A 332,978-nucleotide genomic window follows, 5' to 3' on the forward strand; every position below is an offset into this window, starting at 1 on the left:
CGCCACAAGCACGAGAGCTGTCACGGCGCCTCCGCGCATGGAAGACTTGCGGCTGCTCGTGACTGCATTCATCGCTGGCGTCCCTCGCTTGCGCCCCGGCAGTTGGCGCTGCGTCCGGCAGGAATCCGGACAAAACAAAAAGGTGGCGGCGATGTCTAGTCGCCCCACCTCGTCGTTATCCTTCGAAAAGGACCAAAAATTGGCGGATCAACGCGCCGGACGGGCACCGGCGGCAGGAGCCGGACGCGGGGTGCTCGGCAGCAGGCCTTCACGCTGGGCGCGCTTGCGGGCCAGCTTGCGGGCGCGGCGGACGGCTTCGGCCTTCTCGCGGGCGCGCTTCTCGGACGGCTTCTCGTAGTGACCGCGCATCTTCATTTCACGGAAGATGCCTTCGCGCTGCATTTTCTTCTTCAGCGCGCGAAGCGCCTGGTCAACATTGTTGTCGCGGACGAGTACCTGCACGTGTGATCCTGTCTTTCGTGTTCGAAATCTGAAGGCTCCGGCAATAGCCAAAACGCCTCCGCGATGGGCTTCACCGCGAATTTGTGGGCGGCTGATAGCAGAATCGGGGCCGCTTGTCCACTGCAAAGCAGCATTTGCGCGGCCTGTGCGAAACGTGGAGCGGAGGCGTGGCCTCGCGCGCGCCGCCTGCCGTTCGGCTCGGCCGTGAAAGACGTTTCGCCGAGCGTCATACAAGAAGCCAGCGCCATGTGCTACGGCATCGCGCCCGGGCGGCTGTGCCCCGGCGCGTCGCGGCCGCGGCCGGCAACTGGCCCCCACAGTACCGCATCGTGCACCATGAAAGCAGCGTCGGGCAGGTCTATTGCAACCTGTCCGCCGAGAATGCCGCCCGGAGTTGCGCCGTGACCGACACCGTCTTGCCCGCCCGCTCGTCCACTGCCCAGGGAACGGTGTTCGCCATCCTGCTCGCGGTCAGCTTCAGCCACTTCCTCAACGACGTCATGCAGTCGCTGATCTCGTCGCTCTATCCGATGCTGAAGACGGACTACCGGCTCGACTTCTGGCAGATCGGCCTCTTGACCACGACCTTCCAGGTGACGGCGTCGCTGCTGCAGCCGGTCATCGGCATGTACACCGACAAGAAGCCGCTGCCGTTCTCATTGCCGATCGGCATGTGCCTGACGCTCATCGGCCTGCTCACCCTGGCCTTTGGCCGCAGCTATGAAATGCTTCTGGTCGGCGCGGCCTTCGTCGGGCTCGGCTCCGCCATCTTCCACCCGGAGTCGTCGCGCGTGGCGCGGCTTGCCTCCGGCGGGCGCTTCGGCCTCGCCCAGTCGCTGTTCCAGGTCGGCGGCAATTTCGGCTCGGCGCTCGGGCCGCTGCTGGCCGCCTTCATCGTCGTGCCTCTGGGGCAGGGCGGCATCGCCTGGTTCTCCATCGCCGCCATGGTCGGCATCGTCGTGCTCGTCCGCGTCAGCGTCTGGTACAGTCGCCACATCGCCCATGCTGCCAGGCGCGCGGTACCCACGCTGTTTCCGCCGCTGCCGCGCCGCAAGGTGCAGTCGGCGCTCGTCGTCCTCGCCATCCTCGTCCTTTCCAAGCAGGCCTACACGGCGAGCCTGTCGAGCTTCTACACCTTCTACGTCATCGAGAAGTTCGGCGTGTCGGTGCAGGAATCGCAATATCTGCTCTTCCTGTTCCTCGGCTCGGCCGCACTCGGCACCTTCCTCGGCGGTCCCATCGGCGACCGCTTCGGCGCCAAGACCGTGATCTGGTTCTCGATCCTCGGCGTGCTGCCCTTCACGCTGATGCTGCCCTATGCCGATCTGTTCTGGACCAAGGTGTTGACTGTGGTGATCGGCCTGGTCCTCGCCTCGGCGTTCTCGGCCATCGTCGTCTTCGCACAGGAACTGGTGCCGGGCCGCGTCGGCATGATCGCCGGCATCTTCTTCGGCTTCGCCTTCGGCATCGGCGGCATCGCCGCGGCCGTGCTCGGCGTGGTGGCCGACGTGCGCGGCATCGAATACGTCTTCGTCATCTGCTCGTATCTGCCGATGCTCGGCCTGCTCACGATCTTCCTGCCGAACATGAAGGCCGCGCGCGTCGCCTGACGGCCCCTTGCCGGCGCATGGCCCCGGCGGTCGCAATGCGGCGGCTGGCTGGCCGCCGGATACCTGCGGCATGAAGTGGCGGCGCAAAGCGGCAAGGGTCGTCGCAAACAGGGCAAGGGTGACATCAGCTTTTCGCTAGTGCTACACCTCGCGCTCTGACGCTTCCGGCATCTGCGAGGCCCTGAAAAAATGCGGAAATATTCGGTTTTTGCCATAGCCCGGGAGGCGATGCGCGGCCACAAGGGCTGGGAGGAGCAATGGTCCTCGCCCGAGCCGAAGAGCGAATACGACGTCATCATCGTCGGTGCCGGCGGCCACGGCCTCGCCACGGCCTATTATCTGGCCAAGGAGCACGGCATCACCAACGTGGCGGTGCTGGAGAAGGGCTGGCTCGGCGGCGGCAACACCGGCCGCAACACCACCATCATCCGCTCCAACTACCTCTATGACGAATCGGCCGGCATCTACGACCACGCCGTGAAGCTGTGGGACGGCCTCAGCCAGGACCTCAACTACAACGTCATGTATTCGGCGCGCGGCGTCATGATGCTGGCGCACAACGTGCATGACGTGCAGGTGCTGAAGCGCCACGTGCATGCCAACCGCCTCAACGGCATCGACAACGAGTGGTTGACGCCCGAGGAAGCCAAGGCCTACTGCCCGCCGCTCAACATCTCGGCCAGTGCCCGCTACCCGGTGGTGGGAGCGACGCTGCAGCGCCGCGGCGGCACCGCCCGCCACGACGCGGTCGCCTGGGGCTATGCCCGCGGCGCCTCCGACCGCGGCGTCCACATCATCCAGAACTGCGAAGTCACCGGCGTGCGTCGCACGGCCGACGGTCGCGTCTCCGGCGTCGAGACCTCGAAGGGCTTCATCGGCGCCAAGAAGGTCGGCGTCGTCGCCGCCGGCCACACCTCGGTCATCATGGACATGGCCGGCGTGCGCATGCCGCTCGAAAGCTATCCGCTGCAGGCGCTGGTGTCCGAGCCGGTCAAGCCGGTGTTCCCGTGCGTGGTCATGTCCAACACGGTGCACGCCTATATCTCGCAGTCCGACAAGGGCGAACTGGTCATCGGCGCCGGCACCGACCAGTACACTTCCTATTCGCAGACCGGCGGCCTGCACATCATCAACCACACGCTCGACGCCATCTGCGAGATGTTCCCCATGTTCACGCGCATGAAGATGCTGCGCTCCTGGGGCGGCATCGTCGACGTCACGCCGGACCGCTCGCCGATCCTGGCCAAGACGCCGGTGAAGGGGCTCTACGTCAACTGCGGCTGGGGCACGGGCGGCTTCAAGGCGACGCCCGGCTCGGGCAACGTCTTTGCCCACACCATCGCCCGCGACGAGCCGCACCCGATCAACGCGCCGTTCACGCTGGAGCGCTTCCGCACCGGCCGCCTGATCGACGAGGCGGCAGCCGCCGCCGTGGCGCACTGAATTCAGCGAGGGAAAAATGCTCCTGATCCATTGCCCTTATTGCGAGGAAGAGCGCCCCGAGCTCGAGTTCCGCAACGCCGGCGAGGCCCATATCGCCCGGCCGACCGACATCGCCGCGATCAGCGACGAGGACTTCGAGAAGTTCTTCTTCATCCGCTCGAACCCCAAGGGCGTCACCTTCGAGCGCTGGCGCCACGTCCATGGCTGCGCCCGCTTCTTCAACGCGGTGCGCGACTCGGTCTCCGACAAGTTCATGCTGACCTACAAGGCCGGCGAGCCGAGGCCTGACGTCTCGAAGCTCTCCGCCGAGGGCGGGCCCGCCGCCTGGGCCAACCGCCCGCCGGACCAGCTCAACGAAAAACCCACCAGCAAGCGCTCGACCAAGGGAGAGGCATGATGGCCGGTTCCTACCGCATTTCCGGCCAGGGCCGCCTGACGCCGGCCAAGACCGCGCGCTTCACCTTCGACGGCAAGGCGATGACCGGGCTCGCCGGCGACACCGTCGCCTCGGCGCTGCTCGCCAACGGCGTCCATCTCGTCGGCCGCTCGTTCAAGTATCACCGTCCGCGCGGCATCCTGTCGGCCGGCGCCGAAGAGCCCAACGCGCTGGTCACCGTCAGCCGCGACGCCGCGCGCAAGACGCCCAACGTGCGCGCCACCGTGCAGGAGCTCTATGACGGGCTCGACGTCGCCTCGCAGAACCGCTGGCCGTCGCTTTCCTTCGACGTCGGCGCGGTCAACGACCTCGCCTCGCCGTTCTTCTCGGCCGGCTTCTACTACAAGACCTTCATGTGGCCGAAGGCCGCCTGGAAGGACTTCTACGAGCCCAACATCCGCTCCGCGGCCGGCCTGGGCGTGGCGCCCGACCAGCCCGACCCCGACCACTATTCGTCGCGCTACGCCCATTGCGAGGTGCTGGTGCTCGGCGGCGGCGCCGCCGGCATCGCGGCCGCCCTTGCCGCGGCCGAAACCGGCGTTCGCGTCATCATCTGCGACGAGCAGGCCGAGTTCGGCGGCGCGCTGCGCTTCGAGAAGGGCGCGGTCATCGACGGCCAGGACGGCTGGGCCTGGGCCCAGGCTGCGGTGGCGAAGCTCGCCGCGATGGACAACGTCACGGTGCTGTCGCGCACCACGGCCTTCGGCTACTACGCCCAGAACTTCGTCGGCCTCACCGAGCGTGTCACCGACCATCTCGCCGATCCGGGCCGCGAGGCGCCGCGCGAACGGCTGTGGCAGGTCCGCGCCAGGCGCGTGGTCATCGCCACCGGCGCCATCGAGCGCCACATGGTGTTCGCCAACAACGACCGCCCCGGCGTCATGCTGGCGTCCGCGGCGCGCACCTTCCTCAACCACTACGGCGTCGCCGTCGGCCGCAATGTCGGCGTCTACACCGCCAACGATTCCGCCTATGCGGCCGCCGTCGACCTCAAGAAGGCCGGCGTCGGCATCGCGGCCATCGTCGACCTGCGCGACAACCCCGCCGGCCCGCTGGTCGACGAGGCGCGCGCTCTCGGCATCGAGGTCAACCACGGCCGCGCCGTCACCTCCGTCAACGGCCGCCAGCGCGTCACCTCCATGGTGGTGCAGGCCAAGGCCGGCGGCGCCGAGCGCACCATCGCCTGCGACGCGGTACTGATGTCGGCCGGCTGGACGCCGTCGGTGCACATGTTCTCGCAGTCGCGCGGCAAGGTCGCCTTCGACGACGCCACCAAGCGCTTCCTGCCCGGCACCTACGCCCAGGACTGCGTCTCGGTCGGCGCCTGCAACGGCTCGGGTTCGCTCGAGGACAGCGTCGCCCAGGCGCTCGAAGCCGGTGCCAGTGCCGCCCGCGAGGCTGGCGCCAAGTCCGCCATGGGCGTCGCGATCAAGGTCGAAGCCTCGGAAGGCTGGACCGGCGGCATGCTGGGCTCCGGCCCGGGCGCCGGCGCCGATACCACGGTCAAGGCCTTCGTCGACTTCCAGAACGACGTTACCGCCAAGGACATCCGTCAGGCGGTGCGCGAGGGCATGCGCTCGATCGAGCACGTCAAGCGCTTCACCACCAACGGCATGGCCACCGACCAGGGCAAGACCTCCAACATGCACGGTCTCGCCATCGCCGCCGAGGCGCTCAACAAGGACATCCCGCAGGTCGGCCTCACCACCTTCCGCGCGCCCTACACGCCGGTCACCTTCGGCGCCATCGTCAACCACTCGCGCCACGCGCTGTTCGACCCGACCCGCAAGACCCCGACCCACGCCTGGGCGGAAGGCCACGGCGCGGTTTTCGAGGACGTCGGCCAGTGGAAGCGCGCCTGGTACTTCCCGCGCTCGGGCGAGGACATGCATGCCGCCGTCAACCGCGAATGCGTGACGGTGCGCAAGACCGCCGGCCTGTTCGACGCCTCCACCCTCGGCAAGATCGAGGTGGTCGGCCCGGATGCCGCCAAATTCATGGAACTGCTCTACACCAACCCGTGGGAGAAGCTCGAGGTCGGCCGCTGCCGCTACGGCATCATGCTGCGCGAGGACGGCTTCATCTACGATGACGGCGTCGTCGGCCGCCTGGCGCAGGACCGCTTCCACGTCACCACGACCACGGGCGGTGCCGCCCGCGTCATGCACCACATGGAGGACTACCTCCAGACCGAGTTCCCGCATCTCGACGTCTGGCTGACCTCGGTCTCCGAGCAGTGGGCGGTGATCGCGGTGCAGGGGCCGAATTCGCGGAAGATCATCGAGCCGCTGCTCGAGGGCATCGACCTCTCCGACGAGGCCATGCCGCACATGTCGGTGCGCGCGGGCAAGATCTGCGGCGTGCCGACTAGGCTGTTCCGCATGTCGTTCACCGGCGACCGCGGCTTCGAGGTCAACGTGCCTGCCGACTACGGCCGCGCCGTCTGGGAGGCGCTGTGGGCGGAAGGCGAGAAGCACGGCGCCTGTGCCTACGGCACCGAGACGATGCACGTGCTGCGCGCCGAGAAGGGCTACATCATCGTCGGCCAGGACACCGACGGCACGGTCACGCCCAACGACGCCGGTCTCGACTGGGCCGTCGGCAAGAAGAAGGCCGACTTCGTCGGCATCCGCGGCATGGCGCGTCCCGATCTCGTCGCCAAGGGCCGCAGGCAGCTCGTCGGCCTCCGGACAAGGGAACCGGCGACGGTGCTGGAAGAGGGCGCGCAGATCGTCGAGAACCCCAAGCAGGCGATCCCGATGAAGATGATCGGTCACGTCACGTCGAGCTACTGGTCGGAGAACTGCGGCCGCTCCATCGCCATGGCGCTGGTGGCCGGCGGCCGCGACCGCATCGGCGAGACGCTCTACGTGCCGATGCCCGACCGGGTGATCGAGGTGGAAGTCACCGGCACCGTGTTCTTCGACGAGAAGGGAGATCGCCTCAATGGCTAAGGTCGCAACAGCCGTCAGGAACCCGGCCCACGCCGGCAAGAGCGTCGGCGGGCAGGGCGTGTCGCTCAACGTGCTGGAGCTGGCGAGCCGCATGTCGCTGCGCGCCCGCCCGGACGCGGTCGCAGCCCTTTCCAAGGCGCTCGGCGTGACCCTGCCGCAGAAGCCGAAGTCGTCGGCCGCCAAGGCCGGCCGCACCGTGCTCTGGCTCGGGCCGGACGAATGGCTGGTCATCGACGAGGCCGGCGGCAACCCGCTCGCCGACTGCGCCTCGGTCAAGGGCCTGCATTCGGCGGTCGACGTCTCCCACCGCAACGTGGCGATCGCCGTGACCGGTCCGAACGCGGCCGTCACGCTCAGCTCCGGCTGCCCGCAGGACCTGTCGCTCGCTGCCTTCCCGGTGGGTGCGGCCTCGCGCACCATCCTCGGCAAGGTCGAGATCGTGGTCCTGCGCACAGCCGAAGACGCCTTCCGCGTCGAATGCTGGCGCTCGTTCTCCGACTATGTCTGGGGCTTCCTGTCGGAGGCCGCGCGCGACGCCGGCTGAGCGTTCCGCCCACCGTTCCCGATATCTGCTGCTCACTTCGGCCCGGAACCTCCGGGCCGAGGCGCGCGTTTCATCGTCCCGTTCAGAGCAATGAGGACGAGCAATATGCCCAATCTTTCCCAGCCGAATGCCGGCCGCGTCCAGGGCCGGCGCCAGCGCCGCGCCCGGCGCAGCGACGAGCGGCCCAAGGACCAGCAGGTGCTTCAGCAGGAGCTGGACGAAGGCCTGGAAGACAGCTTCCCGGCAAGCGACCCGGTCTCGGTCACCGTGACCTCCATCCCGGGCGCGCCGGCCAAGCCGGCCGGCGAGAAAGACGCTGCACCGGGCAAGGGTTAGCGGTGCCTTGAAGCATCTCGTGTGGCTTCACCGGTGTCATGGCGGAGACCGGAGCGCGGTAGCCAAGGCGGGTCGACGCATCTCCGCCCTTCGTGCTGCCCAGCTCCGAGCAGAGAAAAAGCCGCCCAATATGGGCGGCTTCTAATTTAGCAAGCCAACTGTTTCAAGGGCGCCAACCTGTAGGTTGCTCCCTCAGTTGAACGTCGGCACGATCCAGGGGTTGATGTCTATGCCCATCCGCGGCTTTTGCGGCGCGTCGATGCTGTTCGTCGTCTGCGGTCCCCGGTCCTTGATCGATCCGGTCGGCGTGCAGTCGAGCTTCTGGCCCTTGTCGCTGCAGGCTGCGGGCGCCTGCGGCTTGGGCGTCCGAGCATCCTTTGCCGTCACCATGCCGGTCGCGGCGAGCATCGCCGCGAGCGCCAGAACTGTCCGTCTCATCATGCATCTCCGTAAGATTGATTTCGTACATGTACGGAATAGCTTACAGATACGGCCGCATCCTGCGTATTGCAAGAGGTATCGGCGTACGCGTACGGATTTATCGTCGTTCAGGCACTGAATGCTGCCCGGCGCGCCCCGGCCCCAAAAGGTGAGCCTCCTAGCAGCGGTCGGGTTCGTCGGTGAGTGGCTCTTGTTCGCCTGCCGCAAGTCCGGCAAGGGCGAGATCGCCAATTCGCATCACATAGGCTTTGGGATCGCCGAACGGATAGAAGGGAAACGTGATCAGCAGCGAGATCGCCCCATGCGCCACGGTCCACAGCGCCGTGGCCATGGCGCAGGCGTCGCCCTTCAGTCTGCCCGCCGAGATGCAGGCCTCGACACGTTCCATGATCACCTGGAACGCCGGGTTGCCGCTTTCCATCTCGGCGAAAGTCTTGCCGACCGGCGGCTTCTGCTTTTCCGTCATGAACACGGTGCGGTATTCGTTCGGGTTGTCGAGCCCGAACGCGGCATATTCGGCGAGCGCTGCGCGCACCGCCTCGAGCGGGTCGTCCGGCCGGTTGCGGCGCATCCGCCGAGCCAGGTCGGCGAAGGCATCCTCGGCAAGCGCCATCAGGATCTCTTGCTTGTCGGCGAAGTATGAATAGACCGACATCGGCGCGTAGCCGACCTTGGTGGCGAGCTTGCGTATGGTGAGACCTTCGTAGCCTTCTTCGCGCACCAGCGCGTGAGCTGCCGCCACCAGTTCGGCCCTCAGTTCGGCCCGCTGGAGCTCACGTCGGTTTGCGGCACTGCTCGGCACGTCTACGCCTACCATTCACCCACTCGAGGGGAAAAGTCTATATCCGGGTCCAACGGGCGGCAAGGCAGCGGCCATAGCTCGTCCGTACTAGACAATGCGCGCCGGCCGGAACTGCGCCGGGCAGGCGGGGGGCTCAGGCGGTCTCGCGCTTGGGTTCGACGAAGGTCATCGTCAGCCAGCGGGCGGTCAGCGCCGGCTTCTTCGCATTCTCGATCTCGATGGTCACGTCATGCGTCGCCTGGATCCAGCCCGAGGGACGGATCTTGAGGCCGGACAGCACGAAGCGGGTGCGGATGCGCGAGCCGGTCTTGACGGGTGCGACGAACTTCAGCTCCTCGAAGCCCTGGTTGATGCCCATGCTGCCGCCCTCGACCGAAGGAAGGGTCTCGTAGGTCATGGCCGAGAGCAGCGACAGCGTCAGGAAGCCGTGCGCGATGGTGCCGCCGAAGGGCGTTTCGGCAGCCGCCCGGTCGGGATCGCAATGGATGAACTGGTGGTCGTCGGTGGCGTCGGCGAACTGGTCGATCATCCGCTGGGTGACGGTGCGCCAGGGCGAAACGCCGACTTCCCTTCCCAGGCTCGCCTCAAGTTCGTTCATCGTGATCGGTTTCAGGCCCATGGCATCCCGTCCTGACAAATAAATCTGAAGCCCCGCGCTGATTGCGAGGACTGATACAAAATCGAAAGCCCCGTGTCATCGCTTGCGACGGCAAATATGTCGCTGATCGACCGGTAAAATCTATGAACTATTCCGCGGGTTCCACGCCCGTATAGGCCGCTTCCTCGAGTTCGCGCTTGAGACGTGTTTCCTCCGCCACCTTGGGCGTGATGAAACGGCCGAGCAGCAGATAGGCAACCGGGGTGAGGAACAGGGTCGAGAGCGTGGCGAGGCCGAGGCCGCCGACGATGACCCAGCCGAGCGCGATGCGGGCCTCGGCGCCGGCGCCCTTGGCCAGCACCAGCGGCAGGCCGCCGAGCACGGTGCAGATCATCGTCATCATCACCGGGCGCAGGCGGATGGTCGCCGCCTGCTCGATCGCCTGCCGCACGCCCATGCCGCGGTCGCGCAGCTGGTTGGCGAATTCCACCACCAGGATGCCGTTCTTGGCCATGACGCCCACCAGCAGCACCAGGCCGATCTGGCTGTAGGCGTTGAGCGAGGTGCCGGTCAGGATCAGCGCGAAGACGGCGCAGGCGAGCCCCAGCGGCACCGTCGCCATGATGATGATGGCTGAAACGAAGCTCTCGAACTGGGCGGCCAGCACCAGCAGGATGATGACGAGCGCAAAACCGAAGATGGTCAGCATGCTGCCGCTCGTCTCGTCCAGCGTCGCGGCCTCGGCGAGCGGCAGCAGCCGGCTTCCCGCCGGAAGCAGCGGCGCCGCAATCTCCTCGACCCGCTTCAGCGCGTCGCCGAGGGCGAAATTGTCGGCAAGGCTGGAGGTGATCGCCACCGAACGCTGCTGCTGTTCGCGCGACAGCGATGGCGGCACAGCCCGCTCGGTCAGCGAGGCGATGGTCGAAACCGGCACGAAGCGGCCGTCGCGGGTCCTGACGAAGATGTTCTCGAGGTCGGTCGAGTCGTTGACCGGATTGGTGGTCGACACGAGCTTCACGTCGTAGGAGCGGTCCTCGATGAAGACGCTGGCGATCTTGCGGCCGTCGAGCATCGCTTGCAGCGCCGGCGACAGGCCCGAGATGTCGATGCCGAGATCGGAGGCGCGCTCGCGGTCGATGGTGACGAAGAGCTGCGGCTGGGTCGCATCGGTCGAGAGGCGGGGCTGGCGGAAGCGCGGGTCCTTCTCCATCTCGGCCAGCACCTTGGCGGCCGCGTCGCCGAGATCCGCATAGCTGTTGCCGATCAGCGCGAACTGCAGGCCACTGCCGGCGCCGCGGATGCCGAGGCTGTTGGGCTGCATCAGGGTGGTGCGCACGCCGGGTACCTGACTGGTGCGCTGGGTGATGTCGGCGGCGATCTGCTGCTGGGTGCGGGTGCGCTTGTCCCAAGGCGCCAGCGACAGCACCATGAAGCCGCTGTTGTTGCTGTTGCCCATGCCGGCGCTGACGAAGGTGCTCCCGATCTCGCCGGACTGGCGCATCGGCTCGACCAGCGCCTCGATCCGGCGCAATTGCGAGCTGGTGTAGTCGAGGCTGACGCCCTGCGGGGCCGAGACCCTGAGCATGATCAGCGAGCGGTCCTCGTTGGGCGTCAGTTCCTGGCGCACGGCGCCGAAGGCGAAGTATGCGGCAGCCGCGAACAGCACCGAGACGAGAATGACGATTGCCGGCGCGTCGAGGCAGGCGTGCAGGCAGCGCTTGTAGGTCGCCGCCAGCCGGCCGCCGATGCGGCTCAGGATGCCGGACTGGGTGTGGTCGATGCTCTTCTGCGTCAGCATGCGCGAGGCGAGCATCGGGCAGAGCGACAGCGCTACCACCGACGACAGCAGCACCGAGATCGCCAGCACGAATCCGAACTCGCGGAACAGGCCGCCGGTCTGGCCGGGCAGGAAGGAGATCGGGATGAACACCGCCGCGAGCGTCGCGGTGGTCGCCATGACGGCGAAGAACACTTCCTGGGTGCCGAGCACGGCCGCGGCGCGCGGGCCCATGCCCTCGTTGCGGCGGCGCACCACGTTCTCGAGCACGACGATGGCGTCGTCGACGACGAGGCCCGTCGCCAGCACCAGCGCCAGAAGCGTCAGGATGTTGACCGAGAAGCCAGCGAGATAGATGCCGGCGATGGTGCCGATCATCGCCACCGGCATCGCCAGGCCGGGGATCAGGGTGGCGCGCCAGTCGTGCAGGAACAGGTAGATGACCACGAGCACGATGGTCACCGCCAGCACCAGCGCGATCTCGACCTCGTCGATGGCGCCCCTGACGAAGGTCGCGTCGTCGCTGGTCACCCGGATCGTCATGCCCTGCGGCAGGGTCTGCTGGATGCGTTCCGCCGCGGCGCGGACGCCCTTGGAGATGTCGAGCGTGCTCGACTGCGCCTGGCGGATGATGCCGAGGCCAATGCCGGTCTTGCCGTCGGAGCGCAGCGAGGTCGTGCCGGGATCGCCGCCGAGCGTCACCTTGGCGACGTCGCCGAGGCGCGTCTTGCCGTTGATGATGATGCTCTCGAAGGCCTCGGGCGTGTTCACCGCGGCGCTGGCGCGCACGATGATGTCCTGGTTGCCGACGTTCAGCGAGCCGGCCGGCGCGTCGAAGGAGACGGTCGCCAGCGCGTTCGAGATGTCGCCGAGGGTCAGCCCGAGGCTCGCCACCTTCGACTGGTCGATGTCGACGCGGAACACCTTGGCGCGGTCGCCGGAGACCTGGACGTCGGCGACGCCGTCGACGGCGGCAAGCGCATCGACGATCTGGTCCTCGACCAGGATGGTCATGTCCTCGACCGGCATGGTGTCGGAGGTGACCGCCAGCCGCATCACCGCTTCCGCATTGGCGTCGGCCTTGACGATGCGCGGCGCGTCGGCGTCGTCGGGCAGGCTGTTGGTCACCCGCCCCACCGCGTCACGCATGTCCGAGGCCGCGACGTTGAGGTCGACGCCGTCGTTGAACTCCACCGTCACCCGGCTGTTGCCGTAGGACGAACTCGAGGAGATCGCCTTCACGCCGGTGACGCGGGCGGCAGCGCCCTCGACCACCGCGGTCACCTCGCGGTCGACGATCTCGGCGGCCGCGTCGGAGTAGGAGGTCGACACGCTGATGACCGGCCTGTCGACGTCCGGCAGCTCGCGCACCTCGACGCCGTAGAAGGCGGCGAGGCCGGCCACCGTGATCAGCGCGTTGACGACGAAGGCCAGCACCGGCCGGCGCACCATCAGCGCGGAAATGCCCTGTTCGGCCTGTTCGTTCTGGCTCACCGACATGCCCGCCGCCCCCCGGATCAGGAGCCGCTGCGGGCAGCGCCGTCGCTGCCAGCGATGAGCAATGCAGCGCCTTCGCGCACGGTGTGGATGCCCTCGGTCACCACCTGATCGCCGGCGACCAGCGCCGCCTGCACGAGCACGCTGTCGGTGTTGCGCTGTATGATGCGCACCGGCACGCGCTTGGCCTTGCCGTCGGCGAGCGCCCAGACGAAGGCACCGTCGCTGCCCCACTGGATGGCCAGCGGATCGACGGATGGGTAGGTGTCGCCGGGGAAGCGCATCGCCACCTGGAACGACATGCCGGCGCGCAGCGCATCGCCCTCGTTGTCGAGGCGGGCCTGCACGCGCAGCGTCCGGCTCTGATCGTCGAGCCTGTTGTCCACCGCACTGACCACGCCGTCGAAGACCTGGCCGGGGCGGACCACCGAGGTGGCCGACAGCGGCTGGCCGACCGCGATCAGGCCGGTGAAGCGTTCCGGCACCCAGAAGTCGACGATGATGCGCGAGCGGTCGTCGATGGTGGCGATCGTCGTCTGGCTGGTCACGTAGTTGCCGGCCTCGACCGGCAGGATGCCGACGATGCCCTGGATCGGGGCGGTGATGGTGCGGCGGTCGAGCGCAAGGGCCGCGTCGCGCACGGCGAGCTTGGCGTTCTCGACGGCGAGATCGGCCTCGCGCAGCTGCACGGCCGTCGCCGTGTTGGTGGCGCGCAGCGCCCTGATGCGCTCCAGCGAGGCTTCCGCGTCGCCCTGGGCGATGCGGGCGCGCTCGAGCGCGATCTCCTCGGAATCCGCGTCCAGCCTGGCGATCACCGCGCCGGCCTCGACCTTCTCGCCGGCCTGGACGGCGATTTCGGTCAGGCGGCCGGCGGCATAGGGGTTGATGACCACGGAATTGAGGGCGCGACCGGTGCCGATCGCCGACAGCCGGTCGTTGATCGTGCCGGTCGATACCGGCCGGGTCACCACCGGCGTCTGCGCCGCGCCGCGGCCGCGCTCGCCGCCGGCCTTGCCTGCCTGTGCCTGCTCGGTCTTGGTGGAGGCCTGGGCCCATTCGATGCCCCAGCGTGCCAGTACCTCGCGCGACCCGGGGACGAACAGTACCCAGCCTGCGGCTGCCGCGAGCACAATGACGATTGCCAAGACGATCTGTTTCCAGGCGGCCATCCGCACTCCAGTCCTGCTGCTAGTTCCTGGTCCCGCGTTCCAGCCGGGACGCCGGCGCTGCCATGCGGCCTCATCGCGCTGCCTGCTTGCGCAGAACAGCAACGAGCCTGTTCAGGCGGCCGCATTATAGCTCAGTTCGATATGCGAGCCTTATGGCAATTCTCTGCGTGCCGCACATTAAATCTGCGTAATCTTTGCAGGAATGGCGCTTGCGGCGAGTTCAGCGCAGGTCCTCGATGGCGCGGATGCGGCTTGCGCCGTCGTCGTCGAGCTTACGCGTCAGGGCGCCGATCAGCGTCTCGGCGGCGACGAAGAGGGCGGCGGAGGAATCCCACGCCGACGGCACGGCCGTCCGGCCGGCGATGACATGGCGGGCAAAGCGCGCGATCGGCGACAGCCACTGGTCGGTGAACAGCACGATGGTGGCGCCGCGCTGGTTGGCCTTCTCGGCGAAGCGCACCAGGCTCTCCTGGTAGCGGCGTATGTCGAAGATCAGCAGCGTGTCGCGCTTGCCGATGTCGATCAGCCTGTCGCGCCAGAGGCTCTCCTGGCCGTAGAGATGGGTGACGTTCGGCCGAATCAGGTTGAGGTGGGCTGCCATGTAGCGCGCCAGCGGATCGGTGAAGCGGCCGCCGACCAGGAAGACATGGGCGCGCGGATTGGCGAGATGGGCGACGATGTCGGTCAGCTGGCGGTCCGACAGGTGGCGGAACGTCTCGCGGATGTTCCCGAGCACGGCCTCCAGTATGGGCGCGGTCGAGGCGGGCAGGGGGGATGGCGCGGCGAAGGTGCGCGAGGCCGGCGACTGTAGTTGCTCGGCCAGCTCGTCCTGCAGCGCCGACTGGAACTCTGGGTAGTTCTGGAAGCCGAGCCGGGCGACGAAGCGCAGGATCGTCGGCGACGAGACGCCCGCCTGCTGCGAGAATTCGGCGACCGTCTTCAGCCCGATCACCGGATAGGCGGCGATCAGCGTCTGGGCGGCGCGGCGCTCGCCGGCAGGCATCGTATCGATCTTCTCGCTGATCAGTTCGGCAACGCTCGAAACCATCCGATCCCCCGCCCGGCGCGTGCGCCGCATCACCGTTGCTGGCTGGTCGCGCGGTCCGGTGGACGCGGCCCAAATGCCATTTGACAAACTCCGGTAATGTGTATGAAATCATCCGCAGGGGCGCAATGAACAAAAATACGTAACATACGATACGGCCCCGGGGATGAGTGAATGGGAACGGGCCAGGCAAGCTTTGCCATGTCGAACGCTGTCCGCGTGACGAACCGCGCCGGGCGCAGCCCCTATGTCATTCTCTGTGATCACGCCTCCAACCATCTGCCCGCCGCCTATGGCACGCTCGGGCTCGACGCCTCCGAGATGCTGCGCCACATCGCCTGGGATCCGGGCGCGCTGCCGGTTGCCCGGCGCATGGCCGAGGGGCTCGATGCGACGCTGGTCGAATCCTGCGTCTCGCGCCTCGCCATCGACTGCAACCGGCCGCTCGCCGCCCACGACCTGATCCCCGAGATCAGCGAGACCACCGCCATCCCCGGCAACGCGGGCCTGTCGGCGGCTGAGCGCGAGGAGAGAATCGCGCTATCATGGCGGCCGTTCCACGAGGCGATCGGCGAAGTCGTTTCCGACCGCCTGCGCGAGGGGCGGGAGACGCGGCTGGTGTCTGTCCATTCCTTCACCCCGGTCTACAAGGGCGTCCGGCGCCCCTGGCAGATCGGCATCATCCACGACGAGGACGAGCGGCTCGCTGCGCCGCTGATCGCTGCGTTGCAGGTCCTCGGCGGACCCGTGGTCGGCGTCAACGAGCCCTATTCGCCCGCCGACCGGGTCTACTTCACCCTGGAACACCATGGCAGGTCGCGCGGCCTGCCATGCGCGATGATCGAAATCCGCAACGACGAAATCGCGGCGCCGGCCGGGCAGCGGAAATGGGCGGATCTGCTCGCGGGCATCTTGTCCGATCTCGAGCCGGAGGCGGGGGAAGCCGTCCCCTACCGGCCGGGCTCGGGCATGGCGGCTCAATCAAAGGCATAACGACAAGGGGACACTGAAATGGCATCACCTGGTTATACCGAGCATGACAAGCACGAGGACGTCAAAGTCCTCCACAGCATGGGCTACGCCCAGGAACTCGAACGGCGAATGAGCCAGTTCTCGAACTTCGCCGTTTCCTTCTCGATCATCTGCATCCTGTCCGGCGGCATCAACTCGCTGGCGCAGGCAACCTCGGGCGCCGGCGGCGCGGCCATCGGCATCGGCTGGCTGATCGGTTGCTTCATATCGCTGGTCTTCGCCGTCGCCATGGCCCAGATCAGCTCGGCCTATCCGACGGCGGGCGGCCTCTACCACTGGGGCTCGATCCTCGGCAACCGCTTCACCGGCTGGCTGACCGCCTGGTTCAACCTGCTAGGCCTCGTCACCGTGCTGGGCGCCATCAATGTCGGCACCTACTACTTCTTCATGGGCGCCTTCGGCACCAGCTATCTCGGCCTCGAGGACACCACCACCACCCGCATCGTCTTCCTGGCCATCATCACCGGCCTGCAGGCGCTGGTGAACCACATGGGCATCGGCCTCACCGCCAAGCTCACCGACTTCTCGGGCTACCTGATCTTCGCCACCGCGATCGCGCTCGCCGTCGTCTGGCTGATCGCGGCCGACAGCTACGAGATCGGCCGGCTCTTCACCTTCGCCAACTATTCGGGCGCCGCCGGCGGCAACGTCTGGCCGGAAACCTCGTCGGGCTGGGTGTTCCTGCTCGGCCTGCTGCTCCCTATCTACACCATCACCGGCTACGACGCCTCCGCCCACACCTCGGAGGAAACGCTGAAGGCCGCGCATTCGGTGCCGCGCGCCATGGTCGGCTCGGTGCTGTGGTCGGCGCTGTTCGGCTACATCATGCTCGCCTCGTTCGTGCTGATGCTGCCGAACATGGACGATGCCGCGGCGCAGGGCTGGAACGTGTTCTTCTGGGCCAACGACCAGCAGGTCAACCCGGTGGTCAAGGACGTGCTCTACCTCGCCATCTTCCTCAGCCAGTGGCTGTGCGGCCTGGCGACGGTCACCTCGGCCTCGCGCATGATCTTCGCCTTTTCGCGTGACGGCGGCCTGCCGGCATCGGGGTCGCTCGCCAAGGTCAGCCCGACCTACCGCACGCCGGTGGCGGCGATCTGGACCAGCTCGATCCTGGCCGTCCTGTTCGTCTGGTTCTCGTCGCTGGTCTCCATCGGCGACACGCCGGTCTACACCATCGTCGTGGCCTGCACCGTGATCTTCCTGTTCTTCTCCTTCGTCATCCCGATCACGCTTGGCCTGTTCGCCTGGGGTACGTCGAAGTGGGACAAGATGGGTCCGTGGGACCTCGGCGAGGGCACCTTCAAGCTGTTCGCGGTGCTGTCGATCCTCGCCATGGTGCTGATCTTCGTGATCGGCATCCAGCCGCCCAACGACTGGGCGCTCTACATCACCGTCGGCTTCCTGGTGCTGACGGCGATCATCTGGTTCGGCTTCGAACGCAGCCGCTTCCAGGGCCCGCCCATCGGTGACGAAGTCGCCAAGCGCGCATCGGTCATCGCGGCGGCGGAACGCGCCGTCGGCGAAACCGGGCACTGATCGCCCCCAAAAATGGCCGTGGCCGGCCATGCGCCGGCCACGTCTCGTTTCAACCCTCGATCAATCTCTAATCTGAAGTGGCATCGCCCGGATCGGAACCCAAAATGGCTGGAAATCTCTCCTTCGATCAGTTGAAAAGCGCGGTTGCCGCCGGCGAGATCGACACGGTCCTCGCCTGCGCGGTCGACATGCAGGGCAGGCTGGTCGGCAAGCGGTTCCTGGCCAAGTACTTCGTCGAATCCGCCTATGACGAGACGCATGGCTGCAACTACCTGCTCGCCAACGACATCGACATGGAGCCGGTGCCCGGCTACAAGGCGGCCAGCTGGTCCAAGGGCTACGGCGACTTCGTTATGAAGCCCGACCTCGGCACGCTGCGCCGCATTCCCTGGCTCGAGAAGACCGCGCTCTGCCTGGTCGACGTGCTCGACCATCACGACCATTCCGATCTGCCCCATTCGCCGCGCGCCATCCTCAAGAAGCAGGTCAAGCGGCTGCAGGAGCGCGGCTATCTCGCCTATTTCGCCTCGGAACTGGAATTCTACCTGTTCAGCGAAACCTACGACTCGGCTCGTGCAAAACACTGGCAGAACCTCGACACCGCCTCGCCCTATATCGGCGACTACCTGATCGGCATCACCACCAAGGAAGAAGGCGTGATGCGCCGGCTGCGCAACGAGATGGAAGCGGCGGGCGTGCCGATCGAGAACTCCAAGGGCGAGTGGGGCCCGGGCCAGGAGGAAATCAACGTCCGCTACGCCGAAGTGCTGGAGATGGCGGACCGCCACGTCATCCTGAAGAACGGCGCCAAGGAGATCGCCGCTTCCGAGGGCAAGGCGATCAGCTTCATGGCCAAGTACAATTACGGCCTCGCCGGCAACTCCAGCCACATCCACAATTCGCTGTGGAGCGCCGACGGCAAGACGCCGCTGTTCTACGACAAGGGAGCCGAATGGACCCTTTCGAAGCTCGGCCAGCACTGGGCGGCCGGACAGCTCAAATACGCCAAGGAGTTCACCTGGTTCCTGGCGCCCTACATCAACTCCTACAAGCGCTTCCAGGCCGGTACCTTCGCGCCGACCAAGATCATGTGGAGCGAGGACAACCGCACGGCCGGCTTCCGCCTGTGCGGCGAGGGCACCAAGGGCATCCGCATGGAGTGCCGCATTGGCGGCGCCGACCTCAACCCGTATCTCGCCTTCGCGGCGCTGATCGCGGCCGGCCTCGCCGGCATCGACGAGAAGCTGGAGCTGCAGAAGCCGTTCGTCGGCGATGCCTACCAGGCGGCCAACCTGCCGGAGATCCCCAAGACGCTGCGCGACGCCGCCGACACGCTGGAGAACTCCGTCATGCTCAAGGCCGCCTTCGGCGAGGACGTGGTCGAGCACTACGTCCACACGGCGCGCTGGGAGCAGTTCGAATACGACCGCCGCATCACCGACTGGGAATTGCACCGGGGATTTGAAAGGTATTGAGAAAATCGCAACATTGCGATATGTTGCGATCTCTGGAATCGGAGATCGCGAAATGAGTGACAGCCGGGGCAAGCAGTGGTTTGTGGACCGAATGAATGCACTGGATCTCAGTCTTAGTGAGGTGGCGCGACGGATGGGCATCGATAAAGGCGCGTTGTCCCGAGCGCTTGATGGAGGGCGTGGGATCAAGCTTCCGGAAATTGACAAAATCGCAACAATCTTGGGGGCGACACGCGAGGAAGTGATCGATCACGGGGAGGAGATTGCCAAAAATGCCGCCTCCCGCAAAAAGGGCCGCCTGAGGGAACGCGCCCGAGCGGATGCCGTTCCTGTGTCGGGACAATCGGGAGAGGTTCTGCAGGGCGGGGCGGGTTTCATGGAGGAGCAGACGGGATTTCATGGAGCGGGTCACACGAATGACGAGGCGGAAAACGTATTTGGCGAACCGTCGATACATGCAGGTCGTTTGCCGCCGCCGCGCAGTCATCCGCTATTCGGTTGTCTAAAGGGGATGGTCACCGTGCTGCCTGGTGTCGATCTGACGGAGCCGGCCGATCCGGATTTGGCAGATTATCTGGACCGGAAATACGGTCCGGTGGGAAAAGACTGACCAGATGCCGGGAAGCATACTGATCGACACTTGTGCCGCTATCTGGATCACCGAGGGGGCAAAGCTCGACGCGAAAGCCCGAGCAGAGCTCGATCATAGTGCTCAGGCGCGGATGCCTGTCATGGTCTCACCGACCAGTGCATGGGAGATGGGGATGCTGGTGGCGAGACAAAAGGTATTGACCGCGGTCTCAGCGCAATCCTGGTTCGCTAGTCTGGTAATCCCTCCCTTTTCCGCGCTGGCGCCGCTCACGGCCGAAATTCTGATAAACTCGTCGTTTCTTCCCGGTGTGCCGCCAAGGGATCCCTTTGACCGACTTTTCATCGCAACCGCGCGCGAGCACGGCTACCGCATCATGACGCGCGATAGCAAAATCCTGGCCTACGCCGAACAAGGCCACGTGCAGGCAATTCCCTGCTGAAACGAATGGAACCATCATGACCGAAACCGTAAAACTCAAATCCCCAGTCGATGGCTCGATCTATGTCGAGCGCCCCGTGGCCAGCGACCAGTCGGTCAACGCAGCGGTCGAGCGCGCCCGCGCGGCACAGGCCGACTGGGCTCGCGTGCCGGTCGCCGAGCGCGCCAACTACATGCTCAAGATGCTCGAGGCGCTGGTCGGCATGAGCGACGAGATCGTGCCGGAACTCGCCTGGCAGATGGGCCGGCCGACCCGCTACGGCGGCGAGTTCGGCGGCGTCAAGGAACGCACCCAGTACATGGTCGAGATCGCCGAGCGCGCGCTGGCGCCGGTGCCGGCGTCCAACCCCAAGGACGGCTTCCGCCGCTATGTGAGGAAGGACCCGCTCGGCGTGGTCATGGTGATTGCGCCGTGGAATTATCCCTACCTCACCGCAGTCAACACCATCGTGCCCGCGCTGATCGCCGGCTCGACCGTCATCCTCAAGCATGCTGCGCAGACGCTGCTCGTCGGCGAGCGCTTCGCCAAGGCGTTCGAGGCCGCCGGCCTGCCGAAATACGTCTTCCAGAACCTGGTGCTCAACCACGCCCAGACCGAGAAGCTGCTCGGATCGGGCAAGATCGACCACGTCAACTTCACCGGCTCGGTCGCCGGCGGCCGCGCCATCGAGAAGGCGGCCGCGGGCACCTTCATGACGCTCGGCCTCGAGCTCGGCGGCAAGGACCCGGCCTATGTGCTGCCCGACGCCAAGCTCGACCATGCGGTCGCCAACCTTGTCGAGGGCGCGTTCTTCAATTCGGGCCAGTGCTGCTGCGGCATCGAGCGCGTCTACGTCCACGAGAAGATCTACGACCAGTTCGTCGAGGGCTTCATCGCCGAGACCAGGAGCTACGCGCTCGGCAACCCGCTGGAGCAGGCGACGACCATGGGGCCGATGGCCCAGGCGCGCTTTGCCGACTTCATCCGCGAGCAGAAGGCCGAGGCCCTGCGCAAGGGTGCCGTCGCGCACATGAACACCAGGGATGCGCAGGACAAGGAAGGCTCGCCCTACCTGCCGGCCGAGGTGCTCACCAATGTCGACCACCAGATGTCGGTCATGCGCGAGGAGAGCTTCGGCCCCATCGTCGGCATCATGAAGGTGCGCAACGACGAGGAGGCGATCGCGCTGATGAACGACAGCCCCTACGGCCTCACCGCCTCGATCTGGACCTCCGATACCGAGCACGCCGTGTCGATCGGCGACCGCGTCGAGACCGGCACGGTGTTCATGAACCGCTGCGACTACCTCGATCCGGCGCTCGTCTGGACCGGCGTCAAGGACACCGGCAAGGGTGCTGCGCTGTCGCAGATCGGCTACGACAACCTGACCCGGCCGAAGTCGTATCACCTGCGCGAGAAGATCTGACCGTTCCCGCATCCGTCCCCGCCACCCTGCGCGGGGACGCTCCCAACCTCCGGAAAGTAAAAATGTCCAAACTCGTTTCCAAGTGGAACTACCCGACCACCGTGCGCTTCGGCGCCGGCCGCATCTCCGAGCTGCCCGACGCGCTGGCCGCCACCGGCATCAAGAAGCCGCTGTTCGTCACCGATCCGGGCCTAGCCAAGCTGCCGGTCGTCGCCTCGACGCTGAAGATCCTCGACGACGCCAAGGTGCCCTACGGCGTCTTCTCCGACGTCAAGCCGAACCCGGTCGAATCGAACCTCACCGCCGGCATCGCCGTGTTCAGGAAGGGCAAGCATGACGGCGTCATCGCCTTCGGCGGCGGCTCGGCGCTCGACCTCGGCAAGCTGATCGCCTTCCAGGCCGGGCAGACCCGCCCGGTGTGGGACTTCGAGGACATCGGCGACTGGTGGACCCGCGCCAATTCCGACGCGATTGCCCCCATCGTCGCCGTGCCCACCACCGCCGGCACCGGCTCCGAGGTCGGCCGCGCCGGGGTGATCACCAACGAGGAGACCCACACCAAGAAGGTCATCTTCCATCCCAAGCTGCTGCCGGCGATCGTCATCGCCGATCCGGAACTTTCGGTCGGCATGCCGTCCTTCATCACCGCCGGCACCGGCATGGACGCCTTCGCCCACTGCCTCGAGGCCTATTGCGCGCCCGGCTACCACCCGATGGCCGACGGCATCGCGGTCGAAGGCATCCGCCTGGTGTTCGAGAACCTGCCCAAGGCGTTTGCCAACGGCAAGGACCTCGTCGCCCGCGCCCACATGATGAGCGCCGCCGCCATGGGCGCCGCCGCCTTCCAGAAGGGGCTGGGCGCCATCCACTCGCTGTCGCACCCCATCGGCGCGCTCTACGACACCCACCACGGCATGACCAACGCCGTGTTCATGCCCTATGTGCTCGCCTTCAACCGCGACGCCATCGAGGACAAGATCGTCCGCCTGTCGGCCTATTGCGGCATCAAGGGCGGCTTCGACGGCTTCGCCAAGGCGGTCATCAAGCTGCGCAAGGAGCTCAAGGTGCCGCACGCGCTGCCGGGCCTGATCAAGGGGCTTGACATGGACAAGAAGCGTAAAGCCCTGATCGCAGACATGGCCGTGGTCGATCCGACCGCCGGCGGCAATCCGGTCAAGCTCACCAAGAAAGCAGCGCTCGGCTTGCTTGAAAACGCCATCGAAGGGACGGTTTGAGACAAGTGGAGTCGGGCAAACTCGACTTCTAATCAACATCAAAAGACGGAGGGGAAAGGGCAGGGGGAGCCCGAATTATTTAGCCGGAAAACAACGGCACCGATTGCGACAACCGATTAAAAGTAGTTAACTTTTTGGCGCTGCAGAAGCGGGCTTCACCTAACCTTCATGTGACTGTCACACGAAGCCGGTACCGCATCGCAGGCGTCTCATGGCGTCAGTTCAACGGAGAGAACAACATGTTCATGTTTGCAGGGAAGGTACTTTCCCTAAGCGCGGCGTCGCTCATGGTGACGACGGCCATCGCGTCGGCCCAGGATATGGCCGCGCTCGAGGCTGCCGCGAAGGCTGAGGGGCAGCTGACCACAATCGCGCTGCCGCACGACTGGTGCGGCTACGGCGCGGTCATCGAAGGTTTCAAGAAGAAGTATCCCGAGATCACCGTCAACGAGCTCAACCCCGACGCGGGTTCGAGCGACGAGATCGAGGCGATCAAGGCCAACAAGGACAACAAGGGACCGCAGGCACCTGACGTCATCGACGTCGGTCTCTCCTATGGCCCGCAGGCTAAGGCCGACGGCCTGATCCAGCCCTACAAGGTCTCGACCTGGGATTCGATCCCCGACACCGCCAAGGACGCCGACGGCTACTGGTACGGCGACTATTACGGCGTGCTGTCGTTCGAAGTGAACAAGGACCTCGTCAAGGAAGCTCCGACCGACTGGGCCGACCTGCTCAAGCCGGAATACGCCAACAGCGTCGCGCTTGCCGGTGATCCGCGCGCCTCGAACCAGGCGATCCAGGGCGTCTACGCCGCCGGCCTCGCCGCTGGCGCCACCGACGCCGCCGGCGCTGCCGAGAAGGGCCTCGCCTTCTTCAAGGAGCTGAACGCCAAGGGCAACTTCGTTCCGGTCATCGGCAAGTCGGCGACGCTGGCCCAGGGCCAGACCCCGATCCTGATCACCTGGGACTACAATGCGCTTGCGGGCCGCGACACGCTGAACGGCAACCCGCCGGTCGACGTCATCGTCCCGAAGACGGGCGTCATCGCCGGCGTCTACGTCCAGGCGATCAGCGCCTATGCGCCGCATCCGAATGCAGCCAAGCTGTGGATGGAGTATCTCTACTCCGACGAGGGCCAGCTCGGCTGGCTGAAGGGCTACTGCCACCCGATCCGCTTCAACGATCTCGCCAAGAACGGCAAGATCCCGCAGGAGATGCTCGACAAGCTGCCGCCGGCGGCCGCCTACGAGCAGGCCGTGTTCCCGACCCTCGACGATCAGGCGAAGGCCAAGGAAGGCATCACCAAGAACTGGGATTCGGTGGTCGGCGCCAACGTCCAGTAATCGGGTCTCGATTTGGCGGGTGGCGGCCAGGCCGTCGCCCGCCTTTTCATAGGGCGCGATCGCCGGCATCGACTGCGGCTTTGCGTTCGATCTCGCTCTGAACTATTGAATCTGCGTTCGCCTGCCGGAAATTCCGGCCGTGGCGGCGCACGAACCATGGCGCCCGCATGAACGAAGCCAGTGTATCGACCGCGGCAGTTGCCGCCCAAGCCGCTCCGCCCGAGGCGCAGCGCGGCTTCCGCCTGCCCACCCATTGGTTCGGCGTGGCTCCGTTCTTCATCTTCGCCCTGATGTTTCTTATCCTGCCGACGCTCTATCTCGTGGTCGGCGCGTTCCAGAACGCCGAGGGGCAGTACACGCTCGACAACATCCGCCAGCTGTTCCTCGACGCTTCGATCCGCGACGCCTACTGGGTGTCGATCAAGATCAGCTTCTGGTCGGCCACCGTCGGCGCCTTCGTCGGTCTCGCCATGGCGATTGCCATCGTCCGCGGCGGCCTGCCCGCCTGGGTGCGCTCGTCGACCATGACCTTCTCCGGCGTTGCCTCCAATTTCGCCGGTGTGCCGCTGGCCTTCGCCTTCCTCGCGACGCTCGGCCGCCTCGGTCTCGTCACCGTCATCCTGCGCGACGTCTTCGGCATCAACATCTACGCGCTGGGCTTCAACGTACTGACGTCGTGGGGCCTGATCATCGTCTACCTGTTCTTCCAGATCCCGCTGATGATCGTCATCATCACGCCGGCCATCGACGGCCTGAAGAAGGAGTGGGGCGAGGCGGCAGCCACCCTCGGCGCCACCACCTGGCAATATTGGCGCATGGTCGTCATCCCGGTCTTGTGGCCGAGCTTCCTCGGCACGGTCATCCTCTTGTTCGCCAATGCCTTTGGCGCCATTGCCACGGCCTACGCCTTCACCGGCTCGTCGCTCAACATCGTCCCCATCAAGCTCTATGCCCAGATCCGCGGCGACGTGCTGCACAATCCGCATCTCGGCTACGCCCTGGCCTTCGGCATGATCGTTGTCACCGGCCTCGCCAACATCTTCTACATCTGGTTCCGCACCCGCAGCGAGAGGTGGCTCAAATGAAGACCGGTCGCTTCTGGGCCTGGCTCGTGTTTGCCATCGGCACCGCCTATTTCTTCATTCCCCTGATTGCCACCTTCGAGTTCTCGCTACGCATGCGCCGCGGCGAATACTCCTTCGATGCCTATCGCATCGTGCTCGGCGACAGCCGCTTCCAGGAGACCTTCGCCTATTCGGTGACGGTCGCCGTGTTCACCATCCTGCTCGGCGTCCTGCTCGTGGTGCCCACGGCCTACTGGATCAGGCTGCGTATGCCGCAGCTCCGGCCGGTCGTCGAGTTCATCACGCTTTTGCCGCTGGTCATCCCGGCCATCGTCATCGTCTTCGGCTACATCAGGATGTACGGCTCGTCATCGCCGCTGCCGTTCCTCGGCTCGGCGCGCGGCACCGATGCACTGCTGGTCATCGGCTATGCGACGCTGGCGCTGCCCTACATGTACCGCGCCGTCGACACCGGCCTGCGCACCATCGACGTGCGCACGCTGACCGAGGCGGCGCAGATTCTCGGCGCCGGCTGGACGACCATCATCGCCCGCGTCATCCTGCCCAACGTGCTGATCGCCGTGCTGTCGGGCGCCTTCCTGACCTTCGCCATCGTCATCGGCGAGTTCACGCTGGCAAGCCTGCTCAACCGTCCGGCCTTCGGCCCCTACCTGCAGAACATCGGCGCCAACCGCGCCTATGAGCCGGCGGCGCTTGCGGTCATCGCCTTTGCCATCACCTGGGGCTGCATGTCGGTGATCCAGATCCTCGCCCGTTTCGCGCCGAAGTCGGCAAACCGCCCGAACTGAACAAAAAGAGCAAAAGCCAATGGCCGATCCCTTCCTTTCCATCCAGAGCGTCAAGAAGTCCTTCGGCAATGTCGCCGTGGTCAAGGATTTCAACCTCGACGTCGGTGCCGGCGAATTCGTGTCCTTCCTCGGGCCGTCGGGCTGCGGCAAGACCACCATGCTGCGCATCGTCGCCGGCTTCGAGGAGCCCAGCGCCGGCAAGGTGCTGATCGGTGGCAAGGACGTCACCGGCCTCAAGCCCAACCAGCGCAACATCGGCATGGTTTTCCAGGCCTATGCGCTGTTCCCCAACCTGACGGTCGCGCAGAACATCGGCTTCGGCCTCAAGGTCGCCGGCATGCCCAAGGCAGAGGCCCAGGCGCGCATCGCCGAGATGCTCAACATCATCAAGCTGCCCGATTTCGGCGACCGCTATCCCTACCAGCTGTCGGGTGGCCAGCAGCAGCGCATCGCGCTCGCCCGCGCGCTGGCGCCCAAGCCCAAGCTGCTTCTGCTCGACGAGCCGTTGTCGGCGCTCGACGCCAAGGTGCGCATCTCGCTGCGCGAGGAAATCCGCTCGATCCAGAAGAAGCTCGGCATCACCACCATCTTCGTCACCCACGACCAGGAAGAGGCGCTGTCGATGTCCGACCGCATCGTGGTGATGAACGAGGGCCGCGCCGACCAGACCGGCACGCCGTTCGAGATCTACAACCGGCCCTCGACCAAGTTCGTCGCCAATTTCGTCGGCACGCTCAACGTGCTCGAGGCCACGGTCTCCGACGCTGCCTCCGGCAAGGTCCGCATCAACACCGAGGAGATCGGCCTCCAGGGCAAGCTCAACGGCTCGCGCTCGGGCGACACGCTGTCCTTGGCGCTGCGCCCCGAGGCGATCTCGCTCGGCCGCCGTCCCGGCACCGACACCAGCCTCAGCGGCCAGATCGCCGACGTGCATTTCCTGGGTTCGGTCATCCGCGTCCGCGTCGGCGTCGGCCAAAACATGGTCTCGCTCGATACCTTCAACAACTCCTCGACCCCGCCGCCCGTCGTCGGCGAAAAGACCGAGATCAGCTTCTCCTCCGGCGACGTGCTGGTGCTGCATTAGCCGTTTCGCGCCGGTCACCGGATTGCGTCGGGGCGGGATTTCCCGCCCCGATCGCTTTTGTGGATGTGGAAACAGTCTCCACGGCCGGCGACTTTCTTCGTCACCGCCGCATTCCTTCGCGCCCCCCTCTGGCCTGCCGGCGTTCGTCGTTCGAAAAGCCAAGCAATTGGCTTTTCGTCGCCTTCGGCGACCACTCCTCACCCCCCACAGGTGGGGAGATTAGCAGCGTCACCCCGTCTGGCTCGTCTTGCAAGGTAGAAGGTTGGCGAAGGTAGTGATGACGGCTGATCTCCCCACCTGTGGGGGAGATGGCCGGCAGGCCAGAGGGGGGCAACGTAGGGTGAGGGTGCGTGACTTTCCCTCCCCCTTGGGGGGAGGGTCGATCCGCACAGCGGATCGGGGCGGGGTCCCAGGGGTAGCGCGCGGCATCTTCCTCGACGTGGGAAGTGCCCTGAGAGCGGAAATGCTTGGGCATGAAGCGCATTCCCGCCCTCGTGTCTAGCCGTGCGCGATCATCACATGGCGAACGGCGGTATAGTCCTCCAGCGCATAGACCGACATGTCCTTGCCGTAGCCGGACTGCTTGAGCCCGCCATGCGGCATCTCGTTGGTCAGCATGAAGTGGGTGTTGATCCAGGTGCAGCCATATTGCAGCCGGGCGGCGGTCGCCATGGCGCGCGAGATGTCCTTGGTCCACACCGACGACGCCAGCCCGTAGTCGCTGTCGTTGGCCCAGCCGACCGCCTCGTCGACATCCGAGAAGCGGGTCACCGAGACGACCGGGCCGAACACCTCGCGGCGGACGATCTCGTCCTCCTGCAGGGCGCCTGCGACCACCGTCGGCTGGTAGTAGAAGCCGCCGCCGTCGCCCGGCTGTCCGCCGGTGGTGATGTCGATGTGCTTGAGCTCGGAGGCGCGCTCGACGAAGGAGGCGACGCGATCGCGCTGGCGGCGCGAGATCAGCGGCCCGATCTCGTTCTCGGTGTCGTCGGCGTGACCGTAGCGGATGGTCGATACGGCCGAGGACAGGTCGGCGACGAGCTTGTCGTAGATCTTCTTGCCGGCATAGATGCGGCAGGCGGCGGTGCAGTCCTGGCCGGCATTGTAGTAGCCGAAGGCGCGCAGGCCGGTGACCACGGCGTCGATGTCGGCATCGTCGAAGACGATGACCGGGGCCTTGCCGCCGAGTTCGAGATGGGTGCGCTTGACCGACTTGGCTGCCGCCTGCAACACTTTCTTGCCGGTGGCGACGTCGCCGGTGATCGAGATCATGCCGACCTTGGCGTGGTTGATCAGCGTGTTGCCGACGCTTTCGCCGCGGCCGAGCACGACGTTGACCACGCCCTCGGGCAGCACGTCGGCGAGGATCCTGGCGAGCTTCAGCGCCGTCAGCGGCGTCTGCTCCGACGGCTTGAAGACGACCGTGTTGCCGCCGCCGATGGCCGGCGCCAGCTTCCAGGCCATCATCATCAGCGGATAGTTCCACGGCGCGATCGAGGCGACGACGCCGACCGGGTCGCGCCGGATCATCGAGGTGTGGCCGGGCAGGTATTCGCCGGCGACGAGGCCCGGCATCGAGCGCACCGCGCCTGCGAAGAAGCGGTAGCAGTCGACGATCGCCGGGATCTCGTCGTTGAGCACCGCGTTGATCGGCTTGCCGCAGTTGAGTGCCTCGAGGCGGGCGAATTCGGTGGCCTCGGCCTCGATACGGTCGGCGATCTTGAGCAGGTAGCCCGAGCGCTGGGCGGGCGTGGTCTTCGACCAGGTCACGAAGGCCTTTTCGGCGGCAGCGACCGCCGCCTCGATCTGCGCCGGCGAAGCCTCGGGCAGGTTCAGGATCGTCTCGCCGGTGCGCGGGTTGAGGATCGCCTCGTCGGTTTCGGTTCCGCGCTCGAATTTCGAGCCGATCAGCATCTGGGTGTCCATGATTTCTCCCTTTCGATTCTTATTTTCCTGCCCCGGCGATCTGGTCGCCTTCGCGGGTCAGGTAGTAGGCGGCGAGGATCGGCAGCAGCGTGACAAGCACGACGACCATGGCGACGACGTTGGTGACCGGGCGCTGGCGCGGCCTGACCAGCTCCTCGAGCATCCAGATCGGCACGGTCTCCTGCTGGCCGGCGGTGAAGGTGGTGACGATGACTTCGTCGAAGGACAGCGCGAATGCGAGCATGCCGCCGGCGAGAAGCGCCGTGCCGATGTTGGGCAGGATCACGTGCCGGAAAGTCTGGAAGCCGTCGGCGCCGAGGTCCATCGAGGCCTCGATCAGGGAGCCCGAGGTGCGGCGGAAGCGGGCGACCGCGTTGTTGTAGACGACCACGACGCAGAAGGTCGCGTGGCCGAGCACGATCGTCCAGAACGAGAACGGGATCTCCGCCAGGCTGAAGGCCGAGCGCAGGGCGATGCCGGTGATGATGCCGGGCAGCGCGATCGGCAGGATGACGAGCAGCGAGATCGCCTCGCGGCCGAAGAAGCGCGTCTGGCTGACGGCGGCGGCGCAGAGCGTGCCGAGCACGAGTGCTATCGTGGTCGAGATTGCTGCGACCTGGACCGACAGGCCGAGCGCCTGCCACACGTCGGGCCGTCCCCAGGTCACGCCGAACCACTGGGTGGTGAAGCCGGGCGGCGGCCACTGGTAGCTCTTCTCCTCGGTGGTGAAGGCGTAGACGAAGATCAGCAGGATCGGCAGGTGCAGGAAGGCGAGGCCCGCGGCTGCCGCGATCTTGAGCCCGCGCGGGGCCGATTGCGAACGGTCAGAGCGCATGATGCCGGCTCCCCTTGCGTTCCTGAATACCCCCACCCCACAAGGGGGAGGGGGACGTCTTCTGCAGTCCCGCCGGATTGTCCCGAACATGGGCGACAGCAAGTTGGAGGGCAGGGCGGCTCCAGAATCCGCCTCCCCCCTGTGGGGAGGGGTCTGGGGTGGGGGTAAGGCCGGAGGTGACGAACGAACTAGAGCGCATCGAAGGCTCCCATGCGTTTGGCGCCCCAGAGGTAGAAGCCCATGATGACGATGGGAACCACGGTGAAGGCGGCGGCGAGCGGGATGTTGCCGGCGGTGCCCTGCTGGGCATAGACGGCCTGGCCGATGAACAGCCTGGACGTGCCGATGATCTGCGGGATGATGTAGTCGCCGAGCGTCAGCGAGAAGGTGAAGATCGAGCCGGCGACGATGCCCGGCAATGCCAGCGGGAAGATGACGTTCCTGAAGGTCTGGCCGGGCGAGGCGCCGAGGTCGGACGAGGCCTCGACCAGGTTGCCGGGCACGCGCTCGAGCGCAGCCTGGATCGGCAGGATCATGAAGGGCAGCCAGACATAGACGAAGACGATGAAGGTGCCGGTGAAGGAGACCGACAGCGAGTTGCCGCCGACGACGGGCAGCGACAGCCAGCCGTCGAGCAGCCACGACAGCTGCAGCTTGGCGAACAGCCAGGTCAGGATGCCTTCCTTGGCGAGGATTAGCTTCCAGGCATAGACCTTGACCAGGTAGCTCGACCACAGGGGCAGCATGACGCCGAGATAGAACAGCGCCTTCCAGGTGCCGCGGGCGTAGCGCGCCGCGTAGTAGGCGATGGGGAAGGCGATGGCCGCCGAGGCGAGCGTGACCAGCACCGCCATCGTCACGGTGCGGATGATGATGTCGATATTGGCCGCCTGCAGCAGGTCGCCATAGGTCTTGAGCGTGAACTCGCGGTTGATCAGGCCGGAATATTCGTCGATCGAGAAGAAGCTCTGCGCGAGCAGCGCCAGAAGCGAGCCGATATAGACGATGCCGAGCCAGAGCAGCGGCGGCGCCAGCATGAGCAGGAGGAGCAGCCCCGGCCTGCGCCAGAGCAGGTCCGACAGCGCCCCGGCGATGCCGCCCCGCTTGGGCAGGATCGCGGCGGTTCCCGTCGCCCCGGTCACGGCCTGGACGGTCATGCCTGCTCCTCCATGAGATGGAGCTGGTCGCGGCTGAAGGCGAGCACCACATGCTCGCCGTCGTCGGGGACGGAAGCTCCGGCGGGGAGGGAGGCATGCAGCCTGAGGCCGTCGGCATCGAGCGCGAGCTTCGTGGCTGCGCCCAGATAGTGGCGAGAGAGCACGCGGGCGGCGACGCCATCGCCGCTGGCCTGGCGCAGCACGCGGATCTGCTCCGGACGCAGGCTGCCCCAGCGGCGCTGGCCCGAGTGGCGCTGCACGAAATCCGGCGGCAACACGTTGGACGAGCCGACGAAGTCGGCGACGAAACGCGAGGCGGGGCGCTGGTAGATCTCCTCCGGCGTGCCGACCTGCATGATGCGGCCGTCGTTGAAGACGGCGACGCGGTCGGCCATCGACAGCGCCTCGCCCTGGTCGTGGGTGACGAAGACGAAGGTGATGCCGAGCGCCTTCTGCAGCGCCTTGAGCTCTTCCTGCATGTTCTCGCGCAGCTTGAGGTCCAGCGCCCCGAGCGGCTCGTCGAGGAGCAGCACCTTGGGCTTGTTGACGAGCGCGCGGGCGAGCGCCACGCGCTGCCGCTGGCCGCCCGAAAGCTGCCCCGGCTTGCGGCCGCCGTAGCCGGGCAGCTGCACCAGCCTGAGCGCCTCTTCGGCCTCGCGCAGGCGCTGTTCCTTGCCGACGCCCTTGACCATCAGCCCGTAGGCGACGTTGTCGAGTACGTTGAGATGCGGGAACAGCGCGTAGTCCTGGAACACGGTGTTGACGTTGCGCCGGTAGGGTGGCACGCCCTCGGCGCGTTCGCCGAAGATTGAGATGCTGCCCGACGTCGGCTGCTCGAAGCCGGCGATCAGCCTGAGGCAGGTGGTCTTGCCGGACCCCGACGGCCCCAGCATGGCGAAGAACTCGCCCGGCTTGATTTCGAGGTCGACCGCATCCACGGCGCGCACGGCGCCGAAGTGACGCGAGACTTTCTGGAATGAGACAGCTGGGGTCATGTCGTTGTCCGACTCTTCAGATGCAGAGGGGCGCCGCCCCTCATCCGCCTGCCGGCACCTTCTCCCAGTCGAAACCGGGAGAAGGGCAAGGCGATGACATGGCCAACCTCCCCCTTGTGGGAAGGTCGCGCCGAAGGCGCGGATGGGGGGTAGATGCACCATGTGGCACACCCACACCCCGACGCCACGCGTCGTCCCGTCCCGCAAGGGGAGGGTAGGGCTCAGCGGCCGCCGATCACGCCGATATAGTCCGACACCCAGCGGTAGTAGGGCACGCACTGGTCGTTCTGGCTGGCGCATTTCGACACCGGCGTCTTCCAGAACCTGATCTTGGCGAAGTCTTCGAAGCCGTTGGTCTTGCAGCCTTCCTCGCCGAGCAGCTCGTTGCCCTTGCAGGCTGCCGGCACGGCCGGGTTCGAGCCGAACCAGGAGGCGAGGTCGCCCTGCAGCTTCGGATTGAGCGAATGCTCGAGCCACATGTAGGCGCAGTTCGGATTGGCGGCCTCGGCATGCATCATGGTGGTGTCCGCCCACCCGGTGGCGCCCTCTTCCGGGATGGTCGAGCCGATGGGCTGCTTTTCGGAGCCGAGCAGATTGACCTGGAAGGGCCAGGAGCTCGACGCCACCACGCCTTCGTTCTTGAAGTCGTCGATCTGGATCATGGCGTCGTGCCAGTAGCGGCCGACCAGCGTGCGCTGCTGACGCAGGAGGTCGAGCGCCGCCTTGTACTGGTCCTCGTTGAGCTCGTAGGGATCCTTGATGCCGAGCTCCGGCTTGTGCGCCATCAGGTAGTTGGCGGCGTCGGCGATGTAGATCGGACCGTCATAGGCCTGGACGCGGCCCTTGTTGGACTTGCCGTCCGGCAGCGTCGATTCCTCGAAGACGACGCTCCAGCTCTTGGGCGCTTCCTTGAAGACGTCCTTGTTGTACATCAGCACGTTCGGCCCCCACTGATAGGGCACGCCGTAGTGCTTGCCGTCGACGGTGAACCAGGGCGCATCCTTGAGGCGCTCGTCGACCGTCGACCAGCTCTTGATGAGGTCGAGGTTGATGGGCTGGACGCGCTTGCCGGCAACGAGCCTGAGCGATGCGTCGCCCGAGGCGGTGACGAGGTCGAAGCCGCCCTCGTTCATCAGCGCCACCATTTCGTCGGAGGTGGCCGCGGTCTTGACGTTGACCTTGCAGCCCGACTGCTTCTCGAACTCCGAGACCCAGTCGTAGTTCTTGTCGGTCTCGCCGCGCTCGATATAGCCCGGCCATGCGATGATGTTGAGCTGGCCTTCGCCCTTGCCAACTTCCTTCACCATCTCCTGCGCCAAGGCCTGGCCGGAAAAGCTGCACGCCAACGCAATGGCCGTGCAGGATTTCAGAAATGACTTCATGTCGATCCTCCCATCAGGGACCGCTTCCATCGGCGGTGTTGCCCTGGATGAAGGGTGCGGCGAAAAGCCCGGTTTCGCAAATTCATTCGAAAGAAAGCCGATATCGGTTTTTCCGATAGCTTCACCATGTCGTCTGCGTCTAGCCAGCACCACTTTAGATGGCGCCTGATGTCACGGCCCTGCTGCGTCCAGCCGAAAGCATTAGACCCCGGCTGCCGCAGTATCCCTTTGCGTCAATTCTCAACTTCCGGCGCAACAGCTATCGTGTTGCTGCGATACCCCTGTCGGAGCGCGAAAATCGGCGTCTCCGGACGCCGCTATTTGCGACTGCAACGGGCCGAACTGCAGGCGCATGCAATGAGGGCAGTTTCAACGCTTGGCGTCCTTGGGCTGGTGGCATTGGCCGCGAGCCTGCTTTGCCTGTGCGTCTGGCGCGGCGTTTCACGCATCGGCGCCAAGGGGTCATGGGGCGCGGCAAATGCCTCTCCCGCGCGTTGGGTGCATGTCGCAACGGCTTTCGTGCGTCCGACATCCGGCCGCATCGGCCAGGAATACGAGCTGACGGCGAAGCAGCTTGCCGCGTCCGGCGATCGGCTGTTCTGGAACAACATCCAGATCCTGCGGCTGATCGGCGCCTACGGCATCGTCTACGTCCACCTCGACCTGATCTTCGCCGACATCGGCGCCGGAACGCGCATCGTAGAGGTCCTCCGCTTCGGAACCGATCTCTTCCTCGTCGTCTCGGGCTTCCTCTCGGCGCATGTGCTGGGACGGTCCGGCAAGCCTGCCGGGGTCTATCTTCGCGACAGGGCCATCCGCATCCTGCCGCTCTACTGGCTTTTCACCGTGCTCGCCTATTTTGCCAAGAGCACGGCAACCAGCTACGGCGCCCCCACCCTGAGGGAGCTGGCCATGTCGCTCGCCTTCATCCCCTACGGCCCGTATCCGATCCTGCACCCCACCTGGACGCTCGTCGTCATCGTCGAATTCAGCCTCGTCATCGCCGCCTTCCAGCTAGTGAGCGTCAGGCATGGCGTCTATCTGGCGTCGGTCTTCGTGGTCGCGCTGGTGCTCGTCGGAGAGGCGTGGCCACCCGAAAGTCCCGCCCTCATCGCCTACACCAATCCGATCCTCATCGACTTCGCCTTCGGCGTGCTCATCTATCGGCTCACCTCCGTTGGTGCCGCCGCCTTGCTGCCGGGGCGAAGGGGCCTCGCCGTTGGTGCCGCGATCATCCTGGCGAGCGTTGCCGCCGTCCTGGCGCGGCCGTTCCTGTGGCCGGACATGGCGCGGCTGCTCGCACTGGGCGTGCCGGCATCTGGCATTCTCCTGGGCACCGTCATGCTGGAGAAGGCAGGTTATCTGGTGCGATCGGTGCCGGTGAACTTCATCGCCAAGGCGACCTATGCGATCTACCTCTGCCACCAGTTCGTCAACGGCGCATCGGCGAAGATCGTTGCCATGCAGCAGTCGTCACGGGCGTTTCCGATTTTCGTGCTGGTTGCGGCCCCGTTCATCGTCACGGTCATCGCCATATTCGTCTTTGCCTATGTCGAAGCGCCGATGACGCGGCTACTCAAGGCGCGGTTCGCCTGACTGCTCCGTGGCCGTCGGCGGCACGGCGTCAAAGCCGCTGGCGGACCGTGCGCTGGGCCTGGGCGATGCCGATGAAGTCGCGCGCGGCGGCCGGCAGCGACGAGCCGCGCCGCCACACCATGCCCACCTGCACGACGGGAAGCGAGCCCGACACGTCGCGGGATTCGATGCGGTCGCCTTCGAGCGACCACGGCCGGTAGACGAGGTCGGGCAGGAGTGCGACGCCGGCGCCGGTCGCCACCAGCGAGCGCACCGCCTCGACCGAGCGAGTGCGGAAGGCGACATGCGGCTTGGCGCCGATGGCCGAAAGCAGCTTGCCGGTGTTCTCCTCGATCTCGTCGACCGACAGCATGATCAACGGCTCGGTAGCGATGTCGCCGATGCTGATGATCTCAGCGGAGGCCAGCGGATGGCCGAGCGGCAGCCAGAGGCGGTAGGCAGAGACCTCGAGGATCTCCGACTGCAGGGCCATGCGGTCGCGCAGGTTGGAGGTCACCATGACGGCGACGTCCAGCTTGCCGCCGACCAGCAGGTGTTCGAGATAGTCGCCATTGTCCTCGATGGCGGTGATGTCCACCGCCGGGTGGGCGCGGCGGTAGCGGGCGAGCAGGTCGGAAAGCACGTAACCCGCGACCAGCGAGGTGACGCCCAGCTTGAGCTGGCCGGTGGTCGCCGCCTGCCCGCCGAAGAAGGTGCGCCGCGCGTCCGACACGTCGGCCAGGATCTTGGTGGCGTGGCGCAGGAACTGATGGCCCTTGTGGGTGATGTTGAGGCCGCGCGGATGGCGCTCGAACAGCTCGACGCCGAGATCGGCCTCCAGTTCCTTGATCGCCTCGGTGACCGACGATTGCGAGATCGACAGGTTCTGCGCCGCGCGCGAGATGGTGCCCTGCTCGGCGACGGCGACGAAGAACTGGAGCTGGCGAAGCGTGAAGGCCATGGCGCGGACTAAACAGGGCGGGAAGGGTTTTGGGAAGAGGGCAGGCCATTCCCTCGCAGTTCCGGCGGCAGTAAGAATAAGTGCAGGAAACGAATGGAGGATCGCCATGCATCGCCGCCAGTTTCTCGCATCCGCGGCCGTGGCCGCCCTGCTTGTTGCCGCGGCACCCGCCTGGGCGCAGGATGCGCCGCAGGCTGTCGTCGAGGCCTATCTCGCGGCCTGGAACGCGCATGACTCGGCCAAGGCGGCCGAGCTTTTCGCCGACAATGTCGTCTATTACGACGCCTCGGTCGGCAAGCCCGTCGAGGGCAAGGAGGCGGCCAAGACCGGCGTGATCGACAACTTCCTCAAGGCCGTGCCGGACGCTGCCTGGACGATGAAGGGCGCGCCCGTCGTCCAGGACGACCGCGTGTCGTTCGAGTGGGAGTTCTCGGGCACCAACTCGGGCGACTGGGCCGACGGCACCAAGGCGACCGGCAAGAAGTTCTCCTTCACCGGCGCTTCGATGTTCTCGGTCAAGGACGGCAAGATCGCCAGCCAGAGCGACTATTACGACGCGCTCGGCTTCTACAAGCAGCTCGGGCTGATGTAGCCGCTCAGGCTATGCCGTACTGCATCATGAGCGCCGTCATGCGTTCGGCGGCGAGGTCGGGCTTGTCGAGCACGTTGGCCCGGTCAGCAAGACGGAAGATATCGGCGTAGTGGTTCATGCCGCGCGCGGCCTGCATGCCGGCAGGCATGGTGAAATGGCTCTGGTGGCCGTTGAGCCAGGCGAGGAAGACGACGCCGGCCTTGTAGTACTGGGTCGGCGCCTCGAAGATCTTGCGCGACAGCGGCACCGTCGGCTCGATGGTGCCGCGGAAGGTGGCGAGGTCGTTCCTGGCGAGCGCGGCCAACGCCTTCGACGCCTGTGGCGCCACCGCGTCGAAGATGCCGAGCAGGGCGTGGCTGTGGTGCGTGCCGTCGCCCTCAATCAGCGCGGCATAGTTGAAATCGTCGCCGGTGAAACAGATCACGCCTTCGGGCAGGCGGCGGCGCAGCTCGACCTCATAGGCCTGGTCGAGCAGCGAGATCTTGATGCCTTCGACCTTGTCCCGGTGGTCGGTGATGATGGAGAGCACGGTCTCCAGCGTGTCCTCGAAGCGGTCGCCGCCCCAATAGCCCCGGAGCTCGGGATCGAACATGTCGCCCAGCCAGTGCAGCACGACCTTGTCCCTGGCCTGGCCGAGGATGCGGCCATAGACCTCGCGGTAGTCGTCGGGGGATTTCGCCACATGCGCCAGCGCGCGGCTGGCCATCATGATGGCGCGGCCGCCGTGTTTTTCGATGAAGCCGAGCTGTTCCTCATAGGCGGCGACCACGTCGTCGAGCGAACGCGCGTCGCGTTTGTCGAGCTGGTCGGTGCCGGCGCCGCAGGCGAGGTCTGCGCCCGGCACGCTGCGCGCCTCGGCAAGCGAGCGGCGGATCAGCTCCTGCGCGCCGGCCCAGTCGAGCCCCATGCCGCGCTGCGAGGTGTCCATCGCCTCGGCGATCTTGAAGCCGAGCGACCAGAGATGATGGCGGAAGGCCATGGTCGCATCCCAGTCGATGGCCGGGCTGTTCCACTGCGTGGCATCAGTCCACGGGTCGGAGACGACATGGGCCGCGGCATAGGCGATGCGGTTGAAAACGGGGGCGGTCGCCGGCCGCTCGGTCGGCGTGCCGACAAGGGCGTAGGTCTCGATCGAGCGGTCGGCTCGCGGAAGCTTCACTGGCCTGGCCATGGGTTCCTCCCCTGATCGGCTGCATCTCGTAATTTAGAACGTTCCAAATTTCAAGTTGATTTTTGCGCTCGACTTCGCTGGGACGGCGCGATCGGCTCGAGTTCACGCAGTCGCCGGCGGTCGCGTTCCGGTTTGGTATGGTAAATCGTTTGAAATGCGGAATTGTGCACAATTTGAGCATTTCGACAGCCGTGCATCGGCATGTGCAGCTGGTGCGAGAATGGCGGCGCTGCCGATCTTCCCTGCTTGACAGTTTGGAACGTTCCAATTATTGGACTCGCAAAACGGGCCGGAGATGCCCGTCTGCAAGCCCTTCTGGGAGGATGGCGTTGAAGCAGTCCAAGGTGACAGTCGTCGATGTTGCGCGCGCCGCCGGCGTGTCGAAGTCGACCGTGTCGCTGGTGCTGCAGGGCAGCTCGCTGGTCAACGAGGCGACCCGCGCCAGGGTCGGCGCCGTCATCCGCGAGCTCGGTTATGTCTACAACCGCAGCGCCGCCAACCTGCGCCAGTCGAAATCCAAGATCGTCGGCATCGTCGTCAACGACCTGACCAACAGCTTCTTCGCCGAGCTGGCCGTCGGCATGGACATGGTGGTGCAGTCGGCCGGCTACATCCAGTTCATGGCCAATTCGGCCGAAAATGCCGACCGACAGGCCGAGGTGATCGCCTCGATGCGCGAGCACGGCATGGCCGGGCTGATCCTGTCGCCGGCGCGCGGCACGACGGCCGCCGATCTCAGGCCGCTGGTCGACAGCGGTATCCCGGTGGTGCTGGTGGCGCGTAACGTGCCCGGGCTCAAGGTTTCCTCGGTCGTATCCGACGGGCATGCGGGGGCGGCGGCAGCGGTCAGGCACCTGATCGAGCTCGGCCATCGCCGCATCGCCTTCCTCGGCGGCTTCAACGACACGGCCGTATTCGACGAGCGCATGCGCGGTTTTCGCGACGCGCTGGTGGAAGCGGGGCTCGATGCTTCGGAAGAGCTGGTGATCAGCTCGGCACCGTCGCGGGCGGGCGGCGTCGCGGCGGTCGAGCGCCTGCTTGCCATGGCCGACCGGCCGACGGCGGCCTTGTGCTTCAACGATGCGGTGGCGTTCGGCGCCTGCGACGGGTTGCGCAGCGCCCGCATCGAGCCGGGCGTCGACTTCGGCGTCATCGGTTTCGACGACGTGATCGAGGCGAAGACGGCGGTGCCGGCGCTGACCACGGTTTCGGTCGATCCGCAGGGCATGGGCCGGCGGGCGGCGCAGCTTCTGCTCAAGCAGATCAATTCCGGGAGTTTCGAGCCGGAGGCGCTGGTCGCCTCGGTGCGGCTGGTGGTGCGCGAGAGCTGCGGGGCGTCGCAGCGGATGAAACGAGAGGCGATGACGGCATGACGCGCTGGGGTCTGATCGGGGCGAGCACCATCGCCAGGGAGTGGGTGATCGGCGCGATCCGCGCGACCGGCGGCGAGGTGGTGTCGGTCATGAGCACCAATGCCGAGCGCGGCCGGGACTATGCCCAGGCGAACGGCATCGCCAATTCGGTGACCTCGCTCGAGGAGATCGTCGGCGATGCCGGCATCGACGCCGTCTACATCTCGACCACCAACGAACTGCACCGCGAGCAGGCGATTGCCGCGGCCCGCGCGGGCAAGCATGTGCTGTGTGAGAAGCCGCTGGCGCTGACGCTCGCCGATGCCCAGGCGATGGTGAAGGCCGCGCGCGAAGCGGGCGTGATCCTCGGCACCAACCACCATCTGCGCAACGCGGCGAGCCACTGGGCGATGCGCGATGCGATTGCGGCCGGCAAGATCGGCAAGCCGCTGGCGGCGCGGGTGTTCCACGCCGTCTACCTGCCGCCGCATTTGCAGGGCTGGCGGCTGGACAAGCCGCAGGCCGGCGGCGGCGTGATCCTCGACATCACCGTGCATGACGCCGACACGCTGCGCTTCGTGCTGAACGACGATCCGGTGGAGGCGATCGCCTTCAGCCAGAGCGGCGGTATGGGGCAGGCGGGGCTGGAGGACGCCGTGATGGGCGTGCTGCGCTTCAAGTCGGGCGTCATCGCCCAGTTCCACGATGCGTTCACCACCAAGTTCGCCGAGACGGGTTTCGAGGTGCATGGCACCGAGGGTTCGCTGGTCGCGCGCAACGTGATGACGCAGCGACCCATCGGCTCGGTGGTGCTGCGCAACGCGGAGGGCGAGCACGAACTCAAGCTCGACCAGCGCAATCTCTACGAGGCGGGGCTTCAGACTTTTCATGACGCCATCGCCGGCGAGGGCAAGCCTGCGGCGACGGGCGAGGACGGCCTGTGGTCGCTGGCGACGGGGCTCGCGGTCGTCAAGGCCGCCGCGACCGGCAAGGCAGTCGCCATCGAGGCGGGGCTCTGACAATGGGCAAGCACATCACCCCTGCTCAGGCTGCGGCGCTCATTCCCGATGGCGCGGTCGTTTCGGTGTCGTCGTCGAGCGGGCTCGGTTGCCCCGACCTGATGCTGAAGGCGATCGGCGAGCGCTTCGAAGCGACCGGCCATCCGCGCGACCTCACGACGCTGCATCCGATCGCCGCCGGCGACATGAGCGGCATTAGGGGTGTCGACTACATCGCCAAGAAGGGCCTGCTGCAGAAGATCATCGGCGGCTCCTATCCGTCGGGGCCGTCGAGCGCCGAGCCGCCGCTGATCTGGCAGATGATCGGCAACGAGGAGGTGGCGGCCTACAACGTGCCGTCGGGCATCCTGTTCGACATGCACCGCGAGGCGGCCGCCAAGCGGCCGGGCGTCATGACCAAGGTCGGGCTCGATACCTTCGTCGACCCCGAGCGGCAGGGCTGCGCCATGAATGCGCGGGCCGCGGCCGAGCCGCTGGTCAGGAAGGTCAGCTTCGAGGGCGAGGATTGGCTCTTCTTCCCCGCGATCAAGCCTGAGGTGGCGATCATCCGGGCGACCACCGCCGACGAGCGCGGCAACCTGACCTACGAGCATGAGGGCGCCTATCTCGGCGGGCTCGACCAGGCGCTGGCCGCCCGCAACAATGGCGGCATCGTCATCGCCCAGGTCAAGCGCCTCACCAAGGACGGTTCGCTGCGTCCGCACGACGTGCGCGTGCCCGGCATACTGGTCGACTACGTCGTCGTCGACCCCGAGCAGAAGCAGACGACGCAGACGCTCTATGATCCTGCGATCTCGGGCGAGATCATGCGACCGCTCGACAGCTTCCGGGTGCCGGAATTCAACATCCAGAAGGTGATCGCGCGCCGTGTGGCACAGGAGCTGGAGGCGGGCAGCGCCGTCAATCTCGGCTTCGGCATCTCGGCCAACGTGCCGCGCATCCTGCTCGAAGAAGGCCTCCATGGCGAGGTCACCTGGGTGATCGAGCAGGGGGCCGTCGGCGGCGTGCCGCTGCTCGACTTCGCCTTCGGCTGCGCCTCCAATGCCGATGCCTTCATGCCGTCGCCCTACCAGTTCACCTATTTCCAGGGCGCGGGCTTCGACGCCTCGCTGCTGTCGTTCCTCGAGATCGACCGCAGCGGCTCGGTCAACGTCTCCAAGCTCAGCTTCAGGCCGCATGTGACGGCGGGGGCGGGCGGCTTCGTCGACATCACGGCGCGGGCCAGGAAGATCGTCTTCTCCGGCATGTTCAATGCCGGCGCCAAGCTCGGCATCGAGGCGGGCAAGCTTGTGGTGGAGAAGGAAGGCAAGCTGAAGAAGCTGGTCAACGAGGTCGAGCACGTCACCTTCTCGGGCCGCCGCGGCGTCGAGCAGGGGCAGGACATCACCTATGTCACCGAGCGCTGCGTGCTGAAGCTGACGGGTCAAGGCATCGTGCTGACCGAGATCGCGCCGGGCGTCGAACTGCGGGCGCATATCCTGGATCAGGCGGAGTTCCCGCTGATCGTTTCCGACAAGCTCAAAGAGATGGATTCAGCCCTGTTTGCCGAGGCGCCCATCGGCCTCAAGCTGCCGCGCAAGCCGATGCGCAAGCTGGAGGCTGCCCATGGCTGACCAGCGCATCAAGGTCGAGTTCCAGGGTCCCGTCGCCGTCATCACCGCAGCCCGGCCGGACAAGCTGAATGCCTTCGACATCGACATGCTGAAGGCGCTGTCGGCGGCCTGCGACGAGGTCGAGGCGAATGCGGATGTGCGGGTCGCCATCCTGACCGGCGAGGGCAAGGCGTTCTCGGCGGGTGGCGACATCAGGGCCTGGGGCGGCATGACGGCCAACGAGTTCGGCCACGCCTGGGTGCGTTTCGGCCATCGCGTGTTCGAACGGCTGGCGACTTTGCGCATGCCGCTGATCGCCGCCATCAACGGCCATGCGCTGGGCGGCGGTCTGGAACTCGCCATTGCCGCCGACATCCGCATCGCCGAGCGCCACGTGAAGATCGGCCTGCCGGAAACCGGGCTCGGCATGGTGCCTGGCTGGTCCGGCACCCAGCGGCTAGTGCGCCGCGCCGGCGCGCAGGTGGTGCGGCGCATGGCGCTGGGCGGCGAGATCTTTTCGGCCGAGGAGGCGGCAGCGCTCGGGCTGGTCGACCATGTGGTCGAGACCGGCGGGGCCGTGGCTGCCGCGCATGATTACGCGGCGCGGATCGCGGCGCGCGGCCCGGCGGCGGTCGAGGTCGCAAAACTGATGATCGCGACCGCGAACGGCGAGGACAATGGCACCGCCGTCGAGGCGCTGGGCTCGATCCTCGTCGCCAAGACCGGGGACCTCAAGGAGGGGCTCGCGGCCTTCAGCGAGAAGCGCGCCGCCAAATTTTCGGGAGAATGGTGATGACGGTCCTGATGCGCCCCAAGCCGCTCGACGGCTTCAAGGTCCGCGAGTTCAAGATGCTGATCGACGGCAAGTGGACCGGCGGCGCCGAAGGCAAGACCATCGAGCGCGCCAGCCCCGGCCACGGCAGCGTCGTCAGCCGCTACGAGGCTGCGACCGCGGTCGACGCGAACCGCGCCATCGCGGCGGCGCGCAAGGCCTTCGACGACGGCCACTGGCCGCGCATGACCGGCGCAGAGCGCTCGCGCATCCTGCTCAGGGCCGCCGACATCATCGACGAGCGCGCCGACGAGCTGGCCTTCCTCGACTGCATCGAATCCGGCAAGCCGATCTCGCAGGCCAAGGGTGAACTCGGCGGCGCCGCCGACATCTGGCGCTATGCGGCAGCGCTAGCGCGCGACCTGCATGGCGAGAGCTACAACACGCTGGGCGACGGCACGCTGGGCGTGGTGCTGCGCGAGGCCATCGGCGTCGTGTCGATCATCACGCCGTGGAATTTCCCGTTCCTGATCGTCAGCCAGAAGCTGCCCTTCGCGCTGGCCGCGGGCTGCACGGCGGTGGTCAAGCCGTCGGAACTGACGTCGGGCTCGACGCTGGTGCTGAGCGAGATCCTGGAAGCCGCCGGCGTGCCGGCCGGCGTGGTCAACATCATCGTCGGGACCGGCCCCGAGGCGGGCGCGCCGCTGACCAGCCATCCCGACATCGACATGGTGTCGTTCACCGGCTCGACCGGCATCGGCCGGCTGACCATGGCCAATGCCGCGCAGACCTTGAAGAAGGTGTCGCTGGAACTCGGCGGCAAGAACCCGCAGATCGTCTTCCCCGACGCCAATCTCGACGACTTCATCGATGCGGCGGTGTTCGGCGCCTATTTCAACGCCGGCGAATGCTGCAACGCCGGCTCGCGCCTGATCGTGCATCGCGACATCGCCGACGAGGTGACCAGCCGTGTCGCGGCGCTTTCGGCCAAGGTCAAGGTCGGCGATCCGCTGGACCCTTCGACCCAGGTTGGTGCTATCATCACCCCGCAGCATCTTGCGAAGATCGTTACTTACGTGAAAGGTGCGAGCGAACATGGCGCGAATGTCGCCGTCGGCGGCGCCGCCGCCGATCTCGGCCTCGGCCAGTTCATGGAACCGACGATCCTTTCGTCGGTCGCGCCCGACATGGCGGTGGCGCGCGAGGAGGTGTTCGGACCGGTGCTTTCGGTGCTTGCCTTCGAGACTACGGACGAGGCGATCCGCATCGCCAATTCGATCGACTATGGCCTTTCGGCCGGGGTGTGGAGCCGCGACTTCGACACCTGCCTGACGGTCGGCCGCCGCGTGCGGGCCGGCACCGTCTGGATGAACACCTTCATGGACGGAGCGTCCGAACTGCCCTTCGGCGGCTACCGGCAGTCGGGCATCGGCCGCGAACTCGGCCGCCATGCGGTGGAGGACTATACCGAGACCAAGACGCTGAACATGCATATCGGCCCGCGGACGGGGCACTGGATGCCCAAGGAGGCACGAGCCTGACGCGGCCAAGGAGGAATTCCCTGCGGCGGGGCCAATGGGAACTTGTGTCACGCAATCACGCGTGAGTTAGCTTGCAACCCGGGAGGAACTGGAATGCGTAAGTTTCTGATGAGTACCGCAGCCATTGCGACGCTGCTTGCGGCGCCGGTGCCGCTGGCCTTCGCCGACGAGAGCGTCGAAGTGCTGCACTGGTGGACCTCGGGCGGCGAGGCGGCGGCGCTCGACGTGCTCAAGAAGAACCTCGAAAGCCAGGGCGTCACCTGGAAGGACATGCCGGTGGCCGGCGGCGGCGGCGAGGCCGCGATGACGGCGCTGCGCGCCCGCGTCACGGCCGGCGATCCGCCGACCGCCGTGCAGGCGCTGGGCTTCGACATCACCGACTGGGCCAAGCAGGGCGTGGTTGGCGATCTCGGCGAAGTGGCCGACAAGGAAGGCTGGGACAAGGTCGTTCCGGCGGCGCTGCAGAACTTCGCCAAATATGACGGCAAGTGGATAGCAGCACCGGTGAACGTGCACTCGACCAACTGGGTGTGGATCAACAAGAAGGCGCTCGACGCGGCCGGCGGCAAGGTGCCCGAGACCTGGGACGAGCTCGTCGCCGTGCTCGACAAGATGCAGGCCAACGGCATCACCCCGCTCGGCCATGGCGGCCAGGCCTGGCAGGACGCCACCATCTTCGACGCGGTCGTGCTGTCGCTCGGCACCGACTTCTACAAGCAGGCCTTCATCGACCTCGATCCGGCCGCGCTCGGCGGCGACAAGATGGTCGAGGCCTTCGACCGCATGGCCAAGCTCAAGAGCTATGTCGACAAGGACTTCTCCGGCCGCGACTGGAACCTGGCTTCGGCCATGGTCATCGAAGGCAAGGCCGGCATGCAGATGATGGGCGACTGGGCCAAGGGCGAGTTCCTCAAGGCCGGCCAGAAGCCCGGCACCGACTTCGTCTGCATCCGCTTCCCAGGCACCCAGGGCGCGGTGACCTTCAACTCCGACATGTTCATGATGTTCAAGGTCGGCGACGACAAGAAGGCGGCGCAGATGAAGATGGCCTCGGACATCGAGGACCCCGCCTTCCAGTCGTCCTTCAACGTGGTCAAGGGTTCGGTGCCGGCGCGCACCGACGTGCCGGACACCGCCTTCGACGATTGCGGCAAGAAGGGCATCAAGGACCTGGCCGAAGCCAACACGAGCGGCAAGCTGTTCGGCTCGATGGCGCATGGCTATGCGGCACCGGCAGCGGTGAAGAACGCGCTCTATGACGTCGTGACCCGCCACTTCAACGGCGAGCTCGACTCCAAGGCTGCCGCCGCCGCGCTGGTCGAGGCGATCGCCGCCGCCAAGGGCTGAGGCCTAGCATGACGTGCCCCGGCTTCGGCCGGGGCACCATTTTTCGAGATCAGCAGAGGCTGGAACCATGGCAGACCTCACGACGACCGCTGTGCCGCGCACGGCGACGGACACGCGCGCAACGTTGCAGGAGTGGTTGCCGAAGATCGTGCTTGCGCCGAGCTTCGCGATCATCCTCCTCTTCGTCTACGGCTTCATCATCTTCACGGCCTTCCTGTCCTTCTCGGGCTCGAAGCTGTTGCCCGACTTTTCCACCTGGGTCGGCTTCGGCAACTATGTGAGGCTGTTCAACCACCCGAACTGGACCACCGCGCTCAAGAACCTGGCGATCTTCTCGATCCTCTACATCGTCGTCTGCAGCGTGATCGGGCTGGGGCTCGCGATCTTCCTCGACCAGAAGATCCGCGGCGAGGGCGTATTGCGCCCGATCTACCTCTACCCGATGGCGCTGTCCTTCATCGTCACCGGCGTGGCCTGGAAGTGGTTCCTCGACCCCGGCATCGGCCTCGAGCACGTCATGCAGACGTGGGGCTGGGAGAGCTTCTCGTTCCGCTGGATCAAGGAAGGCCAGATGGCGATCTACACCATCGTCATCGCCGCGGTCTGGCAGTCGTCGGGCTTCGTCATGGCGATGTTCCTCGCCGGCCTGCGCGGCGTCGACAACGAGATCATCAAGGCCGCCCAGATCGACGGTGCCTCGACAATGACCATCTACCGGCGGATCATCATCCCCTTGATGCGGCCGGTGTTCCTGTCGGCCTTCGTGGTGCTCGCCCACCTCGCCATCAAGTCATACGACCTGGTGGTGGCGATGACCGACGGCGGCCCCGGCACGGCGACATGGACGCCGGCGCTGTTCATGCAGAAGTTCACCTTCGGCCGCAACGAGATGGGCATGGGTGCCGCATCCGCCATGGTGATGATGATGATGATCTTCGCGATCATCGTGCCCTATCTCTACTCCGAGCTCGGGGGGAAGAAGAAATGAGCGCACCCTCGCAAGACGTGGCGACCCGCAACGGCGTCTTCGCCCGGGCCTTCATCTACGCGATCCTGATCCTGTTCGCGGTCTACTACCTGCTGCCGCTCTACGTCATGGTGGTCAACTCGCTGAAGCCGCTCGACGAGATTCGCCAGGGCAACATGCTGGCGCTGCCGCAGCAATGGACCATCGCGCCCTGGCTGTCGGCCTGGTCGACGGCGCAGATCGGCGTGCAGCCCACGGGGCTCAAGCCCTACTTCCTCAACTCGGTGCTGATGGTGGTGCCGGCGGTGGCGATCTCGACGATCCTCGGCGCGCTCAACGGCTACGTGCTGACCAAGTGGCGCTTCAGGGGAGACAACGTCGTGTTCGGCATGATGCTGCTCGCCTGCTTCATCCCGTTCCAGATCGTGCTGATCCCGTCGGCTCGCATCCTCGGCCTGCTCGGGCTCGCGGGCTCGGTGCCCGGCCTGATCCTGATCCACGCGGTCTACGGCCTCGGCTTCACGACGCTGTTCTTCCGCAACTACTACGAGGCGTTCCCGACCGAGCTGGTGCGGGCCGCGCAGATCGACGGCGCCAGCTTCTTCCAGATCTTCCGGCGCATCCTTCTGCCGTCGTCGGGGCCGATCATCGTCGTCACCGTCATCTGGCAGTTCACCAACATCTGGAACGACTTCCTGTTCGGCTCGTCGTTCTCCAGCGTCGATTCGATCCCCGTCACGGTGGCGCTGAACAACCTGGTGAACTCGTCGACCGGCGTGAAGGAATACAACGTCCACTTCGCCGGGGCGATCCTCGCAGCCCTGCCCACCCTCATCGTCTACATCGTCTCCGGACGCTACTTCGTGCGCGGCCTGATGGCCGGCGCGGTCAAGGGGTAAGCCCATGTCGTTTCTCAAGATCACCAATCTCTACAAGAACTACGGCCAGGTGGAGATCCTCAAGGACATCAACATCGAGATCGACAAGGGCGGCTTCCTGGTGCTCGTCGGCCCGTCGGGCTGCGGCAAGTCCACGCTGCTCAACACCATCGCCGGGCTGGAGCCGATCACCTCGGGCGACATCGCCATCAACGGCAAGTCGGTCAACGGGCTGCACCCGTCCAAGCGCGACATCGCCATGGTGTTCCAGTCCTATGCGCTCTACCCGAACATGACGGTGGCCGGGAACATCGCCTTCGGCATGGAAATCCGCGGCGTGCCGAAGGACGAGCGCGACAAGGCGATCAAGCAGGTGGCCGACATCCTGCAGATCGGGCACCTGCTCGACCGCAAGCCGAGCCAGCTCTCCGGCGGCCAGCGCCAGCGCGTCGCCATGGGCCGGGCGCTGGTGCGCAATCCGCAGGTGTTCCTGTTCGACGAGCCGCTGTCCAACCTCGACGCCAAGCTGCGCGTCGACATGCGCACCGAGATCAAGCGGTTGCACCAGCGCATGAAGACGACCATCGTCTACGTCACCCACGACCAGATCGAGGCGATGACGCTGGCCTCCAAGATCGCGGTGCTCAAGGACGGCGTGCTGCAGCAGTTCGGCACGCCGGCCGAGATCTACAACCGACCGGCCAACATGTTCGTGGCCGATTTCATGGGCTCGCCGGCGATGAACCTTCTGTCGGCGCGGCTGGAAAGCGGCGAGGGCGGGCTCAACGTCGTGCTCGACCGGCCGAGCGAAAAGCCGCTGGCGCTGCCGATCAGGCTGCCCAACGGCGCGCTCGGCGCCTATTCGGGCAAGGAGGTGATCTTCGGGGTGCGGCCGGAAGCGCTGACCGACCCCGACGGTGCGGACCGCAACGCCAAGTCGCTGGCCGAAGGCGAATGCCTGATCGAGGTGGTCGAGCCGGCGGGCTCCGACACCTTCGCGGTGACCAAGCTGGGCGGCAAGGAAGTGGTGGCGCGGCTGCGCGCCGACGCAGCGATCCATGCGGGCCAGAAGACGAAGCTCGCCTTCAACCTCGACAAGGCGGTGTTCTTCGACCCCGAGAGCCAGTTGCGCATCGCCTGACATGTCCGGACAGCCTGACATCGTCATCATCGGCTCGGGGGTCGGCGGCGCTACCATCGCTGCGGGCCTCGCCGCGACCGGTGCGGAAATCCTCGTGCTCGAGGCCGGCGGCCATATCGCCGACCGGCCGGAGAACCGCGACCAACGCGCCATCTTCCAGCGCGGGCATTTTCGGCCTGACGAGACCTGGTACGAGGCCGACGGCACAGGCTTCAATCCCGGCAACTACTACAATGTCGGCGGCAATTCGAAGTTCTACGGCGCGGTGCTGACGCGCTATCGCCGCGAGGACTTCGCCGAGATGCAGCATCTCGACGGCACCTCGCCGGCGTGGCCGTTCCCCTACGAGGAACTGGAGCCGTGGTACGGCAAGGCCGAGCAGCTGTACCAGGTGCGCGGGGCGCTGGGCGAGGACCCGACCGAGCCCCTCCATTCCGGCATCTATGCCCATGCGCCGGTCGCCGACGAACCGGCGATCGCCGGCGTGCGCGCCAGGCTCAAGGCCAAGGGCGTGCATCCCTATTCGCTGCCGCTCGGCGTCGACATCGAGCGCTGGCTGGCCAAGGGCAAGACGCCGTGGGACGCGCATCCCAACAGCTTCGACGGCAAGATGGACGCCGAGACGACGGCGCTGGCGGCGGCGCTGAAGCATGGCAATGTGAAGCTGCAGACCGGTTCGCGCGTGACGCGGCTGGAGGCGGCGCCGGACGGGCGGATCGCCGCCGTGCATTACGAGCGCGACGGCGAGGCCGCAGCGCTCAAGCCGCAGCTGGTGATCCTGTCGGCTGGCGCGGTGCAGTCGGCGGTGCTCCTGCTGCGCTCGGGCAACGATGCCCATCCGACCGGGCTTGCCAACCGCTCAGACCAGGTCGGCCGCAACTTCATGAACCACAACTCGTCGGCGGTGATCGCGGTCAGCCCGTGGTTCCGCAACGACTCGGTCTACCAGAAGACCTTTGGGTTCAACGATTTCTATCTCAGCGATGGCGAGAGCGGGCCGCCGCTCGGCAACGTCCAGCTGCTCGGGCGCATCTCGGGAACGATCCTGAAGGGCGCGATGCCGGCCGTGCCGGAATGGCTGCTCAACCGCGTGACGGCGCATTCGATCGACTTCTACGCCATGAGCGAGGACCTGCCGTCGCCGGAAAGCCGGGTCATGGTCGACGGCGACCGTATCGTGCTGAAATGGGTGCGCAGCAACTGGGAGGCGCATGAGCGGCTGGTGGCCAAGCTGAAGCAGGTGCTGCGCAGCGCAGGCTTTCCCGTTGTGGTCTCCCGCGCGTTCGACAAGCGCACGCCGTCGCACCAGTGCGGTACGGTGCGCATCGGCACCGATCCGAAGGACGCGCCGCTCGACGTGTTCTGCCGCGCCTTCGACCATCCCAACCTGTTCGTGGTCGACGCCAGCTTCCTGCCGACCTCGGCGGCGGTCAATCCGGCGCTGACGATCGCAGCACAGGCGCTGCGCGTCGCCGACCATATCGCCAGCAAGGACCTCGCCGCATGAGCGCCAACGCCAAGCCCGTGGCCATCGTGACCGGCGCTCGCCGCGGCATCGGGCTGACCGTGGCCAAGGCTTTGGCCGTGGTGGGTTTCGACCTCGCCATCACCGACCGCGAGGAAGATCGGGCTGCGGCAGACGCCGTATCGGGGTTGGAAAAGCACGGCGCCAAGGTGCTGTTCGTCGCCTCAAACCTTGCCGAGATCGACACGCACGCGGAGACGGTCGAGAAGGTCGTGAAGCATTTCGGCCGACTCGACTGCCTCGTCAACAATGCCGGCATCGCTTCCAAGGTGCGTGGCGACTTCCTCGAACTCACGCCCGAGAATTTCGATGCCATCATGGCGGTCAATTTGCGCGGCACGGTGTTCTTCACCCAGGCCGTGCTGCGCGCCATGCTCGGCCTGCCGCAGCCGAGCCAGCGGCGCACGGTCATCAACATCACCTCGATCTCGGCCGAGATGACCTCGCCCGAACGGCTGGATTACTGCATGTCGAAGGCCGGGCTCGCCGCCTTCACGCAAGGGTTGACGCTCAGGCTGGCAGGTGCCGGCATCGACGTGTTCGAGATCCGCCCCGGCATCATCCGCTCGGACATGACGGCCAAGGTTTCCGAGAAATACGACCGGCTGATCGGCGAGGGGCTGGTGCCGGCGGGGCGCTGGGGCGAGCCCGACGACATCGGCCGCATCGCGGCAGCGTTGGCCGGTGGCGGCTTCGGCTTTGCCACCGGCAGCATCATCAAGGCCGACGGCGCGTTGTCCGTCGCGCGTCTCTGAGAGTTTCGAGATGACCTACGACTACATCATCACCGGTGCGGGTCCAGCCGGCTGCGTGCTTGCCAACCGGCTGAGCGAGGACGCCGACGTGCGCGTGCTCTTGCTCGAGGCCGGCGGCGACGACTGGAACCCGCTGTTCCACATGCCGGCGGGTTTCGCCAAGATGACCAAGGGCGTGGCGAGCTGGGGCTGGGAGACCGTGCCGCAGAAGCACATGAAAGGGCGGGTGCTGCGATATACCCAGGCCAAGGTGATCGGTGGCGGCTCCAGCATCAACGCCCAGCTCTACACGCGCGGCAATGCGGTGGACTACGATCTCTGGGCGAGCGAGGATGGCTGCACCGGCTGGGACTATCGCTCGGTGCTGCCCTACTTCAAGCGCTGCGAGGACAACCAGCGCTTCGCCGACGACTATCATTCCTATGGCGGGCCGCTGGGCGTGTCGATGCCGTCGGCTGCGCTGCCGATCTGCGATGCCTATATCCGCGCCGGCCAGGAGCTCGGCATTCCCTACAACCACGACTTCAACGGCCGCCAGCAGGCCGGCGTCGGCTTCTACCAGCTGACCCAGCGCAACAAGCGCCGCTCGTCGGCGGCGATGGCCTATCTCGACCCGATCAAGGACCGGCGCAACCTGACCGTACGGCTGGGCGCGCGGGTGGCGCGCATCGTGGTGGAGAAGGGCAGGGCGGTCGGCGTCGAGGTGGCGCGCGGCAACGGCACAGAGATCATCCGTGCCGACCGCGAGGTTCTGGTGTCGTCGGGCGCCATTGGGTCGCCCAAGCTTCTGCTGCAATCTGGCATCGGCCCGGCCGATCACCTGAAGAGCGTCGGCGTTCCCGTCGTTCACGACCTCAGGGGCGTCGGTGACAACATGCAGGACCATCTCGACCTGTTCGTCATCTCGGAATGCACCGGCGACCACACCTACGACAATGTCGCCAAGCTGCACCGGACGCTGTGGGCCGGGCTGCAATATGTGCTGTTCCGCACCGGGCCGGTGACGTCGAGCCTCTTCGAGACCGGCGGCTTCTGGTATGCCGACCCCGAGGCGCGCTCGCCCGACATCCAGTTCCATCTCGGCCTCGGCTCGGGCATCGAGGCGGGCGTCGCCAGGCTCAAGAATGCGGGCGTGACGCTGAACTCGGCCTATCTGCATCCGCGCTCGCGCGGCACGGTGCGCCTTGCTTCCAATGATCCTGCTGCTGCGCCGCTGATCGACCCCAACTACTGGGCCGATCCGCACGACCGCAAGATGTCGATCGAAGGCCTCAGGGTCGCGCGCGAGATCATGAGCCAAGCCGCGCTCAAGCCGTTCGTGATGGCCGAGCGGCTGCCGGGGCCAGGAGCGGTGACCGAGGAGCAACTGTTCGACTATGGTTGCGCCAATGCCAAGACCGACCACCACCCGGTCGGCACCTGCAAGATGGGCACCGACGAGATGGCCGTGGTCGACCTCGAGCTCAAGGTGCGCGGCATCGAGGGTCTGCGCGTCTGCGACAGCTCGGTGATGCCGCGCGTGCCGTCCTGCAACACCAACGGCCCGACAATCATGGTCGGCGAAAAGGGCGCCGACATCATCCGCAACCGCGAGCCGCTGCCGGCGGCGATCTTCGCCCACGAGCGCAACGAAACTCGGCCACGGGCGCGCGCCGAGGTGCGGTAGCCCGCCTCAGGCGACGCGGCGGCCTTCGCGCCAGACGGTGCGGACAACCGGCACGTGCTCGTCGACGCGGACGCGCACGAGGTCGGCGCGGCGGCCGATCTCGATCACGCCACGGTCGGTGAGGCCGACGGCCTCGGCCGGGTTCTTCGACACCATGGCAACCGCCTGCGGCAGCGAGATGCCCTCGACGACTTCGCCGAGGAAGAAGGCCGACTGGATCAGGCTGAAGGGGATGTAGTCCGACGACAGGATGTCGAGCAGGCCCTGCTCGGCCAGCGTGCGGGCCGAGACGTTGCCCGAATGGGAGGCGCCGCGCATGACGTTGGGCGCGCCCATCAGAACGCCGAGGCCGGCGGCCTTCGAGGCGCCGGCGGCCTCGACCGTGGTCGGGAATTCGGCGACGCGGATGCCTTGCGCGATTGCCTCGTCGACATGGGCGACGGTCGCGTCGTCATGGCTCGCGAGCACGATGCCACGTGCGTGGCAGGCGGTCGAAATCGCGTCGCGGTTGGGGCGCGAATTGCGGGCCGAGTCGCCCATGCGCTTGTCGCAAAAGGCCTTGAACTCGACGTCGTTGAGCTTGAGCTTGCGCTGGTAATAGTAGGCGTAAGTGTCGAAATCGACGAACTGGCGCTGGCCTGGCGCATGGTCCATCAGCGAGGCGAGCTTCACCCGGTCGTCGCCGTCGAAATAGGCGAAGCCGTCCTGGCAGTCGGGCGCCGAGACCTCGCAGCGCAGGTGGATGAAGTGGTCGGCGCGGACGCGGTCGGCGCGCACGCTGTCCTCGATGGCATCGGCCAGCTTGCGCATGTCGGTGGCGGTCATGTCGGCATCCTCGTCCATGCCGACGCGCAGCGCGTCGAAGACGGTGGTGATGCCGGCGGATGCCACCTGGGCGTCATGGGCGAGCACGGCGGCGATGGGGTTCCAGCGCACGCGCGGGCGCGGCGCATAGTGGCCTTCGAGATGGTCGGTGTGCAGCTCGACGAGACCGGGGATGACGAAGTCGCCGCCCATGTCCTCGCCGATGGTGGTCGGACCGGTCGAGATTTCGGCGATCTTGCCGTCGCGGACGACCATCGTGCCGTCGATCACGTCGTCGGCAAGGACGATGCGGGCATTGTTGAGGACAAGGTCGGTCATCTCAGGCGGTCCTTCTTTCGGCTTGCCTGCCCAGGGCGTGGTAGCTCAACACCTCGAAGGGGGCACCGGCGGCCGGTTCGACGAAGACGGCAAGCCCGGCGACGGGCACCGGCCTGTCGAGCACGTTGCCCAGGCATTGTTCGATTGCGGTGCGGACGCGCAGCATCTCCTCGGAGGCGACGCGACCGGTCAGGGTCATGTGGAAGCGGAAGGCGTCGAAGACGTAAGGGTAGCCCCACTGGCTGAGATAGCGGCACTCCTGCGGGCTCAGCGCGTCGGGATTGCGGCGGGCAAGCTCGGCGTCGGTCAAAGGCGCGCGATGCGGCTCGAAGGCTCTGACCACGTCGCCGGCGAAGCGGTCGAGTTCGGGCAGGGTCTCGGCCGGGATGAGGGCGAAGAAGCCGTCGATCTGGGCGAGCTTGAGGCGCGGAATGTCGAAGGGTGCGGCCGTGGCCGCAAAGGCGTCGACGGCGTCGACCAACATCTGTTCGCTGATGCCGTCGGCAAGCCGGAATGGCGCCTTCAGCGTGGCATGGAAGCCGTAGCGGCGGGCGGCGGCGGTGTGGAAGGCGACCTCGGCCGCCGACAGTTCGCCATGGGCCTTCGCCGGAATGGACGCACCGCCAAAGGCATCGCGCCCGAGCCAGCCGGCCGCGATGCGGCACAGCGGATCGTCATGCTCGGGCGTGAAATAGATGGCGTAGCGCATGGCGCGATTCTTCCTTGGAGACGAAGGCCCGATAGATGATTTGCGTGACAGTTTGACGAAGTAGTGGCCGACATTCTTGGCTTTGCAAGGGCAGGCCGGAAAAGTTCAATGGCTGGACTTGCCTCCGATCAGGCGGTGGCGCAACGCCGTGGAAATATTGTCGAAAATGAACACCACGACCAGGATCAGCAGCACCATGTAGGCGACGTTCTCCCAGTCGGAATTGGTGCGCATGGCTTCCCACAGCTTGAGGCCGATGCCGCCGGCGCCGACCGCGCCGATGATGGTGGCCGAGCGGGTGTTCGATTCCCAGAAGTAGAGCGACTGGCTGATGAGCACCGGCAGCACCTGCGGGACGACGCCATAACGCTGCACCGAGGCGGGCGAGGCGCCGACCGACCGCATGCCCTCGCGCTGCTTGTCGTCGATGTTCTCCAGCGCCTCGGAGTAGAGCTTGCCGAAGGTGCCGGTGTCGGTGAAGAAGATCGCCGACATGCCGGCGATGGGGCCGGGGCCGAAGGCGCGGGTGAAGAACAGCGCCCAGATCAGCATGTCGACCGAGCGCAGGAAATCGAAGAAGCGCTTGGCCACCTGGTTGATCACGCGGTTGCGGGTGATGTTGCGCGCCGCGGCGAAGGCCAGCGGGAAGGCGAGCAGGCTGGCGAACAGCGTGCCGACGAAGGCCATCACGATGGTCTGGGCAAGCTTCAGCCAGACGTCGCCATGCTGCCATTCGGCGTTGTTGACGATGTTGTCCCAGGCAAGCGCCGCATTCGACATCTTCGGGTCAAGGCGCTCGCCCGAGAAGACCAGCGACAGCACCTCGCTCATCGACTTGCCCCAGAAGGGTGAGTTGGCGTCGAAGAAGAAATTCTCCCAGCCGAGGAAGCGGTGGCGGATCTTGACGTCGTCCTCGTCGATCTGGACGCCGCCGGCAAAGCCGAAATCGGCAAGGATCTTCGCGCCGGGCGCCTTTTGCGTCGCCCAGGCGGGCAGGGCGCCGACGACCGCGATGCCCTGGCGCGGCACGATGGTCACGTCGAGCTTCTCGCCGCCATGGGTGACGACGACCCGCTCGGGCGCGATGTCGATCGTGGTGCTCGAGCCGATATGGGCGACGACGCGGTCGGCCGGCGCCTTGTTGGCGGCGACGGTAGCGCCGGCCGGCTGGGTGATGTCGAGCCAGTCGGGATGGCGGTCGGCGCGGTAGGACGAGAAGCGCGGATAACCGACGTCGAGGCGGCCGTCCTTGAAGGCGACCTGCGGCCGGATCTCGTAGCTGACCCAGTCGGCCAGGTAGGTTCCGGCGATGCCCCAGTTGCCGCCGGCAAGCACTGCGCCGACCGAGAAGAACCACCAGGCGAAGACGAGATAGGCGACGATGCCGCAGCCTACGGCCCAGCCGATCAGGCTCTTGCGCCAGGAGCCGGAGAAGACGCCGGGGTGACGATCGGCGATTGCCTGCATGTCGGCCATGGAAAGGGTGGTCATGATTATTCTCCGCGGCCGAAGGCGAAGGCCTGTTCGCCGACCAGCTTCTTGCGCAGCCAGGCCGAGAACTGGTCGACCGCGACGATGGTGCAGAACAGGAGGAGGATGATGGCGAGCGTCTTGGCTTCGTGGTTGCGGCTGATCGACAGGCGCAGCGCCTCGCCGATGCCGCCGCCGCCGACGGCGCCGATGATGGTCGAGGCACGCACGTTGATCTCGAGGCGCAGCAGGGCGTAGCTCAGGAAGTTGGGCATGACCTGCGGCACGATGCCGAACCAGACGCGCTCGGGCCAGTTGCCGCCAACCGCGCGCAGGCCTTCGTCGGCCTTCATGTCGGCATTCTCGACCACTTCGAAGAACAGTTTTCCCAGCGCGCCGACCGTATGCAGCGACACCGCGATGATCGCCGGGATCGCGCCCATGGAGAGCACGGCGAGGAAGAAGCCGGCGATGACGATCTCGGGGAAAGCGCGCAGGATTTCGAGGAAGCGGCGGACGAAGAAGCGCAGCCAGCGCTGAGTGACCAGGTTGGACGCAGCCAGGAAGCAGAGCAGGAAGCCGAAGGCGAACCCGATCAGCGTCGAGACGAGCGCGACGTTGATCGTCTCCAGCATCTTGTAGACATATTCGGGCAGGTAGAACGAGCCGGTCAGGTAGACCCGGCCCTCGGGATAGTCGAACTTCAGGCTGCCGTCGGCATAGCGCGAGGGCAGGTCGAACAGCGCGCGCCAGATCTCGAGGCCGTCGCGCGGAATTAGCTGGTCGACGAAATCGAAGAAATGCGGCAGGCGGTCGAAGAATTTGCCGGCATTGGTGTCGTTGGCGAACCAGAGCGAGCCGGAAAGGGCGAGGAACAGCAGGATGAGGCCGCCGATGGTGTGCAGGCGGCGACGGCCGGCGAGTTCGCGCCAGTGGCGTTCGACCGCGAGGCCGGCTTCCGTGAGGGGCATTGTCATGGAGGTTCCGTCCGATCCCGGATGAAAAAGGACGCGCCGCGGTGCTCGCGCGGCGCGTCCGTGTTGCCTTGCGGCTTAGCTGCCGATCTGCGCCTTGCGGGCGTCGATCACAGGCTGGTAGAACTCAGGCGTGACTTCGGTGAAGCCCTTGAAGTCGCCGCCCTGGATGGCCGAGAAGCAGGCCGGGTCGGACTGCGGCAGCTTCATCATGTAATCCTTGAACTTCGCCTTGATGTCGGCGTCGAGCGAGGTACGGACGACGATCGGGCCGTTCGGGATCAGCGGCGACTTCCAGACTTCGACCAGGTCGTCCATGTCGAGGATGCCCTTGTCGACCATCTTCTTCAGGTTGCCCGAGCTGTAGCCGTCCTTGAACTCGCCGACGCCCGAGCCGAAGGTCGTACCGGCGTCGAAGGTGCCCTTCAGCACTTCGAGGACAAGGTTCTCATGGCCGCCGCCGAAGCCGGTCTCGCCGAAGTAGTCCTTCACGGCCGTGCCGCCGAGGTCCTTGGGCAGCGAGGTGACCGGGATCAGGTAGCCCGAGGTCGAGTCCGCATCGGCGAAGCCGAGCTTCTTGCCCTTGAGGTCTTCGAGCTTGGTGATGCCCGAGTCCTTGCGGGCGACCATGATGGTGTAATAGCCGGTGGAGCCGTCGGTCTGGACGGTGGTCAGGATCGGCTCGACCGCGTCCTTGTTCTGCAGGTAGATCTTGGCGTAGCCGGAAGCGCCGAGTTCGGCGTAGTCGAGCGTGCCGCCGAGCAGGCCCTGGATGGTGCCGTCATAGTCGGCAGCCGGGAACAGTGACACCTTCTCGACGCCGATGGCCTTGGGCAGCTGGTCGACCAGGCACTGGAAGTTGCGCAGGCGGTCGGCTTCGTTTTCGCCGCCGATCAGGCCGATGCGGAACTCCTTGAGGTCGGCGGCATGGGCCGAACCGATCGCCAGCACGGCGAGCGAAACGGCACCCAGAAGTGCTTTCTTGAACATGACATGTCTCCAGGTTGGCCCGGCGGCATGCCGGGTCATTTTCGGTTGCTGAATGCCGGCCCTTGACGCGGGCGAGACGACCGCGAACGGCCTCAGACCGGGGCGTATGCCGGTTCGAGAGGAGCGGCGGATGCGGGAACCTTGACCTTGACGGGACGGATGCTGGTCGAGGTGATGGCTTCGGAAATCTCGGCGCCGTCGGCGTCGGCACCGTAGACGAGGCGGACGGCCTCGGCGGTGAGGTCTTCCGGCGCGCCGTCGAACACCACAGCACCGCCCTGCATGCCGATGATGCGGTTGCAGTAGGTGCGGGCGGTGTCGAGCGTGTGCAGGTTGGTGATGACGGTGATGCCCTCACGCAGGTTGATGTCCTGGAGCGCGTCCATCACCACTTTGGCGTTGAGCGGGTCGAGCGAGGCGATCGGCTCGTCGGCGAGGATCAGCTTCGGCTCCTGCATCAGCGCGCGCGCGATGGCGACGCGCTGCTGCTGGCCGCCCGACAGCGTGCCGGCTGGCTGGAGCGCGGTGCGGGCGATGTCGAGGCGCTCGAGGGCCGCGATCGCCCGGATGCGCTCCTCGCGGGAGAAGATGCCGAGCAGGTTGAGCCCGGTTGAACGATGATTGAGGCGGCCGAGCAGCACGTTGGTCAGCACGTCGAGGCGCGGCACCAGGTTGAACTGCTGGAAGATCATGGCGCAGTCGCGCTGCCAGCGGCGCAACTGGGCACCGCGCAGCGACGACACCTCGGTGCCGTCGAAGGAGATCGAGCCATCGCTCGGGTCGATCAGGCGGTTGATGGTCTTGAGCAGGGTCGACTTGCCGGCGCCGGAACGGCCGATGATGCCGACCATCTGGCCCTGCTTGATCTGGAGGTTGACACCGTTCACGGCGACATTCTTGCCGAAGCGGCGCGTGACGTTGCGGATTTCGAGCATCGTGGCTTCCCTGTCCCAGCGGGCTTTTTTCGCCCTTGTCCAGGATCGGCCTAGACCCGTCAGATGAAGCTGAAATGTCGGGATCATGTCAGTTCTGTTACGAAACACAGGGTCGGGCGGAAAATGCGGGCAGACAAGCTGCCGCGCGGCGACGGCTTGAAACGCCGGTCCTCCCGCTGCTGGCAGCGAGGTGCGGCCTGCAAAGGCAGAGTCGTTTCAACGCCTTGGACGAATTCGTCGAGACTTCGCAAAAACTTGAAGTGGCAACCCTGTCACTACGTTTGTTAGTCATTATATGAGAGCGGACGTCACTTTGAGGATCCGCCGATGAAACTGTCCCGAACGACCCGCCTTGCCACCCTTTTCGCGGGCCTGTTCCTCGCCTTTTCCATGGTCGCGGTCGACCAGGCCGACGCCCGTCGCAACGGCAGCTTCGGCAGCCGCGGCACGCGCACATTCCAGTCTGCGCCGCCCACCCGCACCGCGCCGCAGCCGACCGCCCCCATCGAGCGGTCGATGACGCCGAACACCGGCCAGGCGACGCCAAACAGCGCCGCGCGGCCGGGCACGGCCATGCAGCCGCAGCGTCCCGGTTTCATGGGAGGCTTCGGCCGCTCGATGCTGGGCGGCCTGCTGATGGGCGGCCTGATCGGCATGCTGCTCGGCCAGGGCTTCGGCGGTTTGGCCGGCATGTTCGGCATGCTCTTGCAGGTGCTGCTGATCGGCGGCGCCATCTGGCTCGCCTTGCGGCTGTTCCGCTCGCAGCCGGCACGTTCGCCCCAGCCGGCGATGGCTGGCGGCTCGGTTGGCGGCGGCAACTTCAACTATCGCGACGCTGCACCGCGCGAGGAGGGCAAGCGCGCCTTCAGCATCCCCAATATCGGCGGCGGGCTGGGCTCGGCCGCGCAGCAGCCGGCGACGAGGGAGATCGAGCTCGGCCAGGGCGACCTGGACACCTTCCAGCGCATGCTGACCGAGGTGCAGGAAGCCTTCGGCCGCGAGGACCACAAGGCGCTGCGCCGGCTGGTGACGCCGGAGATGGTTTCGTACCTCTCCGAGGAACTGGCCGAGAACGCCCAGGACGGCGTGCGCAACGACGTGACCGACGTGCAGCTGCTGCAGGCCGATATCGCCGAGGCGTGGAACGAGGGCGACCGCGACTATGCGACGGCCGCGCTCAACTATCAGTCGATCGACGTGACCCGCAACCGGACGACCGGCGCGCTGGTGGACGGCGATGAAAACGAACCCACCGAGACGACCGAACTCTGGACCTTCGTCCGCCAGAACGGCGGCAACTGGCAGTTGTCGGCGATCCAGCAGGCGTAGGGCTTGGGGGCTTGCACCCCCACCCCTAACCCCTCCCCACAAGGGGGAGGGGGACGATTTCCCCGCCGTCGTCGGCCAAAGATCATCCGGCGTCGCGCGCATGCGGCCAAGAGAAGCGGCTGGAGCGGCGGCATCGCATTCGTCAGGATACCCGCTCCAAGTCTTGGCACCGGACGGTGGCGCAAAAGTTCCCCTCCCCCTTGTGGGGAGGGGAAAGGGGTGGGGGTATCGGCGATTGCCCGTTAGCCGCTGTGCTTCTCAAGAAATTCTTCCGCCGAAAGGTTGCGAAAATCGTCGAGCGCGGTGCGCAGCCTGGCATGGTCCCAGTCCCACCAGGCGAGCGCCTGGAAGCGCTCGGCCGTCCTGCGGTCGAAGCGTTCGCGCAGCGGCTTGGCCGGCACGCCGGCGACGATGGTGTAGGGCGCGACGTCCCTGGTGACGACCGCGCCCGAGCCGACAGCGGCGCCATCGCCGATGGTGACGCCCGGCAGAACCGTCGAGCCGTGGCCGAGCCATGTGTCGTGGCCGATGGTCACGGCGTTGGAGCGGCGCCATTCGAAGAACTCGGTCTCATGCTCGGCGTCCTCCCAATAGTCGGTGGCGCGGTAGGTGAAGTGGTGCAGCGTCGGACGCCAGGTCGGGTGGTTGGTGGCGTTGCAGCGGACGCTTGCTGCGATGTTCGAGAACTTGCCCACCGTGGTGCACCACAGGCTGCAGTCCTGCATGACATAGGAATAGTCGCCGAGCGAACTCTCGCTGATGCGGGTGCGCTCGGAGACCTCGGTCCAGCGTCCGAGCGTCGATTGCGTCACCTCGGCGGTCGGATGGATCCAGGGCTGTTCGGACAGCTTGCGGCTCACGCTGCAACCTTTCCGGCGGCGAAGGCGGTGACGTCGACGATGCGGTCGGCGACCGCCTCGCGCACGTCGGCGTCGTGGAAGATGCCGAGCAGGGCGGTGCCGTTCAGCTTCTTTTCCTCGATCAGGCCGATCACCACCTCGCGGTTGGTGGCGTCGAGCGAGGCCGTCGGCTCGTCGAGCAGCAGGATCGGATGATCGGTGATGAAGCCGCGGGCGATGTTGACGCGTTGCTGCTCGCCGCCGGAGAAGGTGGCGGGCGGCAGGTTCCACAGGCGCTCCGGCAGGTTCAGCCGGCCGAGCAGGTTGGAGGCGCGGGCATGGGCCTCGTCGCGGGCGGTGCCGCGGGCGACGAGAGGTTCCGCGACGACGTCGAGCGCCGAAACGCGCGGCACCGTGCGCAGGAACTGGCTGACATAGCCGATGGTGTCGCGGCGTACCGAAAGCACCGTGCGCGGGTTGGCGGTGGCGAGATCGACGAGCTGGCCGTGGTGCTCGACGATGATCTGCCCCTGGTCGACGCCATAATTGCCGTAGACCATCTTCAGGATCGAGCTCTTGCCGGCGCCCGAGGGGCCGCCGAGCACCGCGCATTCGCCAGCCCGGACCGAGAAGGAGACGTTGGCGACCACCGGCAGGCGGATGCCGCCGCGCAGGTGCATGGTGAAGGCCTTGGCAACCTCGGAGACGATGAGTGGGGTGGCCATGGTCACAGCCTTTCCTTTGCGAGCATGATCTTGTCCGAAAACCGGGAACCACTTTTCGGGATCATGCTCAGACCTGCAGGATGGAGGAGACGAGAAGCTGGGTGTAGGGCGCGCGCGGGTCGTCGAGCACGCGGTCGGTGAGACCGCTTTCCACGACATGGCCGTCCTTCATCACCATCATGCGCTGCGACAGGAGCCGGGCGACGGCGAGGTCGTGGGTGACGACGATGGCAGCCAGCCCGAGGTCGGTGACCAGCCCGCGCAACAGGTCGAGCAGGCGTGCCTGTACCGACACGTCGAGACCGCCCGTCGGCTCGTCCATGAACACCAGCCGCGGACCGGTGACGAGGTTACGGGCGATTTGCAGGCGCTGGCGCATGCCGCCGGAGAAGGCGCGCGGCTCGTCGTCGATACGCTCCTCGCCGATCTCGACACGGGACAGCCAGTTGATGGCGGTTCCGCGGATGTTGCCGTAGTGGCGGTCGCCGATGGCCATCAGCCGCTCGCCGACATTGGCGCCGGCGGACACCGTCATGCGCAGGCCGTCGGCCGGGTTCTGGTGGACGAAGCCCCAGTCGGTGCGCATCAGGAAGCGGCGCTCGGCCTCGCTCATGCGGTAGACGTCGCGCCACTGGCCGTCGCGCATCCGGTAGCTGGCGGTGCCCGACGTCGGCAGGAGCCGCGTCGACAGACAGTTGAGCAGGGTGGTCTTGCCCGAGCCGGATTCGCCGACGATGGCCAGGACTTCGCCCGGCCAGAGGTCGAAGGAGATGTCCTCGCAGCCGATGCGCGAGCCGTAATATCTGGACAGCGCCGTGACGCGCAGAAGCGGTTCGTCGGTCACTTTGAAATCTCCTTTCTGGTCTCTTCGGCGCCGCGCCGCCCCTCACCCTTACCCTCTCCCCGTGCGGAACGGGGAGAGGGGGGCATGGACGTTGGAGCCTCCTCCTTCTCCCCGTTCCTACGGGGAGAAGGTCCGGCAGGGGATGAGGGGCGGCTCCATGTTTCGGGATTCAGATGCCCGACATGCCCGGCCGCGCGGCGCGTCTCGCAATGGTCGGTGTCGGAACAGACGAACATGTGCCCGCCGCGATCGTCGAGGATGACCTCGTCGAGATAGACCTGCTCGGCCCCGCACAGGGCGCAGGGCTGGTCGAAGGCCTGGATCTCGAAGGGATGGTCCTCGAAGTCGAGGCTGACGACCTCGGTGAAGGGCGGCAACGCATAGATGCGCTTCTCGCGGCCGGCGCCGAACAGCTGCAGCGCCGGCGACATGTGCATCTTCGGATTGTCGAACTTCGGCGTCGGCGAGGGATCCATCACGTAGCGGCCCTCGACCTTGACCGGATAGGCGTAGGTGGTGGCGATGCGGCCGTGCCTGGCGATGTCCTCGTAGAGCTTGACGTGCATGAGGCCGTATTCCTCGAGCGCGTGCATCTTGCGCGTCTCGGTCTCGCGCGGCTCGAGGAAGCGCAGCGGCTCGGGGATCGGCACCTGGTAGACCAGCGTCTGGCCCTCGGTCAGTGGGAACTCTGGAATGCGGTGACGGGTCTGGATGATCGTCGCCTTCGCCGTCTCGGTGGTGACGGCCACGTCGGCGACCTTCTGGAAGAAGGCGCGGATCGACACCGCGTTGGTGGTGTCGTCGGCGCCCTGGTCGATGACCTTGAGCACGTCGTCGGGGCCGATGATCGCGGCGGTCACCTGCACGCCGCCGGTGCCCCAGCCGTAGGGCATGGGCATTTCGCGGGATGCGAACGGCACCTGGTAGCCGGGAATGGCAATGCCCTTGAGGATCGCCCGGCGGATCATCCTTTTGGTCTGCTCGTCGAGATAGGCGAAGTTGTAGGTTGCGATGTCAGTCATGATCCGGACTTCCTGGCCGTTGCACAAAGCCTCTCGGCGTTGCGACGCTCCTCGCACTTGCGATTCGTACAAAAATGTGCGAAATTTCTTGCGGCGAGGGGATGCGATGGATGAGACGGGAGGCTCTGATCCGGGAGCTTCGGGCTTTGGCACGCAAGACCGGAAAGCACTTCGAAGTGCTTCAGGACCATGGCAAGGGACCCCACTACCGGGTTGTCTTTGGAGACCGTTTCACCATGATCAAATCGGGCAAGTCGGGAGAGCTCAAACCCGGTTACGTGGCGCTCGTGAAGAGGCAACTCGGCATCGAATGACGGCTCGATTTGTCTCTTGTTCTGCCCACGGTTGCTGCAGCTAAGGGAGCGGACATGGAATACGTCTTTGCAGCCGATTTTCAGGCGGATCCCGATGGGGGGTACATTGTAACCTTCCCGGATGTCCCGGAGGCGATCACCTTCGGAGACGATTTGGCCGAGGCACGCTCCAGCGCGGCAGAAGCGCTTGGTTTCGCCCTGCGCGGCTATCTGGCTCTCGACCGGCCGCTTCCTGTGCCGATCACCAAGCGCAAGGGACTGGTGGCAATTCCGGTCAGCGCTACCACGGCGTTGAAGCTGGCCGTGGTCGAAGCGTTTCGTGCCAGTGGCATGTCGAAGTCGGACTTTGGACGCCTGCTGGGCAAGGCCGAGGGAGAGGCTCGCCGCATCCTTGATCCTGATCATCCGACCAAGGTCCAGGCGCTCGAAGCGGCGCTGGCCGTGCTCGGCAAGGACATCGTTATCTCGGTGCGCGACGCCGCGTAGTCCATTCCGGGCAGCGCTCATTCCGCCGCCTCCCGCTGTTCTGTTTCCGATGGGCGCTTCTCGTGCTCGCCGCGCATGCGGCGGACGAGGTCGAGTTCGGCCTGGAAGTCGACATAGTGCGGCAGTTTCAGGTGCTCGACGAAGCCGGTGGCCTGGACGTTGTCGGAGTGCGAGATGACGAACTCCTCGTCCTGGGCAGGGGCAGTGACGTCTTCGCCCAGCTCGCCGGCACGCAGGGCGCGGTCGCACAGCGACATCGCCATCGCCTTGCGCTCGGACTGGCCGAAGACCAGCCCGTAGCCGCGGGTGAACTGCGGCGGCGCCTTGGCCGAACCCTTGAACTGGTTGACCATCTGGCACTCGGTGACGCGGATGCGGCCGAGCGTGACGGGGAAGGGCAGTTCCGGCACGTCGAGTTCGAGCTCGACCTCGCCGATGCGGACCTCGCCGACGAAGGGATGGCTGCGGCCATAACCGCGCTGGGTCGAATAGCCGAGGGCAAGGAGAAAACCTTCGTCGCCGCGCGACAGCGCCTGCAGGCGGCTGTCGCGCGCAAGCGGGAACTCCAGCGGCTCGCGGGTGATGTCGCCGGTGACGTGATCCTCGGGCAGCTCGCCGTCGGCCTCGATCAGGCCCTCATGGGCGAGGATTTCCGACACGCGCGTCATGCGCTGGCCGTCGCCCTCGCGCTGTACGGGCTCGGCGATTTCAGGGTCATTGGCGAGCTCGGGGTCGAGCAGGCGGTGGGTGTAGTCGAAGGTCGGGCCGAGCAGCTGGCCGCCGGGCAGGTCCTTGTAAGTGGCGGAGACACGGCGCTCGACCTGCATGGCGGCGGTGTCGATCGGCCTGGTGTAGCCGAAGCGCGGCAGCGTGGTGCGGTAGGCGCGGACGAGGAAGATCGCCTCGATCAGGTCGCCGCGCGACTGCATGATGGCAAGCGCCGCCAGCTCGCGGTCGTAGAGCGAGCCTTCCGCCATGACGCGGTCGACGCCGAGCGCCAGCTGCTCGACGATCTGGTCGAGGCGCAGAGCCGGCACCGAGCGGTCGCCGCGGCGGCGGTCGGCAAGCAGGCGGTGCGCATTGGCGATGGCTGCCTCGCCGCCTTTGACTGCAACATACATGTCAGGCCTCCATCGTCTTGATGCGGGTGGTGCGGGGCAGGCAGGCGACCGCGTCGGGCGCGGCCAGGATGAGGTCTGTGCCGCGCGGGAAACGCGCGCCGTTCTGCTTCCACTGCTCGACGAAATGGCGCGGCAGCGGCGTCGGCGCGATGGTCGCGGTCTTCTCGATGCCGGGGCCTTTGAGCTCCAGCGGCTCGCCCGCCGTCAGGCTCTCGACCTGCAGGATCAGCGTCGTCGAGCGGTCGGGATATTCCTGGGTGCCCTGGGCGAAATTCTCGAGCGCGATCAGCGTCGCCGGATTGGCGACGAGGGCGAAATGCGCGTCGGCGGGCGTCGCAGCCAGCGGCGCGCCGCCGTGGAAGGCGAGCCATGACCTTGCCGCTGCCGAAACCTGGAGCGGGGTGTCGAGCCAGAGCGGCGTGTCGTGGTCGCAGAGCGCCAGTGCAACAGCGCCGGCCATGGCCGACAGCGGCGCCGGCGGCTGGGTGAGGGCCGCGACAGGTTGGATCGTGCCCGGGCGCGCCATGGCGTTCATGACGGCGCGGAACACCGTCTGCGCGTCGAAAACGGGAGCGACGAAGCCGCCGTCGATGACGTCGAGCTGCTCCATCAGTCTTCTCCGCGTACCATGGTGAAGAAGTCGACCTTGGTGGCGGCCGTCTCGGCGCGCCTGGTGGCATCGGCCTCAGTCTGGGCTGCCCGCAGCGGGCCGAGGATCCTGGCCTCGACCTCGGCGCGGCGCGCCGGGTTCTGCCAGAGCGCGTCGGCGATCGCCGACAGCCTGGCCTTTTCCTTGTCGCGGCCGAGCGCGTAGGCATGGCCGATCTCGCCCGAGGGCAGGCGCACCGTCGCGCGGGTGACCGTCGCCTCGCCGAAGTTGAAGGGCGCGCCGCCGCCGCCGATGCGGCCGCGCACCGACACCAGGCCGGTCTCGGGCCCGCGCAGCATCTCGGCCTCACTGGTTATGCCGGCAGCCGCGCACAGCCGCTTTAGTGCATCCGCGGGAGCCAGGGCGAGGGCCGCCATGGCCGCCTTTCGCTGCGTCTCCAGTTCGCTTTCCTGCCGCCGGTCCATCTCGTTCGCTGCTCCATTCCGTATTTGTCTATTGTTCTATACAAACGAACAACATACAACGGGCTTCTAGAGAGGCTCCGTGACGGGCGCATGACAATTGGCAAAACTGGGGCTGTGGATTTGAGCGGACAGGGGCAGGAACAGGCAGTGAAGCGCAAGAGCGGTGTGGCATTGTGGCGCCAGATCGCCGACCAGATCCGGCAGGCGATCTCGGCGGGAACGCTGGGCGCCGACGGCAAGCTGCCGCCGGAGATGGTCCTTTCCGAGCGTTTCGGCGTCAACCGCCACACGCTGCGCAGCGCCATCGCGGCCCTGGTGCAGGAAGGCGTGCTGAGGGCCGAGCAGGGCAGGGGCACCTTCGTCGAGAGCCGGCAGAAGCTGTCCTATCCGATCTCGGCCAGGACGCGCTTTTCCACCGGCCTGCGCAGCCAGACGCGCGACCGGCGCAGCAACCTTCTCGCCCACGCGGTCGAGCCGGCGGGCAAGCGCGTGGCTGAAGGATTGGGGCTGCCCGAGGACGCTCCCGTCGTCAGGCTGGAGACGCTGAGCGAGGCCGACGATCGGCCGGTGTCGCGCGCGACCAGCTGGTTCGACGCCGAACGCTTTCCCGGCTATGCCGAGGCCTATGCCGAAACCGGCTCGATCACGCTCGCCTTCCAGCGCTACGGCATCGAGGACTATTTCCGCAAGTCGACCCTGGTCTCCGCCCGCCACGCCGACGCCGCCGACCTCGCCGACCTCAAACTGTCGGCCGGCGCCATCGTGCTGGTCGCCGTCGCCGTCAACGTCGACGCCGAGGGCGTGCCGATCCAGTATGCCGAGACGCGCTTCGTCGCCGACCGGGTCGAGCTCAGCGTCTCGACCGAGGCCTAGCGCAACATCCGGGGCAAGTTGCAGCTGACGGCAAGATCCATGCTTTTCCTTGCCTGGGCAGCAAGTGGATGATCAGATTCTAGGAACTGCGCAGTCAGGGCGTGCCCCTCTGGTTGTCTGAGGACAGAGATTGATTTCTGCGTCGCCAGCTTTTCGGCCTGGGAAGGTTCATATCTAGCCCAGACAGATTCGGCTCGCGTTAATAATAGTTGTCGTCACGCCTGGAGGCGCGCTCATTGGACAGCTATCCTACTGCGCAACCTTTTCCGTCAAATATTACATTGGAATTGCCGCTCATCACGCTATTCCCTGATTTCCATGGAGATGTTGTTTCGTGATAAAATTGTATTTGCGAAACGCAAAGCTTCTTCGTAGTCTGAAGTAGGCGAAATAAGAAGAATATAAGCTAGAATGTAGTCGATAGATTCTTCCGTGTCCTTGGTTGGTTTAAATTCGACGCCTATCTCTGAAAAGAATCCTATTGTAAGGCACCGCATGATGTTCTTGGATTTCGGTCCTATATGTATATATTTGGCAATTCGCGACTGATTTCGCAGCGTCACCAGCGCGCAATCATTCGCGATTTCAACAGAGTCGGTATACTGTCCATCAGGGAGCAATTTGAAATCGCTCGGAGCGAACAATACCGATAAACTGTTACTTTGAGGTGATTCAATCAAATTCACTGAAACCACCCCTTCTCCAAATTGATTTATGAATTTGGAGAATATTTCGACATTTCTACATCCACCGTTATATTCATCAAATCTGCCCATGCGTTCCGTGCCGCAGGCCATATCGAGGCTGATGTTGCGCGGCTTAGTACGCAGATTCTGCAATAGTAATTTCTCAGCATCCGCACGCGTCAGTTCTACTGACGTTTGCCGCGGCAGAAATGGCAGAATAATGGAGAATGAAATTATAGAAGCTACAATCAACTGAAGAAACATGAATACTCGTTCTTTTCAGATTACGTAATTTCCACCAATGCATACCGTTGGTCTGAGAGAGCGGCAAGTCGGAGAATACTGTCTTGGCGTGATGCAACTCGGCTATGCGTCGGATGGCTGGCCAATCGTCATCGGAAGGAACCCAAATATCAATCGAACGGTTTAGCGCTGCGCCGGCGCTGGGTGCTCTAGGCCCGGGGTTGTCACCAAACCGTCGCGCAATCGTCATCGCGCTGAAATCTCGCTCGCCCAAACGGAAGCGGCAATTCCGTTCAGGCAAAGAGGTTTCCCATGTCAGGCGACATTTCGGGCAAGATGCCCCGCAAGCTCCTGCTTCTGGCCGCCGCGCTCGCGGCGTCGGCGGCGATCCCGGCCCATGCGGCCGAGGCGTTCAACCGCATTGCCACCTTCCCGGTCGCGCAGAACCTGCCGGCCGACATCGACCCGGCGACGCCGACCTCGTCCGAGATCATCACGGCAAGCCAGGACGGCATGACGCTGGTCTATTCCGACAGCCCTCTGGGCGCGGTCGGCTTTGTCGACATCACCGATGCCAAGGCGCCGAAGGCGGCCGGCATCGTCAAGATCGAGGGCGAGCCGACGTCGGTCGTCATCGCCGGCGCCAAGGTGCTCGCCGGCGTCAACACCTCCAAGAGCAAGCAGGAGCCGTCGGGCAACCTGACGGTCATCGACCTTGCCTCCAAGAAGGTCGACGCCAGCTGCGATCTCGGTGGCCAGCCCGATTCGGTGGCGCTCAGCAAGGACGGCAGGTTCCTCGCCATCGCCGTCGAGAACGAGCGCGACGAGGAGCTCAATGACGGCGAGCTGCCGCAGCTGCCCGCCGGCAACCTGAAGATCGTCGCGCTCGCGGACGGTGCGCCCGACTGCGCCACGATCAAGACCGTCGACCTGACCGGCATTGCCAAGGTGGCGCCGGAGGATCCGGAGCCGGAATTCGTTTCCTTCAACGACAAGGGCGAGATCGCCGTCACCTTGCAGGAGAACAACCACATCGCCATCGTCGACGCCGCGACCGCCAAGATCGTGTCGCAATTCTCGGCCGGTGAGGTGACGCTCGAGAAGGTCGACACCAAGAAGGACGGAGCGATCAGCTTTTCCGGCAAGATCGAGAATTCTCCCCGCGAGCCCGATGCCGTGAAGTGGCTGGACGACGATCGCCTCGTCGTCGCCAACGAGGGCGACTACAAGGGCGGCGCCCGCGGCTTCACCATCTTCTCCAAGGCGGGCGAGGTGCTCTACGAATCCGGTCCGGCCCTCGAGTATCAGGCGGCCGCGGCCGGCCACTATCCGGACCATCGCAACAAGAAGGGCATCGAGCCGGAAGGCGTCGAGGTCGCGAGCTTCGGTGACCAGAAGCTGATCTTCGTCGCGTCCGAGCGCGCCTCGCTCGTCGGCGTCTACAAGGACACCGGCAAGGAGCCGGAATTTCTGCAACTGCTGCCTTCGGGCATCGGTCCGGAAGGGCTGCTCGCCATCCCGTCGCGCAACCTGCTCGTCACCGCCAACGAGACCGACCTAGTCAAGGACGGTCTCGCCCGCTCGCATGTGATGGTCTACGAGCGCGCCGAAGGCGCCGCCGCCTATCCGCAGATCGTGTCGAGCTACGGCGAGGACGGCACGCCGCTCGGCTGGGGCGCGCTTTCGGGCCTCGCCGCCGATCCAAAGGAGGCCGGCAAGCTCTATGCCGTATCGGACTCGGTCTACCGCTCGCACCCGTCGATCTACACCATCGACGCGACCAGGACTCCTGCCGTGATCACGGCCAGGACGGTGGTTACCCGCGACGGCGCCCCGGCGCAGAAGCTCGACCTCGAAGGCATCGTTTCGGACGGCAAGGACGGCTTCTGGCTCGCCTCCGAAGGCCGCAGCGACAAGCTCGTGCCGCATGCCGTCTACAAGGTGGACGCCAAGGGCGCGATCAAGGAAGAGATCGCCTTCCCCGCCGAACTGCTCGGCGGCGAGACGCGCTATGGCCTCGAAGGCATCACTACGATAGGCGAAGGCGACGACCTGACGCTGGTCATGGCCGTGCAGCGCGAATGGGGCGACGACCCCAAGGGGCAGGTCAAGCTCGTCGCCTACAAGCCCAAGGACAAGGAGTGGTCGGCGGTGCGCTATCCGCTCGACGCCGGCGAGAAGGGGTGGGTCGGCCTGTCGGAAGTCTCCGCTCATGACGGCAAGCTCTATGTCGTCGAGCGCGACAACCTGATCGGCCAGGAAGCCAGGATCAAGCGCCTCTACGCGGTGGCGCTCGACGGCTTCAAGCCGGCCAAGCTCGGCGGCGAGCTGCCGGTGGTCGCAAAGACGCTGGTGCGTGACCTCGTTCCCGACCTCAAGGCGGCGACCAACGGCTATGTCGTCGACAAGGTCGAGGGTTTTGCCATCGACAAGGACGGCCAGGCCTTCGTGGCGACCGACAATGACGGCGTCGATGACTCCTCGGGCGAGACGCTGTTCCTACGTCTCGGCAATATCGCCGCGATCAACTGAACGGGTCAGAATGCAAGGCCGCGGCAAGGATGCCGCGGCCTTTTCGTGCCAGGGCTTCAGCGCACCGGCGGGGCGTACATCAGGCCGCCGGCGTTCCACTGGGCGTTGATGCCGCGGTCGATCTTGAGCTCGCTCGACTGGCCGAGGTTACGCTCGAAGATCTCGCCGTAGTTGCCGACCTTGGAGACGACATTGTAGGCCCAGCGCGGGTCGAGGCCGAGCTGCTGGCCGCTGTCGCCCTCGGCGCCGAGGAAGCGCTTGATGGCCGGGTTGGCCGAGGCGAGGCCGGCTTCGGCGTTGTCCTTGGTGATGCCGAGTTCTTCCGCCTCGATCAGGGCAAACAGCGTCCAGCGGACGATGCCGAACCACTTGTCGTCGCCCTGGCGCACGGCCGGGCCGAGCGGCTCCTTGGAGATGATCTCGGGCAGCACGGTGTAGGCGGCCGGATCGGTGAGCTTCAGGCGCTGCGCATAGAGCGCCGAGGCGTCGGTGGTGTAGACGTCGCAGCGGCCGGTATCGAAGGCCTTGATGATGCCGTCGGCGGAATCGATGACCACGGGCTCGTATTTCAGCTTGTTGGCGCTGAAATAGTCGGCGACGTTCTGCTCGGTGGTGGTGCCCTGCTCGGTGCAGACGGTGGCGCCCGAAAGCTTGAGGGCGCTGTCGACCCCGAGGTCCTTGCGGATCATGAAGCCCTGACCGTCATAATAGGCGGCGCCGACGAAGCGCAGGCCGAGGCTCGAGTCGCGCGACAGGGTCCAGGTGGTCTGGCGCGACAGAAGGTCGACTGCGCCCGACTGGACCGCGGTGAAGCGCTCCTTGGTGGACAGCGGCACGTAGCTGACCTTCTCGGGGTCGCCTAGCACGGCGGCCGCCACGGCGCGGCAGATGTCGATGTCGAAGCCCGACCACTTGCCGGCGTCGTCTGGCGCCGAGAAGCCGGCGACGCCCTGGCTGACGCCGCAGGTGACGGTGCCGCGCTGCTTGACGATGTCGAGCGTGTCGGCCTTGGCAGGCACGGCAAGTGCTGTCGTGCCGAGCAGAAGTGCTGAGATCAGATATTTCATTGGGTTCCTCCTCCCTTGGTTTGAGGCAAAGCCTCTTCATGCCGCCGGCGCGGGGTGCCGGAAGTTGCTGTTGGTCGCTGTATCGAATGCCGCCGCGCTCGCCGCGCGGGTGTCGTCTACTGGCCGCCAGCCTCCACGGCGGCAAAGGTCTCCTCGAGGACGCCGACGAGATGGTCGGCGTCGCGCCGGGTGAAGATCATCGGCGGGCGCATCTTGAGCACGTTGTCGTGCGGGCCCTCGGTGCCGATGAGCACGCCGCGGGCGCGCGCGCCGTCATTGACCTTGCGGGCGAACGCGGTGGCCGGCTCCTTGGTCTTGCGGTCGGCGACCAGCTCGATGCCGAGGAACAGGCCCATGCCCCTGACGTCGCCGATGACCTCGTAGCGCTTCTGCATGTCGCGGAAGCGCTCGACGAGATAGGCGCCGACGTCGGCCGCGTTGTCGCGCAGGCGGTCGCGCTCGATGATGTCGAGCACCGCGAGGCCCGCCGCGCAGGACACCGGGTTGCCGCCGAAGGTGTTGAAATACTCCATGCCGTTGTTGAAGCGGTCGGCGATGTCGCGCGTGGTGACCAGCGCCGACATCGGGTGGCCGTTGCCGATGGGCTTGCCCATGGTGACGATGTCGGGGACCACGCCTTGCGTCTCGAAGGCCCACCAGTGGCTGCCGACGCGGCCGAAGCCGACCTGCACCTCGTCGGCGATGCAGAAGCCGCCGGCGGCGCGGACCATGGCGTAGACTTCCCGGAGATAGCCCTCGGGGAGAAAAACCTGGCCGGCGACGCTGGGGATGGATTCGGCGATGAAGAAGGCCGGCGCGCGGCCCGCTCTACGCATCGCCTCGATCTGCTCGGCGATGCTTTCGGCGAAGCGCTTTGCATGTTGCTCGACCGGCCAGTCCGACGGCGCGCGATAGCTGTCGGGAATGGTCGCCTCGAAGACATGCGCCGGCCGGCCCTTGCCGCCCTTGCGCTTGTATTTGTAGGGGCTGAGGTCGATCAGCTCCTGCGTGGTGCCGTGATAGGCCCAGTCGAGCACCAGCGCGTCGTTGCGACCGGCCAGCGTGCGCGACATGCGCAGCGCCAGCGAATTGGCTTCGCTGCCCGAGCAGGCGAAGGAGGCGACCGACAGGCCCTCGGGCAAGGTCGCGGTCAGCCGTTCGGCATAGGTGACGATGGAGTCGTGCAGGTAACGCGTGTTGGTGTTGAGCCTGGCCGCCTGGGTGGCGATGGCCTCGACGACGTCGGGGTGGGCGTGGCCGAGGTGGCAGACATTGTTGAAGCAGTCGAGATAGGCCCGGCCGCGGTCGTCGATCAGCCAGGCGCCCTCGCCGCGCACGAACTTGATCGGCTCGGAATAGGAGATCGACAGGTTGGGCAGCAGCGAGGCTTTCCGAGCCGCGACGATCTCCGGGCGGGTGCGGCCTGACTGGTGGAAGGTCTCGGGCGGGATGCCGGCAAGCGTCGCCGCATCCGGGAACAGCTCGGCCCAGACGTCGAGATAGCGCGCCTCGCCGACGCCGAGGATGTCGCGGGCGGCGAGGTCGGGATCGGTCGAGATCTGGAAATGCAGATGCGGCGCCCAGCCGCCGTTTTCGGCCGGCGCGCCCATTTCGCCGACCAGCGCGCCGGCGGCGAGCTGCTGGCCGGGCTTGAGGCGCGACATCGCCTCATGCGCCATGTGGCCCCAGAGCGTGACGAAGGGCGGGCAGCCCTCGGGCGCATGCTCGAGCGCGATCAGGCAGCCATAACCGAGCGGGTCTTCCTCGATCTCGACGCTTTTCACGGTGGCCGCGAGCGGCGTGTAGACCCGGGTAGCCGCGGGCATGAACAGGTCGAGGCCGAGATGGTGGACGCGGCGGGCACCCTCGACGAAGCGCGACCAGAAGATGTCGGAGGTGTAGACGGTGCGGGCCTCGCCCCAGGGGCCGATGCCGAGGGCGATGCCATTGTCGGCGCACCAGGCATCCCACCAGGCCGTGGCCTTGTCGGGCTCACGGCCGGCCGAGGTGACGGTCATCGGATGGGCCGGGTCGCCATAGGGCACCAGCGCCTTGGCGAGCGTCGCCGGGTGGCGCTCGAGCACCGGCGCGAAGCTCTTGCGGTTGGCCGCGATCCAGGCGGTGACGGCCTTGGAACCCGGCGCCGCGTCGAAGCCGCAGGCATGGCGCAGGATCGCGGTGGCGAAACGCCGGTTCATCGCGTCGAGGCGGCGAAGCAGGCGCCAGGCGGGCGCCTCGGAGATGGCGAGATAGGGATTGTCGCCGACCTGGGCCTTGCGCACCGCCGACAGCGACACGGAAATCACCAGGCGCATGGCGATGAGGTCGAACAGCAGGTCGACCTCGTCCTCGCGGAGCGGATATTCGGCATGGAAGCCGGCGGCGAGGGCCGCGGCGGCGCCGATCGGGTCCTCGACGTCGAGGATGGCATATGCGCAGGCGACCGCGACCTCGGCGATCAGGGGCGAGTGCAGCGCGTCGCCGAAATCGATGATGCCGGCGATGCGGCCGTGATCGTTCTCGTCGACCAGCACGTTCCAGTCGTTGGCGTCGTTGTGGATGGCCTGGGCGCGCAAGGCCGGAAGCTTAGGCGCGACCTCGGCGTCGAAGCGGTCGAGGAAGCGTTCGAGCAAGGCGCGGTCGGCATCATCAGTGACATGGGCGAGGCGGCCGCGTGCGGCACCGGCCAGGCGGATGTCCCAGTCGAAGCTTCTCAGCGCGCCGGGATGGATGAAGCCCTGCAGGGCGCGATCGAGCTTGCCGAGTGCACGGCCAAGGTTTTCGAGCAGCGCCGGGGTCCGCGCGGCCTCGGCCAGCGGCAGGCCCGGCAGCCAGGAGACCAGGCGCAGCGCATGCTCGCCACCGCCTGTGGCGGGTGCGTGGGCGAGCGCCTCGCCCTTGGGCGTCTTCTTGAGGTCCGGCACGGCGACATCGGCCCCCGCGCGGGCAAGATGGTCGAGCAGGGCCGCCTGGAACTCGCTTTCCTGGCGCGGCTCCGAGGCATTGACGATCTTGAAGATCCAGTCGCCCTCGGCCGACATCAGGCGGAAATTCTGGTCGCGCTCGCTGTCGAGCGGGGTGGCGACGCCGCCTATGCCGAAGTGGCCGGCGGCGAGTGCTGCGGCCTCTTCGCGGGAGAATTGCGGCGCGGGGTGGTTTACGTCGGTCATCGGCATTCCGGATTTTCTGATGCCGGAGCTTGGCACGGGCGGAAAAATCGGGCATCCGGCAATGTGACGGTTATACCGGCACTTCGCGTGCATTGACCGGCACATTCACGGCGACCGACGGAAGCGGACGATGAAGGAACTCGACGCCAGGGACAGGGACATTCTCGGCATCCTGTCGAAGGAGGCGCGCATCCCGATGAAGGCGCTGGCGGCGCGCATCGGGTTATCTAGAAGTGCCACCACCGAGCGCGTGGCGATGCTGGAAAAGAGCGGCGTCATCAGGGGCTATCGCGCCGATATCGGCCAGATGGACCAGGGGCTGGTCTCGGCCTTCCTGATGGTGACGCTCGCCCGCACGCCGGCTATCGGCGTGCTCGACCAGCTGGCGCGGCATTCGGAGGTGCGGCGCGTCTCCTCCGTGTCGGGCCAGCTCGACCTCATCGTCGAGGTCGAGGTGCCCTCCATCGACAGGCTGAACACGCTGCGCGACGTGATTGCCACCCATCCGAGCGTCGAGGACCTGACGACGCTGATCGTCCTGCGGCGGGACATCGACCGGGCCGAGTGAGCAGTCAGGCCATTTCCGACCGGGCGTGGCCGAAGTCGTGGCGCGTGCGCCGCGTCTCGCGGGGAAGCTCGCCGAATTCATGCCGGTATTCGGCGGCGAAGCGGCCGAAATGGGTGAAGCCCCATTTGAGCGCGACGTCGGTGACGGTGGCATCGCTCGCCACCAGGTCGAAACGGGCGCGGCGCATGCGTTCCCGGGTCAGCGCGCGCATCGGCGAGAAGCCGAAGGCATTCCTGTAGGCCAGTTGCAGCGTCCTGGGTGCCACGCCGGCGGCCTCGGCGATCTCGAGCAGCCCGATGGGCGAGGCGACGTTGGCGCGGATGAATTCCTCGGCGCGCTTGAGATGGCGGGGTGCCGCACCCTGCCTCCGCTCGTCGAAGAACAGGCTCATGTTGTTGGGCTGGCTGCGCAGGAACAGTTCCATGAGATGCTGCTCGTGCATCGTCTGCTGGATGCCCGTACCGGCCGGGGGCACCTTCGCGTCGGCGGCGTGGAAAAGCGAGTTCGCCAGGCGCCGCCATGCCTGCATCTCGGGCCTGGAAAATTCGATGAGCGGGTCGAAGATCAGCGGTCCGGGGATGTCGCGGTCGAGCAGGCGCATGGCAAGGGCATGCAGCGGCGCCTTGCGCACCTGGATGTGCAACTGGGCGCAGCCCTGCCACCATTTCATCCTGGTCGCCAGGTCGGCGTTGAGGACGGAAGCGACGTTGCGGTTGGTGAGGAATTCGCGCGTGCCGTTGCGGATGGTCGCCGTGCCGGCGATCGGCATCTGGATCAGGTAGAAGTCGCCGAGCTCGCCCGGGTCGATCAGCACGTCGGCGCCATAGCTGATGTAGTTGAGCGAGATCATCTCGCCAGGCACGTAGTTGTGGGTGACGCGAAACGCCCTTCGATCACCGATGATGTCCAGCCGGTGGTCGCAGAATTTCTGGGCGACGCGCTCCCTCGCGTAATCGAGATCGCTCGACTGAAACAAGACATGGTTTGAAAGCGGTACCATCTGACCGGACGCCTCCTCCATCGGCATCGGGCGAGACTAGCACCGTTCGTCCGACTGCCAATGAAAATGCGCCGCCGTGCCTGTGCCCCGCAGCATTTTTGCGTTTTCTGGATAGTCGTCGCGCATTCCGGCTAGTGCCTCGGCGAGGTCTGCAGCAGTCTTCGGCGTGGAACAAATGAAAGGGCCGCGTCTGGCAGGCCCTTCGAACAGAGGGAGTATTCGATGAGCAAGGAACTCGCCAAGGGCATCACCCGCAAGGGCGACGGCCATGCCGGCAAGACCTGGAACATCCTCGGGCAGGTCTATTTCCCGAAGGCGGTGTGCGATTCCACCTTCGCCTTCGAGACCAACAGCGAACCGGGCCAGTTCGTGCCCGTGCACATCCATCCGACCCAGGAAGAGTTCATCCTCGTGCAGGAAGGCGAACTCGATCTCAAACTCGACGGCGAATGGGTGAAGGCCCGGGCCGGCGACCTGGTGCGCATGCCGCGCGGCATCCCGCACGGCTACTTCAACAAGTCGGACAAGCCGGCCAAGGCGCTGTTCTGGGTGTCGCCGGCGCGCATGCTGGAGGAGCTGTTCGACAAGCTCGACAACCTCGCCGACCCGGCCGAAGTGGTGAAGATCTCGGCCCAGCACGAGGTCGAGTTCCTGCCGCCCGAGGCGAACGCCTAAGCCACCGGATCGGAGACCGCTGCCGCCACCGCGCACGCGACCTCGTCGCGTGCGAGGGCGAGCTTGCGTCCTGGAGGAAAGTAAAATGGTCGAGAAGAAGAAGGTCTGCGTCATTGGCGCGGGCGTGAGCGGGCTCGCGGCTGCGAACGCCTTCAAGGAACGTGGCCACGAGGTGCACGTCGTCGAGCGCGGCAACGATCTGGGCGGCGTGTGGGAGCCATCGCGCTCCTATCCCGACGTGCAGACGCAAAGCCCGAAGGGTCTCTATCGCTACACCTCCATGCCGATGCCGGACGACTATCCGGAATGGCCGAAGGGCACGCAGGTCCACGCCTATCTGAAGACCTATGCCGGGCGGAACGGGCTCGTGCCGCTGATCCGCTACGGCACCAAGGTCGTGTCCATGCAGCGACGCGAAGGCGCGAAAGGCTGGAGCGTCGGGCTCGCCGCCGGCGACGGACAGGCGGTGAGCGAGGACTTCGATTTCGTTGCGGTGTGCACCGGCAATTTCAGCGAAAAGCGCGAGCTGGTGCATCCGGGCCAGGACGATTTCACCGCGGCCGGCGGCCAGGTGCTGCATTCTTCGGAATACAACGATCCCGCGACCGTGAAGGGCAAGCGCGTGGTCGTGCTCGGCTTCTCGAAGTCCGCCACCGACATCGCCGTCAACGCGGTCAACTCGGGTGCCGCCGGGGTCACCATCGTCTATCTTGAGCCGGTCTGGCGCATTCCGTACTTCATCGGCGGCCTGATCAACTTCAAGCGCATCCTCTATGTCCGCGCCCAGGAGGTGATGTTCCCGAGCTGGAACCAGCCGCTTCTGGCGCGGCTCGCACACGCTCTCGCCAAGCCGCTGGTCTGGGCCAACTGGCGGGCGCTGGAAAGCCTGCTTTCGATCCAGCTCAAGCTGAAGAAGACCGGGCTCAGGCCGACGAAGCCGATCGAAACGACCATCAACTGCTCGGTTCCGATCGTCACGCCGGGGTTCTTCGACATGGTGGCGGACGGGCGCATCAAGGCGATCAAGGGAACGATCTCGGGCTACGAACGGGGCACCGTGCTGCTGTCGGGTGGGGAGCGCGTGGCGGCCGACATGGCCATCCTCGCCGTCGGCTGGAAATCCGGCGTGCCGTTCCTGCCGGAGGAGTACCAGCGCAAGCTGGTCGAGCCGGACGGGCAATACCGGCTCTACCGGGTCATCGCCAATCCCGATCTGCCAGACATGGGTTTCGTCGGCTTCAATTCGTCATTCTGCACGGTGCTGAGCGCCGAGCTCGCCGCCAACTGGCTGGTGCGCTATGCCGACGGCATGCTGGGGCGCCAGCCGTCGCGCCAGGAGATGGCCAAGAACATCGAGATGATGCTGCACTGGAAGCGCAACGAGAGGCCGGCGGCGGGCGTCTATGGCGGCCTGTGCGTGGCGCCCTATCACTTCAAGCATTTCGACGAGCTGCTGGCCGACATCGGCACGGCCAAGCGACGGCGCAATCCGTTGGCCGAAAACTTCTTGCCGCCGAATGCCGACGCCTACGCAGCCTATCTGGCGAGCGCGCCGGGCTATCGCGCGGCATAGGCGGCGGCCTGAGGTGCTGTCTGACTATTCCAGCGGGGCTATTCCTGGGCGGGCCCCGCCCTGGCCATCAGATCGACCGCCCGCACGTGTTCGGCTTCGCTGAGGCTGGCAAAACCAAGGCGGAAGGCTTCCGGTGGCCGCGTGGCATCGAGGGCGAAGCGAATGCCGGGAAGAATGGCGAGGCCGAGGCCCTCGGCCCGCGCCGCCCAGGTTTCGGCGCTGACCCCGCCATCGAGCTGCAGCCAGATCGCCAGTCCTCCGGCCGGCAGGGCAAAGGAAGCGACATCGCCGAAACGCTCGTTCAACAGCCCGGCGAGATGGTCGCGGCGCGCCTGGTAGACGCGGCGCGCCTTGCGGCCATGTCGGCGCAGCGTACCGTCCAGGATCAGGCCGGCGATCGCGTTTTCCAGAGGCAGGTCGCCCTGCCTGTCGATGGCCTCGCGCCGGTCGGCCATGCGCTGGAGCAGGCCGCGTTCGGCGACCGCATAGCCGACGCGGATGCCGGGCGCGAGCAGCTTGGAGAGCGAGCCGACATAGACGATGCGATGGTCCGCCGCCGCCCGCGCCGCCATCGGCAGCACCGGCCTGCCGTCGAAGCGGTACTCGTGGTCGTAGTCGTCCTCGATGATTGCCAGACCGAAGCGGCGGGCGAGATCGAGAAGCCTCAGGCGGCGCGCCGCCCCCAGCGTCACCGTCGTCGGGTATTGGTGATGCGGGGTGAGGTAGACGGCCTTCAGCCCCTTCTCGCGCTCCGCCAGGCGTTGGAGCGCATCGATGTCGAGCCCGCCGCCATCGACCGGCACGCCGACGACTCGCGCGCCGGCCGCGCGGAAAGCCGCCCAGGCCAGCGGATAGCCGGGGGTTTCGACGGCAATAGCTTGTCCCGATGACAGCACCGCCGAGGCGGCGAGGAACAGCGCCATCTGGCTGCCGCGGGCGACGAGAATGTCGTCGGGCGCAGCGGTCAGCCCACGCTCTTCCTTGAGATGAGCGGCCAGCGCCTCGCGCAGCATCGGGCTGCCGCGCGGGTCGCCATGGGCACAGGCCGTCAGGAAGGAGGGACCTGCCAGCGCATTGCGAAAGGCCCTCGCGAATTCCGCCGCCGGCAGGAGGCGCGCATCGGGCGCGCCGTCGGATAGTCTGAGCATCGGCCGTCGCGCCGTGGCAGCGGCGGGCGAAGCTTTCGAGGCGATGCCTCGGCGCGTTTGCGCCGGGCCGAAATCCGGCAGGTCATGTGCGACAAAGGTGCCGCGCGAGGGCTCTGCGGCGAGCCAGCCCTGCATGGTCAGCTCGTGATAGGCGGCGTCGACCGTGTTGCGGTTGAGCTTGAGGCTCCTCGCCAATGCCCGCGTTCCGGGCAAGGGATCGCCCGGCTTGAGCCGGCCACGCTCGATCTCCGACGTGATCGACGCGGCCAAAGCGAGGAAGACCGGCCGGCCGTCTTCGGCGCCAAGCTCGATGGCGATGTCTTTTCGCCTTCCCATCCGGCCTATCCAACTTCTTCAAACCGGACCTTCTGGCTAGGCCGGATGAGCGATATCGCATGGCAACGCGGTTGCGGCAATCCCGCCGCTCCGAAGCCGAGAGGACCAAGCCATGGCCGAGAAGGCCGTCTTCTATCACGCCGGATGCTCCGTCTGCGTCGACGCTGAGCGCCAGTTCGTCGCAGCGCTCGACGGAGCGCGCTACAAGGTCGAGATCGTTCATCTCGGCGAGGACAAGTCGCGTCTCGGCGAGGCCGAGGCAGCCGGCGTCAAGTCGGTCCCGGCCTTCGTCATCGGTGGCGCCGTATATCACATCAACCATGGCGCCGACCTCTCGGCCCTGCGCTGAGCGGACGCGGAAACGGCAATGCTGAAGACCGCGATCGCCATACGGCACATCCACTTCGAGAATTTGGGCACGTTCGAGGCCGTGTTGGCGGGCGCCGGCTACAAGCTGCACTACCACGACATCGGGGTCGACTATCTGTCGATGCTCGACCCCCTGCAGCCGGACCTTCTGGTCGTGCTCGGCGGCCCGGTGGGTGTTTACGAAACCGACGCCTATCCGTTCCTGGCCTGGGAACGGGCGGTGCTCGCCCCTCGTCTCGCCGCCGGCCGGCCGACGCTGGGCATCTGCCTGGGCGCGCAGCAGATCGCGGCCACGCTCGGCGCCAGGGTGGCGCCGACCGGCATCAAGGAAATCGGCTTTGCGCCGCTGACGCTGACCGAGGCGGGCCAGGCGAGCCCGCTGCGCCATCTCGACGGCGTCGAGGTGCTGCACTGGCACGGCGATTCCTTCGAGACGCCTTCGGGCGCGCAGAACCTGGCCACCACCCAGCTATGCGGCCGGCAGGCCTTCGCGCTTGGCCGCAATGTCCTCGGCGTGCAGTTCCATCCCGAGGCGGAGGCCTGCAACGGCCTCGAGCCATGGCTGGTCGGCCACGCCGCCGAACTGGCGGCTGCCGGCATCGATCCCCGCACCATCAGGGGCGACGCCACGCGCCTTGGTCCGCGCCTGCGCGAGGCCGGGCGGGCGATGTTCGCTGAATGGCTGGAGGAGTTGGAAGCATGAGCGCCGACGTCGTCGCCAATCTCGCAACGGTACGCGAAAATATCCGCAGTGCCGCCGTGCGTTCCGGGCGCAGGGCCGATGCCGTCCGTCTGGTGCTGGTGACCAAGACGGTCGACGCCGAACGCGTTCGCACGGCCGTGCGCGCCGGCCAGATCGACCTCGGCGAAAACAAGGTGCAGGAGGGCCGGCGCAAGGCCGGCGAACTCGCCGGAGAGACGATCCGCTGGAGCATGATCGGCCATCTCCAGAGCAACAAGGTCAAGGACGTGCTGCGCTTTGCCTGCGAGGTGCAGTCGCTCGACCGGCTGTCGCTGGCATCGGCGCTGGAGAAGCGCCTGCAGCATCTGGGCCAGGGTCTCGACGTGCTGGTGCAGGTCAACACATCCAGTGAAGCGAGCAAGTACGGCCTCGCGCCGGACGAGGTGCCCGCCTTCCTGAGGGAACTGCAGGCCTTCGATGCGTTGCGCCCGCGCGGGTTCATGACGCTGGCGCGGTTCACGCCCGATGTCGCGGAGGTGCGCCGCTGCTTCCGCGTGCTGCGGACGATCCGCGACCGGGCAATGCTCGACGCGCCGCAGGGCGCAGGGCTCGCGGAGCTTTCCATGGGCATGTCCGGCGACTACGGGGTCGCCATCGAAGAAGGTGCGACCATCGTGCGCGTGGGACAGGCGGTGTTCGGGCCACGGCCGCTGCCGGATTCTTACTACTGGCCGGATCTGGCCTTGGCGTCCGGAGGACGCTGACGCCGGTTCCGGCGCGCTTCGATTCAAAGCTTTCGGGGGGTTCGGATGGTGGGCGTGACAGGGATTGAACCTGTGACCCCTACGATGTCAACGTAGTGCTCTCCCGCTGAGCTACACGCCCATCCGACGCGGCGGATACACCACTTTTGATCCGGCGCGTCAATAGCGCCCGTGGTGGATTTTTGCGGCTTTTGTCAAAACTCCCGAAGACGCTGGGGAAACCGCAGCCGCCCTGCGCATCCAGCGGGGCGCGAAAGGTCCGGTACGGCGCCGGCAAACCGAAAAAGCCCCCTATGGGGGCGAATCCTCGCCTTCGCCACACGCCTCAGGCGGCGTGCAGCATCTTCTCGACCTCGTTGACGAGATCGCGCAGGTGGAACGGCTTGGACAGCACCTTGGCGTCGCGCGGCGCCTTCGAATCGGGGTTGAGCGCCACCGCCGCGAAGCCGGTGATGAACATCACCTTGAGGTCCGGATCGATCTCGGTGGCGCGGCGCGCGAGCTCGATGCCGTCCATCTCCGGCATGACGATGTCCGTCAGAAGCAGCGAAAAAGGTTCCTCGCGCAGCCGCTCGTAAGCGCTCGCGCCATTGTCGAAGTCGCTCACCTGGTAGCCGGCGCGCTCCAGCGCCTTGACCAGGAAGCGGCGCATGTCGTCGTCGTCTTCTGCCAGAAGAATGCGTGCCATCAGTATCCCGTCCGAATCAGCGGTCGAAGCCGCCCCCCAAAGGGGCTTCGTTAACCATCTTCTATATGAGTTCCGGACGGTAAACATCAAGTGAATGCCGTGCCCTAAACGTGACGCCGCGAGGCCCGATTCCACGGCTTTTCCAAGCGGCGAGATGCTGGACACCGGCGCGCGCAGATGGCACCTTCCAGCGATGAGTGAGCGTATCCCGCAGGTCCATCAGATCCGATGACCCCAGCCGAAGATTTCTCGGTGCTGCCGCCGTTCGAAGTGAGGTCGAGTGCCGAGCAGCGCGTGCCCTTCGTGTTCAATTCGCCGCACAGCGGGCGCTGCTATCCCAAACGCTTCCTGGCCATGACGAGGCTCGATGCCAGTGCCATCCGGCGCTCGGAGGACTGCTACGTCGACGAGCTCTTCGGCACCGCCGTGATGCTGGGCGCGCCGATGCTGACGGCGCATTTTCCGCGCGCTTATCTCGACGTCAACCGCGAGCCGTGGGAACTCGACCCGCGCATGTTCGCCGAGCCGGTGCCGCCCTTCGCCAACATCCGCTCGGCCCGCGTCGCCGGCGGGCTCGGCACCGTGCCGAAGCTGGTGGGCGAGGGTTTGGAAATCTATCCCGGCCGGCTGCCGCTGTCGGAGGCGGTCGGCCGCATCGAATGTGTCTACAAGCCCTATCACGAGACGCTGAAACGGCTGGTCACCCGCACGCATGCCCGCTTCGGCTATGCCGTGCTCATCGACTGCCATTCGATGCCCGCTTCCGTCCGTGTCGGCGACAATGGCGTGCGGCCCGATTTCATCGTCGGCGACCGCTTCGGCACCTCGGCCGCGCCGGCGCTTACCGAGCGGGCCATCGGCCTGCTGGCTGCGATGGGTTATACCGTGGCGCACAATAAACCCTATGCCGGCGGCTTCATCACCGAGCATTACGGCCGGCCGGCGCGCAACCTCCACGCCTTGCAGATCGAGATCAATCGCGGGCTCTACATGGACGAGCGGACGCTGGAGAAGTCGGCCGGCTTCGACGCGCTGCTCGAAGATCTGGCGCGGTTTTCGGCGGATCTGATGGCCGTTCCGGACCATCATTTCCTCGACCTGCCGCTCGCTGCGGAGTAGGGATGGCCGCCGCCGGCTAAAAAAAGACCGCTCCGGAGAGCGGTCGAAGTCTAGGGAGGAAACGCCCAAGGAGGGCATGGACAGGTCGCCCTGTCCGAGGATCAGATTATTGTGCGCTGCACAAAAGTCAAGGCGCTTTGGGCTTTTTTAATTCAAGTTGATGTGGCTATTGCCGCTGACCGGGCGGCGTGGCATCCACGCAACGGTCAGACATGGGGTGAGTGATGGTCGACGCCGAGTTCATGCGACGGATCGCAAGTGCCGCAGCCGCGCAGACCCTGCCGCGCTTCCGCCAGCAGGGCGCGGTGGCCAACAAGCTCGCCGGCGGCTTCGACCCGGTGACCGAGGCCGACCAGGAGGCCGAGCGGGCCATCCGCGCGCTGATCAATGCCGAGTTCCCCGACCATGGCATCCTGGGCGAGGAGCACGGCAGCGAGAACACGTCCAACAGCCATGTCTGGGTCATCGACCCGATCGACGGCACGCGCGCCTTCATCTCCGGGCTGCCGGTGTGGGGCACGCTGGTCGGGCTGACGGTCGACGGCGACGCGGTCGCCGGCATGATGTCGCAGCCCTTCACCGGCGAGCTGTTCTATGCCGACGGCAAGGGTGCGCACTATGAGGGGCCGGGCGGGCCGCGCCGGCTTGCGGTACGCAAGACGACGTCGCTGTCGGAGGCGACCATCTTCACCACCACGCCGGCGTTGTTCCGCGGCGAGATGCGCAAGCGCTACGACGAATTCGAGACCAAGGTGAGGCTCGCGCGCTACGGCACAGACTGCTACGCCTTCGCCATGGTCGCCGCGGGCCAGGTCGACATCGTCGTCGATCCGGGACTCAAGCCCTACGACATCGTCGCCCTGATCCCGATCATCGAGCAGGCCGGCGGCATCGTCACCACCTTCGAGGGCGGGCCGGCGGAGAATGGCGGCGACATCATCGCGGCTGCGACGCCCGAGCTGCACAGGGCGGCGCTGGCGGTGCTGGCCGGCTGAACCGGCCTTCGCGCAGCGTGAAGGGCAGGGCGTTTCGCCGCTATCAGTCGACCACCGTCGGAGTGCCTGGAACAAAGGCGTCGATGGCGGCCAGCAGCTGCTCGCGGTAGATGTCGGCTTCCTGCAGGATCTCGTGGCGGGCACCGTCGATGGTGAGCAGCGAGGCGAGCCGGGCGCGGGCGGCGAAATCCTCGGCCGCGCTCCTCGACACGACCTCGTCGGCGCCGGCGGTGACCACCAGCATCGGCACCTTGAGCGCCGCCATGAAGGCCGGGTCGCGCACCGCCTGCGACGCCTTGGCCGCCTCGGTCAGCCAGGAGATTGTCGGCCCGCCGACCGCGAGCTCGGGATAGGTCTCGTAGAGCAGCTGGTTGCGGCGGTAGCGCCGCGCGTCGCTGGTCAGCTTGTTGGCCTCGAACGGCGTGCCCTGGCGCGACCGCGGCCCCCAGGCGGCGTAGAGGCGGCCGAGGCCGAGGCAGCGCAGCACCGTGCCGATGCGGGCGATCGCCTTCATCGACAGGGGCACGCCGACCACCTCCAGGAACGGCGCTATCAGCACCATGCGCTGGATGCGGTTGACCATCGAGGGCGCCGACAGCAGGGCGATGAGCGAGCCGCTGGAATGGGCGATCAGGAAATAGGGGCCGCGGCAATCGGGCAGCACGATCTGCTCGAAGAAGGCCTCGAGATCGCGCACATAGTGGTCGAAGCTCCTGACGTAGCCGCGATGGGCGTCCTTGAGCAGCCGCTCCGAGGCGCCCTGGCCACGCCAGTCGAAGGTGGCGGTGGCGAGGCCGCGAACCGAGAGGTCGCGGGCGGTCTCGAAATATTTCTCGATGCACTCGTTGCGGCCCGGCAGCAGCACCACCGTGCCCTTGAACGGATGCGAGGTCGCCGGAAACAGCGCATAGCGCAGGCGCTTGCCGTCATGGGCGGCGAAACTGCCGCTCCTGGCCCGCTCCGGAACAGGATTGCCGGGGATCTCGTGGAACTGGTCCGTCATCAGGCGATTCGGCTCGGGATTGGCTGCCGGGGATCCGGCCACAACTGAGGGTGATAGAAAGGGCGGGGCCGAAAATCAAAGGAATTCCGCGAAAATCCGCCGTCAGCGACGTACGAGGCCGGAGGCAGCTTGCGGGATGCCTCCGGCCTCTGTCGATCCGGGAGGAAGGGACGTTACACCCGGTTCGGCCTCGTTGGCGGCTGGCGCCGCCTGTCTCTGAACTTGTGAACAGATTACGAGGCCGGGCCTGAACGGAGGCCGAAGGCGCGGTTCATCTGCGGTTCATCAAGCGGGCGTCGAGGACCTTCCAGAGGCGTCTTGAAATGCCGTCGGGCCACCCCCAAATGTCTTTTGCGGCGCCCAGAAGGGGCCGCTGAACCACCGCCGGAACGCCAGAAGGGTTCCGCCCCGGATCAAACGCAAACCTTGTTGCTCAATGGAGAACACCCATGCGTCACGTTGATTTTTCCTCGCTCCACCGCTCGACCGTCGGCTTCGACCGGCTGTTCAGCATGCTCGACGGCCTCGGCCAGCCGGAAGGCGGCACGAGCTACCCGCCCTACAACATCGAGCGCACCGGTGAGGACGCCTACCGCATCAGCATGGCCGTTGCCGGCTTCTCGGAGACCGAGATTTCGATCGAGGCCCACCGCAACGTGCTGACGGTCAAGGGCGAGCGCGGCAACGAAGGCACCGGCGAAGGCTCGGAGCTGCTCTATCGAGGCATCGCCTCGCGCGCCTTCGAGCGCCGCTTCCAGCTCGCCGACCATGTCGAGGTCGTAGGCGCCAACCTCAAGAACGGCCTGCTCCACATCGATCTCAAGCGGACCATCCCGGAAGAGCTGAAGCCTCGCAAGATCGCGATCTCGGCTGCTCCGGCCCAGGCCAAGCAGATCGAGGCCAACACGGTCAACTAAGGACCGATCCTCCCAAGGAGAAAAGGCGGCGCCTTCGGGCGCCGCCTTTTTCGTTTGCGTGGGCTGCGCCGGCTATCGGCCCAGCAGGTCGCCGAGGCGGCCGATTTCGTCCGTGGTGGTGGCGAAGCTGGTGACGAAGCGGTAGAGCGTCTCGCCTTCGCCCACCTGGCCGGCGAGGGCCGCCAGCACATTCCAGTCGTAGAAGGCGGCACCGGCCTCGAGCGCCCTTGCCGCGGCCGCCCTGTCGATGATCGCGAACACCTCGTTGGCCTCGGGTCGCCAGGCGAGGCGCGCCACCTTCGAGCCGTCGAGCACGCCGGCCAGCCTGGAAGCCATGGCATTGGCGTGGCGCGCCGTCTCCAGCCACAGCCCACCGTCGAAATAGGCGTCGAACTGCGCCGAGATGAAACGCGCCTTTGAGAACAGCTGGGCCGAGCGCTTGCGCAGGAAGTGCATTTCCTTGGCGCGGTCGAGGTCGAACATGACGATCGCCTCGGCGCACCAGCAGCCGTTCTTGGTGCCGCCGAACGAGACGATGTCGACGCCGCGCTTCCACGTCATCTCTGCGGGCGAGACGTCGAGCGACACAAGCGCGTTGGCGAAGCGGGCACCGTCCATGTGCAGCGGCACGCCGTGGCGCCTGGCGATCGCCGAGATCGCCGAGATGTCGTCGAGGCCATAGACGGTTCCGACCTCGGTCGACTGGGTCATCGAGATTGCCGTGGGGCGCCCGCCATGGACGTTTTCCGAGGCGAAGCGGCCGACCGCGCGTTCCAGGTTGCGGATGTCCATGCGGCCGAGCGGGCCGTCGACCGGGCAGAGCCGCGACCCGGCGGACAGGAATTCGGGGGCGCCGCACTCGTCCTCGATGATGTGCGCCTCGCGGTGGCCGAAGGAAATGCCGCCCGGCTTGCCGTACGCGGCGAGCGCAAGCGAATTGGCGGCCGTGCCCGTGGCCACGAAGAACACGGCGACCTCGCGCTCGAAGATCTCGCCGAAGCGCTCGTACACCTTGCGGTCGAGGTCGCCGTCGCCATAGGCGCGGCTGAAGCCGCCAGCGCTCGCCGAGAGCCTTTCCGCGATCCTGGGGTGGGCGCCGGCCCAGTTGTCAGATGCGAAAAACATGTCGTCCGTCCGTAACCTGGCTGTGGGAGAGTGTCCTGAGCTAGAGCGGATTTGACCGTCAGCATCAAGTCCGATGCCGTGAAATCGATTGTGGCAGCGAAAAACGGCCTTTGACCGAGCGTTCAAAAATTACGCGGCATGCGTGTCCGTTGTAATTTTCTGTCTTCGGCGGCGCGGAAAATTCGTGAATCGGTCTTGTGCGTATTCAAGAATTCTGTCATACGAAATTTAGGACAGTAGTACTGTCTTATTTATCTGCCCAAAGCGGAACGGATTTGGCGTATGATGACGCCACGTCCGTCTGCCGCCGCGAGCAGGGGTCAGTGGCCGAAGCGGAGCCTTTCCGCTCTGTCGCCCCGACTGGCGGTTCGGTGCCGGCCAACGGCACTGCGCCGCAAGCATATCGAAGCATATCAAAAGGTGAGCGGATCGGCACGTAGCCGTCCCAAAGCGAAATGCCCGGACCGGGCCGGAATGGAGAGAGAGACGATGACGGAGTTGACGCCATCTGTGACGACGGGTTTTGTGCCGGCCGCGCAGACGAAAGCGGCCAACAATAAAACCGATCATCTCCGAACCACCACCGGCTATGCAGCGCATGGCCTCTACGATCCGCGCAACGAGCACGACGCCTGCGGCGTCGGCTTCATCGCCCAGATGAAGGGCGTGAAGTCCCACCAGATCGTCAAGGACGGGCTGTTCATGCTCGAGAACCTGACGCATCGCGGCGCAGTGGGTGCCGACCCGCTGGTTGGCGACGGTGCCGGCGTGCTGGTGCAGATCCCCGACACCTTCTTCCGCGAGGAGATGGCCAAGCAGGGCATCGAGCTGCCGGCGCCCGGCCAGTACGGCGTCGGCCACTGGTTCATGCCGCAGGATGCGGCGATGCGCGACCATATCGACGAGATCATCCGCGAGTCGGCGCAGTCGGAAGGCTTGCCGCTGATCGGCTTCCGCGACGTGCCGGTCGACAACGCCTCGCTGTCCAAGGCGCCCGAGATCGTGGCCGCCGAGCCCTACCACCGCCAGGTGTTCATCGGCCGCACGCCCGACATCGAGGACGACGAGGAATACGAGGCGCGCCTCTACCTGCTGCGCAAGGTGATCTCCGGCCGCATCTATGCCGAGAACAACAACAAGGACGTCGGCGCCTATTGCGTGTCGCTGTCGGCGCGCACCATCGTCTACAAGGGCATGTTCCTGGCCAACCAGGTCGGCGCCTATTACAAGGACCTCGGCGATCCGCGCTTCGAGACCGCGCTGATCCTGGTCCACCAGCGCTTCTCGACCAACACCTTCCCGTCGTGGAAGCTGGCGCATCCGTACCGCATGGTCGCCCACAACGGCGAAATCAACACGGTGCGCGGCAACAACAACTGGATGGCCGCCCGCCAGGCGTCGGTCGACAGCGAGCTGTTCGGCAACGACATCTCCAAGCTCTGGCCGATCTCCTACGAGGGCCAGTCGGACACGGCCTGCTTCGACAACGCGCTCGAGTTCCTTTTCCAGGGCGGCTACAAGCTGGCGCATGCCATGATGATGCTGATCCCGGAAGCCTGGGCCGGCAACAAGTCGATGGATGCCGACCGCAAGGCCTTCTACGAGTACCATGCGGCGCTGATGGAGCCGTGGGACGGCCCGGCGGCGGTCTGCTTCACCGACGGCCGCCAGATCGGCGCCACGCTCGACCGCAACGGCCTGCGTCCGGCGCGCTACATCGTCACCGACGACGACCGCGTCATCCTGGCCTCGGAAGCCGGCGTGCTGCCGGTCGACGAAAAGAGCATCGTCAGGAAGTGGCGCCTGCAGCCGGGCAAGATGCTTCTGATCGACCTGGTCGAGGGCCGCATCATCTCGGACGAGGAGATCAAGTCCGAGATCGCCACCAGGCATCCCTACAAGAAGTGGCTGGCCAACACCCAGCTGATCCTGGAGGAACTGAAGCCGGTGGAGCCGCGCGCGCTGCGCAAGGATGTGTCGCTGCTCGATCGCCAGCAGGCCTTCGGCTACACCCAGGAAGACACCAAGCTCCTGATGTCGCCGATGGCGACGACCGGCCAGGAAGCGGTGGGCTCGATGGGCACCGACACGCCGATCTCGGCGATGTCGGACAGGTCGAAGCTGCTCTACACCTACTTCAAGCAGAACTTCGCCCAGGTCACCAACCCGCCGATCGATCCGATCCGCGAGGAGTTGGTGATGAGCCTGGTGTCGTTCATCGGCCCGCGCCCGAACATCCTCGACCTCGTCGGCACCTCCAGGCGCAAGCGCCTCGAGGCGCGCCAGCCGATCCTCACCAATGCCGACCTGGAGAAGATCCGCTCCATCGGTCACACCGAGGAGAGCTTCGACACCAAGACGATCGACGTCACCTATGCCGCCAGCGAGGGTGCTGCCGGCATGCAGGGTGCCATCGAGCGCCTGTGCGAGCGCGCCGAGGCTGCCGTTGCCGGCCGCTACAACATCATCATCCTGTCCGACCGCCAGCTTGGCCCGGATCGCATCGCCATCCCGTCGCTGCTGGCGACGGCGGCCGTGCACCATCATCTGGTCCGCAAGGGCCTGCGCACCTCGGTCGGCCTGGTGGTGGAATCGGGCGAGCCGCGCGAGGTGCACCACTTCTGCTGCCTGGCCGGCTACGGCGCCGAGGCGATCAACCCGTATCTGGCCTTCGACACGCTGACCGACATGCACAAGCGCGGCGAGTTCCCGCCGGAAGTCGACGGCTCGGAGGTCGTCGGCCGCTACATCAAGTCGATCGGCAAGGGCATCCTCAAGGTCATGTCCAAGATGGGCATCTCGACCTACCAGTCCTACTGCGGCGCCCAGATCTTCGACGCCATCGGCCTGAAGACCGATTTCGTCGAGAAGTACTTCACGGGTACCGCCACCAACATCGAGGGCGTCGGCCTCGACGAGGTCTCGGGCGAGACCGTGGCGCGCCATACCTCGGCCTTCGGCGAGGACCCGGTGCTGCGCAACGCGCTCGACGTCGGCGGCGAGTACATGTACCGCATGCGCGGCGAAGCCCATATGTGGACGCCGGATGCGGTCGCCTCGCTGCAGCACGCCGTGCGCCAGGGCTCGTGGTCGACCTTCAAGGAGTTCTCCGCCCAGATCGACAGCGAGACGGCACGTGCCCAGCAGATCCGCGGCATGTTCCACATCAAGTCGGCGGAAGAGAGCGGCCGCAAGCCGGTCCCGATCGACGACGTGATGCCGGCGGCCGAGATCGTCAAGCGCTTCTCGACCGGTGCCATGTCCTTCGGTTCGATCAGCCGCGAGGCGCATTCGACGCTGGCCGTCGCCATGAACCGGATCGGCGGCAAGTCGAACACGGGCGAGGGCGGCGAGGAGCCGGACCGCTACCTGCCGCTGCCCGACGGTTCGGTGAACCCGGAGCGTTCGGCGATCAAGCAGGTGGCCTCGGGCCGCTTCGGGGTCACGACCGAATACCTGGTCAACTCCGACATGATGCAGATCAAGGTGGCGCAGGGCGCCAAGCCCGGCGAGGGCGGCCAGCTGCCCGGCCACAAGGTCGACGCGACGATCGCCAAGACCCGCCACTCGACGCAAGGGGTGGGCCTGATCTCGCCGCCGCCGCACCACGACATCTATTCGATCGAGGATCTGGCGCAGCTGATCTACGACCTGAAGAACGTCAACCCGGCGGCCGACGTGTCGGTCAAGCTGGTGTCGGAAGTGGGCGTCGGCACGGTCGCGGCGGGCGTCGCCAAGGCGCGCGCCGACCACATCACGATCTCCGGCTATGACGGCGGCACGGGCGCTTCGCCGCTCACCTCGCTCAAGCATGCCGGCAGCCCGTGGGAGATGGGCCTCGCCGAGACGCACCAGACGCTGGTGCTGAACGGCCTGCGTTCGCGTGTCGCGCTCCAGGTCGACGGCGGCCTGCGCACCGGCCGCGACGTCGTCATCGGCGCGCTCTTGGGCGCCGATGAGTTCGGCTTCTCGACCGCGCCGCTGATCGCGGCGGGCTGCATCATGATGCGCAAGTGCCACCTCAACACCTGCCCGGTTGGCGTCGCCACCCAGGACCCGGTGCTGCGCAAGCGCTTCAAGGGCACGCCCGAGCACGTCATCAACTACTTCTTCTACGTCGCCGAAGAGGTGCGCGAGCTCTTGGCCGCGATGGGCTTCACCCATCTCGACCAGATCATCGGCAACAGCGACCTCCTGGAAAAGCGCGAGCTGATCAACCACTGGAAGTCGCGCGGCCTGGACTTCTCCAGGGTGTTCTACAAGCCGGACGCGCCTGCCTCGGCGACGCACTGGACCGAGCGCCAGAAGCACCCGATCGACGACGTGCTCGACCGCAAGCTGATCGCGGAAGCCAAGCCCGCGCTCGAAGCGCGCCAGCCGGTCAAGATCGAGGCGACCATCCGCAACGTCGACCGCTCCGCCGGTGCGATGCTGTCGGGCGAAGTCGCCAAGCGCTTCAAGCACAAGGGCCTGCGCGAGGACACCATCTCGGTGAAGCTGACCGGCACCGCCGGCCAGTCCTTCGGCGCCTTCCTGACGCGCGGCGTGTCGTTCGAGCTCGTCGGCGACGGCAACGACTATGTCGGCAAGGGCCTGTCGGGCGGCCGCATCGTCATCCGCCCGCCGGAAGACAGCAAGATTGTCGCCGAGGATTCGATCATCGTCGGCAACACCGTGCTCTACGGCGCGATCGAAGGCGAATGCTACTTCCGCGGCGTGGCCGGCGAACGCTTCGCCGTGCGCAACTCGGGCGCGGTCACCGTCGTCGAGGGCGTGGGCGACCACGGCTGCGAGTACATGACGGGCGGCGTGGTGGTGGTCATCGGCAAGACCGGCCGCAACTTCGCGGCGGGCATGTCGGGCGGTGTCGCCTATGTGCTCGACGAGGAGGGCGATTTCGCCGAGCGCTGCAACATGGCGATGGTCGAGCTCGAGCCGGTCCCCGAAGAGGACGATATGCTGGAGAAGCTCCACCATCACGGCGGCGACATCGCCCACAAGGGCCGCGTCGACGTGTCGGGCGACATGACCCGCCATGACGAGGAGCGCCTGGTGCAGCTGATCTCGAACCACATGCACTACACCGGTTCGACCCGCGCCAAGCAGATCCTGGACGACTGGGCGAGCTACCGACCCAAATTCCGCAAGGTCATGCCGGTGGAATACCGCCGCGCGCTGATCGAGATGGAGCGCATGAGGATGAACGTCGCGGCGGAATAGCCGCGGCCATCCGGCCGGCGCGGCGCCTGCGGGCGCCCGCCATCGCATGCTTCATTTGAAGTGGTGGAATTCTACGCCCGCGCCGAGACGCGAGGCACGACTGACGAGAGTTACGATGGGCAAGGTTACAGGTTTTCTCGAGATCGACCGGCAGGTGCACAAGTACCAGCCGGCCTCCGATCGCATCCGGCATTTCCGCGAGTTCACGCTGCCGATGTCGGACAAGGAAGTGGAAAAGCAGGCGGCGCGCTGCATGGATTGCGGCATCCCGTTCTGCCATGGGCCGACGGGCTGCCCCGTCCACAACCAGATCCCGGACTGGAACGATCTGGTCTACAACGGCGACTGGGACAACGCGATCCGCAACCTGCATTCGACCAACAACTTCCCGGAGTTCACCGGCCGCATCTGCCCCGCGCCCTGCGAGGAAGCCTGCACGCTGAACCTCGAGGACATCCCGGTCGCGATCAAGACCGTCGAGCAGGCGATCGCCGACAAGGCCTATGAGGGCGGCTACATCCGTCCCTATCCGCCGGAAAGGAAGACCGGCAAGCGCGTGGCGATCATCGGCTCCGGCCCTGCCGGCATGGCGGCTGCCCAGCAGCTCGGCCGCGCCGGCCACGAGGTCCATGTCTACGAGCGCGAGAGCCGCCCCGGCGGCCTGCTGCGCTTCGGCATCCCGGACTTCAAGATGGAGAAGCATTACATCGACCGTCGCGTCGAGCAGATGGCGGGCGAGGGCGTGACCTTCCACTGCGGCGTCAATGTCGGCGTCGACAAGAAGGTCGAGGAATTGCTCGCCGAGTTCGACGCCGTGCTCTATTGCGGCGGCTCCGAGACGCCGCGTCCGGCCGGCATTCCCGGCGACGACCTCATGGGCGTGTTCGACGCGATGCCGTACCTGGTGCAGCAGAACAAGCGCCTCGGCGGCGAGGACATCCAGTCCGTGGCCTGGCCGTCCGAGCCGATCCTCGCGGGTGGCCAGCACGTCGTCGTCGTCGGCGGCGGCGATACCGCGTCCGACTGCGTCGGCACGGCGTTCCGCCAGGGTGCCGTGCGCGTCACCCAGCTCGACATCCGCCCGCAGCCGCCGGAGAAGGAAAACAAGCTCTCCGTCTGGCCCTACTGGGCGACCAAGATGCGCACCTCGTCGTCGCAGGCCGAGGGCGCGCAGCGCGAGTTCCAGGTGGCGACGCTCGAGTTCATCGGCGAAGAAGGCCAGCTGACCGGCGTGAAGTGCTGCGAGGTCGACGACAAGCGCAAGCCGATCCCGGGGACCGAGTTCGTCATCCGTGCCGACCTCGCCTTCATCGCCATCGGCTTTGCTGGACCGATTTCCGGCGGCGTCACCAAGGAGCTCCAGGGCAAGCTCGAGATCACCACCGATGCGCGCCGCTCGTCCAACGTCGCGGCCAACGAGCAGGACTACAGGACCAACATCGACAAGCTCTACGTCGCCGGCGACGTGCGCCGCGGCCAGTCGCTGGTGGTCTGGGCGATCCGCGAAGGCCGCCAGGCCGCGCATGCCATCGACGCAGCACTGATGGGCTCGACGGTGCTGCCGCGCTGACGACAATGCGGGCGCGTCCTTCGAGGCTCGCCCGCGGACGTCGATGATGCGAAGCCCGGCGAGGTGCGGGCTCGCACCTCGGGATGAGGACATGTGGCATGGAACTATGTGGGCTTGGAGTCCAACGCCTCACCTGCTGGATGACGGACTCCCCCAAAACCCTCATGGTGAGCCTGTCGAACCACGGGTTCTGGGGCAAGTAGAGTATGGCGCCTGGCGCCCTCGTGGTTCGACAGGCTCACCATGAGGGCTACTGGAGCGCCCTTCGCTATCAGCCCACATCCTGAGGTTCGAGCCTTCGTCTTGTTTGGACACCTTCGCGGCGAGCCTCGAAGGACGGCTACCGCTTGATCGCAGTCGTGGTCTCGCTACCCGGCGATACCGGCAGCTTCTTCGGCGGCCAGGAGAAATCGTCGGCACGGCCGGGCGGCGCCGCCGGAGCGACGCCCTGCACCACCAGCTTCCCGCCCGGCGAATTCGGATCGCCCGGGGCCGCCGCCTGTCCGCCCATCAGCTCCGTCCCGCCATCGAGTTCGGGGTCGGAGAGCGACACCGGCACGGTCCGGTCGATGTTGACCGGCACGTTGAGTTCGCCGGGCGTCGCCTGCGGCAGGCTCGCCGGCACCGCCACCTCGGTGCCCTGGGGGGTGATGCCCAAAAGCTTGTTCAGCGGCTTCTCGGCATAGAAGGCGAGCTTGCGCTTGCCGGCGCGGGTGACGTTGATGCCGTCGTCCGAGCGCAGGCGCACCGGCTGGCCGTTGATGTCGGGACCGGAGGTGACGAAGGCGCCGTTCTCGTCGACGAAGCCGTCCCAGACATCGACGAACTCCTTGCCGGAGGCTTCCGTGACGGTCCTGTAGATGTCGTTGAAGGCGAGCATGTCGGTGCTCATCTTCGACGACTTGAACGCCGGCATGCCGATCCAGAGGAACGGCACATTGGTGTCGCTCAGGGTCTTTGCCAACTGCTCGGTGCGCGCCGTGTATTCCTTCATCCAGGCCGGGCTCATCGCCGGTTCGCGGGTGTCGCCGACCCGCATCTGCTGGCGGTCGTTGGAGCCGAGCATGACCACGACGACGGCCGGCTTCTCCTGGGCGATCAGTTCCTGGGCCTTCTCCGGCCAGTTGTAGTAGTCGTCGCGGACGAAGCCGGACGAGCCGCTGGTCCTGTCGACGATGCGGATCTTGGCGTTCTCGGCGAAGACGGTCGCCAGCCCTTCGGCGATGCCGGCGCCGAGGAAGTCGCCGATCACCAGCACCACGCGCGCGTCGGGCAGCTTCTCCACCACCGGCACGGCCGGTTCGGCCGGCTTGCTCACTGCAGCCGCCTTGGGCTTGCGCGGCGCCTTGCGAATGGTCTTGCGCGGCCGGACCTGCGGTTCCTCGTAGATGTAGGGGTCGACGCGCGGCTCGCGGCGCGGCAGGAACAGGTCACGCAGCGACCAGCGCCGCAATATGCCCTCCTGGGCGAGGGCCGGGGAGGGCACGGAAATGGCGGTCAGTGCGACCGCCATCGCGACTGCTGGCATCGTCAGGCGCAGAACGATGGTGTTCGGGCGACGCATCGATGCCAAGCACGACCTCCGCAGGCTAATTCTGCCTCAGCTTCTTGAGCACTTCCATGCTCGGATGGCCGTCCTGCGTCAAGCCCAGCTGCGCCTGGAACGCCTTGATGGCCGAGCGCGAGCCTTCGCCGATCTTGCCGTCGGCCTTGCCGTCGTAATAGCCGCTCTCCGACAGCCGCTGCTGCAGTTCCTGCTTCTCGGCGAAGGAGAGCTTGGTGAACGGGCGGCTCCAGTCCTGCACCAGCCCGCCATATCCGGCGATCTCGTCGGCAAGCAGGCCGACCGCGAGGGCGTATTTGTCGGCGTTGTTGTAGCGCTTGATCACCTGGAAGTTCTTGGTCATCAGGAAGGCCGGCCCCTGGCGGCCGTCCGGCACCTTCAGCGTCGCGACGTCCGAGCCGCGCCTGAAGGCCTTGCCGTTGGCGCGCTCGACGCCGAGCGAGGCCCACTTGTCCAGCGTCGCCGAACCGCTGGGGAACTTGCGGCCCTCGGGCAGCACCACCTCGTAGCCCCAGGTCCTGCCGGCCTGCCAGCCGTTCTTCTTGAGCAGGTTGGCGGCGGTAGCGAGCGCGTCGGGCACCGAATTCCAGATGTCGCGGCGGCCGTTGCCGTCGGCGTCGACCGCATAGGCCTGGTAGCTGGTCGGGATGAACTGGGTATGGCCCATGGCGCCGGCCCAGGAGCCCATCAGGTTGCTTTCCTTGATGTCGCCGCGCTGCAGGATCTTGAGGGCGGCGATGAGCTGGGTGCGGGCGTATTTGGCGCGGCGCTGGTCGCCATAGGCAAGCGTCGCCAGCGAGCGCACCACGTTGCGCATCACCTTGTCGTTCTTGAGGATCTCGCCATAGTTGGATTCCATCGACCAGATGGCCAACAGCACATAGCGGTCGACGCCGTAGGCCGCCTCGATGCGGTCGAGCCAGGGCTTCCACTTGCGCGCCATCTCGCGGCCGGTGGCGATCGACTGGTCATGCACGCGGTTGTCGAAATAGTCCCACACCGGGGCGGTGAATTCGGGCTGGAAGCGCGCCTTTTCCAGCACTTCGGCATCGGCGGAGGTGATGCCGCGGAAGGCGCGGTCGTAGGTCGAACCGGAAATGCCGTTGTCGGCCGCGACCGAACGGAAGCTCGCCACCCAGCGCTGGAACCCCGGCTCGGCGGCGGCGGGACCGGCAGGCAGCAAAAGCGCGAACGAAATACCGGCGATTGCGGCGGCGCTGGCGAGGGCTCGGGCGGTCTTGTGAAGAGGCATTCTTTCCTCCTTGGAGAGATCAGAAAGTCGATTCATCGCCGAAGCCGGTTATCAATCAGTTTACCATAGTCCTCCGGGGGAACGAAAAGCCGCCTGCCGAATTGTCCAGGGCCAGTCAACTCGATCAAGTTCGCGTGATCGCTGGTCTTGCCCGCCGTCCCCGAATATGTGAACGCATTCAGTATTCATCAATTGGGGCGTGACAGTGTCCACGCCCGGTACATGCAACCATCGGACGAACAGCCATGAAACGAGTTCGCAAGGCAGTATTTCCTGTCGCAGGTCTGGGCACGCGCTTCCTGCCCGCCACCAAGTCGATACCGAAGGAAATGCTGACCGTCGTCGACAAGCCGGTGATCCAGTACGTCGTCGACGAGGCGCGCGAAGCGGGCATCGAGCACTTCATCTTCGTCACCGGCCGCAACAAGGCGGTCATCGAGGACCATTTCGACGTCCAGTTCGAGCTCTACGACACGCTCGCCCAGCGCGGCAAGGGCGAACAGCTGGAAAGGCTGCAGCGCTTGCAGCCGGCGCCGGGCCAGACCTCGTTCACCCGCCAGCAGGTGCCGCTCGGTCTCGGCCACGCGGTCTGGTGCGCGCGCGAGCTCGTCGGCAACGAGCCGTTCGCGCTGCTTCTGCCCGACATGATCATGCAGTCCGAGAAAAGCTGCATGCGCGAGATGGTCGAGCTCTACAACGAGACCGGCAACAACATCATCGCCGTGCAGGAATGCGATCCCGCCGAGGCGCACAAATACGGCATCGTCGGCAAGGGCGAAACCGTCCATACCGGTTTCCGCATCGACGGCATGGTCGAGAAGCCGAAGCCCGGCACGGCGCCGTCGAACCTCTTCATCAACGGCCGCTACATCCTGCAGCCGGAGATCTTCGGCATCCTCGCCAACCAGGAGCGCGGGGCGGGCGACGAGATCCAGCTCACCGATGCGATGCTCAAACTCGAGAAGCAGCAGTCCTTCTACGGCTACCACTATCGCGGCCGCACCTTCGACTGCGGTTCGCCGGAGGGCTTCGTCGAGGCAAACGTCGCCTTCGCGCTGTCGCGCGCCGATATCAACGAGCGCATGGCGGACGTCATCGAAAGCCTGCTCGGCGAGATGAAGCCGGGTCGCTGAGCTTCCCCATGAATGTCGCCCGCGCGTCAGATTCGGACGCGCGGAGCGGTGGTTTTCGGCCTCAGCGCCGTGTAGACATGTCCTGCCAGGTGCCCGCAGCGATGCGGGAGAATCGGGAACACGGTGCAAATCCGTGGCGTGCCCAACGCTGTAAGAGGGACCGCATCGGCAAAGGCCACTGTCCGCAGGACGGGAAGGCGCCGGAAGCGGGTTGAACTCGAGCCAGAAGACCGGCCCGGCAGAAATCGTCCACCGCATGGTCAGGCGGCGGAAACCGATATGCTCGCCAGGGGACACGCGATGCCGACCGACCATACCCATGCCGATACGGGCTGTTTCGATGCGGCAGCGCAGGATGCCGTCTACCGCGCCATCTTCACGCGCCGCGACGTGCGCAGCCATTTCCTGTCCGATCCGATCGAGGACGCCCAGCTGGGGCGCCTGCTGATGGCGGCCCATCACGCGCCCTCGGTCGGCTTCATGCAGCCGTGGAACTTCATCGTCATCCGCGACCCCGGCCGCAGGGAGCAGGTGCGCGACCTCTTCCTCGCCGCGCGCGGGCAGGAATTGCCGCACATCGCCGAAGAGCGGCAGGCGCTCTACCGCAAGCTCAAGCTCGAAGGCATCTCGGAAACGCCGCTCAATCTGGTCGTGACCTGCGACCGCAGCCGGTCGCGGCATTCGCCGCTCGGTCGCTGGCACAATCCCGAGATGGACCTCTACAGCACGGTCTGCGCGGTGCAGAACTTCTGGCTGGCGGCCCGCGCCGAGGGCATCGGCGTCGGATGGGTCAGCATCCTCGACCGTGAGGCGCTGAAGCGGCTGCTCGGCATCCCCGAGCACGTCACGCCGGTGGCCTACCTGTGCGTCGGCCGCGTGTCGGAGTTCGCCGCGCGGCCGGACCTGGAGCGGCATGGCTGGGCAAGCCGCCTGCCGCTCGCCGATCTCATCATGAGCGAGGTCTATTCCGGTGCGGGCGAGGACGTGCTGAAGGCCGCCGTTTCGACGCTGTCGGGCGCCGGGAGTTCCTAGATCATTTCCGCTTTTCTTCGAATTGCGGAAACGCTCTATCTCTTTGTTTTTGCGCAATTCCGGACGGAAAACCGCTGCGCACTTTTCCTGGAATTGCTCTAGCGCTGGACCCTCAGCCCGACGAACACGCTGTTGGTCCTGCTGTCGCGGCCGGCGAGCGTGCTGTCTAGGGACTCGTGCCTGAGGCGGCCGGTCAGGCCGGCGTAGCGGTTGAGCCACCAGGTCAGCCCGGCTTCCGCGGTGAGCGTCAGCTCGCGGTCGTCCGATCCGGCATAGTCGCGCCAGCCGGTGCCGACCGCGGCAAAGCCGGTCAGGTTGGCCCGCATCTGGCGTTCGACCGCGAGGCGCCCGGAATAGAGCACCGAACCGCTCTGGCCGGGCGTCGTCGAGCCTTCCACGACCGTCGTGCCGGTGAGGCTGACGATGGTGCCGCGGATCGGCGACCAGCGAAGGTCGGCCGCCAGCGTGGCTGCGGAAATCGTGTCCAGGCGGTCGTCGTCGAAATCCTCGGCGATCCAGCCCGCCGAAACCTCGCCGCCGAATTTCTCGCCCATGTCGATCTCGACGCCGGCGCGCGCGCCGACACGATTCGACGAACGCTCGAAACCGGCCGTGTCGAATCTGAGGTCGTAGACGCGGCGGCCGAATTCGACCTCGCCGAAGGGGATCAGGGCGGGCGAAACTTCATAGCCGGCGCGAAGGCGGCCGGCATAGAGCGTGGAATTCCTGTCCTCCTGCGACAGCGTGCCCCCACCGGACAGTTCGGCGTCGTCGAACCGCTCGTTGGTCGCTTCGCCTGTCACCGCAAGGCGCAGCTTACCCACGTCCTTCTCCAGGCCAAGGCTGCCGTCGAGCGTGCGCCGCAACGGCTGCGAGACCGTGTCCTCGATCACCACCGGCGACGTCGCCGATTCCGGCCTGACATTGTAGCCGAGCGTGCCGATGGCGCGGAAACCGTCCATCAGTTCGAGTTCGAGCCGCCCGTCGATGCCGCCCGTGGCCTCCTCGAGTTCCTGTCCGGAGACGGACTTGCGGAAGGTGCCATAGGCGTCGATCGTCGCCGAGTGGCGCGCCCAGTCGGAGACGGCGTTGAGGCGAAGCGCGGTTTCCGAAAGCACGGCCGACCTGCCGTTGGCGCTCGAATCGGCGTTCGACGTCGCCGTCACGCCCTGTTCCAGGCTGGGCCGCAGCACGAACGTGCCGACGCGGATGCCGGGTGCCGCGAACGGATAGTCGTCGCGCGGCACGTAGCGTCCCTCAATCGCGGCCTGGCGCCGTGCCTCCGAGCCGCTCGTCGGGGCAAGGTCGGAATCGACCGTGCCCTGGCGCACCGAACCGGTGGTCACCTCGCCGTCCGGCTCGGCCGGCGCATCCAGCCCGCCCTGCTGCGACGGGCGCGCTGCCGCGCCCGCGGCGAGGCGCCTGCGGGCCGCCTCGGCGCGCTGCCGGGCGGTGGTCGGGGGCAGGGCATAGGTCGAGGCGGAGGCCGGATTGGCGTTCGGCGGCTCGCTGAAGATGTCGGCCGTCTCACCGGCGGGCTGGTCGGGAATGGCCCCGGGGCTCGCGGGCTGATAGGTGTCTTGGTTCTGGTCCTGGGCAGCTGCTGCCGGCTGCACGGCCGGGCGCTTGCGCCACATCAGCGCGTCCCTGACCTGGGTTTCGCTGACCGCGCCGCGCAGGCCGGCTTCCTGTGCCTGGGCGGGAAGGAGACACGCCACGGCCGCCACGCTCGCTGTCGCCAGCAAGGCGCAGATGCGCGCACCCTTCGGCCGTCCCATTCGCTCCGGCAAGACCCGTTCCATCGCCACCAATGCCCCGCAGGCGCATGGGCGCCGTGCTTAGCAACTGGTAAATCGCCATGGTTAATGGAGCGTTTCGCTGGCGCGCCGACCGCGCAAACGGGGGGCGATAGTGATGGACAGCCGGCTTGGGACGCGCTAACGCATGCGCCATGCACGCTGGATCGCTAAAAAAAGAGCCGGACCCGCAGGCCTCGATCGCCTCGGCGCTCCGTACCATCGCCACCGAGCAGGCCGGAATCGTGGCTCTCCTCGCATCGCTGGAAGGCCCCCTGGCCGAGCCGTTCGCGCGCGCGGTATCGGTTCTTGGCCAGCTGAACGGCCGCGCGATCATCACCGGCGTCGGCAAGAGCGGCCATATCGGCAGGAAGATCGCCGCCACCTTCGCCTCGACCGGCACGCCGTCCTATTTCGTCCATCCGGCGGAAGCCATCCACGGCGACCTCGGCATGATCACCAGGGACGATGCGATCGTCGCCATCTCGTGGTCGGGCGAGACCGCCGAGCTCAAGGGCATCGTCGGCTATTCGCGCCGCTTCTCCATCCCGCTGGTGGCGATCACCGCCGGCGAGACCTCGGCGCTGACGCGCCAGGCCGACGTGGTGCTGCTCCTGCCGCGCACGCCGGAAGCCTGCCCGCACGGGCTGGCGCCGACGACCTCGACGCTGCTCCAGCTGGCGATAGGCGACGCGTTGGCCGTGGCGCTGCTCGAGGCCCGCGGCTTCACGCCCGATCATTTCCGCACCTTCCATCCCGGCGGCCAGCTCGGCGCCAGCCTGATGCCGGTCGGCGAACTCATGCACACCGGCGACCGCATGCCGGTCGTCACGATCGGCACCAAGATGCCTGAAGCGGTCCGCACGCTGTCTCAGAAACGCTTCGGCTGCGTCTGCGTCGTCGACGCAGACGGCAAGCTGGCGGGCATCATCACCGACGGTGACCTCTCGCGCAATCTCGACCGCAACCTCGTCGAGACGAGCGTCGAGGAGATCATGACGACGCGGCCCAAGACCGTCCCGCGCCAGATGCTGGCAGGGGCGGCGATCGCGCTTCTGAACGAGAACAACATCGGCGCGCTGATCGTGGTCGAGGGCGACCGCCCGGTCGGCCTCGTGCACTTCCACGATCTGCTCAGGATCGGCGCGGCGTAGGTTCTTTTCCCGGATATCGTGCCTTTGTCTTCAGGCGATTGGCTGAGACGTGCCCGTAGCCCTCGTGGTTCGACAGGCTCACCATGAGGGCTACTGGCAGGTTCCGAGGGCTCGGATCAGCCGAACACTCGGCTCTTTGAGATGGCCCTCAGACGGCTTCCACCACCAGTTCCAGGTCGGTGTCGCCGGCGGCGACGACGCGCACCTTGGTGCCTGCTGGCAGGTCGGGACCCGAGACGCGCCAGGTCGTGTCGCCCAGCTTGATGCGGCCGCGGCCCTCCCTGATCGGCTCGGCAAGGGTTGCGGTGCGCCCGATCATCTGCGCGCCGCGCTGGTTGAGCAGCGGCTGGTCGCTGGCCTCGCCGTTGCTGCTCATGATCTTCTTGCCGGCGTAGGCCGCGATCAGGGACAGAGCGAGGAATACCAGCACCTGGACATGCCAGGTCCAGGGGCCCCAGTCCCAGAGCTGCAGCGACAGCGCCCCGGTCAGCAGCGCGGCAATGCCGATCCAGAGCAGGAAGAAGCCGGGCAGCACGATCTCCAGGACCAGGAGGACCAGGCCCAGCACCATCCAGTTCCACGGCCCGAGTTCCGCAATGACACCTGCCAGCATGATCGCCTCCCGCTGCCCGCGCCGGTCAGTTCTGCTCCGGCGGAATCCTCGGCGTGCGCGACGCCGGCCGCTGGCCGCTCGGGGCGTCGCCGCCGAACACTTCCTTGGCGATGGCGCCGATGCCGCCGAGCGAGCCGATCAGCGACGACGCCTCGATCGGCAGCAGCACGACCTTGTTGTTGTTGGCCGAACCGATCTTGGCCAGCGCCTCGGTGTATTTCTGGGCGACGAAGTAGTTGATCGCCTGCACGTCGCCCTTGGCGATCGCCTCCGACACCACCTGGGTGGCGCGCGCTTCGGCCTCGGCGGCGCGCTCGCGCGCCTCGGCGTCGCGGAAGGCGGCTTCGCGGCGGCCTTCGGCTTCCAGCACCTGGGCCGCCTTCAGGCCCTCGGCCTCGAGGATCTGGGCGCGCTTGTTGCGCTCGGCCATCATCTGGCGGGCCATCGACTCGACCAGGTTGGCCGGCGGGTTGATGTCCTTGATCTCGACGCGGGTGACCTTGATGCCCCAGGGGTGCGCCGCCTCGTCGACGACGCGCAGCAGGCGTTCGTTGATGGCGTCGCGGTTCGACAGCAGCTCGTCGAGGTCCATCGAGCCCATCACCGTGCGGATGTTGGTCATGGTCAGGTTGAGGATGGCGTTCTGCAGGCCCGCGACCTGGTAGGCCGCCTGCGGCGCGTTGAGCACCTGGTAGAAGGCGACGCCGTCCACCGCCACGATGGCGTTGTCGCGGGTGATCACCTCCTGCGTCGGCACGTCGAGCACCTGCTCCATCATGTTCATCTTGGCGCCGATGCGGTCGACGAAGGGAATGATCAGGTTGAGGCCGGGCGTCAGCGTGCGGGTGTAGCGGCCGAAGCGCTCGACCGTGTAGTTGTAGCCCTGCGGAATGGTCTTGATGCCGGTGAACAGCAGCAACAGCACCAGGATGACCAGGACTGGAATGATGATGTCGAGACCAGTGAACACCGTTCGGCACTCCCCCGCGAGTTGAGCGCTGCGATTCGGATGAACGCAGAGCGCGATGCCGAAAGACTTAAGGGCCTTTCAGCATCGTTACAATGACATGGGGGGCTAATGTTGTGGGCGGGCGCGTGCCCCGAGAGCCGGGCCTCAGACCCAGCCCATCAGCTCGCGGCGGGTGATCGCCTCGATCACCGCCATGCCCTCCGGACTGTCGTTCAGGCAGGGGATGTGGGAGAAATTCTTGCCGCCGGCATGGTGGAAGATCTCGGCGTTCTCGCCGGCGATCTCCTCCAGCGTCTCGATGCAATCGGCCGAAAAGCCCGGGTTGACGACGGCGATCGACTTCACGCCTTCCCTGGCCAGCCGTTCGACCGTCTTGTCGGTGTAGGGCTGCAGCCATTCCTGGGCGCCGAAGCGCGACTGGAAGGTGGTCGTCAGCTTCCTGTCGTCCATGCCGAGCCGCTCGCGCAACAGCCGCGTCGTCTTCACGCAATGGCAATGGTAGGGGTCGCCGCGCTCGAAATAGGGCTTCGGGATGCCGTGGTAGGAGGCGAGGATCACCTCCGGCTCGAAGTCGAGCTTGGCCAGGTGCTGCTCGATCGAGCGGGCCAGCGCCTCGATGTAGACCGGCTCGTCGTAATAGGCGGGCACGGTGCGGATCGACGGCATGGCGCGGATCTGCATCAGTGCGCGGAACAGCTGGTCGCTGGCGGTCGCCGTCGTCGTCGCCGAGAACTGCGGATAGAGCGGGAACATGACGATGCGGTCGCAGCCCTCGGCCATCAGCTTCTCGACGGCGCCCGCGGTCGAGGGGCTGCCGTAGCGCATGCCCCAGTCGACCACGACGTCCGGCAGGTCGCGCAGCGCCGCGGCGAGCTTCTCGGCCTGGCCGCGGGTGTAGGTGCGCAGCGGGGATTCGTCGCGCTCGGTGTTCCAGATCTTCTTGTAGTTCTCGCCCGACTTCTTCGGCCGCGTGTTGAGCACGATGCCGTAGAGGATCGGGTACCACAAAAGCTTGGGCATCTCGATGACGCGCGGATCGGACAGGAATTCGCGCAGATAGCGCCACATCGACTTCCTGTCGGTGCCGTCGGGCGTGCCGAGATTGACGAGGAGCACGCCGACCTTGCCCTTGCGCACGGAGGGGTGGCCGCCGGGAAGCGGGCCGAGCGCCTTGGCCGATTTGTCGTCGATCGTCGTCGTCATGTCCATTCGGTGTCTCCGTTGGCGGGATACCTAGTTGAATGGGGCGGCCGTTCAATGTCGCGTCTGGCCGCACCTGAAAAGCAAAACCCGCCCGGCAGGCCGGGCGGGCTTGTCAGGTCAGGCTTGACCTATCAGTTGGCCGCCGGGATTGCCAGCGTGCCGCCGATCTGCAGGTCCTTGGCCTTCGCGTCCGGATTGGCCGCTGCGATCGCCTGCCACTTGGTGGGGTCGCCGAGATAGGTCTTGGCGAGGTCCCAGAAGGTGTCGCCGGCGGCAATCGTGTGCGTCTTGCCGCCGCCGGATGCGGCCTGCGCGGTCGCGGCGGGCGCAGCTTCGGCAGGCTTTGCCGCCGTCGCGGGTGCCGCCTCAGCCGGCTTGGCGGGTTCGGCCGCGGCGGGCGCGGCAGCCACGGTCGCGGCGATCTCGGTGATGCGGCCGTCGAGCTTGGGGGTGAACGGACGGTTCTTGGCCAGATAGTCGGCGACCACCTGCTCGAGGCTCGGGCCGTAGTCGTAGGCCTTGGTGGCGTTGGCGGCAAAGATCTTGTAGCCGTCGCCGCCCTGGCGCACGTAGTTGTTGGTGGCGACGGTGTAGACCTTCGCGTCGTCGAGCGGCACCCAGGCCCCGCCCTCCATCGTCTCGATCGACTTCAGCCGTCCGCCGTTGGGCGCCACCGACTTGTCGAAGGAATATTTCAGGCCTGCCACCTGCGGGAACTTGCCCTTGCCTTCCTCGATCTCGGAGAGGCCCGCCTCGAGCGAGGCGCGCAGGTCGGCGCCGGAAAGCTGGAAGGTCGCCAGCGTGTTCTGGAAGGGCAGCACCGTCAGCACCTCGCCCATGGTGACCACGCCCTTGTCGATCGAGGCGCGGATGCCGCCGCCGTTCTGGACGGCGATGGTGACGCCCTGATCCTTGACCCGGTCGAGGATGGCGTCGGCGATCAGGTTGCCCATGGCGCATTCGCGGGCGCGGCAGTTCTCGCGGCTGCCGTCGATCTGGTCGGTGGACTCTGCGACTTCCTTGTTCTTCAGTTCCTCGATCGGAGCGCCGAGTTCCTTGATGCGGGCGAGCACCGCTTCGTCGGGCTTGATCGAATTGTCGAGATAGATCGGGTCGCCCTTGGCCTCCTTGACCACGCCGTTGTCGTCGAAGGTGACGGTGAACGCGCCGAGATACTTGGAATAGGACGCGGCCTGCGTCACCGGCACCTTGTAGCCCTCGGGGTTGTCGATCATCGTCGGATAGGGCCCTTCGGCCTTGGCGTCGGTATTCGACAGAAGCGAGTGCGAGTGGCCGCCGACCACCACGTCGACGCCGGGGATCTTGGCGATCATCTCCTTCTCGCGCGGATAGCCGATGTGCGTGAGCGCGATGATCTTGTTGACGCCCTCGGCCTTCAGCTTCTCGACCTCGGCGGTGATGTTCTTGATGTCGTCCTCGATGGCGATGTTCGGGCCGGGCGAGGCGACTTCGGGCGTGTCGTTGGTGACGGCGCCGACGATGCCGATCTTCTGGCCGCCGACCTCGATCACGAGCGACGGCTTGATGCGGTCGCCGACCTTGGACTGGGCGTTCGGCTTCACGTTGGCCGACAGCACCGGGAACTGGATCTTCTCCAGGAACGGCACCAGCGCGTCCTCGCCGTCGTCGAACTCGTGGTTGCCCACGGTCATGGCGTCGAACTTCATCTGGTTCAGGAACTCGGCCTCGGCCGCGCCCTTGTAGGTTGTGTAGAACAGCGAGCCCTGGAAGTTGTCGCCGCCGTTGAGCAAGAGCACGTTCTGGCCTTCGAGCTTCTTGCGCTCCTGGGCGATCGCCGTCACCAGGCGCGCCGCGCCGCCGATGCACTCGCCCTTGCCCTCTTCCTCGGCCGAGCAGGTGGATTCGAACTTGTTGTTGCTTTCGATGCGGCTGTGCCAGTCGTTGATGTGAAGAATGGTCAATGTGTAGTCGGCGAAGGACGGCGCGACGGAATATCCGAACGCCGAGGCCGACAAGGCCGCGATGGCAGCAAACTTCTTCATGCTGAAATCTCCCGAATGACCCCCGCGAGACGTTTGGCGTCTTCGCCTGACCGGAATGTTACACATTCCTTGCGGTCATGTTCACACCCGGAATTTGCGGATGCAAGGGGAATCGCAGGCCGCGCACCGGCCTATTTCGAGTAGTCGCGCTCGTCGGCGATGACCTTGCCGTCATTGGGCAAGGCGCCCCTGGGCACCACCTCGACCTTGCCGCCCAGCTTGGTGATTTCCCGCAGCGTCGCCTCGATGCGTCCACCCGCCGGTGCGTCGTCGCCGGCGGGTTCCACCTGTAGCACCATGGCGTCGCGGTCGCCGTCCCGGCTCACCACCAGCCGCGCCTTGCTGATCTCTAAATGCCGGCCAACGAGCTCGGCGACCTGCCTGGGGTCGACGAACATGCCCTTGACCTTGGTGCGCTGGTCGGCCCGGCCCATCCAGCCCTTGATGCGCAGGTTGGTGCGGCCGCAGGGCGAGCTGCCCGGCAGCACCGCCGACAGGTCGCCGGTGCCGAAGCGGACGAGCGGGTAGGCGGGATTGAGGCAGGTGACGACCAGTTCCCCGACTTCGCCGTCGGCGACCGGGTCGCCGGTGCCGGGGCGGACGATCTCGACGATCAGCTCCTCGTTGACGATCATGCCGGGATGGGGCGCGCCGTCCCCGGCGGCACTTTCGTAGGCGATGACGCCGAACTCGGCGGTGGCATAGCATTGCAGGACCGAGACGCCGCGCTCGCGGTATTCCGCCCTGAGCGAGGGGAACAGCGCGCCGCCGGACACCAGCCCGATGCGGATCGAGGACAGGTCCTTTCCGGTCTCGGCGGCGCGGTCGAGCATCAGCTTGAGGAAGTCCGGCGTGCCGCAGAAGACGCCTGGCCTGAGGCTCGCCGCCGCCTCGACCTGCGTGTCGGTGTTGCCGGTTCCGGCGGGGAAGACCGTGCAGCCTAGGGCGCGGGCGCCCTCGTCGAGCACGAAGCCGCCGGGCGTCATGTGATAGGCGAAGGCGTTGTGGACGACGTCGCCGGGACGCACGCCGGCGGCGAAGAAGGCACGCGCCGCGCCCCAGGGATCGGCGCCGAGGCCCTGCGGTTCCCACAGGGGCCCGGGCGAGTGGAAGACGCGGCTGCCCCGCAGCGCGGCAAGGTCGGCGAAGCCGCCGAAGGGCGGGCTCGCCGCCTGGAATTCCATGAGCTGGGTCTTGCGAAGTACCGGCAGCCGCGCCAGGGCGCGCCTGTCGGTCAAGGCCGCGACATCGAAGCCGTCGAGCCAATGCGCAAGGCCCGGCGCGGCGACGGCGGCCTTGGCCAGGAACCGGGGAAGGGCGGCAAAAAGCGCCGCTTCGCGCGCTTCCGGGGCTCGGGTTTCGCTGTCGTCGAAATGCTCGGCCATGGAACCTCCCGTCGTGACAGGAGGGTTATCGCAACAGCCCGGTGCCCGCGCAAGCGGGCACAAAGTCGAGGTCGGGATGCCCGCGCAAGCGGGCACAAGGTCGAGGTCGGGATGCCCGCGCGAGCGGGCACAAGGTCGGTATCAGGCGGCGCGGCGGGTGAGCGTGAACTGCTGGCCCGCGGAGCTCGTGCAATTCAGCTGGTTCGCCGAGATCAGCAGGCAGTTGAAGCTGATCGGCGACTGGCGAATGAGCGAGGTGCCGTTGATCTGCACGGCGTTGGCGCCGGTCATGATGTAGGTGCCGTCGGACAGCCTCTGGCCGGTGTCGGTCGCAACCGTCTGGAACACGCCGTTCTGGAAGGTCGAGAGACCGGTTCCCTTGGCGTCGATCCAGGCGCCTTCCACGCCGGTCGGGGCGGGCCGGCCGGGGCCGCTGCCGCCGGGGCCGCTGGTCGAGCAGGCAGCAAGTGCGGCCGCAAGCAGGGCAAGCACTCCGGCCGAATACAGTTTGCGCGAAGTCGTCATCAAGTAATCCTCTCCTCAGTCCGCATTTCTTCAATCGCCCGAATTGACGATGAAGGCAAGGCTCGGACGGGTCCGTTCGGCGATCCCCGGCGCTCGCCGCGCCATCTCTCAAAAGACTGTTGACGCGCTGCAACAGGGGGCGATGCACCGCCTGTACCGGACATGGCGGCCGCATGCGATTGACATGAACGTGAATCCGGATAACTTTCGTATATTGTGAAACACAAATGTTCTCGGTTGGTGTCGGGAACGGTTTCGGGGGGAGACAGCATGGATGCGTTCTTGGCCGGCCTCAAGTCGGCGGTGGACACGCTTGGGGCAACGGTTCTGTTGCCGATCGTCATTTTCATCATCGCCGTGGTTCTCGGCGCCAGGGTGGGCCGGGCATTCAGGGCCGCCATCACCATCGGCGTCGCCTTCATCGGCATCAATCTTGTGCTCGGCCTGATGCTGGGCTCGATCGGCGATGTGGCCAAGGCCATCGTCACCAACACCGGCATCCAGCGCGACATCGTCGACGTGGGCTGGCCGTCGGCCGCGGCCATCGCCTTCGGCTCGTCGGTCGGCCTGTGGGTCATTCCCATCGGCATCGCCGTCAACGTCGTGCTGCTTCTGTTGCGCTGGACGCGCACGCTCAACGTCGACGTCTGGAACTTCTGGCACTTCGCCTTCGTCGGCTCGCTCGCCACCGCCGCCACCGACAGCCTGGCCTACGGCCTTGCCGTAGCAGCTCTGGTCGCCGCACTCGCGCTGCTCTTCGCCGACTGGTCGGCGCGCGCCGTGCAGCAGTTCTACGGCATTCCCGGCGTTTCGGTGCCGCATCTGGCTTCGGCGCAGATCCTGCCCATCGCCATCGTGCTGAACTGGATCATGGATCGCATCCCCGGCATCAACCGCATCAACATCTCGACCGAGACCATCGAGAAGCGCTTCGGCGTGTTCGGCGAGCCGGTGGTGCTGGGCCTGATCATCGGCCTCGTGCTCGGCGTCATCGCCTATTACAACGCCGGCGACTTCGGCACGGTTCTGTCCAAGGTGCTCAGCACCGGCATGACGCTGGCTGCCGTGATGCTGCTTCTGCCACGCATGGTGAAGGTGCTGATGGAAGGCCTGCTGCCGGTGTCGGATGCCGCCCAGGAATTCGTGCGCAAGCGCACCGGCGACCGGGAACTGCTGGTCGGCCTCGACTCGGCGATCCTGATCGGCCATCCGGCGGCGATCTCGTCGTCGCTGATCCTGGTGCCCATCGCCATCGTGCTTTCGGTGATCCTGCCGGGCAACCGGGTGATCCTGTTCGCGGACCTCGCCGTCATCCCCTTCATCGTCGCCATGACCGCGCCGCTGCTCAAGGGCAATGTCTTCCGCATGGTCGTCGTCGGCACGATCACGCTTGCGGTCGGCTTCTACGTTGCCAACGCACTCGCGCCACTGTTCACAAGTGCGGCCGTTTCGTCCGGCTTCGCCATGCCTGCGAACGCGGTGCAGATCACCTCGGTGGTCGACGGCTTCCTGTGGATTCCCTACGTCATCATCGAAGCCATCAAGTGGCTCGGCGTCGCCGGCCTGGTGCTGCTCGCGCTGGTGATCGCCGTGCTCTTCGGTCTCTACCGCCGCAACATGGCCGGCTGGGAGCGGGCGGCGGGTGCTGAAGCCGATGAACACGAGACGGCGGCCGGCGAGCCGCGGCTCGCCAACGGGTGATCAAAACTCTGGAGCCGGCCCCAAATGGCCGGCTCCCCGCAATGGAGACTTGCATGACGCGAACCCTCATGAGCCACATCGATCCCGCGGCTGTCGCCCTTGGCGTCGAGGCAAGCAGCAGCGAGGAGGTGATCCGCCTGCTCGCCGGCAGGCTGGAGGCGCTCGGGTGCGTCAAGCCGAGCTACGCCGATGCCGTGGTCAGACGCGAAGCCACCATGCCGACCGGCCTGCCGCTCGGCCGCGAAGAGAACGTCGCGATCCCGCACACCGATCCCGAGCACGTGCTGAAGCCGGGGATCGCGCTCGGCGTGTTGTCCCGGCCGGTGGACTTCGCCAACATGGAGGACCCGGACGAGGCGGTTCCGGTGGGCATCGTGTTCCTGCTTGCCATCAACGACAAGGACAAGCAGATAGACATGCTGCAGGAAATCATGGACACGATCCAGAGCGAGGAGGCGCTGACCGGCCTCAAGAACGCCAGTACGCTCGAAGACGTCGGCTCCATTCTGAACTGATCAGTGCATGACCCCGAAAATCGGAATCGATTTTCGGGGTCATGCACAAACTCAAAGTGTTACAGCGTCCTTTGCGCGTCCAATAGGACGCGCGGCGCTGTAGGAAACGGGATATTCTCGATGGCCAAACAGAAGACCATACTTTTTGCCTGCGGAACCGGCGTCGCCACTTCGACGGCCGTCAATTCGACGGTGACGGATGCCATGAAGGCGAGGGGGCTCAGCTTCAATGCCATGCAGTGCAAGGCGACCGAGGTGGCGAGCCTGGCCGAGAGCGCCGACCTGATCGTCTCGACCACGCCGATCTCGGCTTCGGTGAAGGTTCCGGTGATCAAGGGTCTCGCCTTCCTCACCGGCATCGGCAAGGACAAGGCGCTCGACGACATCGAGGCCGAGCTGCGCAAATAAAGGCAGTTTTGACGCTTCAAGCAAGAAAGGGCGCCAGAGGCGCCCTTTCTCATTTCCGGGTTGCGCCGTTCAGCGCACCAGGATGTTGCGGAACTGCCAGGGGTCCTCGAGGTCGAGATCTTCCTCGAACAGGCCGGGGCGGCCGTCGAGCGGGGTCCAGTCGGTGTAGTGGCCGTTGACCGGGCCGAGATATTGCTGCTGCACTTCGAGGCAGCGCCTGTAGTTCATCTCGTCGGCCTCGACGATGCCGGCCTCGGGGTTTTCCAGCGCCCAGACCATGCCGGCGAGCACGGCCGACGACACCTGCAGGCCGGTGGCGTTCTGGTAGGGGGCGAGCTTGCGCGCCTGCTCGAGCGTCAGCTGCGAGCCGTACCAGTAGGCGTTCTTGTCGTGGCCGTAGAGCAGTACGCCGAGCTCGTCCTTGCCGTCGACCAGTTCGTCCTCGTCGAGAACGTGGTGGACCGGCTGCGGCTTGCCGGCGGCGCCGAACATCTCGTGCATCGACAGCACCGCGTCGTTGCAGGGGTGATAGGCGTAGTGGCAGGTCGGCCGGTAGCTCACCTTGCCCTTCTTCGAGCGCACGGTGAAGAAGTCGGCGATCGAGATCGCCTCGTTGTGGGTGACGAGGAAACCATATTGCGCGCCGGGCGTCGGGCACCAGGTGCGGACGCGGGTGTTGGCGCCCGGCTGCTCGAGATAAATCGCTGCCTTGCTACCCTTCTTGAACTTCTTGGCGTTCTTGGGCTTCCAGGTCTCATGCGTGCCCCAGCCAAGCTCGGCCGGCTGCAGGCCTTCGGAGATGAAGCCTTCGACCGACCAGGTGTTCCAGAACACGTTCATCGGCTTGGGGTTCTTGGTGCGCTGGGTGTCGCGCTCGGCGATGTGGATGCCCTTGACGCCGGCCTTCTTCATCAGCGCGGCCCAACCCTCGCGGTCGTGCTGCTCGGGTTCGTCGAATTCGTGGCCGAGGTCTTTTGCCAGGTTCACCAGCGCCTGCTTGACGAACCACGAGACCATGCCCGGATTGGCTCCGCAGGTCGAAACCGCGGTCGGACCGCCGGGATGCTTGCGCTTTTCGGCGAGCAGCGTCTCGCGCAGCGCGTAGTTGGTGCGGTCGGCGTTGCTCGCCTCGTTGTCGAAATAGAAGCCGAGCCAAGGCTCGACGACGGTGTCGACGTAGAGCGCGCCGAGCTTGCGGCTCAGGTGCATGATGTCGACCGAGCCGGTGTCGACCGAGAGGTTGATGCAGAAGCCCTGGCCGCCGCCATTGGTCAGCAGGGGCGCCAGCAGCTCCTTGAAATTGTCCTTGGTTACCGCTTCCTGGATGAATTTGATGTTGCGCTCATCCGCGAGTTTCCGGTTTTCGTCGTTGGGATCGATGATCACCATACGGGACTTGTCGAACTTGAAATGGCGTTCAATGAGGGGGAGCGTTCCGCGACCGATCGAACCGAAGCCGATCATCACAACAGGACCAGTAATCTCACCGTAAACGGACCATTTTTCATTCGCCATTTTTTATGGCACTCCTTCTCACACCAAAAGAGCCGGGCCATGATTGACCCGGCTTCAACGGCTAAACCATACATGCTTGTCACAATAAAGCGAATCCGGGTCCCAGATGCTGTAGGAACCGGACGTTGTGCCGCTATGGTTAGCCGGCGCGCGCCATGCCGTTGAGGAAGGCAACCAGCCTGTCGCGGTCGGCGGCCAGCCCCTTGTAATCGAGCTGGTCGCGGTCGAGACCGGTCAGCTGCTCGACGAAGGAAGCGGCGAGTGTTGCCCGGTCCGGGTGCCTTGCCAGCACCGCCAGCGGGTCGAGATGAATGCGGATGGTGAACAGGATGTCGCCCGACGCCGGCAGCTTGCGCAGGGTCTGGCGCTCGACGCGGATGAAGGCGTGGCCGGCCACGTCGGCGCCGGGAAAGGTCGAGTCCGTCTCGGCCGAGCGGGCGAGGCGCTGGCGGTCGGAGAGCGGGTGGTAGAGCTCGCCATTGGCCTGGACAGACCAGTTGAAGCGCTCGACCAGCACGGCGAGCTTGTCGAACATGCGGGCGATCAGCTCGGCCATGCGGGTGCCGGGGCCGAAGCCGGGCACCGGGCCGTGGATGTCATGGATCGCCTTTCCGAACTTCTCGGTGAGCCTCCAGGATGACGGAAAGCACAACGACCCGGCGGCCAGCCGCCAGCCGTCCGCGCCCTGGCGCATGAGGATCAGGTCTTCCTGCACCAGCTTCGAGGCGGCGATCAGCGGGTTGTCGCCGGGAGCGGCGACGTCGATGCTTCGGTCCGTGCCGGCGATCGCGCAGCGCCCGCCTTCGAGGTGGTAGGTCCCGGGAAAGCGTTCTGTCAGATGCGCGACCAGCAGGTCGAGCACCTCCTGCTGGGCCGCCCGCGTTTCCGGCTCGGCGACGAACACCTTGTCGGGCAGCTCGGAATAAAGCCGGTCCTTTTCGGCCAGATAGGCCTCGAGATGGCGGTCGAGCTCGATCCAGTCGCGCGGCTCGGCCTGCTTCAGGCCGATGGCAAAGGGCTTCGAGGTGCCGTCGAAGGGCGTGTGGGTTATGGCGGCAGTCATCTCAACCGGTCGCATTCAAGGGCGAGACTGGCTTAGCCGGTGCCCGGCATGCCGGCAATCTCGGCTCATTGGACCAGGCGCGCTCCGATCAGCCCGCGCAGCGAGTTGCCGACGAAGATTTTTCGTGCGCTTGCGAGATCGTGGACGGTCAATCTCGCTTCTACCGCCTCGCCCTTGTCGATCATCTCGCCGCGCAGCACGCCGGCGAGCAGGCCGCAGGCGATAGCGGGCGTCTTGAGCGGGCCGCCGTCGCCCATATCGAGGAAGATGCTGGTTATGGTGCCCTCGCAGACCTCGCCCGCCTCGTTGAGCAGGATCACCTCGTCGGCATCCTCGCGGGCGAACTCGGCGCGGGCGGCGTCGTAGGCCTGCCGGCGCGTGGTCTTGTGGCGCAGCAGCGCGTCGGTGGAGGAAAGTCGTGTCGCGGCGATGCGCAGCGTCCACACGGTGTCGGGCGGAAGCGGTACGAAGGTCTGCGTCGTCGCCTCGGCCCTGCCGCTCGCGGCAAGGGCGAGCCGGACGCGGAGCGGGGCGTCGCCGGCGACAGCTTGGGCCAACGCCTTATCGATCGCCGCCCGGTCGAGGGCGAAGCCGAGTGCTGCGGCCGAGGCCGCGAGCCGGGCGAGATGCCGTTCGCCGCGCAGGAAGCCGCTCTGCGGCTCCCAGCGCATCGTCTCGATCAGCTCGAAGCCGGCACCGAGCCCGTCGCGAAGCGCGCTTTCAGAAGACATTCCGCATACTCCGCCTCCACCGTCGAATCGAACACCACGCCGCCGCCGACATTGTAGACGGCCTCGCCGTCGGGGAAGAGCGTGATGGTGCGGATGGCCACGTTGAAGCGCATCGTGCCGCCGGGTGCTACCCAGCCGATGGCGCCGCAATAGACGTCGCGCGGGGTGCCTTCGAGATCGTGCAGGATCTCCATGGCCCTGATCTTGGGCGCGCCGGTGATCGAGCCGCAGGGGAAGAGCGCGGCGAAGATGCGCTCGATCGAGAGGTTCGGCAGGAGCTTCGCCCTGACCGTGCTCACCATCTGGTGCACGGTCGGATAGCTCTCGATGCGGAACAGCTCCGGCACGTCGAGCGTGCCGACCTCGCTGATCAGCGAGATGTCGTTGCGCAAAAGGTCGACGATCATGCGGTTTTCCGCCTGGTTCTTCTCGTCGTTGCGCAGGAACTCCCTCAGCGCCGCGTCCTCCTCCGGCGTCTTGCCGCGGGGCGCGGTGCCCTTCATCGGATGCGTCTCGATCCAGCCGTCGCTGTCGATCTCGAAGAACAGCTCGGGCGAGCGCGACAACACCACCGGCCCGCCGAGCGAGACGAGCGCGCCGTATTTCACCGGTTGGCGCGCAATCAGTGCGTCGAAGGCGTCGAGCGGGGTGCCCGACCATTGCGCCTTCACCGGGAAGGTCAGGTTGGCCTGGTAGCAGTCGCCCTGGCGCAGGTGCTGGTGCAGGCGCCTGAAGCGGCTTTCGTAGTCGGCCTCCGACCAGGTGGCGCGGGCGTCGAAGATCGGGCCGTTGGTGGCCGGCCTACGCGCCTGCCGTCGCATGCGGTCCGACGGCTGGTCGAACACGCCGAGGCAGACCAGCGGCGTGCGCCGTCCCTCGGGCAGCAGCGGCCGGAGCTTCGGCTCGAGCAGGTAGCCCGCTTCGTAGGAAAAATAGCCGGCGAGCCACTTGCCGCTGTCATGCGCGGCCTGGGCTTTCTCGAGCGCGGGCAGGAAATCGCCGGCGTCATGCGCGACGATGATCTCGCGCGGCGCCTCGAACAGCACTTCCTGGCCGGCGGGATCGTCCCGGAACAGGACGAAGGGTGAAGCAAGGTCTGTCATGATTTCAGGAGGCGAAGCGCCGGCTCAGTCCAGCGCTTCCAGTTCGTCGATGAGGCCGCTTATGACGGCGAGGCCCTTCTGCCAGAAGGCCGGGTCGGCGGCGTCGAGCCCGAACGGCTTCAGGAGTTCGGAATGGTGCTTGGTGCCGCCGGCGCGCAGCATCTCGAAATACTTGTCCTGGAAGCCGCGTTCGGCGTTCTGGTAGACTGCGAACAGCGAGTTCACCAGGCAGTCGCCGAAGGCATAGGCATAGACGTAGAAGGGCGAATGGATGAAGTGCGGGATATAGGCCCAGAACACCTCGTAGCCGTCGCGCAGCTTGATCGCGGGCCCCAGGCTCTCGGCCTGCACCTCCAGCCAGAACTGGCCGAGCCGGTCGGCGGTCAGCTCGCCGTTCTTGCGCTCGGCGTGCACCTTGCGCTCGAACTCGTAGAAGGCGATCTGGCGCACGACCGTGTTGATCATGTCCTCGACCTTCTGAGCCAGCATCGCCTTGCGCTCGCGCCTGTCGGTGGTGCGCTCGAGCAGCGAGCGGAAGGTCAGCATCTCGCCGAACACGCTCGCGGTCTCGGCCAGCGTCAGCGGCGTCGAGGCCATCAGCGCGCCCTGGCCGGCGGCCAGCACCTGGTGCACGCCGTGGCCGAGTTCGTGGGCGAGCGTCATGACGTCGCGCGGCTTGCCCATGTAGTTGAGCAGCACATAGGGATGCGCCGACGGCACCGTCGGATGGGCGAAGGCGCCCGGCGCCTTGCCCGGGCGCACCGGCGCGTCGATCCAGCGGCGGTCGAAGAATGTGCGGGCGATGTCGGCCATCTCAGGCGAGAACTTGCCGTAGGCGGTCAGCACCGTGTCCTTGGCATCGCCCCAGCCGATGCTCGCCTGCGGCGTCTCGGGCAGGGGGGCGTTGCGGTCCCAGTGGTTCATCGTCTCCATGCCGAGCCACTTGGCCTTCATCGCATAGTAGCGGTGCGAAAGGCGCGGATAGGCCTCGCGAACGGCCGCGGCCAGCGCGTCGACGACCTCGCGCTCGACGCGGTTGGCGAGATGGCGTGAATCGGCGATGTCCTGGAAGCCGCGCCAGCGGTCGGAGATTTCCTTGTCCTTGGCCAGCGTGTTGGTGATCAGCGTGAAGACGCGCAGGTTCTTGCGGAAGGTCGCGGCCAGCGCCTCGGAGGCAGCCTTGCGCACCTCGCCGTCGGGGTCCTGCAGCTTGTTCAGCGCCGGCTCCAGCGTCAGCTCCTCGCCGCCGACGTCGAAGCGCAGCTCCGTCATCGTCTCGTCGAACAGCCGGTTCCAGGCGCCGCGGCCGGTGATCGACTTCTCGTGGAACAGCTGCTCGACGCGGTCCTCGAGCTGGTAGGGCTTGTCCTTCCTGAGGTCGAGCACCCAGGGCCGGTAGTGGCCGAAGCCGGCGTCGGCGTCGAGGGCCTTGAGGATCAGCTCGTCGTCGACGAGGTTGAGCTCGAGGGCGAAGAACAGCAGATGCGCGCTGGCATCCGTCATCTTCTCCTGGATGTCGCCGTAAAGCTTGGCGCGCTTGGGATCGGAGGTGTCGCCGGCATAGATCAGCCCCGCATAGGAGACGACGCGGCCGATCAGTTCCTCCAGTGCCTCATAGGCGCGCATCGCTTCGCCGAGGCCGCCGGACGCACCGCGCCCGGCCTCGACGGCGAGCGTGCCCTTCCACCTGGTTTCGAAGGCGACGGCGTCGGCGCCGGCCTTTTCGATGTCGCGTCGAAGGTCGGCTGATTCCATCCCGGCGTAGAGGTCGGAGAGATCCCATTCGGGCAAATCGCCGAGTGCGGACGCACCCCTGGCGGCCGCGGCGGCCTGCATCTCCTGCCCGCAAATCCAACGCATTGCGACTTACCTTTCACTTCCCTCGGCCGTCCGTTCAAATCCTAAGGGATTCGTTCACTGGCTTTTTTGAAACCTTATTTAGAACCCTGTGCCAGGATGATCCACATCCAATCGGCATCGACAGGTATATTCCGGACATACATGGCAGGTTCGATTCTCATAGTCGATGATGATCCGGTGCAACGTCGCCTCGTCGACGCCGCGGTGACGAAATTCGGCCATTCGGCGATCGTCGCGGAGGGTGGAGAAGTGGCGCTGCAGGTGCTCGACGGAGCGCGCGGCGGCGACGTCGGGGTGATGATCCTTGACCTGTCCATGCCGGGCCTCGACGGCATCGGCGTGCTCAAGGCGATGCGCGAACGCGGCATCGCCATCCCGGTCATCGTGCAGACCGCGCAGGGCGGCATCGACACCGTCGTTTCGGCGATGCGCAACGGCGCTTTCGATTTCGTGGTCAAGCCGGCTTCGCCGGAGAAGCTGCAGGCGGCGATCACCAGCGCCCTGAAGGTCGAGGCGGCCGAGGACACCGTCCGGCGTTCGGCACGGCGCGGCAGCGGGCTCCTGACCTTCCGCGACCTGGTCACCAGGAGCTCGGCCATGGACCGGGTGATCCGGCTCGGCCAGAAGGCCGCGGCGTCGAACATCCCGATCCTGATCGAGGGCGAGTCCGGCGTCGGCAAGGAACTCGTGGCGCGCGCCATCCAGGGTTCCGGCGACCGGCGCTCGAAGCCCTTCGTCACCGTCAATTGCGGCGCCATCCCGGAAAACCTGGTGGAGAGCATCCTGTTCGGCCACGAGAAGGGCTCGTTCACCGGCGCCACCGAAAGGCACACCGGCAAGTTCGTCGAGGCCAACAGCGGTACGCTTTTCCTCGACGAGATCGGCGACCTGCCGCTCGACGTGCAGGTCAAGCTGCTCAGGGCGGTGCAGGAGGGCGAGGTCGATCCGGTCGGCGGCCGGGCCACGGTCAAGGTCGACATCAGGCTGATCTCGGCCACGCACCGCAACCTCCTGGAGCAGGTCAAGGACGGGAAGTTCCGCGAAGACCTGTTCTACCGGCTCAACGTCTATCCCATCTTCGTGCCGCCGCTGCGCGAGCGTCGCGAGGACATAGCATTGCTCGTCGGCCACTTTATTTCGCGCGTCGCGCCCGCCAGTTCATATGGCCGGATTCCGGCGATCTCCGAAGGCGCACTGGCCCTGCTCCAGGCCTATGACTGGCCCGGCAACATCCGGCAGCTGGAGAACGCGGTGTTCCGCGCCTGCGTGCTTTCCGAGGGCGACGTGCTCACCGAAGAGGAGTTTCCGCAGATCCGCGCCCAGGTCGAGGGTACCGTCGACCTCGGCGGCGAGATGTCGCCGGCTGGCCGGGCGCCGCTCGCCAACGGCTATGGCCAAGCCTCGCAGCCGACGCCTCCCGCGCCCGCGGCACCTGTGCGGCCGGGAACGCTGCGCGCCATAGACGAGCGCGGCAACGTCCGGCCGCTGGCCGAGGTCGAGTTCGAGATGATCCGGCTCGCCATAGACCATTACAACGGCCAGATGAGCGAAGTGGCGCGCCGGCTGGGCATCGGCCGGTCGACGCTCTACCGCAAGCTCAAGGAATACGGAATCGATCCCGAATCGGGGCGCTCGGCCGGGCTGGCGTCGTGACATTTTTCCCGCAGTTGCGGCGAATTGTGGCAACGCCTGCGGATTGGGCCTTGCCTGTCGTCTACATGACGCATTCGACCAGGCGTCGCCATGTCGCCGTTAATCGCCATTTGTCGCTATAAACCAGCGGTTTACCACAATAGCCGGCGATTCCCATTTGAGGCGGCGGCGCCATGGTGTTACCGCATTTGGCCTTCAATAAGCAGGCATTAACCATTAGGATCGATATTCGGACGCGATTCAACAGCGTGTCCGGGCTTCAAATCCGGGGACAGATGGCAGCCTAACAGGGCCTTTTGATTTGAACAGGATCGAGAACACCGAAGGGCGTCACTCGAAATCGAATGTCTGGCGTAAGTGGCTCTCGGCCGCGATGCTCGCCGTCGGTTTCATGGCAGCTTCTCAGGCACCAGCAGCCGCCGAAGTGCGGACGCTCAAGCTCTATTACATCCACACCGGCGAAAAAGCCGAGATCACCTACAAGCGCAACGGCAAGTTCGATCCTGCCGGGCTCAAGCAGCTGAACCAGTTCCTGCGTGACTGGCGCCGCAACGAGCCCACCAGGATGGACCCGCGGCTGTTCGACGTGGTGTGGGAAGCCTACCGCGCCACCGGCGCCACGGGCTATGTCAACGTCGTCTCGGCCTATCGCTCGCCGGCGACCAATTCGATGCTGCGCAGCCGCTCCAAGGGCGTCGCCGAGAAGAGCCAGCACATGCTGGGCAAGGCGATGGACTTCTTCATCCCCGGCGTGCCGCTCAAGAAGCTGCGCGAGGCAGGCCTGCGCATCCAGGCCGGCGGCGTCGGCTACTATCCGCGTTCCGGCTCGCCCTTCGTCCACATGGACGTCGGCAATGTGCGCCACTGGCCGCGCATGAGCCGCAAGGAACTGGTCGCCGTCTTCCCGAACGGCAAGACGCTGCACGTGCCTTCCGACGGCAAGCCGCTGCCTGGCTTCGAGCAGGCGCTGGCCTCCTACCAGTCGCGCAAGCAGAGCGGCAATCTGGCGCTCGCCGCCGTGTCGTCCTCGTCGTCCTCATCGTCGCGGAGCGGCGGTCTGTTGGCCGCGCTGTTCGGCGGCGGCGGTGCCGACGAGGAAGAGGATACCGGAGAAACCGAAGTCGCTGCAGTCGCCAAGCCTGCGGCGCCTGCCCGGCAGGTCGCTTCGGCGTCGGCAAAGGCCAGGTCCGATATCCAGATCGTCGCGCCGGAGAATGCCCGCCGTGCCGACCTGCCGCAGATGGCCGAGGAGACGCCGGCGGCCGACGAGGCTCCGGAGACCATCCTGGCCTCGCTGCCGGCGCGCAGCGTGCCGCTGCCGGGTGCCGCTCCGCGGCCGCAGGGCGAAGTCGGCATGGCGACGGCGCAGAACGTGCCGTTCGGCAACGCATCCGCGCCCTTGAATGCAGGCGAACTCGCCGGCTCGGCCGAAGAGCAGATCGCCGCCGACGTGCCGCTGCCGACCTGGCGGCCCAAATACACGCCGCCGGCCGAACTGAAGCCGGAAGGCGAAATGCTCATGGCCCTCGCCAGCGACGATCAGCCGGCAGTCGTCAGCGACGTGCCGCTGCCTTCGGCCCGTCCGGGCGCGATGACCGTCGAGGCAGCGCTTGCCGCTGCCGACGACATCCCCGCCGAGGACGAGGCCGAGTTCGCGGTTGCATCGTTGAGCGAGCCGCGCTCGGTGTTCGACGAGCCGCAAGGTGCGGTCGTTGCCGCGCCGAAGCCTGCGGCGCAAGCCCTGGCGGCGGTGTCCGAGACGGCTGCGGCGGGGGTGAAGACCACCCGCAAGTCCTCGCGGCCGATGGCTGCGGAAGCCAAGCGCGATCCCAAGACGGTGGTCGTGGCCGCCGCTCCCGACGCCGCCCGCTGGGCGCTCCGCAGCAGCGAGCAGGTGGTCACGGTGACCACCAACACCAAGGCCCCGGGCTTCGCCTACAACATGGTCCGCACCGCGCCGAAGGAGGTCTATACGGCCGGCTTCCAGCAGGAGAACCAGATGGCGGAGGCCAACCGCTTCTCCGGCAGCGCCGTGAAGTTCCTGTCGGTGGCGCGCTTCCAGAACAACTGATCGGGACGCGCCGCCTCAGGCGGTGATGGTCCCTGACGAAAAAGCCCCGGGAAACGCTCGTTTCCCGGGGCTTCTTGCATTCAATGCCGAAGCTTCGGCCGACTGGGCCTCACCGGCGCAGCTTGTTGGCCTCGGCCGCCAGCGCCTCGATGCCGGCCCAGTCGCCGGCCTTGACCATCTCGTCGGGGGCCACCCACGAGCCGCCGATGCAGACGACGTTGGGCAGGGCGAGGTAGTCGCCGGCGTTCTTGGCCGAGATGCCGCCGGTCGGGCAGAACTTGACGCCGGCGATCGGCGAGGCGAGCGCCTTGAGGAAGGCCGCGCCGCCGGCCTGCTCGGCCGGGAAGAACTTGAGGAAGTCGAGGCCTGCCTCCAGCGCGCCCATGATCTCGCCGGGCGTGATGGTGCCGGGCAGCAGCGGCACCTGGCTTGCCGCGCCTGCGTCCACCAGCTCGCGCGTCAGGCCGGGGCTGACGATGAACCTCGAGCCGGCCGCCTCGGCCTGTTCGAACTGGCGCGCGTTGAGGATGGTCCCGGCGCCGACGATGGAGTCCTCGACTTCGCCCGCGACGCGGCGGATGGCCTCGAGCGCCTCTTCCGTGCGGAGCGTGATCTCGATGGCCCTGAGGCCGCCACGGGCGAGGGCGCGGGCGAGCGGCACGGCATCGGCGGCGCGCTCGATCTTCAGCACCGGAATGACCGGCTGGCCATCCAGCAGCGAAAGCAGTTTCTGGGTCTTGCTGGTCATGGCGGGCACCTTTCCTGGATTTTTCAACCGATTTAACAGACCGCGACCGGCAAGTCCACGAAGCGCGGCAGCGACATGGTGATGCGGTCCGCCGGCCGGCCGCTATGGTCGCCGGAAGGTCCCGCCGAACCAAGACCTGACTGTATCCCAGAACCCGCGCATCGGTGCCGGCGGCTGCTTCAAAATCGCAGCCAGGGTCTGCGGGCCAGCTATGCCGTCGACTGCCAGGCCGCGGGCCTCCTGGAACCGCTTCACCGCCGCGGCCGTGCCGGGTCCGTAGATGCCGTCGGTGTCGACCGGGTAGCCAAGCGCGAGCAGCGCTTCCTGCAACTCGGCCACCGGTTCGCCGCGCGAGCCTGTCTTCATAGTCTCTTCGCCATGCGCCGGGCCGTCGACCTGCCGCTGGTAGGCCTCGGCCAGCTTGATGTGGTAGCCGTTCTTGCGGAAGCCCGGGCCGTTGTAGCCGTGCCCCACGGCCTCCCAGTCGTGCCGGTTGAGCGCCTCGGTCAGGCCGGCCTTGTCGATGTAGCGCGCCATCAGCCGCGCCTGGCCGGCGGCCCCGGAACGGGCCTCCGTGACGAGGCCGTCGACGTCGCCGAAGCCGAGCCATTGCCAATGTGCGCCCATCACCTGGCCAAGCCCCCAGGAGGTCGATTCATAGGCGGCACGGCGATCGATGGCCGCCGCCCGTTCGACCATCTGCCAGCGCGCCGCCTGGCCGCGCGGATTGGCGACTTCGCCGGCCGTGGGCGAGGCAAGGCCGGCGGCCCGCGCCCGCGCCTGCCGTTCCCCCGAAAGCCGGCGGTCGAAATAGTGCCCTTCGAAGCGGATCAGGGGTTCCTTGCGTCCGTCGATCCTGGCGAAGACCTGCCCGCCGCTCTCGATCTCGGCGATGGCCAGCAGTGCCGCGCCCTCGATCCCGAACTCCCTTGCCGCCTTGTCGATTTCCGCCGCCGTTTCCCTGCTGAACATTCCGTCTCGGACTCCGTTTGTCGGCGCAATTGTCACCCGGCCCGACAGGGGCGTTGAAAGGTATTTTTGCATTCCGTCAGCCGCGACACATGGCGCGACTCGGCAACCCTCTGCAATCGCAGCATTCCGGCCCGCATTGAAAAAGCGAGGTCGAGGCGCTAGGGGCACAGGCATGAAAGATTTATCCACACCCGCGTCCGGCTTCCGCGTCGCAGCCCTCTACCGCTTCTGCCGGCTGGAGCGCTTCGAGGAGCTGCGCCAGCCGCTCGCCGCCTTCTGCTGCGCGCAGGGCATCAAGGGCACGCTGCTGCTCGCCTCCGAAGGCATCAACGGCACGGTCGCCGGCACCGATGAGGCGATCGCCGCGCTGCTGTCGCATCTCGAGGCGACCCCGGAATTCGCCGGCCTCGAAGTCAAATACGGCAGCGCCGCCGAAATGCCGTTCCACCGCATGAAGGTGCGGCTCAAGCGCGAGATCGTCACCATGGGCGTCGAGGATATCGACCCGCTCAGGAGCGTCGGCGCCTATGTCGAGCCGTCCGCGTGGAACGCGCTGATCTCCGACCCCGACACCTTGGTCGTCGACACGCGCAACGACTACGAGGTGGCGATCGGCACCTTCGCCGGTGCCGTCGACCCGCAGACCAGGAGCTTCCGCGACTTCCCTGCCTGGGTCGAGGCACATCGAGGCGAACTCGAGGGCAAGAAGGTAGCGATGTTCTGCACCGGCGGCATCCGCTGCGAGAAGGCGACGGCCTATGTGAAGTCGATCGGCATCGACGAGGTGTTCCACCTCAAGGGCGGCATCCTCAGATATCTGGAGGAGGTGCCGGCCGAGGAGAGCCTGTGGGCCGGCGAGTGCTTCGTCTTCGACGAGCGCGTTTCGGTCGTCCACGGCCTGGCCGAGGGCGAGGCCGAGCTTTGCCGCGCCTGCCGCCATCCGCTCATGCCCGAGGAGCGGCTGTCGCCCAAATACCAGGCGGGCGTCTCCTGCCCGCATTGCCACGAGCTGCGCAGCGACGAGGACCGCGCCCGCTACGCCGAGCGTCATCGCCAAGTAGAACTGGCCGAGGAGCGCGGGTCCGGACGCCACATCGGCAGTTGATTGTCGCGTCCCGCATGATCTTGCCAAATTTGGCGAGCGTCATTGTATTGTCGCGATCGTCCGCCTACCTCAACGCGACAGTTACAACCGGAGGCATCCATGCTCGACCCCAAGAAGCTGCTTGACGATCTCCTCGGCTCCAAGATCCCGGGGACGCAATCTACCGTGCGCGAAAAGGCCGGGCAGGCGACACAGCTCGCCAAGGACAATCCGCTCGCGGCGGGCGCGCTGGTGGCGGTGCTCCTGGGAACCGGCGCCGGCCGCAAGGTCACGGGCTCTGCCCTGAAGATCGGCGGCCTGGCGGCGATCGGCGGCCTCGCCTACAAGGCCTACCAGAACTACAAGGCGGGCAACGCGCCCGAGCAGACGGCGGCCGCGCCCGATGCCGAGCCGCAGCTGTTGCCGCCGCCGGCCGACAATTCCTTCCATCCCTCGCAGGCGCCGCAGGGCGAGACCGAGTTCGCGCTGACGCTGATCCGCGCGATGATCGCCGCGGCCAAGGCCGACGGCCATATCGACGACGGCGAGCGCAAGAAGATCGGCGACAAGCTCAGCCTGTCCGGCATCGGTTCGGAGGCGGAGCAGTTCCTGATGGCCGAACTCGATGCGCCGCTCGATCTCGACGCCATCGTGGACGCCGCGCAGACCGATGCCCAGAAGCTCGAGCTCTACACCGCCTCGCGCCTGGCCATCGATCCCGACACCCGCGCCGAGCGCGGTTATCTCGACCTGCTCGCCGGCCGGCTCAAGCTGCCGGACGCGCTGGTCGACCATGTCGAGGCGACCGTTGCCAGCGTGAAGGTACCCGTGTCCGAGCTGGCCGCGCCCAGCGCCAATCCGCAGGTCAACCCGCGCTGGTGATGCAGCGCCGGGGAGCGACGAGACCCTTCGGATGCGGTTTTTCGCGTTAAGGATTTGTTAACCGAGCAGGCGCATCCTTTTCCTACTCGGATCGGCTCTCCTCCTCCCAAGCACGGTTCGACGGAAAACTGGGCGGTCGCCAATGACCGCCCTTTTTGTGTATCTGGAGCAGCCGAACGTCATCGCGCCAACTGGTTTGCTTCAACCGTTGCGCTAGAATATTGGGCACCATGAATGATCCGCCGCTGGCGATCGGTCATTGCAGGGGAGGAGCTTCATCATGGCGAGCAAGAAGGTTGCAGTCGTCACCGGCGCGGGCAAGGGCATCGGCAAGGCGGTGGCCACGGCCCTGCTGAAGGACGGATGGAACACGGTGTTCTGCGGCCGCAGCAAGAGCGCGCTCGACGATGCGATCGCCGAGGCCGGCAAGACCGACGCCAGGGCGCTCGCCGTGGTCTGCGACGTCACCAGGGCCGACCAGGTCGACGACATGTTCGAGACCATCACCGAGGCCTTCGGCCGCGTCGACCTGCTCTTCAACAATGCCGGCATGGGCTACAAGGCGAGCACCATCGACGAGATCCCGGTCGAGGCCTGGAATGACGTCGTGGCGGTCAACCTGACCGGCTCGTTCCTGTGCGCCCGCGCCGCCTTCGCCGCCATGCGCCGGCAGGAGCCGATGGGTGGCCGCATCATCAACAACGGCTCGGTGTCGGCGCATGCGCCGCGCCCCGGCTCGGTGCCCTACACCACCACCAAGCATGCGATCACCGGGCTCACCAAGACGATCGCGCTCGACGGCCGCCCCTTCGACATCGCCTGCGGCCAGATCGACATCGGCAATGCGCTGACCGAAATGGCCATGCCGATGACCGTCGGCGTCCAGCAGGCCGACGGCTCGATCGCGGCCGAGGCGGTGATGGACGTCGACCGCGTCGCCGAGGCGGTGGTCTACATGGCCGGCCTGCCGCTCGACACCAACGTGCTGTTCATGACCGTGATGGCCACCAAGATGCCCTATGTCGGGCGCGGGTAATCCTCATTTCGCCAGGAACGCTTCGATCCGCTCCAGCGCGCGCAGGATGTTCTCCTCCGAATTGGCGTAGGACAGCCTGATGTAGCCTTCGCCGAGGATGCCGAAGTCGGGACCGCCGATCAGCGCCACGCCCGCTTCCTCGAGCAGCGCCGAGGCCAGCTTCTTGGCCTTCCAGCCGGTCTTCGAGACGTTGGGGAAGGCGTAGAAGGCACCCTTGGGCGTCACGCAGGAAATGCCGGGAATGGCGTTCAGCCCCTCGACCACGATCTTCCGGCGATTGTCGAAGGCGCGCATCATCCTGTCGACGTCGTCCTGCGGGCCGTCGATGGCCGCAATGCCGGCATACTGGCTCGGCGCGTTGACGCAGGACCAGCAGTTGACGGCGAGCTTGCGCACCTTGTCGTAGAGGTGGCCGCCCTCGCGCCCGTTCGGCCAGATCGACCAGCCCATGCGCCAGCCGGTCATCGCCCAGGTCTTGGACCAGCCGTTGAGGATGATCAGCCGGTCGCGGATTTCCGGGAAGCCGAGCAGCGACGCATGGCTTTCGCCGTCATAGGTCATGACGTCGTAGATCTCGTCCGACAGGATCGCGACATGCGGGTGGGCTTCCAGGCCCTTGACCAGCTTGGCGATCTCGATGCGCGGCGTCACCCCGCCGGTCGGATTGGCCGGCGAGTTGAGGATGAGAAGCCGCGTCTTCGGCGTGATCAGCGACAGGGTCTCCTCGGCCGAGAAGGCGAAGCCGTTGGCCTCGCGGATCGGCACCGGCACCGGCGTCGCGCCCGTGAACTCGATCATCGAGCGATAGATCGGGAAGCCGGGGTCGGGGTAGAGGATCTCGGCGCCGGGTTCGCCGAACATCAGGATCGCGGCGAACATGGTCGGCTTGCCGCCGGGCATGATCATCACGCTCTCGGGCGAAACCTCGACGCCCGTGGTGGTGAGCGTGCGCCGCGCCACCGCCTCGCGCGTCGCCAAAAGGCCGTTGGCCGGCGTGTAGCCATGGTGGCCGTCGCGCAGCGCCCTGACCGCGGCCTCGACGATGTGCTCGGGCGTGCGGAAATCCGGCTGGCCGATGCCGAGATTGACGATGTCGCGCCCTTCGTGCAGCAGCGCCGTGGCGCGGGCCAGCACGGCAAAGGCGTTCTCCTCGCCGAGGCGGTCGAAGGCGGCAATGGTTTGGAGCATTCCGGCTATCCGTCTGGTTCTTTCGTCCTGGTTCGATTTTTGGGAGAGTGAGGCCGGCCCTGTCAAACAGTTTGGAGATTATCTTGCCCGATAACCTTGAGGAGTGGAAACCGCGGCCGCGCCCGGAACGCGTCGTTCTCGACGGGCGCTACGTCCGGCTCGAGCCGCTCGACCCGGCGAAGCACGCCGACGGCCTCTTTGCGATGGCGACCGCCGAGGACGCCGAGGGCCGCTTCCGCTGGCTGTTCGACACCAAGCCCGGCGACCGCGCGGCCTTCCAGCCGTGGCTGGACAAGTCGGCGGCGAGCGAGGACCCGCTGTTCTTCGTGGTCGTCGACAAGGCGAGCGGCAGGATCGCTGGACGGCAGACCCTGATGCGCATCGACCCGGCCTACGGCGTCATCGAGATCGGCAACATCTACTGGAGCGACCTCGTCGCCCGGCGGCCGGCGGCGACGGAGGCGCAATATCTGTTCGCGCGCTACATCTTCGACGAGCTCGGCTACCGCCGCTACGAGTGGAAATGCAACGACCGCAACGAGCCGTCCAAGCGCGCCGCCGAACGCTTCGGCTTCAACTTCGAGGGCATCTTCCGCCAGCACATGATCGTCAAGGGCGAGAACCGCGACACCGCCTGGTATTCCATCATCGACAAGGAATGGCCGGCGCTGAAGCGCGCCTACGACGCCTGGCTCGATCCGGCGAACTTCGATGCGGCGGGCCGGCAGAAGCGCCGGCTCGAGGATTTCCGCGCCGAACTCGGCGCCTGAGGAGGCGCGGCATGCTGCCTCAAGTGCCGTTTCTCCTGGTTGCAAGGCGATGCCGAGGCTTGCCAAGTGGCGTGGCATCCCGCATGCAACGCAGGCTCGGGTCCAGCGCCGGGGCTGAGAAGGAATGTCGGAGCCGGCACGGCTTCGCGAGGCAACGCACAGGACCGTCGTCCATGGACAGGAATAACCGCAACGCGGCCATCGCCGCCCTCTGGATCATGATCGCCTTCGGCGTGGTGGCATTCCTGATGCCCAAGATCATGCTCGCCGTCGGCGACTATTCGACCGTCGCGGCCGGGGCGATCGCGGTGTTTTTCGTGCTGGCCTTCTTCGGCGTCTTCTGGCTGCGGGGCCGCGCCCAGCGCAATAGGGGCAACTGAGATGCGCGTGCTGATCACCGGCGCGGCCGGCATGATCGGCTGCAAGCTCACCGCTCGCCTCGCCGCCGACGGCATGCTCGCCGGCCGGCGGATCACTGCGCTCGACCTGCACGACATCGTGCCGGCGCCTGCTCCCTCCATCGACGGCGCCGCCGTGCGGACGCTCACCGGCGACCTCGCGGCAGCCGGCGCGGCCGAAGCGCTGGCCGCCGAGCGGCCTGACATCGTCTTTCACCTGGCCGGCGTCGTGTCCGGCGAGGCGGAAGCCAATTTCGACCTCGGCTATCGCGTCAACCTCGACGGCACCCGCGCCCTGTTCGATGCGCTGCGGCTCGCCGCGCATGCGCCGCGCGTCGTCTTCACCTCGTCCATCGCCGTCTTCGGAGCGCCTTTCCCGGAAACCATCCCGGACGACTTCCACCCGACGCCGCTGACCTCCTACGGCACGCAGAAGCTGATCGGCGAGGCCTTGCTTGCCGACTACACCCGTCGTGGCTTCTTCGACGGCATCGGCATCCGCCTGCCGACCATCTGCGTCCGCCCGGGCAAGCCCAACAAGGCGGCGTCGAGCTTCTTCTCCGGCATCATCCGCGAGCCGCTCGCCGGGCAGGAGGCGCTGCTGCCGGTGCCGCGCTCGGTGCTGCACACCCATGCCAGCCCGCGTTCGGCGGTCGGCTTCCTCGTTCATGCCGCCGGCATCGACGGCGGCCTCGTCGGCCCGCGCCGCAACCTCACCATGCCCGGCGTCGCCGTGACCGTCGGCGAGCAGATCGAGGCGCTGCGCCGCGTCGCGGGCGAGGGGGCGCAGCGACTGATCCGCGAGGTTCCCGACGAGGCGGTCTGGGCGATCGTGAAGAACTGGCCGACGCGCTTTGCGGCCGAGCGCGCGCATGCGCTCGGTTTCCGGGCGGAGCAGAGCTTCGACGACATCATCCGGGCCCACATCGAGGATGAACTCGCCGGGGTGTAGGTCATTCCGCCGCCTTCTGTTGCGGAGCCGCCACCACCGGCACGGTCAGCCTGGCAGTCAGGCCGCCGCCGGCCCTGTTCTCTAGGATTACGTCGCCGCCGAAACGCCGCGCGATGTTGCGGGCGATGGTCAGGCCCAATCCGAAACCGCCGGTCTGGCGGTTGCGAGAGGCTTCGATGCGGGTGAAGGGGCGGAAGATCGTTTGCAGTTGCGCTTCGGGAATGCCTGGGCCGTCGTCGTCGATGGCAAGCAGGATGCGGCTGTCGTCATGAGCAAGCGTGAGCTTCGCCTTGCCACCATATTTGACGGCGTTGTCGACCAGATTGGTGATGCAGCGGCGCAGGGCGACCGTATCGCCCATGCAGATGAGCCCGCGCGCGTGCTTGCGAGCGCCTTCGAAGCTGACGTGCGGATTGGCGTCTGCGATGGAATCTACCAGCGACCAGAAATCGATGCGCTCCGAAGCTTCGCGCTTTGCCTCGTAGGTGGCGAAGTCGAGCACCGAAGACGAGATCGCCTCGATATCCGCGAGGTTCTGCATCAGCGAGGTGCGCAGCGGAGAGTTGCGCAGCAGTTCGAGGCGCAGCCGGATGCGGGTCAGCGGCGTCCTGAGGTCGTGGGCAAGCGCGGCCGCGAGTAGTTCTCGATCCTCGACATATTCGCGCAGTCGCCCCTGCATGGTGTTCACCGCCCGAGCGGCGGATTTGTACTCGCTGCTGCCTCGCTCCGGCAAAGGCGGGCTTTTGACGTCTTCGCCGATCCGGTGGACGGCGCTTTCGAGCGCCCGATAGGGGGCGGTCAGCCGGCGTAGCGCCCAGATCGACAAGAGCACCACGAGGGCCGCGGCCGAGCCGAACAGGGGCAGGCTGCCAACGTCGAGAACGGGGCTGACCGGCGTCGCCTTCATGGTGAAGTTGAGCCACTGGCCGTCCTTGAACTCGATCGAGGCGACGAAGGTGTCGGCGGTGGTGAAGTCGGTCGACCAGTCCACGAGTTCGCGTTCGACGCTGCCCATGTCCGAACTCGGCTCGGCCGACTGTTTGACGGGGTTGCCGTGTGCGGTTTCACGCCGCAGGCGAGCTTCCTCCACGCCATATTTGGCAAGCCGGCCGACCATGATGTCCTCCAGCTCGGCCATTTCATCGTCCACGGGAATGGACGAGGTGATGGCGGGGGTGTCGGTCGTCGTCAGTACATGCGGCGGAACCGAAAGGCCGGCTGCGATGCGGGCGCGGCCTGCCGGGTTTTCCGCATACATCAGCTTGGTGAGCGACAGGGCCCTGTCGTTGAGGCGCAGCAGGTCGAGCACGTTGTTGGAGGCGATGCGCTCGCGCGCCGCGATGGAGAGTGTCGAAACCTGGATGGCGAGCAGCCCGGCAATGACGATCAGGAGCACCCAGGCCGGCAGGGAGCTCGGCAGCATCCTTCTCATTCGGCGACCACCTCGGGGACGAACTGATAGCCGCCCCCGCGCACGGTCAGCACCAGCTTGGGCGAACGCGGATTGTCCTCCATCTTGCGGCGCAGCCTGCTCACCAGGATGTCGACGCTGCGGTCGTAGCTGTAGTCCCCGTTCTGGTTGGACAGTTCGACCAGCTGTTCGCGGCTGAGCACGCGTTGCGAGCTGCGGACCAGCGTGTGCAGCAGGTTGAACTCCGCGGTGGTCAACTCGACGCGGACGTCGTCTGGCCGCATCAGCCTGCGGCGCGGGGCGTCGAGGACCCAGCCGGCGAATTTGAACAGCTGCGGAACCGCGCGGTGCGCTGCGCCGCCGGCGCTGGGGCGGCGCAGCACTGCGCGGGCGCGGGCCAGGAGTTCCCGCGGGTCGAAGGGCTTGGGCACATAGTCGTCCGCCCCCATCTCGAGCCCGACGACCCGGTCGATCGTCTCGGTCACCGCCGTCAGCATGATGATCGGTATCTTGGAATGGGTACGCAGGTCGCGGCAGATGTCGAGGCCGCTTTTTCCCGGCAGCATGATGTCGAGGATGATGAGGTCGACCGGCGCGCGGCGCAGCTCGGCCTGCATCTCGTCCTCGTCGCGTGCGGTCGACACCCGCATGCCGTGCCTCTGGAAGAATTCCTGCAGCAGGTCGCGGATTTCCTTGTCGTCGTCGACGATCAGAATGTGAATTTCGGCTTTCAAGGCAGATTATCCAAAGGCTCGTCGAATCGAGATCGCGCCCAGACCTTGTCAAAATAAGGCCGCGGACCAGCCGCTGGCAGCAATTTTCAGGTGGCGGCGAGGCTGGGGAGGCCGCTGTTACAAGCCAGAAACAAAACTCTGCAAACCGGAAAAGCAGGCGACAAGCGTCTCCGCGACAATAGCCCCACTGCTTCAGTGATCGAGGGCATCGGAACCGACATGCGGAAACTTGTGACCAGTTCGATGATCGTACTGCTCGCGGCGCTTTCGCTTGGCGCGGCCGATGCTTCGACGCAGACGACAGGCACGATCACCCGTGCCGATCGCTGCAACAGGCTGCAGCAGCAATACGCTGACGAAATTACCCAACATGCCAAGGCGAAACGGGCCGCCGAGGCAAAGGCTCTTCAGAAAAAGGCGGTGAAATTCTGTGCCGGCAAGCAGCAGGCCCAGGGCATCCGCGCCTATGCGACAGCGCTGAAGATGCTTGGAGTGCAGCCGATCGAACCTTGACCGGCGAGCTCACATAGCCCCTCATGCAAAGGAAACCGGACATGACCACCAACAAGCCTCTCCTGACCGCCCTCGGCCTCGCCGTTGCCCTGGCCTTTTCGGCACCCGTGCTGACCGCCAGCTCGGCAAGCGCCGCGGGTGCTACGGCTGCTGCCCCGGCCGCCAGCCAGTCCACGACCGCGACCGCGGCCACGACCGCTCCGGTGGTCAAGAAGGTTGCCCATCACAAGAAGGTCAAGCACCACAAGAAGCACAAGAAGGCTGCTGCTCCGGTCGCCAAGAAGACCACCACGATGTGACAGTCCGAGCCACGCGGTACGTGGCAAAACTCCGCCCTGGCAGCCGCAACTCCAGGGCGGATTTTCTTTTTCGTCGGTTCGAATGGCTTGCCGGCGGGCGTCGCGCCGGCGGTTTCGTCGGTCGAGGTGTCAGGCCTTGAGGCTGGCGGCCAGGAGCACGAGCCCGAGCAGCATCACCAGTGCCGCCCCGCCGATCTCGATGGCGTTGTGGATGCGGTTGCCGGCGCGGCCGTCGCCGGCGAAAGCCACGGCCCAGTTCTTGGCCGTCACCGCCATCACGGCAAGTGCCGAGACGGTGATGGCAGTGCCCAGCGCCATGGCGAAGACCGACAGGACACCGCCGGCCCAGAGGCCGTTGAGGAAGGCGAAGCTGAGCACGATCAGAGCGCCCGAGCACGGCCGGATGCCCACGGCCCCGACCGCCGACCACGCCGCCTTCCAGTCGAATTCCCTGCCCTCGAGCAGTTTCGGGTCGGGCGCATGCGAATGGCCGCAGGTGGCGCAGACCTCGCCTTCGCCGTGGTGGTCATGGTCGTGGTGGTGATGGCCGCAGTTCGCATGGTCATGGTGATCGCGCGCGTGGGCAGCCGACAGGCTGTGCATCGGCTGTGCGCCGCGCAGCAGAGGGCGCAGCTTGCGCCACAGCAGCCAGGCGCCGAACGCGGCGATCAGCGCATAGCTCGCCGTTTCCAGGAACCAGGTCGCATTGGTCATCGAGATCGAGGTGCCGCGCAGGACCAGGAACACCAGCGTCATCATCACGACCGCGGTGACGCCCTGCAGGAAGGCCGAGACGAAGGACAGCATGACGCCGCGCCGGAGCGCCACCTCGTTTGCGAGCATGTAGGACGAGATCACCGCCTTGCCGTGCCCCGGGCCGGCGGCGTGGAACACGCCATAGCCGAAGGACAGGCCGACCAGCACCCACACCCCGCCGCCGCCGTCGCGCATTGCCTTCAGCGCGCCGGTCAGGGAGCGGTAGAACTGCTGCTGCTGGAGATTGATCCAGTTGAGCATGCCGGAGAACATGCCGGTCGAGGGCACCACGGCCTCGTTGTTGCCGATGCCGAGCGAGCTCTGGGCGTGCGCATATCCGGCAAAGAGGGTGAGCACATAGGTGAACGCCAGCAGCGCGAACACCAGCCGGATCGTCGTCTTCCTCACCGCATCACCCCTTGGCCTGGCAGGTCAGTTCCAGCTTGGTGGCGAAGATCTTGCTCATGTCGGTGCCGGCGGGATCGTTGAAGAAGGCATCGGTCAGGCTCGCCTGGTTCTGGGCGATCGCCTCGTCGGGATCGGGCCGGATCACCTGGCGGGTGCAGGTCGCCGGCAGGTTCGCGACCGACATGTTGGCGTCGTCGGTGAAGTCCATCGCGGTGTAGAAGGTCGGGTCGTAGACGCCGAAGTCGAGCTTGCCCACGAGCTGCAGCGGCTCCTTCGGTTCCGCCTCGAACAGGATGATGAGCTGCTGTTCCTCGAAATTGGCCATCAGGTTGGCCGGCGGCTTCATCGGCACGTCCTTGCCGTCCTGGGTCACGACCTGGAAGTAGTTGTACTCGCCGATGGACTCGAAAATGGTCTTCGACACCTCGGCCAGCTCGCTGTCGTCCAGCTTGAGGTCGGCGTTCTTGTCGAACTCCATCAGCACCGTGCTCGAGAACAGGTCGTCGAAGCGCCAGAGATGGCGCAGCGACCTGACCGTGTTGTCCGGGTTGAGCACGACGTCGAGCCGCGCCTCGGCGAAGACGTGCGGATGTACGCTCGCGGGCAATGTGGTGACGAGTAGCGCTGCCGCTGCCAGCAGCGTCCTTCGGATGTTCAGAATCATTGCACCGGTCTGGAAGTTGATCGAAGACGAGACTTACCAGAAACGAGGCGGAAGTGGGATCTTCACACCGAATGCTTTGCCTTGTCGCAGGGGTGGACCTTGAACCACTGCACCAGGAAGTCGACGAAGACGCGGACCTTGGCCGGCAGGTAGCGGCGATGGGGATAGACGGCGAAGATGCCGCCGCCCGACAGCCGGCGGTCGTCCAGCACCGGAATCAGCCTCCCCGCCTCGATGTCGGGGGCGGCGATGAAATCGGGCAATATGGTGAAGCCGAGCCCCGCCACCGCGGCGGCGCGCGCCGCCATCGGGCTGTTGACCTCCATGGGGCCGCTCACCGAAACGGTCGTGGTGTCGCCGGTGTCGCCGCTGAAGGGCCAGTTGGACAGCCAGCGGCCGTTGGTGTCGACGATGCACGGCACGTTGGCGAGATCGGCCGGGCGCTGGGGTATGCCGTATTTCTCGATCAGCTCCGGAGAGGCGCAAAGCCTGACGCTGAAAGGCGCGAGCCGGCGGGCGATCAGCGAGGAGTTCTCCAGCCGCGAGATGCGGATGGCCATGTCGAAGCCTTCCTCCACCAGGTCGACGAACCGGTCGTCGAGGTGGATCTCGAGCACGATGTCGGGATGTTCCTTGGCGAAGTCGATCAGCGCGTGGCCGATGGGCGCGTCGGCGAAGGTGCGCGGCGCCGACAGCTTGATGCGGCCGCGCACGTCGCCCGAGGATTCGCGCACGTCGTCGGCAAGGCTGTCGACCTCGCGGATGATCTCGGAGGCGCGCCGGTAGTAGGTATGCCCCGCCTCGGTCAGCGAGAACTGGCGCGTCGTGCGGTTGAGCAGCAGCGCACCGAGCTCGTCCTCGAGCTCGCGCACATATTTGGACAGCAGCGCCTTGGAGCGACCGATCTTGCGGGCGGCGGCGGAAAAGCCCTCGGCCTCGACCACGTCGATGAAGGCGCGCATGCGGGTCAGCGTGTCCATGCTGTCAGTCCTTTGGGGATGTGCCGGAGGCGGCCGCGAGCACGCGGCGTCCGAGCGAAATGAGCGCCAGGTCGCTGCCGGCGGGGCCGAGCAGCGACAGGCCGAAGGGGGCTGCGTCGACCATGCCGGTGGGCAGCGTGATCTGCGGAAAGCCCGAGAGGCCCGACAGGCACAAGAGCTTCAGCGCACGTTCGCGATAGGCGAGCAGTTCGTCATGCGAGCCGGCCGCCAGCGGTGCGGCACCCGGAACCGTGGGCAGGACGAGGAAACCGTCGTCGCCCAGGAGCGCGGCCAGTTCCTCGCGGAAGGCATCGCGCCTTGCGGTTTCGGCGTCGTAGCTCGCCGCGTCGAGGGCGGCACCGTATTCGAAGCGCTCCTTGACGCCGGGCCCGAGCTTGCGGTCGGCCGACGAAATCCATTCGCCGTGCTCCCGCCAGGCCTCGTAGGCCTGGACCTTGCGGAAGCACCAGTAGAGCTCGTCGAGGGAGGCGCCGAACGCGGCTGCCGGCGTGGCGTTGCCGATTGCGCTCTCGGCCATCGCACGCATGCGGTCGTATTCGACGGCTTCGGCGGGGCCGGCCAGCAGCGTGTCGAGCATGTCGAGCCGCAGCGGGCGGACGAGCTCGCCCGCATGCGCGTCGCCGCCGATGAGCAGCTTCGCCACCGCTTCGTAAGCGTCGATGTCCTTGGCGAACCAGCCGAAGCAGTCGAGGCTCGGCGCGAGCTTCATCGCGCCGTCGAGCGAGATCAGGCCGTGGGTGGTGCGCAGGCCGATCAGGCCGCAGAAACTTGCCGGCGCCCGGATGGAGCCGCCGGTGTCGGAGCCGACGGCGATGTCGGCGAGTCCTGCCGCAACCGCAGCCGCCGAACCCGAGGAGGAGCCGCCGGTGACGCGGTTCGGCGCGGCGGGGTTGACCGGGTGCGGAAAGTGGGCGTTCTGCCCCATCAGCGAGAAGGCCAGTTCGTCGGTCTGGGTCTTGCCGACGAATCGCGCCCCGGCATCGAGAATCACCTGCACGGACGGGGCGGTCCGCTGCGCCGGACGGCCGCTTTTCGCCATCCCGGGATTGCCGCAGCCGGTCACCAGCCCGGCGACGTCGTAGATGTCCTTCACCGCCAGCCGCTGACCCGTCAGAACTCCATTTTCCCTATTTGGAACAGTGACTTGCGGAATATCCAGGAAGGCGTTGAAGGGGTCGGACGTCACCAGCATTGTTTGAGACCTGTGTACGATCTGCTCAACATTGTTCGATGAACCGATTTTTTCAAGGCGGGGTTTGATTTTCGATTGATTGTGACAGGCGAGGTGCATATATCCCGCTTGCCCAAAGTCGCACGTGCCTGTGGGTGTCCGCCGATCCCTCGAATGGCGAGGAAATCGGTAAGGTAACTGGAGCTAACCCCTCCAGTCGGTTTGGCGGCCAACCGCGGAATCGAGGACACCTTGAAGCAACGACGGTGCGGGCCTTTCTGGTTCTCTTCCGGCTGTCCAAAAGCCGGGGTTACTGAAGAGGCACACCTTCATTGCCGGCAGTGCGGAACGGGTCTTCCCATTTCCAAGCCAAGGCAGACAAAGCGAACCGAAGCCGGGCTGGCTTAGGTTCATCGCCGCGTGAAGCGCATTTATGGTTCCAGGGTCTCCACAGGCTGGTTCCATCAAATAGCGGTCATGTCTTTGTCCACCGCGGGATGCTGCGGCCGGGAACGGCCGTCCCGCAGCTTGATGATTCTGCGCGGACAGCCCGCGCGAATGGAGAGACCTATGGCCACTCAGCGTATCCTCGATTTCCTCGCCACCCGACGTCCGTCCGGCCCCTGCCTCGTCGTCGACCTCGATGTCGTGCGCGACAACTATCGCGCCTTCGAGAAGGCTCTCCCCGATTCCAAGATCTACTACGCGGTGAAGGCAAACCCGGCGCCGGAAATCCTGCGCCTGCTCGCCGCGATGGGCTCGTCCTTCGACACCGCCTCGGTTGCCGAGATCGAGATGGCCATGGATGCCGGCGCGCCGGCCGAGCGCATCTCTTTCGGTAACACGATCAAGAAGGAGCGCGACATCGCGCGCGCCTTCGAACTCGGCATCCGCCTGTTTGCCGTCGACAGCGTCGAAGAGGTGGAGAAGATCGCGCGCGCCGCTCCCGGCGCCCGCGTGTTCTGCCGCGTGCTGACCGACGGCGAGGGCGCCGAATGGCCGCTGTCGCGCAAGTTCGGCTGCGCCCCGGCGATGGCCGTGGACGTCCTGCGCCACGCCAATTCGCTCGGCCTTGGCGCCTATGGCGTTTCGTTCCACGTCGGTTCCCAGCAGACCGATCTTTCGGCCTGGGATCGTGCGCTGGCCGACGCCAAGATGGTGTTTGCGAAGCTTGCCGAGGAAGGCATCGTGCTCGGGCTGGTCAACATGGGCGGCGGCTTCCCGACGCGCTACCTCAAGGATGTGCCGGCGGCGCAGGCCTACGGCCAGGCGATCTTCGACTACCTGAGCAAGCACTTCGGCAACAACATTCCGGAGACCATCATCGAGCCGGGCCGCGGCATGGTCGGCAACGCCGGCGTCATCAAATCGGAAGTCGTGCTGATCTCCAAGAAGGCAGACAACGACAACGTGCGCTGGGTGTTCCTCGACATCGGCAAGTTCGGCGGCCTCGCCGAGACGATGGACGAGGCGATCCGCTACCCGATCGTGACCGCGCGAGATGGCGATGAAAAGTCGCCGTGCGTACTCGCCGGCCCGACGTGCGATTCGGCCGACGTCATGTACGAGAAGGCGCCCTATCCGCTGCCGCTGTCGCTGACCATCGGCGACGAGGTGCTGATTGAAGGCACCGGCGCCTACACGACCACCTACTCGGCGGTCGCCTTCAACGGCTTCGAGCCTCTCCGATCCTACGTGATCTGACGGCTCGAAACGGCGCATGGCGCCGGAGCCGTTCAGATCACCCCGGCGGGCGCGCTTTTCAGTGCGCATGATCCTACCTCGACCTGAGGCCTCGGATACATGCGCGGGCAGCGCCCGATCGGGTTCGCTTGTGGAACAGATCTCCGCTCGTGAAGGATCGCGGAAATGAACATCGAAGAAGCAGCCAAAACCTCGCCCGACATCGCGATCGTGGCTGAAACCCATGCCGACATCGCCGCGCGCGAGGCTTTGCTCGACCGCGCCATGGGCCCGAGGCGGCGCAAGAAGTCGTCGGAGAAACTGCGGCGCGGCCGCCGCCCGTCCGAGGGGCTGGCCTTCGTCGCTCGCGACGAAGCGGGTGCCGTGGTCGGTACCGTGCGGCTGTGGGACGTGCGCCTGGGCGAGGGTGGTGCGGCGGCGCTGCTGCTCGGCCCGCTCGCCGTCGACCCGGCGGTGAAGAGCGCCGGCATCGGCTCGGCGCTGATGCGCCATGCCGTGGCCGAGGCCGGGCGGCTCGGCCACGGCGCCGTCCTTCTGGTCGGCGATGCGCCGTACTACGCGCGTTTCGGCTTCACTGCCGACAAGACCGGGAAGCTTTCGATGCCCGGCCCCTACGAGCGCGAGCGGTTCCTGGCGCTCGATCTCGTTGCGGGGGCGCTGGACGATGCCCGCGGCGTGCTGAAGGCCGCCGGGCGCAAGCTCAGGAGCGAGCGCGCGAAGCTGGCCGCCTGATTTCCGTTGCCCTGGGGCAAACTGTCGGATCCGCACATCTTGCGATGAAACAGAGCCGGCGCTGCGGCCGGCTTACCCTCCCCCTTGTGGAGAGGGTCGATCCGCATAGCGGATCGGGGTAGAGTGCCGGCCGCCGACACTCACTCCTGAACTAGGTGCGTGAACCCGATAGCTTGTGGCGACGGGCCCATGGCGCGGCCCGGGCCGCGCTGTTCGCGATCAGCCGAGCAGCTTGCTCAGGCCCATGGCGACGCTCATGTCGCCCTCGACCTTGATCTTGCCGGTCATGAAAGCCATCGTCGGGTTAAGGTCGCCGGCGATCAGCGACTCCAGATCGTCGAGCGACAGCTTGATCGTGCAATCGGCCGGGCCGTCGGTGGTCGACAGGGTGCCGCCGTCGATGACGATGACGCCGTCGCCGCTGGTGTCGAACTTCACCGAACGGTCGAAGCCGGAGCTTTCCACCCTGGATTTGATCTTATCCGCGACTGCCTGAATGCCCATGGCTCTCTCCTGAACCTCTGAAAATGGGGCGCCTCGCGCCCGGCCTCCCCGGACCGATCCGGACAGCGCCGGCAACGTCACAGGACTGGTTAGGCTATAGCTGGCAGTTTACGTTTACGTCAACGTAGTTTTGCCGTGCCTGTGGCGGCAGCGGGGATCGGAAGGATCAGTGCGAGGTCGGCGGGGGGGCGGCCTTCTTGGCGGCCTCGGCCTCGGCGGCCGACGTTTCGCGGCGGCGGACGGCGTTGTCGCGAATGTCGTCCGGCGTCAGGAACTCGACCTGCTCGACCAGCACTTCCTGCACGAGCTTCTCGCCGATCCGGGCGTTGATGCTGTCGCGGATGCCGTTGCGGAATGCGTCGAGGTCGAGCTTGTCGTACTGGGTGAAGTCGATCAGCGGATTGCCGTAGAGATAGGAATAGACCTGGTCGGAGATCAGCGCGGCCGCCGGCACCGACATCTTGGCGGCTTCCTTGGGCTCGACGGTGTAGACCAGGCGGGTGAGGAAGTAGCCCTGGACGCGCTGGTCCTTGAGCAGCGGTACCGAGATGACGTCGGTCTTGACGTAGTCCAGGCCGCCGAGCATCGGCTTAGCCGGGTCGACGGGCGGCTTGTTGGCCGCGGCCTGGAACGAATAGAACACCGCGCCGAGCGTGACGGCGACAATCCAGAGGGCCGCCGCGATGAACTTGATCACCGCGCCCATCCGAATTCGCTGGCCGAGTAGGTGCCGTCTGCCTCGGAACGCTGGATGGCGTCCTTGAGCAGGCTGGCGACCTCGCCGACGGCGCTGAGGTGGGCGAGGATGGCGCGCTCGTTGGCGGCGAGCTTGTCGCGCAGGCGCTCGACGCCGATCTTGAGGTCGGCCGGGAAGTCTCCTTCGAGGCCCTTGGTGGCGCGGGTCAACTCGTAGAGATAGCGGCTCTTGCGCGCGTTCGACGCCTTGATGTCGAAACGGACGTCGGTGCGGATGGAGGCGGTTTCCTCCTCCACCGCATCCTCTATGCGGCCGATGATGATCCCGAGATTGCCTGGCATCGCGGCGCTGGCGGCTTCGGTGGCGGCCATGAGGCCGGGCCGGTATTCGGACATTTCCGACATGTCTTACCCTCTGCTATTCGGTGTCACTGGCAGAGACGGCGCCGTCTCCCGCGAGAGATTGCAGCATCTGCCGCTGCATTTGCTGGAGCAGGGCCGTCGCCTGGCCGGCCTGCTGGTCGAGTGCAGCCTGTTCGGGACCGCCGGTCACGACGCCGACCGGAACGGCCTTCTCTTCCTTGACGTAGTAGTCGCGCATGACCTGCTTGGCGATGCCGATGCCGCCGCGCTCGGCGACAGTGTCGGCGAGCCGCTCGGCCATCATGGACTTCCACATGTCGCCGGCCATGCCCTGGCCGTAGACGCTTTCGGTGTTCTTCGGCAGCATGTTCTCGATGAAGGTCTGCAGCACCATCGCCTCGAAGCGCTTCATGCTCTCGGCGGGAGCCGCCTTGTCCGGCTGCCGTTCGAGCCCGGCCGTGACCGTCTCGCGCGTCAGGCTGCCGCCCGAGATCGCCGGCGTCTCGCCGAGCGAGAAGGTGCCGGCCGCGGCACCCGTGCGGCTCGCAAGGGCCGCGCGCGCGGCCCGGACGCCGGCCGGCTCGGCGGCCTTGGCTACGTCCAGTACGATGTCGCTGGGTGGGGAGATCGCCAAGCCGGCTCGCCTCTCTCGGGTTTCGTTGCCGCTGATTGTGTAAGGTCAAGCTTGCGGCAACCTTACTTGTCCTCGCTCGACCTTCTTTCGATGATTTCAAGGCGTTCGCGGTCGGCGCTGTGGCGTTCGTCCTGGCGGCGGACGTCGCGATAGGCGCGCTCGACCATGTTGGTGCGGGCGGTCGCCGTCGCCACCTTGGCGGCCTCGACGCCGGCGAGGCCCATGCTGAGCTGCTGTCTGGCAAGTGCTGCCGAGATGCGCTGGTGGTAGAGCTCCGGAAACAGCTGCGGCATCGGGCTGTCGCCGCCGAAGGCTTCCGTCAGCGCCTGCGCCTCGGTCCCGGCCGCGACCGCCTGCGCGACAAAGCCGGCGTGACGGGTCTCGTGCAGCGCCTTGAGCTGTTCCTGGACCCTCACCAGCTTCTTCAGCCTGTCCCTGCGCTGGGTCATTCTCATCTCCCGATGGTGATGTCGACGAAACCGTCGGCGAACAGGCTGAGCATGGTGCCCAGGCCGAAATAGATGAGCACCAGGCCGCCGGCGACGACGAAGGGCAGCGAGATGAAGTAGACCGGGATCTGCGGCGTCAGCTTGTTGACGAAGCCGATCGTCAGGTTGACCAGGATCGCATAGGCGATGAACGGGCTGCCCAGCCTGAGCACCACCATGAAGCTCTCGGCGAGCGTGTCGGTGACGTCGACGAGGGCGGCCTGCGGATTGAACAGCATGTTGACCGGCGCGACCTTGTAGGAGGCGACCAGCGCGCGGATGACCTCGTGGTGGAAGTTGAAGACGAAGAGCAGCATCAGCGCCGAGAACGAGATGATCGATGCGAGCGCCGTCTGCGGCTCGTTCTCCTCGATGGCGCTGCCGCCGATGCCGTTGAAGCCGATCAGCATGGCGATGGCCGAGCCGATGAACATCAGCGCCAGGATGTAGAGCCGCGCCATCAGGCCGATGAGGCCGCCGATCAGCAGCTCGGAGGCGATCATCGGCATCAGCACGCCGGGGCGGGCGTCGACGAAGGGCGCGATCTGGTCCCAGAGGTGGACCAGCAGCCCGCCGGTGGCGGCAAGCGCCACGAACAGCCGGATGTGCAGGGAGACGCGCGCGCTCGACAGGCCGGGCATCAGCATGAAGCAGGCGCCGATGCGGCAGAAGGCGAGGAATGCCGCAAGGACGAGACCTTGCGCGGCGGCGTTCACGAGATGGTCCCGAGCACGCGCAGTTCGACGCCCTTGGCGATCTCGACGTGGCTGAGTACCGGCAGGGTCGGGAACAGCCGTTCGATGATCATGCGGACATAGGGGCGCGCGTCCGGGGCGGTGACGATGACGAAGCGCTCGCCGGCCTCGAGATGGGTGCGGATCGCCTTGGAGGCATCCTGGCCGAACTCCTCGAGCTGGCGCGGGTCGATGTCGAACTCGCGCACCTCGCCCTTGGCGTCGCGCTTGAGGCTCTGGTGGAAGGCGAGGTCCCAGCGGTTGCCGAGGCGCAGCACCTTGAGGGCGCCGCCTTCGCTGAGGTCGCCGCAGATCTGCTGGGCCATGCGGATGCGCACGTGCTCGACGATCTGCTCGGTGCGGCGCACATGCGGCGAGATCTCGGCGATCGCCTCGATGATGAGATGCAGGTTGCGGATCGACACGCGCTCGGCGAGCAGCAGCTTCAGCACCGCCTGCAGTCCGGGATAGGTGATGTGCGATGAGCAGATCTCGTCGGCGAGCTTGCGGTATTCGGGGTCCTGGCGGTCGAGCAGGGCCTTCATGTCCTTGTAGGACAACAGCTGCGGCAGGTTGTTGCGGATCACCTCGGAGAGGTGGGTGAGCAGCACCGACATGTTGTCGGCGAAGGTGAACTGCTCGCGCTTCAGATCCTCGGCGAAGGAATCGAGCACCGAGAAGGCGCGCATGCCGAAGGCCGGCTCGCGCACCTCCTCGCCGGGGATGTCGGGCATGGCACGCGAGCCGAGCAGCACCATGAGTTCGCCGACGCGCATCTGGTATTCGGCGACGACGGTGCCATGGATCTTGATCTGGTAGCTCTTCGGCGGGATCGAGAAATCGTCGGTGAGCCGCACCTCTGGCACGACGAAGCCGTACTGGGTGGCGAACTTCTTGCGCATCTTGGCCATGCGGAAGGCGAGTTCCTGGTGCGACGACAGCAGCCGCGTCGACAGCTGCTTGCCGATCAGGAGCTCGATCTCGGCGGTGGCGAGCGAGGCCTTCACCGAATTCTTCTCCTCCTCGACCTTGGCGTCCTCGGCCTGCTTCTTCTCGGCTTCGACCGCGGCGACGCGGCGGTTGTGGCGCAGCGGGATGATGTAGCCGAGCGCGGCCATCGCGGCTGCCAAGGTGACGAAGGGGAACATCGGCAGACCCGGCATCAGCGCGAGCAGGAGCAGCAGGCCGGCGGCGACGTAGAGCGCGCGCGGATAGGCGCCGAGCTGGCCGAAGACGGCCTGGTCGGCCGAGCCGCGGGTGCCGCCCTTCGACACCAGAAGGCCGGCGGCGAGGGAGACGATGAGCGCCGGGATCTGGGTGACCAGGCCGTCGCCGACCGACAGCTTGATGAACACGTCGGCGGCTTCGGCCATGCCCATGTCGTGGCGGAAATAGCCGATGGCGATGCCGCCGACGATGTTGATGGCGGTGATGATGAGGCCGGCGACGGCGTCGCCGCGGACGAATTTCGAGGCGCCGTCCATCGAGCCGAAGAAGGAGCTTTCCTCCTCCAGTTCGCGGCGACGGAGCTGGGCCGTCTTGTCGTCGATCATGCCGGCGGAGAGGTCGGCGTCGATCGACATCTGCTTGCCGGGGATGGCGTCGAGGGTGAAGCGGGCGCCGACCTCGGCGATACGCGTGGCACCCTTGGTGATGACGATGAAGTTCACCACGATGAGGATCAGGAAGACGATCAGGCCGATGACGAAATCGCCGGACATCACGAGGTTGGAGAAGCCCGAGATGACGTAGCCGGCGGCCGCCGTGCCCTCGTTGCCGTGCGACAGGATCATGCGCGTGGTGGCGATGTTGAGCGACAGGCGCAGCATCGTCGCGATCAGAAGCACGGTCGGGAAGGACGAGAAGTCGAGCGGCCGCTGGATCCACAGCGCCACCATCAGGATCAGCACCGAGATCGCGATGGAAAAGGCGAGGCCGATGTCGATCAGGAAGGCCGGGATCGGCAGGAACAGCACGGCCAGGATGACGACGATGCCGAGCGCGAAGAAGACGTCGCGGCCGTTCTTGTTGGGGGTGCCTATCGCCGATATGGATTCGCTGATCGCCATGACTTACCCGATCGAATGCCGCCGCGACCCATGCCACGGCCGCCTGACCCTAGAGCTTCAAGCTTGCGCGAGGGTGGGAGAGGGGGGCGGCGCGACGCGGCCTCGGGCGACCCCACCCCGATCCTCAAGGGGCTGCCACGCCTCATTCCCTCCCACCCCCCTCTGGGCTGCCGCCCATCTCCCCCACAAGGGGGGAGATTGGCAGCTTCGGCGTCTCGCCCGCTTCTGCCGGCTTCTCCAGAAATCTCCTTGAACGCTGGTGATTGGCCGGGGCGTCGATGGCGGCCTGATCTCCCCCCTGCGGGGGAGATGGCCGGCCCTTCGATTGACTCAGGACCAGAGGGGGGCGCGAAGGAATGCAGAATTCCAACATTTCACACTCCTCCCTCGCCACGCCCCGTTTCCGGTCTGGCCATTGTGGTGAAAGGTTCGGGAAGCGGGGCGCGCGGCCGAGCCGTCCGATAGTTTTGTACGTGGCGCGAACCGCGCGCCCCGCCCGGTGTCTGTCCCTCGGCCGGCCGGTCACAGGTCCGTCCCACGGTCTTTTCGTGGCCTGAACCCGCGGCTTCTCCGCACCGCTCGGCACCCGCCATTTGCGGCGCGTGCCGGACGACGCCGGCCTGTCGTCGGGCCCTCGGAGCCACGGCTACCGCAGCCGTGGCGGGAGGTCACCGCCGCCCTTCCTGACACCCGGTGCGCACCAGGTCCCGACAAGGGCAGTGACAGAAGAATACGGGAGGTCTTGGAGGGGGTGGAAAAACGGGGGAATTTCTCCACGCGGTCTGCTGACAGAGTTACTGACAAATCAGTCTGGGGCGGGGCCGTTCCCGAGATCCAGTTCCCAGGTCTGGCCGACCAGGTCCTTGCCGAAGGAATGGTGAGGCGCCTCGTCGACGAGCCTGAATCCGGCGCGCTCGTAGAGGCGCCGGGCTGCGGCGAGCACGCTGTTGGTCCAGAGCACGAGCCGGTCGTCCCCGACCGCGCCGGCGCGCTCGATGCAGGCATCGACGAGCCTGGCGCCGACGCCGGCACCCCGCGCTTCCGGCTCGACATAGAGCAATCGCAGCTTTCCCAGCTTCGGCCGGTCGCCGCGCACCAGGAACACCGATCCCACCACGCGGCCGTCGATCTCGGCCACCCATGCCGCATCGTGGGCGGGGTCGAAGGATTGCACGAAATCGGCCAGGATGCGCGCGGCGAGCGCCTCATAGTCGCCGTTCCAGCCATATTCCTCGGCGTAGAGGACGGCCTGCCGGTGGGTGATCCAGCCGAGGTCGCCGGGTTTCAGATCGCGCAGCAGCATTTCGCGGGAACTCCCAGGTTCGAATATCCGAGTGATGGCCTTGGCGGCCGCCACCAGGCCTTTGCGCTGATCCGGCGGCAGGCCGTCGAGCAGGGAGCCCATCGCCTCGCGCGTGCCGCGCTCGAGCCCGGCGAACGCCTTGCGCCCGGCGGCCGTCAACGAGATCGGCCGCCGCCGGCCGCCCTCGGGATGCCCGGCCGTCTCGACCAGTCCGCGGTCGGTAAAGCGCTTCAGCGTGCGGCTGAGCTGGCCCCGGTCGAGGTCGAGGGCGCGCATGATCTCGGCCGCCGTGGGGTCGGCACGGTGGGCAAGCTCATAGAGGATGCGCGCCTCGGTCAGGGTGAACGGGCTCTTGTCGAGGTGGGCGTTGAGCAGGCCGAGGCGGCGGGTATAGAGCCGGTTGAAGGCGCGAAGTGCGGTTATGTCGGGGTGTTCGTCGGTCATCTGCGGTGTCCGGCATGTGTTGACTCAATCAACAACGATTTGTTGATTGAGTCAACATGTGGTTGGGGAGGCCGGATATCCGGCGGGTGAGGAGGGATGTCGAGGGGCAATGAGGGCAAGCCCCCTCGTTCCTTCCTGCCGGATATTTCGCCGCGATGGGTACCCCCACCCCTAACCCCTCCCCACAAGGGGGAGGGGAATTCTTGCGGTATGGCCGTCACGCGCCAACCCGTCGATCTGGCGGCAAGGGCGGCGAGATGGTCCCCCTCCCCCTTGTGGGGAGGGGGTAGGGGTGGGGGTGTTTCACATGCGATGCGGCTGGACGATTGTCGACGTCTCATTCCTTCCCACCCCCCTCTGGGCTGCCGCCCATCTCCCCCGCAAGGGGGGAGATTGGCAGCTCCACCGGTGCGCCCCTTCTGCCGCTCTTGAGGAACCTCGATACAAGGCCGGCGATTGGCCGGGGGTGTCGATGACGGCCCCTGAGATCTCCGGCTCTGGCTCATGACAGAGGGGAGTGGGAAGGATCGCGGGCTGGAAGGAAAATCCTGCATCCCGTGGAAAAGGTCTCCACGTGCGAAGGGGGGCACGGCATGGATCCTGGGGTCTCCGCAACGGCGCTTCGCGCCTGCTACGCCCCAGGATGACGAACGCGGGTCGGCGTGCCTCCGCGCCCCGATACAGGTCGATCAGGCCCTACGGTGATGCAACGGCGGCGGCGAGGGAGGTAGACGCATCGACGATGCGGCGGATGCGACGGCGCTTGGCGCCTCGCCGCTCCGGGATGACGACCGCGTGCCGGCGCCCCTTCAATGCAGGTCGATCGGGCCCTTGGGGGTGACGACGGCGGCGGCGAGGGAGGTGGGGCGCTCGATGACGCGGCGGACGCGCGGCGGCTGCGGGCCGCTGTGCAGCGCCCGCAGCCGGTCGCCGATCTCGGCGTCGGCATGGGTGGCGCGCTGGTTGTGGCGGACATATTCGAGCCAGGTCGGGGTGTGGTAGCTCTCGACCCAGACCTCCGGATTCTCGATGTCGCGGGCGAGCGTCCAGTGGCGGGCGCCGTCGCGGCGGCGGACACGGCGGCGCTCTGCCATGGCCTCGAGGAAGGCCGGCACGTCCTCCTCGCGGATGATGAATTCGATGCTGATCTCGATCGGGCCGCTGCGCGGCTGCACGTCGAGCGCCAGATGCGGCTCGCGGAAGCGGTTGAGCGGATCGAGGTTGAGCACGGTGTGCTCGGGCAGCGGCAGGAAGAGCCCGATGGCCGCGCCGACCAGCATGACGAGGCCGGCGGCGACGAGTGCGGTGGCTGGACCCTGGCCTTCCGCGACGAGGCCCCAGATCCAACTGCCCAGCGCCATGCCGCCGAAGGTGGCCATCTGGTAGATCGACAGCGCCCGGCCGACCACCCAGCGCGGCGTCGACATCTGCACCGAGATATTGAAATGCGACAGCGCCAGCACCCAGCAGGCGCCGCCGATGAGCAGGCCGGCGCTGGTCAGCCAGGCGTTCGAGCTCCAGGCCGCGATCCAGCTCGACAGGGCGAAGCCGATGAAGGCCGAGCGCACGATGGCCTCGCTGGTCATGCTGCGGCGGATGCGGCCGCTGATCAGCGCGCCGCCGACCGCGCCGATGCCGAAGGCGCCGAGCATGATGCCGTAGGTGAGCGGGCCGCCGGCGACGAGGTCGCGCGCCACCAAGGGCAGCAGCGCCTGGATGACGACCGCGGTGAAGCCGAAGGTGAAGCTGCGCAGCAGCACCTTGCCGATGTTGGGCGACATGGCGACGTAGCGCAGGCCGGCACCCATGGCCTGGCCGAGCGTCTCGCGCGGCAGCGTGCTCCTGGGATAGTCGGGGCGCCAGCGGAAGAGGACGAAGATCAGCGCGAAATAGCTCAGCGTGTTGACGGCGAAGGCGGCAGCGGCACCCGCCGCGGCGACGATGATGCCGCCGATGGCCGGGCCGACGCTGCGCGTCATGTTGAAGCCCATGGAGTTGAGCGCGACCGCCGCCGGCATGACCGGGCGGGGCACCATGTCGCCCACCGAGGCCTGCCACGACGGGTTGTTGAGGGCGGTGCCGCAGCCGATCAGGAAGGTGAAGGAGAGCAGCAGCCAGGGCGTGATCAGGCCGAAATAGGCGACCAGGGTGAGCAGCGCCGAGACCGCGAGCATGAAGCACTGGGCGGTGAGCATGACGCGGCGGCGGTCGTAGCTGTCGGCGAGCGCGCCCGAGGCGAGCGAGAACAGCATGATCGGCAGCGTGATGGAGGCCTGGACCAGGGCCACCATGTCGGAGGAGGTGGCGATCGAGGTCATCAGCCAGGCAGCGCCGACGGACTGGATCAGGCCGCCGAAATTGGAGGCGAGGCTTGCGAACCAGACCGAGCGGAAGATGCCGTGCTTGAGTGGCTCGAGCGCCGAGCCCTGCTCGATCTTGTGGTCGTCCATGCGCCACAGCCGGCCCAGCCGGCTGTCCTCGTTCTGAATCGCGTCGCCACGACTAGACCACGATCGGCGGGCGGGGTGAACCCATTTGTCGGCCGCGGCATGGGCCAGCAGGCGCGCCGGTGCGGGCCAGACGGTTCAGAAGCCGGTTTCGATGCGCTCGAAGATGACGTTGGTGAAGGACGAGATCTGGGCGCCGATGAACGGGCCGGTGAGTGCGGTGACCAGCAGGATCGCCACGATCTTGGGCACGAAGGTCAGCGTGATTTCCTGGATCTGGGTCAGCGCCTGGACGAGCGCGATGCCGACGCCGACCAGCATGGCGACCGCCACGGCGGGTCCCGATGCGGTCAGCACGGTCCAGATGGCGTACTGGACCAGGTCGAGGGCATCGGCCTCGTTCACGCCGGCGTGGCCTTGATCGAGACCCCGGGATTGATGACGACCTGCTTGCCGTCGGTGAGCACGGCGACGACGCCGTCCTTGAACAGGCGCACCTCGGCGACGACGCCGGAGGTCTTGCCGTCCGGCGAGGTGACCGTCCGGCCGATCAGCGCGTCGGCCTGGGCGAGCGCCGAACCCTGCAGGATCTGGTCCAGTCGCGAGTTCATCTGCACCGACTGCTCGACCTGCGAGAAGGTGGCGAGCTGCGCCACGTATTCGGTCGAGTCCATCGGCTTGGTCGGGTCCTGGTTCTTCATCTGCGCGACGAGCAGCTTCAGGAACGAGTTGTAGTCGACCTGCGCCTTGGACGCCGCCGACTGGGTGCCCGTGGCCGTCTTGGTGCTGGTGCCGACGGGCGGGGTGGTGGTGTAGTCGATGGCCATCAGAATGTGCCTCCGGCGGCGACGCGTGCGACCGGCTGCTCGGCTTCGGTGCCGGCCATGACGCGCTGTTCGAGGGGATAGAGCGAACGGATGGTCCTGAGCGCCTCGTAGACGTGATCCTCGGCGACGAGGCGATCGACGTGCTTGAGGCTCGCCAGGATCTCGGGGTCGTCGAAGGTGGCGAGCAGCAGCGGCAGCGAGCGCCGGAACATTTCGCGCGCGTCGCCGGCGCCGTCGGGATCGATCAGCATCACCTGCAGGATGAAATAGAGCTGGCGCAGCGGCGTCGACGCCTGCTCGGGCTGCAGCACGTGGCCCTCGAGCAGGAACTGCACGTCGTTGAGCAGCTCGAGCGAGACCTTGCGGTCGACGCGGATGACCGCGCCGTTGACGTAGATCTTCTCGTTGGCCTTCAGCGAGATCTTCAGCGTGTTCTTCATTGGATGCCGTCGCGGATGATCTGCGAGACTTCGATCAGGCCGTCGAAGCTGTCGCGGCGGCCCTGGCGAATGTCCTCGGCCTCGCGCAGGAGCCACAGGCCGATGGAGATGAGGTTGGCGCGCAGCTCCTTGGGCAGGGCGTTCTCGGGGTTGCCGAGGTCGTCCATCAGCGAGGTCCAGATGCGGTTGGTGAAGTTGAGCGCCTCGACGGCCTCGCGCGACTTGGGGCCGGCCTCGTTCGCCTTGATCAGCAACTCGACCGAACGGCTGAGCAACTGGCGTTCGCGATCCCGCGCGTCGGCGACGGAATCGGTCTGAATGTCGGCATAGGAGAATTGATACATATGCGTCTCTTTGGCTTGCCGTTCAGGACAGGTAGTTGAGGATGCTCAGCTGCTGGATGCGGGCGGTGATGGCGTAGGATTTCTCGATCTGCGACAGGAGTTCGGAGACCCGGTTGGAGGCCCGGTAGGGATCGACGCCCTCGGTGTCGAGGATGTGGCGCTCGAACAGGTCCATCTGCATCTTGATGCGGTCGGTGGCGCCGCTGACGCGCTGCTCGATGATGCCGGTCTGCGCCTCGAGCTGGCTGATCTCGCCGATGGCGACGCCGATGGTCGAGACGGCGCGGTTGACCAGCACCTTGCGGGCGGCATTGCCGACATTGCTGTCGAGCAGGTCGCCGACGACCGCCGACATCATGGCGATCTTGCGGATGCCCTCGTCGTTGGCGCTGACCGAGGTCTCGGTGGTCTCGTTGAGCGTGATGCGGCTGGTGATGCCCTGGTCGGTGGCGTTGGACCATGTGCCCTGCCAGCCGGCGCCGAGGAAAATCGGCTCGACGACGGTGGTGAGGAAGTCGTCCATCTGGGCGGCGGTGATGCCCTGGGCCGCCGGATCGTCCTTGGCGAAGGTGAAGTAGCCGGCGAAGGCCGCGTCGAAGGCCGCCTTGGCGGGCGAGCCCGGCTGGAAATCGTTGAGCGGCCTGACGTCGGTGTTGGTGCCGGCGAACAGGTATTCGCCGTTGAGGCTGGTGTTGAGCACCGAGGTCAGCGTGTCGAGCGTGCTGCGCGCGCTCTTCTGGGTGAGCGCGTAGGCCGCGTCGCCGGAGGCCGAGCTGGTGAGGCTCGACAGGAACGACTGGGCGGCGTCGCCGATCTGGATGAGGCCCTTCTGCGTGGCCGCCAGCCGCGACGAGACCAGGCCGTTGGAATCGACGATGCCGGAAAGCCGCTCCAGGTCGCGGTTGAGGGTGACCGACTGGGCCGTGCGGGCGCCGAGCGCCAGGCCCCTGTCGGCGACGAAGCCGGTGGTGGCCTCCTTCTGAACCCTGGTCAGTTCGGCCTGCTGGCGCAAGATCGAATAGCGCAGTGCGCTGGAGACCGCCGAGGACGAGACGAAGGTGGTTTTCATCGACTACCTCACCGCCGCAAGCAGGGCCTGCAGCATGTCGTCGACCGCCTTGATGAGGCGAGCCGAGGCCTGGTAGGCCTGTTCGAGGTCGAGCAGCAGCGACATCTCGACGTCGACATTGACGGCGGTCTCGTTGGACAGCGCCTCGGCGGTGCGCACGGCGAGCGCCTCCTTCGTCTCGGAAGCGGCCGAGGCCTGCTTGCGCATGCCCTCGAACCAGCCGATGGCATTGGTGGTGAAGTCGCTGAGGCTCGAATTGGTGCTGATGCCGGCCGCCGGATCGAAGGCCATGGGCTCGCCGATGCGGTCGCCATAGGCGATCAGCAGTCCGGCGTAGGAGGCGTTGTTGGCCGGGTTGCGGTTGTAGGCCGCGCCATTGATGCCGCCGTCGCGCAACAGCTTCGGATTGCCGCCGGCGAGCGGATCGACGGCGAGGCTGAGGCTGATCGAGCCGGCGAGGCCGTTGACCAGCGTGCCGGCGGGCGGCACGGCGGGCGATCCCGACCAGGTGAACAGGCCGGTGGCGTCGGGTGATCCGGCCGCGGTTTCACGGAAGGCGGTGATGAGGCCGCGGGCCGTCTCGTCGAGCTGCGCCTGCATGGTGACGGCGATGCTGTCGCGCAGCTGCAGCATGGCGGCGAGCTTGCCGGCCGCGTCGGTGTTGGCGCCGGTTCCGGGCTGGAGCGGCACGCCGTCGATATAGACCTTGTTGCCGGGCGCGCCCGGGGCGTAGCCGGCCGAGGGCGAGAAGGTGACGGCGCGCGGCACGGTCTCGAACAGCGTGATCCCGTCGGTGGTCGTGATGACCATGTCGTTGTCGCCGCGGGTGAAGGTCGAGACCGGCACGATCTCGGAGATCTGCTTCAGGATCGCATCGCGCTGGTCGAGAGAATCGTTGACGTCGCGGCCGGTGCGCGTGCCGGCCATGATCGCCTTGTTGGCCTGCTCGAAATCGGAAAGCAGCTTGTTGAGATCGTAGACGGCCGTGGCGATGTCGCTGTCGGTGCTGGTGCGGAAACTCTGGATCGCGTCGCTGCCGTCGTTGAGCGTGCGCACCACCTGGCGGGCGGCGTCGATGGCCGCCACGCCGAGGTTCTGGTTGGAGGGCGCGGCGGAATAGAGCTGCATCGCCTCCTGGAACTTGCCGAGCACGGTGGCCGGCGAGGTGGCGTTGTCGCTGCCGTTGACGTCGAGCGTGAGCCGCTGCAGGCCAGCGAGCAGGGTGCTCTGTCCGGAGAAGGAGGCGAGCGCCGAGAGGTTCTGCCGGAACAGCAGGTCGTTGGTCACGCGCTGGATCGCGACCACCCGCGCGCCGGGCCCCGTGCTCGAAAGCAAGGCCGTTCGGCGCGCATAGTCGGGGTTCTGCGCTTCCGAGACGTTGCGGGAAACGGTGCTGGTCTGGCGCGAGGTGTTCTGGAGCGCCGATTGGGCAATGCTGAGAGCAGACGTCAGGGACATGCGCAGTCTTTCGCGGGCCTAGGGCCCGTCAATCCTATCTCTTCAGGTTGACGAGGATATCCATGAGGTCCGCGCCGGTTTGGAAGACCTTGGAATTGGCGGTGTAGTTGCGTTGGGACTCGATCATGTTGGTGAGTTCCTCGGCGATGTCGACGTTCGAGTTCTCGAGCGCGCCCGACACGATCTTGCCGTTCTTGCCCTCGGTCGGCCAGCCGATGCTGATGGCGCCCGAATCCGCGCTCTGGCCGAAGACGTTGCCGGAGATGACGGTCAGCTTGTCGGGGCTCGGCACGTTGGCCATGGCGATCGAGAAGATCGCCTTCATCGAGCCGTTGGCGTACTGGGCGTAGACGGTGCCGTCCTTGTCGATCTCGATGCGCTCGATCTTGCTGAGCGGGCTGCCGTCGAGCACGGCCTTGGAGACGCTGTAGGGCGCGTCGGCCTGGGTCATGCCGGACAGGTCGATGGTCAGCGGGGCGCCGCCCGGCACCGTCAGGGTGATGTCGGTCGCGCTGCCCGCGGCAAGCTTGCCCGCCGCGTCGAAATCGAGCGTCTCGGTGCTGAGGGGGCCGCTGGCATAGGGGAAGCCGCCGCCGGCTGCCGCCTGCGCCTGGTCGAACACCGCGACCTCCCACTCACCGGCGGCCGTCTTGGTGAGGTAGACGTCGAGGATGACCTGGCCGCCGCCGCTGTTGTAGGCGACGAGCGAGGATTTTGCGGTGTAGGCCGGCGTGGCGCCGCCTGCACCGTTGGCGGACGGCAGGTTGGCCGCTGCGACGGGGTTGGCACTGCTCGGCAGGTTGGCCGCGAACTTGCCGTTTTCGCTGGCAGCCCATTGCGGCGTCGTGTCGTCGATCCTGATCGGCGCGATGTCACCGGGGTTGACCGGCGCATCCGGACGCGGGCCGTTGGCGAGGTCCCAGCCCAAGAGCCTGTAGCCGGCGGTGTTGACGAGGTAGCCGTCCTTGTCGGGCACGAAGGCGCCGGCGCGGGTCAGGAACGAGGTGCCGCTCGGGTCCTGGACCACGAAGAAGCCGTCGCCGTCGATGGCAAGGTCGGTCACCGAGGTGGTGTACTGCAGCGCGCCCTGCTTGCTGATCGAGTTGATCACCGTGGTGGTGACGCCGCCGGAATTGTAGCTGCCGGCGGTGCTGGGCAGCACCAGCGACGAGAATTCCGTCGAGGCGCGCTTGTAGCCGGTGGTGCTTGAATTGGCGATGTTGTCGGCGACCGTCGAGAGCCGGTTCGCCTGGGAGTTCATCCCCGACACGCCGGTCCGCATCATTCCGTAGAGGCTCATCGATGGTCTCCCCAAATCTCATGCCACGAGAGTAAGCTACGTGGCATGTCTTGCGCGAGGCTGGCGGCTCAGGTCAGACGATCAGGCGGTAGCCGAGGAAGCGCTTGGAATCGATCGGGTCGTGGCCGAGACGCTCGCGCAGCTTCTTGCGCAGCTTGCTGATGTGGCTCTCGACGACGTTTTCTTCGACTTCTTCGTCGAAGACGCCATAGATGGCGTTGAACACCTGGGTTTTGGTGACGCGGCGGCCGCTATTGCTTGCCAAGTATTCGAGAATGCGGCGTTCGCGGCGCGGCAAGGGCAGCGGCTCGCCGTCGATCTCGGGATCGCGGCCATCCATGAAGATGCGCATCGCACCGATCTGGGTGAAGCCGGTGTCCTCCTGGGCGCGGCGGCGGATCGCCGAGATGCGTGCCAGGATCTCGCGGATGTGGACCGGCTTGCGAATGACGTCGTCGACGCCTGATTCGAAGAGCTTGAGGGTGTTTTCGAGGTTGTTCTGCTCGCTGAGCGCGATCACCGGTGCCTTGGTGCGGTCACGCAGCTGGCGCGGCGAGATGGCGCCTTCCCGGCAGTCGCCGATGAGGAAGGCGCGAACCGAGCGGAGATCCTCGTCGGGAGCGCTCGAAACCCATTCGCCGAATTCGGTCGAGCGGAACCCCGCGCAAGCCACGCCTTCCCTGTCGAAAAGCGAATTATATCCCTTGGTGACGAGCTCGCGCTCGTCGACAACCACTATCATCGGCCCCGCCTCCGAATCGAAAAGTTAATGCCCCGTTAACCAATCGGTAGCGGTCGTCGGCGGGTGTCTCCAATCGCGAGATTTTGCCTGTATTTTTTGGGGAGTCGTGAATCGCGCAGGTTGCAGCACTGCACGACATGCGTGCAGCGGCAATGCGGTTCCAAAAATGTGGTCGACGGCCCCTCCGGCGGGCGGGGCGCTGGGGTTCAAGACGCCTAGGAGTTGCAGAAGCTCCTGGCGTTCGATGTCCATTGGCCGAAGCCGGTGGCGACCATGTTGGCGATGACGCGGCAGACGTAGCGCTTCTGCGCCGGGTCGTTGTCGGGGCCGGCATGATAGCGGGCGACGGCCATCGACCAGCTCTCGTGGCGCTTGCGCAGGCTGACGAGGAAACGCGCGGCGTAGTCGACGTTGAGGCGCGGATCGAGCATGTCGCGGACGCTGCGGAACTCGGCCGCGTGGTAGCGGAAATTGATCTGCATGCAGCCGAGGTCGATGAGCGTCTTGCCTTCGCTTCGCGCGGCCTCGAACGCCGCGAGGGCTTCGGCCGGGTTGCGTGGAAATACCGCTTTTCCTTCAATATTCAATGCGTTGGGCTGAAGGCTGCCCTTCTTGCCCGTCTCGGTGAGGCCGACCGCATAGAGGATGCCGACCGGCACACCGTAGCGATCCGCGGCGCGCAGGATCTCCGGCTCGCAAGGATTGACGGCGGCGGACGCCGAGGTCAGCGAAACGCTAGATATAGAGGCTGCTGCCAGGGCGGCCAGGGTCAAGCGTCGAGATATTGCGCAGATTGCCATCTTCATCCGGTGCTCTCCGTCCCGCCTGGCCGCTGCCCGATCCGCCGCCCTCGCTGCCCGTGCCACCCGACTGGAAAGCCGGCTGGTCGCGTCCGCCCGCCCCACCCGCGAAGGCCGAACCGTCGTTGCGGGCCGGGGTGCCGGCGCTGGCCTGAGGCTGCTGGATGGTGAGGCGATCGACCTCGAAGCCGAGACCGCGCAGGGCACTGGTGAGCGCCTCGCGGTCGGCCGAAAGGCGCTGGTAGGCCTCGGCGTTCTCCACCTCGATCTCAACGCTGAGTTGCTCTCCAGAGAGGCGCAGGCTGGCGGTGACCATGCCCAGTTCGACGGGCCGCAACTGGATCTTGAGCACATGGGTCGCGCCCGGCGCGGAGGTGCCATTGTGGACCTGCGCAGCGGCGGCGGCAGCCGACCTGCCGGGCGCTCCGGAAGCGATGGCGAGCGCAAGCGCGCCGGTCGTCCCGCTCGGGCCGGGGGTTGCGGGTGCGGGAATGAACTGCTCGGCCACCACGGAGACGCGGCCAGCGGCGGCCGGCTGGTCGGCCTGGCCGGACTGCTGGGCGGGCCGCGGCCTGTCGGCATCGACCACGATGTCCTTGACGAGTTGGCCCGGTGCGTCCGCGGGAGTTGTGCCCGGCTTGTCCGAACCGCGCGCTTCGGCCGACACGGCCGTGCCGGGCGGCGGGGAAATGCCGTCGGAGGGATTGCGCGGCGGCAGGCCGGCGAGCACGAGCGACGGGCGGCTGGCGGCGGGCGTTTCGCCCGAAGCATCGGGATGGCTCGCGGCGGCGGCCTCGCCATCTTCCGAAGCGGCATTCGCCGGCTGGCTCGCGGCCTTGCGCAGTTCGCTAAGCGCTATGAGCAACGGCATGGCGGCGCCCGGCGCCTCATCCGGCGCCTCAGGCTCCACGTCGGTTTCGGCGACGGCAGGCGAGGCCTCGTCGGACGGACTTGCCTCGATGGTGTCCTCGGCCGCGGCGGTGGTCGCCAGCGGCTCAGGCCGCTCGGTGGCGGACGATGCCTCGGCCAGCCGTTCGAGCAGCTGCTGCAGACGCTTGCCGTGCGGCACTTCGGCGCCGGCCTGGCCTTTCGGCGGCTGCTTCGGCTCGAGCAGGGCGCTGCCGAAATCCGCGGCCTCTTCTTCGCCGGCGAGGGCGGAACGGCCGGTTGCGGGCGCCTGCCTGGCAAGCGGGCCGGCCAGCGCCGGGCGGATGGCGTCGGTCATTTGGGAGAGCCTCCGAGAAGTTCGTCGATGGCCTCGAGCTTGCGGCGGGCGTCGATGATCCTGGGATCGCCCGGCTCGGCGGCGGCCGGCTGCGCGGCAATGGGGGCGGGGGCCGCGACGGCGGGCACGGCCGGTTCGCGGATCGTCGTGGGCGCGGCCGCCGTGGCCTCGGGCGCGGGCTCCATGGCGTCCGGCACCATCGGATCGGCGGGGGCGGCGGTGTCGATGTCGATCGAGGCCGGCGGCAGGTCGCCGATGTCGGCGGGCGGGGCTCCGGTCGGCGAGCCGGTGGGCACGCCCGACACCACCTCGGAGGCCACCGCCTCGGCGGCGTCGAGCAAAGCCCGGTCGCCCTTGGACAGTTTCTCGCGGTCGATGCCCTCAAGCTTGCCCAGCATCTCCTCGACGGAGCCGGAGGTGACGGCGGACAGCCCGGAATAGAGCTGGGTGCGCGGGTCGGCGTCGTTGCGCTGGCCGTCGCGGCCTTGCTCGGCCTTGCGCGAGGCGTAGGCGGAAAGCTCGGTGAGGCCGTCGATGGCGGCGCGGCGGGCGATGCGCAGGTAGACGACCTTCTCCTGCTCGGCGTCCATCATGGCGGTGATGTCGGCCAGCGCGTCGAGATTGATCTGGCCGTTCAGCGTGACGACGCCCGCAACGAAGGCATCGGCGAACTGGCTGGCGTAGGGCGAGCGCAGATAGGCGCGGACATATTGGGTGGAGTTGCGCAGGAAGCGGCCGCCGTCGGCGAGGCGGGGGGCGAGGCCGACCGAGCGGCGCAGCGCCGCCTCCTCGACGAGGGTCCCGGGGGCGAGCAGGCGCGCCTGGTCGAACAGCTCGACCGCCGTCTCCGGCGTCTCGGTGATCGCCACCGAGCCCTTGACCAGGGCGAGGAAGGCGCCGAGCTCGGAGGTCTGCGCCAGCGGCTCGACGGCGGCGAGCGCGGCGATGGTGCCCTTGGGCTTGCCGCGCAGATAGTCGATGACGCCCTGGGCCATGGTCCGGTCGGCCTCTTCGAGGGTGAGGCGCGACACGACCTGCTCGATGGTGACGGGATTGCCGCCGCTCATGGCGTAGATGAGCAGGGCGCGGAAGTTCTTCTTGTCGCTGAACTCGCCGGGTTTGGCGGAGCGCATGCGCTGGTCGGTCAGCTCCAGCAGCTTGCGTTGCATCGGCAGCGAGGCGAGGTCGCCGGCGGCGATGCGGTCCTGCACCAGCTGCAGGCAGCGCACCATCTGGTAGGGTTCCAGCGCCGGGGCCTCGGCGGCGCGCGCAGCGCCGGGCGCGCCGGCGGCGAACAGCGCGACAAGGGCGGCGGCGCCGGAGAGGGTCGCCACCAGCCTCATTCGCCCTCCTCCAGCAGGATTTCGATGCGGCGGTTGACGGCCGCGTAAGGATCGGCCGGGTCCTTCAGCTTGCGGTCGGCGAAGCCGGCGACCTCGACGATGCGCTTCTCGTCGAGGCCGGCGCGCACCAGCATGTAGTAGGCCGAGTGGGCGCGGGCGGTGGAAAGCCGCCAGTTGTCATAGGTGCCGCCCTTGAACGGACGCGCGTCGGTATGGCCGTTGATCGAGACCTTGCCGTCATGGGCGGCGATGGTCTTGGCGATCTTCTCCATGGCGTGGACCAGCTCGCGGCGCGGCACGGCGGAGCCGATCTCGAACATGCCGAAATCGAGCTGCTCGGTGACTGAGATGACGACGCCCTTGTCGGTGGCGACGACGGACATGCCGTCGGGAAGCTGTTCGCCGGGCTTGAGCGCCTCGGCCAGCTCGCGGCGGATGGCGTCGGCCTGGTCGATCGTGTCCTGGGTCGGCCGGTCGTCGGGCTTGGCCTCGGGCTTGGCGGGTGCCGCGGCAAGGGCCTCGGGCTTGGCGGCGTCCGGCTTGGGCGCGTCGGCGGCCGTCACCGCCTTCTCGCGTGCTGCCGCGGTCGGCGCCGGGGGTGCGGGCGGGACCTGCTCGGCAGTGGCGCCGGGCTGAGCCTCCACCGCCTTCACGGCCGGCGGGATCTCCGAGCGGGCGGTCTTGTCGCCGGGCTTGGCCGGCTCGCCTTCGAGGGCGGCGCGCTCGGAGCTCGCCTCGGCCGCGGGCGTCGCCACCTGCTCGGTCCAGAAATCCGGCGCGAAGGGATCGCGATAGGCGTCGCCGCCCGAGGCGCCGGTCGCCGGGCCGGCCGTCTGCGCGCCGCCGTCGCCCTTGTCGGAGACGTTGGCCTTTTGCCCGGTGTCCTGCGCGATCTCGGCGAGCACGGCGTAGGGGTCGCTGAACAGCTGCTCGTCGGAGCGCTTCACCGTGTCGGCGGCATCGACGGAGTTCTGCTCGGTGGAGGGGCCGGCATTGCCGCGTCCGTCGGTGCCGGCCTTGTCACTCGCCTGCTGGGGGTCCTCGGCAGTGAGGCCGACGGAATTGGGCCCGTCGCCGAGCTCCTCGATGCCCTTGCGGCTGGCGTTGCGGTCGACCAGCTTGACCGGGTTGAAGTAGCTCGCGACCGCGGCCTTGGTCTGCTCGTTGGCGGCGCTGATCAGCCACATGACGAGGAAGAAGCACATCATCGCCGTCATGAAGTCGGCGAAGGCGATCTTCCAGACGCCGCCATGGTGGGCCTCGTCATGGTCGCCATGGTGGCGCCTGACGATGACGATCTCGTGCCGCGGTTCGCTGTCGCTGGCGATGCTCATGGCAAGGTCTCGGAAAGGGCGGCGGACCATTCGCCGAGGCGGGTCTCGAACAGGCTGTCGTCGATGGCGACGCTGAGGTCGAAGCCGGCGGCCTCGGTGAAGTCGACGCCTTCGGCACGCTCGCCGAGGGCGGCGGCGAGCGCGTCGAACATGAATTGCGGCCCGCTGACCTTGATGCGCACGGCGTCACGGTCGGCCAGGGCCGCGAGGATTGCGGCGGCCAGCGCGGCGATGGAACGGCTGCGGATGTCGTCGCTGACCAGCCCGGCGATGACGCGCGCCGCCGCATCGGTGGTGAGATGGACGAGGCGCGCCTCCATTTCGCCGATGCCTGCCGTGATGACGGCGCCTGCGTCAGAGCCGAGACGGGCGCCCAGCGACGACAGCTCGGCCGCGTGGCGCTGGCGCTCGGCCTCGAGCGCGGCCTGGTGCTCCTGGGTCAAGCGCGCCGCGAGCGCGGCCTCGGCCTCGGCGACGGCCGTCGCGACCAGCGCGGGCACGTCGAGGTCCGGCACCGGCTTGGGATAGGCGGCGCCAGCCGGCCTGGCGCGCTCGGCCTCGCGCGGGGCGTGCGGCGCGAAGTCGGTCAGCCGTTCGAACAGTGCGGCGATGGACATCAGGCGGCCTCCGCGGCGGCCCATTTGCGCAGGATGAGCGCGGTGCGTTCCTCATTGAGGTCGACCATGCGGGCGAGCCTGTCCTGCGGCGCGGGACGCAGCTTGTTGCGCAGGTCGTCGATGGCGTTGGGGCGGGCGCCGGGCAAGGCCGGCGGCGCCTCGGCGGCGGCCTCCGGCGTCGGCAGCGAACGCTGCACCTCCTCGAAGCTCGGGCCGGCCAGGGCGGGCGTCGCCGGCTTGGAAAGCGCGGTCGCCATCGGCCTCAGGCCAAAGAAGGCGACGAGGAAGACGACGACGATGAAGGCGGCGGCGTTGATCATGGTGCCGGCATACTGGCCGATGGAGGCGAGCACGCCCGGTCCGGAAACCGCCTCGCCCTCGAGGCCGTCGATGAACTCCACCGCCGAGACGTTGATGCTGTCGCCGCGCTTCTCGTCGAAGCCGGTGGCGGAGGCGACCAGCTTCTGGATGTCGGCGACGCGGGCGGCGATCGCCTCGGGCGTCGCGTTCTGGCCCAGCACAGCGGCGAGGCGCTGCTGGTTGACGACGACGGCGATCGACATCTTGGTGACGGTGTAGCCGTTGGAGACGGTGGCGATGCGCTTGGAGTTCATCTCGTAGTTGGTGATCTCTTCCTTGCGGTCGCTGGCCGAGCTCGACTGCGGCCCCTCGGTCGCCGTCGCCTCGGCATCGGGCAGGTTCTGCTCGACGGTGGTCGGGGTGGCCGACTGCTTCTGGTTGCTGTTCTCGTTGGCGCGCACGACCTGGACCGAGCGTTCGACGCGCGAATCCGGATCGAAGATGGTCTCCTCGGTCTGGCGCGAATCGGTGTTGACCTCGGCCTTGACGCTGGCGCGGAAATTGTCCGAGCCGAGATAGGCGGCGAGCGCGCGGCGGATGTTCTCCTCGATCTGGGTCTCGACGGTGCGCTCGACGCCGATGGCGCGGGCGGCGCTCGAATTGCTGGGATCGTCGCCCGAGGCGAGCAGGTTGCCGCCGGCATCGAGCACGGTCACGCGCTCGGCGTCGAGCCCGGGGACCGCGGCGGCAACGAGATGGCGGATCGACAGGGCGGACTTCTCGGCGTCGGCGTTTGCGGCGCGGATGACTACCGACGCCGAAGGCTTCTGCTCGTCGCGGCGGAAGTTCGCCCGTTCGGACATGACGATATGGACGCGGGCGGCCTTGATGCCCTCGATCGACTGGATGGTGCGGGCGATCTCGCCTTCGAGGGCACGCACGCGGGTGACCTGCTGCATGAACGAGGTGAGGCCGAGCGAGCCGACATTGTCGAACAGCTCGTAGCCGGCGTTGGCGCTGGTCGGCAGTCCCTTCTCGGCGAGCAGCATGCGCGCCTTGGCGGTGGAGCCGGCGGGAACGAGCACGGTGGTGCCGTCGGAGGCGACGTCGAAGCCGATGCCGGCTTCGCTCAGCACCATGCCGATCTGGTTCACGTCGGAGCGCTCGAGGCCGACATAGAGGGTCTCGTAGGCGGGACGGTTGAGATAGACCGACGCCACGCCGATGATGGCGAGCACGAGGGCGGCGATGCCGCCGAGAATCGCGAGCCGGCGCGGGCCGAAGCTCTGCAGATTGGCGACGATGCTCTGGATCTGTTCGGGCACGTGCGAAGGCTCCCCGCAATATCTTCCGCGGAGACCCTAGAACGCGAAGCTTGTGCGAAAATGAAATGGGCCGCGCGGGAGGCGCGGCCCATCGAGATGGGATGCGGGCTCGGGCGTCCGGTCAGCCCTTGAACAGGGAGAGGATCGCCTGCGAATTGGAGTTGGCGATCGACAGCGCCTGGATGCCGAGCTGCTGCTGCACCTGCAGGGCCTGCAGGCGGGTCGATTCCTTGTTCATGTCGGCGTCGACGAGCTGGCCGACGCCGCGGTCGATGGAATCCATCAGCTTGGAGACGAAGTCCTTCTGCAGGTCGATGTGCGACTTGGCGGCGCCGAGCTCGGAGGCGGCCAGGGTCATCGACGTCAGCGCCGTCTCAATGTCGGCGAGATAGCCGTCGATGTCGGCGTCGGTGCCGTTGGTCTCGACGTCGATGGCCATGATGTCGGCGGTGATCGGCTTGGGCGTGCCGTTGGCCGCGAAAAGCGTGATGTTGGTGATGTCGATCGAGATCTTGCCGAGGGTGACGGTGCCGTCGGCGGCACGGTTGTAGGAGGAGACGATCTCGACCGGGCCCGGATCGTCGGTGGCGAGCATGTTGGAGCCGGCATAGCTGGCGCCGACCGCCGCACTCTTGAGGTGGACCTGCAGGGTGGCGACCTCGCCCTGGATCTGCTGGCGGATGTCGAGGCCCTGGCCGCGCGCGGTGATCAGCTTCTGCTTGATGTCGTCGATGACGCCGATGACGTCCTTGAGGGCGGTGTAGGCGGTGTCGACCTTGCCCGCGCCGAGGCCGAGCGCGTCCTGCACGGACGAGTTGGCCTTGTTGTCGGAGCGCATGGTGGTGGCGATGGACCAGTAGGCGGCGTTGTCGGACGCCTCGGCGACGCGATAGCCGGTGGAGATGCGCCCCTGGGCGACCTGAAGTGCCTTGTTGGTGGAGCTCAGGCTCTGAAGCGCGGTCATCGCCGACGCGTTGGTCATAATGCTGGACATCGAATGGGCCCCCTCTGTCGATCTGCGCGCCGCCTCGCGGGCGCGTGCCGATTGCGGTTTCAGTCCGCTCCGCCGATGACGCGGGCCAAACCGGCAATGCAATTGGTTAACCACGACTAAACAACTATGGTTAACGGCGAATTAACGACGACGCGGCACGCGCCAGCGTACGCGCGCCGTCGGCGGGAATTTACCGGAACTGAGCTTGTGCGTGGCTATCCCGGAGGGCGGCGCGGAGGCGTTCACGGGCGGCGACCTGTTGGGCGCACGGGATGCGACCGGGGCCAGCAGACAGAGCAGGGCCAAAAGAAAAACCGGGCCGCACCTTGCGGTGCGACCCGGCCTTCGATCCACATGCCTGAGACGGCTCGGATCGATATCGATGCGGGCGCGGCGAACCGCGCCCGTCCGATATTGTTAGCCGCGGAACAGCGACAGGAGCGACTGCGAGCTCGAGTTGGCGATCGAGAGCGCCTGGATGCCGAGCTGCTGCTGGGTCTGCAGGGCGGCCAGACGTGCCGATTCCTTGTTCATGTCGGCGTCGACCAGCTGGCCGATACCGCGGTCCATCGAGTCGATCAGCTTGCTGGTGAACGACTTCTGCGAGTCGACGCGGGTCTTGGCCGCGCCGATGCCAGCGGCAGCCGTCTTCATCGCGTCCAGGGCGGTCTCTACGGTCATCGTGTCGGTCGCAGCCGTCAGGGCGGCTTCGAGATCGTAGGCGGCAACCGTCATGGTCGTCGGGGCGGCGCCCGGCTGGTAGCCGGTCACGATGTCGGCAGCCGTGCCGCCGGTCTTGAGCATGTTGACGCCCTGGAAGTCGGCGTTCTGGGCGATCGAAGTGACCTGCGCCTTCAGCTGGGTGATTTCAGCGTCGATGGCGGCGGTGTCGGTGCCCGGCGTTGCGCGAGCAACGTACTTGGCCAGGATTTCCTTGGTCTTGTCGATGGCCTCTTCGAGAGCGCTCGAAGCGGTGTCGAGGATGGCGGCGCCGAGGCCGAGGGCGTCCTGCACGGCGCTGAGGGCGCCGGTCTGCGAACGCATGCTCGTGGCGATCGACCAGTAGGCCGCATTGTCCGAAGCGGTCGAAACGCGCTGACCGGTGGCGATGCGGTTCTGGGTGGTCTCGAGGTTCTTGTTGGTGCTCGAGAGGGTCTGCAGCGCCGTCATTGCGGACGCGTTGGTGAGAAGGCTAGCCATGAGCCCTGTTCCTTGTACACAAATTTTATGAGGAACATGCCGGAAAACCACCGGCTCGGGCGAAGCGGCATCATGCCTATGGCCATCTGTCGTGGCCAACTCGCCCTGTACCGCGATCTAACGGGCGACTTCCTACCAAAGGTCTAAATAGTATGGTTAACCTGCGTTAACCTGCTGATTTTTTTACAGGAATGCACGTTTTGCGCGCGGCGGTGCAACCGTCGCGCGACGTGTCGTTCGGATGTGCGGGGGGAAAGCTCGGCTGAGCTACGTGAAGGATCTCACCAAGCTGCCGACGAGCAGGTTCCAGCCGTCTATGAGCACGAAGAACAGGATCTTGAAGGGCAGGGACACCACCGTGGGCGGCAGCATCATCATGCCCATGGCCATGGTGATGGTGGCGACGATGAGGTCGATGACGAGGAAGGGCAGCACGATCAGGAAGCCGATCTCGAAGCCGCGGCGGATCTCGGAGATCATGAAGGCGGGGACGAGGATGCGCAGGTCGACCTTCTCTTCCGACACGACCTGGCCGCGCTCGCGGGCGAGGTCGGCGAAGAGGGCGAAGTCCTTGTCGCGGACGTTGCGCATCATGAAGGTGCGGAACGGGTCGGAAATGCGGTCGACAGCCTCGGCCTGGGTGATCTGGTCGTCCATCAGCGGCTTGACGCCGTTCTGCCAGGCCTGATCGAAGGTCGGCGCCATGACGTAGAAGGTCATGAACAGCGACAGCGAGATCAGGATGAGGTTGGCCGGGGTGGACTGCAGGCCGATGCCGGTGCGCAGGATCGAAAACGCGATGACGAAGCGGGTGAAGCTCGTCACCATGATGAGCAGGCCCGGCGCGACCGAAAGCACGCTGAGCAGGCCGAACATCTGGATGATGTAGCCGACGGTGGCGCCGTCGGCCTTGCCGATCGCGCTCAGGTCGAGCTGCTGGGCGCCGGCGGGAAGGACCGTGGCGGCCAGGATGGCGGCGGTAGCCAGAAATTTCTTCATTCGAACAGCAACGTCCTGATCAGGACTTCCTTGACCTTGCCGCCGCTGCGCAGCGCGGCGCGCTCGTCGAGGTCGGTCTTGAGCTGGCGGAGCGCGCTGGCGCCCTGGATCTGGTGGATGCGCAAGGTGCGGGCATAGGCGAGCAGGTCCTGGTGGACGCGCTCGGCCATTTCCGGCGGCTGCGGCTCGGTGAGCACCAGCGACACTTCGAGGCGCACCCACATGGTGTCCGGGGCGGCCAGGTTGGTGGTGATCGGGGCGAGTTGCACCAGCGTGCCGTTGGCGAGGCGCTGGTCGCCGCCTTCGCCGGTCTTGTGCGACGGCTTTTCCGCGGCCGGCTTTTCGGCCGGCTTGCCTTCGCCCTGGAGATAGGCGCCCGACAGCCAGCCCATGCCGACCGCCGCGGCGGTCATGAGCACGAGGATGCCGATCTGGACGACGACCGAGGGGCCGGTCTTGCGCGGGAGGGGCTGTTCGACGGTCGACATGGGCGCGCCTAGAACGGAAGGACCTGGTCGAGGAACTGCTGGCCGTAGGGCGGCTGCTGGACCTCGGTCAGGCGGCCGCGGCCGCCATAGGAAATGCGCGCCTCGGCGATGCGCTCGTAGGGGATGGTGTTCTCCGGCCCGATGTCGGACGGGCGCACGATGCCGGCGATGGTGAGCACGCGCAGCTCGGCGTTGACGCGGACCTCCTGGGAGCCGCGGATGATCATGTTGCCGTTGGGCAGGACCTCGGTCACGACGGCCGCTACGAGGAGGTCGAGCTTCTCGGAGCGGGAGGTGGCGCCGTCGCCGGCGAACTTGGATTCGGAATCGACATCGGCGTCGGCCGAACCGCCGGTGCCGGCGCCGTCCCATTCCATGTCCATGCCGAGCCCGATCTTGCGATTGGAGGTGCGCGAGCGCTCCGACTCGTTCTTGAAGCGGGCGCGGTCGTCGATCTGGATCCTGACGGTCAGGATGTCGCCCGGCTGCAGGGCGCGCGGATCGGTGAACATGCGGCTCTGCTTGTCCTGCCACAGCGAGAAACGCTTGACCGGTGCGGTGGGCGCCTCGGGATAGCGGTACATCGCCGAGTTGCTGTCGTCGATGCCGGAGCCGACCGCCGACATGGCGGGCTCCTTGTTGATCTCCTTGAGATTGGCGGCGCAGCCGGCGAGGACGCCGGCGAGCGAGGCCGCGAGAAGCGCGTTTCTGGTCATGAGGGGTCTTCCCGGCGCGTGGCGCTCGCCATGACGCGGGTGAGCTCCGCGGCCGACTTGCTTTCCATTTCGTTGAGGATGACGCTCGACTTGCGGGCGTCGAGCTTCATCAGGATGGCCGAGGCGAGCTCGACATTGAGCGCGGAAAGGCGCTCGGCGGCGGCGTCGGGCTTCATGCGCGAATAGATCTGCACGAGGTTCTCTTCGGCGCGGGCGAGGAACACCTCGCGGCGCTTGAGCCAGGTCTCGTATTCGCTGCGCTTCTCTTCGAGAGCGGCGAGGCGCTGGTCGACGTCGGCCTGCAGCTTCCTGAGCTCCTCCGCCTGGATGGCATAGCGGCGGTCGCGGGCGGCGTCGGCGATGTTGGAGCAGAAACGCTCGACCTCGCTGGGCGCGGCCGGAACGACGCGTTCGCCCGAGGCCTCGGGACCGTCGAGCACCTGGCGGACCTCCTGGGCGCGCGACGGGGCGATGCCCATAAGCACCGCCGCGATGGCGGCCGCGGCGAGCGCCCGGCTGCGGAGTGGAAGGGGAAGAACGTTCGCCATGACGAGCCCTATTGCACAACCAGGTCGGCCTGCAGGGCGCCCGCGGACTTGATACCCTGGAGGATAGCGATGATGCCGTCGGGCTTGACCCCGAGGCGGTTGAGGCCGGCGACCAGGGTCTGCAGGTCGGGGCCGTTAAGCAGGCCGACCTTGGAGCCGGGACGCTCGGCCTCGATGACGGTGAAGTCCTCGACCGCCGTCTGGCCGCGCGAGAAGGGCTCGGGCTGGACCACCCGCGGCTGCTCGGTGATGCGCACGGTGAGCGTGCCGTGGCTGATGGCGACGCGCGAGACCTTGACCTCGTTGCCGATGACGATGGTGCCGGTGCGCTCGTCGACGACCACCCGGGCGGGCGCATCCGACTTGACGAGCAGGTTCTCGAGCTCGGCGTAGAAGCGCGCGGTGGAGATGCCTTCGGGCTTGCGCACGACGACGGCGCGCGAATCCTGCTCACCGGCGACGCGCTTGCCGAAACGGTGGCGGGCGTAGCCGTTGATGGCGTCGGCGATGCGCACGGCGGTGGAGAAGTCCGGATTGAGCAGCTGCAGGGTCAAGACGTTCTCGTCGACGAAGCGCGCCTTGACCTCGCGTTCGACGATGGCGCCGTTGGGCACGCGGCCGGCGGTCGGGGTTCCCTGTGTCACGGATTCGGCCGCGCCCTGGGCGTTGAAGCCGCCAACCAGCATGGAGCCTTGCGCGACGGCGTAGATCTCGCCGTCGGCCGCCTTGAGCGGGGTCATGACGAGTGTGCCGCCGGCCAGCGACGAGGCATCGCCGAGCGAGGACACGTTGACGTCGATGCGCGCGCCGGCCTGCACGAAGGCGGGCAGGTTGGCGGTGACGATGACGGCGGCGACGTTGCGGACGCGGGCGCGGCCGTCCTCGGAGGCGACGCCGAGATTTTCGAGCATCGCCCTTATCGACTGTTCGGTGAAGGGCGAGTTGCGCAGGCTGTCGCCGGAGCCGTTGAGGCCGATCACCAGGCCGTAGCCGACGAGCTGGTTGTCGCGCGCTTCCTGCAGGACGGCGATGTCCTTGATGCGGACGTTGGCGAGGTTGCCGCCGCTGTTGAGCGTGGTCAGCCGGCTGGGGTCGTCATAGGCGCCGGCCAGGCCGTCGCGCTCGCCGAGTCCGGCGTAGTCGTTGCCGCTGCCACCGTTTCCGACCGGCTTGCCGCCGGGCTCCTGCAGCTCCGAAATCGGTGTGCCCTCGGGGCCGTCGGCATAGGCTGCCTGCAGGCCGAGGACGGCGACCGCCGCGAGTACCAGCCTGCGGATCATGTCGCACCTACGCGGATGGAGCCGTCGGCCATGACGGTGCCGGTGAGGATCTTGCCGCTGTCGACGTTGCGCACCTTGACCTGGTCGCCGGCGGCACCCGGGTCGAGGGCGACGGCGGCGGCCGAGATCGTCAACGGGCCGGCCTCGAAGACCACCTGCACGGCGGCGCCGCGGTCGACCAGCCAGGGCTGGCGCAGCGCGCCCGCCGCGACGTAGCGGCCAGGAAGCAGCGTGCGCTTGGCGACCTTGCCGTCGAGTTCGTCGGCGCGCGTCGCAACCCCGTCCGGCCGGACCTTGCCCGGCTTGAGCGTGATTTCCCGGAGCGACGACATGACGACCGTCTCCCCGGGATAGATGACGCGGTCGGGGACGAGAACGACCTCCTGCGCGCGGGCCGCGCCGGCGCCGCCGAGCATGGCGAGCGCGAACGCTGCCGCGCGGATGCGAGGGAGGGCGTGGCGCTGCCGCATCATGCTCACCGGATGTTCTTGGAGACGACGGCGGCCATCTCGTCGGCCGCCTGGATGACCTTGGAGTTCATCTCGTAGGCGCGCTGGGCCGAGATCAGCTCGGTGATTTCCTTGACCGGGTCGACGTTGGAGTTTTCCAGATAGCCCTGCTTGACGGTGGCGAAGCCTGGGTCGCCGGGGATGCCGTCGATGGCCGGGCCGGAGGCCTCGGTCGCCTGGAACAGGTTGTCGCCGAGCGGCGCGAGCCCCGCCTCGTTGGCGAAGTTCGACAGCATCAGCTGTCCCTGCTGCACGAGATCCGTCTGGCCGGCGACGCGGGCGAAGACCTGGCCGGAATTGTTGACGATAACCTCGGTGGCATTGGGGTCGATGGTGATGCCGCCGGTCACGACATAGCCGTCGACGGTGACGAGCTGGCCGGTGGCGTTGGTGTTGAAGGAGCCGGCGCGGGTGTAGAGCGTCTCGCCCTCGGGCCCGTCGATCTGGAACCAGCCCTTGCCGGTGAGCGCCATGTCGAACTGGTTGCCGGTGCTGGTCAGGCCGCCCTGGACGTGGACGTTGCGGACCGCCGCGGTCTTGACGCCGAGGCCGATCGAGACGCCTTCCGGCACGATCGCCGAGTTGGCGCGGCTGGGAACGCCCTGCATGCGGTCGACCTGGTAGAGCAGGTCGGAGAATTCGGCGCGGGCGCGCTTGTAGCCGGTGGTGTTGATGTTCGCGATGTTGTTCGCGATCACCTCGAGATTGGTCTGCTGGGCGTTCATGCCGGTGGCGGCGATGGAGAGGGCTTTCATCGTAGTGGTCCTCAGATGCCCATGCGGCTGACTTCGAGATAGGCGGTGACGATCTTGTCGCGGATGGCGATGGCGGCCTGCAGCGACTGCTCGGCGGTCATCACCGCGTCGACCACCTCGCGGGTGTCGGCGTGGCCCTGCATGCCGGCGATGGACATCTGCTCGGCCTGGCGCAGCGTCGCCGCGGTCTGGGTGGCCGCGTCCGCAAGGGCTGCGGCGAAGGAGGACGCGACGCCGCCGGTGGCGGCCTGCGCCGCTTCCGGAACGATGCTCGTCGGCTTGCTAAGTGCCTGCGGGCCGAGCGGGCTGATGGTACCGATCACGACTGGCTCCTCATAAGGTCGATGGTCATGGAAATGAGATCGCGCGCCTGCTTGATGACCTGCAGGTTGGCTTCATAGGATCGGTTGGCCTCGTTCATGTCGGCCATCTCGATCAGCACGTTGACGTTGGGCATCTTGACGTAGCCGTTGGCGTCGGCGGCCTGGTTGCCCGGCTGGAATTCGAGCGGGAACGCCGACTGGTCGTTGCCAATGGCGGCGATCTCGACGGTCGAGCCGCCGGTCGCGCGATCGAGCTCGGCGGCGAAGCTGATGGTCTTGCGCCGGTACGGTTCGGCGCCGGGCGTGTCGCCGGTCGACTGCGCGTTGGCGAGGTTTTCCGAAACGATGCGGAGCCGTTCGGACTGGGCGCCGAGGCCGGAGCCGGCGATCTTGAGTGCTGCGCTCAGCGGATCCATGGCATTCAGGCCTTGCTGCTCAACATGACCATGCGGTGAAAGGCCTTTACGATGGCCGTGTTCAGCTCGAACGAGCGGCGCACCTCGCCGGCCTTGATGAGTTCGCTCTCGAGCGCCACCGTGTTTTCTGAGGGAAGGACCGCAGTGTCTGGTTCCTGCTGGCGGACGGCGTAGTTGGCATCGGTGGCGCCGCCGCCGAGATGCCCGGCCTGCGTCGCGGTCATTGCCACCCGCGTGCGGTCGAGAACCTGCTCGAAAGGCTCGACGTCGTTCGCCCGGTAGCCGGGCGTGTTGGCGTTGGCGACGTTGCCGGCGATGGTCGTCTGGCGCACCGAGAGCCAGCGAGCCTGCTGGGCGGCCAGATCGAAGAGGTTGACGGGGTCCATGGAAATCTCCGAGCAGATTTCCAAACACTATTGCCCCAGTCTTGCGCGGGCCTTGCGCGCGGCCGCAGGCCCGGCGGACGGTCAGCGCTGGAGCTCGACCACGTCCTCGCGGGAGGTGACGAGCACCCATTTTCCGTCGCGCTGCTCGATGGAGGCGACGCGGCTCGAGTCGGGCAGGACGGAGCCGCGCTGCACGACCCAGAGCCCGCTCTGGTCCTGGACCATGGCGCGGCCGTTGGCGACATGCACGAGGGTGAAGTTGACCGCCGGGCCGGGGAAGGGCTGCTGCCCGACCCCAGGCACGCCGGGGCCCTGGTCCTCGACAGGACGCAGCGAGCCGGTGGCGAACAGGTCCAGCTGCATCGGCGGGATGTCCTCGACCGACATCGGCGCGCCGACGCGTTCGGGCTGCTGGCCAAGCGCCAGCGGAACCGACTGTTCGCTCTGCCCGTCGCCGGCGAACTTCAGCGCGCGCACGCCGAACTTTTCCGGATTGAAGAAGATGTACCAGGGGAAGAGGGCGCTCGCGAGGCCGATGGCTATGCCCAGGCCGGCGATCATCAGGTCGCTGCGATGGTCCTTCCGGCGGGCCGGCGGGGCGAGAATGACGGTGCGTCGCTTCAGCCCGAGGCGTTCGAGCAGGGTGGCCGGCTTCTGGTTCGAGCCGATCATGTCCAGCAGTTCGCTGGCCGGATCATTCCGCCTGAACATTGGCTCTATCCTTGGCTTTCAGATGGCGGGCGAGGTCGGAGAACGGGTCCGGCGAGGAGCCGTCGGACGGTGACTGCGCCAGCGCCTCGTAGATGACGGGGACCTGGCGCACGGCGAGATCGAGCTCGGGGTCCGCGCCGGGCTGGTAGGCGCCGAGCAGGCGGATATCGCGCGTGTCCTCGAAGCGCGAGATCATCGCCTTGAGCTTGCCGACGAGCACACGCTCGTCCGGGGTCCAGGCCTTGCCGGCGAGGCGCGAGATGGATGACAGCGGATTGACCGGAGGATAGCGGCCCTGCTCGGCGATCGAGCGGTCGAGCACGATGTGGCCGTCGAGGATGCCGCGCACGGAATCGGCGACGGGGTCGTTGTGGTCGTCGCCGTCGACCAGCACCGAAATGATCGCGGTGATCGAGCCCTTGCCCTCGACGCCGGGTCCGGCGCGTTCGAGCAGCTTGGGAAGCTCGGTGAAGACGGATGCCGGATAGCCGCGCGCCACCGGCGGCTCGCCCGCGCCGATCGCCACCTCGCGTAGCGCGTGGGCGAAACGGGTGATGGAATCGAGCACAAGCAGGACGCGGTCGCCGCGGTCGCGGAAGTGCTCGGCAACGCGCATGGCGGTGTCGGGGGCGCGGCGGCGCATCATGGCGCTCTCGTCGCTGGTGGCGACGACGGCGATGGTCTTGGCCATGGAGGCGGCGCCGATCGTGTCCTCGAGGAATTCGCGCACCTCGCGGCCGCGCTCGCCGATCAGGGCGACGACGACCGTGTCGAAGGCATCGGCGCCGGCCAGCATGGCAAGCAGCGTCGACTTGCCGACGCCCGAGCCGGCGAAGATGCCCATGCGCTGGCCGAAGCAGAGCGGGGCGAAGATGTCGATGACGCGGACGCCGGTGCGGAAGCCGGTGTCGACGCGCTGGCGGGCAAGTGCTGCCGGCGGCGCCACGGCCGCACCACCCGGCGAGGCGCTGCGGATCAGCGGCGGGCCATGGTCGATGGGACGGGCGAGCGCATCGATGGCGCGGCCGCGCCAGCTCGGATGCGGGGTGACGGCGATCGGGCCGCGGGTGAAGACGGCATCGCCGACGCCGACGTCGCCGCTGCTCTCATAGGGCGCGACGAGCACCTCGTCGCGGCCGATCTGGACGATCTCGCCGCGGCGGCCGAGACCGTGGCCGCTGTGCTCGACGATGTCGCCGAGCCGGGCACTGGCGGACAGGCCGCGGACCTTGTAGTGCGTCGGCGCGATCTCGGTGACGCGGCCGCCGCGCCGGACGAGCATGCGGTCGTCGGCGAAGCGGCGCCGGACGTGTTCCAGCGCCTCGATCCGGTTGTCGTGTGCCGGGGGCAGGTCGGTGCGGATCGCGGGCAGGGGGGTGCTCAACTGGCGGCCTATTTGGACCCGAGGGTCTTGATGGCGTCGGAGAAGGAGGCGTCGGTCTGGCGGATGAGCGCGGCCGTGTTCTCGAAGGCGCGCTGCACCATGATGAGCTTGGTCATCTCCTTGACCGGATTGACGTTGGATTCCTCGACGAAGCCCTGGGCGACGCCTGCCGCCATGCGGTCGACGACCGGCTCGGGCGTTCCCGGGGGCACCACGCCGGAATTGCCGTAGCGGACGAAGTTCGGGCCGGGGTTGAATTCGTAGAGGCCGATGGCGCCGACCAGCCGCCCGTCCTGGCGCAGCGAGCCGTCGGCGCCGGCCTCCGGCGGGCCGGCCCGGGGATCGAGCTGCATCGGCGCGCCGCCGGCGTCGAGCACCGGATAGCCCTCCAGCGTGACCAGCTGTCCGTCCTGGGTGAGCGTGAAGCGCCCGTCGCGGGTCATGACGGTGCCGGCCGGCGTCTCGATGCCGAACCAGGCGTCGCCGCGGATGGCGAAGTCGAACGGATTGGCGGTCTGGGTCAGGCCGCCGCTCTGAGTCGAGAGGTAGGTGTCGCCCGGCGAGGTGAAGGACACCGACTTGTCGCCGATGCCCGAGACGACGTCCTCGAACTTCACGCCGGTGGCGCGGAAGCCGACGGTGGACGAATTGGCGACGTTGTCGGCGATGGTGTTCAGGCGCTTTTCGAGCGCCACCTGGGCCGACAGCGCGACGTAGAGACCGTTCTGCATGATGTCCTCAGAACCTCAGCTTCTGCATGGCGAATATCAGGTCGGTGGAGACCCCGTAGCTTGCCGGCCTGCCGAACAGGATCCCGGCCGACTGCTGCACCGGCGAGGTCGGGTTGGCGATCTCCCACATGCTGGTGAAGCGCTTGAGGAAATCGCCGAGCTTCTTCGGATCGGAGAAGTCGGTGACCTTCAGCCGCTGCTCGAAATGCTTGACCTGCAGGTCGACGTCGGCGGAGGCGAGCGAGTCTGGGAGGCCGAGCGCGGTGCGCACGACCTTGGCCATCGCCTTGTCGGCAAGCACCTCGTAGAAGTTGGTGAGCGAAGGCGCCTTGCGCTGGAAATAGAGGGCAAGCCGCACGCCTTCGTTGGTCTGGCCGGCGTCTTCCTCGAGCGTCTGGCGGACGAACTTCTCGGTCGCCGGCTTCTGCGCCGGATTGGTGGTGGTGGCGTCGGCGCCGTAGGCCTCGAAGTTGAAGGCCGCGGCGAAGGCCGCGTAGCGCTTGTCGGCCATCTGGTTGGCGAAGCTCTTGGGGTCGCGCACGCCGCCGGCCAGCACCTTCTCCATCATCTCCTTGTTGGCGATGGAGGATTCGAGGCCATAGGCCTTCATGGCGAAGGTGTAGAGCCGGGTGTCGGCCATGAACTCCTTGGCCGATTTCACCTTGACGATGTTGTCGAGGTAATACTTGACCTCCTGCTGCACGGCGGCGGCATTGGGGTCGCCCCCGCCGAGCTTGACCGCGGCCAGGTATTTGTCGACCGCGCCCTGCTGGGCCTTGTTGTAGACGGTGGCGCGGGCGCCGAGGTCGGCGAAGTTGAAGCTCTTGGCGAATTCGACGTAGCGCTTGTCGGACAGCTTGTTGGCGAAGCTGTCGGGATCGGTGACGCCCTCGCGCAGCACCTTGGCCATGAAGGCCTTGGCGTAGGCCATGTCCTGCAGGCCGAAAGCCTTCATGGCGTAGCGGAACAGCCGGTCGTTCTTGACGAACTCGTCGACGCTTTTCACCTTGGTGATGTTCTTGAGGTAGTACTCCGTCTCGCGCTCGACCATCGGCCGGGCCTCGACGCGGTCGAGCGCCTTGTTCAAGTCCCTCGCGATCAACTGGTAGCTTGAATAGGTATTGAGCACGCCCTGGCCCCTTCCGCCGCAGGATAGTCGGGGAAGCCTATGCGCGAATGCTTGCGCGAGGCTGAATCGGGTCGCAGCGCCATTTCAAGCCTCACACAAGGCACGACCGCTATCGCTGTCTGCGTATTGCTTTCAATGCGGAAGGACCTGCGGTGGGCATTCTAATCGGACTCGTCGTGACGCTGGGTTGCGTGCTGGGCGGCTTCATGGCCATGGGCGGCAAGGTCAGCGTGCTCATGCAGCCGTGGGAAGCCGTCATCATCGGCGGTGCCGCGCTCGGCACCTTCCTGGTCGCCAACCCGATGTCGACGGTCAAGGACACGGGCAGGGGCATCGTCGAAGCCTTCAAGCAGTCGGTGCCGAAGGAGCAGGACTATCTCGAAACGCTCGGCGTGCTGCACAGCCTGATGCGCGAGCTCAGGACCAAGACGCGGTCGGAGGTCGAGGCGCATATCGACAACCCCGAGGAATCGACGATCTTCCAGGCCTTCCCGACGGTGCTGAAGAACCACGACCTGACGCATTTCATCTGCGACTACTGCCGCATCATCATCATCGGCAACGCCCGCCCGCACGAGATCGAGGCGCTGATGGACGAGGAGATCCAGACCATCCGCTCGGACAAGCTGAAGTCGTACCACGCGCTGATCGCGGTCGGCGACGGCCTGCCGGCGCTGGGCATCGTGGCCGCGGTGCTGGGCGTGGTCAAGGCGATGGGCGCGCTCGACCAGTCGCCGGAAATCCTCGGCGCGCTGATCGGCGCGGCGCTGGTGGGCACCTTCCTCGGCATCTTCCTGTCCTATGCCCTCGTCGGCCCGATCGCCGCCAAGATCAAGATGGTGCGCGAGAAGAAGAACCGCCTCTACATCATCGTCAAGCAGACGCTGCTGGCCTACATGAACGGTTCGCTGCCGCAGGTGGCGATCGAGTTCGGCCGCAAGACGATCTCGTCCTACGACCGGCCGTCGATCGACGCGGTGGAACAGAGCACGCTCAACACCGGCAATCTCGAGAAGAAGGCGGCCTGAGCTTATGCCGGCCGCTGACGAAGGGCATGTGACGTCATGAACACTACCGCTAGCCCGGCGGATTCGCGGGACCTGATCATCGAGCGCCTGCTTGGCGACACCGGCGAGCCGGCCAAGGTGCATTCGGCCGCCCGCCGCCTGGCGGAGCGCTCGGCCCCGGCGATCGCCCGGTTCCTGACCGAGATGCTGCCCGAGCAGGTTTTCGTCGAGGTGGCGGAGGTCAAGCTCGGCCGCATGGCCGACGCCAAGGCGGGCAAGGCCAACCAGGCGATGACGGTGGCTATGACCCCGACCTCGCCCGACGGGCTGGTGATGACGCTCGACCCGCAGGCGATCGCCATCCTCGTGCACGTGCTGTTCGGCGGCGACCCGAGCCGCGAGGTGGCGCCGATCGACCGCGACCTGTCGTCGATCGAGCTTGGCGTCGTGACCATGGTGTTCCAGGACATCGGCCGCGCGGTCAACGCCCAGGGACCCGACGGCGGGCTCGGGGTGAAGCTGCCGGTCGCCGACGCGATGACCGGCACGGAGATGAAGAAGCACGTGTTCCGCGACGGTCCGTCGGCGCGCGTCGTGCTGTCGATCTCGACGGCGGCGTCGCGCGGGCTGCTGACGCTGACCCTACCGCAGCGCATCCTGATCGAGGACAAGCGCGGCAAGGCCGAGAAGGACGCGGCGTCGCCGCCGACCACGGAATGGCGCTCGCGCTTCTCCGACGAGGTGATGCGCTCGACTGTGCGGCTCGAGGCGTCGATGCCGCTCGGGCGCATGACGCTCGGCGAACTGACGCGGCTCGTGGCCGGCCAGGTGATCGAGCTGCCGCAGGACGTGCAGTCGAACGCTGTCATCGGCACGCGCGGCAAGACGCTGTTTGCCTGCGAGTTCGGCAAGCTCGGGCAGAACTACACCGTACGCATCCGGCGTCCCGCCGACGCGGACGACACGATTGAAGGGATCGTCGCGGGCTGAGGCGGATCGCCCTCTACCGTGACCGAGAGAACTGGAGAACAGCATGAGCAAGGCGCAGCCGAAGCCCGAGGTCCAAAAGCCTGAAGCCGCCGTCGAGGACGAGCAGCTCAACCGCGCCATCGAAGAGCTGCGCGGCGTGCTGAGCGAGGAGGAGAAGCGCCCCGAGGCGCTGCGCAACGCGCCCTCCGGCAGCGTCATATTCGACATCCCGGTCGAGGTGCAGATCGTGCTCGGCAGCACCGAGATGGCGGTGTCCGACCTGATGACGCTGCAGAAGGGCTCGACGGTGGCGCTCGACCGCCGCATCGGCGAGCCGGTCGACGTCGTCGTCAACGGCCGCCGCATCGCGCGCGGCGAGATCACCGTGCTCGAAAGCGATCCGTCGCGTTTCGGCATCCGCCTGACCGAGATCGTGGCCGCCACCAAGAGCGTCTGAGGGAAATACGGCGTGCTCTTCCAGCTTTCGAGAAAGGCCTGCGCATGAATCCGCTGTCGACGCTGACGCGGCCGCAAAAGGCAGCAGCCATATTGGTGGCGATGGGCAAGCCATCGGCGAGCCGGCTGCTCAAGTTCTTCAAGCAGGACGAGCTGAAGGCATTGATCGAAGGCGCGCGGCTGTTGCGCACCATCCCGCAGGCCGACCTGGAGCGGATCGTCGCCGAGTTCGAGGCCGAGTTCACCGAGGGCGCGGGCCTGCTCGATTCCGCCGACAAGATGGACACGATCCTCAACGAGTCGCTGTCGCCCGAGGAGGTCAACGCGCTGATGGGCAAGGGCAAGCCGGCGGTGGAGAAGGACACCACGCCGCCGGTGTGGCCGCAGCTCGAGAAGCTGGAGCCGGCCCAGATCGGCACGTTCCTCGCCAACGAGCACCCGCAGACCTCGGCGATGATCCTGTCCAACCTCGCGCCCGGCTATGCCGCGAGCGTCGTGCTGACGCTGGAAAAGCCGCTGCGCATCGAGATCATCAAGCGGATGATGGAACTGGCCATCGTGCCGGAGGCGGCGACCAGGCTGGTCGAGAACCAGATCCGCAGCCGCGTGCTGACCGAAAGCGCCCAGAAGGACACCTCGGCCGGGCAGACCCGCGTCGCCAGCGTGCTCAACGAACTCGACAAGTCGCAGCTCGAGGAAGTGATGAGCGACCTCGAGGAAGGCGGCCTCAGCGACCTCGACGCCATCCGCGCCCGGCTGTTCTCGTTCGACGACATCCCGCTGATGACGCAGAAGGCCCGCGTCGCCCTGTTCGACGGGCTGTCGACGGAACTCGTGACGCTGGCGCTGCGTGGCACCCCGCTGCAGATCGCCGAGGCCGTGCTCTCGTCGATCGGCGCGCGCTCGCGGCGCATGATCGAATCCGAACTCAGCCAGGGTTCGGAAGGCATCCAGCCGGCGACCATCCTGCAGGCCCGCAAGACCATCGCCTCGACGGCGCTGCGCATGGCGAACGACGGGCTGCTCGAGCTGCCGTCGGCGCTGGACGCCGCCTGAGCCTCCGGTCTCCCTGAGCCATGTCCGACAGCGTCGACAAGGATTCAAAAACAGAAGAGGCCACAGAGAAGAAGATCCGCGACACCATCGAGAAGGGCCAGCTGCCGCACTCGAAGGAGATCGCGATCTTCACCTCGTTCGTGGCGATCCTGGTCTACACCGTCTTCTTCGCCGGCGAGGCCGTGGCCGAACTGGGCGCTTTCCTGTCGAACTTCCTGGAAAAGCCCGAAGCCTGGCCGCTCGGCACCGAACGCGACGTGATCGAGCTCTACCGGGCGGTGATGATGGAGATCGGCCGCGCGGTCGCGAGCCTGCTCATGCTTCTGGTCGTCGCCGGCGTCGGCGCCTCGATCTTCCAGAACGTGCCGCAGTTCGTCGGCGAGCGCATCCGGCCGCAGGCTTCGCGCATCTCGCTGTTCCAGGGCTGGAAGCGCATGTTCGGCGTGCAGGGCTTCGCCGAGTTCCTGAAATCGCTCGGCAAGCTCGTCCTGGTCATCGTGGTGCTGACCTTCGTGCTGTCGGACGACCACCGCCGCCTGCTCGCGGGCATGATCACCAGCCCCGTCGCCTTCGCCACGGTGATCCGCGGCATCGCCATCGACATACTGGTGGCGATCGTCTTCGTGATGGCGGCGATCGCGGTTGCCGACATCGTCTGGTCGCGCTTCCACTGGCGCGCCGACCTGCGCATGACCAAGCAGGAGGTGAAGGACGAGCTGAAGCAGTCGGAAGGCGACCCGATCGTCAAGTCACGGCTGCGTTCGCTGGCGCGCGACCGCGCCCGCCAGCGCATGATGGCGGCGGTGCCGCGCGCGACGCTGGTGATCGCCAACCCGACCCACTTCTCGATCGCGCTGCGCTACGTGCGCGAGGAGGATTCCGCGCCGGTCGTGCTGGCCAAGGGGCAGGACCTGGTGGCGCTGAAGATCCGCGAGATCGCCCGCGAGAACGGCATTCCGGTGTTCGAGGACGTGGCGCTCGCACGTTCCATGTACAAGCAAGTTTCGGTGGATAATGTCATCCCACCTCAATTCTACCAGGCGGTCGCCGAGCTCGTTCGCGTCGTCTACGGAAACAAGGGCCAACGCAGGACACCATGAATCGTCAGCCACATGCAACGTCCCGGGAAATGATCGTCGCAACCGCCATCCAGCCCGTGGTGCGCGAATTGCGCCTTGTCGACATCGCCGACTACATCGCCTTCATCCGCCTGGAGCATTTCGCCTGCCTGGCCGACCTGGTCGATTCGGCGGCCGAGATGTACTTCATGCCCGGCGCGCTGCGGCTCGGCCTCGGCGGCGAGGCGCAGGTGTGCTGGACCGGCAGCCCGCGCATCGTGCTCGACCTCGAGCTTCGGCCGGAAGGGGCGGCGGTCTATTTCCAGCTGTCGATGACGGCGAACAACGCTTCCGTCGAGGTCCACTACGTGTCGTTCGAGAAGCCCGACCCGTCGCCGGAGAAGAACACCGAATATCTCGCCGCCGCGATCGAGCAGGCGATGATCCGGCGGACGCCGCCGCGGGCGGAGGCTGCCTGAGGAGAGGCAGGGGCTTCGCGCTTACAGGGCGGAACCGCCCGAGGCGGGAAGAGGCTCTACGTCAAAGATCAAGAGCGTCGCTGGCGCGTTCGTTCGAACGCGCGGCGCTCAGTCGATCAGGCCCAGGCGCAGCGCCTTGGCGACCGCGTGCATGCGGTTGACGGCGTTCAGCTTCTGCGTCGTCTGGGTGAGATACTGGTTGGCGGTGTGGACCGACAGCTTGAGCAGCTTGGCGATCTCCTCGCTGGTGTAGCCGCGCGAGGTGAGCTTGAGGCATTCGAGCTCGCGCCGCGACACCGCCGGCAGCTTGCCGTCGCGGGCTGGGCTCATGCGTGCGACCGCCTCGAACAGCGAGAAGCAGTGGGCATGAAGGGCATGCAACGAACGGGCGTCCGGAGCGAGGTCGGGCCCGCCGAAGATGAACAGGCCGGCCTGGCCGCGCTCGGCATAGACCGGGAAGGCGATGCCCCGGCCGATCTGGGCCAACGGCTCGATGCGGCTTGCCCATGCAAGCGCCGAAAGGGATGTCTCGGCGGCCGCGTCGTCGGCCCACCAGCACGGCGCGGTGGACTGCCGGGCATGGCGCAGCAGATGCTCGCCGATGCCGCCGCCGAGCAGCCGCGCGGCGGACATGGTGCTGGGGTAGTCGGAATCGAAGCAGGGCACCAGCCGGCTGCTGTCGGACGACGTCCCGGCAAAGCAGAGCGCGAAGTCGCGGGCGCCGAGATCGGCGGCGATCCAGCGGCAATACCTTGCAGCGTCGGCAAGCGTGACGATGCGGTCGGCCATAGGGTTCGCCGGGCGGCCCGCGCGCTGATCGTGGATGGGCCGTGCTACGGAGGCGAAGTGTCTGGCGTGGGCGTAGGTCAAATGATGCCACTCCTGATCGCGGTCGCAATCGCCATGGCGCGGTTGCTGGCCGACAGCTTCTGGATCGCGTGGGTGATGTAGCTGTTGACGGTGTTGGACGAGACGCCGAGGATCAGCGCCACTTCCTCCGTCGTCTTGCCTTCCGACACCCAGAACAGGCACTCGCGCTCGCGGTCGGACAGCGGGTCGCGCAGCGTCGCCGCGGCGAGGATGCCCTGCGCCTGGGACAGGGCGTAGCAGCATTCGATCTGGGCGCGCGGCATCAGTGCGGGGTCGATCCGCCCGGCCTCGCCGGCGGAGAGCAGCATGAACAGGCGCTGGCGCCCGACATGCAGGCGCAGGGCGAAGATCTCGGCATGGCCGAGGATGTCGAGCAGCTTCGCCTCCTCGCCGCCGAGCAGGGCGGGAGCCTGCGAGGCGACCAGCCCCTGCGGCTGGACGCCCGGCGCGCTGGCGAAGGGTCCCTGGGCAAGGCTGGCGATGAGCGCGTGGCCGGCGATCTGGATGGCGTCGTAGATCCAGTTGGAGGCGACGATCTGCAGGTTGTCGCGGTCCTGGTCCTGGGAGATGGCGACGAGCATGTAGCCGTCGGCGCCCACCTCGTCGGCCAGTCCCATGAGGAAGGCGGTGAGATCGCTGCGCGATGCGAGCCTTGCTGCGACGGTCGTCTGTTCGTGGCGGGCTGCGGGGGCGATCATTTCAGAACTGGCCGGAATCCATGGGAGGCCGGAAAAGGCCGCTGCCCCTTCCGGTCGAAAAACGCTTCACTTGAGACGAAAGAACGCCACACAGGCGCCTGGGGCGCCGATCGGCCGAATCCGTGCTGGTCGCGCGAAACCTGACGCGCTCTCACCCGAGGAAAACCTCGGTTTTTCAGAGAGTTGGTGGTTCGCCGCGCCCCCGTGGACCGGCTGATTCGGGTTCAATTTACCTGCTCGCGAATCGCTCCGCAAACGGAATTGACAAAAAGTTAATTCAGAGTCCGTCGCGAGACTCAGGGGAGGGATTTTCGCCTGCCGGTCGGCTCTCTCGCCGCCCCTTCACCGTCTCGGGCTTCGCCCGAGCCACCTCTCCCCCACGTCGTGGGGGAGAGGAACCCAAGTCCTGAAAAGTTGCTCGCAAGCCCCGTCTTGCCGGGATGCTGACCTGCCCTCCCCGCGAGGGGAGGGCGATGCCAGCCGCGTCAGCGGCCCTCGAAGCCGGTGAGCACGCCGACGGCGTTGACGCCGATCTCGTCGACGGCGTAGCCGCCCTCCATGACGAACAGCGTCGGCAAGCCGAGCTGGGCGATGCGGGCGCCGATCCTGGGGTAGTCGGCGCTGGTCAGCTTGAAGTGGCTGATCGGGTCCTTCTCGAAGGTATCGACGCCGAGGGAGACCACGACGACGTCGGGCGCGTAGGCGGCGAGCTTGCGGCAGCCGTCGTCGAGCGCTTCGCTCCACGTGTCGAAGGAGGTGCCGAAGGGCATCGGGTAGTTGAGGTTGAAGCCTTCGCCTTCGCCTTGGCCGCGTTCGTCGGCATGGCCGAGGAAGAACGGGTACTCGGTCATCGGGTCGCCGTGCAGGTTGATGACCTGGACGTCGGCGCGGGAATAGAAGATCTCCTGCGTGCCGTTGCCGTGGTGGTAGTCGACGTCGAGCACCGCGACGCGCCTGGCGCCCTGGTCGCGGAACCACTGGGCGGCGACGGCGGCGTTGTTGATGAAGCAATAGCCGCCCATGAAGGCGGCACCCGCGTGGTGCCCCGGCGGGCGGCAGAGCGCGAAGGCCGCGCACTCGCCGGACTTGACCAGGGCGGCCGCGGTGAGTGCGACGTCGTAGGACGACTTGATCGCCTCCCAGGTGCCCTTCACGAAGCTGGCGCCGCCGTCGAAGGAATAGAAGCCGAGCTGGGCCTCGATGGTCCTGGGGCGGACGTCGCCGCGCAGGCCGCGCGTCGGCCAGGCGAAGGGGATGGCCGAACCGGACTTGCCGGCGGCTTCCCATTGCGGCCAGACGGTCGGCAGGAAGTCGATGTAGTCGGCCGCGTGCACGCGCTTGGCGGCCGCGAGGTCGTGGACCTCGGGCGCAAGGATATCCCCCAGCTTCTGATGTTCGATCCGCGCCCTGATGATCTCGGCCCGCGAGGGTTTTTCGAAGCCGGGCACGATGGCGCCGGCGACAAGCTCCATCTGGCCGCTGTGGCCGGCGTGGAGCGGTGAAAAGACTGTCTTCATGAAAATCCTTCCTGGCTTTGGTTGAAATCGAGATAGGGGGCGACCAGGGCGAGCCACATGGTCTTGACGTCGTCCTGGATGAGGTCGAACGCCTTGCGGTCCCGCTTGAGGCCGATGAGGCGGCAGACGTGGCCGACCTCCATCATCACCACGCCCAGCCGGCTGGCGACATCGTCCTGGAGCGCCGGGTTCACATGCCGCAGCCAGGCGGCATAGAGGGCGATGATCTGCTCGTCATATTCGTTCTGGATGGGCCTGAGGTCGGGGTTGCCGGTGATCGCCTCGATGACCGGCATCAGGTTGGCGTTGTCGAGATAGAGCCGGGAGGTGTCGACGAAGAGCTTGTCCACCTCCAACTGGAATTCGTCGCGGCTGGTCGGGCGTGGTGCCTCGATGCGCTTGGCGATGACCTCGGGGAAGGCGCCCAGCCAGCGCCGGGCGAGGTCCAGAAGGATGGCTTCCTTGTTGGGGTAGTACTGGTAGACAGAGCCGACCGACAGGCCGGCGCGCTGGGCGATGGCGAGCGTCGTCGGCGTCTTGGTCCCTTGCTCCCTGGTCAAGGTCAGGGCGGCATCGAGAATCCTGTCGACGACCTTGCTCGACCGCTCCTGTCGCGGCTTCTTGCGCGGTTTGAGCGCCGTCGTGGTCTTCCAGTTGAGACTGCGATTCACGGAATGACTTCTCGCTCCCTGCTCGCCTGCACCATGCACGGGTTGCGTCCTCCACAACGCATCCAACAAATCCCGCATATTGACAAACGCGAATAATTAGTCGCATTTTTTCTCGACGCTGTCTTTAGGGAAACAAGGGGAATTCCTGGGGAAGGCGGACCGGTTTCAGACCTCCTGTCTCGGTGGGCCATTTCGTCGGAAGGGCATGCTGCGGTTGCGGGTTTGGACGGTCTCTGTCAGTCAAGTGCGCGGAGTCGCGATGTCTGTCCAAACGGTTCGCAATGCCGACCTGATCGTTGTCAACGGCCGCGTGCTGACCATGGACTCGACCCGGCCCACGGCCGAAGCGGTGGCCGTCAACGACGGCCTGATCGCCGCCGTCGGCGACAACTCCACGATCGAAGCAATGCGCGGCCCTGACACCAGGGTGATCGACGCGCGCGGCGGCTCGGTGGTTCCCGGCTTCATCGAAGCGCACATGCACCTGTTCTCGGGCGCCGCCGAACTCGCGCATCTGCAGCTTCTGGGCGTGCATGGCTTCGAGGCGCTGCGCGAGGCGGTTCAGGCCTATGCGGCGGCGCGGCCCGACCAGCCGATGCTGGTGGGGCAGGGCGCGGACTATACCATCCTGGGCAGCGAGCGGGTGACCAGGCATCACCTCGACGCCATCCTGCCGGACCGCCCGTTCGTCATGGCAGCGCCCGACCATCACACGATGTGGGCCAACACCAAGGCGCTGGAAATGGCGGGCGTGCTGCACGGGCGGGAACTTACGCCTGGCAACGAGATCGTCATGGGTGCCGACGGCCTGGCCGAGGGCGAATTGCGCGAGAACGAGGCGTTCAACCCGGTGCTGAAGCTCGCGGGTGAGGAGCGGGTGCGGCTCGGGCTGTCGACCGGCGGCGAGCCCGATCCGATGCCCTCGGCGGAGGAACGCGCCGGCGACCGCGCCATCATGCGGCGCGGCCTCGACTGGTGCGCGCGCCACGGCATCACCTCGATCCAGAACATGGACGGCAACTACTACCAGCTCGAGCTCCTGTCGGAGATCGAGGCCGAGGGCGACCTGACCTGCCGGGTCAAGGTGCCGTTCCACTACAAGAATTTCATGACCCTCGACATGCTCGAAAAGGCGTCGGACATGGCCGAGCGCTATGCCGGCGAGTGGCTGTCGTCGGGCATGGTCAAGCTGTTCTACGACGGCGTGCTGGATTCCTGGACGGCGGTGATGATCGAGCCCTATGCCGACCGGCCGGACTGGGTGGGCGAGCCGCTGTTTTCGCCGGAGGAATTCAAGCGCATCGCGGTCGAGATCGACCGGCGCGGCCTGCAGATCGCCGTGCATTCGATCGGCGACGGGGCGGTGCGCGCCGTGCTCGACGGCTACGAGGCGGCCGCCAAGGCCAACGGCAAGCGTGACAGCCGCCACCGCGTCGAGCATGTGGAACTCACCACCGCGACCGACATCGGGCGCTTCGCCGATCTCGGCGTGATCGCCTCGATGCAGCCTCCGCACCCGCCCGGCGCGATGACCTTTCCGCTCGAGCCGACCGTCTCGCGCATCGGCCGCGAGCGCTGGCCCTACGCCTATCCGACCCGCACGCTGATCGAGGCCGGCGCGCATGTGGTGTTCGCCTCCGACTGGCCGGTGGCGCCGATCGACCCGATAGAGGGCATGCAGGCGGCGATGCTGCGCAAGCCCTGGGCGGACGATATGCCAGACCAGAGCGTTTCGCTGCACCAGGCGCTCGCCGGCTACACGGTCGAGGGCGCCTATGCCGAGTTCATGGAAGACAGGAAGGGCAGGCTGAAGCCGGGCTTCCTCGGCGACCTGGTGGTGCTTTCCGCCGACATCGAGGCGACTGATCCGGCCGTTTTGCACGAGGTGCGGCCGGTGACGACCATCTGCGGGGGAAGAGTGACCTACCAGGCCTGACGGCGTGCCGGCGGCCTGGCGAAATGAACGAGAGCCGTTGTTGCCAAGCCCTGCGGGTCATGGTGACAATCTAACGGGGAACAAGTTCCGCCAACAAGGCGGACAAGACAATGGGGCGTATTGCGTGCCGGACACACCGGGTAGGAATGCGATCGAGGTTCGCGGAGTTCGCAAGGTCTACGGAACGGGGGAGGCGCAGGTCGCTGCGCTGGATACCGTCTCGGTTTCGATCAGGGAAAACGAGTTCTTCACGCTGCTGGGGCCATCGGGCTGCGGCAAGACCACATTGCTCAGGCTGATCGCCGGCTTCGACTTTCCGTCCGAGGGCGAGATCATGCTCTACGGCCAGGACATCGCGCCGCTGCCGCCGTTCAAGCGGCCGGTCAACACGGTGTTCCAGTCCTACGCGCTGTTCCCGCACATGACCGTGGCGCAGAACATCGCCTTCGGGCTGGAGATGCTGGGCAAGCCGCGCGCCGAGATCGACGCGCGCGTCGCCGAGATGCTGAAGCTGGTGCGCATGGAAAAGCTCGCCAAGCGCCGCACCAGCCAGATCTCCGGCGGCCAGCAGCAGCGCGTGGCGCTTGCACGCGCACTCGCCCCGCAGCCCAAGGTGCTGCTGCTCGACGAACCGCTGTCGGCGCTCGACTACAAGCTGCGCAAGGAGATGCAGATCGAGCTCAAGCGCCTGCAGCACGAGACCGGCATCACCTTCATCTTCGTCACCCACGACCAGGAGGAGGCGCTGACCATGTCCGACCGCATCGCGGTGATGTCGTCGGGCAAGATCCTGCAGGTGGGAACGGCGCGCGAGATCTACGACCGGCCGGCCGAGCGCTTCGTCGCCGACTTCATCGGCGAGACCAACTTCCTCGAGGCCCGCATCGTTTCGGTCGACGGCGGCAAGGCCAAGGTGACGCTGAATTCGGGCGCAACCATCGCGGCGACGCTGCCCGAGGGCTTCAAGCCGGACGGCAGCGCGACGGTGGTGATCCGCCCCGAGCACGCCAGGGCGGTGAAGGACAAGGGCGACATCTCGGGCGTGGTCGAGAACGTCGTCTATTTCGGCACCGACACGCATGTGCACATCAAGCTGGACGACGGCGCGATCTTCACCGTGCGCCAGCAGAACACGCGCGGATCGGCGGCCGATTTCGAGCGCGGCGAGCGCGTCGGCATCGTCATCGGCGACGATGCGGCCCAGATACTCAAGGACTGAGCCATGGCGACCGCAGCCGAAATCGAAAAGCAGGCGGAGGCGCGGGAGACGAGAAACCGCTGGCTTCTGTCGGCACCGGCGCTGATCATCATCCTTTTGGCCGCTTCAGGCCCGCTGCTGATCGTGCTCATCTACTCGTTCCTGACGCCCGGACCCTATGGCGATGTCGAGTGGAAATTCTCCACCGAAGGATGGGTCTCGGTCTTCCTCGAGCGCGACATCTTCGACGACACGCTGGCGCTGGCGACTTCCCACCTCACCATCTTCTGGCGGTCGCTCAGGCTCGCGCTGATGGCCACCGTGGCGACGCTGGTCTTCGGGTTCCCCACCGCCTACTTCATCGCCACGCGGTCGGAGCGGACGCGCGACGTCTGGCTGTTCCTGATCACCATCCCGTTCTGGACGAACCTTCTCATCCGCACCTTCGCGGTGCTGCAGGTGATCCGCAACGAGGGCATTATCAACACGGCGCTGATCAATCTCGGCATCGTCGACCAGCCGATCCAGATGCTCTACACCGACTTCGCCATCATGGTGGGCATGGTCTATGTCTACCTGCCGCTGATGGTGCTGCCGCTCTACGCCAGCATGGAGAAGCTCGACTTCCGCCTGGTCGAGGCCGGCTATGACCTCTACGCCTCGCGCTGGCAGGTGCTGAGGCGGATCATCTTCCCGCTGGTCAGGCCCGGCGTGGTCGCCGGCTCGATCCTGGTCTTCATCCCCGCCATCGGCGCCTATGTGACGCCGAGCGTGCTGGGCGGCGGCAAGAACATGATGTTCGCCAACCTGATCGAGCTGCAGTTCGGGCAGGGGCGCAACTGGCCGCTGGGCGCGGCGCTGTCGATCACCGTCATGGCGATCGTCATGGTGGCGCTCCTGGTCTATGTCCGCAACACCTCGGGCTCGGAGGTGCGCCATGGCTAAGCGCTTCTCGATCCGGCAGCAAACCGGCTTCACGGCGATCGCCACGGCCTGCTTCGTGCTGCTCTACGCGCCGATCCTGGTGCTGGTGGTCTATGCCTTCAACGAGTCGACCTCGGTGACCGACTGGGGCGGCTTCTCGCTGCGCTGGTTCGTGTCGGCCTGGGCCAACCAGCAGGTGGTCGACGCCTCGTGGCGGTCGCTCAAGATCGCCTCGTCGGCTGCCATCATCGCCACCATCGCGGCGACCATGGCAGCACTGGCGACGACGCGGACGCGGCCCTATCGCGGGCTCACCTTCAAATACGCCTTCATCAACCAGCCGCTGATGGTGCCCGAGATCGTCACCGGCGTGGCGCTCCTGATCTTCTTCTCGCAGATCAAGATCGCCAGCGGCTACACGGGCCTCGGCTACCTGATCGCCGCGCATACGGCGTTCTGCATCCCCTTCGCCTACCTGCCGATCCGGGCGCGGCTCGAGAACATGGACCTGACGCTCGAAAGGGCCGCGGCCGATCTCTACGCCACGCCCTGGCAGGCGTTCCGGCGGGTGACGCTGCCGCTGCTGTGGCCCGGCATCATCGCCGGCCTGATGCTCGCCTTCGTCATCTCGCTCGACGACGTGGTCATCACCGAGTTCGTCAAGTCGGGCGGGCAGGACACCCTGCCGACCTACATGCTGGGGCAGATCCGCCGCGGCATCACGCCGGAGGTCAACGCGATCTCGACCGTCTTCCTGCTCTTGTCGGTCGTCATCGTCACGCTGTTCTTCTTCTTGAGCAGGAAACGGGACTAATCAACGGGAGTGCAATGATGAACCTGAAATCCATGTCGATGGCCGCCGGCCTGGCGCTGCTGGCTTCGACCAGCCTCGCCTCGGCGGCTGGCGAACTCAACATCTACAACTGGGGCAACTACATCAGCCCCGACATGATCAAGAAGTTCGAGAAGCAGTACGACGTCAAGGTGACGGTGACCGACTACGATTCGAACGACACCGCGCTCGCCAAGGTGCGCCAGGGCGGAACCGGCTTCGACATCGCCATGCCGTCCCAGACCTTCATCCCGATCTGGATCAAGGAAGGCCTCATCCAGGAGACCAACCCGGGCCAGATGGAGAATTTCAAGAACGTCGCGCCGGAATGGGCGAATCCCGACTTCGATCCCGGCCGCAAATACTCGGTGCCGTGGGCCTGGGGCACGATCGGCGTCGTCGTCAACACCGATACCTACAAGGGACCGGCCGACAGCTGGGGCATCATCTTCAACACGCCCGAAGAGCTGAAGGGCAAGGTCAACGTCGTCCCCGAAATGAACGACGTGATCTTCGCCGCGATCAAGTATGTCGGCGGCGAGCAGTGCACCGAGGACAAGGCGGTCCTGAAGAAGGTGCGCGACACGCTGGTGGCGGCCAAGCCGAACTGGATCGCCATGGAATACAACACCATCGAGAAGATGGGTGCCGGCGACTTCAAGGCGACCAGCGACTGGAACGGCTCGGCGCTGCGCCAGCGCCTCGCCAATCCGGCCATCCACTACAGCTATCCCAAGGAAGGCTACGGCCTCTGGAGCGACAACATCGTCGTGCTGAAGGAAGCCAAGAACGTCGAGAACGCCAAGCTGTTCCAGAACTTCATGATGGATCCGGAAAACGCGGCGATGAACTCGGCCTTCCACCGCTATGCCAACGGCATCGCCGGGTCGGACAAGTTCATGCCGGCCGACATGAAGGACGCGCCGGAAGTGATCATTCCGGAGGCCGAAAAGGCACGCGGCGAACTGCAGCGCCTGTGCTCGCCGGAGGTCCAGGCGCTCTACACCAAGATCTGGACCGAACTGCAGAAGTAAGGGCTTTCCCTTCTCCCCCGTTCACGGGGGAGAAGTTGCCCGCGAGGGACGGCGCCAGGCTCGAAGCGTTCGCGCCGCCCCTCATCTGCCTGCCGGCATCTTCTCCCCGCGAGCGGGGAGAAGAGATGGGTTGAGATGCCATGAGCTCCTACCGCAACAGTGAAAGCCACCCGCCGATCATGCAGGGCTCGCCGCCGGCGATGCCGGTGCCGAAGACGGCGTGGGACATGCCGCCGTGGAACCGCTGGGCTTTCCAGCATGTGCGCGAGATCGTGCCGACGGCCGAGGTGTGGCGCGGCGAGGGGCCGGTGCGCGCGCTGCCGCGCCTCGAGACGGACCTCGACGGGCTTGCTGTGGTCGACAGCGCGGGCAAGCCGACGACGCTTTCGGGCCTGCTCGACGAGACCTATACCGACGGCCTCATCGTGCTCAAGGACGGCAAGATCGCTTATGAGCGCTATTTCAACGCCATGACGGCGCGCACGCCGCACCTGTCGCAGTCGGTGGCGAAGTCGGTGACGGGCACGGTCTTCGGCATCCTTGCCGGGCGCGGCGTCGTCGACCCCAAGAAGCTGGTGACCGACTACTTGCCGGAACTGGCCGCGACCGGGTGGAACGGCGCCACCGTCCAGCACGTGCTCGACATGACCACCGGCGTGCGCTTCAGCGAGGCCTATACCGATCCCTATTCCGACATCGGCCAGGTCGACGTCGCCTGCGGCTGGAAGCCGGTGCCGGCGGGCACCGACCCGGCGTTCAAATGGCCGCGGCATGTGTTCGAGCTGATCCTCGGCCTGACCGAGACGACGCGGCCGCATGGTGCTGCCTTCGAATACCGCTCGATCGAGACAGACGTGCTCGCCTTCGTCATGGAACGCGCGACCGGCAAGCGCCTGGCGCAGCTGGTTTCCGAGGAGCTGTGGCAGAAGATCGGTGCGGAGGAGAGCGCCTGCTTCACGGTCGACAGTGCCGGCTATGCGGTGGCCGACGGCGGCTTCAACGCGACGCTGCGCGACTATGCCCGCTTTGGCCAGACGATCCTCGAGGACGGCGCCGGCATCGTGCCGGCCGGCTGGATCGCCGAGACGCGGAACGGCGTGCACGGGCCCAACTACAGCGCCTCGATGCCCGAGGGCAGCTACCGCAACCAGTTCTGGATCGAGGACCCGCGCTCGCGGGCGCTGATGTGCCGCGGCGTGTTCGGGCAGCTGATCCATATCGACTGGGACACGGGCATGGTGACGGTGAAGCTGTCGACCTGGCCCGAATTCACCTCCGTCGCCTATTCGGTGGCGACGCTCAAGGCCGTGCACGCGATCGCCGACGCGCTCGCCTGACCGGCGGAATACCAGCAGCAAGGAAAGATCATGACGTCACCCACTGCGTTCGAGCGCATGTTCGGCTTCGCCCGCAAGGACGTGATGCTCGGCAACTGGCGCGAGCAGCCGTTCAACCGCTGGGCCTTCCAGAATGTCGGCGAGATGGTGACGAGCGCTCGCATTTCCGCCCGCGAGGGCAACCTCGAGGCGGCGCCCGTCGACCTCGGCGGCCTGCTCGGCGAAACGCTGGACATCGGCGGCAGGAGCGAGACGGCTCTGGCGTTTCTCGAGCGCTCCTCGACCGACGCGCTGACTGTGATGAAGAAGGGGCGCTTCGTCGGCGACTGGTTCGCGCCGACGATGAAGGCGGAAGCCCGACACATCATCTTCTCGATCTCGAAGTCGCTGACGGCGATCCTAGCGGGCGCCCTCGAAGGCGAGGGCAAGCTCGACCCGGACGCGCCGGTGACGGCCTACGTGCCCGAGGCGGCGGGCTCGGTCTATGCCAATGCGACGGTGCGGCACGTGCTCGACATGACCGTCAGCCTCGATTTCGAGGAGGCCTATCTCGATCCCGAGAGCCTGTTTGCCCGCTATCGCCGCGCCACGATGTGGAACCCCGGCGGCGGAGCGGAATCGCTGTGCGAGTTCCTCGTCACGCTCAAGCAGCTGGACGAGCCGCATGGCCGGACCTTCCGCTACCGTTCGCCCAACTCCGACCTGCTCGGCATCATCGTCGAGCGTGCCTCGGGCCAGCGCTACGCCGAGCTGATGGCCGAGAAGCTATGGCGTCCCGTGGGGGCCAAGCGCGACGGTTTCGTGACCGTCGACAAGGAAGGCACGGCGCGCGCGGCGGGCGGGGTCTCGGTGGCGGTGCGCGACCTGGCGCGCGTCGGCGAGATGATGCGGCAGGGCGGCACGACCGAGGGCGGACGCATCCTGCCGCAGGCCTGGGTCGAGGACACGATCCACGCCGGCGACGCCGACGCCTGGCAGCGCGGCACCATGACCAACCTGTTCGCCGGCGGCCGCTACCGCAACAAGTGGTACCAGACCGGCAATGCGAGCCAGGCCTATTGCGGCATCGGCATCCACGGCCAGTGGCTCTATGTCGATCCGAAGGCGGAAGTGGTGATCGCCAAGATGTCGTCGCAGGCGCTGCCGGTGGACGATCCGCTCGACCTCGACAACGGCGCCTTCTTCGAGGCGCTGTGCGCGCGGGTTTGAGGGGGTTCCTCACCGCTGATTACAATCACCCCCTCACCGGTTCGCCCCTTCGACAAGCTCGGGGCGAATCACCATTCCGGGGCGAGCCACGGGTCTCGCCCGTCCTTCGGACCCCCCACTTCGTGAGGGAGAGGAATCGCCGATCGCGTGGGGCTGCGAACTTTCAGGATCTGGGTTCCTCGCCCCCACGGAATGGGGGAGAGGTGCCGAGCAAAGCGAGGCGGTGAGGGGGAGTTGAAGCTGCGTGAAATTGCGGCGGGGAGTGGGCATAAGGGAGTATACCGGGGCACCCCCACCCCGATCCGCTGCGCGGATCGACCCTCCCCACAAGGGGGAGGGTAGGCTGCCGCGTCGGCTACTCCACCATCGAGAACCGGTATTCGGTCACCTGCGAGTAGATCTCGCCTGGCCTGAGCACGGCGCTCGGGAAATGCGGGTGGTTGGCGGCGTCGGGGAAACGCTGCGGTTCGAGGCAGAGCCCGCCATGGCGCACGCCTTCGATGCCGCCGCGCAGCGGCGGGGCGACGGGCAGGAAGCCGCCATCGTAGAACTGCAGCCCCGGCTCGGTGGTCCAGAGGTCGAGGCGGATGCCGGAGCGCTGTCCCTCCAGCCGGGCGGCATGCCAGGGCTCGGGCGCCGGCTGCATGGCGAGCACGAAATTGTGGTCGTAGGCCGCATGCGCACCGTCGGGTCCGTTGCGAACCGGGCGAAGCTCGCGGAAATCGAACGGGGTTTCGTCGACCGCGAGCACGTCTCCGGTCGGCGTATTCTGCGAGTCGACCGGGGTGTAGGCTTCCGCCGCGATCTTGAGGCGGTGGTCGAGGATGGCGCCGCCGCCGTCGAGGTTGAAATAGGCGTGCGTGGCGAGGTTCACCAGGGTCGGCGCGTCGCTGCGCGCGCCGAGCGCGATGCGCAGCCGGCTCTCGTCGACCGAATAGCGGCAGGTGGCGATCACCTTGCCCGGATAGCCCTGGTCGCCGTCGGGCGAGGCGAGGCCGAGCAGGACGGAATTGTCGCTGGCGTCGACCACCGTCCAGTTGCGGCGGAAGAAACCGTCCGCGCCGCCATGCAGATGGCTGCGGCCGGCCTCGTTGAGGTCGAGCTGGTGCTCGACGCCGTCGAGGGTGAAGCGGCCGCCGGCGATGCGGTTGGCGCAGCGGCCGGCGATCGCGCCGAAGAAGGCGCCATGGGCCAGGTAGCCGTCGAGGCTGTCGAAGCCGAGCACCACCGAACGAGGGCCGTCGGGCGTGGCGACGACCAGGTCGGCGAGCGTGGCGCCGAAGGTGAGGATGTTTGCCGCGATGCCGTCGGCGGCGATCGAAATCGCCTCGACCACCGAGCCGTCCGGCATCCACCCGAATTCGCTGACCGGCATTTCCAGCCCCTCCCAAACGAGGCAGCCACCCGCCTCGCCCCAGAGTCCCGGAATCCGCAACGATTCTCAAGCCGCCTTGCGGGCAATTTCAGGCGGCGAGCAGGCTCTTGAGCTTGACCGAAGGCGAGGTCAGCGCCTCGGGATCGGGACGCGCCATCTTGCCGATCAGCATCTCGGCGAGGCGGATGTCGCGGGCGACCGCGTTGTCCGGGCCGATGCCGCTGGCGGCGACGAGGCGGCCATCCTCCTTGAGATGGAACAGGATGAAGGCGCCGTCGTCGAGGTCGCGGCGGATGGTGCGCTCGCCCTCGTCGGGCAGGCCGGCTATCTGCAGGGTGAGGCCGTACTGGTCGGACCAGAACCAGGGCACGCAGGCGTGGGCTTCCTCGGCGCCCAGCATGTTGCGGGCGGCGAGCCCGCCAAGCTCCTGGGCGCTGCGCCAGGCTTCGAGACGGACGCGGCGGCCGCCATAGATTGCGAGCGGGAACGAGCAGCAGTCGCCGGCGGCGAAGATGTCGGGGTCGGACGTGCGCAGCCGGGCGTCGACCGATATGCCGTTGTTGAGGGCGAGGCCTGCCGTCTCGGCGAGCATTGTGACGGGCACCGCGCCGATGCCGATGACGGCGAGGTCGGCGTCGATGGAGCGGCCGCTCGCGAGCGCGATGCGCACGGTCTCGCCGTCGTCGTCGATTGAAGCGATGCCGTCGCCGCAGACGATGTCGACGCCCTCGGCGACATGGGTGTCGTGGACGACTTCTGCGATTTCCCCGGGCACGCCGCGCGTGAGGATGCGCGGCTGCGCCTCGATGACGGTGACTGCGGCGCCGAGCTTGCGGGCCGAGGCTGCGAGTTCGAGACCGATGAAGCCGCCGCCGATAATGGCGATGCGCACGCCTTCCCGTAGGTGTCGGCGGATGCGGAGCGCGTCGTCGAAGGTGCGGAGATAGGCGGAGCGGGAGCCAAGTCCGGGAAGAGGCAGCTGACGCGGCACCGAGCCGGTGGCGATCAAAAGCTTGTCGTAGGCGAGGTCGGAGCCGTCGGCGAGGCGCACCGAGCGGTTGGCGCGGTCGATCGAGGTGGCTGTCGTTGCGCCCTTGAGATCGATGCGGTGCCCGGCAAGCCGTTCCGCGTCGGCGATGGCCTTGATCGACGGCGCGTCGCTGGTCATCGCCTCCTTGGACAGCGGCGGACGTTCGTAGGGCAGGTGGGGTTCGGCGCCGACGAGCGCGATTGTGCCGTCATAACCCGCCTCGCGCAGGGCGAATGCGGCGCGCGTGCCGCATTCGCCGGCCCCGATGATGACCATTCCCGCCGTCATGTCAGTTGCCCAGATGGATGAAGACCTTGCCGCCGTCGACCTTGACCGCATAGGTCCGGAGGTTGACGCAGACGGGCGCGCCGCGGGCGGCGCCGGTCTTGTAGTTGAAGCGGCCGTTGTGCTTGGGGCATTCGATGATGTCGCCCATGACCAGGCCCTGCGACAGGTGGATCTGCTCGTGGGTGCACAGCCCGTCGGTGGCGAAGAACTCGTCCTCGGGGCTGCGGTAGATGGCGAAGCTGCGGCCCGCATGGTCGAAGCGGATCACGTCTTCCTCGTCGATATCGTCGGCCGCGCAGGCCTCGATCCAGTCGCTCATGTCTCTCTCCCTGGGATTTCGGAATGCGGGGCGGCTGGGGGCCGCCGCCCCGGGGGGCGCCTTGGGAGGCTATTCGGCGGCGAGGACGGCCTCGCCGTGGAGTTCCCCGCGGTAGGGCCGCGCCGTCGGCGGCAGCTCGCGCCTGACGAAATAGTCCTCGTTGCGGAGCTGGCGGACGAAGGCCGGCAGCATCTCGCGGTAGCCGGCCCAGATCGACGGGCTCGGCGCCGGCAGGTCGTGCCCGATCATCTCGTGCAGCCTGGGCAGCGCGTGGTAGGGCACCATCGGGAACATGTGGTGTTCGACGTGGTAGTTCATGTTCCAGTAGACGAAGCGGCTGATGGGGTTCATCAGCACGGTGCGGCTGTTGAGGCGATGGTCGATGACGTTGTCGGCGAGACCGCCATGCTGCAACAGGCCGGTGAGCACATGATGCCAGGCGCCGTAGAGACGGGGCAGGCCGACCAGCATCAGCGGCAGCCATGAGCCGAGATGGAGCGCAAGCGCGATGGTGGCCGCATAGATCGCCACCCAGATGTGGGCGATGCGGATGACCCTCGGCTGCTCCTGTTCCGGCACGAAGGACTTCTCGGCCGGGCTCAGCACGCCCGCGGCGTTGCGGATCATGTCGATCAGCGCGTGCCAGACGTCGACGATGCCGAAGAAATTGAGCACCACGCGCAGAAGGTCCGGCGGGCGCATGACGGCGATCTCGGGGTCGCGGCCGACGATGATGGTGTCGGTGTGGTGGCGGGTGTGGCTCCAGCGCCAGGTCACCGGGTTGCGCATGATCATGAAGCTGGCGATCTGGTAGACCGCGTCGTTCATCCAGGGCGTCTTGAAGGCTGTGCCGTGGCCGCATTCGTGCCAGCGGGAGTCGGTGGCCGAGCCGTAGAGCACGCCGTAGCAGAGGAAGAAGGGCACGCTCCACCAGCTGCCCCAGAGGGCCGCGCCGGCGGCACCGAAGGCAGCGAGAAGGCCGAGCCAGATCGCGGTGTCGCGGATGGCAGGCGCGTCTGAGCGCTGCATCAGCTCCTTCATCTGCTTGCGGGGTATGTCGGTGTGGTACCACTCGGCGGCGGTGAGGCCGCTTTCGACGGCGCGGCGGGCGCTTTCCCCCACAAGGCTGTAGTCGCGCGCCGAAGGCGTCACGGTCATGGCTCTCTCCCTGGAAGTCGGGAACGGTTCCGCGATAGGCGCCGGAGATCGTTCACTGCAAGGATGGTAGCTCATGATGCTATTTTTGCAACCGTACCATGATAGAATCTATCATTTCATATCATGGCGGGTTATGATGGGCGTGAAATCCGGGAAGCAGACATGAGCAAAAGGCCCACCATCACTGATCTCGCCCGCGTCTCGGGCGTCAGCGTCGCAACCGTCGACCGGGTGCTGAATGGGCGGCTGCCGGTGCGCGAGGAGACCCAGCGCCGCGTCTACGAGGCCGCGACCGCGATCGGCTACCACGCCGCCGGGCTGATCGCGCAGCGGATGCGCAAGGAACTGCCCGAATGCCGGCTGGGCTTTCTGCTACTGCGGCCGAAGGATGTGTTCTACCGCGCCTTCGCCGGCGAGCTGGAGAAGGCGGTCGCGCGGGCGCCGGGCTTCCGCGGCCATGCGGCGATCGATTTTGCGGAAACGCTCGTGCCGGAGGAGATCGTCGAGCGCCTGCGCCGGCTGGCGTCCAATTGCGATGCGGTGGCGCTGGTCAGTCCCGACCATCCGACGGTGACGGCGGCCGTGGCGGAGCTGAAGGCGCGCGGCATCCCGGCCTTTTCGCTGCTCTCGGATTTCGCCACCGGCGTGCGCGAGGGCTATGTCGGTATCGACAATCTCAAGGTCGGCCGTACCGCAGCCTGGATGATCTCCAGATGCGCGCGCCGGCCGGGTAAGGTGGCGCTGTTCGTCGGCAGCCACCGCTTCCATGGCCACGAGCTGCGCGAGATCGGCTTCCGCGCCTTCTTCCGCGAGCACGCGCCGGAGTTCACGGTGCTGGAAACCATCGTCAACAACGAATCCTTCGAGACGACACACGAGGCGGTGGCCGACCTGATCGGACGGCACGGCGATCTCGTCGGCTGCTACGTGGCCGGCGGCGGCATCGAGGGCGCGATCTCGGCGCTGCAACAGGTCAGGCCCGATCCTCTGCCGGTGCTGATCTGCAACGAGATCACCGCAGACACGCGCGCGGCATTGGCCGACAACCTGGCGACGATGGCGATCGCGACGCCGCTCGAGCCGCTCTGCCGCGAACTCGTCGGCCTGATGGCGCATGCGGCCGAGGACGGTGCGACGAGCGCCCCGGGCCAGACTTTCCTGCCCTTCGACATCTACCTGCCTGAGAACATCTGATCGCTGTTCTGCCCGCTCAGGGCGCCAGGCGGCGGCGGAGATTCCTCGGGATCCTGCCGATCTCGGCGATCACGCGCTGCGCCGTCGTCTTGCGCTGGCGGGAGGGCGCGGCGGCCTGCGCGGTGGCAAGCGCATCGAGGGTTGCGTGGGCGCCCTGGATGATTCCCCACGCCAGGCGCGAAACCAGGTCGCCGGAAGCGCGCCGCACGCGGCTTGGCCAGTCCGGATCGCCGCGCATCAGCTGGGCGTAGGCTTCCTGCTCCGTTCGATCCGGTGCGACGGACACCCGCAACTCGGCGGGCCACCAGGGCACGTTGTCGGCGATGTGGAGCCAGGCCGCCAGCTGTGGCATGCCGGAATGGCGCGACTCCTTCCGGCGGGCGCTGAAGTGCATGACGGTCGGCGTCCTGCAGTGGGTGAGCGGGGCGCGTGGATTGGCCGCGATGATGCGCTGCCAAAGGTGCCAGTCGGCCCCTGCCGCCACGTTCTCCGGCCAGGCGTCACGTCGGGGCAGGGCATCCGCCCTGTAGAGGAAGCAACTCGCCGGAATGCTGTTGGCCCGGCGAAAGGCCTCCAGCTCGTCGGGAAACTCGAGATTGGTCAGGAACGGCGCGGCGATGCCGTCGGTGGAGACCCAGAGCGACTGGCTGTAGGCGATGGCCGCGCCGCGCGCGAGACCGCGGACCAGGGTTTCGAGATGGTCCGGGAACAGAAGGTCGTCGTCGGCGGCGAAGCCGATCAGCTCGCCGCGGGATTCGCGCAGGGCGACGTTGCGATTGGCGTAGCCGAAATGCGGCGCCTTGGGCAGGTCGAAGTAGCGTATCCGCGGATCGTCGAAGCGGCGGACGGCCTCCGCCGTGCCGGGGACGGCCCCGTCGCCGACGACCAGGAGTTCGAAGTCGCCGAATGTCTGGTTGAGGACGGCGTCGATCGCCAGCCCGACAACGTCGGGCCGGCAGTGCGTCGGCATCAGGATGGAGACGAGGGGACGGCTCACCATCCCCTGGCGTCACCGAAGCTGTAGGGGATGAGATCGGTGTCGAGGGGCAGGCGGTATTTGTCCGGCTTCGAATGGTCGTACTGGATGGTCGGGAAGTTGACCACGACGACGTCGGTCGTGCCGATGTTGCGATCCGCGTGCCAGACGAATTTCGGGACGTTGACCAGCCGCGGCCTGGTGCCCGACAGATAGACCTTGCAGATCTTGCCGAAGGTGCTCGAGTCCGGGCGCGGGTCGTAAAGGACGAGCTCGAGTTCGCCGCTGATGACGAAGTAGCGGTCCTCGTGGAGCTTGTGCAGGCCCCAGCCCTTCACCAGGCCCGGGCGAATGGTGAACACATAGGAGAACACCAGCGGATCGGGATGCCAGTTCCAGCGCGGGTCGTAGATTTCGGTGACGCTGCCACGGTCGTCGTCATGCCTGATGCCTTCCCGAACGGACATGCCGTCCAGCAGCGGAGCGATGCTTCGACGGGTCTCGTCGACCGTTCGCTGATCCTGCACCGAGGCCTCAAGCGTCGCCGCCAGAATCCGTTCCCGCTCGGCCCTTTCGGTTCCCGCCGTCATCGTCATTCCCCCACCAAAATACCCCTTGATCGCATTTGCCACGTTCTCGGCGAGTCTCCAAGAGTGTCCCGTCACAGGAACTTCCTGGCCGGCCGCCTGAACGAGAATCTATCAGGAATGATGGGCTTCTCGCCACGATATGGATTGACTATTCCGTTCTATGCGAAGAATGGAATGAAACGGCCGCCGACGAAGCTGCCGCGGCAGGATGGCCAAGGAGGAACCCGGCATGTCCACGACCAGCAAGCTGACATTCGCGCTGAATCACATGGTGGCGCCGGGGTTGAAGCCTGCAGCGTTCTTCGCGCTCTGCCGCGAACTCGGCATCAGCGACGTCGAAATCCGCAACGACCTTGCCGGCAATGCCATCGTCGACGGTACACCAGTCGGTGCGATCAGGGCGCTGGCTGCGGACAATGGAATATCGATAACAAGCATCAATGCGCTGCAGCGCTTCAACGAGTGGAATGCCACGCGCGAAGCCGAAGCCATCGAACTGGCCGACTATGCCCGCGACGTGGGTGCCAAGGCGCTGGTGCTGGTGCCGGTAAACGACGGCACCGGGCAGGGCGACGGCGAGCGCCAACGCAACGTGAGGACGGCGCTGTCGGCGCTCAAGGCCATCCTCGGCGACCGCGGCGTGCGCGGCCTAGTCGAGCCGCTGGGCTTCGAGATCTGCTCGCTGCGCTCCAAGCGCGAGGCGGCGGAGGCCATCGAGGATGTCGGGGGTACCGGGACCTTCCGCATGGTGCACGACACGTTCCATCACCATCTCGCCGGCGAACCGGACCTTTTCCCTGGGATGACCGGGCTGGTGCATATCTCCGGCGTCGACGATCCGGCCGTGGCCGTGCCCGACATGCGCGATCCGCACCGCGTGCTGGTCGATGCCGGCGACAGGCTGGACAATGTCGGCCAGATCCGGGCGCTGATCGCTGGCGGCTACCAGGGCCTGCTCTCCTTCGAGCCGTTCTCGCCCGCCGTCCACAAGCTGGCGGAGCCTCGCGCCGCGCTCGCCGAAAGCATCGAATTCATTCGCGCGCGCATCTGAACCATTCCACGGGCCAAGCATCGCCACGCGCGGCCGGGCGGCTGTGCCGTCGCCTGACATTGCGCGCAAGTTTGATCGGCGGACGATGGAATGTCTCTTGACGTTCGCCTGGAATATGGAATAAACATTTCATATAGAAAAAGCACGGCCCGAACATTCTGAACTGGGCCGGCCATCGGGAGGCGGGTGCCGCACCGACATCGCAGAGGAGCGATGGTGGCGCCCGTGGAAATGGGCCTTCGGCGGAGCCGCGGGCTTCCGGCGTATGGGGTGCAGCCGGGCACCGTTCGTGGAGGAGAGTCATCATGAAGAAATATTTGCTCGGCGCCGCACTGTCGGTGCTGATGGCGGGAACCGCGTTTGCCGGCGACATCGGCGTCAGCATGGCCAATTCCGACACCTTCCTGACCGTGCTCCGCAAGGGCATCGAGAAGGCGGCGGCGGACGCCAGCCAGCCGGTCGTCATCGAGATCGCCGACGACGACGTCAACAAGCAGCTTTCGCAGGTGCAGAACTTCATCGCCGCCAAGGTCGACGCCATCATCGTCAACCCGGTCGACACCTCGGCCACGGCGCCGATGACCAAGCTCGCCAACGAAGCGGGCATTCCGATCGTCTACGTCAACCGCGAGCCGATCGACGTCGGAGCGCTGGGTGCCAAGGGCGCCTTCGTCGGCTCGAACGAGGTCGATTCCGGCACGCTCGAAACCAAGGAGGTCTGCCGCATCCTCAAGGAAGCCGGCAAGACCGAGGCTGGCATCCTGATCATGGTCGGCGACCTCGCCAACCAGGCCGCGGTGATGCGCACCAAGGACATTCACGATGTGAATGCCGGCAGCGAATGCGGCGTCAAGCTGAAGGTCATCGACGAGCAGACCGCAGGCTGGGATCCGGTCAAGGCACAGGACCTGATGACCAACTGGATCGCCGCCGGCCACAAGCCCGACGCCGTGATCTCGAACAACGACAACATGGCGATCGGCGCCATCAACGCCATGAAGGCGGCCGGCTGGGACATGAAGGACGTGATCGTGGCCGGCGTCGACGCCACCCAGGAAGCGCTCGCCTACATGAAGGCCGGCGACCTCGACGTCACCGTGTTCCAGAACGCGGCGGCCCAGGGCGGCGGAGCGGTCGACACGGCCATGAAGCTCGCCAAGGGCGAAGCCGTGACGTCGCCGGTGTGGGTGCCGTTCGAGCTGGTCACCCCGGCGAACATGGACCAGTACACGACCAAAAACTGATATGATCCGTGGAATGCGCCGTCGCCGGACGGCGGCGCATTTTCCCTGAAGGACTATGCCCCGCGCAGGCGCCGGGCCGGGTCTGGGAGGACCAGCAGCCATGCACAGCACAGGCACGATGGAAGCGGCGTCCGCAGGCGGCGCCGCGATGGACGCCGGCTACCTTCTCGAAGTCGAGAACGTCCGCAAGGAATTCCCGGGCGTCGTGGCGCTCGACAATGTCCAGCTCAGGCTGAAGCGCGGCAGCGTGCATGCGCTGATGGGCGAGAACGGCGCCGGCAAGTCGACGCTGATGAAGATCGTGGCCGGCATCTACACGCCCGATTCCGGCAGCTTCAAGCTGCGCGGCCAGGACATCCGCCTCAAGGGGCCGCTGGACGCGCTCGAGAACGGCATCGCCATGATCCACCAGGAGCTCAACCTGATGGCGCCGATGACGGTGGCCGAGAACATCTGGATCCGCCGCGAGCCGACGACCAGGCTGGGCTTCGTCGACCATGGCGAGATGCGGCGCAAGACGGCCGAACTGTTCAGGCGGCTCAACATCGACATCGATCCCGACGTCCAGGTGGGCACGCTGACGGTGGCCAACCGGCAGATGGTCGAGATCGCCAAGGCGGTGTCCTACGAATCCGACGTGCTGATCATGGACGAGCCGACCTCGGCCCTGACCGAGCGCGAGGTCGACCACCTGTTCACCATCATCCGGGCGCTGCGCGAGCAGGGCAAAGGCATCATCTACATCACCCACAAGATGAACGAACTGTTCGAGATCGCCGACGAGTTCTCGGTGTTCCGCGACGGCAAGTACATCGCCACCAAGGCCTCCACGGAGGTGACGCGCGACGACATCATCAGGATGATGGTCGGCCGCGAGATCACCCAGATGTTCCCGAAGGAGGAAGTGCCGATCGGCGACGTGGTGCTGTCGGTGAAGGGGCTGACGCTCAAGGGCGTGTTCCAGGACGTCTCCTTCGACGTGCGTTCGGGCGAGATCCTCGGCATCGCGGGCCTGGTCGGTTCGGGCCGCTCGAACATCGCCGAGACGGTGTTCGGGGTGACGCCGGCCGACGCCGGAACCATCGGGCTGTTCGGCAAGACGGTGCGCATCGACAGCCCGTCGACGGCGATGAAGCACGGCATGGCGTTCCTGACCGAGGACCGCAAGGAAACCGGCTGCTTCCTCCTGCTCGACATCCAGGAAAACACCCAGATGGCGGTGCTGCAGTCGGGCTATGTGAAGAGCGGCTTCGTCAAGCAGAAACAGCTGAGCAAGGACGCCGTCGAGATCAGTTCGGCGCTCCGGGTCAAGACGCCCGACATGGCCGAGCCGATCATCAACCTGTCGGGCGGCAACCAGCAGAAGGTGCTGATCGGACGCTGGCTGCTGACCAAGCCGAAGATCCTGATCCTCGACGAGCCGACGCGCGGCATCGACGTCGGCGCCAAGGCGGAAATACACAGGCTGATCTCGAAGCTCGCGGGGCAGGGCGTGGCGGTCATCATGATCTCGTCGGAAATGCCCGAGGTACTGGGCATGAGCGACCGCATCATGGTGGTGCACGAGGGCCGCGTCACCGGATTCCTCGACCGCGCCGAAGCCAGTCAGGTCAAGATCATGGAACTCGCGTCGCACTGAGCGGTGCCAAGAACCACAAGGGTGGAAGAACCATGTCGACGAACGAGATTGCGGGACCCGCAAACGTCATTGGAAGCAAGAAGCGCCTGCCGCCGGAGGTTTCGATCCTGGGCGTGCTGATCGGCATCGCCATCGTCTTCGAGATCCTCGGCTGGATCCTGGTCGGAGACAGCTTCCTCGCCAACAAGCAGCGCCTGTCGATCATCATCCTGCAGGTGTCGGTCATCGGCATCATTTCGGTCGGCGTGACCCAGGTCATCATCACCGGCGGCGTCGACCTGTCGTCGGGCTCGGTGGTCGGCCTCGTCGCCATGGTGGCGGCGAGCCTCGCGCAGACCTCGGCCAACCCGCGGGCGGTCTATCCCTCGCTCACCGACATGTCGCCGATCTGGGCGATCCTCGCCGGGCTCGGCGTCGGGCTGCTTGCCGGCTTCGTCAACGGATCGCTGGTGGCCAAGACCAAGATACCGCCCTTCATCGCAACGCTCGGCATGATGGTGTCGGCGCGCGGCCTGGCGAAGTGGTACACGCTCGGCCAGCCGGTAGCCCTGCTCGACGACAGCTTCACCTGGTTCGGCAAGAGCTTCAACGTGTTCGGCTTCCCGCTGCCGCTGCCGGTGATCATCTTCCTTCTGGTCGCGGTGGTCTTCCATGTGGCGCTCGGCTACACCCGCTACGGCAAGTTCACCTATGCCATCGGCGCCAACCCGCAGGCGGCCCGCGTCTCGGGCATCAACATCGGCGGCCACCTGATCAAGGTCTATGCCATCGCCGGCCTGCTTTCCGGTCTCGCCGGGGTGGTGACGGCGGCGCGCGCCGCGTCGGGCCAGCCGGGCATGGGCGTCGCCTACGAACTCGACGCGATCGCTGCCGCGGTCATCGGCGGCACCTCCTTGTCGGGCGGCGTCGGGCGCATCACCGGCACGGTGATCGGCACGATCATCCTCGGCGTGCTGACTTCGGGCTTCACCTTCCTCAAGGTCGGCGCCTACTATCAGGAAATCATCAAGGGCATCATCATCGTGTCGGCCGTGATCATCGACCAGCACCGCCAGAACAAGCGCAAGAAGACGTAAGCAACAACAGGCCGTCCGGCACCCGTCGGCGGGCGGCCCCATCCTCCCAGACCAAGATTGCGGCCCGGACGGCGCGGGCCAAGGAAATGAGGTTGTCATGACAGTTCGGTTCGGTGTCCTGGGCGCAGGCCGCATCGGCAAGGTCCACGCCAAGGCCGTGGCCTCCAACCCGCAGGCCAAGCTGGTCGCGGTCGCGGATGCCTTCGAGAAGGCCGCCAACGATCTCGCCGATGCCTATGGCTGCGAGGTCCGTTCCATCGACCAGATCGAGAAGGCGTCGGATATCGACGCGGTAGTGATCTGCACGCCGACCGACACCCACGCCGACCTGATCGAGCGCTTCGTGCTCGCCGGCAAGGCGGTGTTCTGCGAGAAGCCGATCGACCTGGACGTCGCCCGCGTCGAGAAGTGCCTCGGCGTGGTCGAGAAGGCCGGCGGGACGCTGATGGTCGGCTTCAACCGGCGCTTCGACCCGCATTTCGCCGCCGTGCGCAAGGCCATCGACGACGGCGCCATCGGCAAGGTCGAGCAGGTGGTCATCACCTCGCGCGATCCCGGACCGCCGCCGGCCGAATACATCACGCGTTCGGGCGGCATCTTCCGCGACATGACCATCCACGACTTCGACATGGCGCGCTTCCTGCTCGGCGAAGAGCCGGTGGCAGTGACGGCGACGGCCTCGGTGCTGGTCGACAAGAAGATCGGCGAGCTCGGCGATTTCGACAGCGTCTCGGTGATCCTGGTGACGGCAAGCGGCCGGCAGTGCGTGATCAGCAACTCGCGCCGCGCCACCTATGGCTACGACCAGCGCATCGAGGTGCACGGTTCGGACGGCATGGTCTCGGCGGAGAACCAGCGCGCGGTGTCGATCGAGGTCGCGGGCGCACTGGGCTACACCCGCCCGCCGCTGCACGACTTCTTCATGACCCGCTACACCGAGGCCTATGCCAACGAGATCGCGGCCTTCATCGCCTCGGTGACCAAGGGCGCCAAGATCTCGCCCGACGGCAAGGACGGCCTGATGGCGCTGAAGCTGGCGGATGCGGCGCTGAAGTCGGCCAAGGAAGGCAAGACCGTACGGCTGTAGGCCAGACGGGCGGACAGCGCCTCGGGGCAACGGGCCTCGGGGCGCACTGTCACAATCTGTCGATGGAATGAAAATTCCGGTTGACTGATTATTGGAATTTGAATTGCATTGTGTGGCCTGCTGGCGAACAAGCGGGCAGGCCGGCGCGGCGGAGCGACCGGGAGGACAGAATGACCGACCCCAAGAACCAGCCTACACTCGACGTCATCACCATCGGGCGCGCTTCGGTCGACCTCTACGGCCAGCAGACCGGGTCGCGGCTGGAGGACGTGGCGTCCTTCGCCAAATCTGTCGGCGGCTGCCCGGCCAACATCGCCATCGGCACGGCCCGGCTCGGGCTGCGTTCGGCGCTTTTGACGCGCGTCGGCGACGAGCACATGGGCCGCTACATTCGCGAGCAGATGCTGCGCGAGGGCGTCTCCGACAAGGGGCTGGTCACCGACAAGGAGCGGCTGACCGCACTTGTGCTGCTCTCGGTCGAAGACGACAAGACGTTCCCGCTGATCTTCTATCGCGAGAACTGCGCCGACATGGCGCTGGCGGAAGACGACATCGATCCTGCCTTCATCGCATCCTCCCGGGCAATCGTCGTCACCGGCACGCATTTCTCGCGGCCCAACACGGATGCAGCCCAGCGCAAGGCGATGAAGCTGATCAAGGAGAGCGGCGGCAAGGTGGTGTTCGACATCGACTACCGCCCGAACCTCTGGGGTCTCGCGGGGCATGCCGCCGGCGAAAGCCGCTACATCGCCTCCGACAAGGTGTCGAACCACATCAAGGGCGTCTTGGCCGACTGCGACCTGATCGTCGGCACCGAGGAAGAAGTGCTGATCGCCTCGGGCGCGAGCGAGCTTCTGGCCGCACTGAAGACCATCCGGGCGCTGTCCAAGGCGACCATCGTCTTGAAGCGCGGGCCGATGGGCTGCATCGTCTATGACGGGCCGATCACCGACGACCTCGAGGCGGGCATCGTCGGCAAGGGCTTTCCGATCGAGGTCTACAACGTGCTCGGCGCGGGCGACGCCTTCATGTCGGGCTTCCTGCGCGGCTGGCTGGGCGGCGAGAGCCTGGCGACGGCCGCCACCTGGGCCAATGCCTGCGGGGCGTTCGCCGTTTCGCGGCTGCTCTGCTCGCCCGAGATCCCTACCTTCGACGAGCTGCAGTTCTTCCTCGAGAACGGCAGCAAGGAGCGCGCGCTGCGCAAGGACGAGGCGATCAACCACGTGCATTGGGCGACGACGCGCCGGCACGAGATCCCCTCGATGATGGCGCTGGCCTGCGACCACCGCATCCAGCTGGAGGACATCGCCGCGCGCACCGGCGCGGATGCTGCGCGCATCCGCGACTTCAAGGTGCTGGCGGTGAAGGCGGCGGCCAAGGTGGCCGACGGCCGCGACGGCTACGGCATGCTGATCGACGAGAAGTTCGGCCGCGAGGCGATGTTCGAATTCGCCCGCCATCCGTTCTCGTGGCTGGGACGGCCGGTGGAACTGCCGGGGTCGCGGCCGCTGCGCTTCGAGTTCTCGCAGGACATCGGCTCGCAACTGGTCGAATGGCCGGTCGAGCACTGCATCAAGTGCCTGTGTTTCTATCACCCCGACGACCCGGCGGAGCTCAAGGCCGAGCAGCAGCAGAAGCTGCGCACGCTGTTCGAGGCCGCGCGCAAGGTTGGCCGCGAACTTTTGATCGAGATCATCGCCGGCAAGCACGGCAAGCTCGACGAAAACACCATTCCGCGCGCGCTGGAGGAACTCTACGCGCTCGGCATCAAGCCGGACTGGTGGAAGCTCGAGCCGCAGGCGTCCGCTGCTGCCTGGAAGAAGATCGAGGCGGTCATCAACAAGAACGATCCCTATTGCCGCGGCGTGGTGCTGCTCGGGCTCGAGGCGCCGCTGGCCGAACTCGAAGTGGCCTTCGCCGCCACAGCCGACGCGCCCGTGGTCAAGGGCTTTGCCGTCGGCCGCAGCATCTTTGCCCATGCGGCGGAAGAGTGGATGGCCGGCCGCATGAACGACCAGGCGGCGGTGGACGACATGGCCCAGCGTTTCGAGCAGCTGACCAAGGCATGGCTTGCGGCGCGGGACCGTCGGGCGGCATAAATCGAAAGACAGCTGGTGCAGGGCAGCGTCCTCTTGGATGCGCCGCGGCAGCGGGAGGAGAAGACGATGACCAAGACCGTTCGCCTGACCATGGCGCAGGCGCTGACGCGCTACCTGACGCGGCAGATGACCGTGATCGACGGCAACATGGTGCCGCTGTTCGGTGGCGTGTGGGCGATCTTCGGGCATGGCAACGTCGCCGGCCTCGGCGAGGCGCTCTACCAGGTGCGCGAGGAGCTGCCGACCTATCGCGCCCACAACGAGCAGGCGATGGCCCATGCGGCGATCGCTTTCGCCAAGGCCAATTTTCGCCAGCGCATGATGGCGGCGACCAGCTCCATCGGTCCCGGCGCGGTCAACATGGTGACGGCTGCGGCGCTTGCCCATGTCAACCGCCTGCCGGTGCTGCTCTTGCCGGGCGACGTGTTCGCCAACCGCGTGCCGGATCCTGTGCTGCAGCAGGTCGAGGATTTCGGTGACGGCACGGTGTCAGCCAACGACTGCTTCCGCCCGGTGTCGCGCTATTTCGACCGCATCACCCGGCCCGAGCAGATCATCCCGGCGCTGGCGCGCGCCATGCAGGTGCTGACCGATCCGGCCGAATGCGGGCCGGTGACGCTGTCCCTGTGCCAGGACGTGCAGGCCGAGGCCTACGACTATCCCGAGAGCTTCTTTGCCGAGCGTGTGTGGACGCCGCGCCGGTCGCGGCCCGACCGCGACGAACTCGCGACCGCAGCCGAGGTGCTGAAGACGGCGAAGAAGCCGCTGATCGTCGCCGGCGGCGGCGTGCTCTATTCCGGCGCTTCGGAAGTACTCGACCGCTTCGTCCAGGCGACCGGCATCCCGGTCTGCGAGACGCAGGGCGGCAAGTCGTCCTTGACCGACGAACACGGGCTGAACATGGCGGCGGTCGGCGTGACCGGAACCGCGGCAGCCAACCGGCTGGCCGAGGAGGCCGACGTGGTGCTGGCAGTCGGCACGCGGCTGCAGGATTTCACGACCGGCTCGTGGGCGCTGTTCAAGAACGCCGGCAAGACCATCATCGGCCTCAACGTACAGGCGTTCGACGCCGGCAAGCACCGGGCGCTGCCGCTGGTCGCCGATGCCCGCGAAGGGCTCGCCGAACTGGCCGCTGCTGTCGCCGGCTACAAGGCGCCCGCGTCCTGGACCGAGAATGCCAAGGCCGGCAAGGCCGAGTGGCGCAAGGCAGCGGCCAAGGTGACGGCGGCGACCAATGCGGCGCTGCCGTCGGACGCGCAGGTGATCGGCGCGGTGCAGCGGACGCTTGGCTCCGACGTCATCGTGCTGCATGCGGCCGGCGGCCTGCCGGGCGAGATGCACAAGCTGTGGCAGGCGGGCGGGCCGGGCTCCTACCACTCCGAATACGGCTTCTCCTGCATGGGCTACGAGATCGCAGGCGGCCTGGGCGCCAAGATGGCGCGGCCGGACAAGGAGGTCGTCGTCATGATCGGCGACGGCTCCTACCTGATGCTGAACTCGGAGATCGCGACCTCGGTGATGTTGGGTCTCAAGCTCACCATCGTGCTGCTCGACAACAGGGGCTATGGCTGCATCAACCGGCTGCAGATGGCGACAGGCGGCGCCAACTTCAATAACCTCTTGCGCGACACGAAGCACGAGATGCTGCCCGACATCGATTTCGTCGGACATGCGAAAAGCCTGGGCGCCAATGCCGAAAAGGCAGCCTCGATCGCCGATCTCGAGGCGGCGCTCGACCGGGCCCGCAAGAGCGACCGGACGACGGTCGTGCTGATCGATACCGACCCGCTGGTCTCGACCGGCGAGGGCGGCCACTGGTGGGACGTTGCCGTGCCCGAGGTGAGCGCGCGCGCCGAGGTCAATGCCGCACGCAAGGGCTATGAGGAGAAGCTCAAGCTGCAGCGGGTGGGGGACTAGTAGCCTGGACCTGTGAGTTTGGCGCTGCCCCTCACTGTCCTGCCGGACATCTCTCCCCGCAAGCGGGGAGAGACACGCTTATCGCGACGCTCCTGCCAAACGCCAACATTTGGTGATTGGCGACACGGTGATGCCAGCCACTCTCTCCCCGCCTGCGGGGAGAGATGTCCGGCAGGACAGTGAGGGGCAGTGCAACGATGACGAATACACGCTGTCCTGGACAGCCGGAACTGACACTGGAGAACAGAAGTGAAAGCCAAACTGGGCATGTCCCCCATCGCATGGTGGAACGATGACCTTCCGGAACTGAGCGATGACGTGTCGCTGGAGGAATGCCTCAGGCAGTCGCGCTCGGCCGGCTTCACCGGCATGGAGCAGGGGCGCCGATTCCCGAGCACGCCGGAGGCGATGCTGCCGATCCTGAAGAAGGCCGACGTGACTTTGTGCGGCGGCTGGTTCTCCGGCACGCTGGTCAACGAGGAGCTGGCCGCCAACAAGGACCGCATCCAGCCGATGATCGAGCTGTTCAAGGCGGTCGCAGCACCCTGCATCGTCTATGGCGAGGTCGGCCGCTCGATCCAGGGCGACCGCTCCAAGCCGCTGGCGACCAAGGCGGTGCTCTCCGACGACGAGATGAAGGCCTATGCCCGCAAGCTGACCGAGTTCGGCGAGTGGTGCGCGGAGCAGGGCATGCCGCTGTCCTATCACCACCACATGGCGGCGGTGGTGCAGTTCGAGCACGAGCTCGACGCCTTCATGAAGCATTCGGGCGAGGGCATCCCGCTGCTGCTCGACGCCGGCCATCTCGCCTTTGCCGGCGGCGACGTGCTGCGCGCCATCGACAACCACCACGAGCGCATCAGCCACGTGCATGTGAAGGACGTGCGCATGGACGTCATCAAGGGGCTCGACTGGGCCAGGCAGTCCTTCCTCGACGCGGTGGCGCTGGGCGCGTTTACCGTGCCGGGCGACGGCTCGCTCGACTTCGGCAGGATCGTGCAGAAGTTCGCCGACTACGGTTACGAGGGCTGGTTCGTGGTCGAGGCCGAGCAGGACCCGAGGAAGAACCCGCCGCTCAGGATGGCCGAGGTCGGCCATGCCGAGCTGATGCGGGTGATGACGGCCGCCGGCTACACGGTGGAGACGCAGGGCTTTCCCGCCGCATGACCCCGAAAATCGAAGCCGATTTTCGGACGAGGTCATGCGGCACTTCAAAGTGTTACGGCGTCGCTTGCGCGTCTCCGACGCGCGGCGCCGTAATGCTTGAGGGCTGTCGCCGAGCCGGTTACGATCCCGGAGTGTCGACCGGCGAGGCAATACGCAATTGATGAACGACCAGAACCATCCGTTCCTCAGGCCGCTGTGGCGGCGCATCGTGCTCGTCGGCATCTGCGCGGCGTGGTCGATCCTGGAGTTCGCCACCGGCTCGCCCTTCTGGGGCACGCTGGCGGGCGGCATGGCCGCGCTCGGCGCCTACCAGTTCCTGATCGCCTACAAACCCGGCGACGCCGCCGCCCCCGACAAGGAGTGAGAGACCATGTCGAAACTCTTGATCAAGCCGAAGCATGGGCCGGGCAGGGCGATCCACGTCACCCCGGAGACCGCCGGCTGGACCTATGTCGGCTTCGACCTGCACAGGCTGGAGCCCGGCGATACCTTTGGCGACTGGACCGCGGACCGCGAGACCTGCCTGGTGCTGGTTTCCGGCAAGGCGCATGTGCGGGTCGGCGAGGACGATCTCGGCACGCTGGGCGAACGCATGTCGCCCTTCGAAGGCAAGCCGTGGTCGGTCTACGTGCCGGCCGGCGGTGACTGGTCGGTGCGGGCGGAGACCGATGTGGAACTGGCGGTGTGCACGGCACCCGGCCTGAACGGCGGCCATCCGCTGCGCATCATCGGGCCCGACGACGTCAAGCAGGAGGTGCGTGGCAAGGGCACCAACACGCGCTACGTGACCAACATCCTGCCCGAAAGCGAGCCGGCGGATTCGCTGCTGGTGGTCGAGGTGATCACGCCCGGCGGGCACACGTCGAGCTATCCGCCGCACAAGCACGACGAGGACAACCTGCCGGCGGAATCGCTGCTGGAGGAGACCTATTACCACCGGCTCAACCCGCCGCAGGGCTTTGCCTTCCAGCGCGTCTATACCGAGTTCGACGATACCGGCCACCGCGAGATCGACGAGGCGATGGCGGTGGAGGACGGCGACGTGACGCTGGTGCCCAAGGGCTACCACCCCTGCGCCGCCTGCCACGGCTACGACCTGTACTATCTCAACGTCATGGCCGGGCCGGTGCGGACGTGGAAGTTCCACAACGCCAAGGAACATGAGTGGCTGCTGAAGGCCTGAGGGCCGACGGTCGACATACTTCCGTAACCGAGGACCAAACGATGGCACGCAACAGGCCAACGGTCGCAGATTTGCGCGCGCTGAAAGGCAAGCGTCAACTGTCGAAACTCAGGGTGACGACGCTGGAGGAGGCGGAAGCCGCCGAGCGCGCCGGCATCGACCTCCTGTCGGTGACCTACGGCTTGATGTTCGACAAGCGTTTCCGCGATGCCGCGCCGACCTGCTTTGCCGTGCCCGGCGACGAGTACGGGATGATGGGGGCGACGACCGACGAGATCCTGCGCACGGCGGTCAAGCTGAAGGCGGCGAGCGCGGACGCGGTCTATTGCTCGGCGAGCGCGCAGACCATCCGCCGGCTGGCCGACGAGCGCATTCCGGTGTGCGGCCATGTCGGGCTGATCCCGACGCATTCGACCTGGACCGGCGGGTTCCGTGCCGTGGGCAAGACCGCCGAGACGGCCGAGCTGGTGTGGCGGCAGGTCAAGGAACTCGAAGCGGCCGGGGCTTTCGCCGCGGAGATCGAGGTCGTGCCGGCGGAGGTGGCGACGGCGATCTCGAAGCGCACGCCGCTGGTGCTGATCTCGATGGGCGCGGGCGACGGCTGCGATGCGCAGTACCTGTTCGCCGAGGACGTGCTCGGCCTCAATCGCGGCCACTATCCGCGCCATGCCAAGGTCTACCGCAACCTCGCCGCCGAATATGACCGCATCCAGCAGGAGCGGATCGCCGCGTTCAAGGAATATGCCGCCGACGTCGCCAGCGGCGCCTATCCGGCGGCAGGCCACACGGTCGGCATCGATGCCGAGGAAATGCGCCGGTTCGAGACCTTCCTGGCGCAGCAGCCCTGAAACAAGCCTCCGCGGCTATGGCCCCGGCGCCATGGGGCGCGGCGCCGCCGGGCGAGGATCGAGCATGATGTAGCTCGGCTGGCCGCCCTGGTGGAGGCGCCGGAGCAGCACCCTGGTCTTGACCAGCAGGCTTTCGTCGCGCCGCGTGCCCTCCAGCCTGCGAACCAGGTCCTGCAGCACCTCGACCGCCTCTTCGGTGCGATCCAATGCACCGAGGCTCTTGCCGAGGGAAAACTGCGCGGCCGCGAATTCGTCGTTGCGGGCGAGCGACTTGCGAAACGCCGCCACCGCGCCGTCGTGGTCATCGAGCGTCTGCAGCGCCGCTCCCAGCCTGAACCAGACCTTGGAGGCGTTGGGCGAAACCGCCGACAGCCGGGCATAGAGGTCGCGCGCCTCGCGGTGGTCGCCCTTGGCCGAGACCAGCTGCCCGAGGCCGTAGAGCGCGCGGGCGTAGCCGGGATCGGTGCCGAGGATCTGTCGGTAGCCGCTCTCGGCGCGCGCGAGTTCGCCCCGTTCGTGGAACCGCTGCACCTCCGCGTAGATGCCGTCGAGCGAGCGCGGATCGAGGCGATCGCCGAAGTTGCGGCCACTCTTGGTATGGATCATGGCGCAGTGGATCCGGCTTTCGGTCACGCCGAAGGCGAATTTGTAAGGCTCGTCGCCGCGCAGGAAATCGTAGGTGGCGAAGCCGTGCCCGATGGCGGTGCGGATGCTGTGGCCATGGAGGATGAGTCCGACGGGGATCGAGGTCACCGTCTCGTCGCGGCCGGCAATGAAGAACAGCATCGTCTTCTTGACCGGGTCGACGAAGCTGGCGACCGCGCCCAGCGGCCGGTCGCCCTGCCAGAGCACGGGCATGTAGAGCGCGCCTGCATCGAAGCCGTCGCGCAGCACGACGCGGTTGTGGCGCAGGATGGAGGTGAGCCGGCCTCCCTTCCGCTCGCCCCACTTCAGCCGCCAGAACTCGAGCAGCGTCTCGATGTCGCGATGGCAGGTTAGGGCATCGGCCTCGGTGATGCGCAATTCGCCGGCGTCGACCTTGCGCAGGAAGCGCCGCAGCTTCTGGCGGGTATTGGTGCTCAGCACCTTGTCCAGATAGGTCTCGAAGCTGTCGGGCAGGGTGGCGGCGAAGCAGCGGCAGTTGTCGACATTGTCGGCCTTGTTGACGCGGCTGAATTCGCGCAGCGCCAGCGTCTCGTCGGGGAAGGCGGCCAGGAATGCCTTCAGCCTGCCCGTCGACATGCGGACGTTCTCGAGATTCAGCCGGGTCCAGCCCATGCCGCAGAGATGGCGTGCGAAGGCCTGCATTGTCCGGCCGGCGTGGCTCGGCGCGCACAATGCGCCGGTGTAGTCGGCGGCGTAGTTGCCGGCCATGTTGATCTCGTTGAAGAAGTGTCCGGACCTGTTGTTCATCCGGGTGCGCAGCCGCAGCGGCATCAGTCCGACATAGGGCGAGCCGGGCCCGCCGTGGCGTGCCGCCAGGATGAACCAGGTGCCGTCGTAGAGGCGCAGGTAGCGCGACAGCCAGGTCCAGGAGAGGAAGAACTGCGCCTCCGGGTCGCTCTCGTAGAGCCGGTCCCAGTTCTCCCTGAGCTCGGCGAGCCGCTTCGGTTCGGTGATGACGTCGACCTGCATCGTCTGCCCCTGTCCTGAGGTGTTGCCGATTACCGCTCCATGAACGCCCGCGACATGCTGTCGGAGATGGGCTTGGTGAGATAGCTGAAGAAGGTGCGTTCCTCGGTCTGGACCAGGACCTCGGCGGGCATGCCGGGGGTGGGCGTGAAGCCGTGGACGCGGGTGATTTCGCTGGCCGGCAGGCTGATGCGGGCGAGATAGATTTCCCGGGCGACCGGCGTCGAATTGTCCGGAAGCGCATCCGCCGAAACGTAGATCACCTTGCCGTCCAGCACCGGGGTGGTGCGCCGGTTGAGCGCCGTCAGCCGCACGGTGGCGTTCTGGCCGACCTGCACGTTGTCGATGTCGGTGCGCGAAACCTGCGCCTCGATCACCAGCGGCACGTCCGACGGCAGGATCTCCAGGATCGGCTTGCCGCTTTCGATGACGCCGCCCGGCGTGTGGTAGTACATCCGCACGATGGTGCCCGAGACCGGCGCATTGATGGTGACCCGGTTGAGCACGCTCTTGGCCTCGCGCAACTGCTCGCGGACAGTGTCGAGGTCGCCTTCGAGGCCCTGAAGCTGCTCCAGGGCCACCTGCTTGTAGGCGTCCTCGGTCTGGGTGATCTGCTGCTCCAGCTTGATGATCTGGGCGCCGGTTTCCGAGACTTCGGCGACCAGCCTGCCGATCTGGCCCTCTGCCTCGGCCATGGCACGCTGGATCGCCTTGATCTCGGTGGCGCGCAGCAGGCCCTTGTCGAGGAGCGTCTTCTTGCCCGCATATTCCTCTTGCATCAGGGCCAGTTGCCGCCTCACCGCGTCCAGTTGCTGCTGGTAGCCGTCGGCGCGGTAGCGGAACGCGGCGATGTTCTGCTGGAGCAGCCCGATTTCGCTCTGCAACTTGCTGCGCGCGGCATCGAAGTTGAGCTGCTGGCCCTCGACGATCGGCTTGATGTCGGGATCGGCCATATTGTCGACGACGCTCGCGGGGAAGGTGATCGCCGGTGCCCCGGCAACTTCGGCGTTCAGCCTGGCCGCGATGGCGTCGAGGCGCACCTGGCGCAGGAACAGCTGGCGCTCGTTGGCCTGCGCTGCGGTCTCGTCCAGGCGGACGAGCGGCTGGTCGTAGGTGACGCGGTCGCCCTCGCTGACCAGAAGTTCCTTGATGATGCCGCCTTCGAGATGCTGCACGATCTTGTTCTGGCCGGCGGCGACAAAGGATCCCTGCGCGATGATGGCCGCGGCAAGCGGTGCTGTGAAGGCCCAGGTGCCGAAGCCGCCGAACGTCACCGCGATGAGCACCAGTCCGATCCTGGTCTGCGTGGAGATCGACCGCGGCACGTCGGCGTACCATTCCATGTCGTGAATTTTGACGACGTCGCTCATCGCAGTGCCCGCCTATGGAATCTGATGGCCGAAGGAACCGCCCTCGATGCTCAGGCCGCGCTGGGCCAGCGCCTGCAGAACGTCCTGGCGCATGCCGAATAGGGCGACCGTTCCGTTGACCAGCAGCAGGATCTTGTCGACGCTCTGCAACAGCGCCGGCCGCTGGGTGATGGTGATGACGGTGATCTTCTGCTCTTTCGCGTGCTGCAGGGCGCGGGCAAGGGCCGCGTCGCCGGCAGCGTCGAGGTTGGAGTTCGGCTCGTCGAGCACCACCATCCGGGGGTTGCCGAAGAAGGCGCGCGCGAGCGCTATGCGCTGCTTCTGGCCGCCGGAGAGCGGCGCGCCGTCGGCGGCGACGAAGGTCTCGTAGCCGTGCGGCAGCGTGGCGATCATCTCGTGCACGTCGGCGAGCTTGGCGGCCTGGAAGATCTCGGCGTCGCCGACGTCGTCGCGCATGCGGGCTATGTTCGCCTTGATCGAGGCGGGGAACAGCTGGACGTCCTGCGGCAGGTAGCCGATGTTCTCGCCGAACTGGCGCTGGTCCCAGTTGCGCAGGTCCATCAGGTCGAGGCGGACATTGCCCGAGGTCGGCAGGATGGAACCGACCAGCATCTTGCCCAGCGTCGTCTTGCCGGCGCCTGAATTGCCGATGACTGCAAGCGAATCCCCGGGCGCCAGCGCGAAGGTGATGCCGTTGAGCACGACCCGCTTGGTGCCCTGCGGCACGAACAGCAGGCGCTCGACGTCGAGACGGCCTTCCGGGCGCGGCAGGCGCAGGCGCTCGAGGTTGAGCGGGGAGGACTGCAGCAGGCTGGCGATGCGGCCATAGGCGGCGCGCGACTGCACCACCTGGTTCCAGCCTTCGATGGCGCCCTCGATCGGCCCGAGCGCCCGGCCGGCGATGATCGAGGCGGCGATGACCATGCCGCCGCTGAGTTGGCCGTTGAGGGCAAGATGGGCGCCCCAGCCGAGCATGGCGACCTGGGTCAGCAGCCGCACGGCCTTGGACGTCGAGGCAAAGGCGATGTTGCGGTCCTGGGCGATGACCTGCGACCGCAGCGAACTCGCGGTGTCCTTGCCCCAGATGCGCACGGCCTCGGGGATCATCGCCAGGGCGTTGATGATCTGCGAATTGCGCGACATGGAATCGAGATGCAGGTTCGCCTTGCTCTGATGCGAGTTGGCCTCGCCGAAGGGCGCCTCGGTCGAGCGCTGGTTGATGATCGCGATGATCAGCAGGATCAGCGACGTCGTGACGACGATGAAGCCGAGATGCGGGTGGACGAGGAAGACCGCCAGCACGAACAGCGGCGCCAGCGGGGCGTCGAGCAGCGACAACAGCGTTCCTGAAACCAGGAACGAGCGCAGCTGGCCGAGATCGCCGAGCGTCTGGTACTCGCGCCCCGTCCCATGCAGGGCGGCACGGGCGGCGGCGCTGAGGATGGGGGTGCCGAGCTGGGCTGCCACCTCCACCGCCGTGCGCATCAGGATGAGGCGGCGGATGGCGTCGAAAATCGCCTGCAGCACCACGGCGCCAACGATGACGATGGTCAGCATGATCAGCGTGTCGACCGAGCGGCTGGTCAGCACGCGGTCGGATATCTGGAACAGATAGAGCGGGATCGCCAGCACCAGGATGTTGCTGGCGAGCGTGAACAGCATGACGATCAGCAGGTTTCGCTGGACGGTCTGCTTGCCGGTCTTGAGCGAGGCGGAGAAGTCCACCGGGCCGAGCCGCTTGTGGAAGGCGCCGTCGCCGCCCCCGCCACCGCCGCCTCCACCGCGGCCGCGATCGATGTCGCCGCCGGTCGGGCCGTTGGTGTCCGGCAGCTTCTCCACACTGACCGGACCGGTGTCGGCATCGATGTTCACCGTGCCTGTCGGCACGGGCTTGTCCTTCATGTCCGGCCGCGGCTCGGACGGCTCGGTGTCCCGCATCTCGGGTATGGGCGAGGCCGTCGCGGCTTCGACGGCAGGCTCTGCCAGCGGCTCGACCGGTTGCGGGGCTTGCTGCGGCGGGATGATCGATGCTGCGGGGGGCATTGCCGGCTGGGGCCGGTCATCGAGCTGCCCGGGAGGGATCGGCAGCTTGGGCAGGGCCTGCGCGGAAGGGGTGGCCTTCTGCCCGGCCGCGTCGCCTTCGGGCCGCTTGACCGGAGGCCTCGGCATGGGCTGGGGCGGATGCGTCGCCTCCCAGGCCGACCTGGCCGACGGCAGTTCGGCCTTCGGCAGCTGATGGGCGTTGCGCGCCGGCTCGGCCGAAACCGGTGTCGTTGCCTCGCCTGGTGCCGGGGCAGGCTGCGGCGGTGGCCCGCCCGGTTCGGCGTCCGCGACCTGCTTCAGTTCGCCGACGACGTTGTCGATGTATTTCTCGAGCCTGTCGATCGCGGCTTCCTGCGGGGCGACGGCGCTGGAAAGCCGCTGGTCCGAAGGAGGATTGGTCGCGGCGCGCGACGGGCGGGGGGCGGGACCGTCTTCGCCTTCGCCGCCCTCCGGCACATCGTGGAATTCGCTCCAGCCGTGGTCGCGATCGTCGGTCATCTTGCGATCCTTTCGGCCGGGTCAGGCGAGCATGTTCTGCATGACGTCGACGGTGCCGGAATCCGCCGGCAGCGGAACGGCGTGATCTGCGTGCGGGTCGGGGCCGGTGTCTTCGGTGCCGTCGTCGAGGAAAGCCACCGCTTCGTTGACGAGAACGTCCGGATCCTGGGCGCCCAGGTTCGGATCGCTGGACACCAGTTCCGCCTGGATCAGGACCTCGTCGGAATAGCTCTCGCCGCCGACATAGGTCTTGGTCGCGCCGTCGACGTCGACGATGCCGGCGAAGTTGACCAGCTCGTTGCTGCCGGTGGTGACCGTCCACTCAGCGTTCGGCTGCGCGGCAAGCTCGTTCATGGCGAGCGCCACCTGGTCGCTGTCGCCGAGCACGGTGGTCTGCTTGACGTATTGCAGATTGTAGATGTCGCCGGAAATGTAGAGCACGCGCAGCACGCCGATGCCGGCGAAGGCGCTGTCGTGCAGGACCTGGTTGGGCAGGTCCTCCTTGCCGGCGGCCAGGTTGTCGGCCGCCTTCTTGTAATAGCCGGGCAGGTTCTCGTCGTCGTTGCCCTGGCCGACATTGACGATGGCCGCCTCGTTCCACAGCAGGTTTCCCGCCGTCGAGAGCGCGCCACCGCCGGTCGTCTCGAAACCGGACACCGCGCCCAGCTGGTCGTTGTCGATCAGGAGGTTGAGCTGCTGGATGATGTTGGCGTCGTAGATGTTGCCGCCGACGATGATGAGGTCGTAGTAGTAGCCCAGCTCACTGAGCGACACGTCGTTGACGGCCGTGTTGTCGCCGGTCGAGACCACGGTCTTCACGCCGGACGACGACAGGATGCAGACGTCGCCATCCATCATGAAGGCGTACTGGTCGATCCAGTTGAGCAGGATGAGGTCGCCGGAAATCTCGGTCACGACATAGTAGGACGGGAAGCCCGAGGGGGCATTTCCGGAGTTTACCGCGTCGGCATCCGGATCGATGCGCTGGAAGGCGGCGATGTTGAAGGTCTCGTCGATGTTGTCGGGACCGACCCGCCAGCCGTTCAGGCTCGCGCCGACGCTGTCGGTGTCGGCAACGATGTTGATCTGGATCACGGCGTTGAGTTCGACATGGTCGCCGACCGCGGCAATGACGCCGGACGAGGCCCAGTTGTTGGTGATGACGGCCGAGTTCACGACCGTGTTGCCGCCGCTCTCGAGCTCGACCGAGGGGGCCGCGGAGCCGTCGCCCCAGCCGGCCATGAAATCGGAAGAATCGGGAGAGGCGCTGAAGTCGGGCTTGTCCGGTCCGCCGTCTTCCTCATCCTTGAGGAAATCGGCGTAGTCCTCGAGCTTGGGGGCGTCCCCGTCCTGGACCTCGACGCCGTTGACGAAGGTGCCGTCAATGACGCTGTCCTTGACGACGACGACTACGGCGTCGCCGTGGCCGTCGGCGGTGAAGCCGTCCAGCCGCGCGACCGCGGTCGTCACGAACGTGCCGATCTCTTCGGGCGTTGCGGGCAGCGCCAGGTCGTCTATCGGCGAAAGGTCGGCGGCCGCGGTCTGCAGCATGTTCATCTGGAGGTCGTCGGCCGGCGCCGGCGTGAACTTCAGGCCGCTGCCGCCGGCGCCGACATAGTCGGCATCGGACAGGCGGATATCCTGGTTGACGATGATCGGCAGCGATCCCGGCGGTACGATGCTCGGCAGCACGATGCTGGACGAGGCAAAGGGGGCATGGGGAACGTTGAAGCCCGGATAGAAGATATCCGGCCCGTGCGGGGCGGGGATCTCGGGCGGCGTGAACCACACGTTCGACCACACCGTCGTCGCCACCAGCTCCGGCGGCAACCCGAGATAGGGAACGTGCGGGTCGAAGTCCTCGAGGGTGTGCCGGGCGTCCACCTGGACGGCGGCACCGTCCTGAACCGGCTGGGCATCTTCCTTCGCCTGGCTGGCCCTGAACTCGTCGTATGCCTGTTTCTGGCGAGCCTCTTCGATCGTGGTGTCGAACAGTCCGATGAAATGAGCGATCGCCTCGGTGACCTTGTCCAAATAAACGGAATTCACGTGCGTTGCCTCCGGTATCGGAACCTAGGGGCCGGCCGGGCCCGGGCATGCTCCGCCGACCATGGAGGACTGCGCGGGGAACCCGCGCAGTCCGTTTGGATCACTCCGCCGCAGCGGAGTCGACCGATCGCGGCTAGGTGTTGGAGCCGGAGCCGTCTTCGCCACTGAGCGTATGGTCGTAGTCACCGCCGACCACGGTCATGTCGACCGTGTTGCCCTGCAGGTTGGCACCCATCACGATCTGCTGGTTGAACGCGCTGGTGTCGATGATGGCATCGGCGCTGGCCTCGCTGGAGCCGGTGACGTAACCGTCGTCGCCGTTGTAGGAGCCCCACATTCCGCCGTCGCCGCCGGCGCCGCCGAAGCCGCCATTGGCCGTACCGCCGGCACCGCCTGCGCCGCCATCGCCGCCCCAGACGTCGCCGACCTTGGCGTCACCGCCATAGCCGTCGGCCCAGGCGCCACTCAGCGCATGACCGCCTTCGCCCCCCCAAGCCGTCGCCGCACCGCCGGTGCTTGCGCCACCGGTCGCGTCGCCGTTCGTGGCGTAGCCGCCAAGGCCGTCGCCGCCACCGCCGCCGCCGCCGCCGGTACCGCTGCCCGAGCCGGAGCCCGTGCCGGTACCCGTGCCGGTGCCGGTGCCGTCACCGCCGGTCGAGAAGGAGTCGCCGGCCGTCGATGTCGCGTCGCCGCTGGTCGCAGTGGCATCGCCCGTGCCGCCGCCACCGCCACCGCCGCCGCCGCCACCGCCGCCGCCGGTATTGCCGGCATCGCCGCCGTCGCCCTTGGCGTCACCGCCGAAGCCGAAATTCAGGATGGGCACGATCGGCACGATGGCATCGATGCCATCGCCGCCGTCGCCCTCGGCGTCGCCGCCTTCGGAATCGCCGCCGTCGCCGCCGCTGCCGCCGCCGCCACCGTCGCCGCCGTCACCGCTCTCGGCCTTCGCCTCGTCGGATTCGGCCTTGGCGTCGCCGCCGTCGGAGTTGGCTTCGCCACCGAGCCCGGCACCGAGGCCGAGACCGAGACCGAGGCCGAGGCCGACGCCCGTGCCGTCGCCACCGCGACCGCCATCGCCGCCGTCGCCCTTGCCACCCTCGGCGTCATTCTTGCCGTCGCCGCCGTCGCTCTCGCCGCCTTCGGCCTTGGTGTCACCCTTGGCGTCGCCGCCGAGCGCGGCACTGAGTGCCAGACCGCCCGTGCCGTCGCCGCCGTCGGCCTTGCCGCCCTTGGTGTCGCCGCTGTCGCCGCCGTCGCCGCCATTGGCCTTGGCGTCGCCGCCCGAGCCGCCACCACCGCCGGTGTCGATGCCGTCACCGGCCGAGGCGAAGCCGCCCTTGGCGTCCAGATCCTGGGTGAAGGTGCCGTCGTTCTTGACGGTCGCTTCCTCGAGCTTGTCGTCGTCGGACATCTCGGCGATCTGGTTGATGACAAAGGCGTTGTTGCCATTGCCATTCAGCGAGCCGTTGAGGATGTCCTTGAAATCGACGTCGTCGCCGGGATCGTAGGTGACGTTGCCTTCCTTGGAGATGAGCAGGGTGTCGATGTCGCCACCCGCGGTGTCGATGTCGGCGAAGTCATCGTCGGAGTGGTCGTCGCTGAGAACGCCTTCGGCCTTCAGGTCGACCTTGACGTCGACATCCACGTCAACGCTGGTCTCGTTCTTGTTCTCGTTGACGTTCTTGTTTTCGGACTCGTTCTGGTTCTCGTTCTCGGACTTATTCTCGTTTTCGTTCTTGTTTTCGCTGTCGTTGTAGTTGTCCGAGTCGTTCTTGTTCTCGGACTCGTTCTTGTTTTCGTTCTCGTTGGAATTGTCGGTGTCGTTCTTGTTCTCGTTCTCGTTCTTATTCTCGTTTTCGTTCTTGTTTTCGCTTTCGTCGCCGTAGTCGTGAGAATCGCCAGGGAACTGCAAACCGAACGCACCAATATTGCCGTTGTTCCTGTCAGACATCGTCGTGTCCTCGGTTGGGACCGCGCCTGCCGGACCGTTGTCATCTTGCAGACGGCCTTGGGCTTCGCGCGGACGTCGCCTCTATTTTCCATCTGGGAATGCCTGGATCGTCGGCCGTGGGGACTTGCAGCCGCAGATCCCATGCCTGTCTGGATGGCCTCTACCTCCTCTTGCTGGGCGAAGGGCCTGCGTCCGGAATGCTTCACAATTCCGTGAATGGCGAAGCCCTCACGAATGGCCGTGTCACTCGGAATCGCGGTTCTGGTTGCGCCGCGCCCTCGCTGGCGAAACCCGGAAAGTCTGTGGCTGCGGCCCCGAAATTGTAAGCTGACACTTCGCGCTAGGCATTTCGGGCGATGCGGCAAAGGATTCGCCGAGTGCGGACAAGGCAGAACGGCGGGGCGCGCGGTTGTACTTCTTGCGGCCCGTCCGGTTCGAACAATTGCTTGTGCCGCAAAGAACAGCGCGGCTTGGCCGCTATGCTTTGCAACCTTGCGGCAGCGGCATGCGTCAACCAGCGGGCGCGAGCCGGCGCGGGTTCAGGAAAGCAACAGGGGACTAATCCGTAAGGGGGGCAGGGCAGCCGGAAGCATTAGGCCGAAGGAGCCTGCTAGCTCGTCTTGCTTATACCGAACCGGCAATGACCGGTATATGATCCACACTCGTTTCCCGCCGCGCGGCACGCCGGGAATAGCAGTCTATTGCGGGACAGAGGACGGGAGGCCTCATGTATCGGGTAGCAGTTGCAAGCGCGCGCCGCGCTGCCGGGGGCACTGTCTCTGGCCAAAAGTCTTTCAAGACGCTGCTGATCGTGGCTCCGGCAGACTTCGTGTCGGAATCGCTCGTCTATGCGATCGAGCGCGAATTCCCCTGGATCGCCGTGGAACAGGTGCCGTCGCTGGCGGAGGCCTGCGCGGGCTTCGACTGTCCGGTCGCGCTGATCCTGCTCGAGGCCGAGCAATTGCCCGAGGTGGCGGCCCATTCCGAGCGGCTGGCGCAATTGCATCCCTTTGCCCAGATCATGCTGATTCAGGACGACTGCCGCCACGAGGTGTCGATCAAGGACGTGGTGGTTGCCCGCAACATCCGCGGCGTACTGCCCATGAACCTCAAGCTCGACGTGTGGCTGTCGGTGGTGCGGCTGGTGCTGCGCGGCGGCGAATATTTCCCGCTGTCGCTGTTCGAGCCGATCATGGAGCGGCGGCCGCCGAACGCCGACGAGCTCGACGAGCATCCGGTGCGGCGCGTCCCCGACGGCGACCAGGAAGACTTCTACGAACTGACCGACCGCGAGCTGCAGATCCTCGGCATGGTCGCGCGTGGGCTGCAGAACAAGCTCATCGCCGCCGCACTCGGACTGTCCGAGCACACGGTCAAGATCCATCTCCACAACATCATCACCAAGCTGGGCGCCCACAACCGCACCGAGGCGGCGGCGATCTATCACGAACGGAGGGAGGCGCTCGGCGACCGCGGCCCGGACGACGCAGCGGCGATACGGGCGCCGCAACCCACGGCATGAACCTGCAATGCCCCGCTTCCAGGACGTCCTGCTCGTCGTCGGCCAGCTGAACTACACCTGGACGAACACCGAAAGCCTTCTGATCTACCTCATTGCCGGACTTGCCCAGGTGGACAAGGAAACGGCGATCATCATCTTCCTGACGCTGAACACGACGCGGGCGCGGCTCGACCTGGTCGAGCGGCTGGCGAAGCTGCCCAAGACAGCGGCCCCATGCCGCCAGTCGATCCTGGCAGTGACGGAGCAACTGACGCACCAGTCCAAGCTCCGCAACAAGTACAGCCACTGCATCTATTCGTTCGACGAGACGGGCACGCGCGCCAGCACCCAGCTGATGCGGGTCTTCGACAGCAAGGACGAGGTCCACTACGGCAAGCACGAGGAACTCGACGACACCGAGATGCGCCGCATCACTGCCTCGATCGAGGCGATCAGGGACATCAACCGGCAGATCTGGAAGATCGTCGAGGACAACCAGTTTCCGCACTAGGACCCGTTCCGTCCCGGCGGAACGGAACGGGGCTCCATGTGGTGGCCGGCGTCAGGCGCCGATGCGCATCCACCTGCCGGCTTCCGACTGCGACTGCCGCGCGAAATAGCGGTAGGGCGTTCGCGACCAGTTCTTCACCGAGTTGTTGAGGTTGTCGAGGATGAAGTCGCCCTTGTCGGTGCGCACGGTGAGCACCGTGTGGCCGCTGCCGCGATAGGTGGCCACGGTGAGCAGCAGCGTCGAGGCCGGCCAGCCGCGCTTGCGCAGCTCGTTCTTCTTCAGGATGGCCAGATCCTCGCAATCGCCCACCGTCGTCGGCAGCCGCCAATCGTCCGCGCGGCCGACGGTCTCGGCGTCGTCGCGCTGGCGAATGCGGCCGTTGACCGAGGCGGTGACCTGCCTGAGCTCCTCCATCCGGGCTTCGGTCAGCGTCGCGGTCCTGGCGGACCCGGCAGTGCTGCACAGGCGCGGCTGGCTGGCGCAGAAGGCGTTGGCGGCCGGCGGGGCGAAGGCGTAGCCGACGGTGCTCATGCTCGATCCAGACGAATTCGTCTGGCTGCAGGCGGCCGCAATGAAAGCGGTCGCCAGCAGTGCCACTGGCGTTTTCATGTGTTGTCCCCTCTCTCCTTGGACGACACGTAGACAGCATATTAGAAGATGATAACGCAACCCCGGCGGGTGGTTGTTGCACGGTTTTCAAAAGGATGTATGCTTAACAAGATGTTTCCGCATGTCGGAACATTTGATCGATAGCGCCAGTTTGGGGACGGGCGTGTTTTTTCCCTCAGGAGGAAGAAATGAGGACGTTCCCAACCTGCGCACGCAGGATTCATGCGATTCTGCTGGTCTCGTCGGCCTTGGCCGCAACCTTCCCAACCGGATTTGCCTCGGCCCAGAACAGCATCCGGCCCCGCATGGCGGCGGCCCAGTGCCAGCCGCTGACCCAGGACAACTTCGAGATGTGCTGCATCGCGCTCAACCGCCGCAGCATCCTGTCGCCGGAGCAACTGGCGCAATGCCCGCCGCTCACCACCGCGGTCATTTCGGCGGTGCTCGCCGGCAGTGAGAACGACGACAACGACGGCGGGACCGGCAGCGACGGCGGCTCCGGCGGCACCGACGACGGCTCCGGCGGCGGCAATGGCGGTGGCGGTTCGGGCGGTAGCGGAGGCTCCGGAGGCTCGGGCGGTAGCGGCGGTTCCGGGGGCAGCGGCGGCTCCGGTGGCAGTGGAGGTTCAGGTGGCGGTGGCGGGAGCGGCGGTTCGGGTGGCAGTGGCGGTTCGGGCGGCTCTGGCGGCAGCGGAGGCTAAGCCAGGCCGCGTCCGAGCGGACATCCCGTGCCGGGCGAAGCCGAAGCGGGCGGTCGCCCGGCCGGTGACACCGGGTCGTGTTGCCCGAGGGTGATCGACGGGACGCTTACGGCGTCTTCGAGACGGCCGAGTAGCGGTCGTCGGAGAAGGTCGTGCCCATCACCAGGCCCTTGACCCTGGCGCTCACGGCCACCTTGCGCACTTCCTGGAACATGAAGATGAACGGGGAAGTGTCGGTATGGACCTTCTGGATCGCCTCGTACATGGCCTTGCGCTTGGCGGTGTCCTGTTCGCGGACGGCCGCCATCGCATCGGCCGAAAGGCCGCGTGAGTTCCAGCCGAAGCGGTCGGCCAGGCTTTCAGAACCGTCCGGGGCGTCCTGCTTATTGACCACGAAGGCCTTGGCGTTGGAATGCGGGTCCGGATAGTCCGGCCCCCACAGGCCGAGCCAGATGTCGAGGTCGTGCTCGCGATAACGCTTCAGCCATTGCTGCCCGTCGACGACCACGAGATTGAGGGTCAGGCCGGCCTTGGCCATGTTGGCCTGTATGGCCTTGGCGAAGTCGGTGTAGGGGGGAGTATCCCAGACCACCATGTCGAGCGAGAAATCGCCGGTGACCCCGCCTTCGGCCAGCAGCGCCTTGGCCTTCTCGACGTCGTAGCTGTAGGGGTTGTAGTCGAGAGCGCCCAGGAAGCCCTTCGGCACCAGCGTCTGGTGCACCTCCATGGTGCCGCGCGACACCGCATCGGCGATCCCCTTGTAGTCGACCAGGTATTTCATCGCCTGCACCACCTTGGGATTGGCGAGATACTGGTTCCGCACGTTGAGGCCCATGTAGTAGATGTTGCCGGAACGGCCATAGATGGTGAACAGGTCCGGGTTCTTTTCGACCGCGTCTAGATCGTCCGGCCGCAGCCTGTTGGCGATATCGACCTCGCCGGCTTCCAGCATGCGGCGCTGGTCGGTGCTTTCGGCGACGTGGCGGATGAGGATGCGGTCTATGCCGGGCTTGTCGCCCCAATAGTTTGGGTTGCGCTCGAGCAGGATCGACTGCTTGGGCTCCCATTTGGCAAGCGCGAAGGGGCCGGAGCCGGCCGAGTTGCTGGCCTTGAGCCAGCCATTGCCGTAGTCGCCGTCCACCTCCTTCGACTTGACCAGCTTGCTGTCGACGATGCCGCCCATGTAGGACGACAGGCAATAGAGCAGGAAGCTCGGCGAGTAGATGTCGGCGACCTGAATCACCAGCGTGCTTTCGTCGAGGGCCTTGATGCGGTCGTCGACATTGTCCGGCGAGAAGCCGAACTGGCCGATGATGAAGGACGAGCGCGACTTGAGGTGGATCACACGGCGCAGCGAATATTCGGCATCGTAGGCCGTTACCGGGTTGCCGGACGCGAACCTCGCGCCCGGGGTGATCTTGAAGGTAAAGGTCTTGCCGTCCGGCGAAACCGACCAACTGCTGGCCAGCACGCCGACGATCTTGGCCGGGTCGTTGGGGTCGAAGCTGACGAGCGGCTGGTAGATCTGGCTGCTGGTCAGCACGCCGCCGACCTCGCCGATCTCGCCGGGATCGAGGGTCATGACGTCGTCGATCGCATCCGCCACGACGAGCGTGTCGGGCGGCGTGCCGCCCCGCGCGGCCGCAATCCCCAGAACCGCGCCAACGACCGCGACGGCGATGGCCTTGAACAAACGCATCCTGTCTCCCCTCCAGGCAGGCGCCCGGCTACGGCTGCAAGCGTCGTCTCCCTTGATCGCGCCGGCAGCCGACATGGCCTCCGCAATACGCCGGAGAGAAATTCGTCTCAACCGTTCAAATCGCGAAATGCTTACATGCAATATTCTGCATGCAAATGTCATAGTCTAGGCGTGCCGGTGGCATTGTTCCCGCCGTTTGCGGAAGAGATTGCGGTGTTCATCGCGCGGACGACGAGGTTCTTGCGGCTCTTAAGTCGGCCGCTGCTCCAGGGTCGCCCGGGCTACGACGAAGGTGCTGCGCGGCGATGCTAGCTGGCCGCCTACCAGGTGACGTTTGACAGGCGCAGCCAGGGCGGGTTGTCGGCATACATTTCCCGGATCAGGCCCTTGATCTCCTCGATCCGGCCCGACCTGTCGTTGCGCCGGTAGCTCATGATCACCGGCGAGGTGGCGGTTTCGTCGGACAAGATGCGGTAGCAGACGTCGTCGGTGCGCTGGCGCTGCGCCGCCGCCGGCAGGATGCAGACGCCGATGGCCGCCGCGACCAGCCCGAGCGCGGTCTGGATCTCGCGCACTTCCTCCACCATGCCGTGCTCGACGTTGAGGTCGGCGAACAGCGCCAGCACCTCGTCGGCGAAGCTCGGCCGCGGCTTGGAGGGGTAGATCACCAGCGTCTCGCCGGCGATGTCGCGGAGCGCCATCGGCTCGGTCGACAGCGATTTCGGGTGACCCTTCGGGAAGGCCACCACCAGCCTTTCCTCGCGCAGCGTGATCCGCTCGACATCCGGGTCGCTCAGCCGCACGCGGCCGAAGCCGAGGTCGATGCGGCCGTCCTTGAGCGCTGCGATCTGCTCCACCGACATCATCTCGCGGATCTCGATGCCGAGTTCGGGCCAGCGCACGCGCATGCGCCGGACGAGATCGGGAATGCCGCTGTAGAGCGTCGAGCCGACGCAGCCGATGATGAAGATCTCGCGGCGCGACTGGGCGATGCGGCGCGTCTGCTCGCGGATGTGCTCCATCCTTGCCAGGATCTGGGTCGCCTGCTCGTAGAAGAAGCGGCCGGCATCGGTCAGCGTCAGCGGCCGGCTGGAGCGGTCGATCAATATTGCTCCCAGGGTATCTTCCAGTTGCTGGATCTGCCGACTGAGCGGCGGCTGCGCGATGTGAAGGAGCTCTGCAGCCCTTGAGAAATTGCGCTCGCGGGCGACGGCGACGAAATAGCGGAGCTGGCGCATGTCCATGACACTATACCTTCCGGGTATCGAATCCGACCGAGATAGTCTTGGACCCTTTGCCGTCTCAAAGCTAGCGTCATGTCGAGAGTTTCGGAGGAGACTATCCGTGAAATCCGACATCCGCATCATCGAGATCGAGACGCTTATCCTTGATCTGCCCACCATCCGGCCGCACGCGCTGTCGATGGTGACGATGAGCGGCCAGACGATGATGATCGTCCGGCTGCGCTGCTCCGACGATGTCGTCGGGCTCGGCGAGGGCACGACGATCGGCGGCCTGGCCTACGGGTCGGAAAGCCCCGAGAGCATGAAGCTCACCATCGACCGCTACGTCGCGCCGCTGCTCACGGGTGCCGACGCGACCCGCGTCGGGCTTGCGATGGACAAGGTCAATGCCGCGGTGAAGGGCAACCACTTCGCCAAATGCGCGATCGAGACGGCGTTGCTCGACGCACAGGCGCGCCGCCTCGGCCTGCCGCTGTCGGAATTGCTCGGTGGGCGCCGGCGCGACAGCCTGCCGGTGGCCTGGACGCTGGCCTCGGGCGACACGTCCAAGGACATCGACGAGGCCCAGCGCATGCTGGAGGCCCGCCGCCACAGGGATTTCAAGCTCAAGATCGGCAAGCGTCCGGTCGACCAGGACGTGGCGCATGTGGCGGCGATCCGCAAGGCGCTGCCGGACTTCGCCAGCGTCCGCGTCGACGTCAACATGGCCTGGCGCGAGCGCGAGGCGCTGCGCGGGATCGCTGCCCTGGCGGATGCCGGCTGCGTGCTGGTGGAACAGCCGGTGCACGGCGTCGAGCCGCTCGCCCGACTGCAGGCGAAGTCGAGCATAGCGCTGATGGCCGACGAGATCCTGACCGGACCGGAAAGCGCGCTTGCGGCTGCCGCAAGGCACGCCGGCGACGTGTTCTCGATCAAGATCGAGCAGGCCGGCGGCCTGTTTGCGGCGGCCAAGGTGATCGCTGTCGCAGAGGCTGCGGGCATCGCCGTCTATGGCGGCACCATGCTCGAAGGGCCGGTGGGCACCATCGCCGCGGCGCATCTGTTTGCCGGGGTCCGCAGCCTCGAATGGGGCACCGAGTTCTTCGGGCCGCTGCTGCTGACCGAGGAACTTTTGACCGAACCGCTCGGCTACGCCGACTTCGAGCTCAAGGTCCCGGCCGGACCCGGCCTCGGAATTGAATTGGACGAGACGGCGGTGAACCGTTTCCGCCGTGACGGCAACAAGGCGCCCGCGTCCCTGCGGGTGGTTGGGTGACATCATGCTGTTCCATGTCGAAATGACCGTCGAACTGCCGCACGACCTTCCCGCCGAAGTCGCGGATCGCCTCAAGGCGACGGAGAAGGCCAAGGCCCAGGAACTGCAGCGGAGCGGCAAGTGGCGCCATCTTTGGCGCGTCGCCGGACGCTACGCCAATGTCAGCGTCTTCGACGTCAGCGGACCGGGCGAGCTGCACGAGATCCTGTCCGGGCTGCCGCTGTTCCCGTTCATGAAGATCGAGGTGAAGGCGCTGTGCCGGCACGGATCGGCGATCGCCGACGACGGCGCCTGACGCCGAAAGAGGTTTCCGCTGGCAAGGGAGAGCTGGCGGGGAAAGTCAACACATAGCAATGCGAGCCAGAAAGGGAGGTTCCCATGTCCAGCAAGCTCATTGAAAAGTCCGCCATCGACGATCTCGCCAGCCGCGCCAGCGGCCTTGACCAGCCAGGTGGCGACCAGCGCCTGAAGACCATCGCCAACCGGCTTTTGGCCGACCTGTTCACGGCGATCGACGATCTCGACATCAGCATGAACGAGGTCTGGAGCGCGGTCGCCTATCTCGGCCAGGCGGCGCGCAACAACGAACTCGGCCTGATCGCGCCGGGCATCGGCCTCGAGCACTTCCTCGACCTGCGGCTCGACGAGGCCGAACGCCGCGCCGGCCTTTCGGGCGGCACTGCGCGCACCATCGAGGGCCCGCTCTATATCGCCGGCGCGCCGCTCTCCAAGGGCTCCGCGCGTCTCGACGACGGCTCCGACAAGGGCGAGGTCGTGTTCATGCAGGGTCAGGTCCGCGACCAGAACGGCAAGCCCGTCGCCGACGCCATCGTCGACGTCTGGCACGCCAATACGCGCGGCAACTATTCGCATTTCGACCCGCAGCAGGCTGCCTACAACCTGCGCCGCCGCATCGAGACCGATGCGAACGGCCGCTACAGCTTCCGCTCGATCATGCCGAGCGGTTACGCTACGCCCCCAGGCGGCTCGACCGAACAGCTGATGTTCGCCTTCGGCCGCCATGGCCACCGTCCGGCGCACATTCACTTCTTCGTCTCGGCGCCGGGCTACCGCCACTTGACCACGCAGATCAACATCGAGGGCGACGAGTACCTGTTCGAGGACTTCGCATTCGGCACCCGCGACGACCTCATCCCGCCGGTCACCCGCGTCAACGATCCGAAGGTGCTGGCCGAGCGCCAGGTGCAGGAGCCCTTCGCCTCGATCGACTTCGACTTCGTGCTGGTGCCCGAGAAGGAGGGCGTCGTCGACACCGTGGTCGAACGCGAGCGCGCTTCGGCCTGACAGCAGCAACCGGCGCGCCGAGGAGAAGGCGGCGCGCCAAGCTCTCGTGGAGGATTTCAAGATGCTGGATTCAATCGCCAACCGGCACATCGAGGAAACGCTCGAGGCAGCCGTCGTCGACGACCCCGCCACCGGCGCCTATCGCTGCCGGCGGGACATCTTCACCGATCCCGATCTGTTCGAGCTCGAGATGCGGCACATCTGGGAAGGCAACTGGGTCTATCTCGCCCATGAAAGCCAGATCCCGAACGCCAACGACTTCCTGACCGGCCATATCGGCCGCCAGCCGATCGTCATCTCGCGCGACCGCAAGGGCGATCTGCACTGCTTCCTCAATGCCTGCTCGCATCGCGGCGCCATGGTGTGCCGCCACAAGCGCGGCAACAAGAGCACCTACACCTGCCCGTTCCACGGCTGGACCTTCTCCAACAGCGGCAAGCTGCTCAAGGCGAAGGACCCCGACGGTGCGGGCTATCCCGAGCAGTTCAACAAGAACGGCTCGCACGACCTGACCAAGGTGGCCCGCTTCGAGAGCTATCGCGGCTTCCTGTTCGGCAGCCTGAACGCCGACGTGCTGCCGCTCGAGCAGCATCTCGGCGAGGCGGCCAGGATCATCGACATGATCGTCGACCAGTCGCCCGACGGGCTGGAAGTGCTGCGCGGCGGCTCGACCTATGTCTATGACGGGAACTGGAAGCTGCAGACCGAGAACGGCGCCGACGGCTATCACGTCTCGTCCGTGCACTGGAACTACGCGGCGACCACCAACCACCGCAAGGACGCGCTGGCGGCTGCCGCCGGCGTCGACGTCACCCGCGCCATGGACGCATCGTCATGGGCGAAGCAGGGCGGCGGCTTCTACTCGTTCGAGCACGGCCACCTGCTGCTCTGGACCCGCTGGAGCAACCCGGAGGACCGGCCGCTGGCCGAGAAGCGCGCAGAACTGACCGAGAAGTTCGGCCAGTCCTGGGCCGACTGGATGATCGACCGCTCGCGCAACCTCTGCCTCTACCCCAACGTCTACCTGATGGATCAGTTCTCCTCGCAGATCCGCATGTACCGGCCCATCTCGGTCGACAAGACCGAGGTCACCATCTACTGCATCGCGCCCAAGGGCGAGGGTGCGGAAGCACGCGCCCGCTGCATCCGCCAGTACGAGGACTTCTTCAACGCCTCCGGCATGGCTACGCCCGACGATCTCGAGGAGTTCCGCTCCTGCCAGATCGGCTACCAGGCGCGGCAGGCGGCTTGGAACGACCTCAGCCGCGGCGCCACGCACTGGATCGAGGGCGCCGACGAGGGCGCCAAGGCGATCGGCCTGAAACCCCTGCTGTCCGGGGCCAAGACCGAAGACGAGGGCCTGTTCGTGATCCAGCACAAATACTGGAAAGAGACGCTGGAAAAGGCGATCGGCCGAAACCCGACCGACTGACCGAGCCCCGGGCGGCGGGACCGAACGCGCCGCCCTTCAAAGCAACACGCCCGCACGGCGCGGACCGAAGACGGTCCGCGGAAGGAGACGTCATGACCATTTCACGCCAAGAGGTCGAAGAGTTCCTCTATCGCGAGGCCCGCTTCCTCGACGACCGGCAGTGGGACGAATGGCTCGCGCTCTACGCCCCGCATGCTGAATTCTGGATGCCGTCCTGGGACGACGACGAAACGCTCGTCGAGGACCCGCAGACGGAAATCTCGCTGATGTACTACCCCACCAGGCAGGGGCTGGAGGACCGCATCTTCCGCATCCGCACCGAGCGCTCCAGCGCCACCAGCCTGCCGGAGCCGCGGACCATCCATCACATCTCCAATGTCGAGATCCTCGAACAGGATGCCGAGAAGCTGCAGATCCGCTTCAACTGGCTGACCTTCAACTTCCGCTACAAGACCACCGATTCCTACTACGGAACGTCGTTCTACACGCTCGAGAAGGGCAAAGGCGGGCTGAAGATCGCCCGCAAGAAGGTCGTGCTGACCAACGACTACATCCACCACGTCATCGATATCTACCACGTCTGACAGGCCAGGGAGGATCGAGCCATGGCACACAGGATAGCCTTGAATTTCGAAGACGGCGTCACCCGCTTCATCGAATGCGACGGCAACGAGGTCGTGGCCGACGCAGCCTACCGGGCCCGCCTCAACATCCCGATGGATTGCCGCGACGGCGCCTGCGGCACCTGCAAGAGCAAGTGCGAGTCCGGCAGCTTCCGGATGGGCGACTACATCGAGGACGCACTCACCGAGGACGAGGCCTCGGAAGGCTACGTGCTGACCTGCCAGCTCCGCCCCGACAGCGACTGCGTCATCAGCATTCCGGCGACCTCGGCGCTGTGCAAGAGCGGGCCGACGGTGTTCGAGGCCGAGATCGCCGACGTGCGCAAGCTTTCCGACACCACGATCGGCTTCACCGTGGCGCTCGACCAGCCGGAGGCGCTGAGCTTCCTGCCCGGCCAGTACATGCAGGTCTCGGTTCCGGGCACCAGCGAAAGCAGGGCCTACTCGTTCTCGTCCTGCGTGTCTGGCGGCCGCGCCGACTTCCTAGTGCGCAACATCCCCGGCGGGCTGATGTCGACCTACCTGTCAAGCCAGGCGTCGTCCGGCGACCGGCTGACGCTGCGCGGCCCGGTGGGCGCCTTCTACCTGCGCGAGATCCGCCGGCCGACGCTGTTCCTTGCCGGCGGCACGGGCCTCGCGCCCTTCCTCGCCATGCTCGAACATCTCGACGAGGAGGGCGGTCCGGCCCATCCGGTGCGGCTGGTCTATGGCGTGACGCGCGACGTCGACATGGTCGAGGTCGAGAAGCTTGCCCGCTTCGCGGAAGCCATGCCCAACTTCAGCTACGACGTCTGCGTGGCCGACAAGGACAGCGTGCACGGCCTGAAGGGCTTCGTCACCGATCACTTCGGAGCGGCCGACCTCAACGATGGCGAGGCCGACGTCTATCTCTGCGGTCCGCCGCCGATGGTCGACGCCGTCAAGGCGCATTTCGACAAGATCGGGGTCAAGCCCGCCTCCTTCCACTACGAGAAGTTCCTCGCCGCGGAGGCAGCGGCATGAGCGGCCGGGCGCAGCGTTTCGCCGGCAAGGCGATGGTGGTCACCGGGGCGGCCCAGGGCATTGGCCGCCAGGTGGCGATAGAGGCGGCGGCCGAGGGCGCGCATGTGGCGCTGGTCGACCGCTCCGAACTGGTCAGGGAGGCTGCGGCCGAGATCGTCGCGAGCGGCGGCAATGCGGTCGCCATACTTGCCGACCTCGAAGGCTGGGCAGGCGCGCTGAGTGCGATCGAAGAGGCGCGCGCCGCGCTCGGGCGCGTCGACGTGCTGGTCAACAATGTCGGCGGCGCGATCTGGATGCGTCCGTTCGAGCATTTCGACGAGACGCAGATCGAGGCGGAGATCCGCCGCTCGCTGTTTCCAACCATGTGGTGCTGCCGCGCCGTGCTGCCGCTGATGGTCGAGGCCGGCGGCGGGTCGATCGTCAACGTCTCGTCGATTGCCACGCGCGGCATCAACCGCGTGCCCTATTCGGCGGCCAAGGGCGCGGTCAACGCGCTGACGGTGGCGATGGCCATGGAGAACGCCGAGCGCGGCATCCGCGTCAATGCGGTGGCGCCGGGCGGCACCGAGGCCCCGGTGCGCCGCATCCCGCGCAACAATTCGGCCCAGGACGAGCGCGACGCCGCCTGGATGCAGGAGGTGGTCGAGCAGACCAGGGCCACCAGCTTCATGAAGCGCTACGGCACGCTCGCCGAGCAGGCCAACGCCATCCTGTTCCTGGCCTCGGACGAGGCCTCGTACGTCACCGGCACCATCCTGCCGGTGGGTGGCGGCGACAGCGGCTGAGGCGGCTCGCGAGGAGGAGGCCTCGCGCGCCGACAACAGTCAAACGACAACAAACGGAGGAGTGTGAAATGACCAACATCAAGTCCACAGCGCAGACCCTCGCCATGACGCGCAGGAATTTTCTCGGCGCAACGGCAGCCGGCGCGGCAGGCCTCGCCCTCGGATTTCCCAAGCCTGCGATCGCCCAGGGTGCAGCTTTGAAGGTCGGGCTGATGCTGCCCTTCAGCGGCACCTACGCCAGGCTCGGGCAGTTCATCGAGAACGGCTTCAATCTCTATGTCGAGCAGAAATCCGGCATGCTCGGCGGACGCAAGGTTGAGTTCATCCGCCTCGACGACGAGTCCAAGCCCGAAACCGCGACCGACAACATGAACAGGCTGGTCAGCCGCGACAAGGCCGACGTGGTCATCGGCACGGTGCATTCCGGTGTCGCCATGGCGATGGTGAAGGTGGCGCGCGACAGCGGCGTGCCGCTGATCATCCCGAATGCCGGCGCCGACGAGGCGACGGGCCCGCTCTGCGCGCCGAACATCTTCCGCACTTCGTTCTCCAACTGGCAGCCTGCCCATCCGATGGGCAAGGTCGTGTATGACGAAGGCCACCGCAACGTGCTCACCATCACCTGGCGCTACACCGCAGGCCAGCAGATGGTCGGCGCCTTCACCGAAGGCTTCGAGGCCGCCGGCGGCAAGGTCGTCGAGGCGCTGACGCTGCCATTCCCGGAAGTCGAGTTCCAGGCGTTGATCACGCAGATCGCCACGCTGAAGCCCGACGCGGTGTTCGCCTTCTTCGCCGGCGGCGGGGCGGTTAAGTTCGTCACCGACTACGCGGCCGCGGGGCTCAAGGGCAAGATCCCGCTCTACGGCACCGGCTTCCTGACCGACGGGACGCTGAAGGCGCAGGGCGACGCCGCCACCGGCATCCGCACCACGCTGCACTATGCCGACGACCTCGACAATCCGGCCAACAAGGCGTTCCTGTCGGCGTTCCAGGCCAAGACCGGCGAGGCGGGCGACATCTACGCCGTCCAGGGTTTCGACGCCGCCGCCCTGCTGGAAGCCGGCCTCGTGGCCACCGGCGACGACGCCTCGGCGCGCGAGGCGCTGTTCGCCGCCATGGCGGGCGCCAAGATCGACAGCCCGCGCGGGCCGCTCACCTTCTCGCCCGCGCACAATCCGATCCAGAACATCTACCTCCGCGAGGTCCGCGACGGGCGAAATGCCTTCGTCTCGGTCGCCGGCGAAGCGGTGCGCGACCCCGCGCGCGGCTGCCGCATGGCCTGAACGGCGGGCGCCACGCGCCCGCTTCCCCTCTCGGACACGGAGACCGTCATGGATATCGGCACCTTCGCCATCCAGCTCCTCAATGCCGTCCAGTATGGGCTCGTGCTGTTTCTCGTCGCGAGCGGCCTGACCCTGGTCTTCGGCATCCTCGGAGTGATCAACCTCGCGCACGGCGTGTTCTACATGCTTGGCGCCTATCTCGCCTGGTGGCTGACAGTGGCCACCGGCAATTTCGCTGTCGGCATTCTTGGCGCCTTCGCCATCAGCTTCCTTGTCGGCATGGCGCTGGAGAGCGTGTTCATCCGCAGGCTCTACGGCCGCGACCACCTCTCGCAGGTGCTGCTCAGCTTCGGCCTGATCCTCGTCGTCGACGAGCTGCGCCAGATGCTGTTCGGCCGCGACGTCCAGTCGGTGCCGCTGCCGGAATGGCTTTCCGGCTCGCTGCCCTTGACCGACGTGCTGAACTACCCGGTCTACCGGATCGTCGTCAGCCTGTTTTGCCTGGCGATCGCGGTCGCCATCTTCCTGGTCATCCGCCGCACCAGGATCGGCATGGTGGTGCGCGCCGGCGCCGAGAACCGCGAGATGACGCGCGCACTCGGCATCCCGTTCGACAGCGTCAACCGCTACGTCTTCGCCATAGGCATCGCGCTCGCCGCACTGGCCGGCGCCGTGATCGCGCCGATCTCGACGGTGTTCCCCGGCATGGGCGACGGCATGCTCATCCTGTCCTTCGTGGTGGTCGTGCTCGGCGGCATCGGCTCGGTGCCGGGAGCCGCCATCGGGGCGCTGCTGATCGGGCTGATCGACACCTTCGGCAAGGTGTTCATGCCCGAACTTGCCGGCATCCTCGTCTACGTGCTGATGGCCGCGGTCCTCATCGTGCGTCCCACCGGCATCCTCGGCAAGCGGGAGGTCTGAGATGCAGCCGCTGTCCTCACGCACCCATCTCGCGCTGCTTGCGGCCGTCGTCGCCGCGGCGATGCTCCCGGCCCTGGTTCCCGACTACTATGTGCAGTTCGCCGCCAAGGTGCTGATCCTCGGCACGCTGGCCATGGCGCTGAACCTCGCCGTCGGCTTCGGCGGGCTGGTCAGCCTCTGCCATGCCGCCTTCTTCGGCCTGGCCGGCTATGCGCTGGTGCTGTTGGCACCCGAATACGATGCGCCGTCGCTGCTCCTGACGCTGCCGCTGGCGGTGGCGATCGCCGCCGCCGCGGCGCTGGTCATCGGGCTCCTGTCGCTGAGGACGCGCGGCGTCTACTTCATCATGGTGACGCTCGCCTTCGGCGAGATGCTGTTCTTCCTGTTCCACGACACCCCGTTCGGCGGCGGTTCGGATGGCTTGTTCCTGTACGTCAAGCCGGTGCTGTCCGTGGGCGAGACCATCCTCGTCGACCTCGACAATCCGGTGACCTTCTACCTTGCCGCGCTGGCGGCGGCGGCAGGGACGTGGTGGCTGATCCGGCACCTCCTGTCGACGCCGTTCGGCGACGCCCTGACGGCAGCGCGCGACAACGAGCGGCGCGCGCTGGCGCTCGGCATCCCGGTGATCCGCGTCCGGCTCATCGCCTTCGTGCTGTCGGCTGCGCTGGCCGGCCTTGCCGGCTATCTCTCGGCGGCCCAGTTCGGCTTCGTCGCGCCGCAGATGCTCGGCTGGCATCTCTCGGCCACCGCGCTGGTGATGGTCGTGCTCGGCGGCACCCGCCGCGTCGCCGGACCGCTCGCCGGCGCCCTGGTCGTGACCGGGCTCGAGGAGGGGCTGAAGTATTTCATCGACGATTGGAAGCTCGTCTACGGCCTGATCATCATCGCGCTGGTGCTGGTCGCGCCCGGTGGCCTGCAGGACCTGGCACGGCTTGCCGGCCTCGGCAGGCGCGCAGGCACGCCCGCGCTCAACCTGAAGGAGGCGAACAATGTCGGCTGACGTTCTCGAAGCCCGCGGCCTCGGCAAGCGCTTCGGCGGGCTTGCCGCCTGCTCGGACGTCTCGCTCAGCGTCCGCGAAGGCGAGGTCCATGCCGTCATCGGCCCCAACGGGGCGGGCAAGTCGACGCTCATCAACCTGTTGTCGGGAGATCTCAGGCCGACAGACGGCAAGATCCTGCTCGACGGCCGTGACGTCACCGCCAGCGGGCCGCACCAGCGCTGCCAGGGCGGCATCGGCCGCTCCTACCAGAAGACGACGATCTTTCCCGAACGCACGGTGTTCGACAACGCCCGGCTGGCCGCGCAGGCGACGCGGCCGGGTGCGCTCGCCATGCGCTGCGACGGCAAGCGCCGCGCCGACGTGCGCGACGCGGCACTCGCCGCGCTTGCCGAGGTCGGCCTCGAAGGCCGCGCCGACACCCCGGCCCGGTCGATGAGCCATGGCGAGCAGCGCCAGCTCGAGGTCGCCATGGTGCTGGCCACCGCGCCCCGGCTGGTGCTGCTCGACGAGCCGCTCGCCGGCATGGGGCACGCCGAGGCGCGCCGCATGACCGGGCTGATCGCGTCGCTGAAGGCGGGCAGGAGCGTTCTCCTGGTCGAGCACGACATGGACGCGGTCTTCGCCATCGCCGACCGGCTCACCGTCATGGCCGACGGCAAGGTCATCGCCTCGGGCACTGTCGACGCCGTCAGGCGCGACCCGGTGGTGCGGGCCGCCTATCTCGGAGAAGCGGAGGAAGTGGCATGAGCATGCTCCTGACAGTCGACCGGCTCGAGAGCTTCTACGGGCCGAGCCAGATCCTTCACGGCGTAAGCCTTGCGGTGCGGCCCGGCGAGCAGGTGGCGCTCATCGGCCGCAACGGCATGGGCAAGACCACCTTGCTGCGCTCGCTGATGGGGCTGGTGCCGCGTGTCCAGGGCATCATCGAGCTGAACGGCAGCTCGATCCGCGGCAAGAAGCCGGAGACGATCTCGCAGGCCGGGGTCGCCTTCGTGCCCGAGGGGCGCGGCGTCTTCGGCTCGCTTTCGGTGATCGAGAACCTGGTCATGGCGTCGCGCGCCGGCCGCGACGGCAAGCGCGGCTGGACGCTGGAGCGCGTGCTTCAGGTGTTTCCGCGCCTCGCCCAGCGCCGCGGTAATGGCGGCCACCAGCTTTCCGGCGGCGAGCAGCAGATGCTGACCATCGGCCGGGCGCTGATGACCAATCCCGACATCATCCTCATCGACGAGGCGACCGAGGGTCTGGCGCCGCTTGTGGCGGAGGAGATCTGGAAGACGCTCGCCGTCATCCGCGGCGAGGGCATCGCCACCATCGTCGTCGACAAGGACATCAAGAACCTCGCCAAGGTCGCCGACCGCATGGTGGTGATGTCGAAGGGAGGCGTCGAGTTCGACGGCACGCCGGTCGAGCTGCTGGCCCAGCCCGAGCTGCTCGAACGCCATCTCGGCCTGCACTAGGGCGCGCATCATGTCCTTCGCCAGAAGCAACGGCATCGTCCTCCATTTTCGCCGCGCCGGCCGCCGGGGCGGCCCCCGGATCGTCTTCGCCAATTCGCTCGGCTCGGACCTGGCGATCTGGAACGAGGTCGCCGACGCGCTCGCCGCCGAGTTCGACCTCCTGTTCTACGACAAGCGCGGCCATGGGCTGAGCGAGGTCGCACAGTCACCCAACGGCCTTGCCGACCATGCAAACGACCTCATCGGCCTGCTCGACCATGTCGGCTGGCAGGGTGCCGCCCTGTGCGGCCTATCGGTCGGCGGGCTGATCGCGATGGAGTTTGCGGTGCGGGCGCCGGAGCGGGTGGAAAGGCTGGTGCTGATGGACACGGCGGCCAAGATCGGCACCCAGGAGGCATGGAACACCCGCATCGAGGCCGTGCTGCAACGGGGCGTCGCTGCGATCGGCGGCCAGATCATGGAGCGCTGGTTCTCGGCCGGCTTCCGCAAGGGCGAGGCGGATGCCTTTGCCGGCTGGCAGCGGATGCTGGAGCGCACGCCGGCTGCCGGCTATGCCGACACCTGCCGGGCGCTGCGCGACGCCGACCTGACCGGCGCGATTGCCGGCATTTCCGCCCCCACGCTGGTGATCGCCGGCGAGGAGGACCTCTCGACACCGCCGGAACTCGTCGCCGACACGGCGCGGCGAATCCCCGCTGCGGCCTTCCGCACGATTGCCGGCGCCGGCCATCTGCCGTGCATTGAGCGTCCGGGCGAAGTGGCCAGCCTGCTGCGCGGGTTTCTTTCCAGGGACGGGCGGCTCCATGCCGCCGAGCAGGGCGGCCAGGGGCCGCAACGACAAAACAAGGAGTGAAAAGATGGACAAGGCAGTCTCATCCCACCGGCTGATCGAGGGCGGACATATCGACGGGACCGTCTACTCTGACGGATGGCAGCGGACCAATCAGGCGGCCGACATCGTCGAGCCGGCGACCGGCGCGGTGCTCGGCCGCATCGGCATGGCATCCGCCGCCGATGTCGCCAAGGCGTCGGCCATGGCGGCCAGGGCGCAGCGCGACTGGGCTGCCACCAGCTACGATGCGCGGGCAGCGGTCATCCGCAAGGCGGCGGGCCAGCTCGAGTTGCATTTCGCCGACGTGGTCGACTGGCTGATCCGCGAGAGCGGCTCGGCGCGCGGCAAGGCCGAGTTCGAGACGCAGCTCAGCATCAAGGCGCTGAACGAGGCGGCAGCGCTCGCCTCGCAGCCGCAGGGCCTGGTGCTGCCCTCGGAGACCGGCCGGATGAACCTCGCCCGCCGCCGCCCGCTCGGCGTCGTCGGCATCATCTCGCCGTTCAACTTCCCGCTCTACCTCGCCATGCGCGCGGTGGCGCCGGCGCTCGCGGTCGGCAATGGTGTGGTGCTGAAGCCCGATCCGCGCACGGCGGTCTGCGGCGGACTGGTCTTTGCCGCCCTGTTCGAAAAGGCCGGGTTGCCCGAAGGGCTTCTGCATGTGCTGCCGGGCGCCGGCGACGCGGGTGCTGCACTGGTCGCCGATCCGAACATCGCCATGATCCAGTTCACCGGCTCGACCAAGGCCGGCCGGATCGTCGGCGAGAACGCCAGCCGCCACCTCAAGAAGGTGTCGCTCGAGCTCGGCGGCAAGAACACGCTGGTCATCCTCAAGGACGCCGACCTCAAGCTGGCGGTGAAGAACGCGGCCTGGGGCGCCTGGCTGCACCAGGGCCAGATCTGCATGTCGTCCGGCCGCATCCTGGTCGAGGCGCCGATCTTCGAGGCGTTCACCGCCGCACTTGCCGAGAAGGCGAAGACCCTGCCGGTCGGCAATCCGGCGACGGACAACGTCGCCCTCGGCCCGATCATCAACAAGGCCCAGCTCGACCATATCGACCGGGTGGTGAAGACCTCGGTCGAGCAGGGCGCGCAACTGCTGGCGGGCGGCACTTACGACAAGCTGTTCTATGCGCCGAGCGTGCTTGCCGGCGTCCAGCCGGGCATGGCTGCCTTCGAGGAAGAGGTGTTCGGGCCCGTCGCCTGCCTCACGCCCTTCAGTGGCGACGACGAGGCCGTGGAACTCGCCAATCGCACCGAATACGGGCTGTCGGCGGCAGTGATCTCGCCCGACATCGGCCGCGCCATGGCGATCGGCGACCGGCTGCGCGCGGGGCTGCTGCACATCAACGACCAGACCGTCAACGACGAGGTCATCAACCCGTTCGGCGGGGTGGGCGCCTCCGGCAACGGCACCAGCATCGGCGGCCCGAGCAACATAGACGAGTTCACCCAGTGGCAGTGGCTGACGATCCGCAACGCCCCGCCGGCCTATCCGTTCTGAGCGATGACCGGGGCGGCGATGCCGCCTCGGGCGCCCGGACATCGAAGTCAAATACATGGAGGAGGAACCATGCCCACGAACACCGTGACGCCGGATCGTGCAATTCTGCGCTATGCATCCCGGATCGCCCTCGATGCAGCGCCGCAGCGGGCCTGGGATGCGATCAAGGATTTCGACGGCATCCATCTCTGGCACCCGGCAACAGAGGGGACCGCGCTGCTGGTCGGGGAGAACGGCAAGCCGCTGGCCGTCAGGGAATTCCAGGTGAAGGGCGGCGGCTTCGTCATCAGCGAGCTTCTCGCCTATGACGAGGCGCGCAAGTGGTACCGCTACCGCATCGTCAAGACCAGCCTGCCGCTCAGCAACTATGTCGCCGAGATGTGGGTGGAGCCGGGCGAGGCGGGAGGAAGCGTGGTGCTGTGGTCGGGCGAGTTCCAGCGGCCCGCCGGCAGCACGGAACCTGCCGAGGCCGACCGTGCCACCGCGGCACTGGTGCGGGATGTCTTCGAAGGCGGACTGGCGAACCTGCCGGCCGTCACTGCACCCTGATCGCGGCCCGCTTCAAGGCTGAGAGAGGTCGTTTCGACGGGCAATCCGCACGGCCCCGCCCGGAGCCGTGCGGACCTTCGTGATCAGAGAGCCTTTGCCGCCTCGTCGATGAGGGCGACGACCTCGGCCGGACGCGACGCCAGCGAGGCATGGCTGGCGTCGAGCCTGATGGTCTTGCGCGTGTTCATGCGATCGGCCATCCACTGCTCGGTCTCGGGCGGGATCATGTTGTCGCCGGTCGACACCTGGTACCAGCTCGGCTTCGAGCGCCAGGCGGCAGGACCGGCCTTGTCCTCGAAGCAGCGGGCGGCGATCGGCTTCTGGGTCACCGCCATGACCAGCGCTTCGGTCTCGTCGAGGTCCTGGCCGAAACCGGCCCGAAACGTATCCCTGGCGAGCCACAGGAACCCGTCCTTGTCGGGGCGGATGCCGGCTGCGCCCGACGGCGGCTCGCGGCGCGCAAAGATGCTGCCCAGGCTGTCGCCTTCATCCGGCGCGAATGCCGCGATATAGACCAGGCCGACCACGTTCGGCTCGCGGCCGGCGCCGCTGATGACCGCACCGCCATAGGAATGGCCGACGAGCAGCGTCGGGCCGCCCTGTGCGGCGGCGAGCTTCGAAGTACGCTCGACGTCGTCAGCCAGAGACGTCAGCGGGTTCTGCACTGCGGTGACGTTGTAGCCCTTTGCCACCAGCGGCGGGATGACGTGACGCCAGTGGGAGGCATCGCCCCATGCGCCGTGGACAAGCACGATGTTGTTTACCGAGGCCATGATCAGTCTCCTTGTGCTGCGTTAAGCCGGAACTGATGCTGTATCCGGTGCGGGACCCGCGTCCGCTTGGGAACGAGAGACCGCGCCGGCAGTCGCCGCGACGGAACGTGCGTCGGATGCAGGAAAAATGGGGTCGGCCGAGCACCTCCCATCAGCGGATCAGCGGAAAACTGTGTGCCTCGCAGGCTACAGCGAAACCCCGCCGGCGTCGATGCACGATAGGCTCGGAACGTGTCGTATTTGGGGGCTGTCGATGGAGTTGCGCCGGGATCGCTTCGGCATGCCGGCCACTCCAATCGAGGCGATCCCTCAGTGAGTTGGCCGCTTGCCGCGGGCGACGCCGGGAGCTGTAATTCCGCGGCTGGGCTCGCCCGGTTCGGCGCGCAGGATGATCCTGTAGGCGGCGTCGGCGCCTCCGGTCTCCGGACCGCCGCAGAGACACTCCAGCGCGCGCAGCAGCAGTTCGGCGACGTCATCCTGTCCGATGCTGATGGCCACCCTGAATGCCGCGACGATCGCCTCGTCAAGCGCTGGTTCTTGATGTGCCATGGCTCCGGCTTCCATAGTTCAAAGGTGCGCCTTTCGGTTGCCGGAAGGTCAATGGCATTTCCCATTGCTTCGTCGCATTCATATGTGGGCCTACGTGCGAGGAGGCCCGTGGGCCTCCTCGAAGTCAGGTTGCCAGCACCGGCCGCCTCCGTGGGTCAGAAGAAATCCCACCACTTCTTTTCGGCGTGCCCGTGCGGACGCGAGGTGCCGTTGGTGAGCGCGTTGACGAAGGTCACGAAGTTGACGTTGTCGAAGTTGAGGCCGTGGAAATTGGCTTTCCAGTTCCCCTCCTGGTCGATGACATGCGTGACGATGCCGTGCATCTGGTAGCCGTCCGCGGTCTTCTGGAACTTGTGCCCGAACTGCTCGGCCAGCTTGCGGGTGGTATCCTCGGGGTCGCCGGCCTTCGCGGTGAGGAACAGCCAGTTGGCGGGGTCGAGACCGTGCGTGGGACCGTAGTCGCGCATGATCGCGGCCGTGTCGTTGGTCGGGTCCGTCGTGACCGTCACGAAGGTCACCCGGTCCTTCATCGGCGTGGCGTTCACCAGCTTCTGGACTTCGGCAAGCTTCTCGGCATGAAGCGGGCAGACGTCCGGACACGAGGTGTAGATGAAATGCAGGACCACGACCTTGCCCTTGAGATCGGCGCGGCCGACGGCGCGGCCGTCCGCCGTCTGCAAGGCGAAGTCGGGACCAGGCTTGTCGACCGGCTGGAAGTACTTTTCCTTGTCGCCCAGCATGGCGTCGACTTCATCGAGCGAGTGAGCGGCAACCGGGGCGACGAGCGCCCCGGTGACGAGCAGCATCGCGACGATGCCAAGCAGGAGTTCGCGCACCCTTCCGACCAAGGGTGGCAAGAGAGGCGGATGCCCTGAGAAAGCGAAACTCATCCTGTTCATCGCCTGTCATTCCGTCGCGTAGACCGCGGGCTCTCCGCCGGTCTTGGGGAGAGCATAGACGGTGAAGGGCTCGGTCTTCTCGCCGCCCATGCCCGGCGATCCCATCGGCATGCCCGGAAGCGCAATGCCGGCAACGTCAGGCCGTTCGGTGAGCAGCTTTTCGACGATCTTCACCGGCACGTGGCCGTCGACGACATAGCCGTCGATGAAGGTCGTGTGGCAACCCTGGAAGTCGGCCGGCACGCCGGCCTTGCGGCTGATCTCGGCGAGATCATTGCTCGGCTTGACCTCCACCTCGAAGCCATTTTGGCGCAGATAGTCGGCGTAGCCTTCGCAGCAGCCGCACTGCGGGTTCTTGTAGAGCACGGCCTTGCGCGCCTCGGCGGCATGGACGGCGGTGAGGCTGGTTGCGAGAAGAGCCATGGTGGCGAGAATTCTAAGCATTTTTGTCTTCCTTTCGATGCGATAGCTTGAGTTGGCGTGGTTCATGTCTTGCCTGGTCATTCCACCCGCAGCACCGTCATCAGCCCGGCGGTCTGGTGATCGGTGATGTGGCAATGCAGCATCCAGTCGCCCGGGTTGTCGGCGACGAAGGCGATGTCGACGCTGTCGTCGGGAGCCATGAGGACGGTGTCGGCCCACTGGTTGTGGGGAACGGCCGCACCGTTGCGGCTGAGCACCCGGAAGCTGAAGCCATGGAGGTGCATGGGATGCCACCAGGCGGTGCGGTTGCGCAGGGTGACGAAGTGGCTCTGCCCTCTTGCGAGGGTTACGAGCGGCTGCATTCCGGCGTGACCGTCGCCGGTCATGGCGGTGCCGTTGATCGACCAGACGGCCTGGCCGTGCTTCATGCCGCCCATGCCGCCGGACATCATCTTGGCCATGCCCTGCATGCCGGCGCCACCCTGCATGTTGTTCATGCCCGGCATGCCGCCCTCGAGCAGCAGTTCGTGCCTTGTCGCGCTCTGAAGGTCCGGGCGCGGCAGCGGGTTGCCCGGCAGGCGAAGCGAGGCATCGAGCGGGTTTTCGCGGAGCGGCGGCTGGCTGGAGTAGGCGAAGCTCGTCAACTCGTAGCCAAGCCCCTCGTAGAAGTCGTCGCGGATCGCATAGCGCTTGCCGGGTTCGCCCTGCATGTCGATGACGAGGTCGAGGCGCATGGCGGGGGCGAGCAAAAGGCGGCCGTCCGCCGGCTCATACGGATCGCAGGGCTGGCCGTCGACGGCGACGACGACGGGCCTGTGGCCCTCGAACCTGAGGGCCATGATGCGGGCGAGCGACGTGTTGACGAGGCGCAAGCGGATGCGCTCGCCGGCCCGGACCTCCAGGTCGGCAGGTGCTGCGCCGTTCAGCGTCACGGTGTTGCCGACGCGGCCCGACATCGCTGCTTCCATCGGGCTGCCGAAGCCGGGGGCGATCTGGCCTTCCGTGTCCAGCCGCCAGTCGCCGAGCACCCAGAGAAGGTCGCGGTCGACCTCGATCGGCTCCGCCTCCTCGACGATCAGGGCCCCGGCCAGGCCCCGGCCAAGCTGTTGCAGGCTGTTGGCGTGGGGATGATACCAGAAGGTGCCGGCGTCGGGCGGCGTGAATTCGTAGAGGAAGCTCTCCCCCGGTCGGATCGGCGGCTGGGTCAGGCCGGGCACGCCGTCCATCGCGTTCGGCAACCTGATGCCGTGCCAGTGGACGGTCGTGTCTTCCCCGAGCCCGTTCTCGACCAGGATGCGGACAGGCTCTCCCTGCCGCAAGCGGATCTCCGGGCCGGGGATTTGCCCGTTGTAGGACCAGACGGCGGTCTCCGGAGCGTCGCTTCCCTTGAGGCGAGCGCGGCCGGGGGCCGGCCCGATCCGATATTCCGTCGTCGGCGCGGCGTTCCCCGCAATCGTCTTCAGGCCAGCGGCCGCGACGGCAAGGCATGCACCTACCCGAAGGAGCGCCCTTCGGGACATGCCGAAATTCAACAAATCAGTCACTTCCAAACCTTCCGCATTGGTCGCGCATGGGCGGCACACAGGCGAAAAGCCTGGCCGGCCATGGGCAATTCACATCGGGCCCAGCAGGGGCAGATGTTTACGATACGCCGGGAAGCCCTGCGGCTTCCCCGTTCAGATCAGCGCGATAGGTTTGGGAGGATGGGGGTCGGGAACCGCCGCTCGTCCGTCCGGCTCGGCCGACAGGCTCGGAGCCGGTTCGGACTGCGGCGCCACGATGTCGTAGGCAACGGGTGTGGGCAACAGGCCCGCAAGCGGAACCGCACAGGCATACGGACAGGGCATGGCCTTGCTGTCGTCCGTCCCCTTGTCCGGGCATCCGATGCAGTCGCCGTCCATCGGCATGCTCATGTCCGACATGGTCGTCATCTTGACCGACATGTCGCTGGCCCGGATGGGAGACACACTCAGCCCGGCGGCAAAGATGACCGCCAGACAGAAAGCCAATGCGCGCCTCAGACCGAGCATCCCAGAATATTATAGCGCCGGAGACGACTTCTCAATCCGTCGTGCTGCGACGCGGCGGCGCATCGGCTCGTTGAGAGCGGCCCTGTCCTTCAACAATGCTCGCGACATCGTCCGGATCGACCATGTGGACCGCCTGGACGGCGTTGTAGGCATGAATTTGTGTACCTGCTGCGCAGGTCGACCGCCCGGGCGGGGACGCCTGGGGAATCATGGAAGGCGACATCGAAGGGAGGAAATCGATGAAGTGGTTCCGAGCAGCTGCCGCAATGCCGGCCGTCGCGCCATTCGCCATTGCCGCCGCGGCGTTGAACTAGCAGCCGTTACCGATCGCCGACCGAGGGGATCCGGGGCTCCAAGCAATCATTTTAGCTCCGGGACAGGCATTCGAGATCTACCCACCCAAAGAAGTGGAGGAATAGACCAGCATGAATGAAGATTCTCAATCTTACATATCTAATATAATAGATAACATGACGGAGTCATTCTTCAATGAAATAAAGAAGATTGTCAATAATGATGTATTTCATATTGATGGGCATCTCGCCGCCGGAAAGTTCCCCGGCGAAGGCGGGGCGGGCGCGGATTGTTCCTCGCAGGTGAGCCTGCAATCCCTGGGGGGCATGCGGCCCGACCTGGCAGCCCTGGCGTCGCAGTTCGTTCGCGCGCTTGCCGCGGAGGCCGCGCGAATGGCGAACGAGGGCGGTGCCGCCAGCAAGCCGGTCGCGTCGACGGCCGGCATTCCATCCCCACATCAGCTGAGCAGCGGCGACCTGGAAGCGATGGTCATGGAAGACTGGGCGGGTCGCGTGGCCGGATCGACCTATCTGGAGGAGCACCTTCGGATACCGCGATCGACCTTGCACCGGTGGTATCGCGGCAACGAGGTCGTTGCCTTGCGCAAGGGCCGCCAGCGTCATGTGTTTCCGCTGGCCCAGTTCGTCGACGGAAGACCCGCGTCGGGCATCCGCGAAGTGCTTTCGCATATCCCGCATCCGCGGCTTGCCTGGTTCTGGCTGATCCAGCCATCGCCCAGGCTCGGCGGCCGCATTCCGATTGAGCTGCTCAAGCAGGACATCGTGGCCGGCGTCATAGCAGCGGCGAAGGAACATTCCGCCGCATCCTAATTTTGTCCGCATACCGAAAAGGTAAAAATGAATTGAGTATTTGGCGTAATCGAAAGTAAAAAATAAGAACGTTCCATTTGTGCCAAATGTATAATACGTATTGTTCGTCCAATAAATGTGATTTTAATATCACTATTATATTAGAATGATATGTAATATTTGGAAATGAATGCGGTTTTGTTTTTGAAGAATCGAAACGGATGTATATGAAGCCATCCCTGGAGATGGAGATCGATGTGATCTCGTTTCCAATCGCCGAGGGCGCGGGAGGTATTTCTCGAATTGAGAAAAGGTTTCGTGCCGTTGTTTATTTCTTTCACCTGAGGATACATAATGGACATCAAGAGACTTGCTCTCAGTTCCGCTGCGGCTCTGCTTGCCGTTTCCGGCGCCCGTGCAGCCGACGCTGTCGTCGTCGCCGAGCCGGAGCCGATGGAATACGTCCGCATCTGCGACGTCTATGGCGCGGGGTTCTACTACATCCCCGGTACCGAGACCTGCCTGAAGGTCGGCGGCCTGGTTCGCTATCAGATCGACTGGTCGGACAACGATGACGGCTGGCGTAAGTACTCGGCCGCGCGCCTGAAGCTCGACGCGCGTTCGGAGACCGAATACGGCACCTTCCGTCGCTACATCGAGCTGCACTGGCAGAACGACGGCGGCGAATTCACGCCTACCTACAGCGACACCACCGCCATGTGGATCCGCTATGCCTACTTCGAGCTCGGTGGCCTGATGATCGGGCGCAACGACACGCTGTTCGACGGCGGCGTCGACGGCGAGTTCGACAAGGGCGGCGGCACCTTCATCAACCAGATCCGCTACACATTCGACGCCGGCAACGGCATCGCGGTTTCTGTCGGCCTGGAAGAAGAGCGCACCAACTACGACTACGTGCCGCTGGTCACCGGCAAGGTGTCGATCGCCCAGGGCTGGGGCTCGGTCAACCTCTACGCCGGCTATGACGATCGCTTCTCCGAAGTCGCGCTCAAGGGCATCGTCAACGTCAAGGCGACGGAGGCCGTGACGCTCCAGGCGATTGCCACCTACGAGACGGGCGCGACCTGGTTCGGCCTGCTTGCCCCGTATTCCGGCTACGAGTGGTCGGTCGGCGGCTACGTCAAGTACGCCGTCAACGACCGGATGTCGGTCGGCGCCGGCGGCCAGTACTTCGGCGACCGCCACGCCGGCGACTTCGCCACCAACGAGACCGTCGAACTCGGCAACGACGACTGGGCAGTCGGCGCCGTCGTCGACTACAAGATCGTCGAGAACCTGAACGCCAAGCTGGCCCTCAACTACAATGACGGCGACAGCTATGAGGGTATCGATCCGGTCACCGGTGTGGAACGCGACGGCTCGTTCAGCGGCTTCCTGCGGCTCGACGCCTCGTTCTGATCGGCCGATGCAATGAATGATGCAAACCCGGCGGTCACACGCCGGGTTTGTCATTTTGGCGACCTGGCCACGCCGAAGGTCTCGCCACCACCGGTGACCGGCATTCGCTCAAATCGCCGCCGGGCCAGCCAGAACAATCACTTCTTCGTTCTCCTCGGAACCGTTCATCGCCCTACGGGTTTCGAACTCCCCAATGAGCGGCGGGGGCGACTGCATATGGAGTTGAAGATGGAGCTTCGAGGCAAGCGAGTGGATCTCGACGAGCCGGCGACCTTCTATGAAAACCGGTTCACCCACGGCGTCTTTTTCGGCCACCTCTCGCAGGCATTGCGCCATGCGGTCTGCGCGCCGCCGAGCTGGCGTCGCTGCGGGCCAGGACCGGCCGGCCGCACTGGCTCGTCATCGACGAGGCGCATCATCTCCTGCCTGCCGCGGGGGTCGGCGACAGCTTTGTGCTTCCCAAGGAACTGCTGGCGACCATCCTGATCACCGTCCATCCCGATCTCGTGTCCAAGGACGTGCCCAAGATCGTGGATGTGGTCGTGGGGCTCGGGCCGGACGCGGACCAGGTGTTCTCCGCCTATTCCGAGGCCGTCGGCATCGATCGTCCGGAGGGGAGCACGCCGCATTGCCGCCGCCAGCGCCGGCTCGGGCTTCGGCCGCACCGTGCTCGAACGCGTGACGCCCGTCTCGGTGGGGGAACCGCCGCGCTGGTCCTGGACGCGGACGGTGTCTGCTGGACGCTGACGGCGCCTGTCGCTTCGATCCAGGACTGACCGGGCGGGCGTTCGCCTCAACCGTTGCGGCCGGCAATCCTGATCCGCTGGTCCCTGGCGAACTTCTCGGTCCATTTGCGGTGATCGAACATGGAGTGGAACTTTTCGGCGGCGTTGTCGATTTGAATCGGATGCGAAACCAGGCGATCCAGATCGTGCGGTCGAGGCGGAAGCCGCCTCGATACTCGTTCGTCATCCCGGTCTACAACGAAGAGGAAGTCCTGCCGCTGCTGGTCGAAAGGATCGGCGAGCTGTTTTGCCGGCTGGACGGCGAGGCGGAGGCGATCTTCGTCGACGACGGCAGCCGGGACGGCAGCGTGGCGTATCTCAGGCGCTTGCTCGAGCATGAATCGCGGTTTCGGCTGATCGAGCTCTCCCGCAATTTCGGCCACCAGATCGCCATCACCGCCGGGATGGACGCCGCGACCGGCGACGCGGTCATCGTCATGGATGCCGATCTCCAGGACCCTCCGGAAGTGGTGCTCGATCTCATCGCCAAATGGCACGAAGGATACGAGATCGTCTATGCCCGGCGCATCAGGCGCGAGGGCGAAACCTGGTTCAAACGGGCGACCGCGAGCCTCTTCTACCGGCTGATGGGGAGGATGACCACGGTGGACATCCCGCGCGACGTCGGGGATTTTCGGCTCGTCGGCCGCAGGGCGCTCGAGACCTTCCAGAGCATGCCCGAACACGACCGTTTCGTGCGCGGCATGTTCGCCTGGATGGGCTTCAAGCAGACCGAGGTGCTCTTCGAACGGCCTGCTCGCGCACGCGGCGAGACCAAGTACCCGTTCTGGAAGATGCTGCACCTCGCCGTCCACGGCATCGTCAGCTTTTCCGACGCGCCTTTGCGGATGGCGCTGTGGGGCGGGCTGACCATCTCCCTGGTCGCCATGGCCTATGGCGTGTACGCCATCCTGGCCTGGGGCTTCGAAGCCGGGGTCATTGCCGGCTGGACGTCCACGGTCGTCATCGTGTCCTTCCTGTGCGGCGTCAACCTGTTCATGACCGGGGTGGTCGGGCTCTATGTCGGCGGCATCTATGCCGAGGTGAAGCGGCGGCCCCTCTATGTGGTTTCCCGCGCGAGCGGGTTCGACGACAAGCGGCCGGCGGGAGAGGAACGTGCACTCGCGGGTCTGGCCAATCGGAGAGCCGGCTAGTGTCAGAACTCTTCGACGGCTACAGGTCCAGCTATGGCGAGGCGGTCGAGCGCTCCATCCGCTTCTCCGGTCTCGGGCACGACTTCTTCCTCGGCGCCAAGGCCGAACTGCTCAGGCGACTGGTCGACGAGCGGCAACTGCGGCTCGGCGGCGAGCGCGTGAGCGCGCTGGACATCGGCTGCGGCGTCGGTTCGCTGCACCCGCACCTTCGCGGCATCTTCGATCATCTCCACGGTTGCGACGTGTCCGAACAGTCGATCGAGCGCGCCCGCCACGACAATCCGGACAACGAATACGGCTTATGCACCTCGAACCTGCTTCCCTATCGGAGCGCTACGTTCGACATCGCCTTCGCCAGCTGTGTCCTGCACCATGTTGCGCCGACGTCCTGGCCAGACTTCGTCGAGGAGATGCGGCGGGTGGTGCGGCCGGGCGGAGTGGCCTGCATCATCGAGCACAACCCTTTCAATCCGCTGACGCGCCTTGCGGTGATGCGATGCCCGTTCGACGAGGACGCCGTGCTCCTGGGCGCCCGCAAGACCAGGGCGCTGCTTCTCGGCGCCGGCTTCCGGCAGATCCGCTCCGAGCATTTCCTGCTGCTGCCCACGCCCGGCCGCATCGCCAGAGCGGTGGAACGCGGGCTCGCGGCATTTCCCCTTGGCGCCCAGTATGCCTGCAGCGCCCGTGTCTGAAAGCCGGGTCGCGGCACTGAACACCATGAAGCTGCTCGCGCGCTTCGGAGCGGTCGGCCTCTCGGCGACGGCCCTTTATGCGGTCCTCGCCTTCATTCTGGGCCAAGGTGCGCATTTCGCCCCCGTCCGGGCGTCGCTCACGGCTTATGCGGCGGCGGCGGCCTATTCCTACGTCGCCCACAAGATCGTGACGTTCATGTCGCCCGGGCAGCACCGTTCCGAGGCGCCCCGATTCCTGGTGGCCACCGCCGCCGGCTTCGCGGTCGCCTATCTCGCGCCGGCGGTGCTGGTCGGATGGCTCGGGCTGCCTCCGGCATTGCCCATCGTCGTCACGTCGCTCCTCGTCCCCGTGGTCAACTTCGTCCTTTTGAGCCGATGGGTGTTCGCCGATCGGGCGCGCCGGTAGCCTGGCCCTGCACCGCGGCCTCGTCGAGCCGCAGCGATATCAGCTTGATCGCGCGCTTGTAGATGTCGCTGGCCGAACGGTTGGGCGGTATGGCGTCGGGATATTGCAGCGTGACGTCAAGGATCCTGCCATGCGCGAGCGCGGCCGGTGGGACTGCAAGGGAGACCGTCCTCGTTTCCGGCCCTCGGAGGCGGACCTCATGGGCAGGAATGCCGTTGACGAGGAACCGTACCCGCTGCTCGTTCTGCGGCGGACGGAGAACCGGCGTGAGTTCGAGGGTGGCGACGACGGTCGAGCCCACGCCAGGGAGTTCCAGACGAAGCCTCGAGCTTTCGCCCAGTGAATGAGTGCCGTCGCCTGCAGGGCTCGACCAGCCGCAGACCTTGAAGCCGGCGGCGCGCTTCTGCCCGTCGCGGCGAAACGAAATCGTCTCGCCGAACAAATAGCGTGCCGAGGAATCGCGATTGAGGCAGGTCGTGGTCCGGTCGATGTAGAAGGCTCGATAGTCGGCGTCGACGCGCGGGTTGAGCGCGACCGCCAGGATGGTGGCTTCGGCGGAGGCCAGTAATGCCGCGAGCGTGTAGCCGCCCAGCCGGGCGAGCCGGAAGGCGCGCGGCCCACTAGACCAGGGCAAGGTGCCCTCCCATCCAGGCCTGCGTCACGAGATAGCAGCCGGCAAGTGCAAGGGCCAATGCCGCCAGCCAGATCGGCCCCGGGCGCGACAGCAACTGTGCCGAAAGCAGGATGAGCGGGGCGAGGGCGCCGACATATCTGACCATCGACGCCAGATTGGTGATCAGCGGCAGGACGATGCACAGTGCGCAGAACAGCGCTGCCCCATATTGCCGCCGCAACGCCAGCACGGCACACAGCGCAAGCCCGACGATGACGGCGAGCGCGCTCCATTGCGGCGCGCTCGGCAGCCAGCCGCTTGTCGGCATGGCCGAGATCCCCTCCCATAGGTAGAGGACGGGATTGCCGGCAACGCGGCCGAAAGCGCGTTGCACGTGCACGAAGGCAAATCCGTCGCCGACGTTGACGTGCAGGAACAGCATGTAGGCGAACAGGCCGAGGGGCGAGATGAGGATCGCGACCAGCAGCCGCGGCCGCGCCAGCACCCAGGCAGGAAATGACGCGAGCGCGGCGGCCGGATGACGCGACCGATAGTCCTGGTACATCCCGATGACGGTCGCGACGACGATGAAGACCCCGACCAGCCGCGTGGACGACAGCAGCGCCGAAAACGCGCCTGCGGCGAGGTAGTTCGAGCGCTTCAATGCCAGGAGGACGCACGAGGTCAGCAGCACGAAGAGCGGCTCCGTCAATACGCTGGTGAATTGAAACGACAGCGGACCGCTGAGCAGGAAGGCTGAATAGAGCGCGTAGGCCCTGAGGTTTCTTTCGAGCAGCGGCCAGGCGGCCAGACAGGCGGCGTAGGCGGCAGCCGTCGAGGAAAGCACGGCGGCCCAGAGCAGCGGCAGGGACGAGAGGTTACCTAGGCCCCTGACCAGCAGCGGATACAAGGGGAAGAACGCCCAGCGCCCGACATTGCTGCGGTTCGGTATCGGAAAGCCTTCGTAGCCCTTCTCGGCGATGCCGAGATACCAGGAGCAGTCCCATCTGCAGAGCGCTCGCATATAGGCGGAAGGGCTGGGCTCGTCGGTCAGCGAGACGAAGGCCGCATAGCGGAGTGCCATGCCGGCAAGCAGGAACAGCAGCGGAATGGCGAGGACGGTCGCCAATTCGGCATGGCGCTTCGAGACGGTCTGCAATCTCGGGATGGCCGGCTCGGTTGTCACGCCATTGCCTCTTTTCCGTGGCGACGCACTGACGCCGCGGCAGGGCCGATCGCGATCGTTCCCGAGTTGTCTCGTGCGGTCGGGCCTGGCGACACTCACCAACGGCGCGAGGGAATTCTGGTTCCCCAAGCGAAGCCTATCGGGGTCGTGGGAGGCAGAGCCCGGATGAAATGCGCCTCAAAGGGCAATCGCCAGCCATATCATGGCCAGCGCCGCCAGAATGACGACTACGTAAAGCCAGTCCTCCCAGGTCATGGCGCACGCGCGGCAAGCGAAGTCCGCGCCTCCTCTGGGCTCGCGGAATGGGCGGGACAGGTCCCTGCGCGTGCCGGCCAAGGTCGGCAGGCTGCCTGCTATTCGATGATCTGGACGATCTTGCGGGTGCCCGGTTCGACCAGCACTGTCTGCTGGCCGATCACGACATAGCTGTAGCTGGCGCCGAGGTCGGGCGCGTCCAGCGGGGTGATTTCGACCACGTCAGGCAAGACCTCTCCGACGACCACCTGCAATCCGGCAGGAGGCGCTATCGGCTGTACGGGGTGCGCGATGACATACTCGCGGACGATGGTCTGCTGGGCCGGTTCCAGCACCAGAGTCTGGGCCGAGAGGCCCGAGGTGGTGGCCAGGAGCAGCAAGGTCAGGCTCGAAATTCGCAAGAACATGGAACTCTCCATAGCTGGGACATGGAGGGGTAACCCGTGATCGGAGGAGAAGTTCCGGGCGAGGGGTTAGCACGGCAGGTGCCGGAGTGAGGCTCACCGATGCCAGCGGTTCGCCGACGAGCGCGGATGGTATCGGTGCCTTTTCGGCTCAAATGCGAGCGCCGCGGCGTTTGGCGCGCTTGGTGAGGTTACGCGCCGATGCCGCCGTTCGCCGGTCCGGCCGGCACCTTCACCTCGGGCATCGCGCCGATGAGCATGCGGGCATATTCGCTCTTCGGCGCGTCGAATATGTCGGCGCAGTCGCCCTGTTCGACGATCTCACCGCGGTTGATCAGCGCCACGCGGTCGCAAAGATAGCGCACGACCGCCAGGTCGTGGCTGATGAAGAAGTAGGTCAGCCCGAGCCGATCCTGCAGCTCGCACAAAAGGTTGAGAACCTGCGCCTGCACCGACACGTCGAGCGCCGAGGTGGGCTCGTCCAGCAGCAGCAGCTCCGGTCCCGAGGCAAGGGCGCGCGCGATGCAGATGCGCTGGCGCTGGCCGCCGGAGAATTCATGCGGATAGCGGTGGAGATGCTGCGGGCCCATGCCGACCAGCGAAAGCAGCTCGGCGGCGCGGTCGCTGCGCTGCTGGCCGGTCAGGCCCAGGGTTTCGTGGTGGATGACCAGCGGCTCGGTGATGATGTCGTAGACGGACATGCGCGGGTTGAGCGAGGCGTAAGGATCCTGGAAGACGATCTGGACGCGCGCGCGCAGGCGACGCAGTTCGGCGTCCGACAGCTTGCCCAAATCCTGGCCCTGCACGCGGATGCTGCCCGAGGTCGGCGTTTCCAGATGCAGGATCGACCGGGTCAGCGTCGTCTTGCCCGAGCCGCTTTCGCCGACCAGGCCGAAGCTCTCGCCCTTGCGCACCTTCAGCGACACGTTCTTCAGCGCATTGACTTCGGCCGACTTGCCGAAGATGCCGCGACGTCCGGGGTAGATTTTCGAGACGTTGTCGATTTCGAGCATGATGTCACTCATGGACAAGCGCCTCCATCTCGGCCACGCGGATGCAGGCTGCGGAATGATCGTTGCCGACGGGCACCGATGCCGGCATGGCTGCGGTGCAGGCGGGCAGGGCGAACTGGCAGCGCGGCGCAAAGCGGCAGCCCGGCGGCGGGGTGATCAGGTTCGGCACCGAACCGGCCAGCCCGCGCAGCTCACCGCGCTTGGTTTCCCGGGTCGGGATCGCCGACATCAGCGCGCGCGTATAGGGATGGACGGGATTGCCGATCACGGCCGCGACCGGGCCGCTTTCGACGATGTTGCCGGCATACATCACCGCGACGTGGCTGCATGTCTGGGCGACGACGCCGAGATTGTGGGTGATGAGCACGACGCCCATGTCGTATTCGTCGACGCTGCTTTTGATCAGCTTGAGGATCTGGGCCTGGACCGACACGTCGAGCGCCGTCGTCGGCTCGTCGGCGATGAGAAGGTCCGGTCGGCCGATCAGGGCCATGGCGATCAGCACGCGCTGGCGCATGCCGCCGGAGAACTGATGCGGATAGTCGTCGAGCCTGGCCAGCGCGTTGGGGATGCCCACATGTGCCAGCATCTCGCCGGCCAGCTTGCGTGCGGCCCGGCGGCGTTCTCGCCGGCCGGCACTCGGCGGGCAGCCGATCACGCTGGCATCGTGCTCGGCCGCGGCCAGCGCTACGTCGACCAGCTGCTCGCCGATGCGGAAGGCCGGATTGAGGTTGGTCGTCGGGTCCTGGAAGATCATGCCGATGCGCTTGCCGCGCAGGCGCTGCATCTGGGCCGGGCTGAGCTTGAGCAGGTCCTGGCCTTCGAGCAGGATCTCGCCCGCCGTATAGTGCGCCGGCGGCGTCGGCTGCAGGCGCGAGACCGACAGGCCGGTCAGCGACTTGCCGCAGCCGCTTTCGCCGACGAGGCCCCAGATCTCGCGCCGGTTCACGGTGAGATTGATGCCGTTCAGCACATGGGCGCGGCCGTCGAAGCTGGACATCCTCAAGTGCAGGTCGCGGATCGAAAGGAGAGGTGCGGTCATGTCAGCGCCTCGCCTTCGGATCGAGAATGTCGCGCAGGCCATCGCCGAGCAGGTTGAAGCCGAACACCGCCAGGAACATCGCCATGCCGGGCGCCATGGCCGTCCACCAGTAATCGGGCATGTAGGAGCGCGAGATCGAGAGCAGCGTGCCCCATTCCGGCGTCGGAGGACGAACGCCGATGCCGATGAAGCCGAGGCCGGCAACGGTCAGGATGGCGAAGCCCATGTCGAGCGACATCTTGACGATGATCGGCGACACGACGTTGGGCAGGATGTGGCGGAAGAGGATGCGCTTGGGCGTGGCGCCGAGCGCCCGCGCTGCGGTCACATAGACCTCCTCGCGGGCCGCCAGCACTTCGCCGCGCACCAGCCGCGCATAGCCCGGCCACCACGACAGGGCGATTGCGATGACCATGTTGCCGAAGCCCGAGCCGAGAGCCGCGGCGATCGCCATGGCAAGGATCAGGCCGGGGATGGTCAGCGTGAGGTCGGTCAGCCGCATCAGCACCTCGTCGACCCAGCCGCGGGAAAAGCCTGCAACGGCGCCGACGAGCGTGCCGATGGCCGAGCCGATGAGCACGACGCCGAAGCCGGCGAGCACCGACACGGTCGTGCCGGCCATCACCAGCGACAGCACGTCCTGGCCTAGTTCGTTGGTGCCGAAGGGATGGGCCGCCGACGGCGCCAGGAAACGGGAGGCGGTGTCGACGCTGCCCGCGACCTGATCGGGGTAGGGGGCGAGCACGGTGCCGAACACCGTGAAGAAGATCACCACCGCGACGATGGCTGCGCCAAGCAGGGACAGCCTGCTCTGCGAGAAGCGGAACAGGGCGCGGCGCAGCCTGTCGCGGCGGGGCGTGCCCGGATCGTCCGCAATGTTGTGCTCGGTGGTGGTCATGAGTAGCGGACCTTGGGGTTGATGACGCCGTAGAGCAGGTCGATGACGAGGTTGGCGAAGACGAAGAGCAGGCCGATCACCAGCGCGACGCCGATCACCGGCATCATGTCCTGCGACACGATGGCCTTCGTGGCGTAGAGGCCGAGGCCCGGCCAGTCGAACACGGTTTCGACCAGCACCGTGCCGCCGAGCAGCCAGCCAAAATAGAGGCCGATGACGGTCAGCGTGGCGGAGACCGCATTGCGGGCGACATATTTGGTGATGATCTTCCTCGACGGCAGGCCGAGCGCACGCGCCGTCATCACATAATCCTGCTGCATCACCTCGATCGTCGAGGAGCGCATCATGCGCATGATGGTGGCCAGCGGCGAGAGCGACATGGCGATGGCCGGCAGCGCGAGGTGACGAAGCGACATGAAAAAGGCATTCCAGTTGCCCGCGATCAGTGAATCGATGGTCAGGAACCCCGTGACGAAGCGCGGAGGAATGACCACGATCGGCAGGCGACCGCCGAGCGGCAGCCACATCAGCCACATGGCAAAGCAGAGTTGCAGCAGCAGCCCCAGGAAGAAGCGCGGCATGGAGATCGCACCGATGGCGCCCACCTGGGCGAGATAGTCCGGCCAGCGGTTGCGCCATACGGCGGTGACGAGGCCGAGCGGGATACCGACCGCAACGGCAATGAACATCGCAGCGAACACGAGTTCGAGCGTGGCGGGGAGATAGGCGGCGATATCGGCAGCGACGGGCCGGCGCGTGAGCAGCGACGTCCCGAGGTCGCCGCGGGCGAGGCCGGACACATAGTTGGCGTACTGCACCCAGATCGGCTGATCGAGGCCGTATTCCACGGCCAGCGCCGCGATCTCGGCTTGAGTGGCGTTTGGACCCGCGGCGAGCGCAACCGGATCGCCCGGCAGAAGACGGGCAATGCCGAACATGATGATCGTCAGGCCGACGATGACCGGTATGAGCAGCAGGAGCCGCCGCAGGATGAAACGCAGCATTGCCGATGTCCTCTTTGGGGGGCTTTGGCGGGCCCGAAGGCCCGCCAAATATTCGACTTAGCCGAGCGACAGGCCCCAGGCCTCGATCGCGTTGGAGGCGACCGGCGTGAAGTGATAGTCCTTCACGGCGTCGCGCATGGCGAGCTTGCGGCGCTCCAGCACGCCGAAGACATCGGGCGCATCCTCGACGACCTTTTTCTGGAATTCGCCGTAGATCGCCACGCGCTTGGCCTGGTCGATCTCCTTGCGTCCGGCCTCGATGAGAGCGTCGACTTCCGGGTTCTTGTAGACGGCGTTCTGCCACGCGCCATTGCGCGAGGAGTGGTAGGCCGCATAGGCGATGTTGTCCGGATCGCCGTAGTTCGCCGTCTGGTAGACGGGGAACAGGTCCGGGAAGGTCTCGGGCGACTTGCAGGCGGCCACCATGTCGGGCCAGTTCATCGGCACGATCTCGAGCTCGATGTTGAGCTGCTTGAGGCTGTCGAGCATGATGAGTGCCCAGCGGCGCTGCTGCTCAAGACCAGAGACATGGAACATCCTGAGCTTGAAGCCGCCTTCGGGCTTCTCCGACTTGGCCATGAATTCCTTGGCCTTGGCCATGTCTGTGCCATAGGCGACCAGATTGGCGTCGAAGCCGAGGATGCCCTTCGGCAGCGGGCCGTTCATCAGGTCGGCATAGCCTGCCGCGTCGAGGATCGCCTGGTAGTTCGTGGCATAGGAGATCGCCTTGCGCAGGTTGATGTCGGCGCAAGGACCCTTCTGCGTGTTCATCTTGATCGAGAAGGTGCGATATTCCGGCTCGATGATGCTGACGACGCCGGGCGCATCCTTCAGCGCGTCCATGTCCTCGCTGGTCAGATCGGTGGCGATATGGGCCTCGCCGCGCTGGATCATCAGCCGCTGCGTGGCGGTCTCGCGCACGATCTGCCAGATCACGCCTTCGAGGTTGCCGCCGCCGGCCTGCCATGCCTCGGGCGCGCGGGCCAGCTGGTAGAGCGTGCCGACCTCCGAGCGGGCCACGGCGAACGGGCCGGAACCTGCAGTGTTGGTCATCAGGTAGGTTTCACCGGCATCGCTGCCGAGATTGGCCTCGACCACTGCCTTCTCGACGACGAAGATCCACGGCAGCACCTGCAGGAACGGTGCAAACGGCGCTGCAAGCTTGAACTTCACCGTGCCGGCATCGACGGCGGTAACGCCCTCGGCGGTGACGATGTCGCGGATCATCCACGAATTGCCCTTGGCCAGCTTCAGCGCGCGGCCGAAGGAATAGACCACGTCGTCGGCGGTGACGGCATTGCCGGAATGGAACTTGGCGGCCTTGTTCAGGACAAAGGTGTACTCCGTTCCGTCGGGGCTGACGGTCCAGCTTTCGGCAATGCCCGGAGTGGGAACGGGCGGATTGCCCGAGATGCGCACCAGCGGGTCGTAGACGTTGCGCATGAAGAAGGACGCGGAATAGCCCGTAGCGGTGTGCGGATCGAAATTGGGGATGTCCTGACCCGCGGCGATGATCAGGACGCCGCCCGACTGCGCCAGCAGCCGGCGGGGGAAGACGGTGGTGGCGAGGCCCACGCCGGCGAGCGCCAGCAGGCTGCGCCGCGAGATATTGAACTGGTCAGAGGCTGTCATTGCATTGCTCCATGTCGGATGTCTGGTCGTCATTGCAAACGGGCGGCGCCTGATTGGCCGGGCGCCGCCGGATCTCGGTGGGCACTAGGCCCAGGCCACGTTCTCCTGCGGCGTGGTGGCGTTGGGCGTACCGGGTTCCTTCCGGTAGTTGAGCGCAACGTGGTCCGGCGTCACGAAACCGAGCGCGAGGTCGCGGGCGATCGCCGCAGGCTCGCGTTCGGCGGAGTGGCCGTAGCCGGAGCCGCCGGCGAGCACGAGTTCCACCACCTGGTCGGTCCGATGCAGCGAAACCAGCTCGCCCGTGCCGCAATCGCGCAGCACATGGCCGTCGGTGGAGAGGACGCGCCCGCGCGCCCCGCCGCCGGCCTTGCCGCCGAACAGGCCCTCGATCGGATTGTCGACGCCCTCGGGGTAGACGGAAACGAGCATCTCCAGCCCGTCCTCGTCACGCTTGCGGAAGCGCACGACCTGGCCAAGGCCACCGCGCTTCTTGCCCGCGCCGCCGCTGTCGGCGAGGAACGCCTTTTCCAGCACCAGCACCGGCACGCGGCTTTCCATCAGTTCGATGGACGTGTTGGCAGCCGACGTCGGCCAGAGCAGCGAGGAATGACCGTCGCCGCGCTCGGAGCCACCCTGTCCGCCGCCGCAGAAGAGCATGTCCGAGTAGAACTGCCCGTCCGTGGTCTGGCCGTAGACATTCGCGGCGACCGCAAGCCCGGTAAAGGACTGGACCATGTCCGGCGAGGCCGATGCGAGCGCGGCGAAGATGTTCGGCGCGAGGTACCAGCCGGTGCGGGTACGAAGGTTCACCGCCGCCGGATAGGTCGGGTTGAGGATCGAGCCCTCGGGCGCGGTCACGGTGAACGGTCGATAGCACCCGGCATTGCCGCGTACCGTGGGCGTCAGCATGCACTTCAGCGGGTAGGTCGCATGCGCCGCCGTGTAGTTCAGCGTGGAGTTCAGGCCGCCCTGCGGCAGCTGCGGCGGGGCGCCGTCGAAATCCACCGTGATGGCGTCGCCTTCGACCTTCACCAGGACCGGGTAGCTGATCTTCTCGCCCAGCGGGTTGTTGGTGATGACCGAGCGGTACTCGCCATCGGGCAGCGCCCGGATCGCGTCGCGCATTGCCTTTTCGGACAGGCCCTGGACGACCTCGGCGAGCGCGCCCAGGTCATGCATGCCGTAGTCGTGCATGAAGGCGTCGAGCCGTTCCGCCCCGAGCGTGTTGGCCGCGACGAACGAGAAGATGTCGCCCAGCACCTGCTCGCCGTTGCGGACGTTCTGGCGGATGAGCTGGATCAGCGTCTCGTTCGGCTTGCCCGCCTCGAAGATCTTCATCGGCGGGATCTGCAGGCCTTCCTCGTAGATCTCGCGGGCATGCAGCGAATCCTTGGTGCCCCCGATATCCGAGACATGGCCGACCGTGCCCATCAGGCCCACGAGGCGACCGTTCCGGAATGCCGGCGTCACGATGGCGATGTCGAAGAGATGTCCGGCACAGAGCCATGGATCGTTGGTGATCAGCACGTCGCCGGGCTTCAGCGTCTCCGCCGGGTAGCGCGCCAGCAGCGCCTTGACCGCGCGCGGCAGCGTCAGGTTGAAGACCGGCATCGCACGCGGGCTGTGGGCCAGCGTTTCGCCATCCTTGTCGAGGAGTTCGCAGGCAAAGTCCTGCGCCTCGGCGATGACCAGCGAGAACGCGGTCCGGCACACGGTAAGCCACATTTCCTCGACGACGTTGACGAGGCGCGACCACATGATTTCGAGGCCGATCGGGTCGCCCTTGATGCGCGCCACGGCTTCAGCCCGCGACATGTCCGCGGAGACAAACGTCTCGACGGCCTTGAGAGCCCCGACCTTTACGCAAAGATTCTGGCCGGCGTCGATCGTCACGCTGTCCGACGGGCCGATGACAGTGGTGGATTCCCGCTCCTCGATGATCGCCGGCCCGGGAATGGTGTCGCCGGTCCGCAGCGCATAGCGGTCGTAGACGGCGGTCTCGAACTTGCCCTCGTCGAACCAACAGGTGCGGTGCCCCTTGATCCGGGCCGCGGCATCGCCGCCGCCCGTGGCTCCCGTCAGCGAAAGCTGCGGCGTGGGGCCCGCGACGCGGACGCGGAAGTTGACGGATTCGAAGCGTGCGCCTTCGAACGGCGCGGCATAGCGGGCCGCATAGGCGCGAACGAAGGCCTCGCGGATCGCCGGCAGGTCGGCTTCGCCGAGCGCGGTAGTGGGAAGCGGCACGCTGATGTCGTGCATCTGCCCCACGAGCCGCATGTCGGCGCTGCGCTCGACCACCGTATCCCCAGGCTCGATGCCCGAACGGGTTAGCTGGTGGCGTCCCTCGTTTTCGAGGTCCGTCAGCAGCCTGTTGACGGCTTCCGCATCGAAGCCGGGCTTCAGCTCGACGCGCAGCGATCGCACGCCTTCGAACGAAAGCGGGGCGGCGAGGAAACCGAGTGCGGATGCCGCACCCGATGCAGGCGGGATCAGGACTGAACTGATGCCCATGGCACGCGCCACGTCGACCGCATGGGCGGGACCGGCACCGCCGAAGCCGACCATGGAGTACTCGCGCGGGTCCTTGCCGCGTTCGACAAGATGGACGCGCGCAGCCGAGGCCATGCTTTCGACGACGACTTTGTGGATGCCGAGCGCGGCTTCTTCGATCGACAGGCCCAGGGGCTTGGCCACACGCGAAATCGCCGTGCGGGCGGCCTCGAGGTCGAGCTTCATGCGACCGCCGAGGAAGAAGTTGGGATCGTAGTAGCCGAGCGTGAGGTTGGCGTCGGTGACGGTCGGCTGCTTGCCGCCCATGCCATAGCATGCCGGGCCCGGATCGGAGCTCGCCGAATGCGGGCCAACCTTCAGAAGACCGACATCGTCGATTGCCGCGATCGAGCCGCCGCCGGCACCGATCTCGATCATCTCGATCACCGGCGCCTTGATGGGCAGGCCCGAGCCCTTGACGAAGCGATGGACGCGCGCGGCCTCCATCATCGGCGAGATTTCGGCGCGGCCGTTCTCGATCATGCAGGCCTTGGCGGTGGTGCCGCCCATGTCGAAGGAAATGACATCGGAAAGCCCTGCACCGTGACCGAACAGCGCGGTGGCGAGCCCGCCGCCCGCCGGACCGCTTTCCAGCAGCCGGATCGGGAAGTCGCGCGCGGTTTCGAGCGACATCAACCCGCCGGCGGAATGCATGAGCCGCAGCGCGCCGGCGAAGCCTGCGCTGCGCAGGGACTTCTCCAGCTTGGTCAGGTAGCGGTGCATCAGGGGCTGCACGAAGGCGTTGGCGCAGGTCGTGACCGTGCGCTGATATTCGCCCATCTCCGCCACGACCTCGCTCGACGGCGAGATCGACAGCTCGGGGAAGGCGGCCCGGATGATCTCGGCGGCGCGACGTTCGTGCGAAGCATTGGCATAGGAATGGATGAAGGCGATCGCCACGGCCTCGCAGCCCTGCGCGACCAGCGACTTCGCCGCCAGCAGGACCTGAGCCTCGTCGAGGGGCGTTTCCACCTCGCCCGAAGCATTCATGCGCTCGTCGACCTCCAGCCGCAGGTCGCGGCTGACCATCGGATCGGGGAAGGAGACGAAGAGGTCGTAGATGTCGTAGCGCTGTTCCGTACCCATCTCGAGCAGGTCGCGGAAGCCGCGCGTCGTGATCAGGCCGACCGGCGCGCCCTTGCGCTCGATGACGGCATTGGTGACCAGCGTCGTGCCGTGAACGATCTCGCCGACATCGCCATGCGTGATGTCCTGCAGCGCAAGCAGCTCCTGCAGGCCGAGGAGCGCGGCCTGGGACGGGTCGTGCGGCGTGGTCAGCCGCTTGTGAAGCGTGACGGAGTGGTTCTTGCGGTCATAGAGCACGAAGTCGGTGAAGGTTCCACCGATGTCGAACCCCACGCGCCAGCGGTTCGGGAGATCGCTCATTCCATGATGTCCTTTTGTTCAGATCCGGGGGGCGACGAAGGCGCTGTCGCCCAGGTCTTCGGCAATGCGGGCAGCCCCTCGTGCGAGGGCCGCGATCATCTCGTCGCGACCTTTGTCGTCCACGAGTGCATGGGGGTAGACGATGCAAAGGCTGACTGCCTCGTCGGTGCGGGGGTCGGCGACGGCGATCGCGATGGCATCGACGCCGGGCGTCGCCTCCTGGCTCGAATATGCGAAACCTTGATGCCGCACTTTCGACAGCTGGTCGGTCAGGTCCGCCAGGGCGCCGTGCCCGGCGTAGAGTGCGTGCACCTCATCTTCGCCGAGCCGGGCCAGAAGCGACCGGCCGGTCGCGCTGAGATGGGCGGGCAGCCGGCGGCCGATATTGCTGACGACGCGCAGCGCGTTGGTGCCCTGGAAGTCGGCCACGGCCGTCACTTCCTTGCCGTCCCGCACCGAGATGTAGCCGGTATGCCCGAAGCTGCTGCTCGCTTCGGCGACCACTTCGCTGGCGCGGCCGATGAGCATCGAAGAGCGCCGGTAAGCGGCCGCGAGGTCGAGCATCAGGCGGCCCGGGCGATGCCGGTGGCTGTCGCCGATCGTCTCGAGCATGTTCGCCTCGCGCATCGCCTTGAGGAGGCGCGACGCGTTGGCTTTCGGCATGCCGAGCAGCCTCACGACGTCCGAGACCGTGAGGTCGGGACAGTCGTTGCCGAAGCACCTCAGCACGTCTGCGGCATTCTGCAGGACCGACATTGCTCCTCCGAGTCGTTCCATAAAATGGAACTGCGGTTCCATATATTGCAACTAATGCTCTCGTCCGTTCATTCGGTCAAGCTAAAAAAACGAACGGCCGCTCGACGGGGCGAAGCTGCGCACCCATCGTTGCATCAGAGGCAATGCTTCGCCGTCCCCGGCGGGATGCCGGGGCCGAGCGAGATCCTCAGGTCAAGAAACTGATTTGTCGGCGAAATTGCCCTCAGGCGGCGCCGCGCACCTCGACGAGGCGGGCCAGCAGGCTGGCACCGACGGGCAGGATCGTGTCGTCGAAAATAAATCCGGAATTGTGCAACGGAACGGTTCCGCCGTGGCCGAGATTGAAGAAAGCCCCGGGCACGACACGCAAGAGATCGGCCATGTCTTCCGATCCCATGGTGAGTTCGGCGTTCGGCTGCGCCTTGTCGCCGACGATCTCCTGGGCGACCTCGATGAGGTTGCCCACCCGCTCCGGATCGTTCGAAAGGACGTCGAAGATGTTGCGGATGTCGGCAACGATCTCGATCTCGTGGGCAAGCGCAAAGCCGGCGCAGAGCTTGCGGATGCGGTTTTCGATCATCACGCCGTCGGCTTCGTCGAAGTAGCGGAAGGTGCCGCGCAGGACCGCGGTCTCCGGAATGACGTTGTAGGCGGAACCGGCATGGAACTGCGTGACGGAAACCACGGCGGGATGCGTCGGGTCGGTGTTGCGCGAGACGATTTCCTGCATCTCCTTCACCAGGCCCGAGCCGATGGTGATGGGATCGCGGCTGGCCTGCGGCATCGCCCCGTGGCTGCCGCGGCCATGCAGCGTGATGTCGAAGAAGCTCGCGCCGGCCTGCGCCTTGCCCGGCCGGATCGTCAGTTGCGAATGCCCCTGGTAGGGAGAATTGTGCATTCCATACAGCTCGTCGCAGGGGAAGCGTTGGAATAGCCCGTCGCGCAGCATGGCCCTGGCGCCGCCGAGGCCTTCCTCGGCCGGCTGGAAGATCAGCACGGCGCGACCCGAGAAGTCGCGATTGCCGGCGAGATAGCGCGCGGCACCCAGCAGCATGGTGGTGTGCCCGTCATGGCCGCAGCCATGGAAGACGCCGGGGTTCTTCGATGCATAGGGCAAGTTGGTCAGCTCATCCATCGGCAGGGCATCCATGTCGGCCCGCAAGCCGATGCTGCGCCCCGGCTTCGCCCCTTCGATGACGCCGACCAGGCCGGTTCCGCCAATGCCGCGCTCGACGGCGACACCCCAACTGGCAAGCAGATCCGCCACGCGCTGGGAGGTGCGATGCTCTTCGAAGCCAAGTTCGGGATGCTGGTGGAAGTCCCGGCGTATCGCGGTGAGATCGTCGGCGAACTGGGCGATCTGTTCAATCACAGGCATGGCGTACCGTCATTCTTGGTTTGGCCAGTCTGTTGCACCTGCACCTTGTGAAGGCAAGCGTTTCATTTTAGGGCGTCGGAATACGTTGTGCGCGCAAGCGTCGGCGCGGAAAACCTGCAGTTTGCTGCGCGTTCAGCCCTTCCGCCCGACAGAAAGAGGACGAGATGCCGACCACGGACACGATCGAAACCATTGCCGAAGAAGCCGCCCTGTGGCGCCGCCACCTCCACGAGAATCCCGAGCTTCTGTTCGACCTGCCCAAGACGTCGGCCTTCGTCACGGAGAAACTCAGGTCGTTCGGCTGCGACGAGGTCGTCACCGGTATCGCGAAGACGGGTGTTGTCGCCGTGGTGAAGGGCAAGGTGGGCGCGGGACGCACCATCGGCCTGCGCGCCGACATGGATGCGTTGCCGATGAGCGAGCAGACCAACCTGCCGCACGCCTCGAAGATCGACGGCAGGATGCACGCGTGCGGCCACGACGGTCACACCGCGATGCTGCTTGCCACCGCCCGCCATCTTGCATCCACGCGGGATTTTGCCGGAACGGTCGTGCTCGTCTTCCAGCCGGCCGAGGAGGGTGGCGCTGGCGGGCGCGTGATGATCGAGGAAGGGCTCCTGGAGCGCTTCGGCATCGAGGAGGTCTTCGGCATGCACAACGAGCCGGGCCTGCCGGTTGGCTCGTTCGCGATCCGGCCCGGCGCTATGCTGGCCGCCGCCGACCGCTTCGTCGTCACCCTGCGCGGCAAGGGTGCCCATGCGGCCTCGCCGCATGAATCGCGCGACCCCGTCCTGGTCAGCGCCCATCTGGTGACGGCGCTCCAGTCGATCGCCTCGCGCCACGTCGACCCCTTCGACCCGGTCGTCGTGTCGGTCACCTACATCTCCGGCGGCAATGCCCTGGCGCTGAACGTCATTCCGGAGCAGGTCGTCGTCGGCGGCACGATCCGCACGGTCGATCCGGCCACGCGCAAGGCCATCGAGCAGCGCTTCCGGGACATCGTGGCCAACACCGCCCGGCTCTTCGAAGCCCAGGCCGAGATCGACTGGCGTCCAGGCTACCCGGTCACCGTCAACGATCCTGAGATGACGAAGGTCGCGATCACGGCCGCCTCGCAAGTCGCTGGCTCGGACCGCGTCAACGGCAATTGCCAGTGCACGATGGGCGCGGAGGACTTCTCCTACATGCTCGAGAAGCGCCCTGGCGCTATCATCTGGCTGGGCAATGGCGACTCGGCCGGGCTCCACAACCCAGCTTACGATTTCAACGACGACGCCATTGTCCACGGCGTTCGCTACTGGACGGCACTCGTCGGCGAGAGACTGGGGCTGCCCGGCTGAGCGGTGACTGCGGGATTGGTTCCACTCATGGACAATCTCGCGCCCCTCACCGAGCCGCGCAGGTCGTGGTAGTGGCGTGGGGCCAGGACATCGCGATCCGTTCGCGCAACGCTACGTTGCGCGAGATGCCGGTGGCGTCAATGTTCGGGGTGTCCCGGCGCCTGCGATTGTCGACGCTCGGCGGCACCAGGCGACGCCGTATGCGGCGCATGAACCGGTTCGAGACTGTTGTGGTGGGATGGTAGCGGGAGAGGGACTTGAACCCCCGACCCCAGGATTATGATTCCCGTGCTCTAACCAACTGAGCTACCCCGCCAGGGCCGGCGATGGTCCGATTTCCGCCCTCGGATGGGGCAGGCGTCGAAGCGTTCGCCAAGGTCGGGCGGATATAAGGTTGGCAGGGCGAACCTGTCAAGCGCGGATGACGGCTTCATTGGCGAAATTCGCAAGTTGCTGTTTCTGCACGTCTTGGGCCGAAATGGCACAGGTTGCGGGGTTGAGTTCACTCCCCGCGGCGATTATGTCTGCCGCAGATTTTCCCCCAGGAAAGAGCCTGATGAAACCGCGTATTGCAGTCCTTGGATGCGGCTACTGGGGCGGCAACCACATCCGCACCCTGAAGTCGCTCGGCGCCCTCCATGCCGTCTCCGACGTCGATCCGGCCCGCGCCGCACGTTTTGCCGGCGAACACGGCTGCATCGCGGTCACGCCCGACGAACTGATGGCGCGCGACGACGTCGATGCCATCGTCATGGCGCTGCCGCCGCAGTTCCACGCCGATTTCGCCGTGCGCGCGGTTCAGGCCGGCAAGGACGTGCTGGTCGAGAAGCCGATCGCACTGACGGTGGCGGACGCCGAACGTGCCGTTCAGGCGGCGCGCGACAACGGCCGCGTGTTCATGACCGGCCACGTGCTGCGTTTCCATCCCGCCTTCGAGGGGCTCAAGGCGCTGGTCGACAAGGGCGAGCTCGGCGAGGTCGGCTACATCCACTCCCACCGCCTCGGCCTCGGCAAGTTCCACGCCGAGAACGACGCGCTGTGGGACCTCGCGCCGCACGACCTGTCGATGATCCTCGCCATCACCGGCACCGATCCGGTCGAGATCCGTGGCGAGGGGGCGGCCGTCCTCAACCATCTCAGCGATTTCGCGCATCTGCACATGCGCTTCCCCAATGGTCTGCGCGGGCATCTCTTCGCCTCGCGCCTCAACCCCTATCGCGAGCGCCGGCTGACCGTGGTCGGCACCAAGGGCATGGCGGTGTTCGACGACGTCGAGCCGCAGGAGCGCAAGCTCGCCGTCTACCGCCACGCCGTCTGGCAGGAGGATGGTGGGCAGTGGACGTCGACGATGAAGGACCCGACCTACATCGAGATCGAGAACGCCATGCCGTTGACGCGCGAACTCGAGCACTTCATCCACTGCATCGAAACGCGCGAGGAGCCGCGCACCGGCGGCGACGAGGCGATCGGCGTGCTCAGGATCCTGACGGCGGGCACGGTTACGCACGATTGAGCGGGTAGGGGAGTAAGGCAGTAGGGGAATAGGGGAATAAGGGAATAAGGGAATAAGGGAATAAGGGAATAAGGGAATAAGGGAATAGGGCAGTGTTGCCGGTGCCTCTTCCTATTGCCCTACTGCCTTACTCCCCCCACTCCTCTAACCACCCACCAGCCGATCAGGGCGACAGCCGCCAGCCACAGCGCCACGATGAAGGCGAGGCCCGCCATGCTGCGCGGCCTGGCGTTGAACGCTGCTGCCTCGGCGCGGAAGCCGGCCATCAGCTCGGCCGGGATCATGCGGATCACCAGCCAGATGCCGAGGGGCACGATCAAAAGGTCGTCGAGATAGCCGAGCACGGGCACGAAATCGGGAATGAGGTCGACCGGGCTCAGCGCATAGGCCGCCACGCAGGCGGCGGCGAGGCGAGCGTGCCAGGGCGTTTGCGGGCTGCGGGCGGCAAGATAGAGCGCGACCACGTCGCGCTAGAGGAGGCCCGCCCAGCGCTTGGCCGCTTCCAGCATGGTGTTGCGAATTACTCCGCCGCGATCGGGCCCGGCATGGCGGCCAGTTTGGTCAGCATGGCCTCGGCGTCGGCGCGGCGCTCGGAACGCTCGATGAAGCCGCCGCCGAAGACGCGCGCCTCGTTGCCGTCGTCGGAATAGAGCACGCAGGCCTGGCCGGGAGCGATGCCCGACTCGCCGTCCGACAGCTCGACCCAGGTGGCGCCGTTCTCGTGGTGCAGCACCGCCGGGCGCGGCGGGCGCGACGAACGCACCTTGGCGAACATCTCGAGGCCGCCTGCCGGCATCTCCGCAAGCTGCCCGTCGCCCAGCCAGTTCATGTTGCGCAGGAAGATCTTGTGCGTTTCCAGCGCCTCGCGCGGGCCGACGATGACGCGGGCCCGCTCGGCGTCGATGTGCACGACGTAGAGCGGCTCGCCCGAGGCGATGCCGATGCCGCGGCGCTGGCCGATGGTGTAGCGCAGGATGCCCTCGTGGCGGCCGAGCACGCGGCCGTCGATATGGACGATGTCGCCCGGATTGGCGGCGGTGGGGCGCAGCTTGGCGATGATGTCGGAATATTTGCCCTGCGGTACGAAGCAGATGTCCTGGCTGTCCTGCTTGGCGGCGACCGTCAGGCCCATGCGTTCGGCAGCGGCGCGGACGTCGGGCTTCGACATGCCGCCGAGGGGAAAGCGCAGATAGTCGATCTGCTCCTGCGTGGTGGCGAAGAGGAAGTAGCTCTGGTCGCGGTCGGCGTCGACGGGGCGGTAGAGCGCGCGGTGGGCGCCGTTCTGGCGCGAGCGGATGTAGTGGCCGGTGGCGAGCGCGTCGGCGCCGAGCTCGCGGGCGGTGGCCAGAAGGTCGGCGAACTTGACCGTCTGGTTGCACGACACGCACGGGATCGGCGTCTCGCCGGCGACATAGCTCTCGGCGAACGGGTCGATGACCGCCTTGCGGAAGCGCTCCTCGTAGTCGAGCACGTAATGCGGGATGCCGAGCGTCTCGGAGACGCGGCGGGCGTCGGCGATGTCCTGGCCGGCGCAGCACGAGCCGGCGCGATGGGTGGCCGCACCATGGTCGTAGAGCTGCAGCGTGACGCCGACGACGTCGTAGCCTTCCTGCTTCAACAGGCCCGCGACCACGGAGGAATCCACGCCGCCCGACATGGCAACGACCACGCGGGTGTCTTCGGGGCGTCCGGGAAGGTCCAGGCTGTTCATCGGGATTGCGTTCCGCTGTCTAGGGTCGGCTCACTGCCAATGGCTGCAATATAGGTCAAGCATTGCCGCGGTGCCACCCACGCCGGGCGCGCGCGCCGCGCGGCGCGAAAACCCAGGCAATCGGGCAGATGGTTAAAATGCGGACCGATGCACTAACGGTCCGTTCAGGTTCGTTACTTACCCCTTAGCCTACGCTTAGGCAATTTTTAAAGCTGTGGCGTTAGTGTGGCGGGTGATTGGGTCTTTGAGTTTTTAGTAGAGAGTACGATGACCGATCTGGTTAGACCGCGTGTCAAATATGTTATCGGGCCTGACGGCAGCCCGCTTACGATTGCCGATCTGCCCCCGAGCAACACGCGCCGGTGGGTGATCCGCCGAAAGGCGGAAGTGGTTGCCGCCGTCAGGGGTGGGCTGCTCAGCCTCGACGAGGCGTGCCAGCGCTACAAGCTGACGACCGAGGAGTTCCTCTCCTGGCAGGCATCCATCGACGAATACGGCCTTGCCGGCCTGCGCACCACGCGCATCCAGCAATACCGTCACTGACACCGGCCGCAGAGGCCAATCAACGGAAAGGGTGCGGCATGCCGCACCCTTTTTCATTTCTGCCCCCCTGACATTTCTGACAAGGCGAAGCTCAGAGCGTCAGCACCACCTTGCCCTTCGGCTTCGTCGTCAGGAAGTCATGCGCGGCCGCGGCTTCCTCGAGGGGCAGGCTCTTCGCCACATGCACCTTGAGCCGGCCTTGTCCGGCCAGGCGGGCGAGTTCGTCCAGGCCCTTGCGGTCCGGCCGGACCGAGATGCGTTCGAGGCGGATGTTGCGTGCCCTGGCCTCTGCCACGGCTTCCTTGCTGGGATCGAGCAGGGCGATCAGCGTGCCGCCGGCCTTCAGCGCCCGCAGCGACCGTTCGGCATGGGCGCCGGCGAGCGGATCCAGCACGAGGTCGACCGCGCCAGCCTTCTCGACGAAGTCGTCCGTCGTGTAGTCGATCACCTCGTCGGCGCCGAGCGAGCGGACGAAGTCGACCTTGCCGGTGCTTGCCGTGGCGATGACATGGGCACCCAGCGCCTTGGCGATCTGCACCGCCAGATGCCCGACCCCGCCCGCCGCGGCGTGGATCAACACCCGGTCGCCGGCCTCGAGGCCGCCGACGCTGACCAGCCCCTGCCAGGCGGTCAGCCCGGCGAGGGGCAGGGCGGCCGCGTCCTCGTGGTTCAGTTCCGCCGGCTTGCGGGCGATCTCGGCCGCCGGCGCGGCCGTCAGCTCGGCATAGGCCGCCGCCTCCGCCGGAAAGCGCGGCATGCCGAACACCTCGTCGCCGACCGCAAAGCCATCGGCGCCCGGGCCGACGGCCTCGACGATGCCCGAGACGTCCCAGCCGAGCACGAAGGGCGGCTCGCCGAGCAAGGGATAATAACCGCCGCGCACGGCCGCATCGACCGGGTTCACGCCGGCGGCGCGGACGCGGATGAGCACCTCGCCCGCCTTGGGCCGGGGCGTGGGGCGGTCGGCAAGCTCCAGCACTTCGGGGCCGCCGACGGTGTTCTGGACAATGGCACGCATGGATCTGGTCTCCTCTTGGGGGTGCAATGCGCCACTATCATTTGGATAGTATGATTATCTTGTCCAGTATGTACCTCAATGATATATAGGTACCCCATGGATAGTGATTGCGCGCCCGACACCCCCTTCGGCTATGACGCCTTCCGGCGCGAATGCATGTCGCACACCGTGCTCGAGATGCTGGCGAGCAAGTGGGTCTACCTGGTCGTGGGAGCCTTGAAGCCGGGCAGGCGGCGCTATGGCGAGCTGCAGCGCAAGGTCGAGGGCATCACGCCCAAGATGCTGACGCAGACGCTTCGCGTCCTGGAGCGCGACGGCCTGGTGCGGCGCGAGATATTTCCGGTCATTCCGCCGCGGGTCGAATATGAGCTGACGCCGCTCGGCCTGAACGTTGCCGACTTGCTCAATCAGATCAGGGTTTGGGCGGAGCAGCATGCGCCGGAGATACGCGACGCGCGGTCGCGGTCGCTTGCCGGCGAGGGCGAGCTTGCGGACCTGGATGCCTAGAGCAACTCCCGGAAAAGTGCGAAGCGGTTTCCGTCCGGAATTGCGTCAAAACAAAGAGATAGGGCGTTTTCGCGCTACGAAGAAAAGAGCGGAAACGATCCAGGTGGCCGGCGGAGGGCCACGCAATTGCCGAATGTTCGTCGGCCTGCCTAGCCGATCATCGCGCTGCGGCCGCCATTGTCGGTCTCGCGTGCGTTGCGGTCGCGCGTTTCCAGCATTTCCGCCTTGGACAGCTCCGCTTCAGCTTCGGCGAGTAAGGCTTCTGCTGCGGCGCGCTGTTGCGCCAGGTCATGTTGGGAGTTTTTCAGATTGTCGCGGCGCTGGCGCGCGGCCTTGGCGAACGTCGGATAGGCGAAATGATTGAGATCGGTGATCCCAGCCTTCTTTTCCTCGGCGACGATCTGCAATTCCAGTTCGTTTGCCATTCGATCGAACTCGGCGATCATCGAATCAAGCTGCATCAGTTGCCGGCGCTTTTCGTTCACCTGAAACTGCTTGAGCCTGACCAGGTTCTCCCGTGACTTCATGACGCGATACTCCCGAACACCGAAAAACGCACTCCCGACCGCCCGCATCGGCCCGAAGGAGCCGCGCTGCAGACGATGTGACCCTGAACGGCCGGCAATGGAAAACAAACTTTTAAAGTTTTTCTCCACCGGTAACCATTCGTTTACGGGCATCGTTAATCATATCTCGCGAGACTTAAGGCCCGGTAAAGATTCCAGTTTTTGGCGTGACCGGGCAAGGGCAGTCTCCAGAGTCGCTTAGGCAACCTAGTTAATGCATGGCGTTAAGATGTTGACCGTGTGATTCATGTTTGGATTCAAGAGGGTGTATCCGCCGGTTAAAATTTCTGATATGGTCTTCCATACGAAATTAGGTTTTGTTAACCATTCGATGGCAGCCTCCGATTCAAGCACGCACTGCGCCGGCGTGAATTGGACCGCGAAGACATTCCGGCAGCAGAAAAGGGGATTTAAATGCGCGTTCTGCTGATAGAAGACGACAGTGCAACCGCACAGAGCATCGAACTGATGCTCAAATCGGAAAGCTTCAACGTCTATACGACCGATCTCGGCGAAGAGGGCGTCGACCTCGGCAAGCTTTACGACTACGACATCATCCTCCTCGACCTGAACCTGCCGGACATGTCCGGCTACGAGGTCCTGCGCACGCTGCGCCTGTCCAAGGTCAAGACGCCGATCCTGATCCTGTCCGGCATGGCCGGCATCGAGGACAAGGTGCGCGGCCTCGGCTTCGGCGCCGACGACTACATGACCAAGCCCTTCCACAAGGACGAGCTCGTGGCGCGCATCCACGCCATCGTCCGCCGTTCGAAGGGACACGCCCAGTCGGTCATCATGACCGGCGACCTGATCGTCAATCTCGACGCAAAGACTGTCGAGGTCGGCGGCCAGCGCGTGCATCTGACGGGCAAGGAATACCAGATGCTGGAGCTGCTCTCGCTGCGCAAGGGCACCACGCTCACCAAGGAAATGTTCCTCAACCACCTCTATGGCGGCATGGACGAGCCGGAGCTGAAGATCATCGACGTCTTCATCTGCAAGCTGCGCAAGAAGCTCGACGCTGCTTCCGGCGGCCAGAACTTCATCGAGACGGTCTGGGGCCGCGGCTACGTGCTGCGCGAGCCGGAAGACCTGCGCGAAATCGCCTGATCACGCTTTTACCTCGGTCAAAGCCCGGCCTTCGTGCCGGGCTTTCTTTTTTCCGGCGCAGGCGATGCTCAGGCGGCGACGGCGAAGGCGTTGAAGCGGTCGAGCAGCTGCGGCCGGGTGAACGGTTTCAGGAGGTAGCCCTGGGCGCCTGCGCGCTTGGCGCGCATGATGGCGCCGACGTCGACCTCGGTCAGGCAGATCGCGATCTGCGGCTTGACCCGTCCGTGCATGGCGCGGACGCGGCGGATGAAGTCCACAGCACTCATGTCCTCGAGCGCACTGTCGACGACGATGATGTCGGGCATGTCGTAGGCGCACATGTCGATGCCCTCGGCGCCGGTCGCAGCCTCGACCACCGAAATTTCGGGGCTGCTCAGGATGCGCTTGGCGACTTTGCGGATGACGCTCGAATCATCGACGAAAAGGCAGCGTTTCATATCCCGTTCCTCTTTGCGGGACCGGACGCGCGGGGCGCGCCCGGGTTGTCGGAGCAACCTAGCGCGGGCCCGTAAAGAAGCCGAAAAGCGGAATGGTAAAATTCTTGCGAAGGTTGCCGGGCGATGCAACGCGGATGGCTCGCAAACAGCAACCCCGGCCAGCGGGGGGGGGGGCGGCCGTCGCAGGCTATCTGCCTGAGGCGCCTTATTCGGCGGCGAGGATGATCTCTTCGGGAGTGGCGTGGATGGAAATCGTCATGCCGGCCTCGCGGGCGAGCAGCAGCGTGTAGTAGGGCTGCACCGAATGCGCGTCGATCGGCTCGTCCGGCTTGTGGCCGGAGTGCAGTTCGAGGAACTTCGGCGGCACGCGCAGCATCGGGCCCGAGGCCGAAAGCGTGAACTTCGGCGCGGTTTCGAGGTTTTCCAGCGTCACGCCGAGCTTGCCGCCGCGCGGGATCGCGGCATTGGCGACGAGCAGCAGGTTGAGCAGCAGCTTGACCTTGTTCTTGGGCAGCAGCGCGCGGCCGCCCGTCCAGGTCAGTTCCGGCTTCTCGTTCTTGAGGAACGAGGTTGCCACCGCTTCGGCGTCGCCGGTGTCGATGAGCATTCCGGCCGAGCCTGCCGCGCCGAAGGCGATGCGGGCGAACTGCAGGCGCGCCGAGGCGTTGCGGGCGCTGGCGCGGATGAGGCGCATGGCGTCCTCGTCGGCGCCGCCTTCGTCAAGCAGTTCGAGGCCGTTGTTGATGGCGCCGACCGGGGAGATGATGTCGTGGCAGACCCGGCTGCACAGCAAGGCTGCGAGATCGGGGGCGGAAAGCATCATCAGTTCGGCCATAAAACGGCATCCCTCGGCAACGGCATTGCGATATGACGAGGCCGAATAGCCCGCAATGCGAATCAGGGCCGGCCTGCTGCACTCTTGGTTACACAGCGCCGTCGCGCCGGGCAAGGAACAGCGGGCAACGCCGCGGAGAAATAGCTGGGCATGGGCGGATTTCGGCCCGCTTCCCGCCTTCGAACCGCCATCTTCCTGGGCGAGCTTAATCGTTGAAAAAGGATTGCGGCATAGTTTGCCGAAGTTGGATTCGTCAGCCGCCGGAAAGAGTGGCAGCGTATTCGGGGCGTCGGAGAAAGTGCGCTCTCTGACGGAGATTTGGAAGTATGATTTCCCGTTTCTATGGCCGGACGTTCGCCCGGCTCTTTGCCGCGATGTTCGTCCTTGCCGGCGTGCTGGCGTTCACGACATCCGCGTCTCGCGCGCAGGAGTATACTGCGCAGGAGATCCTCGATTCCGGTCACCGCTTCTTTGGCTCGACGTCGGGCGGCCTGGCCAGCGTCGTCGAGAAGATATTCTCGTCCTACGGCCTGCCGAACGGCTACGTGCTCGGTGAGGAAGGCTCGGGTGCCTTCATCGGCGGCCTCACCTATGGCGAAGGCACGCTCTACACCAAGAATGCCGGCGACCATAAGGTGTTCTGGCAGGGTCCGTCGCTGGGCTGGGACTTTGGCGGCCAGGGCTCGCGCCTGATGATGCTCGTCTACAATCTCGACGACGTGAACAACCTCTACGATCGCTTCGCCGGGGTCTCCGGTTCGGCCTACGTGGTCGCTGGCGTCGGCTTCAACGTGCTCAAGCGCGGCAATATCCTGCTGGTGCCGGTGCGCACGGGTGTGGGTGCGCGCCTGGGGGTCAATCTCGGCTACCTCAAGTTGACCCAGCAGCCGACGTGGAATCCGTTCTGATTGTGTGAAGAACCGGGCGCCCGGCGCCGCAGCATTTGCAGCGGCGCTGGATTCCTGCCATGGGGACGTGGCAAACTCGCACCTGTCCGCAATGGGTAAAGTGCCTTGGTCCAGTCGATCCTGTTCTTCGTTCTTGGTTTCCTGGTCGCCGGGTTCCTCGTTCTTTTGATCGCCCCGTCGGTGTGGCGGCGGGCGGTCACGATGACGCGCCGCCGGGTCGAGGCGAAGCTGCCCATGACGCTCGACGAGATCCGGGCCGAGAAGGATGCGCTGCGCGCCACGCATGCGATGGAGCTGCGCAAGGTCGAGGTGCAGCTGAGGGCCTCCCAGGAAAAGGTGCTCTCCCAGTCGATCGAGCTCAGCCGCAATCGCGAGGCCCTGAAGGCCCTGACGGACGACCATGCCGCGAAGGGCCGCGCCGTCACCGATCTCGAGACGACGGGCGGCGACCTGCGCAGCGAGATCGGCAGGCGCGACGATCAGATCAAGCAGCTGGCCGGCAAGCTGGCGGAGGCCGAAAACCTGCTCGAACAGCGGGTCCGCGAGATCGACAGCCTCGGGGAACTCTACGAAGAGGCGAGCCTGGCATCCTCCAACCGGCAGATCGAGCTGGCGAGCCGCGACAGCGAGATGGGCAAGCTGTCGGACGACATGTATGCGCTGCGCAGCCAGCGCAAGGACGTCGACAATCGCCTGAAGGATCTCGAAGCCGACAACAAGGCCGTGCGCGACGCGCTCAAGGCCGAGACCAGGCGCGCCGGCGAGCTCGACAAGAAGCTCGAGCGGATGGTCGCCTCGCTCAGCGACCGCGACGACAAGCTCGAGCGGCGCGAGAACGAACTCGCCCGCCTGCGCGAACGGGTCAAGGGAACGGCCGAGGCGCCGGCCAACGGGGCGGCCTACGAGACCGGGCTCTCGGCCGAGCGGGAACGGCTGGAGGCGCGGCTCACGACACTGGCGCGGGAGAACAAGCGGCTGAAGGGTGAACTCGCCGGCGCGAACAAGGAAGCGCCCTCGCCGAACCAGGATGCGCTGCTGCGCGAGCAGATGCATGAGCTCGCGGCCGAGGTGGTGGCGCTGACCGCCAGGCTGGAGGGGCCGGATTCGCCGATCGAGAAGGCGCTGTCGGCCGAAGGTCCCGCCGCCACCTCCGGCGGGCCCGCCGCAATCAGCCTCGCCGACCGGGTCAGGGCGCTGCAGAAGGCGCTGCCGGCGGAGTAGAGCATCTTGCAGCCGGACAGAATCGTCTGGCGTCGCACAAATGCGGCCAAGAAATACAGCTGAAGCGGCGGGACTGCATTCGTGAGAATGCCCACGCTCCAGCCTCAGTCACTTGCGTCCGAGAAGTGGTGCAGCGCGATCGCCGAGGCTGCTGCCACGTTGAGGCTGTCGAAGCCCTTTGCCATCCGGATCCGCGCCGTCGTCAATCGCGCCAGCAGGGCAGGGGGAAGGCCTTCGCCTTCGGTTCCGAGATAGAGCGCCAGCCGCTGCGGTCGCGGCAATTCGCGGATCTCCTGCCTGCCTGCCGGTGACAGCGCCAGTTGCGCGAAGCCATGGCGGTCGAGCGCATCGGCGATCTCGTGGGCTTCGCCGGCGATCGCAAAAGGCACCTTGAGCGCGGCCCCCACCGACACCCTGATCGCCTTGCGGTAGAGCGGGTCGCAGCAGCTGCGATCGAGCAGCACGGCGTCGGCGCCGAGGGCTGCGGCATTGCGGAATATGGAGCCGATGTTGTCGTGGTTGGAAATGCCGACCGTGACCACCACCAGCGCGCGTTCGGGCAGGCCCGCCAGCAGCGCTTCCGCGCCCGGCGGGTTGCCCTTGCGGCCGATGGCCAGGATGCCGCGATGCATGTGGAAGCCGGCGATCGCGTCGAGGACGGCCGCCGGGGCGACGTAGACTGGCAGGTCGGGCGGCGCCAGGCTCAGCGTTTCGGCCATCCCCGCCAGACGGTTTTCCAGGACCAGGACGGACTCGGCCTCGAATTGGCGCGCGGCAAACAGCACGTTGAGCACGACCTTGCCCTCAGCGACGAAGCGCCCCTCGCGCCCGACAAGGTCACGCTCGCGTATGTCGAGGTAGGTTGCCACGCGCGGGTCGGCGGGGTCGTCTATGCGGATGATGTTCATCAGCGGTCCATAGCGGAGGGCAGGCCGCCATGGGAGTCCGGAACGCTTGAAATGGATTTCAGGCGTCTTCGAAAATGCCTTCCAGCGTGCCCAGAAGCTTGCGAACGGCTTCGGACTTGCAGGTGTAGTAGATCATCTGCCGGTCGCGGCGCGTCTCGACAAGGTCTTCGTTGCGCAGGCGCGCGAGATGCTGCGACAGCGCCGACTGGCTCAAAGACACCTTCTCCGCGATCGCGCCCACCGACATTTCGGTGTCGAGCAGGTGGCTCATGATCAGCAACCGCTTTTCATTGCCCATCAGCGTCAGCAAAGAGGCGGCGGCTTCCGCGTTGGCCGCCAGTTTCTTGGGTTTCATGGGTTCCCCGTGTAACGGTAATGCTTTCCGGCGTCATGGGGGCAACAACGCCGAATTGTGGCGCCAGAACGCACAATGGAATCATTGAACGATCAAGCGTTCACAGCACAAAACAGCTTTCCCCCAAAAAATCAAGACTTTGTACGGTGTTCCATACTGCGGTTTGCCCCCTGCTGTTGCGCGGTTGCCGCGCGTCCCTGTTTTGCCATCGCAACCAGCACGTTGCGCAGATCGGCCGCAGCGCCCAGCATCTCAGGGAAAAGCACCCGCCCGGTCTCGTCGCCCATGGCAAGGTCCATGCCTTCAGGGTCGAAGCCGGTGAGCGTCCAGCCCTTGCCAGCAAGCTTGCCGAAACTGCCGGCGTAGACGTCGATCGCGTCGCGATGGTCGGCGTTCATGTGATCGAGGGCGGATTGTTCCGCAGCGGCGATTTCGCCCACCGCCGGGCCGCCCAGCACCAGGTCGTCGCGGCCAAGCAGATAGGCCTTGCCGAAGCCTGCATTGAGATTGGCGCGCTCGAGTTCGAGCCGGAACAGCGCGAAGTCGCCAAGCCCGGCATAGAGCTTCGCCTTAGGATTGCGATTGAGGTAGCGCCGCTCGGCCCGCGCCTGCTCGGGCGTGCCCCTTTCGAGCCGGACGGCGCGGCAGAACAGCGTTATGCGCGCATAGGCGAGCGGGTCGCCCTTGCCGATTTCGCCGACCAGCAGCGAGCAGCGCGGGTCTGCCACGATTGCGCGGGTGTGGGCGGACAGGCCGGAAATCAGGATCAGCGGCGTGCCGTCTACGTCGGTTGCCGTTCCCACGCGGCTGGCAAGGGGAAAGGCGGTTTCGGGCTCGGTGACGGCTAGCGCGCCATGGCGCGCCGTGCGCATCAACGTGCGCGCCAGGCCGACTGCCGCCGCATCCGTCTCGCGTATGACATCCTTCTTGCGCTCTTCCACGACTGCACCGATCAAATATGACTGTATCGATCTACTTAAAGTCGAGGTCTGTCGATTTGGCAAGAGGCTGTTGTTAGTAAAATGAATACAGCCCCGGCGCATCGCGACCGGGGCTGCATTCTACTAGGCTTCCGTGCTGTGTCGGCGGCTATTTGGGCGCCATGCGGATGGCGCCGTCGAGGCGGATGGTCTCGCCGTTGAGCATCTGGTTTTCGATGATGTGCAACGCCAGCGCGCCATATTCGGACGGCTCGCCCAAGCGCGGCGGGAAGGGCACGGCGGCGCCGAGCGAGTCCTGTACCTCCTGCGGCATGGCCGCCATCATCGGCGTCTTGAAGATGCCGGGCGCGATGGTGCAGACGCGGATGCCCGAGCGGGCGAGGTCGCGGGCGATCGGCAGCGTCATGCCGACGACGCCGCCCTTGGAGGCGGAATAGGCGGCCTGGCCGATCTGGCCGTCATAGGCGGCGACGGAGGCGGTGTTGACGATGACGCCGCGTTCCCCGCCCGCGAGCGGGTCGAGCTTGGCGGCCGCGTCGGCGAACAGGCGGATCATGTTGAACGATCCGAGCAGATTGACCTCGAGCACCTGCCGGAACACGCTGAGCGGATGCGGGCCGTCCTTGCCGACGGTCTTCACGCCGACGGCGATGCCGGCGCAGTTGACCAGCATGCGAGCGGTGCCGAGCTTGGCCGCGACCTCGGCGAAGGCGGCGACCGCACTTTCCTCGTTGCTGACGTCGCAGCGCACGGCGATGCCGCCGATGTCGGCTGCGACCTTTTCGGCGCGTTCCTGACTGAGGTCGAGGATGGCTACCTTGGCGCCCTTGGCTGCAAGTGCCCGCGCGGTTGCCTCGCCAAGGCCGGAGCCCGCGCCGGTCACCACTGCGATCTGCCCGTTTGGATTCATGTCAGCCTGTCCTCTCCTGCTATGGATGAATAAGGAAGATGGGCCGCCCGGGCAGCCTTGTCGAGGCTAGGCCGGCTCGGCCGTCCGTTGCGGCGTCTTGGCATGGTCCGAGTGGCAGACCTCGCCTGTCAACTCGGCCACCGCACCGGGCACGATCTCGTGGGCGAGCAGCCGGTTGAGGTCGACCGGGCGCGGCATCTCGATCTGGCCGCGCGGAATGCGGGCGAAGCCGAGGGGGCCATAGTAGGGTTCGTCGCCGACGAGCACGACCGCCGGCTCGCCGGCCCGGGTGGCCGCCGAAAGGGCCATGGCCACCAGTTTGCGACCGATGCCCATGTTCTTGAAATCGGGCCGGACCGCGAGCGGTCCCAGCATCTGCGCCCGGCCCGCGCCGGCGGCGATCGGCGTCATCCTCACCGAGGCGATCACCTGGCCGCCATGCATGGCGACGAAGGACAGGGAACGATCGTGCGGCCCGCCCTCGCGGATCTTGTAGGCCGCGCGCGCGAAGCGGCCCGGCCCGAAGGCCTCGGCGTTGATCTCTTCGATTTCGAGGTCGTGCGCCGGGGCTTCCGGCATATAGGTGACGTCGGCGAGGGTCATGTTCTTTGCAGTCCGGTATCGTGGGATGAGGTGCCGCGGGGCATGCCGCAGCAGTCGCAAGTCAGCGCTTCAAGCGCGTGCGCTCATTCGTCGTCGGTCGAACCGGATCTTTGCAAAGCTCTGTGACATCGACATGCCCGCTACCATCATTTTCGGCGTCCGTCCATCGTGCATTTGGCCGATGTGCGCCCGGTGTTGACGATCCGTTCAGCGTATCGCCCTTCGGTTTGCGCGCCGACCGCCCTACATCGCGGCAAACGAAAGGATGCTGCGATGGGACTGCTGGTCGAAGGCAAATGGCAGGACCGCTGGTACGACACCAAGTCGACCGGCGGCAAATTCGTGCGCTCGCATGCGCAGTGGCGGGATTGGATCACGGTCGACGGCAAGCCCGCCCCGCGCCGGACCCGGGGCTTCAAGGCCGAGCCCGGGCGCTATCATCTCTATGTGTCGCTCGCCTGTCCCTGGGCACACCGCACGCTGACCTTCCGCGCCCTCAAGGGGCTCGAGGACATCATCTCGGTCTCGGTCGTGCACCACTACATGGGCGAGAACGGCTGGACCTTCCTGGCCGAGGACGGCGCCACCGGCGACACGCTGTACGGCCTCGACTACCTGCACCAGATCTACACCATGGCCGACCCGACCTATTCGGGCCGCGTCACCGTTCCGGTGCTGTGGGACAAGAAGGAGAAGACCATCGTCTCCAACGAATCCTCCGAGATCATCCGCATGCTGAACTCGGCCTTCGACGCGTGGGGCGACGCATCGCTGGACTTCTATCCGGAAGCCCTGCGCGGCGAGATCGATGCGATCAACGACTTCGTCTACCCCTCGATCAACAACGGCGTCTACCGGGCCGGCTTCGCCACCACCCAGGCCGCCTACGAGGAGGCTTTCAACGAGTTGTTCGCCGCCCTCGACGCGCTGGAAGATCGGCTGTCGCGCCAGCGCTACCTTGTCGGCGACCGGCTGACCGAGGCCGACTGGCGGCTGTTCACGACGCTGGTGCGCTTCGACCCGGTCTATGTCGGGCATTTCAAGTGCAATCTGCGCCGCATCGCCGACTACCCGAACCTGTCGAACTACCTGCGCGAGCTCTACCAGGTACCTGGCGTGGCCGAGACGGTCGACATGCTGCACATCAAGGCGCACTACTATGGCAGCCACGCCACCATCAACCCGACCGGCATCGTGCCGGTGGGGCCGGAACTGGACCTCGACGCCCCGCACAACCGCGGGACGTTGCTGAAGGCGGCTTGATTGGTCGTATCGGTGCGTCCGTCGAGGCTCACCCTGCGGGCTCGCACCTCAGTATGAGGGACCGTGGCGCGCTCCAGTAGCCTTCATGGTGAGCCTGTCGAACCACGAGGGCGCTTGGCACTATTCTGCTTGCCCCAAAACCCGTGGTTCGGCAGGCTCACCATGAGGGTTTTGGGGAGAGCCTGTCACCAATAGGGCGACGCCTCCGCACCCCCGAAAACCTCCGAGATCCTGCGCCGCGTCGCCGGAGTCGTGCCCTCGGGCAAAGCGTCGAGCGGGAAGAAGCCCGCCTCGGCGATCTCGCGGTCGGGCAGCTTCGGCCGGTCCTGGCTGTACGCCTCGATCAGGTAGAGCGCGACATGGTCGCGCCTGGTCGCCTGCTTGTTGAGATGCATCGACCTGAGCACGGGCGGACCGGCGAGCGTGATGTTGCCTTCTTCCTCAAGTTCGCGCGCGAGCGACTCGACGAAGGTCTCGCCGACCTCGACGCCGCCGCCGGGCAGCTGCCAGCCGGGCACGTAGGTGTGGCGGATCAGGAACACGGAGTTGGTCGCGGCATCGTGGACGAGGCCGCGCACGCCGAGCGTCATCGGCCGCCTGAGCAGGAAATAGACATGGAACAGGCGGCCGCGCAGCCGCGACCAGGGGCTCTGCCGCAACGGGAGCGGCTTGGTGACGCCGGCGCCCATCAGGCGCGACGCCATGGGTGGAAAGCCATGAACGCGTAACCTAAAAGGGAGTGATGTTCAGGCTTGCGCATATTTCCGACGTCCATCTTGGCCCGCTCCCGGATGTAACCTATCGCGACCTCGCGTCCAAGCGCATGGTCGGCTACGTCAACTGGCAGCGAAACCGCCGCCGCCATCATCATGACGGCGTGGTCGATGCGATCGTCGCCGATATGAAGGCGCAGGCGCCGGACCACCTCGCGGTCACCGGCGACCTCGTCAACCTGGCGCTCGACGGCGAGATCGAACTGGCGCGGCTGTGGCTCGAAACGCTCGGCGCGCCGGCGGACGTCTCGGTGGTGCCCGGCAATCACGACGCCTATGTCCCCGGCGCCTTCGACAAGGCATGCCACGCCTGGGCGCCGTGGATGCGCGCCGACGGCGTCGACGGCACGCTAAGCCGCACCAGCTTCCCCTATCTCAAGGTGCGCGACAACGTTGCGCTCATCGGCGTGTCGACGGCGCGGGCGACGGCGCCTTTCATGGCCAGCGGCTTCTTTCGCGAGGGCCAGGCCGAGCGGCTGGCGCGGATCCTCCAGGACACGGGCAGGCGCGGCCTGTTCCGCGTGGTGATGATCCACCATCCGCCCGTCCGCGGCGCCGTCGGCCAGCACAAGCGGCTGTTCGGCATCGGCAAGTTCCAGAAGCTCGTCCGCACGCATGGCGCCGAACTGGTCCTGCACGGCCACTCGCATCTTCCGACCCTGCACTGGATCGAAGGGCGCAGCGGACCGGTTCCGGTGGTTGGCGTCGCCGCCGCGGGGCAGGCGCCCGGCGGCCACAATCCGGCGGCGCAGTTCAACCTGATCGACATCTCGGCGGAGGAGGGGGGCTGGCAGGTACGGCTCACCCGGCGCGGTCTCACCGGGCCTTCGCTGCCGCCGTCCGAAATCTCCAGTCTCGACCTCTTGTCGCCCGCAGTCGGCGCGTTGGTCAGAACCTGACGCCGGCGGCCAGGCTCAGCCAGTAGAGCGCCGCCATGAGGGCGATGCCCGCCACCGCGCCTGCGACGATCAGCCCGAAGCCGGACAAAAGGTTCGGCCACAGCTGCCGCTCGGGCGCGCGCACCGGCGCATGCGCCTCGGCGGCCGGCAGGCGGGCGAAGTCCGGCAACGCGGCTTCTGTGCCGCCTTCCATCATCTGCTGCCGTTCCACGATGCGTTCGGCGATGTAGCGCGTCACCTGCTCGGCGACACGCTTCGGATCGGTAGATTCCGCCATCACCATCCTGCCGGTACGGGTATCGCGCAAAAAGCGATAGGTGCGGCGGTCGCGGCCGAGCGCGACATGGCTGACGGCGTCGATCCAGAGGCGCGGCTGCAGGCCCGACGAAATGGTGAAGTCGAAATAGTCGATCGCGGTTGGAACGTCGGCGAAAACCGGCTCGAGTTCCGCGGCCAGCAGTTCGAGCCGCATGCGGTGGGCGTCGCGCAGGTCGACGACGACGTCGCTGCGGTCGGCGGCGGCGTTCTTGACGTCACGGATGGCGTCCGACAGCACGCCTGCCGGCTTCATCTCGGTCGCTTTGTCGTCCTGCATCGGTTGGCGTCCAGAATAGCCATCGGCAGGCCTTAACATAGGTGCGATCGCGGCGGAATTGTATCCCTGCCGGCGCAGAGCTATCGCCCGAACGCCTCGCGCTCGTCGCAGGCCGGCTGCGGCCTCCGGCGACGCCGCGTCATCCGGCGGATGATGTCGGCAACCAGGTCCGGCATCTCCTCGGGCAGCATGTGCCCGACCTCGAGCACGTGATGGACGAGGAAGCCCGCCGGCAGGTTGTCCGCGTGGCTGTAGGGCAGCACGGCATCGTCCGTGCCCCAGACGACCATCACGGGCATGGCGAGCGTGGCCATCACCTCGCGCGGGATCGTTCCCTGGCGGCCGTTGGCCGTCATCGTTGCGGCAAGGGCGATAAGTTTCTCGGTCTGGCCGAAGCGTCGTCGCATTTCGGCGAGATGGCGCACCGCAGCCTCCGGCACCCTACTGTCGGGGCTCGACATCTCGGCGAGGCAGGCGCGGATTTCGTCGGCGGAAACAGCCGCGGCGTAGCGCTTGAGCAGCGGAGCATTGATCTCGGGGCCATATCCGCCGGGCGCCAGCAGGGTCAGCGATGCCACCCGGTCGGGTTGCAGAAGGGCGGCGAGCGTCGCCACCGCACCGCCCATCGAATGGCCGACGAAATGCGCGCGGTCTATGCCGCGGGCGGCGAGGTCCGCCAGCACCGCCTGCGCAGCCAGTTTCGCCGGTCCGGCATTGGGAAAATCGATCGATCGGCCGTGGCCCGGCAGGTCATAGGCGATCGTCGTGAACGAGTCCTCGAGCCTCCCCGCAATATCGTCCCAGAGGTCGGCGCAACCGCCGAAGCCGTGAAGCAATACCACTACCCTGGTGCCGACCCCCCGAACGGTCGCATGAATGGAATGGTTCATTTTCCCTTTAAACAACGCCCTGCCCGTGCAGAGTGTAGTAACGACAGCTGCCAAAGTAAACTATACCGAAAGTCGTCTGTTCAATCTTGCGACGGGGGAAATAGTTCAGCTCTGCTGGCCGAGGCCTGCGGCGCGGAGTGCCTTGGTGAGCGACCTGGTCAACTCCTGCGGATATTTGCGCTTGGCGAAGGAGGCGGCCGGATCGGCGGCGAAGTCGGGATAGGCCGCCGTGAGTTCCTTGGCCAGTTCCGAGGCCAGCTTCTCGTCACCGACGAATTGCGCGGCGATCAGGCGCGCGGCCATATAGTGCGATCGTTTCGCGGAGGCCAGCGAGTTGGCCGCGCGCGCCGCGGCGTAGCGGTTGCCGAGCATGAATTCACCAAGGAACAGTCCATAGTCCCACCAGCCGGGATGCGCGCTCGTGCTGTCGACGGCGCGCTTGATGATGGGCACGCCGTCGCTGTAGCTGCCGGACAGGATGAGGGCGTAGCCGTAGGCCGCGGCCATGGTGAGGTCGTAAGTGTTGAGTTCATAGGCCTTCTGCATCCAGCGGATGGACTCGGCGCGGTCGCCGATCCGCGACTGGAGATAACCGAAGGCGCGGTGCGCATAGGGGCTGGTCGCGCCCATCTGGACGGCGGTGTGGGCAAGTGCCAGCGCGCCGTCGGCGGTCGCGTTCTCGGGATATCCGTATCCGTCGGTCACCGCCTCCAGTTGCAGCGACGCCATTTCCGAATAGACGACGGGCGACATTGCGCCTCGCGCCGCCAGTGTCTCGAGGCACTGGTAGGCGGCCTTCTGCTTGGCGGCGCTCTGCTCCAGGTAGTAGTCGTCACTGAGCAGCAGGCAGTTCATCAGGCCTTTCTGCAGGCCGTTCTGCTCGATATAGCCGTAGATCATACCGGAAACGGGGACGGTTGCGGTCACGATCTCGGCGATGCGGCTGTCCAGCGTGTCCGCCTGGATGTCCTCGCTGGTCAGCACGCGCGACATCAGGATCCTGCCGGTCACCATGTGCTGGAGTTCGATCAGCACGGTTCCGGCGTCGGGGCCGGGGTTTACCGTGAAGTCGAAATCCGTGGCATCCTCGCGGCGCGCCGTGTCCGAGCGGTCGCGCGCGATCAGGTCGATCGTGTCGAAACCCGACAGTGCCGATCGCAGCACCGTCGCGACTCTCGAAATGTCGCCCTGGTCCGTGGTCAGGTGGATGTGGACGGCCGGCAGTTGGTCGACCGAGCCGGTGATGCTGCTGGTCGAGCCGCGGAAATCGGAGACGGTCGTGGTGTCGCCGGCAGGGCCGAAATTGCGGAACACCAGGATGCCGAGCATGACTATGACCAGCGCCATGGCGGCCCAGAAGAACTGAAGCTGCCGCTTCACGCCGGGCACTGAATCGAGCGGCGGCGGGTCGGCCTGCTGGGGCTCGGGCTCGTGGCGAGCGGCGGCTGCCTGCGGCTGCTCCGGCGCGGACGCCTCATGCGGGCCGTTCGGCATTGCCTCGTAGCTCGGAACGTAGCTGCCGCGCGGGATGAGCACGCGGATCGGATCGGCCACGCCCTCCACGGCATAATACTGGGCAAGCAGTTCGCGCAGCCGGCCGGCCTGCACGCGCACCACCGCGTCGGTCGCAGAATCGAATTCGGCGTCCTTGCCGAACACGTCGACCGCGATGGCAAAACCCTTCAGCCTCTCGGCCTCGCCGGCGAGTTCGCGCTCGATCAAATAGCGCAGCAGCTTGCGTGCTCGCTCCGACCTGGCGAAGGTCTCACTGGCAATAAGCCGCTCCAGCGCTTCGCGCACTGCGGGGGCGGCAGGCGTGGAGGCAACCAAGGAGTGACCCTTTTCGAACCGGCACTAACGGCCCGATCATAGTCGGCTGGCCGGCTCGCACAAGCTTGCCGCGCCATGATGGACGAGCGCCCCGCCCGTTATCCACGGGCGAGGCGCGTGCAAATGCAATCAATCTTCTGTTAACCTTAACGTGGCGGGCCAATTGTGGCGCACCGGCAACCGGCCGCCGCGATGTGCGGCTGACGGCCTTCGTCGCCCCTATCGGCGGGCGAGAATCCGGTTTGCGGCCGAAACCACCGCCTCGAGCGAGGCCGCCACGATGTTGGTGTTGATGCCGGCGCCGAATAGGCGTCCGCCTGGATGCTCCACCTCCATGTAGCAGATGGCGGCGGCGTTGGAGCCGCGCTGGATCGAGTGCTCGGAATAGTCGAGCACCGACAAGTCGATGCCGAGGTGACGGGAAAGCGCATCGACGAACCCGTCGATCGGACCGTTGCCGGTGCCGGTGATCGCCATTTCCCTGCCGGCGTCGACGATGGTCGCCTCGACGACGCGGCGGCCCTTCATCACCGCATCGGGGAAGGTCTGGTGGTCGACGAACTTCAGGCGTGCGCCCGGCTGGTCGACATAGACCTCGAGAAAGCGCTCGTGGATGCGCTTGGGCGAAACTTCCTTGCCCTCGGTGTCGGTGATTGCCTGGATGTCCTGGCTGAACTCGACCTGCAGGCTGCGCGGCAGGTTGAGGCCGTAGTCGGCCTGGAGCACATAGGCGATGCCGCCCTTGCCCGACTGCGAGTTGATGCGGATGATCGCCTCGTAGCTGCGGCCGACGTCCTGCGGGTCGATGGGCAGGTAGGGAACCTCCCACAGTTCCTTGTTGGCCCTCTTGAGCGCCTTCATACCCTTGTTGATGGCGTCCTGGTGCGAGCCGGAGAACGCCGTGTAGACCAGTTCGCCGACGTAAGGGTGGCGTTCCGGGATCTTCAGCTGGTTCGAGTACTCGTAGACGTCCTTCATCCGGTTGATGTCGGTGCAGTCGAGCTCGGGATCGACGCCTTGCGTGTACATGTTGAGCGCCAGGGTGACGACGTCGACATTGCCGGTGCGCTCGCCATTGCCGAACAGCGTGCCTTCGACGCGGTCGGCGCCTGCCATCAGGCCGAGCTCGGTAGCGGCGACGCCGGTGCCGCGGTCGTTGTGCGGATGCAGCGAGATCAACAGGTTTTCGCGGTTGTCGAGTTGGCGGCACATCCATTCGATGCGGTCGGCATAGATGTTGGGCGTCGACATCTCGACCGTCGAGGGCAGGTTGACGATCAGCTTGTTGTCGGCCGTCGGCTGCATGATCTCGGTGACGGCGTTGCAGATGTCGAGCGCAACTTCGAGCTCGGTGCCGGTGAAGCTCTCGGGCGAATACTGGAAGCGGTAGCCGCCGCCAGCCTTGGCAGCCATGTCGGCGATCATCTTGGCGGCGTCGGTGGCGATGCGCTTGATGCCGGCGACGTCCTTCTCGAACACGACGCGGCGCTGCAGCTCGCTGGTCGAGTTGTAGAAATGCACGATCGGCTGGTTGGCGCCCTTGAGCGCTTCAAACGTGCGGGTGATCAGCTCGGGCCGGCACTGCACCAGGACCTGCATCGACACGTCGGCGGGTACGTTGCCCTCCTCGATGGTCCAGCGGGCGAAGTCGAAGTCGGTCTGCGAGGCAGACGGGAAGCCGATCTCGATCTCCTTGAAGCCCATGTCGAGCAGCAGCTGGAACATGCGCGCCTTGCGGTCGTGGCCCATGGGGTCGACGAGTGCCTGGTTGCCGTCGCGCAGGTCGACCGAGCACCAGATCGGCGCCTTCTCGATGCGCTTCGACGGCCAGGTGCGGTCGGCGAGGTTGAGGGTCGGGTAGGGCGCGTATTTCCTGGCCGCGTCCGGCATGCCCTTTGTACGGCCGATGGGTTCTCTCACGTTCATCTTCTTCACTCCTGCGCGCGCCCTGGCCGATCCGGCGCCGGCTGCGCGCTCATGCTTGGTTCTTCAGGGTCTTTGGATGGCAAGGAGCATGCGCCTGCGCGGCTTGTCGACCGCCGGGCGCTCCTTCAGCGAGCCCGGCGATCGCCGATAAGGCCGAGAAGAAGAAGAGCAGAAGAGAGGGCGCGCAGCGTCTCGCCCGCAAAAGCGGTCGGACGGGAAACGGTGTGAACCTGGCGCGAATTCATGGCGCTCTCTTACAGGAGCGGCTTTTTCCGCGCAAGGGGAGGCGGACGGCGCCGCTCATTTCGTGCCGGTCACTCCCTGATGGCGCGGGCAACCAGCCGCGCCAGCGAAGGTCCGAACAGGAGCACGATCAGGAAGCGCAGCATCTGCAGGGTCAGCACGAAGGACAGGTCGACGTTGTCGGCCGCTGCCGCGATGATGGCGATCGAATCCATGCCGCCCGGGCTGGTCGCCAGATAGGCGGTCAGCGGGTCTACGCCCAAAAGCCGGTGCAGTCCCCAGGCGAGCAGTCCGCAGAACGCCATCAGCGCCGCGATCGAACCGATCACCTGCGGCAGGGCGCGGGCCGCGTGGCGCAGGATCGGCCGGGTGAAGTTGAGGCCGATCGTCCAGCCGATCAGCGCGTAGCCGATCGCCAGCAGCCATTCCGGCAATTGCAGGACCACGCCGAAGCCGAGGTGCAGGGTCGCGCCGAGCACCATGGCGCCGACGAAATAGGGCGAGGGGATGCGCAGCAGGTAGCCCAGTGTGCCGCCGACGATCGCCACGCCGAGCATCGCGCCGAAGGCGGGCCATTCGATCGCCGGGAACCATTCGGCGGCCGCCGCCTGCACGCCCGACGTGTCGACCCAGAGCCGCGCGACGAGGGCGGCGGCGACGGACACCATGATCACGCGCAGGTATTGCATGAAGGCGACCAGGCGCGAATCGGCGCCGAAGGCGTCCGCCATCAGCACCATGGCGGTCGCGGCACCCGGAGCCGAGCCCCACACCGCCGTGGTGCCGGGCAGCACCTTGAGCCGCGAGATGAACCAGCCGAGGAAACTCGATGCCGCGATGGTGGCGATGGCCGACCCCAAGAACAGCGGCCATTCGGCGGAAAAGGTCGCGAAGATGCCGGGCGAGATCGAACTGGCGACCAGGCAGCCGATCAGCGCCTGCGCCGAAACGAACAGCGGCCGCGGCACGCGGATGGTGGCGCCGTTACTGCCGAGCGCGATCGCCACGAGCATCGGGCCGACCAGCAGCGCCGCCGGCAGGCGAACCAGCTCGAGTATGCCCGCAAGCAGCGCCGAACAGCCGAGCAGAAGTGCCCATTGCTGCCAGGGTTCGAGCGCGGCGAGCGGGGCGGGCGAGGGCGTCTCGGGCTTCATGGGCCCCCTCATAGACGGTTTCGGGTGCGGATGTCAGTCGCGCACGGCGGGAAATTGCACCCGCCAGCAGTCGAGCTGGCCCGAGGTCGGGACTCGGGCCGTTTTGGTCTTCGTCGATCGTCGAGTTGACAGCGTATGCAAAGTTCATACCCTCACCCGTCCAAGCGGTTGGCAAGGAGGTGCCGCCGCACAGATGGGAGATGCGCACTGATGACTTCGAACTTCACGCGCCGCACGGCGCTTGCCCTCGGGCTTTCCGCCGCCTGGCTGGTCGTTGCCGGGGCGCCGGCGACGGCCCAGCAGTTTCCCGACCGCCCGGTCACCCTCGTCGTTCCCTTCGCCGCCGGAGGGTCGACGGACGTGGTCGCGCGCATCATCGCCCAGAAGATGTCGGATGATCTCGGCCAGCAGGTGGTGGTCGAGAACGTCGCCGGCGCCGGCGGCAATATCGGCGCCGACCGCGTGGCGCGAGCCGAGCCCGACGGCTACACGATCCTGATGGGTACGGTCGCCACCCACGCGCTGAACCCGCTGATCCTCAAGACCAAGCCATATGACCCCGAGAAGGATTTCACCCCGATCTCGCTCTTGGTCGTGGTGCCCAACGTGCTGGTGGTCAATCCGGAACTGCCGGCCAAGACCGTCCAGGAGCTGATCGCGCTGCTCAAGGCCGACCCGGAGAAGTACTCCTATGCCTCATCGGGCAACGGCACGCCGCTGCACCTGTCGGGCGAGCTGTTCAAGGCCATGGCCGGCGTCAGCATCCAGCACATTCCCTACAAGGGTGCCGGACCGGCGCTCAACGACGTGGTCGGCAACCAGGTGCCGATCATGTTCGACAACTTGCCGTCGTCCTCGCCGCACATCAAGTCGGGCACGCTGCGGGCGCTGGGCGTCACGACCGCCGAACGCGCGCCGTCGTTCCCCGACGTGCCCACCATTGCCGAGGCCGGCGTGCCGGGCTACGAGACCTATACTTGGAACGCGCTGTTTGCGCCGGCAGGCACGCCGAAGGAGGTCGTCGATCGCCTCAACGCCTCGGCCAACAAGGCGATGAAGGACCCGGCGGTCATCGAAAAGATGAACGGCTTCAGTGCCAGGATCGTTGGCTCGACGCCGGAGGAACTCGGTGCCCATGTGAAGGCCGAGCTGGCCAAGTGGGAGCCGGTCGTCAAGGGCGCCAACATCAGCATGGACTGATGTCTTTGTCCGCGAGCACCCGGCCGTGGGCCGGGTGCTTCGTGCCCAGAAAGACGAGGTGGTGCGGTAGCTGGCCGCTGCCACGGGTTAGTCGGCGCGAATTGTCGAGTCGTTGCGTGCGGTTGGCCGTAGCGGCTGCCATGCCGATTCAAGCCGTCCCGACGGCCGAGGTCGACGCCCCGCAATACAGCCGGGCCATGCAGGCGTCTGCCAAATTACCTTGTCTTGCAGGCAGTTGAGGCTCTTCGCTGCCAATCCGATTCAGGCAGTTAAGGTCGTGTCCGTAGCTGCCTTCAGGCCGATGCCACGCCGAAACCGCAGACCGGTCTAGATACTGCCCGTCCAGGCCGTCGGCATGCCGGACCCATCAGTGCCTGCGCGTTCCTGACAAAACCGATTTCCGGAGAATTCCGCTGGTTTCCGCACGGCGCGGGTTACTTGCGACCGGGACCGGGACTAACAGCAATCGACAGAAGTTCCATGGAGCGGCTTGTCCCTGAGTCGCGACCGCCAACCAGCCGGGGGGCTGGGCGCATCGGTTCGAGCTCGGCAGTTGCTTGGGCCGATGCGCATCCCCGGAAATCCTACGGGGCGAAGATCCCCGCGGCGCCGTTCAGGCGAAGGGAACCGCCACCGTGCCCTTGGGCAGCTTTGCCTCGTCGTCCGGCTCGACGTGGATGATGACGCGGACCGAGGGGATTTCTTCCTTCAGCGCGTCCTCGATGCGGTCGCAGATGACGTGGCTGTCGCCCACCGTCATGCCGGCGTTCACCACCAGGTGGAACTCGATGAATGTGGCGCGGCCGGCGATGCGGGTCTTGAGGTCGTGCACCTCCAGCGCACCCTTCGAATTGGCCGAGATGATGTCGCGGATGCGCATGTGCTCGTCGAGTTCGACGGCGCGGTCCATCAGCCCGTCGACCGACGAGCCGACCACGTGCCAGCCCTGCCACAGGATGTTGAGCGCCACGATCACGGCCAGCACCGGGTCGAGGATCTGCCAGCCGGTGACGATCGCCGCGATCAGGCCGACGAGCACGCCGAACGAGGTGACCACGTCGGTCATGATGTGATGGCCGTCGGCGACCATGGCGGGCGAGCGCTCGGCGCGGCCGACCCGGATCAGGGCCGCGGCCCACATCGCATTGAGCACGGCGGCAACACCGTTGATGCCGAGACCCAGCCACGGCTGATCGGGGTCCATCGGCGTGCCCCAGCTGCGCCAGACTTCGAACAGGATCAGGAAGGCGGCCACCATGATCAGCACGCCTTCGAGCACCGCCGAGAAATACTCGGCCTTGTGGTGGCCGTGCTGGTGGTCCATGTCGGCCGGCTTGTGGCTGACCTTGATCGCCCAGAAGGCGGCGACCGCGGCGACGACGTTGACGATGGACTCGAGCGCGTCCGAATAGAGCGCCACCGACCCGGTCAGCCACCAGGCGATGAATTTCAGCCCCATCACCCCCGAGCCGATGATGATGGACCAGAAGGCGAGCCTGGCGATCCGCTGCTTGGCGGAGGTCGTCTGGCTGGCGCCGACCGGAGATCTCTGCGTTTCGGTCTGGGTCATGGTCTCGCTTGGTAACGGGCCCGCCCCGCGGCGCGCGGCCACGGAGCGAACAGGGCGGATCTGGGCTAGGCGGCCTTGTCCTTGGCCTTGCGCGGCATGTGCGCGACGACGTTCTCGATCATGCGCATGCCTGCGTCGTGGCCGAGCGTCATGATCGATTCGGGATGGAATTGCACCGCCGCGATCGGCTCTTTCCTGTGCTCAAACGCCATGATCACGCCGTCCTCGGTTTCCGCCGTGACGACGAAGTCGGCGGGCAGCCGCACCGGGTCGGCGAAGATCGAGTGGTAGCGGCCGACGGTCACCTCCTTGGGCAGGCCCGAAAAGATGATGCCGGGTTTGGAGACGCGGATGCGCGAGGGCTTGCCGTGCATCGGCACCGCCAGCTGGCGCAGCTCGCCGCCATAGGCCTCGGCGAGCGCCTGCAGGCCGAGGCAGACGCCGAAGATCGGCAGGTCGCGGTCGCGGGCCTTCTTGATCGTCGCCGCCGTATCGAAGTCCTTCGGCGTTCCCGGTCCGGGCGACAGCACGACGAGGTCGGGCTTGATGCGGTCGAATATCTCTTCCGGTACCGGCGAGCGCACGGTGGACACGTCGGCGCCGGTTTGGCGGAAGTAGTTGGCCAGCGTGTGGACGAAAGAGTCCTCGTGGTCGACGAGAAGGATCTTCACTCCCTCGCCGACGCGCGCGGTGGTGCGCTCGGTGCCTGCGGAGTTGCCGGTCTTGGCGTCGCGGATGGCGGAAAGCATGGCTGAGGCCTTCAGTTCGGTTTCGGCTTCTTCTTCCTCGGGGACGGAATCGTAGAGCAGGGTGGCACCCGCGCGCACCTCGGCGATGCCGTCCTTGATGCGGATGGTGCGCAGCGTCAGGCCCGTGTTGAGGTCGCCGTTGAAGTGCACCATGCCGATCGCCCCGCCATACCAGGCGCGCGGGCTCTTCTCGTTGTTCTCGATGAAGCGCATGGCCCACAGCTTGGGCGCGCCGGTCACCGTCACCGCCCAGGCGTGGCTGAGGAATGCGTCGAAGGCGTCCATGCCTTCGCGCAGGCGGCCCTCGATGTGGTCGACGGTGTGGATCAGGCGCGAATACATCTCGATCTGGCGGCGGCCGATGACGCGCACCGAACCCGGCTCGCAGACGCGGCTCTTGTCGTTGCGGTCGACGTCCGAGCACATCGTCAGCTCGGACTCGTCCTTCTTGGAGTTCAGCAGCTTGAGGATCTGTTCGGAGTCGGAGATGGCGTCGTCGCCGCGCTTGATGGTGCCGGAGATCGGGCAGGTCTCGACGCGGCGGCCGTTGACGCGCACGAACATCTCGGGCGAGGCGCCGATCAGGTATTCGCCCTCGCCGAGATTGATGAAGAATGAATAGGGCGAGGGGTTGATGTTCTTGAGGCGCCGCGAAATCTCCGAGGGTGCGGTCTCGCAGCGCTCGTAGAACATCTGTCCGGGCACGACCTCGAACAGGTCGCCGCGCTTGAAGCTGTCCATCGCACTGCGCACCAGCTTGGCATATTCGCCCGGCTCGTGGTCGCCACGCGGCGGGATGTGGTCGGAAGGCTTGAACGGCTCGACGACGCTGTCGCGGGCGATGCCTTGGGTGGAAAAACCTTTGCCGGCATAGTCGTAGCGGTCGTGCCAGGCCTTGGCCGAATAATGGTCGACGACGAGGATCTCATCCGGCAGGAACAGCACCAGGTCGCGTTGGCTCTGCTTGCGCTCGAGCTTGTGCTCGACCGGGTCGAACTGGAAGGCGAGGTCGTAGCCGAAGGCGCCGTAGAGGCCGAGATTGCTGTCGGCGTCTGTCTTGAACAGGGCGGTGATGGCGCGCAGCACGGTGAAGACCGAAGGCACGCGCGAGCGCTCCTCCTCGGTGAAGACGCGGCCGGGCTTCGCTACCTCGAGCCTGATCAGGCCGTCGTTCGTTTCGCCGATCGTCACCTCGGCGAGGCTGCCGAGCGTCTTGCCGATTACCGGCAGCAGCGCCTTGCCGCGGGCGTTCAGTGCCTCGATCTTCATCGAACGGCCGCGCGCGGAAATCACCAGCGGCGGATCGATGATGGCCGTGTCCCAGCGGGTGTAGCGGCCGGGATATTCGTAGTTGGAGGAAAACACCGCGCCGCGCCGGCTGTTCAGCCCGTCGATATAGGCCTCGATCGCCCCGGCATAGGCGGTCTCGTGGCGCTCGCGGGTGATCGCGATGCCACCTCCGGTGACAAAGCGCTCGGCGCCGTTTTCAAGGATTTCCACCGTCATTCCCGTCTCCATCTCTTGCCGCTGGAGGTTCCGGAGCTGGCTCGAAAAAAGCAAATGGCCGCCCGGAACTCCCGTTGCGGCCACCACAATTTTCACGCGCACGCGCTTCAAGAGGCCGCTGTCAGCTGGCCCGCCACCAATTGTTCTGGAGCGAAGTCGTGTTCATGCGAAATCCATAGCGGCGAAAAACAGGGGCTGCAACAGGATTTGCGCTGTGTTGCGTTGCATTACCAACTGGCCCTCAGTTTGTGACCCGGCGGCGCATCAGGGCGACGAACGCCACGCCGCCGATCAGCCCCGTGAGGATGCCGAGCGGCATGTCCTGCGGCGGCAGCACGGTACGGGCGGCCATGTCGGCCGTGACGAGGAAGATGGCGCCGACCAGGGCCGACAACGGCAGCACCCGGCGGTAGTCGCCGCCGATCGCGAGCCGCACGACATGCGGGATCATCAGCCCGACGAAGGCGATGACGCCCGAATAGGCGACGGCGCTGCCGGTGAGCACGGCGCAGACCACGAAGGTGACGAGGCGGAAGCGTCGCGCCGGCAGCCCCAGCGCGGTGGCGCTTTCGTCGCCGAGCGTCATGGCGTTGAGGTTGCGGGCCTGGGTCAGCAGGTAGCCGCCGCCGGCGGCGAGCGCCAGCAGCGGGTAGGCCAGCTGCTGCCATTGCGCCAGGCCGAGGCCGCCGAGCATCCAGAAGATGACCATAGGCGCCGCCCGTGGATCGGCCAGGAAGATCAACAGGTTGCCAGCCGCCGTTATGATGAAGCTGACGGCGACGCCGGCCAGCACGAGTTGGCCGGCCGAGTGCGCCCGCGTCAGGTTGGCGACCATCAGCACCAAGGCCGTGGCCGCCAGCGCGCCGGCGAAGGCGAACAGCGGCACGGTGATCGGGCCGAACACCATGCCGGCGTGGAGAAGAGCGAGGATCGCGCCCAGCGCGGCGCCCGAGGAGACGCCGAGCAGATGCGGATCGGCGAGCGGATTGCGCGTCACCGACTGCAGTGCCGCGCCCACGACCGCGAGCGAGGCGCCGACCGTCGCGCCGAGGATGACCCGCGGCGCGCGCACGTCCCAGACGATGTTCTCGCGGCCGCTCGACCAGAAGACCTCGATACTGCCCGGCACGAGCTTGTTGGCGATCACGCCCCAGACCGCGTCGAGCGGAATCGCCACCGATCCCACGCCGATCGCGACAAGCATTGTGACCGCCAGCAGTGCCGTCAGCGCCGCGACCAGCGCCGGCATGGCATGGATCAGCACATGGCGGGGGCCCTTGACGAAATTCCGGTGCGACACGGTCAGTCGGCCCGGAAGGCTTCGGCCAGGCGCTTGATCGCCGCGATGTTGCGCGGGCCGGGCGTGGCCTCGACATATTCGAGCACGACGAAGCGGTTGTTCCTCACCGCCGCAATGTCCTTGAAGGCCGGGTTGGAGCGCATGAACGCGATCTTCTGCTCGGCCGTCACCTCGCCGTAGTTGACGATGACGACGACGTCCGGATTGCGCTCGATCACCGGTTCCCAGCCGATCTCGGCCCAGTTGGCCTCGACGTCGTCGGCGATGTTGCTGCCGCCGGCCGCCTCGATCATCGCGGTCGGGATGGCGTAGCGGCCCGCCGTGAACGGCTTCTGCTCGCCGGAATCGTAGATGAATACCTTCACCGGCCTGTCGAGCCGAGGCAGCTTGGCCTGGAAGTCGGCGAGTTCCTGCTTGTAGCCTGCCACCAGGGCCTCGGCCTTGTCGCGCACTCCGAAGATCGTGCCGAGGTTGAGGAGGTCGACATACATGTCGTCCATCGACGACTTTTCCCGCTTCATGACGTGGATGCAGCTCTCCGTCAGCTCGTAGACGGCGATGCCGAAGGGGGCCAGCGTGTCGGGGGTCACGGCGCCGCCGACGTTCATGCCGTAGTTCCAGCCGGCGAAGTAGAAATCGGCGTCGGCGCCGAGCAGGATCTCCTTGCTCGGATATTGCGGCGCGAGTTCCGGCAACTGGCCGATGTCCTTGCGAATGGTCGCGTCGATCTTGTTCCAGCCCGAAATGCCGGAGTAGCCGACCATGCGGTCGGCAAGGCCGAGGGTCAGCATCATCTCGGTCAGGTTGATGTCGTTGGACACCGCCCGCTGCGGCGGGGCGGCGAAGGTCACGTCGCGGTTGCAGCTCCTGACCGTGACCGGAAAGTCATCCGCCTGGGCGGCGGTGGTCGCGAAGAGCGCGGCGGCAAGAATCGTCAGGCGCATGGATGCTCCTTGGCTGGCGGGTTCAGCGTTCGAGATGGAAGGAAAAGCGCGGCCGGCCGGTGACCGGGTGGTCGTCGAGGGTGGCGCCCACGGCGAAGTTCTCGCGGATGCGCTCAGGCGTGAGGATGTCGGCCGGCCTGCCGCAGGCAACCGCGCGGCCGCCGTCCATGACCAGCACGCGGTCCGCATAGGCCGAGGCGAGCGCCAGGTCGTGCAGCGACACCACCACGGTGCAGCCGAGATTGCGAAGCAGTTCGAGCACTTCGAGCTGATGGCGGATGTCGAGGTGGTTGGTCGGCTCGTCCAGGATCAACAGGTCGGGCCGCTGCACCAGGGCGCGCGCGATCATGGCGCGCTGCTTCTCGCCGCCCGACAGCGAGCCGAAATCGCGCGCGGCGAGCCGGGTGAGGCCGAGCAGCGACAGTGCGGCTTCGACGTCAAGGTAGTCGTCGGCCGCGGCTCCGACGCCAGTGGCGTGCGGGATGAGCCCGAGTTCGACGATCTCGGCCACCGTCAGGCCGAAATCCGACGCCGGCTCCTGGAGCACGGTGGCGATGCGGCGGGCGCAGTCGCGCGGCTTCATCCGCCAGATGTCCTTGCCGTCCAGCCTGACCGCGCCGCCGGTCGGCCGGTGGTAACGGTAGAGGCAGCGCAGCAGGCTCGACTTGCCGGCGCCGTTGGGGCCGACGATGGCCAGAAGCTCCGCCGGCGCGACGCGCACGGTCACCGGCTCGAGGATCGGCTTCGACGCGCGCGGGCCCCATGACAGGCCGTCGAGTTCGAGTAGTGCCGGGGTGGAGCCTACGAGGCGACTAGAGCCGTGGACGCGATCGAGCATGCCCTGTCTCCGTGACGTGGCGGAGGCGGCAGAACGATCCGATCGGCGATCCGAAAAAGGCAGTCGCAATCATCATCATCTCCGCGGCACACCCCGGCCGGTTGAACTCATCCGATGATGGCAGGTCTCCTGGCTTGCGGGTTTCGGCGCCTCGGAGCCTTCCCGGCCTTGCGGCCAGTGGCATTCTTCCGACTTGCTATCCGCTCACAGTTGCGGGGGCAGCCACGGTTTCGCGTCTGGGACGTCTCACCGTGTTCCCATTTAATCCGCTGCCCGAGTCGGGCAGCAGGAACCATCGCTGCCGTGGCTACAGCAACGACGGGTTGCTGACAATCGCTAAAGCGTCATGCCGCCTGCTGAATTGCGTCACGCCGGTCGAGTGCGAAGGAAATGACGGCTACGGCGAAGGCTGACAGGGCGATGGCCGCGCCGACGAAGGGCAGGTCGGCATAGCTCACGCCCATCGAGATTGCCGCCCCGCCGGCCCAGGCGCCGGCGGCATTGCCGGCGTTGAAGGCGCCCTGGTTGAGCGTGGCCGCGAGGTTCGGCGCTTCCGAGGCTGTCTCGACGACGCGCATCTGCATCGGCGGCACGATGACGAAGGTGATGATGCCCCAGAGGAAGACGAGCAGAATCGCGGCCGGCGCCGAATAGCTGAGGCCGGCGAAGGCGACGTGGATCGAGGCCATCACAACCAGTGCGCCGATGGCCGTCGGCATCAGCTTCCAGTCGGCCAGCTTGCCGCCGATGATGTTGCCGATGGTCATGCCGCCGCCGAACAAAAGCAGGATCCAGGTGACGGACTCGACTGACAGGCCGGTGACATCGGTCAGGATCGGCTTGATGTAGGTGAAGACGGCAAACAGGCTGCCCGAGGCGAGCGCCGAGATGATCATGGCGAGCCAGACCTGCAGCTTGCCCAGCACCTTGACCTCGCCAGCAACGCCACCCTTGCCGGGAGGGGCAACACCCGCCGGCACGAGCCAGGCGATGGCCGCGACCGAGATCAGGCCGATGACGACGACGGCGTAGAAGGTCATGCGCCAGCCGAAGGCTTCGCCGAGCGCCGTGCCGCCGGGCACGCCGAGGATGTTGGCAAGCGTCAGGCCGGCGAACATCAGGGCGATCGCGCTGGCGCGCTTGTTGGCCGGCACAAGGCTTGCCGCCACCACCGAGCCGATGCCGAAGAAGGCGCCATGGCCGAAGGCGGTGATGACGCGGGCGATCATCAGCGTCCAGTAGGTGGGGGCGATGGCGCAGAGCAGATTGCCGAGCACGAACATCATGGCGAGGCCGATCAACACCGGCTTGCGCGGCAGTCTCGCCGTGCCGACGGCGATGATCGGGGCGCCGATGACCACGCCCAGCGCATAGCCGGTGACGAGCAGCCCCGCCGCCGGGATCGACACGCCGAGGTCGGCTGCGACCTCAGGCAACAGCCCCATGATCACGAATTCGGTGGTACCGATGCAAAAGGATGCAACGGCCAAAGCGAGGATCGGCAAGGGCATGGACGGACTCGGGGGAGCTGAAACGATTTAAATCTACATTTTCCTCATGTCGGCCCCTGCACAAGCAGCATTGCTGCATCGCAGCAATGCGCGCCGCGCATGGCAGGCATTCGGGAGGTGCAGTCCGGGCGCGGTCAGGACTGCTGCGTCAGGTCGCGGCGCAGGAATTCGACCGCGGTGTTACCGGCCTGCGGGTTGCGCAGGACGCCGGTCATCGGCGTGCTCACCTTCGTCTACCCCGTGGTCGCCATCATCATCGACTGGGCGATCTACGGCCATCCGATCGGCGTCGCCCAGGGAGTGGGCATGGTCCTGATCGCGGTCGCGACGCTCGGCTCGGCTGGCGCCTGCCGGTTCGGCGGACCAGAGCGGCTTTCGCAGGCCAGAAATGAGAAAGGGGCGCTCGAGGCGCCCCTTCCGATGTCGATGCGCTCAGGGTTGCGCCATCTGGCCGCGCAAACCGTGTGTCCGGACAGCGGAACAATGGCCTTGCGACGGAGAGCGATGGAGATCAGCGGGCGGGGCCGATTGTTTCGACTATCCCGTCGGCAGCCGATTTTAGCGTGGCGGGATCAACGCCCAAGGCACGGAGTGCACGCGGCGCCACACCCTGCGACATTCCCGCGACGATGCCGACGACATGGGCGCCGAGCAATGGGGCATGGTGTTTCCGGGTTGCTGCCAACTCCTGCATGACTGCCTGCCCGGAGGGTGCCGCTTGATATGCGCCGGGATTTGCCGAAATCGACGTTTCATGCGGTGCATCCGCTGTCAGACCGAGCGACCGAAGGGCATCGCCATATTGCCGTTCGATCGCGGCTTGCAGGGCGTCTGGCTCCACTCCTACTCGCTCAAAGGCGAGACGAGCCGTGCCGTCCGGAAGATCGAGGGCGGCCAACAGAAAATGTTCGGCCCCCGGCTCCCGTTGCTGATCGTGCAAGGCATGGGCTTCCGCCCGCTCGCAGAGACGCTTGATAATGTTCATGTCGTCGAGCTTTGATTTGATGCCTTTGAACATCGAGTTCCCCTTATGCGGAGCTGTCGCTCTCCGCCACGTCCGAAAGTCGCTTATGGGCGGCCTGCTTGGTGATCCCGAGTGCTTGGGCAATCCTCGACCACGACCAACCTTGCTGCAGGGCCGATCGCACGGCCTCGCGTTCGATCCTGTCCGCCAATCGGCGCAAAGCGACGACAGCAGCCAAGGCTTCATCGGGATCGGTCGGGATGGTGATTTTAGCCAGGTCATCCATGCGTCAACCTTAGTTGACGATCGACGCACCGTCAACAAAAGTTGACGGTGCGTTTGTTATCAGCTTTTTACACGGATCTCGCGCCCAGACGATGCCCTGGAGAACTCAGTTCTGCTTGGGCAGCTTGTAGGCGACGATGTAGTCGCCGCGGTCGGGCGACTGGCGCGCGCCGCCGGCGGAGATCACCACATACTGGGTTCCGCTTTCCGGCGACACGAAGGTCATCGGCGTCGACTGCGCGCCGACGGGCATGCGGCCCTTCCACAGCTCCTTGCCGGTCTCCACGTCGAGGGCGCGCAGGTAGTAGTCCTGCGTGCCGGCGTAGAAGACGATGCCACCGGAGGTGGCGATCGGGCCACCCAGCGTCGGCATGCCGATCGGGATCTGCAGACCCGTCTTCATGCCCAGCGGGCCGGTATCCTCCAGCGTGCCGGCCGGAACCTGCCAGACGATCTGACGGGTCTTCAGGTCGATGCCGGTGAAGGTGCCGTAGGGCGGCTGGTGGCAGGGGACGCCGAGCGGCGACATGAAGCCGTTCTTCAGCGCGCCATAGGGCGTGCCCTTCTGCTGAGACAGGCCGTCATGGGCTGCCGAGCCGCCATAGTTGTCGGTCGTCTCGCGCGGCATCAACTGGGCGAACTGCGGCATGCGGATGTCGTTGACAATCAAAAGGCCGCGGGCCTCGTCGATCGCCGCACTGCCCCAGTTCATGCCACCGTAGTAGCCCGGGAAGATGATCGAGCGGGTCAGGCCGGGAGGCGTGAATTCGCCCTCGTAGCGCATCTTCTTGAACTCGATGCGGCAGTAGAGCTGGTCGTAGGGCGTTGCACCCCACATCTTGGCCTCGGTGAAGGGCTCGGCGCCGATCTGCGGCATGCCGACCGAATAGGGCTGCGTCGGCGACAGGAAGTCCTCCGGCACGCCGCCGGTCTGCGGCACCGGGCGTTCCTCGACCTCGGCGATCGGCTTGCCGTCGCGGCGGTCGAGCATGAAGATCTGCCCGCGCTTGGTGATCTGGATCAGCGCCGGCACGGTGCCGCCCTTGCCATCCGGCACGTCGTAGAGTGCAGGCTGGGCGGGGACGTCGTAGTCCCAGATGTCGTGGTGCACGGTCTGGAACTTCCAGCGCTCGCGACCCGTGGCGATGTCGAGGGCGACGACCGAAGCGGTGTAGTCCTCGGCGGCCTTCGAGCGATGCGCTCCGAAGAAGTCGGGCGTGGCGTTGCCCGTCGGCAGATAGACCAGGCCGAGCGCTTCGTCATAGGCCGGCGTCGACCAGACGTTCGGCGTGCCGCGCGTGTAGCTCTCGCCTTCCGGCGGCAGCCTGGTGATCGCCGGGTTGCCGAGGTCCCAGGCCCAGACCAGCTCGCCGGTGCGGGCCGAAAACGCGCGCACGGCGCCCGAGGGCTCGCCGGTCTCGACATTGTCCCACACCCAGCCGCCGACCATGATCAGGTCGCGGGTGACGGTCGGGGCGGAGGTCTGGAAGTAGAAGCCGTCCTTGACCTCGCCCATGCCCTGCTTGAGGTCGACGATGCCGCCATTGCCGAAATCCTGGCACAGCTCGCCGGTCTTGGCGTCGAGTTCGATCAGGCGGGCGTCGATTGTGGTCATGACGATGCGCGCCGCGCAGGCGTTGGCAGCCTGGGCGACCTGGGTGGCCGGCGCGATCGGGCTAGCCGGGGCCAGCGGATCGGCCGGGGCGGAGGCATTTGTGGGGGCAGGCGTGTCAGCCTGCGCTGCAGCCGGGCCAGGCTGGTAGTAGCTCACGCCGCGGCAGCGCTGCCACAGCGGCGACTTGGCCTTGGGGTCGAACTTCCATTTCACTTCGCCCGTATCCGGGTTCAGCGCATGGACGATGTTGTTGGGCGAGCAGGTGTAGAGCGTGTCGCCGACGAAGAGCGGCGTGTTCTGGTCCTGTGCCGTGCCCTGCGGGGTATCGCCATACTGGAAGGTCCAGGCGACCTCGAGCTTGTCGACATTGTCGCGGTTGATCTGGTCGATCGGCGCATAACGCGTGCCCGCCGGCGTGCGGCCGTAGTGGCGCCAGTCGGTGGCGCTCGCAGCAGCCGGGGGGACGGTCGGCGCGGGCTCGGCAGAGGCCAGCGCGTTGCGGGTCACCCCATGCGGGGCAAAACCGTAGAAGGCGGTGGCGGCGAGTGCTGCGACCAGCAGGGCGGCGAGAGCAAATGGCCCGCGTTTGCCGCTGCTGGTGGGGAAGAGCGGGGCGAGCAACAGCGCCGGGATGGCGATGACGGCCGGTGCGACGAGACGCGGGATCAGCGGCCAGAATTCGAGGCCGGATTCCCAGATCGCCCAGGCGACGGTCGCCAGGAAAACGAAGCCGTAGAGCCAGAGGCCCGCCTTGCGGCGCATGACGTAGAGGATGCCGGAGGCGATGACGCCGAGGCCGGCGAGCGCGTAATACCACGATCCGCCCAGGCCGATCAGCTGGATGCCGCCATAGACGAGCGGTGCCCCGATGATGACCATGAGCAGACCGAATAGAACCAGGAGCCAGCCGCCGCTCCCGCTTTTCTGAAGTTCTGCCATTTTGATTACCTGCGAAATTGTCAATCGGTTCGATGCGGCCCGTACGGGCGGCGCCGGTTGCGATCGTCCTGCCGGACGTTCGGGCATGTCTCCTCGGCCATCACCACGGCGCCCCGAGCAAGAATCTGATCGCATCCTAATAGATAATATGCTATCTTTTTTGGATGTCCAATGGGGCCGCCGCGCGCGCCAGTTTAGGCAAGCATCTCATCGCCGTCGCCAGATTGTGGCGGCGGGCGGCCGACCGCGCGCTCGACGATTGCGGCCTGTCGCATGCCACCGCGATGCCGCTCGTCACCCTGTCGCGCCTGGGCGACAACCGTCGCCAGGGCGTGGTGGCCGATCATCTCGGCCTCGAGGGGCCGTCGCTGGTGCGCACCGTGGATATTCTGGTGGCCGACGGGCTCATCACGCGCAGGGAAGATCCCGACGACCGGCGGGCCAAGATCCTGTCGTTGACCGATGCCGGCCGCGCCCGCGTGGTCGAGATCGAGCGGATATTCGAGCGCCTTCGCAACGACCTGCTGGCCGGCGAGAACGAGCGCGAATTGGAGATCGCGGTCGCGCTGCTCGAACGGCTGGAGAACAGGCTGCTCGCCGCCGAACCCAACGAGGACTGACGCTTGCCGTCTGGCGTTACGGGGGAGGGGCGGTCCCTCGACCTGGGCCGCAACAGTTGCTGCTACCTCACGGCATGGATCCCCGGGTCTCCGCAGTTCGCTTCGCTCCTGCTCCGCCCGAGGATGACGACCTGAGTGGACGCCACCGCCAATCTCCGACGTCCGCGATTGGCGAGGAACCCCATCCCTTCGTCATCCTCGGGCGGAGCAAGAGCGAGGCGAACTGCGGAGACCCGGGCATCCATGCCGTGACCTAGCAACTGCCGCGATGGTCCCGACCAGACAGCGGTTCACACCCGCGGCTCTGGCCACGTCGATACCGTGTTCTGCGCCATGCTGAAGCCGTGCCACGCTGGTAGGCTGCGAACCTCTCGAACCCGCATACGCGAGGAAGATTCCATGACCAGCCAGATCGACAAGGCGAAAGCCTTCCACGCCCTGCATGTGAAGGGCAATCCCGTGGTGCTCTACAACGCGTGGGATCCCGGCAGCGCGGCCATCGTCGCAAGGGCCGGGGCCAAGGCGATCGCGACCGGCAGCGCCCCGGTGGCGATGGCGTTCGGCTACACCGACGGCGAGAAGATCCCGCTCGACCTCGCGCTCGACAACATCAGGCGCGTCGTTGCGGCCGTCGACCTGCCGGTTACGATGGACCTCGAGGGCGGCTACGGCGTCGAGCCGGAAAAGGTTGCGAAATCTGTGACACGCGCCATCGAGGCGGGCGCCATCGGCTTCAACTTCGAGGACCAGGTCGTCGGCGGCAGCGGCCTGCACGACATCGCGCTCCAGGCTGAGCGCGTGGCAGCGGCCGCCACTGCGGTCAAGGCCTCGGGCGTGCCGGCCTTCATCAATGCCCGCACCGACATCTTCCTCAAGAACAAGCCCGACACCCATGTCGAAAAGCATGTCGACGAGGCCGTCGAGCGCGCTCGTGCCTATGCCAAGGCGGGTGCACACGGCTTCTTCGCGCCCGGCCTGGGTGACGAGAAGCTGATCGGCCGGCTCTGCCGCGAGGTCGAGCTGCCGGTCAACATCATCGCGCTCGCCCACGTGCCGCCGAAGGCGAAGCTCACTGAGTTCGGCGTCGCCCGCATCAGCTACGGCCCGGTTCCCTATCGCCAGATGGCCGAATGGCTGGAGGCCAAGGCGCGCGCGGCCATCGAAGGCTGAGCGCTGCTCCATCCCGAACAAGTGCCGTGCCGGCCTCTTGCGTCCGCGCGGCACTTAGCTCAGCGGCTTCAGCTCAATCGCAATCGTCGGCAGAAGCTCCGACACCGTCGGGTGGATGTGCACGGCGCGCTGCAGCGTTTCGATCGGCGCTCTCGCGTACATCAGGTCGAGCACGGCATGGATCGCCTCGTCGCCGCCGGTGCCCAGCACCGAGGCGCCGAGGATCTCACTGGTGTCGGCGTCGACCAGGATCTTCATGAAGCCCTGCGTCTCGCCCTTTTCGACGGCGCGGCCGACGCGCGTCATCGGCCGCTGGCCGGCCAGCACCTTGCGGCCGCTCTTGCGGGCGGCGGTCTCGGTCATGCCGGCGCGGCCGAGCGGCGGGTCGATGTAGAGCGCGTAGGCCTCGATGCGGTCGCTGACCTTGCGCGGGTCGTCGTCGAGCAGGTTGGCGGCGACGATCTCGAAGTCGTTGTAGGAGGTGTGGGTGAAGGCGCCCTTGCCGTTGCAGTCGCCCATTGCCCAGATGTGCGGGACGTTGGTCCTGAGCTGGTCGTCGACCTCGACGAAGCCGCGCTTGTCCACTGCCACGCCCGCCTTGTCGAGGTTGAGATCGTCGGTGTTGGGCTTGCGGCCGATGGCGAGCAGCACGTGGCTGCCGGTCACTGCGCGGTCGCCCGAGGTACAGTCGACGCCGACGGTGACGCCTTCTGGATGCGGGGCGAAGCTGATGCACTCTGCATTGAGCCTGAGTGCGATGCCTTCGTGCTCGAGAATGCCCTTCACCGCCTCCGAAACATCCTCGTCCTCGCGCGAGATCAGCCGAGGGCCCTTCTCCACCACGGTCACTTGCGCGCCGAAACGGCGGAACATCTGGGCGAACTCCAGGCCGACATAGCTGCCGCCCACCACCACCAGATGCTTCGGCAGGAAGTCGACCTCCATCATCGAGGTGTTGGTGAGATAGGTGATGTCCTTGACCCCGGGCATGTCGGGGATGTTGGCGCGGCCGCCGACATTGATGAAGATGTGCTCGCCATGGAGGAATTCGTCGCCGACGCGCACCTCGTGCGGCCCCTCGAAGCGGGCATGGCCGCGATAGAGCGTGCAGCCCTTCATGCCACCGATCCAGTCTTCCAGGTTGGCGCGGGAATCGACCGTCACCTTGTCCTTGCGGGCCTTCACCGCCTTCATGTCGACGGAGACAGTGCCGGTCGAGACGCCATAGTCGGCGCCGGTGCGGGCGAGGTGGGCGGCATAGGCGCTCGCCACCATGGTCTTGGTCGGCTTGCAGCCGGTGTTGACGCAGGTGCCGCCGACCAGCTTGCGCTCGATCAGCGCCACCGTCTGGCCCGCCGCCGTCAGCCGGCCGGCCAGCGGCGGCCCGGCCTGGCCGCAGCCGATGATGATGGCGTCGAATTTCCTGGCCACGCTCATGCGACGAGGCTCACGATCCAGAGCGCGCCGAGGATCGCCACCGCATCCTCGACCAGTGCCGCCGGCAGATCCTTGCCGAAGGCGTTGGCCAGGCTTGCACGCGCGGCGGCACCACCGAGGGTGCCGAGGATCGCGCCGATGATGCCGGCGGCCAGCCCGCCGAAGACCACCCCGCCCACCGTGCCGATGACGGCGCCCGACAGCGCGCCGGTCAGGATGCGGGCGCCAAACTGCTGCGGCACCTTGCGGCTCGGCGTCGACGGCAGCTGGTCGGTGACGAGTTCGACCAGCGCAAGCACGGTGAAGATCGCAACTGCTATCCAGTGGCCCATGAAGCTCGCCCATGTGCCGGCGACCGGCAGCCAGCCGAGCCAGGCGCCCCAGGCGACGGCGGCCGGGGCGGCCATGGCCCTCAGGCCGGCAACAATTCCGATGAGCAGTGCGAGCAGGTAGAACGTCGCCATCCGTTGTCCCCCGTGGCCGTGACCGGAAGTGCACTTCGCCCGAAGGCTAGCACAGCCAGATGCTTTCGCCAGAGGCGGGCGACTTCGACCTTTGCAGCATGGTGCATTCTGTGGTTGGCTGGGCGAGATGGAAAGGGCCGCGAACATGGCTCTCAGCGAACGCGACAAGATGGCCGTGGGGGAGTGGTACACTTGCCTCGATCCCGAACTCGACGCGCTGCGCCTGACCGCCGCCGAGGCCGTCTTCGAGCACAATTCGCTGCCGCCGGCAGCGCGCGGCGACATCGCGCCCGCACTTCGCGCCCTGCTCGGTTCGGTTGGTGCCGGCTGCCGCATCGAGGCGCCGTTCCATTGCCCCTACGGCTTCAACATCCATCTCGGCGAAAACGTGTTCCTCAATGCCGGCTGCACGATCCTCGACACGGCACCCGTGCGCATCGGCAAGGGCACCATGTTCGGGCCAAACGTGCAGGTCTATTGCCCCGAGCATCACGGGGACCCGGTCAAACGCCGTGCCGGCCTGGAGATCGGCCGCCCGGTCACGATCGGCGACAATGTCTGGATCGGCGGCGGCGCCATCCTCCTCGGCGGCATCGAGATCGGCGATGACGCCATCGTCGGCGCAGGTTCGGTGGCGACCAAGAACGTGCCGGCGGGTGCGACCGTGGTCGGCAACCCGGCCCGGCCGATAGCCAGATAGCTGAAACTATTATTCCTGCCGTTGACAGTCCCGCCGGCCCCCGGCATATCGAGAGGGCAAATATGTTCTCAGGGCGGGGTGAAAGTCCCCACCGGCGGTAAGGGTTTCGGCCCAAGCCCGCGAGCGCCTTCCGGCAATGGAAGGGTCAGCAGATCCGGTGCGATTCCGGAGCCGACGGTCATAGTCCGGATGGAAGAGAACGATGGGACGAGCGGTGGCGCATGCCGCCGGAAGTCCGTGTCGTGCGTCCTGATTCTGGTTCGAAACGGAAGGATGGACCCATGAATCAGCAATCCCCGAAAGACTTCGATACCCGCCGCGTCGCCGTGATCCGCGCCCGCTGGCATGCCGACATCGTCGACGAATGCGTGAAGGCATTCGGTGCCGAGCTTGAAAGACTGTCGGGCGGACGTATCGCCGTCGACGTCTACGACGTGCCCGGCGCCTACGAGATCCCGCTGTTTGCCAAGACGCTGGCCGAGACCGGCCGCTACCAGGCGATCCTCGGAGCGGCCTTCGTCGTCAATGGCGGCATCTACCGCCACGATTTCGTGGCACACGCGGTGCTCGACGGCATGATGAACGTGCAGCTTCAGACCGGCGTGCCCGTGCTGTCGGCGGTGCTCACCCCGCACAACTACCACGACAGCGCCGAGCATCACCGCTTCTTCTTCGACCATTTCAAGGTCAAGGGCAAGGAAGCCGCCAACGCCTGCGTCGAGATCCTCAAGGCGCGCGCCCTGATCGCCGCCTGACGCGACGGTTCTTGTTCTGGCGGGGAGGGGCACCGCGTCAGGCAGCTTGTGCCGGCTGGTCACCCCCACCCCTAGCCCCTCCCCACAAGGGGGAGTGGAATCTGGCGCCAGCTCCACCTTGCGCCAATCCTTGATGTTTTCGCCAAAGCGGCGACGCTCGCCTCCCTCCCCCTTGTGGGGAGGGACCGAGGGTGGGGGTATGAGGGCGCCGATGCTCCTTGATGTGATTGCCCAGCACAAATAGGAAGTGGTCGGTCGTTGATCGCCCCGCCTGCGATGGCGCGCCGCACCGAAACGGCGAACGTGGCCCTAGGCTTCGGACAGCCGGCATCGCATGATGCGACAAGCATCAGACAAGGAGCCCGTCATGTCGTCCATTCCGCTGCCGCTCAAGGGTTCCTGCCGCTGCGGCCGGGTCGAGATCGAGGTGTCGAAGCCGCCCATCGCCACCGCCGCCTGCCACTGCCCGGGCTGCCAGAAGATGTCGTCCTCGGCCTATTCGCTGACGGCGATCGTGCCGGCCGACGGTTTTGCCGTCACCAAGGGCGAGACCGTCGTCGGCGGCGCGCATGGCGAGGAGCTGCACCATCATTTCTGCGATTACTGCAAGTCCTGGATGTTCACCCGCGTCGAGGGCGTCGACTGGTTCGTCAACGTGCGGCCGACCATGCTGGAGGACACGGCCTGGTTCCGCCCGTTCATGGAGACCTTCACGAAAACCAGGCTGTCCTTCGCCGAGACCGGCGCTGTCAGGAGTTTTCACGAGTTTCCGGCGATGGAGGAACTCGAGCCGCTGATGCAGGAGTACCAGGCCTGGGCAAAAGCAGGGGAAGCGTCGAACTAAGGCACGCGGCGGGACACCGGCGCGAAGCTGCTCAGGCCGAGCCAGGCCTGCATGGCGCGGGCGATGCGGTCGTCGCCGTCGAGTTCCAGCCTGCCGGAATCGATCTCCTGGCTCAGCCGGGCGAGGCCCATCCACACCGCCGTCATGCTGCGCAAGGAGCCGGTGACCTGCAGGTCGACCTCGAAGCCGGGGTCGGAATTGCAGAGGTCGACCGTGCCTTCGTCGACCACCAGCCACCAGTTCTGCTGCGCCTTGCTCACCTCGGGGTACAGAAAGTGAATCGTGCAGCGCTGCGGCGGCAACGGCTCCGGGTTGAGGTTGCGTCGCATGTCCCACATCAAGAGCGAAGGGTCGAGATTCCTGAGGGTTAGCTGGCTTTCCACCCAACGGTGACCCCATTCGCCGAGGCCGAGGATGACCGGACGCAGGTCCTCGCCGGCCTCGGTCAGGCGGTATTCGACGCTGCCCGAGGCGCCGCGCTCGGTCTGCACCACGCCGGCGCGTTCGAGCTCCTTCAGCCGCTTGGACAAGAGAGCCGGCGACATCTTGGGCACGCCGCGGCGAAGATCGTTGAAACGGCTCGATCCCATCAGCATTTCGCGCACGACCAAGGTCGTCCAGCGCGTGCAGAGGACCTCCGACGCCATCGAAACCGGACAGAATTGGCCATATCCGCCGCGATCGCTCATCTCGCACCAGTCGCAGGGGGGACCGGACCTTATAGCGCAAATGCCGGCTTTCCGCACCTAGCCCATAGGGTTGACTGACGGGCTGGCCGATTCAGTTCCTGAACTGGACCCGGCCGGTCGTTGGCGCGATGTTCCGCCCCGACCTGCCGGTCAACCAGGAGACGACTTGATGAGAAGTCTTGAAAACATGACGACGGGAAGCACAGGTGCCGCAACTCAGATCCCGACCGATGTCGTGGGCGTGGCCCATGACCTCGCTCCCGTCCTTGCCGAACGTGCTCCCAAGTTCGACGAGGGCGACCGTTTCGTCGCCGACAACTACGTGCTTCTGAAGGAAGCCGGGCTCGTCCAGGCCGGTGTGCCGCTCGAACTGGGCGGCGGCGGGGCCGATGTCGCCGAGCTCAGCGAGATGCTGCGCATCATGGCGCATTCATGCGGTTCGACCGCGCTCGCCTTCGCCATGCACACCCACCAGGTGGCCATCCCGGCCTGGCGCTGGCGCCACCAGAACGTCGCCGCCGTCGAGCCGCTGCTCAAGCGCGTGGCAGCCGAGAGGATCATCCTCCTCTCCAGCGGCGGGTCCGACTGGATCGGCGGCTCCGGCAAGGCCGAGAAGGTCGAGGGCGGCTACCGCATCGCCGCGCGCAAGGTCTTCACCTCGGGCGCGATCGCGGGCGACATCCTGATGACCGGCGCGATCCATTGCGCCGAGGACGGCACCGAAAAGGTGATCCATTTCGGCGTGCCGATGCGGGCGCCGGAGGTCACGGTCATGGACAATTGGCGCACCCTGGGCATGCGCGGCACCGGCTCGAACGACGTCGTCATCGACAACCTGTTCATCCCGGATGCTTCCGTCGCCTTCTCGCGTGCTGCTGGCCACTGGCATCCGGTGTTCCAGATCATCGCCACCATTGCCTTCCCGCTGATCTACTCGGTCTATCTCGGGATTGCCGAAAGCGCCCGCGACATCGCCGTCGAGATCGCCCGCAAGAAGCCGGCAAGCGAGACCGCGCTCAATCTCGCCGGGCGCATGGAGACGGCCCTGCGCGCCGCCCAACTGGCGCATCGCGCCATGGTCGAGGAGGCCGAACGCAACGCGCCCTCGGCTGAAATCGTCAACGAGGTGATGATCGGCCGCTCGCTGGTCGCCAGCCATGGCCTGGAGGTGGTGGAACTCGCCATGGAACTCGCCGGCGGGTCGTCGTTCTACCGCGATCGCGGGCTCGAGCGCCGCTTCCGCGACATGCAGGGCGCCCGCTTCCACCCGCTGCAGGCCGGACCGCAGGCCCGTTACGCCGGGGCGATGGCGCTCGGCCTGCCTGTCGACGCGATCTTCTGAGCACATCGCCAAAAAAATCGGCCGCCGCGATTTCTCGCGGCGGCCGAGCTTTTTCGAGCTGTCGCTCTCAGAACAGGCCTTCGATCTGGCCCTGTTCGTTGAGGAAGATCTTCTCCGAGGAGGGTGCCTTGGGCAGGCCGGGCATGGTCATGATCTCGCCGCAGATGGCGACGACGAAGCCGGCGCCGGCGGCCAGGCGCACCTCGCGCACCGGCACCACGTGGTCGACGGGCGCGCCGCGCAGGTTCGGGTCGGTCGAGAACGAGTACTGGGTCTTGGCCATGCACACCGGCAGGTTGCCGTAGCCGGCCGCCTCCCAGGCATGCAGCTGGTCGCGCACCGACTTGTCGGCGATCGCCTGCGAGCCGCGGTAGATGCGCTTGACGATGGTGTCGATCTTGTCGAACAACTTCATGTCGTCGGGATAGAGCGGGGCGAACTGCGAGGCGCCGCTTTCGGCGAGGCTGACCACCTTCTTGGCCAGCTCCTCGATGCCGGCCGAGCCCTTGGCCCAGTGCTGGCACAGGATCGCCTCCTCGCCCATCCTGGCGACATAGTCCTTCATCGCCTGGATTTCGGCGTCGGTGTCCGAGTAGAAGTGGTTGATCGCCACCACCGCCGGCACGCCGAACTGGCGCACGTTCTCGATGTGACGGCCGAGATTGGCGCAGCCCTTCTTCACCGCCTCGACGTCCTCCTTGCCGAGGTCCTCCTTCTTGACGCCGCCGTTCATCTTCATGGCGCGCACCGTCGCCACGATGACGGCGGCCGCCGGCTTGAGCCCCGCCTTGCGGCACTTGATGTCGAAGAACTTCTCCGCCCCGAGATCGGCGCCGAAGCCGGCCTCGGTGACGACATAGTCGGCGAGCTTGAGGGCGGTGGTGGTGGCGACCACCGAGTTGCAGCCATGCGCAATGTTGGCGAAGGGGCCGCCATGGACGAAGGCCGGGTTGTTCTCCAGCGTCTGCACCAGGTTGGGCTGCACGGCATCCTTCAGAAGCACCGCCATGGCGCCGTCGGCCTTGAGGTCGCGGGCATAGACGGCCGACTTGTCGCGGCGATAGGCGACGATGATGTCGCCGAGGCGCTTTTCGAGGTCCTTGAGGTCGGTGGCGAGGCACAGGATCGCCATGACCTCCGAGGCCACGGTGATGTCGAAGCCGGCCTCGCGCGGAAAGCCGTTGGCGACGCCGCCGAGCGAGCAGTTGATCTCGCGCAGCGCCCGGTCGTTCATGTCCATGACCCGGCGCCAGACGACGCGGCGGGTGTCGATGTTGAGCTCGTTGCCCCAGTAGATATGGTTGTCGATCAGCGCCGACAGAAGGTTGTGGGCGGTGGTGATGGCGTGGAAGTCGCCGGTGAAGTGGAGGTTCATGTCCTCCATCGGCACGACCTGGGCATAGCCGCCGCCGGCGGCACCGCCCTTGACGCCGAAGTTGGGCCCGAGCGAGGCCTCGCGGATGCAGACCACGGCCTTCTTGCCGATGCGGTTCAAGCCGTCGCCGAGACCGACCGTGGTCGTGGTCTTGCCTTCGCCGGCCGGCGTCGGGTTGATGGCGGTGACCAGGATCAGCTTGCCGTCCTTGCCCTTGCGCGCGTTGGCGATGAACTCGGCCGAGATTTTCGCCTTGTCGTGGCCGTAGGGCAGAAGATGCTCGGTCGGAATGCCGATCTTCGCCCCGATCTCCTGGATCGGCTTCTTCTTGGCGCCGCGCGCGATCTCGATGTCGGTCTTGAATTCGGCCATGACTCTCTTCCCTTGAGTTGGTTCGATTTTTTCAGGCAGCCCGAAGGCGTCCGGATCAGAAACGCGGCGCGGGCTTGCCGGCGGTGCGATAGGCGGAGGCCACGGTGTTGGCCATCAGCAGCGCGATCGTCATCGGTCCGACGCCGCCAGGCACGGGCGTGATCGCGCCGGCCTGTTCGGCAGCGCCGGCATAGTCGACGTCGCCGACCAGCTTCGACTTGCCGTTGGCGCCGCCGTCGAGGCGGTTGATGCCGACGTCGATGACGGTTGCGCCCGGCTTTACCCAGTCACCCTTGATCATCTCCGGGCGGCCGACAGCGGCCACCAGGATGTCGGCCGTGCGGCACAGCGCCGGCAGGTCCTTGGTGCGGCTGTGGGCGACCGTGACGGTGGCGTTGGCGTTGAGCAGAAGGTTCGCCATCGGCTTGCCGACGATGTTGGAGCGGCCGACCACCACGGCGTTGAGGCCCGACAGATCGCGGCCGATCGCGCGCTCGATGAGCAGCATGGAGCCCGCGGGCGTGCAGGGCACGAAGGCAGTGTCGAGTTCGCCGGTGCCGAGCTTGCCGACATTGGTGAAGTGGAAGCCGTCGACGTCCTTGTCGGCGGAAATGGTCTGGATGATCCTGCCGGCGTCGATGTGGTCGGGCAGGGGCAGCTGCACCAGGATGCCGTGGATCGCGGGATCGGCATTGAGCTTCTGGATAAGTGCGACCAGGTCGGATTCGGTGGTCTCCGCCGGCAGCGCGTGCTCGACCGAGTGGAAGCCGCATTCCTTGGCCTTCTTGCCCTTGGACGAGACATAGACCTGGCTCGCCGGATCCTGGCCGACGATGACCACCGCAATGCCGGGGGTCACGCCGGTCGAGGCGATCAGTTCATCTGCCGCGACCCTGACCTTTGCCACCACGTCGGCGGCTACTGCCTTGCCATCGATTACCGTCGTCATGTCCGTGCAATTCCTCCCAGGCGAGCGCTGCCATCCCTACGGCACGTGCCGTCGGTTTGTAGCTTCGGATGCGACATCCGGCCAGCTATTCGCGCTGAATTTTCCCGTCTGAATCTATAGCAAGAGCGGCTCGGGGAAGTCAACCAGAATGCAAGAATGTTTCATAGAAAGAAATATTAGCCGGGACGTGTGATGTGAGCGTTCTTTCGTAGGAGTCTGAAGCAGCACCATAAAACAGCAAAGGCCGGCTTGCGCCGGCCTCCCCGCTTGAAAGTGCGGTCGTTTCCTCAGATGACGAAGTACCAGTTGGCCAGAAGCACCACGGCGACGCCCGCGACCAGGGTGAGATAGGGCAGCATGCCCGCCTTGCGCACCTTGAGATCCTCCTGCCTGATTCCCAGGTCGTCGAGCATGTGCTCGGGGAACTTGCCGCCGTCCTGGACGTAGTGGCGGTAGCAGAACACCGGGATGATGAGGGCGGCCGCGATGAAGCCGGCCCACAGCGCCCAGGGGTTCCACACCTTGGCGCCGGCGCCCATGAACATGGCGTTGACGTAGGAGAGCAGGGCGCCGACCGCGATCAGGATCGTCGGCGCCTTCCACGGCCGGTGGATGTGGCCGTTGTCGATGCGGTGGATCCAGCCCGAGTTGAGGTTGAGGAAGTTGAAGATGATGTAGCCGCAGTTCGACACCGACAGCACGAAGAAGAAGCTGGTGGCGTCCGCCGCGGCGATGGCGAGCAGGAAGACGTTGAAGATCAGGTCCGTCCACATGGCGCGGGTGGGTGCGCCATGGCCGTTGACGTGGCTGAGATAGCGCGGCAGCCAGCCGTCGACCGAGCCCTGGTAGAGGGTGCGCGAGGAACCCGCCATGGCGGTCATGATCGACAGCATGAGCGCCAGGATCATCAGCATGACCATGATCGAAGTGACGAAGCCGGCGCCGCCGACCATCTCGGCCATGGCCTCGGCGACGCCCGAGCCGTCGACGATGGGGCCGGCGAGCATGCCTTCGAGGCCGAGCACGCCCTGGAAGGTGAACGGCACCAGCGTGTAGAGCGCCAGGCACAGCAGGCCCGAGTAGAAGATCGCCCGCACCGTGTCGCGGCCGGGGTTCTTGAATTCCGAGGTGTAGCAGATGGCCGTCTCGAAGGCGTAGGCCGACCAGGCGGCGATGAACATGCCGCCGAGCACCAGCGTCCAGCCGGCGACGTTCCAGGTGCCAGGCTCCGGCGCATAGGCCGCGGCCAGCGGCACCAGCGGCGAGTAGTTGGCCCAGTTGATCTGGCCGGTGAGGATCGGCACGACGCCGACGATCAGCATCGGCACGATGACGACCAGGCCGATGAACTTCTGGACGTTGGCGGTGCCGAGGATGCCGCGGTGCTGGATGGCGAAGGTCGCCAGCATCAGCACGACGCCGATGAAAAACACCGAATTGAGCGAGAAGCTGACCGGGCCGAGCGTGCCTTGGTAGAGCGTCCAGGTGCGGATGGCGGGCGTGGCGGCCGCCGTCAGCGCGGCGATGGCGTCGGCTGCGGCCTTGCCGGCATTGGACGGGTCGGCGAGCCAGGCGACGACCTCGGGCGAGGTATCGCCGAAGGCCGGGATGGGCGCCAGCGCGTTGAGGATGTAGGCAGCCGCGATCGAGCAGCCGAGCGACAGCACCGGCGTCCAGGCCAGCCAGTTGCACCACACCGACAGCGGCGCGATGAACTTGGAGTAGCGCAGCCAGGCGGTGGCGCCGTAGACCGAGGCGCCGCCCGACTTGGACGGGAACAGCCCGGCGATCTCGGCATAGGTGAAGGACTGGATCAGGCCGAGGATGATCGAGGCTGTCCAGATCAGGAAGGCCGGCGTGCCGGTCGTGCCGGCGATGCCGCCGATCGAGAACAGCACCAGCGCGGGCACGCCGCTGGCGACCCAGAAGGCGCCGCGCCAGTCGATGGTTCTGTGGAGCTGGCCGTCGCCCGTGTCGCCGTGTGTAGTCGTCGTCGTGCTCATGGTCGTTCCCCGACCTTGGCAAAAGGTCCCGTGCCTTTCGGCACGGGACCGTCAGTCGTCGTTATCGTTGTTGGGTTCGGCGTGTCAGAGCACGAAGAACCAGTTGGATATCAGTACCACGGCCAGTCCGGCGATCAGCGTCAGATAGGGCAGGATGCCCGCCTTCTTCACGCGAAGGTCGCTCTGCTGCATGCCGAGATCCTCGAGCATGTGCTCCGGGAACTTGCCGCCGTCCTGGATGTAGTGGCGGAAGCAGAACACCGGGATGATCAGGGCCGCGGTGAACAGGCCGGCCCACAGGGCCATCGGGTTCCACACCTTGGCGCCGGCGCCCATGAAGATGGCGTTGACGTAGGCAAACAGGGCACCGACCGTGATCAGCCAGGTCGGGGCGCGCCACGGCCGCTGGATGTGGCCGTTGTCGATGCGGTGGATCCAGCCCGAGTTCAGGTTGAGGAAGTTGAAGATGATGTAGCCGCAGTTCGACACGGCGAGGATGAAGAAGAAGCTCGTCGCGTCGGCCGAGGCGATGGCCAGGACAAACAGGTTGGCGACGAGATCGGTCCACATCGCCCGCGTCGGGGCGCCGTGCTCGTTGACGTGGCTGAGGTAGCGCGGCAGCCAGCCGTCGACCGAACCCTGGTAGAGGGTGCGCGACGAACCGGCCATGGCGGTCATGATCGCGAGCAGCAGCGCCAGGATCATCAGCATGACGAGCAGCGTCTTCACCAGTCCGCCGCCGCCCACCATGCCGGCGAGGGCGTCGGCAACGCCGGAGCCGTCGACGATCGGGGTGGCCAGCATGCCGTTGAGGCCGAGCACGCCCTGGAAGGTGAAGGGCACGATCATGAACAGCAGCATGCAGAGCAGGCCGGAATAGAAGATGGCCTTGAAGGTGTCGGTTGCCGGGTTCTTGAATTCGCGGGTGTAGCAGACGGCGGTCTCGAAGCCGTAGGTCGACCACGCCGCGATGAACATGCCGCCGAGTACCAGCGTCCAGCCGGCGACGTTCCATGAGCCCGGCTCAGGCGCATAGGCTGCGGCCAGCGGCACGAAGGGCGAATAGTTGTCCCAGTTGATCTGGCCGGTCAGGATCGGAACGATGCCGACGATCAGCAACGGCACGATGACCAGCAGGCCGACTACCTTCTGAACGGCTGCGGTGCCGAGAATGCCGCGATGCTGGATGGCGAAGGTGAGCAGCATCAAGACGGCGCCGATCCAGAAGGTGGCGTTGAGCGAGAAGCCGACCGGGCCCAGCGAGTGGCTGTAGAGCGTCCAGGTGCGGATGCCGGGCGTCGCGGCGGCGGTCACCGCTGCCACGGCATCGGCCGCACTGGTGCCGACATTTGCCGCCATGTACTGCAGCACCTCCGGCGAGGTCTCGGTGAAGCCCGGGATCGGTGCCAGCGCATTGAGGATGTAGGCGGCCGCGATCGAACAGCCGAGCGACAGCACCGGCGACCAGGCGAACCAGTTGCACCATACCGACAGCGGCGCGACGAACTTGGAATAGCGCAGCCAGGCGGTCGCGCCATAGACCGAGGCGCCGCCCGACTTGTTCGGGAACAGGCCGGCGATCTCGGCGTAGGTGAAGGACTGGATGAACCCCATCAGCATGGAGAAAATCCAGATCGCGAAGGCGATGTTGCCGGCGGTGCCGGCGATGCCGCCGATGGAAAACAGGACGAGGGGCGGCACGCCGCTGGCAACCCAGAAGGCGCCTCGCCAGTCGATGGTTCGATGAAGTTGGCCGGCGGTCTCCGCCGGACTGATGTCCGTTACAGCGCTCATTGGTTCAGTTCCCCATTAGCTAAAAGACTGCCCGTCGCCCACGCCGACCTCCTCGGTTTCGTGGTACGCATGTTTTTCCGCTTAGGCTTCTTTTTTTCCTCAAGGTAAAGTTTGTCCGAATCCGAGGCGGCGTCAAGCCATTTCGTCGCACCCTGAGAGGAAAGTTCGCCGGATACCGGACCGGGTCGGAGGTTGGCCGGCCGCGGCGCATCCGACCGGACGAGCGCGACCTACCCGGATGGGTGGTTTTGGCGCCAGGCCGCCCTTCGCCGGCTCAAGATCGGCAACCGCGTCGAAATGACTGATTGCACTGGAAGGAAAAAATCATTCATGTTATGAATTGCGCAATCGCTAATCAGCGTCGCCATGGAGGATGGCGAAGGTCGCGCAGGGGCAGGAGCCCGGCCGGCAACGCGCGTAAGACTAGGGAAGAGGTGGGCGCAGAAGCATAGGCGGGAGGAACATGAACGCCGAATGGAAAGGTCAGCGCCAAGGCATCGGGATTGAGGTGGTGTCCGTGGCCGGAGATAAGAAGTTCAAGGTCTTGATCGCCGAGCGCAATCCGCTGGTGATCGCCGCGCTTGGCGACATGCTGTCGCGCGACAGCCGGTTCGAGCTGGTCGAGAGCGTCCAGACGGGCAAGGCCTTCATCGAGGCAGCATCGGCGTCGCAGCCGGCCTTCGACATTGCCGTGCTCGGCTGGAAGCTGTCTGACATGGACGGCGGCGAGGTGCTGGCCGAGATGCAGCGACGCTCGCTGCATGCGCGCGTGGTCATCTTCTCCAACGACCACGACGTCGCCATCCTCAAGCAGTGCGTACGGCTCGGCGTCCAGGGCTTCTGCTACCAGTTCGACGATCCGGCGATCCTGTTCGATACGCTGGTGGCGGTCGCGCACGGCCGCATCTGCATTCCCTACATGGACGTGTCGAAGATCAACGACACGCCGCTGTCGAGGCTGACGACGCGCGAGCGCGAGCTGCTATCGGTTCTCGCCGACGGCTGGACCAATCTGCAGATTGCCGCGCGCACCGGGATCTCGGAGAACACGGTCAAGTACCATCTCAAGAATCTCTACGACAAGCTCGACGTCCGCAACCGCGCCATGGCGGTCGCGCTCTACGCCAGCGAGAAGAACCGCGGCCCGAGCCTGAGTTCGTAGAAGACGGGACGAGTTGCCTACGGGGCAACTCGTCTGGGTGTGAGGTCCAAGGTCTGACCTCGCACGTTTCGCCCTTCGCGTCCGTAGTCCCCCTCTCCGTCACGGCTGCGCCGCGCCACCTCTCCCCCACTTCGTGGGGGCGAGGAAACGCCAATCGCGTAGATCGCAAACACCGTTCGCCGAACTCGATGCCGATCGCATGTTTGCTGCGTTGGGAAAGGGCGGCCCCCACAGAACCTGGGTTCCTCGCCCCCACGGGGGCGAGGAAACGCCATCCGCGTAGATCGCAAACACCGTTCGCCGAACTCGATGCCGATCGCATTTGTTGCGTTGGGAAAGGGGCGACCCCCACAGAACCTGGGTTCCTCGCCCCCCATGAAGTGGGGGAGAGGTGGCACGGCGAAGCCGTGACGGTGAGGGGGCTTTCGGGCGCGGCGCAGTTGCCATCCGGCATCAAGATGCAACGGCCTCGTTCGACGAAGGGCACCCGCGGCGCCATGGCCGAGCGCTTCGTCGCTCCAGCGGATAGGCCTCAAAAGAGCAAAATGCCGCCCCGGTGGGGCGGCATTGCATGTCTCGTAGCTAGGCCGTCTGGCCTTACTCGGCAGCCTCTGCGGTGCGCAGGTAGGATTCCAGCGAGTCGTCGAGCGCATCCTTCCACGGCGTATGGTGCGCCGGCGCCATCGTGCCGGTGATGACAGAGCGGTAGGAGTGGTTGCGGAACTCCATGATGCCCTTCTTCTTGTGCTCCTTCCACTCGAAGAAGGCCGCGTTGGCGCCGTCCACGTCGAAGCTCGGGTAGTCGGTCTCGGCGATCAGTTCCTTGACGTATTCGCCCTGGTATTCGATCGCGTCATGGGAGTCCTTGCCGGCATCCTCGCCGGCGACGCGGTCCGCGACGTCGGCGATCATCGCCTGCTTGTCGGCAGGCAGCTTGATGCGGCCGAGGATCACGTCGCGCGCCCACCAGGCCTGGGCATCGAACATGTTGAAGGTGAACCACTGGTCCTGCATGCCGACATAGAACAGCGCCGGATTGTGGACATAGGCGACGCCCTTGTAGAGGTCGGCGGTCGCCAGCCGGTTGGCGGTCCTCAGCCGCAGGTCGTCCGGCAGGAACGGGAAGTGGTGCTTGTAGCCGGTGCACAGGATGATCGCGTCGATGCGCTTGGTCGAGCCGTCCTTGAAGGTGGCGGTGTTGACATCGACCCTCTCCAGCAGCGGCCGCTCTTCCCAGTTGTCGGGCCATTTGAAGCCCATCGGCGCGGTGCGATAGCAGTTGGTGATCGACTTGGCGCCGTATTTCCAGCACTGCGAGCCGATGTCCTCGGCCGAATAGCTGGTGCCGACGATCAGGATGTCCTTGCCGATGAACTCGCGGGCGTCGCGGAAGTCGTGGGCATGCAGGATGCGGCCGTTGAAGCGGTCGAAGCCGGGGAATTCGGGGACGTTCGGGGTCGAGAAATGGCCCGAGGCGACGATGACGTTGTCGAATTCCTCGGAATAGCAGTGATCCTTCGGCAGGTCCTGCACGGTGACGGTGAATTTCCTGGTCTGTTCGTTCCAGGTCACCATGCGCACGACCGTCTCGAAGCGGATCCACTTGCGCACGCCGGCCTTCTTCACCCGGCCCTCGATATAGTCGAAGAGGACCGCGCGCGGCGGATAGGAGGCAATCTGCTTGCCGAAATGCTCCTCGAAGGAATAGTCGGCGAACTCCAGGCCCTCCTTGGGGCCGTTCGACCACAGATAGCGGTACATCGAACCGTGGACGGGCTCGCCATACTGGTCGAGGCCCGTGCGCCAGGTGTAGTTCCAAAGGCCGCCCCAGTTGGCCTGCTTCTCGAAGCAGACGACTTCCGGGATGTCCGCGCCCTTCTCGGCGGCCGATTGAAATGCCCTCAGCTGCGCCAGACCCGACGGTCCGGCTCCGATTACGGCGACACGCTTGGCTGTCATGGGTTCCTCCTTTTTGGTATAGACCAAATTTGATTATTGGTTCCTCTGGTCCAGTTTATGTTGCCTGCCGATATGCCAATTTGTCAACCGAGTTTCCTGTGAGGAAGAAAAATTTCGCGCGATCAGGATGGAGCTCCCGGCTTTTGGTGGTATCTACAGACATGCAGAATTCCAGCTTTGCCCATCAACTCGCGGTTTCCAGTCTCCTGCCCCGGCTGTCTGTCGGCATGCCGAACGCAGTGAACATCGGCTTCCTGGCCCCGCTTAGCGGTCAGGCGGAGTCGTGGGGCCTGCCCGGATTGCATGGCTGCCGAATCTGGGAGGACTGGCTGAACAAGACCGGCGGGTTGCTGATCAACGGGCGCCGCTATCCGATAAAGATCGTCGAATATGATTGCGACTACGATGCCGGGCGCGCCGCGGAGGGCGCGCGCCATCTGGTGGAACAGCATGACGTCAAGCTGCTGATGATGCTGGGCGGAGATACGATCGCGCAGATACGGGATTACCTGACCCATCGCAAAGTCCTGACCTCCACCTTGCTGCCCAGCGACCTGTCGCCGGATACGCCTTACCTGATCGCCCCCAGTGAAACGCATCCGATCTACAACGTGACCGGGGTGGACTGGCTGGCTCATGCAAGGCCGGAGCTGCGGACCGTCGCGATCTGCAGCCAGTCCGATGCGCTCGGCCTTCCTTCGCTCGCGACCTATCGCGCGGCCTTCAAGGCCGCCAATGTCGGGATCGCCAAGGAAATCCAGTATGATCCCGACATGACCGATGCTGCCGCAATCGTGCAGCCGATGCTGGATTCGAACGCCGACATCCTATGCTGGTGCACCAGCTATACGCCTATGGTCCATGCCATGACCGAGTATGCCCACGCGCAGGGGTTCAAGGGACAGATCATATCCTGCACGCTGGATTATTACGACCAGCTCGTGGCCCGAACGTCCGTTGAATTCATGGAAGGTTTCGTTTTCCAGTTTCCGGATTTCGATGACGAAAAGCTGACGGACAAGACGTTTTTCTTCAACCAGCCGAAGGGCTTCTTCGACGAATACAACCACCGCTTCCCCGGCACCTGGACCGCGGTGAGCTGGGAATATGTCGCGATCCTGGATATCTGGCATGCGGCGGTCGAAAAGTGCAACAGCGTCAATTCTCCATCCGTGCTGGCGGCAATGAAGCAGCTTGGGCATGTCACCCACGCGTTCGGCCCGGCGCATTGGTGGGGCGAGAGCATGTTCGGGATCGACAACGCGCTGGTCGGAGACTGGCCGGTGGTGACGCTGAAAAACGGCAAGGCGAAGATTGCCGCCTTCGGCTCGATCCCGCGCTGGCTGAAACGCCACGGCGGCCTGCTCAAGCAGGAAATGTCGGATCTGGGGCAGCTCTGGGAACAGCGCCTGCGATCGAGCGGGAACGGAACCGCCCTGCAGGGACGGACGCCGGAATCACTCCTGCAGAAATAGCTTCTGCTCCTCGATCAGGTGCAGCTTGATGAACTCGACGGCGCGCTCCACGTCGCGAGAGGCTATCGCATTGAACAGAGCGTTGTAGCGCTGCTGGTATTCGAGGATCCGCTTCGGCGACAGGTGCCGGCGAAGCAGCGTGGTGCGAAAGCTCACCCGGCAGGCCTCGATCGTCAGATTGTAGCAGGATGCCAGCAGCGGGTTGTGCGTTCCCTCGGCGATCTTGCGGTAGATTTCCTCTTCGCATTTCACGAAAGCGGCAACGTCCGTATGCACGTTTTCGATCTTCGACATGAGCTGTTCAAGGTCCCACACCTCGCGCGGCGTCATGTTGATGACGGCGAGGCGAACCATTTCAGGCTCGAGGATGCCGCGCACCACAAGGTGGTCCAATGGGCTGGTCTCCATTGCCACCGAGCTGTCTCCCCGCTCCGGCACGTCTTCCGAGCGATAGGTCACGAAACTGCCGCTGCCGGGACGCCGTTTGATGACCTTGCGGGTTTCCAGGACGTCCAGCGCCTCGCGCACCGTGTTGCGGGCCACCCCCATCTCCGAAGCCAGCGCCCGTTCCGACGGAAGGCGCGCATTCAGCGGATATTCCTCTGAACTTATCTTCGCAAACAACCGATCCAGAACGGTCTGCACCGTCGCTCCCACCGAGTAGCTGGCGATGATTTGAGGTGTGAGCTGGTCGGTCTTAACCTTCATTTCACGGCCTTGCATGTCAGTTCTGCCTCATGGCCACGAGACGAATCCTACCGCAGCACAGTCTAAGTTTGAAATGTTTGTCGAAGCCGGTTCACTAACACGGTGGCGCGGGCAGGGGCAATCGCTCGGTGGGTCGGGGGCGGGGCTTCAAACGATCCCGAACGACGCCCGGGAAGTTGCCCGGCGGACGGTCACCTTGCCTCATTTTCCGGCATTGCGGCGAAACGAAGCCTTGCTAGGACGGCAAAATCAGGTATTCTCTAGATTGAAATATTTTTACACACAGGCAAATTCCTGACGAGGTGGTAATGACGATCGCAGACTACCCCGCCGTGACGATGGGCCCGCCGAAGCCCAGTCTCATCCTGCAGCCCGGTCTGCTCATGCCCGGCATGGAGCGCTATCACGTGCCGGGCGCGGGGGCGGCGCTGTTCGAAATCGAGGCCGGCGACCGCATCGCCATCCGCAACCTCGAGGGCGGCCAGCCCTGCGAGCTCGTCGCCTTCGATGCCGCGGGCCGCGCCGATCCCGGCATCCTGGGTGCGCGCACCAACAGTGACGCCTCGGGGCTCAAGGACCTGCTCGCCACTGGCGACGACAGCCTGCAGAAGTTCCGCCTCGGGCTCGCCCGGCGCAAGCTCGACCTCGGCCGGGCCGAGGCGGTGCGCTTCTTCGACGCCACGACGCCGGCAGGCAAGGAAGAGAGCTTCGTTGCCAGCCGCGACGGCACGCTGGTGGTTGCCGCGCCCGGCGGCCCGATGGCGGTCGACGGCCACGACACCTCGACGCCGCTGGTGGTCATGGTGAAACGGGCAACCGTCCGCAAGGCCGGCAAGTCCGATCTGCCCGACCCGCTCGCCGACCCGGTGCTCGACCTCAGGATCAAGTCGCGCACGGCGGAGAGCTATTTCGTCAAGGCCGGCGACTACATCCAGATCATCGACGTCGACGGCCGCCAGTGCACCGACTTCCAGTGCTTCTCGGCCCGCAAGCTCGACAAGGGCCGCGACCTCGCGCTCGACGTCACCGCCACCCGCTCGCTGATGGGCCACGCCTATCCGATGCCGGGCCTGCACGCCAAATATTACGACCAGGACTTCGAGCCGCTGGTCGAGGTCATCCAGGACACCTGCGGCCGCCACGACGCCTTCGCGCTCGCCTGCTACGCCAAATATTACGACGACATCGGCTATCCTGGGCACATCAACTGCTCGGAGAATTTCAATGGCGCGCTCGCCGACAGGGGGGTGACGCCGCGCGCGGGCTGGATGGCGGCGAACTTCTTCTTCAACACCGGCATCGACGCCCATGGCGTGATGTATTCCGACGAACCCTGGTCGCGGCCGGGCGACTACGTGCTGCTCAGGGCGCTGACCGACATCGTCTGCGTGTCGTCGGCCTGCCCCGACGACACCACGCCGTCCAACGGCTGGAACCTCACAGACATCCACGTCCGGACCTATTCCGGGCAGAACAAATTCTCGCGAGCGGTAGCTAGACGAATGACCCCTGACGCCGAACCCAAGATGACCCGTGAGACCGCCTTCCACTCGAGCTTCGCCAAGCACACGCGCAACTTCATCGAGTACAAGGGCTATTGGCTGCCGAACGAATTCGCCAAGGAAGGCCCGATCGAGGAGTACTGGGCCTGCCGCGAGAAGGCGGTGGTGATGGATCTTTCCGCCCTGCGCAAGTTCGAGGTCACCGGCCCGGATTCCGAAGCGCTGATGCAGTACACGCTGACCCGCGACGTCAAGAAGCTCGGCGTCGGCCAGGTCGTCTACACCGCCATGTGCTACGAGCATGGCGGCATGGTCGACGATGGCACGCTGCTCAGGCTCGGCAAGGACAATTTCCGCTGGATCTGCGGCGACGACTATTCCGGCGTGTGGCTGCGCGAGGTTGCCGAGAAGCTCGGCCTCAAGGTGCTCGTCCGCTCCTCGACCGACCAGATGCACAACATCGCCGTCCAGGGCCCCAACAGCCGCGACATCCTCAAGCAGATCGTCTGGACGCCGCCGCACCAGCCGTCGCTCGCCGAACTCGAGTGGTTCCGCTTCACCATCGGTCGCATCGGCGATGCGCAGGGCGTGCCGATCGTGGTGTCGCGCACCGGCTACACCGGCGAGCTCGGCTACGAGGTGTGGTGCCATCCGCGCGATGCCGAGAAGGTTTTTGACGCAGTCTGGGAGGCGGGCCAGCCGCATGGCCTCAAGCCGATGGGCTTTGCCGCCCTCGACATGGTGCGCATCGAGGCCGGCCTGATCTTCGCCAACTACGAGTTCTCCGACCAGACCGACCCGTTCGAGGCCGGCATCGGCTTCACCGTGCCGCTCAAGACCAAGACCGACGACTTCATCGGCCGCGAGGCGCTGATCCGTCGCAAGGAGCATCCGATCCACAAGCTGGTCGGCCTCGACATCGACGGCAACGTCGCAGTCGGCCACGGCGACTGCGTCCATATCGGCCGTGCCCAGATCGGCGTCGTCACCTCGTCGATGCGTTCGCCGATCCTGAAGAAGAACATCGCGCTCGCCCGCGTCGATGCCACGCACGCCAATGTCGGCACCGAGGTGGAGATCGGCAAGCTCGACGGCCACCAGAAGCGCCTGCCGGCCCGTATCGTGCCTTTCGCCCACTACGATCCGCAGAAGACGAGGCCGAGGTCGTAAGGCGGGATTGCAGCCGGCAGCGGCCAGCGGAAGTGCTGAGATGGAGGGAGGTCGGTGCGAACGGAAAAGGGCCGAGCGCACCGGCCCTCGACCTTTTGCTGCTGGTCGCGGAAGGGAATGTCTGGGACGATTGCCCTTGGCGAAGTATTACCCCTGGCGCAGCCGGCGTCCGGATGAAATCATGCCTCGCGATGCCGATGCGGCAAGAATCGGTCCCGGCTGCCCAAGGTTCCATCTTCGTGGAACTTGTAAGCAAGAGGAAAGAAAATTACCTGACGTGCACTTTTGGCCTTATGAATCGCCGAATGGGGAATATTTGACGTGAAAGAAGACCAGTCTGTTGCCACGCTACTCGATGGCAAGCGAGCGGCCGTCGTCACCAACAAGGGGCGGCCGGCGCCGCTCAAGCAAGATCCGCACGCCATTCGCGACACGCCCGAGAAGGTATTGGAGGTGGCGCTCGGCCACGAGGTGCGTGCCTTCCGCAAGAAGCTCGGCATCACCGTCGCCGACCTTGCCGCGATGACCAACATCTCGCTCGGCATGCTGTCCAAGATCGAGAACGGCATCACCTCGCCGTCGCTGACGACGCTGCAGGCCCTGTCGCGGGCGCTGGGCGTGCCGCTCACCGCCTTCTTCCGCCGCTTCGAAGAGGAGCGCAACGCCGTCTTCGTCAAGGCGGGCGAGGGGGTCGACGTCGAACGGCGCGGCACGCGCGCCGGCCACCAGTACAACCTGCTCGGCCACATCGGCTCCAACACCGCCGGCGTGACCGTCGAGCCCTACCTGATCACGCTCTCGGAGGATTCAGACGTCTTTCCGATGTTCCAGCACGAGGGCATGGAATTCCTCTACATGCTGGAGGGCGAGGTGGTGTATCGCCATGGCAACAACCTCTACCGCATGACGCCCGGGGACAGCCTGTTCTTCGACGCCGACGCGCCGCACGGGCCGGAGGAGTTGACCACGCTGCCGATCAAGTATCTGTCGATCATCTCGTATCCGCAGGGCAGCAGCGGCGATTAGGCGTCCCGCCATCCTGGGCGGGTCTGCGGCGGTCGCGCGGCGGCATCGGAAAGCAGGTTCAGTCGCGGTTGCGGGCCGTCTCGGCGGCGAAGCCGAAATGGCGCATCACCATGTCGCGCCAGTTTTCCGGGATGTCGGCCTTTTCCACCGCGCGGCGCATGCATTTCAGCCAGAGGTCGCGCTCTTCCGGGCCGATCTCGACATGCTCGTGGATTTCCTTGAGCCTGGAATGGCCGTGCTTCTGCACATAGTAGCTCGGCCCGCCGAAGAAGCCGCAGAGATAGTTGAACTGTTCCTCGCGCGAATGGGCGACGCCGTGCCCGCGCAGGTGCAGGCGGTGCAGAAGTTCGGCGTCCGCATCCTGCTCGACGATGTCGTAGAAGGTCTCGACCAGGCGGTGGATCGCCTCCTCGCCGCCGAGCTCGGAAAACAGCGATCGCCTTGCGGGCTGCAGCGGATCGTTCATCGTCACCTCCGACCAGATGCGGCCGCGTACGGCTCTGCCTGTAAAGATAAGGGCGGCCCCGGCCTTTGCCGGGACCGCCCCTGGCATCGTCGGCCGATCAGTCCGGGCTGAAGCCGGGCGAGGTCGGGGCGCCGTCGTCGTACTTTGACAGCCACTCGACGACCGTCGGGCGGTAGCGGGTCAGGCCCTTGTAGTCGGCAAGTTCGTCCGGCAGGTCGCGCAGCACGCGGTGGAAGCGGCGCGCCCATTTCGGCTGCGCCACCAGTTCCTCCATCTTGATCAGATAGCAGCGGATCGGGAACACCAGCGCATTGGAACGCGGCAGCCGCCAGAAGCTCTGCAGTTCGACGCGCAGGTGGACCTTCTCGCCGACATTCTCGGGCGTGACCGTCAAACGGTCGGAGCCCCATTTGTGGAAGTTCTCCGGGCTGGTGTCGAGCCGCGGATTGATGGTCATGGTCCAGTTCAGGCGACGCGCCGGCTGGCCCTGCTGGACGTTGGTGAGGAACTTCAGCGCGCGGGTGAAGATGCCCTTCTCGTGCGCCAGCGGCACTGGTGCATGCCACTCGAAGAAGTTCATGCCGATGTCGAAGTCGAGCGACCAGTCGGCCTGGGTGGTGACCATGCCGGCATCCATCCACAGATTGCCCTCGCGCTGGTCGAGGACCGCGAAATCGCCCTGGCTCTGGCGGGTGATGTATTCCATCGGCCCGTAGGGCAGGGTGGAGAGATCACCGAAGGTGAAGGTATCGTCGATGCCGAGCGGCCGGTTGACCCAGCGCCAGCGATCGCCTTCCCGCGTCAGCTCGAAATGCTCGGGATAGCTTTTGGCCTTTGCGGTCATCAGCAGTTCGAGAAGGTCCCAGCCGGCCAGCGTCATGTGCGGCAGCGACTGGCAGCGCAGCGGATCCTCTGCCAGCACCATGGCGCGATCCTGCATCTCCGAGACGTAGTGCTCGTCGACGTCGATGAGATGCTCGAAGACCGAGTTCTTCGGGCCGGGCACGTGCGGCTCGATGTTCACCGCATACATGTAGGAGTCTTCGTTGAACGGGAACGGAAACCGCCTGACCTGCTCGGGACTGTTCCTGAAGCTGAAGTCGTCGCGGAACGTCTCTTTCCTGAAATTGATACCCATGAAATCCTCCCAATTCCGGGGCCGGTTGTCAGCGTTCGAGAACCAGTGATTTTCCCTCGAACCGCGACACGCACGGCATGATCTTCTTGCCTGAGCAGTGTTCCTCCTCGCTCAGCCAATGGTCGTTGTGCTTGAACGTGCCGTCATAGGAGACGACGTTCGTCTCGCACTGGCCGCAGACGCCGCCGCGGCACAGATAGGGCGGGTCGATGCCCGCGGCTTCCAGGGCCTCGAGCAGGCTCTGCTGCTCACCGACGCGGATCTCCTTCTTGGACACGGCCAGCGTGACGTCGAAGGGCTTGCCCGGCTGCGGCGCAGCGAAATGCTCGTAGTGCACCGTCCCTTCCGGCCAGCCGTGCTGGGCGGCGGTTTCCCGCACCCAGTTGATCATGCCCGCGGGGCCGCAGACATAGATGTGCGTGCCGAGCGGCTGGGTGGCGAGCAGGCGTTCGAGCGGGATACGCTCGTTGCGGTCGTCGTAATAGAGGTGCACGCGGTTGCCGTAGCGCTCGCGCAGCACGTCCGTGTAGCTGCCCAGCGCCGCGGTGCGGCAGGTGTAGTGCAGCTCGAAATTGCCGCTCGCGGAGGCGAGCTGCGCGGTCTGCGCCAGGAACGGCGTGATGCCGATGCCGCCGGCGATCATCAGATGCTTCTTGGCGCGCAGATCCAGCGAGAACAGGTTCACCGGATAGCTGATCACCATCTCCATGCCGCGCTTGACGCGATTGTGCATGAACAGCGAGCCGCCCCGGCCGGAGTCGTCGCGGCGCACGCTTATGGTGTAGTCGCGCGTGTTGAGCGGCGAGCTCATCAGCGAGTAGGGGTTGAGCCTGGTCTTGTCGGCGTCGCGCATCTCGACGACGACATGGGCGCCGCCCGAAAAGGTCGGCAGGTCTTCGCCGTCCGTGCGCTCGAAATGGAAGCGCTTGACCAGTTCGTTGACCGCGACGACGTCGGTCACGGTGACGTTCAGTTTGGTTGTTCCCGCGCTCACCGGAAAATCTCCTCCTTGTGAGGGACCTCGGTCGGGTCCTCCGCGTTGATGCAGACGCCCTGGAATGCAGCGATGCGGCGCGAATAGTGGTCGCGCACCAGCAGCAGCAGCCCGCAGTGCGAACAGGTCGCCGGCTGGGTGGTCACCTCCTCGGTGATCCCCTTGCAATGCACGCACTGCACGCGACGGGCGAGCGAGCCGCGCTGCTCGGTCTGGATCGAGGCATGGTCGATGCCCGCCTCGGTCGCCGCCAGCATGGCCTGGCCGATCAGGCCTTCGGTGCCGGCGAGGTAGATCCGCAGGCCCATATGGGCGTTGGCGAGGGTCCATTTCAGCCGCGGCAGGGCCGCCGCGAATGACGGACCCTCATAATACTGGGCCGGCTTGAGCGCCTTCAGGCTGTCCTGGAAGCGGTTTCCGGTCCGGCCCGGTATGAAGATGATATGGGCGCTGGCGAAGAACCCTTCGGGCGCCTGCCTCGCCAGGTCCAGTATCGCGGACGCCCCTTCGGCGTCCGCTATGAGAAGGTGGCTGCTGCCGGCCTGCGGGGACAACATTCCGTAGACCGGGCGACTGAGGATCGTCTTCACCGGTGCACTGTCCAAGGTCTCAGCCCTTCGCCGTGCGCTTCAGCTTCTTCGGATCGTCGAACGGCAGCGACTGGGCGGTCGCCTTGACCGTGCCGCTGGCGTTGCGGATCTCCAGCGGCGTGCCGACGATGGCGCAGTCGACGTCGAGGCGAGCGATGCCCATCGACTTCTTCACGAGCGGCGAATACATGGCGCAGGTTACCACGCCGACCTTCTTGCCGTCGCGCCAGATCTCGGCGCCTTCGTCGGCTGCCTTGTCGCTGTCGAGCAGCACGCCGAAGATCTTGAAGCGTTCCTTGCCCTTGAGGCGGTAGTGCTCCTCGGCGCCGCGGAAGCCGGTCTTGCCCGGGCTGACGGTGAAGTCGAGGCCGAGTTCCCACAGCGTGTCGCCGGGGCCTTCGTTGGCGAACGGATACTTCTGCGAGTTGTCGTAGGGGTAGAACAGCAGGTAGCTCTCGACGCGCAGCATGTCGAGGGTGGTGAAGCGCGTCGGGATGATGCCCATCGGCTTGCCTTCCTCGACGATGGTGTCCCAGATCTTGCCGGCGTCCTGGCCGCGGCAGAAGATCTCGTAGCCGCGCTCGCCGGTGTAGCCGGTGCGCGAGATCATCACCGGCAGGCCGAAGAGCTGGGTCTGCATGTGGTGGAAGTAGTTGAGGTCGCGGATGCCCGGCACGTGCTTGGCGAGGTAGTCGACGGCGAGCGGGCCCTGCAGCGAAAGATCATGCAGGTTGTCGTCGAAGCGGACCGAGACGTCGCGGCCGATCGAGGCGCGGGTCAGTTCCTCATGGCCCGATCCGGAGCCGTGCACGACCATCCAGGAGTTGGTCGAGATGCGGTAGATGACGCAGTCGTCGGTGAACTTGCCGGCATCGTTGAGCATGCAGGCATAGACGGACTTGCCGGGATAGATCTTCTCGACGTCGCGCGTGGTGCAGAGATCGATGACATGCGAGGCATGGGCGCCGGTGATGTGGACCTTTTTGAGGCCCGAAACGTCCATCAGGCCGGCCTTGGTGCGGATCGCGACGTATTCCTCGTTCGCGTCCTTGTCGTAGGACCAGGCCGTGCCCATGCCGCTCCAGTCTTCGAGTTTGGAACCGAGCGCGCGGTGACGGTCGGCCAGTGTCGAAAAACGCCAGGAAGCTGTCATTTGATAAATCTCCTCCACTCTGTCCATTCCGCCCCGGGAACGGCGACCTCGCCGTTGGGGCGTTGTGTCGGAGACATATTGACTCGAAATCTGCCGGAAGGGCAATATCCAAGTGCAAGAAATTTTACTGATAGGCAACTTTTGGGTGAGCCCGTCAGGCCGGACACCCGTGCGCAGAATTGCGCGCGCCTGAAATTCGCCGGTCCCCGGAAACGACGAGGCCCGGCAAGATTGCCGGGCCTCGGGTGTTCGCGACGCTTGGACTTGGCTCTCAGAACAGGCCTTCGATCTGGCCCTGTTCGTTGAGGAAGATCTTCTCCGAGGAGGGGGCCTTGGGCAGGCCGGGCATGGTCATGATCTCGCCGCAGATGGCGACGACGAAGCCGGCGCCGGCGGCCAGGCGCACCTCGCGCACCGGCACCACGTGGTCGACGGGCGCGCCGCGCAGGTTC

Annotated in this window: 308 protein-coding genes, 2 tRNA genes, 1 pseudogene and 3 riboswitches (1 of these 314 cut by a window edge); of the genes and pseudogenes, 134 read left to right on the forward strand and 177 right to left on the reverse strand. The window is 66.3% G+C overall.

The annotated features are described in order from the left end of the window. Both AmiPiv_RS06785 and rpsU read right to left on the reverse strand, forming a co-directional pair. A protein-coding gene (locus AmiPiv_RS06785; RefSeq protein WP_340036575.1) for a tetratricopeptide repeat protein crosses the window boundary here: on the reverse strand, positions 1 to 72 show its 5' portion. It extends 780 nt beyond the left edge of the window; the window shows 72 of its 852 coding nt (coding positions 1-72); its start codon is at positions 70 to 72; the stop codon falls past the left edge of the window. A gap of 135 nt (positions 73 to 207) precedes the next feature. Beyond that, complete coding sequence (rpsU, locus tag AmiPiv_RS06790) at positions 208 to 462, reverse strand: 30S ribosomal protein S21 (RefSeq protein WP_340036576.1); 255 nt, start codon at positions 460 to 462, stop codon at positions 208 to 210. A gap of 401 nt (positions 463 to 863) precedes the next feature. Between rpsU and AmiPiv_RS06795 the strand changes: the two genes are divergently transcribed. The 6 genes from AmiPiv_RS06795 (at position 864) to AmiPiv_RS06820 (ending at position 7,785) form a co-directional block, all read left to right on the forward strand. After that, entirely contained in the window at positions 864 to 2,072 is a 1,209-nt protein-coding gene (locus tag AmiPiv_RS06795) for an MFS transporter (RefSeq protein ID WP_340036577.1), read from the forward strand. A 189-nt stretch (positions 2,073 to 2,261) separates the two neighbouring features. Further along, positions 2,262 to 3,515 carry a sarcosine oxidase subunit beta gene (locus AmiPiv_RS06800; protein WP_340036578.1) on the forward strand — a complete coding sequence of 418 codons (1,254 nt, stop codon included), beginning with the start codon at positions 2,262 to 2,264 and terminating at the stop codon, positions 3,513 to 3,515. Positions 3,516 to 3,531: 16 nt separating this feature from the next. Then, the gene (locus tag AmiPiv_RS06805; RefSeq protein ID WP_340036579.1) at positions 3,532 to 3,912 is read left to right on the forward strand and encodes a sarcosine oxidase subunit delta; all 381 of its coding nucleotides are present in this window, start codon (positions 3,532 to 3,534) and stop codon (positions 3,910 to 3,912) included. Then, complete coding sequence (locus AmiPiv_RS06810; protein ID WP_340036580.1) at positions 3,912 to 6,905, forward strand: sarcosine oxidase subunit alpha; 2,994 nt, start codon at positions 3,912 to 3,914, stop codon at positions 6,903 to 6,905. The genes AmiPiv_RS06805 and AmiPiv_RS06810 overlap by 1 nt, the downstream gene beginning before the upstream one ends. Further along, the gene (locus AmiPiv_RS06815; protein ID WP_340036581.1) at positions 6,898 to 7,449 is read left to right on the forward strand and encodes a sarcosine oxidase subunit gamma; all 552 of its coding nucleotides are present in this window, start codon (positions 6,898 to 6,900) and stop codon (positions 7,447 to 7,449) included. The genes AmiPiv_RS06810 and AmiPiv_RS06815 overlap by 8 nt, the downstream gene beginning before the upstream one ends. Positions 7,450 to 7,554: 105 nt before the next feature. Then, the gene (locus tag AmiPiv_RS06820; protein WP_340036582.1) at positions 7,555 to 7,785 is read left to right on the forward strand and encodes a hypothetical protein; all 231 of its coding nucleotides are present in this window, start codon (positions 7,555 to 7,557) and stop codon (positions 7,783 to 7,785) included. Between the two features lie 192 nt (positions 7,786 to 7,977). Here the strand turns inward: AmiPiv_RS06820 and AmiPiv_RS06825 are convergent, their stop codons facing one another. The 6 genes from AmiPiv_RS06825 to AmiPiv_RS06850 form a co-directional block, all read right to left on the reverse strand. Then, positions 7,978 to 8,223 carry a DUF680 domain-containing protein gene (locus AmiPiv_RS06825; protein WP_340036583.1) on the reverse strand — a complete coding sequence of 82 codons (246 nt, stop codon included), beginning with the start codon at positions 8,221 to 8,223 and terminating at the stop codon, positions 7,978 to 7,980. A 160-nt stretch (positions 8,224 to 8,383) separates the two neighbouring features. Continuing rightward, positions 8,384 to 9,043, reverse strand: a complete 660-nt coding sequence (locus AmiPiv_RS06830; protein ID WP_340036584.1) for a TetR/AcrR family transcriptional regulator — start codon at positions 9,041 to 9,043, stop codon at positions 8,384 to 8,386. 118 nt (positions 9,044 to 9,161) lie between these two features. Continuing rightward, complete coding sequence (locus AmiPiv_RS06835) at positions 9,162 to 9,647, reverse strand: MaoC family dehydratase (RefSeq protein ID WP_340036585.1); 486 nt, start codon at positions 9,645 to 9,647, stop codon at positions 9,162 to 9,164. A 127-nt stretch (positions 9,648 to 9,774) separates the two neighbouring features. Continuing rightward, a complete protein-coding gene (locus AmiPiv_RS06840; protein WP_340036586.1) occupies positions 9,775 to 12,903 on the reverse strand; it encodes an efflux RND transporter permease subunit in 3,129 nt (1,042 codons plus the stop codon). Between the two features lie 17 nt (positions 12,904 to 12,920). Then, positions 12,921 to 14,069, reverse strand: a complete 1,149-nt coding sequence (locus AmiPiv_RS06845) for an efflux RND transporter periplasmic adaptor subunit (protein WP_340036587.1) — start codon at positions 14,067 to 14,069, stop codon at positions 12,921 to 12,923. A gap of 220 nt (positions 14,070 to 14,289) precedes the next feature. Then, positions 14,290 to 15,117 (reverse strand): MurR/RpiR family transcriptional regulator, encoded by an 828-nt coding sequence (locus AmiPiv_RS06850; RefSeq protein ID WP_340036588.1) that lies wholly within the window; start codon positions 15,115 to 15,117, stop codon positions 14,290 to 14,292. 171 nt (positions 15,118 to 15,288) lie between these two features. On the opposite strand from AmiPiv_RS06850, the gene AmiPiv_RS06855 reads away from it, so the two are divergent. The 11 genes from AmiPiv_RS06855 to AmiPiv_RS06905 all read left to right on the forward strand — a co-directional run bounded on the left by AmiPiv_RS06855 (position 15,289) and on the right by AmiPiv_RS06905 (position 27,134). Next, the gene (locus AmiPiv_RS06855) at positions 15,289 to 16,107 is read left to right on the forward strand and encodes an N-formylglutamate amidohydrolase (protein ID WP_340036589.1); all 819 of its coding nucleotides are present in this window, start codon (positions 15,289 to 15,291) and stop codon (positions 16,105 to 16,107) included. A gap of 18 nt (positions 16,108 to 16,125) precedes the next feature. Continuing rightward, a complete protein-coding gene (locus AmiPiv_RS06860; RefSeq protein ID WP_340036590.1) occupies positions 16,126 to 17,685 on the forward strand; it encodes an amino acid permease in 1,560 nt (519 codons plus the stop codon). A gap of 104 nt (positions 17,686 to 17,789) precedes the next feature. After that, positions 17,790 to 19,160 carry a glutamine synthetase family protein gene (locus AmiPiv_RS06865; RefSeq protein WP_340036591.1) on the forward strand — a complete coding sequence of 457 codons (1,371 nt, stop codon included), beginning with the start codon at positions 17,790 to 17,792 and terminating at the stop codon, positions 19,158 to 19,160. Between the two features lie 52 nt (positions 19,161 to 19,212). Further along, a complete protein-coding gene (locus AmiPiv_RS06870; RefSeq protein ID WP_340036592.1) occupies positions 19,213 to 19,770 on the forward strand; it encodes a helix-turn-helix domain-containing protein in 558 nt (185 codons plus the stop codon). Positions 19,771 to 19,774: 4 nt separating this feature from the next. Then, positions 19,775 to 20,191, forward strand: coding sequence for a type II toxin-antitoxin system VapC family toxin (locus tag AmiPiv_RS06875; RefSeq protein WP_340036593.1), 417 nt, complete (start codon positions 19,775 to 19,777; stop codon positions 20,189 to 20,191). A 16-nt stretch (positions 20,192 to 20,207) separates the two neighbouring features. Continuing rightward, positions 20,208 to 21,596 (forward strand): aldehyde dehydrogenase family protein, encoded by a 1,389-nt coding sequence (locus tag AmiPiv_RS06880; RefSeq protein WP_340036594.1) that lies wholly within the window; start codon positions 20,208 to 20,210, stop codon positions 21,594 to 21,596. 62 nt (positions 21,597 to 21,658) lie between these two features. Continuing rightward, positions 21,659 to 22,831, forward strand: a complete 1,173-nt coding sequence (locus AmiPiv_RS06885) for an iron-containing alcohol dehydrogenase (protein ID WP_340036595.1) — start codon at positions 21,659 to 21,661, stop codon at positions 22,829 to 22,831. Positions 22,832 to 23,070: 239 nt separating this feature from the next. Beyond that, entirely contained in the window at positions 23,071 to 24,177 is a 1,107-nt protein-coding gene (locus AmiPiv_RS06890) for an ABC transporter substrate-binding protein (protein ID WP_340036596.1), read from the forward strand. A gap of 167 nt (positions 24,178 to 24,344) precedes the next feature. Continuing rightward, positions 24,345 to 25,262, forward strand: coding sequence for an ABC transporter permease (locus AmiPiv_RS06895; protein WP_445206912.1), 918 nt, complete (start codon positions 24,345 to 24,347; stop codon positions 25,260 to 25,262). Continuing rightward, positions 25,259 to 26,050, forward strand: coding sequence for an ABC transporter permease (locus tag AmiPiv_RS06900; protein ID WP_340036597.1), 792 nt, complete (start codon positions 25,259 to 25,261; stop codon positions 26,048 to 26,050). Before AmiPiv_RS06895 ends, AmiPiv_RS06900 begins: the two co-directional genes overlap by 4 nt. 19 nt (positions 26,051 to 26,069) lie before the next feature. After that, the gene (locus AmiPiv_RS06905; RefSeq protein ID WP_340036598.1) at positions 26,070 to 27,134 is read left to right on the forward strand and encodes an ABC transporter ATP-binding protein; all 1,065 of its coding nucleotides are present in this window, start codon (positions 26,070 to 26,072) and stop codon (positions 27,132 to 27,134) included. A gap of 498 nt (positions 27,135 to 27,632) precedes the next feature. Here AmiPiv_RS06905 and AmiPiv_RS06910 read toward each other — a convergent pair whose 3' ends face one another. From AmiPiv_RS06910 to AmiPiv_RS06930, 5 genes are all read right to left on the reverse strand, one after another. Then, on the reverse strand, positions 27,633 to 29,060 hold the full coding sequence (locus tag AmiPiv_RS06910) for a gamma-aminobutyraldehyde dehydrogenase (RefSeq protein ID WP_340036599.1): 1,428 nt from the start codon (positions 29,058 to 29,060) through the stop codon (positions 27,633 to 27,635). A 19-nt stretch (positions 29,061 to 29,079) separates the two neighbouring features. Next, positions 29,080 to 29,895, reverse strand: a complete 816-nt coding sequence (locus AmiPiv_RS06915) for an ABC transporter permease (RefSeq protein ID WP_340036600.1) — start codon at positions 29,893 to 29,895, stop codon at positions 29,080 to 29,082. A 188-nt stretch (positions 29,896 to 30,083) separates the two neighbouring features. Further along, positions 30,084 to 31,052, reverse strand: coding sequence for an ABC transporter permease (locus AmiPiv_RS06920; RefSeq protein ID WP_340036601.1), 969 nt, complete (start codon positions 31,050 to 31,052; stop codon positions 30,084 to 30,086). Further along, entirely contained in the window at positions 31,049 to 32,047 is a 999-nt protein-coding gene (locus AmiPiv_RS06925) for an ABC transporter ATP-binding protein (RefSeq protein ID WP_340036602.1), read from the reverse strand. The genes AmiPiv_RS06920 and AmiPiv_RS06925 overlap by 4 nt, the downstream gene beginning before the upstream one ends. Before the next feature lie 221 nt (positions 32,048 to 32,268). Beyond that, entirely contained in the window at positions 32,269 to 33,429 is a 1,161-nt protein-coding gene (locus AmiPiv_RS06930) for an ABC transporter substrate-binding protein (protein WP_340036603.1), read from the reverse strand. A 357-nt stretch (positions 33,430 to 33,786) separates the two neighbouring features. Here AmiPiv_RS06930 and AmiPiv_RS06935 point away from each other — a divergent pair, with 357 nt between their 5' ends. After that, the gene (locus AmiPiv_RS06935; RefSeq protein WP_340036604.1) at positions 33,787 to 35,025 is read left to right on the forward strand and encodes an acyltransferase family protein; all 1,239 of its coding nucleotides are present in this window, start codon (positions 33,787 to 33,789) and stop codon (positions 35,023 to 35,025) included. A gap of 28 nt (positions 35,026 to 35,053) precedes the next feature. Here AmiPiv_RS06935 and AmiPiv_RS06940 read toward each other — a convergent pair whose 3' ends face one another. Next, complete coding sequence (locus tag AmiPiv_RS06940) at positions 35,054 to 35,965, reverse strand: LysR family transcriptional regulator (RefSeq protein WP_340036605.1); 912 nt, start codon at positions 35,963 to 35,965, stop codon at positions 35,054 to 35,056. Positions 35,966 to 36,071: 106 nt separating this feature from the next. Here AmiPiv_RS06940 and AmiPiv_RS06945 point away from each other — a divergent pair, with 106 nt between their 5' ends. Next, a complete protein-coding gene (locus AmiPiv_RS06945) occupies positions 36,072 to 36,557 on the forward strand; it encodes an ester cyclase (protein ID WP_340036606.1) in 486 nt (161 codons plus the stop codon). 4 nt (positions 36,558 to 36,561) lie between these two features. On the opposite strand, the gene AmiPiv_RS06950 is transcribed toward AmiPiv_RS06945, so the two are convergent. Beyond that, entirely contained in the window at positions 36,562 to 37,728 is a 1,167-nt protein-coding gene (locus AmiPiv_RS06950; RefSeq protein ID WP_340036607.1) for a dihydrodipicolinate synthase family protein, read from the reverse strand. Positions 37,729 to 38,051: 323 nt separating this feature from the next. On the opposite strand from AmiPiv_RS06950, the gene AmiPiv_RS06955 reads away from it, so the two are divergent. The 12 genes from AmiPiv_RS06955 (at position 38,052) to AmiPiv_RS07010 (ending at position 52,283) form a co-directional block, all read left to right on the forward strand. Continuing rightward, complete coding sequence (locus AmiPiv_RS06955) at positions 38,052 to 39,101, forward strand: LacI family DNA-binding transcriptional regulator (RefSeq protein WP_445206913.1); 1,050 nt, start codon at positions 38,052 to 38,054, stop codon at positions 39,099 to 39,101. Continuing rightward, positions 39,098 to 40,099, forward strand: a complete 1,002-nt coding sequence (locus tag AmiPiv_RS06960; protein WP_340036609.1) for a Gfo/Idh/MocA family protein — start codon at positions 39,098 to 39,100, stop codon at positions 40,097 to 40,099. Before AmiPiv_RS06955 ends, AmiPiv_RS06960 begins: the two co-directional genes overlap by 4 nt. 2 nt (positions 40,100 to 40,101) lie before the next feature. Further along, entirely contained in the window at positions 40,102 to 41,712 is a 1,611-nt protein-coding gene (locus tag AmiPiv_RS06965) for an acyl CoA:acetate/3-ketoacid CoA transferase (protein WP_340036610.1), read from the forward strand. After that, positions 41,705 to 42,484, forward strand: coding sequence for an enoyl-CoA hydratase/isomerase family protein (locus AmiPiv_RS06970; RefSeq protein ID WP_340036611.1), 780 nt, complete (start codon positions 41,705 to 41,707; stop codon positions 42,482 to 42,484). Before AmiPiv_RS06965 ends, AmiPiv_RS06970 begins: the two co-directional genes overlap by 8 nt. Then, entirely contained in the window at positions 42,484 to 44,004 is a 1,521-nt protein-coding gene (locus AmiPiv_RS06975; protein WP_340036612.1) for an aldehyde dehydrogenase family protein, read from the forward strand. Before AmiPiv_RS06970 ends, AmiPiv_RS06975 begins: the two co-directional genes overlap by 1 nt. Positions 44,005 to 44,097: 93 nt before the next feature. Then, positions 44,098 to 45,351, forward strand: a complete 1,254-nt coding sequence (locus tag AmiPiv_RS06980) for an ABC transporter substrate-binding protein (protein ID WP_340036614.1) — start codon at positions 44,098 to 44,100, stop codon at positions 45,349 to 45,351. Between the two features lie 67 nt (positions 45,352 to 45,418). Next, entirely contained in the window at positions 45,419 to 46,339 is a 921-nt protein-coding gene (locus AmiPiv_RS06985) for a carbohydrate ABC transporter permease (RefSeq protein WP_340036615.1), read from the forward strand. After that, the gene (locus AmiPiv_RS06990) at positions 46,336 to 47,217 is read left to right on the forward strand and encodes a carbohydrate ABC transporter permease (protein ID WP_340036616.1); all 882 of its coding nucleotides are present in this window, start codon (positions 46,336 to 46,338) and stop codon (positions 47,215 to 47,217) included. The genes AmiPiv_RS06985 and AmiPiv_RS06990 overlap by 4 nt, the downstream gene beginning before the upstream one ends. A 4-nt stretch (positions 47,218 to 47,221) precedes the next feature. After that, positions 47,222 to 48,337: an ABC transporter ATP-binding protein gene (locus AmiPiv_RS06995; RefSeq protein WP_340036617.1), complete on the forward strand. Its 1,116-nt coding sequence runs from the start codon at positions 47,222 to 47,224 to the stop codon at positions 48,335 to 48,337. 1 nt (position 48,338) lies between these two features. Then, entirely contained in the window at positions 48,339 to 49,844 is a 1,506-nt protein-coding gene (locus AmiPiv_RS07000; RefSeq protein WP_340036618.1) for a GMC family oxidoreductase, read from the forward strand. Next, the gene (locus tag AmiPiv_RS07005) at positions 49,841 to 50,617 is read left to right on the forward strand and encodes a 3-ketoacyl-ACP reductase (protein ID WP_340036619.1); all 777 of its coding nucleotides are present in this window, start codon (positions 49,841 to 49,843) and stop codon (positions 50,615 to 50,617) included. The genes AmiPiv_RS07000 and AmiPiv_RS07005 overlap by 4 nt, the downstream gene beginning before the upstream one ends. Positions 50,618 to 50,627: 10 nt before the next feature. After that, positions 50,628 to 52,283 carry a GMC family oxidoreductase gene (locus tag AmiPiv_RS07010; RefSeq protein ID WP_340036620.1) on the forward strand — a complete coding sequence of 552 codons (1,656 nt, stop codon included), beginning with the start codon at positions 50,628 to 50,630 and terminating at the stop codon, positions 52,281 to 52,283. 6 nt (positions 52,284 to 52,289) lie between these two features. On the opposite strand, the gene AmiPiv_RS07015 is transcribed toward AmiPiv_RS07010, so the two are convergent. The 6 genes from AmiPiv_RS07015 to phnC form a co-directional block, all read right to left on the reverse strand. Further along, positions 52,290 to 53,426 carry an alpha-D-ribose 1-methylphosphonate 5-triphosphate diphosphatase gene (locus AmiPiv_RS07015; RefSeq protein ID WP_340036621.1) on the reverse strand — a complete coding sequence of 379 codons (1,137 nt, stop codon included), beginning with the start codon at positions 53,424 to 53,426 and terminating at the stop codon, positions 52,290 to 52,292. 1 nt (position 53,427) lies between these two features. Then, a complete protein-coding gene (locus AmiPiv_RS07020; protein WP_340036622.1) occupies positions 53,428 to 54,135 on the reverse strand; it encodes a DUF1045 domain-containing protein in 708 nt (235 codons plus the stop codon). Between the two features lie 105 nt (positions 54,136 to 54,240). Continuing rightward, on the reverse strand, positions 54,241 to 55,626 hold the full coding sequence (gene phnE, locus AmiPiv_RS07025) for a phosphonate ABC transporter, permease protein PhnE (RefSeq protein WP_340036623.1): 1,386 nt from the start codon (positions 55,624 to 55,626) through the stop codon (positions 54,241 to 54,243). Between the two features lie 2 nt (positions 55,627 to 55,628). Beyond that, positions 55,629 to 56,576: a phosphonate ABC transporter, permease protein PhnE gene (phnE, locus tag AmiPiv_RS07030; RefSeq protein WP_445206924.1), complete on the reverse strand. Its 948-nt coding sequence runs from the start codon at positions 56,574 to 56,576 to the stop codon at positions 55,629 to 55,631. A gap of 81 nt (positions 56,577 to 56,657) precedes the next feature. After that, positions 56,658 to 57,569 (reverse strand): phosphonate ABC transporter substrate-binding protein, encoded by a 912-nt coding sequence (phnD, locus tag AmiPiv_RS07035; RefSeq protein WP_340036625.1) that lies wholly within the window; start codon positions 57,567 to 57,569, stop codon positions 56,658 to 56,660. Between the two features lie 92 nt (positions 57,570 to 57,661). Then, positions 57,662 to 58,504, reverse strand: a complete 843-nt coding sequence (phnC, locus tag AmiPiv_RS07040) for a phosphonate ABC transporter ATP-binding protein (protein WP_340036626.1) — start codon at positions 58,502 to 58,504, stop codon at positions 57,662 to 57,664. A 327-nt stretch (positions 58,505 to 58,831) separates the two neighbouring features. On the opposite strand from phnC, the gene AmiPiv_RS07045 reads away from it, so the two are divergent. Further along, on the forward strand, positions 58,832 to 59,833 hold the full coding sequence (locus AmiPiv_RS07045; protein ID WP_340036627.1) for a Tim44 domain-containing protein: 1,002 nt from the start codon (positions 58,832 to 58,834) through the stop codon (positions 59,831 to 59,833). Positions 59,834 to 60,075: 242 nt separating this feature from the next. Here the strand turns inward: AmiPiv_RS07045 and AmiPiv_RS07050 are convergent, their stop codons facing one another. The 4 genes and pseudogenes from AmiPiv_RS07050 to AmiPiv_RS07065 form a co-directional block, all read right to left on the reverse strand. After that, positions 60,076 to 60,693 (reverse strand): DapH/DapD/GlmU-related protein, encoded by a 618-nt coding sequence (locus AmiPiv_RS07050; RefSeq protein ID WP_340036628.1) that lies wholly within the window; start codon positions 60,691 to 60,693, stop codon positions 60,076 to 60,078. Beyond that, entirely contained in the window at positions 60,690 to 61,397 is a 708-nt protein-coding gene (gene phnL, locus AmiPiv_RS07055) for a phosphonate C-P lyase system protein PhnL (RefSeq protein WP_340036629.1), read from the reverse strand. Before phnL ends, AmiPiv_RS07050 begins: the two co-directional genes overlap by 4 nt. Before the next feature lie 67 nt (positions 61,398 to 61,464). Continuing rightward, positions 61,465 to 62,241 carry a phosphonate C-P lyase system protein PhnK gene (phnK, locus tag AmiPiv_RS07060; RefSeq protein ID WP_340036630.1) on the reverse strand — a complete coding sequence of 259 codons (777 nt, stop codon included), beginning with the start codon at positions 62,239 to 62,241 and terminating at the stop codon, positions 61,465 to 61,467. A 176-nt stretch (positions 62,242 to 62,417) separates the two neighbouring features. After that, positions 62,418 to 63,263 (reverse strand): annotated as a pseudogene (locus tag AmiPiv_RS07065) (alpha-D-ribose 1-methylphosphonate 5-phosphate C-P-lyase PhnJ); the annotation flags it as partial. A 146-nt stretch (positions 63,264 to 63,409) separates the two neighbouring features. Here AmiPiv_RS07065 and AmiPiv_RS07070 point away from each other — a divergent pair. Together AmiPiv_RS07070 and AmiPiv_RS07075 are read left to right on the forward strand one after the other, a co-directional pair. Continuing rightward, entirely contained in the window at positions 63,410 to 63,577 is a 168-nt protein-coding gene (locus tag AmiPiv_RS07070) for a hypothetical protein (protein WP_445206914.1), read from the forward strand. A gap of 54 nt (positions 63,578 to 63,631) precedes the next feature. After that, positions 63,632 to 64,063 carry a type II toxin-antitoxin system HicB family antitoxin gene (locus AmiPiv_RS07075; RefSeq protein ID WP_340036632.1) on the forward strand — a complete coding sequence of 144 codons (432 nt, stop codon included), beginning with the start codon at positions 63,632 to 63,634 and terminating at the stop codon, positions 64,061 to 64,063. A 17-nt stretch (positions 64,064 to 64,080) separates the two neighbouring features. Here the strand turns inward: AmiPiv_RS07075 and AmiPiv_RS07080 are convergent, their stop codons facing one another. Genes AmiPiv_RS07080 through phnG form a run of 3 tightly spaced genes read right to left on the reverse strand, consistent with a single transcriptional unit; the run spans position 64,081 to position 66,258 of the window. Continuing rightward, complete coding sequence (locus AmiPiv_RS07080) at positions 64,081 to 65,184, reverse strand: carbon-phosphorus lyase complex subunit PhnI (RefSeq protein WP_340036633.1); 1,104 nt, start codon at positions 65,182 to 65,184, stop codon at positions 64,081 to 64,083. Between the two features lies 1 nt (position 65,185). Next, positions 65,186 to 65,794 carry a phosphonate C-P lyase system protein PhnH gene (gene phnH, locus AmiPiv_RS07085; protein ID WP_340036634.1) on the reverse strand — a complete coding sequence of 203 codons (609 nt, stop codon included), beginning with the start codon at positions 65,792 to 65,794 and terminating at the stop codon, positions 65,186 to 65,188. Further along, positions 65,794 to 66,258: a phosphonate C-P lyase system protein PhnG gene (gene phnG / locus AmiPiv_RS07090; protein WP_340036635.1), complete on the reverse strand. Its 465-nt coding sequence runs from the start codon at positions 66,256 to 66,258 to the stop codon at positions 65,794 to 65,796. Before phnG ends, phnH begins: the two co-directional genes overlap by 1 nt. A 90-nt stretch (positions 66,259 to 66,348) precedes the next feature. Here phnG and phnF point away from each other — a divergent pair, with 90 nt between their 5' ends. Beyond that, positions 66,349 to 67,131: a phosphonate metabolism transcriptional regulator PhnF gene (gene phnF, locus AmiPiv_RS07095; RefSeq protein ID WP_340036636.1), complete on the forward strand. Its 783-nt coding sequence runs from the start codon at positions 66,349 to 66,351 to the stop codon at positions 67,129 to 67,131. 302 nt (positions 67,132 to 67,433) lie between these two features. Here the strand turns inward: phnF and AmiPiv_RS07100 are convergent, their stop codons facing one another. Continuing rightward, positions 67,434 to 68,081 carry a hypothetical protein gene (locus tag AmiPiv_RS07100; protein WP_340036637.1) on the reverse strand — a complete coding sequence of 216 codons (648 nt, stop codon included), beginning with the start codon at positions 68,079 to 68,081 and terminating at the stop codon, positions 67,434 to 67,436. Between the two features lie 315 nt (positions 68,082 to 68,396). Between AmiPiv_RS07100 and AmiPiv_RS07105 the strand changes: the two genes are divergently transcribed. Further along, the gene (locus tag AmiPiv_RS07105; RefSeq protein ID WP_340036893.1) at positions 68,397 to 70,592 is read left to right on the forward strand and encodes an esterase-like activity of phytase family protein; all 2,196 of its coding nucleotides are present in this window, start codon (positions 68,397 to 68,399) and stop codon (positions 70,590 to 70,592) included. Positions 70,593 to 70,648: 56 nt separating this feature from the next. Here the strand turns inward: AmiPiv_RS07105 and AmiPiv_RS07110 are convergent, their stop codons facing one another. Both AmiPiv_RS07110 and AmiPiv_RS07115 read right to left on the reverse strand, forming a co-directional pair. Then, positions 70,649 to 71,659, reverse strand: coding sequence for an amino acid ABC transporter substrate-binding protein (locus AmiPiv_RS07110; protein ID WP_340036638.1), 1,011 nt, complete (start codon positions 71,657 to 71,659; stop codon positions 70,649 to 70,651). 116 nt (positions 71,660 to 71,775) lie between these two features. Continuing rightward, a complete protein-coding gene (locus AmiPiv_RS07115; protein ID WP_340036639.1) occupies positions 71,776 to 74,829 on the reverse strand; it encodes an aminotransferase class III-fold pyridoxal phosphate-dependent enzyme in 3,054 nt (1,017 codons plus the stop codon). Positions 74,830 to 74,959: 130 nt separating this feature from the next. Here AmiPiv_RS07115 and AmiPiv_RS07120 point away from each other — a divergent pair, with 130 nt between their 5' ends. After that, a complete protein-coding gene (locus AmiPiv_RS07120) occupies positions 74,960 to 75,397 on the forward strand; it encodes an Lrp/AsnC family transcriptional regulator (RefSeq protein ID WP_340036640.1) in 438 nt (145 codons plus the stop codon). Between the two features lie 4 nt (positions 75,398 to 75,401). Here the strand turns inward: AmiPiv_RS07120 and AmiPiv_RS07125 are convergent, their stop codons facing one another. Beyond that, positions 75,402 to 76,397: an AraC family transcriptional regulator gene (locus AmiPiv_RS07125; RefSeq protein WP_340036641.1), complete on the reverse strand. Its 996-nt coding sequence runs from the start codon at positions 76,395 to 76,397 to the stop codon at positions 75,402 to 75,404. A 222-nt stretch (positions 76,398 to 76,619) separates the two neighbouring features. On the opposite strand from AmiPiv_RS07125, the gene AmiPiv_RS07130 reads away from it, so the two are divergent. Next, the gene (locus tag AmiPiv_RS07130) at positions 76,620 to 77,072 is read left to right on the forward strand and encodes a cupin domain-containing protein (RefSeq protein WP_340036642.1); all 453 of its coding nucleotides are present in this window, start codon (positions 76,620 to 76,622) and stop codon (positions 77,070 to 77,072) included. Between the two features lie 85 nt (positions 77,073 to 77,157). Further along, positions 77,158 to 78,645, forward strand: coding sequence for a flavin-containing monooxygenase (locus AmiPiv_RS07135; protein ID WP_340036643.1), 1,488 nt, complete (start codon positions 77,158 to 77,160; stop codon positions 78,643 to 78,645). Between the two features lie 38 nt (positions 78,646 to 78,683). Here AmiPiv_RS07135 and pdxR read toward each other — a convergent pair whose 3' ends face one another. Beyond that, on the reverse strand, positions 78,684 to 80,129 hold the full coding sequence (gene pdxR, locus AmiPiv_RS07140; protein ID WP_340036644.1) for a MocR-like pyridoxine biosynthesis transcription factor PdxR: 1,446 nt from the start codon (positions 80,127 to 80,129) through the stop codon (positions 78,684 to 78,686). A gap of 112 nt (positions 80,130 to 80,241) precedes the next feature. Here pdxR and AmiPiv_RS07145 point away from each other — a divergent pair, with 112 nt between their 5' ends. The 3 genes from AmiPiv_RS07145 to AmiPiv_RS07155 are packed head-to-tail and all read left to right on the forward strand — an operon-like array spanning position 80,242 to position 81,944. Further along, entirely contained in the window at positions 80,242 to 80,478 is a 237-nt protein-coding gene (locus tag AmiPiv_RS07145; RefSeq protein WP_340036645.1) for a thioredoxin, read from the forward strand. An 18-nt stretch (positions 80,479 to 80,496) separates the two neighbouring features. Continuing rightward, positions 80,497 to 81,201 (forward strand): glutamine amidotransferase, encoded by a 705-nt coding sequence (locus tag AmiPiv_RS07150; RefSeq protein WP_340036646.1) that lies wholly within the window; start codon positions 80,497 to 80,499, stop codon positions 81,199 to 81,201. Further along, positions 81,198 to 81,944, forward strand: coding sequence for a YggS family pyridoxal phosphate-dependent enzyme (locus tag AmiPiv_RS07155; protein ID WP_340036647.1), 747 nt, complete (start codon positions 81,198 to 81,200; stop codon positions 81,942 to 81,944). Before AmiPiv_RS07150 ends, AmiPiv_RS07155 begins: the two co-directional genes overlap by 4 nt. 46 nt (positions 81,945 to 81,990) lie before the next feature. Here the strand turns inward: AmiPiv_RS07155 and AmiPiv_RS07160 are convergent. Together AmiPiv_RS07160 and cpdR are read right to left on the reverse strand one after the other, a co-directional pair. Next, positions 81,991 to 82,065 (reverse strand) — tRNA-Val (locus tag AmiPiv_RS07160). A gap of 204 nt (positions 82,066 to 82,269) precedes the next feature. Beyond that, positions 82,270 to 82,632: a cell cycle two-component system response regulator CpdR gene (gene cpdR / locus AmiPiv_RS07165; protein WP_018429348.1), complete on the reverse strand. Its 363-nt coding sequence runs from the start codon at positions 82,630 to 82,632 to the stop codon at positions 82,270 to 82,272. A 228-nt stretch (positions 82,633 to 82,860) separates the two neighbouring features. Here cpdR and AmiPiv_RS07170 point away from each other — a divergent pair, with 228 nt between their 5' ends. Both AmiPiv_RS07170 and hisN read left to right on the forward strand, forming a co-directional pair. Then, positions 82,861 to 83,751: an N-formylglutamate amidohydrolase gene (locus AmiPiv_RS07170; RefSeq protein ID WP_340036649.1), complete on the forward strand. Its 891-nt coding sequence runs from the start codon at positions 82,861 to 82,863 to the stop codon at positions 83,749 to 83,751. A gap of 224 nt (positions 83,752 to 83,975) precedes the next feature. After that, the gene (hisN, locus tag AmiPiv_RS07175; RefSeq protein WP_445206915.1) at positions 83,976 to 84,746 is read left to right on the forward strand and encodes a histidinol-phosphatase; all 771 of its coding nucleotides are present in this window, start codon (positions 83,976 to 83,978) and stop codon (positions 84,744 to 84,746) included. 43 nt (positions 84,747 to 84,789) lie between these two features. Here hisN and AmiPiv_RS07180 read toward each other — a convergent pair whose 3' ends face one another. Further along, complete coding sequence (locus tag AmiPiv_RS07180) at positions 84,790 to 85,749, reverse strand: alpha/beta hydrolase (protein ID WP_340036652.1); 960 nt, start codon at positions 85,747 to 85,749, stop codon at positions 84,790 to 84,792. A 449-nt stretch (positions 85,750 to 86,198) separates the two neighbouring features. Between AmiPiv_RS07180 and AmiPiv_RS07185 the strand changes: the two genes are divergently transcribed. Beyond that, on the forward strand, positions 86,199 to 86,666 hold the full coding sequence (locus AmiPiv_RS07185) for an Hsp20 family protein (RefSeq protein WP_340036653.1): 468 nt from the start codon (positions 86,199 to 86,201) through the stop codon (positions 86,664 to 86,666). 72 nt (positions 86,667 to 86,738) lie between these two features. On the opposite strand, the gene AmiPiv_RS07190 is transcribed toward AmiPiv_RS07185, so the two are convergent. Then, the gene (locus AmiPiv_RS07190) at positions 86,739 to 87,791 is read right to left on the reverse strand and encodes a threonine aldolase family protein (RefSeq protein WP_340036654.1); all 1,053 of its coding nucleotides are present in this window, start codon (positions 87,789 to 87,791) and stop codon (positions 86,739 to 86,741) included. Between the two features lie 489 nt (positions 87,792 to 88,280). Between AmiPiv_RS07190 and gltB the strand changes: the two genes are divergently transcribed. Next, on the forward strand, positions 88,281 to 93,011 hold the full coding sequence (gltB, locus tag AmiPiv_RS07195) for a glutamate synthase large subunit (RefSeq protein WP_340036655.1): 4,731 nt from the start codon (positions 88,281 to 88,283) through the stop codon (positions 93,009 to 93,011). Positions 93,012 to 93,126: 115 nt separating this feature from the next. Beyond that, on the forward strand, positions 93,127 to 94,581 hold the full coding sequence (locus AmiPiv_RS07200; protein WP_340036656.1) for a glutamate synthase subunit beta: 1,455 nt from the start codon (positions 93,127 to 93,129) through the stop codon (positions 94,579 to 94,581). Between the two features lie 340 nt (positions 94,582 to 94,921). Here the strand turns inward: AmiPiv_RS07200 and AmiPiv_RS07205 are convergent, their stop codons facing one another. Together AmiPiv_RS07205 and AmiPiv_RS07210 are read right to left on the reverse strand one after the other, a co-directional pair. Beyond that, complete coding sequence (locus AmiPiv_RS07205; protein WP_445206916.1) at positions 94,922 to 96,154, reverse strand: SGNH/GDSL hydrolase family protein; 1,233 nt, start codon at positions 96,152 to 96,154, stop codon at positions 94,922 to 94,924. Positions 96,155 to 96,170: 16 nt separating this feature from the next. Next, positions 96,171 to 97,397, reverse strand: coding sequence for a lytic murein transglycosylase (locus tag AmiPiv_RS07210; protein WP_340036657.1), 1,227 nt, complete (start codon positions 97,395 to 97,397; stop codon positions 96,171 to 96,173). Positions 97,398 to 97,642: 245 nt separating this feature from the next. Here AmiPiv_RS07210 and galU point away from each other — a divergent pair, with 245 nt between their 5' ends. Further along, positions 97,643 to 98,530, forward strand: a complete 888-nt coding sequence (gene galU, locus AmiPiv_RS07215) for a UTP--glucose-1-phosphate uridylyltransferase GalU (protein ID WP_340036658.1) — start codon at positions 97,643 to 97,645, stop codon at positions 98,528 to 98,530. 70 nt (positions 98,531 to 98,600) lie between these two features. Then, positions 98,601 to 98,783, forward strand: a riboswitch (cobalamin riboswitch). Between the two features lie 26 nt (positions 98,784 to 98,809). Further along, positions 98,810 to 99,562: a 5,6-dimethylbenzimidazole synthase gene (gene bluB / locus AmiPiv_RS07220; RefSeq protein ID WP_340036659.1), complete on the forward strand. Its 753-nt coding sequence runs from the start codon at positions 98,810 to 98,812 to the stop codon at positions 99,560 to 99,562. 98 nt (positions 99,563 to 99,660) lie between these two features. Here the strand turns inward: bluB and AmiPiv_RS07225 are convergent, their stop codons facing one another. Further along, positions 99,661 to 101,340, reverse strand: coding sequence for an outer membrane beta-barrel protein (locus tag AmiPiv_RS07225; RefSeq protein ID WP_340036660.1), 1,680 nt, complete (start codon positions 101,338 to 101,340; stop codon positions 99,661 to 99,663). A gap of 173 nt (positions 101,341 to 101,513) precedes the next feature. Here AmiPiv_RS07225 and AmiPiv_RS07230 point away from each other — a divergent pair, with 173 nt between their 5' ends. Next, the gene (locus AmiPiv_RS07230) at positions 101,514 to 102,512 is read left to right on the forward strand and encodes a KpsF/GutQ family sugar-phosphate isomerase (protein WP_340036661.1); all 999 of its coding nucleotides are present in this window, start codon (positions 101,514 to 101,516) and stop codon (positions 102,510 to 102,512) included. A gap of 148 nt (positions 102,513 to 102,660) precedes the next feature. Here the strand turns inward: AmiPiv_RS07230 and AmiPiv_RS07235 are convergent, their stop codons facing one another. From AmiPiv_RS07235 to AmiPiv_RS07260, 6 genes are all read right to left on the reverse strand, one after another. Beyond that, the gene (locus tag AmiPiv_RS07235; protein ID WP_340036662.1) at positions 102,661 to 103,125 is read right to left on the reverse strand and encodes an NfeD family protein; all 465 of its coding nucleotides are present in this window, start codon (positions 103,123 to 103,125) and stop codon (positions 102,661 to 102,663) included. Positions 103,126 to 103,150: 25 nt separating this feature from the next. Further along, positions 103,151 to 104,095 (reverse strand): SPFH domain-containing protein, encoded by a 945-nt coding sequence (locus AmiPiv_RS07240; protein WP_340036663.1) that lies wholly within the window; start codon positions 104,093 to 104,095, stop codon positions 103,151 to 103,153. A gap of 144 nt (positions 104,096 to 104,239) precedes the next feature. After that, entirely contained in the window at positions 104,240 to 105,304 is a 1,065-nt protein-coding gene (hemH, locus tag AmiPiv_RS07245) for a ferrochelatase (protein WP_340036664.1), read from the reverse strand. 125 nt (positions 105,305 to 105,429) lie between these two features. Beyond that, complete coding sequence (locus AmiPiv_RS07250) at positions 105,430 to 107,322, reverse strand: 5'-nucleotidase C-terminal domain-containing protein (RefSeq protein ID WP_340036665.1); 1,893 nt, start codon at positions 107,320 to 107,322, stop codon at positions 105,430 to 105,432. Between the two features lie 131 nt (positions 107,323 to 107,453). Next, positions 107,454 to 108,707: a phenylacetate--CoA ligase family protein gene (locus AmiPiv_RS07255; protein ID WP_340036667.1), complete on the reverse strand. Its 1,254-nt coding sequence runs from the start codon at positions 108,705 to 108,707 to the stop codon at positions 107,454 to 107,456. Positions 108,708 to 108,848: 141 nt separating this feature from the next. Continuing rightward, positions 108,849 to 109,232, reverse strand: coding sequence for a hypothetical protein (locus AmiPiv_RS07260; RefSeq protein WP_340036668.1), 384 nt, complete (start codon positions 109,230 to 109,232; stop codon positions 108,849 to 108,851). Positions 109,233 to 109,502: 270 nt separating this feature from the next. Here AmiPiv_RS07260 and AmiPiv_RS07265 point away from each other — a divergent pair, with 270 nt between their 5' ends. The 3 genes from AmiPiv_RS07265 (at position 109,503) to AmiPiv_RS07275 (ending at position 111,856) form a co-directional block, all read left to right on the forward strand. Further along, entirely contained in the window at positions 109,503 to 110,933 is a 1,431-nt protein-coding gene (locus AmiPiv_RS07265) for a PTS galactitol transporter subunit IIC (protein WP_340036669.1), read from the forward strand. A gap of 53 nt (positions 110,934 to 110,986) precedes the next feature. Next, positions 110,987 to 111,448, forward strand: a complete 462-nt coding sequence (locus tag AmiPiv_RS07270) for a PTS sugar transporter subunit IIA (RefSeq protein ID WP_340036670.1) — start codon at positions 110,987 to 110,989, stop codon at positions 111,446 to 111,448. A 120-nt stretch (positions 111,449 to 111,568) separates the two neighbouring features. Then, positions 111,569 to 111,856, forward strand: a complete 288-nt coding sequence (locus AmiPiv_RS07275; protein ID WP_340036671.1) for a PTS sugar transporter subunit IIB — start codon at positions 111,569 to 111,571, stop codon at positions 111,854 to 111,856. Positions 111,857 to 111,925: 69 nt separating this feature from the next. Here the strand turns inward: AmiPiv_RS07275 and AmiPiv_RS07280 are convergent, their stop codons facing one another. From AmiPiv_RS07280 to AmiPiv_RS07300, 5 genes are all read right to left on the reverse strand, one after another. Then, positions 111,926 to 113,371, reverse strand: a complete 1,446-nt coding sequence (locus AmiPiv_RS07280) for a homospermidine synthase (protein WP_340036672.1) — start codon at positions 113,369 to 113,371, stop codon at positions 111,926 to 111,928. A gap of 139 nt (positions 113,372 to 113,510) precedes the next feature. Beyond that, positions 113,511 to 114,434: a heme-dependent oxidative N-demethylase family protein gene (locus AmiPiv_RS07285; RefSeq protein ID WP_340036673.1), complete on the reverse strand. Its 924-nt coding sequence runs from the start codon at positions 114,432 to 114,434 to the stop codon at positions 113,511 to 113,513. Between the two features lie 65 nt (positions 114,435 to 114,499). Further along, the gene (locus AmiPiv_RS07290; RefSeq protein WP_340036674.1) at positions 114,500 to 115,165 is read right to left on the reverse strand and encodes an aminotransferase class IV family protein; all 666 of its coding nucleotides are present in this window, start codon (positions 115,163 to 115,165) and stop codon (positions 114,500 to 114,502) included. Further along, entirely contained in the window at positions 115,114 to 116,268 is a 1,155-nt protein-coding gene (locus tag AmiPiv_RS07295; RefSeq protein WP_340036676.1) for an aminodeoxychorismate synthase component I, read from the reverse strand. The genes AmiPiv_RS07290 and AmiPiv_RS07295 overlap by 52 nt, the downstream gene beginning before the upstream one ends. A 24-nt stretch (positions 116,269 to 116,292) precedes the next feature. Then, positions 116,293 to 118,128 (reverse strand): M3 family oligoendopeptidase, encoded by a 1,836-nt coding sequence (locus AmiPiv_RS07300; RefSeq protein ID WP_340036677.1) that lies wholly within the window; start codon positions 118,126 to 118,128, stop codon positions 116,293 to 116,295. Between the two features lie 141 nt (positions 118,129 to 118,269). On the opposite strand from AmiPiv_RS07300, the gene AmiPiv_RS07305 reads away from it, so the two are divergent. Together AmiPiv_RS07305 and AmiPiv_RS07310 are read left to right on the forward strand one after the other, a co-directional pair. Beyond that, positions 118,270 to 119,781, forward strand: a complete 1,512-nt coding sequence (locus AmiPiv_RS07305; RefSeq protein WP_340036678.1) for a sigma-54-dependent transcriptional regulator — start codon at positions 118,270 to 118,272, stop codon at positions 119,779 to 119,781. Positions 119,782 to 120,154: 373 nt separating this feature from the next. Beyond that, positions 120,155 to 121,852, forward strand: coding sequence for a DUF882 domain-containing protein (locus AmiPiv_RS07310; RefSeq protein WP_340036895.1), 1,698 nt, complete (start codon positions 120,155 to 120,157; stop codon positions 121,850 to 121,852). A 109-nt stretch (positions 121,853 to 121,961) separates the two neighbouring features. Here the strand turns inward: AmiPiv_RS07310 and AmiPiv_RS07315 are convergent, their stop codons facing one another. After that, positions 121,962 to 122,600: a 2-dehydro-3-deoxy-phosphogluconate aldolase gene (locus tag AmiPiv_RS07315; protein WP_340036679.1), complete on the reverse strand. Its 639-nt coding sequence runs from the start codon at positions 122,598 to 122,600 to the stop codon at positions 121,962 to 121,964. Between the two features lie 102 nt (positions 122,601 to 122,702). Then, positions 122,703 to 123,572: an N-acetylmuramidase domain-containing protein gene (locus AmiPiv_RS07320; protein ID WP_340036680.1), complete on the reverse strand. Its 870-nt coding sequence runs from the start codon at positions 123,570 to 123,572 to the stop codon at positions 122,703 to 122,705. A 172-nt stretch (positions 123,573 to 123,744) separates the two neighbouring features. On the opposite strand from AmiPiv_RS07320, the gene trhO reads away from it, so the two are divergent. The 3 genes from trhO to AmiPiv_RS07335 all read left to right on the forward strand — a co-directional run bounded on the left by trhO (position 123,745) and on the right by AmiPiv_RS07335 (position 126,574). Further along, entirely contained in the window at positions 123,745 to 124,677 is a 933-nt protein-coding gene (gene trhO, locus AmiPiv_RS07325) for an oxygen-dependent tRNA uridine(34) hydroxylase TrhO (protein WP_340036681.1), read from the forward strand. A gap of 99 nt (positions 124,678 to 124,776) precedes the next feature. Next, positions 124,777 to 125,538 carry a tellurite resistance TerB family protein gene (locus AmiPiv_RS07330; RefSeq protein ID WP_340036682.1) on the forward strand — a complete coding sequence of 254 codons (762 nt, stop codon included), beginning with the start codon at positions 124,777 to 124,779 and terminating at the stop codon, positions 125,536 to 125,538. A gap of 280 nt (positions 125,539 to 125,818) precedes the next feature. Next, positions 125,819 to 126,574, forward strand: a complete 756-nt coding sequence (locus AmiPiv_RS07335) for an SDR family oxidoreductase (RefSeq protein ID WP_340036683.1) — start codon at positions 125,819 to 125,821, stop codon at positions 126,572 to 126,574. 3 nt (positions 126,575 to 126,577) lie between these two features. Here the strand turns inward: AmiPiv_RS07335 and AmiPiv_RS07340 are convergent, their stop codons facing one another. Then, complete coding sequence (locus AmiPiv_RS07340; protein WP_340036684.1) at positions 126,578 to 127,762, reverse strand: pyridoxal phosphate-dependent aminotransferase; 1,185 nt, start codon at positions 127,760 to 127,762, stop codon at positions 126,578 to 126,580. A gap of 83 nt (positions 127,763 to 127,845) precedes the next feature. Between AmiPiv_RS07340 and AmiPiv_RS07345 the strand changes: the two genes are divergently transcribed. From AmiPiv_RS07345 to denD, 3 genes are all read left to right on the forward strand, one after another. Further along, positions 127,846 to 128,532 carry a GNAT family N-acetyltransferase gene (locus AmiPiv_RS07345; protein ID WP_340036685.1) on the forward strand — a complete coding sequence of 229 codons (687 nt, stop codon included), beginning with the start codon at positions 127,846 to 127,848 and terminating at the stop codon, positions 128,530 to 128,532. Positions 128,533 to 128,705: 173 nt separating this feature from the next. Then, positions 128,706 to 128,912 (forward strand): hypothetical protein, encoded by a 207-nt coding sequence (locus AmiPiv_RS07350; RefSeq protein ID WP_340036686.1) that lies wholly within the window; start codon positions 128,706 to 128,708, stop codon positions 128,910 to 128,912. A gap of 1 nt (position 128,913) precedes the next feature. Further along, the gene (denD, locus tag AmiPiv_RS07355; RefSeq protein WP_340036687.1) at positions 128,914 to 129,882 is read left to right on the forward strand and encodes a D-erythronate dehydrogenase; all 969 of its coding nucleotides are present in this window, start codon (positions 128,914 to 128,916) and stop codon (positions 129,880 to 129,882) included. 1 nt (position 129,883) lies between these two features. On the opposite strand, the gene AmiPiv_RS07360 is transcribed toward denD, so the two are convergent. Continuing rightward, positions 129,884 to 131,314: an ATP-binding protein gene (locus AmiPiv_RS07360; RefSeq protein ID WP_340036688.1), complete on the reverse strand. Its 1,431-nt coding sequence runs from the start codon at positions 131,312 to 131,314 to the stop codon at positions 129,884 to 129,886. Further along, positions 131,311 to 132,027, reverse strand: a complete 717-nt coding sequence (locus tag AmiPiv_RS07365) for a response regulator transcription factor (RefSeq protein WP_340036689.1) — start codon at positions 132,025 to 132,027, stop codon at positions 131,311 to 131,313. The genes AmiPiv_RS07360 and AmiPiv_RS07365 overlap by 4 nt, the downstream gene beginning before the upstream one ends. 90 nt (positions 132,028 to 132,117) lie before the next feature. On the opposite strand from AmiPiv_RS07365, the gene AmiPiv_RS07370 reads away from it, so the two are divergent. Then, entirely contained in the window at positions 132,118 to 132,540 is a 423-nt protein-coding gene (locus AmiPiv_RS07370) for a hypothetical protein (protein ID WP_340036690.1), read from the forward strand. 41 nt (positions 132,541 to 132,581) lie between these two features. After that, a complete protein-coding gene (locus AmiPiv_RS07375; protein WP_340036691.1) occupies positions 132,582 to 132,839 on the forward strand; it encodes a hypothetical protein in 258 nt (85 codons plus the stop codon). A 129-nt stretch (positions 132,840 to 132,968) separates the two neighbouring features. On the opposite strand, the gene AmiPiv_RS07380 is transcribed toward AmiPiv_RS07375, so the two are convergent. The 4 genes from AmiPiv_RS07380 to AmiPiv_RS07395 all read right to left on the reverse strand — a co-directional run bounded on the left by AmiPiv_RS07380 (position 132,969) and on the right by AmiPiv_RS07395 (position 136,860). Next, complete coding sequence (locus AmiPiv_RS07380) at positions 132,969 to 134,003, reverse strand: nickel/cobalt transporter (protein ID WP_340036692.1); 1,035 nt, start codon at positions 134,001 to 134,003, stop codon at positions 132,969 to 132,971. 4 nt (positions 134,004 to 134,007) lie between these two features. Continuing rightward, complete coding sequence (locus AmiPiv_RS07385) at positions 134,008 to 134,667, reverse strand: DUF1007 family protein (RefSeq protein ID WP_340036693.1); 660 nt, start codon at positions 134,665 to 134,667, stop codon at positions 134,008 to 134,010. A 62-nt stretch (positions 134,668 to 134,729) separates the two neighbouring features. After that, positions 134,730 to 135,647, reverse strand: a complete 918-nt coding sequence (locus AmiPiv_RS07390) for a LysR family transcriptional regulator (protein ID WP_340036694.1) — start codon at positions 135,645 to 135,647, stop codon at positions 134,730 to 134,732. 4 nt (positions 135,648 to 135,651) lie between these two features. Beyond that, positions 135,652 to 136,860: an amidase gene (locus tag AmiPiv_RS07395; protein WP_340036695.1), complete on the reverse strand. Its 1,209-nt coding sequence runs from the start codon at positions 136,858 to 136,860 to the stop codon at positions 135,652 to 135,654. 549 nt (positions 136,861 to 137,409) lie between these two features. Here AmiPiv_RS07395 and odc2 point away from each other — a divergent pair. Beyond that, positions 137,410 to 138,543, forward strand: a complete 1,134-nt coding sequence (odc2, locus tag AmiPiv_RS07400) for an ornithine/lysine decarboxylase (protein WP_340036696.1) — start codon at positions 137,410 to 137,412, stop codon at positions 138,541 to 138,543. A 165-nt stretch (positions 138,544 to 138,708) separates the two neighbouring features. Further along, positions 138,709 to 139,275: a GNAT family N-acetyltransferase gene (locus tag AmiPiv_RS07405; RefSeq protein WP_340036697.1), complete on the forward strand. Its 567-nt coding sequence runs from the start codon at positions 138,709 to 138,711 to the stop codon at positions 139,273 to 139,275. 219 nt (positions 139,276 to 139,494) lie between these two features. Here the strand turns inward: AmiPiv_RS07405 and AmiPiv_RS07410 are convergent, their stop codons facing one another. The 39 genes from AmiPiv_RS07410 to AmiPiv_RS07600 all read right to left on the reverse strand — a co-directional run bounded on the left by AmiPiv_RS07410 (position 139,495) and on the right by AmiPiv_RS07600 (position 174,650). Then, positions 139,495 to 139,779 (reverse strand): SCP2 sterol-binding domain-containing protein, encoded by a 285-nt coding sequence (locus AmiPiv_RS07410; protein WP_340036698.1) that lies wholly within the window; start codon positions 139,777 to 139,779, stop codon positions 139,495 to 139,497. 166 nt (positions 139,780 to 139,945) lie between these two features. Continuing rightward, the gene (locus AmiPiv_RS07415) at positions 139,946 to 140,476 is read right to left on the reverse strand and encodes a hypothetical protein (protein WP_340036699.1); all 531 of its coding nucleotides are present in this window, start codon (positions 140,474 to 140,476) and stop codon (positions 139,946 to 139,948) included. Further along, positions 140,473 to 140,880, reverse strand: a complete 408-nt coding sequence (locus tag AmiPiv_RS07420) for a hypothetical protein (protein ID WP_340036700.1) — start codon at positions 140,878 to 140,880, stop codon at positions 140,473 to 140,475. Before AmiPiv_RS07420 ends, AmiPiv_RS07415 begins: the two co-directional genes overlap by 4 nt. Positions 140,881 to 140,893: 13 nt before the next feature. Then, positions 140,894 to 141,472 carry a rod-binding protein gene (locus tag AmiPiv_RS07425; RefSeq protein ID WP_340036701.1) on the reverse strand — a complete coding sequence of 193 codons (579 nt, stop codon included), beginning with the start codon at positions 141,470 to 141,472 and terminating at the stop codon, positions 140,894 to 140,896. 62 nt (positions 141,473 to 141,534) lie between these two features. Next, positions 141,535 to 141,921 carry a hypothetical protein gene (locus AmiPiv_RS07430; protein WP_340036702.1) on the reverse strand — a complete coding sequence of 129 codons (387 nt, stop codon included), beginning with the start codon at positions 141,919 to 141,921 and terminating at the stop codon, positions 141,535 to 141,537. A 2-nt stretch (positions 141,922 to 141,923) separates the two neighbouring features. After that, positions 141,924 to 142,607 carry a flagellar biosynthetic protein FliR gene (fliR, locus tag AmiPiv_RS07435; RefSeq protein ID WP_445206925.1) on the reverse strand — a complete coding sequence of 228 codons (684 nt, stop codon included), beginning with the start codon at positions 142,605 to 142,607 and terminating at the stop codon, positions 141,924 to 141,926. A gap of 65 nt (positions 142,608 to 142,672) precedes the next feature. Then, on the reverse strand, positions 142,673 to 144,763 hold the full coding sequence (gene flhA, locus AmiPiv_RS07440; RefSeq protein ID WP_340036704.1) for a flagellar biosynthesis protein FlhA: 2,091 nt from the start codon (positions 144,761 to 144,763) through the stop codon (positions 142,673 to 142,675). Between the two features lie 805 nt (positions 144,764 to 145,568). Then, entirely contained in the window at positions 145,569 to 146,510 is a 942-nt protein-coding gene (locus AmiPiv_RS07445) for a bifunctional helix-turn-helix transcriptional regulator/GNAT family N-acetyltransferase (protein ID WP_340036705.1), read from the reverse strand. A gap of 809 nt (positions 146,511 to 147,319) precedes the next feature. Then, positions 147,320 to 148,960, reverse strand: a complete 1,641-nt coding sequence (locus AmiPiv_RS07450) for an MFS transporter (protein WP_340036706.1) — start codon at positions 148,958 to 148,960, stop codon at positions 147,320 to 147,322. 135 nt (positions 148,961 to 149,095) lie between these two features. Continuing rightward, positions 149,096 to 149,362: a flagellar biosynthesis protein FliQ gene (gene fliQ, locus AmiPiv_RS07455; protein ID WP_340036707.1), complete on the reverse strand. Its 267-nt coding sequence runs from the start codon at positions 149,360 to 149,362 to the stop codon at positions 149,096 to 149,098. Further along, positions 149,359 to 149,784, reverse strand: a complete 426-nt coding sequence (gene flgD / locus AmiPiv_RS07460; RefSeq protein WP_340036708.1) for a flagellar hook assembly protein FlgD — start codon at positions 149,782 to 149,784, stop codon at positions 149,359 to 149,361. Before flgD ends, fliQ begins: the two co-directional genes overlap by 4 nt. Next, positions 149,784 to 150,224: a flagellar biosynthesis repressor FlbT gene (gene flbT, locus AmiPiv_RS07465; protein WP_340036709.1), complete on the reverse strand. Its 441-nt coding sequence runs from the start codon at positions 150,222 to 150,224 to the stop codon at positions 149,784 to 149,786. The genes flgD and flbT overlap by 1 nt, the downstream gene beginning before the upstream one ends. Continuing rightward, positions 150,221 to 150,568 (reverse strand): flagellar biosynthesis regulator FlaF, encoded by a 348-nt coding sequence (gene flaF, locus AmiPiv_RS07470; RefSeq protein ID WP_340036710.1) that lies wholly within the window; start codon positions 150,566 to 150,568, stop codon positions 150,221 to 150,223. The genes flbT and flaF overlap by 4 nt, the downstream gene beginning before the upstream one ends. Before the next feature lie 22 nt (positions 150,569 to 150,590). Next, positions 150,591 to 151,637 (reverse strand): flagellar hook-associated family protein, encoded by a 1,047-nt coding sequence (locus AmiPiv_RS07475; RefSeq protein WP_340036711.1) that lies wholly within the window; start codon positions 151,635 to 151,637, stop codon positions 150,591 to 150,593. 3 nt (positions 151,638 to 151,640) lie between these two features. After that, entirely contained in the window at positions 151,641 to 153,095 is a 1,455-nt protein-coding gene (gene flgK, locus AmiPiv_RS07480; protein WP_340036712.1) for a flagellar hook-associated protein FlgK, read from the reverse strand. Positions 153,096 to 153,129: 34 nt separating this feature from the next. Beyond that, on the reverse strand, positions 153,130 to 154,395 hold the full coding sequence (locus tag AmiPiv_RS07485; RefSeq protein WP_340036713.1) for a flagellar hook protein FlgE: 1,266 nt from the start codon (positions 154,393 to 154,395) through the stop codon (positions 153,130 to 153,132). 73 nt (positions 154,396 to 154,468) lie between these two features. Then, entirely contained in the window at positions 154,469 to 155,137 is a 669-nt protein-coding gene (locus AmiPiv_RS07490) for a response regulator transcription factor (protein WP_340036714.1), read from the reverse strand. A gap of 215 nt (positions 155,138 to 155,352) precedes the next feature. Then, positions 155,353 to 155,937, reverse strand: coding sequence for a transglycosylase SLT domain-containing protein (locus AmiPiv_RS07495; protein ID WP_340036896.1), 585 nt, complete (start codon positions 155,935 to 155,937; stop codon positions 155,353 to 155,355). Beyond that, entirely contained in the window at positions 155,873 to 157,162 is a 1,290-nt protein-coding gene (locus AmiPiv_RS07500; RefSeq protein ID WP_340036715.1) for a flagellar hook-length control protein FliK, read from the reverse strand. The genes AmiPiv_RS07495 and AmiPiv_RS07500 overlap by 65 nt, the downstream gene beginning before the upstream one ends. Next, positions 157,159 to 158,505 (reverse strand): chemotaxis protein MotC, encoded by a 1,347-nt coding sequence (locus AmiPiv_RS07505; RefSeq protein ID WP_340036716.1) that lies wholly within the window; start codon positions 158,503 to 158,505, stop codon positions 157,159 to 157,161. Before AmiPiv_RS07505 ends, AmiPiv_RS07500 begins: the two co-directional genes overlap by 4 nt. Continuing rightward, the gene (locus AmiPiv_RS07510; RefSeq protein WP_340036717.1) at positions 158,502 to 159,839 is read right to left on the reverse strand and encodes a MotB family protein; all 1,338 of its coding nucleotides are present in this window, start codon (positions 159,837 to 159,839) and stop codon (positions 158,502 to 158,504) included. The genes AmiPiv_RS07505 and AmiPiv_RS07510 overlap by 4 nt, the downstream gene beginning before the upstream one ends. After that, complete coding sequence (locus AmiPiv_RS07515; protein WP_340036718.1) at positions 159,836 to 160,456, reverse strand: hypothetical protein; 621 nt, start codon at positions 160,454 to 160,456, stop codon at positions 159,836 to 159,838. The genes AmiPiv_RS07510 and AmiPiv_RS07515 overlap by 4 nt, the downstream gene beginning before the upstream one ends. Beyond that, positions 160,456 to 162,081: a flagellar basal-body MS-ring/collar protein FliF gene (gene fliF, locus AmiPiv_RS07520; RefSeq protein WP_340036719.1), complete on the reverse strand. Its 1,626-nt coding sequence runs from the start codon at positions 162,079 to 162,081 to the stop codon at positions 160,456 to 160,458. The genes AmiPiv_RS07515 and fliF overlap by 1 nt, the downstream gene beginning before the upstream one ends. A 121-nt stretch (positions 162,082 to 162,202) precedes the next feature. Beyond that, positions 162,203 to 163,075, reverse strand: a complete 873-nt coding sequence (locus tag AmiPiv_RS07525; protein ID WP_340036720.1) for a flagellin N-terminal helical domain-containing protein — start codon at positions 163,073 to 163,075, stop codon at positions 162,203 to 162,205. A gap of 417 nt (positions 163,076 to 163,492) precedes the next feature. Continuing rightward, positions 163,493 to 164,275: a flagellin N-terminal helical domain-containing protein gene (locus AmiPiv_RS07530; protein WP_340036721.1), complete on the reverse strand. Its 783-nt coding sequence runs from the start codon at positions 164,273 to 164,275 to the stop codon at positions 163,493 to 163,495. A gap of 267 nt (positions 164,276 to 164,542) precedes the next feature. Then, positions 164,543 to 165,274, reverse strand: coding sequence for a flagellar type III secretion system pore protein FliP (fliP, locus tag AmiPiv_RS07535; protein ID WP_340036722.1), 732 nt, complete (start codon positions 165,272 to 165,274; stop codon positions 164,543 to 164,545). Next, positions 165,271 to 165,762, reverse strand: coding sequence for a flagellar basal body-associated FliL family protein (locus AmiPiv_RS07540; protein WP_340036723.1), 492 nt, complete (start codon positions 165,760 to 165,762; stop codon positions 165,271 to 165,273). The genes fliP and AmiPiv_RS07540 overlap by 4 nt, the downstream gene beginning before the upstream one ends. 8 nt (positions 165,763 to 165,770) lie before the next feature. Then, complete coding sequence (flgH, locus tag AmiPiv_RS07545) at positions 165,771 to 166,478, reverse strand: flagellar basal body L-ring protein FlgH (RefSeq protein WP_340036724.1); 708 nt, start codon at positions 166,476 to 166,478, stop codon at positions 165,771 to 165,773. Beyond that, positions 166,475 to 167,026 (reverse strand): MotE family protein, encoded by a 552-nt coding sequence (locus AmiPiv_RS07550; RefSeq protein WP_340036725.1) that lies wholly within the window; start codon positions 167,024 to 167,026, stop codon positions 166,475 to 166,477. The genes flgH and AmiPiv_RS07550 overlap by 4 nt, the downstream gene beginning before the upstream one ends. A gap of 8 nt (positions 167,027 to 167,034) precedes the next feature. Next, on the reverse strand, positions 167,035 to 168,306 hold the full coding sequence (locus AmiPiv_RS07555; protein ID WP_340036726.1) for a flagellar basal body P-ring protein FlgI: 1,272 nt from the start codon (positions 168,304 to 168,306) through the stop codon (positions 167,035 to 167,037). Then, positions 168,303 to 168,779 (reverse strand): flagellar basal body P-ring formation chaperone FlgA, encoded by a 477-nt coding sequence (gene flgA / locus AmiPiv_RS07560; RefSeq protein WP_445206926.1) that lies wholly within the window; start codon positions 168,777 to 168,779, stop codon positions 168,303 to 168,305. Before flgA ends, AmiPiv_RS07555 begins: the two co-directional genes overlap by 4 nt. A gap of 2 nt (positions 168,780 to 168,781) precedes the next feature. Further along, a complete protein-coding gene (gene flgG / locus AmiPiv_RS07565; protein ID WP_340036727.1) occupies positions 168,782 to 169,570 on the reverse strand; it encodes a flagellar basal-body rod protein FlgG in 789 nt (262 codons plus the stop codon). An 11-nt stretch (positions 169,571 to 169,581) separates the two neighbouring features. After that, on the reverse strand, positions 169,582 to 169,893 hold the full coding sequence (locus AmiPiv_RS07570) for a flagellar hook-basal body complex protein FliE (protein WP_340036728.1): 312 nt from the start codon (positions 169,891 to 169,893) through the stop codon (positions 169,582 to 169,584). Next, complete coding sequence (flgC, locus tag AmiPiv_RS07575; RefSeq protein WP_340036729.1) at positions 169,890 to 170,309, reverse strand: flagellar basal body rod protein FlgC; 420 nt, start codon at positions 170,307 to 170,309, stop codon at positions 169,890 to 169,892. Before flgC ends, AmiPiv_RS07570 begins: the two co-directional genes overlap by 4 nt. 5 nt (positions 170,310 to 170,314) lie before the next feature. Further along, the gene (gene flgB, locus AmiPiv_RS07580) at positions 170,315 to 170,695 is read right to left on the reverse strand and encodes a flagellar basal body rod protein FlgB (RefSeq protein WP_340036730.1); all 381 of its coding nucleotides are present in this window, start codon (positions 170,693 to 170,695) and stop codon (positions 170,315 to 170,317) included. Positions 170,696 to 170,776: 81 nt separating this feature from the next. Beyond that, positions 170,777 to 171,406 carry a hypothetical protein gene (locus tag AmiPiv_RS07585; RefSeq protein ID WP_340036731.1) on the reverse strand — a complete coding sequence of 210 codons (630 nt, stop codon included), beginning with the start codon at positions 171,404 to 171,406 and terminating at the stop codon, positions 170,777 to 170,779. Then, complete coding sequence (fliI, locus tag AmiPiv_RS07590; RefSeq protein WP_340036732.1) at positions 171,390 to 172,790, reverse strand: flagellar protein export ATPase FliI; 1,401 nt, start codon at positions 172,788 to 172,790, stop codon at positions 171,390 to 171,392. Before fliI ends, AmiPiv_RS07585 begins: the two co-directional genes overlap by 17 nt. An 8-nt stretch (positions 172,791 to 172,798) precedes the next feature. Then, on the reverse strand, positions 172,799 to 173,521 hold the full coding sequence (gene flgF, locus AmiPiv_RS07595) for a flagellar basal-body rod protein FlgF (protein WP_340036733.1): 723 nt from the start codon (positions 173,519 to 173,521) through the stop codon (positions 172,799 to 172,801). Positions 173,522 to 173,528: 7 nt separating this feature from the next. Continuing rightward, a complete protein-coding gene (locus tag AmiPiv_RS07600; RefSeq protein ID WP_340036734.1) occupies positions 173,529 to 174,650 on the reverse strand; it encodes a DUF1217 domain-containing protein in 1,122 nt (373 codons plus the stop codon). A 152-nt stretch (positions 174,651 to 174,802) separates the two neighbouring features. Between AmiPiv_RS07600 and motA the strand changes: the two genes are divergently transcribed. Genes motA through AmiPiv_RS07630 form a run of 6 tightly spaced genes read left to right on the forward strand, consistent with a single transcriptional unit; the run spans position 174,803 to position 179,675 of the window. Then, positions 174,803 to 175,678, forward strand: coding sequence for a flagellar motor stator protein MotA (motA, locus tag AmiPiv_RS07605; protein ID WP_340036735.1), 876 nt, complete (start codon positions 174,803 to 174,805; stop codon positions 175,676 to 175,678). A 36-nt stretch (positions 175,679 to 175,714) separates the two neighbouring features. Next, entirely contained in the window at positions 175,715 to 176,647 is a 933-nt protein-coding gene (locus tag AmiPiv_RS07610; protein WP_340036736.1) for a FliM/FliN family flagellar motor switch protein, read from the forward strand. A 43-nt stretch (positions 176,648 to 176,690) separates the two neighbouring features. Next, positions 176,691 to 177,083 carry a flagellar motor switch protein FliN gene (gene fliN, locus AmiPiv_RS07615; RefSeq protein WP_340036738.1) on the forward strand — a complete coding sequence of 131 codons (393 nt, stop codon included), beginning with the start codon at positions 176,691 to 176,693 and terminating at the stop codon, positions 177,081 to 177,083. Positions 177,084 to 177,127: 44 nt separating this feature from the next. Beyond that, the gene (locus AmiPiv_RS07620) at positions 177,128 to 178,138 is read left to right on the forward strand and encodes a flagellar motor switch protein FliG (protein WP_340036740.1); all 1,011 of its coding nucleotides are present in this window, start codon (positions 177,128 to 177,130) and stop codon (positions 178,136 to 178,138) included. 20 nt (positions 178,139 to 178,158) lie between these two features. Further along, positions 178,159 to 179,238: a flagellar biosynthesis protein FlhB gene (flhB, locus tag AmiPiv_RS07625; RefSeq protein ID WP_340036741.1), complete on the forward strand. Its 1,080-nt coding sequence runs from the start codon at positions 178,159 to 178,161 to the stop codon at positions 179,236 to 179,238. Next, positions 179,235 to 179,675 carry a hypothetical protein gene (locus AmiPiv_RS07630; RefSeq protein WP_340036742.1) on the forward strand — a complete coding sequence of 147 codons (441 nt, stop codon included), beginning with the start codon at positions 179,235 to 179,237 and terminating at the stop codon, positions 179,673 to 179,675. Before flhB ends, AmiPiv_RS07630 begins: the two co-directional genes overlap by 4 nt. Before the next feature lie 108 nt (positions 179,676 to 179,783). On the opposite strand, the gene AmiPiv_RS07635 is transcribed toward AmiPiv_RS07630, so the two are convergent. The 4 genes from AmiPiv_RS07635 to AmiPiv_RS07650 form a co-directional block, all read right to left on the reverse strand. Continuing rightward, a complete protein-coding gene (locus AmiPiv_RS07635; RefSeq protein ID WP_340036743.1) occupies positions 179,784 to 180,464 on the reverse strand; it encodes a helix-turn-helix transcriptional regulator in 681 nt (226 codons plus the stop codon). A gap of 77 nt (positions 180,465 to 180,541) precedes the next feature. Beyond that, positions 180,542 to 181,243 carry a helix-turn-helix transcriptional regulator gene (locus tag AmiPiv_RS07640; RefSeq protein ID WP_340036744.1) on the reverse strand — a complete coding sequence of 234 codons (702 nt, stop codon included), beginning with the start codon at positions 181,241 to 181,243 and terminating at the stop codon, positions 180,542 to 180,544. A 485-nt stretch (positions 181,244 to 181,728) separates the two neighbouring features. After that, a complete protein-coding gene (locus AmiPiv_RS07645) occupies positions 181,729 to 182,760 on the reverse strand; it encodes a histone deacetylase family protein (protein ID WP_340036745.1) in 1,032 nt (343 codons plus the stop codon). Beyond that, positions 182,757 to 183,431 (reverse strand): TetR/AcrR family transcriptional regulator, encoded by a 675-nt coding sequence (locus tag AmiPiv_RS07650; protein ID WP_340036746.1) that lies wholly within the window; start codon positions 183,429 to 183,431, stop codon positions 182,757 to 182,759. The genes AmiPiv_RS07645 and AmiPiv_RS07650 overlap by 4 nt, the downstream gene beginning before the upstream one ends. Before the next feature lie 259 nt (positions 183,432 to 183,690). Here AmiPiv_RS07650 and AmiPiv_RS07655 point away from each other — a divergent pair, with 259 nt between their 5' ends. The 7 genes from AmiPiv_RS07655 to AmiPiv_RS07685 all read left to right on the forward strand — a co-directional run bounded on the left by AmiPiv_RS07655 (position 183,691) and on the right by AmiPiv_RS07685 (position 191,901). Next, positions 183,691 to 185,367 (forward strand): amidohydrolase, encoded by a 1,677-nt coding sequence (locus AmiPiv_RS07655; protein WP_340036747.1) that lies wholly within the window; start codon positions 183,691 to 183,693, stop codon positions 185,365 to 185,367. A 124-nt stretch (positions 185,368 to 185,491) separates the two neighbouring features. Continuing rightward, positions 185,492 to 186,586, forward strand: coding sequence for an ABC transporter ATP-binding protein (locus tag AmiPiv_RS07660; RefSeq protein ID WP_340036748.1), 1,095 nt, complete (start codon positions 185,492 to 185,494; stop codon positions 186,584 to 186,586). 3 nt (positions 186,587 to 186,589) lie between these two features. Beyond that, positions 186,590 to 187,510: an ABC transporter permease gene (locus tag AmiPiv_RS07665; protein WP_340036750.1), complete on the forward strand. Its 921-nt coding sequence runs from the start codon at positions 186,590 to 186,592 to the stop codon at positions 187,508 to 187,510. Further along, positions 187,503 to 188,303, forward strand: coding sequence for an ABC transporter permease (locus tag AmiPiv_RS07670; protein WP_340036751.1), 801 nt, complete (start codon positions 187,503 to 187,505; stop codon positions 188,301 to 188,303). The genes AmiPiv_RS07665 and AmiPiv_RS07670 overlap by 8 nt, the downstream gene beginning before the upstream one ends. Positions 188,304 to 188,320: 17 nt before the next feature. Continuing rightward, positions 188,321 to 189,355 (forward strand): ABC transporter substrate-binding protein, encoded by a 1,035-nt coding sequence (locus tag AmiPiv_RS07675; RefSeq protein WP_340036752.1) that lies wholly within the window; start codon positions 188,321 to 188,323, stop codon positions 189,353 to 189,355. 140 nt (positions 189,356 to 189,495) lie between these two features. Continuing rightward, on the forward strand, positions 189,496 to 190,692 hold the full coding sequence (locus AmiPiv_RS07680) for a serine hydrolase domain-containing protein (RefSeq protein WP_340036753.1): 1,197 nt from the start codon (positions 189,496 to 189,498) through the stop codon (positions 190,690 to 190,692). Between the two features lie 30 nt (positions 190,693 to 190,722). Next, entirely contained in the window at positions 190,723 to 191,901 is a 1,179-nt protein-coding gene (locus tag AmiPiv_RS07685; RefSeq protein ID WP_340036754.1) for a serine hydrolase domain-containing protein, read from the forward strand. Between the two features lie 355 nt (positions 191,902 to 192,256). On the opposite strand, the gene AmiPiv_RS07690 is transcribed toward AmiPiv_RS07685, so the two are convergent. The 4 genes from AmiPiv_RS07690 to AmiPiv_RS07705 form a co-directional block, all read right to left on the reverse strand. Beyond that, the gene (locus AmiPiv_RS07690) at positions 192,257 to 193,276 is read right to left on the reverse strand and encodes an aldose epimerase family protein (RefSeq protein WP_340036755.1); all 1,020 of its coding nucleotides are present in this window, start codon (positions 193,274 to 193,276) and stop codon (positions 192,257 to 192,259) included. Positions 193,277 to 193,364: 88 nt separating this feature from the next. Beyond that, the gene (locus AmiPiv_RS07695; protein ID WP_340036756.1) at positions 193,365 to 194,594 is read right to left on the reverse strand and encodes an NAD(P)/FAD-dependent oxidoreductase; all 1,230 of its coding nucleotides are present in this window, start codon (positions 194,592 to 194,594) and stop codon (positions 193,365 to 193,367) included. Position 194,595: 1 nt separating this feature from the next. After that, a complete protein-coding gene (locus AmiPiv_RS07700; RefSeq protein WP_340036757.1) occupies positions 194,596 to 194,913 on the reverse strand; it encodes a MocE family 2Fe-2S type ferredoxin in 318 nt (105 codons plus the stop codon). A 69-nt stretch (positions 194,914 to 194,982) separates the two neighbouring features. Further along, on the reverse strand, positions 194,983 to 196,071 hold the full coding sequence (locus AmiPiv_RS07705) for a fatty acid desaturase family protein (RefSeq protein ID WP_340036758.1): 1,089 nt from the start codon (positions 196,069 to 196,071) through the stop codon (positions 194,983 to 194,985). A 162-nt stretch (positions 196,072 to 196,233) separates the two neighbouring features. On the opposite strand from AmiPiv_RS07705, the gene AmiPiv_RS07710 reads away from it, so the two are divergent. Next, entirely contained in the window at positions 196,234 to 197,265 is a 1,032-nt protein-coding gene (locus tag AmiPiv_RS07710; protein ID WP_340036759.1) for a LacI family DNA-binding transcriptional regulator, read from the forward strand. A 16-nt stretch (positions 197,266 to 197,281) separates the two neighbouring features. Here AmiPiv_RS07710 and AmiPiv_RS07715 read toward each other — a convergent pair whose 3' ends face one another. Together AmiPiv_RS07715 and AmiPiv_RS07720 are read right to left on the reverse strand one after the other, a co-directional pair. Continuing rightward, entirely contained in the window at positions 197,282 to 198,265 is a 984-nt protein-coding gene (locus AmiPiv_RS07715) for a glycosyltransferase family 2 protein (protein ID WP_340036760.1), read from the reverse strand. Continuing rightward, positions 198,259 to 198,831: a polysaccharide biosynthesis C-terminal domain-containing protein gene (locus tag AmiPiv_RS07720; protein WP_340036761.1), complete on the reverse strand. Its 573-nt coding sequence runs from the start codon at positions 198,829 to 198,831 to the stop codon at positions 198,259 to 198,261. Before AmiPiv_RS07720 ends, AmiPiv_RS07715 begins: the two co-directional genes overlap by 7 nt. Positions 198,832 to 199,060: 229 nt before the next feature. Between AmiPiv_RS07720 and AmiPiv_RS07725 the strand changes: the two genes are divergently transcribed. The 11 genes from AmiPiv_RS07725 (at position 199,061) to AmiPiv_RS07775 (ending at position 212,142) form a co-directional block, all read left to right on the forward strand. Then, positions 199,061 to 199,882: a TIM barrel protein gene (locus AmiPiv_RS07725; protein WP_340036763.1), complete on the forward strand. Its 822-nt coding sequence runs from the start codon at positions 199,061 to 199,063 to the stop codon at positions 199,880 to 199,882. 305 nt (positions 199,883 to 200,187) lie between these two features. Beyond that, the gene (locus AmiPiv_RS07730; RefSeq protein ID WP_340036764.1) at positions 200,188 to 201,126 is read left to right on the forward strand and encodes a substrate-binding domain-containing protein; all 939 of its coding nucleotides are present in this window, start codon (positions 200,188 to 200,190) and stop codon (positions 201,124 to 201,126) included. Positions 201,127 to 201,226: 100 nt separating this feature from the next. Continuing rightward, positions 201,227 to 202,765, forward strand: a complete 1,539-nt coding sequence (locus tag AmiPiv_RS07735; protein ID WP_340036765.1) for a sugar ABC transporter ATP-binding protein — start codon at positions 201,227 to 201,229, stop codon at positions 202,763 to 202,765. Positions 202,766 to 202,797: 32 nt separating this feature from the next. Continuing rightward, a complete protein-coding gene (locus tag AmiPiv_RS07740) occupies positions 202,798 to 203,841 on the forward strand; it encodes an ABC transporter permease (RefSeq protein WP_340036766.1) in 1,044 nt (347 codons plus the stop codon). A gap of 97 nt (positions 203,842 to 203,938) precedes the next feature. Further along, positions 203,939 to 204,928: an inositol 2-dehydrogenase gene (gene iolG, locus AmiPiv_RS07745; RefSeq protein ID WP_340036767.1), complete on the forward strand. Its 990-nt coding sequence runs from the start codon at positions 203,939 to 203,941 to the stop codon at positions 204,926 to 204,928. 170 nt (positions 204,929 to 205,098) lie between these two features. Then, complete coding sequence (locus AmiPiv_RS07750; protein ID WP_340036768.1) at positions 205,099 to 207,027, forward strand: bifunctional 5-dehydro-2-deoxygluconokinase/5-dehydro-2-deoxyphosphogluconate aldolase; 1,929 nt, start codon at positions 205,099 to 205,101, stop codon at positions 207,025 to 207,027. 66 nt (positions 207,028 to 207,093) lie between these two features. Continuing rightward, complete coding sequence (gene iolD, locus AmiPiv_RS07755; RefSeq protein WP_340036769.1) at positions 207,094 to 208,944, forward strand: 3D-(3,5/4)-trihydroxycyclohexane-1,2-dione acylhydrolase (decyclizing); 1,851 nt, start codon at positions 207,094 to 207,096, stop codon at positions 208,942 to 208,944. A gap of 249 nt (positions 208,945 to 209,193) precedes the next feature. Then, positions 209,194 to 210,111, forward strand: a complete 918-nt coding sequence (gene iolE / locus AmiPiv_RS07760; RefSeq protein WP_340036770.1) for a myo-inosose-2 dehydratase — start codon at positions 209,194 to 209,196, stop codon at positions 210,109 to 210,111. A 160-nt stretch (positions 210,112 to 210,271) separates the two neighbouring features. Beyond that, positions 210,272 to 210,475: a DUF3329 domain-containing protein gene (locus tag AmiPiv_RS07765; RefSeq protein WP_340036772.1), complete on the forward strand. Its 204-nt coding sequence runs from the start codon at positions 210,272 to 210,274 to the stop codon at positions 210,473 to 210,475. Between the two features lie 6 nt (positions 210,476 to 210,481). Further along, positions 210,482 to 211,294: a 5-deoxy-glucuronate isomerase gene (iolB, locus tag AmiPiv_RS07770; protein WP_340036773.1), complete on the forward strand. Its 813-nt coding sequence runs from the start codon at positions 210,482 to 210,484 to the stop codon at positions 211,292 to 211,294. A 41-nt stretch (positions 211,295 to 211,335) separates the two neighbouring features. Further along, positions 211,336 to 212,142 carry a 3-methyl-2-oxobutanoate hydroxymethyltransferase gene (locus AmiPiv_RS07775; protein WP_340036774.1) on the forward strand — a complete coding sequence of 269 codons (807 nt, stop codon included), beginning with the start codon at positions 211,336 to 211,338 and terminating at the stop codon, positions 212,140 to 212,142. A 15-nt stretch (positions 212,143 to 212,157) separates the two neighbouring features. Here AmiPiv_RS07775 and AmiPiv_RS07780 read toward each other — a convergent pair whose 3' ends face one another. From AmiPiv_RS07780 to AmiPiv_RS07800, 5 genes are all read right to left on the reverse strand, one after another. Beyond that, positions 212,158 to 213,777: a GNAT family N-acetyltransferase gene (locus AmiPiv_RS07780; protein ID WP_340036775.1), complete on the reverse strand. Its 1,620-nt coding sequence runs from the start codon at positions 213,775 to 213,777 to the stop codon at positions 212,158 to 212,160. Between the two features lie 29 nt (positions 213,778 to 213,806). Next, positions 213,807 to 215,144 carry an HlyD family type I secretion periplasmic adaptor subunit gene (locus tag AmiPiv_RS07785; protein WP_340036776.1) on the reverse strand — a complete coding sequence of 446 codons (1,338 nt, stop codon included), beginning with the start codon at positions 215,142 to 215,144 and terminating at the stop codon, positions 213,807 to 213,809. Between the two features lie 12 nt (positions 215,145 to 215,156). Further along, positions 215,157 to 217,685 (reverse strand): type I secretion system permease/ATPase, encoded by a 2,529-nt coding sequence (locus tag AmiPiv_RS07790; protein WP_340036777.1) that lies wholly within the window; start codon positions 217,683 to 217,685, stop codon positions 215,157 to 215,159. Between the two features lie 21 nt (positions 217,686 to 217,706). Next, the gene (locus AmiPiv_RS07795) at positions 217,707 to 219,734 is read right to left on the reverse strand and encodes a type I secretion protein (protein ID WP_340036778.1); all 2,028 of its coding nucleotides are present in this window, start codon (positions 219,732 to 219,734) and stop codon (positions 217,707 to 217,709) included. A 133-nt stretch (positions 219,735 to 219,867) separates the two neighbouring features. After that, positions 219,868 to 221,685 carry a hypothetical protein gene (locus tag AmiPiv_RS07800; protein ID WP_340036779.1) on the reverse strand — a complete coding sequence of 606 codons (1,818 nt, stop codon included), beginning with the start codon at positions 221,683 to 221,685 and terminating at the stop codon, positions 219,868 to 219,870. 829 nt (positions 221,686 to 222,514) lie between these two features. Here AmiPiv_RS07800 and AmiPiv_RS07805 point away from each other — a divergent pair. Both AmiPiv_RS07805 and AmiPiv_RS07810 read left to right on the forward strand, forming a co-directional pair. Then, positions 222,515 to 223,207: a helix-turn-helix transcriptional regulator gene (locus AmiPiv_RS07805; protein ID WP_340036780.1), complete on the forward strand. Its 693-nt coding sequence runs from the start codon at positions 222,515 to 222,517 to the stop codon at positions 223,205 to 223,207. A 7-nt stretch (positions 223,208 to 223,214) separates the two neighbouring features. After that, a complete protein-coding gene (locus tag AmiPiv_RS07810) occupies positions 223,215 to 223,697 on the forward strand; it encodes a hypothetical protein (protein ID WP_340036781.1) in 483 nt (160 codons plus the stop codon). A gap of 51 nt (positions 223,698 to 223,748) precedes the next feature. Here the strand turns inward: AmiPiv_RS07810 and AmiPiv_RS07815 are convergent, their stop codons facing one another. Beyond that, positions 223,749 to 224,306 carry a transglutaminase-like cysteine peptidase gene (locus AmiPiv_RS07815; protein WP_340036782.1) on the reverse strand — a complete coding sequence of 186 codons (558 nt, stop codon included), beginning with the start codon at positions 224,304 to 224,306 and terminating at the stop codon, positions 223,749 to 223,751. A 188-nt stretch (positions 224,307 to 224,494) separates the two neighbouring features. On the opposite strand from AmiPiv_RS07815, the gene AmiPiv_RS07820 reads away from it, so the two are divergent. Next, positions 224,495 to 225,007, forward strand: a complete 513-nt coding sequence (locus AmiPiv_RS07820) for a hypothetical protein (RefSeq protein ID WP_340036783.1) — start codon at positions 224,495 to 224,497, stop codon at positions 225,005 to 225,007. 106 nt (positions 225,008 to 225,113) lie between these two features. Here AmiPiv_RS07820 and AmiPiv_RS07825 read toward each other — a convergent pair whose 3' ends face one another. Both AmiPiv_RS07825 and AmiPiv_RS07830 read right to left on the reverse strand, forming a co-directional pair. Next, on the reverse strand, positions 225,114 to 226,706 hold the full coding sequence (locus AmiPiv_RS07825) for an ABC transporter substrate-binding protein (RefSeq protein ID WP_340036785.1): 1,593 nt from the start codon (positions 226,704 to 226,706) through the stop codon (positions 225,114 to 225,116). A gap of 320 nt (positions 226,707 to 227,026) precedes the next feature. Beyond that, positions 227,027 to 227,950 (reverse strand): LysR family transcriptional regulator, encoded by a 924-nt coding sequence (locus AmiPiv_RS07830; protein ID WP_340036786.1) that lies wholly within the window; start codon positions 227,948 to 227,950, stop codon positions 227,027 to 227,029. A 100-nt stretch (positions 227,951 to 228,050) separates the two neighbouring features. On the opposite strand from AmiPiv_RS07830, the gene AmiPiv_RS07835 reads away from it, so the two are divergent. The 15 genes from AmiPiv_RS07835 (at position 228,051) to AmiPiv_RS07905 (ending at position 241,899) form a co-directional block, all read left to right on the forward strand. Next, positions 228,051 to 229,205 (forward strand): muconate/chloromuconate family cycloisomerase, encoded by a 1,155-nt coding sequence (locus AmiPiv_RS07835; protein WP_340036787.1) that lies wholly within the window; start codon positions 228,051 to 228,053, stop codon positions 229,203 to 229,205. Positions 229,206 to 229,209: 4 nt separating this feature from the next. Continuing rightward, a complete protein-coding gene (catC, locus tag AmiPiv_RS07840) occupies positions 229,210 to 229,500 on the forward strand; it encodes a muconolactone Delta-isomerase (protein ID WP_340036788.1) in 291 nt (96 codons plus the stop codon). Positions 229,501 to 229,583: 83 nt separating this feature from the next. After that, positions 229,584 to 230,510 (forward strand): catechol 1,2-dioxygenase, encoded by a 927-nt coding sequence (catA, locus tag AmiPiv_RS07845; protein WP_340036789.1) that lies wholly within the window; start codon positions 229,584 to 229,586, stop codon positions 230,508 to 230,510. Positions 230,511 to 230,571: 61 nt separating this feature from the next. Beyond that, positions 230,572 to 231,942, forward strand: coding sequence for a benzoate 1,2-dioxygenase large subunit (gene benA / locus AmiPiv_RS07850; protein ID WP_340036790.1), 1,371 nt, complete (start codon positions 230,572 to 230,574; stop codon positions 231,940 to 231,942). A gap of 92 nt (positions 231,943 to 232,034) precedes the next feature. Beyond that, on the forward strand, positions 232,035 to 232,526 hold the full coding sequence (benB, locus tag AmiPiv_RS07855; protein ID WP_340036791.1) for a benzoate 1,2-dioxygenase small subunit: 492 nt from the start codon (positions 232,035 to 232,037) through the stop codon (positions 232,524 to 232,526). 21 nt (positions 232,527 to 232,547) lie between these two features. Continuing rightward, positions 232,548 to 233,567, forward strand: coding sequence for a benzoate 1,2-dioxygenase electron transfer component BenC (gene benC, locus AmiPiv_RS07860; protein WP_340036792.1), 1,020 nt, complete (start codon positions 232,548 to 232,550; stop codon positions 233,565 to 233,567). Continuing rightward, on the forward strand, positions 233,564 to 234,352 hold the full coding sequence (locus AmiPiv_RS07865; protein ID WP_340036793.1) for a 1,6-dihydroxycyclohexa-2,4-diene-1-carboxylate dehydrogenase: 789 nt from the start codon (positions 233,564 to 233,566) through the stop codon (positions 234,350 to 234,352). The genes benC and AmiPiv_RS07865 overlap by 4 nt, the downstream gene beginning before the upstream one ends. A gap of 68 nt (positions 234,353 to 234,420) precedes the next feature. Beyond that, positions 234,421 to 235,635, forward strand: a complete 1,215-nt coding sequence (locus AmiPiv_RS07870; protein WP_340036795.1) for an ABC transporter substrate-binding protein — start codon at positions 234,421 to 234,423, stop codon at positions 235,633 to 235,635. A 48-nt stretch (positions 235,636 to 235,683) separates the two neighbouring features. Next, positions 235,684 to 236,556: a branched-chain amino acid ABC transporter permease gene (locus AmiPiv_RS07875; protein WP_340036796.1), complete on the forward strand. Its 873-nt coding sequence runs from the start codon at positions 235,684 to 235,686 to the stop codon at positions 236,554 to 236,556. 1 nt (position 236,557) lies between these two features. Continuing rightward, positions 236,558 to 237,559 (forward strand): branched-chain amino acid ABC transporter permease, encoded by a 1,002-nt coding sequence (locus tag AmiPiv_RS07880; protein ID WP_340036797.1) that lies wholly within the window; start codon positions 236,558 to 236,560, stop codon positions 237,557 to 237,559. Beyond that, the gene (locus AmiPiv_RS07885; protein WP_340036798.1) at positions 237,549 to 238,307 is read left to right on the forward strand and encodes an ABC transporter ATP-binding protein; all 759 of its coding nucleotides are present in this window, start codon (positions 237,549 to 237,551) and stop codon (positions 238,305 to 238,307) included. Before AmiPiv_RS07880 ends, AmiPiv_RS07885 begins: the two co-directional genes overlap by 11 nt. Next, positions 238,304 to 239,017, forward strand: a complete 714-nt coding sequence (locus AmiPiv_RS07890) for an ABC transporter ATP-binding protein (protein WP_340036800.1) — start codon at positions 238,304 to 238,306, stop codon at positions 239,015 to 239,017. Before AmiPiv_RS07885 ends, AmiPiv_RS07890 begins: the two co-directional genes overlap by 4 nt. Positions 239,018 to 239,027: 10 nt before the next feature. After that, the gene (gene pcaD, locus AmiPiv_RS07895; RefSeq protein WP_340036801.1) at positions 239,028 to 239,870 is read left to right on the forward strand and encodes a 3-oxoadipate enol-lactonase; all 843 of its coding nucleotides are present in this window, start codon (positions 239,028 to 239,030) and stop codon (positions 239,868 to 239,870) included. A gap of 4 nt (positions 239,871 to 239,874) precedes the next feature. After that, positions 239,875 to 241,350, forward strand: coding sequence for a benzaldehyde dehydrogenase (locus AmiPiv_RS07900; RefSeq protein ID WP_340036802.1), 1,476 nt, complete (start codon positions 239,875 to 239,877; stop codon positions 241,348 to 241,350). A 69-nt stretch (positions 241,351 to 241,419) separates the two neighbouring features. Beyond that, positions 241,420 to 241,899: an SRPBCC family protein gene (locus AmiPiv_RS07905; RefSeq protein ID WP_340036803.1), complete on the forward strand. Its 480-nt coding sequence runs from the start codon at positions 241,420 to 241,422 to the stop codon at positions 241,897 to 241,899. An 83-nt stretch (positions 241,900 to 241,982) separates the two neighbouring features. Here the strand turns inward: AmiPiv_RS07905 and AmiPiv_RS07910 are convergent, their stop codons facing one another. The 6 genes from AmiPiv_RS07910 to AmiPiv_RS07935 all read right to left on the reverse strand — a co-directional run bounded on the left by AmiPiv_RS07910 (position 241,983) and on the right by AmiPiv_RS07935 (position 246,573). Then, on the reverse strand, positions 241,983 to 242,672 hold the full coding sequence (locus tag AmiPiv_RS07910; RefSeq protein ID WP_340036804.1) for an alpha/beta hydrolase: 690 nt from the start codon (positions 242,670 to 242,672) through the stop codon (positions 241,983 to 241,985). A 309-nt stretch (positions 242,673 to 242,981) separates the two neighbouring features. Continuing rightward, positions 242,982 to 243,221 (reverse strand): hypothetical protein, encoded by a 240-nt coding sequence (locus tag AmiPiv_RS07915; protein ID WP_340036805.1) that lies wholly within the window; start codon positions 243,219 to 243,221, stop codon positions 242,982 to 242,984. Positions 243,222 to 243,376: 155 nt separating this feature from the next. Continuing rightward, on the reverse strand, positions 243,377 to 244,057 hold the full coding sequence (locus AmiPiv_RS07920; RefSeq protein WP_340036806.1) for an SCO family protein: 681 nt from the start codon (positions 244,055 to 244,057) through the stop codon (positions 243,377 to 243,379). A gap of 69 nt (positions 244,058 to 244,126) precedes the next feature. Next, positions 244,127 to 244,543 carry a DUF411 domain-containing protein gene (locus tag AmiPiv_RS07925; protein WP_340036898.1) on the reverse strand — a complete coding sequence of 139 codons (417 nt, stop codon included), beginning with the start codon at positions 244,541 to 244,543 and terminating at the stop codon, positions 244,127 to 244,129. Between the two features lie 77 nt (positions 244,544 to 244,620). After that, positions 244,621 to 246,063 carry a multicopper oxidase family protein gene (locus tag AmiPiv_RS07930; RefSeq protein WP_340036899.1) on the reverse strand — a complete coding sequence of 481 codons (1,443 nt, stop codon included), beginning with the start codon at positions 246,061 to 246,063 and terminating at the stop codon, positions 244,621 to 244,623. A gap of 156 nt (positions 246,064 to 246,219) precedes the next feature. After that, on the reverse strand, positions 246,220 to 246,573 hold the full coding sequence (locus AmiPiv_RS07935; protein ID WP_340036807.1) for a hypothetical protein: 354 nt from the start codon (positions 246,571 to 246,573) through the stop codon (positions 246,220 to 246,222). 470 nt (positions 246,574 to 247,043) lie between these two features. Here AmiPiv_RS07935 and AmiPiv_RS07940 point away from each other — a divergent pair, with 470 nt between their 5' ends. After that, a complete protein-coding gene (locus tag AmiPiv_RS07940) occupies positions 247,044 to 247,697 on the forward strand; it encodes an antitoxin Xre/MbcA/ParS-like domain-containing protein (RefSeq protein WP_340036808.1) in 654 nt (217 codons plus the stop codon). A gap of 333 nt (positions 247,698 to 248,030) precedes the next feature. Next, positions 248,031 to 249,095, forward strand: a complete 1,065-nt coding sequence (locus tag AmiPiv_RS07945) for a porin (protein WP_340036809.1) — start codon at positions 248,031 to 248,033, stop codon at positions 249,093 to 249,095. 108 nt (positions 249,096 to 249,203) lie between these two features. On the opposite strand, the gene AmiPiv_RS07950 is transcribed toward AmiPiv_RS07945, so the two are convergent. Further along, positions 249,204 to 249,431 carry a hypothetical protein gene (locus AmiPiv_RS07950; RefSeq protein ID WP_340036810.1) on the reverse strand — a complete coding sequence of 76 codons (228 nt, stop codon included), beginning with the start codon at positions 249,429 to 249,431 and terminating at the stop codon, positions 249,204 to 249,206. A 116-nt stretch (positions 249,432 to 249,547) separates the two neighbouring features. On the opposite strand from AmiPiv_RS07950, the gene AmiPiv_RS07955 reads away from it, so the two are divergent. From AmiPiv_RS07955 to AmiPiv_RS07970, 4 genes are all read left to right on the forward strand, one after another. Continuing rightward, entirely contained in the window at positions 249,548 to 249,871 is a 324-nt protein-coding gene (locus AmiPiv_RS07955) for a hypothetical protein (protein WP_340036811.1), read from the forward strand. Positions 249,872 to 250,002: 131 nt separating this feature from the next. Then, positions 250,003 to 251,034: a glycosyltransferase family 2 protein gene (locus AmiPiv_RS07960; protein WP_340036812.1), complete on the forward strand. Its 1,032-nt coding sequence runs from the start codon at positions 250,003 to 250,005 to the stop codon at positions 251,032 to 251,034. Then, positions 251,034 to 251,726: a class I SAM-dependent methyltransferase gene (locus AmiPiv_RS07965; protein ID WP_340036813.1), complete on the forward strand. Its 693-nt coding sequence runs from the start codon at positions 251,034 to 251,036 to the stop codon at positions 251,724 to 251,726. The genes AmiPiv_RS07960 and AmiPiv_RS07965 overlap by 1 nt, the downstream gene beginning before the upstream one ends. A gap of 25 nt (positions 251,727 to 251,751) precedes the next feature. Beyond that, entirely contained in the window at positions 251,752 to 252,132 is a 381-nt protein-coding gene (locus tag AmiPiv_RS07970) for a GtrA family protein (protein ID WP_340036814.1), read from the forward strand. Here AmiPiv_RS07970 and AmiPiv_RS07975 read toward each other — a convergent pair. From AmiPiv_RS07975 to AmiPiv_RS08025, 11 genes are all read right to left on the reverse strand, one after another. Further along, positions 252,080 to 252,766, reverse strand: a complete 687-nt coding sequence (locus tag AmiPiv_RS07975) for a hypothetical protein (RefSeq protein ID WP_340036815.1) — start codon at positions 252,764 to 252,766, stop codon at positions 252,080 to 252,082. The genes AmiPiv_RS07970 and AmiPiv_RS07975 overlap by 53 nt on opposite strands. Further along, the gene (locus AmiPiv_RS07980; protein ID WP_340036816.1) at positions 252,753 to 253,931 is read right to left on the reverse strand and encodes a hypothetical protein; all 1,179 of its coding nucleotides are present in this window, start codon (positions 253,929 to 253,931) and stop codon (positions 252,753 to 252,755) included. The genes AmiPiv_RS07975 and AmiPiv_RS07980 overlap by 14 nt, the downstream gene beginning before the upstream one ends. Before the next feature lie 353 nt (positions 253,932 to 254,284). After that, positions 254,285 to 254,593 carry a DUF1236 domain-containing protein gene (locus tag AmiPiv_RS07985; protein WP_340036817.1) on the reverse strand — a complete coding sequence of 103 codons (309 nt, stop codon included), beginning with the start codon at positions 254,591 to 254,593 and terminating at the stop codon, positions 254,285 to 254,287. Positions 254,594 to 254,781: 188 nt separating this feature from the next. Then, positions 254,782 to 255,615, reverse strand: coding sequence for an ATP-binding cassette domain-containing protein (locus tag AmiPiv_RS07990; RefSeq protein WP_340036818.1), 834 nt, complete (start codon positions 255,613 to 255,615; stop codon positions 254,782 to 254,784). Beyond that, the gene (locus AmiPiv_RS07995) at positions 255,608 to 256,645 is read right to left on the reverse strand and encodes an ABC transporter ATP-binding protein (RefSeq protein ID WP_340036819.1); all 1,038 of its coding nucleotides are present in this window, start codon (positions 256,643 to 256,645) and stop codon (positions 255,608 to 255,610) included. The genes AmiPiv_RS07990 and AmiPiv_RS07995 overlap by 8 nt, the downstream gene beginning before the upstream one ends. A 1-nt stretch (position 256,646) precedes the next feature. After that, positions 256,647 to 257,543: an ABC transporter permease gene (locus AmiPiv_RS08000; protein WP_340036820.1), complete on the reverse strand. Its 897-nt coding sequence runs from the start codon at positions 257,541 to 257,543 to the stop codon at positions 256,647 to 256,649. Next, positions 257,540 to 258,547 carry an ABC transporter permease gene (locus AmiPiv_RS08005; RefSeq protein ID WP_340036821.1) on the reverse strand — a complete coding sequence of 336 codons (1,008 nt, stop codon included), beginning with the start codon at positions 258,545 to 258,547 and terminating at the stop codon, positions 257,540 to 257,542. Before AmiPiv_RS08005 ends, AmiPiv_RS08000 begins: the two co-directional genes overlap by 4 nt. A 57-nt stretch (positions 258,548 to 258,604) precedes the next feature. Next, on the reverse strand, positions 258,605 to 260,179 hold the full coding sequence (locus tag AmiPiv_RS08010) for an ABC transporter substrate-binding protein (RefSeq protein WP_340036823.1): 1,575 nt from the start codon (positions 260,177 to 260,179) through the stop codon (positions 258,605 to 258,607). Between the two features lie 84 nt (positions 260,180 to 260,263). Beyond that, positions 260,264 to 264,115 carry a hydantoinase B/oxoprolinase family protein gene (locus AmiPiv_RS08015; RefSeq protein ID WP_340036824.1) on the reverse strand — a complete coding sequence of 1,284 codons (3,852 nt, stop codon included), beginning with the start codon at positions 264,113 to 264,115 and terminating at the stop codon, positions 260,264 to 260,266. Between the two features lie 18 nt (positions 264,116 to 264,133). Continuing rightward, positions 264,134 to 264,871: an IclR family transcriptional regulator gene (locus AmiPiv_RS08020; RefSeq protein WP_340036825.1), complete on the reverse strand. Its 738-nt coding sequence runs from the start codon at positions 264,869 to 264,871 to the stop codon at positions 264,134 to 264,136. 223 nt (positions 264,872 to 265,094) lie between these two features. Then, the gene (locus AmiPiv_RS08025; RefSeq protein ID WP_340036826.1) at positions 265,095 to 266,249 is read right to left on the reverse strand and encodes a M20 aminoacylase family protein; all 1,155 of its coding nucleotides are present in this window, start codon (positions 266,247 to 266,249) and stop codon (positions 265,095 to 265,097) included. Positions 266,250 to 266,413: 164 nt separating this feature from the next. On the opposite strand from AmiPiv_RS08025, the gene AmiPiv_RS08030 reads away from it, so the two are divergent. Then, entirely contained in the window at positions 266,414 to 267,589 is a 1,176-nt protein-coding gene (locus AmiPiv_RS08030) for a M20 aminoacylase family protein (protein ID WP_340036827.1), read from the forward strand. A gap of 239 nt (positions 267,590 to 267,828) precedes the next feature. Here AmiPiv_RS08030 and AmiPiv_RS08035 read toward each other — a convergent pair. Continuing rightward, a tRNA-Met gene (locus AmiPiv_RS08035) sits at positions 267,829 to 267,905 on the reverse strand. Between the two features lie 240 nt (positions 267,906 to 268,145). Here AmiPiv_RS08035 and AmiPiv_RS08040 point away from each other — a divergent pair. After that, the gene (locus AmiPiv_RS08040; RefSeq protein ID WP_340036828.1) at positions 268,146 to 269,102 is read left to right on the forward strand and encodes a Gfo/Idh/MocA family protein; all 957 of its coding nucleotides are present in this window, start codon (positions 268,146 to 268,148) and stop codon (positions 269,100 to 269,102) included. A 119-nt stretch (positions 269,103 to 269,221) separates the two neighbouring features. Here the strand turns inward: AmiPiv_RS08040 and AmiPiv_RS08045 are convergent, their stop codons facing one another. After that, positions 269,222 to 269,566, reverse strand: coding sequence for a YkvA family protein (locus tag AmiPiv_RS08045; RefSeq protein WP_340036829.1), 345 nt, complete (start codon positions 269,564 to 269,566; stop codon positions 269,222 to 269,224). A 56-nt stretch (positions 269,567 to 269,622) separates the two neighbouring features. Further along, positions 269,623 to 270,813, reverse strand: a complete 1,191-nt coding sequence (gene mnmA / locus AmiPiv_RS08050; protein WP_340036830.1) for a tRNA 2-thiouridine(34) synthase MnmA — start codon at positions 270,811 to 270,813, stop codon at positions 269,623 to 269,625. A gap of 267 nt (positions 270,814 to 271,080) precedes the next feature. Here mnmA and sciP point away from each other — a divergent pair, with 267 nt between their 5' ends. Further along, positions 271,081 to 271,356 carry a CtrA inhibitor SciP gene (sciP, locus tag AmiPiv_RS08055; protein WP_019173843.1) on the forward strand — a complete coding sequence of 92 codons (276 nt, stop codon included), beginning with the start codon at positions 271,081 to 271,083 and terminating at the stop codon, positions 271,354 to 271,356. A gap of 91 nt (positions 271,357 to 271,447) precedes the next feature. Here the strand turns inward: sciP and AmiPiv_RS08060 are convergent, their stop codons facing one another. Beyond that, the gene (locus AmiPiv_RS08060) at positions 271,448 to 272,374 is read right to left on the reverse strand and encodes an NADP-dependent oxidoreductase (protein ID WP_340036831.1); all 927 of its coding nucleotides are present in this window, start codon (positions 272,372 to 272,374) and stop codon (positions 271,448 to 271,450) included. Positions 272,375 to 272,470: 96 nt separating this feature from the next. Here AmiPiv_RS08060 and AmiPiv_RS08065 point away from each other — a divergent pair, with 96 nt between their 5' ends. Then, positions 272,471 to 272,881 carry a winged helix-turn-helix transcriptional regulator gene (locus AmiPiv_RS08065; RefSeq protein ID WP_340036832.1) on the forward strand — a complete coding sequence of 137 codons (411 nt, stop codon included), beginning with the start codon at positions 272,471 to 272,473 and terminating at the stop codon, positions 272,879 to 272,881. 149 nt (positions 272,882 to 273,030) lie between these two features. Here AmiPiv_RS08065 and AmiPiv_RS08070 read toward each other — a convergent pair whose 3' ends face one another. Then, positions 273,031 to 273,408 carry a flagellar export protein FliJ gene (locus AmiPiv_RS08070; RefSeq protein ID WP_340036900.1) on the reverse strand — a complete coding sequence of 126 codons (378 nt, stop codon included), beginning with the start codon at positions 273,406 to 273,408 and terminating at the stop codon, positions 273,031 to 273,033. Between the two features lie 453 nt (positions 273,409 to 273,861). Between AmiPiv_RS08070 and ctrA the strand changes: the two genes are divergently transcribed. Then, positions 273,862 to 274,557: a response regulator transcription factor CtrA gene (gene ctrA, locus AmiPiv_RS08075; protein ID WP_340036833.1), complete on the forward strand. Its 696-nt coding sequence runs from the start codon at positions 273,862 to 273,864 to the stop codon at positions 274,555 to 274,557. Between the two features lie 68 nt (positions 274,558 to 274,625). On the opposite strand, the gene AmiPiv_RS08080 is transcribed toward ctrA, so the two are convergent. Together AmiPiv_RS08080 and chpT are read right to left on the reverse strand one after the other, a co-directional pair. After that, positions 274,626 to 274,994 (reverse strand): response regulator, encoded by a 369-nt coding sequence (locus AmiPiv_RS08080; RefSeq protein WP_340036834.1) that lies wholly within the window; start codon positions 274,992 to 274,994, stop codon positions 274,626 to 274,628. Positions 274,995 to 275,199: 205 nt separating this feature from the next. Then, positions 275,200 to 275,829, reverse strand: a complete 630-nt coding sequence (gene chpT / locus AmiPiv_RS08085) for a histidine phosphotransferase ChpT (RefSeq protein WP_340036835.1) — start codon at positions 275,827 to 275,829, stop codon at positions 275,200 to 275,202. Between the two features lie 326 nt (positions 275,830 to 276,155). Between chpT and AmiPiv_RS08090 the strand changes: the two genes are divergently transcribed. Continuing rightward, positions 276,156 to 276,737, forward strand: coding sequence for a DUF1134 domain-containing protein (locus AmiPiv_RS08090; RefSeq protein WP_445206917.1), 582 nt, complete (start codon positions 276,156 to 276,158; stop codon positions 276,735 to 276,737). A 105-nt stretch (positions 276,738 to 276,842) separates the two neighbouring features. Continuing rightward, positions 276,843 to 277,958, forward strand: coding sequence for a hypothetical protein (locus AmiPiv_RS08095; protein WP_340036836.1), 1,116 nt, complete (start codon positions 276,843 to 276,845; stop codon positions 277,956 to 277,958). Positions 277,959 to 278,062: 104 nt separating this feature from the next. Here the strand turns inward: AmiPiv_RS08095 and AmiPiv_RS08100 are convergent, their stop codons facing one another. The 5 genes from AmiPiv_RS08100 to AmiPiv_RS08120 all read right to left on the reverse strand — a co-directional run bounded on the left by AmiPiv_RS08100 (position 278,063) and on the right by AmiPiv_RS08120 (position 281,675). Beyond that, positions 278,063 to 278,866: a TrmH family RNA methyltransferase gene (locus AmiPiv_RS08100; protein WP_340036837.1), complete on the reverse strand. Its 804-nt coding sequence runs from the start codon at positions 278,864 to 278,866 to the stop codon at positions 278,063 to 278,065. 58 nt (positions 278,867 to 278,924) lie between these two features. Next, complete coding sequence (locus AmiPiv_RS08105; protein ID WP_340036838.1) at positions 278,925 to 279,221, reverse strand: ArsR/SmtB family transcription factor; 297 nt, start codon at positions 279,219 to 279,221, stop codon at positions 278,925 to 278,927. A gap of 131 nt (positions 279,222 to 279,352) precedes the next feature. Then, complete coding sequence (locus AmiPiv_RS08110) at positions 279,353 to 280,162, reverse strand: HugZ family pyridoxamine 5'-phosphate oxidase (protein ID WP_340036902.1); 810 nt, start codon at positions 280,160 to 280,162, stop codon at positions 279,353 to 279,355. A 148-nt stretch (positions 280,163 to 280,310) separates the two neighbouring features. Further along, positions 280,311 to 281,072, reverse strand: coding sequence for a 3-hydroxyacyl-CoA dehydrogenase (locus tag AmiPiv_RS08115; RefSeq protein WP_340036839.1), 762 nt, complete (start codon positions 281,070 to 281,072; stop codon positions 280,311 to 280,313). Positions 281,073 to 281,138: 66 nt separating this feature from the next. Beyond that, on the reverse strand, positions 281,139 to 281,675 hold the full coding sequence (locus AmiPiv_RS08120) for a GNAT family N-acetyltransferase (RefSeq protein WP_340036840.1): 537 nt from the start codon (positions 281,673 to 281,675) through the stop codon (positions 281,139 to 281,141). A 273-nt stretch (positions 281,676 to 281,948) separates the two neighbouring features. On the opposite strand from AmiPiv_RS08120, the gene AmiPiv_RS08125 reads away from it, so the two are divergent. Further along, the gene (locus AmiPiv_RS08125) at positions 281,949 to 282,938 is read left to right on the forward strand and encodes a glutathione S-transferase family protein (RefSeq protein ID WP_340036841.1); all 990 of its coding nucleotides are present in this window, start codon (positions 281,949 to 281,951) and stop codon (positions 282,936 to 282,938) included. A 185-nt stretch (positions 282,939 to 283,123) separates the two neighbouring features. Here AmiPiv_RS08125 and AmiPiv_RS08130 read toward each other — a convergent pair whose 3' ends face one another. Beyond that, the gene (locus tag AmiPiv_RS08130; protein ID WP_340036842.1) at positions 283,124 to 283,642 is read right to left on the reverse strand and encodes an NUDIX domain-containing protein; all 519 of its coding nucleotides are present in this window, start codon (positions 283,640 to 283,642) and stop codon (positions 283,124 to 283,126) included. A 38-nt stretch (positions 283,643 to 283,680) separates the two neighbouring features. Between AmiPiv_RS08130 and AmiPiv_RS08135 the strand changes: the two genes are divergently transcribed. Continuing rightward, positions 283,681 to 284,610 carry a metallophosphoesterase family protein gene (locus AmiPiv_RS08135; RefSeq protein WP_340036843.1) on the forward strand — a complete coding sequence of 310 codons (930 nt, stop codon included), beginning with the start codon at positions 283,681 to 283,683 and terminating at the stop codon, positions 284,608 to 284,610. Here AmiPiv_RS08135 and AmiPiv_RS08140 read toward each other — a convergent pair. The 5 genes from AmiPiv_RS08140 to AmiPiv_RS08160 form a co-directional block, all read right to left on the reverse strand. Then, positions 284,600 to 285,205, reverse strand: a complete 606-nt coding sequence (locus AmiPiv_RS08140; protein ID WP_340036844.1) for a hypothetical protein — start codon at positions 285,203 to 285,205, stop codon at positions 284,600 to 284,602. The genes AmiPiv_RS08135 and AmiPiv_RS08140 overlap by 11 nt on opposite strands. An 80-nt stretch (positions 285,206 to 285,285) precedes the next feature. After that, complete coding sequence (locus AmiPiv_RS08145; RefSeq protein WP_340036845.1) at positions 285,286 to 286,095, reverse strand: alpha/beta fold hydrolase; 810 nt, start codon at positions 286,093 to 286,095, stop codon at positions 285,286 to 285,288. Positions 286,096 to 286,200: 105 nt separating this feature from the next. Then, entirely contained in the window at positions 286,201 to 287,925 is a 1,725-nt protein-coding gene (locus AmiPiv_RS08150) for a tetratricopeptide repeat protein (RefSeq protein ID WP_340036846.1), read from the reverse strand. A 219-nt stretch (positions 287,926 to 288,144) separates the two neighbouring features. Beyond that, complete coding sequence (gene leuA / locus AmiPiv_RS08155; RefSeq protein ID WP_340036847.1) at positions 288,145 to 289,851, reverse strand: 2-isopropylmalate synthase; 1,707 nt, start codon at positions 289,849 to 289,851, stop codon at positions 288,145 to 288,147. Positions 289,852 to 290,165: 314 nt separating this feature from the next. Next, entirely contained in the window at positions 290,166 to 291,248 is a 1,083-nt protein-coding gene (locus tag AmiPiv_RS08160; protein ID WP_340036848.1) for an AbrB family transcriptional regulator, read from the reverse strand. A 210-nt stretch (positions 291,249 to 291,458) separates the two neighbouring features. On the opposite strand from AmiPiv_RS08160, the gene AmiPiv_RS08165 reads away from it, so the two are divergent. Next, entirely contained in the window at positions 291,459 to 292,448 is a 990-nt protein-coding gene (locus AmiPiv_RS08165; protein WP_445206918.1) for a Bug family tripartite tricarboxylate transporter substrate binding protein, read from the forward strand. A gap of 613 nt (positions 292,449 to 293,061) precedes the next feature. Here the strand turns inward: AmiPiv_RS08165 and AmiPiv_RS08170 are convergent. The 9 genes from AmiPiv_RS08170 to AmiPiv_RS08210 form a co-directional block, all read right to left on the reverse strand. Further along, positions 293,062 to 294,018, reverse strand: a complete 957-nt coding sequence (locus AmiPiv_RS08170; protein WP_340036849.1) for a cation diffusion facilitator family transporter — start codon at positions 294,016 to 294,018, stop codon at positions 293,062 to 293,064. Between the two features lie 65 nt (positions 294,019 to 294,083). Beyond that, a complete protein-coding gene (locus AmiPiv_RS08175) occupies positions 294,084 to 296,273 on the reverse strand; it encodes an anthranilate synthase (RefSeq protein WP_340036850.1) in 2,190 nt (729 codons plus the stop codon). 241 nt (positions 296,274 to 296,514) lie between these two features. After that, entirely contained in the window at positions 296,515 to 297,522 is a 1,008-nt protein-coding gene (locus AmiPiv_RS08180; protein ID WP_340036904.1) for a FecCD family ABC transporter permease, read from the reverse strand. A gap of 53 nt (positions 297,523 to 297,575) precedes the next feature. Continuing rightward, entirely contained in the window at positions 297,576 to 298,517 is a 942-nt protein-coding gene (locus AmiPiv_RS08185; RefSeq protein ID WP_340036852.1) for an ABC transporter substrate-binding protein, read from the reverse strand. A 22-nt stretch (positions 298,518 to 298,539) separates the two neighbouring features. Then, positions 298,540 to 299,355 carry an ABC transporter ATP-binding protein gene (locus AmiPiv_RS08190; RefSeq protein ID WP_340036853.1) on the reverse strand — a complete coding sequence of 272 codons (816 nt, stop codon included), beginning with the start codon at positions 299,353 to 299,355 and terminating at the stop codon, positions 298,540 to 298,542. A 102-nt stretch (positions 299,356 to 299,457) separates the two neighbouring features. Then, positions 299,458 to 299,667: riboswitch (cobalamin riboswitch) on the reverse strand. Between the two features lie 32 nt (positions 299,668 to 299,699). Then, positions 299,700 to 300,866 carry an MFS transporter gene (locus AmiPiv_RS08195; RefSeq protein WP_340036854.1) on the reverse strand — a complete coding sequence of 389 codons (1,167 nt, stop codon included), beginning with the start codon at positions 300,864 to 300,866 and terminating at the stop codon, positions 299,700 to 299,702. Between the two features lie 511 nt (positions 300,867 to 301,377). Continuing rightward, positions 301,378 to 301,884: a Clp protease N-terminal domain-containing protein gene (locus AmiPiv_RS08200; RefSeq protein WP_340036855.1), complete on the reverse strand. Its 507-nt coding sequence runs from the start codon at positions 301,882 to 301,884 to the stop codon at positions 301,378 to 301,380. Between the two features lie 10 nt (positions 301,885 to 301,894). After that, on the reverse strand, positions 301,895 to 302,116 hold the full coding sequence (locus AmiPiv_RS08205; protein ID WP_340036856.1) for a hypothetical protein: 222 nt from the start codon (positions 302,114 to 302,116) through the stop codon (positions 301,895 to 301,897). 105 nt (positions 302,117 to 302,221) lie between these two features. After that, the gene (locus tag AmiPiv_RS08210; RefSeq protein ID WP_340036857.1) at positions 302,222 to 304,669 is read right to left on the reverse strand and encodes a membrane-bound PQQ-dependent dehydrogenase, glucose/quinate/shikimate family; all 2,448 of its coding nucleotides are present in this window, start codon (positions 304,667 to 304,669) and stop codon (positions 302,222 to 302,224) included. Positions 304,670 to 304,833: 164 nt separating this feature from the next. On the opposite strand from AmiPiv_RS08210, the gene AmiPiv_RS08215 reads away from it, so the two are divergent. After that, the gene (locus tag AmiPiv_RS08215) at positions 304,834 to 305,289 is read left to right on the forward strand and encodes a MarR family winged helix-turn-helix transcriptional regulator (RefSeq protein ID WP_340036858.1); all 456 of its coding nucleotides are present in this window, start codon (positions 304,834 to 304,836) and stop codon (positions 305,287 to 305,289) included. 399 nt (positions 305,290 to 305,688) lie between these two features. Continuing rightward, positions 305,689 to 306,459: an isocitrate lyase/PEP mutase family protein gene (locus tag AmiPiv_RS08220; RefSeq protein WP_340036859.1), complete on the forward strand. Its 771-nt coding sequence runs from the start codon at positions 305,689 to 305,691 to the stop codon at positions 306,457 to 306,459. 54 nt (positions 306,460 to 306,513) lie between these two features. On the opposite strand, the gene AmiPiv_RS08225 is transcribed toward AmiPiv_RS08220, so the two are convergent. Together AmiPiv_RS08225 and AmiPiv_RS08230 are read right to left on the reverse strand one after the other, a co-directional pair. Continuing rightward, complete coding sequence (locus AmiPiv_RS08225; RefSeq protein WP_340036860.1) at positions 306,514 to 307,896, reverse strand: FAD-containing oxidoreductase; 1,383 nt, start codon at positions 307,894 to 307,896, stop codon at positions 306,514 to 306,516. Then, positions 307,893 to 308,360, reverse strand: a complete 468-nt coding sequence (locus tag AmiPiv_RS08230; RefSeq protein ID WP_340036861.1) for a DUF4126 domain-containing protein — start codon at positions 308,358 to 308,360, stop codon at positions 307,893 to 307,895. Before AmiPiv_RS08230 ends, AmiPiv_RS08225 begins: the two co-directional genes overlap by 4 nt. 145 nt (positions 308,361 to 308,505) lie before the next feature. Between AmiPiv_RS08230 and AmiPiv_RS08235 the strand changes: the two genes are divergently transcribed. The 3 genes from AmiPiv_RS08235 (at position 308,506) to AmiPiv_RS08245 (ending at position 310,659) form a co-directional block, all read left to right on the forward strand. Continuing rightward, positions 308,506 to 309,060, forward strand: coding sequence for a sugar O-acetyltransferase (locus AmiPiv_RS08235; protein ID WP_340036862.1), 555 nt, complete (start codon positions 308,506 to 308,508; stop codon positions 309,058 to 309,060). A 60-nt stretch (positions 309,061 to 309,120) separates the two neighbouring features. Continuing rightward, positions 309,121 to 309,265: riboswitch (FMN riboswitch) on the forward strand. A gap of 76 nt (positions 309,266 to 309,341) precedes the next feature. Further along, positions 309,342 to 309,815 carry a 6,7-dimethyl-8-ribityllumazine synthase gene (locus AmiPiv_RS08240; RefSeq protein ID WP_340036863.1) on the forward strand — a complete coding sequence of 158 codons (474 nt, stop codon included), beginning with the start codon at positions 309,342 to 309,344 and terminating at the stop codon, positions 309,813 to 309,815. A gap of 367 nt (positions 309,816 to 310,182) precedes the next feature. Continuing rightward, positions 310,183 to 310,659 (forward strand): GFA family protein, encoded by a 477-nt coding sequence (locus AmiPiv_RS08245; protein ID WP_340036864.1) that lies wholly within the window; start codon positions 310,183 to 310,185, stop codon positions 310,657 to 310,659. Here AmiPiv_RS08245 and AmiPiv_RS08250 read toward each other — a convergent pair. After that, entirely contained in the window at positions 310,656 to 311,348 is a 693-nt protein-coding gene (locus tag AmiPiv_RS08250; RefSeq protein ID WP_340036865.1) for a winged helix-turn-helix transcriptional regulator, read from the reverse strand. The genes AmiPiv_RS08245 and AmiPiv_RS08250 overlap by 4 nt on opposite strands. A gap of 169 nt (positions 311,349 to 311,517) precedes the next feature. Between AmiPiv_RS08250 and AmiPiv_RS08255 the strand changes: the two genes are divergently transcribed. Continuing rightward, positions 311,518 to 312,690 (forward strand): acyl-CoA dehydrogenase family protein, encoded by a 1,173-nt coding sequence (locus tag AmiPiv_RS08255; protein WP_445206919.1) that lies wholly within the window; start codon positions 311,518 to 311,520, stop codon positions 312,688 to 312,690. A gap of 67 nt (positions 312,691 to 312,757) precedes the next feature. Here the strand turns inward: AmiPiv_RS08255 and AmiPiv_RS08260 are convergent, their stop codons facing one another. From AmiPiv_RS08260 to AmiPiv_RS08275, 4 genes are all read right to left on the reverse strand, one after another. Then, the gene (locus AmiPiv_RS08260; RefSeq protein ID WP_340036866.1) at positions 312,758 to 314,437 is read right to left on the reverse strand and encodes a formate--tetrahydrofolate ligase; all 1,680 of its coding nucleotides are present in this window, start codon (positions 314,435 to 314,437) and stop codon (positions 312,758 to 312,760) included. 55 nt (positions 314,438 to 314,492) lie between these two features. Next, positions 314,493 to 315,386, reverse strand: coding sequence for a bifunctional methylenetetrahydrofolate dehydrogenase/methenyltetrahydrofolate cyclohydrolase FolD (gene folD / locus AmiPiv_RS08265; RefSeq protein ID WP_340036867.1), 894 nt, complete (start codon positions 315,384 to 315,386; stop codon positions 314,493 to 314,495). Between the two features lie 287 nt (positions 315,387 to 315,673). Further along, on the reverse strand, positions 315,674 to 317,389 hold the full coding sequence (locus AmiPiv_RS08270) for an APC family permease (RefSeq protein WP_340036868.1): 1,716 nt from the start codon (positions 317,387 to 317,389) through the stop codon (positions 315,674 to 315,676). 84 nt (positions 317,390 to 317,473) lie between these two features. Further along, on the reverse strand, positions 317,474 to 319,183 hold the full coding sequence (locus AmiPiv_RS08275) for an APC family permease (protein WP_340036869.1): 1,710 nt from the start codon (positions 319,181 to 319,183) through the stop codon (positions 317,474 to 317,476). A 508-nt stretch (positions 319,184 to 319,691) separates the two neighbouring features. On the opposite strand from AmiPiv_RS08275, the gene AmiPiv_RS08280 reads away from it, so the two are divergent. Beyond that, positions 319,692 to 320,345: a LuxR C-terminal-related transcriptional regulator gene (locus AmiPiv_RS08280; protein WP_445206927.1), complete on the forward strand. Its 654-nt coding sequence runs from the start codon at positions 319,692 to 319,694 to the stop codon at positions 320,343 to 320,345. Positions 320,346 to 320,942: 597 nt separating this feature from the next. Here AmiPiv_RS08280 and AmiPiv_RS08285 read toward each other — a convergent pair. Then, a complete protein-coding gene (locus AmiPiv_RS08285) occupies positions 320,943 to 322,304 on the reverse strand; it encodes an NAD(P)/FAD-dependent oxidoreductase (RefSeq protein WP_340036871.1) in 1,362 nt (453 codons plus the stop codon). A 161-nt stretch (positions 322,305 to 322,465) separates the two neighbouring features. Between AmiPiv_RS08285 and AmiPiv_RS08290 the strand changes: the two genes are divergently transcribed. Next, positions 322,466 to 323,779 carry an ABC transporter substrate-binding protein gene (locus AmiPiv_RS08290; RefSeq protein WP_340036872.1) on the forward strand — a complete coding sequence of 438 codons (1,314 nt, stop codon included), beginning with the start codon at positions 322,466 to 322,468 and terminating at the stop codon, positions 323,777 to 323,779. On the opposite strand, the gene AmiPiv_RS08295 is transcribed toward AmiPiv_RS08290, so the two are convergent. Then, positions 323,762 to 324,502, reverse strand: coding sequence for a FadR/GntR family transcriptional regulator (locus tag AmiPiv_RS08295; RefSeq protein WP_340036873.1), 741 nt, complete (start codon positions 324,500 to 324,502; stop codon positions 323,762 to 323,764). The two genes, AmiPiv_RS08290 and AmiPiv_RS08295, sit on opposite strands and share 18 nt — an antisense overlap. A gap of 293 nt (positions 324,503 to 324,795) precedes the next feature. Here AmiPiv_RS08295 and AmiPiv_RS08300 point away from each other — a divergent pair, with 293 nt between their 5' ends. Next, positions 324,796 to 327,159: a DUF1989 domain-containing protein gene (locus AmiPiv_RS08300; protein WP_340036874.1), complete on the forward strand. Its 2,364-nt coding sequence runs from the start codon at positions 324,796 to 324,798 to the stop codon at positions 327,157 to 327,159. A gap of 321 nt (positions 327,160 to 327,480) precedes the next feature. Continuing rightward, positions 327,481 to 328,185 (forward strand): helix-turn-helix domain-containing protein, encoded by a 705-nt coding sequence (locus tag AmiPiv_RS08305; protein ID WP_340036875.1) that lies wholly within the window; start codon positions 327,481 to 327,483, stop codon positions 328,183 to 328,185. Between the two features lie 58 nt (positions 328,186 to 328,243). Here AmiPiv_RS08305 and AmiPiv_RS08310 read toward each other — a convergent pair whose 3' ends face one another. The 6 genes from AmiPiv_RS08310 to AmiPiv_RS08335 form a co-directional block, all read right to left on the reverse strand. Continuing rightward, positions 328,244 to 328,651: a group II truncated hemoglobin gene (locus AmiPiv_RS08310; RefSeq protein ID WP_340036876.1), complete on the reverse strand. Its 408-nt coding sequence runs from the start codon at positions 328,649 to 328,651 to the stop codon at positions 328,244 to 328,246. Between the two features lie 97 nt (positions 328,652 to 328,748). Next, entirely contained in the window at positions 328,749 to 329,789 is a 1,041-nt protein-coding gene (locus AmiPiv_RS08315) for a heme-dependent oxidative N-demethylase family protein (RefSeq protein WP_340036877.1), read from the reverse strand. 28 nt (positions 329,790 to 329,817) lie between these two features. Beyond that, positions 329,818 to 330,783, reverse strand: a complete 966-nt coding sequence (locus AmiPiv_RS08320; protein WP_340036878.1) for a PDR/VanB family oxidoreductase — start codon at positions 330,781 to 330,783, stop codon at positions 329,818 to 329,820. Further along, the gene (locus AmiPiv_RS08325; protein WP_445206920.1) at positions 330,780 to 331,373 is read right to left on the reverse strand and encodes a dimethylamine monooxygenase subunit DmmA family protein; all 594 of its coding nucleotides are present in this window, start codon (positions 331,371 to 331,373) and stop codon (positions 330,780 to 330,782) included. Before AmiPiv_RS08325 ends, AmiPiv_RS08320 begins: the two co-directional genes overlap by 4 nt. 19 nt (positions 331,374 to 331,392) lie before the next feature. Continuing rightward, entirely contained in the window at positions 331,393 to 332,526 is a 1,134-nt protein-coding gene (locus AmiPiv_RS08330; protein ID WP_340036879.1) for an aminomethyltransferase family protein, read from the reverse strand. A 271-nt stretch (positions 332,527 to 332,797) separates the two neighbouring features. Then, positions 332,798 to 332,978, reverse strand: a 181-nt coding sequence (locus tag AmiPiv_RS08335; RefSeq protein ID WP_340036880.1) for a formate--tetrahydrofolate ligase, incomplete at its 5' end; no start/stop codon positions are given.

The sequence above is a fragment of the Aminobacter sp. Piv2-1 genome, assembly GCF_037625995.1.
Classification (GTDB): Bacteria; Pseudomonadota; Alphaproteobacteria; order Rhizobiales; family Rhizobiaceae; genus Aminobacter.

What these genes read in the sequence shown, in the direction of transcription:
- AmiPiv_RS07430 (WP_340036702.1), bottom strand. Translation starts at nt 141,921, where the DNA reads ATGACCCAGCGCAGGGACAGGCTGAAGAAGCTGGTGAGGGTCCAGGAA.
- AmiPiv_RS07135 (WP_340036643.1), top strand. Translation starts at nt 77,158, where the DNA reads ATGGTCGAGAAGAAGAAGGTCTGCGTCATTGGCGCGGGCGTGAGCGGG.
- AmiPiv_RS08315 (WP_340036877.1), bottom strand. Translation starts at nt 329,789, where the DNA reads ATGGGTATCAATTTCAGGAAAGAGACGTTCCGCGACGACTTCAGCTTC.
- AmiPiv_RS06935 (WP_340036604.1), top strand. Translation starts at nt 33,787, where the DNA reads ATGAGGGCAGTTTCAACGCTTGGCGTCCTTGGGCTGGTGGCATTGGCC.
- AmiPiv_RS07880 (WP_340036797.1), top strand. Translation starts at nt 236,558, where the DNA reads ATGCAGCCGCTGTCCTCACGCACCCATCTCGCGCTGCTTGCGGCCGTC.
- AmiPiv_RS07110 (WP_340036638.1), bottom strand. Translation starts at nt 71,659, where the DNA reads ATGAAATATCTGATCTCAGCACTTCTGCTCGGCACGACAGCACTTGCC.
- AmiPiv_RS07740 (WP_340036766.1), top strand. Translation starts at nt 202,798, where the DNA reads ATGTCGACGAACGAGATTGCGGGACCCGCAAACGTCATTGGAAGCAAG.
- AmiPiv_RS06835 (WP_340036585.1), bottom strand. Translation starts at nt 9,647, where the DNA reads ATGGGCCTGAAACCGATCACGATGAACGAACTTGAGGCGAGCCTGGGA.
- denD (WP_340036687.1), top strand. Translation starts at nt 128,914, where the DNA reads ATGCGCGTGCTGATCACCGGCGCGGCCGGCATGATCGGCTGCAAGCTC.
- AmiPiv_RS07510 (WP_340036717.1), bottom strand. Translation starts at nt 159,839, where the DNA reads ATGAGCATCGCCAGCGACAGCGAACCGCGGCACGAGATCGTCATCGTC.
- AmiPiv_RS07385 (WP_340036693.1), bottom strand. Translation starts at nt 134,667, where the DNA reads ATGATTCTGAACATCCGAAGGACGCTGCTGGCAGCGGCAGCGCTACTC.
- AmiPiv_RS08190 (WP_340036853.1), bottom strand. Translation starts at nt 299,355, where the DNA reads ATGCTCGATCGCGTCCACGGCTCTAGTCGCCTCGTAGGCTCCACCCCG.
- AmiPiv_RS07900 (WP_340036802.1), top strand. Translation starts at nt 239,875, where the DNA reads ATGGACAAGGCAGTCTCATCCCACCGGCTGATCGAGGGCGGACATATC.
- flgH (WP_340036724.1), bottom strand. Translation starts at nt 166,478, where the DNA reads ATGACCAGAAACGCGCTTCTCGCGGCCTCGCTCGCCGGCGTCCTCGCC.
- AmiPiv_RS08115 (WP_340036839.1), bottom strand. Translation starts at nt 281,072, where the DNA reads ATGAATCCAAACGGGCAGATCGCAGTGGTGACCGGCGCGGGCTCCGGC.
- AmiPiv_RS08255 (WP_445206919.1), top strand. Translation starts at nt 311,518, where the DNA reads ATGAGAAGTCTTGAAAACATGACGACGGGAAGCACAGGTGCCGCAACT.
- flgC (WP_340036729.1), bottom strand. Translation starts at nt 170,309, where the DNA reads ATGGATCCGCTGAGCGCAGCACTCAAGATCGCCGGCTCCGGCCTCGGC.
- AmiPiv_RS07675 (WP_340036752.1), top strand. Translation starts at nt 188,321, where the DNA reads ATGAACCTGAAATCCATGTCGATGGCCGCCGGCCTGGCGCTGCTGGCT.
- flhB (WP_340036741.1), top strand. Translation starts at nt 178,159, where the DNA reads ATGTCCGACAGCGTCGACAAGGATTCAAAAACAGAAGAGGCCACAGAG.
- flgG (WP_340036727.1), bottom strand. Translation starts at nt 169,570, where the DNA reads ATGAAAGCCCTCTCCATCGCCGCCACCGGCATGAACGCCCAGCAGACC.
- AmiPiv_RS07490 (WP_340036714.1), bottom strand. Translation starts at nt 155,137, where the DNA reads ATGATAGTGGTTGTCGACGAGCGCGAGCTCGTCACCAAGGGATATAAT.
- AmiPiv_RS07765 (WP_340036772.1), top strand. Translation starts at nt 210,272, where the DNA reads ATGAACGACCAGAACCATCCGTTCCTCAGGCCGCTGTGGCGGCGCATC.
- AmiPiv_RS06965 (WP_340036610.1), top strand. Translation starts at nt 40,102, where the DNA reads ATGGGCAAGCACATCACCCCTGCTCAGGCTGCGGCGCTCATTCCCGAT.
- AmiPiv_RS08260 (WP_340036866.1), bottom strand. Translation starts at nt 314,437, where the DNA reads ATGGCCGAATTCAAGACCGACATCGAGATCGCGCGCGGCGCCAAGAAG.
- AmiPiv_RS06945 (WP_340036606.1), top strand. Translation starts at nt 36,072, where the DNA reads ATGCATCGCCGCCAGTTTCTCGCATCCGCGGCCGTGGCCGCCCTGCTT.
- AmiPiv_RS07350 (WP_340036686.1), top strand. Translation starts at nt 128,706, where the DNA reads ATGGACAGGAATAACCGCAACGCGGCCATCGCCGCCCTCTGGATCATG.
- AmiPiv_RS07290 (WP_340036674.1), bottom strand. Translation starts at nt 115,165, where the DNA reads ATGTCTTCTGAAAGCGCGCTTCGCGACGGGCTCGGTGCCGGCTTCGAG.
- phnG (WP_340036635.1), bottom strand. Translation starts at nt 66,258, where the DNA reads ATGGACCGGCGGCAGGAAAGCGAACTGGAGACGCAGCGAAAGGCGGCC.
- AmiPiv_RS08025 (WP_340036826.1), bottom strand. Translation starts at nt 266,249, where the DNA reads ATGCCTGTGATTGAACAGATCGCCCAGTTCGCCGACGATCTCACCGCG.
- AmiPiv_RS07405 (WP_340036697.1), top strand. Translation starts at nt 138,709, where the DNA reads ATGAACATCGAAGAAGCAGCCAAAACCTCGCCCGACATCGCGATCGTG.
- AmiPiv_RS07695 (WP_340036756.1), bottom strand. Translation starts at nt 194,594, where the DNA reads ATGACGGCGGGAATGGTCATCATCGGGGCCGGCGAATGCGGCACGCGC.
- AmiPiv_RS06855 (WP_340036589.1), top strand. Translation starts at nt 15,289, where the DNA reads ATGGGAACGGGCCAGGCAAGCTTTGCCATGTCGAACGCTGTCCGCGTG.
- AmiPiv_RS07420 (WP_340036700.1), bottom strand. Translation starts at nt 140,880, where the DNA reads ATGTCGGAAATGTCCGAATACCGGCCCGGCCTCATGGCCGCCACCGAA.
- benB (WP_340036791.1), top strand. Translation starts at nt 232,035, where the DNA reads ATGACCATTTCACGCCAAGAGGTCGAAGAGTTCCTCTATCGCGAGGCC.
- AmiPiv_RS07705 (WP_340036758.1), bottom strand. Translation starts at nt 196,071, where the DNA reads ATGACCGTGACGCCTTCGGCGCGCGACTACAGCCTTGTGGGGGAAAGC.
- AmiPiv_RS07555 (WP_340036726.1), bottom strand. Translation starts at nt 168,306, where the DNA reads ATGATCCGCAGGCTGGTACTCGCGGCGGTCGCCGTCCTCGGCCTGCAG.
- AmiPiv_RS06990 (WP_340036616.1), top strand. Translation starts at nt 46,336, where the DNA reads ATGAGCGCACCCTCGCAAGACGTGGCGACCCGCAACGGCGTCTTCGCC.
- cpdR (WP_018429348.1), bottom strand. Translation starts at nt 82,632, where the DNA reads ATGGCACGCATTCTTCTGGCAGAAGACGACGACGACATGCGCCGCTTC.
- AmiPiv_RS08165 (WP_445206918.1), top strand. Translation starts at nt 291,459, where the DNA reads ATGACTTCGAACTTCACGCGCCGCACGGCGCTTGCCCTCGGGCTTTCC.
- AmiPiv_RS08205 (WP_340036856.1), bottom strand. Translation starts at nt 302,116, where the DNA reads ATGGATGACCTGGCTAAAATCACCATCCCGACCGATCCCGATGAAGCC.
- AmiPiv_RS07230 (WP_340036661.1), top strand. Translation starts at nt 101,514, where the DNA reads ATGCACGCTGGATCGCTAAAAAAAGAGCCGGACCCGCAGGCCTCGATC.
- AmiPiv_RS08005 (WP_340036821.1), bottom strand. Translation starts at nt 258,547, where the DNA reads ATGCTGCGTTTCATCCTGCGGCGGCTCCTGCTGCTCATACCGGTCATC.
- AmiPiv_RS08270 (WP_340036868.1), bottom strand. Translation starts at nt 317,389, where the DNA reads ATGAGCACGACGACGACTACACACGGCGACACGGGCGACGGCCAGCTC.
- flhA (WP_340036704.1), bottom strand. Translation starts at nt 144,763, where the DNA reads ATGGCGATCAGCGAATCCATATCGGCGATAGGCACCCCCAACAAGAAC.
- AmiPiv_RS07715 (WP_340036760.1), bottom strand. Translation starts at nt 198,265, where the DNA reads ATGGTGAGCCGTCCCCTCGTCTCCATCCTGATGCCGACGCACTGCCGG.
- AmiPiv_RS08160 (WP_340036848.1), bottom strand. Translation starts at nt 291,248, where the DNA reads ATGAAGCCCGAGACGCCCTCGCCCGCCCCGCTCGCCGCGCTCGAACCC.
- AmiPiv_RS07115 (WP_340036639.1), bottom strand. Translation starts at nt 74,829, where the DNA reads ATGACCGACGTAAACCACCCCGCGCCGCAATTCTCCCGCGAAGAGGCC.
- AmiPiv_RS06985 (WP_340036615.1), top strand. Translation starts at nt 45,419, where the DNA reads ATGGCAGACCTCACGACGACCGCTGTGCCGCGCACGGCGACGGACACG.
- AmiPiv_RS06865 (WP_340036591.1), top strand. Translation starts at nt 17,790, where the DNA reads ATGGCTGGAAATCTCTCCTTCGATCAGTTGAAAAGCGCGGTTGCCGCC.
- AmiPiv_RS07260 (WP_340036668.1), bottom strand. Translation starts at nt 109,232, where the DNA reads ATGACGACTTCGCGCAAACTGTATTCGGCCGGAGTGCTTGCCCTGCTT.
- AmiPiv_RS07725 (WP_340036763.1), top strand. Translation starts at nt 199,061, where the DNA reads ATGTCCACGACCAGCAAGCTGACATTCGCGCTGAATCACATGGTGGCG.
- AmiPiv_RS07340 (WP_340036684.1), bottom strand. Translation starts at nt 127,762, where the DNA reads ATGCTCCAAACCATTGCCGCCTTCGACCGCCTCGGCGAGGAGAACGCC.
- AmiPiv_RS07935 (WP_340036807.1), bottom strand. Translation starts at nt 246,573, where the DNA reads ATGCTCGGTCTGAGGCGCGCATTGGCTTTCTGTCTGGCGGTCATCTTT.
- fliP (WP_340036722.1), bottom strand. Translation starts at nt 165,274, where the DNA reads ATGAAGAAATTTCTGGCTACCGCCGCCATCCTGGCCGCCACGGTCCTT.
- AmiPiv_RS08030 (WP_340036827.1), top strand. Translation starts at nt 266,414, where the DNA reads ATGCCGACCACGGACACGATCGAAACCATTGCCGAAGAAGCCGCCCTG.
- AmiPiv_RS06830 (WP_340036584.1), bottom strand. Translation starts at nt 9,043, where the DNA reads ATGGTAGGCGTAGACGTGCCGAGCAGTGCCGCAAACCGACGTGAGCTC.
- AmiPiv_RS07005 (WP_340036619.1), top strand. Translation starts at nt 49,841, where the DNA reads ATGAGCGCCAACGCCAAGCCCGTGGCCATCGTGACCGGCGCTCGCCGC.
- AmiPiv_RS08295 (WP_340036873.1), bottom strand. Translation starts at nt 324,502, where the DNA reads ATGCAAGGCCGTGAAATGAAGGTTAAGACCGACCAGCTCACACCTCAA.
- AmiPiv_RS07190 (WP_340036654.1), bottom strand. Translation starts at nt 87,791, where the DNA reads ATGTTTTTCGCATCTGACAACTGGGCCGGCGCCCACCCCAGGATCGCG.
- phnD (WP_340036625.1), bottom strand. Translation starts at nt 57,569, where the DNA reads ATGTTCAAGAAAGCACTTCTGGGTGCCGTTTCGCTCGCCGTGCTGGCG.
- AmiPiv_RS07375 (WP_340036691.1), top strand. Translation starts at nt 132,582, where the DNA reads ATGACCACCAACAAGCCTCTCCTGACCGCCCTCGGCCTCGCCGTTGCC.
- AmiPiv_RS07960 (WP_340036812.1), top strand. Translation starts at nt 250,003, where the DNA reads ATGCGAAACCAGGCGATCCAGATCGTGCGGTCGAGGCGGAAGCCGCCT.
- AmiPiv_RS07730 (WP_340036764.1), top strand. Translation starts at nt 200,188, where the DNA reads ATGAAGAAATATTTGCTCGGCGCCGCACTGTCGGTGCTGATGGCGGGA.
- AmiPiv_RS08100 (WP_340036837.1), bottom strand. Translation starts at nt 278,866, where the DNA reads ATGAACATCATCCGCATAGACGACCCCGCCGACCCGCGCGTGGCAACC.
- AmiPiv_RS06950 (WP_340036607.1), bottom strand. Translation starts at nt 37,728, where the DNA reads ATGGCCAGGCCAGTGAAGCTTCCGCGAGCCGACCGCTCGATCGAGACC.
- AmiPiv_RS07585 (WP_340036731.1), bottom strand. Translation starts at nt 171,406, where the DNA reads ATGTTCAGGCGGAATGATCCGGCCAGCGAACTGCTGGACATGATCGGC.
- AmiPiv_RS06815 (WP_340036581.1), top strand. Translation starts at nt 6,898, where the DNA reads ATGGCTAAGGTCGCAACAGCCGTCAGGAACCCGGCCCACGCCGGCAAG.
- AmiPiv_RS06910 (WP_340036599.1), bottom strand. Translation starts at nt 29,060, where the DNA reads ATGGACACCCAGATGCTGATCGGCTCGAAATTCGAGCGCGGAACCGAA.
- AmiPiv_RS08330 (WP_340036879.1), bottom strand. Translation starts at nt 332,526, where the DNA reads ATGACAGCTTCCTGGCGTTTTTCGACACTGGCCGACCGTCACCGCGCG.
- AmiPiv_RS07665 (WP_340036750.1), top strand. Translation starts at nt 186,590, where the DNA reads ATGGCGACCGCAGCCGAAATCGAAAAGCAGGCGGAGGCGCGGGAGACG.
- AmiPiv_RS08130 (WP_340036842.1), bottom strand. Translation starts at nt 283,642, where the DNA reads ATGGCGTCGCGCCTGATGGGCGCCGGCGTCACCAAGCCGCTCCCGTTG.
- gltB (WP_340036655.1), top strand. Translation starts at nt 88,281, where the DNA reads ATGACGGAGTTGACGCCATCTGTGACGACGGGTTTTGTGCCGGCCGCG.
- AmiPiv_RS08290 (WP_340036872.1), top strand. Translation starts at nt 322,466, where the DNA reads ATGCAGAATTCCAGCTTTGCCCATCAACTCGCGGTTTCCAGTCTCCTG.
- folD (WP_340036867.1), bottom strand. Translation starts at nt 315,386, where the DNA reads ATGACGACGGTAATCGATGGCAAGGCAGTAGCCGCCGACGTGGTGGCA.
- AmiPiv_RS07485 (WP_340036713.1), bottom strand. Translation starts at nt 154,395, where the DNA reads ATGAGCCTCTACGGAATGATGCGGACCGGCGTGTCGGGGATGAACTCC.
- AmiPiv_RS08200 (WP_340036855.1), bottom strand. Translation starts at nt 301,884, where the DNA reads ATGTTCAAAGGCATCAAATCAAAGCTCGACGACATGAACATTATCAAG.
- AmiPiv_RS07720 (WP_340036761.1), bottom strand. Translation starts at nt 198,831, where the DNA reads ATGACGGCGGGAACCGAAAGGGCCGAGCGGGAACGGATTCTGGCGGCG.
- AmiPiv_RS07000 (WP_340036618.1), top strand. Translation starts at nt 48,339, where the DNA reads ATGTCCGGACAGCCTGACATCGTCATCATCGGCTCGGGGGTCGGCGGC.
- AmiPiv_RS07525 (WP_340036720.1), bottom strand. Translation starts at nt 163,075, where the DNA reads ATGTCCAGCATTATGACCAACGCGTCGGCGATGACCGCGCTTCAGAGC.
- phnH (WP_340036634.1), bottom strand. Translation starts at nt 65,794, where the DNA reads ATGGAGCAGCTCGACGTCATCGACGGCGGCTTCGTCGCTCCCGTTTTC.
- flgD (WP_340036708.1), bottom strand. Translation starts at nt 149,784, where the DNA reads ATGGCCATCGACTACACCACCACCCCGCCCGTCGGCACCAGCACCAAG.
- AmiPiv_RS06975 (WP_340036612.1), top strand. Translation starts at nt 42,484, where the DNA reads ATGACGGTCCTGATGCGCCCCAAGCCGCTCGACGGCTTCAAGGTCCGC.
- AmiPiv_RS07120 (WP_340036640.1), top strand. Translation starts at nt 74,960, where the DNA reads ATGAAGGAACTCGACGCCAGGGACAGGGACATTCTCGGCATCCTGTCG.
- AmiPiv_RS08090 (WP_445206917.1), top strand. Translation starts at nt 276,156, where the DNA reads ATGATTTCCCGTTTCTATGGCCGGACGTTCGCCCGGCTCTTTGCCGCG.
- bluB (WP_340036659.1), top strand. Translation starts at nt 98,810, where the DNA reads ATGCTCGCCAGGGGACACGCGATGCCGACCGACCATACCCATGCCGAT.
- AmiPiv_RS08105 (WP_340036838.1), bottom strand. Translation starts at nt 279,221, where the DNA reads ATGAAACCCAAGAAACTGGCGGCCAACGCGGAAGCCGCCGCCTCTTTG.
- AmiPiv_RS07995 (WP_340036819.1), bottom strand. Translation starts at nt 256,645, where the DNA reads ATGACCGCACCTCTCCTTTCGATCCGCGACCTGCACTTGAGGATGTCC.
- AmiPiv_RS08310 (WP_340036876.1), bottom strand. Translation starts at nt 328,651, where the DNA reads ATGAACGATCCGCTGCAGCCCGCAAGGCGATCGCTGTTTTCCGAGCTC.
- phnE (WP_340036623.1), bottom strand. Translation starts at nt 55,626, where the DNA reads ATGACCACCCTTTCCATGGCCGACATGCAGGCAATCGCCGATCGTCAC.
- AmiPiv_RS07630 (WP_340036742.1), top strand. Translation starts at nt 179,235, where the DNA reads ATGAATCGTCAGCCACATGCAACGTCCCGGGAAATGATCGTCGCAACC.
- AmiPiv_RS07915 (WP_340036805.1), bottom strand. Translation starts at nt 243,221, where the DNA reads ATGGCACATCAAGAACCAGCGCTTGACGAGGCGATCGTCGCGGCATTC.
- AmiPiv_RS07865 (WP_340036793.1), top strand. Translation starts at nt 233,564, where the DNA reads ATGAGCGGCCGGGCGCAGCGTTTCGCCGGCAAGGCGATGGTGGTCACC.
- flgA (WP_445206926.1), bottom strand. Translation starts at nt 168,779, where the DNA reads ATGATGCGGCAGCGCCACGCCCTCCCTCGCATCCGCGCGGCAGCGTTC.
- AmiPiv_RS07890 (WP_340036800.1), top strand. Translation starts at nt 238,304, where the DNA reads ATGAGCATGCTCCTGACAGTCGACCGGCTCGAGAGCTTCTACGGGCCG.
- AmiPiv_RS07315 (WP_340036679.1), bottom strand. Translation starts at nt 122,600, where the DNA reads ATGACCAGCAAGACCCAGAAACTGCTTTCGCTGCTGGATGGCCAGCCG.
- AmiPiv_RS07320 (WP_340036680.1), bottom strand. Translation starts at nt 123,572, where the DNA reads ATGTTCAGCAGGGAAACGGCGGCGGAAATCGACAAGGCGGCAAGGGAG.
- AmiPiv_RS07800 (WP_340036779.1), bottom strand. Translation starts at nt 221,685, where the DNA reads ATGTCTGACAGGAACAACGGCAATATTGGTGCGTTCGGTTTGCAGTTC.
- AmiPiv_RS08140 (WP_340036844.1), bottom strand. Translation starts at nt 285,205, where the DNA reads ATGCAGGACGACAAAGCGACCGAGATGAAGCCGGCAGGCGTGCTGTCG.
- AmiPiv_RS07785 (WP_340036776.1), bottom strand. Translation starts at nt 215,144, where the DNA reads ATGAGCGACGTCGTCAAAATTCACGACATGGAATGGTACGCCGACGTG.
- AmiPiv_RS08015 (WP_340036824.1), bottom strand. Translation starts at nt 264,115, where the DNA reads ATGAGCGATCTCCCGAACCGCTGGCGCGTGGGGTTCGACATCGGTGGA.
- AmiPiv_RS06900 (WP_340036597.1), top strand. Translation starts at nt 25,259, where the DNA reads ATGAAGACCGGTCGCTTCTGGGCCTGGCTCGTGTTTGCCATCGGCACC.
- flgK (WP_340036712.1), bottom strand. Translation starts at nt 153,095, where the DNA reads ATGTCCCTGACGTCTGCTCTCAGCATTGCCCAATCGGCGCTCCAGAAC.
- AmiPiv_RS08195 (WP_340036854.1), bottom strand. Translation starts at nt 300,866, where the DNA reads ATGCCCTTGCCGATCCTCGCTTTGGCCGTTGCATCCTTTTGCATCGGT.
- AmiPiv_RS08225 (WP_340036860.1), bottom strand. Translation starts at nt 307,896, where the DNA reads ATGAGCGTGGCCAGGAAATTCGACGCCATCATCATCGGCTGCGGCCAG.
- mnmA (WP_340036830.1), bottom strand. Translation starts at nt 270,813, where the DNA reads ATGAACAGCCTGGACCTTCCCGGACGCCCCGAAGACACCCGCGTGGTC.
- AmiPiv_RS07690 (WP_340036755.1), bottom strand. Translation starts at nt 193,276, where the DNA reads ATGCCGGTCAGCGAATTCGGGTGGATGCCGGACGGCTCGGTGGTCGAG.
- AmiPiv_RS07950 (WP_340036810.1), bottom strand. Translation starts at nt 249,431, where the DNA reads ATGGCGCAATGCCTGCGAGAGGTGGCCGAAAAAGACGCCGTGGGTGAA.
- AmiPiv_RS07540 (WP_340036723.1), bottom strand. Translation starts at nt 165,762, where the DNA reads ATGTCGACCGTCGAACAGCCCCTCCCGCGCAAGACCGGCCCCTCGGTC.
- AmiPiv_RS08000 (WP_340036820.1), bottom strand. Translation starts at nt 257,543, where the DNA reads ATGACCACCACCGAGCACAACATTGCGGACGATCCGGGCACGCCCCGC.
- AmiPiv_RS07655 (WP_340036747.1), top strand. Translation starts at nt 183,691, where the DNA reads ATGTCTGTCCAAACGGTTCGCAATGCCGACCTGATCGTTGTCAACGGC.
- AmiPiv_RS08230 (WP_340036861.1), bottom strand. Translation starts at nt 308,360, where the DNA reads ATGGCGACGTTCTACCTGCTCGCACTGCTCATCGGAATTGTTGCCGGC.
- AmiPiv_RS07105 (WP_340036893.1), top strand. Translation starts at nt 68,397, where the DNA reads ATGCCCCGCAAGCTCCTGCTTCTGGCCGCCGCGCTCGCGGCGTCGGCG.
- AmiPiv_RS07180 (WP_340036652.1), bottom strand. Translation starts at nt 85,749, where the DNA reads ATGACGGACCAGTTCCACGAGATCCCCGGCAATCCTGTTCCGGAGCGG.
- AmiPiv_RS07910 (WP_340036804.1), bottom strand. Translation starts at nt 242,672, where the DNA reads ATGGCCTCGGTAAACAACATCGTGCTTGTCCACGGCGCATGGGGCGAT.
- AmiPiv_RS07940 (WP_340036808.1), top strand. Translation starts at nt 247,044, where the DNA reads ATGACGGAGTCATTCTTCAATGAAATAAAGAAGATTGTCAATAATGAT.
- AmiPiv_RS08235 (WP_340036862.1), top strand. Translation starts at nt 308,506, where the DNA reads ATGGCTCTCAGCGAACGCGACAAGATGGCCGTGGGGGAGTGGTACACT.
- AmiPiv_RS07495 (WP_340036896.1), bottom strand. Translation starts at nt 155,937, where the DNA reads ATGGCAATCTGCGCAATATCTCGACGCTTGACCCTGGCCGCCCTGGCA.
- AmiPiv_RS07450 (WP_340036706.1), bottom strand. Translation starts at nt 148,960, where the DNA reads ATGGACGACCACAAGATCGAGCAGGGCTCGGCGCTCGAGCCACTCAAG.
- AmiPiv_RS07945 (WP_340036809.1), top strand. Translation starts at nt 248,031, where the DNA reads ATGGACATCAAGAGACTTGCTCTCAGTTCCGCTGCGGCTCTGCTTGCC.
- AmiPiv_RS07735 (WP_340036765.1), top strand. Translation starts at nt 201,227, where the DNA reads ATGCACAGCACAGGCACGATGGAAGCGGCGTCCGCAGGCGGCGCCGCG.
- AmiPiv_RS07080 (WP_340036633.1), bottom strand. Translation starts at nt 65,184, where the DNA reads ATGTATGTTGCAGTCAAAGGCGGCGAGGCAGCCATCGCCAATGCGCAC.
- flgB (WP_340036730.1), bottom strand. Translation starts at nt 170,695, where the DNA reads ATGGACCCCGTCAACCTCTTCGATCTGGCCGCCCAGCAGGCTCGCTGG.
- AmiPiv_RS07310 (WP_340036895.1), top strand. Translation starts at nt 120,155, where the DNA reads ATGCTCGCCGTCGGTTTCATGGCAGCTTCTCAGGCACCAGCAGCCGCC.
- AmiPiv_RS07265 (WP_340036669.1), top strand. Translation starts at nt 109,503, where the DNA reads ATGGATGCGTTCTTGGCCGGCCTCAAGTCGGCGGTGGACACGCTTGGG.
- AmiPiv_RS06800 (WP_340036578.1), top strand. Translation starts at nt 2,262, where the DNA reads ATGCGGAAATATTCGGTTTTTGCCATAGCCCGGGAGGCGATGCGCGGC.
- hisN (WP_445206915.1), top strand. Translation starts at nt 83,976, where the DNA reads ATGGTCGACGCCGAGTTCATGCGACGGATCGCAAGTGCCGCAGCCGCG.
- AmiPiv_RS08210 (WP_340036857.1), bottom strand. Translation starts at nt 304,669, where the DNA reads ATGGCAGAACTTCAGAAAAGCGGGAGCGGCGGCTGGCTCCTGGTTCTA.
- AmiPiv_RS08300 (WP_340036874.1), top strand. Translation starts at nt 324,796, where the DNA reads ATGACGATCGCAGACTACCCCGCCGTGACGATGGGCCCGCCGAAGCCC.
- chpT (WP_340036835.1), bottom strand. Translation starts at nt 275,829, where the DNA reads ATGGCCGAACTGATGATGCTTTCCGCCCCCGATCTCGCAGCCTTGCTG.
- AmiPiv_RS08145 (WP_340036845.1), bottom strand. Translation starts at nt 286,095, where the DNA reads ATGAACCATTCCATTCATGCGACCGTTCGGGGGGTCGGCACCAGGGTA.
- leuA (WP_340036847.1), bottom strand. Translation starts at nt 289,851, where the DNA reads ATGAACGTGAGAGAACCCATCGGCCGTACAAAGGGCATGCCGGACGCG.
- AmiPiv_RS06870 (WP_340036592.1), top strand. Translation starts at nt 19,213, where the DNA reads ATGAGTGACAGCCGGGGCAAGCAGTGGTTTGTGGACCGAATGAATGCA.
- AmiPiv_RS07285 (WP_340036673.1), bottom strand. Translation starts at nt 114,434, where the DNA reads ATGACTGCCGCCATAACCCACACGCCCTTCGACGGCACCTCGAAGCCC.
- ctrA (WP_340036833.1), top strand. Translation starts at nt 273,862, where the DNA reads ATGCGCGTTCTGCTGATAGAAGACGACAGTGCAACCGCACAGAGCATC.
- AmiPiv_RS07610 (WP_340036736.1), top strand. Translation starts at nt 175,715, where the DNA reads ATGAACACTACCGCTAGCCCGGCGGATTCGCGGGACCTGATCATCGAG.
- AmiPiv_RS07670 (WP_340036751.1), top strand. Translation starts at nt 187,503, where the DNA reads ATGGCTAAGCGCTTCTCGATCCGGCAGCAAACCGGCTTCACGGCGATC.
- iolB (WP_340036773.1), top strand. Translation starts at nt 210,482, where the DNA reads ATGTCGAAACTCTTGATCAAGCCGAAGCATGGGCCGGGCAGGGCGATC.
- AmiPiv_RS07475 (WP_340036711.1), bottom strand. Translation starts at nt 151,637, where the DNA reads ATGAAAACCACCTTCGTCTCGTCCTCGGCGGTCTCCAGCGCACTGCGC.
- AmiPiv_RS06840 (WP_340036586.1), bottom strand. Translation starts at nt 12,903, where the DNA reads ATGTCGGTGAGCCAGAACGAACAGGCCGAACAGGGCATTTCCGCGCTG.
- AmiPiv_RS07150 (WP_340036646.1), top strand. Translation starts at nt 80,497, where the DNA reads ATGCTGAAGACCGCGATCGCCATACGGCACATCCACTTCGAGAATTTG.
- AmiPiv_RS07750 (WP_340036768.1), top strand. Translation starts at nt 205,099, where the DNA reads ATGACCGACCCCAAGAACCAGCCTACACTCGACGTCATCACCATCGGG.
- AmiPiv_RS08065 (WP_340036832.1), top strand. Translation starts at nt 272,471, where the DNA reads ATGGATAGTGATTGCGCGCCCGACACCCCCTTCGGCTATGACGCCTTC.
- AmiPiv_RS06820 (WP_340036582.1), top strand. Translation starts at nt 7,555, where the DNA reads ATGCCCAATCTTTCCCAGCCGAATGCCGGCCGCGTCCAGGGCCGGCGC.
- AmiPiv_RS07045 (WP_340036627.1), top strand. Translation starts at nt 58,832, where the DNA reads ATGAAACTGTCCCGAACGACCCGCCTTGCCACCCTTTTCGCGGGCCTG.
- AmiPiv_RS07970 (WP_340036814.1), top strand. Translation starts at nt 251,752, where the DNA reads ATGAAGCTGCTCGCGCGCTTCGGAGCGGTCGGCCTCTCGGCGACGGCC.
- benC (WP_340036792.1), top strand. Translation starts at nt 232,548, where the DNA reads ATGGCACACAGGATAGCCTTGAATTTCGAAGACGGCGTCACCCGCTTC.
- AmiPiv_RS06995 (WP_340036617.1), top strand. Translation starts at nt 47,222, where the DNA reads ATGTCGTTTCTCAAGATCACCAATCTCTACAAGAACTACGGCCAGGTG.
- AmiPiv_RS07905 (WP_340036803.1), top strand. Translation starts at nt 241,420, where the DNA reads ATGCCCACGAACACCGTGACGCCGGATCGTGCAATTCTGCGCTATGCA.
- AmiPiv_RS07680 (WP_340036753.1), top strand. Translation starts at nt 189,496, where the DNA reads ATGAGCTCCTACCGCAACAGTGAAAGCCACCCGCCGATCATGCAGGGC.
- AmiPiv_RS07700 (WP_340036757.1), bottom strand. Translation starts at nt 194,913, where the DNA reads ATGAGCGACTGGATCGAGGCCTGCGCGGCCGACGATATCGACGAGGAA.
- AmiPiv_RS06890 (WP_340036596.1), top strand. Translation starts at nt 23,071, where the DNA reads ATGTTCATGTTTGCAGGGAAGGTACTTTCCCTAAGCGCGGCGTCGCTC.
- AmiPiv_RS07235 (WP_340036662.1), bottom strand. Translation starts at nt 103,125, where the DNA reads ATGCTGGCAGGTGTCATTGCGGAACTCGGGCCGTGGAACTGGATGGTG.
- AmiPiv_RS07210 (WP_340036657.1), bottom strand. Translation starts at nt 97,397, where the DNA reads ATGCCTCTTCACAAGACCGCCCGAGCCCTCGCCAGCGCCGCCGCAATC.
- phnF (WP_340036636.1), top strand. Translation starts at nt 66,349, where the DNA reads ATGACAATTGGCAAAACTGGGGCTGTGGATTTGAGCGGACAGGGGCAG.
- AmiPiv_RS07225 (WP_340036660.1), bottom strand. Translation starts at nt 101,340, where the DNA reads ATGGGACGGCCGAAGGGTGCGCGCATCTGCGCCTTGCTGGCGACAGCG.
- AmiPiv_RS07930 (WP_340036899.1), bottom strand. Translation starts at nt 246,063, where the DNA reads ATGTCCCGAAGGGCGCTCCTTCGGGTAGGTGCATGCCTTGCCGTCGCG.
- flaF (WP_340036710.1), bottom strand. Translation starts at nt 150,568, where the DNA reads ATGTATCAATTCTCCTATGCCGACATTCAGACCGATTCCGTCGCCGAC.
- catC (WP_340036788.1), top strand. Translation starts at nt 229,210, where the DNA reads ATGCTGTTCCATGTCGAAATGACCGTCGAACTGCCGCACGACCTTCCC.
- AmiPiv_RS08245 (WP_340036864.1), top strand. Translation starts at nt 310,183, where the DNA reads ATGTCGTCCATTCCGCTGCCGCTCAAGGGTTCCTGCCGCTGCGGCCGG.
- AmiPiv_RS06940 (WP_340036605.1), bottom strand. Translation starts at nt 35,965, where the DNA reads ATGGCCTTCACGCTTCGCCAGCTCCAGTTCTTCGTCGCCGTCGCCGAG.
- AmiPiv_RS07305 (WP_340036678.1), top strand. Translation starts at nt 118,270, where the DNA reads ATGGCAGGTTCGATTCTCATAGTCGATGATGATCCGGTGCAACGTCGC.
- flgF (WP_340036733.1), bottom strand. Translation starts at nt 173,521, where the DNA reads ATGCAGAACGGTCTCTACGTCGCGCTGTCGGCCCAGGTGGCGCTCGAA.
- AmiPiv_RS06915 (WP_340036600.1), bottom strand. Translation starts at nt 29,895, where the DNA reads ATGCGCTCTGACCGTTCGCAATCGGCCCCGCGCGGGCTCAAGATCGCG.
- AmiPiv_RS06825 (WP_340036583.1), bottom strand. Translation starts at nt 8,223, where the DNA reads ATGAGACGGACAGTTCTGGCGCTCGCGGCGATGCTCGCCGCGACCGGC.
- AmiPiv_RS07505 (WP_340036716.1), bottom strand. Translation starts at nt 158,505, where the DNA reads ATGAGGCTGGTGGCGACCCTCTCCGGCGCCGCCGCCCTTGTCGCGCTG.
- AmiPiv_RS07635 (WP_340036743.1), bottom strand. Translation starts at nt 180,464, where the DNA reads ATGGCCGACCGCATCGTCACGCTTGCCGACGCTGCAAGGTATTGCCGC.
- AmiPiv_RS07515 (WP_340036718.1), bottom strand. Translation starts at nt 160,456, where the DNA reads ATGTCCATCGCCGCACTGTTCGAACGGCTGACCGACTTCGCGCCGCAC.
- AmiPiv_RS07170 (WP_340036649.1), top strand. Translation starts at nt 82,861, where the DNA reads ATGACCCCAGCCGAAGATTTCTCGGTGCTGCCGCCGTTCGAAGTGAGG.
- AmiPiv_RS06920 (WP_340036601.1), bottom strand. Translation starts at nt 31,052, where the DNA reads ATGACCGTCCAGGCCGTGACCGGGGCGACGGGAACCGCCGCGATCCTG.
- AmiPiv_RS07780 (WP_340036775.1), bottom strand. Translation starts at nt 213,777, where the DNA reads ATGCAGGTCGACGTCATCACCGAACCGAAGCGGCTCGCCGAGCTCAGG.
- AmiPiv_RS07870 (WP_340036795.1), top strand. Translation starts at nt 234,421, where the DNA reads ATGACCAACATCAAGTCCACAGCGCAGACCCTCGCCATGACGCGCAGG.
- AmiPiv_RS07500 (WP_340036715.1), bottom strand. Translation starts at nt 157,162, where the DNA reads ATGACCGACGCCATCCGCCCGGCGCTGGCCGGCCCGCTTGCCAGGCAG.
- AmiPiv_RS07255 (WP_340036667.1), bottom strand. Translation starts at nt 108,707, where the DNA reads ATGGCCGAGCATTTCGACGACAGCGAAACCCGAGCCCCGGAAGCGCGC.
- iolG (WP_340036767.1), top strand. Translation starts at nt 203,939, where the DNA reads ATGACAGTTCGGTTCGGTGTCCTGGGCGCAGGCCGCATCGGCAAGGTC.
- fliN (WP_340036738.1), top strand. Translation starts at nt 176,691, where the DNA reads ATGAGCAAGGCGCAGCCGAAGCCCGAGGTCCAAAAGCCTGAAGCCGCC.
- trhO (WP_340036681.1), top strand. Translation starts at nt 123,745, where the DNA reads ATGAAAGATTTATCCACACCCGCGTCCGGCTTCCGCGTCGCAGCCCTC.
- AmiPiv_RS07300 (WP_340036677.1), bottom strand. Translation starts at nt 118,128, where the DNA reads ATGCGTTGGATTTGCGGGCAGGAGATGCAGGCCGCCGCGGCCGCCAGG.
- AmiPiv_RS08250 (WP_340036865.1), bottom strand. Translation starts at nt 311,348, where the DNA reads ATGAGCGATCGCGGCGGATATGGCCAATTCTGTCCGGTTTCGATGGCG.
- AmiPiv_RS08185 (WP_340036852.1), bottom strand. Translation starts at nt 298,517, where the DNA reads ATGCGCCTGACGATTCTTGCCGCCGCGCTCTTCGCGACCACCGCCGCC.
- AmiPiv_RS06980 (WP_340036614.1), top strand. Translation starts at nt 44,098, where the DNA reads ATGCGTAAGTTTCTGATGAGTACCGCAGCCATTGCGACGCTGCTTGCG.
- AmiPiv_RS07925 (WP_340036898.1), bottom strand. Translation starts at nt 244,543, where the DNA reads ATGGCTCTTCTCGCAACCAGCCTCACCGCCGTCCATGCCGCCGAGGCG.
- AmiPiv_RS07185 (WP_340036653.1), top strand. Translation starts at nt 86,199, where the DNA reads ATGCGTCACGTTGATTTTTCCTCGCTCCACCGCTCGACCGTCGGCTTC.
- phnC (WP_340036626.1), bottom strand. Translation starts at nt 58,504, where the DNA reads ATGCTCGAAATCCGCAACGTCACGCGCCGCTTCGGCAAGAATGTCGCC.
- AmiPiv_RS07330 (WP_340036682.1), top strand. Translation starts at nt 124,777, where the DNA reads ATGCTCGACCCCAAGAAGCTGCTTGACGATCTCCTCGGCTCCAAGATC.
- phnE (WP_445206924.1), bottom strand. Translation starts at nt 56,576, where the DNA reads ATGCCCCTCACGGAAGCCGGCCTCGCGGTCGAACGCCACTGGCGCGAA.
- AmiPiv_RS07010 (WP_340036620.1), top strand. Translation starts at nt 50,628, where the DNA reads ATGACCTACGACTACATCATCACCGGTGCGGGTCCAGCCGGCTGCGTG.
- AmiPiv_RS06860 (WP_340036590.1), top strand. Translation starts at nt 16,126, where the DNA reads ATGGCATCACCTGGTTATACCGAGCATGACAAGCACGAGGACGTCAAA.
- AmiPiv_RS07620 (WP_340036740.1), top strand. Translation starts at nt 177,128, where the DNA reads ATGAATCCGCTGTCGACGCTGACGCGGCCGCAAAAGGCAGCAGCCATA.
- odc2 (WP_340036696.1), top strand. Translation starts at nt 137,410, where the DNA reads ATGGCCACTCAGCGTATCCTCGATTTCCTCGCCACCCGACGTCCGTCC.
- sciP (WP_019173843.1), top strand. Translation starts at nt 271,081, where the DNA reads ATGACCGATCTGGTTAGACCGCGTGTCAAATATGTTATCGGGCCTGAC.
- AmiPiv_RS07270 (WP_340036670.1), top strand. Translation starts at nt 110,987, where the DNA reads ATGACGCGAACCCTCATGAGCCACATCGATCCCGCGGCTGTCGCCCTT.
- phnL (WP_340036629.1), bottom strand. Translation starts at nt 61,397, where the DNA reads ATGGCCACCCCACTCATCGTCTCCGAGGTTGCCAAGGCCTTCACCATG.
- AmiPiv_RS07790 (WP_340036777.1), bottom strand. Translation starts at nt 217,685, where the DNA reads ATGACCGACGATCGCGACCACGGCTGGAGCGAATTCCACGATGTGCCG.
- AmiPiv_RS07815 (WP_340036782.1), bottom strand. Translation starts at nt 224,306, where the DNA reads ATGAAAACGCCAGTGGCACTGCTGGCGACCGCTTTCATTGCGGCCGCC.
- AmiPiv_RS07685 (WP_340036754.1), top strand. Translation starts at nt 190,723, where the DNA reads ATGACGTCACCCACTGCGTTCGAGCGCATGTTCGGCTTCGCCCGCAAG.
- AmiPiv_RS07145 (WP_340036645.1), top strand. Translation starts at nt 80,242, where the DNA reads ATGGCCGAGAAGGCCGTCTTCTATCACGCCGGATGCTCCGTCTGCGTC.
- fliR (WP_445206925.1), bottom strand. Translation starts at nt 142,607, where the DNA reads ATGCTGATGCCCGGCCTGTCGAGCGCGCGCGTCTCCCTGCACATCCGG.
- AmiPiv_RS07775 (WP_340036774.1), top strand. Translation starts at nt 211,336, where the DNA reads ATGGCACGCAACAGGCCAACGGTCGCAGATTTGCGCGCGCTGAAAGGC.
- AmiPiv_RS07125 (WP_340036641.1), bottom strand. Translation starts at nt 76,397, where the DNA reads ATGGTACCGCTTTCAAACCATGTCTTGTTTCAGTCGAGCGATCTCGAT.
- AmiPiv_RS06955 (WP_445206913.1), top strand. Translation starts at nt 38,052, where the DNA reads ATGGCGTTGAAGCAGTCCAAGGTGACAGTCGTCGATGTTGCGCGCGCC.
- AmiPiv_RS07410 (WP_340036698.1), bottom strand. Translation starts at nt 139,779, where the DNA reads ATGGGCATTCAGGCAGTCGCGGATAAGATCAAATCCAGGGTGGAAAGC.
- AmiPiv_RS08240 (WP_340036863.1), top strand. Translation starts at nt 309,342, where the DNA reads ATGAATCAGCAATCCCCGAAAGACTTCGATACCCGCCGCGTCGCCGTG.
- AmiPiv_RS08170 (WP_340036849.1), bottom strand. Translation starts at nt 294,018, where the DNA reads ATGACCCAGACCGAAACGCAGAGATCTCCGGTCGGCGCCAGCCAGACG.
- AmiPiv_RS08020 (WP_340036825.1), bottom strand. Translation starts at nt 264,871, where the DNA reads ATGTCGGTCCTGCAGAATGCCGCAGACGTGCTGAGGTGCTTCGGCAAC.
- AmiPiv_RS07335 (WP_340036683.1), top strand. Translation starts at nt 125,819, where the DNA reads ATGGCGAGCAAGAAGGTTGCAGTCGTCACCGGCGCGGGCAAGGGCATC.
- AmiPiv_RS08070 (WP_340036900.1), bottom strand. Translation starts at nt 273,408, where the DNA reads ATGAAGTCACGGGAGAACCTGGTCAGGCTCAAGCAGTTTCAGGTGAAC.
- AmiPiv_RS07875 (WP_340036796.1), top strand. Translation starts at nt 235,684, where the DNA reads ATGGATATCGGCACCTTCGCCATCCAGCTCCTCAATGCCGTCCAGTAT.
- AmiPiv_RS06845 (WP_340036587.1), bottom strand. Translation starts at nt 14,069, where the DNA reads ATGGCCGCCTGGAAACAGATCGTCTTGGCAATCGTCATTGTGCTCGCG.
- galU (WP_340036658.1), top strand. Translation starts at nt 97,643, where the DNA reads ATGAAACGAGTTCGCAAGGCAGTATTTCCTGTCGCAGGTCTGGGCACG.
- AmiPiv_RS06810 (WP_340036580.1), top strand. Translation starts at nt 3,912, where the DNA reads ATGGCCGGTTCCTACCGCATTTCCGGCCAGGGCCGCCTGACGCCGGCC.
- AmiPiv_RS06970 (WP_340036611.1), top strand. Translation starts at nt 41,705, where the DNA reads ATGGCTGACCAGCGCATCAAGGTCGAGTTCCAGGGTCCCGTCGCCGTC.
- AmiPiv_RS07100 (WP_340036637.1), bottom strand. Translation starts at nt 68,081, where the DNA reads ATGTTTCTTCAGTTGATTGTAGCTTCTATAATTTCATTCTCCATTATT.
- AmiPiv_RS06895 (WP_445206912.1), top strand. Translation starts at nt 24,345, where the DNA reads ATGAACGAAGCCAGTGTATCGACCGCGGCAGTTGCCGCCCAAGCCGCT.
- hemH (WP_340036664.1), bottom strand. Translation starts at nt 105,304, where the DNA reads ATGGACATGACGACGACGATCGACGACAAATCGGCCAAGGCGCTCGGC.
- AmiPiv_RS07640 (WP_340036744.1), bottom strand. Translation starts at nt 181,243, where the DNA reads ATGATCGCCCCCGCAGCCCGCCACGAACAGACGACCGTCGCAGCAAGG.
- AmiPiv_RS07645 (WP_340036745.1), bottom strand. Translation starts at nt 182,760, where the DNA reads ATGAAGACAGTCTTTTCACCGCTCCACGCCGGCCACAGCGGCCAGATG.
- pdxR (WP_340036644.1), bottom strand. Translation starts at nt 80,129, where the DNA reads ATGGGAAGGCGAAAAGACATCGCCATCGAGCTTGGCGCCGAAGACGGC.
- AmiPiv_RS06875 (WP_340036593.1), top strand. Translation starts at nt 19,775, where the DNA reads ATGCCGGGAAGCATACTGATCGACACTTGTGCCGCTATCTGGATCACC.
- AmiPiv_RS08220 (WP_340036859.1), top strand. Translation starts at nt 305,689, where the DNA reads ATGACCAGCCAGATCGACAAGGCGAAAGCCTTCCACGCCCTGCATGTG.
- AmiPiv_RS07820 (WP_340036783.1), top strand. Translation starts at nt 224,495, where the DNA reads ATGAGGACGTTCCCAACCTGCGCACGCAGGATTCATGCGATTCTGCTG.
- AmiPiv_RS07250 (WP_340036665.1), bottom strand. Translation starts at nt 107,322, where the DNA reads ATGAAGAAGTTTGCTGCCATCGCGGCCTTGTCGGCCTCGGCGTTCGGA.
- AmiPiv_RS08060 (WP_340036831.1), bottom strand. Translation starts at nt 272,374, where the DNA reads ATGCGTGCCATTGTCCAGAACACCGTCGGCGGCCCCGAAGTGCTGGAG.
- AmiPiv_RS06850 (WP_340036588.1), bottom strand. Translation starts at nt 15,117, where the DNA reads ATGGTTTCGAGCGTTGCCGAACTGATCAGCGAGAAGATCGATACGATG.
- AmiPiv_RS08275 (WP_340036869.1), bottom strand. Translation starts at nt 319,183, where the DNA reads ATGAGCGCTGTAACGGACATCAGTCCGGCGGAGACCGCCGGCCAACTT.
- AmiPiv_RS08125 (WP_340036841.1), top strand. Translation starts at nt 281,949, where the DNA reads ATGGGACTGCTGGTCGAAGGCAAATGGCAGGACCGCTGGTACGACACC.
- AmiPiv_RS08040 (WP_340036828.1), top strand. Translation starts at nt 268,146, where the DNA reads ATGAAACCGCGTATTGCAGTCCTTGGATGCGGCTACTGGGGCGGCAAC.
- AmiPiv_RS07985 (WP_340036817.1), bottom strand. Translation starts at nt 254,593, where the DNA reads ATGTTCTTGCGAATTTCGAGCCTGACCTTGCTGCTCCTGGCCACCACC.
- AmiPiv_RS07885 (WP_340036798.1), top strand. Translation starts at nt 237,549, where the DNA reads ATGTCGGCTGACGTTCTCGAAGCCCGCGGCCTCGGCAAGCGCTTCGGC.
- AmiPiv_RS07275 (WP_340036671.1), top strand. Translation starts at nt 111,569, where the DNA reads ATGGCCAAACAGAAGACCATACTTTTTGCCTGCGGAACCGGCGTCGCC.
- flbT (WP_340036709.1), bottom strand. Translation starts at nt 150,224, where the DNA reads ATGAAGAACACGCTGAAGATCTCGCTGAAGGCCAACGAGAAGATCTAC.
- AmiPiv_RS07550 (WP_340036725.1), bottom strand. Translation starts at nt 167,026, where the DNA reads ATGGCGAACGTTCTTCCCCTTCCACTCCGCAGCCGGGCGCTCGCCGCG.
- AmiPiv_RS08080 (WP_340036834.1), bottom strand. Translation starts at nt 274,994, where the DNA reads ATGAAACGCTGCCTTTTCGTCGATGATTCGAGCGTCATCCGCAAAGTC.
- AmiPiv_RS07020 (WP_340036622.1), bottom strand. Translation starts at nt 54,135, where the DNA reads ATGCGCTACGCCATCTATTTCACGCCCGAGCATGACGATCCGCTGTGC.
- AmiPiv_RS06960 (WP_340036609.1), top strand. Translation starts at nt 39,098, where the DNA reads ATGACGCGCTGGGGTCTGATCGGGGCGAGCACCATCGCCAGGGAGTGG.
- AmiPiv_RS07445 (WP_340036705.1), bottom strand. Translation starts at nt 146,510, where the DNA reads ATGACCGACGAACACCCCGACATAACCGCACTTCGCGCCTTCAACCGG.
- AmiPiv_RS07280 (WP_340036672.1), bottom strand. Translation starts at nt 113,371, where the DNA reads ATGGCGAATGAAAAATGGTCCGTTTACGGTGAGATTACTGGTCCTGTT.
- AmiPiv_RS08010 (WP_340036823.1), bottom strand. Translation starts at nt 260,179, where the DNA reads ATGACAGCCTCTGACCAGTTCAATATCTCGCGGCGCAGCCTGCTGGCG.
- AmiPiv_RS06930 (WP_340036603.1), bottom strand. Translation starts at nt 33,429, where the DNA reads ATGAAGTCATTTCTGAAATCCTGCACGGCCATTGCGTTGGCGTGCAGC.
- AmiPiv_RS06925 (WP_340036602.1), bottom strand. Translation starts at nt 32,047, where the DNA reads ATGACCCCAGCTGTCTCATTCCAGAAAGTCTCGCGTCACTTCGGCGCC.
- AmiPiv_RS08285 (WP_340036871.1), bottom strand. Translation starts at nt 322,304, where the DNA reads ATGACAGCCAAGCGTGTCGCCGTAATCGGAGCCGGACCGTCGGGTCTG.
- AmiPiv_RS07295 (WP_340036676.1), bottom strand. Translation starts at nt 116,268, where the DNA reads ATGACAGACCTTGCTTCACCCTTCGTCCTGTTCCGGGACGATCCCGCC.
- AmiPiv_RS07530 (WP_340036721.1), bottom strand. Translation starts at nt 164,275, where the DNA reads ATGGCTAGCCTTCTCACCAACGCGTCCGCAATGACGGCGCTGCAGACC.
- AmiPiv_RS08175 (WP_340036850.1), bottom strand. Translation starts at nt 296,273, where the DNA reads ATGACGGTGGAAATCCTTGAAAACGGCGCCGAGCGCTTTGTCACCGGA.
- AmiPiv_RS08215 (WP_340036858.1), top strand. Translation starts at nt 304,834, where the DNA reads ATGTCCAATGGGGCCGCCGCGCGCGCCAGTTTAGGCAAGCATCTCATC.
- AmiPiv_RS07360 (WP_340036688.1), bottom strand. Translation starts at nt 131,314, where the DNA reads ATGAGAAGGATGCTGCCGAGCTCCCTGCCGGCCTGGGTGCTCCTGATC.
- AmiPiv_RS06880 (WP_340036594.1), top strand. Translation starts at nt 20,208, where the DNA reads ATGACCGAAACCGTAAAACTCAAATCCCCAGTCGATGGCTCGATCTAT.
- AmiPiv_RS07155 (WP_340036647.1), top strand. Translation starts at nt 81,198, where the DNA reads ATGAGCGCCGACGTCGTCGCCAATCTCGCAACGGTACGCGAAAATATC.
- AmiPiv_RS07390 (WP_340036694.1), bottom strand. Translation starts at nt 135,647, where the DNA reads ATGGACACGCTGACCCGCATGCGCGCCTTCATCGACGTGGTCGAGGCC.
- AmiPiv_RS08120 (WP_340036840.1), bottom strand. Translation starts at nt 281,675, where the DNA reads ATGACCCTCGCCGACGTCACCTATATGCCGGAAGCCCCGGCGCACGAC.
- AmiPiv_RS07075 (WP_340036632.1), top strand. Translation starts at nt 63,632, where the DNA reads ATGGAATACGTCTTTGCAGCCGATTTTCAGGCGGATCCCGATGGGGGG.
- pcaD (WP_340036801.1), top strand. Translation starts at nt 239,028, where the DNA reads ATGTCCTTCGCCAGAAGCAACGGCATCGTCCTCCATTTTCGCCGCGCC.
- AmiPiv_RS07200 (WP_340036656.1), top strand. Translation starts at nt 93,127, where the DNA reads ATGGGCAAGGTTACAGGTTTTCTCGAGATCGACCGGCAGGTGCACAAG.
- AmiPiv_RS07810 (WP_340036781.1), top strand. Translation starts at nt 223,215, where the DNA reads ATGCCCCGCTTCCAGGACGTCCTGCTCGTCGTCGGCCAGCTGAACTAC.
- AmiPiv_RS07990 (WP_340036818.1), bottom strand. Translation starts at nt 255,615, where the DNA reads ATGAGTGACATCATGCTCGAAATCGACAACGTCTCGAAAATCTACCCC.
- AmiPiv_RS07710 (WP_340036759.1), top strand. Translation starts at nt 196,234, where the DNA reads ATGAGCAAAAGGCCCACCATCACTGATCTCGCCCGCGTCTCGGGCGTC.
- AmiPiv_RS07830 (WP_340036786.1), bottom strand. Translation starts at nt 227,950, where the DNA reads ATGGACATGCGCCAGCTCCGCTATTTCGTCGCCGTCGCCCGCGAGCGC.
- AmiPiv_RS08135 (WP_340036843.1), top strand. Translation starts at nt 283,681, where the DNA reads ATGTTCAGGCTTGCGCATATTTCCGACGTCCATCTTGGCCCGCTCCCG.
- AmiPiv_RS06905 (WP_340036598.1), top strand. Translation starts at nt 26,070, where the DNA reads ATGGCCGATCCCTTCCTTTCCATCCAGAGCGTCAAGAAGTCCTTCGGC.
- iolD (WP_340036769.1), top strand. Translation starts at nt 207,094, where the DNA reads ATGACCAAGACCGTTCGCCTGACCATGGCGCAGGCGCTGACGCGCTAC.
- benA (WP_340036790.1), top strand. Translation starts at nt 230,572, where the DNA reads ATGCTGGATTCAATCGCCAACCGGCACATCGAGGAAACGCTCGAGGCA.
- AmiPiv_RS06885 (WP_340036595.1), top strand. Translation starts at nt 21,659, where the DNA reads ATGTCCAAACTCGTTTCCAAGTGGAACTACCCGACCACCGTGCGCTTC.
- AmiPiv_RS06805 (WP_340036579.1), top strand. Translation starts at nt 3,532, where the DNA reads ATGCTCCTGATCCATTGCCCTTATTGCGAGGAAGAGCGCCCCGAGCTC.
- AmiPiv_RS07130 (WP_340036642.1), top strand. Translation starts at nt 76,620, where the DNA reads ATGAGCAAGGAACTCGCCAAGGGCATCACCCGCAAGGGCGACGGCCAT.
- AmiPiv_RS07015 (WP_340036621.1), bottom strand. Translation starts at nt 53,426, where the DNA reads ATGACCGACCTTGTCCTCAACAATGCCCGCATCGTCCTTGCCGACGAC.
- catA (WP_340036789.1), top strand. Translation starts at nt 229,584, where the DNA reads ATGTCCAGCAAGCTCATTGAAAAGTCCGCCATCGACGATCTCGCCAGC.
- AmiPiv_RS08180 (WP_340036904.1), bottom strand. Translation starts at nt 297,522, where the DNA reads ATGCCGGCGCTGGTCGCGGCGCTGACGGCACTGCTGGCGGTCACAATG.
- AmiPiv_RS07825 (WP_340036785.1), bottom strand. Translation starts at nt 226,706, where the DNA reads ATGCGTTTGTTCAAGGCCATCGCCGTCGCGGTCGTTGGCGCGGTTCTG.
- AmiPiv_RS07395 (WP_340036695.1), bottom strand. Translation starts at nt 136,860, where the DNA reads ATGCTGGTGACGTCCGACCCCTTCAACGCCTTCCTGGATATTCCGCAA.